The 461,373-nt window shown below is 46.5% G+C and carries 458 protein-coding genes, 14 tRNA genes, 1 other RNA gene, 1 pseudogene and 1 riboswitch (2 of these 475 only partly in view); of the genes and pseudogenes, 214 read left to right on the top strand and 260 right to left on the bottom strand.

Annotated features, from left to right (window positions below; translation table 11 throughout):
- The 7 genes from pstA to ICN25_RS09195 all read left to right on the top strand — a co-directional run.
- On the top strand, positions 1-686 hold the 3' portion of the coding sequence (pstA, locus tag ICN25_RS09220; protein ID WP_216181789.1) for a phosphate ABC transporter permease PstA. 181 nt of this gene lie to the left of the window's left edge; only the last 686 of its 867 coding nucleotides appear in the window; the start codon falls outside the window, past its left edge; the stop codon is at positions 684-686.
- A 56-nt stretch (positions 687-742) separates the two neighbouring features.
- The gene (pstB, locus tag ICN25_RS09215) at positions 743-1,534 is read left to right on the top strand and encodes a phosphate ABC transporter ATP-binding protein PstB (protein ID WP_255536743.1); all 792 of its coding nucleotides are present in this window, start codon (positions 743-745) and stop codon (positions 1,532-1,534) included.
- 12 nt (positions 1,535-1,546) lie between these two features.
- Entirely contained in the window at positions 1,547-2,254 is a 708-nt protein-coding gene (gene phoU, locus ICN25_RS09210) for a phosphate signaling complex protein PhoU (protein ID WP_216181786.1), read from the top strand.
- Between the two features lie 8 nt (positions 2,255-2,262).
- Positions 2,263-2,976 (top strand): phosphate regulon transcriptional regulator PhoB, encoded by a 714-nt coding sequence (phoB, locus tag ICN25_RS09205; RefSeq protein WP_216182331.1) that lies wholly within the window; start codon positions 2,263-2,265, stop codon positions 2,974-2,976.
- A 66-nt stretch (positions 2,977-3,042) separates the two neighbouring features.
- Complete coding sequence (gene phoR, locus ICN25_RS09200) at positions 3,043-4,341, top strand: phosphate regulon sensor histidine kinase PhoR (RefSeq protein ID WP_216181771.1); 1,299 nt, start codon at positions 3,043-3,045, stop codon at positions 4,339-4,341.
- A gap of 331 nt (positions 4,342-4,672) precedes the next feature.
- On the top strand, positions 4,673-4,885 hold the full coding sequence (locus ICN25_RS10050; protein WP_370624722.1) for a GDCCVxC domain-containing (seleno)protein: 213 nt from the start codon (positions 4,673-4,675) through the stop codon (positions 4,883-4,885).
- Positions 4,886-5,019: 134 nt separating this feature from the next.
- The gene (locus tag ICN25_RS09195) at positions 5,020-6,501 is read left to right on the top strand and encodes a Ppx/GppA phosphatase family protein (protein ID WP_216182316.1); all 1,482 of its coding nucleotides are present in this window, start codon (positions 5,020-5,022) and stop codon (positions 6,499-6,501) included.
- Positions 6,502-6,503: 2 nt separating this feature from the next.
- Here ICN25_RS09195 and ICN25_RS09190 read toward each other — a convergent pair whose 3' ends face one another.
- The 4 genes from ICN25_RS09190 to ICN25_RS09175 are packed head-to-tail and all read right to left on the bottom strand — an operon-like array spanning position 6,504 to position 9,738.
- Complete coding sequence (locus tag ICN25_RS09190; protein ID WP_255536742.1) at positions 6,504-7,448, bottom strand: GNAT family N-acetyltransferase; 945 nt, start codon at positions 7,446-7,448, stop codon at positions 6,504-6,506.
- Positions 7,449-7,489: 41 nt separating this feature from the next.
- On the bottom strand, positions 7,490-7,894 hold the full coding sequence (locus ICN25_RS09185; RefSeq protein WP_216181769.1) for a diacylglycerol kinase: 405 nt from the start codon (positions 7,892-7,894) through the stop codon (positions 7,490-7,492).
- 9 nt (positions 7,895-7,903) lie between these two features.
- Positions 7,904-8,932 (bottom strand): glycosyltransferase family 1 protein, encoded by a 1,029-nt coding sequence (locus ICN25_RS09180; protein WP_216181766.1) that lies wholly within the window; start codon positions 8,930-8,932, stop codon positions 7,904-7,906.
- Positions 8,929-9,738, bottom strand: a complete 810-nt coding sequence (locus ICN25_RS09175) for a UDP-2,3-diacylglucosamine diphosphatase (protein WP_216181763.1) — start codon at positions 9,736-9,738, stop codon at positions 8,929-8,931. Before ICN25_RS09175 ends, ICN25_RS09180 begins: the two co-directional genes overlap by 4 nt.
- A gap of 85 nt (positions 9,739-9,823) precedes the next feature.
- Here ICN25_RS09175 and ICN25_RS09170 point away from each other — a divergent pair, with 85 nt between their 5' ends.
- Together ICN25_RS09170 and ppk2 (ICN25_RS09165) are read left to right on the top strand one after the other, a co-directional pair.
- Positions 9,824-10,600: a 1-acyl-sn-glycerol-3-phosphate acyltransferase gene (locus ICN25_RS09170; RefSeq protein ID WP_216181760.1), complete on the top strand. Its 777-nt coding sequence runs from the start codon at positions 9,824-9,826 to the stop codon at positions 10,598-10,600.
- Between the two features lie 65 nt (positions 10,601-10,665).
- On the top strand, positions 10,666-11,571 hold the full coding sequence (ppk2, locus tag ICN25_RS09165) for a polyphosphate kinase 2 (RefSeq protein ID WP_216181757.1): 906 nt from the start codon (positions 10,666-10,668) through the stop codon (positions 11,569-11,571).
- Here the strand turns inward: ppk2 (ICN25_RS09165) and ICN25_RS09160 are convergent, their stop codons facing one another.
- The gene (locus ICN25_RS09160) at positions 11,572-13,614 is read right to left on the bottom strand and encodes a TonB-dependent receptor (protein ID WP_255536741.1); all 2,043 of its coding nucleotides are present in this window, start codon (positions 13,612-13,614) and stop codon (positions 11,572-11,574) included.
- A gap of 149 nt (positions 13,615-13,763) precedes the next feature.
- The gene (locus ICN25_RS09155; protein ID WP_216181751.1) at positions 13,764-14,129 is read right to left on the bottom strand and encodes a hypothetical protein; all 366 of its coding nucleotides are present in this window, start codon (positions 14,127-14,129) and stop codon (positions 13,764-13,766) included.
- Positions 14,130-14,189: 60 nt separating this feature from the next.
- On the opposite strand from ICN25_RS09155, the gene ICN25_RS09150 reads away from it, so the two are divergent.
- The 6 genes from ICN25_RS09150 (at position 14,190) to ICN25_RS09125 (ending at position 17,682) form a co-directional block, all read left to right on the top strand.
- Positions 14,190-14,266, top strand: a tRNA-Pro gene (locus ICN25_RS09150).
- Between the two features lie 38 nt (positions 14,267-14,304).
- Positions 14,305-14,381: transfer RNA gene (locus ICN25_RS09145), tRNA-Arg, on the top strand.
- Positions 14,382-14,502: 121 nt separating this feature from the next.
- Positions 14,503-15,417 (top strand): amino acid ABC transporter substrate-binding protein, encoded by a 915-nt coding sequence (locus ICN25_RS09140; RefSeq protein WP_370624721.1) that lies wholly within the window; start codon positions 14,503-14,505, stop codon positions 15,415-15,417.
- A gap of 31 nt (positions 15,418-15,448) precedes the next feature.
- A complete protein-coding gene (locus ICN25_RS09135) occupies positions 15,449-16,237 on the top strand; it encodes an amino acid ABC transporter permease (RefSeq protein ID WP_216181748.1) in 789 nt (262 codons plus the stop codon).
- A gap of 11 nt (positions 16,238-16,248) precedes the next feature.
- Positions 16,249-16,917, top strand: a complete 669-nt coding sequence (locus ICN25_RS09130; protein ID WP_216181745.1) for an amino acid ABC transporter permease — start codon at positions 16,249-16,251, stop codon at positions 16,915-16,917.
- Positions 16,918-16,947: 30 nt separating this feature from the next.
- Positions 16,948-17,682: an amino acid ABC transporter ATP-binding protein gene (locus ICN25_RS09125; RefSeq protein WP_216181742.1), complete on the top strand. Its 735-nt coding sequence runs from the start codon at positions 16,948-16,950 to the stop codon at positions 17,680-17,682.
- A gap of 1 nt (position 17,683) precedes the next feature.
- Here the strand turns inward: ICN25_RS09125 and ICN25_RS09120 are convergent, their stop codons facing one another.
- Positions 17,684-18,061 (bottom strand): carboxymuconolactone decarboxylase family protein, encoded by a 378-nt coding sequence (locus ICN25_RS09120; RefSeq protein ID WP_216181739.1) that lies wholly within the window; start codon positions 18,059-18,061, stop codon positions 17,684-17,686.
- Between the two features lie 86 nt (positions 18,062-18,147).
- Between ICN25_RS09120 and ICN25_RS09115 the strand changes: the two genes are divergently transcribed.
- The 4 genes from ICN25_RS09115 to ICN25_RS09100 all read left to right on the top strand — a co-directional run bounded on the left by ICN25_RS09115 (position 18,148) and on the right by ICN25_RS09100 (position 20,497).
- Positions 18,148-18,495: a hypothetical protein gene (locus tag ICN25_RS09115; RefSeq protein ID WP_216181720.1), complete on the top strand. Its 348-nt coding sequence runs from the start codon at positions 18,148-18,150 to the stop codon at positions 18,493-18,495.
- Positions 18,496-18,587: 92 nt separating this feature from the next.
- Entirely contained in the window at positions 18,588-19,277 is a 690-nt protein-coding gene (locus ICN25_RS09110; protein ID WP_216181717.1) for a DUF3313 domain-containing protein, read from the top strand.
- A gap of 2 nt (positions 19,278-19,279) precedes the next feature.
- On the top strand, positions 19,280-19,543 hold the full coding sequence (locus ICN25_RS09105; protein WP_216862925.1) for an EF-hand domain-containing protein: 264 nt from the start codon (positions 19,280-19,282) through the stop codon (positions 19,541-19,543).
- 54 nt (positions 19,544-19,597) lie between these two features.
- A complete protein-coding gene (locus ICN25_RS09100) occupies positions 19,598-20,497 on the top strand; it encodes an alpha/beta fold hydrolase (RefSeq protein WP_370624733.1) in 900 nt (299 codons plus the stop codon).
- On the opposite strand, the gene ppk2 (ICN25_RS09095) is transcribed toward ICN25_RS09100, so the two are convergent.
- The gene (gene ppk2 / locus ICN25_RS09095) at positions 20,498-21,271 is read right to left on the bottom strand and encodes a polyphosphate kinase 2 (RefSeq protein WP_370624720.1); all 774 of its coding nucleotides are present in this window, start codon (positions 21,269-21,271) and stop codon (positions 20,498-20,500) included. It abuts the gene before it with no gap.
- A 27-nt stretch (positions 21,272-21,298) separates the two neighbouring features.
- Positions 21,299-21,586: a serine/threonine protein kinase gene (locus ICN25_RS09090; RefSeq protein ID WP_216181711.1), complete on the bottom strand. Its 288-nt coding sequence runs from the start codon at positions 21,584-21,586 to the stop codon at positions 21,299-21,301.
- 255 nt (positions 21,587-21,841) lie between these two features.
- On the opposite strand from ICN25_RS09090, the gene ICN25_RS09085 reads away from it, so the two are divergent.
- Positions 21,842-22,843, top strand: a complete 1,002-nt coding sequence (locus tag ICN25_RS09085) for a sulfurtransferase (RefSeq protein ID WP_216181708.1) — start codon at positions 21,842-21,844, stop codon at positions 22,841-22,843.
- An 80-nt stretch (positions 22,844-22,923) separates the two neighbouring features.
- Here the strand turns inward: ICN25_RS09085 and ICN25_RS09080 are convergent, their stop codons facing one another.
- From ICN25_RS09080 to wrbA, 3 genes are all read right to left on the bottom strand, one after another.
- A complete protein-coding gene (locus tag ICN25_RS09080; protein WP_015420997.1) occupies positions 22,924-23,109 on the bottom strand; it encodes a hypothetical protein in 186 nt (61 codons plus the stop codon).
- Positions 23,110-23,222: 113 nt separating this feature from the next.
- The gene (locus ICN25_RS09075; protein ID WP_216181705.1) at positions 23,223-23,621 is read right to left on the bottom strand and encodes a DUF2069 domain-containing protein; all 399 of its coding nucleotides are present in this window, start codon (positions 23,619-23,621) and stop codon (positions 23,223-23,225) included.
- A 9-nt stretch (positions 23,622-23,630) separates the two neighbouring features.
- The gene (gene wrbA / locus ICN25_RS09070) at positions 23,631-24,227 is read right to left on the bottom strand and encodes an NAD(P)H:quinone oxidoreductase (protein WP_216181689.1); all 597 of its coding nucleotides are present in this window, start codon (positions 24,225-24,227) and stop codon (positions 23,631-23,633) included.
- A 30-nt stretch (positions 24,228-24,257) separates the two neighbouring features.
- Here wrbA and ICN25_RS09065 point away from each other — a divergent pair, with 30 nt between their 5' ends.
- The 4 genes from ICN25_RS09065 to ICN25_RS09050 all read left to right on the top strand — a co-directional run bounded on the left by ICN25_RS09065 (position 24,258) and on the right by ICN25_RS09050 (position 27,982).
- Positions 24,258-25,106 (top strand): YihY family inner membrane protein, encoded by an 849-nt coding sequence (locus ICN25_RS09065; RefSeq protein WP_216181687.1) that lies wholly within the window; start codon positions 24,258-24,260, stop codon positions 25,104-25,106.
- Between the two features lie 77 nt (positions 25,107-25,183).
- Positions 25,184-25,639: a CBS domain-containing protein gene (locus ICN25_RS09060; RefSeq protein ID WP_216181685.1), complete on the top strand. Its 456-nt coding sequence runs from the start codon at positions 25,184-25,186 to the stop codon at positions 25,637-25,639.
- Positions 25,640-25,681: 42 nt separating this feature from the next.
- Positions 25,682-26,797, top strand: coding sequence for a chorismate synthase (gene aroC / locus ICN25_RS09055; RefSeq protein ID WP_216181682.1), 1,116 nt, complete (start codon positions 25,682-25,684; stop codon positions 26,795-26,797).
- A 27-nt stretch (positions 26,798-26,824) separates the two neighbouring features.
- Positions 26,825-27,982 (top strand): MFS transporter, encoded by a 1,158-nt coding sequence (locus ICN25_RS09050; protein WP_216181679.1) that lies wholly within the window; start codon positions 26,825-26,827, stop codon positions 27,980-27,982.
- Between the two features lie 23 nt (positions 27,983-28,005).
- On the opposite strand, the gene ICN25_RS09045 is transcribed toward ICN25_RS09050, so the two are convergent.
- Positions 28,006-29,676: an electron transfer flavoprotein-ubiquinone oxidoreductase gene (locus ICN25_RS09045; RefSeq protein WP_216181676.1), complete on the bottom strand. Its 1,671-nt coding sequence runs from the start codon at positions 29,674-29,676 to the stop codon at positions 28,006-28,008.
- A gap of 205 nt (positions 29,677-29,881) precedes the next feature.
- On the opposite strand from ICN25_RS09045, the gene ICN25_RS09040 reads away from it, so the two are divergent.
- The 16 genes from ICN25_RS09040 (at position 29,882) to ICN25_RS08965 (ending at position 43,915) form a co-directional block, all read left to right on the top strand.
- Entirely contained in the window at positions 29,882-30,580 is a 699-nt protein-coding gene (locus tag ICN25_RS09040) for a CoA transferase subunit A (RefSeq protein WP_216181673.1), read from the top strand.
- 50 nt (positions 30,581-30,630) lie between these two features.
- Complete coding sequence (locus tag ICN25_RS09035; RefSeq protein WP_216181670.1) at positions 30,631-31,281, top strand: CoA transferase subunit B; 651 nt, start codon at positions 30,631-30,633, stop codon at positions 31,279-31,281.
- 65 nt (positions 31,282-31,346) lie between these two features.
- On the top strand, positions 31,347-33,167 hold the full coding sequence (locus tag ICN25_RS10045; protein ID WP_216181667.1) for an alpha/beta fold hydrolase: 1,821 nt from the start codon (positions 31,347-31,349) through the stop codon (positions 33,165-33,167).
- A 15-nt stretch (positions 33,168-33,182) separates the two neighbouring features.
- Positions 33,183-35,219: a bifunctional (p)ppGpp synthetase/guanosine-3',5'-bis(diphosphate) 3'-pyrophosphohydrolase gene (locus tag ICN25_RS09025; protein ID WP_216181665.1), complete on the top strand. Its 2,037-nt coding sequence runs from the start codon at positions 33,183-33,185 to the stop codon at positions 35,217-35,219.
- An 18-nt stretch (positions 35,220-35,237) separates the two neighbouring features.
- Positions 35,238-35,314, top strand: a tRNA-Val gene (locus tag ICN25_RS09020).
- Between the two features lie 113 nt (positions 35,315-35,427).
- Positions 35,428-37,350, top strand: a complete 1,923-nt coding sequence (thrS, locus tag ICN25_RS09015) for a threonine--tRNA ligase (RefSeq protein WP_216181662.1) — start codon at positions 35,428-35,430, stop codon at positions 37,348-37,350.
- 42 nt (positions 37,351-37,392) lie between these two features.
- A complete protein-coding gene (gene infC / locus ICN25_RS09010) occupies positions 37,393-37,917 on the top strand; it encodes a translation initiation factor IF-3 (protein ID WP_215387895.1) in 525 nt (174 codons plus the stop codon).
- A 139-nt stretch (positions 37,918-38,056) separates the two neighbouring features.
- Entirely contained in the window at positions 38,057-38,254 is a 198-nt protein-coding gene (gene rpmI / locus ICN25_RS09005; protein WP_011902674.1) for a 50S ribosomal protein L35, read from the top strand.
- A 25-nt stretch (positions 38,255-38,279) separates the two neighbouring features.
- On the top strand, positions 38,280-38,645 hold the full coding sequence (gene rplT, locus ICN25_RS09000; RefSeq protein ID WP_015421011.1) for a 50S ribosomal protein L20: 366 nt from the start codon (positions 38,280-38,282) through the stop codon (positions 38,643-38,645).
- Positions 38,646-38,674: 29 nt separating this feature from the next.
- Complete coding sequence (pheS, locus tag ICN25_RS08995; RefSeq protein WP_215334888.1) at positions 38,675-39,721, top strand: phenylalanine--tRNA ligase subunit alpha; 1,047 nt, start codon at positions 38,675-38,677, stop codon at positions 39,719-39,721.
- 31 nt (positions 39,722-39,752) lie between these two features.
- A complete protein-coding gene (gene pheT, locus ICN25_RS08990) occupies positions 39,753-42,209 on the top strand; it encodes a phenylalanine--tRNA ligase subunit beta (RefSeq protein ID WP_216181659.1) in 2,457 nt (818 codons plus the stop codon).
- A 40-nt stretch (positions 42,210-42,249) separates the two neighbouring features.
- Positions 42,250-42,573 (top strand): integration host factor subunit alpha, encoded by a 324-nt coding sequence (locus tag ICN25_RS08985; protein ID WP_216133192.1) that lies wholly within the window; start codon positions 42,250-42,252, stop codon positions 42,571-42,573.
- A complete protein-coding gene (locus ICN25_RS08980; protein WP_015421015.1) occupies positions 42,551-42,901 on the top strand; it encodes a MerR family transcriptional regulator in 351 nt (116 codons plus the stop codon). The genes ICN25_RS08985 and ICN25_RS08980 overlap by 23 nt, the downstream gene beginning before the upstream one ends.
- Before the next feature lie 25 nt (positions 42,902-42,926).
- Positions 42,927-43,003: transfer RNA gene (locus ICN25_RS08975), tRNA-Pro, on the top strand.
- Between the two features lie 22 nt (positions 43,004-43,025).
- On the top strand, positions 43,026-43,427 hold the full coding sequence (locus ICN25_RS08970) for a PaaI family thioesterase (RefSeq protein ID WP_216181656.1): 402 nt from the start codon (positions 43,026-43,028) through the stop codon (positions 43,425-43,427).
- Between the two features lie 203 nt (positions 43,428-43,630).
- Positions 43,631-43,915: an H-NS family nucleoid-associated regulatory protein gene (locus ICN25_RS08965; RefSeq protein ID WP_216181653.1), complete on the top strand. Its 285-nt coding sequence runs from the start codon at positions 43,631-43,633 to the stop codon at positions 43,913-43,915.
- A gap of 88 nt (positions 43,916-44,003) precedes the next feature.
- Here ICN25_RS08965 and ICN25_RS08960 read toward each other — a convergent pair whose 3' ends face one another.
- Positions 44,004-44,705 (bottom strand): excisionase family DNA-binding protein, encoded by a 702-nt coding sequence (locus tag ICN25_RS08960; protein ID WP_216181650.1) that lies wholly within the window; start codon positions 44,703-44,705, stop codon positions 44,004-44,006.
- A 297-nt stretch (positions 44,706-45,002) separates the two neighbouring features.
- On the opposite strand from ICN25_RS08960, the gene ICN25_RS08955 reads away from it, so the two are divergent.
- The 9 genes from ICN25_RS08955 to bamC all read left to right on the top strand — a co-directional run bounded on the left by ICN25_RS08955 (position 45,003) and on the right by bamC (position 56,456).
- Positions 45,003-47,858 (top strand): 2-oxoglutarate dehydrogenase E1 component, encoded by a 2,856-nt coding sequence (locus ICN25_RS08955; protein WP_216181647.1) that lies wholly within the window; start codon positions 45,003-45,005, stop codon positions 47,856-47,858.
- 43 nt (positions 47,859-47,901) lie between these two features.
- Positions 47,902-49,119, top strand: coding sequence for a 2-oxoglutarate dehydrogenase complex dihydrolipoyllysine-residue succinyltransferase (odhB, locus tag ICN25_RS08950; protein WP_216181644.1), 1,218 nt, complete (start codon positions 47,902-47,904; stop codon positions 49,117-49,119).
- A gap of 11 nt (positions 49,120-49,130) precedes the next feature.
- Entirely contained in the window at positions 49,131-50,567 is a 1,437-nt protein-coding gene (gene lpdA, locus ICN25_RS08945) for a dihydrolipoyl dehydrogenase (RefSeq protein WP_216181641.1), read from the top strand.
- On the top strand, positions 50,568-51,671 hold the full coding sequence (gene zapE / locus ICN25_RS08940) for a cell division protein ZapE (RefSeq protein ID WP_216181637.1): 1,104 nt from the start codon (positions 50,568-50,570) through the stop codon (positions 51,669-51,671).
- A gap of 9 nt (positions 51,672-51,680) precedes the next feature.
- Positions 51,681-52,529, top strand: a complete 849-nt coding sequence (locus ICN25_RS08935) for a 3',5'-nucleoside bisphosphate phosphatase (protein WP_216181634.1) — start codon at positions 51,681-51,683, stop codon at positions 52,527-52,529.
- Positions 52,530-52,586: 57 nt separating this feature from the next.
- A complete protein-coding gene (locus ICN25_RS08930) occupies positions 52,587-53,789 on the top strand; it encodes a tryptophan--tRNA ligase (RefSeq protein WP_216181631.1) in 1,203 nt (400 codons plus the stop codon).
- Positions 53,790-53,807: 18 nt separating this feature from the next.
- Positions 53,808-54,362 carry a bifunctional 2-polyprenyl-6-hydroxyphenol methylase/3-demethylubiquinol 3-O-methyltransferase UbiG gene (locus ICN25_RS08925; RefSeq protein ID WP_216181628.1) on the top strand — a complete coding sequence of 185 codons (555 nt, stop codon included), beginning with the start codon at positions 53,808-53,810 and terminating at the stop codon, positions 54,360-54,362.
- A gap of 76 nt (positions 54,363-54,438) precedes the next feature.
- Positions 54,439-55,311: a 4-hydroxy-tetrahydrodipicolinate synthase gene (gene dapA / locus ICN25_RS08920; RefSeq protein ID WP_216182301.1), complete on the top strand. Its 873-nt coding sequence runs from the start codon at positions 54,439-54,441 to the stop codon at positions 55,309-55,311.
- A complete protein-coding gene (bamC, locus tag ICN25_RS08915) occupies positions 55,308-56,456 on the top strand; it encodes an outer membrane protein assembly factor BamC (protein ID WP_216181625.1) in 1,149 nt (382 codons plus the stop codon). The genes dapA and bamC overlap by 4 nt, the downstream gene beginning before the upstream one ends.
- A 71-nt stretch (positions 56,457-56,527) precedes the next feature.
- Here bamC and ICN25_RS08910 read toward each other — a convergent pair whose 3' ends face one another.
- Both ICN25_RS08910 and ICN25_RS08905 read right to left on the bottom strand, forming a co-directional pair.
- Complete coding sequence (locus ICN25_RS08910; protein WP_062308574.1) at positions 56,528-56,707, bottom strand: hypothetical protein; 180 nt, start codon at positions 56,705-56,707, stop codon at positions 56,528-56,530.
- Between the two features lie 115 nt (positions 56,708-56,822).
- Complete coding sequence (locus ICN25_RS08905; RefSeq protein ID WP_216181622.1) at positions 56,823-58,049, bottom strand: cupin domain-containing protein; 1,227 nt, start codon at positions 58,047-58,049, stop codon at positions 56,823-56,825.
- Between the two features lie 44 nt (positions 58,050-58,093).
- Between ICN25_RS08905 and ICN25_RS08900 the strand changes: the two genes are divergently transcribed.
- Complete coding sequence (locus ICN25_RS08900; protein WP_216182298.1) at positions 58,094-58,684, top strand: peptidylprolyl isomerase; 591 nt, start codon at positions 58,094-58,096, stop codon at positions 58,682-58,684.
- Between the two features lies 1 nt (position 58,685).
- On the opposite strand, the gene cysE is transcribed toward ICN25_RS08900, so the two are convergent.
- Both cysE and ICN25_RS08890 read right to left on the bottom strand, forming a co-directional pair.
- Entirely contained in the window at positions 58,686-59,453 is a 768-nt protein-coding gene (cysE, locus tag ICN25_RS08895) for a serine O-acetyltransferase (protein WP_216181619.1), read from the bottom strand.
- A 29-nt stretch (positions 59,454-59,482) separates the two neighbouring features.
- Entirely contained in the window at positions 59,483-60,232 is a 750-nt protein-coding gene (locus ICN25_RS08890; protein ID WP_216181617.1) for an RNA methyltransferase, read from the bottom strand.
- A gap of 130 nt (positions 60,233-60,362) precedes the next feature.
- Here ICN25_RS08890 and ICN25_RS08885 point away from each other — a divergent pair, with 130 nt between their 5' ends.
- The gene (locus ICN25_RS08885; protein WP_216181614.1) at positions 60,363-61,151 is read left to right on the top strand and encodes an inositol monophosphatase family protein; all 789 of its coding nucleotides are present in this window, start codon (positions 60,363-60,365) and stop codon (positions 61,149-61,151) included.
- Positions 61,152-61,164: 13 nt separating this feature from the next.
- Here the strand turns inward: ICN25_RS08885 and ICN25_RS08880 are convergent, their stop codons facing one another.
- From ICN25_RS08880 to ICN25_RS08870, 3 genes are read right to left on the bottom strand one after another with little or no spacing between them, the layout of a single operon-like run.
- Positions 61,165-61,953, bottom strand: a complete 789-nt coding sequence (locus tag ICN25_RS08880) for a UDP-2,3-diacylglucosamine diphosphatase (RefSeq protein ID WP_216181611.1) — start codon at positions 61,951-61,953, stop codon at positions 61,165-61,167.
- Positions 61,950-62,453 (bottom strand): peptidylprolyl isomerase, encoded by a 504-nt coding sequence (locus ICN25_RS08875; protein ID WP_216181608.1) that lies wholly within the window; start codon positions 62,451-62,453, stop codon positions 61,950-61,952. Before ICN25_RS08875 ends, ICN25_RS08880 begins: the two co-directional genes overlap by 4 nt.
- A 45-nt stretch (positions 62,454-62,498) precedes the next feature.
- Positions 62,499-63,293 carry a tetratricopeptide repeat protein gene (locus ICN25_RS08870; RefSeq protein ID WP_255536739.1) on the bottom strand — a complete coding sequence of 265 codons (795 nt, stop codon included), beginning with the start codon at positions 63,291-63,293 and terminating at the stop codon, positions 62,499-62,501.
- Positions 63,294-63,380: 87 nt separating this feature from the next.
- On the opposite strand from ICN25_RS08870, the gene cysS reads away from it, so the two are divergent.
- From cysS to ICN25_RS08815, 11 genes are all read left to right on the top strand, one after another.
- Positions 63,381-64,802, top strand: coding sequence for a cysteine--tRNA ligase (gene cysS / locus ICN25_RS08865; RefSeq protein WP_216181602.1), 1,422 nt, complete (start codon positions 63,381-63,383; stop codon positions 64,800-64,802).
- Positions 64,803-64,830: 28 nt separating this feature from the next.
- Positions 64,831-65,487 (top strand): DNA-3-methyladenine glycosylase, encoded by a 657-nt coding sequence (locus ICN25_RS08860; protein WP_216181599.1) that lies wholly within the window; start codon positions 64,831-64,833, stop codon positions 65,485-65,487.
- A gap of 9 nt (positions 65,488-65,496) precedes the next feature.
- A complete protein-coding gene (locus ICN25_RS08855; protein WP_216181596.1) occupies positions 65,497-66,468 on the top strand; it encodes an acetyl-CoA carboxylase carboxyltransferase subunit alpha in 972 nt (323 codons plus the stop codon).
- Positions 66,434-67,759 (top strand): tRNA lysidine(34) synthetase TilS, encoded by a 1,326-nt coding sequence (tilS, locus tag ICN25_RS08850; protein ID WP_216181593.1) that lies wholly within the window; start codon positions 66,434-66,436, stop codon positions 67,757-67,759. Before ICN25_RS08855 ends, tilS begins: the two co-directional genes overlap by 35 nt.
- Positions 67,760-67,838: 79 nt before the next feature.
- Positions 67,839-69,089: an aspartate kinase gene (locus ICN25_RS08845; RefSeq protein ID WP_216181578.1), complete on the top strand. Its 1,251-nt coding sequence runs from the start codon at positions 67,839-67,841 to the stop codon at positions 69,087-69,089.
- A gap of 90 nt (positions 69,090-69,179) precedes the next feature.
- Positions 69,180-69,274: transfer RNA gene (locus ICN25_RS08840), tRNA-Ser, on the top strand.
- A gap of 412 nt (positions 69,275-69,686) precedes the next feature.
- Positions 69,687-69,983 (top strand): hypothetical protein, encoded by a 297-nt coding sequence (locus tag ICN25_RS08835; protein ID WP_216181575.1) that lies wholly within the window; start codon positions 69,687-69,689, stop codon positions 69,981-69,983.
- Positions 69,984-70,026: 43 nt separating this feature from the next.
- Positions 70,027-70,467 (top strand): Smr/MutS family protein, encoded by a 441-nt coding sequence (locus ICN25_RS08830; protein ID WP_216181572.1) that lies wholly within the window; start codon positions 70,027-70,029, stop codon positions 70,465-70,467.
- A gap of 66 nt (positions 70,468-70,533) precedes the next feature.
- Positions 70,534-70,869, top strand: a complete 336-nt coding sequence (locus ICN25_RS08825) for a YqjD family protein (protein WP_216181569.1) — start codon at positions 70,534-70,536, stop codon at positions 70,867-70,869.
- A 6-nt stretch (positions 70,870-70,875) separates the two neighbouring features.
- On the top strand, positions 70,876-71,247 hold the full coding sequence (locus ICN25_RS08820; RefSeq protein ID WP_216181566.1) for a phage holin family protein: 372 nt from the start codon (positions 70,876-70,878) through the stop codon (positions 71,245-71,247).
- Positions 71,244-71,525: a YqjK-like family protein gene (locus ICN25_RS08815; protein ID WP_216181563.1), complete on the top strand. Its 282-nt coding sequence runs from the start codon at positions 71,244-71,246 to the stop codon at positions 71,523-71,525. The genes ICN25_RS08820 and ICN25_RS08815 overlap by 4 nt, the downstream gene beginning before the upstream one ends.
- A 9-nt stretch (positions 71,526-71,534) precedes the next feature.
- Here ICN25_RS08815 and ICN25_RS08810 read toward each other — a convergent pair whose 3' ends face one another.
- Positions 71,535-72,053, bottom strand: coding sequence for an adenine phosphoribosyltransferase (locus ICN25_RS08810; RefSeq protein WP_216181560.1), 519 nt, complete (start codon positions 72,051-72,053; stop codon positions 71,535-71,537).
- 11 nt (positions 72,054-72,064) lie between these two features.
- Here ICN25_RS08810 and ICN25_RS08805 point away from each other — a divergent pair, with 11 nt between their 5' ends.
- Positions 72,065-72,628, top strand: coding sequence for a 5'-methylthioadenosine nucleosidase (locus ICN25_RS08805; protein WP_216181557.1), 564 nt, complete (start codon positions 72,065-72,067; stop codon positions 72,626-72,628).
- Between the two features lie 27 nt (positions 72,629-72,655).
- Positions 72,656-74,326: an AMP-binding protein gene (locus tag ICN25_RS08800; RefSeq protein WP_370624719.1), complete on the top strand. Its 1,671-nt coding sequence runs from the start codon at positions 72,656-72,658 to the stop codon at positions 74,324-74,326.
- A gap of 3 nt (positions 74,327-74,329) precedes the next feature.
- On the opposite strand, the gene ICN25_RS08795 is transcribed toward ICN25_RS08800, so the two are convergent.
- The 3 genes from ICN25_RS08795 to ICN25_RS08785 are packed head-to-tail and all read right to left on the bottom strand — an operon-like array spanning position 74,330 to position 77,121.
- A complete protein-coding gene (locus tag ICN25_RS08795) occupies positions 74,330-75,238 on the bottom strand; it encodes a transporter (RefSeq protein ID WP_216181553.1) in 909 nt (302 codons plus the stop codon).
- A 19-nt stretch (positions 75,239-75,257) separates the two neighbouring features.
- Positions 75,258-75,842 (bottom strand): hypothetical protein, encoded by a 585-nt coding sequence (locus ICN25_RS08790; protein WP_370624718.1) that lies wholly within the window; start codon positions 75,840-75,842, stop codon positions 75,258-75,260.
- On the bottom strand, positions 75,820-77,121 hold the full coding sequence (locus ICN25_RS08785) for a U32 family peptidase (RefSeq protein WP_216181550.1): 1,302 nt from the start codon (positions 77,119-77,121) through the stop codon (positions 75,820-75,822). The genes ICN25_RS08790 and ICN25_RS08785 overlap by 23 nt, the downstream gene beginning before the upstream one ends.
- Positions 77,122-77,344: 223 nt before the next feature.
- On the opposite strand from ICN25_RS08785, the gene ICN25_RS08780 reads away from it, so the two are divergent.
- Positions 77,345-77,929, top strand: a complete 585-nt coding sequence (locus tag ICN25_RS08780; protein ID WP_216181545.1) for a hypothetical protein — start codon at positions 77,345-77,347, stop codon at positions 77,927-77,929.
- A gap of 63 nt (positions 77,930-77,992) precedes the next feature.
- Here the strand turns inward: ICN25_RS08780 and ICN25_RS08775 are convergent.
- Positions 77,993-78,068 (bottom strand) — tRNA-Asn (locus tag ICN25_RS08775).
- 21 nt (positions 78,069-78,089) lie between these two features.
- On the opposite strand from ICN25_RS08775, the gene thiD reads away from it, so the two are divergent.
- Positions 78,090-78,974: a bifunctional hydroxymethylpyrimidine kinase/phosphomethylpyrimidine kinase gene (gene thiD, locus ICN25_RS08770; protein ID WP_216181542.1), complete on the top strand. Its 885-nt coding sequence runs from the start codon at positions 78,090-78,092 to the stop codon at positions 78,972-78,974.
- A 24-nt stretch (positions 78,975-78,998) separates the two neighbouring features.
- Here thiD and thiE read toward each other — a convergent pair whose 3' ends face one another.
- From thiE to ICN25_RS08720, 10 genes are all read right to left on the bottom strand, one after another.
- A complete protein-coding gene (thiE, locus tag ICN25_RS08765) occupies positions 78,999-79,925 on the bottom strand; it encodes a thiamine phosphate synthase (RefSeq protein WP_216181540.1) in 927 nt (308 codons plus the stop codon).
- Between the two features lie 11 nt (positions 79,926-79,936).
- A complete protein-coding gene (locus ICN25_RS08760) occupies positions 79,937-80,755 on the bottom strand; it encodes a thiazole synthase (protein ID WP_216181537.1) in 819 nt (272 codons plus the stop codon).
- Between the two features lie 43 nt (positions 80,756-80,798).
- A complete protein-coding gene (gene thiS / locus ICN25_RS08755; protein WP_216181534.1) occupies positions 80,799-80,996 on the bottom strand; it encodes a sulfur carrier protein ThiS in 198 nt (65 codons plus the stop codon).
- Positions 80,987-82,138: an FAD-dependent oxidoreductase gene (locus ICN25_RS08750; RefSeq protein ID WP_370624717.1), complete on the bottom strand. Its 1,152-nt coding sequence runs from the start codon at positions 82,136-82,138 to the stop codon at positions 80,987-80,989. The genes thiS and ICN25_RS08750 overlap by 10 nt, the downstream gene beginning before the upstream one ends.
- On the bottom strand, positions 82,139-84,076 hold the full coding sequence (gene thiC / locus ICN25_RS08745) for a phosphomethylpyrimidine synthase ThiC (RefSeq protein WP_255535933.1): 1,938 nt from the start codon (positions 84,074-84,076) through the stop codon (positions 82,139-82,141).
- Positions 84,077-84,116: 40 nt separating this feature from the next.
- A riboswitch (TPP riboswitch) is annotated at positions 84,117-84,224 on the bottom strand.
- A gap of 85 nt (positions 84,225-84,309) precedes the next feature.
- The gene (locus tag ICN25_RS08740; RefSeq protein WP_216181531.1) at positions 84,310-85,149 is read right to left on the bottom strand and encodes an NUDIX hydrolase family protein; all 840 of its coding nucleotides are present in this window, start codon (positions 85,147-85,149) and stop codon (positions 84,310-84,312) included.
- Between the two features lie 210 nt (positions 85,150-85,359).
- A tRNA-Arg gene (locus tag ICN25_RS08735) sits at positions 85,360-85,434 on the bottom strand.
- A gap of 61 nt (positions 85,435-85,495) precedes the next feature.
- Complete coding sequence (locus ICN25_RS08730; RefSeq protein WP_216181529.1) at positions 85,496-85,636, bottom strand: hypothetical protein; 141 nt, start codon at positions 85,634-85,636, stop codon at positions 85,496-85,498.
- A gap of 6 nt (positions 85,637-85,642) precedes the next feature.
- Positions 85,643-86,875, bottom strand: a complete 1,233-nt coding sequence (locus tag ICN25_RS08725) for an MFS transporter (RefSeq protein WP_216181527.1) — start codon at positions 86,873-86,875, stop codon at positions 85,643-85,645.
- Between the two features lie 4 nt (positions 86,876-86,879).
- Positions 86,880-88,100 (bottom strand): CaiB/BaiF CoA-transferase family protein, encoded by a 1,221-nt coding sequence (locus ICN25_RS08720; protein WP_216181525.1) that lies wholly within the window; start codon positions 88,098-88,100, stop codon positions 86,880-86,882.
- 78 nt (positions 88,101-88,178) lie between these two features.
- On the opposite strand from ICN25_RS08720, the gene ICN25_RS08715 reads away from it, so the two are divergent.
- Both ICN25_RS08715 and parC read left to right on the top strand, forming a co-directional pair.
- Positions 88,179-90,167 (top strand): DNA topoisomerase IV subunit B, encoded by a 1,989-nt coding sequence (locus ICN25_RS08715; RefSeq protein WP_216181523.1) that lies wholly within the window; start codon positions 88,179-88,181, stop codon positions 90,165-90,167.
- A gap of 74 nt (positions 90,168-90,241) precedes the next feature.
- Entirely contained in the window at positions 90,242-92,614 is a 2,373-nt protein-coding gene (gene parC / locus ICN25_RS08710; protein WP_255536756.1) for a DNA topoisomerase IV subunit A, read from the top strand.
- Between the two features lie 69 nt (positions 92,615-92,683).
- Here parC and ICN25_RS08705 read toward each other — a convergent pair whose 3' ends face one another.
- Positions 92,684-93,643, bottom strand: a complete 960-nt coding sequence (locus ICN25_RS08705) for an XdhC family protein (protein WP_216181521.1) — start codon at positions 93,641-93,643, stop codon at positions 92,684-92,686.
- A gap of 76 nt (positions 93,644-93,719) precedes the next feature.
- Here ICN25_RS08705 and ICN25_RS08700 point away from each other — a divergent pair, with 76 nt between their 5' ends.
- Positions 93,720-94,370, top strand: a complete 651-nt coding sequence (locus tag ICN25_RS08700; protein WP_216181519.1) for an NTP transferase domain-containing protein — start codon at positions 93,720-93,722, stop codon at positions 94,368-94,370.
- A 4-nt stretch (positions 94,371-94,374) separates the two neighbouring features.
- On the opposite strand, the gene ICN25_RS08695 is transcribed toward ICN25_RS08700, so the two are convergent.
- The 3 genes from ICN25_RS08695 to ICN25_RS08685 form a co-directional block, all read right to left on the bottom strand.
- The gene (locus ICN25_RS08695; RefSeq protein ID WP_216181518.1) at positions 94,375-94,833 is read right to left on the bottom strand and encodes a RidA family protein; all 459 of its coding nucleotides are present in this window, start codon (positions 94,831-94,833) and stop codon (positions 94,375-94,377) included.
- A gap of 86 nt (positions 94,834-94,919) precedes the next feature.
- The gene (locus ICN25_RS08690) at positions 94,920-96,095 is read right to left on the bottom strand and encodes a VWA domain-containing protein (RefSeq protein WP_216181516.1); all 1,176 of its coding nucleotides are present in this window, start codon (positions 96,093-96,095) and stop codon (positions 94,920-94,922) included.
- 33 nt (positions 96,096-96,128) lie between these two features.
- Positions 96,129-96,986 carry a MoxR family ATPase gene (locus tag ICN25_RS08685; protein ID WP_216181514.1) on the bottom strand — a complete coding sequence of 286 codons (858 nt, stop codon included), beginning with the start codon at positions 96,984-96,986 and terminating at the stop codon, positions 96,129-96,131.
- 165 nt (positions 96,987-97,151) lie between these two features.
- Between ICN25_RS08685 and ICN25_RS08680 the strand changes: the two genes are divergently transcribed.
- Together ICN25_RS08680 and ICN25_RS08675 are read left to right on the top strand one after the other, a co-directional pair.
- A complete protein-coding gene (locus tag ICN25_RS08680; protein WP_216182273.1) occupies positions 97,152-97,517 on the top strand; it encodes a cytochrome c in 366 nt (121 codons plus the stop codon).
- Positions 97,518-97,534: 17 nt separating this feature from the next.
- On the top strand, positions 97,535-97,879 hold the full coding sequence (locus tag ICN25_RS08675; RefSeq protein WP_216181512.1) for a cytochrome c: 345 nt from the start codon (positions 97,535-97,537) through the stop codon (positions 97,877-97,879).
- Positions 97,880-97,968: 89 nt separating this feature from the next.
- Here ICN25_RS08675 and ICN25_RS08670 read toward each other — a convergent pair whose 3' ends face one another.
- Positions 97,969-98,607: a GntR family transcriptional regulator gene (locus ICN25_RS08670; RefSeq protein WP_216181498.1), complete on the bottom strand. Its 639-nt coding sequence runs from the start codon at positions 98,605-98,607 to the stop codon at positions 97,969-97,971.
- A 96-nt stretch (positions 98,608-98,703) separates the two neighbouring features.
- Here ICN25_RS08670 and scpA point away from each other — a divergent pair, with 96 nt between their 5' ends.
- The 8 genes from scpA to ICN25_RS08630 are packed head-to-tail and all read left to right on the top strand — an operon-like array spanning position 98,704 to position 107,848.
- Positions 98,704-100,899: a methylmalonyl-CoA mutase gene (gene scpA / locus ICN25_RS08665; protein ID WP_216862897.1), complete on the top strand. Its 2,196-nt coding sequence runs from the start codon at positions 98,704-98,706 to the stop codon at positions 100,897-100,899.
- A 22-nt stretch (positions 100,900-100,921) separates the two neighbouring features.
- A complete protein-coding gene (meaB, locus tag ICN25_RS08660; protein ID WP_216181495.1) occupies positions 100,922-101,947 on the top strand; it encodes a methylmalonyl Co-A mutase-associated GTPase MeaB in 1,026 nt (341 codons plus the stop codon).
- A gap of 9 nt (positions 101,948-101,956) precedes the next feature.
- Positions 101,957-103,489 (top strand): acyl-CoA carboxylase subunit beta, encoded by a 1,533-nt coding sequence (locus tag ICN25_RS08655; protein WP_216181492.1) that lies wholly within the window; start codon positions 101,957-101,959, stop codon positions 103,487-103,489.
- A gap of 26 nt (positions 103,490-103,515) precedes the next feature.
- Positions 103,516-105,540, top strand: a complete 2,025-nt coding sequence (accC, locus tag ICN25_RS08650) for an acetyl-CoA carboxylase biotin carboxylase subunit (RefSeq protein WP_216182266.1) — start codon at positions 103,516-103,518, stop codon at positions 105,538-105,540.
- Positions 105,541-105,548: 8 nt separating this feature from the next.
- The gene (locus ICN25_RS08645; RefSeq protein ID WP_216181489.1) at positions 105,549-106,013 is read left to right on the top strand and encodes a VOC family protein; all 465 of its coding nucleotides are present in this window, start codon (positions 105,549-105,551) and stop codon (positions 106,011-106,013) included.
- Between the two features lie 17 nt (positions 106,014-106,030).
- Positions 106,031-106,753, top strand: a complete 723-nt coding sequence (gene tsaB / locus ICN25_RS08640; protein ID WP_255536738.1) for a tRNA (adenosine(37)-N6)-threonylcarbamoyltransferase complex dimerization subunit type 1 TsaB — start codon at positions 106,031-106,033, stop codon at positions 106,751-106,753.
- Entirely contained in the window at positions 106,746-107,291 is a 546-nt protein-coding gene (gene rimI / locus ICN25_RS08635) for a ribosomal protein S18-alanine N-acetyltransferase (RefSeq protein ID WP_216181487.1), read from the top strand. The genes tsaB and rimI overlap by 8 nt, the downstream gene beginning before the upstream one ends.
- 2 nt (positions 107,292-107,293) lie before the next feature.
- Positions 107,294-107,848 carry a hypothetical protein gene (locus ICN25_RS08630; RefSeq protein WP_216181484.1) on the top strand — a complete coding sequence of 185 codons (555 nt, stop codon included), beginning with the start codon at positions 107,294-107,296 and terminating at the stop codon, positions 107,846-107,848.
- A 9-nt stretch (positions 107,849-107,857) separates the two neighbouring features.
- Here ICN25_RS08630 and lplT read toward each other — a convergent pair whose 3' ends face one another.
- A complete protein-coding gene (gene lplT, locus ICN25_RS08625; protein ID WP_216181481.1) occupies positions 107,858-109,177 on the bottom strand; it encodes a lysophospholipid transporter LplT in 1,320 nt (439 codons plus the stop codon).
- 50 nt (positions 109,178-109,227) lie between these two features.
- On the opposite strand from lplT, the gene alr reads away from it, so the two are divergent.
- Entirely contained in the window at positions 109,228-110,352 is a 1,125-nt protein-coding gene (alr, locus tag ICN25_RS08620; protein WP_216862896.1) for an alanine racemase, read from the top strand.
- 39 nt (positions 110,353-110,391) lie between these two features.
- Here alr and ICN25_RS08615 read toward each other — a convergent pair whose 3' ends face one another.
- A complete protein-coding gene (locus tag ICN25_RS08615; protein ID WP_216181478.1) occupies positions 110,392-111,264 on the bottom strand; it encodes an outer membrane protein assembly factor BamD in 873 nt (290 codons plus the stop codon).
- A gap of 20 nt (positions 111,265-111,284) precedes the next feature.
- Here ICN25_RS08615 and ICN25_RS08610 point away from each other — a divergent pair, with 20 nt between their 5' ends.
- From ICN25_RS08610 to ICN25_RS08580, 7 genes are all read left to right on the top strand, one after another.
- Positions 111,285-112,325, top strand: coding sequence for an RluA family pseudouridine synthase (locus ICN25_RS08610; protein WP_216181475.1), 1,041 nt, complete (start codon positions 111,285-111,287; stop codon positions 112,323-112,325).
- Positions 112,309-113,088, top strand: coding sequence for a peptidoglycan editing factor PgeF (gene pgeF / locus ICN25_RS08605; protein WP_216181472.1), 780 nt, complete (start codon positions 112,309-112,311; stop codon positions 113,086-113,088). Before ICN25_RS08610 ends, pgeF begins: the two co-directional genes overlap by 17 nt.
- A 102-nt stretch (positions 113,089-113,190) precedes the next feature.
- Complete coding sequence (phaC, locus tag ICN25_RS08600) at positions 113,191-114,825, top strand: class I poly(R)-hydroxyalkanoic acid synthase (protein ID WP_216181469.1); 1,635 nt, start codon at positions 113,191-113,193, stop codon at positions 114,823-114,825.
- Between the two features lie 21 nt (positions 114,826-114,846).
- A complete protein-coding gene (locus tag ICN25_RS08595; protein WP_216181466.1) occupies positions 114,847-115,587 on the top strand; it encodes a 3-ketoacyl-ACP reductase in 741 nt (246 codons plus the stop codon).
- Positions 115,588-115,703: 116 nt separating this feature from the next.
- Positions 115,704-116,264 (top strand): polyhydroxyalkanoate synthesis repressor PhaR, encoded by a 561-nt coding sequence (phaR, locus tag ICN25_RS08590; RefSeq protein WP_215335018.1) that lies wholly within the window; start codon positions 115,704-115,706, stop codon positions 116,262-116,264.
- Positions 116,265-116,266: 2 nt separating this feature from the next.
- Positions 116,267-117,625, top strand: a complete 1,359-nt coding sequence (rimO, locus tag ICN25_RS08585; RefSeq protein ID WP_216181463.1) for a 30S ribosomal protein S12 methylthiotransferase RimO — start codon at positions 116,267-116,269, stop codon at positions 117,623-117,625.
- Between the two features lie 79 nt (positions 117,626-117,704).
- Complete coding sequence (locus ICN25_RS08580; RefSeq protein WP_216181460.1) at positions 117,705-118,889, top strand: acetyl-CoA C-acyltransferase family protein; 1,185 nt, start codon at positions 117,705-117,707, stop codon at positions 118,887-118,889.
- 38 nt (positions 118,890-118,927) lie between these two features.
- Here the strand turns inward: ICN25_RS08580 and serB are convergent, their stop codons facing one another.
- Positions 118,928-119,818: a phosphoserine phosphatase SerB gene (gene serB, locus ICN25_RS08575; RefSeq protein WP_216181457.1), complete on the bottom strand. Its 891-nt coding sequence runs from the start codon at positions 119,816-119,818 to the stop codon at positions 118,928-118,930.
- A 20-nt stretch (positions 119,819-119,838) separates the two neighbouring features.
- Positions 119,839-123,393: a transcription-repair coupling factor gene (gene mfd, locus ICN25_RS08570; RefSeq protein ID WP_216181454.1), complete on the bottom strand. Its 3,555-nt coding sequence runs from the start codon at positions 123,391-123,393 to the stop codon at positions 119,839-119,841.
- A gap of 23 nt (positions 123,394-123,416) precedes the next feature.
- Between mfd and ispD the strand changes: the two genes are divergently transcribed.
- The 9 genes from ispD to ICN25_RS08525 all read left to right on the top strand — a co-directional run bounded on the left by ispD (position 123,417) and on the right by ICN25_RS08525 (position 132,680).
- Complete coding sequence (gene ispD / locus ICN25_RS08565) at positions 123,417-124,166, top strand: 2-C-methyl-D-erythritol 4-phosphate cytidylyltransferase (protein ID WP_216181451.1); 750 nt, start codon at positions 123,417-123,419, stop codon at positions 124,164-124,166.
- A gap of 27 nt (positions 124,167-124,193) precedes the next feature.
- Positions 124,194-124,697, top strand: a complete 504-nt coding sequence (gene ispF / locus ICN25_RS08560) for a 2-C-methyl-D-erythritol 2,4-cyclodiphosphate synthase (protein ID WP_216181447.1) — start codon at positions 124,194-124,196, stop codon at positions 124,695-124,697.
- Between the two features lie 81 nt (positions 124,698-124,778).
- Positions 124,779-124,865: transfer RNA gene (locus tag ICN25_RS08555), tRNA-Leu, on the top strand.
- 56 nt (positions 124,866-124,921) lie between these two features.
- A complete protein-coding gene (gene tig / locus ICN25_RS08550; protein WP_216181444.1) occupies positions 124,922-126,259 on the top strand; it encodes a trigger factor in 1,338 nt (445 codons plus the stop codon).
- 26 nt (positions 126,260-126,285) lie between these two features.
- Entirely contained in the window at positions 126,286-126,915 is a 630-nt protein-coding gene (gene clpP / locus ICN25_RS08545) for an ATP-dependent Clp endopeptidase proteolytic subunit ClpP (protein ID WP_015421102.1), read from the top strand.
- 26 nt (positions 126,916-126,941) lie between these two features.
- Positions 126,942-128,303 carry an ATP-dependent Clp protease ATP-binding subunit ClpX gene (gene clpX, locus ICN25_RS08540; RefSeq protein ID WP_216181441.1) on the top strand — a complete coding sequence of 454 codons (1,362 nt, stop codon included), beginning with the start codon at positions 126,942-126,944 and terminating at the stop codon, positions 128,301-128,303.
- Between the two features lie 178 nt (positions 128,304-128,481).
- The gene (lon, locus tag ICN25_RS08535; protein WP_216181438.1) at positions 128,482-130,914 is read left to right on the top strand and encodes an endopeptidase La; all 2,433 of its coding nucleotides are present in this window, start codon (positions 128,482-128,484) and stop codon (positions 130,912-130,914) included.
- Positions 130,915-131,032: 118 nt separating this feature from the next.
- Positions 131,033-131,108: transfer RNA gene (locus tag ICN25_RS08530), tRNA-Val, on the top strand.
- A 105-nt stretch (positions 131,109-131,213) separates the two neighbouring features.
- Positions 131,214-132,680 carry a peptidylprolyl isomerase gene (locus ICN25_RS08525; RefSeq protein ID WP_216181435.1) on the top strand — a complete coding sequence of 489 codons (1,467 nt, stop codon included), beginning with the start codon at positions 131,214-131,216 and terminating at the stop codon, positions 132,678-132,680.
- A 2-nt stretch (positions 132,681-132,682) separates the two neighbouring features.
- Here ICN25_RS08525 and ICN25_RS08520 read toward each other — a convergent pair whose 3' ends face one another.
- The gene (locus tag ICN25_RS08520) at positions 132,683-133,333 is read right to left on the bottom strand and encodes an arylesterase (protein ID WP_216181432.1); all 651 of its coding nucleotides are present in this window, start codon (positions 133,331-133,333) and stop codon (positions 132,683-132,685) included.
- A 24-nt stretch (positions 133,334-133,357) separates the two neighbouring features.
- Between ICN25_RS08520 and ICN25_RS08515 the strand changes: the two genes are divergently transcribed.
- Genes ICN25_RS08515 through ICN25_RS08505 form a run of 3 tightly spaced genes read left to right on the top strand, consistent with a single transcriptional unit; the run spans position 133,358 to position 138,872 of the window.
- Positions 133,358-134,038, top strand: coding sequence for an ABC transporter ATP-binding protein (locus ICN25_RS08515; RefSeq protein ID WP_216181429.1), 681 nt, complete (start codon positions 133,358-133,360; stop codon positions 134,036-134,038).
- Positions 134,039-134,059: 21 nt separating this feature from the next.
- Positions 134,060-138,091 (top strand): phosphoribosylformylglycinamidine synthase, encoded by a 4,032-nt coding sequence (purL, locus tag ICN25_RS08510; protein ID WP_216181426.1) that lies wholly within the window; start codon positions 134,060-134,062, stop codon positions 138,089-138,091.
- Between the two features lie 4 nt (positions 138,092-138,095).
- Positions 138,096-138,872 (top strand): spermidine synthase, encoded by a 777-nt coding sequence (locus tag ICN25_RS08505; RefSeq protein ID WP_255536737.1) that lies wholly within the window; start codon positions 138,096-138,098, stop codon positions 138,870-138,872.
- Between the two features lie 75 nt (positions 138,873-138,947).
- Here the strand turns inward: ICN25_RS08505 and ICN25_RS08500 are convergent, their stop codons facing one another.
- A complete protein-coding gene (locus ICN25_RS08500) occupies positions 138,948-141,533 on the bottom strand; it encodes a bifunctional aconitate hydratase 2/2-methylisocitrate dehydratase (protein ID WP_216181423.1) in 2,586 nt (861 codons plus the stop codon).
- 390 nt (positions 141,534-141,923) lie between these two features.
- Between ICN25_RS08500 and ICN25_RS08495 the strand changes: the two genes are divergently transcribed.
- The 4 genes from ICN25_RS08495 to ftsB are packed head-to-tail and all read left to right on the top strand — an operon-like array spanning position 141,924 to position 146,127.
- Positions 141,924-143,585 carry a CTP synthase gene (locus ICN25_RS08495; protein WP_216181420.1) on the top strand — a complete coding sequence of 554 codons (1,662 nt, stop codon included), beginning with the start codon at positions 141,924-141,926 and terminating at the stop codon, positions 143,583-143,585.
- Between the two features lie 9 nt (positions 143,586-143,594).
- Positions 143,595-144,458 carry a 3-deoxy-8-phosphooctulonate synthase gene (gene kdsA / locus ICN25_RS08490; protein WP_216181417.1) on the top strand — a complete coding sequence of 288 codons (864 nt, stop codon included), beginning with the start codon at positions 143,595-143,597 and terminating at the stop codon, positions 144,456-144,458.
- A gap of 34 nt (positions 144,459-144,492) precedes the next feature.
- On the top strand, positions 144,493-145,779 hold the full coding sequence (gene eno, locus ICN25_RS08485; protein ID WP_216181415.1) for a phosphopyruvate hydratase: 1,287 nt from the start codon (positions 144,493-144,495) through the stop codon (positions 145,777-145,779).
- Positions 145,780-145,800: 21 nt separating this feature from the next.
- The gene (gene ftsB / locus ICN25_RS08480) at positions 145,801-146,127 is read left to right on the top strand and encodes a cell division protein FtsB (RefSeq protein WP_216181412.1); all 327 of its coding nucleotides are present in this window, start codon (positions 145,801-145,803) and stop codon (positions 146,125-146,127) included.
- Positions 146,128-146,134: 7 nt separating this feature from the next.
- Here ftsB and ICN25_RS08475 read toward each other — a convergent pair whose 3' ends face one another.
- Positions 146,135-147,100: an Hsp33 family molecular chaperone HslO gene (locus tag ICN25_RS08475; RefSeq protein WP_216181409.1), complete on the bottom strand. Its 966-nt coding sequence runs from the start codon at positions 147,098-147,100 to the stop codon at positions 146,135-146,137.
- A 68-nt stretch (positions 147,101-147,168) separates the two neighbouring features.
- Here ICN25_RS08475 and gltX point away from each other — a divergent pair, with 68 nt between their 5' ends.
- From gltX to ICN25_RS08455, 4 genes are all read left to right on the top strand, one after another.
- On the top strand, positions 147,169-148,572 hold the full coding sequence (gltX, locus tag ICN25_RS08470) for a glutamate--tRNA ligase (protein WP_216181406.1): 1,404 nt from the start codon (positions 147,169-147,171) through the stop codon (positions 148,570-148,572).
- 81 nt (positions 148,573-148,653) lie between these two features.
- Positions 148,654-148,729, top strand: a tRNA-Ala gene (locus ICN25_RS08465).
- Between the two features lie 40 nt (positions 148,730-148,769).
- Positions 148,770-148,845, top strand: a tRNA-Glu gene (locus ICN25_RS08460).
- A gap of 57 nt (positions 148,846-148,902) precedes the next feature.
- Positions 148,903-148,979 (top strand) — tRNA-Asp (locus tag ICN25_RS08455).
- Positions 148,980-149,033: 54 nt separating this feature from the next.
- On the opposite strand, the gene ICN25_RS08450 is transcribed toward ICN25_RS08455, so the two are convergent.
- Both ICN25_RS08450 and ICN25_RS08445 read right to left on the bottom strand, forming a co-directional pair.
- Positions 149,034-149,858: a M48 family metallopeptidase gene (locus ICN25_RS08450; RefSeq protein ID WP_255536736.1), complete on the bottom strand. Its 825-nt coding sequence runs from the start codon at positions 149,856-149,858 to the stop codon at positions 149,034-149,036.
- A 37-nt stretch (positions 149,859-149,895) separates the two neighbouring features.
- On the bottom strand, positions 149,896-150,495 hold the full coding sequence (locus ICN25_RS08445) for a hypothetical protein (protein WP_216181402.1): 600 nt from the start codon (positions 150,493-150,495) through the stop codon (positions 149,896-149,898).
- Positions 150,496-150,647: 152 nt separating this feature from the next.
- On the opposite strand from ICN25_RS08445, the gene hyi reads away from it, so the two are divergent.
- From hyi to ICN25_RS08425, 4 genes are read left to right on the top strand one after another with little or no spacing between them, the layout of a single operon-like run.
- On the top strand, positions 150,648-151,430 hold the full coding sequence (gene hyi, locus ICN25_RS08440; protein ID WP_216181399.1) for a hydroxypyruvate isomerase: 783 nt from the start codon (positions 150,648-150,650) through the stop codon (positions 151,428-151,430).
- 14 nt (positions 151,431-151,444) lie between these two features.
- Positions 151,445-152,341, top strand: coding sequence for a 2-hydroxy-3-oxopropionate reductase (locus tag ICN25_RS08435; RefSeq protein ID WP_216181396.1), 897 nt, complete (start codon positions 151,445-151,447; stop codon positions 152,339-152,341).
- Between the two features lie 9 nt (positions 152,342-152,350).
- Positions 152,351-152,938, top strand: a complete 588-nt coding sequence (locus ICN25_RS08430; protein WP_216181393.1) for a YqiA/YcfP family alpha/beta fold hydrolase — start codon at positions 152,351-152,353, stop codon at positions 152,936-152,938.
- Positions 152,939-152,942: 4 nt separating this feature from the next.
- On the top strand, positions 152,943-153,947 hold the full coding sequence (locus ICN25_RS08425; RefSeq protein ID WP_216862895.1) for a DUF3108 domain-containing protein: 1,005 nt from the start codon (positions 152,943-152,945) through the stop codon (positions 153,945-153,947).
- A 27-nt stretch (positions 153,948-153,974) separates the two neighbouring features.
- On the opposite strand, the gene ICN25_RS08420 is transcribed toward ICN25_RS08425, so the two are convergent.
- The 6 genes from ICN25_RS08420 to mltG all read right to left on the bottom strand — a co-directional run bounded on the left by ICN25_RS08420 (position 153,975) and on the right by mltG (position 158,928).
- On the bottom strand, positions 153,975-154,514 hold the full coding sequence (locus ICN25_RS08420; RefSeq protein ID WP_216181390.1) for an ion channel: 540 nt from the start codon (positions 154,512-154,514) through the stop codon (positions 153,975-153,977).
- Positions 154,515-154,599: 85 nt separating this feature from the next.
- Positions 154,600-155,301 carry an ankyrin repeat domain-containing protein gene (locus ICN25_RS08415; protein ID WP_216181387.1) on the bottom strand — a complete coding sequence of 234 codons (702 nt, stop codon included), beginning with the start codon at positions 155,299-155,301 and terminating at the stop codon, positions 154,600-154,602.
- Entirely contained in the window at positions 155,298-156,086 is a 789-nt protein-coding gene (locus tag ICN25_RS08410) for a TatD family hydrolase (RefSeq protein ID WP_216181384.1), read from the bottom strand. Before ICN25_RS08410 ends, ICN25_RS08415 begins: the two co-directional genes overlap by 4 nt.
- A gap of 11 nt (positions 156,087-156,097) precedes the next feature.
- On the bottom strand, positions 156,098-157,243 hold the full coding sequence (locus ICN25_RS08405; protein ID WP_255536735.1) for a DNA polymerase III subunit delta': 1,146 nt from the start codon (positions 157,241-157,243) through the stop codon (positions 156,098-156,100).
- Entirely contained in the window at positions 157,244-157,882 is a 639-nt protein-coding gene (gene tmk / locus ICN25_RS08400) for a dTMP kinase (protein WP_216181381.1), read from the bottom strand.
- A 5-nt stretch (positions 157,883-157,887) separates the two neighbouring features.
- Positions 157,888-158,928, bottom strand: coding sequence for an endolytic transglycosylase MltG (mltG, locus tag ICN25_RS08395; protein ID WP_255536734.1), 1,041 nt, complete (start codon positions 158,926-158,928; stop codon positions 157,888-157,890).
- 55 nt (positions 158,929-158,983) lie between these two features.
- On the opposite strand from mltG, the gene ICN25_RS08390 reads away from it, so the two are divergent.
- Both ICN25_RS08390 and ICN25_RS08385 read left to right on the top strand, forming a co-directional pair.
- A complete protein-coding gene (locus ICN25_RS08390) occupies positions 158,984-159,991 on the top strand; it encodes a folate-binding protein YgfZ (protein WP_216181375.1) in 1,008 nt (335 codons plus the stop codon).
- A gap of 26 nt (positions 159,992-160,017) precedes the next feature.
- Entirely contained in the window at positions 160,018-160,875 is an 858-nt protein-coding gene (locus tag ICN25_RS08385) for an NRDE family protein (RefSeq protein WP_216181360.1), read from the top strand.
- Positions 160,876-160,896: 21 nt separating this feature from the next.
- On the opposite strand, the gene ICN25_RS08380 is transcribed toward ICN25_RS08385, so the two are convergent.
- Entirely contained in the window at positions 160,897-161,379 is a 483-nt protein-coding gene (locus ICN25_RS08380) for a PaaI family thioesterase (protein ID WP_216181357.1), read from the bottom strand.
- Positions 161,380-161,434: 55 nt separating this feature from the next.
- Between ICN25_RS08380 and ICN25_RS08375 the strand changes: the two genes are divergently transcribed.
- The 8 genes from ICN25_RS08375 (at position 161,435) to ICN25_RS08340 (ending at position 166,950) form a co-directional block, all read left to right on the top strand.
- Positions 161,435-162,901 (top strand): YdiU family protein, encoded by a 1,467-nt coding sequence (locus ICN25_RS08375; protein WP_216181354.1) that lies wholly within the window; start codon positions 161,435-161,437, stop codon positions 162,899-162,901.
- Between the two features lie 18 nt (positions 162,902-162,919).
- Positions 162,920-163,333, top strand: a complete 414-nt coding sequence (gene msrB / locus ICN25_RS08370) for a peptide-methionine (R)-S-oxide reductase MsrB (protein ID WP_216181351.1) — start codon at positions 162,920-162,922, stop codon at positions 163,331-163,333.
- 26 nt (positions 163,334-163,359) lie between these two features.
- Complete coding sequence (locus ICN25_RS08365) at positions 163,360-163,908, top strand: septation protein A (RefSeq protein ID WP_216181348.1); 549 nt, start codon at positions 163,360-163,362, stop codon at positions 163,906-163,908.
- A complete protein-coding gene (locus ICN25_RS08360; RefSeq protein WP_216181346.1) occupies positions 163,905-164,189 on the top strand; it encodes a BolA family transcriptional regulator in 285 nt (94 codons plus the stop codon). Before ICN25_RS08365 ends, ICN25_RS08360 begins: the two co-directional genes overlap by 4 nt.
- Before the next feature lie 52 nt (positions 164,190-164,241).
- A complete protein-coding gene (locus tag ICN25_RS08355) occupies positions 164,242-165,036 on the top strand; it encodes a peptidylprolyl isomerase (RefSeq protein WP_216181343.1) in 795 nt (264 codons plus the stop codon).
- A gap of 89 nt (positions 165,037-165,125) precedes the next feature.
- Positions 165,126-165,512 (top strand): lactoylglutathione lyase, encoded by a 387-nt coding sequence (gene gloA / locus ICN25_RS08350; RefSeq protein WP_216133293.1) that lies wholly within the window; start codon positions 165,126-165,128, stop codon positions 165,510-165,512.
- A 14-nt stretch (positions 165,513-165,526) separates the two neighbouring features.
- Positions 165,527-166,699: a GNAT family N-acetyltransferase gene (locus ICN25_RS08345; RefSeq protein WP_216862894.1), complete on the top strand. Its 1,173-nt coding sequence runs from the start codon at positions 165,527-165,529 to the stop codon at positions 166,697-166,699.
- A complete protein-coding gene (locus tag ICN25_RS08340) occupies positions 166,696-166,950 on the top strand; it encodes a DUF1289 domain-containing protein (protein WP_216181340.1) in 255 nt (84 codons plus the stop codon). Before ICN25_RS08345 ends, ICN25_RS08340 begins: the two co-directional genes overlap by 4 nt.
- Here the strand turns inward: ICN25_RS08340 and ICN25_RS08335 are convergent.
- Positions 166,947-168,554 (bottom strand): ABC-F family ATPase, encoded by a 1,608-nt coding sequence (locus tag ICN25_RS08335; protein ID WP_216181338.1) that lies wholly within the window; start codon positions 168,552-168,554, stop codon positions 166,947-166,949. The genes ICN25_RS08340 and ICN25_RS08335 overlap by 4 nt on opposite strands.
- 102 nt (positions 168,555-168,656) lie before the next feature.
- Positions 168,657-169,367 (bottom strand): queuosine precursor transporter, encoded by a 711-nt coding sequence (locus ICN25_RS08330; protein ID WP_216181335.1) that lies wholly within the window; start codon positions 169,365-169,367, stop codon positions 168,657-168,659.
- Positions 169,368-169,462: 95 nt separating this feature from the next.
- Between ICN25_RS08330 and ICN25_RS08325 the strand changes: the two genes are divergently transcribed.
- Positions 169,463-170,641, top strand: a complete 1,179-nt coding sequence (locus tag ICN25_RS08325; RefSeq protein WP_216181332.1) for an acyl-CoA dehydrogenase — start codon at positions 169,463-169,465, stop codon at positions 170,639-170,641.
- On the opposite strand, the gene mnmH is transcribed toward ICN25_RS08325, so the two are convergent.
- The 17 genes from mnmH to ICN25_RS08240 form a co-directional block, all read right to left on the bottom strand.
- On the bottom strand, positions 170,638-171,711 hold the full coding sequence (mnmH, locus tag ICN25_RS08320; protein ID WP_216181329.1) for a tRNA 2-selenouridine(34) synthase MnmH: 1,074 nt from the start codon (positions 171,709-171,711) through the stop codon (positions 170,638-170,640). The two genes, ICN25_RS08325 and mnmH, sit on opposite strands and share 4 nt — an antisense overlap.
- Before the next feature lie 8 nt (positions 171,712-171,719).
- A complete protein-coding gene (locus tag ICN25_RS08315) occupies positions 171,720-172,139 on the bottom strand; it encodes a thioesterase family protein (protein ID WP_216181326.1) in 420 nt (139 codons plus the stop codon).
- Between the two features lie 17 nt (positions 172,140-172,156).
- Entirely contained in the window at positions 172,157-172,501 is a 345-nt protein-coding gene (locus ICN25_RS08310) for a TIGR01244 family sulfur transferase (RefSeq protein ID WP_216133300.1), read from the bottom strand.
- 58 nt (positions 172,502-172,559) lie between these two features.
- Positions 172,560-172,991: a DUF6691 family protein gene (locus ICN25_RS08305; protein ID WP_216181323.1), complete on the bottom strand. Its 432-nt coding sequence runs from the start codon at positions 172,989-172,991 to the stop codon at positions 172,560-172,562.
- Positions 172,992-172,994: 3 nt separating this feature from the next.
- Entirely contained in the window at positions 172,995-173,432 is a 438-nt protein-coding gene (locus ICN25_RS08300; protein WP_216181320.1) for a YeeE/YedE family protein, read from the bottom strand.
- A 24-nt stretch (positions 173,433-173,456) separates the two neighbouring features.
- Positions 173,457-174,578 (bottom strand): YeeE/YedE family protein, encoded by a 1,122-nt coding sequence (locus tag ICN25_RS08295; protein ID WP_216181317.1) that lies wholly within the window; start codon positions 174,576-174,578, stop codon positions 173,457-173,459.
- Between the two features lie 21 nt (positions 174,579-174,599).
- Positions 174,600-174,914 (bottom strand): hypothetical protein, encoded by a 315-nt coding sequence (locus ICN25_RS08290; RefSeq protein WP_255536733.1) that lies wholly within the window; start codon positions 174,912-174,914, stop codon positions 174,600-174,602.
- Positions 174,915-174,974: 60 nt separating this feature from the next.
- Positions 174,975-175,907: an MBL fold metallo-hydrolase gene (locus ICN25_RS08285; protein WP_255536732.1), complete on the bottom strand. Its 933-nt coding sequence runs from the start codon at positions 175,905-175,907 to the stop codon at positions 174,975-174,977.
- 24 nt (positions 175,908-175,931) lie between these two features.
- Positions 175,932-176,357: a DsrE family protein gene (locus ICN25_RS08280; RefSeq protein WP_216181304.1), complete on the bottom strand. Its 426-nt coding sequence runs from the start codon at positions 176,355-176,357 to the stop codon at positions 175,932-175,934.
- Positions 176,358-176,380: 23 nt separating this feature from the next.
- A complete protein-coding gene (gene soxB, locus ICN25_RS08275) occupies positions 176,381-178,111 on the bottom strand; it encodes a thiosulfohydrolase SoxB (RefSeq protein ID WP_255536731.1) in 1,731 nt (576 codons plus the stop codon).
- 44 nt (positions 178,112-178,155) lie between these two features.
- Positions 178,156-178,794, bottom strand: coding sequence for a sulfur oxidation c-type cytochrome SoxX (gene soxX, locus ICN25_RS08270; protein ID WP_216181301.1), 639 nt, complete (start codon positions 178,792-178,794; stop codon positions 178,156-178,158).
- A 19-nt stretch (positions 178,795-178,813) separates the two neighbouring features.
- Positions 178,814-179,629 (bottom strand): sulfur oxidation c-type cytochrome SoxA, encoded by an 816-nt coding sequence (gene soxA / locus ICN25_RS08265; RefSeq protein WP_216181298.1) that lies wholly within the window; start codon positions 179,627-179,629, stop codon positions 178,814-178,816.
- A 54-nt stretch (positions 179,630-179,683) separates the two neighbouring features.
- Positions 179,684-179,992: a thiosulfate oxidation carrier complex protein SoxZ gene (gene soxZ / locus ICN25_RS08260; RefSeq protein WP_088527539.1), complete on the bottom strand. Its 309-nt coding sequence runs from the start codon at positions 179,990-179,992 to the stop codon at positions 179,684-179,686.
- A 59-nt stretch (positions 179,993-180,051) separates the two neighbouring features.
- Positions 180,052-180,504 carry a thiosulfate oxidation carrier protein SoxY gene (soxY, locus tag ICN25_RS08255; RefSeq protein WP_216181295.1) on the bottom strand — a complete coding sequence of 151 codons (453 nt, stop codon included), beginning with the start codon at positions 180,502-180,504 and terminating at the stop codon, positions 180,052-180,054.
- Between the two features lie 78 nt (positions 180,505-180,582).
- Complete coding sequence (locus ICN25_RS08250) at positions 180,583-181,662, bottom strand: c-type cytochrome (protein WP_216181292.1); 1,080 nt, start codon at positions 181,660-181,662, stop codon at positions 180,583-180,585.
- Positions 181,646-183,001: a sulfite dehydrogenase gene (soxC, locus tag ICN25_RS08245; RefSeq protein WP_370624732.1), complete on the bottom strand. Its 1,356-nt coding sequence runs from the start codon at positions 182,999-183,001 to the stop codon at positions 181,646-181,648. Before soxC ends, ICN25_RS08250 begins: the two co-directional genes overlap by 17 nt.
- Positions 183,002-183,081: 80 nt before the next feature.
- Positions 183,082-183,423 carry a metalloregulator ArsR/SmtB family transcription factor gene (locus ICN25_RS08240; RefSeq protein ID WP_216181285.1) on the bottom strand — a complete coding sequence of 114 codons (342 nt, stop codon included), beginning with the start codon at positions 183,421-183,423 and terminating at the stop codon, positions 183,082-183,084.
- Between the two features lie 103 nt (positions 183,424-183,526).
- On the opposite strand from ICN25_RS08240, the gene modB reads away from it, so the two are divergent.
- Both modB and ICN25_RS08230 read left to right on the top strand, forming a co-directional pair.
- Positions 183,527-184,177 carry a molybdate ABC transporter permease subunit gene (gene modB, locus ICN25_RS08235; protein WP_216181281.1) on the top strand — a complete coding sequence of 217 codons (651 nt, stop codon included), beginning with the start codon at positions 183,527-183,529 and terminating at the stop codon, positions 184,175-184,177.
- Positions 184,177-185,298, top strand: a complete 1,122-nt coding sequence (locus ICN25_RS08230) for an ABC transporter ATP-binding protein (RefSeq protein ID WP_216181277.1) — start codon at positions 184,177-184,179, stop codon at positions 185,296-185,298. Before modB ends, ICN25_RS08230 begins: the two co-directional genes overlap by 1 nt.
- Here ICN25_RS08230 and ICN25_RS08225 read toward each other — a convergent pair.
- The 24 genes from ICN25_RS08225 to ICN25_RS08110 form a co-directional block, all read right to left on the bottom strand.
- Positions 185,291-185,914, bottom strand: a complete 624-nt coding sequence (locus ICN25_RS08225) for a bifunctional 2-polyprenyl-6-hydroxyphenol methylase/3-demethylubiquinol 3-O-methyltransferase UbiG (RefSeq protein WP_216181275.1) — start codon at positions 185,912-185,914, stop codon at positions 185,291-185,293. The genes ICN25_RS08230 and ICN25_RS08225 overlap by 8 nt on opposite strands.
- A 33-nt stretch (positions 185,915-185,947) precedes the next feature.
- On the bottom strand, positions 185,948-187,156 hold the full coding sequence (locus ICN25_RS08220; protein ID WP_216181273.1) for an O-succinylhomoserine sulfhydrylase: 1,209 nt from the start codon (positions 187,154-187,156) through the stop codon (positions 185,948-185,950).
- A 69-nt stretch (positions 187,157-187,225) separates the two neighbouring features.
- Entirely contained in the window at positions 187,226-188,764 is a 1,539-nt protein-coding gene (gene purF / locus ICN25_RS08215) for an amidophosphoribosyltransferase (RefSeq protein WP_216181271.1), read from the bottom strand.
- Positions 188,765-188,768: 4 nt separating this feature from the next.
- Positions 188,769-189,335 carry a CvpA family protein gene (locus ICN25_RS08210; protein WP_216181268.1) on the bottom strand — a complete coding sequence of 189 codons (567 nt, stop codon included), beginning with the start codon at positions 189,333-189,335 and terminating at the stop codon, positions 188,769-188,771.
- Complete coding sequence (locus tag ICN25_RS08205; protein ID WP_216181264.1) at positions 189,335-190,141, bottom strand: SPOR domain-containing protein; 807 nt, start codon at positions 190,139-190,141, stop codon at positions 189,335-189,337. The genes ICN25_RS08210 and ICN25_RS08205 overlap by 1 nt, the downstream gene beginning before the upstream one ends.
- A 3-nt stretch (positions 190,142-190,144) precedes the next feature.
- Positions 190,145-191,470 carry a bifunctional tetrahydrofolate synthase/dihydrofolate synthase gene (gene folC, locus ICN25_RS08200; protein WP_216181262.1) on the bottom strand — a complete coding sequence of 442 codons (1,326 nt, stop codon included), beginning with the start codon at positions 191,468-191,470 and terminating at the stop codon, positions 190,145-190,147.
- A 5-nt stretch (positions 191,471-191,475) separates the two neighbouring features.
- On the bottom strand, positions 191,476-192,363 hold the full coding sequence (gene accD, locus ICN25_RS08195; RefSeq protein WP_216133330.1) for an acetyl-CoA carboxylase, carboxyltransferase subunit beta: 888 nt from the start codon (positions 192,361-192,363) through the stop codon (positions 191,476-191,478).
- Between the two features lie 22 nt (positions 192,364-192,385).
- Positions 192,386-193,183 carry a tryptophan synthase subunit alpha gene (gene trpA / locus ICN25_RS08190; RefSeq protein WP_216181259.1) on the bottom strand — a complete coding sequence of 266 codons (798 nt, stop codon included), beginning with the start codon at positions 193,181-193,183 and terminating at the stop codon, positions 192,386-192,388.
- Positions 193,184-193,231: 48 nt separating this feature from the next.
- Positions 193,232-194,425 (bottom strand): tryptophan synthase subunit beta, encoded by a 1,194-nt coding sequence (trpB, locus tag ICN25_RS08185; protein ID WP_216181256.1) that lies wholly within the window; start codon positions 194,423-194,425, stop codon positions 193,232-193,234.
- A gap of 32 nt (positions 194,426-194,457) precedes the next feature.
- The gene (locus tag ICN25_RS08180; RefSeq protein ID WP_216181253.1) at positions 194,458-195,132 is read right to left on the bottom strand and encodes a phosphoribosylanthranilate isomerase; all 675 of its coding nucleotides are present in this window, start codon (positions 195,130-195,132) and stop codon (positions 194,458-194,460) included.
- Between the two features lie 38 nt (positions 195,133-195,170).
- The gene (gene truA, locus ICN25_RS08175) at positions 195,171-195,998 is read right to left on the bottom strand and encodes a tRNA pseudouridine(38-40) synthase TruA (protein ID WP_216181251.1); all 828 of its coding nucleotides are present in this window, start codon (positions 195,996-195,998) and stop codon (positions 195,171-195,173) included.
- 8 nt (positions 195,999-196,006) lie between these two features.
- Entirely contained in the window at positions 196,007-197,392 is a 1,386-nt protein-coding gene (locus tag ICN25_RS08170; protein WP_216181248.1) for a FimV/HubP family polar landmark protein, read from the bottom strand.
- Positions 197,392-198,549, bottom strand: a complete 1,158-nt coding sequence (gene asd, locus ICN25_RS08165; protein WP_216181245.1) for an aspartate-semialdehyde dehydrogenase — start codon at positions 198,547-198,549, stop codon at positions 197,392-197,394. The genes ICN25_RS08170 and asd overlap by 1 nt, the downstream gene beginning before the upstream one ends.
- Positions 198,550-198,589: 40 nt before the next feature.
- Complete coding sequence (gene leuB, locus ICN25_RS08160) at positions 198,590-199,663, bottom strand: 3-isopropylmalate dehydrogenase (RefSeq protein ID WP_216181243.1); 1,074 nt, start codon at positions 199,661-199,663, stop codon at positions 198,590-198,592.
- A gap of 23 nt (positions 199,664-199,686) precedes the next feature.
- The gene (gene leuD / locus ICN25_RS08155) at positions 199,687-200,334 is read right to left on the bottom strand and encodes a 3-isopropylmalate dehydratase small subunit (protein ID WP_216181240.1); all 648 of its coding nucleotides are present in this window, start codon (positions 200,332-200,334) and stop codon (positions 199,687-199,689) included.
- Positions 200,335-200,361: 27 nt separating this feature from the next.
- Complete coding sequence (locus ICN25_RS08150; RefSeq protein ID WP_216181237.1) at positions 200,362-200,568, bottom strand: hypothetical protein; 207 nt, start codon at positions 200,566-200,568, stop codon at positions 200,362-200,364.
- 9 nt (positions 200,569-200,577) lie between these two features.
- Positions 200,578-201,987 carry a 3-isopropylmalate dehydratase large subunit gene (leuC, locus tag ICN25_RS08145; RefSeq protein WP_216181235.1) on the bottom strand — a complete coding sequence of 470 codons (1,410 nt, stop codon included), beginning with the start codon at positions 201,985-201,987 and terminating at the stop codon, positions 200,578-200,580.
- A gap of 18 nt (positions 201,988-202,005) precedes the next feature.
- Positions 202,006-203,319 (bottom strand): citrate synthase, encoded by a 1,314-nt coding sequence (gene gltA, locus ICN25_RS08140; protein ID WP_216181232.1) that lies wholly within the window; start codon positions 203,317-203,319, stop codon positions 202,006-202,008.
- Positions 203,320-203,400: 81 nt separating this feature from the next.
- Positions 203,401-203,670, bottom strand: a complete 270-nt coding sequence (locus tag ICN25_RS08135) for a succinate dehydrogenase assembly factor 2 (protein WP_216181229.1) — start codon at positions 203,668-203,670, stop codon at positions 203,401-203,403.
- On the bottom strand, positions 203,667-204,371 hold the full coding sequence (locus ICN25_RS08130) for a succinate dehydrogenase iron-sulfur subunit (protein ID WP_216181226.1): 705 nt from the start codon (positions 204,369-204,371) through the stop codon (positions 203,667-203,669). The genes ICN25_RS08135 and ICN25_RS08130 overlap by 4 nt, the downstream gene beginning before the upstream one ends.
- 17 nt (positions 204,372-204,388) lie before the next feature.
- Positions 204,389-206,167, bottom strand: coding sequence for a succinate dehydrogenase flavoprotein subunit (sdhA, locus tag ICN25_RS08125; protein ID WP_216181223.1), 1,779 nt, complete (start codon positions 206,165-206,167; stop codon positions 204,389-204,391).
- Between the two features lie 3 nt (positions 206,168-206,170).
- Complete coding sequence (gene sdhD / locus ICN25_RS08120; RefSeq protein ID WP_216181220.1) at positions 206,171-206,536, bottom strand: succinate dehydrogenase, hydrophobic membrane anchor protein; 366 nt, start codon at positions 206,534-206,536, stop codon at positions 206,171-206,173.
- 24 nt (positions 206,537-206,560) lie between these two features.
- Entirely contained in the window at positions 206,561-206,980 is a 420-nt protein-coding gene (sdhC, locus tag ICN25_RS08115; RefSeq protein ID WP_216181217.1) for a succinate dehydrogenase, cytochrome b556 subunit, read from the bottom strand.
- Between the two features lie 143 nt (positions 206,981-207,123).
- Positions 207,124-207,861 (bottom strand): GntR family transcriptional regulator, encoded by a 738-nt coding sequence (locus ICN25_RS08110; RefSeq protein ID WP_216181213.1) that lies wholly within the window; start codon positions 207,859-207,861, stop codon positions 207,124-207,126.
- Positions 207,862-208,012: 151 nt separating this feature from the next.
- On the opposite strand from ICN25_RS08110, the gene ICN25_RS08105 reads away from it, so the two are divergent.
- A complete protein-coding gene (locus ICN25_RS08105) occupies positions 208,013-209,002 on the top strand; it encodes a malate dehydrogenase (protein ID WP_216181210.1) in 990 nt (329 codons plus the stop codon).
- A gap of 12 nt (positions 209,003-209,014) precedes the next feature.
- Positions 209,015-209,389: a hypothetical protein gene (locus ICN25_RS08100; protein WP_216181207.1), complete on the top strand. Its 375-nt coding sequence runs from the start codon at positions 209,015-209,017 to the stop codon at positions 209,387-209,389.
- A gap of 79 nt (positions 209,390-209,468) precedes the next feature.
- Here ICN25_RS08100 and ICN25_RS08095 read toward each other — a convergent pair whose 3' ends face one another.
- The gene (locus ICN25_RS08095) at positions 209,469-210,680 is read right to left on the bottom strand and encodes a DUF2863 family protein (RefSeq protein ID WP_216181205.1); all 1,212 of its coding nucleotides are present in this window, start codon (positions 210,678-210,680) and stop codon (positions 209,469-209,471) included.
- An 11-nt stretch (positions 210,681-210,691) separates the two neighbouring features.
- Complete coding sequence (gene yaaA / locus ICN25_RS08090) at positions 210,692-211,468, bottom strand: peroxide stress protein YaaA (RefSeq protein ID WP_216181203.1); 777 nt, start codon at positions 211,466-211,468, stop codon at positions 210,692-210,694.
- Positions 211,469-211,536: 68 nt separating this feature from the next.
- Here yaaA and ICN25_RS08085 point away from each other — a divergent pair, with 68 nt between their 5' ends.
- From ICN25_RS08085 to ICN25_RS08025, 13 genes are all read left to right on the top strand, one after another.
- A complete protein-coding gene (locus ICN25_RS08085) occupies positions 211,537-212,739 on the top strand; it encodes a methionine aminotransferase (RefSeq protein WP_216181200.1) in 1,203 nt (400 codons plus the stop codon).
- Positions 212,740-212,779: 40 nt separating this feature from the next.
- Positions 212,780-213,487: a glutathione binding-like protein gene (locus tag ICN25_RS08080; protein WP_216182238.1), complete on the top strand. Its 708-nt coding sequence runs from the start codon at positions 212,780-212,782 to the stop codon at positions 213,485-213,487.
- Between the two features lies 1 nt (position 213,488).
- A complete protein-coding gene (locus ICN25_RS08075) occupies positions 213,489-214,343 on the top strand; it encodes a 3-hydroxybutyryl-CoA dehydrogenase (RefSeq protein ID WP_216181197.1) in 855 nt (284 codons plus the stop codon).
- A gap of 42 nt (positions 214,344-214,385) precedes the next feature.
- A complete protein-coding gene (locus tag ICN25_RS08070; RefSeq protein WP_216181194.1) occupies positions 214,386-214,865 on the top strand; it encodes a DUF3429 family protein in 480 nt (159 codons plus the stop codon).
- A gap of 10 nt (positions 214,866-214,875) precedes the next feature.
- Positions 214,876-216,189 (top strand): replication-associated recombination protein A, encoded by a 1,314-nt coding sequence (locus ICN25_RS08065; RefSeq protein ID WP_216181191.1) that lies wholly within the window; start codon positions 214,876-214,878, stop codon positions 216,187-216,189.
- A complete protein-coding gene (locus tag ICN25_RS08060) occupies positions 216,186-216,827 on the top strand; it encodes a 2-hydroxychromene-2-carboxylate isomerase (protein ID WP_216181187.1) in 642 nt (213 codons plus the stop codon). Before ICN25_RS08065 ends, ICN25_RS08060 begins: the two co-directional genes overlap by 4 nt.
- Positions 216,828-216,906: 79 nt before the next feature.
- Entirely contained in the window at positions 216,907-217,455 is a 549-nt protein-coding gene (locus ICN25_RS08055; protein WP_255535953.1) for a peptidylprolyl isomerase, read from the top strand.
- A 15-nt stretch (positions 217,456-217,470) separates the two neighbouring features.
- Positions 217,471-219,318, top strand: a complete 1,848-nt coding sequence (locus ICN25_RS08050) for a bifunctional chorismate-binding protein/class IV aminotransferase (protein WP_255536729.1) — start codon at positions 217,471-217,473, stop codon at positions 219,316-219,318.
- Between the two features lie 9 nt (positions 219,319-219,327).
- Positions 219,328-219,888 carry an NUDIX hydrolase gene (locus ICN25_RS08045; protein ID WP_216181181.1) on the top strand — a complete coding sequence of 187 codons (561 nt, stop codon included), beginning with the start codon at positions 219,328-219,330 and terminating at the stop codon, positions 219,886-219,888.
- Between the two features lie 13 nt (positions 219,889-219,901).
- On the top strand, positions 219,902-220,639 hold the full coding sequence (gene aat / locus ICN25_RS08040; RefSeq protein WP_216181178.1) for a leucyl/phenylalanyl-tRNA--protein transferase: 738 nt from the start codon (positions 219,902-219,904) through the stop codon (positions 220,637-220,639).
- Complete coding sequence (locus ICN25_RS08035; protein ID WP_216181173.1) at positions 220,636-221,391, top strand: arginyltransferase; 756 nt, start codon at positions 220,636-220,638, stop codon at positions 221,389-221,391. Before aat ends, ICN25_RS08035 begins: the two co-directional genes overlap by 4 nt.
- A 9-nt stretch (positions 221,392-221,400) precedes the next feature.
- Complete coding sequence (locus ICN25_RS08030) at positions 221,401-222,432, top strand: quinone-dependent dihydroorotate dehydrogenase (RefSeq protein ID WP_216181170.1); 1,032 nt, start codon at positions 221,401-221,403, stop codon at positions 222,430-222,432.
- Between the two features lie 85 nt (positions 222,433-222,517).
- Complete coding sequence (locus tag ICN25_RS08025; protein WP_216181167.1) at positions 222,518-223,336, top strand: IclR family transcriptional regulator; 819 nt, start codon at positions 222,518-222,520, stop codon at positions 223,334-223,336.
- Positions 223,337-223,364: 28 nt separating this feature from the next.
- On the opposite strand, the gene ICN25_RS08020 is transcribed toward ICN25_RS08025, so the two are convergent.
- Both ICN25_RS08020 and ICN25_RS08015 read right to left on the bottom strand, forming a co-directional pair.
- Positions 223,365-224,405, bottom strand: a complete 1,041-nt coding sequence (locus ICN25_RS08020; protein WP_216181164.1) for a serine hydrolase — start codon at positions 224,403-224,405, stop codon at positions 223,365-223,367.
- Between the two features lie 110 nt (positions 224,406-224,515).
- Entirely contained in the window at positions 224,516-225,403 is an 888-nt protein-coding gene (locus ICN25_RS08015; RefSeq protein ID WP_216181161.1) for a DMT family transporter, read from the bottom strand.
- Positions 225,404-225,606: 203 nt separating this feature from the next.
- Between ICN25_RS08015 and ICN25_RS08010 the strand changes: the two genes are divergently transcribed.
- Entirely contained in the window at positions 225,607-226,173 is a 567-nt protein-coding gene (locus ICN25_RS08010; protein WP_216181158.1) for a phasin family protein, read from the top strand.
- Between the two features lie 85 nt (positions 226,174-226,258).
- Here the strand turns inward: ICN25_RS08010 and lpdA (ICN25_RS08005) are convergent, their stop codons facing one another.
- The 3 genes from lpdA (ICN25_RS08005) to aceE are packed head-to-tail and all read right to left on the bottom strand — an operon-like array spanning position 226,259 to position 232,078.
- Positions 226,259-228,049 carry a dihydrolipoyl dehydrogenase gene (gene lpdA, locus ICN25_RS08005; RefSeq protein ID WP_216181154.1) on the bottom strand — a complete coding sequence of 597 codons (1,791 nt, stop codon included), beginning with the start codon at positions 228,047-228,049 and terminating at the stop codon, positions 226,259-226,261.
- 9 nt (positions 228,050-228,058) lie between these two features.
- Positions 228,059-229,366, bottom strand: coding sequence for a dihydrolipoyllysine-residue acetyltransferase (aceF, locus tag ICN25_RS08000; protein WP_216181138.1), 1,308 nt, complete (start codon positions 229,364-229,366; stop codon positions 228,059-228,061).
- 15 nt (positions 229,367-229,381) lie between these two features.
- Complete coding sequence (gene aceE / locus ICN25_RS07995; RefSeq protein ID WP_216181135.1) at positions 229,382-232,078, bottom strand: pyruvate dehydrogenase (acetyl-transferring), homodimeric type; 2,697 nt, start codon at positions 232,076-232,078, stop codon at positions 229,382-229,384.
- A gap of 203 nt (positions 232,079-232,281) precedes the next feature.
- On the opposite strand from aceE, the gene ICN25_RS07990 reads away from it, so the two are divergent.
- From ICN25_RS07990 to ICN25_RS07975, 4 genes are all read left to right on the top strand, one after another.
- Positions 232,282-234,792, top strand: a complete 2,511-nt coding sequence (locus ICN25_RS07990) for a PAS domain S-box protein (RefSeq protein WP_216181132.1) — start codon at positions 232,282-232,284, stop codon at positions 234,790-234,792.
- 37 nt (positions 234,793-234,829) lie between these two features.
- A complete protein-coding gene (locus ICN25_RS07985; RefSeq protein WP_216181129.1) occupies positions 234,830-235,477 on the top strand; it encodes a response regulator transcription factor in 648 nt (215 codons plus the stop codon).
- A gap of 7 nt (positions 235,478-235,484) precedes the next feature.
- Positions 235,485-236,345, top strand: coding sequence for a bifunctional methylenetetrahydrofolate dehydrogenase/methenyltetrahydrofolate cyclohydrolase FolD (gene folD, locus ICN25_RS07980; protein WP_216181126.1), 861 nt, complete (start codon positions 235,485-235,487; stop codon positions 236,343-236,345).
- A 68-nt stretch (positions 236,346-236,413) separates the two neighbouring features.
- The gene (locus tag ICN25_RS07975) at positions 236,414-238,540 is read left to right on the top strand and encodes a M3 family metallopeptidase (RefSeq protein WP_216181123.1); all 2,127 of its coding nucleotides are present in this window, start codon (positions 236,414-236,416) and stop codon (positions 238,538-238,540) included.
- A gap of 3 nt (positions 238,541-238,543) precedes the next feature.
- Here ICN25_RS07975 and ICN25_RS07970 read toward each other — a convergent pair whose 3' ends face one another.
- The 13 genes from ICN25_RS07970 to hrpA form a co-directional block, all read right to left on the bottom strand.
- Positions 238,544-241,672, bottom strand: coding sequence for an efflux RND transporter permease subunit (locus tag ICN25_RS07970; protein WP_216181119.1), 3,129 nt, complete (start codon positions 241,670-241,672; stop codon positions 238,544-238,546).
- Positions 241,673-241,674: 2 nt separating this feature from the next.
- Entirely contained in the window at positions 241,675-242,892 is a 1,218-nt protein-coding gene (locus tag ICN25_RS07965; protein WP_216181116.1) for an efflux RND transporter periplasmic adaptor subunit, read from the bottom strand.
- A gap of 32 nt (positions 242,893-242,924) precedes the next feature.
- Entirely contained in the window at positions 242,925-244,592 is a 1,668-nt protein-coding gene (locus ICN25_RS07960; protein ID WP_216181113.1) for an efflux transporter outer membrane subunit, read from the bottom strand.
- A gap of 114 nt (positions 244,593-244,706) precedes the next feature.
- Positions 244,707-245,555 carry an exodeoxyribonuclease III gene (gene xth, locus ICN25_RS07955; protein WP_216181110.1) on the bottom strand — a complete coding sequence of 283 codons (849 nt, stop codon included), beginning with the start codon at positions 245,553-245,555 and terminating at the stop codon, positions 244,707-244,709.
- Complete coding sequence (gene ntrC / locus ICN25_RS07950) at positions 245,548-246,999, bottom strand: nitrogen regulation protein NR(I) (RefSeq protein WP_216181107.1); 1,452 nt, start codon at positions 246,997-246,999, stop codon at positions 245,548-245,550. Before ntrC ends, xth begins: the two co-directional genes overlap by 8 nt.
- On the bottom strand, positions 246,996-248,132 hold the full coding sequence (gene glnL, locus ICN25_RS07945; protein WP_216181091.1) for a nitrogen regulation protein NR(II): 1,137 nt from the start codon (positions 248,130-248,132) through the stop codon (positions 246,996-246,998). Before glnL ends, ntrC begins: the two co-directional genes overlap by 4 nt.
- A gap of 11 nt (positions 248,133-248,143) precedes the next feature.
- Positions 248,144-249,559, bottom strand: a complete 1,416-nt coding sequence (gene glnA / locus ICN25_RS07940; RefSeq protein ID WP_216181088.1) for a type I glutamate--ammonia ligase — start codon at positions 249,557-249,559, stop codon at positions 248,144-248,146.
- 197 nt (positions 249,560-249,756) lie between these two features.
- On the bottom strand, positions 249,757-250,620 hold the full coding sequence (locus tag ICN25_RS07935) for a molybdopterin-binding protein (RefSeq protein ID WP_216181085.1): 864 nt from the start codon (positions 250,618-250,620) through the stop codon (positions 249,757-249,759).
- Positions 250,613-251,473 (bottom strand): EI24 domain-containing protein, encoded by an 861-nt coding sequence (locus ICN25_RS07930; RefSeq protein WP_255536728.1) that lies wholly within the window; start codon positions 251,471-251,473, stop codon positions 250,613-250,615. Before ICN25_RS07930 ends, ICN25_RS07935 begins: the two co-directional genes overlap by 8 nt.
- 43 nt (positions 251,474-251,516) lie before the next feature.
- On the bottom strand, positions 251,517-252,494 hold the full coding sequence (locus tag ICN25_RS07925) for a sterol desaturase family protein (protein ID WP_216181079.1): 978 nt from the start codon (positions 252,492-252,494) through the stop codon (positions 251,517-251,519).
- A 15-nt stretch (positions 252,495-252,509) separates the two neighbouring features.
- Positions 252,510-253,280, bottom strand: coding sequence for a polysaccharide deacetylase family protein (locus ICN25_RS07920; RefSeq protein WP_216181076.1), 771 nt, complete (start codon positions 253,278-253,280; stop codon positions 252,510-252,512).
- Between the two features lie 8 nt (positions 253,281-253,288).
- A complete protein-coding gene (locus ICN25_RS07915; RefSeq protein ID WP_216181073.1) occupies positions 253,289-254,317 on the bottom strand; it encodes a cytochrome D1 domain-containing protein in 1,029 nt (342 codons plus the stop codon).
- Positions 254,318-254,377: 60 nt separating this feature from the next.
- Complete coding sequence (gene hrpA / locus ICN25_RS07910) at positions 254,378-258,460, bottom strand: ATP-dependent RNA helicase HrpA (protein WP_370624716.1); 4,083 nt, start codon at positions 258,458-258,460, stop codon at positions 254,378-254,380.
- Between the two features lie 17 nt (positions 258,461-258,477).
- On the opposite strand from hrpA, the gene argA reads away from it, so the two are divergent.
- Complete coding sequence (gene argA / locus ICN25_RS07905; protein ID WP_216181070.1) at positions 258,478-259,842, top strand: amino-acid N-acetyltransferase; 1,365 nt, start codon at positions 258,478-258,480, stop codon at positions 259,840-259,842.
- Positions 259,843-259,904: 62 nt separating this feature from the next.
- The gene (locus ICN25_RS07900) at positions 259,905-260,177 is read left to right on the top strand and encodes an oxidative damage protection protein (protein WP_062308940.1); all 273 of its coding nucleotides are present in this window, start codon (positions 259,905-259,907) and stop codon (positions 260,175-260,177) included.
- Positions 260,178-260,399: 222 nt separating this feature from the next.
- Here ICN25_RS07900 and rpiA read toward each other — a convergent pair whose 3' ends face one another.
- The gene (gene rpiA / locus ICN25_RS07895) at positions 260,400-261,110 is read right to left on the bottom strand and encodes a ribose-5-phosphate isomerase RpiA (RefSeq protein ID WP_216181066.1); all 711 of its coding nucleotides are present in this window, start codon (positions 261,108-261,110) and stop codon (positions 260,400-260,402) included.
- 109 nt (positions 261,111-261,219) lie between these two features.
- Here rpiA and tal point away from each other — a divergent pair, with 109 nt between their 5' ends.
- Together tal and trxC are read left to right on the top strand one after the other, a co-directional pair.
- Positions 261,220-262,188: a transaldolase gene (tal, locus tag ICN25_RS07890; protein WP_216181063.1), complete on the top strand. Its 969-nt coding sequence runs from the start codon at positions 261,220-261,222 to the stop codon at positions 262,186-262,188.
- A gap of 29 nt (positions 262,189-262,217) precedes the next feature.
- Complete coding sequence (trxC, locus tag ICN25_RS07885; RefSeq protein ID WP_216181060.1) at positions 262,218-262,640, top strand: thioredoxin TrxC; 423 nt, start codon at positions 262,218-262,220, stop codon at positions 262,638-262,640.
- An 11-nt stretch (positions 262,641-262,651) separates the two neighbouring features.
- On the opposite strand, the gene ICN25_RS07880 is transcribed toward trxC, so the two are convergent.
- Genes ICN25_RS07880 through rnr form a run of 3 tightly spaced genes read right to left on the bottom strand, consistent with a single transcriptional unit; the run spans position 262,652 to position 266,066 of the window.
- Positions 262,652-262,837: a DUF2892 domain-containing protein gene (locus ICN25_RS07880; protein WP_216181057.1), complete on the bottom strand. Its 186-nt coding sequence runs from the start codon at positions 262,835-262,837 to the stop codon at positions 262,652-262,654.
- Positions 262,838-262,869: 32 nt separating this feature from the next.
- Positions 262,870-263,625, bottom strand: a complete 756-nt coding sequence (gene rlmB, locus ICN25_RS07875; protein ID WP_216181054.1) for a 23S rRNA (guanosine(2251)-2'-O)-methyltransferase RlmB — start codon at positions 263,623-263,625, stop codon at positions 262,870-262,872.
- Between the two features lie 29 nt (positions 263,626-263,654).
- On the bottom strand, positions 263,655-266,066 hold the full coding sequence (rnr, locus tag ICN25_RS07870) for a ribonuclease R (RefSeq protein ID WP_216181051.1): 2,412 nt from the start codon (positions 266,064-266,066) through the stop codon (positions 263,655-263,657).
- 145 nt (positions 266,067-266,211) lie between these two features.
- Between rnr and ICN25_RS07865 the strand changes: the two genes are divergently transcribed.
- Positions 266,212-266,298 (top strand) — tRNA-Leu (locus tag ICN25_RS07865).
- Positions 266,299-266,707: 409 nt separating this feature from the next.
- Positions 266,708-267,085: a hypothetical protein gene (locus tag ICN25_RS07860; RefSeq protein ID WP_216181049.1), complete on the top strand. Its 378-nt coding sequence runs from the start codon at positions 266,708-266,710 to the stop codon at positions 267,083-267,085.
- Between the two features lie 61 nt (positions 267,086-267,146).
- Here ICN25_RS07860 and ICN25_RS07855 read toward each other — a convergent pair whose 3' ends face one another.
- The 9 genes from ICN25_RS07855 to ICN25_RS07815 form a co-directional block, all read right to left on the bottom strand.
- Positions 267,147-267,698, bottom strand: a complete 552-nt coding sequence (locus ICN25_RS07855) for a hypothetical protein (RefSeq protein ID WP_216181046.1) — start codon at positions 267,696-267,698, stop codon at positions 267,147-267,149.
- Positions 267,695-268,390, bottom strand: a complete 696-nt coding sequence (locus ICN25_RS07850) for a hypothetical protein (RefSeq protein WP_216181043.1) — start codon at positions 268,388-268,390, stop codon at positions 267,695-267,697. Before ICN25_RS07850 ends, ICN25_RS07855 begins: the two co-directional genes overlap by 4 nt.
- A gap of 62 nt (positions 268,391-268,452) precedes the next feature.
- Entirely contained in the window at positions 268,453-269,238 is a 786-nt protein-coding gene (locus ICN25_RS07845; RefSeq protein ID WP_216181040.1) for a hypothetical protein, read from the bottom strand.
- Positions 269,235-269,720 (bottom strand): hypothetical protein, encoded by a 486-nt coding sequence (locus ICN25_RS07840; protein ID WP_216181037.1) that lies wholly within the window; start codon positions 269,718-269,720, stop codon positions 269,235-269,237. The genes ICN25_RS07845 and ICN25_RS07840 overlap by 4 nt, the downstream gene beginning before the upstream one ends.
- Positions 269,717-270,943: a TolC family protein gene (locus ICN25_RS07835; protein ID WP_216181034.1), complete on the bottom strand. Its 1,227-nt coding sequence runs from the start codon at positions 270,941-270,943 to the stop codon at positions 269,717-269,719. Before ICN25_RS07835 ends, ICN25_RS07840 begins: the two co-directional genes overlap by 4 nt.
- Positions 270,944-271,107: 164 nt before the next feature.
- Positions 271,108-271,605 (bottom strand): hypothetical protein, encoded by a 498-nt coding sequence (locus ICN25_RS07830; RefSeq protein WP_216181031.1) that lies wholly within the window; start codon positions 271,603-271,605, stop codon positions 271,108-271,110.
- A gap of 21 nt (positions 271,606-271,626) precedes the next feature.
- Positions 271,627-272,412, bottom strand: a complete 786-nt coding sequence (locus ICN25_RS07825; RefSeq protein ID WP_216181028.1) for a DUF4239 domain-containing protein — start codon at positions 272,410-272,412, stop codon at positions 271,627-271,629.
- A 30-nt stretch (positions 272,413-272,442) separates the two neighbouring features.
- A complete protein-coding gene (locus tag ICN25_RS07820) occupies positions 272,443-273,129 on the bottom strand; it encodes a dienelactone hydrolase family protein (RefSeq protein ID WP_216181026.1) in 687 nt (228 codons plus the stop codon).
- Positions 273,130-273,159: 30 nt separating this feature from the next.
- On the bottom strand, positions 273,160-274,389 hold the full coding sequence (locus ICN25_RS07815) for an MFS transporter (protein ID WP_255536727.1): 1,230 nt from the start codon (positions 274,387-274,389) through the stop codon (positions 273,160-273,162).
- 82 nt (positions 274,390-274,471) lie between these two features.
- On the opposite strand from ICN25_RS07815, the gene ICN25_RS07810 reads away from it, so the two are divergent.
- A complete protein-coding gene (locus ICN25_RS07810; protein WP_216181022.1) occupies positions 274,472-274,966 on the top strand; it encodes a hypothetical protein in 495 nt (164 codons plus the stop codon).
- Between the two features lie 73 nt (positions 274,967-275,039).
- Entirely contained in the window at positions 275,040-275,195 is a 156-nt protein-coding gene (locus ICN25_RS07805) for a hypothetical protein (protein WP_215333306.1), read from the top strand.
- 92 nt (positions 275,196-275,287) lie between these two features.
- On the opposite strand, the gene ICN25_RS07800 is transcribed toward ICN25_RS07805, so the two are convergent.
- The 15 genes from ICN25_RS07800 to ndk form a co-directional block, all read right to left on the bottom strand.
- Entirely contained in the window at positions 275,288-275,791 is a 504-nt protein-coding gene (locus ICN25_RS07800; protein WP_216181019.1) for a hypothetical protein, read from the bottom strand.
- 92 nt (positions 275,792-275,883) lie between these two features.
- Positions 275,884-278,097 (bottom strand): malate synthase G, encoded by a 2,214-nt coding sequence (locus ICN25_RS07795; RefSeq protein WP_216181016.1) that lies wholly within the window; start codon positions 278,095-278,097, stop codon positions 275,884-275,886.
- A 62-nt stretch (positions 278,098-278,159) separates the two neighbouring features.
- Complete coding sequence (locus tag ICN25_RS07790; RefSeq protein ID WP_216181013.1) at positions 278,160-279,500, bottom strand: adenylosuccinate synthase; 1,341 nt, start codon at positions 279,498-279,500, stop codon at positions 278,160-278,162.
- A gap of 51 nt (positions 279,501-279,551) precedes the next feature.
- On the bottom strand, positions 279,552-280,715 hold the full coding sequence (locus tag ICN25_RS07785; RefSeq protein ID WP_216181010.1) for an ATP phosphoribosyltransferase regulatory subunit: 1,164 nt from the start codon (positions 280,713-280,715) through the stop codon (positions 279,552-279,554).
- 18 nt (positions 280,716-280,733) lie between these two features.
- Positions 280,734-281,606, bottom strand: coding sequence for a protease modulator HflC (hflC, locus tag ICN25_RS07780; protein ID WP_216181007.1), 873 nt, complete (start codon positions 281,604-281,606; stop codon positions 280,734-280,736).
- Positions 281,606-283,114 (bottom strand): FtsH protease activity modulator HflK, encoded by a 1,509-nt coding sequence (hflK, locus tag ICN25_RS07775; protein ID WP_216181004.1) that lies wholly within the window; start codon positions 283,112-283,114, stop codon positions 281,606-281,608. Before hflK ends, hflC begins: the two co-directional genes overlap by 1 nt.
- Positions 283,107-284,381: a GTPase HflX gene (hflX, locus tag ICN25_RS07770; protein WP_370624715.1), complete on the bottom strand. Its 1,275-nt coding sequence runs from the start codon at positions 284,379-284,381 to the stop codon at positions 283,107-283,109. The genes hflK and hflX overlap by 8 nt, the downstream gene beginning before the upstream one ends.
- Positions 284,341-284,583 carry an RNA chaperone Hfq gene (gene hfq / locus ICN25_RS07765; protein ID WP_114653200.1) on the bottom strand — a complete coding sequence of 81 codons (243 nt, stop codon included), beginning with the start codon at positions 284,581-284,583 and terminating at the stop codon, positions 284,341-284,343. The genes hflX and hfq overlap by 41 nt, the downstream gene beginning before the upstream one ends.
- Positions 284,584-284,757: 174 nt before the next feature.
- Positions 284,758-286,122 (bottom strand): ribosome biogenesis GTPase Der, encoded by a 1,365-nt coding sequence (gene der / locus ICN25_RS07760; RefSeq protein ID WP_216133455.1) that lies wholly within the window; start codon positions 286,120-286,122, stop codon positions 284,758-284,760.
- Complete coding sequence (gene bamB / locus ICN25_RS07755) at positions 286,119-287,273, bottom strand: outer membrane protein assembly factor BamB (protein WP_216181001.1); 1,155 nt, start codon at positions 287,271-287,273, stop codon at positions 286,119-286,121. The genes der and bamB overlap by 4 nt, the downstream gene beginning before the upstream one ends.
- Complete coding sequence (locus tag ICN25_RS07750) at positions 287,273-287,932, bottom strand: tetratricopeptide repeat protein (RefSeq protein ID WP_216180998.1); 660 nt, start codon at positions 287,930-287,932, stop codon at positions 287,273-287,275. The genes bamB and ICN25_RS07750 overlap by 1 nt, the downstream gene beginning before the upstream one ends.
- A gap of 47 nt (positions 287,933-287,979) precedes the next feature.
- Positions 287,980-289,317 carry a histidine--tRNA ligase gene (hisS, locus tag ICN25_RS07745; protein WP_216180995.1) on the bottom strand — a complete coding sequence of 446 codons (1,338 nt, stop codon included), beginning with the start codon at positions 289,315-289,317 and terminating at the stop codon, positions 287,980-287,982.
- 70 nt (positions 289,318-289,387) lie between these two features.
- Positions 289,388-290,656, bottom strand: coding sequence for a flavodoxin-dependent (E)-4-hydroxy-3-methylbut-2-enyl-diphosphate synthase (ispG, locus tag ICN25_RS07740; RefSeq protein WP_216180991.1), 1,269 nt, complete (start codon positions 290,654-290,656; stop codon positions 289,388-289,390).
- A gap of 18 nt (positions 290,657-290,674) precedes the next feature.
- Complete coding sequence (gene rlmN / locus ICN25_RS07735; RefSeq protein ID WP_216182223.1) at positions 290,675-291,868, bottom strand: 23S rRNA (adenine(2503)-C(2))-methyltransferase RlmN; 1,194 nt, start codon at positions 291,866-291,868, stop codon at positions 290,675-290,677.
- 91 nt (positions 291,869-291,959) lie between these two features.
- Positions 291,960-292,385, bottom strand: coding sequence for a nucleoside-diphosphate kinase (ndk, locus tag ICN25_RS07730; protein ID WP_046330292.1), 426 nt, complete (start codon positions 292,383-292,385; stop codon positions 291,960-291,962).
- 294 nt (positions 292,386-292,679) lie between these two features.
- On the opposite strand from ndk, the gene ICN25_RS07725 reads away from it, so the two are divergent.
- The gene (locus ICN25_RS07725) at positions 292,680-293,381 is read left to right on the top strand and encodes a Bax inhibitor-1 family protein (protein WP_216180986.1); all 702 of its coding nucleotides are present in this window, start codon (positions 292,680-292,682) and stop codon (positions 293,379-293,381) included.
- A gap of 75 nt (positions 293,382-293,456) precedes the next feature.
- Here the strand turns inward: ICN25_RS07725 and rlmD are convergent, their stop codons facing one another.
- The 12 genes and pseudogenes from rlmD to dnaX form a co-directional block, all read right to left on the bottom strand.
- The gene (gene rlmD, locus ICN25_RS07720; protein WP_216182205.1) at positions 293,457-294,884 is read right to left on the bottom strand and encodes a 23S rRNA (uracil(1939)-C(5))-methyltransferase RlmD; all 1,428 of its coding nucleotides are present in this window, start codon (positions 294,882-294,884) and stop codon (positions 293,457-293,459) included.
- The gene (locus ICN25_RS07715; protein ID WP_215333318.1) at positions 294,877-295,698 is read right to left on the bottom strand and encodes a 3'-5' exonuclease; all 822 of its coding nucleotides are present in this window, start codon (positions 295,696-295,698) and stop codon (positions 294,877-294,879) included. The genes rlmD and ICN25_RS07715 overlap by 8 nt, the downstream gene beginning before the upstream one ends.
- A gap of 31 nt (positions 295,699-295,729) precedes the next feature.
- A complete protein-coding gene (locus tag ICN25_RS07710) occupies positions 295,730-296,524 on the bottom strand; it encodes a peptidoglycan DD-metalloendopeptidase family protein (RefSeq protein WP_216180962.1) in 795 nt (264 codons plus the stop codon).
- Positions 296,521-297,144, bottom strand: a pseudogene (locus ICN25_RS07705) (protein-L-isoaspartate(D-aspartate) O-methyltransferase); the annotation flags it as partial. The gene ICN25_RS07710 and the pseudogene ICN25_RS07705, both read right to left, overlap by 4 nt.
- A gap of 29 nt (positions 297,145-297,173) precedes the next feature.
- The gene (surE, locus tag ICN25_RS07700; RefSeq protein WP_216180959.1) at positions 297,174-297,968 is read right to left on the bottom strand and encodes a 5'/3'-nucleotidase SurE; all 795 of its coding nucleotides are present in this window, start codon (positions 297,966-297,968) and stop codon (positions 297,174-297,176) included.
- A gap of 25 nt (positions 297,969-297,993) precedes the next feature.
- The gene (locus ICN25_RS07695; protein ID WP_216180956.1) at positions 297,994-301,071 is read right to left on the bottom strand and encodes a CusA/CzcA family heavy metal efflux RND transporter; all 3,078 of its coding nucleotides are present in this window, start codon (positions 301,069-301,071) and stop codon (positions 297,994-297,996) included.
- Positions 301,072-302,346 carry an efflux RND transporter periplasmic adaptor subunit gene (locus ICN25_RS07690; RefSeq protein WP_370624714.1) on the bottom strand — a complete coding sequence of 425 codons (1,275 nt, stop codon included), beginning with the start codon at positions 302,344-302,346 and terminating at the stop codon, positions 301,072-301,074.
- A gap of 6 nt (positions 302,347-302,352) precedes the next feature.
- A complete protein-coding gene (locus ICN25_RS07685; RefSeq protein ID WP_216862892.1) occupies positions 302,353-303,885 on the bottom strand; it encodes a TolC family protein in 1,533 nt (510 codons plus the stop codon).
- 176 nt (positions 303,886-304,061) lie between these two features.
- On the bottom strand, positions 304,062-305,474 hold the full coding sequence (locus ICN25_RS07680; RefSeq protein WP_216180952.1) for a carbohydrate porin: 1,413 nt from the start codon (positions 305,472-305,474) through the stop codon (positions 304,062-304,064).
- A gap of 177 nt (positions 305,475-305,651) precedes the next feature.
- Entirely contained in the window at positions 305,652-306,275 is a 624-nt protein-coding gene (gene recR / locus ICN25_RS07675; RefSeq protein WP_215374480.1) for a recombination mediator RecR, read from the bottom strand.
- On the bottom strand, positions 306,275-306,598 hold the full coding sequence (locus tag ICN25_RS07670) for a YbaB/EbfC family nucleoid-associated protein (RefSeq protein WP_046330302.1): 324 nt from the start codon (positions 306,596-306,598) through the stop codon (positions 306,275-306,277). The genes recR and ICN25_RS07670 overlap by 1 nt, the downstream gene beginning before the upstream one ends.
- A 40-nt stretch (positions 306,599-306,638) precedes the next feature.
- Positions 306,639-308,315 carry a DNA polymerase III subunit gamma/tau gene (dnaX, locus tag ICN25_RS07665; RefSeq protein WP_216180948.1) on the bottom strand — a complete coding sequence of 559 codons (1,677 nt, stop codon included), beginning with the start codon at positions 308,313-308,315 and terminating at the stop codon, positions 306,639-306,641.
- A 32-nt stretch (positions 308,316-308,347) separates the two neighbouring features.
- Between dnaX and ffs the strand changes: the two genes are divergently transcribed.
- Positions 308,348-308,445, top strand: an RNA gene (gene ffs, locus ICN25_RS07660) — signal recognition particle sRNA small type.
- Between the two features lie 28 nt (positions 308,446-308,473).
- On the opposite strand, the gene ICN25_RS07655 is transcribed toward ffs, so the two are convergent.
- Positions 308,474-308,896 carry a DNA-binding protein gene (locus ICN25_RS07655; RefSeq protein WP_216180946.1) on the bottom strand — a complete coding sequence of 141 codons (423 nt, stop codon included), beginning with the start codon at positions 308,894-308,896 and terminating at the stop codon, positions 308,474-308,476.
- Positions 308,865-309,494 (bottom strand): nucleotidyltransferase domain-containing protein, encoded by a 630-nt coding sequence (locus tag ICN25_RS07650; RefSeq protein ID WP_216180943.1) that lies wholly within the window; start codon positions 309,492-309,494, stop codon positions 308,865-308,867. The genes ICN25_RS07655 and ICN25_RS07650 overlap by 32 nt, the downstream gene beginning before the upstream one ends.
- A 450-nt stretch (positions 309,495-309,944) precedes the next feature.
- Between ICN25_RS07650 and ICN25_RS07645 the strand changes: the two genes are divergently transcribed.
- The 4 genes from ICN25_RS07645 to ICN25_RS07630 are packed head-to-tail and all read left to right on the top strand — an operon-like array spanning position 309,945 to position 311,583.
- The gene (locus tag ICN25_RS07645; protein ID WP_255536725.1) at positions 309,945-310,319 is read left to right on the top strand and encodes a type II toxin-antitoxin system RelE/ParE family toxin; all 375 of its coding nucleotides are present in this window, start codon (positions 309,945-309,947) and stop codon (positions 310,317-310,319) included.
- Positions 310,316-310,603 carry an XRE family transcriptional regulator gene (locus ICN25_RS07640; protein ID WP_216180941.1) on the top strand — a complete coding sequence of 96 codons (288 nt, stop codon included), beginning with the start codon at positions 310,316-310,318 and terminating at the stop codon, positions 310,601-310,603. The genes ICN25_RS07645 and ICN25_RS07640 overlap by 4 nt, the downstream gene beginning before the upstream one ends.
- 27 nt (positions 310,604-310,630) lie before the next feature.
- Entirely contained in the window at positions 310,631-310,894 is a 264-nt protein-coding gene (locus tag ICN25_RS07635) for a HigA family addiction module antitoxin (RefSeq protein ID WP_216180939.1), read from the top strand.
- 29 nt (positions 310,895-310,923) lie between these two features.
- Positions 310,924-311,583, top strand: coding sequence for a putative quorum-sensing-regulated virulence factor (locus tag ICN25_RS07630; RefSeq protein WP_216180936.1), 660 nt, complete (start codon positions 310,924-310,926; stop codon positions 311,581-311,583).
- 104 nt (positions 311,584-311,687) lie between these two features.
- On the opposite strand, the gene ICN25_RS09980 is transcribed toward ICN25_RS07630, so the two are convergent.
- From ICN25_RS09980 to ICN25_RS07585, 10 genes are all read right to left on the bottom strand, one after another.
- Positions 311,688-311,819, bottom strand: coding sequence for a hypothetical protein (locus ICN25_RS09980; RefSeq protein WP_255536724.1), 132 nt, complete (start codon positions 311,817-311,819; stop codon positions 311,688-311,690).
- 57 nt (positions 311,820-311,876) lie between these two features.
- Positions 311,877-313,178, bottom strand: a complete 1,302-nt coding sequence (locus tag ICN25_RS07625; protein ID WP_216180933.1) for a Y-family DNA polymerase — start codon at positions 313,176-313,178, stop codon at positions 311,877-311,879.
- Complete coding sequence (locus ICN25_RS07620; RefSeq protein ID WP_216180931.1) at positions 313,175-313,672, bottom strand: LexA family transcriptional regulator; 498 nt, start codon at positions 313,670-313,672, stop codon at positions 313,175-313,177. Before ICN25_RS07620 ends, ICN25_RS07625 begins: the two co-directional genes overlap by 4 nt.
- Positions 313,673-313,795: 123 nt before the next feature.
- On the bottom strand, positions 313,796-314,422 hold the full coding sequence (locus tag ICN25_RS07615; protein WP_216180927.1) for a GNA1162 family protein: 627 nt from the start codon (positions 314,420-314,422) through the stop codon (positions 313,796-313,798).
- Complete coding sequence (locus ICN25_RS07610) at positions 314,419-314,784, bottom strand: DUF4810 domain-containing protein (protein ID WP_216180924.1); 366 nt, start codon at positions 314,782-314,784, stop codon at positions 314,419-314,421. Before ICN25_RS07610 ends, ICN25_RS07615 begins: the two co-directional genes overlap by 4 nt.
- A gap of 8 nt (positions 314,785-314,792) precedes the next feature.
- Complete coding sequence (locus ICN25_RS07605; protein WP_216180920.1) at positions 314,793-315,119, bottom strand: hypothetical protein; 327 nt, start codon at positions 315,117-315,119, stop codon at positions 314,793-314,795.
- Entirely contained in the window at positions 315,116-316,087 is a 972-nt protein-coding gene (locus tag ICN25_RS07600; protein ID WP_216180916.1) for a CsgG/HfaB family protein, read from the bottom strand. Before ICN25_RS07600 ends, ICN25_RS07605 begins: the two co-directional genes overlap by 4 nt.
- 322 nt (positions 316,088-316,409) lie before the next feature.
- The gene (locus ICN25_RS07595) at positions 316,410-317,243 is read right to left on the bottom strand and encodes a tetratricopeptide repeat protein (RefSeq protein WP_216180913.1); all 834 of its coding nucleotides are present in this window, start codon (positions 317,241-317,243) and stop codon (positions 316,410-316,412) included.
- 111 nt (positions 317,244-317,354) lie between these two features.
- Complete coding sequence (locus ICN25_RS07590) at positions 317,355-320,861, bottom strand: UvrD-helicase domain-containing protein (protein WP_370624713.1); 3,507 nt, start codon at positions 320,859-320,861, stop codon at positions 317,355-317,357.
- Positions 320,858-323,857, bottom strand: coding sequence for a PD-(D/E)XK nuclease family protein (locus ICN25_RS07585; RefSeq protein ID WP_216180910.1), 3,000 nt, complete (start codon positions 323,855-323,857; stop codon positions 320,858-320,860). Before ICN25_RS07585 ends, ICN25_RS07590 begins: the two co-directional genes overlap by 4 nt.
- A 119-nt stretch (positions 323,858-323,976) precedes the next feature.
- Between ICN25_RS07585 and trxA the strand changes: the two genes are divergently transcribed.
- The 5 genes from trxA to ICN25_RS07560 all read left to right on the top strand — a co-directional run bounded on the left by trxA (position 323,977) and on the right by ICN25_RS07560 (position 329,519).
- Complete coding sequence (gene trxA, locus ICN25_RS07580) at positions 323,977-324,303, top strand: thioredoxin TrxA (protein WP_062309025.1); 327 nt, start codon at positions 323,977-323,979, stop codon at positions 324,301-324,303.
- Between the two features lie 235 nt (positions 324,304-324,538).
- Positions 324,539-325,801, top strand: coding sequence for a transcription termination factor Rho (gene rho, locus ICN25_RS07575; protein WP_015421283.1), 1,263 nt, complete (start codon positions 324,539-324,541; stop codon positions 325,799-325,801).
- 146 nt (positions 325,802-325,947) lie between these two features.
- On the top strand, positions 325,948-326,292 hold the full coding sequence (locus ICN25_RS07570) for a type B 50S ribosomal protein L31 (protein ID WP_015421284.1): 345 nt from the start codon (positions 325,948-325,950) through the stop codon (positions 326,290-326,292).
- A gap of 104 nt (positions 326,293-326,396) precedes the next feature.
- Positions 326,397-328,124: a glycosyltransferase family 39 protein gene (locus tag ICN25_RS07565; protein ID WP_216180907.1), complete on the top strand. Its 1,728-nt coding sequence runs from the start codon at positions 326,397-326,399 to the stop codon at positions 328,122-328,124.
- A gap of 3 nt (positions 328,125-328,127) precedes the next feature.
- The gene (locus tag ICN25_RS07560) at positions 328,128-329,519 is read left to right on the top strand and encodes an MATE family efflux transporter (protein ID WP_216180905.1); all 1,392 of its coding nucleotides are present in this window, start codon (positions 328,128-328,130) and stop codon (positions 329,517-329,519) included.
- A gap of 26 nt (positions 329,520-329,545) precedes the next feature.
- Here the strand turns inward: ICN25_RS07560 and ICN25_RS07555 are convergent, their stop codons facing one another.
- The 5 genes from ICN25_RS07555 to ICN25_RS07535 all read right to left on the bottom strand — a co-directional run bounded on the left by ICN25_RS07555 (position 329,546) and on the right by ICN25_RS07535 (position 332,439).
- The gene (locus ICN25_RS07555; protein ID WP_216180901.1) at positions 329,546-330,064 is read right to left on the bottom strand and encodes a hypothetical protein; all 519 of its coding nucleotides are present in this window, start codon (positions 330,062-330,064) and stop codon (positions 329,546-329,548) included.
- A gap of 26 nt (positions 330,065-330,090) precedes the next feature.
- A complete protein-coding gene (locus ICN25_RS07550; protein WP_216180897.1) occupies positions 330,091-330,582 on the bottom strand; it encodes a hypothetical protein in 492 nt (163 codons plus the stop codon).
- A gap of 109 nt (positions 330,583-330,691) precedes the next feature.
- Positions 330,692-331,705 (bottom strand): Bug family tripartite tricarboxylate transporter substrate binding protein, encoded by a 1,014-nt coding sequence (locus ICN25_RS07545; RefSeq protein ID WP_370624712.1) that lies wholly within the window; start codon positions 331,703-331,705, stop codon positions 330,692-330,694.
- Positions 331,706-331,711: 6 nt separating this feature from the next.
- Entirely contained in the window at positions 331,712-332,275 is a 564-nt protein-coding gene (locus ICN25_RS07540; RefSeq protein WP_216180893.1) for a disulfide bond formation protein B, read from the bottom strand.
- Positions 332,276-332,280: 5 nt separating this feature from the next.
- Positions 332,281-332,439 carry a DUF5993 family protein gene (locus tag ICN25_RS07535; RefSeq protein ID WP_216180889.1) on the bottom strand — a complete coding sequence of 53 codons (159 nt, stop codon included), beginning with the start codon at positions 332,437-332,439 and terminating at the stop codon, positions 332,281-332,283.
- A 75-nt stretch (positions 332,440-332,514) separates the two neighbouring features.
- On the opposite strand from ICN25_RS07535, the gene ICN25_RS07530 reads away from it, so the two are divergent.
- Positions 332,515-333,288, top strand: a complete 774-nt coding sequence (locus ICN25_RS07530) for an enoyl-CoA hydratase/isomerase family protein (protein ID WP_216180886.1) — start codon at positions 332,515-332,517, stop codon at positions 333,286-333,288.
- 23 nt (positions 333,289-333,311) lie between these two features.
- Here the strand turns inward: ICN25_RS07530 and ICN25_RS07525 are convergent, their stop codons facing one another.
- The 7 genes from ICN25_RS07525 to ICN25_RS07495 form a co-directional block, all read right to left on the bottom strand.
- Entirely contained in the window at positions 333,312-334,004 is a 693-nt protein-coding gene (locus ICN25_RS07525; RefSeq protein ID WP_216180882.1) for a fumarylacetoacetate hydrolase family protein, read from the bottom strand.
- Between the two features lie 76 nt (positions 334,005-334,080).
- A complete protein-coding gene (locus tag ICN25_RS07520) occupies positions 334,081-334,356 on the bottom strand; it encodes a SemiSWEET transporter (RefSeq protein WP_216180881.1) in 276 nt (91 codons plus the stop codon).
- Positions 334,357-334,360: 4 nt separating this feature from the next.
- Entirely contained in the window at positions 334,361-334,753 is a 393-nt protein-coding gene (locus tag ICN25_RS07515) for a cytochrome c5 family protein (RefSeq protein WP_216180878.1), read from the bottom strand.
- Between the two features lie 74 nt (positions 334,754-334,827).
- Complete coding sequence (locus ICN25_RS07510; protein WP_216180875.1) at positions 334,828-336,741, bottom strand: ferrous iron transporter B; 1,914 nt, start codon at positions 336,739-336,741, stop codon at positions 334,828-334,830.
- A gap of 2 nt (positions 336,742-336,743) precedes the next feature.
- The gene (locus ICN25_RS07505) at positions 336,744-336,983 is read right to left on the bottom strand and encodes a FeoA family protein (protein WP_216180872.1); all 240 of its coding nucleotides are present in this window, start codon (positions 336,981-336,983) and stop codon (positions 336,744-336,746) included.
- A 143-nt stretch (positions 336,984-337,126) separates the two neighbouring features.
- On the bottom strand, positions 337,127-337,891 hold the full coding sequence (gene modA, locus ICN25_RS07500; protein ID WP_216862890.1) for a molybdate ABC transporter substrate-binding protein: 765 nt from the start codon (positions 337,889-337,891) through the stop codon (positions 337,127-337,129).
- Between the two features lie 9 nt (positions 337,892-337,900).
- On the bottom strand, positions 337,901-338,926 hold the full coding sequence (locus tag ICN25_RS07495; protein ID WP_216180869.1) for a substrate-binding domain-containing protein: 1,026 nt from the start codon (positions 338,924-338,926) through the stop codon (positions 337,901-337,903).
- A gap of 74 nt (positions 338,927-339,000) precedes the next feature.
- On the opposite strand from ICN25_RS07495, the gene ICN25_RS07490 reads away from it, so the two are divergent.
- The 3 genes from ICN25_RS07490 (at position 339,001) to ICN25_RS07480 (ending at position 340,936) form a co-directional block, all read left to right on the top strand.
- Positions 339,001-339,822 carry a substrate-binding domain-containing protein gene (locus tag ICN25_RS07490; RefSeq protein WP_216180867.1) on the top strand — a complete coding sequence of 274 codons (822 nt, stop codon included), beginning with the start codon at positions 339,001-339,003 and terminating at the stop codon, positions 339,820-339,822.
- A gap of 65 nt (positions 339,823-339,887) precedes the next feature.
- Positions 339,888-340,703, top strand: a complete 816-nt coding sequence (locus ICN25_RS07485; protein WP_216180864.1) for a substrate-binding domain-containing protein — start codon at positions 339,888-339,890, stop codon at positions 340,701-340,703.
- Between the two features lie 8 nt (positions 340,704-340,711).
- On the top strand, positions 340,712-340,936 hold the full coding sequence (locus ICN25_RS07480; RefSeq protein ID WP_216133578.1) for a molybdopterin-binding protein: 225 nt from the start codon (positions 340,712-340,714) through the stop codon (positions 340,934-340,936).
- 87 nt (positions 340,937-341,023) lie between these two features.
- On the opposite strand, the gene ICN25_RS07475 is transcribed toward ICN25_RS07480, so the two are convergent.
- Positions 341,024-341,605: a hypothetical protein gene (locus ICN25_RS07475; RefSeq protein WP_255536722.1), complete on the bottom strand. Its 582-nt coding sequence runs from the start codon at positions 341,603-341,605 to the stop codon at positions 341,024-341,026.
- Between the two features lie 186 nt (positions 341,606-341,791).
- On the opposite strand from ICN25_RS07475, the gene ICN25_RS07470 reads away from it, so the two are divergent.
- From ICN25_RS07470 to selD, 5 genes are all read left to right on the top strand, one after another.
- Positions 341,792-342,214 (top strand): GNAT family N-acetyltransferase, encoded by a 423-nt coding sequence (locus tag ICN25_RS07470; protein ID WP_216180862.1) that lies wholly within the window; start codon positions 341,792-341,794, stop codon positions 342,212-342,214.
- A gap of 15 nt (positions 342,215-342,229) precedes the next feature.
- Positions 342,230-342,649, top strand: a complete 420-nt coding sequence (locus tag ICN25_RS07465) for a YbgC/FadM family acyl-CoA thioesterase (RefSeq protein ID WP_216180860.1) — start codon at positions 342,230-342,232, stop codon at positions 342,647-342,649.
- A gap of 22 nt (positions 342,650-342,671) precedes the next feature.
- Complete coding sequence (locus ICN25_RS07460; RefSeq protein WP_216182189.1) at positions 342,672-343,250, top strand: hypothetical protein; 579 nt, start codon at positions 342,672-342,674, stop codon at positions 343,248-343,250.
- A 107-nt stretch (positions 343,251-343,357) separates the two neighbouring features.
- Positions 343,358-344,641 carry a DEAD/DEAH box helicase gene (locus ICN25_RS07455; protein WP_216180857.1) on the top strand — a complete coding sequence of 428 codons (1,284 nt, stop codon included), beginning with the start codon at positions 343,358-343,360 and terminating at the stop codon, positions 344,639-344,641.
- 50 nt (positions 344,642-344,691) lie between these two features.
- The gene (selD, locus tag ICN25_RS07450; RefSeq protein WP_216180855.1) at positions 344,692-345,753 is read left to right on the top strand and encodes a selenide, water dikinase SelD; all 1,062 of its coding nucleotides are present in this window, start codon (positions 344,692-344,694) and stop codon (positions 345,751-345,753) included.
- Here the strand turns inward: selD and mmsB are convergent.
- Entirely contained in the window at positions 345,750-346,631 is an 882-nt protein-coding gene (gene mmsB / locus ICN25_RS07445) for a 3-hydroxyisobutyrate dehydrogenase (protein WP_216180853.1), read from the bottom strand. The genes selD and mmsB overlap by 4 nt on opposite strands.
- Before the next feature lie 84 nt (positions 346,632-346,715).
- Between mmsB and ICN25_RS07440 the strand changes: the two genes are divergently transcribed.
- Complete coding sequence (locus tag ICN25_RS07440) at positions 346,716-347,009, top strand: DUF1330 domain-containing protein (protein ID WP_216180839.1); 294 nt, start codon at positions 346,716-346,718, stop codon at positions 347,007-347,009.
- A gap of 58 nt (positions 347,010-347,067) precedes the next feature.
- Here ICN25_RS07440 and ICN25_RS07435 read toward each other — a convergent pair whose 3' ends face one another.
- Positions 347,068-347,256 (bottom strand): hypothetical protein, encoded by a 189-nt coding sequence (locus ICN25_RS07435; RefSeq protein WP_173942993.1) that lies wholly within the window; start codon positions 347,254-347,256, stop codon positions 347,068-347,070.
- 159 nt (positions 347,257-347,415) lie between these two features.
- Between ICN25_RS07435 and ICN25_RS07430 the strand changes: the two genes are divergently transcribed.
- Genes ICN25_RS07430 through ICN25_RS07415 form a run of 4 tightly spaced genes read left to right on the top strand, consistent with a single transcriptional unit; the run spans position 347,416 to position 350,581 of the window.
- Positions 347,416-348,393 (top strand): tripartite tricarboxylate transporter substrate-binding protein, encoded by a 978-nt coding sequence (locus tag ICN25_RS07430; RefSeq protein WP_216180836.1) that lies wholly within the window; start codon positions 347,416-347,418, stop codon positions 348,391-348,393.
- A 39-nt stretch (positions 348,394-348,432) separates the two neighbouring features.
- Positions 348,433-350,016 carry a rhodanese homology domain-containing protein gene (locus ICN25_RS07425; protein ID WP_216180833.1) on the top strand — a complete coding sequence of 528 codons (1,584 nt, stop codon included), beginning with the start codon at positions 348,433-348,435 and terminating at the stop codon, positions 350,014-350,016.
- 45 nt (positions 350,017-350,061) lie between these two features.
- The gene (locus ICN25_RS07420; RefSeq protein WP_216180830.1) at positions 350,062-350,355 is read left to right on the top strand and encodes a hypothetical protein; all 294 of its coding nucleotides are present in this window, start codon (positions 350,062-350,064) and stop codon (positions 350,353-350,355) included.
- Positions 350,345-350,581, top strand: coding sequence for a TIGR02450 family Trp-rich protein (locus tag ICN25_RS07415; RefSeq protein WP_216180827.1), 237 nt, complete (start codon positions 350,345-350,347; stop codon positions 350,579-350,581). Before ICN25_RS07420 ends, ICN25_RS07415 begins: the two co-directional genes overlap by 11 nt.
- Positions 350,582-350,631: 50 nt before the next feature.
- Here the strand turns inward: ICN25_RS07415 and ICN25_RS07410 are convergent, their stop codons facing one another.
- The gene (locus ICN25_RS07410) at positions 350,632-351,159 is read right to left on the bottom strand and encodes a phasin family protein (protein ID WP_216180822.1); all 528 of its coding nucleotides are present in this window, start codon (positions 351,157-351,159) and stop codon (positions 350,632-350,634) included.
- A gap of 116 nt (positions 351,160-351,275) precedes the next feature.
- On the opposite strand from ICN25_RS07410, the gene ICN25_RS07405 reads away from it, so the two are divergent.
- A complete protein-coding gene (locus tag ICN25_RS07405) occupies positions 351,276-351,665 on the top strand; it encodes a group II truncated hemoglobin (RefSeq protein ID WP_216180819.1) in 390 nt (129 codons plus the stop codon).
- On the opposite strand, the gene ICN25_RS07400 is transcribed toward ICN25_RS07405, so the two are convergent.
- From ICN25_RS07400 to ICN25_RS07385, 4 genes are read right to left on the bottom strand one after another with little or no spacing between them, the layout of a single operon-like run.
- On the bottom strand, positions 351,662-352,639 hold the full coding sequence (locus tag ICN25_RS07400) for a tripartite tricarboxylate transporter substrate binding protein (RefSeq protein WP_216180816.1): 978 nt from the start codon (positions 352,637-352,639) through the stop codon (positions 351,662-351,664). The two genes, ICN25_RS07405 and ICN25_RS07400, sit on opposite strands and share 4 nt — an antisense overlap.
- Positions 352,640-352,674: 35 nt before the next feature.
- Positions 352,675-353,892: an aminoacetone oxidase family FAD-binding enzyme gene (locus ICN25_RS07395; protein WP_216180813.1), complete on the bottom strand. Its 1,218-nt coding sequence runs from the start codon at positions 353,890-353,892 to the stop codon at positions 352,675-352,677.
- A 3-nt stretch (positions 353,893-353,895) separates the two neighbouring features.
- On the bottom strand, positions 353,896-354,411 hold the full coding sequence (locus tag ICN25_RS07390; protein ID WP_216180810.1) for a hypothetical protein: 516 nt from the start codon (positions 354,409-354,411) through the stop codon (positions 353,896-353,898).
- A gap of 37 nt (positions 354,412-354,448) precedes the next feature.
- Positions 354,449-355,306, bottom strand: coding sequence for an LOG family protein (locus ICN25_RS07385; RefSeq protein WP_216180807.1), 858 nt, complete (start codon positions 355,304-355,306; stop codon positions 354,449-354,451).
- Positions 355,307-355,513: 207 nt separating this feature from the next.
- Here ICN25_RS07385 and ICN25_RS07380 point away from each other — a divergent pair, with 207 nt between their 5' ends.
- Positions 355,514-355,714, top strand: a complete 201-nt coding sequence (locus ICN25_RS07380; protein WP_216180804.1) for a hypothetical protein — start codon at positions 355,514-355,516, stop codon at positions 355,712-355,714.
- A gap of 75 nt (positions 355,715-355,789) precedes the next feature.
- On the top strand, positions 355,790-356,521 hold the full coding sequence (locus ICN25_RS07375; RefSeq protein ID WP_216180800.1) for an ABC transporter substrate-binding protein: 732 nt from the start codon (positions 355,790-355,792) through the stop codon (positions 356,519-356,521).
- Between the two features lie 3 nt (positions 356,522-356,524).
- Here ICN25_RS07375 and ICN25_RS07370 read toward each other — a convergent pair whose 3' ends face one another.
- Positions 356,525-357,940, bottom strand: a complete 1,416-nt coding sequence (locus ICN25_RS07370; protein ID WP_216180796.1) for an MBL fold metallo-hydrolase RNA specificity domain-containing protein — start codon at positions 357,938-357,940, stop codon at positions 356,525-356,527.
- Between the two features lie 62 nt (positions 357,941-358,002).
- On the opposite strand from ICN25_RS07370, the gene ICN25_RS07365 reads away from it, so the two are divergent.
- Together ICN25_RS07365 and ICN25_RS07360 are read left to right on the top strand one after the other, a co-directional pair.
- Positions 358,003-358,884, top strand: a complete 882-nt coding sequence (locus ICN25_RS07365) for an NAD(P)H-hydrate dehydratase (protein WP_216180793.1) — start codon at positions 358,003-358,005, stop codon at positions 358,882-358,884.
- Positions 358,885-358,890: 6 nt separating this feature from the next.
- Entirely contained in the window at positions 358,891-359,871 is a 981-nt protein-coding gene (locus ICN25_RS07360; protein WP_216180790.1) for a DMT family transporter, read from the top strand.
- A 10-nt stretch (positions 359,872-359,881) separates the two neighbouring features.
- On the opposite strand, the gene ICN25_RS07355 is transcribed toward ICN25_RS07360, so the two are convergent.
- Positions 359,882-360,166, bottom strand: coding sequence for a protein tyrosine phosphatase (locus ICN25_RS07355; protein ID WP_216180787.1), 285 nt, complete (start codon positions 360,164-360,166; stop codon positions 359,882-359,884).
- Positions 360,167-360,247: 81 nt separating this feature from the next.
- Here ICN25_RS07355 and ICN25_RS07350 point away from each other — a divergent pair, with 81 nt between their 5' ends.
- Entirely contained in the window at positions 360,248-360,898 is a 651-nt protein-coding gene (locus ICN25_RS07350; protein WP_216180784.1) for an FABP family protein, read from the top strand.
- A gap of 31 nt (positions 360,899-360,929) precedes the next feature.
- Here the strand turns inward: ICN25_RS07350 and ICN25_RS07345 are convergent, their stop codons facing one another.
- Positions 360,930-362,078, bottom strand: coding sequence for an aminotransferase class V-fold PLP-dependent enzyme (locus ICN25_RS07345; protein WP_216180781.1), 1,149 nt, complete (start codon positions 362,076-362,078; stop codon positions 360,930-360,932).
- A gap of 104 nt (positions 362,079-362,182) precedes the next feature.
- Positions 362,183-363,091, bottom strand: a complete 909-nt coding sequence (locus tag ICN25_RS07340) for a DMT family transporter (RefSeq protein ID WP_216180778.1) — start codon at positions 363,089-363,091, stop codon at positions 362,183-362,185.
- 148 nt (positions 363,092-363,239) lie between these two features.
- Between ICN25_RS07340 and ICN25_RS07335 the strand changes: the two genes are divergently transcribed.
- The 4 genes from ICN25_RS07335 (at position 363,240) to ICN25_RS07320 (ending at position 365,573) form a co-directional block, all read left to right on the top strand.
- Positions 363,240-364,385, top strand: coding sequence for an L-lactate dehydrogenase (locus tag ICN25_RS07335; protein WP_216180775.1), 1,146 nt, complete (start codon positions 363,240-363,242; stop codon positions 364,383-364,385).
- Positions 364,386-364,578: 193 nt separating this feature from the next.
- Positions 364,579-365,187 carry a hypothetical protein gene (locus ICN25_RS07330; RefSeq protein ID WP_255536721.1) on the top strand — a complete coding sequence of 203 codons (609 nt, stop codon included), beginning with the start codon at positions 364,579-364,581 and terminating at the stop codon, positions 365,185-365,187.
- The gene (locus ICN25_RS07325; RefSeq protein WP_216180772.1) at positions 365,184-365,375 is read left to right on the top strand and encodes a hypothetical protein; all 192 of its coding nucleotides are present in this window, start codon (positions 365,184-365,186) and stop codon (positions 365,373-365,375) included. Before ICN25_RS07330 ends, ICN25_RS07325 begins: the two co-directional genes overlap by 4 nt.
- A 21-nt stretch (positions 365,376-365,396) precedes the next feature.
- Entirely contained in the window at positions 365,397-365,573 is a 177-nt protein-coding gene (locus ICN25_RS07320; RefSeq protein ID WP_216180771.1) for a hypothetical protein, read from the top strand.
- 43 nt (positions 365,574-365,616) lie between these two features.
- Here ICN25_RS07320 and ICN25_RS07315 read toward each other — a convergent pair whose 3' ends face one another.
- Together ICN25_RS07315 and ICN25_RS07310 are read right to left on the bottom strand one after the other, a co-directional pair.
- Positions 365,617-366,717 (bottom strand): alkene reductase, encoded by a 1,101-nt coding sequence (locus tag ICN25_RS07315; protein ID WP_216180768.1) that lies wholly within the window; start codon positions 366,715-366,717, stop codon positions 365,617-365,619.
- A 77-nt stretch (positions 366,718-366,794) separates the two neighbouring features.
- Positions 366,795-367,742, bottom strand: a complete 948-nt coding sequence (locus ICN25_RS07310) for a hydrogen peroxide-inducible genes activator (protein WP_216180765.1) — start codon at positions 367,740-367,742, stop codon at positions 366,795-366,797.
- A gap of 168 nt (positions 367,743-367,910) precedes the next feature.
- Between ICN25_RS07310 and ICN25_RS07305 the strand changes: the two genes are divergently transcribed.
- Together ICN25_RS07305 and ICN25_RS07300 are read left to right on the top strand one after the other, a co-directional pair.
- Positions 367,911-368,078: a rubredoxin gene (locus tag ICN25_RS07305; RefSeq protein WP_216180761.1), complete on the top strand. Its 168-nt coding sequence runs from the start codon at positions 367,911-367,913 to the stop codon at positions 368,076-368,078.
- A gap of 71 nt (positions 368,079-368,149) precedes the next feature.
- The gene (locus ICN25_RS07300) at positions 368,150-369,319 is read left to right on the top strand and encodes an NAD(P)/FAD-dependent oxidoreductase (protein ID WP_216180758.1); all 1,170 of its coding nucleotides are present in this window, start codon (positions 368,150-368,152) and stop codon (positions 369,317-369,319) included.
- 98 nt (positions 369,320-369,417) lie between these two features.
- Here ICN25_RS07300 and ICN25_RS07295 read toward each other — a convergent pair whose 3' ends face one another.
- The 3 genes from ICN25_RS07295 to ICN25_RS07285 form a co-directional block, all read right to left on the bottom strand.
- Positions 369,418-370,011, bottom strand: a complete 594-nt coding sequence (locus ICN25_RS07295; RefSeq protein ID WP_216180743.1) for a urate hydroxylase PuuD — start codon at positions 370,009-370,011, stop codon at positions 369,418-369,420.
- Positions 370,012-370,092: 81 nt separating this feature from the next.
- The gene (locus ICN25_RS07290) at positions 370,093-370,869 is read right to left on the bottom strand and encodes a 3-hydroxybutyrate dehydrogenase (RefSeq protein ID WP_216180740.1); all 777 of its coding nucleotides are present in this window, start codon (positions 370,867-370,869) and stop codon (positions 370,093-370,095) included.
- A 52-nt stretch (positions 370,870-370,921) separates the two neighbouring features.
- Positions 370,922-371,416, bottom strand: coding sequence for a YqaA family protein (locus ICN25_RS07285; protein ID WP_255536720.1), 495 nt, complete (start codon positions 371,414-371,416; stop codon positions 370,922-370,924).
- Positions 371,417-371,612: 196 nt separating this feature from the next.
- Between ICN25_RS07285 and ICN25_RS07280 the strand changes: the two genes are divergently transcribed.
- Both ICN25_RS07280 and ICN25_RS07275 read left to right on the top strand, forming a co-directional pair.
- Positions 371,613-372,782 carry an acyl-CoA dehydrogenase family protein gene (locus ICN25_RS07280; protein WP_216180735.1) on the top strand — a complete coding sequence of 390 codons (1,170 nt, stop codon included), beginning with the start codon at positions 371,613-371,615 and terminating at the stop codon, positions 372,780-372,782.
- A gap of 42 nt (positions 372,783-372,824) precedes the next feature.
- On the top strand, positions 372,825-374,009 hold the full coding sequence (locus tag ICN25_RS07275) for a CaiB/BaiF CoA-transferase family protein (protein ID WP_216180732.1): 1,185 nt from the start codon (positions 372,825-372,827) through the stop codon (positions 374,007-374,009).
- On the opposite strand, the gene cls is transcribed toward ICN25_RS07275, so the two are convergent.
- Genes cls through ICN25_RS07260 form a run of 3 tightly spaced genes read right to left on the bottom strand, consistent with a single transcriptional unit; the run spans position 374,006 to position 376,430 of the window.
- Positions 374,006-375,481: a cardiolipin synthase gene (gene cls, locus ICN25_RS07270; protein WP_216180729.1), complete on the bottom strand. Its 1,476-nt coding sequence runs from the start codon at positions 375,479-375,481 to the stop codon at positions 374,006-374,008. The genes ICN25_RS07275 and cls overlap by 4 nt on opposite strands.
- The gene (locus tag ICN25_RS07265) at positions 375,478-376,230 is read right to left on the bottom strand and encodes an endonuclease/exonuclease/phosphatase family protein (RefSeq protein ID WP_216180726.1); all 753 of its coding nucleotides are present in this window, start codon (positions 376,228-376,230) and stop codon (positions 375,478-375,480) included. The genes cls and ICN25_RS07265 overlap by 4 nt, the downstream gene beginning before the upstream one ends.
- The gene (locus ICN25_RS07260) at positions 376,230-376,430 is read right to left on the bottom strand and encodes a hypothetical protein (protein WP_215333433.1); all 201 of its coding nucleotides are present in this window, start codon (positions 376,428-376,430) and stop codon (positions 376,230-376,232) included. Before ICN25_RS07260 ends, ICN25_RS07265 begins: the two co-directional genes overlap by 1 nt.
- Before the next feature lie 65 nt (positions 376,431-376,495).
- Here ICN25_RS07260 and ICN25_RS07255 point away from each other — a divergent pair, with 65 nt between their 5' ends.
- Both ICN25_RS07255 and ICN25_RS07250 read left to right on the top strand, forming a co-directional pair.
- The gene (locus ICN25_RS07255; protein WP_216180723.1) at positions 376,496-377,191 is read left to right on the top strand and encodes an ABC transporter permease; all 696 of its coding nucleotides are present in this window, start codon (positions 376,496-376,498) and stop codon (positions 377,189-377,191) included.
- Positions 377,184-377,894 carry an ABC transporter ATP-binding protein gene (locus ICN25_RS07250; RefSeq protein WP_216180720.1) on the top strand — a complete coding sequence of 237 codons (711 nt, stop codon included), beginning with the start codon at positions 377,184-377,186 and terminating at the stop codon, positions 377,892-377,894. The genes ICN25_RS07255 and ICN25_RS07250 overlap by 8 nt, the downstream gene beginning before the upstream one ends.
- On the opposite strand, the gene ICN25_RS07245 is transcribed toward ICN25_RS07250, so the two are convergent.
- From ICN25_RS07245 to ICN25_RS07180, 14 genes are all read right to left on the bottom strand, one after another.
- Complete coding sequence (locus ICN25_RS07245) at positions 377,895-378,182, bottom strand: hypothetical protein (RefSeq protein WP_216180717.1); 288 nt, start codon at positions 378,180-378,182, stop codon at positions 377,895-377,897.
- Positions 378,183-378,192: 10 nt separating this feature from the next.
- A complete protein-coding gene (locus ICN25_RS07240; protein ID WP_216180714.1) occupies positions 378,193-379,248 on the bottom strand; it encodes a formate dehydrogenase subunit gamma in 1,056 nt (351 codons plus the stop codon).
- 47 nt (positions 379,249-379,295) lie between these two features.
- Positions 379,296-379,532 (bottom strand): hypothetical protein, encoded by a 237-nt coding sequence (locus ICN25_RS07235; RefSeq protein WP_215333438.1) that lies wholly within the window; start codon positions 379,530-379,532, stop codon positions 379,296-379,298.
- Positions 379,529-380,188, bottom strand: coding sequence for a formate dehydrogenase FDH3 subunit beta (gene fdh3B, locus ICN25_RS07230; RefSeq protein WP_216180711.1), 660 nt, complete (start codon positions 380,186-380,188; stop codon positions 379,529-379,531). The genes ICN25_RS07235 and fdh3B overlap by 4 nt, the downstream gene beginning before the upstream one ends.
- Positions 380,189-380,215: 27 nt before the next feature.
- Positions 380,216-383,200: a formate dehydrogenase subunit alpha gene (locus tag ICN25_RS07225; RefSeq protein ID WP_216180708.1), complete on the bottom strand. Its 2,985-nt coding sequence runs from the start codon at positions 383,198-383,200 to the stop codon at positions 380,216-380,218.
- A gap of 63 nt (positions 383,201-383,263) precedes the next feature.
- Complete coding sequence (locus tag ICN25_RS07220; protein WP_216180705.1) at positions 383,264-383,485, bottom strand: formate dehydrogenase; 222 nt, start codon at positions 383,483-383,485, stop codon at positions 383,264-383,266.
- A gap of 116 nt (positions 383,486-383,601) precedes the next feature.
- On the bottom strand, positions 383,602-384,246 hold the full coding sequence (locus ICN25_RS07215) for a molecular chaperone (RefSeq protein WP_216180703.1): 645 nt from the start codon (positions 384,244-384,246) through the stop codon (positions 383,602-383,604).
- Positions 384,243-386,333, bottom strand: coding sequence for a 4Fe-4S binding protein (locus ICN25_RS07210; protein ID WP_216180700.1), 2,091 nt, complete (start codon positions 386,331-386,333; stop codon positions 384,243-384,245). The genes ICN25_RS07215 and ICN25_RS07210 overlap by 4 nt, the downstream gene beginning before the upstream one ends.
- Before the next feature lie 10 nt (positions 386,334-386,343).
- The gene (locus tag ICN25_RS07205; protein ID WP_216180697.1) at positions 386,344-386,895 is read right to left on the bottom strand and encodes a DUF3306 domain-containing protein; all 552 of its coding nucleotides are present in this window, start codon (positions 386,893-386,895) and stop codon (positions 386,344-386,346) included.
- Positions 386,895-387,434, bottom strand: coding sequence for a DUF3305 domain-containing protein (locus tag ICN25_RS07200; protein ID WP_216180694.1), 540 nt, complete (start codon positions 387,432-387,434; stop codon positions 386,895-386,897). The genes ICN25_RS07205 and ICN25_RS07200 overlap by 1 nt, the downstream gene beginning before the upstream one ends.
- A 6-nt stretch (positions 387,435-387,440) precedes the next feature.
- Positions 387,441-388,535 (bottom strand): iron-sulfur cluster carrier protein ApbC, encoded by a 1,095-nt coding sequence (apbC, locus tag ICN25_RS07195; RefSeq protein ID WP_216862888.1) that lies wholly within the window; start codon positions 388,533-388,535, stop codon positions 387,441-387,443.
- A gap of 138 nt (positions 388,536-388,673) precedes the next feature.
- Complete coding sequence (locus tag ICN25_RS07190) at positions 388,674-389,684, bottom strand: inorganic phosphate transporter (RefSeq protein ID WP_215333447.1); 1,011 nt, start codon at positions 389,682-389,684, stop codon at positions 388,674-388,676.
- Positions 389,685-389,695: 11 nt separating this feature from the next.
- Positions 389,696-390,343, bottom strand: coding sequence for a DUF47 domain-containing protein (locus ICN25_RS07185; RefSeq protein WP_216180691.1), 648 nt, complete (start codon positions 390,341-390,343; stop codon positions 389,696-389,698).
- A 66-nt stretch (positions 390,344-390,409) separates the two neighbouring features.
- The gene (locus tag ICN25_RS07180; protein ID WP_215333449.1) at positions 390,410-390,604 is read right to left on the bottom strand and encodes a heavy-metal-associated domain-containing protein; all 195 of its coding nucleotides are present in this window, start codon (positions 390,602-390,604) and stop codon (positions 390,410-390,412) included.
- A gap of 73 nt (positions 390,605-390,677) precedes the next feature.
- On the opposite strand from ICN25_RS07180, the gene ICN25_RS07175 reads away from it, so the two are divergent.
- The gene (locus ICN25_RS07175) at positions 390,678-392,966 is read left to right on the top strand and encodes a cation-translocating P-type ATPase (protein ID WP_216180688.1); all 2,289 of its coding nucleotides are present in this window, start codon (positions 390,678-390,680) and stop codon (positions 392,964-392,966) included.
- Position 392,967: 1 nt separating this feature from the next.
- On the opposite strand, the gene ICN25_RS07170 is transcribed toward ICN25_RS07175, so the two are convergent.
- Entirely contained in the window at positions 392,968-393,774 is an 807-nt protein-coding gene (locus ICN25_RS07170; RefSeq protein ID WP_216180686.1) for a DUF3047 domain-containing protein, read from the bottom strand.
- A 47-nt stretch (positions 393,775-393,821) separates the two neighbouring features.
- Here ICN25_RS07170 and ICN25_RS07165 point away from each other — a divergent pair, with 47 nt between their 5' ends.
- Genes ICN25_RS07165 through ICN25_RS07145 form a run of 5 tightly spaced genes read left to right on the top strand, consistent with a single transcriptional unit; the run spans position 393,822 to position 399,357 of the window.
- Positions 393,822-395,318: a glycosyltransferase family 39 protein gene (locus ICN25_RS07165; protein WP_216180683.1), complete on the top strand. Its 1,497-nt coding sequence runs from the start codon at positions 393,822-393,824 to the stop codon at positions 395,316-395,318.
- Positions 395,319-395,366: 48 nt separating this feature from the next.
- A complete protein-coding gene (locus ICN25_RS07160; protein WP_216180679.1) occupies positions 395,367-396,410 on the top strand; it encodes a lysylphosphatidylglycerol synthase transmembrane domain-containing protein in 1,044 nt (347 codons plus the stop codon).
- Positions 396,411-396,427: 17 nt separating this feature from the next.
- Positions 396,428-397,687 (top strand): glycosyltransferase family 9 protein, encoded by a 1,260-nt coding sequence (locus ICN25_RS07155; protein ID WP_216180676.1) that lies wholly within the window; start codon positions 396,428-396,430, stop codon positions 397,685-397,687.
- 5 nt (positions 397,688-397,692) lie between these two features.
- Complete coding sequence (locus ICN25_RS07150; RefSeq protein ID WP_216180673.1) at positions 397,693-398,490, top strand: phosphatase PAP2 family protein; 798 nt, start codon at positions 397,693-397,695, stop codon at positions 398,488-398,490.
- Complete coding sequence (locus tag ICN25_RS07145; RefSeq protein WP_216180670.1) at positions 398,491-399,357, top strand: 23S rRNA (adenine(2030)-N(6))-methyltransferase RlmJ; 867 nt, start codon at positions 398,491-398,493, stop codon at positions 399,355-399,357.
- Here ICN25_RS07145 and ICN25_RS07140 read toward each other — a convergent pair.
- From ICN25_RS07140 to ICN25_RS07080, 13 genes are read right to left on the bottom strand one after another with little or no spacing between them, the layout of a single operon-like run.
- A complete protein-coding gene (locus ICN25_RS07140; protein ID WP_255536718.1) occupies positions 399,354-399,989 on the bottom strand; it encodes a heme-binding protein in 636 nt (211 codons plus the stop codon). The genes ICN25_RS07145 and ICN25_RS07140 overlap by 4 nt on opposite strands.
- A gap of 23 nt (positions 399,990-400,012) precedes the next feature.
- A complete protein-coding gene (locus ICN25_RS07135) occupies positions 400,013-400,957 on the bottom strand; it encodes an LD-carboxypeptidase (RefSeq protein ID WP_216180668.1) in 945 nt (314 codons plus the stop codon).
- The gene (gene tadA, locus ICN25_RS07130) at positions 400,954-401,409 is read right to left on the bottom strand and encodes a tRNA adenosine(34) deaminase TadA (RefSeq protein ID WP_216180666.1); all 456 of its coding nucleotides are present in this window, start codon (positions 401,407-401,409) and stop codon (positions 400,954-400,956) included. Before tadA ends, ICN25_RS07135 begins: the two co-directional genes overlap by 4 nt.
- A gap of 8 nt (positions 401,410-401,417) precedes the next feature.
- Entirely contained in the window at positions 401,418-401,882 is a 465-nt protein-coding gene (gene queD / locus ICN25_RS07125) for a 6-carboxytetrahydropterin synthase QueD (RefSeq protein ID WP_216180663.1), read from the bottom strand.
- Between the two features lie 37 nt (positions 401,883-401,919).
- On the bottom strand, positions 401,920-402,573 hold the full coding sequence (queE, locus tag ICN25_RS07120; RefSeq protein ID WP_216180660.1) for a 7-carboxy-7-deazaguanine synthase: 654 nt from the start codon (positions 402,571-402,573) through the stop codon (positions 401,920-401,922).
- Positions 402,574-402,601: 28 nt separating this feature from the next.
- Positions 402,602-403,330 carry a hypothetical protein gene (locus ICN25_RS07115; protein ID WP_216180658.1) on the bottom strand — a complete coding sequence of 243 codons (729 nt, stop codon included), beginning with the start codon at positions 403,328-403,330 and terminating at the stop codon, positions 402,602-402,604.
- The gene (locus ICN25_RS07110; protein ID WP_216180655.1) at positions 403,306-404,004 is read right to left on the bottom strand and encodes a hypothetical protein; all 699 of its coding nucleotides are present in this window, start codon (positions 404,002-404,004) and stop codon (positions 403,306-403,308) included. Before ICN25_RS07110 ends, ICN25_RS07115 begins: the two co-directional genes overlap by 25 nt.
- Positions 404,005-404,050: 46 nt before the next feature.
- Complete coding sequence (locus ICN25_RS07105) at positions 404,051-405,946, bottom strand: radical SAM protein (protein ID WP_216180652.1); 1,896 nt, start codon at positions 405,944-405,946, stop codon at positions 404,051-404,053.
- Positions 405,943-406,767, bottom strand: coding sequence for a ferritin-like domain-containing protein (locus ICN25_RS07100; RefSeq protein WP_216180649.1), 825 nt, complete (start codon positions 406,765-406,767; stop codon positions 405,943-405,945). The genes ICN25_RS07105 and ICN25_RS07100 overlap by 4 nt, the downstream gene beginning before the upstream one ends.
- A 29-nt stretch (positions 406,768-406,796) precedes the next feature.
- Complete coding sequence (gene guaA / locus ICN25_RS07095; RefSeq protein WP_216180646.1) at positions 406,797-408,404, bottom strand: glutamine-hydrolyzing GMP synthase; 1,608 nt, start codon at positions 408,402-408,404, stop codon at positions 406,797-406,799.
- A 13-nt stretch (positions 408,405-408,417) separates the two neighbouring features.
- On the bottom strand, positions 408,418-409,884 hold the full coding sequence (gene guaB / locus ICN25_RS07090; RefSeq protein WP_216180643.1) for an IMP dehydrogenase: 1,467 nt from the start codon (positions 409,882-409,884) through the stop codon (positions 408,418-408,420).
- Positions 409,885-409,910: 26 nt separating this feature from the next.
- Positions 409,911-410,261, bottom strand: coding sequence for an RnfH family protein (locus ICN25_RS07085; protein WP_216180641.1), 351 nt, complete (start codon positions 410,259-410,261; stop codon positions 409,911-409,913).
- On the bottom strand, positions 410,254-410,685 hold the full coding sequence (locus ICN25_RS07080) for a type II toxin-antitoxin system RatA family toxin (protein WP_216180639.1): 432 nt from the start codon (positions 410,683-410,685) through the stop codon (positions 410,254-410,256). The genes ICN25_RS07085 and ICN25_RS07080 overlap by 8 nt, the downstream gene beginning before the upstream one ends.
- A gap of 26 nt (positions 410,686-410,711) precedes the next feature.
- Between ICN25_RS07080 and smpB the strand changes: the two genes are divergently transcribed.
- The 5 genes from smpB (at position 410,712) to ICN25_RS07055 (ending at position 415,429) form a co-directional block, all read left to right on the top strand.
- Positions 410,712-411,164 carry an SsrA-binding protein SmpB gene (gene smpB, locus ICN25_RS07075; RefSeq protein WP_046330447.1) on the top strand — a complete coding sequence of 151 codons (453 nt, stop codon included), beginning with the start codon at positions 410,712-410,714 and terminating at the stop codon, positions 411,162-411,164.
- A gap of 107 nt (positions 411,165-411,271) precedes the next feature.
- Entirely contained in the window at positions 411,272-412,684 is a 1,413-nt protein-coding gene (locus ICN25_RS07070) for a circularly permuted type 2 ATP-grasp protein (RefSeq protein ID WP_216180636.1), read from the top strand.
- A gap of 15 nt (positions 412,685-412,699) precedes the next feature.
- Positions 412,700-413,680 (top strand): alpha-E domain-containing protein, encoded by a 981-nt coding sequence (locus tag ICN25_RS07065; RefSeq protein WP_216180633.1) that lies wholly within the window; start codon positions 412,700-412,702, stop codon positions 413,678-413,680.
- A gap of 8 nt (positions 413,681-413,688) precedes the next feature.
- A complete protein-coding gene (locus tag ICN25_RS07060) occupies positions 413,689-414,486 on the top strand; it encodes a transglutaminase family protein (RefSeq protein WP_216180630.1) in 798 nt (265 codons plus the stop codon).
- A 61-nt stretch (positions 414,487-414,547) separates the two neighbouring features.
- Entirely contained in the window at positions 414,548-415,429 is an 882-nt protein-coding gene (locus ICN25_RS07055; protein ID WP_255536717.1) for a proteasome-type protease, read from the top strand.
- An 80-nt stretch (positions 415,430-415,509) separates the two neighbouring features.
- Here ICN25_RS07055 and ppsA read toward each other — a convergent pair whose 3' ends face one another.
- The gene (gene ppsA, locus ICN25_RS07050; RefSeq protein WP_216180615.1) at positions 415,510-417,912 is read right to left on the bottom strand and encodes a phosphoenolpyruvate synthase; all 2,403 of its coding nucleotides are present in this window, start codon (positions 417,910-417,912) and stop codon (positions 415,510-415,512) included.
- 107 nt (positions 417,913-418,019) lie between these two features.
- Here ppsA and ICN25_RS07045 point away from each other — a divergent pair, with 107 nt between their 5' ends.
- Positions 418,020-418,847 (top strand): pyruvate, water dikinase regulatory protein, encoded by an 828-nt coding sequence (locus ICN25_RS07045; RefSeq protein WP_216180612.1) that lies wholly within the window; start codon positions 418,020-418,022, stop codon positions 418,845-418,847.
- A 4-nt stretch (positions 418,848-418,851) separates the two neighbouring features.
- Here ICN25_RS07045 and ICN25_RS07040 read toward each other — a convergent pair whose 3' ends face one another.
- The 16 genes from ICN25_RS07040 to rpsB form a co-directional block, all read right to left on the bottom strand.
- Complete coding sequence (locus ICN25_RS07040) at positions 418,852-419,676, bottom strand: RNA methyltransferase (RefSeq protein WP_216180610.1); 825 nt, start codon at positions 419,674-419,676, stop codon at positions 418,852-418,854.
- An 8-nt stretch (positions 419,677-419,684) separates the two neighbouring features.
- Positions 419,685-420,278, bottom strand: coding sequence for a ribonuclease HII (rnhB, locus tag ICN25_RS07035; RefSeq protein ID WP_216180607.1), 594 nt, complete (start codon positions 420,276-420,278; stop codon positions 419,685-419,687).
- The gene (lpxB, locus tag ICN25_RS07030) at positions 420,275-421,528 is read right to left on the bottom strand and encodes a lipid-A-disaccharide synthase (RefSeq protein ID WP_216180604.1); all 1,254 of its coding nucleotides are present in this window, start codon (positions 421,526-421,528) and stop codon (positions 420,275-420,277) included. The genes rnhB and lpxB overlap by 4 nt, the downstream gene beginning before the upstream one ends.
- Positions 421,488-422,285 carry an acyl-ACP--UDP-N-acetylglucosamine O-acyltransferase gene (gene lpxA, locus ICN25_RS07025; RefSeq protein ID WP_216180601.1) on the bottom strand — a complete coding sequence of 266 codons (798 nt, stop codon included), beginning with the start codon at positions 422,283-422,285 and terminating at the stop codon, positions 421,488-421,490. Before lpxA ends, lpxB begins: the two co-directional genes overlap by 41 nt.
- A complete protein-coding gene (gene fabZ / locus ICN25_RS07020; protein WP_015421422.1) occupies positions 422,285-422,734 on the bottom strand; it encodes a 3-hydroxyacyl-ACP dehydratase FabZ in 450 nt (149 codons plus the stop codon). The genes lpxA and fabZ overlap by 1 nt, the downstream gene beginning before the upstream one ends.
- A 48-nt stretch (positions 422,735-422,782) precedes the next feature.
- Positions 422,783-423,838 (bottom strand): UDP-3-O-(3-hydroxymyristoyl)glucosamine N-acyltransferase, encoded by a 1,056-nt coding sequence (lpxD, locus tag ICN25_RS07015; RefSeq protein ID WP_216180598.1) that lies wholly within the window; start codon positions 423,836-423,838, stop codon positions 422,783-422,785.
- Between the two features lie 5 nt (positions 423,839-423,843).
- Positions 423,844-424,371: an OmpH family outer membrane protein gene (locus ICN25_RS07010; RefSeq protein WP_216180595.1), complete on the bottom strand. Its 528-nt coding sequence runs from the start codon at positions 424,369-424,371 to the stop codon at positions 423,844-423,846.
- Between the two features lie 18 nt (positions 424,372-424,389).
- Complete coding sequence (gene bamA / locus ICN25_RS07005) at positions 424,390-426,681, bottom strand: outer membrane protein assembly factor BamA (protein WP_370624731.1); 2,292 nt, start codon at positions 426,679-426,681, stop codon at positions 424,390-424,392.
- 53 nt (positions 426,682-426,734) lie between these two features.
- The gene (locus ICN25_RS07000; RefSeq protein ID WP_216180589.1) at positions 426,735-427,868 is read right to left on the bottom strand and encodes an RIP metalloprotease; all 1,134 of its coding nucleotides are present in this window, start codon (positions 427,866-427,868) and stop codon (positions 426,735-426,737) included.
- An 11-nt stretch (positions 427,869-427,879) separates the two neighbouring features.
- Positions 427,880-429,070, bottom strand: a complete 1,191-nt coding sequence (gene ispC / locus ICN25_RS06995) for a 1-deoxy-D-xylulose-5-phosphate reductoisomerase (protein WP_216180586.1) — start codon at positions 429,068-429,070, stop codon at positions 427,880-427,882.
- Positions 429,070-429,897, bottom strand: coding sequence for a phosphatidate cytidylyltransferase (locus ICN25_RS06990; RefSeq protein WP_216180583.1), 828 nt, complete (start codon positions 429,895-429,897; stop codon positions 429,070-429,072). Before ICN25_RS06990 ends, ispC begins: the two co-directional genes overlap by 1 nt.
- Before the next feature lie 19 nt (positions 429,898-429,916).
- Complete coding sequence (gene uppS, locus ICN25_RS06985) at positions 429,917-430,690, bottom strand: polyprenyl diphosphate synthase (RefSeq protein WP_216180581.1); 774 nt, start codon at positions 430,688-430,690, stop codon at positions 429,917-429,919.
- Between the two features lie 30 nt (positions 430,691-430,720).
- On the bottom strand, positions 430,721-431,281 hold the full coding sequence (gene frr, locus ICN25_RS06980; protein WP_216180578.1) for a ribosome recycling factor: 561 nt from the start codon (positions 431,279-431,281) through the stop codon (positions 430,721-430,723).
- A gap of 11 nt (positions 431,282-431,292) precedes the next feature.
- Positions 431,293-432,003, bottom strand: a complete 711-nt coding sequence (pyrH, locus tag ICN25_RS06975; RefSeq protein ID WP_215374847.1) for a UMP kinase — start codon at positions 432,001-432,003, stop codon at positions 431,293-431,295.
- 188 nt (positions 432,004-432,191) lie between these two features.
- Entirely contained in the window at positions 432,192-433,070 is an 879-nt protein-coding gene (gene tsf / locus ICN25_RS06970; protein ID WP_046330462.1) for a translation elongation factor Ts, read from the bottom strand.
- Positions 433,070-433,819 (bottom strand): 30S ribosomal protein S2, encoded by a 750-nt coding sequence (gene rpsB, locus ICN25_RS06965; protein WP_015421433.1) that lies wholly within the window; start codon positions 433,817-433,819, stop codon positions 433,070-433,072. The genes tsf and rpsB overlap by 1 nt, the downstream gene beginning before the upstream one ends.
- A 142-nt stretch (positions 433,820-433,961) precedes the next feature.
- Between rpsB and map the strand changes: the two genes are divergently transcribed.
- On the top strand, positions 433,962-434,912 hold the full coding sequence (gene map / locus ICN25_RS06960) for a type I methionyl aminopeptidase (protein ID WP_370624730.1): 951 nt from the start codon (positions 433,962-433,964) through the stop codon (positions 434,910-434,912).
- Between the two features lie 4 nt (positions 434,913-434,916).
- Positions 434,917-437,514 (top strand): [protein-PII] uridylyltransferase, encoded by a 2,598-nt coding sequence (locus ICN25_RS06955; protein ID WP_216180575.1) that lies wholly within the window; start codon positions 434,917-434,919, stop codon positions 437,512-437,514.
- A gap of 54 nt (positions 437,515-437,568) precedes the next feature.
- Here ICN25_RS06955 and ICN25_RS06950 read toward each other — a convergent pair whose 3' ends face one another.
- From ICN25_RS06950 to smc, 4 genes are all read right to left on the bottom strand, one after another.
- On the bottom strand, positions 437,569-438,468 hold the full coding sequence (locus ICN25_RS06950) for an aspartyl/asparaginyl beta-hydroxylase domain-containing protein (RefSeq protein ID WP_216180565.1): 900 nt from the start codon (positions 438,466-438,468) through the stop codon (positions 437,569-437,571).
- Between the two features lie 162 nt (positions 438,469-438,630).
- Positions 438,631-440,646 (bottom strand): NAD-dependent DNA ligase LigA, encoded by a 2,016-nt coding sequence (gene ligA / locus ICN25_RS06945; RefSeq protein ID WP_216180561.1) that lies wholly within the window; start codon positions 440,644-440,646, stop codon positions 438,631-438,633.
- A gap of 9 nt (positions 440,647-440,655) precedes the next feature.
- Positions 440,656-441,708 carry a cell division protein ZipA C-terminal FtsZ-binding domain-containing protein gene (locus ICN25_RS06940; protein WP_216180558.1) on the bottom strand — a complete coding sequence of 351 codons (1,053 nt, stop codon included), beginning with the start codon at positions 441,706-441,708 and terminating at the stop codon, positions 440,656-440,658.
- Positions 441,709-441,726: 18 nt separating this feature from the next.
- Positions 441,727-445,248, bottom strand: a complete 3,522-nt coding sequence (smc, locus tag ICN25_RS06935; protein WP_216180555.1) for a chromosome segregation protein SMC — start codon at positions 445,246-445,248, stop codon at positions 441,727-441,729.
- A gap of 174 nt (positions 445,249-445,422) precedes the next feature.
- Between smc and dapD the strand changes: the two genes are divergently transcribed.
- From dapD to prmB, 3 genes are read left to right on the top strand one after another with little or no spacing between them, the layout of a single operon-like run.
- Positions 445,423-446,250, top strand: coding sequence for a 2,3,4,5-tetrahydropyridine-2,6-dicarboxylate N-succinyltransferase (gene dapD / locus ICN25_RS06930; protein ID WP_215333495.1), 828 nt, complete (start codon positions 445,423-445,425; stop codon positions 446,248-446,250).
- A gap of 9 nt (positions 446,251-446,259) precedes the next feature.
- Positions 446,260-447,411: a succinyl-diaminopimelate desuccinylase gene (gene dapE / locus ICN25_RS06925; protein ID WP_216180551.1), complete on the top strand. Its 1,152-nt coding sequence runs from the start codon at positions 446,260-446,262 to the stop codon at positions 447,409-447,411.
- A gap of 33 nt (positions 447,412-447,444) precedes the next feature.
- Entirely contained in the window at positions 447,445-448,341 is an 897-nt protein-coding gene (gene prmB, locus ICN25_RS06920) for a 50S ribosomal protein L3 N(5)-glutamine methyltransferase (RefSeq protein ID WP_216180548.1), read from the top strand.
- 13 nt (positions 448,342-448,354) lie between these two features.
- Here prmB and radA read toward each other — a convergent pair whose 3' ends face one another.
- From radA to ICN25_RS06905, 3 genes are read right to left on the bottom strand one after another with little or no spacing between them, the layout of a single operon-like run.
- Entirely contained in the window at positions 448,355-449,719 is a 1,365-nt protein-coding gene (gene radA / locus ICN25_RS06915) for a DNA repair protein RadA (RefSeq protein ID WP_216180545.1), read from the bottom strand.
- Positions 449,720-449,760: 41 nt separating this feature from the next.
- Entirely contained in the window at positions 449,761-450,270 is a 510-nt protein-coding gene (locus tag ICN25_RS06910; protein ID WP_216180542.1) for a hypothetical protein, read from the bottom strand.
- Positions 450,267-452,108, bottom strand: coding sequence for a potassium transporter Kup (locus ICN25_RS06905; protein ID WP_255536751.1), 1,842 nt, complete (start codon positions 452,106-452,108; stop codon positions 450,267-450,269). The genes ICN25_RS06910 and ICN25_RS06905 overlap by 4 nt, the downstream gene beginning before the upstream one ends.
- Positions 452,109-452,366: 258 nt before the next feature.
- Here ICN25_RS06905 and ICN25_RS06900 point away from each other — a divergent pair.
- Both ICN25_RS06900 and ICN25_RS06895 read left to right on the top strand, forming a co-directional pair.
- Positions 452,367-452,443 (top strand) — tRNA-Met (locus ICN25_RS06900).
- Positions 452,444-452,628: 185 nt separating this feature from the next.
- Positions 452,629-453,597: a tripartite tricarboxylate transporter substrate binding protein BugE gene (locus ICN25_RS06895; RefSeq protein ID WP_216180536.1), complete on the top strand. Its 969-nt coding sequence runs from the start codon at positions 452,629-452,631 to the stop codon at positions 453,595-453,597.
- 77 nt (positions 453,598-453,674) lie between these two features.
- On the opposite strand, the gene ICN25_RS06890 is transcribed toward ICN25_RS06895, so the two are convergent.
- Genes ICN25_RS06890 through ICN25_RS06875 form a run of 4 tightly spaced genes read right to left on the bottom strand, consistent with a single transcriptional unit; the run spans position 453,675 to position 458,973 of the window.
- Positions 453,675-456,164, bottom strand: a complete 2,490-nt coding sequence (locus ICN25_RS06890; RefSeq protein ID WP_255536716.1) for a DNA internalization-related competence protein ComEC/Rec2 — start codon at positions 456,162-456,164, stop codon at positions 453,675-453,677.
- A 4-nt stretch (positions 456,165-456,168) separates the two neighbouring features.
- Positions 456,169-457,029, bottom strand: a complete 861-nt coding sequence (locus tag ICN25_RS06885) for a TatD family hydrolase (protein WP_216180533.1) — start codon at positions 457,027-457,029, stop codon at positions 456,169-456,171.
- Complete coding sequence (locus tag ICN25_RS06880; RefSeq protein WP_216180530.1) at positions 457,026-457,721, bottom strand: ABC transporter ATP-binding protein; 696 nt, start codon at positions 457,719-457,721, stop codon at positions 457,026-457,028. The genes ICN25_RS06885 and ICN25_RS06880 overlap by 4 nt, the downstream gene beginning before the upstream one ends.
- On the bottom strand, positions 457,714-458,973 hold the full coding sequence (locus tag ICN25_RS06875; RefSeq protein WP_216182170.1) for a lipoprotein-releasing ABC transporter permease subunit: 1,260 nt from the start codon (positions 458,971-458,973) through the stop codon (positions 457,714-457,716). The genes ICN25_RS06880 and ICN25_RS06875 overlap by 8 nt, the downstream gene beginning before the upstream one ends.
- A 70-nt stretch (positions 458,974-459,043) precedes the next feature.
- Here ICN25_RS06875 and ICN25_RS06870 point away from each other — a divergent pair, with 70 nt between their 5' ends.
- The gene (locus ICN25_RS06870; protein WP_255536715.1) at positions 459,044-460,003 is read left to right on the top strand and encodes a hypothetical protein; all 960 of its coding nucleotides are present in this window, start codon (positions 459,044-459,046) and stop codon (positions 460,001-460,003) included.
- Positions 460,000-461,373: the 5' portion of a single-stranded-DNA-specific exonuclease RecJ gene (recJ, locus tag ICN25_RS06865; RefSeq protein WP_216180525.1), read on the top strand. 372 nt of this gene lie beyond the right edge of the window; the window shows 1,374 of its 1,746 coding nt (coding positions 1-1,374); the start codon lies at positions 460,000-460,002; its stop codon lies off the right edge, out of view. The genes ICN25_RS06870 and recJ overlap by 4 nt, the downstream gene beginning before the upstream one ends.

Here is a 461,373-nt window from a genome sequence, read left to right as displayed (position 1 = left end):
CTCCAGCGCCCGGATCTGAGGGTGGTGGCTTGGCTAACGCGATTGTTGGTAGTTTGATGTTGGTAGGTTGCTGTACTCTGATCAGCACGCCAATTGGTGTTTTGGCTGGTCTATACCTCTCTGAGTACGGTGATCGCAGCCGCATTGCTGCCATTACCCGTTTTGTTACTGACATCATGCTTTCCGCGCCGTCGATTGTGATTGGCTTATTCGTATACGCCTTCGTAGTTGCTCAAGTACGTCACTTCTCTGGTTGGGCCGGCACGATCGCGTTGGCTCTGATTGCGATTCCGGTAGTTGTACGTACGACAGAGAATATGTTGCGCTTGGTACCTGGTAGCTTGCGAGAGGCTGCTTATGCTTTGGGTACGCCAAAGTGGAAAGTGGCTTTCATGATCACTCTAAGAGCTGCTCAAAGTGGTGTGATGACAGGAATCTTATTGGCTCTAGCTCGTGTGAGTGGTGAAACAGCGCCTTTGTTGTTCACTGCGCTTAATAACCAATTCTTCTCTACTAACATGAACGCCCCAATGGCAAACTTACCTGTGGTGATTTTCCAGTTTGCAATGAGTCCTTATGACAACTGGGTTGAGCTAGCATGGGGCGGGGCTTTATTGATTACCTTTGCAGTGCTTGGGCTAAATATTCTGGCTCGCGTGGTATTCCGCGAGAAGGTTCAAAGCTAGTGAGCAATATAAAAACAATGTTTGACTTAAATACTATTGATAGTCAAGGAACACGAATGAACGACATGCAAAATCAACAACCCATAAGTGAAGTTAGGAATGCGCTAGAAGTTCGTAACCTGAACTTTTTTTATGGCTCCTTTCAGGGTCTGAAGAATATTAATTTGGATATTGAAGAGGGTAAGGTTACCGCCTTCATCGGACCATCTGGTTGTGGTAAATCTACTTTGCTCAGAACCCTCAACCGCATGTATGACCTCTATCCAGGTCAACGCGCAGAAGGGGAGATTAATTTCTACGGCCAAAACATCTTAGAGCCTGGGCAGGATCTGAATTTACTGCGCTCACGTATTGGTATGGTTTTTCAGAAGCCAACACCATTTCCAATGTCCATTTACGAGAACATTGCCTTTGGCGTACGTCTCTATGAAAAGCTTTCTCGCTCAGAGATGGACGAGCGTGTTGAGTGGGCTCTAAACAAGGCTGCACTTTGGAATGAGGCAAAAGATAAATTAAATCAAAGCGGTCTATCGCTCTCGGGTGGTCAGCAGCAGCGATTGTGTATTGCACGCGGTGTGGCGGTTAAGCCGTCCGTTATTTTGCTCGACGAGCCTACTTCAGCTTTAGATCCAATTTCTACTGGAAAGATTGAAGAGTTGATCAATGAGCTTAAGCATGAGTACACGATTGCGATCGTTACTCACAATATGCAGCAAGCTGCTCGTGTGTCTGATTACACGGCATACATGTACCTTGGAAGCTTAATTGAATATGGTAAGACCGATGAAATATTCATTAAACCTAAACGTAAAGAAACAGAAGATTACATTACCGGCCGTTTCGGTTAATTGGAGATATAAATGCCTGATAAACACCTTTCATCACAATTTGATGCTGATTTAAATTCTCTTTCTAGTCGTTTGCTAGAAATGGGTGGTCTTGTTGAGTCTCAGATTTCAACTGCGATGCGTGCCTTTACCCAAATGGATATTGAAACTTGCAATGTAGTTATTGCAAACGAAAAGCTGGTTAATGATCTGGAGATTCAGATTGATATGGCCTGCACTGAATTGATTGCTCGCCGGCAGCCTACCGCCCGAGATCTGCGCCTAGTCATGGCTGTCTCTAAGGCGATCACTAATTTAGAGCGTGCCGGTGATGAGGCCGAGCGCGTTGCTAAACGTACTAAGCGCTTAATTGAGGCGGGTGCAACTCACAACATTAACGTGGCTGAAATTCGTTTATCAGGCCAAATGGCCATTTCTTTATTGCGTCGTAGCCTAGATGCCTTTGCTCGCTTGGATACTGTTGCTGCTGCTGAAGTGGTTCAAGAAGATCGCCAGATTGATGAAGAATTCAGAGGCTTTGTTCGCAAGCTGATTTCTTACATGATGGAGGATCCACACACCATCACTACTGGTCTAGATATGCTGACCATTGCAAAGGCTATTGAGCGTATTGGTGATCACGCAAAGAATATTGCTGAATTTGTAATTTATATTGCTAAAGGTTCTGATGTTCGCCACCTTCCGCACGAGGATCTTGTTCGCGAGGCAAATAGGACATAAGAATGACCATGACTCACCGTATTTTGGTTGTTGAGGATGAGCCCTCCATTGCTGAATTAATAGCGATTAACTTGACGCATGCAGGCTATCAGGTTGAGAAGGCTCTGCAAACAGAAGTTGCCATGAATATGATGCGGGATGAATTGCCAAGTCTGCTTATTTTGGATTGGATGTTGCCTGGTAAATCAGGGGTTCAATTTGCCAGGGAGCTTCGTGCCAATGAGCGTACAAGAGGGCTGCCAATATTGATGTTGACCGCAAAAAGTGAAGAGTCCGATAAGGTGCTGGGTCTAGATTCTGGCGCCGATGATTTCGTAACTAAGCCATTCTCCCCAAAGGAGCTCGTTGCTCGGGTTAAAGCGCTTCTTCGCAGGCAAGCTCCTATGGCAGATACGGGGCCACTATCAGTAGGGCCGCTGAGGTTAGACCCAGGCTCCCACCGTGTTCTAGCAGTTTGGCCTAATGTTGACCCAAAACCGATTCTTTTGGGCCCAACAGAATATCGCTTACTCCAATTTTTCATGACTAACCCTGAGCGCGTTCACTCCCGAGCAAGCTTGCTTGATCAGGTATGGGGAAGTGATGTCTACATTGAGGAGAGAACAGTAGATGTCCATATTAAGCGTTTAAGGGCCGCTCTGGCGCCGATGGATTGCGATCGTTTTATTGAAACTGTTAGGGGTAGCGGTTACAGAATTACCAAAGTCCCAACTGAAATCTAGGTGCTTATTTACTAGGCATTTTGGATGATTTTCTAGTTTTACTTACAGATGCTCTAAGATTGCGTCATGCTATCCGTTTTAACCCGTTTCATCACTCTCCTTTGCCTGGCATTTCTAGCCGCATACATTGCTCTTGCTAACTGGGGGGCTGATTTTGCCATTGCCGCGGGAATGGCAGTATTGTCCGTGCCATTGGTCTACTCCTACATTAATTTGGCGCGCCTCAGAAAATACGTATTGCAAGATGCCGTTGAAAATATGCCGCTTCCTAGCGGCTTTTGGGAAGAAGTTTTTTTTAGACTACAGCGTCTTGTACGTAATCTGAAGCAAGAAATTCGAACGGTTGAAAAGCAGCATGATCGCTTTATAGAGGCCTTTCAGGCCTCTCCTAATGGGATCTTAATGCTCGATGATCAAGATCAAATTGAATGGTGTAATGAGATTGCTGAGCGTTTTTTTGGATTAAATTTCAAGCGAGATGCGCTTCAAAGAATTAACTTCCTTATTCGCCGCCCTGAATTTATTCAGTATCTAAATAGGCGCCAGTTTGAAGACCCCTTATTGCTAGAGCGGATGGGGGCGGATGCCAACTTGAGTTTGATGATTCAAGCTTTTCCATTTGGTCAAAAGCGCCATCTTCTGCTTGTGCAAGATGTGACCGATTTACAAAAAGCCGATGCAATGCGACGTGATTTCGTTGCCAATGTCTCCCATGAGATGAGAACGCCGATTACCGTGCTCATGGGTTTTTTGGAGACCATTCAATCTCTTGACATTGATAAGCAGCAACGTGACCAGTATTTTGACATGATGATGTCGCAAGCTCAACGCATGAAAAGTCTAGTTGAGGATTTACTGACTCTTGCAAATCTTGAAGCGAATACTTTGCCAGCCCCTCTGCAGGAAATTAAAATTGATACGCTAATGGCTTTGGTTAGAAATGATGCTGAGGCGCTCTCGCAGGGCCGACATGCTCTGAATTTTGAAATCTCCACTCCTTGTAATTTAATGGGTGAAGAGCGAGAAATTCTTTCTGCATTTAGTAATCTTGTATCGAATGCCATTCGGTATACGCCCGATATTGGTGCTGTCACTGCAAAATGGTCTGTTAATAGTCAGGGGAGTGGTGAATTCTCTGTAACGGATACTGGACCTGGCATTGCATCTGAGCACCTATCTAGACTGACCGAGCGATTCTATCGGGTTGATCGAAGTCGCTCCAGGGATACAGGCGGTACAGGTCTAGGCTTGGCGATTGTGAAGCATATCGCTAATCGCCATCAAGCTCAGCTATTAATTGAGAGCACCCCAGGGAAGGGCAGTACTTTTACTTTGCGCTTTCCGAAAGATCGCATTACATCTTAAGAAAATTGAGGGATCAGTCCCTTTCCTTTTTCTTTCTCTTCTTCTTTTTAGATTCCTTCGGTAGTTTCTCCAGCTTGCCGTTAGCATAAAGACACCACACCTTAATCTCCTCAAGAAGCTCTACAAGCTCCTCGTAAGGCAAGCTCTTAAAATCGGATAAGGTGATTTGCCCTGTCTTCTGTAGCTGTAGGATTGCATCTTCGTAGTGATATTTACTCATTTTTTATTAACCCAGCTTGACGTATGGTGTGATCCTATCAAGCCCATATGACAGTCTCATGTCGTAGTGATTTGACATGAAACTGTCATACTTCAGGTAGATGATTCGAGTGTGACTACATTACTTCAAGAGCATTGCTCTACCATCACATGCCCGATCTGTTTGAATGCTGAAATTTTAGCTTTACCCAAGGGCTCCTCTCAGCATCTATATCGCTGCCATTCATGCAAGACCATATTGAGGCCAAAGTCAGGTGACTGCTGCATATTTTGCAGTTTTGGCAGTATTGACTGTTCAAGTCCAGAAAAAAACTTAGCTGCATAAGTCTTAGGTTGTAGACTACGTACTAATTGAACTACGCAGCTTCTGGAAATATCGTGATCACTGTTACAGATTCACCCAAAGACAATTCATCAGACCTAGTCGCCGCTGTCGATTTGGGTTCAAATAGCTTTAGGATGTTGGTCGCTCAGGTTGTTCAAACACCATCCGGGACCCAACTGCGTCCAATCGATACCTTACGCGAATCAGTTCGCCTTGCGGCTGGATTAACTGATGATAAATTGCTGGGCAATGATGCGTATCAGCGTGGTATCACTGCCATACGTCGTTTTGGTGAGCGCATCCGTGGTTTCGATCCCGCCAAAGTTCGCGCAGTTGCTACTAATACACTCCGTGTAGCTAAGAATGCTCCCAATTTTGTTCGTGATGCTGAGAAGGCCTTGGGCTTCCCAATCGAAATCATTGCCGGCGTTGAAGAGGCTCGCCTGATCTACATTGGTGCAGCTCATGAAGTTCCAGCAGTGCAGGGCAATCGCCTGGTGGTCGATATTGGCGGTGGCTCTACCGAATTAATTATCGGAAAGGCATATGAGCCTAAATTAATGGAGAGCCTGTACATTGGCTGCGTCTCTCATAGTCTCCGTTTCTTTCCGAAGGGAAATATTGATTCTCATGCGTTTAAAGAGGCTGAGCTTGCGGCACGTCGAGAGATCCAAGTTATTTCCGGGGCGTTTTTAAAAACCGGATGGAAGCAGGTAATCGGATCCTCGGGAACGGCTCGAGCATTGGCTGAGCTTATTTCTGATAACGACTTTAATAACCATGGTGATGGCTTAACCATGGGTCGAGTCAATGGCTCTAGCGGTTTAATTACACGTGATGGCTTAAAAGCCATGAAAAAGCATTTACTTAAGTATGAGCATGTAAGTCAAGTAGAGATGGTAGGACTCAAGGACGATCGACGTGCCGTTTGGCCTGGTGGTCTTGCAATCATGATCGCTGTCTTCGATGAGTTGGGCATTGAGAGTATGGAGGTTACTGATGCTGCATTACGGATAGGCGTCCTATATGACCTCTTGGGGCGCTCTCAGCATGCCGATATGCGCTATGTCACAGTTGAGCAATTTATGCAGCGTTATGCAGTAGATCGCGATCAGGCAAGCCGCGTTGGTAATTTAGCGGCTGAGTTCTTATCTCAACTTCCCAAGCCGGATCTAGAAAGTAGGACGGACAACATTGCCTTACTGCAGTGGGTTGCAAACTTGCATGAAATTGGTTTATCGATTTCTCATAATGGATACCATAAGCATTCAGCTTATATTGCTGGAAATGCTGATATGCCTGGCTTTTCTAAAAATGATCAAGCGAGGTTGGCTGCATTATTAATTGGCCATACTGGAAAATTGGGTAAGTTAGCCAATAACTCTAGTTTTTCAGATTGGCGCATGCTGTTCTGCTTACGCTTAGCTCAGGTGCTTTGTCGTGGTCGCAGTGACGGTGATCTACCGAAAGTCAAGGTCTCAGAAGGCAATGGTGCTTATTCGGTTAGTCTTTCCGAAGAGTGGACTAAAGAGCATCCGCTGACCGAATTTAGTCTAGAAAAAGAAGCGGCCGAGTGGGAGCGAGTCGGCCGACCTTATAGCATCAATCTAAAGTAACCCTACAGTCCTAGGAAGTGCTTGGCATAGCGCGGATTAATTTCTGATAGGCGCAACATGGTGAGCACATCAGCTGTATTGAAGTCTGGATCCCATGCTGGAGCACTACAAATCTTAGCGCCTAATTTAAGATAACCCTTAATTAGGGGAGGTGGCTCTACTTCTAGACCACCATTTAGTCTATCTAAAGGTAATGGTAATCGCGGGAAAGCATGATTCTCCACGGGGGCTATTTGCTCATTACTAAGTGAGTTGTAGAGACTGGCTGCAAAATGACCGCCATCCGCCATCGGAATGCTTGCGCAACCCAACATGATTTCATAGTCGTGCTTTTGCATGTATTGGGCAAGACCGCTCCACAGTGCCATGATGACGGCTCCAGAACGATACTCTGCATGGACACAGGATCTACCGAGTTCAACCATTTTTGGGCGTAGATGATTTAGGCGCGATAGATCAAATTCAGAGTCCGAATAGAGTCGACCAATTTCTAGCGCCTTGTGTGGTGGGAGCACCCGATAAGTTCCAACTACCTTTAAGGATGCTTGATCGCGAATGAGTAAATGATCGCAATACGCATCAAAATCATCAATATCTAAGTTTTCTGCATTCCGAGGAAGGTTTGCACCCATTTCTTCGGCAAACACCTTATAGCGTAGGCGTTGTGCTTCTTTGATTTCACTCGCATTACTGGCCCAAGTAATTTGAAATGCGGGGCGTTTTGGTTTGGCAATTGATTTCTCAGGGGTTACGGGTGTTTGGATGCTTAACTCAGCACGTGCTCGAGTGGCAAATTTCTTTCCAAATAGTTTCTTGGCTATTTTTTTGGAGAACAGTTTTTTAATGGCATCTGCCTTGTTCTTGCCTTTGCTTTTCTTCTTCGGCTTTCCTTCAAAACGCGAGTTGAAAATATCAAATGCACCTAATGGATTTGGAATGTCCGACATAGTTTTCCTTTATGAATTCTTCTGATGGTAGAAGCTCTGCATTACCAATTCATGACAATCGGTGTGCAAATCGTGATCCAAAGTAGTGCTGCAATGAGTAGAGCAAGCATGACTGCTGCCGACCCAAAGTCCTTAGCTCTTTTTGAGAGATCATGATGATCAAAGGAGATCCGATCAATTGCCGCTTCAACACTGGAGTTCAGTAGCTCAACAACTAAGACCATGATTAACGAGGTAATCAATGCACATTTTTCGATGGGGCTGATAGGGAGGAAGAGTGCGACTGGTGCCAGTGCAATCAGAAGGGTAAGTTCCTGTCTAAATGCACTTTCTTCCTCAAATGCGTAAACAATGCCGCACCAAGAGTTTTTGGCAGCATGCCAAGCTCTAGTTAAACCCCGGTTTCCTTTATGGGGGTTTTGCTTAATATCGTAAGGGGTGGTCAAAATTAAACCTTAAGCGAGAGCAGTAACATGAACTTCGGGCGATGGAACTGGCTTGAGGTGATTGGCAAACTGCTCAGAGGCAGCCCTCCAGGAAAACTTCTCAGCATGTGCCCGCGCTACCTCACGTGGGATTCTTAGGGCTTGCAGACAAGCAACGCGCAAATCTTCATTCATAGCACCAGCGGGGGAGCTTCCTAAAACATCAATTGGGCCAGTTACGGGGTAGGCTGCTACAGGTGTCCCACAGGCCATTGCTTCTAGTAATACCAGTCCAAACGTATCTGTTTTACTTGGGAATACAAATACATCAGCTGCAGCGTAGACTTTGGCTAGCTCATGCTGTTGCAAAACACCAAGATAGTTAATGTTGGGGTATTTTTCCTTAATACCAGCCATTGCTGGGCCATCTCCCACCACCCATTTGGATCCCGGTAAATCAATTTCCAGGAAGGCATTAATATTCTTTTCAACTGCGACTCGACCAACATATAAAAAAATTGGGTGCGCAGTATTGAGTGCTTTGGAATCTTGCATCTTAAAGATATCAAGGTCTACGCCCCTGGACCACAGTACAACATTGGTAAGCCCATATTTTTCTAAATCATCCTTAACTACAATCGTTGGCGCCATAACCGCCATTGAGGGCCCATGGAACCAGCGTATGAATGCATAGGTAATAGCAAGCGGAATGCCTGTCCGGGCTTTGACGTACTCTGGGAAGCGGGTGTGATACGCAGTGGAGAAGGGCAAATGATTTTTAACGGCATAAGCGCGTGCCGATAAACCTAAAGGGCCTTCAGTGGCGATATGCATTGCATCTGGTGCGAATTCTTTAATTCTGCGAGCAACTTCTTTTCCAGGAAATAGTGAGAGTGCAATATCAGGATAGGTGGGGCAAGGAATCGATTTGAAGCCGTTAGGTGTAATCATCTCTACCTGGTGGCCCATACCAATTAATTCAGCACGAGTTTGCTTGAGCGTTCTGACGACGCCATTAACCTGCGGATCCCATGCATCGGTGATGATCATAATTTTCATACGGCAGCCTCTTTAATAAGTGCTGAAACAGCGGGTTGGAGAGTAATTTCAGGTAGCTGGGCTGGATCACCTTGAATGTGAGTCCAATAAATAATTTTGAGTTCGCCAGTAGTGGTTTCAACCAGGGCCGAAAGGCTTTCTACCCAATCGCCATCATTGCAATAGAGTAGGCCATCAATTTCTCGGATCTCTGCCTTGTGAATATGGCCGCATACGACGCCATCGCAATTACGTAAGCGTGCCTCTCTAGCCATAATGTGCTCAAAGTCCGCGATGTAGCTCACCGCGTTTTTCACTTGATGCTTGAGATATTGCGAGAGGGACCAATACTGCAGCCCCATCTTGATACGAAGCATATTGAAGTAGCGATTAATGTAGAGAATGAAGGAGTACATGGAGTCGCCTACATAGGCAAGCCACTTAGCGTATTGCATGACCCCGTCAAAGAGATCCCCATGGGTAACCCATAGCTTTCGGCCATCAAGCGTAGTGTGGATTACCTCTTCTTGGACCTGAATGTCGCCAAAGGACATGCCAAAATATTGTCTGGCTGCTTCATCATGATTTCCGGGGATATAAATTACCTCAGATCCTTTGCGAGCTTTGCGCAAGAGCTTTTGCACCACATCGTTATGAGATTGTGGCCAATAAAAAGATCTCCTTAATTTCCAACCATCAATGATGTCGCCAACCAAATAAAACTTATCAGCTTCATTGTGTTTTAAAAAATCGAGGAGGTAGTTTGCTTGACACCCTGATGTTCCTAGGTGTACATCTGAAATCCAGATAGCTCTATAGTGCGTCATGAGTGCTTATTAAGCCCAAGCTTTATGTAAGCTTCATGACGCTTTTAAGTCAATTTGATGACTTGATTTATATTGAGGCTTGATTATGAAAAATCTTTCACAAAAAGCCATATCAGTCGAAACGCCTAAGCTCTTGCGAGCTTGGGTTTGGACTCAGATTTGGGTTCATGTGATTTGTGGTGTCTGGACACTGTCTTTCATCTTCCCATTTCTGGATCGCAGAAGTAAAGATCAAAAAATCCAGGAATGGTCCAGGCGTCTACTGAAAATATTTAACCTTGAGCTTTCTGTGCTCGGTGCTGGTTTGATTGGTAACACACCACATCTAATTGCTGCCAACCATATTTCATGGCTAGATATTCATGTGATCAATGCATGTAAGCCCATTCGTTTTGTAGCGAAGTCTGAGGTGGAGCGCTGGCCTATATTTGGCTGGATGGCTAAGCAATTGGGAACTGTATTTATTCAAAGAGATAGCTCCCGTCACGCGAGACAGGTAGTGATTCAGATGGCGAGTGTGTTGAAGGCGGAATCAATTTGCATCTTTCCTGAGGGAACTTCAACTATTGGTGAAGTTGTTTTACCTTTTAAGCCCAATCTTTTTGAGTCAGCTATCCTTGCTCAAGTCCCTGTTTATCCGCTAGCCATTCGATACCTCTCAACAAAGACAGGGAGGAGAAGTGAATCCCCGGCCTTTATTGGCGACATGGGGCTCTTGGAGTCTATGTCCAATATCATCAAAAACCGTTCTTTAGCGGTTCAAATCACCATCCTTCCCGTATATCCCGATGATCAGAATCCCGCCCTGGATCGAAAAAAATTGGCCACTTACTGCCAGGAATCAATCTCTAAAACTCTGTAATCGGCTTATGTAATAAAAGTGTCATATCTCTGGGATACAAAGGTAGTATTGCCTTAGAGGAAGATATGACATCAAAACATCAAGAGATGGCTGAGTGGTACAAGCGAGCTCAAGAAGAAATCTTAGACAGCATGGACGAAGAGCTCGAGATGGAGCTGGACGATGATCGCATGTCTCCAGATGGTGATAGCGGCTCTCAGATGTCTCGCCAGCTCTACTTTAAGGAGCTTTTTCGCTTACAGGGCGAATTAGTGAAACTTCAGGACTGGGTTGTAGAAAATAAGCTCAAGGTTGCAGTTCTATTTGAAGGGCGAGATTCAGCAGGTAAGGGTGGTGCCATTAAGCGCATTACTCAAAGACTCAATCCGCGCGTATGTAAGGTCGTTGCTTTGCCGGCACCAAATGAACGTGAAAAAACGCAGTGGTATTTTCAAAGATATATTTCACAGCTGCCTGCTGGCGGTGAAATTGTCTTATTTGATCGTAGTTGGTATAACCGTGCTGGTGTTGAGAAGGTGATGGGATTTTGTACTGATGATGAGTACGAAGAGTTTCTTAGAACAGTTCCAGATCTAGAGCGCATGATGATCAGCTCCGGAATCATTCTGATCAAGTACTGGTTTTCGATCTCTGATGATGAGCAATACAATCGCTTCATGATGCGCATTCATGATCCGCTAAAACAATGGAAACTAAGTCCGATGGATTTAGAGGCTAGGCGTTTATGGGAGGCCTACACTAAGGCCAAGGAGACTATGCTCGAGCGGACACATATTCCAGAGGCGCCGTGGTGGGTTGTGGCTGCAAATGATAAGAAGAAAGCACGCTTAAATTGCATCACCCATTTGCTTGATCAAATTCCCTATAAAGAAATAGATCACCCAGTAATTAAATTGCCAGCACGTGTTCATAATCCAGATTACTTGCGTGGGCCTGTTCCACCTGAGATGTATGTGCCAGAGGTTTACTAGCTAGAAGGTTCCTCTTAGGCCAATCATTAAGCTTCGGCCAGGTTGAGGTGCATACAATCTCACTGCCATTGGGGTGGTAGCGTATCGAATTTGTTCGTTGAGCAAATTCTTTAAGTTTGCATACACGGTCCAATTCACATCCTTAACTCTTTCTGTGTAAGAGATTCCGGCATTTAAGAGGTTGTAGCTTGGGGCAGGTCCAATTTCCCAGTTTGCCAACCGATTCTGTTGGTAGCTGTAGATATAACTGGCATTAGTTAGCCAGCCATTGTGCTGATGCGCAATCTCAGCACCTAAGCGTGGGGCCGGCTGGAGGGGTAAATTACCGCCCGCATCAAAAGTGCCTTGGGAGGCGTCACCAAAAATACGTCCACCCAAACCATGCTGACGCCAGTTATAGGTCAGCTCGCCCTCAATACCTTTAATGGTTGCTGCCGCTTGTTGTGCAGTGACTACGCTAAAGCCATCGCCTTCTCCGCCGGACGGGGTTGTAACAATAGAGCTACCCGTATAGAAGCCGTAAATGTAGTTATTAAAGCGATTGGCATAAATGCTGGCCTTCCCGCGCATTAAGCCGCTGGTTTTCTGAATATTGAACTCTAAGTTATGTGAAGTCTCTTTAGTAAGGTTGGGATTGCCAATGTCGAATGTGGCGGTAGATTCATGGGCGCCGTAAGAGTAAAGCTCTTGAGCACTTGGTGCTCGTTGTGAAACTGTATAAGCCACGCCAGTCCCATATCCCTGCATAAAGTTCCACAGACCGCCTGCAGAGTAGGACATTAAATTGAAATTACGATTTTGGAGTGTGATTCCTGGCGTTGGCCCTGAGGTAGTGTCTTGAACTCCTAATTCAGTGCCTAAGTTGGGCTTCTGTGCAACATTGTTATATCGAAGCCCTAAGCTGCCTTGCAGTGAATTCCACTGGCCTTCTTCAATCCAAAATAGGGCATTGGAATTTGTTTTGGTAGGCGGGACAATGGCATAACTTCCCGTACCAACTTCAGTAGCATTAAGTGAGGCAGCAGAGAACTGCGCTCCGAAAGTGCCTTTCCATCCGGCAATCGGATTATGAGCTAACTCAAGGCGAGCCTCATTGGCGATATTTTTCCATTGCGATGCTGCTTCACCCGCATTATTAAACTCTGTGTGGTTGTAATTAGAGTTGGCGGCACTAAATTTAAAAGATGAAAATCCTGCAAAGGGATCTCGAGTTTGATGCTGAAGGTCATATCGATTTTGTGACTGGTTGATCGATCCACCCTCAGGTGTTGGAATGCCGTAATTGTTATTGAGTCGCTCAACAGAAACGCCGGTATAACCATTCTGTCCAATATACGAAACGCCAGCTCCTAAATTATTTTGATTGCTAAAAGTATTAGGTAGCTTGCCGGTGTAGTTGTTGCCTTCATTCCCGCCAGGAGGTACAGTCCAGCCTCCAACCGGTTCGCCTTGTGATTGTGTTGAGCTACCTGGGATGGTGTAGTTATTGGCATTGTTAATTGCGGTATCTACGTGGACTGCTACGGAACCAAACGCACCATCAACCTCTACCGAACCAGCTCTGCCATTGTTAACAGTTTCGTAACTGGTATTGACTGCGCCCGTAGGTCTATCGGGCAGGTTGGTGAGGATGCGATCATTCACTACGTTAACAAGTCCGCCACTAGAGCCAGAGCCATAGAGTAGGGCGGCTGCACCCCGCAAAATCTCTACTTGATGTGCGTTTTGCATATTATTGCCAACAGCATGATCTTGAGAGATATTGGAAACATCGCCAACTGACAGGCCATTTTGCAAAATCTGAACACGTGAGCCTTCAAGACCACGAATGACTGGGCGAGATGAGCCGGCCCCATAGCCGGTAGCTGATACACCCAATTCATTGGCAAGGGTTGCGCCGAGTGTTGTGCCTAATTTATTGAGGAGCTCATCACCCTGGAGAATTTTGGTGGGGGTCAAAATGCTTTGGGTAGCCTCTTGAGAGCCCGTCGCAGTAATTTCTAAACTTGGCGCAGTTGATTGAGCGGTACTGACTGAGCTCAATAATCCTGAGATAAGAATAAAAAGAAGTTTTTTTTTGCCTAAAGAAAGATGGTGGTGAGACATGGTGAAGCTTTCATTCTGTAAGGCACTCTCAAGTTGAGGTGCCCAGTAAATCGGTAGACCAAGTATTCGCTTGGAGTGATTAAGGATTACAGAATGAAGTTAGGTGGAGCTCTAGATTGATATAGCCCAATGTGAGTTCGGGCTGGTGACGCATCATTGGATGCCAGCTGCACTTCATGAGAGAAGTGGGTAGCGATGACAGGGTTAGGTGTTGAGGCAATAAAGCCGGCAAGCGTAAGCGCATCAAGTAGATGGCAGATAGCAGAGCTATGACTAAGGGTGGGAGCTTGATCGACACAGCTAAGCTCGATATTCTGGTTTTGGATCCCAGAGTGAGAAATGCCATGAGCAAAGCCAATCCAGTGGGTACCTAGTAAGCTAGCGAGCAGAAAACTGAGGGCAATAAAGCCTTTGAGTTGCTTTCTGAGTTTGCTTAAAAAAGAGGCTTCCATGCACTGAATCTTACAGTATTTGCCCTCCTAGGCCATCTCGGTGTAGAATATCGGTTCCGTCGGAGTGTAGCGCAGCCTGGTAGCGCACCTGCTTTGGGAGCAGGGGGTCCAAGGTTCGAATCCTTGTACTCCGACCACTTTCTCTTAGTTTTACGTATTTCAGTCCCAGTACACACTGCCTATAGCTCAGCTGGATAGAGCAACGCCCTTCTAAGGCGTAGGTCGCACGTTCGAATCGTGCTGGGCAGGCCACCCCCCTAAACATCTCCCGCTTCTTTTGTCCTATTAAGGGATATTTGCACTATTCATTTTGATATCTATGGATATACTAGCAATTGTATTTTTTGATATTAATAGACGATAGGAGATATTCGTGAAAAGCAAAAAACTCAGTACTAACTGCTTAATCGCTGCAACATTGTTGTTGGGTGCTGTAAATGCCCATGCCGCTAGCCAGACGATGGATAAAATTAAATCTACTGGTGCTGTAACTATGGGTGTTCGTGAATCGTCTATTCCAATGTCATACACCACTGGCGACAGTCGCTTTGATGGCTATCACGTTGAGATTTGCCGCATGATTTTGGCTGACGTCAAAGACAAGTTGGGTTTGAGCACTTTGCGCATTAACTATCAACCTGTTACATCTCAGAATCGCGTGCCTTTAGTTCAAAATGGCACAGTGGATATTGAGTGCGGTACAACCACTAACAATACAGCGCGTGCTAAGGATGTTGGCTTTGCTAATACTCTCTACGTTGAAGAAGTTCGAATTGCAGTGAAGGCGAACTCTGGTATTACTTCCATCTCTCAGTTAGCTGGAAAAAAGGTTGCTACAACGACTGGTACTACTTCAGTTCAGTTGCTGCGCAAACATGAAAAAGCTAACGGTGTAAATTTTGAAGAAGTATTTGGTAAAGACCATGCTGACAGCTTCTTATTGCTTGAGTCTGGCCGTGCCGATGCTTTTGTAATGGATGGTTCAATCTTGGCAGGCAATATTGCTAACTCCAAGAATCCAAAAGACTACAAGATTGTTGGTGAGGTTCTAGCAACTGAGCCTATCGCAATCATGGTTCCTAAGAATGATCCAGAATTTAAGGCTGCTGTAAATGCTGCTATTGCCAAGATTGTTGCTAATGGCAAGATGCCTGGATTGTGGAACAAATGGTTCTTGGCTCCAATTCCACCAAAGAATATTGTTGTAGGTCTTGAGTTGTCTCCAGCAACTAAAAATGCTTGGGCCAATCTGAACGACAAGCCTGCTGAAGATTACAACAAGAAGTAATCAGCATATTTACTAAATACGAGTTAACAATATGTCTTTAGATTTAGGTGTTTTTTGTAAGAACACCTTGGATGGAGAAGTGGTGGATCACTGCTTCTCCGCTATTTTTGGCTTGGCCCAAAATAGCGATCCAAGTTACCTAGACTGGCTAATGAAGGCCTGGGGCTGGACTTTGGCTGTAGCAGGTCTTGGCTTGACTATTGCTTTAATTCTAGGGGCGGTGATGGGTACTCTACGTACCCTCCCAACTACCACCTCTCTTAATAGATGGCTCATTCGTATTTCTACCGCTTGGGTAGAGCTATTTAGAAATATCCCCATCTTGGTTCAAGTATTTCTTTGGTATCACGTTATTCCGGCTTTTGTTTTGCCTCTAAAGTCTTTGCCATCCTATTGGCTTGTGAGTATTGCTCTTGGCTTCTTCACATCTGCACGCATAGCCGAGCAGGTGAGGGCGGGTATTCAGGCATTGCCTAGTGGACAAACCGCTGCGGCAACTGCATTAGGCTTAACCACTGCCCAAAGTTATCGTTACGTTATCTTGCCAATGGCATTACGGATCATCATTCCACCGCTCACATCAGAGAGTATGAATTTAATTAAAAACTCTTCAGTTGCTTTTGCGGTTTCCGTGCCCGAGTTGACCTTATTTGCGATGCAAGCTCAGGAAGAAACATCTAAGGGCGTCGAAATCTATTTGGCGGTCACCTTCCTATACGCGCTCTCAGCATTCGCGGTAAACCGCGTCATGTCTCAGATTGAAAAGCGTAGTCGCATTCCGGGTTTCATTGTGTCTAATGATGCAAGCTTGGCTCACTAAAGGTTGATGATATGTTGAGCTTAGATCTGAGTTTTTATAATTGGGAATTATTTACCAATTACATTCTGAAGGGCTTGGTATTCAGTGTGCAGTTGACTGTTTTTGCAACGGTTGGCGGTATCTTGTTCGGAACCTTCTTAGCTTTGATGCGTTTGTCTGGACGGCCAGCGTTGGTATATCCCGCTACCTTCTATGTGAATACCATGCGCTCCATTCCTTTGGTAATGGTGATTCTTTGGTTCTTCTTGTTGATCCCGATGTTGATTGGCAGACCAATTGGAGCGGATCTTTCTGCCACGATTACCTTCATTGCATTTGAAGCAGCATTCTTTTCGGAGATTGTTCGTGCTGGTATTCAATCCGTGCCAAAAGGTCAAACCTACGCTGGAGAGGCATTGGGAATGACCTATGGTCAGAACATGCGTCTGGTGGTTCTGCCTCAAGCCTTCAGAAACATGATTCCGGTATTTATGACTCAGACGATTGTTCTGTTTCAAGATACCTCTTTAGTCTATGCAATTGGCGCATACGACTTACTCAAAGGATTTGAGATTGCCGGTAAAAATTATGGCCGACCAATCGAAACCTATATTTTGGCTGCAGCTACTTATTTTGTAATTTGTTTCTCACTCTCTAAAGTCGTGCGCAAGATTCAAGCTAAAGTCGCCATTATTCGCTAATCCCACCCAGTACAAATTAAATAGATCATCATGATTGAACTTCAAAATGTTTCCAAATGGTATGGCTCATTTCAGGTATTAACTGATTGCTCCACATCGATTAAAAAGGGTGAGGTTGTTGTGATTTGTGGGCCCTCAGGCTCAGGTAAATCTACCCTGATTAAAACAATCAATGCTCTTGAGCCTTTCCAGGCGGGTGAGATTACAGTTGATGGAATTGCCTTGCATGATCCTAAAACCAATCTGCCAAGACTGCGCTCACGCGTAGGCATGGTGTTTCAACACTTTGAGCTGTTCCCACATCTGAGTGTTACTGAAAATCTCACACTTGCTCAAATGAAGGTCTTGGGCAGGTCGGCTGATGAAGCTAAGACTCATGGTCTGAAGTATTTAGAGCGAGTGGGTTTGATGGCACAAAAAGATAAGTTCCCTGGACAGTTATCTGGTGGTCAGCAGCAACGGGTGGCGATTGCACGCGCCTTAAGTATGGATCCGATTGTGATGCTGTTTGATGAGCCAACATCAGCCCTTGACCCTGAGATGGTGGGTGAGGTTCTCGATGTGATGGTGAAACTGGCTAACGAAGGTATGACGATGTGTTGCGTTACTCATGAAATGGGTTTTGCACGCAAGGTAAGTCACCGCGTTATCTTCATGGATCAGGGAAAAATTATTGAGGACTGCAGTAAAGATGAGTTCTTTGGCAATCCCGAAGCTAGATCGCCGAGAGCCAAAGATTTTCTCTCAAAAATTTTAGATCACTGATCTAAATTCCCATCTCAGCAAATACTTCCTTGGCGCATCTAAAGCTGTCAATCGCTGCTGGTACGCCGCAGTAGATTGCAGTCTGCATTAGGATTTCACGAATCTCGTCTTTGGTGAGACCGTTATTAATTGCGCCTTTTAAATGCAGCTTGAGTTCGTGAGGGCGGTTGAGTGCCGTCAGCATCGATAAGTTAATCATGCTTCTAGAGCGGCGATCTAGACCAGGTCGATTCCAAATATCATTCCAGCAGTATTCGGTTACCAATTCCTGCATGGGCATATTAAATTCGCCCGCATTCTTGATGGAGTTGTCTACATACTCAGACCCCAGAACCTCTCGGCGAGTTTTTAGGCCTTTTTCAAATGCTTCTTTATTCATCTTGATCTCCTGTAGTGGTGCCATATCGAATGGATTCCATATATTGCCACTATTCATGTAGCACCGTTTAGCCTAGAATAACTTCCATGAAAATCATCCTCTCTATGCGCATTGCCGCTTTGTCTATCGCACTTACTCTGCTGGGTGCCTGTACCGTTGATAAGCTCGAGGCAAGACTGCAGGCTGACCCAGAATGTAAGCCCGTCATGAATGCCAAGACTGGCGCTTTAATGCCTTGCCCTGGGACTGATAAGCAATTTTATAAATCTATTCCATCCTTAAATGTGAATACGCCTAAGGCGACTCAGGCTGCAGCGACTACACCATCTTCAGCTGGCGTAACATCAAGCCCAAAAGCTACAGTTGCACCAGTTGAGTGCAAGCCACAGCTTCACCAAAAGTCCGGAAGCCTGATGCCTTGCCCAGCCCCATAGGGCAGTATTAAATCCCAGCTCTGAATGAGGCGTATGATCGGATAAAACTAGCTCAAGAGCTAATCTCAATCACACCACACACTGGATAAGAAATGAACAAATTAGGCGCTTTAGTTGCAGCAATCTCTGTAGCTACTTTATTGGCTGCTTGTAGCAATACCCCGAAGTTGGCAAGCCAACCAATGCCTAGATCTGGTTTTTTGCCGGATTACTCAGTACTTGTTCCGATGGCTACTTCTGAAGCTGATACTCGTATTTGGAGATATCGCAAAGCTGGTGTGAATCCAGGCACATACACTGCCGTAATCTTGGATCCAATTTATTTGAATCAGAACGCTACTAAAGAAATTTCTCCACAGGTAATTAATCAGGCCAAGATTGCATTGCAAGACTCCATGGTCAACGCAGTGATGAGTCGTGGCAATATCAAGATCGTGAATCAGCCCGGTCCAGGCGTAGCGCGTATCTCTGTTGGTATTACCGGTGCAGAAAGTTCGACTGATAGCTTGCAACCATGGAATTTCACACCAATTGGTCTGGCAATGAATGCGGCTGCTTATGCTGGCGGTGTTAACTCTAAAACTCCGGCGATGTTGGTTGAGAGCAAGATTACTGATAGTCAATCTAAAGAAGTGCTCGGCGAAGGTTTGGTAACTATTCAGGGTGAATCATTCCGTACCGGTGGCGGCTCAGTCGAATCATTTGTAGCTATGGCTAAAAAGGTGGTTAAGGTAGCCATGGAAACTTCTGCTGACCCAAGAGCAACTGCCGCCGCTAAATAAATATGCGAAATCTCATGACATACCTAGGTCTTATTGGCGCAGCAACATTCGTGCTTGCAGCAGTTCCTGCGAACGCTGATGACGCCTCACGTAATAAAGAAATTCAGGAACGTTTTGCCCAATGCGATGTGAACCGCGATGGTAAGCTGACTCTTGATGAAGCGAAAGGTTGTATGCCTCGCATCTATGATCATTTCAGTATGATTGACTCGCAGAATAAAGGCTATGTCACTGTCGCAGAAATTGAGGCGATAGCGAATAGGTAATTATTAATTACATTAAAGAGCCTCAGATGAGGCTCTTTTTTATTGGAGTAGATGATGCCGTACCTAATTGAAGGCTTTAAAGATTCCATCATTACTGTTCCCTCGGCAGATGGCCCCATTGATATTGCTTGCCAGACTGCCGGCTCTGGGCCTGCATTGCTATTGCTACATGGCTTCCCTCAAACTAAGGCCATATGGAGACATATTGCCCCTGAGTTGGCAAAACGATTCTCAGTAGTTGTGACCGATCTTCGGGGTTATGGCGCTTCATCAAAGCCAGTGGGTGCAGCTGATCATTCGACTTACTCAAAAAGAGCCATGGCTGCCGATCAGCATGCTGTGATGCAGGCGCTTGGGCATAACAAGTTTTCTGTATTGGGTCATGATCGTGGCGGTCGGGTATCACAGCGCTTGGCGATGGATTTCCCTGAAAGTGTAGAGCGTTTGATGGTGTTGGATATTTCTCCAACACTGACTATGTATGAAAACACCACCATGGAATTTGCCAGGGGTTATTGGCATTGGTTTTTCTTAATTCAGCCTCATCCCATTCCAGAAACACTCATTGGTGCCAATCCAGAGTTCTGGCTCAGAAATCACATGGGCAGACATGCTGGTACTGGAATTTTTGATCCGCAATCTTGGGCTGAGTATCTTGCTGGTGCCAGCAACCCAGAGTCTATGCATGCCATGTGCGAGGACTATCGTGCTGCAGCCACCATTGATTTAATTCATGATCGAGCCGATAGGGATGCCGGCAAAATGCTAGCGATGCCCTTAAGAGTTCTCTGGGGTGAGCATGGCCTAGTTGCTAAATGTTTCTCACCCATCGAGGATTGGAAGCGAGTCGCAAAGACTGTCTCCGGAAAAAGTGTTCCGTCTGGCCACTACATTCCTGAGGAGCTGCCGCAAGAGCTTCTTGCTGAAGCGGAGCAGTTTTTTTGCTTGAAGTAGTTACTTGAATAACTTGGGAAGTTTTTTAGATCCCGCTGGCCAAGTTAAAACAATGTTTGGATCAATCTTGAGTATTTTCGTATCTTTCTCTGGATAGGAAAATCTTGATAACAAATCTGCAATCAGATTGAGGTGTGCAAGCTTTTTATCGTTTGCATTAATGACGGTCCAGGGTGCATCTGATGTGCTAGTTTGCTTGAGCATTTTGTCTCGAGCATCTGAGTAAGCACCCCACATCTTCTGAGCTTTCTGATCTATAGGGCTAATCTTCCATTGTTTCAGTGGATCTTTTGCTCGATCTTTGAGCCTTTTGGCTTGCTCTTCCTTAGAGATATCTAGGTAGTACTTTACGATTTGAATATTGGAGCTTACAAGCAAGGATTCAAAATCATTCACTGTTGCCATGAATAATTTATATTGATCATCAGTGCAAAATCCCATTACTTTTTCAACGCCGGCACGGTTATACCAACTTCTATTGAAGAGGATCATTTCACCGGCGGAGGGTAGCTGCGCAACGTATCGTTGAAAGTACCATTCATGCTCCTCAACAGAGGAGGGGGCTGCTAGGGCAACAATCTTAGTGTCTCGGGGGCTTAAATTTTCAGTAACGCTTTTAATGCTTCCATCTTTGCCGGCAGTATCACGTCCTTCAAATATAACTAAGAGGCGCTTACCTTTTTGAATGATGTGGCGCTGGAGTTTAACTAATTCAATTTGAAGAAGTCGTAAGTCTGCCTCGTAAGTATGTTCTGAAATTAAGGATTTACTCACGGGCAGCCTTTGCTAGGAAATTGACTATTAAGCGGTTTTGGCAGGAGCTACTTTTTTCGCTACAACCTTCTTTGCAGGTGCTTTTTTAGCGGTAGCTTTTTTGGCTACTACTTTCTTTGCTGGCGCTTTCTTGGCAGCTACTTTTTTAGCGGGTACCTTCTTCGCCGCCGCTTTTTTAGCTGGCGCTTTCTTGGTCGGAGCTTTTTTCTCCATCTTATCCAAGGCCTTTGCTAGCTTATCGATCAACTTCTCTCTTTCGGCTTCGAGCTTGTCTAATTTTTTCAATAATTGCTTAACTAATTTTTTTTGACTCATGATGTATTCCTTTAAAGAGAGTGCCATTTTTTAAGGCTTGATAAAAGGCTGACGCCTATGCATTGATCCTACGTCCTATTGGAACGAGTTTCAAGCGATTGTGACAGTCTGAACCATATTTAATTTGGTGCTAAATAGAATCGATATGATCGGCACCTTCTCCTCCCCTTGCTGACTTTCTTAATATTTACTATTCAGCAAGAACATCAGGTTAATATTTAATCCTTAGCTCACCCTTGCTCAGAAAGCATCCATATGAACATTCTCATGAAGCGCCTCTTCTCGATAAGCCTATTGCTCATCAGCTCTTTGGCGATAGCCCAAAAAAATGACGCCATTATTCAGACGGCACAAGTGCAGGAAGCGATAGCACGAGGCGCAATCATTTGGGATGTTCGAGATGAAAAGAGTTATCTAGAAGGACACATTCCTGGTGCTATCAATATCGGTGATGCCGGCAATACGCTCAGGGATGCCAATAAGGAAGATTACATTGCCACCGCGAAGATTCAGGCGATTTTTAATCAGGCAGGACTAGATATTAATAAAGACATCGTGGTGTATGGCTCGCGCGGAAATCCTTACGCTTACTTTGGCCTCTATACGATTAATTATTTCGGCGGGAAGCGGGCTCAAATCTATCATGACGGTATCGATGCCTGGAAATCGGCTGGCTTGCCCTTGCAAAAAGATCGCGCAACCTTGCCGGCAGTATCTGTAGTGCTGGTACCCCAGCCTCAGCTAGTAGTTAGCAATGAGGAAATGTTAAAACTTGCGCAATCTAAATCAGTTCAAATTATTGATGCAAGAACCCCTGATGAGTTTTCTGGGAAAGATGTTCGAGCGATCCGAGGTGGTCATATTCCCAATGCGGTCAATATTCCCTTCGAGGAAAATTGGCAGGATCCCGCCACATCTATTAAGTTAAGTAAGAAGCAGGTTGCTGATAATTCTGGCATGACACTAAAAAGCCAGGCGGATTTGAAAAAGCTGTATTCAGGTCTGGATCCAAATCAGGAGACAGTAGTCTATTGTCAGAGTGGGGTACGTGCCTCGGAAACGGCAACTGTTTTGAAAAATCTAGGATTCAAGAAAGTGAAGGTCTATGACTCATCTTGGCTTGGTTGGGGAAATAACCTAAAAGCTCAGGTCTCGGACGAAACCTTCTTAAATGTTGGCGCATTGAATGCCAAGATGGCGGCCATGCAAAATAAGATTAATCAATTGGAAGAAGCTCTGAAGGCAAAAAGCAATTGATTCCTCAGGTCTGCTAGCTCAGAAAATTAAAACACCCCAGAAAATGGCATTCTTCTGGGGTTTTTTGTAAATACGGTGAACTATTCTGGGTGGAAGTTATTGCTGGCCATAAAGCTAATAGTGCGCTCAAAGCCCAAGATACGGATATAGCGCCAAGCGATATCGCGGTATTTGCTATCTAAATAGCCAATCGCGACTTCAGGCGTCCTTTTGGACAAGTCGATCTGTTGAATTGCACGGGCCCAACGTTTGAGTCTTGTTGACATATTTGCCACCTCCATGACCATACAACGCATGGAAAAGTGGCTGAGATGACAGGAATAAGTAATATTTTTGAAGAAATTAACAAAAACCAGTCAAATCGACCATTTTTTACCCTCTAAGCTTGTTTTTCAGCCTCAGCCAGCTCTTTTTTAGCCGCTTTAGCACGTGCTTTGATGGGTTTGAGGTAAATCAGCAGGCAAACAAAGGCGACCGTGCCTAGGGTGGTTTCTAGGGCAGCCATCCAGAAATTAGCCCCAGTTTCCAGAATCCGGACCAAGCCCTCGGTGATGTAAAGCAAGATCAGCATCGAAGCCCACTGCATGGTGTAGACATTGCCTTTCCATAGCCCTGGAATAGCAAATAACAGGGGGATGGCTTTCAGAATGAGCCAGGAGCCACCAGGTCTAAGCGGGGAGATAAACCATTCCCAGGCTATGCATAGGATGAATAAGTCAACAAAGGCTGCGGTAGCGATGAGCTGATATGGATTTTTGGAGAGCCAGCTTTTGAGCATGAATTGCCTTTAAATAAGTTTGAGAGCAGTCAGTGCTAGGCGTTTGCCTTGGGCAATGGCTAAGCGCTGCTCTTCGGCGCTAATGGGTGCTCTGCCATCAGCATGTGCAAGGTGAGTTACGCCATAAGGACTGCCACCAGTTGAGGTGCTCATTAGATCGGGTTCGCTATACGGAATGCCCATGATCATCATGCCGTGGTGAAGCAGGGGAATCATCATGGTGAGTAAGGTGCTTTCTTGTCCGCCATGCAGGCTGCCTGTACTGGTAAAGACGCAAGCAGGCTTACCAACAAGGGCGCCATTCATCCACTCAGAGGAACTGCCATCCCAAAAGTATTTCATGGGGGCGGCCATATTGCCAAAGCGAGTAGGGGATCCAAGTGCTAAGCCAATACATTCTTTTAAATCTGAGTACTCAACATAAGGGGCGCCATCAGCTGGAACGGCAGCTTCGGTGGATTCGCAGACGGTGGAGATGGCGGGGACTGTTCTTAATCGGGCATTGGCTCCCGGAACACTTTCAATACCTTCAGCAATCAGGCGTGCCAAGTCCCGCGTGGCTCCGTAGCGTGAGTAGTACAAAACTAAAATGTCGGATTGGCTCATATTCTTCTCTTATCTCTTATGATATGGGCGATGCGCCTCATTCGTAATCCTCAATTATGGCTCTCTCTTGGAAAAGAGATATGGGAGCGCAATCGTGGCCAAAATCTGAAGCAAGTTGCTGCCAGTTTGGCCTTTACGACTACGCTTGCCTTGGTTCCGATGTTGACAGTGGCCTCGATTCTGATTGGCTACTTACCCAGCGTAGTCAGGATTAAATATGCCTTTCAGGCATGGCTTCTTGATACCTATATGCCTGGCGGCCTAAATCAGCAGGTCTTTAATTATTTGGATCAATTTTCAGCGCAGGCCAAGGGCCTTACCTTGATTGGTTTAGTTGGCCTGGTGATTACGACCATCATGACCATGGCGGTGATTGAGAGCGCCTTTAATCAGATCTTTCGAGTTACTCAAAGTCGACCCATCCTGAAGAAGATTGCGATCTACTCTGCAGCAACTATATTGGGACCTATTCTGCTGGGTATCGGGACTTACTTGAGCGGTCTTTTATTTAGTGCTGCGGAGGGATGGACTGAGACGCTGAGTTTTGGCTTAGGTTTATTTGCAACAGTAGTTCCAGTGCTGCTGGCAATGTCCGTATTCTCGGTTGCCTACAAAATTCTCCCGTATGCGCAAATCCAGTGGCGTGACGCTTTGAGTGGAGCCTTCTTTGCGGCGCTGACTTTTGAGTTGATGAAGTTTGGCTTTGGCCTGTTTCTAACGAATGTAGCCTTTTACAAAACGGTCTATGGTGCCTTTGCCATCTTCCCATTGGCGCTTATCTGGATTTACCTGACTTGGTGGATTACCTTGGCTGGCGCAGTCCTGGTTGCCAACCTCCCCAGTATTCGGAGTGGGGTGGTTAGGGTTATTCGTTACTGAAATCCCTTGCTAGACCCTTGATTCCTTGGGGGCTTAAGAATATATTGTTTAAATAAGAACTCATTGCTGGAGACCATATGAAAGTTTGTGACATATTGCGCGTAAAGGGCAGCACACTATTTACAGTGGCGCCAGACACTGCCTTACAAACGGCCGTCTTGGTAATGAGTGAGCACGATATCGGTTCTTTGGTTGTCATGGAATACGACAAACTCGTGGGCATCCTGACGTTCCGTGAAGTGATTGCAGCATTAGCAAAACACCACGGTCAATTGGATGACCTGAAGGTGAAGGGCGTCATGAATGCCAAGCCGCTTACCTGCAATATGGAAACCGAGATTGATGAAGTGCGCCGGATGATGCTAGTGGAGCATGCCCGCTATCTGCCGGTTATTGATCAAAAGATGCTGATGGGCGTGATTTCTTTCTATGACGTGGCTAAATCGGTGGTTGAGGCTCAAGACTTTGAGAACACCATGCTCAAGGCTTATATCCGCGACTGGCCAGAAGAGGCCGAAAAGGCATCCCCTTAAGCTGCCTAGCCTGATAGCCCTGACAAATGACATAATGTCGATATGTCAGGAAATACTTTAGGCCTTCTCTTTACTGTCACCACTTTTGGTGAATCCCATGGTCCAGCGATCGGCGCCGTTGTTGATGGTTGCCCTCCAGGAATGTCCTTATCTGAAGCGGATTTGCAGATTGACTTGGATCGTCGTAAGCCGGGAACTTCGCGTCATGTGACTCAGCGTCAAGAGGCGGATAGGGTTGAAATTCTGTCTGGCGTTTATGAGGGTAAAACTACCGGCGCGCCAATTGGATTGTTGATTCGAAATACCGATCAACGTAGTCAAGATTACGGCAACATCCTGCAAACATTTAGACCTGGCCATGCGGACTATGCATACCACTACAAATATGGTTTACGAGACCCCCGTGGTGGTGGGCGCTCTTCAGCAAGATTGACTGCGCCTGTAGTGGCTGCAGCAGCAATTGCGAAGAAGTGGTTGAAAGAACAATACGGCACTGAGTTTTATGGCTACATGAGCCAACTCGGTGAGATTGAGATTCCATTTAAAGATGCGGCCCTGATTGAGAGCAATCCTTTCTTTGCTGCGAATACCGATATCGTTCCTGAGTTAGAGGCTTACATGGATTCACTGCGTAAGGCAGGGGACTCTTGTGGGGCGAAGATTGAAGTGCGGGCGCGTAATGTACCTATTGGATTGGGTGAACCCTTATTTGATAAGTTAGATGCTGATATTGCGCATGCCATGATGGGTATCAATGCTGTTAAGGGCGTGGAGATTGGTGCTGGCTTTAAGTCGGTAGCGCAACGCGGTAGCGAGCATGGCGATGAGCTTCATCCAGATGGATTTGCCAGCAATCATAGTGGCGGCACTTTAGGCGGCATCAGTAGCGGCCAAGATTTGCGTGTATCAATTGCAATCAAGCCAACCTCTAGCATTCTGAGTCCAAAACAATCGATTGATTTGGATGGCAATCCTATTACCGTGCAAACCAAAGGTCGTCATGATCCTTGTGTTGGCATTCGGGCAACGCCGATTGCTGAAGCGATGCTAGCTTTAGTGTTGATCGATCATGCTTTGCGTCATCGCGCTCAATGTGGTGATGTGAAACACACTGTTCCGCCAATACCAGCAGCACGTCCCGGTTCTGCAACTGATTAATAACAATATTCAGCCAAGAAAAAGAAAATGACACCTTCAGTGCGTTGGGCCTTCGGGTCCTTTTTCTTTTTATATTTCGCTTACGTTGGCCTAGTATCTCCTTACGCCAGTCTCTTTTTTCTCGATCGTGGCTTTAGCGTTATCGAGATCGCAGTCTTAATGTCCATGCTGCAAATTACGCGAATAGTCGGCCCATTCTCTTGGGGATGGTTGTCTGACTATCTATCCGATCGGATCAGAATCATTCGCTTTTGCGCCTGCCTGGCTGCAGTCACTTTCTTAAGTATTTTTTTCCTACAAAGTTACATTGCATTCTTCATTTGGATGTTTGTACTCCACACTATCCTCAGCAGCCTGATGCCCTTGGGTGAGTCGGCTACGGTACACGCTTTATTTAAAGACAATTCATTTGATAAGCGCTATGGCCGCCTACGCTTATGGGGCTCAATTGGTTTTATTGCCATGGTCTTATTTGCCGGCGAGCTATTTCAGCGTAAAGGTATTGAGCTTTACCCTATCGTGGGCGCGGTAATTTTGATCTTCTTGGCACTAGTTACCTTTCGCTTGCATGAGCCGAAGATGGAGCGTCGCAAGATGGTCAAGGGCGAACTCCTAATTGTTTTATTCAATCCTGATGTGCGCTGGTTCTTGCTCTCTGGATTTTTTATGATCTTTGCGCATGCCGCTTTGTATGTGTTCTATTCACTTTACTTAGCGGATCTAGGCTACGATAAATTCCAGATCGGTTTGTTCTGGGCTTTGGGCGTTGGTGCGGAAGTGATCTTCTTCTACTTCCAAAGCAAAGTGCTAAGTCGCTTAGATGCCGAAGTTGTTTTGCAAATTGCCTTTGGTATTGGTGTATTCCGCTTTATCTTGATTGCATTCTTCCCAGTGACTTGGGTATTGATTCTGGCTCAGCTAATGCATGCGGGTACTTTTGGTGCGCACCACAGTGCCGCAACTAAGTTATTGCAACGCTGGTTTACTGGCCCACTTCAGGCACGAGGCCAGGCATTGATGGCAACAGTATCTTACGGCTTAGGTGGAACGCTAGGGGGCTTGGTTGCTGGTTGGTTATGGGATGCTACTCAGCCACGCAATGTGTTTGTGATGTCGGCTTTAGCCTGTGGTCTAGCGGGTATGGCGATTGGAAAGCTGCGTCCTCGCCACTACCCAGCTAGATAGCAAAAAACTCAAAACAACCATCTCTACATTGATCCGTAGTTAGGGCCGCCACCGCCTTCAGGGGTAATCCAAATAATGTTTTGACTTGGGTCCTTGATATCGCAAGTCTTGCAGTGCACACAGTTTTGCGAATTAATTTGCAACTGCGCTTGACCATCTTTTTCTACATACTCATACACGCCAGCAGGGCAGTAACGTTGCTCTGGACCTGCGTAGGTTTTGAGATTCAAGCTGACTGGTACCGATGCATCTTTTAAGGTGAGGTGGATAGGTTGATTCTCAGCATGATTCGTATTGGAGATAAATACGGATGAGAGGCGATCAAATGTAATCTTGCCATCGGGCTTTGGATAGTCGATTGGTTGGTGCTGCACTGCTGGTTCAAGACACTCATGATCTGCATGCTTTAAATGAATCGTCCAAGGCATGTTGCCACCCAAAAGCTTTTGTTCAAGGCCAACCATGAGGGTGCCTAAATACAAACCTTTTGACATCCATGGCTTAAAGTTGCGCGCCTGACTTAACTCCGTATGAAGCCAGCTATTTTTAAATGCATTTGGATAGGCAGCCAACACATCAGCAGAGCGATTCTCAGCAAGTGCGGCAATAGCAGCTTCAGCGGCAAGCATGCCGGTCTTAATGGCTGCATGACTTCCTTTGATACGTGATGCGTTTAAGAAACCAGCATCACAACCAATCAATGCGCCACCAGGGAAAACAGTTTTAGGTAAGCTATTTAAGCCACCCGCCGTGAGTGCGCGCGCACCATAGGCCAAGCGTTTACCGCCTTCAAAAGTCTCACGAATCTTTGGGTGCAACTTATAGCGCTGGAACTCTTCAAATGGTGAGAGGTAGGGGTTCTTATAAGAGAGGCCTACTACTAAGCCAACAGCCACTTTGTTGTCACCTAAGTGATACAAGAATGAGCCACCATAGGTATCGCTCTCTAATGGCCAGCCAGCGGTGTGAACCACTAGACCGGGTTTACTCTTAGAGGGTTCAACTTCCCATAACTCTTTAATGCCAATGCCGTAGCTTTGTGGATCAACATCTTTATCCAGCTCAAACTTGCTAATGAGTTGCTTGCCTAAATGTCCGCGTGAACCTTCGGCGAACAGAGTGTATTTAGCACGCAATTCCATGCCGAGTTGAAATTGATCAGTAGGCTGACCTTCTTTGTCTAAACCCATTGCACCTGTAATGACGCCACAAACTGCGCCTTGGTCGTTGTACAGAATTTCTGCAGCAGGAAAGCCCGGGAAAATTTCTACACCGAGATTCTCGGCTTGTTGACCTAGCCAGCGAGTGACATTGGCTAAGCTAACAATATAGTTACCTTCATTCTTAAAGCAGTGGGGCAGCATCCAATTCGGAACTTGGAATGAGCTGTCTTTTGTCAGAAATAAAAACTGATCTTGACTAACTTCGGTATCGAGTGGTGCTCCTAGCTCTTTCCAGTTGGGGAAGAGTTCGGTAAGCGCCTTGGGGTCCATTACTGCGCCAGACAGAATATGTGCGCCGATTTCAGATCCCTTTTCGAGAACGCAAACGCTAATCTCTTTGCCGGACTCATTGACTAACTGTTTTGCTTTAATAGCTGCAGATAAGCCTGCTGGGCCACCACCTACGATGACTAGGTCGTAGTCCATCGATTCTCTAGGGCCAAACTGTTCGAGCAATTCCTGGGCAGTCATTTGATTTCTCCGGCGATGCTTATAAATAGGGTGCTTAAGGTATTTGGGGCGTTTTAAGCATTTCTGCTATTTATATAGCCCCAGACACACCCATAGTTTAGTTCTAAGCTGGAAAAACCAGGTTGGTGCCCAATGCTAACGGGCTTGAGAGGCTAAAGCGTTATGATTGCTTTTTTACCCTTTTTGGCAATATTAGGACGAATTTATGAATAAGACTTACCCATCAGCTGTAGATGCCCTGCGGGATATCTTGAAAGATGGCCAGAAGCTCGCCGTTGGCGGTTTTGGTTTGTGTGGCATTCCTGAAGCCTTGATTCAAGCGGTTAAGGATCTTGGTGCGCAAAATCTGACAGCGATTGCTAATAATGCCGGGGTAGATGGCTTTGGTTTGGGTTTGCTATTGAATTCAAGACAAGTAAAGAAGATGGTTGCATCTTATGTAGGTGAGAACAAAGAGTTTGAGCGTCAGTTTTTAGCTGGCGAGCTTGAGCTGGAATTTACTCCGCAAGGAACCTTGGCAGAAAAGTTGCGTGCAGGCGGTTGCGGTATTCCGGCTTTCTACACCAAAACAGGTGTGGGCACTTTAGTTGCTGAAGGTAAAGAAGAAAAAGAATTTGATGGTGAGAAATACATCATGGAGCGTTCAATCGTTTCCGATATTTCTCTAGTGAAAGCATGGAAAGCCGATAAATCTGGCAATCTGGTGTATCGCTATACCGCTCGCAACTTCAATCCAGTTGTCGCAATGGCAGGCAAGATCACTGTTGCTGAAGTGGAAGAGATTGTGGAGAACGGCGAATTGGATCCGGATCAGATTCATACGCCAGGCATCTACGTGCATCGCTTGGTGCTCAACACTGAGCCTGAGAAGCGTATTGAGCAGCGCACTTTATCAAAGGCTTAACTTCTAATAGTTAAGTCCATACACCGTACAGAATATTTAGGAAGATCGACATGCCTTGGAATAGAGAAGAAATGGCAGCACGTGCTGCTAAAGAGCTAAAAGATGGTTACTACGTGAACTTGGGTATTGGCATGCCAACCCTAGTCGCAAACTATGTACCAAAAGATATGGAAGTATGGCTTCAATCTGAAAATGGTTTATTGGGTATTGGCCCATTTCCAACTGAAGAAACAATTGATGCTGATTTGATCAATGCCGGTAAGCAAACGATTACTACTTTGCCGGGCTCATCCATCTTTTCTTCCGCAGATTCATTTGGAATGATTCGTGGTGGAAAAATCAATATTGCGATTTTGGGTGCTATGCAGGTAAGTGAGTATGGCGACTTAGCGAACTGGATGATTCCAGGCAAGATGGTTAAAGGTATGGGCGGCGCCATGGACTTGGTTGCTGGCGTAAAGCATGTAGTTGTCTTGATGGAGCACGTTGCCAAGAAGAAAGACGGCACAGAAGAAATGAAGATTTTGCCTAAGTGCACATTGCCATTAACTGGTGTGGGTGTAATTAGTCGCATCATTACCGACCTTTGCGTCCTCGATATCACGCCTAAGGGCTTGAAGTTGGTGGAGTTGGCACCAGGCGTAAGCAAGGAAGAAGTCATATCTAAAACAGGTGCCCCTGTCGATACAACAGGTTTCTAACCTTTTTCATCGGATAGTGAAATAATGGGGTCAATGACCCCATTTCTATTTCTAAAGAGCCTTTTATGAGTGCTGTTGATCATTCGCTTCATGCACATAAGCAGGGTGATGCTAAGCATTCCCATGCCAAGCAGGTCTCCAATCAAAACCTCCTCCTCATTGCTTTAGTTCTGACATTAGGTTTTTCCGGAGTAGAGGGCGCTGCAGCTTATTTTGCAAATTCATTAGCCTTGATCTCGGACGCAGGTCATATGGTGACGGATGCAGCTGCATTAGGCTTGGCTTTATTAGCTCAAATTATTTCTCGTCGTCCGCCATCGCCTAAACATTCGTTTGGTTTCGGAAGGGCTGAAGCCTTAGCGGCATTTGTTAACAGCATTGCGATGTTGGCCCTAGTCGTTTGGATTATGGTTGAGGCAGTTAGTCGTTTTTATGATCCACATAATGTAGATGGCTTAACTGTTACCGTAGTCGCAGCCATTGGCTTGTTAATGAACATTGTTGTTGCTTGGGTGTTGTCACGCGACAAAAAGAGCGTTAATACCCGTGCTGCACTGGTTCATGTGATGGGCGATCTATTGGGCTCTATCGCCGCCCTGATTGCTGGTGTCGTGATTCAGCTAACTGGTTGGATGCCGATTGATGCGATTCTTTCTATTCTGGTTTCGCTGCTGATTTTGAAGTCTACCGTTTCCATCTTGCGTGAGTCCTATCACTTCTTGATGGAAGGGGTGCCGCTACATATTGACTATCTACAAGTGGGTAGTGATCTTAAAAAGGTTCCAGGTGTCTTGGCCGTTCATGATTTACATGTGTGGGAAATGACGCCTAGCTTTCCAGCTTTGATTGGTCATATTGAAATCGAGCAGATGAATGAGTGGCCAGACATCATGACGCGCATCAATACGATGCTCTTAGACAAGCATGGTATTGATCATGTCACTCTGCAGCCTGAAATTGCCGGCATGGCAGATGAGCATACCCATGATGAGCATTTGAACGATGAGATTAAAAAGCCGAATGTGACTCATCACGGCGATACCTTCTTTGTAACTTGCACTAGTCCTGATGGTCCGCATCGTATGGCCTATCACGCTTGGGGAAATCCGAGTAATCCAAAGGTATTGGTTTGTGTTCATGGCTTAACTCGCAGGGGTAGTGATTTCAAAACCCTTGCAGAGGCGATGAGTAATGATTACTACGTAGTCTGTCCTGATGTGGTCGGTCGTGGCGAATCTGATCGCCTTAAGAATCCTATGTTGTATGCCGTGCCGCAATACGTAGCAGACATGGCGTGCTTGATTAAACAACTTGGTGTTACACAAGTAGATTGGTTTGGAACTTCTATGGGTGGCCTGATCGGTATGGTCTACGCCTCAATGCCCAAGAATCCAATCCGTCGCATGTTAATTAATGATGTCGGTCCACGTATTGAGCCAGAGGCAATTAAGCGCTTAGGTTCTTACGTTGGTCAACCATTTACTTTTACTAATCGTTCGGATGCCTTGCAACGCCTAAATGAGATCTGCGCATCATTTGGTAGTCATACGCCAGAAGAGTGGGAAATTTATAACGGGCCAATGCTAGTTCAAAAGGATGGCCTCTGGGTTATGCACTATGACCCGGATATTTCTGTGCCGTTTGCTTCGGTAAATCCGATTATGGCAAAGGCAGGGGAGATGGCGATGTGGCACGCCTTTAAACAAATCCATATCCCGATGTTGATTGTGCGTGGTGGCGAATCGGATTTGCTCTCAGCTAAAACAGTGGCGGAGATGTGCAAGGTCAACCCATACATTCGCAGTATTGAAATTCCAGGGGTAGGGCATGCGCCTGCTTTTGTGAAGTCAGAACAAGTTGCTCTAGCAAAAGAATTCTTTAGTTAAGGACTTTAGTCGCCCATGTCCAATGTTGGCAATGCATCTGAGAGCGTCAAAATTGTTGATGGCTGGTATGGTGAGCCCTCAGAAAATCATGCCGCGGGTGTTCTCAGCATTCTTAAGCAGCTTCATCTTGATGAGGCTACGCTAACCGCCGCAACTAATATTGCGCGCACCCATGGCAAAGAAGCGCTGACTAAGCTCATAGGTGATGAGTCAGCCAAGCTCCTAATTGGATACCGTGGCCTCAGGCAGGCTCAGGCCAAGCTAGTTCGCAATGATGGCGGTCTAAGTATTTCTGGGCAAGAAGAAATGCTCAGGAAGATGTTGCTCGCCTTTGGCGATGACTTACGCGTCGTTCTCATCTATCTTGCTTCTCGCCTGCAAACGCTGCGTTGGGTTGCTCAAGAAAAGTTGGAGATGCCAAAAGCTTGGGCGCAAGAGATTCTGAACATTGACGCCTCATTAGCTAATCGCCTTGGTATTTGGCAAATGAAATGGGAGATGGAAGACTTGGCGTTTCGAGTTCTTTCCCCTGAGGTCTATCGCGACATCGCCAAGATGCTGGATGGCAAGCGTATTGAGCGTGAATCTTTTATCGAGCAGATTGTCAGAAAGCTCAAAGAAGAATTAAATGCCGCGCATATTCAAGGTGAAGTGCAGGGTCGCCCAAAGCACATCTACAGTATTTGGAAAAAGATGCAAGGCAAGTCACTCGACTTTGCTAATCTCTATGACGTCAGAGCATTTAGAGTTCTCGTTGAGGACGTTAAATCTTGCTACGCTATTTTAGGAATAGTGCATAACGTTTGGCAGCCAGTCCCACGTGAGTTTGACGATTACATCGCTAGGCCTAAACCCAATGGCTATCAATCCTTGCATACCGTAGTGATGGACGAGAATGGCACCGCATTTGAAATTCAGGTGCGTACCAATGAAATGCATCAACAAGCTGAGTATGGCCTGGCTGCACACTGGCGCTATAAAGAGGGTGCTTATGTTGGGGCTGCAACACCGCCAAAAAATAAACCCACATCCAGCAGCTCAAGCATGCCAAACCCAAATCATCAAACTGGTACACATAGTGCAGCAGTAGCCTATGAGCGTCAGATTGCTTGGGCAAGACAGCTCATCTCCTGGAAAGAAGATGCTTGGGAGCAATTGAAGCACCACGAGATTGATGACCATATTTATGTTCTCACTCCGCTGGGTAAAGTGATTTCATTAGAGAAGGGCTCATCCCCCATCGACTTTGCATATGCTGTTCATACCGATCTGGGTCATCGCTGTCGTGGCGCTCGAGTCGACGGTGCGATGGTTCCCCTGGATACGCCTTTGCAGAATGGCCAAACAATTGAAATCATTGCCGTCAAGCATGGCGGACCATCTCGCGATTGGATAAGCCCTAACCGCAACTATTTGCGCTCACAGCGTGCCCGCACTCGTGTGCGAGCTTGGTTTAACGCTTTAGATGATGAAGAGGCAGGCGCTAAGTCTGCCGATGTCAAAGCTGAGCAAAAGCCAGAGGCTAAAGCGATTGCCCCAGCTCCGGAAATTATTCTGAAGCAAAGCACTCGCAAGCACGGTCAAGCAGGCGATGTTTTGGTGGTTGGAGTGGATTCATTGTTGACCCAGTTGGCACGATGCTGCAGACCGGTGCCACCGGATGCGATTGCAGGTTTTGTAACTCAAGGCCGAGGTGTTTCTATACATCGTCGATCTTGCAAAACGTTTAGAGGTTTGTTGGAGCGAGCTCCAGAGCGTGTCATTCAAACTGCTTGGAATGCAGCTTCTACAGAAGCCTTACCTACGGGTGATGCAAAACGGGTATTTCCGGCCGATTTAGCGGTAACTGGGCTGGATCGCCCTGAGCTCATGCGCGAATTGTTTGAAATCCTGACAAGACAGGGCGTCCACGTCATTGACTTGCGTAAATCTGCCAAGCGTGGCCTTGCTCAAATCCTATTGACTGTGGAAATTAAAGACTCAGAAGCCTTGCGTTTGGTTCAAAACAGTCTCGAAGAGGTCAAAGGGGTGACCCAGGTGCGCCGCCGGTGATAAACTCTATGGCTATATAGGCTCGTAGCTCAGCTGGTTAGAGCACCACCTTGACATGGTGGGGGTCGTTGGTTCGAGTCCAATCGAGCCTACCAACGAATAAAGACCCAAAAGTGCGCGGTTGCCGAAAAGCTCCCGCGCTTTCTTTTTGGTGGATGTTATGCAGTACATCAGTCAATCGACTGAATCTTAATAAGATGGGGTGGTCATGCTTGTAGTTACTCTGCCAGATGGATCTAAACGTGAGTTTGATGCTCCCGTTCGCGTTCTCGATGTTGCTCAAAGCATTGGTAGCGGTCTTGCCAAAGCCGCTCTCGGTGGCATTGTCGATGGCAAGATGGTTGATGCCAGTTTTGTGATCGTTAAAGATAGTCAACTGGCAATCATTACCGATAAAAGCCCAGAGGCTCTCGAGATTGTTCGTCACTCCACTGCGCACTTGTTAGCCTATGCCGTTAAAGAACTCTTCCCAGAAGCGCAAGTCACCATCGGCCCAGTCATCGAAAACGGTTTCTATTACGACTTCTCATTTCATCGCGCATTCACACCGGAAGACTTGGTAGCGATTGAAAAGAAAATGGCTGAGCTGGCTAAAAAAGATGAGCCAGTAATTCGTACAGTGATGCCTCGTGATGAAGCGGTGAAGTTTTTTAAAGATCAAGGCGAAAACTACAAAGCAGAAATTATTTCTAGCATTCCGCAAGGCGAGGATGTGTCTTTGTATGCTGAAGGTAAGTTCACCGACTTATGTCGTGGGCCCCATGTGCCATCCACTGGCAAGCTCAAGGTATTTAAGCTTCTGAGCGTTGCTGGCGCTTACTGGCGTGGCGATAGCAAGAACGAGATGCTGCAACGGATCTACGGTACAGCTTGGTTGAAAAAAGAAGATCAAGATGCACATTTACATATGCTTGAAGAGGCTGAGAAGCGCGACCATCGTCGTCTCGGTAAGTTCTTAGACTTATTCCACTTCCAACCTGAAGCGCCCGGTTTAATTTTCTGGCATCCAAAAGGCTGGTCAATTTGGCAAGAAGTTGAACAATACATGCGTCGCGTTTATCAGCGCGAAGGTTATCAAGAAGTGAAGGCTCCACAAATTCTCGATCGTGGATTGTGGGAAAAGTCTGGTCACTGGGATAACTACAAAGAAAACATGTTTACGACCGAGTCAGAGAATCGCGCTTATGCATTAAAGCCGATGAACTGCCCAGGACACGTTCAGATTTTTAACTCAGGCTTACATAGTTATCGTGAGTTGCCATTGCGTTACGGCGAGTTCGGTCAATGTCATCGTAATGAACCATCAGGCGCATTGCATGGTCTGATGCGTGTACGTGGCTTCACACAGGATGATGGCCATATTTTCTGTACCGAAGATCAGATTCAGTCAGAAGTAGCTGCATTTGATAAAGCGGTTCGCGACGTCTATAAAGATTTTGGATTTACCGAGGTAGCTGTCAAATTAGCCTTGCGCCCAGCAAAGCGTGTTGGTGACGATGCGATTTGGGACAAAGCCGAGGCTGCCTTACGTGGCGCCTTGACTGCTTCTGGCCAAGAGTGGGAAGAATTGCCAGGCGAGGGCGCTTTTTACGGTCCTAAGATCGAATATCACCTCAAGGACTCGATTGGACGTACTTGGCAGTGCGGCACGATTCAGGTGGATTTCTCGATGCCAGCCCGTTTAGGTGCGGAATACGTCACCGAAGAGAACACTCGCAAGGCTCCAGTGATGCTTCACAGGGCAATTGTGGGTTCTTTAGAGCGTTTTATCGGTATTTTGATTGAAAACCACGCCGGAAACATGCCGGTTTGGCTTGCTCCGACCCAGGCTGTAGTCCTCAATATCTCGGATAATTCCGCTGCATACGCACAAAAAGTCCAGCAATCTCTGAAAAAACAAGGGTTTAGAGTCGAATCGGATTTGCGGAATGAGAAAATTACGTATAAAATACGCGAGCACGCATTACAGAAGCTCCCATTTTTGTTAGTTGTAGGGGATAAAGAAGCAGAAAGTAATTCGGTGGCCGTTCGTGCCCGTGGCGGAGTTGATTTAGGCGTAATGCCTCTTGATGCCTTCGTTGCCCGACTCCAGCAGGATATTTCCCAGAAAGTCGGACCCGAGCCTAGCTAGGGGTGGAATGGTTTTTATTGTTTTTTTAAAGGAATTAAGAAGATCGCTACTGATAAATCGCAGCGCATAAACCGGGAGATTACTGCTCCTGAAGTGCGTCTGATTGGACTGGATGGAGAACCCATCGGTGTAGTTAAGTTGAGTGAAGCCCTGGCTTTAGCAGAAGAGAAAGAGACCGATTTGGTTGAAATTGCTCCGACGGCTGTGCCACCTGTAGTCCGCATCATGGACTTCGGCAAATTCAAGTACCAAGAAGCCAAACGTTTGCATGAAGCTAAGCTCAAGCAAAAAGTGATTCAGGTGAAGGAAGTTAAATTCCGTCCCGGCACAGATGATGGTGACTATGGTGTGAAGCTACGCAATCTAATCCGCTTTTTAGAAGATGGCGATAAGACTAAGATTACGCTGCGGTTTCGGGGTCGTGAAATGGCCCACCAAGAAATCGGAGTCAGAATGTTGGAGCGTTTGAAGTCAGACCTGATTGAGTATGGTCAAGTTGAACAGTTTCCAAAGATGGAAGGTCGCCAGATGGTGATGGTATTGGCCCCCATTCGTAAGGCTAAGTAATAAACCAAATCGCAAGATTGGGTTTGTTGTTTAAGTAGGGAGGAGTCGCAAGACTCTGGTAGTTAGAAGTGCTTCTAGGTACAGGAAGCGTAACCGTCGGTTACCACCTAAGTAGCACATGTAGAAGAAGGGGTGCTTTATGCCCAAGATGAAGAGCAAGAGTAGCGCTAAAAAGCGCTTCACGGTTCGCGCAGGCGGAACGATCAAACGAGGTCAGGCTTTCAAACGCCACATCCTCACCAAGAAGACCACAAAGAACAAGCGTCATTTGCGTGGTTCCACAGAAGTTGCGAAGGCAGACGTTAAGTCAATTCGCTCCATGCTTCCATACGCTTAACCTCAGACTAGATTAGGAGAAATAAATGCCAAGAGTCAAACGTGGGGTTACAGCAAGAGCCCGTCATAAGAAAATCACCGATGCCGCAACAGGCTATCGTGGACGTCGTAAAAATGTATTCCGTATTGCTAAGCAAGCAGTTATGCGTGCTGGTCAATATGCATACCGCGACCGTCGCAACAAGAAACGTGTATTCCGTGCATTGTGGATTGCTCGTATCAACGCGGCAGTTCGTCAGCATGACATGACCTATAGCGTATTCATGAATGGTATGAAGAAAGCTGCGATCGAACTCGACCGCAAAGTGCTTTCCGATATGGCCATTGCTGACAAAGCGGCTTTCGCTGCTTTGGTTACTCGGATCAAATCCGTAGTAAGCGCTGCAGCTTAATTCTTAGTTTATTTAATAACTAAGCTGCAATGGTTTCTCTCGACCACATTGTCGAGGATGCTAAACGTGATTTCCTCGGAGCTGCCGATGCGGCAGCTCTAGAGGACGCGAAAGCCAAGTATCTCGGTAAGTCAGGTGTTCTCACTGAGCGTTTAAAAGCGCTTGGTGGAATGTCGCCTGATGAGCGCAAGAGTGCTGGCGCCCAAATTAATCAAATCAAAACCCAAGTAGAAGCTGCATTACAAGAGCGTCGCCAAGCATTGGCTGATGCGGTATTGCTGCAACGTCTTGCGGCGGAATCAATTGACGTCTCTTTGCCTGGCCGTGGTCAAGCGGTAGGTAGCTTGCATCCTGTGATGCGCACTTGGGAGCGCGTTGAAGAGATCTTTCGCTCCATTGGTTTTGATGTAGCAGATGGTCCTGAAATTGAAACCGATTGGTTTAATTTCACCGCCTTAAATAGTCCTGAGAATCATCCTGCGCGCTCCATGCAGGACACCTTCTATATTGATGGCAAAGATTCCAATGGGAAGCCTTTGTTGCTACGCACTCATACCAGTCCGATTCAGGTTCGTTATGCGAGTGAGCATGTTAAGAAATATGCCAATGCTGATGTAATGCCACCAATTAAGGTGATTGCACCAGGCAGAACATATCGTGTTGATAGCGATGCCACCCATTCACCGATGTTTCATCAGGTTGAGGGTTTATGGATTGCAGAGAGCGTTTCCTTTGCTGATCTCAAAGGTGTTTATACCGATTTCTTAAGAACCTTTTTTGAAACGAATGAATTACAAGTTCGTTTCCGCCCATCATATTTCCCATTCACTGAGCCTTCAGCTGAAATCGATATGGCCTTCGGTAGCGGCAAGTTAGCCGGCCGCTGGTTAGAGATTTCTGGAGCAGGGCAGGTCCATCCAAATGTATTGCGCAATATGGGTATTGATCCAGAGCGCTATACCGGCTTTGCTTTTGGTTCCGGCTTAGAGCGCTTGACGATGTTGCGTTATGGCGTTGATGATTTACGTCTTTTCTTTGAGAACGATCTCCGTTTCTTAGCGCAATTTCCGGCTTAATTCGCCAACCTTCTAATAGTAGATAGCGCATATGCAATTTTCTGAATCTTGGTTACGCCAATATGTAAACCCTTCGCTCGATAGCAATGCTTTAGGTCATGCAATGACTATGGCTGGTCTAGAGGTAGAAGAGCAGCATTCAGTAGCGCCCCCATTTACAAAGATTGTTGTTGCGCAAATCCTTTCAGCTGAGCAGCATCCTGATGCAGACCGCTTGCGTGTTTGTAAAGTTGACGCTGGTACTGGCCAAGAATTACAAATTGTTTGCGGTGCACCGAATGCACGTGCTGGTATCAAAATTCCTTGCGCTATGGTTGGCGCAGAATTACCGCCAGCCGAAACAGGTGGTAAGCCATTCATGATTAAAGTAGGTAAGTTGCGCGGTGTAGAAAGCCAAGGCATGTTGTGCTCTGGCCGCGAGCTTGGTCTTGGTGATGATCACGAAGGTATTTTGGAGTTACCTGCAGATGCACCAGTCGGTGAAGATATTCGTCAGTATTTAAATCTGGATGACCAGATTTTTGTTATTAAGTTAACGCCTAATAAAGCAGATTGTTTATCTTTGATGGGTATGGCTCGTGAAGTATCCGCTATTACTGTCGCTGCACTATGTGCGCCTAAGTGGACTCCACCAGCCATCAGCATTGAAGACAAACGCAAAGTTACCGTCGAGAACACAGAACTTTGTGGGCGCTTTGCTGGTCGTATTATTCGCGGCGTAAATCCACAAGCTAAAACACCAGATTGGATCATTCAACGACTTTGTAATGCTGGCCAAAGAAGTATTTCTCCTCTAGTGGATTTATCTAACTACGTCATGCTGGAAATGGGTCAGCCAACCCACGTATTTGATATTGATAAATTACAGGGCGACATCACTGTTCGCTGGGCTAAGGCAGGCGAAAAACTTGAGTTATTAAATGGTCAGACTGTTACTTTGCAGGGACCTGATTCTGCAGGTAAGTTGCAAGACGCTGGCGTGGTTGCGGATCTATCCGGTCCAGTAGCATTAGCCGGCATCATGGGTGGTAACCACTGCGCCGTATCTGATGACACTAAGAATATCTATGTTGAGGCTGCTTACTGGTTGCCATCAGCGATTCAAGGTCGTGCACGTCGCTTTAATTTCAGTACTGATGCTGCGCATCGCTTTGAGCGTGGTGTTGATCCACAAAATACCGTCAATTGCTTAGAGTATCTGAGTGCTTTGATTATCGAAGTATGTGGTGGTCAAGCTGGCCCGGTCGATGATCAAGTATTAAATATCCCAGAGCGCAAGCCAGTAAAAATGCGTTTGACTAGGGCAGAAAAGGTAATTGGCATCCCCCTTACTCAAGAAGTGGTTGCCGATGTATTTAAGCGTCTTGGTTTTGAATTCAAGCAAGAGGGTGATGCATTTGTTGTGACGCCACCTAGCTATCGCTTTGATATTGAAATTGAAGAAGATTTAATTGAAGAAGTTGCACGGATGTACGGCTTTGAAAACATTCCTGATGTGCCGCCTGTTTCTTCATTGAAGATGAGCGCCAAAGCTGAAGCAAAGCGTGGAGTGCATTTATTGCGCCAACGTTTAGCTCTGCAGGGATATCAAGAGGCGGTGAATTTTGGATTTACCGATCTTGAAAGCGAGCAACGGTTAGCCGCTGCTACTGAAAAAGATTTAATTGCCGTACTCAATCCAATTGCTAGTCAGTATGGTGTGATGCGTAGCAATCTATGGGGCGGTTTACTAGGCAATCTCAAGTCAAACTTGAATCGTGGTGCTGGCCGTGTACGTTTATTTGAAACGGGTCGCGTATTTAAGCGTGATGCGAGCGTTCAAGAGGAGGCTGGCAAAGTAGCTGGTTTCCATCAGCCCCAGCAAGTTGGCGGTTTAGCTTATGGCTCGTTTGTTCCTGAGCAATGGGCAAGCGCTGATCGTGCAGTTGATTTCTTCGACGTGAAGGGTGATCTGGAGCGCGTGCTTGACCCCTTGCATTTCACAACTGAGGCTGCAGTTCATCCTGCCTTGCATCCTGGCCGTAGTGCACGGATTCAGCTAGTAACGTCAACTGGTAAACAAAATATTGGATGGATTGGCGAATTGCACCCAGGCTTGCAACAGGCATATGAATTGCCTCAGGCTCCAGTCCTGTTTGAGATGGATTTAGAGGCTGTTCGCAATCTTGGTATTCCGCAACCGGAAGAGTTGAGTAAATTTCCTGCTGTACAGCGTGACCTAGCGGTTGTGGTGAAGCAATCTGTTTCTGCGCAGGTCTTGCTCGATGCAATGAACGCGAAAAAGCAGAACTTTGTAAAAGCAATTGAGCTCTTTGATGAGTTCAAGCCCAAGGCTGGCTCAAGCAGTATGGCCGATGATGAGAAGAGTTTGGCTTTCCGCGTGACCTTATTGAATCCACAGGAAACCCTGCAGGATGCACAAATTGAAGCGGTTATGACGGCTTTATTATCATCGCTTGAGAAAAATTGCGCAGCGCGTCTGCGCTAGGTTTAATATTAGTAAAAGATATTACAAAGAGACTTCCGCCATGAATGATTTAGTTAGCAACGATACCGTTACCAAGAATGAGCTCTCGGAGGCTCTCTTTGATCAAGTTGGCTTGAACAAGCGCGAGGCAAAAGATATGATTGATGCGTTCTTTGACCGCATTGGGCAGTCTTTAGAAACTGGTGTAGAGGTAAAGATTTCTGGATTTGGTAATTTCCAATTGCGCAATAAGTCTGCGCGTCCTGGTCGCAATCCTAAGACTGGTCAAATGATTCCGATTGCAGCTCGTCGCGTCGTTACTTTCCATGCAAGTCAAAAGCTCAAGGACGTAGTTGAGTCACATGCTCGAGAAAACAGCATTTGATGCTGGGTCGGTGCTGCTCAGTTCGCAGCTCCCCCCAATCCCCGCTAAACGTTATTTCACCATCGGTGAGGTATCGGACCTGTGCGGCGTTCGCTCCCATGTACTCCGTTACTGGGAACAAGAGTTCTCACAGCTAAGCCCCCAAAAGCGTCGAGGTAATCGTCGTTATTATCAACATCATGAGGTTGTCTTAATCCGCAAGATTAGGGCGCTTTTGTATGAAGAGGGCTTCACGATTAGTGGCGCCAGAAATCGCCTTGATGAGGCTCGTGGTGAGCTTCGCTTGCGTGATGAATTGCAGGCTGTTCTGCAAATTCTCTCCAAATAGATACTGATACAATTTTGTTTCTTGTCGGGGCGTAGCGCAGCCTGGTAGCGTACATGCATGGGGTGCATGTGGTCGGAGGTTCAAATCCTCTCGCCCCGACCATTCACTCAATTTCAAATTTCCTATGACATCTAGCTCAAACGATACGACTTACTTCGGATTAACCATTCCTTTTTTGGCCCACTTAGGGGTTGTGCCTGAGTATGCCGAAGGCGGCAAATCACGTATTAGTTTGGTCATTAAGCCGGAGTTTGAGAATAGCTTTCATATTGCACACGGCGGAGTGGTGATGACTCTCCTAGATTTTGCAATGGGGGCGGCAGCTCGCAGCACGATTGATCAGCCGCTTGGCGCCATGACAATTGATATGAGCGTGAGCTTTTTGCGTCCCAGCGTCGGCAAAATCGTAGTTGAGGGTACTGTTCTCAAGTCTGGCAAAACTATTAATTATTGTGAAGCAGTGGTTTTAAATGAGGCTGGTGAGGTTACTGCTAAATCCAGCGGTACATTTATGCTGCGAAGATAGGGCATATTTACCTATTATAAATATAGTATTTATAATGATTATGTTAATTATTCCACTATAAATACCCTAATTCGCTTATTTCTAAAGGGTTATTAGCCTTTGTGAATATATATTCCGATTTATTAATATGTGTATATAATAACTATTCAGGGATAGCTAATCCTTAGTTATTCCATAAAATTAATATTCGGAGAAATTAATACATGTCTTCTTATAAAGAACTTTTAGCCCAACGTGAATTGTTGGATAAACAGATTAAAGAGGCGGTTTTGCGTGAAAAGGCTGATGGTATCGCTAAAGCCAAACTCATCATCGAACAATACGATTTATCAGCATCAGACCTGTTTAGCCGTAAAGCTGGTGCACGAAGCTCTAGTGGCAAGGTTGCACCGAAGTACCGCAATCCATCTACTGGTGATACATGGACTGGTCGCGGCAAGGCTCCAAAATGGATCGAAGGAAGAGATCGCAGTAATTTCCTGATCTAATCTATTGATTTAAATAGATTTATTGCATTAAAAAGGCCGCTCAGTGTAAATTGAGCGGCCTTTAACTTTGGTGTAGCGGACTCTAGTCCTACACGCACTTTCTATTGAGGGCTTGAATGAATAAGGGCTCCAATAATTCATGGCGCTTTTTATCTCCCAATGCAGTCTCAAGCTCTGGATTGGTCGCAGGATAGCCAATAATGAGCGGATTTTGGTCAATTAGGCCATTTTCGAGCTCCTCCTGGAGAACTTCTGGGTACTGGGACCTCACGCCAACGGTATTCTCATCTGCCAGGCCCATTACCCCAGGATGTAGGCGTACAAATCCTTCATCTACCAAGATAGGAATGCGCTGTGTGTCCTTGTTTTTACTCAGGTAATGGATTAAATGAACCTGTTCAACTGGTGGAATTAAGGCATCGAGAAATATCAAGTCGGGGGATATTGACACTGCCTTCATCAACCCCTCCAGGCTGTCTACAGATACCTCCATATCAACCTTTAATTGCCAGCATTGAATAGATTCAATTAGTTCATGGCTATTTTCAATCCGTCGGAATATCCCCATGGCAATACAGTTTTGAGTTGTTTTTTGCCTCATAGCCCTTTTACGACGAGCAAGTTGCTGATCTAGGGAGCTTGCCAGAATGCGACGGTGACCTCCGCGGGTCTTCCAGGCGATTAATTCACCTAATTCAACCATTTTCTGGACGGTGCCAAGTGATACTTGCAATACTTTGGCGCTTTGACGAGTGCTTAGATATTCCAATTCTGGGGTAATTGCTTTCATATATCCTTAATCTCATTAATTCATTTGAAGATTTAGAGAATACGAATCAAATCTGAGCGAATCTGTCAGGAGCGGTTTAAATCTGAGTAGGAAAATTCTTATTCAGGGTTTTAATAGGGAAATACCCCTTAAACCCCTAAGATCAGGGAAAGCCCTTTATGAATCAATGGGTAATCGTGTTAAATTAGCATCGTTGTAAGAGTATTCGCACAGATCAATTCGTAAAGCGGTTTAGCCGTAGAGCGAATGGTTTTAACCACAGTTTTTATTCGGGAAACCCGATGAAAGGTGAGCATCATGATGCAGGATCAAAGAGATAATTCCTATCTCTTCGGCGGAAACGCCCCCTACGTAGAGGAACTCTACGAATCCTACTTGCACGATCCAGCTTCTGTAGCTGATCATTGGCGAGACTATTTTGATAATGTGAAGCAAATTCCAGCGGTCGACGGTTCTTCTCGAACTGATATTGCCCATGGACCTATCGTTGCTTCATTTGCGGAGCGCGCGAAGCAGGGCCCAATCAGAACAATTTCTGATTCCGCTGATTCGGAGTTGGGCCGTAAACGCGTTGCCGTTCAACAGCTTATTGCCGCGTATCGCAACGTCGGTAATCGCTGGGCTAACTTAGACCCATTAAAGCGGACAGAGCGCCAGGATATTCCTGAGTTGGATCCAGCTTTCTATGGCTTTACTGATGGCGATATGGATATCGTCTTCAATACAAGTAATACATTCTTCGGTAAGAACGAAATGTCTTTGCGCGATTTGCTGCAGGCATTGCGTGAAACTTATTGCGGCACGATCGGTGTCGAGTTTATGTTTATCGCCGACCAGAAGATTAAGAAGTGGTGGCAAGAAAAATTAGAGTCAATCCGTTCAACTCCACAATTTAATGTGGACGAGAAACGTCAAATCTTAGATCGTATTACTGCTGCCGAAGGCTTGGAGCGTTACCTTCAGGCCAAGTATGTTGGTCAAAAGCGATTCTCCCTTGAAGGTGGTGAAAGTTTTATCGCCTGTATGGATGAGTTGATTCGTGACTCAGGTAACAAGGGTGTTCAAGAGATCGTCATTGGTATGGCCCATCGTGGTCGTCTAAACGTTCTGGTAAATACCTTAGGCAAAATGCCTAAAGACTTGTTTGCTGAGTTTGAACACAAAGGCCCAGAAACTTTGCCTGCAGGTGACGTTAAATATCACCAAGGTTTCTCAAGCGATATTTCTACTCCTGGCGGTCCGGTTCATTTGTCTTTGGCATTTAACCCATCCCATTTAGAAATCGTTAACCCAGTAGTAGAGGGTTCTGCGCGCGCTCGTATGGAACGTCGTGGCGATATGCTCGGCCTTCAAGTGATGCCTGTATTGGTTCACGGTGACGCGGCGATTGCTGGGCAGGGCGTAATGCAAGAAACATTAGCGATGTCTGAGGTTCGTGGTTACTCCACGGGCGGCACAATGCACATCGTTATTAACAATCAAATTGGTTTCACAACTTCTGATCCGCGCGACTTGCGTTCTAGCTTGTATTGCACGGACATTATGAAGATTGTTGATGCTCCTGTATTACACGTGAATGGCGACGATCCTGAGGCGGTAGTCTTGGCAACCAAGTTGGCTGTTGAGTTCCGCATGAAGTTTCATAAGGATGTTGCGATTGACATCATCTGCTTCCGTAAACTTGGTCACAATGAGCAAGATACGCCTGCAATGACTCAGCCTTTGATGTACAAAATCATTGCTGCACACCCAGGCACACGTAAGTTGTATGCCGATAAATTAGAAACTCAGGGCGTATTGCCTGCTGGTACTGGCGACCTCATGGTTAAAGAGTACCGCGCTGCAATGGATGAGGGTAAGCAGACTTCTGATCCAGTGTTAAGCAACTTTAAAGGTAAGTTCGCTGTTGATTGGTCTCCGTTCTTGAATAAGAAGTGGACCGATGAGTCCGATACAGCTATTCCACTTACTGAGTGGAAGCGTTTGGCTGAAAAGATTTCAACTATTCCCGAGGGCTTCAAAGCGCATCCATTAGTTGCTAAGGTTTATAACGACCGCGCAGCAATGGGACGTGGCGAAGTTAATATCGACTGGGGTATGGGTGAGCACATGGCTTTCGCATCCTTAGTTGCAAGCGGTTATCCAGTGCGTTTATCTGGTGAAGATAGCGGACGCGGCACCTTTACTCACCGTCATGCGGTATTGCATGAGCAAAATCGTGAGAAGTGGGATACCGGTACTTATATTGCACTTCAGCATGTCACTAAAGATCAAGCCCCATTTGTGGTGATCGACTCGATTCTCTCTGAAGAGGCTGTACTTGGTTTCGAATACGGTTATGCCGCTGCTGAACCAAACACCTTAACTATCTGGGAAGCGCAGTTCGGCGACTTCGCTAACGGTGCTCAAGTGGTAATCGATCAATTTATCGCTTCAGGAGAAGTGAAGTGGGGCCGTGCAAATGGCTTGGTCATGATGTTGCCGCATGGTTATGAGGGTCAAGGCCCTGAGCATTCATCTGCACGTTTAGAGCGCTTTATGCAGTTGTGCGCTGATACCAATATGCAGGTGATTCAACCAACGACTGCTTCGCAAATCTTCCACGTATTGCGCCGTCAAATGATTCGTCAGTTCCGCAAACCGCTGATCTTGATGACACCAAAATCATTGCTACGTAATAAAGAAGCTGCCTCACCATTAACTGAATTCACAAAGGGCGGTTTCCAAACCATCTTGCCTGAGCGTGATGAGTCTATTGATGGCAAGAAGGTAACTCGTTTGGTGATGTGTTCCGGTAAGGTCTATTACGACTTAGCTAAAACACGTACCGAGAAGAAAATAGATGATGTTGCCATTATTCGCTTGGAGCAGTTGTATCCGTTCCCGCATAAAGCATTGACTGCTGAGTTGAAGAAGTATCCGAACCTGCAAGAGGTTGTGTGGTGTCAAGATGAGCCACAAAACCAAGGTGCTTGGTTCTTTGTTCAGCACAATATTTTGGAGAACATGTCTGAAGGTACGAAGTTGGCATATGCAGGTCGTCCAGCATCTGCTTCACCTGCTTGTGGATATGCTCACCTCCATCAAGAACAACAGAAGTCTCTTCTTACTGCAGCATTCGCAAAACTAAAGGGTTATGTCATTACGAAGTAATCGTAGACATCACTCAACATACAAACACTAAATAGGATTAATCATGGCTATTTTTGAAGTTAAAGTTCCCCAACTCTCCGAGTCAGTAGCAGAAGCTACTTTGTTGCAATGGAAAAAGAAAGTCGGCGATGCCGTCGGTCAAGATGAAATCTTGATTGAAATTGAAACTGACAAAGTGGTGCTAGAAGTTCCAGCGCCATCTGCTGGTGTAATTACAGAGATCGTAGTTGCTGATGGCGGTACTGTAGTTGCTGAACAATTGATTGCGAAGATTGATAGCACTGCTGTTGCTTCAGCTGCTCCCGCCGCTGCTGCTGCACCTGCACCTGCAGCAGCCCCAGCTGCTGCTCCGGCACCAGCTAAAGCTGCCCCTGCAGCGAAATCATCTGGCGCAGCTGCTGCACCTTCAGCAGCAAAAATTCTCGCAGAGAAAAATATCGATGCTGGTCAAGTTGCTGGCTCTGGACGTGATGGTCGTATTACCAAAGGCGATGCATTAAATGCTTCTGCCGGCGGTTCAACTGCTGCTGCTTTGCCAAGTGCACCAATTCCAACTGGCGATCGCCCAGAAGAGCGCGTACCAATGAGCCGCTTGCGTGCTCGTATTGCTGAGCGTTTGCTTGAGTCACAAGCAAACAATGCCATCCTGACTACATTCAATGAAGTCAACATGGCTCCAGTAATCGCTATGCGTAACAAGTACAAAGATCAGTTTGAGAAAGTTCACGGCGTGAAGTTAGGCTTTATGTCTTTCTTCGTGAAAGCTGCTACTCATGCGTTGAAGAAATTCCCATTGTTGAATGCCTCTGTTGATGGCAACGATATCGTGTACCACGGTTACTTTGATATTGGTATTGCCGTAAGTTCACCACGTGGCTTGGTAGTTCCAATTCTCCGTGACGTTGACCAAATGAATTTGGCTGATATCGAGAAGAAGATTGCTGAGTTTGGTGTTAAGGCACGTGAAGGTAAATTGTCATTAGAAGACTTAACTGGCGGCACATTCTCCATCTCTAATGGTGGTGTATTTGGCTCAATGCTTTCTACTCCAATTATTAATCCTCCACAGTCTGCGATCTTGGGCATTCATGCAACTAAAGAGCGTGCAGTGGTTGAGAATGGTCAAATCGTGATTCGTCCGATTAACTACTTGGCTTTGTCATATGACCATCGCATCATTGACGGTCGTGAGGCAGTTCTTGGTTTGGTAGCAATGAAGGATGCGTTGGAAGATCCTTCACGTCTTCTCCTTGATTTGTAAGAGGGAAGAATATGAGCCAATCATTTGACGTATTAGTTATCGGCGGTGGCCCTGGTGGCTACATCGCCGCAATCCGCGCAGCCCAATTGGGTTTCAAGGTTGCTTGCGCGGAATCTAACGCCTACGACGATCCAAAGGGTGAGCCACGCTTAGGCGGAACCTGCTTGAACGTCGGCTGCATTCCTTCTAAAGCTTTGCTTGCCTCTTCTGAGGAGTTTGAGAAGATTAGTCATCACGTTGCTGACCACGGTATCACCGTAGGATCAGTGAAGTTGGACTCCGGCAAGATGATCGCTCGTAAAGATGCGATTGTGACTAAGATGACTGCTGGTATTCAGTTCTTGTTCCGTAAAAACAAAATTGCTTTGTTAAAAGGCCACGCTTCTTTTGAGGGTAAGGGCGCTGACGGCTATCAAGTCAAGATCGACGGTAAAGACAAAGAAGTAGTGACTGCTAAAAACGTGATCATTGCTACTGGATCCAAGGCGCGTCATTTGCCAGGCATTCCTGTCGACAACGTGTTGATTAGTGACAATGAAGGTGGTCTGAAGTTTGATTCCATTCCGAAGAAGTTAGGCGTCATTGGCGCTGGTGTGATCGGCTTGGAGTTGGGTTCTGTTTGGCGCCGTGTTGGCTCTGATGTGACTATTCTTGAAGCGCTCCCAACTTTCTTGGGCGCTTGCGATCAGGGTATTGCAAAAGAAGCGCAAAAGATCTTCACTAAGCAAGGCCTCAAAATCAATATGGGCGTCAAGATTGGTGAAGTGAAGGCTGACAAGAAGGGCGTTGTTGTTAGCTACACCGATAGCGAAGGTAAAGCTCAGAAATTAGAGTGCGACCGTTTAATCGTTTCTGTTGGCCGCGTTCCCAATACTGAAAAATTAGGCCTTGATAAGATCGGCCTCAAAGTAGACGAGCGCGGTTTCATTCCGATTGATGATCACACTTGTGCAACAGCAGCGCCAGGCGTATACGCTGTAGGTGACGTTGTTCGTGGGCCTATGTTGGCTCATAAAGCGGAAGATGAAGGCGTATTGGTTGCTGAAACTATTGCCGGTCAAAAGCCGCATATTGATTACAACTGCATCCCTTGGGTTATCTATACCGATCCAGAGATTGCATGGGTTGGTAAAACTGAAGAGCAGCTCAAGCAGGCTGGCATTGCGTATAAAGCAGGTCAGTTCCCATTTGCTGCTAACGGTCGTGCATTAGGCATGGATCGTGCTGATGGTTTCGTCAAAGTATTAGCCGATGAAAAAACTGATGAAATCTTAGGCGTTCATATCATTGGACCTAATTCTTCCGACTTAATTGCTGAAGCAGCCGTAGCAATGGAATTCAAAGCAGCGGCTGAAGATATTGCTCGTATCTGTCATCCACATCCAAGCTTGTCGGAAGTGGTTCGCGAAGCTGCATTGGCGACGGATAAACGTGCATTAAACATGTAATTGAAAGCATTAGAGTATTACCATCAAGAGTTAAAGGCGCGCGGGTATCAAAGTGATCCCGCGCAGCTTGCTGCCATTGAGCGCTTACAGCACTGTGAAGATGAGTGGATTGCTTATAAAGAAATCCGCAGCAACGGCTTAAAAAAGAAACTCTTTAAACCGAAATTACCCCGTGGCGTGTATCTCTGGGGTGGCGTAGGTCGTGGCAAGTCCTTCTTAATGGATTGCTTCTTTGCAGCATCCCCTTTAGAAAAAAAGATCCGTATTCATTTTCATGAGTTCATGCGCGAAGTGCATCGTGAGCTTCATGAGCTCTCCGGTTTAGCTGATCCATTGGATGAACTTTCCAAAAGAATTGCTAAACGATATCGCCTGATTTGTTTTGATGAGTTTCACATCAATGACATTGCAGATGCCATGATTTTGTATCGCTTACTGAGTGCCTTATTTGAGGATCGCGTCCAATTTGTGATGACATCAAACTATCAGCCAAGTCAGCTATATCCCAATGGCTTGCATCGAGATCGCTTATTGCCAGCAATTAAGCTGTTGGAAGAAAAGCTAGATGTTATGAACGTTGACGCGGGTAATGACTATCGTCGCGTCCAGATGGCGCAGGTTGAGGCTTACCTCACACCGGTTAATGCTGAAACTCATGCAACCCTAATGCAAATGTTTCAGACCCTGATAGGCAACCAAAAGGAGACTGTTCGCCCAGTGTTGCGGATTGAATCTCGCGAGCTAAGACCTCTTCATATGGCCGAAGGAGTTGTTTGGTTTGATTTCCAAACCCTGTGCTGTGGGCCAAGGTCTCAAAATGACTATTTGGAGATTGCCAACCTGTTTCATACGGTGATTTTGTCCGGTGTGCCTTATATGCCCCCTAGGATGACCAATGAAGCCCGTCGCTTTATTTGGCTCATTGATGTCCTGTATGACCATAAAATCAAATTAATCATCTCTGCAGAGGTTCCAGCGGTGGATTTGTACACCGAGGGTCAGATTACCAGCGAGTTCTCTAGAACCGTTTCTCGCCTGATCGAGATGCAATCCCGCGATTACCTAGATGCGCCTCGCCGGGTAATTGATACCAGCTTGACCTAAAATAGGGTCATGACCAGTAATTCCAGCCTAAACGCAGATTTACACTGCCATTCCGTTGTTTCCGATGGGACCTTAACGCCTGAGCAGTTGGCCGAGCGCGCCTATGCGAATGGTGTCCGTTTATGGGCTTTAACTGATCACGATGAATTGGGTGGCCAGGAGAGAGCTCGGGCTGCCGCAAGTTCACTTGGTATGGACTATCTTTCTGGCGTCGAAATTTCAGTAACCTGGATGGGGCAGACTATTCATATTGTCGGCTTAGGAATTGATGCCGCACATGCAGGAATTCTAGAAGGCTTGCGTCGCACGCGTGAAGGTCGAGGCAATCGTGCTCAGCAGATGGCGGAGCAATTGTTAAAGGCCGGCATCCCTGGCGCGTATGAAGGCGCATTACATTTCGCTGGTAACCATGAGTTGATTTCTCGAACACACTTTGCACGATTTTTAGTTGAGCAGGGCGTTTGTCGGGATACCGATCAAGTATTCAAAAATTATTTAGTTGAGGACAAGCCGGGCTATGTACCTCATCTGTGGGCAACACTAGATGATGCAGTTGCATGGATCAAGGGGGCAGGTGGTGCAGCCGTAATTGCGCATCCGGGACGTTACAAGCTCAGCGCTATGCAGATGGATGAACTCTACAAGCACTTTAAAGAAATCGGCGGCATGGCTATTGAGGTGATTACTGGCAGCCATAGCCCGAATCAATATCAAACCTATGGCAAGATTGCACAGCATTATGGATTTTTAGCTTCACGAGGTTCTGATTTTCATGATCCTGAAGAGAGTTATATTGATCTGGGCACATTGCCGCATTTGCCAGACCACTTAACCCCGGTATGGTCGCTATTTCACTAACTGATTTCTCCTATTTGCTTAACTAGTTTTAATTACCTTTAAAGAATAAAGATCAAGATGTTTGCAGAACGCGTTCTCTCTGGCATGCGACCAACAGGTAGCTTGCACCTCGGCCATTACCATGGTGTTTTAAAGAATTGGGTTCGCTTGCAGTCTGAGTATCCCTGCTACTTTTTTGTAGCAGACTGGCATGCCTTAACGACTCACTATGAAACCCCGGATGTAATTGAGCAGTCTGTATGGGACATGGTGATTGACTGGTTGGCTTGTGGCGTTGATCCAAACCAAGCTACTTTATTTATTCAGAGCAAAGTGCCTGAGCATGCAGAGCTATTTTTATTGCTGTCTATGGGAACGCCTTTGGGATGGCTAGAGCGCGTACCAACCTATAAAGATCAAATCGAAAAACTCAAAGAAAAAGATTTGCAGACCTACGGTTTCTTGGGCTATCCCTTGCTACAGGCTGCTGATATTTTGATGTATCGCGCACAATTTGTGCCGGTAGGTGAAGACCAGGTGCCTCACGTAGAAATGACGCGTGAAGTGGCACGCCGCTTTAACTACCTTTATGGTCGTGAGCCTGGCTTTGAAGAGAAGGCGCTAGAGGCAGTAAAAAAATTAGGTAGTAAGCGCGCGAAGATGTACGCTGAATTGCGTGTGGCATTCCAGGAGCGGGGTGATGATGAAGCTTTGGAGCAAGCCAAGGCTTTGTTGCAAGAGGCACAAAGTCTCTCAATGGCCGATCGTGAAAGATTATTTGGTTTCTTGGAAGGCGCTCGAAAAATTATTCTTCCTGAGCCACAAGCCTTACTGACAACTGCATCACGTATGCCTGGCATTGATGGTCAGAAAATGTCTAAGTCTTATGGCAACACGATTAGCATTCGTGAAAATCCTGAGGATGTAATCAAGAAGATCAGAACAATGCCTACCGATCCTGCGAGAGTACGCAGAACCGATCCTGGTGATCCTGCACGCTGTCCTGTATGGCAGTTACACACGGTGTACTCGGATGAAGAGACTAAGACTTGGGTTCAAAAAGAATGCCAGTCAGCTGGTATCGGCTGCTTAGAGTGTAAGCAACCTGTAATTGATGCCATTCTTGCCGAGCAGCAGCCAATGTTTGAGCGTGCCCAAAAGTACCTAGATGATCCTAGCTTGTTGCGGTCGATCATTGCAGATGGTAGCGATAAGGCGCGTAAGGTAGCTCAAGAAACCATGCGTGAGGTCCGAGAGTCTATGGGCTTGGCGTACGACTAAGGTTGCCTTTTGATATCTATGCATGATGCGATTGCAGAAGCCTCACCTTGGGTAAGGCGTTTCGCTTCAGTCATTCCACCAGAGGGGGTGGTTCTGGATCTAGCTTGTGGAGCAGGCAGACATTCCGCTTTACTGGCATCCCTAGGTCACACCGTTGTGGCCGTCGACCGAGACATTTCTGCTTTGGGATCCCTAAAAGATGACTCCATTCAAGCGCAAGCGCTCGATCTTGAGGGTTCTGACTGGCCCTTACTGGGAAAGCAATATTCAGGAATTGTGGTCACGAATTACCTTTACCGCCCATTTTTGGATGAATTGCCCAAAATGCTCTGCGAGGGTGGCGTATTGATCTATGAAACCTTTGCGGATGGGAATGCCGAATTTGGCAAGCCTTCCAACCCCAATTTCCTGCTAAAACCAGGCGAATTGCTTGCTTTGGCAGAGCGATCAGGCTTGAAAGTGATTGCCTACGAGGATATTTACCTCGACCAACCTAAACCAGCCATGGTTCAGCGGATTTGTGCCGTAAAAGGCCATTTAAAAGGGTGCATTCCGTTACAATTTGGTGGTTAACATTCAGATAATTCAGACACATTCAGTGACTAATACAACACAATCCAAAGCTAGTAAAAAGCCTATCGCTGGCAGTATGCCTGCCATTGTGACGCCAATGTTTGAGGATGGAAGTCTGGATTTTCCGGCCTTACGTTCATTATTGGATTGGCATGTCGCCGAAGGTTCGGATGGCATCGTCATTGTTGGTACGAGCGGTGAATCCCCTACGGTGTCTGTTGAAGAGCATTGTGAGCTCATTAAGACGACAGTCGAGCATGTAGCTGGGCGTATCCCAGTGATTGCTGGCACAGGTGGAAATTCAACCACGGAGGCAATCGAGTTAACTCAGTTTGCTAAATCTGTTGGTGCTGATGCGAGCCTCCAGGTTGTTCCTTACTACAACAAGCCAACTCAAGAGGGCATGTACGCCCACTTCAAGAAAATTGCTGAGTCAGTCGACTTACCTGTAATTCTTTATAACGTTCCAGGTAGAACGATTGCGGATCTTGCTGGCGAAACTACCGTTCGCCTAGCGGGTGTTCCTGGAATCATCGGTATTAAAGATGCTACTGGAAGTATTGAACGCGGTACTTTATTACTAGCTGATCTCAAACGCGCTGGCCACCAAGATTTCTCGGTCTTCTCAGGCGATGATCTCAGTGCTGCAATGCTGATGCTCATGGGTGGTAAAGGCAATATTTCTGTGACTGCGAATATCGCTCCCCGTCTGATGCATGAACTATGTCAGGCCGCAATGTCTGATGATGTAGTGAAGACGCGGGCGATTCAATATCAACTACTGGCTGTTCATAAGGCCATGTTTACCGAGGCAAATCCAATTCCTGTGAAATGGGCTCTGCATGAAATGGGCAAAGTCACCGCTGGAATTCGTTTACCTTTAACCCCTTTGAGTGTTGCTTTGCGTGAACCTTTGAAGACTGCAATGAAACAGGCTGGCTTACTATGATGAATTTGATGCAAATCCTGCGCCAACATTGCGCAACTCTATTGATTATTTCTTTAGCTAGCGCTTCTTTGCTTGGCTGCAAATCTGTTGCAACTAGTGATACTGTTGATTACAAATCTGCCGGTGCAGTGCGTGGACCTAATTTGTCCTATCCACCAGATCTTATTACTGCTCAGGCTGATCGCCGCTATATTGTTCAGGATGGCTCTGCCACAATGTCCGAATACAATGCTGCAGTTAAAAAATCGGTGCAATCCCGTAAGAACGTAATGACTGGCATTCCAGGTATGCGTATCGAGCGTGACGGCGAACGCCGTTGGTTGGTGGTGGATAAGCCGGCCCCAGAACTCTATCCACAGATTAAAGATTTTTGGCAGGAGAACGGTTTCTTATTGACCGTCGATTCGCCTTCAACAGGCATCATGGAAACAGATTGGGCTGAGAACCGCGCAAAAATTCCTCAAGATTTTATTCGTCAGGCGCTGAGTAGCGTCCTGGATTCCATCTACGACACAGGGGAGCGGGATCGCTATAAAACTCGCCTGGAAGCAAGTAAGCCAAATCAAACTGAAGTGTATATTACTCAACGCGGCATGATTGAAAAATGCGTGCGCGATAATAGCGATGCTTGTAACTACACCGTTTGGACTGCTCGCCCAAATGATCCTGAACTTGAAGCAGCATTTTTGGCTCGTTTAATGGAACGTCTTGGTATGACTCAGGAGATGGCCAAGGCTCAAATTGCAGCTCCGTTAGCCCCGAAGGCACCGAAAGCTAAGTTGGTGCAGGAGGGTGTTAATACCGCCCATATTGAAATGGCTGCAGGCTTTGATCGCACATGGCGTGACACAGGGCTCGCTTTGGATCGTTCTAACTTTACTGTTGAAGATCGCAATCGTGCGAACGGTGTTTACTATGTTCGTTATGTTAATCCAAAGGATTTGGGTGATACCAAAGGATTCTTCTCCAATTTATTTAGCAGTAAAGATGACTCTAGCCTCAAGGCTAAGAAGTATCTCGTACTGGTTAAATCAACCGGTGAGAATTCTTCAAATATCTATGTTCAAGGCGCTGACGGTAAACCAGAAAATACTGCGGCTGGATTACAGCTCTTGACTTTGCTTACGGAGCAGATGTCTCGATAGTCAATTAGATTCAAAAATAATGGACAATAAAAAAGCCGCTTTTCAGCGGCTTTTTTTCTTCAAGAAGAAGATTACTTCTTAGCGTCAGCAGCTGGAGCAGCAGGTGCAGCTGGAGCAGCAGCAGGAGCGTCAGCAGCAGGAGCAGCAGCAGGAGCAGCAGGAGCAGCTTCTACAGGTTTTGCTTCTTCTTTTTTACCGCAAGCGGCCAAAGCGATTGCCAACATTGCTACGAGTGCGAGTGACTTCTTCATTTGTAATTTCCTCTTAAAAAATTATCATTAATAACCGGTTATTAATACTTAGAAAGTACAGGGTTACCCCTTAGGTACTTTCCAGCAAACATTATAGCCATCTCCCAATCGGGAGTTAAAAAACCAACCAGCCGGCCTCAAATGCGTCAAAAAGGCTATTATTTGCCTCAATCTTACCCATAGAGCCCTTAAATTGCTTCTTAGCGGCAAGTGCGCGCCAGACCTTTTTTATCCCACTAGCTTGCCCTGTAGTTACATCTTCACCATTGCAATACACCTTGGCGCCTAAAACTAAGAGTCTTGTTTGAGGGTGTGGCTTTACAGCTTTTTTGGCAAGCTGAATCACAAATTCTTCAGGCGAAAGATCGTGCGCACTTCCGTCAAAATAGGCCTGGGGTTTTGGCTCGCTGAGGTAGGCTGCAATTCCAGGGAGGAAGTTTTCTATGCGGTCCAGTTTTAAGCTATTTAATTTTTGCGCTACTTGTTTAATGAGCTCTTGCGGAAGTTGCTCAGCTTGAGAAGTTGCGGTTTGCTTGGGGTCAGCAAAGCGCTTTTCTAACTCTGGAATATCTTCAAGAGATTCTGCTAAACGCCATAAACCTTCCTGCAATATTTCTTTATAGCTTTGGGCTCTAAATCCAACCGACCAGGTCTGACAACCTGCATCCAAGGCAATGCCATCATGGGCAATGTGTGGTGGCAGATAAAGCATGTCACCCGGCTCCAGATCCCACTCTTGTTCGACTTGAAAGCGCTTCAAAATCTTCAATGGAAGGTCGGGGTTCAGGCTTAAATCCTTCTGCTCTGAAATGCGCCAACGTCTGCGCCCTGACATCTGAATTAAAAATACATCGTAAGAATCAAAGTGCGGACCAACGCCACCACCAGGACCAGCAATGCTGATCATCAAATCATCTAAGCGCGCATCTGGAATAAAGCGAAACCAAGAAAGAATTTTTGCAGCAGCAGGATGTCGTGCTTCCATTCCTTGAAGCAGTAGAGTCCAGTCTGGTGAGTCAAGTGAAGGGATCGATTTCTTTTTGAATGGACCATCCGTAAAGGCCCAAGGCTTTGCTTTGATGAACCTAGATTCAACCGCGTCGTTGCTTGATATTTTGAATAAGTCTTCAGCAGATATTGCACTGTCCAGTGGTTCGCCCATGCGCTTGGCGAGTTCAAAGGCGGGGATAGCGCCGCGGACTAAAAGTGGCTTTTTATGCCAATAGGATTTCATGAACTGCTGAGGGCTATTGCCCCCTAGAAGAGCCCATGGGCGATCTAGTGGAAGGTTTTGGGGTGCCTGTGGCGGATCGTAGGGCTTGCTCAAGTAAAATGCAGTCATATAAGTAAAAAGCTGTCTAAAACACAATGTTGAATGAATTACGCATGAAGATCGAAAAAAATACCGTTGTATCCCTGCGCTACAAATTAACCGATGCGCAAAACAATATTATCGAGGAACCAGATTCTCCGATGGTATACCTGCATGGTGGGTATGAGGGCACTTTTCCCAAGATTGAAACCTTATTAGATGGTCAGGACGTGGGCTATGAGGCCAGTATTCAGCTTGAGCCAAGCGAGGCCTTTGGTGAGTACGATCCTGAGTTATTAAAAATCGAGCCACGCGCGCGTTTTCCTGAGCCTTTAGAAGTGGGTATGCAGTTCGAGGGCGTCCCCGATGCTGAAGACGAGAGTGATTCTGCCGATGTGGATGATGAACCCTTGATTTATACCGTTACCGATGTTGCTGACAGTCAAGTTGTACTAGATGGAAATCATCCACTTGCTGGCATGGCACTCCGATTCTGGGTTCAGGTAGAGGACATTCGCGCTGCTACCGATGAAGAGATTGAGAATCGCCATCCTGAGGGTGGTGAGGCATTTGCATTTGGAATGCCTGATGATTCCGATGATGGTGATGATGAATTTACAGGAGATATTTCCAAGCCTGGTAACTCATCACCGACCCTGCATTAAATTACTCTTTAAGCCATTCTTTTAAAGCGCCCAGATCACGCTTGGTGTCGCTGGATTCGCTGGCATCGGATGCTGGCGTGTTGCTCAATTTTGCGAGCGCCTTCTCAAGCATAGCAATTTTGGCCTCTTGTTCAAGGGTGGCATCAATCAAACCTTTTAATGCCATAGACACTGGGTCATCTACATTTGGTGTTACGCCATAAGCAGAAAAGTATTCTTTGGCCTTGCTATCTGGTGTACTTGCCTGCGGCAAATCTGGGTGCAAGATGCGCGCAGGAATGCCCACTGCAGTTGCTCCAGCCGGAATTTCTTTGAGAACTACGGCATTAGATCCAACGCGTGCACCATCGCCCACAGTGAAGCCCCCGAGCACTTTGGCACCTGCGCTAATAACAACGCCTTTACCTAAAGTAGGGTGACGCTTCACACCTTTGTATAGAGAAGTTCCACCCAGGGTGACACCTTGATAAATGGTGCAATCATCACCAATCTCTGTAGTCTCGCCAATGACGATGCCTAGGCCGTGATCTAAAAATACCCGACGACCGATTTTCGCGCCAGGATGAATTTCAATGCCGGTAACAAAGCGAGCTAGCATCGACAGAAGTCGTGCAATCCACTTGAGACCTAAGTTCCAAAGACCATGGGATACCCGATGAATCCATACAGCATGCAAACCTGGATAGCAGGTAATGACCTCTAAGCGATTTCTAGCAGCAGGGTCACGAACAATGATGGAGTCGACTTGGTCGAAAAGCGAATTAAACATAGTGCGATTTTAACGGGTAAAGGCTGAATTTATTTTCTCAAGAGCATCTGCTTGGCAATCCCGCGCAGAAGATCGATTTCTTCTTTCTGGAGGCGAGTTCTGGCAAAGAGGGCTTGCAAACGAGGCATGAGCTTCTTGGGATTGGCAGGGTCAAGATAGCCAATGGCCTGAAGCCCCTCGCGCCAGTGCTCCAACATAGCCGCTACAGCAGCTGGATCCGCATAATCTACCTGTTCAGTATTCGAGTCTGATGGCGATGCCTCCAAATCACCGGCCAAGGACTCCCTGAGTGTGAAGGCGCAGACCATCAAAGCTTGAGCGAGGTTCAATGAGGGGTACAGTGGGTTTGCATCAAGCCATACCCGATGCGTGCAAAGCGATAGATGATGATTATCTAGACCAGTCCGTTCTGGGCCAAACAGGAGTGCAACCCGCTGATTGCCGGCAATAGCAGCCTGAATTAGGGAGCGGGCATCTTGCCAGTTTATGGCTGGCGGCCCAAATTCACGATCACGACTAGTTAAGCCTAGGACTAGGGCGCAGTCTTGAACCGCGGACTCTAGGGAGGGGGATTCCTGGCTGGATTCCAGGATATCGCCGGCGCCGCTTGCTAAAGCAATGGCCTCGGGTGTCTGAGCAACCCCCGGGATCTTCGGTGAAATCAGCCGCAGATCACTAAACCCCATGGTTTTGAGTGCGCGAGCAGCCGAGCCCACATTTCCTGGGTGGCTGGTTTCAACTAGAACCCAGCGTAATAACTGTGCCTGAGCGGTATTCATATTGAAAAGATTTCTTTAGGGGCTTGGGAGTTCAAATGGGCAATCGTTTAGAATCAGGGTGTTAGCTCCTTATTGTCATGCAGTTTGCAATCTGGTGAGCTTGTTCTTATTTAATTTGTCCATCAATACTATGCATCCCATGTTAAATGTGGCCGTTAAGGCTGCCCGTCGTGCCGGAACCGTGATTAATAGAGCCTCTCTGAATTTAGAGCGACTCCAGGTTGACCGCAAACAACATAATGACTTTGTAACCGAGGTGGACAGACAGGCTGAAGCGGCCATTATTGAAACGCTCAGCGAGGCTTACCCAACTCACGGCTTTTTGGCTGAAGAGACTGGCGCTCAAAATGCAGATGCTGAAAACGTATGGATCATTGATCCATTAGATGGCACAACAAACTTTATTCACGGTTTCCCGCAATATGCGGTTTCGATTGCCTTAGCTGTGAATGGTGTAACTCAGCAGGCTGTGGTCTATGACCCAACTCGTGATGAACTCTTTACTGCTACTCGCGGTGCAGGTGCGTATTTAGATCGTCGGCGTTTGCGCGTTGCCACTCAAGATCGTTTGGCTAATTCCTTACTTGGCACCGGTTTCCCATATCGCGAAGATCAAGACTTAGAAAAGTATTTAAAAATCTTTGGCGACATGTCTCGTCAATGTGCTGGTCTTCGTCGCCCTGGTGCTGCATCACTAGATTTAGCTTATGTTGCAGCTGGTCGTTACGATGGATTTTTTGAGAGCGATCTCAAGCCATGGGATATGGCTGCAGGCGCTTTATTGATTACTGAGGCCGGTGGCTTAATCGGCAATTACCGTGGCGAAGAAGGCTTCTTGCAAAGCGGTGAAGTAATGTGTGCAAACCCACGCATCTTTGCTCAGATGGTGCAGTGCCTCTCTAAATATTCCACCTGTTAATTAGGCGGCAGTATTAGTTTTTGATCAGATCGGCGTAACGTACGCCATCTTGATTAATGAGAAGTGCGCTCGCACGTGGTCGCCCGCTTTCGGGGTGATCTAAATCCCAGTCTGATAACACCCAGCGCTGCCATTCTTGGTCTTGTAGGCGCTCTTGATGGTGCTTGGGTAGATGGGTATGTCCGTGAATCAATTGATTGCCAGTCTGATCTCTCAGGACAGCAGCGCAGGCTGCCAAGGTGACATCTGTTTTAGCTTGCGCTACTTCTGGAGAAGAACCCATGGCACGTTGATATTGCACGCCACTATTGCTACGTAAATGATTTGCAATGGAGCGACGCCAATTTAAAGGCAATCGTAGAAATAATTTTTGGATCCACGGTTTACGAACCCATCCGCGGAAAACTTGATAGCCAATGTCTGCCGTGCACAGCGAGTCACCATGACAGAGAACATAGTCAGATCCAGCAATATTAATTTTGCTTGGATCAGTCAAGAGGGTCATACCTGTCTTGCTTAAGAAATGCTTTCCAACTAAAAAGTCTCGATTGCCATGAAGGTAATAGGTTTTAACTTTAGTTGAAAGTGTTGCGAGCGCATGCTTCACTTCTTGCTGAAATGGGGAGTGTAGGGCTGCATCATCTCCAACCCAATACTCAAATAAATCTCCCAAGATAAATACAGCCTCTACCTTAGGAGCATCCTTTTCACAAAAATCAAAGAATCGTTGCGCCGTCAAGGGCATTGACGGCGTGAGATGCAAATCAGAAATGAGTAGCGCGCTCGCGTATTGCGGAATCATTCCTCGAGAACACTTGCCTTTTCAATGACGACATCTTCTGCAGGAACGTCTTGGTGAAAGCCGGCGTTACCAGTTTTCACTTTGCGAATTGCATCAACCACATCAAGGCCGTCTGTGACTTTGCCGAAAACAGCATAACCCCAACCTTGAGCATTCGGAGCGGTGTGGTTTAAGAAGTCATTGTCATTTACGTTAATGAAAAATTGGGCTGTTGCTGAGTGTGGATCGCTAGTGCGAGCCATAGCTACTGTGCCGCGTTCGTTCTTGAGGCCATTGTTTGCTTCGTTCTCAATTTTGGCGCCAGAAGATTTTTCTTTAAGGCCAGCAGTCATGCCGCCGCCTTGAATCATGAAGTTGTCGATCACGCGGTGAAAGATGGTGCCATCGTAGTGGCCGCTTTTCACATACTGTAAAAAATTGGCAACGGTCTTTGGCGCTTTAACAGCATCCAATGAGAGGGTGATGTCACCCTTATTTGTTTTGAGTAGAACTTTAGCCATGATGAATTAACTTTCTAGTGAGTTAGTAGATAAAAACTGTAAAAATTATTTTGAGATTGGTGCGGCTGGTGAAGTTACTTTTTTAGGCGGCTTCAGTATTTCCATTAATGCTTTTGCACGATTGGTGTATTGGCGTTGATTGAGTACGGCATCCTTTGCCGCATTGTCATAGGCCTGCGCAGCAAGACGAATATAGACTTCACCTAAGTTGGCCGAGGCAACTGTATAGCTCGGGCGCAATTTCAAGGCGAGCTCAAGATAATCTCGCGCTTCAATCCAATTGCCTTGGTTTGCGGCAAGTGCGGCTAAGTTGTTATATGGCTCAGGTAGCTCTGGAAACTGCTGGGTTATCTCCACTAAAGTCTTCTTGGCTGCTTCCCACTGACGCATTTCAATCTGCATGCGCGCTTTCACGTATCGGAGTTGCACGTTGCCCGGAGTTTTCTTGAGTTGTTTATTAATCTGATCGATTGCTTCAGGATATTTCTTGGCCTTAACAAGCTTTTCGATATCTGATGGGATGCCGTTTTTAGTAACTGGATCCGGTTCAATAATCAAAAAGGAGAGAAATGGAACCGCCACAGAGTCTGAGAGCTCCGCGTTAAATTGATCGTACCCAGCGTCATTGCCAGCAAGTCTTGGAGGGTCATTGGGACCATAAGAGCCAAGATAGGGCGCTTGAGTGCCTTGAGCACTCGTAGAGGCACTATTCAGGGCCTTGATTTCGGCATCCGCAAGCTGTTGCCCAGGGGTGCTGCAGCCCACAAGTAGTAAAACAGCAAAAATAGTGCTCAAGCCACCCAAATGGGCTGGACGTAGTGAAAAAAGGTTAGCTGGCATAGGGGGTGGGGTGAAAAACTGGCTCATTCGATATACTCAGCGCTCAGTCTAACAAATTGGCGCTACTTGCCCACCTTTATAGCCCCTATGCTGCAAATCTATAACACTCTTAGTCGTTCTAAACAGGCCTTTAAACCCATCGAGCCGGGCAAGGTGAAGATGTATGTCTGTGGAATGACGGTCTATGACTTTTGTCATATTGGCCATGCCCGGGTGATGATTGTGTTTGATATGGTGGTGCGATGGCTACGAGCCAGTGGTTACGAGGTCGTTTACGTCCGTAATATCACCGATATTGACGACAAGATCATCAATCGTGCGGTTGAGAATGGTGAGCCTATTTCCGCTCTGACGCAGCGTTTTATCGATGCTATGCATGCCGACTCAAACGAGTTGGGTTTAATGCACCCTGATCATGAGCCCCGCGCAACTGATTACATAGCGCAAATGCAGGGAATGATTGGCCGCTTGATTGAAAAAGAATTAGCCTATCAAGGCGAAGATGGTGATGTGAATTTCGCTGTTCGCTTGTTTCCAGAATATGGTCGCCTTTCTGGTAAATCTTTAGATGAACTGAATGCAGGTGAGCGTGTCGCCATTGGCGGTGGCAAACGTGATCCACTAGATTTTGTTTTGTGGAAAAGTGCAAAAGCAGATGAGCCTGCCGATACGCGTTGGAAATCCCCTTGGGGTGAAGGCCGCCCTGGATGGCATATCGAATGCTCTGCTATGTCATGTGATTTGCTAGGCGAGCATTTTGATATTCATGGCGGTGGCGCTGATTTGCAATTTCCGCATCACGAGAATGAGATTGCCCAGAGCGAAGGGGCTCTATATGGCCAAGATCACAAAGCCAGTGATCAACCGTTTGTAAATTATTGGATGCATAACGGACATATTCGGGTTAATGAAGAAAAGATGTCCAAGTCATTGGGTAATTTTTTCTTAATCCGTGATGTGCTGAAAAATTTTGATCCTGAGGTTCTGCGTTTCTTTATGTTGCGCGCACACTATCGCAGCCCCATTAACTATAGTGATGCGCAACTCGAGGAAGCCCGCTCCGGCTTGGTTCGTCTGTATACAGCCTTAGCCCATGTTCCATTGAGTAATAAGCCTGTAGACCTTCATTCACCATGGGCGAAGCGCTTTGCTGATGCCATGAACGATGATTTCAATACGCCTGAGGCTATTGCGGCACTCTTTGATTTAGCGAGCGAGGTTAATCGTGCGCACGGTGATGAGAAGGCGCAATTAGCAAATACTCTCAAAGGGCTTGCTGGAACACTTAATTTCTTGCAGCGTGACCCAACCGTATTTTTGCAAGAGGGATCTCGAGGCAGCGATACGGGTTTGTCTGTCACTGCAATTGAAGAGCAGATTGCAGCACGAGTTGCTGCAAAGCAAGCCAAAGATTTTGCTAAAGCAGATTTAATTCGTAAAACATTATTAGAGCAGGGCGTAGTATTGGAAGATAAGCCTGGCGGCCTGACTGAATGGCGCAGAAGTTAATTAAAGAGTTAATTGAAGATTATTTATTTTGAGTAAAGCTGTAGAACAAGTCATCATCGAAGAAGCTGCCCCCGATTATTGGGAGCAAGCTTGTGCTGAGTTAATGAAGCATGACCGTATTCTGAAAAAATTGATTCCTAAATATGACTCGGTTTTTTTGAGAACGCGTGGCGATGTATTCACAACCCTGGCAAGGGCAATTGTTGGTCAACAAATTTCGGTTGCTGCAGCCCAGTCTGTCTGGAACCGAGTTTTATTGGCGTCTAAAAATAAAGTTACCCCTAAAAATATCCTTGCCTTAAGTATTGAAGAATTGCGTGCAGCTGGCTTATCGGGTCGTAAGGTGGAATACATTCGCGACCTAGCTGAACATTTCGATTCTGGCCGTTTACATGCCAATCAGTGGAAAGGCATGGAAGATGAGGTCATCATTAAAGAATTGTGTGATATTCGGGGAATTGGGCGCTGGACAGCCGAAATGTTCCTCATTTTTAATATGGTGAGGCCCAATATTCTCCCTTTGGACGATGCAGGCCTAATTAAGGCTATTTCCCTCAATTACTTCAGCGGAGAGCCTGTCAGTAGGCATGAAGCCCGTGAAGTGGCTGCAAATTGGGCCCCTTGGCGCACTGTAGCCACCTGGTATATGTGGAGAAGTCTCGACCCCGTCCCCGTTGAATATTAAAATCAAGCTATGAAAACGACTTTCCTGGATTTTGAGCAGTCAATCGCTGAACTAGAGTCAAAGATTGAAGAGCTGCAATTTGTGCAAGATGAATCATCAGTAGATATTTCTGATGAGATCAAAACGCTTACCGAAAAAAGTCAGCAGCTGACTAAAGATATTTATTCGAACCTAAGCCCTTGGCAGGTTTCACAAGTAGCGCGTCATCCACAGCGTCCTTACACACTGGATTATGTCAGCGCATTGTTCACAGATTTTCATGAGCTTCATGGCGACCGTAATTTTGCAGATGATCAATCCATCATTACTGGCTTAGCCCGTTTTGAGAATCAACCTTGCGTTGTTATTGGTCACCAAAAGGGTCGCGATACTAAAGAACGTGCTTTAAGAAACTTTGGTATGAGTCGTCCAGAGGGTTACCGTAAAGCAAAGCGTGTTATGCGCTTGGCAGAAAAATTTAAGTTACCTGTGTTCACTTTTGTGGATACACCAGGCGCATTCCCAGGCATCGATGCTGAAGAGCGTAACCAGTCAGAAGCGATTGGCCACAATCTCTATGTTCAGGCTGAACTAGAAGTTCCAATCATCGCCACCATTATTGGTGAGGGTGGTTCTGGTGGCGCACTAGCTATTGCTATGGGCGACGTGGTGTTGATGTTGCAAAACTCAACCTACTCTGTGATTTCACCTGAAGGCTGCGCATCTATTCTTTGGAAGACTGCTGATAAAGCACCAGAAGCTGCAGAGCAACTGGGTTTGACTGCGCAACGTTTAAAAGCAATTGGCTTGATCGACAAGATCGTAGCTGAGCCAACTGGTGGTGCGCATCGTGATTACGACGCAATGATGAGCAGTATGCGCAAAGCCTTAACTGAGTCACTCAAGACTTTCGATGGCATGAAAGTCGATGCGCTTCTTGAGCGTCGTCATGAACGCTTGATGAGCTATGGCAAGTTCAAGGAAATCGAAACCAAGCCTTAAGGCAAAAACCAAAGCAGCCAAACGTATTGGGCTCGCCTTAAGTGGTGGGCTTGATTCGGTTGTGTTGCTCGATACCGTTTGTAAAGCGATTCAAAAAAATTCAACTCAAGAGTCAACCGAAGTTTGGGTTTTTCATATTCATCACGGTTTACAAAAGCCTGCAGATCAATGGCTGGAGTTCTGCGAGAAGCTGGCTAAAAAGTATCAAGTGCATTTTGACTTCCGTCTATTGCATTTCGCAGATCAATCCCAGGGCAATATCGAAGCCAGAGCAAGGGCAGAGCGCTACGACGCTTTAACTGACTTATGCATTGAGCATGGCATTGAAGATCTAATGCTGGCCCATCACCAAAATGATCAGGCGGAAACCGTGCTCTTGCAACTCTTACGTGGATCTGGGGTGGCGGGCCTCTCTGGTATGCCACTCAATCGCGTTAATACAAAAGATCCAAGCACAAAAGATGCCAACTCTATTACTCTTTGGCGCCCGCTCTTAAATCAAAGTAAGGCTGAGTTAGAGGCCTACGCCAAAGAACATAAACTGAAATGGGTAGAAGACCCCAGCAATCAAAATACGCGCTATCGTCGTAACGCTGTTCGCAAAGAAATTATTCCGAGGTTGGAAAAAATTCAGCCTGGTGCAATTGCCAATTTGGCTCGCAGCGCAGACTTGTTAGCTCAATCCCAAGTCCTGTTAGATCGTTTAGCTAAGCGGGATGGAAAAGGGATTCTTGAAGATAAGAACCTGAAACTAAAACCGCTTCTGGCATTCGCAAATGCTGATAGGCCTGCTGCCAATAATTTGCTGCGCTATTGGCTCAAGTTAAATAATCTAGCTATGCCTTCTCAAGAACGACTTGAATCTTGGTGGAGGGATCTAAACGCTGTCAAATCCGATTCAAGCTTAGAGTGGCAGCATGATGAGGTGAGTATTTATTTGTGGCGTAACACCTTGCAAGTGGCCAAGCCCAAAGTCGGGCAATGGGTGTTTCAGGATGTGCCCACAAGAGGTAAGTTACTTGGACTGCCCGCGGATTGGGTTAATCAAGCCCAGGCAGAAGGTCGTGTTGAGGAAAGACCGCGTCAGGGGGCGGAAAAAATTCAAATCAAGCCCAATACCCCGCGCAAGACGCTCAAGAACCTTTTCCAGGAGTCTGATACGCCGCCTTGGGAGCGGCAGGCGCCACTGCTCTATATCAACGAGCAGCTTGTGGCTGTAGCAGGGGTGGGCGTGAGCTACCCGCATTTAGCGTCTACTGGTAGGCGAGTCCTGCCTGCATGGCTTGAGTAGCCATAAAACCCTGTAAAATAAGCCCCTTTTAGACCCTAGGGAATTACATTCCCTGTAAATAGACAATACGACGGTTTTTATGGCTCTTATCGTTCATAAGTATGGTGGCACCTCAATGGGCTCGGTTGAGCGCATTCAGAATGTCGCTAAACGCGTTGCCAAGTGGATGCGTGCAGGTCACCAGGTAGTTGTGGTGCCTTCAGCTATGTCTGGCGAAACCAATCGTTTGCTTGGTTTGGCAAAAGATATCAATCCCAATGCAAACCCACGCGAACTCGATCAAATCGCCTCAACAGGCGAGCAAGTGAGCTCTGGCTTATTAGCCTTGGCATTGCTACGTGAAGGTGTTGATGCAGTCAGTTATGCTGGTTGGCAGGTAACAGTCCACACCGATTCTTCATTTACTAAAGCGCGCATCAAGAGCATTGACGACAAGAAAATTCTTGCCGATCTCAATGCGGGTCGTGCAGTAGTGGTAACTGGTTTCCAAGGCGTAGACCCTAACGGCAACATCACCACTTTAGGTCGCGGCGGTTCAGATACATCAGCTGTTGCAATGGCTGCAGCACTTAAGGCAGATGAGTGCTTGATCTATACCGACGTAGACGGTGTCTATACGACTGACCCACGCGTTTGCGAAGATGCACGTCGCCTGGACAAAATTACTTTTGAAGAAATGCTAGAAATGGCAAGTCTGGGTTCAAAGGTATTGCAGATTCGTTCAGTTGAGTTTGCAGGTAAGTACAAAGTTAAAACCCGTGTTCTGTCATCACTGACAGATCCGTTGATGCCCCTTGATCAAGAGATGAAGTCGGGCACCTTGATTACATTTGAAGAGGACAGCACTATGGAAGCCGCAGTTATTTCCGGCATCGCCTTTGCGCGTGATGAAGCAAAAATTACCGTTCTTGGAGTTCCTGATCGCCCAGGTATCGCCTATCAAATTTTGGGTCCAATTGCGGATGCCAATATTGATGTGGACATCATCATTCAGAACCAATCATTTGAAGGTAAGACAGACTTCACTTTTACAGTTCCACGCGCCGATTATCAAAAGGCCCTGGACTTGCTCAAGAACAATGTTCAAGCCCATATCGAAGCTAAAGAAATCACTGGTGATCCAAAGGTTTCTAAAGTGTCCGTGGTTGGCGTTGGTATGCGTTCCCACGTTGGCGTTGCTAGCAAAATGTTCCGTACATTATCGGAAGAGGGCATTAATATTTTGATGATCTCTACTAGCGAAATTAAGATTTCTGTTGTGATCGATGAGAAATACATGGAGTTGGCTGTTCGTGCTCTCCATAAGGCTTTTGAGCTCGATCAGAAGTAAAAATACGCAGTAAACGCTTTAAAACCGCAGTAAAAACCCGCAGTCAACGGAATCCGTTAAACTGTGGGTCGTTGTAAAGGCATCAAGCAGGGAGACGTGGCCGAGCTGGTCGAAGGCACTCCCCTGCTAAGGGAGCATCGGGGCTAAAACTCTGATCGGAGGTTCGAATCCTCTCGTCTCCGCCAAAATCCTTGTGATTTAACTGCTTGAGCCGCTACGACAAATAACTAAGCCCCTTAACCGGGGCTTTTTTATTGCCCATTTCAAGGCTACGCCTACAACTCCTTGGCGACACATCCGCCAAATCCCACCGGCTTCAACCATTTGACCCCTTTTTTCTTTGTGCGCATAAATATTTATTACTAAAGTTCACAACTTCACAACTTCTGTAGTATAGTAATGGCAAAGGAGGGTAAATGAGAAGAGCGATACCAAAAACACATCAAGCTTTAGATTGGATAGGGAAGGGAATGACCGCAGCTCAAGCCGCTAGGAAGATGGAAATTTCAGAATCTAGCGTCTACGCCGCCTTAAGAAAAACAAAAGCAAAAGATTCAGGTTGTTGTCCAACGTGTGGTCACAAATTAAGGAAATAAGATGAAAAAAACTCTATTAGCTGTTGCCTCAATCTCCGTAGCTGCCTTTGCATACGCAAATACCTCATCTGATTCTTCTGAATTAGTTAGCCAGCAATGCAAGATCTCAGCTGAAGCGGTTTCAACATTAAAAAGTTTGCGTTATGGCAATACATCGATTCGTAAGGATGTGGCCGGTCTAATTAATTTGAATCTCAAGGTTCAGGAAAATAAAGATGCAGCGCAGATGACCTTAAACCGTATGGTTGACGATCAAGTCAATTCAGCATCAGCACTGGAAGCAAAGTACTGCTCTTAATGCTGTGTGAATGGGTTTTCCCAGTCATTAATAGAGGTGTGTGATGACCCATTCATTTGAATGTCCAGAATGTGGCAACCCCAGGGGGATGCTTGGGGAATGTCGTCAATGCGGCAGTGAGGAGCTTCCAATTCCGCATAGCGATACGATGGTCATGAATTTAAAGTTCGATAGTCCAAGTGCTGAAGAGGCATTGGACCGCTTAACCGTTGCCTTACGCCGCGCATCAGAAGTCGGTATTAAAGCAATGATCCTGATCCATGGGTATGGAGCAAGCGGTGAGGGTGGAAGAATTAGGCGGGCAGTACATGACGCCCTTGAAAATAACTATTTTTCAGATCGGGTGGATGAATACCATTTTGGGGAACAAGCCGCCTTTGGTAGCGAGGCTTATCATGCGCTTTTGCGAAGAAGGCCGGGCCTTAAAGCCTATCTTAAGCACTTCAAAGAAGGTAATGCCGGTATGACAGTTCTAATACTGTAATTACTGAGTGGAATTGCTTAGAATGGATCTATTAATTCCTTTAAGTGCTATCAACTAGGAGTGGTAATGACTGCTAAAAAATCAACTATCCACCATGAAGAAGCTCAGATTAACTCTGAGAATTTAATTGGCGACTTCAAGGCGCTTATGGCGGATGCTGAAGATCTTATTAAAGCAACAGCAAGCCATGAGGATGGACCTCTGAGTGCTATTCGTTCAAAGGCTTTAGATACGCTCAATAACGCTAAAGAAAGCCTTTCTTCTGTAGAAGGTACTTTGACTGAAAAGGCCAAAGTAGTTGCTGAAGGTGCCGATGAATTTGTTCATCGCAATCCCTGGGAGGCCGTCGGCGTTGCTGCTGGTCTTGGTCTTTTGATTGGCCTTTTTATTCGTCGTCGCTAGGTATCCATGTCACAGGAAAATCTTTTATCTTCCCTTAAGAATCTCGTCTCAACGGGGGCATCAATTGCCCAGACTCGTCTAGAGTTGATTTCTACAGATGTTCAGATTGCACGCGCAAAGTTTCTGAGTCTGCTGGTCATGATCATCTTTACCTTATTTTTCTTATTTTTTGGTTTAGTGATGCTGGCCTTGCTCATTGTTATTTTTAGCTGGGAGGCTGATCGCATCTTTGCATTAAGTCTGCTCACTGGTGGATTCTTATCCGTCGGAATTATTCTGGCGCTGGTAGTCTTGCGCTCACTGAAGACCATGCCTAAATTATTTGAGGCAACCATTACTGAGTTATCCAAAGATCGCCAGGAGCTTGCTAAGCGATGAGTCGAAAGATTTCAGAGCTTCTAGCTCGCCAGCGGGTTCTTCAGGAGCGTGCAGCCCAAGAGCGTGCTGATTTTGCCTTGCATTTTGAGCCAATAGAAAAGCCCTTATCTTGGGCTGACAAGGGTATTGATGCCTTTAACTTTGTGAAGGACACCCCAGTGCTGTGGACTAGTGCATTTGCTGTATTGGCCCACTACAAGCCCAAGCTTGCCAGCAAGGCGCTCGCTGTAGGTTGGGGCGCTGTCAAACTACTCAAAACTGCAAAGAAGCTGGTGTAACTCCAGTCTCTAGGCTATCAATATCGTTTTATTGACAATACCTTTTTGAGTCAGAAGTTCACCACCATTTAAACCGGCGATTTCTAAAAAAGTTAAAGCGCCCGCTACTTCAAATCCCGCTTTTTTAAGCAACTGACTGGCCGCAATGATGGTTCCGCCGGTAGCTAAAACATCATCCAGGATCAAAACTCGTGCCCCAGCTGGCAGGGTGGATTGTTGGATCTCCAGAGAATCGGAGCCGTATTCCAGGCCATAGGATTCTCGATGGCTAGCTAAGGGTAGCTTATTGGGTTTTCGGGCTAATGCGAGCCCCTTATGAGCTTGGTGAGCTAGGGCAGCGCCAAAGATAAAGCCACGTGACTCTATGCCTAGAATATGGCTGTAGTCAAACTGCTGAGCCAGCGCCTCTAGTTGCAGGATAGCCTCCCTAAACGCCGCTGGATTGGCTAAAAGCGGGGAGATATCCCTGAATAGGATCCCTGGCTTAGGAAAGTCAGGTACTCCGGGTAGATAATCTAATAAATTCATTTTTGACTGATATGAAAACACAATTACTCATTATTACCGCACTAGAGTCCGAGCTTGATAAAAGCGCATTGCCGGCTGGTGTCGAGATTGTGTATTCAGGAGTTGGAAAAATTAATGCAACTGCTACAAGTATTCGGGCTATTCATGAATTTCAGCCAAAGAAGATAGTGAACTTTGGGACTGTTGGCAAAATCAACTCGAAATTGCATGGCTTATTAGAAATCGGCAAGGTAATACAGCGCGACATGATGACAGTGCCGCTAGCTCCTAGAGGTCAGACCCCGTTTTGCCCCAAGCCTTCTCAATACCTATCCTTGGGCGGGGAACATACTTGCGGAACTGGTGATAGTTTTGTGACCGCCCATGATCCTTGGCTTATTTCTCAAGGCGTGGATGTGGTCGACATGGAGCTATTTGCGATTGCAAATATGGCCTATCAATTTAATATTCCCTGGCAGTCGTTTAAGTACGTAACCGACGATGCTAATGCGGACTCTGGCAATGAATGGACGCACCGCGTTAATCACGGTCAAGAGCTCTATCTAGAAAAGCTCAAAGAGCTGATGAGTGCTTAAAGATAGCCCAGCAATCTAGTCATGCAAATGAATAAGCGTAAACCTTGGCTAAAAAACTATCTCGAGGGCGTTCCCCATGAGATTGATTTGGCGGCTTACTCGTCGGTTGTGGAGTTGATAGAAGAATCATTTCAGGCTTATCCGGATCGCATGGCAATTGAGTCTATGGGTCACCCCATTAGCTACCGGCAGCTTGATGTCCTATCTAAGGACTTTGCCGCTTATTTACAAACCTTAGGTCTGGAAGCGGGCGCTCGAATTGGCATCATGTTCCCTAATGTTCCGCAATACTTGATTGCGATGCTGGGCACTCTGCGTGCGGGTTTTGTGGTGGTGAATATTAATCCGCTCTACACCGCTCGTGAACTCGAACATCAATTGCAGGACAGCGGCGCATCCATCCTAGTGATGCTAGAAAACTTCGCACATGTTTACCAAGATATTGCCAAACAAGGGCTTGTGAAAAAAGTGATTGTGAGTAGCTTGGGTGAGTCTTTGGGTCCGAAGGGCGTCATTGTGAATTTGATTGCTCGCCACATCAAGAAACTCATCCCGCATTGGAATTTTCCTTGCGTTAAATTTAATCAAGCCCTTAAGATTGGCTCTGGACATGGCTTTACCAGGCCAAATATTGTCTTAGAAGATATTGCTTTTTTGCAATACACGGGTGGCACAACTGGCGTATCTAAAGGCGCTGTTTTATTGCACCGAAATATATTGGCCAACCTGATTCAAATTGAGTCTTGGCTTGAGCCCGCCTTAATTAAGCGACGCGAGCAACAGCTAGTGTTTTTATGCGCCTTGCCAATGACCCATATTTTTGCGCTGACTGCTTGTGGACTGCTTGGAATGCGTAAGGGTGGAAAGTTATTACTGGTTGCAAATCCTCGAGACATTACTGCCTTCATCAAGCTCTTAATAAAGCATCCCGAAATTAATATTTTCCCGGGTGTGAATACACTATTCCACGCGCTGATTCACCATCCTGAGTTTAAGAATGTGAGATTGCCCAATTTATTGGTAACCATTGGTGGTGGCATGGCCGTACTCAAGAAGACTGCTGATTTTTGGCACAAGCTTACAGGCGTTTCTATTGCTCAGGGCTATGGCCTTTCTGAGACTTCGCCGGTAGTCTGCGTCAATACTCCTTTTGTAAAAGAATTTACTGGATCCATTGGTATGCCAGTGCCCAGCACAGACGTCCTGATATTGGGCGATGATGGGCTGGAAGTTCCGTTTGGTTCGCCTGGAGAGATCTGCATCAAGGGGCCGCAAGTCATGGCGGGGTATTGGAATAGACCGGAAGAGACCGAGCAATTTATTACGCCGGAGGGTTATTTCAAGTCTGGTGATATTGGCATCATGAGCCCCGAGGGTTACGTGCAGATTGTGGATCGCAAGAAAGACATGATTGTGGTTGCTGGCTTCAAAGTATTTCCTAATGAAATTGAAGAAGTGATTTCATTAATGCCGGGTGTGCGGGAGTGTGCTGTTATTGGATTCCCGCACCGCAAACTTGGCGAGATTGTGAAGGCTTATATAGTCAAAGAGCAGCCTGAACTAACCGAGGCACAAGTTATTCAGTATTGCAAAGAGCAAATGACGAGTTACAAGCGCCCCAGAAAAATTGCCTTTATTGATGAAATGCCCAAGTCTAATGTTGGCAAAATTCTGCGCAGGCATCTACGCGATTTATAAATGCTACAAACCGCCACCAAAGCGGTATTGCCAAGAAATGCCATACAAGTCATAGCTATTATTCGTTCTAGAGTACGCGCCAGTACTTGCTGATAGTCGTACGGAGTTATGTTTATTTACCGGATATGACATCGTTGTGCCAAAGCGCCAGTTTTCTTGACTGCCGCTAATGGGGTTGCCGTTGACATAGGATTGTCCGCCGGTGAAGTAGGTGGCATCGACCGAGATCCAGGCTGTATTCTGAAAATAGTAAATCGCGTGTGTCTGAGTTGAGTAGACGGGGTTTTGAGAGAGTGAGTTACCGCCCATAAAGTTGGTATTGCTAGTGTAGAAAATACCTGCACCAGCCAACTCAAATCTCCAGGGGCCTAGCGCCTTAGAGATGCCTAGACCGGGCTGGATAAACCAACGATTTGCGCCGACATTAATCAGCTGGTTGTCATCGTACTTGCCCCATGGTACCGATGCTGCAAGACTGACGCCCACAATCAGATCTTGCTGATAGTTCTTAAATTGATCTAGCGTTAATGCTGGTGCGCCATATAGGTTCACCGCAGCTTTGATGAGGGGGTCAGATAAACCTTCGGCACTGGCATTGACTGTTCGACCGCCAACATTGCTCGACCCACTCAATTGGCCATATGGAAGAACTAGGGTGATTTTTCCGGATTGGCCAAATGCATCAAAGATGTGGGTAAGACCCAGCACTTCACTAGTGAGTGTGTAATTACCGGCTTTCGCTTGCGCGACACCTGCACTGATGAAGTTAATGCCGACTGGTGCATTGGAATAGGTTCGCGCCTCGATTTCTTGTGCATAAGAAAGGGCGGGAAATAAAGTACTTAAGGTAAGCGCTAGAAATGCAAATACCCTAAAACTCCTGCCTTGACGAATAGAGGATGACTTCATCATCAAGGCAGTCTTGCTGGATTTATTTAGTTGTTTTTGATTTTTCGCCGAACAAAATTTGTAGGGTGGCATGGCTACCTAGCATTAAGCCCATACCAACAAATAACAGGTATGGCCACACAATTAACCAGTAAACAATTGACATTGCAACTATGCGCAATGGATCTGATTTCCCAAAATTCATCATGGAGCTTAAGAATTCTTTTCCATGAATCAGTCCACTCACACCAGCCTCCAAGTAATTTAGACCTATGACCACCGCTAAATAGACTAAAGACTCAACGATCAAGGAGTTCACAATCCCATTTTTCTTATCAACCGTAATTGGAAAAAATGCCTGAGCTACCAACATGAACTTCGCGCAAATTGCCCCTTTAAATAAAGCAAATCCAAATATAGATAAAGGAATCGGCCTTTCATCAAGAGAGGTTGTCGCTAAAAAGGCAAGAGCACAAAACCATACGCCGAAGTAAATAGTTAGCTCAAATGCTTTAATAAATTCTTCCCTCGCTTTTTCTTTTAAACTTTTCGCAGGGGCTGAGTGGAGGGGTGTTGCAGTCATAAAAACTTTCAGAGTTATTCGATTAGCAGTTACTGCAAGAGCCACCAGCTTCAACGGGGGCGGGTTCTTGAGTGTAGCGTGCAATAAATGCGTGCTTGCTCTTCAGTGGTAATTTAATCCAAACAAAGTGACCCGATCCAGGGGCTACATCAATGGGCTCGCCTTTGAGATTCCACATGGCATCGAGCACCATATCTTGATTACCCTCAGGCTCAATGATTTCCAATTTATCTCCAAGGGAGAAACGGTTCTTGACATCTACCTTGACGCGACCTGTTGCTTCATCAATTTCTAAAGTCTCGCCAACATAGAGGCTTCTACCTGATAGGGAGTGACCACGCATATAGAGTTGATATTCTTTATCGTGATGACGCTCATAAAAGCCATCGGTATAGCCACGATTTGCAAGGCCCTCTAAATTACCAATGAGGGACATATTCATTGGACGTCCAGCAACTGCATCATCAATCGCAGTGCGATAGGACTGGCAGGTACGTGAAACGTAATAAGGTGACTTGGTGCGCCCCTCAATCTTGAATGAGTCCACGCCCATCTTCGTCAAGCGTTCAATATGCTCAATCGCACGTAAATCCTTAGAGTTCATGATGTAAGTGCCGTGCTCATCTTCTTCCATTGGCATCAGATCATCTGGGCGACGCGCCTCCTGGAGAAGAACTACATCACCGCTGGTATTTTGCTGGCCTGGCTTGACCTTGTAATCCCAGCGGCAAGCGTTGGTGCAAGCACCTTGATTGGAGTCACGATGTGACATGTAGCCAGATAGTAAGCAGCGACCAGAGTAGGCAATACACAAAGCGCCATGAACAAATACTTCTAATTCCATTTCTGGACAGTCTTGACGAACCTCTTCGATTTCATCAAAAGAAAGTTCGCGTGACAAGATAACTCGGCTAATGCCAACAGAGCGCCAGAACTTGGCAGAGGCACCATTGACGGTATTAGCCTGAACCGATAAATGAATTGGCATATCTGGCCAAGCTTCTCTAGCCATCATGATGAGACCGGGATCTGACATGATCATGGCGTCAGGCTTTAATGCAACCACGGGATCCATGTCTTTAATATAGGTGCGGGTCTTACCGCCATGAGGTAGTAGGTTGGATACTAGATAAAACTTTTTACCTAAAGCATGGGCGGTATCAATGCCTTCTTTAAGTGTTTCCATTTTTCCGAAGTCGTTATTACGTACTCGGAGTGAATAACGTGGCTGCCCCGCATAAATGGCATCAGCGCCAAAGTCAAAGGCGGTGCGCAGCATAGAGAGGCTGCCGGCAGGGGCTAGAAGTTCTGGAATCTTGGTCATGGGGGCTATTTTAGTGAATACAGGCATTCTTGGTTGATTTGCAGCAACACCAAGGCCTGGAGGCCAATAGGCATGTGTTTATCCCAGCAATCCAGGTAAATAACCCTCTATGAAGAGTATCCTACGGGGTCTGTGGCGAGCATTGCAATAATGAACAGGGAGCCTTCCCCTTGAGCTGTCCACCCGAAATTGAAGGCACTATTAAAGAATCAGAAAGAACGCAATGACAAAACTCACATCCAAGCCAATCCTTAAAAAAGCGAGCGGCATTTTGGCGCAAGAGTTTGCGATACCTAAAGATATCGCTTGGGCCTGGGTCACATTATTGCTGTCACAAGAAGAGCAAAAGCGCGATAGCGAGGAAAAGCGCTATGCCCGCATTGCAGAATTCGAGGCTTGGATTGCGGAACTCAACTTACCGACTGATCCAAAAAATCCTACAAGCGGTGCCGTAAGCCCAGAGTCGGTCAAGAATTCAGCTAGAAATGTATTTGAGTGGCCGCATGAGTACATCTTTGAAGAACCGGCAGCAGCCATGCATCCAGATTCTAAGGTCACATATGCCGATACGATTACTAAACCAATCTTGGATGCTATTAAAGATGCTGGCGGATCTGATGATCGTCCTGCACTCATTGCTATTTTGGAAGGCTACGCAAAAGAGGGCAAAGAGCCATTTGCAAATGTCACACCAGAAGGTATTGAATGGAAAGGCAGCAATTGGGCTGAGGGAGACAAACTCAATCTACTCACCATCAAGACCTTGAATAACCGCCTAGCGAATCTAAGAAAGAAGGGGCTGATTTAAGCTCAATTGCTTCACTCGGATTTCAAAAGAAAAACCACCTTACAAGGTGGTTTTTCTTATATTTGGCTCCTCGACCTGGGCTCGAACCAGGGACCTACGGATTAACAGTCCGGCGCTCTACCAACTGAGCTATCGAGGAATAAGCCGATATTATAGCAAGATGAAATCATCTACTCCAAGTTCTGTACAGATCCCTAAAGTATTGACCATCGCCGGGTCCGATAGTGGCGGCGGCGCAGGCATTCAGGCTGACCTCAAAGTCATTACAGCCCTAGGCGGATATGGGATGTCGGTCATTACCGCCATCACTGCCCAGAACACTTTGGGGGTAAGCCGTATTCAGGATATAGACCTTGATGTGGTCGAAGCTCAGATCGATGCAGTATTTCTGGATATTGGGGTTGATATCGTCAAAATTGGCATGTTGGCCAGCCCAGAAATCGTCCGTACCGTGGCATCAGCCCTCAAGCGCCACGGAGCCAAAAGAATTGTCCTGGATCCCGTATTAAGAGCAACTTCAGGCGCCAGTCTTGGTGGTGACGATACTGCTCAAGCCATTATTAAAGAGTTGTTTCCGATAGCGACTTTAGTAACCCCTAATCTGGAGGAGGCATCCTTACTGCTAGGCCGAGAATTAACTGGTCCCGAGGATTTCAAGCTAGCTGCAGAAGAGTTACTCGACATGGGCCCCCAGGCAGTCTTGATCAAAGGCGGTCATCTCGATTCCACCCATACGCAACTGACGGATTTTCTGATGTGGCGAACTGTGGAAGACGGCCTTGAAGTAATTCAATCAAAAGAGTTCAAGCATTACCGCGTCAATACAGCCAATACCCATGGCACCGGTTGCTCATTAGCATCCGCCATTGCAACTTATTTAGCAGATGGTCACGATCTTTCTCATTCGGTTGCTAAGGCAATTTCTTATGTTGAGGCAGGGCTTGAGGCAGGGCGCTTCTTAAGTATTGGGGAGGGCCCCGGACCCTTGTGGCATATGCATGATTTTTATCGAACTGCACTACCGGAAGAAGAGGGTAAGTATTAAGTTTGATGCATTAAGTCTTATGACTTAGGTCTTCATCAACTCTTGAAGACGCTTCACAGCTGCTTTAGGATCACTAGCGCCATTAATTGCTCTGACAACAGCAACTGAGCCAACTCCACTTTGTGCCACCGCATGAATACTGCTTTCATCGATGCCACCAATTGCCACTAATGGGTAGTGACTCATCAATTGGGCGTACTTATATAAACGCCCTAAACCCTGTGGAGCGGTTTCCATCTTCTTCAAATTCGTTGGAAAAACAGCGCCCATAGCGATATAACTTGGGCAGAAACGATCTGCATAAACCATCTCAGCATAACCATGGGTGCTTAAGCCAAGCCGAAGGCCTGCAGCTCGAATGGCATCTAAATCTGCAGTCTCTAAATCTTCTTGTCCCAAGTGGATTCCGTAGGCGTCAGCCTCAATCGCTTCTTGCCAATAATCATTAATAAAGAGCAAGGTCTTGCTGCCCTGGACTGCATCAACAGCTTGCGCAATCTGTTTGCGAATAAGCTTTTTATCCTCGGATTTGAGGCGCAGTTGTACGGTTGGTACTTCGGCTTCCACCATGCGCTTTACCCAATCAGCATCAGACATCACCGCATATAAACCCAAGCGCTTTGGACACTCTGCAAACGCATTGGGGTTCATATTGCGGGTCCAGGGAAGCAAGTCAAAATGCTCGGGTCTTGATGGCCATTTAAAGGGATTAAATCCGCCATCTTGGTGCACCATGCGTGACCAAGCTTTGCCTAAGGTTTTGGCATCACGTTCAATAAAGCCCATTTGAATTGCAGCAACCATGCCGGCGAGTTCGTAATGATCAGCAGCATGCTCGTTATCAATTAATGGCGGTGGCGATGCCAGACTGAATTCTGGAATCGGAATACACAAATCCGCTTTGCTATGAGCTGCAACAATTTGATCTGCAAGGTCGCGAACTAAGCTCATCAGTACCTTATTTAACTTTGATGCCAAAAAGGCGTGCCAACTAATGGTGTACTAGCTTGTGCAGATTGCTGGGCTTTCATAGCACCAGAAAGATAGGCGGTGCGACCAGCATCTACAGACATTGCAAATGCCTTAGCCATCGCCACTGGATCATCGGCTAATGCAACAGCAGTATTCAGTAGGACGCCATCAAAACCCCATTCCATCACACTGCATGCATGGGAAGGTAAGCCTAATCCAGCATCTACCAACAGCGGAACCTTCAAGCGATCACGCAAGAGTTTTAATGCATAAGGATTTAATGGTCCTTGGCCTGTTCCAATCGGTGCAGCCCAAGGCATTACTGCTTGGCATCCCACATCAACTAAGCGTTGGCACAAGATAAGATCTTCCGTGCAATAAGGTAGAACCTTAAAACCATCTTTAATTAAAGTTTCTGCCGTAGAAACTAAACGCAATGTATCGGGTTGCAAAGTGTAGTCATCGCCGATTAGCTCCAACTTAATCCAGCTAGTTTCAAAAACCTCGCGCGCCATTTGCGCGGTTGCAATCACTTCTTTTGGACTGTGACAGCCAGCAGTATTGGGTAATACCGGTACAGCCATTTTCTTCAAGAGATCCCAAAAACCAGAATGCGCTTCTGCTGTAGAGGTTCCTTGCCTGCGTAGGCTTACGGTAATCATTCCAGGATTAGATTGCTTAACAGCGTTCTCTAAAACTTGAGGAGAAGGGTAGCGCGAAGTACCTAGTAATAAACGGCTAGCAAAAGTCTCTCCATACAGAACCAGCGGATCTGCAGTATTTAAAGGATTTGGTAAAGGGGCGGTCATGTAAATAGATTACTTATGTATTGAATTTGTATTCGTAGATGAGTTATCCACCGGTAACTGGTGCAATGACTTCCATTTCATCGCCTTCACGCAAAACTTCTTCTGCATGTCTGGTCTTTGGTACGAATTCATAATTGATCGCAACGGCAAAAGGTGGTTTTGCATCGATGAGCAATAGAACATCATCAATCGTGCTGTTATCCGGAACCTCTTGAGCAACTTGGTTGACCATTATGCGCATGCGCTTAGCTCCTGATGGGCTAAGCCTGATAGCTCTAATCCCAATTCAATTGCAGTGGAGCTAGATCCTGTGCTCAGCACTTCCAATGCGCAATCCAAAATAGCTGGAGAGATCATGAAGCCATGGCGATAGAGTCCATTGATCATCATGAGGTCAGCCTGGTTGGATTTTTGATCAAGCAAAATCTCAGGCAAGTTATCTTTGAGTGTTGGGCGGCACTGTGTCGCCATCTCCAAAATACGCGCTTCTGCAAAGCCACTATGCACGGTATAAACCGCACTGAGTAATTCCATGGCGGAGCGCACGCTCATCGGAGATAAATCCTCGGATTCAATTTCTGTTGCGCCAACAACATAGACATCATCTTCTTTTGGAGCGATGTAAATTGGATAGCGTGGATGAATTAAACGAGTAGGGCGACGTAGTTTGACCTCTGGTGCATGCAAGCGAATAACTTCGCCACGCACCCCACGCAAATCTTTGGAATCATCACCAATCTGTTTCCAGGAATCCTTCGCACCCAGGCCACGACAATCAATCACCCAATCAAAGCCATGCTCTTTATTACGGAGTTGCTCAGGATCAACGGATTGATTCCAATGACAGGGCACTTTCATTAAAGTGAGCTCAACTAACAAAGCCTCTAGTAATTGGCGGTTATCTAATTGACCTTCATTCGGAAGATAGAGGCCTTGGGTAAAACGATCAGCAACGCCTGGCTCAATATCTGCGAGAGATTGGCTATCCAAATGAATCGGTTTAGACAGCGCCTGATTACGATCACAATTTCTTTCAAGATGGGATGCAAAACGTTCTGCATCACTGGCATCTTGACGATGCCATAAGATCAAAGTGCCATCTTGCTGAAAGTAAACCGGCTTAGCAAGTTCATCGATGAGTTGTTTCCAACGCGGTAGGCTATGAACACCCATCCGCACAACGTTATCTTCCGTAATAGCAGATTCCGCTAGAGGCGCAAGCATTGCAGCAGCAATTCGGGCTGCCGCATTAGCAGCATCTGAGCCGCCTTTCTCAAACAGCTCAACTTGAGCACCGCGTTTAGCAAGCGCAACCGCCAGCAACCGACCCATAAGGCCGGCGCCAACGATGGCATATTTGCCGCTTGAGAATGCCTTAGTCACTTACTGATAAATCTCGCTACCGCGCTTACGAAACTCTGCTGACATCTCTTCCATCCCTTTTTGTGGATCGGCAGAGGCTTCTGCAGTAATCGGAATTACTTTTGCTTTCGGATTACCATCGGCATCCAAGGTCGCAGCGTAATCACGCACTTCTTGAGTGATCTTCATGGAGCAGAACTTCGGTCCACACATTGAGCAGAAGTGGGCAATCTTGGCACCTTCAGCAGGTAAGGTTGCATCGTGATACTCACGGGCACGCTCAGGATCTAAGCCAAGATTAAATTGATCTTCCCAGCGGAACTCAAAACGCGCTTTTGATAAAGCGTTGTCGCGAACTTGAGCGCCAGGTAAACCTTTCGCTAGGTCTGCGCCATGGGCTGCAATCTTGTACGTGATGATGCCGGTACGGACATCTTCTTTATCCGGCAAACCTAAATGCTCTTTTGGTGTGACATAGCAAAGCATCGCCGTACCGTACCAACCAATTTGCGCAGCACCAATACCGCTGGTGATGTGATCGTATCCAGGGGCGATATCGGTAATCAATGGTCCAAGGGTATAGAAGGGTGCTTCTAAGCAGTGCTTTAATTCCTCAGTCATGTTTTCTTCAATGCGCTGCATCGGAACGTGACCAGGGCCTTCAATCATCACTTGAACATCATGCTTCCATGCTTTGGCAGTTAACTCGCCAAGGGTATGAAGTTCGCCAAATTGAGCAGCATCATTGGAGTCGGCGATACAACCAGGGCGCAAACCATCACCTAAGCTAAATGACACGTCATAGGCTTTCATGATCTCGCAGATCTCATCAAACTTCGTATAGAGGAAGTTTTCTTTATGGTGAGCTAAGCACCACTTAGCCATGATGGAGCCACCACGAGAAACGATGCCGGTAATACGATCAGCAGTGAGTGGAACATAGCGCAGTAATACGCCAGCATGAATAGTGAAGTAATCCACACCTTGCTCAGCTTGCTCTACTAATGTATCGCGGAACATTTCCCAAGTGAGGTCTTCTGCAATACCACCGGTCTTATCGAGCGCTTGGTAGATTGGAACAGTTCCAATTGGAACAGGTGAATTACGAATAATCCACTCACGGGTTTCATGAATATGCTTACCGGTAGACAGATCCATAATGGTATCTGCACCCCAACGAATGGACCAAACCATTTTCTCTACTTCTTCATTGATAGAGGAGGTCACTGCAGAGTTACCGAGGTTGCCGTTAATCTTCACGCGGAAGTTACGACCAATAATCATTGGCTCTAATTCAGGGTGATTGATATTGGCAGGAATGATCGCGCGCCCAGCAGCAATTTCTGAACGTACAAATTCACCAGTAACAATGTCAGGTAAATTGGCGCCGTAGCTCTTACCAGGATGCTGCTTGAGTAGTTGTTTGTATTCAGGATTCTTGCGCAATTGCTCAAGGCCCATAGACTCGCGCAATGCAACGTATTCCATTTCAGGAGTCACGATACCTTTACGGGCGTAATACATTTGGCTCACGTTTTGGCCAGCGCGTGCAACGCGAGGAGGATTAATGTGGGCAAAACGCAGATTCTGGGTAGCCGCATCTTGTGAGCGAGCAACGCCATACTCAGAGCTCGGTCCAGCTAATTGCACTGTATCGCCACGTTCTTCAATCCAGTTCTTACGCAATAAAGGCAAACCTTTTTCAAGGTTGATCACGATATCGGGATCGCTATAAGGACCTGAGGTGTCATAAACGGGTACAGGTGGATTGGGAACCATCTCTTCACCTACGCGAGTTGATAGTTGCTCAATCATTCGGATAGGAGCTTTGATATCTGGACGCGAACCTTCTAGATAGGTTTTGGTCGAAGCGGGATAGGCAAATTTTTGGCCAAAGTCTCGCTCCAAGCTTTTAAGGCTAGGAATTTCTTGTTTAGATTTATTTTTGGTATCGCTCATGTCCATCTCCTGACTGTAATTAGATGGACGAAACCGGGTGACGGTCTGATGGAAAACTCCCCACGCCAGCATTACCTGGATCGGGTTATAGGGTCTTTCTCAGCGCCTCACAGTAAAAATCACTATCAGGGCACCCCTGTTTCATCCTTAGAGCTAATTTAACCACGAATTCACGCCAAGTTGGGTGACCAAAATCAAGTAGCGAAGAGTGCTTCAGTCTAGGACGGGGAAATCTAGCCTGCTTTGGTATTACGCAATATGAAATCCGCCGTCACAAATGCGGCATCGCTAGTGAATTCATCGGCAAGAATGCGGGCTGCAGCCTCTGAAATCGAGATTTCGATAAAACCACTGACTTCACCATCGTGGTTGGTCGGTACAAAGTTGTCCGCTAGCTCCAAGTCATAGATATAGAGCTGCTCATCATGAAAACCTCGCCCTGGAATGGGGCGGCGCATATGGATGCGGCCCACTGGCTCAATTTGGTCAGAAATCTGGGGTGGGACACCGGCTTCTTCCCATAATTCTCGGCGGGCGTTCACCCAGGGGGTTTCATCAGCCCCAATACCACCTACAGCCAAGTTATCTAGCCGACCTGGGTCGGTAGCCTTGGTTTCACTCCGGCGTCCAAGCCAGAGATTGCCGGCCTTGGTATAGCCATTAATGTGGGTTGCCATGCTCCGAAAGCCAAAAGTACGGAAGGCAGAGCGCTCTAAACGGAAGTATTCATGTCCATTTTGGTCAATCCAAGCGAAATCCTCATGTCGCCAGCCCGGAATAAAGCCACCTTGGTGCATCCGATCGGCCAATTTCGCCAGACTCTCGGAGAGCGTCAAAGGTCTTGCATGGCGAATAGTCAGGCGATCGTGACCCATATCTATATGAGGGATTGGATTTTTAGCCAAGGATTCTTGTAAATACGGGATGAAATCCGGATTTAAATGCCCAATGACCTGCCCAGAGGAGGCGCCACCCAGAAAATGGATGGGTAAAAAATCCTGTGGGGCAGACCTCGCCGTGTTTTGGAGCATCTCCTCAAGGGCGGCAATGGTGCTGGTGGTGAGCTTGTGCATGCCCTAAGTGTAAGAGAAATTAAAAATACTAAAAAAGTAATCTAAAAATCTATAAATGAATTTCAATTGTCAACAGATCTTTACTTATATTTTTGTATGAGGTGGATGCTCATAATTTAAGCAAGCTAGGTCACTCTATACAAATCTGCGACTTACGAAAACTTTTGGGTATTTATCCACAAAACCTGTGGATAAGTTTTAATTTGGGAGTGGTCCCGCCGACAGGAATCGAACCTGTATCCCACGCTTAGGAGGCATGTGCACTATCCATTGTGCTACGGCGAGAATAAAAAATTAAAAACTATTTTTTCAAAAAGATGTTAGGGCGTGAAACATTATCCACTGATTACCAGCCACACATCGCCCATACTGAATTGGTGATGGCAACCATCATGTCGGGCGCAAAGTAGGAGAAAAAAATCATTCCCAAAATAATGATTGCAAATGGATACAAGAGCCATTGCGATATACGGTGTTTTGCTTGCATATCGTCTTAAGCGAGCGCAGCGCGATGAATCGCGCGCTCTTTAACAGGCAAGTTGACCAAGAACGCAAATACACCCAATGCAATCGCAATATTCCAAACAATCAAATAGGAGCCAGTCCGATCAAATAAGTAGCCACCAAAATAAGCACCACAGAAGCTGCCCAACTGATGTGAGAAAAATACCAAGCCAGAAAGCATGGTGAGGTATTTAACGCCAAAGATCTGCGCCACGATCGCATTGGTTAAAGGGATAGTGGATAGCCATAAGAAGCCCATGATGGCTGCAAAGATATAGGTAGAAGTTGGGCTGAGTGGCAGCCAAACAAAAGCCATGATGGCAACAGACCTGAGGATATAGATCCCGGATAGTAGGTAGCGCTTAGGGAAGCGTTGGCCTAGTATTCCGGCGCTATAGGTACCAAAAATATTGAATAAGCCAATTAATGCCAGTGCAGTTGTTGCTACTGCAGGTGCACCAACATCGGGATAGATCTTAGATAGATCTTTGAGGTAGGGCGCCAAATGCACTGCGATAAACACCACCTGGAATCCGCAGACAAAATAACCCAAGGTAAGTAATCTAAAACTAGGATTACCAATGGCTTCTTTTAGCGCTTGTTTAATTGTTTGATCGCTTGCTTGCTGCAGATTGTTTACATTGGGTTCGCGCAACATAAACGCAATTGGAATCATTAAGCTGGCCATCAGCGCCAACATGAGTAGCGCATCATTAGCGCCAAAGCTGCTGAGCAATCCTTGCTCAACCGGAATCATGAGGAATTGCCCAAACGATCCAGCGGCTGCAGCAATGCCCATAGCCCACACCCGTTTTTCTGCAGCAACGTTGCGACCTAAGATTCCATAGACCACGCTATAGGTTGTTGCAGTCTGCGCTAGACCAATCAGCAATCCACCAGCTAACGAAAAGTTCAAGGCATCGCTGGAGACTGCCATGCCGGCTAAACCAAGCGCATAGAGTGCGCCACCAGCGACCATAATTTTGAGAGCGCCATAGCGATCAGCCAATGCACCGGTGATCGGTTGAACTGCACCCCAAATCAAATTCTGTAAGGCAATTGTGAGGGCGAAGGTTTCACGACCCCAGCCATTGGCTGAAGTGATAGGTAAGTTAAATAGACCAAAACCATGGCGTATGCCCATGGAGAAGGTCACCATCAGCCCGCCAAAAATCAGCACTTGTTTAAGCGATAACTTTTGGCTTGAATGGCTTGATGACATTGGGTTAAATAATGCCTTTATCTTGAAGGGCGGCGATAGCCTGGGGATCTAAGCTTAAGCGTTCCTTCAAAATCTCATGTGTGTGCTGACCCAGGGTGGGTGGGGCCATCCTCACTTCAACTGGCGTTTCTGAGAGCCGCATTGGGCTGCCAACAAGTTTCATATTGCCAGCAGTAGGGTGTGGAACGTCAATTTGGACGCCGCGCGCCTTAACTTGCTCGTTATCAAACACTTCCTCAAAGTTGTTGATGGGCCCACAGGGTACGTTCGCTGCCTCTAATAGGCTTATCCACTCGGCCTTAGTTTTGCGTCGAGTCATCGCTTCTAGCAATGGAATCAATGACTTGCGGTGTTCCACCCGCAAAGGGTTGCTGATGTAGTGTGGGTTAACGGCTAAATGTGCCTCGCCACCGGCAGTAACGAAGTGTCCAAATTGACCATCGTTACCGACGGCCACAATCATCCAACCGTCTGAAGTTGGGAAGGTTTGATAAGGGACGATGATCGGTGAGGCATTGCCCCAGCGCCGGGGAACTTTATCCGAGCATAGGTAGGCGCTAGAGACGTTGGCCATGACTGCAATTTGAGTATCCAGAAGAGCCATATCGATGTATTGGCCTTGACCAGTCTGATCGCGATGGACTACTGCGGCCAAGATAGCCGTGCTTGCATACATGCCGGTAAAGATGTCCGCAATTGCGACGCCCGCCTTTTGTGGGCTGGCTCCTGGAAAGTCATCTGCCTCACCAGTAACACTCATAAAACCACCCATGCCTTGGATGATGAAGTCGTAACCTGGACGATGAGCATAGGGGCCGTCTTGGCCAAAACCGGTAATAGAGCAGTAAATCAGGTCAGATTTGACCTTTTTCAGGCTTTCATAATCCAGGCCGTACTTGGCTAAATCGCCAACCTTATAGTTTTCAATGACTACATCAGACTCTTTAGCGAGCTGGCGAATGATTTCTTGGCCCTCAGGCTTGCTGATATCGACCGTAATGGAGCGTTTATTGCGATTAATACAGATGAAATAGGCTGTTTCCGCAGTGTCATGGCCCTTGGCATCCTTCACAAAAGGAGGACCCCAATGGCGGGTATCGTCCCCAACGCCTGGGCGCTCCACTTTAATGACATCTGCACCTAGATCGGCGAGGTTTTGTGCGCACCACGGGCCGGCAAGAACACGGCTGAGGTCTAAAACGCGAATATGACTTAAGGCTCCCATCTGCTAATTTTGGCATGAATAGAGGGGTAATTCAGGAAAATTCAGGTTTTGCTTTACACATGACTACAATTTGCCCGCATGGCTACCCGTAAAACTTCCGAATACAGCGAATCATCGATTCAGGTCCTTAAAGGACTGGAACCCGTCCGTCAGCGGCCGGGAATGTACACCCGCACCGACAACCCTTTGCACATCATTCAAGAGGTGCTCGATAACGCTTCCGACGAAGCTTTAGGTGGGTTTGGTAAGCAAATCATCGTGACATTGCATACCGATAGCAGTGTGAGCGTAGAAGATGACGGTCGTGGAATTCCGGTTGGAATACATCCCACTGAGAAGTTGCCTGTTGTAGAAATCGTATTTACCCAGCTCCATGCTGGCGGTAAGTTTGAAAAAGGTACAGGCGGTGCTTATGCGTTCTCCGGTGGTTTGCATGGCGTTGGTGTCTCGGTAACCAACGCTTTATCTAAGCGCCTTGAAGTCACTGTATGGCGTGAAGGCCAGGTGTCTACTTTGACTTTTGCTGATGGCAAGGTCATCGAAAAGCTTAAAACTAGTGCCGCTGGTAAAGAAGATAAATCACACGGGACACGTGTCCGTGCATGGCCTGATGGCAAGTACTTTGATAGCCCTGGCATCCCGATGCCCGAGCTCATTCGTTTATTACGCTCTAAAGCGGTCTTGTTACCAGGCGTCAAAGTCACGCTGATTCAAGAGAAGTCTGGCGAGAGTCAAACTTGGCAATATGCCCAAGGCTTACGCGGCTATCTAAACGAAGCGATGGCTCAAGCAGGCCATGGCGCAGAAGTGATCCCTCCATTTGAAGGTGAGCAATACGCCACCGGTAATGGTGATGACGATTCCTTTGCTGAAGGCGAGGGCGCGGCATGGGTTGTTACTTGGACTGAAGACGGCGCACCAGTGCGTGAGAGTTATGTGAATTTGATTCCGACTCCAGCAGGCGGAACGCATGAGAGCGGATTACGTGAAGGTCTCTTTAATGCCGTTAAAGGTTTTATCGAGATGCATGCTCTACAGCCTAAAGGTGTGAAGCTCATGCCCGAGGACGTGTTTGCACGCGCCTCCTTCATTTTGTCTGCCAAGGTTTTAGATCCTCAGTTCCAAGGTCAAATTAAAGAGCGCTTGAATTCCAGAGACGCAGTGCGTTTGGTTTCGGGTTACGCTAAATCTGCATTAGAGCTTTGGCTTAATGAGCACGTGGATTACGGCCGTAAATTAGCCGACTTGGTCATTAAGCAGGCGCAGGCAAGAACCCGTGCAGGTCAAAAGGTTGAGAAGAAAAAATCTTCTGGCGTTGCAGTGCTTCCTGGAAAGCTGACTGATTGTGAGAGCCAAGACATTGGCCTGAATGAAATCTTCCTCGTAGAGGGTGATTCAGCCGGCGGCTCAGCCAAGATGGGTCGCAATAAAGAATATCAAGCGATTCTGCCTTTGCGCGGCAAGGTTCTCAATACTTGGGAAGCAGAACGCGATCGTTTGTTTGCGAATAATGAAGTACATGACATTGCTGTTGCGATCGGGGTTGATCCGCACGGCGCTAATGACACTCCTGATTTATCGAACTTACGTTACGGCAAGGTATGCATCTTGTCTGATGCGGACGTCGATGGTGCACATATTCAGGTATTGCTGCTCACCTTGTTCTACAAGCATTTCCCGAAACTCATTGAGTTGGGTCATGTGCATATTTCAAGACCACCTTTGTTTAGGGTAGATGCGCCAGCGCGTGGCAAAAAGCCAGCGCAAAAGATCTACGCACTAGATGCAAATGAGCTCCAAGCAATTGAAGATAAATTGCGCAAGGATGGCGTTAAAGAAACTGCTTGGCAAATCTCTCGCTTCAAAGGTTTGGGCGAAATGAGTGCTGAGCAATTGTGGGATACCACCTTGAATCCAGATACCCGTCGCCTCTTGCCGGTGACCTTGGGTACATGGACAGAAGATGAAACAATTAAAACAATGGATATGTTGATGGGTAAATCCGAGTCCGGGGCGCGTCGTGATTGGTTGGAAGAGCGCGGTAACGAAGTAGAGGCGGATATCTAATGGCAACTAAAAAAACTCCTGGCGGCACTGGTTCGGACGATCAAGCAGACTTGTTTGCTGGCGAACCCATTGAAATGAATATCGTTGAGGTGGATGAGCCAATCGCTGTGCAAGCAGGTGGCCCTAAGGATCCACATGATCCTAAAATTGTTGAGCTCAATGAAGATGACAAAGACAGCCTGACGCTGGCAGTCTACGCAGAGCGCGCTTATCTTGATTACGCAATTAGCGTAGTCAAAGGCCGCGCCTTGCCAGATGTATCGGATGGTCAAAAGCCAGTTCAGCGCCGTATTCTTTTCTCGATGAGCGAGATGGGTTTGCGTGCTGATGCTAAGCCGGTGAAGAGTGCTCGTGTTGTGGGTGATGTATTGGGTAAGTTTCATCCGCACGGCGACCAATCCGCTTATGACGCATTAGTACGTCTTGCCCAGAGCTTTTCATTACGCTATCCACTCATCGATGGTCAAGGTAACTTCGGCTCGCGTGATGGTGATGGCGCAGCGGCAATGCGTTACACCGAAGCGCGTTTAACCAAAATTGCGGGTCTCCTGCTCAGTGAGATTGATGAAGGTACGGTCGATTTTGCGCCGAACTACGACGGATCTTTCCAAGAACCTAAGTTGTTACCAGCACGCTTGCCATTTGTTCTCCTGAATGGCGCATCTGGTATTGCGGTAGGTATGGCGACAGAGATTCCTTCGCATAACTTACGTGAAGTAGCTAGCGCAGCGATTGCTTTAATGAAGTCTCCAAAAATGAGCACTTCAGAGTTGTTGGAAATCATGCCCGGCCCAGACTATCCAGGTGGCGGTCAAATTATTTCCTCTCCAGCAGAGATTGCGCAGATTTACGAAGCAGGTCGCGGTAGTCTTAAAGTGCGTGCCCGTTGGTCTATCGAGGAATTGGCTCGTGGCCAGTGGCAGATTGTGGTCAATGAGTTGCCACCATCCACTTCGTCACAACGCGTACTGCAAGAGATTGAAGAGATCACCAATCCGAAGGTCAAAGTTGGTAAGAAGACCTTAACCCCTGAGCAGAACAATCTCAAATCCACCATCTTGAATGTACTTGATGGTGTACGTGATGAGTCGAGCAAAGATGCTGCTGTGCGTTTGGTATTTGAGCCTAAGAGCAAAAATATTGATGTCAATGAGTTTGCGAACTTATTGCTAGCCCACACATCACTAGAGTCCAATGCGCCAATGAATTTGGTGATGATTGGTACTGATGGCCGCCCACGTCAAAAAGGCCTCAAAGAGATTATTGCTGAGTGGATTTCTTTCCGAGTCGGCACTGTTACACGTCGTACTCAGCACCGCTTAGGTAAGGTTAACGACCGTATGCATATTTTAGAAGGGCGCTTAATCGTTCTTCTCAATATTGATAAGGTCATTAAGATCATTCGCAATAGCGATGAACCTAAGGCTGACCTCATTAAAGAATTTAAGCTCAGTGATCGCCAGGCGGAAGATATCTTGGATATCCGTTTGCGTCAGTTGGCTCGCCTCGAAGGTATCAAGATTGAGCAAGAGTTAAAAGAGCTCAAGTCTGAGCGCGATGATCTCGAAGGTTTGTTGCAGAGCGATACCGTTCTCCGTAAGCGCATCATCAAAGAAATCGAATCGGATATGAAGGATTTTGGCGATGATCGTCGCACCTTGATCCAGGAAGATAAGCGCGCCGTTGCTGAAACTAAAGTATTGGATGAACCAGTAACGGTCATCGTGTCTCAAAAAGGCTGGGTGCGTGTACGCCAAGGTCATGAGCATGATGCAACTCAGTTTGGCTTTAAAGCAGGTGATGCCCTCTATGGCACATTTGAGTGCCGCACAGTTGATGTGATGCAAGGTTTTGGCAGTGATGGTCGCGTCTATACCGTACCAGTTAGTGAGTTGCCTGGTGCCCGTGGTGATGGCTCGCCATTAACCAGCTTTGTGAACTTAGCTGCTGGATCACAAATGGTGGCTTACTATGCTGGCCAGTCCGATGATCTAGTGTTGATTTCTACTAGATCAGGTAACGGCTTCCTTGCAAACGTTGCAGATATGACTACCCGTAACAAGGCTGGTAAATCTTTCGTTGGTATCGATAGTAAGTTCCCAGGTGGTGATGCACCGCTTGGAGCGGCTAAGGTGACTGCTGGCATGAAGCAAGTGGCCTGCTTATCTGAAAGCTCTAAGTTATTAGTATTCCCGCTAGATGAGCTAAAGCGTTTACCCACTGGTGGTAAAGGCGTCATTCTGATGGGCTTAGATGACAAAGAGAAGTTGGCGTCTGCAATTGCTGTTGGTCCTGATGGTGCTACGTATTCTGGTGCCGGACGTGCTGGCAAGCCAACCGAATTAAGTCTTGATGCAAAAACTCTGAAATCGTTTGCAGGTAATCGCGCTCGCAAAGGACATTTTGTAGAGCCAAGACTGAAGGATGGAAAGCTCAAGGCAAACTAAATAGCAAGCCTAGCTTGGAAGAAGTTCAAAAAACCCGGTCCTTAGTTGATCGGGTTTTTTTGTTTTCACTTAAACTTTTTTAGGGATTGGTACGCCATACTTTACGGAAATCACTTCAGCCAAAATGGATACGGCGATTTCAGGAGGGGTCAAAGCCCCGATAAATAGACCAACAGGCCCGTGAAGACGCTCCACTTGTTCCTGTGTCACATCAAATTCCAGTAAGCGCTCTTTGCGTTTTTGGGTATTGATTCTGCTACCCAGTGCGCCAACATAAAAAGCAGGGGACTTTAATGCCTCCATCAAGGCCATGTCATCTAGCTTGGGATCATGCGTTAAAGCAACGACAGCTGTATGAGAGTCAACACCAATTTCTAGCAATACATCATCTGGCATGCCCTTGATAAATTGAATATGCTCGCGATTGATGCCTTCCGCATACTCTTCACGAGGGTCAATGACAATGACTTCAAAGTCAGATGCGAGAGCAAAGTCAGCCGTATAGAGGGATAGTTGCCCCGCACCAATGATGACCATGCGCCAACGAGGACCATAAGTGGTTTTCATTAATTTCTCATCGCAAATAAATGCCTCATTACGATTCCCGGCTTCTAGTGTGGATTTGCCAGTTGCAAGATCCACTGTGCGTGAGGTAATTTGGTGTGCTGAGATGGAAGACAAAATGGTTTCCAGAATCGCCAATTCCGGTTTTGGTTCGACAAGCAAGCGCAACGTTCCACCACAAGGCAAACCAAAGCGCGCAGCCTCCTGTTGACTCACCCCATAGACCACCATCTCCGGCAAGTCTCTGGTCAGGATTTCAGTTTGCACTCGGCGAATTAGGTCGTCTTCGACACAGCCACCAGACACTGAGCCAGTAACTTGCCCATCACCCCGAATGGCTAACCAAGAGCCGATAGGTCTTGGGGAGGAGCCCCAGGTTTGAACCACTGTGGCGATGGCAACGGGATGGCCAGACTTGAGCCAGTCGACGGCGGCTTTTAATACGCTTAAATCAGTGCTGTTCATTTCTTGTCTCTAATTTCTTATATTTATTTTTTTGTATTTATTATTTTTTTCTGGCAATGTAATTATTATCACCTTAATGATAAGTTCTAGCCCATCCACTCAAGCTTCAAATTTACGCCTTGCCGTGCTCTTGCTAGCGGCTGGAGAGGGTAACCGCCTCGGTGTTCATCCCAAAGCCTTGCTCCGAAAGTGCGGTCTGACCCTATTGGAGCTATTTTCAGGTGCAATTCAAGGATTCGCCCCAACTGAATACGTCGTAGTGACTGGCTTTCATGCAAGAGCAATTGAGTCTGAGATCGAGAAAATTAATGACTCCCTAATGCATCCAATTCAAGTCATTCAGAATCCTGCTCCAGAAAGAGGTCAAGCCTCCTCTGTTCGCCTGGGTCTCGAATCCCTTAATGGTGAGTTTGATGTCTTGTTGGTCGCACTCTCAGATCAGCCTGAGATAGGGGTAAGAGAAGTTCAAGAGCTGCTTGATGCATTTCTCAGGCGAGATAGCGGCGAGGAAATCATTCTCCCAATGGTGGAAGGTAGGCGCGGTAATCCTGTGCTTTTCTCACGAAAGGCGATATCAGAGGTTCTTGCAAATCCTGGGATGGTTTGTCGGGAATATATGGATGCTCATCCTGCCAAGGTGAGAACTATGCTCACCAGCAATCAAGCGTTTGTAATGGATGTCGACACACCGGAAGACATCCAACAACACAAATTAAGCCTGACTTAGTTTTTTAAATCTCGGCAATCAGCTCGATTTCAACGCAAGCACCCAAAGGGATTTGCGCAACACCAAACGCACTACGCGCATGTTTGCCGGCATCGCCAAATACTTCAAAAAGCAGTTCTGAGCAGCCATTTACGACCAAGTGTTGCTCAGTAAATTCAGAGGTGGAATTGACTAGGCCCATCACTTTCACAATACGCTTCACTTTGTCTAGAGAGCCCAAGTGATTTTGTAAGGTGGAAATCAAATCAATCGCAATAGACTTAGCTGCAGCTTTGCCGGTCTCTGTATCCATATCTTGGCCAAGTTTTCCAACCCAAGGCTTCCCATCTTTTTTGGCAATGTGCCCAGATAGGAAAACAGTGTTGCCAGAAGTAGCTGCCATGACATAAGCGGCAGCAGGGGGTCCAGGAGGAGGTAACTCAATACCAAGAGTTTTAAGGCGATCGCTAATGTGATTTGTCATAGAGTTCAGTGGTGTTAATTAAAAGACAGAAAAAAATAAAAAGAAAATGGGTCAATAAAGACTTAGTTACAGCAAATATTACTTGATTACTTTGACAGTTGACGCATGGCATTTTCAAGGCCATTCAAGGTCACGGGATACATGCGGTCTTTCATTAAACCCTTCATGATGTCAATGGATTGTCGGTACTGCCACACAGATTCCGGCTCTGGATTGAGCCATGCAAAGTGCGGGAAGTGATCAACCAGACGATTAATCCAAGCGGCCCCAGTTTCTCGGTTGTTGTATTCAACCGATCCGTTAGGACTCAGAATTTCATAGGGAGACATCGTGGCATCTCCTATAAAAATCAGTTTGTAGTCGGGACCATACTTATTAATGATGTCCTGAGTAGCTGTCACCTGGTCCCGTCTGCGTCGATTGCTTTGCCACAGGTGTTCATATACGCAGTTATGAAAGTAGTAATACTCCAAGTGCTTGAACTCAGTTTTGACGGCAGTGAACAATTCAGAAATCCGCTGGATGTGGTCATCCATCGATCCGCCTACATCCATGAGCAATAAGACTTTGACTTGGTTATGACGCTCAGGCCGCATTTGAATATCAAGCATCCCTGCATTTGCTGCAGTGGAGTGAATAGTTTTATCGAGATCTAACTCTAGGCTTGAGCCTTCTCTGGCAAAACGACGCAAGCGACGCAATGCCATTTTGATATTGCGGGTCCCAAGACTGAGATCACTGTCGTAATCTTTAAACTCTCGAGCCTCCCAGACTTTAATGGCCGTTCGATTGCCGGCACTTTCACCACCAATCCGAATTCCTTCTGGGTGATAGCCGCTGTGACCAAAAGGGGATGAACCTCCAGCTCCAATCCACTTGTTGCCACCACCGTGCCACTCCTTTTGTTCCTTCATGAGTTCTTGAAGACGCTTTTGCAATGCTTCGGGACCGCCTAACTTTTTCAGCGCTGCTTTTTCTTCTTCAGTTAATACGCGCTGTAATTTTTTCTCAAGCCAGTCCAGTGGAATGTCGGGGGCTAAGGCCATGATTTGCTCTACGCCATTAAAGTAAGAGCCAAAGACTTGATCAAAACGATCAAAGTGCTGCTCATCCTTTACCAAAGTCATACGCGCTAACTGATAAAACTCATCAATCGAAGGTTCAATGACGCCTTCCTTTAAAGCCTCCAATAGGGTTAAAAATTCTCGAACAGATACTGGCACCTTGGCCTCTTTGAGCTGGAGAAAAAATTGAATCAACATGATTCAGCTATTGCGAAATGGAGGCGGTTGAGATTAGCGGTGATTGCGATTCATCATGACGAGACGTTCAAACAGGTGAATGTCCTGTTCGTTTTTCAGAAGTGCACCATGTAACGGTGGAATCGCAATTTTGTCTTCGTTGCTATAAAGCGCCTCAGCGGGGATATCTTCAGCTAGTAAAAGTTTTAACCAATCGATTAATTCAGAGGTGGAAGGTTTCTTCTTGAGGCCAGGCAAAGATCGAATTTGATAGAACGATTTAAGAGCTGCATCTAACAATTCTTGTTTGATGTTTGGGTGATGGACATCCACAATGCTCTGCATAGTTCCAGCATCTGGAAATGAGATGTAATGAAAAAAGCAGCGACGCAAAAATGCATCAGGCAATTCTTTCTCATTGTTTGAGGTAATGATGACAAGAGGGCGGTGCTTAGCTTTAATGAGTTCCCTTGTTTCGTATACATAGAACTCCATACGATCAATTTCTCGTAAAAGATCGTTTGGAAATTCGATATCCGCTTTATCAATCTCATCAATTAATAGTACGACTGGCTCATCCGCTTCAAATGCTTGCCAAAGGACACCTTTAACAATGTAGTTGCGTATGTCGTTGACTTTTTCATCACCAAGTTGGGAGTCTCTTAGTCGGCTAACCGCATCGTATTCATAGAGGCCTTGTTGGGCTTTAGTCGTTGATTTGATGTGCCATTGCATGAGGGGCATATTCAATGCTGCGGCAACTTCCTCAGCCAGCATCGTCTTGCCCGTACCTGGTTCGCCTTTAATTAAAAGAGGGCGCTGCAGTTGAATTGCGGCATTTACCGCTAATTTCAGGTCATCAGTAGCTACATAGCTTTGGGAGCCATCGAAGCGGGATTTGGTCTTAGTCATCTCTAGGGCAATCAATTTGTCTTTAAATAGCGTTCAAGTATAGGTAAAAGGGCTGATATTTTCAGTGTTTTCACTGATTTCAAGCTCTGAAATGGTGGATCTGCTCCTGTCTCCGCTATACTCTGTGCAAATTGATCTAAATCAAACTCGTTAATGATGATTTCTATGAAAAAACACCTCATTCTTTCCCAATTGGCCCTCTGTGCTGGCTTGGCATTTGCTGGTTTTGCTGCTCAAGCGCAAGACGTCAAAGGTTCCGCTCAAGCTGGACAAGGTAAGGTTTGGCTTTGTATTGGTTGCCACTCCATTCCTGACTACCGCGCTGACTATCCTTTGGTTTACAAGGTCCCAATGCTAGGTGGCCAAAATGCTGCTTACATTGCTAGCTCTTTGTCCGCTTACAAGAAGGGCGAAAGAAAGCATCCAACGATGCGTTCAATTGCTGCCAGCTTGTCTGATCAAGACATGGCTGATCTTGGCGAATACTATGCTGCGCAAACTGCCAGCTCACCAAATAACCCATTGAAGTGATATTTAGAGGCACGTTTATGAAATTCGCACTAATTACCGCCATTTTGTTATCCAGCATCGGTCTAGCTCAAGCAGCTAGCGCTGAAAAAGGTCAAGCGCTTGTAGAGAAGGCTAATTGCGCCTCTTGTCATGGTGCTGGCCTAAACGCCCCAATCCTGCCTGCTTACCCAAAGTTGGCTGGTCAGTATTCTGATTACCTCTACTACGCATTAAAGGCTTACAAAGTAGGTAACGGAAATGCTCAATACGGTCGCAATAACGCCATTATGGGTTCCCAGGTTCAGACATTCTCTGATGCCGATATGCAAGACATTGCTGCTTATATCGCTTCATTGCCAGGAAATTTCGTAGTTAAGAAGTAATCCAGCATTTCTTGTTGCATAAGCACAAAAGGCTTAGGTTAATCACCTAAGCCTTTATTCTTTATGGGCTTTCGGGTTTTCCTATGTCTTTATTTCGTTGCCTCAAGCCCTCTGGTGAGGTGTTTGCGCATAGCTAGATCCGCAGCCAGGGGATCTCTTTTGAGGATGGCCTGAAGAATTTCGCGATGCTCTAGGAGTGAGCTTAATAAACGACCGCTTCTTGTCAAAGAATCTCGTCTTTGGAGTTTTAGCACCTTACGAAGGTCTTCAATCACACCGTTCATCCATTTATTTCCTGCAATTTCTTGGATCAACTCATGAAACTTCACATTAATTTCAAAAAATTGCTCGGTATCACGGTCAGCTGCAGCCTTTTCTAGGCGGTGATGCAGGTTATCAAGCTGTGTGAGTTGAGCCTCAGATGCCTTAATGGCCGTTTCTTTAGCTGCTTGACCCTCTAGCAAAGAGAGGACGGTAAAGATTTGCTCTAGATCGCGGCGATCAACTTCGGTGACATAGGCACCTTTATTCATCTTGGTTGTAACCAAGCCTTCGGAGGCCAAAACCTTGATGGCTTCACGCATTGGTGTTCGTGAGATGCCAAAGGCTATCGCCAAGCTTTGCTCGTCTAGCCAGCTCCCAGGAGCCAGTTCATGGGAAAAGATCTGCTCGCGTAGGCGCTCAGCTACGTCTTCGTATAAGGGTCTGTTTATTAGTTTTGTATTCATAATTATGTATACAGTATCTAGACAAATTTAAAAATGTCAAGCAAAATAGCCCTACAAATTTAGTAACAATGTAATAAAGCCAACCGGGAGTGCTTTATGAGTACAAGTGAAAAAAAGTCAGCATCGAATTCATCTAATACATGGCCAAATGTGCCGGATAGCAATTTAGATGCTTGGAAGAAATCAGCCCAAAAGTCAGCACCGAATGGTGATGTCGATAAATTAGGTTGGCAAACGCCGGATGGTATTCATCTCAAGGCTTTGTATACCGCCGAAGATACTGAAGGTCTTCAATACACACATTCATTGCCAGGATTCGAGCCATTCGTTCGTGGACCTCAGGCAACCATGTACTCGGTTCGTCCTTGGACTATTCGTCAATACGCTGGTTTCTCAACTGCAGAAGAATCTAATGCGTTTTATCGCAAGGCACTAGATGCAGGTGGTCAAGGTGTTTCCGTTGCTTTTGACTTGGCTACCCATCGTGGCTATGACTCTGATCATCCGCGCGTGACTGGCGACGTTGGTAAAGCCGGTGTAGCAATTGACTCTGTAGAAGATATGAAGATTTTGTTTGATGGCATTCCGTTAGACAAAGTATCCGTTTCAATGACGATGAACGGTGCCGTATTGCCGGTACTGGCTGGTTATATTGTTGCCGGCGAAGAACAAGGTGTGAAGCAAGAGCTGCTATCAGGCACGATTCAGAATGACATTCTGAAAGAGTTCATGGTGCGTAATACCTACATCTACCCGCCAGAGCCTTCCATGCGCATCATCGGCGACATCATCGAGTACACCGCTAAGCACATGCCGAAATTTAACTCGATTTCTATTTCGGGTTATCACATGCAAGAGGCTGGTGCGAACCAAGTTCTCGAATTGGCATTCACATTGGCTGACGGTAAAGAGTATGTAAAAACTGCATTAGCCAAGGGTCTGGATGTCGATGGCTTTGCTGGTCGCCTTTCATTCTTCTTCGCTATTGGTATGAACTTCTATTTAGAAGTTGCTAAGTTGCGTGCTGCGCGCCTCTTGTGGTGGCGCATCATGAAATCCTTTGAGCCAAAAAATCCAAAGTCACTGATGTTACGTACGCATTGCCAAACATCTGGCTGGTCTTTAACTGAACAAGATCCATACAACAACGTTGTTCGTACAACGGTTGAAGCCATGGCAGCGGTATTTGGTGGCACTCAATCTTTGCATACGAATTCATTTGATGAAGCGATTGCTTTGCCATCCGAATTCTCTAGCCGTATCGCCCGTAACACCCAGTTAATTCTTCAGGAAGAAACACATATCACTAGCGTGATTGATCCATGGGCTGGTTCGTACATGATGGAGAACCTTACTCAAGAGATGGCTGATAAAGCCTGGGAAATCATTCAAGAAGTTGATGCCATGGGTGGCATGACTAAAGCCGTGGAAAGCGGTTGGGCTAAGCTGAAGATTGAAGCCGCAGCTGCCGAGAAACAAGCCAAGATTGACTCTGGTTCCGATGTCATCGTTGGCGTTAATAAATACAAGCTCGGCAAAGAAGACTTAGTTGATGTCTTGATGATTGACAACGATAAGGTTCGTGAAAGCCAAGTTGCACGATTAAAAGATATCAAGGCGAAGCGCGACTCCAAAAAAGTTGAAGCTGCATTAGAAGCGTTAACAAAAGCCGCAGAAGAAAATACTGGCAACTTGCTGGAGTTGGCTGTACAAGCAATTCGCTTGCGCGCTACGGTCGGTGAAGTTTCTGATGCATTGGAAAAAGTTTACGGGCGCCATCGCGCCGATACTCAAAAGGTGACCGGTGTGTATGCAGCTGCTTACGACTCAGCAGAGGGCTGGGAAAAATTGAAGGTAGAGATTGCTGATTTTGCAAAAGACTTTGGCCGTCGCCCACGTGTGATGATTGCGAAGCTTGGTCAAGATGGTCATGATCGCGGTGCAAAGGTTGTTGCAACTGCCTTTGCTGACTTAGGTTTTGACGTGGATATTGGACCTTTGTTCCAAACTCCGGAAGAGTGCGCTCGCCAAGCGATTGAGAATGACGTGCACGCTTTAGGAATTTCTACTTTGGCTGCAGGACATAAGACTTTGGTGCCAGCCATCATTGCCGAGTTGAAAAAGCAGGGTGCTGACGACATTATTGTCTTCGTAGGCGGTGTGATCCCAAGACAAGATTACGACTTCCTATATGAGGCGGGTGTGAAGGGTATTTATGGCCCAGGCACTCCGATCCCTGCATCAGCTAAGGATGTGCTTGAGCAGATTCGTAAATCTGTAAAGCCAGAGTAATTTAAAGATCAAAGACATCAGCATGCTCAATGCAGTTGACCAAGCTTTGGTGAATGATCTCACCGGTGCGCCTTCATCGGCGCAGCGTCGGGCCTTGGCCAAGATCATCACCTTGCTTGAATCTACTCGCATGGATCACCGTAAGCGTGCAGATGAGGTGCTTAATACCTTATTACCAAAGACAGGCAAGTCATTTCGCCTTGGTATCTCTGGTGTGCCTGGAGTTGGTAAGTCCACTCTGATAGAGACCCTCGGTCTGTATCTGATTGAGAAGGGACATCGTGTTGCCGTTCTGGCCATTGACCCTTCTTCAAGCTTATCTGGCGGATCCATATTGGGTGATAAGACGCGCATGGAGAGGTTATCGGTACTAGATAAGGCCTTTATTCGTCCGAGCCCGTCATCTTGCACATTAGGCGGCGTAGCAGAGAAAACGCGTGAAGCGATGTTGGTTGCTGAAGCCGCAGGCTTTGACATTGTGATTGTTGAAACCGTCGGTGTTGGTCAAAGTGAAATTGCAGTTGCTGGCATGACAGACATGTTCTTGCTATTGCAATTACCTAATGCTGGCGACGACCTGCAGGCGATTAAAAAAGGCGTGATGGAGATTGCTGATCTGATTGTGATCAACAAGGTTGACATCGATCCAGATGCCGCTATGCGCGCACAATTATTTATTACAAGCTCTCTACGACTTTTGGGTTTTCAAGGGAACCCAGACCATGCCTCGCACGATCAAGAGTATTGGCATCCTACGGTCATGACCTTAAGCGCTCTAGAGGGTAATGGCGTCCCTGAGTTATGGGAAAAAATTCTGCATTTTCAGAAACTGCAGAACGCTAATGGCAAATTGCAATCCCGCCGTAAACAGCAGGCTGGAGCATGGATGTGGGATCGCATTGATGCTGGCCTTAAGAATGCTTTTCAGAATCACCCAGCAGTACAAACACTTTTACCCAGTCTGAGTGCCGAGGTAAATCAAGGAACCATGGCCGCTTCTGTTGCTGCGAGACGTTTACTCGAAGCAATGGGACACGAATTTTTCTAAGGAGTAGTTATGAAGGAAATCATTCAACAGCTTGAAGCAAAGCGCGAACTTGCCAGATTAGGTGGCGGGCAAAAGCGTATTGCCGCTCAACATTCCAAAGGCAAACTCACCGCACGCGAGCGTATTGAACTCTTGCTAGATGCGGGCACCTTTGAAGAGTGGGATATGTTCGTTGAGCATCGTTGCCACGATTTCGGTATGGCTGATCAAACTGTTCCGGGTGACGGTGTTGTTACTGGTTACGGCATGATTAACGGCCGCTTGGTATTCGTGTTCTCACAAGACTTTACCGTCTTGGGTGGCTCTCTTTCAGAAGCGCATGCTGAGAAGATTTGCAAGATCATGGATCAGGCCCTCAAAGTAGGCGCTCCGGTGATTGGTTTAAATGATTCTGGTGGTGCACGTATTCAAGAGGGTGTTGCTTCATTGGGTGGCTATGCGGAAATTTTCCAGCGTAATGTGACTGCCTCTGGCGTTATTCCTCAAATCTCTTTGATCATGGGCCCTTCAGCCGGTGGTGCCGTGTATTCACCAGCACTCACTGACTTCATCTTCATGGTGAAGGATAGTTCTTACATGTTCGTTACTGGCCCAGAAGTAGTTAAGACAGTTACGCATGAGGATGTGACTGCAGAAGAGTTGGGTGGTGCGGTAACTCACTCCACTATTTCAGGTGTTTGTGATTTGGCTTTTGATAATGACGTTGATGCCATCATGATGCTCCGTCGTTTCTTCAACTACCTGCCTTTATCTAATCGCGAGAAGCCGCCCATGATCAATGGGGCAATGCGCACTGAAGAGCCTGATTTCTCACTTGATACATTGGTGCCAAGTAATCCAAATCAACCTTACGATATGAAAGAGTTGATTGAGAAAATTGTTGATGATGGCGAGTTTTTTGAACTCCAGCCTGATTACGCAAAGAACATCTTGATCGGTTTTGCGCGTATGGAAGGTCGCTCGATTGGTATCGTTGCAAACCAGCCTTTAGTTTTGGCAGGTTGCTTAGATATCAAAGCATCTATTAAAGCTGCTCGTTTTGTTCGCTTCTGTGATGCCTTTAATATCCCTGTTGTGACCTTGGTTGACGTGCCTGGATTTATGCCTGGTACATCACAAGAATACGGCGGCATCATTAAGCATGGTGCGAAGTTGCTTTACGCCTATGCGGACTGCACCGTTCCTAAAGTGACGCTGATTACACGTAAAGCCTACGGTGGTGCGTATGACGTGATGGCGTCTAAGCATTTACGTGGCGACGTTAACTTTGCTTGGCCTTCTGCTGAAATTGCAGTTATGGGTCCTAAAGGCGCTGTTGAAATTATCTTCCGTGAAGAAAAATCGGATCCAGCAAAAATTGCTGCACGTGAGGCTGAATACAAAGCGAAGTTTGCAAACCCGTTTGTGGCAGGTCGACGTGGCTACATTGATGATGTGATCTTGCCGCATGAGACACGTAAGCGTATCTCACGTTCTTTGGCAATGCTGAAAGATAAAGAGCTCACAAACCCACCACGTAAACACGGCAACATTCCCCTCTAAGGCGCCGATAAATCATGACTACGAAAATGTTTAAGAAAATTTTGATTGCAAACCGCGGTGAGATTGCTTGCCGTGTAATGAAAACCGCTAAAAAGATGGGTATTAAGACGGTTGCCGTCTACTCTGAGGCAGATAAAGAGGCGCGTCATGTGCAGATGGCTGATGAGGCTGTTTGTATTGGGCCTGCTCCTTCTCGCGAATCGTATTTAGTAATGGATCGCATCATTCAGGCTTGCAAAGATACTGGTGCTGAAGCAGTTCATCCAGGCTATGGCTTCTTATCTGAGAATGAACAGTTTGCTAAGCGCTGCGAAGAAGAAGGTATTGTATTTATTGGACCAAAGCATCAGTCTATTGCGGCTATGGGCGACAAGATCGCCTCCAAAAAGCTTGCTTTAGAAGCTAAGGTGAATACCATTCCTGGCTACAACGAAGCGATTGATACAACTGAAGAAGCGGTCAAGATTGCTCAAGGAATCGGTTACCCGGTGATGATCAAGGCATCAGCAGGCGGTGGTGGTAAGGGCTTGCGTGTTGCATTTAATGATAAAGAGGCTGCTGAAGGCTTTGCTGCCTGTAAAACAGAGGCAATGAATAGCTTCGGCGATGACCGTATCTTCATTGAAAAGTTTGTTGAAGGCCCACGCCATATTGAGATTCAGGTTCTAGGTGATTCACATGGCAATGTGGTGTATTTGGGCGAGCGCGATTGCTCGATTCAGCGTCGCCATCAAAAGGTGATTGAGGAAGCTCCATCTCCATTTATTGATCCTGCAACCCGTAAGGCAATGGGTGAGCAAGCCGTTGCTTTGGCAAAGGCTGTGAACTATCAATCTGCCGGTACAGTCGAGTTTGTAGTTGGCAAAGACAAGTCTTTCTACTTCCTCGAGATGAATACCCGCTTGCAAGTTGAGCATCCAGTAACGGAAGGCATTACCGGCTTGGATTTAGTCGAGCAAATGATTCGTGTAGCTGCTGGTGAGAAGCTGGCATTTAAGCAAGAAGATATTAAGCTTGATGGTTGGTCAATGGAGTGTCGTATTAATGCGGATGATCCATTCCGCAACTTCTTGCCATCTACTGGCCGATTGGTGAAATATCGTCCACCAGAAGAGTTAGATGGTGTGCGCGTGGACACTGGCGTGTACGAGGGCGGCGAGATCCCGATGTACTACGACTCGATGATTGCGAAGTTGATCGTTCATGGCAAGGATCGCACTGAAGCTATCGAGAAGATGCGTGCTGCACTGAATGACTTCGTCATTCGTGGCATTCATTCAAACATTCCTTTCCAGGCAGCGCTTTTGCAGCATCCACGATTTGTATCGGGCGACTTCACTACCGGCTTTATTGCTGAAGAGTATCCAGATGGTTTCAAAAAGGATTCTGTTCAGCCAGCTGATCCGAAGCGTTTAGCAGCCTTAGCGGCATTTATGCGCTATCGCTATCTTGAGCATATCAAGATGATTGACGGTCAATTGGCCGGTCATGAAATGACAATTGCGAAGAAGTTTGTAGTGGTTACTGGCGCACGAGTCGGATCAAGCGAAGAGATTCAAGAGATTCCTGTTCGCGTTGATCTGAAGGATACCGTCTACTCTGTTTATATTGAAGAGGAGGGTGATGTTAGCCGTTACAACATCGTTAGCAATTGGCGTCCAGGCGAGCTTTGCTTGCGTGCAACCATTAATGGCACACATAAGATCACTGCTCAAGTTGAGCGTAAGGGCGTTAAATACGCACTCGTCTTAGATGGAGCGCATTACGAATGTATGGTCTTAAGCCCTCTAGGTGCTGAACTTCAACGTCGTATGTTGGTTAAGGTTCCACCAGATACTTCCAAGTTAGTCATGTCTCCAATGCCTGGTCTCTTGACCAACATTTCCGTAAAGGTTGGCGAAGCAGTCACTGCTGGTCAGAAATTAGCCGCCATTGAAGCAATGAAAATGGAAAACACACTCGTTGCTGCACAAGATGGCGTCGTTGCTGAAATCTGCGCCAATGTTGGCGAAAGCTTAGCGGTCGATCAATTGATCATTCGCTTCGAATAAGGCTAGCTATGACTAAACCATTTAAGATTTTGGGAATTCAGCAAATTGCTATTGGTGGCGAGAATAAAGATCGCCTCCGTAAGCTTTGGGTTGAGTTATTGGGCTTTGAATTCAAGAGCACTTTTGTCTCTGAGCGTGAGAACGTTGATGAAGATATTTGTGCTATCGGCAAAGGTGCTCATGAGATTGAGGTTGATCTTATGCAACCATTCGATATTGAAAAGAAGCCTGCTGTTCACCAAACACCTTTAAATCACATTGGCCTATGGGTAGACGACCTACCAAAGGCTGTTGAGTGGTTGTCAGCTCAAGGTCTTCGCTTTGCTCCAGGCGGTATTCGTAAGGGTGCTGCGGGGTATGACATCACCTTTGTTCACCCGAAGGGCAATGAGGAGTTTCCGTTCTGTGGTGAAGGTGTATTGATTGAGCTAGTTCAGGCGCCACCAGATATCATTGCGGGTCTGAGTTCATAGAATCTAGAGAGTCCAAATTGACCCGTATATTGGCCATCGACACCTCCTCAGCTTGGTGTTCGGTGGCTTTATCTTTACCTGATGCCGCGCCTTTAGTTCGCCACCAAAAAGTGTCGGCTGGCGCTAGCCAACTCTTATTACCTTGGGTAGAAGAGTTGTTATCCGAAGCTTCTATTGAACTTTCTTCTCTTGATGCGATTGCGATTGGTAATGGTCCCGGAGCCTTCACTGGAGTGCGCTTAGGTGTTGCTGCTGTTCAGGGTCTAGCGATTGCGGCAAGACTGCCAGTTTTACCTGTAGCGAGTCTAGATGCCATTGCTAGTCAACTCGTTCAAACTCCAGCGTTTATTGCTTCAGGGGCTCAATCATTTGTAATTGCAGTTGATGCCCGTATGGAAGAGGCTTATTGGGCTAGCTACAAGATTCTGGCCAATCAATTGCCTCAGCGGCAGGGAGAAATACATCTGACGCCACCAGAGGCTTTGGAGCTTTCAAGTATTGATTTTCTAGCTGGTAGTGCGCTCTTAGAATTTGGTGATCGACTATTTACCAATGCTTCACATCCATTTGCAAGCACTCATCTTGATTCCGCTATCGGAGTCAATGCTCTAGGCGTTTTGGCTTGCGCTGAGGAAATGTGGAGCAAAGGTCTCCAGCAAGATGTGCATCTGCTGGAGCCTCTGTATATCCGTAACAAGGTGGCATTGACCTCTGCGGAACGAAGTCAACAACATGGTTGATAACATCCATTCCTTACACGCTAGTACTGAAGGTGTATCGGAGCTTTCATTTTTGCCTATGACGGTGGCAGATTTAGATTCTGTCCTGGCCATTGAATCTGTTTCGCACATTCATCCTTGGACAAAGGGCAATTTCTCAGATTCACTTGCTGCTGGGCATTGGGCATATTGCGTGCGACCTCAATTATCAGATGCGGTAAAGGGCAGTTATTTAGATCCCGAAGTTCTCTGGGCTTACTGTATTTTATTTCCAGCGGTAGATGAGTTACATCTCTTAAACATCACCGTTTCACCAAAGTTGCGTCGTCTGGGTATTGGCATAAAGATGATGAATGCAATCGAGGGTGTGGCGGCACAGCAAAAAATGCCTCGGATTATTCTTGAAGTTCGTCCCAGCAATGAAGCTGCTTTAAAGCTTTATCAAAGCCTAGGATACGAGCAAATTGGTTTGCGCAAAAACTACTACCCAGTTGATGCAGCAAGCGGATTGCGTGAAGATGCTCTAGTTTTAGCTAAATCGATTAAGCTTGAGGCATGAATATGAGTACAAATTCTGCCTTTCTAAAAGAGATGGGTATTACCGAGTGGACTTCACGTGATGCCGTTCCAGCTCAAGCCCAAGTAATGGCTTCTTCAGAGGCGGCCATCCAACAGGCAGAGTCAATCGCTGCTGCAGCCTCCGATGTCTCCGAGGCACGCGAGCGAACTTCTTCTGGAATATGGTGGTTTTTTGGTAGCAAACCTCAAGGTGACGCAGAAGTACTTTTTCAGAACATCATTCGCGTTCTTGGCTTGACTCCACAAGAGTGGTCTTGGAAAAATCCGGCCGACAAGCTCAATCCAGAATTGTTGCCGCAAGACGGAACACCAATAGTCGCCTTAGCTTTTGGTGGCCCAGCCGCTCAAAAATTATCAGGTGAACGTGATGCACTTCCAGAGCTTCGCGAAACTGTCTTAGCTTTTAATGCAGATGGCGCAGAGGATCTGCCGCTGATTGCTACTTTTGAGTTGAATCAACTGATCGCTAGGCCAAAGGATAAGGCGCTATTTTGGCAGGATCTACTGCTTGCTAAATCGGTATTGCAAAATATCTAAGCTTTGCGCTTAGTGCTTATGCTCGCCAATCAAATGCATTGAGTCGTATTCAGCTTGATTGGCAGCATGACGTTTGATCACTAGCCACATGATTGCGCTTACAGCAACACCAAAGCCAATAATTACTGCCTGAATCGGTGCATCTAGCCAAATTAATCCAGAGTAGATTAAGAGCATCATCAATACAGAAATGTTTTCATTGAAGTTTTGCACGGCAATGGAATGACCCGCAGACATCAACACATGTCCGCGATGTTGAAGTAGGGCATTCATTGGAACTACAAAGTAACCAGCCAGCCATCCAACCAATATTAATAAGAAATAGGCTGGCAAGAGGTTCAAGGAGATTTCAAACTTGCCAATAGTCCAAAGCGTTGTATTGGGCAACATATCTGAGTTGTAAATTGCCATGACGCAGACCACAAGACCCATGGCAATGCCATAAGGAAGAACTTTGAGAGAGCTACGAAGCGGAACCCGCCAAGCTGCCCACACAGCTCCTCCGGCAACACCAAAGGCCGAGATTGCCTGAAGAATGGCTCCCTGAGACAAAGTCATATGCAGGGCCACTTGGGCCCACTTAATCACAATAAATTGCAGGGTAGCGCCCGCACCCCAAAATAGGGTTGTGACTGCCAAGGAGATTTGTCCAAGTCGATCGGCCCAGAGGGTTTTGAAGCAAACAGCAAAGTCCTTTACCAACTCGATTGGATTGGTTTTTTGTGACTCGTAGCGCGCCCCAGTATCCGGAATGCGTAAATTGATCAGAGCAGCCAATACGTAAATCATCATGATGATCAGAATGGCTGATTCAGCAGCGGTATCAATGCTGGTCTCTAGGACTGGAATATCTAGGCCCAAAAGGCTTTCAGAGACGCTTTTACTAATGAGGACGCCACCGAGCACTGTTCCCATGATGATGGAGCCTACTGTGAGGCCTTCAATCCATCCATTGGCAGCAACTAGCTTCTCTGGTGGGAGTAATTCAGTCAGGATGCCGTATTTAGCTGGTGAGTAGGCAGCAGCCCCAAGACCAACAATGGCATAAGCCAGTAAAGGGTGGCTACCAAAGAGCATCACTACACAGCCAATAAACTTAATCGTATTGGTAATGAACATGACATTACCCTTGGGGCGGGAGTCAGCAAAGGCTCCCACAAAGGCTGCCAGCAATACATAAGAGAGAACGAAGAATAATTTGAGTAAAGGAGTCATCCAGGCCGGAGCGTTAAGCTGGACCAAGAGGGCGATTGCTGCGATCAGCAATGCGTTATCAGCAAGCGACGAAAAAAATTGCGCCGCCATAATGATGTAAAAACTACGGTTCATTCGTACAATCTAGTCATTAATGTAATTAAAACATGAAAGGAGGGGTGGATATGAGCTCGTCGGCTAATCGCTTGATAAATAGGCCAATTTTGGCAACTATACACACTGATGCCTTTCGTCATAATTTAGGCCGTATTCGTGAACTCGCCCCGGAATCCAAAATCTGGTCAGTCGTAAAGGCTAAGGCCTATGGACACACCCTGGAGGCTGCATTTAAAGGGCTGGAGTCCACAGATGGTTTTGCCTTGCTGGATATTGCAGATGCACAATGGCTTAGGGAGCATGGATGGGAAGGTCGTATCCTGCTTTTAGAGGGCCTTTTTACTCAACAAGAGCTAGAACTAGCAAGTAAGCTCAAATGTGATTTGGTAGTCCACAGTGAGAAGCAAGTCGCATGGCTGGAGTCCTTCGTCAATCATTCGGGTCACCCAATCAATCTCTTTTTAAAACTCAATTCCGGCATGAATCGCCTTGGTTTTAGACCGGAGCAGTACCGAACAGCCTTTCACCGTTTACATGCTGCTGGTTATCACCTGCATCACATGACCCATTTTGCAAATGCTGATCAAGTAGATCAAGCGCCGTCGGTAGGTGAGCAAATGGACTGTTTTGAGCAGACAACTGAGGGCTTAGAAGCTCCAAGCTCCTTAGCTAATTCAGCGGCAATACTCTGGCATCGCAATGCGCTAGGTGATTGGGTTCGCCCTGGAATCATGTTGTATGGAGTTTCACCTACTGGAGTGCATGCCGATATTGTTCGCTCTGAGCTTCAAGCAGTTATGCAACTGCGTAGTGAAATCATCGATATTCAAGAATTAAAGAAGGGTGATCGCGTTGGCTATGGTGGCCGCTATCAGGCGCCAGAAGATATGCGTATCGGTGTAATTGCTTGCGGCTATGCCGATGGCTACCCCCGTCATGCGGAAGATGGCACACCGGTTTGGGTTGATGCAGCCGATGCTCAAGGTGACGGCGTGATTTGTCCGATTGTTGGGCGTGTATCAATGGACATGCTAACGATTGATTTGCGTGAAGCACCCAATGCCAAGATTGGCAGTGTAGTTGAGCTGTGGGGTCAAGAAGTGCCGGTGGACGATGTGGCTCAGATGAGCGGAACGATTGGCTATGAACTTATTTGCGCCTTGGCGCAAAGGGTGCCGGTAGTAATCAAGTAACGCGCTGCGCTACTTGATTGCATCTATCTTATTTGATAATTACTTATTCCAGATCTGCCACCAACGACGCTCTTTTTGAACGCGTTGACCGGTAACCATCATTTGACTATCGGGGAAGTTGAGTTTGAATACGCGCAGCGAATCATTACTCAAGTCAGTCATACCCAGCTTTTCATAAGACTTCGTAAGAAGGTAGAGTGCCTCTTCAACAGCAGGTGCACGATCGTAATCACGGATAACAAGTTGCGCTCTATTAGCTGACGCTAGGTAGGCGCCACGTTGATAGTAGAAGCGAGCAACGATCACGTCAGCCTCTGCTAATGAGTTCACGATATAGCGCATACGATCTAAAGAATCGGGCGCATATTTACTATCAGGGAAACGCTCAACAACAACTTTGAAAGATTCAAAAGCTTCTTTAGCTGCTTTTGGATCGCGCTCACTTAAATCTTGTCCAGTAAATTTACCAAGCCAACCTAAGTCATCATTAAAACTAATCAAGCCCTTGAGGTAGTAGCCGTAATCTAAATTTGGACTTCCTTGATGTAGTTTGATGAAGCGATCAATAGCAACTAAAGCTTGGGCTTGTTCCTGGCCTTTCCAGTAACAATACGCTGCATTGATTTGGGCTTGCTGTGAATAAGGGCCAAATGGGAATCGACCTTCAAGCTTCTCAAAATACTTTCCGCACTTAGCGTAGTCAGCATCATTTAATTTGTCGGTAGCTTCAGAGTAAAGCTTGGTCTCAGACCAAAGATCTGAATCATCCTTTGAGCCGTCACTACCTGCACACCCACCGAGAATTAGGCAGGCTGCGCTAGCACCAACAAATAAAGATATAAGGGATTTTCTGGAAGATGACCCAACGGTGGCAGCAAGCCTTAAACTGGCGTCTGTAATAACGTCCGACATAACTAAAAGGCTCTTTAAGCGTGGCATTGCCGCATACTCCCGATTCGAATCCCATTGATTATATCGATGATGAGGATTTCATTACCCTAGAAGTTCCTCCTGAGGTCAGCGGAGAGCGTTTAGACAAGTTCCTTGGCGGCGCTTTGCCTGATTATTCCCGGAATCGGCTGAAGGCCTGGGTTGAGGCTGGGGCTGTTACGGTTGATGGAAAAGTCACTAAAGTCCGCCATTTACTCCGTGGGAGCGAGAGTATTAAGGTATTTCCGCAAGAAATGCCGGAACAATTTGCCTTTGCGCCAGAAGATATCCCCTTAGATGTCGTTTATGAGGATGGCACGGTCATTGTTATTAATAAGCCCGCTGGGCTCGTGGTTCATCCCGCGGCTGGTAATTGGACGGGTACTTTGTTAAATGGCCTCTTGCATCGCTTTCCTGAGCTTAAGCAATTACCAAGAGCCGGAATTGTTCACCGCTTGGATAAAGATACCTCTGGATTAATGGTGGTGGCCCGTACGGATATCGCCCAAACCTCCCTTGTGAGGCAGTTACAGGAGAGGACAGTAGGTCGACGCTACCTCGCATGGGTTTGGGGGGATGCTCCATCTCAGGGGAAGGTATTAGCAAGCGTTGGCCGTGATCAGCGTGATCGCCTCAAAATGGCGGCTGGCTCACCCCAGGGCAAGCCTGCAGCAACGCTGTTTCGGCGCTTGGCTAAAGGGGCTTTCGCTGAAAGTCCTACGGCCCTGCTGGAGTGCCGCCTAGAGACAGGCCGTACCCATCAAATTCGGGTTCACTTGGAGTCCTTAGGTTTTCCACTCCTAGGGGATCCCGTTTATCGCAAGCGCACCCCTGGTGCGGCCAAATCATTGCCTTTCAGTCGCCAAGCTTTGCACGCTTACGCTCTTAGCCTGCAACACCCAGCAACCCATGAAGTCATGACCTGGTTTAGGCTACCTCCGCAAGATTTAATCGATTTATTGCCACTGCTGGGGATGAGTGAAGTAGATTTACCCAAGGAAGAGGTATTAATGGCGTCCATCAAAAATGACCAACGCAATTAATTGGATTGAGCCAAGCTGGGTTGCACCGCAACAAGTGAAGGCCTTTTGTACAACTCGCCATGGCGGTGTCAGCAGTTCACCATTTAATACTCTCAACCTTGGACTGAATGCCGGTGATGATTCAGTAGACGTTCTGCATAACCGCAGCATCGTGAGATCACATCTTCCTGCTGAACCACTTTGGCTGAAACAGATTCATGGTGTGACTGTTAGCACTCCAGCCTCCAGAAACGCCTCCACTGATAAACCATTTGAGGCTGATGCTGCTGTCACCAATATTCCAAATGAGGTGCTGGCGATTCTGACTGCAGATTGCATGCCAGTACTGTTTGCAAGCAAGAGTGGGGGAGTTATTGGGGCAGCACATGCTGGTTGGCGCGGTCTAAGCGGTGGCGTTCTTGAAAATACTCTTCAAGCAATGCTTGCCATAACGCCAGGACTCAGTCCGAAGGATATTGTTGTGTGGATGGGTCCCGCCATCGGTCCGACAGCATTTGAGGTGGGTGAAGATGTGCTGCAGGCTTTCGCTCCCCAAGGCCAAGATATTTTGTCAAAGGCATTTACGCCAATTGCTGGGAGCCCCGGAAAGTACTTGGCAAATCTATATTTGCTTGCCAAAAAGCGATTACGGTCATTGGGTGTTGAGCAAATTGATGGTGGTGACTTTTGCACCTTTAATGATTCGGATAGATTCTTCTCTTATCGCAGAGATAAAGAAACCGGCCGTTTTGCTTCATTGATTTGGATATCTTCTGAAAGATAATCTCGGGGTTATTACTAGCTTAGCCCTAGGGCTAGGGTTAGTGCGTATAACCCTTCCAGCCTGATAGATGGAGAATGGTCTCAATAACTTTACGAGATCATTATGTTTGCAGGTATGAATACAGGTGTTGCGCCATCACTGGCTCCACACCACATGGCGTTAATTCCACCAGAGCGTTTGGCAGAAATTCAAAAAGAATACTTCGCTGAATTCGCGCATCTTGCAACTAATCCAGAATCTATTGAAGTAAAAGATCGCCGCTTCTCTGGTAAAGCTTGGCATTCGTCTTGGAGCAAAATGATTGCCGCAACTTATTTGTTGAACTCTAAACATTTGCAGGCACTCGCAAATGCAGTTGATACCGATGAAAAAACCAAGGCCAAAATTTTGTTTGCTACAGAGCAAATGATTGATGCCTTATCGCCTTCAAACTTTATTGCCACTAATCCAGAAGTTCTTGAAAACATTATTAGTTCACAAGGTCAGTCTATTCAAAATGGAATAGTGAACTTGCTGGGAGATTTGAAAAAAGGCAAAGTTTCACTGACTGATGAAAGTGCTTTTGAGGTTGGCAAGAATATTGCAACAACAGAAGGTCAGGTGGTATTTCGCAATGATCTCTTTGAGTTGATTCAATACACGCCATTGACTGAGACCGTCTATGAGCGACCCTATTTAATGGTGCCGCCTTGTATTAATAAGTACTACATTTTGGATCTACAACCTGATAACTCTGTTGTGCGTTACATGGTTGAGCAGGGCCACACAGTTTTCTTGGTTTCCTGGAAAAATCCTGATGCCTCCATGTCTAAAGTAACTTGGGATGATTACGTTGGCGAAGGTGTCATTAAAGCAATTGAGGTGACTAGGGAGATTGGAGCAACAGATCAGATTAATGTGCTCGGCTTCTGCGTTGGAGGAACTTTAACTTCTACGGCCTTAGCTGTATTAGCGGCGCGTAAAAAAGATTATGTTGCTAGCTTAACCTTGCTCACCACGTTATTAGACTTTACTGATACTGGAATTCTGGATGTCTTTATTGATGAAGGCATGGTCAAGTTACGCGAAAGCACCATTGGTGGTGAGGGCGGTCATTTCGGGATGATGTCGGGTTTAGACCTGGGTAATACATTCTCTTTCTTGCGTCCAAATGACTTGGTGTGGAACTATGTTGTTGAGAATTACTTAAAAGGAAATTCTCCGCCGCCATTTGATTTGCTCTATTGGAATGGTGACTCTACTAATCTACCTGGTCCAATGTACTGCTGGTATCTGCGCCATACCTATCTACAAAACGAACTAATTAAACCAGGCAAGCTCACCGTTTGCGGTGAAAAGGTTGACTTAGGCAAGATCACTGTTCCAGCATATATTTACGCATCGCATGATGACCACATCGTGCCCTGGAAATCAGCTTATGAGTCCACTCATATCCTGAAAGGCAAGAATCGTTTTGTCTTGGGAGCGTCAGGACACATTGCTGGAGTGATCAATCCACCAGCAAAAAATAAACGTCATTATTTTGAAAACAATAAATTGGCGAAGACTGCAGACGAGTGGTTAGCTGCAGCAAAAGATATCAAGGGTAGTTGGTGGCCTAACTACGCTCAATGGTTAGAACAGTTTGGTGGCAAGAAAATTAAAGCTAGCAAATCGTTTGGTAATGCACAGTACAAAAAACTAGAAGCGGCGCCTGGTAAGTACGTGAAAGAAAAAGTATCCGCAGTTGCTCAATAATATTTTCATAAGGGGTAATACATGTCTCAAAAAATTGCATACGTAACTGGTGGTATGGGTGGTATTGGCACTGCTATTTGTCAACGTCTCGCCAAAGATGGCTTTAAAGTCATCGCTGGTTGCGGTCCAAACTCCCCGCGTAAAGATCGCTGGATTGGCGAGCAAAAAGCTCTAGGTTATGACTTCATTGCTTCTGAAGGTAACGTTTCCGACTGGGACAGTACCGTTGCTGCATTCGATAAAGTGAAAGCTGAAGTAGGGCGTGTGGATGTTTTGGTCAATAACGCTGGCATTACTAAAGACAGCGTCTTCCGTAAAATGACTCCAGAGCAGTGGAAAGCAGTAATTGATACCAACCTCAATTCTTTGTTCAATGTGACTAAGCAAGTGGTTGATGGCATGGCTGATAACGGCTGGGGTCGTATTATCAACATCTCCTCAGTGAACGGTCAGAAGGGCCAGTTTGGTCAATCCAACTATTCCACTGCAAAAGCAGGTTTGCACGGATTTACCATGGCCTTGTCACAAGAGCTGGCCTCCAAGGGTGTGACTGTTAATACAGTTTCTCCTGGGTATATCGGTACAGATATGGTTAAGGCTATTCGTGAAGATGTTCTGGAGAAGATCGTTGCTGGCGTTCCGGTTAAGCGTTTGGGCACTCCAGAAGAGATCGCTTCAATTTGCTGCTGGATTGCTTCCGACGATGGTGGCTATGCGACTGGCGCTGATTTCTCCTTGAATGGCGGTCTGCATACAGGTTAAACACCTTAAAAATGCAGTTTTAGTGGTCTGCACATCGGCATATTTACCTTAAGGTCAAACTAGGGATAAACTATGCCGATGTTGCATTGCAGTACCGAGAGTTAGGAAAAAATTACATGGCCACACGTTCCAAAAAAGCAGGCGATAGCCGCTTGATTAAGAAGTATCCCAATCGTCGTTTATACGACACCCAAACCAGCACTTATGTCACGCTGGCTGATATCAAAAATTTAGTAATGGCTGGCGATGCTTTTAGCGTTGTTGATGCAAAAACTGAAGATGATTTAACGCGCAATATCTTGCTACAAATTATTTTGGAAGAAGAGGCTGGCGGAGCGCCGGTGTTTTCTACTCAAATGCTTTCTCAAATCATTCGCTTTTATGGAAACTCCATGCAAGGTTTGATGGGTAGCTATCTTGAAAAGACCATGCAATCTTTCGTGGATATCCACAATAAGCTTGGCGATCAAACACAGGGCTTGGGTGCAGGTAGCACTCCTGAAGCATGGGCCAAGATGATGAATCTTCAAAACCCAATGATGCAAGGTTTGATGGGTAACTACATGGAGCAAAGCAAAGACCTATTTGTGAAGATGCAAGAGCAAATGCAAAACTCCCCAACAATATTTAAAGGTTTCCCATTTCCAGGTCAACCTAACCCAACAGAAAAAGAGTAGTTGTGGCAGGTAAAGTTGGTTTTGTTTCCTTGGGATGCCCCAAGGCCCTAGTTGATTCTGAACTTATCCTCACTCAATTAAGTGCTGAGGGTTACGAGACTGCCAAGGATTATTCTGGCGCCGATCTCGTAGTTGTGAATACCTGTGGCTTTATTGACTCTGCTGTAGAGGAGAGTCTTGCAGCAATCGGTGAGGCCTTATCCGAGAATGGCAAGGTGATTGTTACGGGCTGTCTTGGTGCTCGTAAAAATGCTGATGGCAGCGATCTCATTCAGAGTATTCACCCTAAAGTCCTTGCGGTTACTGGCCCGCACGCCACACAAGAGGTGATGCAGGCTATCCATTTGCATCTGCCTAAACCTCACGATCCCTTTACTGATTTACTACCGCCGATTGGTGTGAAGCTCACGCCAAAGCATTATGCGTACCTCAAGATCTCTGAAGGCTGTAATCACCGTTGCACTTTCTGCATCATTCCTAGTTTGCGTGGTGACCTGGTTTCACGACCGATTGGTGAGGTATTGCTAGAGGCCAAAAAATTATTTGAGTCTGGCGTAAAAGAATTGCTGGTCGTTTCTCAGGACACGAGTGCCTATGGCGTTGATATTCAATATCGCACTGGCTTTTGGGATGGCAAACCAGTCAAGACACGCATGTTTGATTTGGTTAATGCTTTAAATCAAATTGCGAGAGAGCATCAAGCTTGGGTGCGCTTACATTACGTTTACCCCTACCCACACGTTGATGATGTTCTGCCTTTAATGGCCGAGTTCTCTGATCATGGTTATGGCGTCCTCCCGTATTTGGATATTCCTTTGCAACATGCGCATCCAGATGTACTTAAGCGCATGAAGCGTCCCGCTAGTGGAGAAAAGAATTTAGAGCGTATTCAGGCATGGCGTGCTGCATGTCCCGATTTGGTAATTCGCAGCACTTTTATTGCTGGCTTCCCAGGTGAAACGGAAGAGGAGTTTGAGTATCTTTTGAATTTCCTCGATGAGGCTCAAATTGATCGTGCCGGCTGTTTTGCTTATTCACCGGTTGATGGTGCAACTGCCAATGCCTTAGATAACCCAGTTCCAGATGCATTGCGCGAAGATCGCCGAGCTCGATTTATGGCCAATGCTGAAGAAATCTCGACAAAACGACTTGCTAAAAAAATAGGCAAGCGCATTCAGGTCATTATTGATCGCGTGGATGAATCCGGTGGAATTGGCCGAACTATCGGTGATGCCCCTGAAATTGATGGTTTGGTGAGGGTTTTACCCCCTAGCAAGCCTTCTAAGCGCTATCGGGCTGGCGAAATCATCAAAGTAACGGTGATTAGCTCCCAAGGGCATGACCTAATAGCCGAAACTTGACTATTGGAATAAAAATAGTGTTTTGGCCTTTTATTGAGGTCAATATTTTGCCTACTTAGGTACCGTAAAGGGGATTGTTATGAGTCGTGATGTCGTTGTTTTAAGTGCCGTACGTTCTGCCATTGGCACATTCAATGGATCATTGAGCAGCCTTGAGCCATCTGAGCTCGGCGGCATCGTGATGAAAGAGGCGGTTGCTCGCTCTGGCGTAGATCCAGCATTAATTAATTACGTTACTGTTGGTAACACTATCCCTACAGATAACCGTTACGCCTACGTAGCACGTGTAGCTTCTATCCAAGCCGGCCTGCCAATGGAATCGGTTGCCATGGCTTTAAATCGTTTGTGCAGTTCTGGTTTGCAAGCGATTGTGTCTACTGCTCAACAAATTATGTTGGGTGACTGCGATTACGGTATCGGTGGTGGTGTTGAGGTGATGTCACGCGGTATGTACGGTTCACCAGCAATGCGCAGTGGTGCGCGTATGGGTGATACCAAAATGATCGACTTGATGGTTTCTGTATTGACGGATCCATTTGGCGTTGGTCATATGGGTGTTACTGCAGAGAACCTCGTTGAAAAATGGAAGCTGACACGTGAAGAGCAAGATGCTCTCGCAGTGGAATCACATCGTCGTGCAGCGCATGCAATCAAAGAGGGTCGCTTCAAATCTCAAATCGTTCCAATCACTATCAAAACTCGTAAGGGTGATGTTGTGTTTGATACAGACGAACATTGCAAGCCAGATACCACTATGGAAACTTTGGCGAAGATGAAAGCAGTCTTCAAAAAAGAGGGCGGTAGCGTTACTGCAGGTAATGCATCGGGTATTAATGATGGCGCAGCATTCTTCGTTTTGGCTGAAGCTGAAGCGGCTAAGAAGGCTGGTCATAAGCCAATCGCTCGCCTAGTGTCTTACGCTGTTGCTGGTGTACCTAACCACATCATGGGTGAAGGCCCAATCCCAGCAACCAAGATTGCTCTTGAACGTGCTGGCCTGAAATTGGATCAAATCGACGTGATCGAATCCAATGAAGCATTTGCTGCTCAAGCTTTGGCGGTAACTAAAGGCTTGGGTTTAGATCCAGCCAAGACAAACGTCAATGGTGGAGCGATTGCATTGGGTCACCCAATCGGTTGCTCTGGTGCCGCTATTGCTACTAAGGCTATTCATGAGCTACATCGTGTTCAAGGCAAATATGCTTTGGTCACAATGTGTATTGGTGGCGGTCAAGGTATCGCAACTATTTTTGAGCGCCTGTAATCAGCGCTCTTTTGCTGCTCTAGCCTAAACCAAGTGCGTTAGGCAATGAGTAGTAAGGCAGCATCCAAGCCGACTCGGTCAAAAGCCGCGTCGGCTTTTTCTTTGACGATTGGTTTTGCTTTATAGGCAATGCTGATTCCAGAGCCATTCATCATTGGCAAGTCGTTCGATCCATCACCCATGGTGATGGAGTTGCCTTTACTACAACCCATGAGAGTACAGGCTTGCTCTAGATAAGCATTCTTCGCTGCACCATCAACGATATCGCCAAGGACTTTACCGGTCAGCTTGCCATCAATGATTTCTAAAGTATTTGCTTGAGTTTGCTTGAAGCCCAACTCCTGTTGCAGCTTTTGGGTAAAGAAAGTGAAGCCTCCAGAAACTAGCAAGGTGTACAAACCTTTAGCATTTGCCCCGGCTAGCAATTCCGCAGCACCAGGGTTAGGTCGCAAACGTTCGCGATAGACTGACTCCAATACATCAGCAGATACGCCTTCCAGAAGGGCTACGCGTCTGCGCAAGCTTTCTTTGAAATCTTTAATCTCGCCACGCATAGTGGCTTCAGTGATTTCTGAAACGGCAGCTTTCTTGCCTGTGAAGTCGGCAATCTCATCAATGCACTCGATATTGATCAGCGTCGAGTCCATATCCATTGCTAGCACCTTCACTTCACCTGGATTAAATCCTGGGGAAATGAAAGCCAAATCCGCATCGTGTGCAGCAGCAATATCACGCATGGCAACCCTTGCTTCCGGCGGTAAGTCTTGAGAGTAGGTCCAGCGAGTAGTGAAATATTTCGAATGCTCTTGTTCATTGTTGTCCTTGGCTATCTCACTACCTAAGACTTTTGCATGCGCAATCAATGCAGTATTTAATTGTGAAGTGATTGGGGTGTTAGCAAGAGCTACGAGGGTAAGGTGCTTAGACATGTGGGATTAGCAGTCAGTAATTAATTTGCTTGAACAGTATTGAGCATGGCGGATTCATTGAGGCTTCTGAGAATTTTCCGGATATGGTCTAGACGTTGCTCTAGTTTCTCAAAATCCTTCTCTTTTTGGGGAAGAATTTTTAACTTATCTTGCCCATTGAGCTGAATGTATTTGGATGACTGAATCAATTGAATGATTTTCATCGGGTCAATCGGAGGATTGGGTATGAACTGGATCTGAATGGATGCTGGGCTAGCATCAATCTTCTTGATTCCAAAGCCAGCCATTTCTAGTCGTAGTCGATGGGTTTCATATAGGGATTTGGCTTGGTCAGGCAGATCACCATAGCGATCTACCAACTCTTCACGCAATCCCATGAGTTCGGAGAAATCATTTGTACCAGCGAAGCGCTTGTACATGGAGAGGCGTTCATGAACATCGGGGCAATAGTCATTCGGGAAGAGGGCAGGTACACCGAGATTGACATCGGTAGTGGCCTGCAGAGGAGATAGTAGATCGGGCTCTTTACCGCTGCGCAAGGATTTCACTGCACGATTGAGCATCTCGGTATATAGCTGAAATCCAATTTCATGAATTTCACCAGATTGCTTATCGCCCAGAACTTCACCAGCGCCTCGGATTTCTAGGTCATGCATTGCCAAATAGAAACCGGACCCCAGTTCTTCCATGGCTTGAATCGCATTTAAACGTAGTTGTGCTTGCTTACTGAGTGCCTCAGGGTCCGGAACTAGCAAATAGGCGTAGGCTTGGTGATGTGAGCGGCCAACACGACCACGCAATTGATGCAATTGCGCTAATCCAAATTTATCTGCGCGATGCATGATGATGGTGTTAGCAGTCGGAACGTCAATACCCGTTTCAATAATGGTGGTGCACAACAAGATATTGGTGCGTTGAGTCACAAATTCACGCATGACCGATTCGAGTTCACGCTCATGCATTTGACCATGCGCTACGCTAATGCGAGCCTCTGGAATGAGCTCTTGCAAAGCATGCTTACGGTTTTGAATGGTTTCCACTTCGTTGTGGAGGAAGTAGACCTGACCACCACGCTTAATCTCTCGAAGCACGGCCTCACGAATAACGCCATCGCCTTCACGTCGCACAAATGTTTTGATGGCCAAACGCTTCTGTGGTGCTGTTGCAATAATCGAGAACTCACGCAAACCTTCCATTGCCATGCCAAGTGTTCTCGGAATAGGGGTTGCAGTCAGCGTCAGGATATCTACTTCAGCGCGCAATGCCTTGAGTGCATCCTTTTGACGCACGCCAAAGCGATGCTCCTCATCGACGATAACCAGGCCTAAATTAGCAAACTGAGTTTCTTTTGAAAGAAGCTTATGTGTGCCAATAATGATGTCAGCCTCGCCCTTAGCGATCGCCTCTAGGGCTGCATTAATTTCTTTAGTGGTTTTAAAGCGTGAGAGCTCAACAATGCGCACAGGCCAATCGGCAAATCGATCTTTCCAGGTTGCGACATGTTGTTCTGCGAGTAGGGTGGTTGGCGCCAAGATGGCCACTTGCTTACCACCCATCACTGCAACAAAGCTGGCACGAAGTGCAACCTCAGTCTTACCGAAGCCCACATCACCACATACCAGTCGATCCATAGGTGTACCACTAGTCATATCGCCAATTACGGCGGCAATCGCATTGGCTTGATCTGGCGTTTCTTCAAAGCCAAAGCTTTCTGCAAATGCAGCATAGTCATGGGCTGAGAATTCAAAGGCATGACCCTTGCGAATCGCTCTTGCTGCATACAGGCTTAATAGCTCAGCAGCGGTATCCCGAATTTGTTGCGCAGCTTTACGCCTTGCCTTATCCCACTGACCAGAACCCAATTGGTGCAATGGTGCTGAGTCAGGGTCAGAGCCTGCATATCGGGTCACCATCTGCAGTTGTTGCACTGGTACATACAGGGTTGCATCTTTGGCGTAAACCAAGTGCAGGAACTCTTCAAAAATAGGCTCTTCTTTGGGTGGCGCTAAATTGAGTAGTACTAAACCTTGATAGCGGCCAATGCCATGATCTGAATGAACAACGGGGTCACCAATCTTGAGCTCAGATAAATCCTTAAAGAGCATATCCGGATCGGCGCTCTCACTTTCTTTACCCTTGCGACGTTGACGTGCAGTGGTGGTAAAGAGCTCAGCCTCGGTAACAACAATGAGGTTTTCAGCGGGCCAAGTAAATCCATTAAAGAGTTGCGCTGTGACCAAGCCAAATAGAGCATCACTCTTAATAAAGTCAGCAACACCTTCAAAGCCTTCTGGCTTTAATGGGTAGAGTGGCTTACCATTTTGTCCAGCAACTGAATTACTCTCATCAAAGAGTTGGCGAATGGATTCTTTGCGGCCATTGCTATCGCTGCAAATGAGAACGCGCACTTTTTCTTGAGAAACCAAAGCGCGCAAACGATTCATCGGATCGGCATCACGACGATGGACTGCCAAATCAGGAACAGCTAAAAATTGCGGGGCAGCTTTTGATTCTTTATCCGCTTCTTTATCCAATGCCAAACGCGCATTGGGTTTGGCTGCTGTGAAGAATTGATCCACATCCAGGAATAACTCTGCCGGCGGAAGAATAGGGCGATCAAGATCATGCTTTAAGAATTCATATCTAGAAAGCGTGTCCTTCCAAAAGCCCTTAATAGATTCTTCAACATCACCGATGCTTACTAGCCATACAGGGTCGCCCGAGCGGGGGAAGTAATCAAAGACTGTCGATGACTCTTCAAAGAAGAGGGGTAAGTACGATTCGATACCAGCACTGGGAATTCCGAGATTGGCATCTTTATAAATTGAGCAACGTGTTGGATCGCCTTCAAATACTTCGCGCCACCTGCCGCGGAAGGCGGTGCGTGAAGCATCATCAAATGGAAATTCATGTCCTGGTAATAGACGAACTTCTTTAACGGGATAGAGGCTGCGCTGGGTATCTGGATCAAAAGCTCGAATTTGCTCAATCTCATCACCAAAGAGATCCAGGCGATACGGCAGGCTTGAGCCCATTGGAAATAAATCAATTAGTCCGCCACGAATACTGTATTCACCTGGACGCATGACTGCACTAACAGGATCGTAGCCAGCTTGCTGCAACTGAAGTTTTAGTGCCGCCTCATTGAGCTTGTCACCTTGTCTAAAAAAGAAGGTGTGGCCAGATAAAAAGTTTGGCGGGCCGAGTCGTTGCAAAGCCGTAGTAATTGGCACCAAAACAATGTCGCAACTGCCGTTAAGTAATTCATAGAGCGTCGCTAAGCGTTCTGAGACTAAATCCTGGTGAGGTGAGAAATGGTCATACGGCAGAATTTCCCAGTCAGGTAATAAACGTGTCTTGAGCTGTGGGGCAAAGGCTGGGATTTCTTCTAAAAGACGCTGGGCTTCCTGGGCCTGAGCGCAGAAAATAACCATGACTGAGAATTCAGATCGGTACCGCAGTGCGGATTGAGCTATTAATGCGGCATCTGATGAACCAACTAGCCCTGAAAAGGTAAAGCGCTGCCCAGCCCGGGGTGCGGGTATGGGGGGTGCTAGTTTTAATGCATCAGACATCTCCGCTCATTATAGAATCAGGTATGCACCCAGCAAATCAATCTTCACCCCAATGTCACGCCTTGTTACCTACGGCTGGAACGGGATCTAGACTTGGTGGAGCCTTGCCAAAGCAGTTTCAGGAATTGGCGGGCAAACCAATGCTGGCCTATACCTTGGAAGCCTTTGTTGCCACCCCGGAGATTGCCTCTATTTGGGTGGGTGTTAGCCCCGGCTTTATCGACAACCCGATCTTGAGTTCACTTTCCAGTAAGTCTGCCTCCATTGAATTTCTTCCGAGCGGTGGTCCAACTCGTCAAGAAACCGTCAGAAATACTTTGGCAGCCATGCTCAAGGCAGGCATTCCGGAGACTGATTGGGTGCTCGTTCATGATGCTGCTCGTCCTGGAATTTCTTCCGAGCTGATTCAAAAACTGATTCGTGCTGTCACTCAAGCTGGTGAGGGAGGTCTCTTGGCTATGCCCTTAGCAGATACCTTAAAAATGGCTGATGCCAACTCCGCAATTGCCGGCAATCCCAATAGGGCGATGAAGACAATTTCTCGTGATCATCTTTGGCAGGCGCAAACGCCCCAGATGTTTGGTCTAAAACGTCTGCATGATGCAATTGAAGAGGGCATACGACTGGAAGCCGATATTACAGATGAGGCAAGTGCAATCGAGCTTGCAGGCTCTAGCCCACTATTAATAGAGGGCGCTACTCGTAACTTCAAAGTAACCCACCCAGCAGATTGGGATTTGATGCAAACCATCTTGCAGGCATCCAGCAATTAAGCTCTCAGAACCTATAACGACAACTCAATGACTTCAAACGCTTCCCACATCCCTCAGTTTCGTATTGGTCAAGGTTATGACGTTCATGCCTTAGTTGCGGATCGTAAATTGATATTAGGTGGCGTTCATGTTCCTAGCGATAAAGGTCTACTAGGGCATTCAGATGCGGATGCCTTATTGCATGCATTAACAGATGCATTGCTAGGCGCTGCTGGGTTGAATGACATTGGCCAGCTATTTCCAGATACCGATCCCCAGTTTAAGGATATGGATAGCCGTATTTTGCTCAGAGCCGCTCTTCAGAAGATTCAGGCTGCTGGGTTTCAGGTGGGTAACGTCGATGCGACGATTATTTGCCAAAAGCCCAAATTAGCCACTTTTTTGCCCGATATGGTCCGCAATATCGCAGCAGATTTGGCTGTCACACCAAGCCATGTCAACCTGAAGGCTAAAACCAATGAATCCCTTGGGCACTTAGGTAGAGGCGAGGGTATTGCAGTCCATGCCGTGGCTTTGCTTTATAAGGCCTAAATATCCTCCAAAACCGCTAAGCATTGTAGAATTACGGTCTTTAGAGTGAAGCTTCAGCTCGGTAGTGTTTGCGGAATTCGCGCGAGGATGGCGAAATTGGTAGACGCACCAGGTTTAGGTCCTGACGCCAGCAATGGTGTGGGGGTTCGAGTCCCCCTCCTCGCACCACAAGATAGCTACTTGGCTTGGGCTTCACATATCCGATTTTCAATTAAGAGACGAGAATGGCTGTGCAGATAGAAAATTTAGGTCAGTTAGACCGCAAAGTGACCTTAGAGTTCGCTCGTGCCGATTTGGCTAAGGCAAGAGAAGACCGTTTGGCTAAATTGGGTAAGACCATGAAAGCCCCAGGCTTCCGTCCAGGCAAAGTGCCTAAGAGCATGGTTGAAAAGCAATACGGCATGCAGGTGGATTTCGAGCTCCAGTTCGATAAAGCTTCTGAGCTGTTCTATGACTTAGCTCAAAAAGAAAAAATCCTCTTGGCAGGTCAACCACGCCTTGACCCTAAATCAGAATTAGACGCAGACAAAATTGTGTTTGATGCTTACTTTGAGGTGTTGCCAGAAGTGAAGATTGGCGACTTCAGCAAAGCAGAAGTGACTAAGTACACAACTGACATTTCTGATGCAGAAATTGATCGCGCATTAGATGTATTGCGCAAGCAGCAAGTTCATTACCATCCACGCGGCGTAGCTGGCGCTCATGGTGATGGCGGTGCAAACACAGCCGCTCAAGCTGGCGACCAGGTTGTAATCGACTTCGTTGGCAAGATCGATGGTGTTGAATTTGCTGGCGGTAAAGCTGAAAACTTTGAATACGTTCTTGGTGAAGGCCGCATGCTCCCAGAATTTGAAGCTGCAACATTGGGCCTCAAAGCAGGTGATAGCAAGACTTTCCCATTAAGCTTCCCAGCGGACTACCACGGTAAAGATGTTGCAGGTAAGACTGCAGATTTCACCATCACTGTTAAGTCAGTAAATTGGGCGCATCTGCCAGCAGTTGATGATGCATTTGCATTGTCTTTAGGCGTTACTGAAGGTGGCGTTGCCAAAATGCGTGAAGAAGTTAAAGAGAATTTAGATCGTGAAACAAAGCGTCGCATTACTTCCTTGTTAAAAGGTGAGGTAATGGAGAAGCTCAATAGCCTTTGCGAACTTGACGCACCAAAATCTTTGGTTGCTCAAGAGCAAGAGCGTTTAGTTGAGTCAGCACGTCAAGACTTGATGCAGCGTGGCATTCCGAATGCGAAAGATGCACCGATTCCTGCTGAAATGTTTGCTGAACAAGCGCTCAAGCGTGTTCGTCTTGGTTTGATTCTGAGCGACTTGGTTAAGCAGCAAAACTTGGCTGCAACTGCAGATCAAATTAAAGCTGAAATTGATGAACAAGCTGCTACATACGAAGATCCTAAAGAAGTAGTGCGTTGGTTCTATAGCAATCCAAGCCGTCTCAAAGATATCGAGAACTTGGTACTAGAAGACAACGTGATTAAGTATTTCACTTCGCAAGCTAAGGTAATCGATAAAGCAGTTACTTTCGAAGAACTCAGCAAGCTCAACTAAGTATTTACTAATAAAGGCCTGATCACATGAACCAGAATCATTTCCAGTCTGAGAATTTAGAACCCAAAGGTTTGGGTTTAGTTCCAATGGTGATTGAAACCTCTGGTCGAGGTGAGAGAGCCTATGACATTTACTCTCGCTTACTCAGAGAACGTGTAGTTTTCTTGGTTGGCGAAGTAAATGATCAAACTGCAAACTTAGTGATTGCCCAGTTACTATTCCTCGAGAGTGAAAATCCAGATAAAGAAATTTCCCTGTACATCAACTCTCCTGGCGGATCCGTTTCTGCTGGTTTGGCAATCTACGACACGATGCAATTTATCAAGCCACACGTCAGTACTTTGTGTATGGGTATGGCTGCGAGCATGGGTGCATTCTTGTTGTGTGCTGGTGAGAAGGGTAAGCGTTACGCATTACCTAATTCACGCGTAATGATTCATCAGCCATTAGGTGGCGCACGTGGCCAAGCCTCTGATATTGAAATCCAAGCCCGTGAGATTCTCTATTTGCGTGAACGCTTGAACAAGATTTTGGCTGATCGCACTGGTCAATCAATTGAAACGATTGCTAAAGACACTGATCGCGATAACTTCATGTCTGCTGATCAGGCTCAAGAGTATGGCCTGATCGATAAAGTCATCGATAAGCGTCCTTAATACATATTCATCTTTAGATATCTACCTTGAGCGATAAAAATACTACCAATAGCGCAGATAAAGTTCTGTATTGTTCTTTCTGCGGTAAGAGTCAGCATGAAGTTAAGAAACTGATTGCCGGACCTTCTGTATTTATTTGCGATGAGTGTATCGACTTATGCACTGACGTCATTCAAGAAGAACTCGCTAAGCTTCCTAAAGCTGAGGGCGATGACGCTTTACCAACGCCACACGAGATTCGTGAGAACTTAGACCAATATGTGATTGGTCAAGATCATGCGAAGAAGACTTTGGCTGTAGCGGTTTACAACCACTACAAGCGTTTGCAGTATTTGCCAAAACCTAAAAAAGAGAAGCTTGATAAAGACGGCAAGCCTGTCGAAGCAGCTGACAAGAAAGAATCCAAGGTTCCTGCCAAAGCAATGGTTGACGGTGTTGAATTAGCAAAGAGCAATATTTTGCTGATTGGCCCAACTGGCTCAGGCAAAACATTGTTGGCGCAAACCTTAGCGCGTATGTTGGACGTTCCATTTGTAATGGCTGACGCCACAACATTAACCGAGGCAGGTTATGTTGGTGAAGACGTAGAAAACATTATTCAAAAGTTGTTGCAAGCTTGTGACTACAACGTAGAAAAAGCACAACGCGGTATTGTGTACATCGATGAGATCGACAAGATCTCCCGTAAGTCAGATAACCCGTCCATTACTCGTGACGTATCAGGCGAGGGCGTTCAGCAAGCTCTGTTAAAGCTCGTTGAGGGCACGATGGCTTCTGTGCCGCCTCAAGGTGGACGCAAGCATCCGAACCAAGATTTCTTGCAAGTTGATACGACTAATATCCTATTTATCTGCGGCGGCGCATTTGATGGTCTTGAGAAGGTCATTCAACAGCGCACTGCGAAGACTGGCATTGGATTTAATGCCACGGTTCCAGGTAAAGACGATCGCGGTGTTAGCGACCTCTTAATCGAAGTGGAGCCAGAAGATTTAATCAAGTTTGGCCTTATTCCCGAGTTGATTGGTCGCTTGCCTGTTGTAGCGACTTTGGCGCAATTAGATGAAACTGCCTTAATTCAGATCTTGACTGAGCCTAAGAATGCCTTGGTTAAGCAGTATCAGGCCTTATTAACGATGGAAGGCTCTGAGCTTGAAGTTCGCCCAGCGGCACTGTCAGCTATTGCCAAGAAGGCTATTGCACGCAAAACCGGTGCACGTGGCCTGCGCTCTATTCTTGAGGGATCCCTCATGGACGTAATGTATGACCTGCCATCTTTGAAGAATGTTCAAAAGGTGGTCATCGATGAAAATACCATCGCTGAGGGTGGAAAGCCCATTTTGGTCTACAAGCAGGGTGACGAATCCACGGAAATGAGCAAAAAAGCCTAATTTTTGCTATTTTTTGCTGTTTTCACAGGGTTTTCGCTCACTTTTTGCATATTTACCCCTTGTTTTTCACTTGGTGGCACCCATATAGGTAGTATCCTATTCCTAAATAATGACCGTATCTAGTAGTACGGCATTTTTAGAGAATTTTACGGAATGACTATTTTGGAGGAATTGCCCCATGCCTGGCCACTTATTACTACCCTCTGAACCTATTCAACTGCCACTTCTCCCTTTGAGAGATGTCGTGGTGTTTCCGCACATGGTCATCCCCTTGTTTGTTGGGCGACCCAAATCCATTAAAGCGCTAGAAGCCGCCATGGAAACCGGCAAAAACGTGCTTTTAGTGGCCCAAAAGACTGCTGCTAAGGATGAGCCTGGCGTAGAGGATCTCTATGAAGTTGGTTGTATTGCCAACATTCTGCAAATGCTCAAGCTCCCAGACGGTACCGTCAAGGTCTTAGTTGAGGGTGTACAGCGTGCTGAAGTGAGTCAAGTTGAAGATAGCCAAGGCTATTTCTGCTGTGAAGCTACGCCAACCTCAATGTCAGCGTTAGATGCACATGAAACTGAAGCTTTACGTCGTGCCATCATGGCCCAGTTTGACCAATACGTAAAACTGAATAAAAAAGTTCCACAAGAGATTCTGTCATCACTAGGTGGTATTGATGACCCAAGCCGTTTGGCGGATACGATTTGTGCACATCTTCCAGTCAAGCTTGAGCAGAAACAGCGTTTGTTGGAAATGACTGATGTAGTTCAACGCCTAGAAAGCCTCTTGGCTGATCTCGAAAGCGAAATCGATATTTTGCAAGTTGAGAAGCGTATTCGTGGGCGTGTAAAGCGTCAGATGGAAAAGAGTCAGCGCGAGTACTACTTGAACGAACAAGTTAAGGCCATTCAAAAAGAATTGGGTGAGGGTGAAGAGGGCGCTGATCTCGAGGAACTTGAGAAGAAAATTAAAGCTGCTCGCATGCCTAAGGAAGCTTTGAAGAAGGCAGAGTCTGAGTTGAAGAAACTCAAACTCATGTCACCCATGTCTGCCGAAGCAACCGTGATTCGTAATTTCATTGACACTTTGGTGACGCTTCCATGGAAGAAGAAAACCAAGATCAATAATGATTTGGCTAATGCCGAAAAGGTATTGGATGAAGATCATTACGGACTTGATAAAGTTAAAGAACGCATCCTGGAATACCTCGCAGTTCAACAACGTGTTGAACGCGTCAAGGCTCCGATCCTTTGTTTAGTTGGGCCTCCTGGTGTTGGTAAAACTTCGCTCGGCCAATCCATTGCGCGCGCCACAAATCGTAAGTTTGTTCGCATGGCACTGGGTGGTGTGCGCGATGAATCTGAAATTCGTGGTCATCGTCGTACCTACATTGGCTCTATGCCAGGCAAGATTCTCTCTAGCCTTACCAAGGTAGGTGTTCGCAATCCCTTGTTCCTCTTGGACGAAGTAGACAAGATGGGTATGGATTTCCGTGGAGATCCGGCAAGTGCATTGCTAGAGGTTTTAGATCCAGAGCAAAATCACACATTCCAAGATCACTATGTTGAGGTTGACTTTGATCTCTCTGATGTGATGTTTGTTGCAACATCTAACTCCTTGAATATCCCTGGCCCTTTATTGGATCGCTTGGAAATCATTCGTCTTGCTGGCTATACGGAAGATGAGAAGACCAGCATTGCCATGAATTATTTAATCCCTAAACAGATTAAAAATAATGGCCTTAAAAAGGATGAGTTGAAGATTGAGGAATCCGCTGTTCGCAGCATGATTCGTTATTACACTCGTGAAGCTGGTGTTCGTTCCTTGGAGCGTGAAATCAGCAAGATCTGCCGTAAGGTGGTGAAGTTGCTTCTCCTCAAGAAAGAGGCTGCACCAGTCACTGTGAATGCTGACAATCTAGAGAAGTTCCTGTCTGTGAAGATGTATGACTTTGGTCTTGCCGCAAAAGAGAACCAAGTCGGCCAGGTAACTGGTTTGGCTTGGACCGAAGTTGGCGGTGATCTATTGACCATCGAGGCAGCGGTGATGCCAGGTAAGGGTGTCATTACTCGCACTGGTTCGATTGGTGATGTGATGAAGGAATCTGTCGAGGCAGCTAAGACTGTGGTCCGTTCCAGAGCGAGAGCTTTGGGGATTGCGGATGAAGCTTTTGAGAAGAAGGATATTCATATTCACTTCCCAGATGGCGCGACACCTAAGGATGGTCCATCAGCTGGTATTGCTATTACGACGGCTCTGGTTTCTGTATTTACAGGCATTCCGATTCGCTCAGATGTAGCCATGACCGGTGAGATTACATTGCGTGGTGAGGTATTGCCCATTGGCGGCCTAAAAGAGAAGTTACTGGCAGCGCATCGTGGCGGTATCAAGCTAGCTTTAATTCCTGAGGAAAACGTCAAGGATTTGATCGATATTCCGGATAACGTCAAGAATGCGATTGAAATTGTTCCAGTACGTTGGATTGATAAAGTTTTGGAATTGGCTTTAGAGCGAAAACCGGTTGCTTTGCCAGATCCAACGCCAGAAGAGCTTGCCAAAAAGGCTGCAGAAGCTAGCAAAGCCAATGAAAAGATATCTTCCGGAGAAGCCTTAAAGCATTGATGCCTAGGGGATATTCGAGGGATTTTGAGTCATATTGAACGGTTTATTTAAGTCCATTTTGATGAAGAATCTCTCTTTTATTCTCGCACTAGGTTACAATCTTGTCTGTATTAATTTGGGGCGCTTAGCTCAGATGGTAGAGCGTCTGCCTTACACGCAGAATGTCGGCGGTTCGATCCCGTCAGCGCCCACCAGTTTCCCAAATCGCATTTGTTTTTCCCCTAATAGGCTTTCTAGTTCCTCTAGACCTTCTGCCTAGTACACTCGCATTATTGACTTCACTTCCTAGCGATTAATTCATGTTTGATACCGTACGTAAGCACCAAAAGATTCTTCAGCTTGTGCTGATGTTATTTATCGTTCCTTCATTTGCCATGTTTGGTATTTCTAGCTATTCCAGCTTCATGGATAAGGAAACAGATATTGTTAAGGTAAATGGCAAGCCAATTACCGCGCAAGAAGTCGAGACAGCCGCTAAGCGTCAGGCTGAGCGTGTCGGTGGGAATATGCAAATTGCTCAGAGCCTGCCATTTCGCCAAGCTATTTTGAATGAGTTACTCCAGCAACGCATCTTAGGATTTGCGGTGAGTGACCTGCGTTTGCAAGTCGGCAAGCAAGAGCTTGTGAATAGCCTGCAAAAGATTCCTCAGATTCGCGCTTTATATCGTCAAGATGGCACATTTGATGACGCCCGCTTTAAGCAGTTATTAGCAAGTAACGGCATGAATGAAGAACAGTTCTATGCTGGCCAAAGTTTTGACTTAAAAATTCAACAGTTAGTTAACTCAGTTGCACGTACAGAACTGGCTAGCCCAAAATTATCTGAGATTGTTTCATCTTTGTATGAGACCGAAAGACAAGTTCAGACTTTGCAGTTCAATGCTAAAGATTATTTATCTAAAGTAAATCCAAGTGCTGAAGAGCTTCAAGCTTTTTATCAAGCTAATGCCAAATTATTTGAGCGTCCTGAATATATTGACGTTGAGTACATTGTTCTCAAAGCAGATCCAAAAGAAGACTCCAAAGCCTTTAATGAAAAGGCAGATCAGTTTGCGAATATAACTTACGACCAGTCTGATAGCTTGAAGCCTGCCGCTGATAAATTAAAGCTCAGCATTCAATCCCAGAAGGGTGTAACTCGTGGTGGCGCGCCAGGCGTATCCAAAGACCATCCCTTAGCTAATCCTAAGGTGATCCAGTCTCTTTATGGTGATGAGGCTCTCAAGAACAAGCGTAATACTGAAGCTGTTCAAACAGCTCCGGGCGTATTTGTATCTGCTCGGGTGGTAATTTTGCACCCAGCACAAATATTGCCGTACAAAGATGTTGCAGCAGAAGTAAAGCGTCAAGTTAGTCAACGTGCTGCCGAGAAGTTAGCTATTGCCGCTGCAAGCGAGAAATTAGCCACACTTGAAAAAGATCCGAAGAATGCAACTGGTTTCGCAAGTCCTAGCTGGATCTCACGCAATAAGCCCGGCAGTTTAGTTGGTCCATCAATGGATGAAGTTATGTCTGTTAATGCAAATAACTTACCGGCTGTAGTTTCGGTTGCTAATCCAGGTGTTGGCACTACGATTTATCGTATTGATCAAGTTCGTCAGCCACCTGCAGTTGATGCCAAGGTACATAAGGCTCAGGCGCAACAGATTCAAGCACTCGCTGCGCAAGCCGAATTTGCTGGCTTTATGGGCTACTGGCGTAATAGTGCTGGCGTTAAAGTTATTAACCCACTCAAGCAAGCAAGTGCGGGTAGTGCAGGCAGTTAAAACTAAGGTAGTTTTTTAAGTAAGTTACTGTATGGGGCCATTGAGCCCCATACGTTTTTAAAGATAACGCTTTGTGCTGCTACATTTGGATGCAGACGATCTGCTTGAAACAATTCTGGTTTAGTGGCAACGCCTTCTAAGAAAAATGGCAGCAACTCTACGTGTTCTTGTTTTGCAAGTAGAGGGTAGAGATTCTTAAATTGCATGGTGTAGGTTTGGCCATAGTTCGAAGGAATCTGTATGCCGCAGAGCAAAACCTTTGCCCCTGATTTTTTGCTCATCTGAATCATCTTGCGCAGATTGGCTTCAGTCTGATTTACAGGCAATCCTCGTAAAGCATCATTTGCCCCCAGCTCTATAAGCACAATTCCTGGCTTTTTCTGATTCAAGAGATTGGGGAGGCGGCTTAGACCGCCCGAGCTAGTTTCTCCGCTAATGCTGGCGTTAAAAACGCTCCAGGGACTTTGATCTTTGGCTAATTGCTCTTGGAGCAGGGTGACCCACCCCGTGCCGCGCGGCAAGCCGTATTCAGCGGAAAGGCTATCACCTAGTATTAGGACTACTGGCTTGACTTGAGCCCAGGAAGAAATGCTCAATACGAGGCAAAATAGCCCTGTAATGAATTTATTCACAGTTAAAAGCTGAATCCGCATTTTTCCACTCTAGAAAATTTTCACATGAACAAACAGTCTAATTCCATTGTTGCCGAACACGTTGGCAAGCTGGTAAATACGGCTGATGGTGACCTAGCTATTTTGCACGACTTGAGTTTTCAAATTGAGCAGGGTGAAAGTGTGGCAATTATTGGTGCTTCCGGCTCGGGAAAGAGTACCTTGCTAAGCCTCTTGGCTGGCTTGGATCTACCAAGCACGGGTCAAATTGATTTAATGGGGCAAAGCCTCAATCTATTAGATGAAGATGGTAGGGCACGTTTGCGCGGTCAGTTTGTTGGCTTTGTATTTCAGTCATTCCAGCTATTGCCACACCTAACGGCCCTAGAAAATGTCATGCTTCCACTGGAGATGGCGGGTATAGGCCAGACTGAAGCTAGGTTGGCCGCTCATCAATGGCTAGAGAAGGTTGGCTTAAGTCTTAGGGCTAATCACTTTCCCAAGACGCTATCTGGTGGTGAGCAACAGCGCGTTGCTCTTGCCCGAGCTTTCATTAATAAACCTGCCATTCTGTTTGCCGATGAGCCTACCGGGAGTCTGGACGAAGCTAGCGGAAATAGGGTTATTGAGCTCCTTTTTGAGCTAAATCGGGAGAATTCTTCAACCCTGGTTCTGGTGACCCACGATCCAGCCTTGGCTGCTCGGTGCGGACGCCAATTGAGCCTTCATGGTGGGCGCCTGGTTTAAGCAAAACCTTATAATCTTGGCATGTCATCATTCTGTTGCTTGCCCGGGGCAAATGCCCTTTCAGCCTTCCGCCAACAGCGACTTTTAGCTTCGCTCGCAGCCCAAGGAATTCAACTTGAGTCTATTGAGGCTCAATACCTTCATTTCGTTTGGTCTGAGTCAGAACTCAATACCAAAGACAGAAAGGTGCTCGAGAGTCTTCTGACTTACGGCCAACCTTTCATATCTCAGTTGAAGGGTGGCTCCTTATTTAGCAAAGCCGCCGATAAACAATCTGCGATTGCTATTCCTCGATTTGGCACAGTTTCTCCATGGGCTAGTAAAGCAACAGATATTGCGCGTCAATGTGGACTTCAAGTTTTACGTATTGAGCGTGGTGTTCAATATGCATGGCAGAGCAAAAAAGCACTCAGCACAGAACAAGAGCAATTGGTATTGGCCGCTTTACATGATCGGATGACTGAGGCGGTTATCTCGGATATCAATGAAGCTAGTGCTTTGTATCAATCTCTACCTGACCGCCCATTTGTGCGCATCCCGGTATTAACTGAGGGCAGGTCTGCTCTAGATAAAGCAAATCAAGAACTAGGTCTTGCCTTGTCAGAAGATGAGGTGCTTTATCTCGTTGAGAATTTCATTCGCTTAGAACGCAATCCGAGTGATGTTGAGTTAATTATGTTTGCCCAGGCGAATAGCGAGCATTGCCGTCACAAGATTTTCAACTCTAGTTGGACTATCGATGGCGATGATCAAGAGAAATCCCTATTTGCGATGATTCGCAATACGCATCAACTTCAGCCAGAAGGCACGATCGTTGCCTACTCCGACAACTCAGCGGTGATGGTGGGCGCCGAGTCAGAAACTTGGTCCTCCAAAGGCGAGGGTCGTCGTTACGAAAAAGACACACGTTTAGTACATACCTTGATGAAGGTAGAGACGCACAATCACCCAACGGCAATTGCTCCGTTCCCTGGCGCCTCTACGGGTGCTGGTGGCGAGATTCGTGATGAAGGTGCTACTGGTGTCGGTGGACGTCCTAAAGCGGGTCTTACTGGCTTTTCTGTTTCAAATCTCAATATCCCTGGCACTCATTTGCCGTGGGAGTCTGAAAAGTACGGCAAGCCAGAGCGTATTGCCACGCCACTACAGATCATGATTGATGGCCCATTAGGTGGCGCCGCATTTAATAATGAATTTGGTCGCCCCATTCTCGGTGGTTATTTCCGTGTGTTTGAGCAAACCCTAGAAGGTGTTCGTCGCGGTTATCACAAGCCAATCATGATTGCTGGTGGTATTGGCAGCATTGATTCGATTCATACTGCAAAGAAGCAAATTAAAGCGGGGCACTTGTTCATTCAATTGGGTGGCCCTGGTATGCGTATTGGTATGGGTGGCGCAACCGGTAGTTCTGTTGCAACCGGAACTAATACTGCGGATTTAGATTTTGATTCTGTCCAACGCGGCAACCCTGAAATGGAACGTCGCGCACAAGAAGTGATCAATTCTTGTATCGCAATGGGTCAGGGCAATCCTATTGTTTCTATTCATGACGTTGGTGCAGGCGGTATTTCTAACGCATTCCCAGAGCTAGCCGATGGTGCCGGCTTAGGCGCACAATTTCAGTTACGCAAAGTGCCGCTTGAGGAAAGCGGCATGAGTCCTGCAGAGATTTGGTGTAACGAATCTCAAGAGCGTTATGTTCTAGCAATTGAAGCCAAAGATCTGGAGCTGTTTAAGTCACTCTGTGAGCGCGAACGATGCCCATTTGCTGTTGTCGGTGAAGCAACAGTCGAGCGTCAACTTCAGTTAAGTGACAGTAAAGAAGCGGCTGGTACCGATGCTGCAATGCCCATTGATATGCCAATGGAAGTATTGCTTGGCAAGCCACCGCGTATGCATCGTGATGTGACGCGTGTTGCACAAGAGTTTGAAGAGTTAAATGTCACTGACTCCGATCTTGCTCAATGCATTGCTTGGGTTCTTCAGCAACCAACAGTTGCTAGCAAATCCTTCTTGATTACTATTGGCGATCGTACCGTTGGCGGTCTCAATGCTCGTGATCCATTTGTTGGGCCATGGCAAGTCCCTGTTGCTGACTGTGCAGTTACCTTGATGGATTACAAGGGCTACCATGGTGAAGTAATGACCATGGGCGAGCGCACTCCATTGGCTGTGATTGATGCACCAGCTGCCGCCAAGATGGCCGTTGGTGAAGCTATTACCAATCTATTGGCTGCAGATATTCGTCGCTTAGAAGACGTCAAGCTTTCTGCTAATTGGATGGCTGCTTGTGGCGCACCCGGAGAAGATGCAAAGCTGTATGACTCCGTTAAAGCAATTGGTATGGATTTATGCCCAGCGCTTGGCATTTCTATTCCAGTTGGTAAAGATTCTTTATCGATGGCAACTGCATGGCAAGAGGGTGATCAAGCTAAGAAAGTGGTTTCCCCGGTTTCACTCATTATTTCTGCTTTTGCTGCAGTCCAGGACGTTCGTAAAACTACGACGCCTTTGCTAAAACTCAAAGATGAATCTGGAGCGGCATTAGAAACAGAATTAATCTTGATTGATTTGGGTCGCGGTAAAAACCGCATGGCTGGAAGTATTCTTGCTCAAGTTCTCAATCAATCTGGTAAATCAGCTCCGAATGTAGACAACCCAGAAGATCTGAAGGCGCTTGCTAATGCCATCATTGAGCTACGTAAAGCAGATCAGTTGTTGGCCTACCATGACCGCTCTGACGGCGGTTTGTTTGCCTGTATCGCAGAGATGGCTTTTGCATCTCATACCGGCATTTCAATGAATGTCGACATGATTGCTGTTGATGTTGGTCAAGAGGCTGACTGGGGTGATGCAAAGAACTGGGCGCAACAGGTGTCCGGTCGACGTCATGAGCAAACCCTGCGCGCTTTATTTAATGAAGAGCTTGGTGCGGTAATTCAGATTCGTAAAGCAGATCGCGATGCAGTATTTGCTGTGTTGCGTAAATTGAACCTGAGCGCCTACAGTCATGTGATTGCAAAACCAAATACCAATGGCCGCATTGAAATTTGGCGTGATGCGAAAAATATCTTTGCTGAGCCAAGTGAAGTCCTGCAAAAGATGTGGGCTAACACGAGTTATCAGATCGCTCGCTTACGCGATAACCCAGATTGCGCTGATAGTGAGTTTGCGCTACTCGATAACGTTGCAGATACTGGAATGTCGCCAAAGCTGACATTTGATATTGCGGAAGATATTGCAGCGCCATTCATTAACAAGAATGCTAGACCTAAAGTCGCTATCTTGCGGGAGCAGGGCGTTAATTCTCATGTAGAGATGGCTTATGCCATGAATTGGGCTGGCTTTGATAGCTATGACGTTCATATGTCAGACCTGCTTTCTGGTAAATCTAAGTTAGATGATTTCCGTGGCCTAGTTGCCTGCGGTGGATTTAGTTATGGAGATGTATTGGGTGCGGGCGAAGGTTGGGCGAAGACCATTCTCTTTAATGGTCAATTACGCGATCAGTTCTCCTCATTCTTTAATCGCCAAGACAGTTTTGCATTGGGCGTTTGTAATGGCTGCCAAATGATGAGCAATCTAGCGGGAATTATTCCTGGCGCTGAAGCCTGGCCTAAATTTACCCGCAATCAATCCGAGCAGTACGAGGCTCGATTAGTGATGGCCGAAGTGACGGCATCGCCTTCAATCTTTACGCAGGGTATGACAGGAAGTCAGCTTCCCATTGCTATTGCACATGGCGAAGGCTTTGCTAACTTTAGTCAACAAGGTAATTTGGAGGCTCTTCAGAAACAAGGGTTGGCTGCTCTACGTTTTGTGGACCACCAAGGTAACCCAACTGAAACCTACCCAATGAACCCAAATGGTTCACCTGGTGGCTTAACTGGCGTTACAACCCCAGACGGACGCTTCACAGTCATGATGCCGCATCCTGAGCGCGTCTTTAGGGCTGTGCAGATGAGCTGGGCACCAAAGGAATGGTTAGATACGCCTGATGGCGCAAGCCCATGGATGCGATTATTCCGCAACGCTAGAGTCTGGGCAAAGTAACCTAATGCCAGATTCATCTATGGCGATGGAGCCGGTTACGTTCTCTGAGAGTGGTGGAGTGCGCTATTTGCACTTTGGTAGCGAGTTAATTCAGGGTGCAATGCGCATCCGTGATCCAGATGAGATTTATCTGGAATACAACCAACAAATGATGGCTTGGTTATTGTTTTTGGAAACTAAGCCGGGCATGCGTATAGCTCAACTTGGCTTAGGGACTGGCGCTCTGACGAAATTTGCCCATCGTTATTGTCCAGCTGTAAAAACGACGGTTGTTGAACTCAATCCTGCTGTAATAGTTTCTGCTCGCAGCATGTTTTTCACTCCGGAAGATGATCGACGTCTAGAGACCTTGCAAACCGATGCCAAGACTTTTGTAAGCGCCTCAAAGTATCGTTATCACTTCGATGCAGTTCAAGTTGACTTGTATGACGCAATTTGTGATGGCCCGGCTGCTAGTTCCTTAGAGTTCTACAAGGGCTGTTACGACATTCTCAAGTCACCCGGTGTACTAACGGTGAATTTATTTTCTCGCCATAAGAGCTTTGATATCAATTTAAACAACATCTGTGAAGCATTTGATAACCGGGTTCTACTATTTCCGGAGTCTCATGACTGCAACGTAGTTGCAATTGCTTTCAAAGGCCCTCAGTTGGAAGTGGAGTGGAAAGAAGTTTCTAAGCGCGCTAAATTAATCATGGAAAAAACAGGCTTGCCAACGAATAGTTGGGCTTCTGGTTTGAATCGTGAAAACGCTCATCAAGAAAATAAGCTCTGCATCTAGACAAATTTAGATAAGAAAAAAGGCGATCAAACGATCGCCTTTTTTATTGCCCCAAACTTCGGGGCTTACTAATACTTAGATTGTTACTGTGTCAGCAACATCGCTGAATGACTTAATCTTGTCAAAGTTCATGTACTTATAAACTTCACCAGATTTAGCATTCAATGACTCAACTTGCTCGAAATATTCCTGCGGCGTTGGTAGGCGACCCAAGAGTGCTGCAACCGCTGAAAGCTCAGCAGAGGCGAGATACACACGAGTGTCGATACCTAAACGGTTCGGGAAGTTGCGTGTTGATGTGGAGACTGCTGTAGAGCCTTTACGGATCTGAGCCTGGTTACCCATACAGAGTGAGCAACCTGGAGTTTCCATACGGGCACCTGTAGCACCCAGAATGCCGTAATAGCCTTCTTCGGTCAAAATCATTTGATCCATCTTAGTTGGAGGGGCTACCCATAAGCGGGTAGGCATATCCTTTTTACCCTGAAGAACTTGACCTGCTGCACGGAAGTGTCCGATGTTTGTCATGCAAGAGCCGATAAATACTTCATCGATTTTCTCGCCAGAAACTTCAGATAAGAACTTCACATCATCTGGATCGTTAGGGCAAGCCAAAATTGGTTCTTTAATCTCGCTCATATCGATTTCGATTACTTCAGCGTAGTCAGCATTTGCATCAGCCTTGAGCAAATCAGGTTTAGCAATCCATGCTTCCATTGCTTTAATGCGACGACCTAAAGTGCGCTTATCTTCATAGCCATTTGCAATCATCCACTTCATCAAAGTGATGTTAGAGCGCATGTATTCGATGATCGGCTCTTTACTGAGGGCAATTGCACAGCCTGCAGCTGAACGCTCTGCTGAAGCATCGGATAACTCAAATGCTTGTTCAACTTTGAGATCAGGCAATCCTTCGATTTCTAAGATGCGGCCAGAGAATACGTTCTTCTTGTTTTGTTTTTCAACAGTCAACAAGCCTTTCTTGATGGCATACAAAGGAATTGCATTAACCAGGTCACGCAAAGTGATACCGGGCTGCATTTTTCCTTTGAAGCGAACCAATACAGACTCAGGCATATCCAAAGGCATTACACCGGTAGCAGCAGCAAAGGCGACTAAGCCAGAGCCGGCAGGGAAGGAGATGCCGATTGGGAAACGGGTATGACTATCACCACCAGTACCGCAGGTATCTGGCAAGAGCAAGCGATTTAACCAGCTGTGGATCACGCCATCACCTGGACGTAATGCAACACCGCCACGGTTGGTCATAAACGCTGGCAACTCATGGTGAGTGCGAATGTCTACTGGTTTTGGATATGCGGATGTATGGCAGAAAGATTGCATTACCAAGTCTGCAGAGAAACCTAAGCAAGCCAAGTCTTTCAATTCATCACGGGTCATTGGACCAGTGGTGTCTTGTGAGCCGACTGTAGTCATGTGTGGCTCGCAATAAGTGTCTGGGCGTACGCCTTGACCTTCTGGCAATCCACAGGCACGACCAACCATCTTTTGTGCCAAGCTGAAACCTTTTTTGTTATCAGGTGGGCTAACAGGGATGCGGAATTCAGTAGAAGCTGGTAAGCCAAGTGCGGCACGCGCTTTAGCTGTGAGGCCACGACCGACGATCAATGGAATACGACCGCCTGCACGAACTTCATCCAAAATTACTGGTGACTTGAGTGAGAAGGCGGCAATTTCTTTACCGTTCTTAAATGCTTTACCTTCGTATGGACGTAATTCAATTTCGTCGCCCATATTCATATCGGAAACGTCCAACTCGATTGGCAATGCGCCAGCATCTTCCATGGTGTTAAAGAAGATTGGGGCAATCTTTGTGCCCAAGCAAACACCACCAAAGCGCTTGTTCGGAACAAATGGAATATCTTGACCAGTCCACCACAACACAGAGTTGGTTGCAGATTTACGTGAAGATCCAGTACCAACAACGTCACCAACGTAGGCAATTTGATTGCCTTTCTTTTGGAGAGCTTCAATTTGCTTCATTGGGCCACGAATACCAGCCTCATCTGGCTCAATGCCTGGACGTGGGTTCTTCAGCATGATTGTTGCGTGCAATGGAATATCTGGACGACTCCATGCGTCAGGAGCAGGTGACAGGTCGTCGGTATTCGTTTCACCGGTGACTTTAAATACGGTGAGCTTCATGCTTTCTGGAACAGCAGCGCGGCTTGTAAACCACTCGGCATCTGCCCAGCTTTGCAGAACACCCTTAGCTTCTGCATTCCCTTTTTCAGCCAATTCTTGTACATCGTGGAAATAGTCAAACATCAACAAAGTCTTTTTCAAAGCGGCGGCAGCTGTAGCTGCGCACTCTGAATCGGAGAGCAATTCAACCAAAGGCTTAATGTTGTAGCCACCGAGCATGGTGCCTAAAAGCTCTGTAGCCTTAATGCGTGAAATCAAAGGTGACTTCTCAGTTCCTTTGGCAACGGCATCCAAAAATTCTGCTTTAACTTTGGCCGCCTCATCAACACCAGCAGGAACGCGATTGGTAATGAGTTCAAGTAATTCCGCTTCTTTACCCTTTGGAGGATTTTTGAGCAAACCAACCAGTTCGGCAGTTTGATCTTTAGTCAGAGGGAGGGCTGGAATTCCAAGGGCTGCGCGTTCGGCAACTTGGGCGTTGTAGGCTTCTAGCATCGTATTTCCTATCGGGTAAGAGTTATCAACTTAAGGCTCAGCAGGGCTTATTTCCCTATCCAGTCTATTGTAATTGCTAATTCATGTCTTATATAAGACTTAATTGTTAAAAGTTCTCAAAAAATGCCTCATTTAAGGGCTAAATAGGGGTTAATTGGGATAAATCGCTAGCCTCCAATAATTCAACACTATTGAGCGAGGGGTATTAGAGCTAGGGTGATGCCAGATTTGAGGTCAGTGAAAGAGTTTCTGGATAGCAAGAAATTGCCTATAAAACAGGCAATTTTTAGAATGAACTAGCTGGCAGCCCGAGAGTTATTGGAGGACCTAAGAATTTATCCTGACAGAGTCGCTATCGTTATAATTACTTTTTCCAACAGAGCTTAAGCGATGACCAAATACGTTTTTGTCACTGGTGGTGTGGTTTCTTCTTTAGGGAAAGGAATCGCAGCTGCCTCGCTTGCCGCGATTCTTGAATCCCGCGGCCTGAAAGTCACCCTCCTAAAATTAGACCCTTATATCAACGTTGACCCTGGGACAATGAGCCCGCTTCAACATGGCGAAGTTTTCGTTACCGAAGACGGCGCTGAAACTGACCTCGATCTTGGGCATTACGAGCGTTTTGTCTCCGCGAAAATGCGTAAGAGTAATAACTTCACGACTGGTCAGATCTACGAATCCGTTATCAGCAAAGAGCGACGCGGTGAGTATCTAGGTAAGACAGTTCAAGTTATTCCCCATATTACAAATGAAATTCAAGCATTTGTAGAGCGCGGTGCGAAAGCAAGTCACGACGGTAAAGCTGATATCGCTATTTGTGAAATCGGTGGAACAGTGGGTGATATCGAATCCCTGCCATTCCTTGAGGCGGCTCGCCAAATGAGTATTCGCCTACCAAAACACAGCTGCGCCTTTGTGCATCTGACTTTGGTTCCCTATATTGCAAGTGCAGGGGAGTTAAAAACTAAACCTACCCAGCACTCCGTACAAAAGTTACGTGAGATCGGCATCATGCCGACCGTACTCTTATGTCGTGCTGATCGCCCAATTCCAGAAGACGAGCGCTCTAAGATCTCACTGTTCTCGAACGTACGTGAAGAGGCTGTGATTTCAGTTTGGGACGTTGACACCATCTACAAGATTCCTGAGATGCTTCAAGCTCAGGGTATGGATGATTTGATTTGTCGTGAATTAGATATCGAGGCTAAGCCTGCAGATTTATCTGTTTGGGCAAACTTAGTTTATGAATTGGCTAATCCGCAACACGAAGTCACTATTGGCATGGTTGGCAAGTATGTTGAGCTAACTGAATCCTACAAGTCATTGATCGAAGCTTTGCGTCATGCAGGTATTCATAACCACACCCGCGTCAATATTAATTACATTGATTCGGAAGTGATTGAAAAAGACGGTGTTGAGTGTCTTCAGAATCTAGATGCGATCTTAGTTCCTGGTGGCTTTGGTAAACGTGGCACCGAAGGTAAGATTGCCGCCATTCGTTATGCCCGCGAGAACAATGTTCCATACCTAGGCATTTGTTTGGGTATGCAGTTAGCTGTGATTGAATTTGCGCGTCATGTTGCTAACATTGCGCAGGCAAATAGTACTGAGTTTGATCCTGAGACAGAGAGTCCAGTTGTGGCTTTGATTACTGAGTGGGTAGATCGTGAAGGTCGCGTTGAGAAGCGCACCAATGATTCTGATCTTGGTGGAACCATGCGTTTAGGTTCACAACGTTGTCCTGTTAAAGCAGGTACTTTGGCCCATGAAATCTATGGTCCTGAGGTGAATGAGCGTCACCGCCATCGCTATGAAGTGAATAATGTCTACGTACCGCGTCTTGAGAAGTCCGGTCTGATTATTTCCGCTAGAACTCCAAATGAATCCTTGCCTGAAATGATGGAGTTGCCTAACGCAATGCATCCTTGGTTCTTTGGTGTGCAGTTCCATCCTGAGTTCACATCAACTCCACGTGATGGACATCCATTGTTCTCTGCCTTCATTAAAGCTTCATTGATTCATCAAGCTGCTTCTCAAAAGCAAGCAGCCTAGGAGATCGTTATGAGTGCATTTAAGTTATGTGGTTTCGATGTTGGCTTGGATCATCGCTTTTTTCTCATTGCAGGTCCTTGCGTTATTGAGTCCGAACAATCTGCTTTAGATATTGCTGGCGAGCTCAAAGAAATTACTTCTGCACTAGGCATTTCATTTATCTATAAGTCATCTTTTGATAAAGCCAATCGTTCATCTGGGACCTCTTTCCGTGGCTTAGGCATGGAGAAGGGGCTCGAGATACTAGCGCGTGTAAAACGTGAAATTGGCGTACCGGTTTTGACCGATATCCATGACATCAGCGAAATTGCTCCCGTATCAAAAGTGGTCGATGTTCTTCAGACTCCAGCTTTTTTATGTAGGCAGACTGATTTCATTCGAGCTTGCGCACAAAGCGGTAAGCCAGTGAATTTTAAGAAGGGTCAGTTTCTATCCCCACATGAAATGCTGAACGTAATTGATAAAGCACGCGCAGCAGCTGCTGAAATAAACCTAGCAGATCAGTTTATGGTTTGCGAACGTGGTGCTTCTTTCGGCTACAACAATTTAGTTTCAGATATGCGTAGCTTGGCAATTTTGCGTGAAGCAAAGGCGCCAGTTGTTTTTGATGCGACGCATTCAGTTCAGCTTCCTGGCGGTCAAGGCAATGCGAGTGGTGGGCAACGGGAATTTGTTCCTGTATTGGCTCGTGCTGCAGTTGCAGTCGGCATTAGTGGCCTATTCATGGAAACACATCCAGATCCAGCTAAAGCACTTTCTGATGGCCCCAATGCTGTACCGCTTAACCGCATGAAAGAACTGCTGGAATCTTTAGTTGCGATTGATTCCGTTGTTAAGAAGCCTGGATCATTTTTAGAAGATAGTTTTAAGTAATTCCCCGAATTCATTTTTACTTAGGAGAAGGTGCATGAGCGCCATTGTTGACATCATCGGTAGAGAAGTTTTAGATTCACGCGGCAACCCAACAGTTGAGTGCGATGTATTGCTAGAGTCTGGCGTTATGGGACGTGCTGCAGTGCCTTCAGGGGCTTCGACAGGTTCACGTGAAGCCATTGAGCTTCGCGATGGCGATAAAGCGCGCTACTTAGGTAAGGGCGTTCTTAAGGCGGTTCAAAATATCAATATCGAGATTGCTGAATCGATCTTGGGTCTGGATGCTAGCGAACAAGCTTTCCTCGATCACACCTTAATCGAATTAGATGGAACTCATAACAAAGCTCGCTTAGGTGCTAACGCAACTTTAGCCGTCTCTATGGCTGTGGCACGTGCTGCTGCAGAAGAGGCTGGCTTGCCTTTGTATCGTTATTTTGGCGGATCGGGCGGTATGCAATTGCCGGTACCAATGATGAACATCGTCAATGGCGGTGCGCATGCCAATAACAGCTTAGATATTCAAGAGTTTATGGTGATGCCAGTCAGCGCTCAAAGCTTCCGTGAAGCCTTGCGTTGTGGCGCGGAAATTTTCCATGAGTTGAAGAAAATTTTAGGCGCACAAGGTATGCCAACTACTGTTGGGGATGAGGGCGGTTTTGCCCCGAACTTTAAGAGCAATCAAGAGTGCTTGCAGACCATCATGAAGGCTATTGAAGGCGCTGGGTATCAAGCTGGTGAAGATGTCTTATTGGCTTTGGATTGTGCTGCTAGTGAGTTCTATAAAGATGGTAAATATCACTTGTCAGGCGAAGGTCTACAACTAACTTCCAGTGAATTCTCAGACTACCTCGGCAATTTAGCCGATCAATTCCCGATCGTATCGATTGAAGATGGAATGCATGAGAGTGACTGGGATGGATGGGCTGACATTACCCAAAAATTGGGTAAGAAAATCCAATTAGTTGGAGACGATCTCTTTGTTACCAACACGCGCATTCTTAAAGAAGGTATCGAGAAGGGTATTGCCAACTCAATCCTCATTAAGATTAATCAAATTGGTACATTGACAGAGACCTTTGCTGCGATTGAAATGGCGAAGCGCGCTAATTACACTGCAGTCATTTCTCACCGCTCTGGTGAAACTGAAGACAGCACAATTGCTGATATTGCTGTTGGCACCAATGCTGGTCAGATTAAGACGGGCTCACTGTCTCGCTCTGATCGTATTGCCAAGTACAACCAGTTGCTGCGTATCGAAGAAGATTTGGGTGATGTTGCTACTTATCCAGGCAAATCTGTTTTCTATAACCTCAAGCGTTAACGAATAGCAGCTCTATTTCTTATGCGGATTGTCATCTACTCTATGCTGTTATTGCTTATCGCAATACAGTACCCACTTTGGTTGGGTAAGGGTGGATGGCTTAAGGTTTACGAGATGGAGAAACAGCTTGAGTTACAGCAGGCCAAAAATAGCTTGCTGAGCTTGCGCAATGCAAAGCTTACTGGTGACGTTAAGGATTTAAAAGACGGTACGCGTGCGATTGAAGAGCGCGCTCGTGTTGAGCACGGCATGATTAAGGAAGGTGAGTTCTTTGTACAAATTCTGCCTACTGAAAAATCAGCCACCAATGCATCCGATGGCGAAAAGCCAGCAACTACAAAGCAATAACTAGCGCTTAATGTCCGCTGGATGGCGGTCTCGTAGCATCAGCCAGCAAATCGGTTTTAAATACTTGTCTGCAATCAACCGCATCAAAGCGATAGGCTTTAGCGCAAAAATCACACTCAGTTTCTACGGCACCTTGTTCGGCAAGGATGCTTTCAACTTCCTCTTCACCAAGCATTCTGAGGACATCGGCTACCTTAGCGCGGGAGCAGCGGCAGCCAAACCGAACAGGGCGGGCCGGAAAGCTGCGAACACCACTCTCGGTGGACTCCTCTAAAAAGAGGCGGCGGAGGATAGTTTCCGGTGGCAGCGTTAATAATTCTTCATTGGTGATAGTTTCACCAAGTGTCTGAATTCTCGTCCACCCTTCAGCGGCTAACTGAGGATCTAGATGCGCATGGCCGCCAGAATCAGGCAATCGCTGCAAAAGTAATCCACCAACATGGGTATCGTTTGATGCAAGCCAAATACGAGTATCTAACTGCTCTGAATTTTGCATGTACAGAGCAATTGCCTCAGCAGCGCTAGTCACGGGCTTAATAACCGTACCTCGATGCTCCTGAAGGGCCACAATGCCTTGATAAGGTGGTTGTCCAGGCTGACGGTCAGATGGGTCAAGAGTGATTACCAGGCGGCCTGTATTGTCTGCATCCAGTAGCTCGCCTAGGGTGGCATCGGGATTAATGCTGGCAGCGTCAACTGAGAGTTTTACGGTTGCTCGCATCGTCAGGTCAGATTTGCATTCGACCACCAGAAGCTGGATAGGGCCTTTGCTTTGAGCTTGAATAATCAAGCTCCCATCAAATTTGAGGCTGGCGCTTAAGAGCGTCGCTGCACCCACGAAATCACCTAGGATTCGTCGTATTACAGGGGGGTCATTACGGCGCTCTAAAACGGCCTGCCATGCGCTGCTAATGGAAACAATTTCCCCGCGGACTGGGGCGCCATCACACATAAATACAAGTAATTCGTTCATAGGTGAAAGTATCCACTTTTTTGAGGGTCAAGGTGCTAAATGATGAAATCCTAGGCTGACCTGAGATAATGTCATTTATGCATATACGTACACGTTTCGCCCCCAGTCCAACGGGCTTCATTCACTTGGGCAACCTTCGCAGCGCTTTGTATCCATGGGCTTTTGCCCGTCACAACAAAGGCGATTTCATCTTGCGTATCGAGGATACCGATGTAGAGCGTTCCACCCAGGAGGCAGTCGACGTCATTATTGAAGGTATGGCTTGGCTTGGCCTAGATTTGGATGAGGGCCCGATTTATCAAATGCAACGCATTGATCGTTATCGTGAAGTGGTTAAGCAGATGCTAGATGCAGGCCTTGCTTACCCTTGCTATATGAGCGAAGAAGAGCTCAATAAGCTACGCGATCAACAGATGGCCAACAAGGAAAAGCCGCGCTATAACGGTCAATGGCGCCCAGAACCTGGCAAAACTTTGCCCGATATTCCAGAAGGCATTCTGCCGGTGATTCGCTTTAAGAATCCCATCGGCGGATCCGTTATCTGGGAAGATGCAGTGAAAGGCAAGATTGAAATTAGCAATGATGAGTTAGATGATTTGGTGATTGCTCGCCCTGATGGTACGCCAACTTATAACTTCTGCGTTGTGGTGGACGACCTTGATATGAACATCACACACGTAATTCGTGGTGATGATCATGTGAATAACACGCCTCGCCAAATTAACATCATGAAGGCGCTCGGTGGCACGCCGCCGGTTTATGCCCATTTACCAACAGTCTTGAATGATTCTGGTGAAAAAATGAGCAAGCGCAATGGCGCCATGAGCGTGCGCGATTACCAAAAAGCAGGGTACTTGCCAGAAGCCATTCTGAATTACTTAGCAAGACTGGGTTGGTCTCACGGTGATGCAGAGATTTTCACAAAAGAGCAGTTTGTGAATTGGTTTGACTTGGCTAGCCTTGGTAGATCACCAGCACAGCATAATCCTGAAAAATTGCTTTGGCTAAATCATCAATATATTCAGAATGCAGATCCAGTTGGTCTTGCTGAAGCAACTAAGCCTTTTGCGCACGAGTTGGGTATAGATACAGAGAAGGGCCCGGACTTTGTCCAAGTAGTTGCGCTACTGAAAGACCGTGCAAACACCTTGATTGAAATCGCTGAGGGAGCAAAGCTTTTTTACCTGCCGGCACCAGCGCACAATCCTGAACAAATTGCTGCAAATATCCCAGCTGAAATCGTTCCGGCTCTCAAAGATTTGATCGAGGCGATTAAATCTGCGGAGCATACAAAAGCGGCCTATGGCGCAGCTTTTAAAGAAGTTTTAGCCAAGCATCAGATCAAAATGCCAGCATTAGCAATGCCTGTCCGTTACGCCTTATTTGCTTCAACACAGACCCCAGCCATTGATTCTGTCTTGGTTGTTTTGGGTAAGGATGAAGCTGTAGAAAGGCTCTCCAAGGTCGTCTAAGGCAGAATTTGCGTCCTCCTACAAAAATAGGATAAAATCTTGGATTGTTTTGAGTGTCTTGTGGATTTTTAGCGAGATTACGGGGGTATAGCTCAGCTGGGAGAGCGCTTGCATGGCATGCAAGAGGTCAGCGGTTCGATCCCGCTTATCTCCACCAAGCATTTAAAATAGCAGTATTAGTTTTATTAGTAGTCCAGGTCCCCATCGTCTAGAGGCCTAGGACATCACCCTTTCACGGTGAGTACGGGGGTTCGAATCCCCCTGGGGACGCCAATAATTTTGGCTAGTTGTGAGTAGTATGAAGTGACACAAGTAGCATGCGATGTACTTGGAGCGGTAGTTCAGTTGGTTAGAATATCGGCCTGTCACGCCGAGGGTCGCGGGTTCGAGTCCCGTCCGCTCCGCCAAGTAAGTTTAAAAAGCCCCTGTATAAGGGGCTTTTTTCATTTCAAGAAATCCTTTTACAACTTCTTAGTTGGTGATGGTTTAGGCGCAGCTTTATAAAGAGGCTCAACCGAAGGCATCAGCGCAGTCAATTGCTCTATGCGAGTTTCGCCGGAAGGGTGAGTGGATAAAAACTCTGGGGTGCTCTTATCTTTAGTTGCCTTCAGCATCTTTTGCCAAACACTAATTGCGCCCATAGGGTTATAACCAGCTCTTGCTGCGAGCTCTAAACCGATTGCATCGGCTTCAGATTCATTTTCTCTAGAGTTAGGCAACACAATCGCGTATTGCGCTACTTGGTTGGCAGCGCTTACTGCAGAGCCATATGGCCCAGCCACTGCCATAGCAATATTGACCAATATATTTTGGGCTGCGGCCTGAGAGACGCGCTCTCTACCATGCTCTCTTAATGCATGAGCGATTTCATGACCCATGATGGCGGCAATTTCATCATCATTGAGATTCAACTGTTCAATGATCCCGGTATAGAAAGTAATCTTTCCACCTGGTGCACAACTAGCATTTAGTATTGGCGCATCAATGAGGGTTAGGCGCCAATCCCATTGTCTAGTGTCATCGCGGAATGCCTCGGTCTGTGGAATGAGTCGATTTGCTATGAACTTCAAGCGATCATAGGTAGGTCCTGACGTGACCAGTATATTTTTTTCTTTTGCTTTTTGATTTTGCTCGCTATAACTTGCAGCAGAGAGGCGATTCACATCCTCTGAAGAAGCCATCATGAATTGCGATCGATTTACACCGACAGCTCCAGGCCTAGTAGTGTTGGCACAGGCTGAGAGGAGGGTGGAAAGTGCAAGGATCCAAAAGATACGAATGCTCAAGTGAGATCCCTGCATTTACAACGAATTACCGAATACCTTATTTCTTTTTAGGCGAAGTAATAGATGCAGCCATCGCATCGAAGTAAATTACTTTAACCTGCTCACCAACATTCACATCAGCTAACAATTGTGGGTTCTTAACTGTCACTACAGTAACTTTTCCACTTGGCCCCTTAACGGAAACCAATTTCTTAGTGCGATCAACTGCAACAATGTCAGCAATGATCGTTGTTGTGTTTGTAATTGTGCGAGTCGGCTTTTCACCAGGTTTAGAGGCTACTTCTGATGAAGTTTCTACTTTGCTACGAATGCCATCACTCTTAGTCTTGATTAACTCAATTGCTACAGCCAATTCATAAGTAACGCTTAGGCGATCACCTTTTTTGATTTGATCAAAATTCTTGATCTCTGGGCCAGCTACAAATTTAGATTCACCTTCATTGTTTTTAAAGAAAATCGTACGTGTTTTCTTATCAATCTTGGTAACTGTTCCTTCGTACAACTGGAAAATGTTGTCAGTAACAGCTGCATCAACAACTACAGCATTTGCTGCGGTAGGTGTTTGAGCCATCACAAGTGCTGGGCCTGAAAGTAGAGCTGCGGCTACGAGGGTAATTGGGGCGAATTTAATTTTCATAACTTTCCTTAATATTAAGTGCTTCTATAGTGATATTAGCGTATTTTTGTCCCCAATTTGACCTAAAACGCCATCCTTTGGCGCTCAAGGAAATTTATAGGCTTCTTTGATAACATCAGTTCTTCTGTAGCGCCTTGATCAAAAGGAATGAGATGCCCCGTTTTGCCGCTAACCTCACTATGCTGTTTAATGAAGTTCCATTTTTGGAACGCTTTGCACTTGCTAAGACTGGCGGGTTCAAGGCCGTTGAATTTCTCTTTCCCTATGAATTTGATGTTCAAGAGATTAAATCTGCTTTAGACAACAACGCCCTAAAGCTGGTACTCCATAATCTCCCCGCCGGCGATTGGAACGCAGGTGAGCGAGGAATTGCTTGTTTACCCGATCGCATTGATGAGTTCCGGTCTGGGGTCGCCAAAGCCATTGAGTACGCCATCATTCTTGGAGTGCCGCAATTAAATTGCCTCGCTGGGAAGGCTCCAGCAGGATCTGATCCAAAACTACTTCACGACACTTTTGTGGCTAATCTCCAATATGCAGCCAGCGAACTTAAGAAGGTTGGATTAAAGCTATTGATTGAACCAATTAACACCTTCGATATTCCTGGCTTTTATCTCTCTAAGACGGAGCAGGGGATTGCTATTTTGGATGCCGTGGGTGCTGACAACGCATTCCTGCAATACGACATTTATCATGCGCAGCGTATGGAGGGTGAGTTAAGCAATACCATCCAAAAGCACCTCAATCGAATAGCCCATATTCAACTGGCCGATAACCCAGGCCGAAATGAGCCAGGTACCGGTGAAATCAATTACGAATATCTTTTCGGCCTGTTAGATCGCCTTGGTTACGAAGGCTATATTGGCTGTGAATACAAACCCCTTAAATCCACCGAGGCAGGTCTTGGGTGGATGAGTCAATACGAACAAGAATAAAAAAGGAAGACATCATGAGTAAGTTAAAGCTAGGATTTGTTGGTCTCGGAATTATGGGTGCCCCTATGGCGGGTCACCTAGTTGCCGCTGGTCACGAAGTATTTATTAATACCCGTAGCAAGATTCCGGAAGAACTATCTAACAGCTCTGCAACTTCATGCTCTAGTCCAGCGGAAGTTGCCAGTAAGGCAGATATCATCATCACGATGGTGCCCGACACCCCCGATGTTGAAAAAGTTTTGTTTGGTGAGAAGGGTATTGCATCTGGATTGAGTAAAGGCAAGATTGTTGTCGATATGAGCTCAATCTCACCAATCGCAACAAAAGAGTTTGCTCAAAAGATTAATGCCCTTGGATGCGAGTATCTAGATGCGCCTGTTTCTGGTGGTCAACTTGGTGCCAAAGGTGCAACGCTCACCATTATGGTTGGCGGCAGTGAGGTCACTTTTGCAAAGGTAAAGCCTGTATTTGAATTAATGGGTAAAAACATTACCTTGGTTGGCGCAAATGGTGCCGGTCAAATTACGAAGGTTGCCAATCAAATTATTGTGGCTTTAAATATTGAAGCAGTTGCTGAAGCACTGGTATTTGCTTCAAAAGCTGGCGCTGATCCTGCTAAAGTTCGCGAAGCATTAATGGGTGGCTTCGCTAGCTCCAAGATTTTGGAAGTTCATGGTGAGCGAATGATTAAACGTACATTTGATCCTGGCTTTAGGATTGAGTTACATCAAAAAGATCTCAATCTTGCACTAAGTAGTGCTAAAGCCTTGGGCGTCTCCTTGCCTAATACTGCAACTGCTCAAGAATTGTTGAACTCCTGCAGCGCTCATGGTGGCAAAGCTTGGGATCATTCGGCAATGGTCAAGGCCTTGGAAAAAATGTCGAACTTTGAAATTGGTCAGAAGGCTTAAAAGAAGATTATGAGAACAACGCTGTTGGTTTATCTTCACGGTTTTCGCTCTTCTCCGAATTCAACTAAGGCGGTGATGACTGGTGAGGCGGTGAGGGCGCTATCAACGCCTGACAATACCTATGAATGGTATTGCCCTCAATTGCTAGCATCCCCCAAGGAAAGTATCGATATGGTGGTTAAGCATATCAACCAATCTAAAGCACATCGCATAGTCATCATCGGATCTTCTTTAGGTGGTTTCTATACAAACTATCTGGCTGAGAAATATCAATGCAGGGGTATTGCTTTAAATCCTGCTGTTTATGCGGCTAGAGAATTAGAACCCCATGTTGGGCTGATGACTGCTTATGATAGTGATGAGCCATTTGATTTCAAAGCTCAGTACATTGATGAGCTACGTGCTTTGCAGGTTGACAAGATTACCAATCCAGAGCGATATTTTTTAATCGCCGCAAAGGGTGATGAGCTTCTTGATTGGAAAGAGATGTCTACCTTTTATCCTGGTGCCAAGCAATTGATTCTTGAAGGCAGTGATCATGGTATTGCCGACTACGCCTATCATCTACCAGCGGTAATTGAATTTATCGAGCATTGATTTCTTGATTGATTCATTTGGCAATTTATTCCAATCTATAAGCAGAAGATCTCTGTGGATTCTGATTGCCGCCATTTTCCTATCAGTCCTTGGCCACCTAATTTTATTTTTTGGCCTTCCTTTTATTTCTTTCGGTAGCGCACCACCTATAGCTGAAGACCTAATTATCAAAACAGAACTTCGTGTTGAGCCACCTAAAAAGATACAACTTAGCAGCGCACCAAAGAAAAAAACTATACCCAAGAAAACCAATGCTGTATCTGCAGATCCGATTTCAGATGCAGGCAAAGGAGAGCAGGGGGCATTAGGCAATCAATCTGGTCAGGCTTTTCGTCTTCCAGATTCTGGAACCTATTATTTCGATGCCTATGTTGATGGACAACTCTATCAAACCGCTCAATTGGACTGGATTACTGAGGGTAATAATTACCGTTTGTATATCAACATACCTTACGCAGTTGTTGGCCCATTTGTATTTGAATCCCGCGGCTCAGTTGATGCATATGGAATAGCGCCCTCTATTTACTGGACGCAACGTGGAACAAAACCCCCGCGTTACTCAAGATTCGATCGAGATCAGAATGGAGCAGGGAAGATGTACTTTTCTGAGAAGCCAGACTTCACCCCCGATTTATTGCCAGGAACCCAAGATCGATTTAGCCTGATGTTCCAATTTGCCTCACTATTGAATGGCAGCGACAAAATTGATGATGCCGGCAGTATTCGGGCACTTCCTGTGGTCGACTTCAACACGCTAGAAATGTGGCAATTTAAGAGCTATGGTGAAGAAGAGTCCGAAGCTATTCCAAGCCTAGGAAAGTCGGTGAATCGACATTACGCACTCATGCAGCGTGAAAACGATCCATACAAGCGTCAGGTCGATATTTGGCTTGCAAAAGACCTCGATTGGCTGCCAGGTAGAATGCGCTCTCTAGAGTCCAATGGACGCGTTTTAGAACTAGTCTTTAAGCAGAAGGCGCCTATTGATAAAGCAAAGCTCGTTAATTAGACTAAAAAACCGCCAAACCCAGCCTTTTTAGAATCCAGACCCGGACTTAGGATTCTGGTTTGAACGGTTCAATAAGGCACCCATCATGGAATACAAGGCAGCCCCTGACATTGATACGGCAAAGATGCCCGAGAACGAGATGATGATCGGCAAGATTCTCCAGCGCTCTGAAAGCGTGTAATCACCATAGCCAACCGTGGTGTACATTTCGCCAGCAAAGTAGAAAGTCTGAGGATTGGTTGGAAACACCTGCAAAGCAACGCAAATATAAGACCAGGCAACAATTTCTATGAAATGACTGGCAATAATCAACAAAATGGCGATGAAATACGACAGGAAATTTGCCCCGTACACACGTTTATTTTCAAGCTTGCGATCCAACCAATGAAAAGCACCGGCAATCATCAATACCGCAACACCGTGAAATGTCAGCATTAAGCATGCCAGAATCAGTACAAACCAAATCTCGCTATTGCCCATGTCCGTATTAATCTCAGAGAACAGGGTGCTGAAACTAGGTAGGCTACTAAAGCCTGGAAGTTTGATGAAATGATCAATGAGGTTCATACGAAGTGCTTATTTGATGATGCTTTCTTATTTGTATTTCTTATTTGACATAATAATGATTATACGCAAGTAATACATATGTCACTTATGAAGGAATCTTCTTAGGACCGCCTGGATATGGCTGTTTATAGAGCTTCTCCCAACGGGATATCAAACCCTCACGTATATCTTCCTTGCTAAATAAAGCCGCCACATCAATGGCTGAATAGCCTTCATGATTGCGCATGCGCAAGTCAGCGCCGTTATTCAGCAGGAACTTAATTAGTTGCTCATTTCCAGAGCTAACGGCCATCATTAATGGTGTTGTATCGCTGGTGCTTAATGCATTCACTTTGGCGCCATTGGCCACCAAGAATTGAGCAACACTGAGCTTTCCAGTTGTGCAGGCGTAATGCAAAGGTGTCCAACCAGACTTATTTACATCAGCCTTCTTTTTGAGCACTAAAGTCTCTACCAAAGGAAGTTCACCCTCAATTGAGGCCATCATGAGGGGATTTTCACCGCTTTTATTGGCCAGATTGATATCAGTATTTGGGTTTGCAATAAGGAGGTCTGCAACTTTGAGGGATTTATCTCGAATGGCCACAATCAGCATCGGGTTGCCCTTGGGATCTAATGTATTGGGACTAACGCCAGCCTTAATCAAAGATTGAACCTCTGAAACGTCGTCAAATTTAGCCGCTTTTGTGAAATCCGCAATTTGATCTGCTGTTTGAGCCAATACAAGGCTAGAAAAGCCTAGAAAAGCAGCGCTCAATGCGCAATGTAATTTAAATGAATTTCTCATGAAACCGGTCTATTTATATGAAAACATTGGAAAAAATTACTAGAAGTCTGCTCTGCAAGCCGCTCAATTGAGACGCCCTTTAAATCAGCAACAAATTCACCAACTTTAGAGACCCAGGCAGGCTCATTGGTCTTACCGCGATATGGAATTGGCGCTAAATACGGTGAATCTGTTTCAATCAGCATGCGCTCTAAAGGGACCTGCTTGCAAGTCTCCTGAAGATCTTTGGCACTCTTAAAAGTCACAATTCCAGAAAAAGAGATGTAGAAGCCCATTTCCATGGCTGCCTTGGCAACCTCAGTAGATTCTGTAAAGCAGTGCATCACACCACCAATTTGATCGGCGCCCTCTTCTTTTAGGATTCGGAGCGTATCGGCTGAAGATGAGCGCGTATGAATGATGAGGGGCTTTTTAGATGCAATAGCCGCTCGGATATGGGTTCTGAAGCGCTCTCTTTGCCATTCCATGGATTCATAGTTACGATCACCCATTCGATAGTAATCAAGCCCAGTTTCACCAATGGCAACGATTTTGGGGTGCTTTGCCTCTTCAACCAGGAATTCAAAGCTAGGCTCTGGCGTATCTTCGTAATCAGGATGGACTCCAACGGAGGCATACAAATGATCATGATCTTCAGCAAGCTTTTTCACATTAGGAAAATCAGGAATATCAACTGATACGCAAAGTGCATGGCTCACCTTGCAGTCGGCCATATTGGCCAAAACCTCAGGTAAGCGCGTTTGAAATTCTGGGAAATCGAGGTGGCAGTGGGAGTCTATAAACATGACTCGCCATTTTAGTCTTCAAATACCTGTTGGTATTGAGAAAGCAAGGCTTCGAGCTGAATGCGGGTGGCCAAAGGGTGATTTTCATGACGGCGCGCCTGTATCAAGGACTTCCAGAAACGAAGTAGCTTGGGAAGGCGAGCTTGTTGAGCGAGAGCCTTAATCGCCGTTTCATGTTTCGGGTAATAGCGAGGCGAACCCATTTGAGCGCAACTTTGTAGATCGGAGACCCAGCGCTGCATCGTAGCTAGCAAGACCGAATAACGTGCTTTTTGCGTCTTATCAGCTGCATCTAACCAGTTAATCCGAGCGCCCTGCGACATGGCTTGTAATAAATAACGCGATGCTTGAATTGCAATGGTGAGCTCATCTTTTTCATCTTTATTGTGACGTGCAATTAACGAATCCAAAACGGCATAGGGTGCCCCACCCTGCTCGTCATAAATGGATTCAATATCACCATCACTAATTTTCATACCAGGAATCGAGTTGAGTTGATTACGCAACCAATTCAATCCACTGGTTCGATCTGGACGTGGCGCTGATAACAAACGACAACGTGATCGAATGGTTGTCAAAACTCGATCGAGACGATCAGCCAGCAAAATAAAAATCGTATTTTTTGGCGGCTCTTCAAGGGATTTAAGCAAAGTGTTTGCAGAGTCTGCCCTGAGCATTTCTAATGGATAAACTAAGATGACGCGATTGCCTCCGCGGTGCGTCCCAATCGAAAGACCTTCAATTGCACTTCGTGCATCTTCAATTGAAATACTTTTCTTCTCTTTTTTCTCAGGTGCATCACCATCGCTATCAACTTGACTCGTCTTTGATTTTTTGGGTGAGTCAGATTCAGAATCAAAGTCACCATGAGGCAAAAGTTTGCGATGTGTTTCAGGGACAAGCGCAATAAAGTCTGGATGATTGGCTGAGTCAAACCACCTGCAAGCCTCACAGTGATTGCAGGGCTTTGTACCTTCAGAAGCCTCACATAAAAGCGCCTTAGCTAATTCAATAGAAAACTCGAACTTGCCAATGCCGGATTGGCCATGGATCAGAACCGCATTGGGGAATGAAGACAAATTCATTCCATCCCAAACAGATTCCAACCAAGGAGCTATTTTTTTCGCGGACTCATGCGGAAACATCAGATCAACCATTTACAGATTAATCTCCAATGATTCAAGATCATTCCAAATCACATCTGGCGTACGGGTGGCATCTACCAAATAAAAGCGTTTTGGATCCGCCTTTGCTCTGCGGAGATATTCCTGGCGAACCTTTTCAAAAAAATCTAAATCCATCTTCTCAAACTTGTCTGGCGCCCTCACCTTGGATCTTCTGGACTCAGCAACGGAACCGGGCAAGTCAAATAAGAAGGTGAGATTAGGTTGCAGTAAAGAGCCATCTGGACGACCCTGCACCCAACGCTCTAAATCATTTAACTTCTCGAGACTTAAGCCACGACCACCGCCTTGATAAGCAAAACTAGCATCCGTAAAGCGATCGGAGATAACAATCTTTCCGGCCTTTAGTGCCGGCTCAATTACTTGCGCAATATGTTCCCGACGTGCAGCAAACATCAACAACGCTTCGGTTTCTAGATTCATGGGGGCATCAAGCAATAAGGCGCGTAGTTGTTCACCTAACTGAGTGCCACCCGGCTCTCTTGTCATAACAACATCACGATCTGGGTGGCGTTCTTTTAACAGCTTGGCAAAGGAGTCAATATGCGTGCTCTTCCCTGCCCCATCGATGCCTTCAAAGCTAATGAAATAACCTGGAAATGGAGTTGTCATAAGAATTACTGTGAATTCGATTTAGTGGTTAAATTGCGTTTGCGTTGAAATTGATCAACAGCATTTTCATGCTCTTTTAAGGTTTTGGAAAAATGGCTGCTGCCATCACCACGGGCGACAAAATAAATAGCATCACTTTTCGCTGGATGCATCACGGCAAGGAGTGATTCCTTGCTCTGCATTGCTATTGGCGTTGGCGGTAAACCCTTGTTCATATAAGTATTGTAGGGACTGTCTTTACGCAAATCCGCTTTTCTAAGATTGCCGTCAAATTTAGGCCCAATACCGTAAATCACGGTTGGATCGGTCTGAAGTGGCATATTGATCTTAAGGCGATTAACGAAAACCGCTGCAACCAGGGATCTATCGCTAGATCTCCCCGTCTCTTTTTCAACGATAGACCCCAAAATGAGGAGTTCGTATGGAGTTTTTAATGGCGAAGTAGCGTCTTTTTGCTCCCAGGCTATTGCCAGCTGTTTTTGCATGGCTTGGGATGCTCTACGGTAAATGGAAATATCTGAGTCGTCTGGATCAAAAATATAGGTATCTGGATAGAAAAGACCCTCATCGCCAGGATAAGAAAGGTTAATAGCCTGAAGTAATTCCTTAGAGCTCATCCCCTTGGTTTGATGAATCAGGGCTGGATGGCTATCTACTAGGCTTCTCAACTGCCATATAGTCATGCCGGGAATAATGGCTACGCTCTCCCTAACTCGGTCACCACGGGCAACTTGCAACAAAACATTCCCTAAGCTTGTACGGGGCGCCAATAGATAGGTGCCTGGCTTAAGCCTGGAGCCAACAAATAGTGCTCTTGCTGCAATCTGTAGAGTTAGCGGATTAGTGGATACACCTTGCTCAGATAACTGGTTTGAAATGGCCGATAGTCCTGATTGAGGGGCGATCTTAACTTTGTAGGCATAACCCCCTGGAATATTCGATGCGGCCGGCACAACTGGCCATAAGAAGATGGCTCCATACATAAGAATAAGAAAGCTAGCCAAGTAGAGTGCATAGGATTTCCATGCCCCACCATTTGAATGCATTGTAAAAAGAGTTCTTCTCTGAAATTTTCTGCTCATCGAGCTATGATAAAAGCACATGACCCAAAGCCCAGAAAACACCTTAATGCCTTCTACTAACCTAAATCACGGACTAACCACCCTAACCAATTGGGGCTTGATCCTAGTTGAGGGTCCCGATGCTGCAGCTTTGCTACAGGGCCAATTAAGTAATTCCGTACTCAGTCTAAAACGAACTCTTTCAGGTGAAACCGCCCAAGGTCCTGGAGCTGTTCGCCTAGTTGGTTACTGCAGTCCCAAAGGACGGCTTTTGGCCAGCGCTTGGCTTGCCTTGTTTCCGGAGTCAGCAGATTCCGATGATCGTTTCGCCCTTTTCATCTCTAGAGATATTGCAGCGAGCACTGCTAAACGATTGGCGATGTACGTGCTACGCTCAAAGGTAAAAGTATTGGATGCTTCGAACGACTGGGATGTATTTGCTTCCTATCAAAACACACAAGGCGAGCAATCGATCGCCCTACCCAGCGATGCTCTCGCATTGCGAATGCCTGATGCGCTTGCTCAAGGACACTCCTTTCAACGCACTCTGATTGCAAAGAGGAAGGTTGATGGCAATACATCCACCATTGATGAGGCCGCCCTCTTACAGTGGAATTCTTTAGAGGTCTTGAGTGCAATCCCGCGTATTGTTCTGGCCACCCAAGAACAGTTTGTTCCACAGATGATTAATTTTGAATCGGTTGCTGGCGTGGATTTCAAAAAAGGCTGTTACCCGGGTCAAGAGATCGTTGCTCGGAGTCAATATCGTGGAGTAGTCAAGCGCCGACTGCAACTCGCACATACTGCAGCAAGTGAATCGTCCTTAGATCTCGCAAAGCCTGGTGTGGAGTTATTCCATGATGCTGATGCTAGTCAACCATGCGGTATGGTGGTCCTAGCCGCTGGCAACCCAAGCCATCCCGATCGGATTGATCTTCAGGTGGAGTGCAAGTTAGACGCTCTTGAGTCAGGACAAATTCACCTAGCCATAAGCAATGGCCCTGTGTTAAAAATAGACCAACTGCCCTACCCTTTAATAGAAATTTAATTTTTTACCGTACCAATTATTTTGTTATGTGCCTAATTCTCTTCGCCTGGAAATCACACCCAGACTACCCTTTAGTAGTGGCAGCGAATCGAGATGAATTTTATGAGCGCGATACTGATCCAATGGGATGGTGGTCAGAACACCCTCACGTCTTAGCAGGAAAAGATAAAGCGGATGTATTGGGCAGCCCCGGAACATGGCTTGGCTTTACCAAGACCGGCCGCTTTGCTGCCCTCACCAATGTCAGGGCACCCAGCGAAAAGAATCCCGACGCAAGAACACGTGGAGAGTTAAGTCTTCGCTATCTCACAGGCCAGCACAAACCCCATGCATACATACAAGAAAATGCAAAACGATTTGAACAGTACAACGGTTTCAATCTATTGATGGCAGATCTCAGCGATCCAGAGAATGCAGAAATGCACTGGGTTAGTAATCGCCTCATGATGGGTCAAAATATTCGCCCTCGAAAAGTATTTCCCGAGCAAGCACTGAGTCCTGGAGTCTACGGGCTATCGAATGCCATGCTGGATACGCCATGGCCCAAAGTGAATCATCGAGTAGCAGCGTTTGCTCAAACATTAGCAATGGATAGTGGGCAACTTAAAAACGCAGATCACTATTTGCGTGTATTGGCAGATGCGCATGAGGCAAGCCCTCAAGAACTGCCGAATACTGGTGTGAGTCCGGATTGGGAGAAAGCCTTATCTGCCGCATTCATTAAGACACCCTCTTACGGAACGCGTTCCAGTACCATTTTGCGTGTTCGCAAGGATGGCCAGTTTGAGATGGTAGAAAGACGTTTTGATGCGAATGGCACCGTGGGTCACGATGTTGTTACTGGAGAGCTCAGCGCTGCTCCAGGATCAAACCTCTCCGTTTAAGTAATCAATACGCTTAAATTTTTATTTCTGACGCGAGTCCTCGTTCACTACTCTCTCACCATTTGCATCTTTAGTAGCCAATCGTTTTAGAAACTGGAATGTACCTGTTGCCATACAGCAGATCTCACCTTGATCGTTATATAGCTTAGCCTCACAAAAGGCCATCGTAGCTGTACGTCGCACAGTATCCGCCTTTACCCTCAGGATGCCATTGGCAGCCTGCATAAAATTATTCTTCATCTCCACAGTTACAACGCTGCGATCGCCAGGATCACTGGAACGCGCAGCCACGGCCATAGCAACGTCCATCAGAGTAAGTAATACGCCGCCATGGGCCACATCCCAGGTATTGGTGTGTTCAGGCTTAAGGGCTAGGAGTATTTCGCCTTTACCCATCTCGGCGCTAATCAGACGCACACCAAGGAGTTTTAAAAAGGGAACATTGAGCTCTTCACCCAGATTGGCAAGCTGAGTTGCCGCATTCAGTTGTACTTTATTTGTCATAGGGTCATTTTAGAGGCTTCTGCGACGCTTGTGAATTACCCATAGAATACAAAATATGCCTTTTAATCTTCGTGGCGATGATGTCTGTCAGCCTACCCCACCTACTCCACTACCGAATCCCTATTGGGTGGCATTTTCACCTTCTGTCGCTGGGCTCATTGGGGTGGAGCTTGGGGGGAATAACTTTCCCAAAGACCCTGAGTGGCTAGATGTACTCGCAGGAAATCAACTCAATGCTGGAGAGTTGACATTTTCAAACCCAATTTCTACAGTCTATAGCGGCCATCAGTTTGGCTCTTGGGCGGGACAGCTGGGTGATGGTCGCGCCATCCTGCTTGGAGACATCAATAATCTCGAGCTCCAGTTAAAGGGTGCCGGTAGAACTCACTATTCCAGAATGGGGGATGGCAGAGCAGTTTTGAGATCGTCTATTCGCGAGTTCTTATGTAGTGAAGCAATGCATTCTCTTGGAATTCCTACCAGTCGAGCTCTTGCATTAGTGGGATCGAAGCAAGCCGTTAGGCGAGAAACCATGGAAACTGCAGCAGTCTGCTCTCGCATTGCCCCAAGCTTTATTCGGGTTGGACACTTTGAGCACTTTGCATCATTGCAAAATATTGTGCGTCTGAAAGAATTAGCTGATTTACTGATTGCTGAATTCTATCCAGAGTGTCTTGCCAGCAAAGAACCTTATCTAGATCTATTCAAAGAGATTAGCGCTCGAAATGCAAAATTGGTTGCTCAGTGGCAATCAGTGGGATTCTGTCATGGCGTTTTAAACAGCGACAATATTAGCGTGCTAGGTCTTACTATCGACTATGGGCCTTTTGGCTTCTTAGATCACTTTCAAATCGATCATATTTGCAATCATAGTGATCATGGTGGTCGATATGCTTATCACCGCCAGCCACAAATCATGCATTGGAATATGGCCTGCCTTGCCAGCGCAATGCTCCCATTGCTAGAGTTAGATCATTCCGCAGAAGAATCTCAAGACCTTCTCCGCTCCGCACTTGAAGAATTTCCAGTCATTTATGCAAAAGAGTGGCAACAGCTATTTCGCTCAAAATTAGGCTTACATTCAGTGGAGGATACTCACACTGTATTAATTGAGCGTCTTCTACAAGCGATGCATGACTCAAAGGTAGATTTCACTAATTTCTTTCGGGGCCTCAGCAATCTCAAGAAAGAGTCCAAGCCGATAGAGATCATGCAGAGAAATGAATTTATCGATCGTGAAAACATTGACCGATGGTTTGCCGATTACATCGATAGACTTCAATCTGAAGCCTTAAGCGATGAAGAAAGAAAAGGTTTGATGAACCAAGTCAATCCAAAGTACATCCTACGCAATCATTTAGCCCAGGCCGCTATTGAAAAAGCCCAGCAAGATGATTTTTCCGAAGTTCAAACATTGCAACAGATACTCATGCATCCGTTTGATGAACAAGAAGCATTTGAGCATTACTCAAAGCCGCCGCCTGTCGATATGCAAGCCACTGCAGTTAGCTGCTCCTCATAACTAAATACCTTCACCACCATGACTAAAAAAACTGATCAAGAATATAAAAACTCACTAAGCGATATTCAATATCGCGTAACGCGTGAGGCAGCTACTGAAAGGCCTTTTACCGGCGAGTATTGGGATCACTGGAACGCTGGCCAATATCGCTGCATCTGTTGTGATACGCCATTATTTCAATCTTCCACTAAATTTGATGCGGGTTGCGGCTGGCCAAGCTATAACGCACCAGAAAACAATGCGGCAATTACTGAAATTCGGGATAGCTCACATGGGATGATTCGCACCGAAGTGCGCTGCACCGAATGTGATGCGCATTTAGGACATGTTTTTGATGATGGTCCACAGCCTACGGGGCTGCGCTACTGCATTAATTCGGCGTCCTTGAAATTTGAGCCCTCTGAGAATGCTACCCCCAATAAAGCCAAATAATTTTGAAATAGCTGGATAATCACTGCATGAAATTTCTATTCGACCTCTTCCCTATCATTCTCTTTTTTATTGCCTTTAAATTCGGCGATATTTATACCGCAACTATCGTAGCCATGGTTGCTACCATCGGTCAGATTTTGTGGGTGTACTACCGACATCGCAAAATAGATGCAATGCAATGGGTCAGTCTGGCTATGATTTTAGTTTTTGGTAGCCTAACAATCTTCTTGCATGACAAAACCTTTATTCAACTGAAGCCAACCGCTCTTTACTGGTTATTCGCTGGCGCCCTATTTATTAGCGCGCAATTCTTCCAAAAGAATTGGATTCAAGTTTTGATGGGGAAGCAAATTACCCTCAAGGAGCGCAGCTCTAAATCTGTGTGGCATCAAGTAAATATGGCTTGGGCAACATTCTTCTTTTTTATGGGTGCCCTCAACCTCTACATAGCCTTTGAATATTCAGAGGAAACATGGGTCAACTTCAAGCTATTTGGTAGTACAGGGTTGCTAGTGATTTTCGTCATCCTTCAAGGTGTCTGGCTCAGTCGCCACATGGAGCACCCTGCAGAATGAGCATCAATCAAGATCGAATTGCCTTATTTGAGGCAGATCTAAGGTCGGCCTTTCGGTTAACCCAGTTGAATATTAAAGATGAAAGCCATCTCCATGCAGGTCATGCCGGAGCCGCCTCTGGTGGCGGGCACTTTAAGCTCACCATCGTAGCCCCAGAATTCGAAGGAATGAGCAAGGTAGCTCGCCACAGAGCGATCTATGCCGCTTTAAATAAGCACTTCCCTGCTGCCATCCATGCCCTTACTATCTTGGCATTCACACCTAGTGAAAGCACCAATTAGCCCCAGATTGCATTAAGATTTCCTTTTTACACATACTTCTATTTCTCATCCCATGTTGAACACACGCCAAATTTTGACTGTCAGCGCTTTTGCCGCTGCACTTCTCTCATCTGCTGTTTATGCACAAAATGCAGCCATCGTTAATGGCAAAGCTATTCCTAAAGCGCAACTCGATAAATTGGTTCAAAAATCGAATCAACCTGATAACCCGCAAGTGCGAGATCAGGCAAGAGAAATGCTCGTCACGCGTGAGCTCATTTTGCAGGAGGCCAATAATCGTGGCGTGATGCAGAAGGAATCAGTTCGCGAGCAGCTTGAGCAATCAAAAATGGGCATTTTAATTGCGGCAGTTTTTGAAGACTATGTTGAAAAAGAAGGTGTTGCTGAAGCTGAATTGAAAGCCGCTTACGAACAAGTTAAGGGTCAGTACACAGGCAAGGAATATCACGTAGAACATATTCTGGTTGAAAAAGAAGCTGATGCGAAAGCAATAACAGCGCAAATTAAAGCTGGCGGTAACTTTGAGCAAATTGCCAAGGAGAAGTCAAAAGATCCAGGTTCCGCTCCTAATGGTGGCGATCTTGGCTGGGTAAGCGACAAAGCGCTCGTGCCTGAATTTTCCAAAGCGATGGTCCAGCTCAAAAAAGGTCAAGTTACTGACAAGCCAGTCAAGACTCAATACGGCTGGCACATTATTAAATTGGATGATGTTCGTGATGTGAAGGCGCCTAGCATGGAAGAAATTAAAGACCAGCTAAAGCAAATGATTACCGCAGATCAAAATTGGCAAAAAGCAAAATTCTCTGAGTTAATGCAAAAGCTTCGCGCTAAGGCAAAGATTCAGTAAAGCAAAGCCGCTCTAGCTAACAAACCCAGGCCAACCCCTGGGTTTTTTCATGCCCAACGGGAAACTACATTTACCTTTATATTTGAACCATGATGATCCTACACACCATGCTTAGAGTCGGCAATATGACTCGATCCATTGATTTCTATACCAAAGTATTAGGAATGAACCTGCTGCGCACAACCGAGCGTCCAGAGCAGAAATATTCTTTGGCATTTGTGGGCTTTGGCAAAGGAAATGCCGATGGGCAATCTGAGATTGAGTTGACCTATAACCATGGTGTTGATAGCTATGACTTGGGTACTGCTTATGGTCACATTGCAATCAGTGTTCCTGATGCTTATGCTGCCTGCGAGAAGATCAAGGCCTCAGGCGGTAATGTGACTCGCGAAGCGGGTCCAGTAATGGGTGGGGATACCATCATCGCATTCGTTACCGATCCAGATGGCTACAAGATTGAGATAATTCAGGACTGATTTTTTCTCTTCCGTTGAACCAAGATGCCATCCAACTTCGGATAATTCAAAGCCTTTCAGAAATTGCTGAGGCTGACTGGAATGCATTACTTTCGCCTGATGCTGGACCATTCTTAAAGTATGCGTTCCTAAATACTTTAGAGCTAACTGGATGTGTAGGGGGTAATACCGGCTGGCAAGTAGCCCATCTCATAGTCGAGGATTCAAACTCAAGACTTCTTGGGGCAATGCCCCTCTATCTCAAGCAACACTCCTATGGTGAATTTGTTTTTGACTGGGCATGGGCTCAGGCTTATGAACAGAACGGTATGTCTTATTTCCCAAAAGCGCTATCTGCAATTCCATTTACACCCGTTCGCGGACCAAGACTTCTTGTGTCAGCAAGTGCAGATAAAAGGGCTATTCAACATACCTTAGTCTCGGGCTTGAAAACGCTAGTAAAGCAAAATGCGCTCTCCTCTGCACATGTTCTTTTCCCAGAGGCTAGCGAACTCGATGCACTCAAGAAGCTAGGATTCATGCTCCGCGATTCTGTTCAATTCCATTGGCATAACGCTGGGTACCAAGATTTTGAGCAATTTCTTGCCGACTTAACGATGAAGCGCCGTAAGAATATTCGGCGAGAACGTGCTGCTGTAGAGAATCATCAGATTAGCTATCGCCATGTTCCCGGATCGATTGCAACTCCTGATGATTGGACCTTCTTTTATCGCTGCTATGAAAACACCTATATCGAGCACCGCTCTTCACCATACTTGACGGAAGAATGCATTCAGTTGCTTGGTAGCAGCATGCCTGAGAATTTCCATCTCATCATTGCTTCACAGAATGGCAAAGCCATAGCATCATCATTGCTTGTAGTGGATCGATTGACTTCAAAAGCATATGGTCGCTACTGGGGCGCTATTGAGCATATTCCATGTCTACATTTTGAATTGGCTTATTACCAGGCGATTGAATATTGCATCAAAGAAGGTATTGAGATATTTGAAGGTGGTGCTCAGGGCGAGCACAAGATGGCCAGAGGATTTTTACCAACCACCCTTCAATCCGCCCATTGGATTGAAGATCCAGGTTTCTCCAATGCGGTGAAGCGCTTCTTAGAGCGTGAACATGAGGGTATGGCAGCGTATGTTGATGAGCTTGAGCAACACATTCCCCTGAAATCGTCTAAAGTACTGCCATGACTTCATCCAACAACTCACCGGAGCAATCAGGAGCCAATTCCTTAGCGGTTGGTGACGATGCCTCTGACTCACCCTGCATTGGAGTTTGCACAACTCTGTATGACGAAATCTGTCAGGGCTGTGGTCGCACTCTAGGCGAGGTCAGTAATTGGGTATTTTTTAGTCAGGAAGAAAAAGATTCAGTCTGGAAACGCATCCGTGCCGATGGCACTGCAATGCGATTCCAACGTCAAGCCAAAGAGAATACTTAGCCAGCTAAAGCTTGGCTACGCAAATACTCTTCATAAGTTCCGGAGTAGTCAGCAATTGTTCCATCCATCTTCACTTCGAGGATGCGATTAGCCAAAGCGGAAACAAACTCGCGATCATGGGATACGAAAATTAAAGTGCCTTCGTATTTCTCAAGAGCGATCTGCAAGCTCTCAATCGATTCCATATCCATGTGGTTGGTTGGCTCGTCCATTGCAAGAACGTTATATTTTTGAAGCATCAATTTGCCCCAAATCATTCTGCCCTTCTCGCCACCAGATAACACTTTGACGGACTTGCCAATATCATCGCCAGAGAAAAGCAAACGACCTAAAGTGCCACGAATTACTTGATCATCGTCACCTGTATTGCGCCAGTTATTCATCCAGTCCATGAGCAATTCGTCTTTTGCGAACATCTCGGTATTGTCCTGAGGCATCACGCCCACAGAGGCATTTTCTGCCCACTTGACATCACCACTATCAGCGGCAATTCCATCAAAGCGTTTGCTCAAGATAGTTTTTAATAGTGTTGTCTTACCTGCGCCGTTTTGACCAATGATGGCAATCTTTTCACCGGCACGAACACCTAGCTTAAAGTTTTTGAAGATGGTGCGGTCATAGGCTTTAGTCAGTGCATTGCACTCAACAGCCATGTTGTGCAACTTCTTCTCAGAATCAAAGCGAATAAATGGATTCTGGCGTGAAGACGGCTTTACTTCAACAATCTCAATTTTCTCTAACTGCTTTTGACGTGAAGTGGCTTGACGCGCCTTCGATGCATTTGCAGAGAATCGTGCTACGAAAGCCGCTAATTCAGCAATTTTTTCTTTAGCTTTAACGTTATTGCTGAGTTGCTGTGTTCTTGCTTGAACGGAGGCCAGCATGTAGGAGTCGTAATTGCCTGGATATACCTTCAGTGTTCCAAAGTCCATGTCAGCCATATGCGTGCATACTTCATTAAGGAAGTGACGATCATGGGAGATGATGACAATCGTGCTCTTAATTTGATTCAGAATGTCCTCGAGCCAATGAATGGAGTGAATATCCAAGTTATTGGTTGGCTCATCTAAAAGGAGCACATCTGGATCAGAGAACAAGGCTTGCGCTAACAATACGCGCAACTTCCAACCTGGGGCTACAGCACTCATTGGGCCATTGTGTTGCTCAATTGGAATGCCAATACCTAACAACAACTCCCCTGCTTTTGCCTCTGCGGTATAGCCGCCGTATTCTGCATACTTACCTTCGAGCTCAGCAGCCTTCATGTAATCTTCATCGGTCGCATCTGCATTAGCGTAGATAGCATCGCGTTCAGCTGCGGCTTTCCACATCTCTTCGTGACCCATCATCACCACATCAAGTACGCGAACATCTTCATACGCAAACTGGTCTTGGCGCAATTTACCCAAGCGAATACCAGGATCTAAGCTCACGTTTCCGCTGGTTGGCTCAAGCTCTCCACCCAAAATCTTCATGAAGGTGGATTTACCGCAACCGTTAGCGCCAATCAGGCCATAGCGATTACCGCCGCCAAACTTTACGGAGATGTTTTCAAACAGGGGTTTTGCCCCAAACTGCATAGTGATATTAGATGCTGACAGCACGGATGTGTTCTTACTTTCTGATAGGTCAAATACGAGGGTGCGGATGCAGGTTTTGCATCAAAGACCGTTATTTTAACGGCTTGCGCCTAAAAAAGCCGTAAATTAGACTTTTAGCTTAAATGGCGTGAAATCGGTATGAACGTCATAGTGATCCTGATTTTCCTTGCGCTTCAGAAAACCCACTACCCAATACGTTAAAGGAGTTGCTAGAACCTCCCAGGCGGTCTTCAGGACATATTGAGAGGCTGCGACAGCCAGAACCTCATTCAAGGGCCAGAGGCCGTAAAAAGCCAGCATATAGAAGAGCGATGAATCCACCAGTTCCCCGCTGGCTGTAGACCCGATCGTACGCATCCACAGATAGCGCCCCTGGGTCAAAATCTTCATTTTGGCGAGGGTATAGCTGTTAACAAAACTACCGCACCAAAAAGCAATCATTGAGGCAAGGGCAACTCGCCACGAATTACCAAAGACCGTTTCCATGCCCTGCTGGTAATTAGCCATATAGGATCCAGGTGCTACAGGCAAAGCAATGACTAGTTGAGCCATGATGGCTGCAAAGGCCAAAGCCGTAAAACCAGCCCAAACTGCACGGCGATCATAGGCATAGCCATACACTTCGGTCAAAATGTCGCCAAAGAAATAGGCAATCGGGAAAAAGAGAATCCCAGCCCCAAAGGTCACATTGCCAAAATATGGAAGATCTAAAGATGCAGCCTTACCGGCGCCAATAAAGTTGGAGCACAGCAGGGCTACGACAAAGGCTGCCAATATCAGGTCGTAGTAACGATGGTGACGTCTAGGTGCGTCCATAAGGCTAGAAAAATGGATAATAGAAACAAGAATATCTGCATTCCTGAAAATTCACAGGGTGCATACCAAAGACTAAGATAGGACGACTAAGAATCATGAGTAAAGCTAGTTTTAACTGGGCAGACCCCCTACTCCTCGACACCCAGCTGACAGAGGATGAGCGCATGGTGCGTGATGCTGCCGCTGAGTATGCTCAAGGCCGTCTCATGCCGCGCATTCATGATGCCTATCGTAACGAAACAACTGATCCTTCCATCTTCCGTGAAATGGGTGAGTTAGGTCTTTTGGGAATCACTATTCCCGAACAATACGGTGGCGCAAACCTCAATTACGTTTCTTATGGCTTAATCGCTCGTGAAATTGAGCGCGTGGATTCTGGTTACCGCTCCATGATGAGTGTGCAGTCCTCCTTAGTCATGGTGCCTATCAATGAATTTGGTAGCGAAGCTCAGAAACAGAAATACCTCCCAAAGTTAGCTACCGGTGAATGGATTGGTTGTTTCGGTTTGACCGAACCTAACTATGGTTCAGATGCAGGCGGAATGATCACCAGAGCCAAAAAAGTTCCGGGCGGATTCTCGCTCACCGGCTCGAAGATGTGGATCTCCAACTCCCCAATTGCAGATGTATTTGTTGTGTGGGCGAAAAACGATGAGGGCTTGATTAGAGGCTTTATCTTAGAAAAAGGTATGAAGGGTCTATCTGCACCCAAGATCAGCGGCAAGATGGGTCTACGCGCCTCTATTACTGGTGAAATCGTGATGGATGAAGTATTTGTTCCAGCAGAAAATGAATTCCCAGAAATTACTGGCCTCAAAGGCCCGTTCACTTGTCTGAACTCAGCACGTTATGGCATCGCCTGGGGCACCCTTGGTGCTGCTGAGTGGTGTTGGTATGCCGCACGTCAGTACACGATGGATCGCAAGCAATTTGATCGTCCTCTCGCCGCCAATCAGCTGATCCAGAAAAAACTTGCTGACATGCAAACTGAAATCACACTAGCTCTTCAAGGATGCCTACGTTTAGGCCGCATGAAAGATGAGGGAATCGCCGCTCCAGAAATTACTTCTATGATGAAGCGTAACTCCTGCGGAAAATCCTTGGATGTGGCTCGCTTAGCTAGGGATATGCATGGTGGGAACGGTATCTCAGATGAATATGGCGTAGTGCGTCATATGCTCAATCTGGAAGTCGTCAACACCTATGAAGGTACGCACGATATTCACGCCCTGATTTTGGGTCGTGCACAAACTGGAATTCAGGCTTTTAGTTAAAGACCAAGTTTGGTGATGAGGTCTTTTGCAGTTTTTGCAAAAGCTTCATCACTATCATTTTCAAGTTGTGCGAAGTGATCTTCGCGATAGCTCGGAAAGTTACGAACGATTGAAGATTGGTACGATGGGTCGTAATGCATCACCAATAACTCTTCAACCAAACTCTCAAAATCTCCCCCATCAATCGCCTCATGCCATTTGGCAATTTGAACCTTGCCATAACGCGATGTTAACAAGCCAAGCTTTTGCTTAAAGCTATCGGGATTAGATAAAAAATGTCGGTACTCACGCAGAAGCCATGAAACACGCGTAGCGGTACTTGAACGAAGTTCAATGCATTGACCCCCACGAATCCGCTCCATTAATGGATCCGGAATATGTAAGCCACCCACCTTTTTACTTTCAGACTCTACAAAGACAATCTTGCTTGGGTCCAGTTTATTTAGCGCATTCCACAGATTAGTTTCAAAACCTTTTTGTGAAGGCTGCTCAATGTTCGGCTCATTACCAAGAACTGAACCGCGGTGAATAGCCAAACCCTCGAGATCAAGTATTTGCTGCCCAAGCAAACCAATTTCCTGGAGGATGCGAGTCTTCCCGCTACCAGTCATTCCGGCAATCACTTGAAAAGAAAAATCTTTAGCAGCCTGATCAAGCCCATCAATCACAACGCGACGAAATCCTTGATATCCGCTTTGTAGCTGCATGGCTTTCCAGCCAATACGATTGAGGATATGGGTAAAGGCGCCGCTACGCTCACCACCACGCCAGCAATAAATCAAAGGACGCCACTCTCTCGGAAAATCGATCAAAGAATTTTCTAAATGATTGGCAATATTGCGAGAGACATAGGCTGCGCCTAATTTCTTAGCGGCAAATGGCGATACTTGCTTGTAAAGAGTGCCGATCTCAATGCGCTCTTCATTATTCAATACGGGCAGATTAATGGCGCCAGGAATATGATCTAAAGCAAATTCAGCTGGTGAGCGAACATCAATAATGGCATCAAACTCATTTAAAGAAGATGCTAATTTATCAATGCTAAGAATATGTGGATTGCTAGGTTGCAAATAATGTCCTAGCGCAGCTTATTGATCACGTGATCTGGCCAAGGTGATGATTTACCGGTCTTCAAATCCACCCACACCATAGTAGCGCCGCCAACCGCAGCCATCGTATCGGGTTCAGTGGTCAACGCCATAGTTGTGTAGACATCTAAGCTTGATCGTCCAATATTGCCGATATACGTCTTTAGTATCAGCTCGCCAGGATAAGAAAGCTGTTGATGAAAATTACAAAAACCATTCATCATCAACATAGATTCATCGCCAGGGGCAACGCTATAACCAAGGGAAGTGATCCACTCCACCCTAGCCTGCTCCATGTAACGAAAGTACACCGTATTATTGACGTGACCAAATGCGTCCATGTCCCCCCAACGAATTGGCATGTTCATTTGATGAACAAACTTTTTCTCTTCCGGAATCTCAATGCGCATAAGTTCTTAATGAAAGATTAACGAACTTGTAGTGCCATTTGATACAAATTAGTAGAGCGGGCACCTGAGCGGCAAAAGGCCAATATGGGACCAGGCATAGTTTTTAACAAACGCGCCATCTCAACAACTTGATCCTGTGTAAATGCACCAGGTATCACTGGCAAATAAGCGTAGTTCAAGCCTAGTGCTTCAGCTTGCGCCTGAATTTGTGCATTAGTAGGTTGATCAGGGCCACCTTCAAAATCAGGGCGATTATTGATTACGCTTTTGTAACCCTGTTTAACGATCTCAGCTAAGTGACTTGGGTCGATTTGACCGAGCGTACCGAATTGATCGGTATGGCAAGCAATAGGAAGACTCATTTAGACCTCAAAAAGTAAAAAAGTATTAAAAACTAATTACTTAGATTCTAAATCAGACTTACTTTTTGTGGCCCGTAAAAAAGCGGTTGCAAATAGCCATGCCAGCAAGCATCGCCACTATAAAGACTAAAGCCTTAAGGTGACCCGCCCCAAGAGCAACAATTGCGGGTCCAGGACAAAATCCAGCAATACCCCACCCTGCACCAAAAATCAGACTACCAATGACGAGAGGCTTGGAAATATCTCTTCTGGTGGGGATATGGAGAGCGCCACCAAAAAAAGCCTCCGTAAGCTTAGAGACCAAATAAAAGCCGCCTAAGCCAACCAGAATTGCTCCGCCCATCACAAACATCAAAGATGGATCCCAATTACCAGCAAGGTCAAGAAAATTGAGAATCTTTTGGGGATTACTCATGCCGGAAATGATCAGGCCAATACCGAATAAAACACCAATCAAATACTGACTATAGAAATTGAAATGTCTTCTCATGGTTTATAGACCTAACACATGACGAATGACAAAGACTGTAAGAAATCCTGCAGTCATAAAAGAGATAGTGGCCACCAAAGATCTTGGGGATAAACGGGACAAGCCACAAACACCATGACCACTGGTACAGCCCGAACCATAGTTAGCACCAAAGCCAACTAGAAGTCCGGCAACGATGATGGCCAGCCAATCTGCATCAATTACCGTTGTTGCGTGTAAATCGAGTAACAAGCTTGCCCAAAACGGTGCGCTCAACAATCCTAATACGAGACTCAAGCGCCAATTAACATCATCCTCTTTAGGCGTAAGCAGACCAGAAACTATTCCGCTGATACCAAGGATGCGACCATGCAGAATGACATACAAGGCTGCTGCAATACCCAATAGCATTCCACCGAGAAATGCGGGGCCGGGTGTAAAAGCTAACCAATCTATCTGCATGTGATTAATCTTAATAAAAAAGGGTTAACTGCAGGGATTAGGTGCATTGCGGGACTCTAAATAACGCAGAGCCAAATATGCGCCGAAGATAAATCCAGGTAAGGCAAGTATTGAACCGATCGCCAAGGTGGAGATTCCGCTCAAGCCCTGGCCTACAGTGCAACCAAGTGCTGTCACGCCGCCAAAGCCCATGAGGGTAGCACCAACTAAGTGATTGGCGGTATCTTCGGTATTGCGAAAGCTCTCCCAACGAAAAGACTTGGTGAATACAGAAACACATGCTGAACCTGTAATCATCCCAATCACTGCGGCAATACCAACAGTAATGACCTTGGAGGTATCGCTGTACATCATTAACCAATCCAAGGAGTAGGCATAAGGCGCAACGAAAGAAAGGCTCTCCATGCGACCAGAGTTGGTAACCAGGAAGACCTCCTCTAGAGTATTTGGATCCTCGGCAACATAGCCCAAGCTACCAGACACCCACCATACAGCGCAAATAGCGAGACCAACAAATATGCCGGCAAACAAATTTTCCGCTGTCCAAAAAGCCTTGCTAGCTAAAGCGTATGCAATAAAAGCGAAACCAATTATTAATCCGAGAGCTAAATGTAAGTTAGCTCGAGCAATGCCAGTGACTGGACTCAGAATGCTTGGCAAATCCTGCGGTGTATTTAGGGCTATGAAAACAGAATCCAGTGTATTGATACGAATGACGCCGAGAAAGCCCTTCATAGTCATGTATGCGGAGAGGCCGAGAACCATAAACACAACGATGGACTTCAGATTGCCGCCGCCAATGCGAACTAGAGTTTTACTTCCACAACCAGAGGAAAGCACCATACCGAAACCAAATAGCGTGCTACCCACAATGGTAGATAGCCACAAGAACTTGCTGCCGGTATACATACTCTTTAATGGATCAATCAAGCCAACATAAGACATCAGAGCAAAACCAACAATAGCAACACCAATAGCCAGGAACCATTGCTTCAAGCGACCCCAGCTAGACATAATAAAAATATCTGAAACTGCGCCCATGCTGCAAAAACCAGTTTTCTGCATAACCGCACCAAGCAAAAAGGTAATTGCAAAAGTAGCAAGCAAAACTGATTTGCTAAGGGAGGAAATATCTACCGCATCCATAATCAAAATTCTTTACTGAAATTATTTAAATTTATAAAACTGTTTATTTAGAAAGGCTGTGACATCTGCCTCATCCTCTGGGAAAAGATCGAGGCGGACCTCTGTATTACACATCGCTACCATCGACTTTAAATTCTGGAGATTTTTAACCTTGCTGTCGCTGCGCGTATAGATCATATCGCCATTACCAAAGCCAGATTTCTTAGCGTGGCAGGCGTAGCATTTCTGCTGATCAATCTTCTTACCGTTTGCAAGATCCGGCGTGGCGTAAGCGGACAAATGCAGCCCGAAAAGAGCAATGATAGAAAAGCCAAGCTTAATCAGTGGTAATTTCATTTGAAATCAGTCATTTAGCGAAGTAAACGACTATTTTAAAGCCCAGATGACAAATCTGCCCTATTCCGCCTGAATCGAGAGGTAAACGTTATAGGCATTCATACGGTTTGCAGCCCTAAATAAGGGCATTCCTTCGTATTCTGACCAATCTGTCTGCTTATAGGCATCCTCGAAAGGATCCATATTGACAGCCGATTTGGTCATTGATTCACGTAAATACTTCAAGTATTCCCTAGTAAAGCGGATATCTTCGGTTGGATTTGTTGAATAGGCGCCATGACCCGGAATCACGGTACTGGGATTTAATGCCTGAATTTCATCCAAAGCATGCAACCACCCCCTACTATCCGCATTGCCCACAAAAGGAATGCGACCTCGGAATACTAAATCTCCAGCAAAAAGCACCTTCTCTGATGGAACGTAAATGATCAAGTCTTCCGGAGCATGAGCTGGGCCTACCCTCCCGATCTTGAATTCAATTCCCCCGACTGTCAGCGTATAGCTTTGATCTATCCATACATCAGCCCCCGTTAACTTAGTCGAGGAATTAACCCAAGGGGCGAAATCAATCCGGGAAGCAATTAGTCGCTGCTTTGCGGTTTCAGATGAGAGGTAATTTCTGCCCTCGCCTTGCGCATAAATCTTTGCGCCAATATTTCTAAACTCTTGCAGACCATACACGTGATCGGCATGGTAGTGAGTCACAATGACTGCGACAACTTTCTGAGGCGTGATCTTTTTAATTTCAGCAATGAGCTTTTTTGCGAGAACCGGCGAACCTAATGCATCAACAACCACTACACCCTTAGGTGTAATTACAAAACCCGCATTGGAAATGAAATTTTGATTCTTGCTGTTACCCATTTCTGCAAAGCCTTGCACGAAATAAGTGTGTGGCGCCACCTGGATAGGCTTAAGAATTAAATCATCCGCAGCAAAAGCCGTGGTTACAAAAAAGAAAAGTGAGAAGGCGCCTAGGAGAAGCGATCGCATCTGAATGGCCATCACAGCTAAAAATTAAGGCTTTATGTAAGCGAAATGATTTTGGTACTGAAGGTCAGCAACACGAACAACCCCAGATGGCGTGAAGTCAGTATCGAGAATAAATTGATCTTTCTTGAGATTGCGATTCTTTAAGGTAATTTCACAGACCTCAAAACGAACACCACGAGACTTCAATGCGCCAACTAGGGGTGCATATTCAATTCCATTCTTCTTATCTTTTGCACCTTCCATCATGATGTCCACCCCATTGGCATGAGTAACAACAATGATCTTGGTTTGTGGGGATACATCCAAATGATTGCGGATATTACGTAGACCTTTAATGCCTTGAGTCTCCGCATCATCAATGTGATAAACCACTTCAGTGGGACCTGCAGCATGAGCAGCTAAAGTAAAAAAAGCTAAAGAAGCTATGAGGCACTGAAGTAATTTTTTCATGATGTATCGCTGATTAGTAATAATTAGATTGAAACCATTCCGGGGTTATTTTTTACGCCTTTAATGATTGGCTCGTTTAGCTTCACAGCCTTCACAACCTTCACATCACGTAAATGACGCTCAATTACATCCCAGATCGGCTCACCACCAGCATTTCTAGCCTCTTCACTTACCGGAGCCCAACCGGCGACCTTATAAGTCTTACTTGGGTCAATGTCCTTACCATTCAAACGCATATCGCTAATGCGTTTACCTGCAGATGCTGCAGGGTCGATCGTGTATTGCATACCACCGACACGAACCATGTCACCACCCTGCTGGTAATACGGGTCAGGGTTAAACAAGTTATCTGCAACGTCTTCAAGAATGGTCTTGATAGTCTCACCAGTCATATTCGTAACTGTGGTGTATGGATAGGTAATAGCAGTTTGATCTAATAGGTTCTCGCGGGTGATAGCCTGACCTGGCAATAAGCTGGTACCCCAGCGGAAGCCTGGAGAGAATGCAATCTCTGCATTCTTTTGAGCCATTAAACCATCCAAAATCAACTGATCGAAACTGCCATTGAAATTACCTCGACGGTATAAGAGACCATCTGTAGTTGCTAACTTCTCATTCAACTTTGTCTCGTATGGAGCGCGAACTTTAGCGATTAGCTTATTCATAGCCGGATCAGCCGGAATCATATTGGAGAAAATTGGGAAGAGTTTGTAGCGGAAATCTACTGGCTTGCCACCCTTCACATCAAAATCCAGCACGCCCAAGAACTTGCTATTTGAGCCTGCATTGGTAACCAAAGTGAAGCCACCGGAATTCTTCACCTTGACTGGAATTGGTACACCGTCATGCGTATGTCCTCCCATGATTGCATCAAGACCGCTTACACGTGATGCCATCTTCAAATCAACGTCCATACCGTTATGCGAAAGCAATACGACAACCTTTGCTCCCTTGGCCTTCACTTCATTAATTGTTTTTTGAAGATTCTCTTCCTGAATACCAAATGTCCAGTCAGGAGTGAAGTAACGTGGGTTGGCAATTGGCGTGTACGGGAATGCTTGACCAATGATGGCCACTTGAATCCCGTTTTGCACTTTCATTACGTAGGGATTAAATACAGAATCACCAAAGTCTGCGGTCTTAATATTTTGGGCAACAAAAGAAACCTTGCCCTTGAAATCGCCATTGACGATTTCCATAACGCGCTTCTCACCAAGAGTCATCTCCCAGTGAGGAGTCATGACATCAACACCCAACAGCAAGGCTGCGTCAACCATATCCTGACCATTAGTCCAAAGCGCCGTACCGGAGCCCTGCCATGTATCACCACCATCTAATAGCAATGCGCCTGGACGGCTTGATTTAATTTGCTTAATCAAGGTTGCCATATGGGCGAAGCCACCCATCTTGCCGTAATTTTGTGCAGCAGCCACATAATCTAAATAAGTGAATGCATGAGCATCACGTGTGCCTGCTGCAATACCGTTAGCCTTGAGGAAGTACTCGCCCACCAAGTGCGGTGTCTTGCCTTCTTGGGCACCAATACCTAAGTTAACGTTAGGTTCGCGGAAATAGATTGGCAGGAGTTGCGCATGACAATCTGTGAAATGCAGAAAGTGGACATTACCGAATTTCGGCAAGTCATAAAATTTTTGCGCAGTAGTTTGTGCGCTAGAAAAATTAGATTGCAAACTCATACCACCAGCAGATGCGATAGCCAATGCTTGCAAAAACTCACGACGATTCAAAGACATAGTATTTCCTTAAGAAAACAGGCCTTTCGGCCTGTTTAGATCTGTTATTTATTTACAGGTGATTCTGGATCAAGTAATAAAGCCATGACATCTTGAATCTGCTGCTCATTTAATAGCTTGAAGTGAGCAAAACGAGGCATATTGCTGCAAGCGTTATATGCCTTGGAGTTATTAATGCGATTCCAGGTATAAGTTACAACCTCTTTGGAATATCCGCGTAATTTTCCATAGCCCGTTAATGATGGGCCAATATTTCCATAAGAAATTTCTTTGGCATCGATTTGATGACAGTTATAGCAACCACCGCCAATTACCGTATCAGCCTTGTCGGACCAAGTGGCCCCGCGACCGCTTTGAGCAATTTTTTCGCCATTCTTCCAATCGCCGATGTACTTGCCATCAGAAGGTTGTTGAATAGAGTCCATATTGATCTTCTGGATCTTCTCACGCATTGCTGCACCCTGCTTGCTATTGGCGAACTGCGGGTCAGAGCAAAACTTCTGTGTTGCATCCTGATCAACGCGATTCAATCCGGCGATACCTTCAGCTCGGAAACTGTCTTGAATCATCTTATTGAATTTGGGATCATTTTTTTGCTGAGCAAGTGCAGGCGTCTGCAATAAGCCAGCTGCAAAAATAAATCCAGAAATAGCTAAGAGTTGTTTTAAGTGTGTCATTTTCATTTTCGTCATCTCTTATCTATTAACGCTTCAAGCCAGGTGTTTCAACTGTGCCACCATTGGCAGTCTTAGCCATATACATAGACAGGGCAATAGTCACATCAGACCCATAAATCGGGAATGGGAAACGTTGTTGGCGGAAACAATCATTTAGACGTTGCTGCATTGTCCAAAACTGTCCACTAGAAACTCGGTATGCAGGCCAGTAACCCCAACCCAAAGCTGCGCCCTTTTGCTCTGTGATGTTTGGTAGATCTTGCAAGCGAATACGTTTACCATTTTCAGCATGGCAAGAAGCGCATGAGAAGTCCATAGGACCGCCTTGGAAGAAGAAGGCTCGCTTACCTAGGTCATACATTTCTTTTTCTTTTGGATGGGCAGTACTTACCTTGATCTTGTCACCCTTAGACTGGGTTACAACGTAAGCAACAATCGCCTCCATGTCCTTCTTAGGACCCTTTTGGAATGGTGCATCGATCATCTCTTGTGGGTCACGACCTTGCAGAACTTGCATACAGGTCATCAAGCGGGATTCAAGATCCTGAACCTTATTGGTATCTTTAAAGTAGCGCGGCAGTTGTGCAGAAGCACCTTTGACTACGCCTGGGCCTAAGCCTAAGTTACATTGTTCAAGAGTGGCATTCTTGGGACCGGCTGGTTTTTTCCATAAATCTTCACCTGCCGCCTCGTAGAGCTCTGAAGGGTTGCCATCTGCAATCATCTCTCGATATTTGGCAATATCGTCTGTAGCACTTTTTTGTGCTGACACCGAAGATGTCATTGTTAATAAAGTTGCTACCAAACCAGTAGCCAACCCTAAGGTCAATTTACGCTGCATTTCCTACCCTTTCAGAACCATGGAGGCGGTGAAGAATTATTAAAGCAAAAGCTATTAAGAAGCGGTTGCTTCGTCAGTGCGCTTATCGCCCTTGCTATCGATCCAAGTTACAGCAATCTTGTCTCCCTTAGCGCCCTTGTATTTGAAGTTCAAGAATGGATCCTTAGAAACTGCTGGGCCAAATTGACCATTGAATACATCTTTGCCATTGGCTTTTACATTAATTGTGCTGATGAACCAAGCAGGAATTGTTTTGCCAGAAGCGTCTTTACGCTGACCTGATTCCATGTCATGTTTCATCAAAATTTTTACATCTACAGTTCCACCGTTTTCAGCAGCTCTTACGCGCATTGGATCAGCCATTTTGGTTCCTCTTTTATTCTATGTTTATGTATTAAGTTTGTGTTGTTTGAAGTGCGGTATTAACCGCCGCAACCACCAAGCGTTACTTTGACTTCTTTAACAGCCATATTCCATTTGCCATCAGCTTTTACTAAGGCGTAAACATTGGATGTTTGACCCATCTTGATACGAGTAGTTACAAAAGAATCTGTGCCTGCTGGGATGAAGAATTGTGCTGCTAGTGCGCTCGGATTCTTTTCAACCAAAATAGCCATTTGCTCTGCCTTTAATGTTGTAGTAATTCCAACTGGAACTACAGCACCATTTTCAGCAATATCTGGAGCATTCAAAGTAACAGCAGACGATTTGTCTGGGCTACCAGCACCAAGGATTTTAAAAACGTCATCAAGACTTTTGCCTTCAAATGCCGCTTTATTCCACTCTTGCGCTTGCGCTACGCTAATGAGCCCGGTTGAGGCCATCAGACCAAATACTGCTGAGTACTTCAATAGACTGCGACGCTGCTGATTCATAAAAACTCCTTTATTAATCTTTACCTACAAACATAAGCTATTTTGCTTCAAAACCTTCAATTAACTACTAAATTTAAATCATTTACTGCCAGAAAGCATCCAAGTTACCAAAGTCTTGCGATCTTCATCGGAAAGCTGAGCTTGGGGCGGCATTGGGATCGAGCCCCATACCCCAGCTCCACCCGCCTTAACCTTAGTCATTAACTTATCTAGGGCACCGCTTTGACCGTCATATTTCTTGGCAATATCAGCTATAGATGGGCCAACTAGCTTTGCATTGGGAGCATGGCAAGCAGAGCAATTCTCACTTTGGAACAAAGCTGCTGGACCCTTTTTAGCGGTTGAATGGGTGTCAGCTGCATGAGCAAGACCTGCTCCAGAGGCGCCAGGCAATTGTTTAATCGGTGGCTTAGTAGTATCTGCACCTCGATAAGGGCCGTACATGCGATTTTGCTCTGCAATATTCTCATGCGCATTTCTTGCGAAATCAGGCAATGTTGAGCCAATTTGAACAAAAGGCACGCAGTTATGCATACAGGCATTTCCATTGACATCAGGCTTGCCTGTCACGTTCCAGAAGCCATGTTTAGTGGTCATACCATTGCGATTAGGCATTTTGACTTCTGCAATATTGGTATTACTCAGAACAAAATCATCGGGAACAATTTCCCCAAGACTCAAGATGAAGGCAACTAAAGCGTAAGTGTCATCAGGAGTTAGCGACCTTGGCGCATTCCATGGCATTGCACGATAGATGTAGTCCCACAATGTTGAAACCGTAGGCACTTTCATTAAGGTGGTTCTTTGGGGTTGCTTCATATCCTTAAGAGAGGCAACGCGACCAGTCTTTACATCATCCTTAGTCGTTCCACCTGCAATCGGAGTAAAGATTTCATTGGACTCGCCAAATGTGCCGTGACAGCTTGCGCACTTAGCCTCCCAAATTACTTGCCCCTGTTCAACTGAGCCAGATCCCTTTGGCAAACCTTTGAAGTCGGGGCGTACATCAATGTCCCATGCTGCAACCTCTACAGGAGTTGCCACTCTTCCAATACCAGGGAACTTAGCCGAACCTGATTGGGCGAATGATGACTGCGCAGTAATAACGATGAGCGCAGCGAATCCTAAACGGATACTTAATTTATCCAACTTGAACATTGCTCACCTCGCCATTTGAATCCAATTTCCATGATTGGATTGCATTGTTGTGATAAATCGATCGCGTGCCGCGAACATTACGGAGTGTCTTGATCGAAGGCTGGATATAACCTGTGTCGTCCATCGCTCTTGATTGCATGATGGCTGGAGATCCATCCCAAACCCAATCGATATTGAAGCGAGTAATAGACTTCGTAAGAACCGGAGTCTCTAGGCGTGCAGTACGCCAGTTATTGCCGCCATCAAATGAAACATCAACACGCGTAATTTTTCCACGCCCTGACCAAGCCATACCACTCACGTTGTAGAAACCTTTATCTAACAACTGCTGGCCACCTGATGGAGTGGTAATAACCGATTTACATTCTTGAATTGATGCGTATTGGCGATGATCTCCATTGGGCATGAGCTCAATATAGTGAACAGCCTCATCTTTAGCATTCCATGGCATATCGCCTACTTCTAGGCGACGCAACCATTTAACCCAGCTAACGCCCTGCACGCCAGGAACTACCAAGCGCAATGGGAAACCATTTTCAGGGCGCAACATCTCACCGTTCATAGCCCAAGCCACGATGGTGTCATTCAGGCAACTTTCGAGGTTGATAGTGCGGGTCATACCAGAACCATCACCACCTTCGGCCAGCATGAACTTCCCTTTTTTGAGATCAGCACCACACTCTTCCAGCAATATCTTTAAAGGAACACCGGTGAACTCACAGCAAGAAAGCATGCCGTGTGTATATTGAACAGTAGGTACAGCAACGTTGCCCCACTCTAATCCAGTGTTAGCGCCGCACTCAATGAAATGTGTACGGGAAACAGATGGCAGACGCATCAAATCATTCATCGTGAATACACGTGGGTTTTTCACTAAACCATTTACCATCAAGCGATGGGTTTCAGGGTTAAGGTTGTACCAACCCTGGTGATGACGCTCGAAATGTAATCCGTTAGGTGTAATAGTGCCAAATAAACCCTGCAATGGAGTGAAGGCAACCGAAGCCGCAGAAACTCGGGTTAAGCCTGGAGACTCACGACGAATTAAGTTTGACTCGTAAATAGACGGTACGCCATACGGCATTGTTGCAACGTTCTTGCCGAGAGTGGTTTGCCATTCCTGTTTTTCGAGAATGGCTGGATCACCCTCACCTGCTGCCATCGCATAAGGAGCCACTAGACCAGCCGCCGCACCACCAATGGCCGACATAAATCCTTTGCGCAAGAAACCGCGACGCTGTTCATCCAAACCATTGGCATTGATATCGGCAATTAGCTCTTGAGAAATAAAATGTTCCGGTGCCTTTACTAAACGTGCTCGATTGGCCGGCTTTTCGATAGCGCTAATGTCCTGCGCACTAATCTCTATTTGTTTTTTGGTCATGTGATCTCTACTTTGATGAATAGATACTTCAAAAATTAATGCAGGTTCTCGGCAATCTTGGCGCAAACCGTTTGGCACATCTCGACAGTAGCGTTATCTGCAATTGAGTAAAAAACTGTTGTACCCTCTTTGCGCCTAAGCAAGATCCCCGCCTTGTGAAGCGCTGAAAGATGACGCGAAACATTGGCCTGACTGGATCCACATAACTCAATGACTTCAGAAACAGACTTTTCACCGCTGCACACCGCATACATGATGCGAAGGCGTGATGGCTCAGAAAGAACATTGAAATATTCAGCAACGCGAGCGAATATCTTTTCCATCTGTATTGGAGAAAGATCTTTGGTGGCTTTTTTGACTTTTGCTTTTGTATTCAATGGTTTTAACTATATATGCGTATACGTGCATATAGTAGACACCTAAGACCCGAAGACTTATATAGTGGGATACCCTAGCCCGCAAAGGCAATACAATCAAAAAATGGATATTGATGCAATTCTGCTGTCCTTAAAGCTCGCTTTTTGGACCATGGCTTTGATGCTGCCATTTGGTATATGGGTAGCCCATAAGTTGGTGAAGCTCAATAAAAGCCGACCTTGGGTTGAGGCTGCCTTAGCGCTTCCTTTGGTACTCCCGCCGACTGTGTTGGGATATTACTTCCTGGTTTCATTTGGCAATACCAGCTTTTTTGGCATTCCATTGGTATTTTCTTTCACCGGAATTCTGATTGCCTCATTAATTGTGAATATCCCCTTTGCAATTCAACCCATCCAGAGGGCGTTTGAGTCTATTAATCCTGAAATCAGGGAGGCCGCTCAAGTGAGCGGTCTAAGCAACTGGCAAATCTTCCGCTTGATAGAGCTACCACTCTCTTGGCGAGGCATCACTGGTGCAGCAGCCCTTACATTTGCCCACACTCTTGGAGAATTCGGTGTTGTACTTATGGTTGGTGGCGCAATACCCGGGGAGACAAAAACTGCCTCTATTGCCATTTATGACAAGGTGCAGAGTTTTGATACCTCAGGTGCAGGTTCTTTAGCGCTTGTACTCCTAGGCATATCACTTGTGTGCATAGCACTCTCATACGGAATATTTGGTCGCAACCCAAATCGTCGCAGAGGTATCAGCTAATGCTAAAGGTAAAGATTGGCCAGCTATTGCCGAGCCCGCTTCAAATTAACCTGGAATGCGCGCCAGGTGAACTTCATGCTTTGGTTGGGCCCTCTGGAAGTGGCAAAACTACAGTCCTAAGAACTATTGCCGGCTTAAACAAGCCTGCCAGCGGAAAAATTGAATGTAATAGCGAGACCTGGTTTGAGGCTGATGATCTAGGGAACAAGGTGCAACAACTGTCCCCTGCAGAACGCTCTTGCGGATTCTTATTTCAACAGTACGCACTGTTTCCGCACCTCACTGCTTTGGGTAACGTATTAATTCCACTGCAAAATTCTGGTCTTACTTCATCTGAGAGAAAAGAAATCAGCATGGATTTACTTGGGAGGATGGGCATAGCCAGTCTTTCTGATCGCATGCCCCATCAATTATCCGGAGGCCAACAGCAACGCGTTGCACTCGCTAGAGCTCTGGCAAGGCAACCCAAAGCCTTGCTCTTGGATGAGCCGTTTTCAGCAATTGACGCCCCAACACGTCAAGGCTTATATAAAACCTTAGCTGAACTGCGATCAGATTTGAATATCCCCATCCTCTTGGTTACCCATGACTTACGAGAGGCTGATTTATTGGCGGATCGAATTACTGTAATAGACCAAGGTATTAGTCTGCAGACAGCAGCGCCACAAACACTATTTCAGAAGCCAAGAAATTCAAGGGTTGCTGAATTAGTGGGTATCAGCAACATGTTTCATGGCGTCTTTGATGCTGGCAAATTAAGCTGGGATGGTTGCGAGCAAGTCTTTAACGTTGCTGACAAAGGGAAGATTCCACCTAAAGCACGGGTGGCTTGGGTTATTCCCCAGAGTGGCTTAAGTGTTCATAACGTACCAAGTAAGGTCAGCGTGCCAGCTATCGTTGAAAAGATGAACAGTCTTGGTCAAATAGCGGTCATCCAGTTGAGAATTCAGGAAAGTGAAAACACGATTGAGTGGGAAGCCTCATCTGCAGAAGTGAAAAGACTGCACATGGAGGTTGGCTGTCTAATGCATCTTGAGCTTGATGGAAATCAAATTCACATCATGCCTTTAAGGCCAATTAACGATCCGCGTAGATTTCAGGAATCTACAATCCCTACTTAATTTTTCGAGAAACTAAGCCGAGTAAAGCTGACATTCCAGTATGCCTCGGCCCCTCAGATAACTCTTTTTCGTAGCACTCGAGTTCGAGGATTTCAAATCCTTGACTGAGTTCACGCATCATTTCTTCTGTATATAAGTGCTCAATTAGGGATGGGCCGCCTGTTTTATATTCCAATTGCTTGGGTGTATAGCCCTGCAGAATAAATAGGCCGCCAGGTTTTAAGGTTTGATGTACTTGTTTGAAAATCCTAGCGCGCATTTCTGGATCAGCAAATTGGATAAAGATCCCAATGACTGCATCATAAGCATTCTCCTGCCAATCAAAACCATCGGTATCGCAGAGGCTATATTGAATGCTAACTTGATTCTCATTGGCAAATTGCTTAGCCTTAGCAAGAGCGATATCAGAAACATCAAAGCCGGTGACACGCATTCCCTGCTTTGCAAGCCAAACGCCATTCCGCCCTTCTCCATCAGCAATGCAGAGAACAGAATTATTGGGTTTTAGATATTGAGCAGTTTTCTGAACAAGGAATTCATTTGGCTCTTTGCCAAAGATAAATTCTTCCTTATCAAAACGCTCATTCCAGAACTGGGTAGCATCAGCAAAACTCATTTAGGCCCTGACCTTCACTTAGCGTTGATGAAATTACTTCTTCAGACCGCCAACGAGGTCATTCTTCAAATCAATCACATTTTCAAGTCCAACCGCGATACGAACAAGGCCATCAGTAATGCCGGCAGCTTTACGAGCTTCTGGACTTACACGGCAATGGGTTGTTGTTGCAGGATGCGTAATCGTGGTGCGAGTGTCACCCAGATTTGCAGTGATCGAGCAAAGTTTGGTTTGATTGATAAGTTTGAATGCAGCCTTCTTGCCACCCTTAAGAGTGAAAGACAAGATAGCGCCGCCCGCTTTTTGTTGGCGCTTAGCTAAAGCATGTTGGGGATGTGACTTCAGGCCAGGATGATAGACACGCTCTACTCCTGGCTGCTTTTCTAACCATTGAGCGATTTCTAATGCGTTCTGACTCTGCTGCTTCATGCGCAACTCAAGAGTCTCTAAACCTTTTAAGAAGACCCAAGCATTGAACGCTGAAAGTGTTGGTCCAGCTGTTCTTACATAGGGAAATACTTTACCCATGATGAAATCATTGCTACCTACAATGGCGCCACCAACTACTCTGCCTTGACCATCTAAATACTTCGTTGCTGAATGAATGACTACATCGGCGCCTAATGCTAGCGGTCTTTGTAAAGCTGGTGTGCAGAAACAGTTATCGACCGCAAACAGAGCCTTTGCCTTTTTTGCAATCTTAGATATAGCTTTGATGTCTGCAATTTCAGTTAATGGATTGGAAGGCGTTTCCAAATAAAACAACTTGGTATTTTCTTGGACGGCATTCTGCCAAGCCTTGGTATCAGCCAAGTCTACATAAGTAGTGGTGATGCCAAAGCGCCCCAAAATATTGCTAAACAATTGGATGGTGGCACCAAAAACAGAGCGAGAGCAAACCACATGGTCACCCGCCTGCAGATGAGACATTGCCATTGTCAAAATAGCAGCCATTCCTGAGGAAGTTGCAATACAGGCTTCACCGCCCTCTAAGGCAGCAAGACGATCCTGAAACATGCTGACTGTAGGATTGGTGAAACGAGAATAAATAAAGCCTTGATCTGCATGGGCAAAACCATCTGCAGCCAATTCAGCGCTATCGAAGCAAAAGCTAGAAGTCAGGAACATCGCTTCTGAATGCTCTTGATATTCAGCTGTGCGACGAGTTCCAGCGCGAACCGCTAAGGTTTCAAGCGCAAGTTTTGAGAAATCAGGTTTTTTGCGGGTAGTTTTACTCTTCATACCGCTATTTTGACACCGAATTACAGAATTGCCTCAGACACGCATGCCTGAGGAACTCGATCGTTGTTTTTAGTCTTCTGTAGCCAAATGCAAATGCAGTTGCGAGCGTGCAAAGTCGCTGGAGTCACGTTGACGATCAGCCTTAGCCTCAGAGGTATTGCGAGCCGCCTCTAAAGCATCCAAGTAGGATTCGTTGATATCGCCAGTGATGTAATGACCATCGAAACACGAGGCTTCAAAGTGCTGGATATTTGGATTAATGTCCTTCACAGCCTGCTTCATATCTTCAACGCTTTGATAGATCAACTGATCAGCGCCGATCATCTTATTGATCTCTTCATCAGTGCGACCATAGGCAACTAACTCGCTACGAGTTGGCATATCAATACCGTAGACATTCGGGAAGCGTACTGGAGGTGCTGCAGAAGCAAAAATCACTTTCTTAGCGCCAGACTCGCGCGCCATCTGCACAATCTCAAATGAAGTTGTGCCTCGAACGATAGAGTCATCCACAATCAATACTGTTTTGTCTTTGAACTCAATACGCATAGCATTCAGTTTTTGACGTACTGACTTTTTACGTACAGCCTGACCTGGCATGATGAAGGTTCTACCGATATAGCGATTCTTAAAGAAGCCTTCGCGGTAATCAACACCTAAACGCTTGGCAACCTGCATTGCTGCCGGACGACTGGAGTCCGGAATCGGCATCACAACATCAATCTCGCCCGGAATCGTTTCTTTACGAATTTTCTCGGCAAGGTAATCACCCATACGCATACGTACGTTGTAAACAGTAACGCCATCGATCGTCGAATCAGGACGAGCCATGTACACGTATTCAAAAATACAAGGTGTCAGTACTGCATCGGCTACACATTGACGTGAGTAAAAATTACCATCTAAATCGATATAGATTGCTTCGCCAGGATTGACATCGCGCACAAAAGTAAATCCAAGGCCATCAAGAGCTACTGACTCAGAGGCAATCATCCACTCTGGACCTTTAGGTGTATCGATACGTCCAATACATAAAGGACGAATACCAAATGGATCGCGGAATGCCAATAAGCCATAACCAGCAATCAATGAAACAACCGCATAAGAGCCTTTAACGCGCTTAGTTACCTGGGTAACGGCGTTGAACATGGCGCCCTCATCCAATGCAGCGCTATTGGTTTCTTTTTGAAGTTCATCAGCAAGAACGTTTAATAGAACTTCTGTATCGGAGCTAGTGTTGATATGACGACGATCGCGATAGGCCATCTCGACACGCAGGCTAGCCGCATTGGTAAGGTTACCGTTGTGGGCCAAGATAATGCCGTAAGGTGCGCTAACGTAGAACGGTTGCGCCTCTTCCTCACTACTAGCAGAACCAGCAGTTGGGTAACGAACCTGACCAATGCCGGCGCTACCTATCAGACTACGCATATTACGAGTTCTAAATACATCTCGCACCAAACCATTTGCCTTATGCATCGTGAATGAGTTGCCATTCATTGTTGCCATACCGGCAGCATCTTGACCGCGATGTTGCAAGAGCAACAGTGCGTCATATATCAGTTGATTAACTGGGGAGTGGGAAACTGTTCCAACGACGCCGCACATAAGCCTAGATCCCTATTGTTAATGAAGGTGTAACGGTGGGTGTAATTTTAGGCATTGCATCACCTAATTGCTTGGCCCAATCAGCTGGTAGCCAATTTTTAATTAAACCAGTTGCCATGTCTATAGCTGGGCGAGTAATTGCTTTTTGCCAAGCCATGCTTTGAGGAATTGGAGTCAAGGCTGCTAGTGTGGCCATCACAACAACTACTACACCACCGCGCGCTAGACCAAAAATAAGACCCAGGAAACGATCTGTCATGCTGAGCCCAGCAGACAAGATGATTTTTTGAATCACATTACCAACCAAGCCACAAACAATCAAAGTCAAAATAAATAGAATTAGAAAGCTCACACCTAAGCTAAGCAACTCATCCATATGAAAGGTCGATAACCATTCAACAGAGAGATAGTTGGTGTAGTGATATGCAACCCAGGCGGCAACAAACCAAGAGGCAAGAGCCAGAACTTCTTTAAACAGACCGCGAGAAATGCCCACCAAAGCAGAAACCAAAAGCACTACTAAGGTGAAGTAATCCACCGTAGTTAACTTCAAGGTGGATAAATATTCCATTAAGGCGCTCCAACCTCAACAAGTCTTGGGGATAAGCCCATAGCTTTAACTTTTTTCTCAGCAGCTTCAGCTGCATCCTTATCGGTAAATGGACCAGCTCTCAACACATAAAGCTTTGCACCATCGGCACCCGTTTTATTGAGCACGTAGTTCGGAATTTTTTGATCTTTCATCTTCGCAATCCAACCCTTAGCGCGATCTTCGGAGGCGAAGGCGCCAATCTGAATAACGTACTTGCCGGAACCTGCTTTTTTCGGAAGCTCTTCAGTTTTTGCTTTGGTAGCCGTGTTTGGTGCAGCAACCACTTCTTCACCAGCAGCCAATCCAATAGAGTTAGCTTTAGGAGCGGTAGGCGCTGGTTTAGCATCAGCCTTGACTTCAGGTTTCGCTTCAGGCGTTGGCGCAACTACAACTTCTTTTGTTTGTGCGACTTCTTTTTCTTTTACAGACGTTTCAACTACTGCGGCAGGCTTAGCTTTTTCATCATTTGCAGGCATTGCAGCATTAGGCGCTGGAAGACTGGTAACGATATTCACAGCAATGTCATTATTTACAGACTTTGGCTTGCTATCCAAGATACGGGGTAAGCCGACTACTGCGATAAGTACTAATACAGCGGCACCAATCAAACGATGGCGGGCACGTTGCTGCTCGGGATCTTCGGTAAGCGCAAGCTCCTCATTCTCTTGAGCGCGCTGAAAACTGCGGGGGGCTAATTTATTGACGGTACGACGACCCCTCACTGAACCTCGGTCAAGGTCTTCAGTCTCAGGGTTTCGCTTAAAAAGCTTCGGTAAACGAATCATGGATCAATGCGCCTGGTTGTTTCGATATGCCATTACGCCGGCAACGGTATAGAAGGATCCGAAGATGACAATTCTATCACCCTCACCCGCCTTAGAAAGGGCTTTTTGATACGCTGCAGCAGGATCTAGGAAGCATTCAATACCGCCATCTTCCCCATTTTTAAAGGCTACCCCCAGCTCAACCAGCCTCTCAGACAAGGCTGTCGCAGTAGCAGCCCGCGGAGTCGGTAAATCGGTGCAAAACCAAAAATCAACGCTATCCAATAAGGGCTTAATAACTCCAGCTATATCTTTATCCGCCATTGCCCCAAAAATGGCATAGGTATAGGGGTGATAACCCATTTTCTCCAGGCCCTGCCCCAATGTGGCAGCCGCATGGGGGTTATGTGCAACATCCAAAACAACGGTAGGTTGACCAGGAAGCACCTGGAAGCGGCCAGGCAACTCCACCAATGCAAATCCATTACGAATATCTTGGGCGCTAACTGGGAGGCGCTGATGTAACGCCATGAGCGCTGCAATCACGGCGGAGGCATTCAGGATTTGGTTGGCGCCGCGCAACGCGGGATAGCCAAGGCCACTAAAGCGTTTTTGACGCCCCGCCCAACCCCATTGTTGCTTATCACCCTGAAAGTTGTAGTCACGGCCTTGCAGCCATAAGTCACAGCCCAGCTCTTCGGCGTAATCAATAAGAGATTGTGGCGGCACAGGATCACCGCAAACCGCAATAGCGCCAGTACGAAAAATTCCCGCCTTTTCTCGTCCGATAGCTTCGCGAGTGCCGCCTAGAAAATCAGCGTGGTCAATATCAATACTGGTCACTATTGCGCAATCCGCGTCAACGATATTGACAGCATCTAGGCGTCCACCCATTCCAACCTCAAGCACGACAGCGTCTAAATTCGCCTTGGAAAATAAATGCATGATTGCCAAAGTGGTGAATTCAAAATACGTTAGGGTTGGAGCATCTACTAGGCTTACTCGGGCCTTTTCAACAGCAGCAAAATGTTCTAGTAAGAGATCATCTTTGACCTCTTCACCATTTACTCGAGCACGCTCGTTAAAGTTGAGCAAGTGTGGGGACATATGGCAACCCACCTTATAGCCAGATGCCAGCAAAATACTCTCGAGAAAAGCGCAAGTCGAGCCCTTGCCATTGGTGCCAGCCACTGTAATAACAGGACATTCGAAATGAAGCCCTAAAGCTGCCTTGACGCGATTGATGCGGTCAAGACCCATATCGATCCCGACAGGGTGAGCTGATTCGAGGTGACTAAGCCAAGCCGCTAGGCTTGAAAAAAGAATGGGGGTTTGGTGTGCGGAGCTCAAGCGCTTTATACAGCTGCGCTACCCGCAATCGCAGGCTCAGGAAGCTGCTGGAGTAAAGCCAAGAGTCGGGCAATTTCACCGCGCATCTGGCGACGATCAACGATCATATCAATGCCACCCTTTTGCATCAGAAACTCTGAACGCTGGAAACCTTCTGGCAACTTTTCACGAACAGTCTGCTCAATCACGCGTGGTCCAGCAAAACCAATCAAAGCTTTTGGCTCAGCCATCACCACATCACCCATAAAGGCAAAGCTGGCAGAAATTCCACCCATCGTTGGATCGGTTAAGACGCTGATATATGGCAAACCTTTTTTAGACAACAAGGTCAACATCGAGTTGGTCTTAGCCATCTGAAATAGGGAGAGCAAGCTTTCTTGCATACGAGCACCACCAGTTGCAGTGATACAAATAAAAGCGCACTTCTTGGCGATAGCCTCTTGGACACCACGGGCAAAACGCTCGCCAACGACTGAACCCATCGAGCCGCCCATATATTGGAACTCGAAACAGGCAGCCACAACAGGAATACTTTCGATCTTGCCACCAAGAACAATTAAAGCCTCAGACTCACCAGAGGCATCATTCGCCTCTTTAATACGGTCTGGGTATTTCTTGGAATCTTTAAATTTCAGCGGGTCAGTTGGATAGATGTCAGCACCAATCTCGTAGCGACCCTTTTCATCCAACAAGCTGTCCAAACGCAAACGTGCACCAATGCGCATATGGTGACTGCATTTAGGGCAAACCGATAAATTGGCTTCAATATCTGTGCTGTAAAGAACAGTTTCACAGCTGGGGCACTTAACCCAGAGTCCCTCAGGAACAGATTTGCGGTTAGCAGGATCCGTATGTTGGATTTGTGGGGGTAGTAATTTATCGATCCAGCTCATCAGTTTTTAACTATCCAGTGCATTAACTATCTAAAGCGACGCGAATTTCACGTATGAAGGTTTCAAGTGATTGTACCGCCTGGCCAGGGGCAGAATCCTCCAAAAGTCGAATAATTCGACTACCAATTACCACCGCATCTGCTGTTTTTGATACCGCACGGGCACTTTCAGCATCATTAATGCCAAAACCGACCGCAATCGGGATTGGGGTGGCTTCACGGATCTTAGGAATGATGCTGGCGACATCCTGGGTATTGAGGTGCGAAGCCCCAGTTACGCCACGCATGGATACGTAATAGATATAACCAGAAGCTATTTTGGCTGCATCCTTTATGCGTTCTGGTGATGAAGTGGGTGCCAATAGGAAAATTGGGTCAACACCAGCAATCTTCATGCGAGCGGCAAAATCCTCACACTCTTCTGGCGGGTAATCCACGACAAGCACGCCATCAACACCGGCCGCTTTGGCTTCAGTTGCAAAGCGCTCTGCCCCCATTTGCTCCACAGGGTTGGCGTAGCCCATCAATACAACTGGCGTATCCGCATCAGTCTTACGAAATTCTTTCACCATATCCAAGCAGCCGTGCAAAGTAACGCCCTGAGTAAGCGCCCTTTCAGATGACCGCTGAATCACCGGACCATCCGCCATCGGGTCGGAAAAAGGAACTCCGAGCTCAATAACATTTGCACCACCGCGAACCAATGCATGCATCAACTCAACAGTGAGTTTTGGATCGGGGTCACCAGCAGTAATAAAAGGAATGAGTCCCTTTTTGCCAGAAGCTTTTAGTTCATTAAAGAGTGCGGTAATTTTGGACATGGCAATTCGTAATTATTGTTTTTATATGAGTTCGTGAGTAACTTCGACTTAACCTTCGGAGCAAGTAGCTTGTGCGACGGTATGCATATCTTTATCACCGCGACCAGACAGGTTTACCAAAATGGTTTTATCTTTAGAAAGTGTTGGCGCTAATTTGCATGCATATGCAATTGCATGTGAAGACTCTAAAGCAGGAATGATGCCTTCGATACGACAGCAATCATGGAAAGCCTTAAGAGCTTCTTCATCCGTCACAGCTACATAGTCAGCACGACCTGAATCTTTTAGCCACGCATGCTCGGGACCAACGCCGGGATAATCCATACCGGCAGAAACCGAATGCGTTTCAGAAATCTGACCATTCTCATCTTGCAATAAATAGGTACGGTTACCGTGCAATACGCCTGGCTTACCAACACAAAGTGCTGCGGAGTGAAGACCGCTATTTAAGCCATGGCCTGCAGCTTCAACACCAACCAATTTCACTTCTGGGTAATCGATGTAAGGGTAGAAAATACCCATCGCATTAGAGCCACCGCCAACACATGCCATGACATAGTCAGGCTGACGCCCTGTCATTTCAGGCATTTGTACTTTGCACTCTTCACCAATCACACTCTGAAAATCTCGGACCATCATCGGATATGGATGAGGACCTGCCACAGTACCAATGATGTAGAAGGTATCTTCCACATTGGTAACCCAATCTCGCATTGCCTCATTGAGCGCATCTTTGAGAGTCTTGGTTCCTGATTCAACAGGCACTACTTTTGCACCAAGCAATTTCATACGAAATACGTTTTGAGCTTGACGTGCTACGTCAACAGATCCTTGATACACAGTGCAATCCAAACCAAAGCGCGCACAAATTGTTGCAGTAGCTACGCCATGCTGCCCTGCTCCAGTTTCAGCAATAATGCGCGGCTTACCCATACGCTTAGCCAGCATTGCTTGACCAATGACGTTATTAATTTTGTGTGCGCCTGTGTGATTTAAATCTTCGCGCTTGAGATAGATTTGTGCACCACCCAACATCTCACTCCAACGCTTGGCGTGATACACCGGTGATGGACGACCTACGAAATGCTTGAGCTCGTAATGAAACTCTTCTAAGAATTCTGGATCGTATTGGTATTTTGCGTAAGCGGCTTTGAGCTCATCCAAAGCGAACATGAGTGTCTCAGAAACAAATACGCCACCGTAAGGACCGAAGTGCCCTCGTGCATCTGGCTTATCGTACATAAATACCTCTTTTGATTAGTTACAGCAAATAATTAGGTTGATGTGCTTGCATCTGCGGCTCGCACTGCCTCAATAAACTGCTTCATTAAGGCGTGATCTTTTACACCCTTGCTGATTTCAACGCCGCTAGAGACGTCAACCGCGCAAGGATGCAGACGAGCAATAGCTTCGCCCACGTTGTGAACGTTCAATCCACCACTCAAAACGACCTGAGGCGCGTTTGCGCTTATCCATGCTTGTGGAATTCCTGACCAATCAAAAGGAACGCCCCCTCCACCGTAACCCTCAACGAGAGCATCGAGCAAAAAGGCGTTTGCTTGCCTATATTGTAGGGAAAAATCATCAAATGCGAAGCCAGATCCAACACGCGCAGCCTTCATCCATGGCTGCCCCGCGGCTAGGCGCTCACACTCCTCTGGAGACTCATCCCCATGAAACTGCCATAAGGTGATGGAGGCCGCCGCCCTAATAGCCTCAAATTCAGTATCTGTGGCGTTTACAACCAAGCCGACGGCATCAACCCCAGCTGGAAGCCTGGAAATCAATGCAGCGGCAATATTGGGGGTTACAGACCTTGGGCTAGGCGGGTAGAAGACGAAGCCAACAGCATCGACACCCGCAGCAACAGCAGCATCCACATCTGCAGGCGTCTTGAGACCGCAGATTTTGACCCTAGTACGGCCTGGAGAATTGGTAAGTAAGCCCATAAGGGAAATGATAAGGCCTAGAGCAAATAAAGACCTGCTTAGGCGAATACCGCCTTAGGTAGCCAAGAATTTGCAAGCCAAGGCTTGGGGATCTGTAACTCTTCCGGATAGGCTATTTGAGCCAAATAGAGTCCAGCCGGTGAAAATGTTGGCGCCGCAATGCTACGGTCTTTTGCTGCAAGGACCTCAGCCATCCATTCAGCTTTTTGCTTACCAACACCGATTTGGATAAAACTTCCCACTAGATTGCGCACCATATGATGCAAAAATGCATTGCCTTTGATCTTGAAATACAACCAAGGCTCATTCGAGAAAATCTCGATGGAATACATTGTTTTTACCGGAGTCTTACTTTGACACTCTGAAGATCGGAATGAGGTGAAATCATGCTCACCAATCAAACATTTGGCAGCCTCCCTCATCGCATCAACATCAAACCAGCGATCTGGCGGAAGCATGACATAGCCTGCACGATCGGCCGCCATTGGTGAGCGGCATGGTCCAGCATGCAATGCGTAGATATAAGTTCGCTCATGAGCAGAATATCGAGCGCTAAACTCTTCAGGAACAGCTTGAGCCCAATTGACCACAATCGATTCAGGCAAGAAAGTATTGACACCTCTAACCCAAGACCAGTTTTCTCGCTCAACTTCAACATCAAAGTGAACCACCTGGCCTAAGGCATGAACCCCTGTATCTGTCCTGCCGGCTGTGATTACGCGAATAGGATTTGCATTAACGGCATCGATACCTACAAAAGATGAAATTGCTTTTTCTAATTCATCTTGAATCGTGCCCTGGTTTACTTGAGACTGCCATCCTGAATAAGGGCTGCCATCATATTGAAGGCCAAGAGCAATGCGCATAGTGACGTTTAAGAATTTCTGTGCGATAGCTCAGCCAATAAACCCTGAGCTTCGATCGTAATTGCGGGATCAATTGAGCTGCCAATATGGACAATCTCTTGAAGAGACTTCTTAGCAGCTGAAAAATCTTCTATGGTGATGTAAGCCCGAGCTAGATTTAGTTTCACACGAAGAGCATCAGCAAGTGGATTGGCCTCAGCAACTGGAGGTTGAGTAGATTTCTTAACAGGCGTTAAATCCAGATCAATTCCTGCGAATAGTGCTTTTGCGCGATCCGGCATTGCGCCATGAGTTGACTGATGATCCTTGGTAGTTGAGGTGACTTTAGGTATTTTTTGTGAAAAATTACGCACCTCAGAGCGACGGGCATTCTTGGCTAACAGCCACAACAGAAGGCCCGTAAAACCCATTAATAACAAAGCAAAGATTGCTGGCGCAAATCCACCCAAACCAAATGAACCATCAGTTTTTGTGGACTCTGTTGATTTGCCCTTAGCCTGGTCAAGCAAGCGCTGCAAATCAGCAATATTCTTTTCAAGTTCGGCGACACGGACCCGTGTCTGCTCCAGCGCCTTTTCTTGAGCAACTAAATCTTCTGTGTAGCGGCGCTCTTCAGAGCTACCTTCAGTACTTGATCCAATTTTGAGTCGATCTTTTGCAGGCGCATCGGCACCATTTTTTAAATTGGCGCTACCTTGTGCCCCACCCTTTGCATCTCGCTCTGATAACCACTGGGCATTAGACTCAGCTACAAATTGCTGGGCCTCTGCCGGACTAATTGAACGCAATAAAGCCTGATTGGGTTTATTAAGCTCGGCACCAGCCTCAAGGCGATTGATGCTGCCACTAGCAAATGCATCGGGATTGGCTTTAAACAAAGCCATCATGGTTTGATCTAGCGTGGCACCCTGCAATTGAGGGGCTAACTGGGCTGCGATTTCAGATAGCGTTTGACCAGGCCTAACCAGAATTTTTTGGGCATCGCCCAGTAGCAATGTATAGGTTTTAGTAAGGCTGCCTGCAGACCAATTCAGCGTAACCAAGACATCCAAGAATGGATCTTCTGTCATTGGCACTGACTCAACCGTCTCGAGCAAGACCATCAACTGCTCTTGTTGATTGCGATAAATCATCGCCTGAGGATTCAGAGTGAGTATCTTTTGAGATATTCCCAAGCGATCGTAGGCTGCCTTATTCGCAATCCCAACATTCAAACTAGAGAGCGCAGATTGCTCATCCACACCAACCCGAATTGGAAACTCTACTTTGAGCGGCTCACCAGGTCTAGAAAGTAGTTTGGGAGAGCCAAGTGAGATGGCTCCTGCCGCACATGACCAACTTAGCCAAACTAAGCAAAGTGCTCTTGCAAACTGAATTTGGCTAAATCTGAACATTAGTGCTCTAGCAAGATGCGGAGCATACGGCGCAATGGCTCAGCAGCACCCCACAAGAGTTGGTCGCCAACTGTGAAAGCACCAAGGTATTCAGGACCCATCGCCATCTTATGGAGACGACCAATAGGCACTGTCAAAGTACCACTAATTGCAGCTGGGGACAATTCACGCTCAGTTGTTTCGCGATCATTTGGAATGACCTTAACCCACTGATTATCGTTGGCCAAAATAGCTTCGATCTCTTTTAGCGGTATATCTTTTTTGAGCTTGACTGTGAGACCTTGTGAGTGGCAACGCATTGCACCAACACGAACGCACAAGCCATCAATTGGAATGCTTCCAGGAGTTCTAAATGCAGGACGGCCCAAGATCTTATTAAACTCCGCGCCGCCTTTCCACTCCTCTTTGGTTTGACCATTTTCAACAGGAACATCGATCCAAGGAATCAAGCTGCCAGCTAAAGGTGTATTGCGGAAGTTTTTCTTCGGAAAATCAGGTGAACGCAAAGTCTCGGTAATCTTACGGTCGATATCCAAAATCCAAGAGGATGGATCAGCTAACTCCGTAGCTACGCTGTCACGCAATGCGCCCATTTGCAAAAGTAGTTCGCGCATGTTTTGTGCGCCTGCTCCAGAAGCCGCCTGATATGTCATGGCGCTAATCCACTCAACCATGTCGGCCTTAACTAAGCCACCCATAGCCATCATCATTAAGCTAACTGTACAGTTGCTACCAATCCAGTTTTTTCCACCAGCAGCCAATGCCTTATCAATCACCGGACGATTTACTGGATCCAAAACTAAAACAGCGTCTTCCTTCATGCGCAATGTACTAGCTGCATCAATCCAATGACCTTGCCAACCAGCAGCACGTAGCTTAGGGAAAATCTCATTGGTGTAGTCACCGCCCTGACAAGTCAAAATAATGTCGCAACGCGAGAGCGCTTTAATGTCATTCGCATCAAGCAAAGTATTTTCGCTCTTAGTCACTTTCTGACCATTCAAGAGTGGAACTTCTCCGCCAGCTTGGCTGGTACTAAAAAATACAGGCTCAATAAGGTCAAAATCCTTCTCAGCCAGCATTCTCTCCATGAGAACGCTACCAACCATACCGCGCCAGCCGACTAAGCCTACTAATGGAGTTTTTGTATTTGCCATGATGAATGATCTATTAAGTGAATTAATTTAAGGTAATACGTTATTTTGAAAGAGCGGCCACTACAGCATCGCCCATTTCAACGGTAGATACTTTTTTAGTGCCTTCGGTATAGATATCAGCAGTACGCAAGCCTTGCGATAAGACCTTTTGAACTGCTGCCTCGATACGATCAGCCTCAGACGGCATACCCAATGAGTAACGCAACATCATGGCAGCCGACAGAATGGTTGCCAAAGGATTGGCAATACCTTTGCCAGCAATATCCGGCGCAGAGCCATGGCTTGGCTCGTACAAGCCTTTATTGTTTTTATCTAATGACGCTGATGGCAACATGCCAATAGAGCCAGTCAACATTGAAGCTTCATCAGACAGAATGTCGCCAAATAAATTACCAGTCACGACAACATCGAATGCCTTTGGTGCTTTGACCAATTGCATTGCAGCGTTATCAACATACATGTGCGACAACTCAACATCTGGGTAATCTTTGCCAATGCGAATCATGACGTCACGCCACAACTGCGAAGTTTCAAGAACATTAGCCTTGTCAACGCTACACACTTTCTTGCCACGCTTGCGCGCAGCTTCAAAAGCAACGCGGCCAATGCGCTCTACTTCTGGCTCGCTGTAATGCATCATGTCGTAGCCTTCACGCGCGCCTTTGAACAAAGGAAGCTCAGAAGTACGAATACCACGTGGTTGACCAAAGTAAATATCGCCGTTGAGCTCGCGAATAATCAATATGTCTAAACCACTAACGATTTCTGGTTTTAGGCTAGAGGCAGCAGTTAATTCGTCATAACAAATTGCAGGTCTGAAATTGGCAAACAATTCCAAATGCTTACGCAAACCTAAGATAGCCTGCTCAGGGCGAAGTTCGCGAGCTAAGGTGTCATATTTCCAGTCACCTACAGCACCAAACAAAATGGCATCTGCTTTTTTAGCAAGCTCTAATGTTGCAGGTGGCAATGGATGACCTGCCACATCATAGGCGGCACCGCCAACTGGGGCAGTCTCAAGATCAAATTTAGGGCCGAGCGCGTTTAATACCTTAACGGCTTCAGCAACGATTTCCGGGCCGATACCATCGCCCGGTAGGACTGCAATTTTCATGAAAGGCCTTTAACTCTATAAAACTACGGCAGTTGTGTCGCAAGCCAAGGCATCTTGAGGATGCGCTCAGCTTCGTAAGCCTTGATTTTATCTGCATGTTGCAGGGTTAAGCCAATATCGTCTAAGCCGTTCAGCAGGCAATGCTTTCTGAATGGGGCCACATCAAAGCTATAAGCGGTCCCATTAGGGGTAATGACTTGCTGCGCTTCCAGGTCAATAGTGAGCTGATAGCCACTAAAAGCCAGGGTTTCGTTGAATAAATGGTCTGCCTGTATCTCTGAAAGAACGATTGGTAGGAGGCCATTTTTAAAGCAATTGTTGTAAAAGATGTCTGCAAAACTAGGCGCAATGACCGCTCTAAAGCCATATTGGTCTAAAGCCCAAGGTGCATGCTCGCGGGAGCTACCGCAGCCAAAGTTCTTGCGAGCTAGCAAAATTCCAGCATCTTTGTAGCGGGGCTGATTTAAGACAAAGTCCGGGTTGATTGGGCGAGTACTGCAATCCTGACCAGGCTCACCATGGTCTAAATAGCGCCACTCATCAAACAAATTCTGACCAAAACCTGTTTTCTTAATAGATTTTAAGAATTGCTTAGGAATAATGGCATCGGTATCCACGTTCTCGCGATTAAGCGGAGCAACCAATCCTTTGTATACCGTAAATTTTTCCATAATGATCTTCTACTGAATTTCTAACGCTTACTTAACGGGGGTTACAACAACATCTTTCCCTTTAGTTTGGGATTGGTTGTTACTGTTGTTGCCGCTACCGCCCATTGAATTACCCATGGTCTGAAGATCTTTTCCAACACCTTCCATAGTATTGGCGCAGGCTGAGAGAATGATGCCGATAACAGCAACAATGGTTAATTTTTTAATGATGGTGAATGAAGATAATTTAGACATCAATATTCCTTAGGAAATCTTACGAACATCAACAAAGTGACCTTCAATCGCAGCAGCAGCTGCCATTGCCGGACTAACTAAATGCGTTCTTCCGCCATTACCCTGGCGACCTTCAAAATTACGATTAGAAGTTGATGCACAACGCTCGCCTGGCTCAAGGCGATCAGCATTCATTGCCAAACACATGGAGCAACCAGGTTCGCGCCATTCAAAGCCAGCAGCCTTGAATACGCGGTCCAAACCTTCACGTTCAGCTTGAGCTTTTACCAAGCCAGATCCAGGGACCACCATAGCCAATTTGACATTAGCGGCAACTTTCTTACCGAGGCGATCAACTACCTTGGCAGCAGCACGAATATCTTCAATGCGGCTGTTGGTGCAAGACCCAATAAATACTTTATCAATCGAAATATTGCTTAATGGCGTATTTGGAACTAGCCCCATGTACTCAAGGGCACGCTCCATCGCAGATCGTTTATTTGCATCACGCTCTTTTTCAGGATCAGGAACACGATCGCTAATGGATAAAACCATTTCTGGTGATGTACCCCAAGTTACTTGAGGGGCAATCTCTTCAGCACGCAACTCCACCACAGCATCAAACTTGGCATCTACATCTGAATGCAAAGTCCGCCAGTATTGCAAAGCATGGCGCATAGCCTCGCCTTTAGGTGCATAAGGTCTGCCTTGAATGTATTCAATAGTAGTTTCATCAACAGCGACCAGTCCAGCACGAGCACCTGCCTCAATTGCCATGTTGCAGAGGGTCATACGACCTTCCATAGACAAATTGCGAATAGCTTCACCTGCAAACTCAATTGTGTAACCAGTGCCACCCGCAGTACCAATCTTGCCAATGACAGCCAGCACGATATCTTTTGCAGTAGAACCTGGTTGAAGGCGTCCATCCACCTTCACCAACATATTCTTACTCTTTTTCATGAGCAAGGTTTGGGTGGCCAATACATGCTCCACTTCAGATGTACCAATACCAAATGCCAGTGCGCCAAAAGCGCCATGAGTACTTGTATGTGAATCGCCGCAGACAACCGTCATACCAGGCAAGGTTGCACCCTGCTCCGGCCCAATAACATGAACAATTCCTTGACGGAGATCGTTCATTTTGTATTGAGTAATGCCAAAGGCATCACAATTTTGATCCAGTGTATCTACTTGTAATTTAGAGATTGGATCCGTGATTCCTTCAGAGCGATCTGTCGTTGGAACATTGTGATCTGAAACCGCCAGGTTGGCAGAAATTCGCCACACTGGACGGCCAGCCAAATTCAATCCTTCAAAAGCTTGAGGGCTTGTCACCTCGTGCAATAACTGACGATCTATATAAATCGTGGCCGTGCCGTCTTGTTCAGAATAGACGACATGGTCATCCCACAATTTGTCGTAAAGCGTGCGTGACATGTAAACCCTCTAAAACTTTTATTTACGTACAGAAATGTTAGGAACCTTGCGTACAGTTTCCCCAACATATAACTGACGTGGACGACCAATTTTGTACTCAGGGTCAGTAATCATTTCTTCCCACTGAGCGATCCAACCCACGGTTCTTGCCAAAGCAAAAATACAGGTAAACATTTCAGTTGGAACGCCTAATGCGCGCTGAACAATTCCAGAGTAAAAGTCGACGTTTGGATAAAGTTTGCGGCTCACAAAATAGTCGTCTTCCAATGCAATCTTCTCAAGTGTCATTGCCAGCTTGAACAAAGGATCATTCTCGAGACCCATTTCCTTCAATACTTCATGGCAAGTTTCACGCATGAGTTTGGCGCGTGGGTCAAAGTTTTTGTAAACACGATGACCAAAGCCCATCAAACGAACGCTTGAGTTCTTGTCTTTAACTTGGGCAATAAATTCATCAATCTTATCGACGCCACCATTTGCCTGGATCTCATTCAACATTTGCAAGCAGGCTTCATTTGCACCGCCGTGAGCTGGGCCCCATAAGCAGGCAATACCAGCAGAGATTGCAGCAAATGGATTGGTTCCAGAAGAACCGCACAAGCGTACTGTTGAAGTAGAAGCATTTTGCTCATGGTCAGCATGCAAAGTGAAGATGCGATCCAGAGCGCGAACCAATACTGGATTGACTTTGTACTCTTCACATGGTGTTGCAAACATCATGCGCATGAAGTTTGCTGTGTATGACAAAGAATTATCAGGATAGATGAATGGCTGACCAACAGAATACTTATAAGCCATCGCAACTAATGTTGGCATCTTCGCAATCAAACGAATCTGCGCAACTTCACGCGCCTTAGGCTGACTGTAATCAATCTCATCATGATAGAAAGCGGCCATCGCACCAACCAAACCAGTCAAGACTGACATTGGATGCGCATCACGACGGAAGCCACGCAAGAAGAATTGCATTTGCTCATGAACCATTGTGTGGTGCATAACCATTTCTTCAAAATCTTTTTTCTGTTTAGCGTTTGGCAACTCGCCATTCAACAACAGGAAGCAAACTTCCAAGAAGTCGCAGTTGTGTGCGAGATCTTCAATTGGGTAGCCACGGTAAAGCAACTCACCCTTATCGCCATCGATGTAAGTAATTTTGCTATTGCATGAGGCTGTAGACAGAAAGCCTGAATCGTAGGTGAACTTACCAGTTTGACCGTAAAGCTTGCGAATATCAATTACGTCAGGACCAATCGTGCCTTTATAAATTGGCAAGTCGATATCTGGTGTGCCGTCCGAAAACGATAATTTTGCCTTGATGTCCGATTCAATCATTTCTAATCCTTAGTCATTCAAATTGATGATTAATACACTATTTGATCATGCGTCTGCACTGCTGTTGCACCAAAAACTGAATTACTTCTGTCTCAGCTTTTGTAAGAGCTCCTTAAATGGAGTCTCTTGTGATTCTTTTTCCAGGGATGGCACAGAATCCTTTCGACCAATCAGCAAATCCATAAGGTCATTGTCTTCTAAGGCCAGCAACTGAGTTAATACTTTTCCATCTTCCGCATTCAGTTGAGCGCCGTAACGCTCAAAAAAACGCTGCAGAATTAAATCGTTTTCAAGCAAGCCTCTGCGGGCATCACTCTTTAGGCGATATAACTCTGCATTTGTGAGGGTCATACTGCCCTGCGTACCATCAATTCCTTGATCTTTCCAATTGCCTTGGTCGGATTCAAATGCTTAGGACATACGTCCACGCAGTTCATGATGGTGTGGCAACGGAATAAACGATACGGATCTTCCAAGTTGTCCAAACGCTGTGCCGTATCTTCATCACGACTATCGGCAATAAAGCGATAAGCCTGCAACAGACCAGCTGGACCAACGAACTTATCCGGGTTCCACCAGAAAGATGGGCATGAGGTTGAGCATGATGCGCACAAGATGCACTCATATAAACCGTTCAACTCTTCACGCTCTTCAGGACTCTGGAGGCGCTCTTTTTCTGGAGCTGGATTGTCGTTAACTAAGTAAGGCCTGATAGATAAGTATTGCTTGAAGAACAAAGTCATATCCACAATCAAATCGCGCACGACTGGCAAGCCAGGTAACGGACGCAATGTAATGACTTTTGGCAATGTCAACATATTGGTTAAGCATGCCAAACCATTCTTACCGTTAATGTTCATAGCATCTGAGCCACAAACACCTTCACGGCATGAACGACGATAAGAAATTGTTTCGTCTTGTTTCTTAAGAGAAATCAAGGCGTCCAACAACATACGCTCGCCAGTCAACTCAAGCTCGTAACGCTCCATGCGTGGGGCTGCATCGACATCTGGATCGTAGCGGTAAATTTCAAATATACGAATATCACTCATTTTTAATTTCTCTTCGCTTAGAAAGTACGTTCTTTAGGAGGGAAAGACTCAACCGTCAATGGCTTCAAAACAACCGGCTTGTAATCCAAGCGATTGCCTTCGCTATACCAAAGCGTATGCTTCATCCAATTGTCATCATCACGCTCTTGATGATCATCATGTGAGTGCGCACCACGACTTTCAGTACGCGCAGCAGCTGAAATCATTGTTGCGTTTGCAGCTTCGATCAAGTTAGCAACTTCCAAAGCCTCGATGCGAGCGGTATTGAAAATTTCAGACTTATCTTTGAGCCATAAATGTTTAGCGCGTTCGGTGAGCTTGGCCATTTGACGAACACCTTCGTCCATCAATTCTTGATTGCGGAATACGCCAGCATATTTCTGCATGGTTTTACGAATGTCATTGGCAACGTCTTGGGCATACTCACCAGATGTTGAGTTATCAAGAGCAGCAATGCGAGCCATTGTTTGCTCACCAGCATTTGCAGGCAATGGTTTGAATTCGCGATTCTTGAGATCCATCGCAACAATGTGATTACCTGCAGCGCGACCAAATACCAACAAGTCGAGCAATGAGTTCGTACCCAAACGGTTTGCACCATGAACGGATACGCATGAGCACTCACCAATTGCATACAAGCCATTAACGATTTCATTGTGCTTGCCGTTAGCAGGAACAACTACTTGACCATTAATGTTGGTAGGAATACCGCCCATCTGGTAGTGGATAGTTGGCACAACTGGAATTGGCTCTTTAGTAACGTCAACGTTAGCAAAGTTGATACCGATCTCATATACAGAAGGCAAACGCTTCATGATTGTCTCGGCGCCAATATGCGTTAAATCGAGAACTACATAATCACCGTTAGGACCGCAACCGCGCCCTTCTTTGATTTCTTGATCCATACAACGAGAAACGAAATCGCGTGGTGCCAAGTCTTTATAAGTAGGCGCATAACGCTCCATAAAGCGCTCACCATCTTTATTACGCAAGATACCGCCTTCACCGCGACAACCTTCTGTCAACAATACACCCGCACCAGCTACGCCAGTTGGGTGGAATTGCCAGAACTCCATATCTTCTAATGGAATGCCTGCACGAGCTGCGAGACCCATACCGTCGCCGGTATTAATAAATGCGTTTGTTGATGCATCCCAAATACGGCCCGCACCACCAGTAGCCATCATGACTACTTTAGTTTCCAAGATATAAACCTGGCCTGTTTCCATTTCTAGCGCAGTTACACCAACAACATCACCTGCGTCATCACGAATGAGGTCAAGTGCTAACCACTCTACGAAGAAGTTTGTTTTTGCACGTACGTTACGTTGATACAAGGTATGCAACATCGCGTGACCAGTACGGTCAGCTGCTGCGCAAGCACGTTGAACTGCTTTTTCGCCATAGTTGGCCGTGTGTCCACCAAATGGACGCTGATAAATCGTGCCATCTGGGTTGCGGTCAAACGGCATACCAAAGTGCTCAAGCTCGTAAACAACTTTAGGAGCTTCGCGACACATAAATTCGATCACATCTTGGTCACCTAACCAGTCAGAACCTTTGATAGTGTCGTAAAAGTGATAGTGCCAGTTATCTTCACTCATATTGCCCAGTGATGCACCGATACCGCCCTGTGCAGCAACAGTATGTGAGCGAGTTGGGAAAACTTTAGTTAATACCGCAACGTTCAAGCCAGCTTCTGCTAATTGCAAAGAAGCGCGCATACCTGAACCACCTGCACCAATAATTACCGCGTCGAAACGGCGGCGTGGCAATGCTTTTTTAATCGCAGTCATGAATTACACTTTCCACAAAATTTGTACGGCATAGGCCGCACAGGCTCCGAGATACAAAACAGTTAACACTTGGAGTGTTAAACGAATGCTGACTGGCTTGATGTAATCCATCCAAATATCACGGATACCAATCCAAGCGTGATAGAACAAGCTAATGAAGAATAAAAGCGTTAAGAGCTTCATGAACTGATTGCTAAACAATGCAGCCCAGCCTTCATAAGTTGCGCTACCAGTGATGCAGTAGTCAATCACTAACACGACTGTGAAAACAACCATCACGATGGCAGTTACACGTTGAATAATCCACTCTTTAAGGCCGTAGTGCGCTCCAACAACTAAGCGCTTAGGTCCAATTTGATAAATAGGCATTAGATTTCCTTAATAAAGAAGTGCTTAGTACAAGCCAAACAGTTTGAGACCAACAACCGCAGTCAAAGCAAGACCTAAGAAAAATACAAAGATCGCTGAGCGGTTGGCATCAACCTTTTCAACACCAATCTCTAAATCCAGCAAGAGATAACGAATGCCGGCGCAGAAATGGTGCAAGAAAGACCAAATCAATCCAAGGAGAATGATCTTTACAAGAACGTGACCAGTGATGGCTTGGAACTTTTGATAGCTCATCTCGGACGCCAAACTTTGATCCAAGAGATAAAGCAGAAATGGCAACATTAAAAACAATGCCGCCCCGCTAATGCGATGAAGAATTGATACTTTTCCAGCCCAAGGAAGGCGGTATTTGATCAACTGGGCAAGACCAATGTTTCGATAAACCGGTCTATCTTTTTTTACGTTTTGCTGTGCATCAACCATGGGTAATCTCAATCTTTCGGTGGAGGTTCAGTGTGGTTTTGTTGTGTTGCAACATATTCTATTGGAAACCTTGAGGGTGGTGGGGACTTTTTAGCGTTTAAAGGGGTTAAATAGTGGTTTTTACTGATTTTTGAGTGTACTACCTAGTTCAATTTATTGTCGTAGTGCTGATCAGAAGTGTCATACCTTGCGTGCCGAATTTCTACTGGTTTATTCCCGTAGGTAAAAGCCACACGCTCAACAGAAAGCAAGGCAGCCCCCTCTGGCACTTCAAGGTGTTTGGCAAGCTCTGAATTGGCTAGGACAGCCTTAATCTTTTCTTCTGCCCGCACCATATGAGTGGCGTACTCGCTCTCATAGAAAGCGTACATTGGGCCAGGCCATGCATTGAGCGCATCAAGAGTTAGCCCCTTAAAACGTGCTTCAGGCAACCAAATTTCCTCAAAAACGATCGGACGCCCTGCAGAGCTTTGAACGCGATCGATTCGAATAATGGGGTCGCCTGCCTTTAATTTAAGCAACTTTGCAATATAGGCATCGGATTGGATGTTTTCACAAGCTAAAAACTGGTTTTTAAGATGTAACTTATCCCCAGAATCCGGTTCCAAACGTAAAAAACGGTATTGAAAGTCCTCTTCTTGATGGGTTGCTACAAAAGTACCCTTACCTTGACGTCTCACTAGTAGATTAAGGGCGGCTAACTCATCAATCGCCTTGCGCACAGTCCCCTGACTGACGGCATATCGAGCTGCAAGCTCCATTTCACTGGGGATAGCGTCACCAGGCAACCATTCGGAGGCCTGCAAACTCGCCAAAATCATGGCTTTGATTTGCTCATAAAGTGGGCTAAATGAGGCTATGGGTTCAGATATCAATGACAAATTAACTCCAGGGCAGCTTCTATTGGATAAAATTCAAGCTTATCTCATATCTTATATAAGACATGATTGACAGTGTAAATGGAAAGTCCATACACTTGAATGGATAATAGAAAAGATTTCAATTAATTAACCTCAACTGGAGTTATTAGTAATGGCAAAAGCCCCAATGCGTGTTGCAGTCACCGGTGCAGCCGGTCAAATCGGTTATTCCCTCCTCTTTCGCATCGCCAATGGTGATTTGTTAGGTAAAGATCAGCCAGTAATCCTCCAGTTGCTTGAAATTCCAGATGAAAAGGCTCAAAAAGCCTTAACTGGCGTAATGATGGAATTAGAAGATTGCGCATTCCCATTGTTGGCTGGCATGACAGCCCACTCTGACCCAATGACAGCATTCAAAGATATCGACGTTGCTTTGTTGGTTGGCGCACGTCCACGTGGCCCTGGTATGGAGCGCAAAGACTTGCTCTCAGCCAATGCTCAAATTTTCACAGCCCAAGGTAAAGCATTGAATGCGGTTGCTAAGAAAACTGTGAAGGTATTGGTTGTTGGTAACCCAGCAAACACAAATGCTTACATCGCTATGAAATCTGCTCCAGATATTCCTGCGAAGAACTTCACAGCAATGTTGCGCTTGGATCACAATCGCGCGCTCTCACAATTGGCTAACAAGTTGAACAAGCCTGTTGCTGATATCGAGAAATTAGTTGTTTGGGGTAACCATAGCCCAACAATGTACCCAGACTATCGCTTTGCAACTATTGATGGCAAGTCCGTAAAAGACAGCATCAACGATGCGGCATGGAATAAAGATACATTCATTCCTACAGTTGGCAAACGTGGTGCGGCAATTATTGAAGCACGCGGCCTCTCCTCTGCAGCGTCTGCAGCTAACGCAGCAATCGATCACATTCGTGACTGGGTTCTCGGCACAAATGGCAAGTGGGTCACTATGGGTATTCCATCTAAAGGTGAGTACGGAATTCCTGCTGAAGTAATTTACGGTTACCCAGTAATTTGCGAAAACGGCGAATACAAAATGGTTGAAGGTTTGGAAATCGATGAGTTCTCACGCGAGCGTATGAACCACACTCTCAACGAATTGCTTGAAGAACAAGCTGGCGTTAAGCACCTGCTCTCATAAGGATTACTACACATGAAGAAAACTCTTCTCATCATTAGCCTAGCAACAGCTGGCCTCTTAGGTTCAGCATCTGCTATTGCTAACGAAGAAGTAACCACTTGGACTTGTAGCGAAAGCAAGCAATTCAAAACTACAGGTACAACTGAATTGGTTCGCATTACTTGGGAATCCAAAACATTTGACTTGAAGCGCGAAAATTCCTTACCAGGAAGCTTGCGTTACAAAAACACCAACAGTGGGCATGACCTCGTAGTGCTGGGTAACAAAGCAATGCTATTTAACATTAAGTCTGGAACTCGTCTTGCTGATTTCTGCCAAACTGCAGAAATGAAAACAGGTAAGCTCCCGCACTTATTTGCAAATTCAGAACCTTTTATTCAGAACTAAAAGTAATCGCATCAAAATAAAAAGCCGAGAATTTCTCGGCTTTTTTTATTCCCATCTTGTTCAGGTATATGAATTTGATCTAGTGAAATAGAGGCTGCTGTGTAGGTGCGTCGTCTGGCAACTCAGCATGAACAGCATCTCCCGATCGATCGGGAAACAGTGGCGCTCCGCAATCATCGCAAAGCTCCGGATCAAACAACATTGCATGACGAAAGACATCCTCAACGCCAGCATCATGAAGCGCATCAGCAATCCGCTTCATCGGACTCTCATCATCAGATAAATCATTCAGGGCATCATTGGCAACGCTCTCACGATCATAGAGTGGCCAGATAACGCCATAAACCACCTCGGATGAACCTTTCAAACTGAATGAAATGCGGTACTCATCTGCCTGCTCCTCACCAAATGCACCCACTACACAAGACAATCCAGCAGGCAAAACACCAAGCGTGCTCTCAAGAAAATTGACGCCCGCACGAATGCTCAATGGACGCACTTGTTTATCTGCCAAGCGGCAGTTTGTGAAATAGGCTTCTGGAAGCAAGAGTTCAAACTCACAACCCGGTAAAAGTGAGGCAATAGGTTCTTGCATCGTGTTTTGCCAACCAATCAAACTAACGCCCCGCTCTTGTCGCGTTGGCGCTTCAGCCTGCCAACGGAAAAGTGGAGCCCCTGAAGGCGCAGCCACAGCGGCAATGATGAAACGTGGATCAGCTAATACTGCAATCGTCTCTGACATCTCACGCAACTCGAGCTTAACTTCACTTGAAGAAATGGCAGCTTTTGCAAGCGCCTCAGTGAGTAAGCGTGTTTGGCAATGAGAATGCGGCATTTGATCAATACTGTAGAGCCAAGGAACAATTGCTAAACGTGCTTCCGTAGAAGCAATTGAGTTGTGCAATGCTGTTGCAGTAGATTCAATGACATTTAATGGTAGCGCGCCAGAGGGAATCTGATAACGTGTGTGTGCAACGATTGGTAAAGCCAATAACAACACATCCCAGCTTTGATTTTCATGCTCTATGGTGAGTGATTCGGCAAGAGTTTCTGCAGAATCGGCTAGCACTTCAAAGGCCACGGTATTAATACGGAAAGTTTGATCTAGCGCAGCATCAATCACATTCTGATTTTGACTTTTTAACAAGCGCATTAAGCGAACATTTAAACGCTCTTCCCAGTAACGATCTTCCATTTGACTGCCAGAAGCGGCCAAAGAGATAGCATCCGCTACCAAGCGCTCCACATCTGGAGAAGCGCGTTGTGAGGATTTAGTGCGATGAACAGCCATGGTGCACTCTCCTACTTTCTTTCGGGACGTCTAAATAGCGGTTTGTCTGGTTTTGATTCAGAAGCGACATATTTGTAGCCATCCAAATTAAAGCCCTTCAAATCTGCTGGATCAGTGATGCGATTTTCAACAACGTAGCGAGCCATTAATCCCCTAGCCCGCTTGGCATAAAAAGAAATGATTTTGTACTTACCGTCTTTGCCATCCTGAAACACCGGAGAAATGACTGGGCACTCTAAGTTTTTTGCTTGCAATACCTTGAAATACTCTTCAGAGGCTAAATTGAGGAGCACAGGCTTCTTTTGCTTTTCTAGCAAGTTCTTTAGCGAATCGGTCACACGATCGCCCCAGAATGCGTATAAGTCTTTTCCTCGAGCGTTCTTAAACGATGTTCCCATCTCTAAGCGGTAAGGCTGCATTAAGTCTAAGGGGCGCAATGCACCATATAAGCCAGAGAGAATACGGATATGTTCCTGTGCAAAATCAATGGACTTGGCTTTGAGGGTCTTGACGTCGAAACCATCATAGACGTCACCATCAAAAGCATAAATGGCGGGCTTGCTATTTTCATCGGTGAATTTCTTGGACCAGTCACGATAGCGGCCTACATTCAGTGCAGCCAACTGGTCCGATAGACCCATCAGATTGGCGACCTCTTGAGGCGAAAGCTTCTTTAGCTCAGCTATCAGCTTTGCCGATTCCGAAACAAACTCCGGCAAAGTCGGGTCTTTGACCTTGACGGGGGTTTTGTAATCTAGGGATTTAGCAGGTGAAAGTACGATCAGCATGGCACAATTTGAATATGAATTTCTACCATTCTAGCGACTACCTACCTTATTTGCCCTAAACCGCCAGCATGGACCAAAACCACCCTCTGACCCCTGCCTTCCCTAGCCGTCTACCCGAGGTAGGGACAACGGTATTTAGCGTGATGTCCGCCCTTGCTGCAAAACACCAAGCCATTAACTTAGGTCAAGGGTTTCCAGACTTTCCCTGCAATCGAGAACTCATATCCCAGGTTAATAAGGCAATGCTGGCTGACCATAATCAATACCCACCAATGATCGGGGTTTCAGACTTACGTCAGGGCGTGTCACAAAAAATATCCACCCTATATGGTCATGACTACGATCCCGATACTGAGATCACCATCACTGCTGGTGGTACTCAAGGAATCTTGACGGCAATCTTGTCATGCGTCAGTCCAGGCGATGAAGTTGTCATTATTGAACCAGCCTATGACAGCTATCGCCCATCAATTGAATTAGCTGGTGGCAAAACTGTTGCCGTTTCTTTGACCGCTAATCGCGATGGGCAAGGAAGCGTGAATTCCTATTCGATTCCCTGGGATGAGCTAGCAAAAGCATTTAATCCAAAAACACGACTCATCATCATTAACTCACCGCACAATCCAACCGGTATGGTGTGGCAAAAATCCGATCTTGATCGCTTAGCTAGTTTAGTAAGAAATACTAATGCGCTGATCTTAAGTGACGAAGTCTATGAGCACATGGTATTTGATGGGCTTAATCACGTGAGTATTGCGAGCCATCCTGAATTGGCTGCGCGAAGTTTTGTGATATCGAGCTTTGGTAAAACCTATCATGTCACCGGCTGGAAGGTAGGTTATGTGGCTGCACCGTCATCGATGACGAAAGAGTTTCGTAAAGTTCATCAGTTCAACGTATTTACAGTGAACACACCAATGCAATACGGTTTAGCGGAATACCTCAAGAACGCAGATCATTACCTAGGGCTACCATCTTTTTATCAAGCTAAGCGGGATTTTTTTAGCAAAGGACTTGAGAGAACTGGTTTCAAATTATTGCCAGCACCAGCGACCTATTTTCAGTGCGTTAATTACACTAAATTAAGTATTCCCCAAGCAAAGATGAACGAAGCCGATTTTTGTTCATGGCTAACTACTGGGATCGGTGTAGCTGCTATTCCTGTTTCTGCTTTTTATTCCAAGCCTGTCGAGTCAGGCGTGATCCGTTTTTGTTTTGCTAAAGAAGAAAAAACACTTACCGCAGCATTAGAGCGTTTACAAACCCTATAAAAGAGAAAAGATTATGGCAATAAGTAAACCCAATAAAGACATCATTGATGTTTATAGCTGGCCAACGCCAAATGGGCATAAGGTGCACATCATGCTCGAGGAATGCGGCTATAAATTAGGCAAAGACTGGATCGCCCATCCGATTGATATTGGAGCCGGTGACCAGTTCAAACCCGACTTCTTGGCGATTAGCCCAAACAACAAGATTCCAGCCATTACCGATCCCAATGGTCCAGATGGCAAACCTATCCACCTCTTTGAGTCTGGCGCAATCCTGCTCTATCTGGCAGCCAAAACAGGGAAGTTATTACCAAAATCCACTCGAGCCAAATACGAGGTCTTGCAATGGCTTATGTTCCAAATGGGCGGTTTAGGGCCACTTTTAGGTCAAAACCACCACTTTCGGATCTACGCACCCGAAAAAATTGAGTATGCAATCAATCGCTACACTAACGAAGCTAAGCGCCTATATGGGGTGATCGATCATCAACTGAAAGATAATCCGTATATAGCTGGAAAGAGTTACTCCATTGCCGATATCGCGATATTCCCGTGGACACGTAATTGGAAGAATCAAGGTATCGATATCAACGAGTACCCGCATTTCAAGCGCTGGTTTGAAATGATTGGTGAGCGCCCTGCTGTTCAGCGTGGCGTTGAAGTATTAACTGCATTACGTAAGCCCTTGCATGATGACAAAGCAAGAGAGCAATTATTTGGTTCATCACAGTATCAAAAAAGGAAATAGCATGAAGATTCAATCGGTCGGAGTTATTGGTGCAGGTACGATGGGCAACGGTATCGCGCAAGTATGCGCAGTCGCTGGGCTAGATGTTGTGATGGTTGATATCAGTGATGCAGCAGTTGAGCGTGGCTTGAGTCAGATTAGCAAGAGTTTGGATCGACTTGTTAAAAAAGAAACGTTGACGACCGAAGGAAAGGATGCGGCATTAAAGCGTATCAAAGGCAGTACTTCATATTCTGACTTCAAGGGTCTTCAATTAGTGATTGAAGCTGCCACCGAAAATCAAGCTGTTAAAGAAAAGATTTTGAAGCAAGTTGATGAGATCGTCAGCAAAGAAACCATTATTGCTACCAATACCTCTTCACTCTCGATTACCAAGCTTGCCGCACTAGATTCCAATCCAAGCCGATTTATTGGCATGCACTTTTTTAATCCGCCACCAATGATGGCATTGGTTGAGGTGATTCGCGGCTTGCAAACTTCAGACGCAACGCATGCAGCGATTATTGAAATGGCTAAGCGCATTGGTAAAGAGCCAATCACTGTAAAGAATTCTCCTGGATTTGTTGTGAATCGCATTTTGTTGCCGATGATTAATGAAGCCTTCTTCGTTCTTCATGAAGGTCTCGCCAGCCCTGAGGATATTGATGCCGGTATGAAGTTAGGCTGCAACCAACCGATTGGCCCGCTTGCCCTCGCCGACCTAATTGGTCTTGATACCTGCCTTGCGGTGATGGAAGTCTATTTTGAGAACTTCAGCGACTCTAAGTATCGCCCTTGCCCACTACTACGTGAGATGGTGGCCGCAGGTTACCTCGGTCGTAAGACTGGGCGCGGCGTCTATACCTACGATCAGTAATTTTTCAACTCAATATCAACCAATTTAACTAAAGAAGTTTTCGTGAACCCATTACCACCCCTAGTTCGTAAATTAGCCTACGCCGGCCTAATCCCATTTGTTGGTCTCGCCTTAATGGTGCAGTTAGCGCCGACACCACTCAATTATTTGAGTGCAGAATCCTTAGCTGGTTATGGGGCCGTGATTACGTCTTTCATGGGAGCATTACATTGGGGTGCTAATTTGCACACACTAGGTAAAGCACCTCCGGGTGATCGTTGGGAAGATCGGAATGCCTGGATTTGGGGTGTGATCCCAGCATTGGTAGCCTGGGTTGCGCTACACATTTATATTCCAGTTGGTCTGGTAATCCTGGCCTCAGCTTTGCTTATCCAACGCAATATTGATAAAGAAACCTATCAATACTATTTTTCAAGTGAAGAAGCTTGTGCAGCTTTCATGACCTTACGAAATCGACTCACACTCGTTTCTGTAAGCTGCTTAGTTTGGGCAGCTCTAGTAATTTTGTTTGTGCAAAATTAAATCGGCAGCTATGGGCAATCTATTTGATCAAGCGCCACCGCCTCCATTGGCGGAAGCCTTGCGCCCAAAAACTATTGAAGAAGTCATTGGGCAAACGCACCTGCTGGCAGCCGGCAAGCCACTCAATTTAGCCTTTGCCTCTGGCAAGCCTCACTCGATGATTCTGTGGGGGCCGCCAGGAGTTGGTAAGACCACACTGGCAAGACTTTCTGCAAAGGCGTTTGATCGCGAGTTCATTGCGATATCGGCTGTACTTGCAGGCGTAAAAGAAATCCGCGAGGCTATTGAACAAGCCCAACAGAGCATGTCTCAATACGGAAGACAAACTATTTTGTTTGTAGATGAAATTCATCGCTTTAATAAGAGTCAACAAGACGCCCTATTGCCGCATGTTGAGTCTGGCTTGTTTACCTTTATTGGCGCCACTACTGAAAACCCTTCATTTGAGGTGAACTCAGCACTGCTCTCGCGAGCACAAGTTTATGTACTAAAGTCTTTGGGCGCTGCAGAGTTAAAGCAATTATTTGATCGTGCGCGCGAATATGCAATGCCTGAGATTGCTTTCGAGGCTGATGCAATTGATACCCTAATCTCTCATGCCGATGGAGATGCTAGGCGACTGCTCAATTTAGTTGAGCAAGTGCGAAATGCGGTTACTACTCCTAACTCCAAGATAACAACTGTTAATCAACAGTTTATTGAGAATGCTTTAACTGTTCAGGCACGCCGTTTTGATAAAGGCGGAGATCATTTTTATGATCAGATCTCTGCCCTGCATAAGTCGGTACGCGGCTCTAATCCAGATGCAGCGCTGTATTGGTTTTGCAGAATGCTAGATGGTGGAGCAGATCCGCGCTATCTCGCCCGAAGAATTATTCGCATGGCTTGGGAAGATATTGGCCTTGCTGATCCAAGAGCAATGCAGCTAGCAAATGATGCCGCCCAAACTTTTGAGCGACTTGGCTCACCCGAAGGTGAGCTGGCACTAGGACAAGCAGTTGTGTATTTGGCCATTGCTGCCAAAAGCAATGCAAGCTATAAAGCCTACAACGCAGCTAGGGCCTATGTTGCAAATGATCAAAGCAAACCAGTCCCTAACCATTTACGCAATGCTCCGACCAAGCTCATGAAAGAGTTAGGCCACGGCAAAGAATATCGCTATGCACATGATGAGCCCCATGCTTATGCTGCTGGAGAGTCTTATCTCCCAGAGGGAATGGCAGAGCCACACTGGTATGAGCCAGTTGATCGGGGCTTAGAGAGCCAGATTGCTGAGAAGATGGCTTTCTTACGCAAGTTAGATGAGGAATCGAATAAGAAATGATTCAAGATCTAAAGAGTGCAACTCCAATTGCCGGGACTTTTTATTACGACATCATCTCTCCTTTCTCGTATTTCTACATCAAACAGCGACACCGCCTTGATCAGCGCGTCAATATTCAACCAATTCCGATCTTGCTCGGCGGTCTCTTTCGAGCAACCGATAATCGCGGACCTGGAGAAATAGAAGCAAAGCGCCCTCACACATACCAATACTGCGTATGGCTTGCTGACAAGCTTGGCTTGCCATTTCAATTTCCGGATCACCACCCTTTTTTGACTGTGGCTGCGCAACGTCTACTTGTTCAACAAGATGCTCAATGGGAAATGGTTGAGCGTGCATTTGAATTTGTTTGGGTAGAGGGCAAGGATCCCAATTTATCCTGGCCAGAATTCTGTCAATACCTTGGTTTGGAAGCCGATACGCCAAAACCAGATGCTCCGGATATCAAGGCCAAGCTAATTAGCAATACGGAGAAAGCTAAAGCAGATGGTGCATTTGGTGTACCAACCTTAGTTATTCATGGTCATGCGTTTTGGGGAGTCGATACCATCGACTGGGCTTTGGATTATCTAGACAGACCCAAGATGTTTGAAGAGGCAGCTTACCAGCACGCGGGCCAACTACCATCTGGCCTTTGAGCAATACAATAAGATTTATCCCATTTTTACTAGATTTTTAAGGACATTCACTATGCGCAAAATCATTGCCTCTCTATTCATGATTACCAGCCTCATTACTAGTGCGGCATGCTTTGCAGGCCCTAAAGTTGAATTCAAAACTACCATGGGTAATTTTGTAGTCGAACTCGATTCTGTAAAAGCACCAAAAACCACTGCCAACTTTTTGAACTACGTAAATAGCGGGTTTTATAACGGCACTATTTTTCACCGTGTGATTGATGGCTTCATGATTCAAGGTGGCGGCTTTACTCCTGACTTGGTTCAAAAGCCTACTAATGCCCCAGTAGTTTCAGAAGCTCAAAATGGTCTCAAGAATGACACCTACACCATTGCAATGGCTCGTACCTCTGATCCTGATTCCGCAACTGCCCAGTTCTTTATTAACGTTAAGGACAACGAAGGCTTGAATTACCCAAATGCGATGGGCAATGGCTACACGGTATTCGGCAAAGTAATTTCTGGAACACAAACCATTGATGCAATCCGTAAAATTCCTACGATGGTTGCACCAGCACCGAAAATGGGACGCATGGCAGATGTTCCTAGCAAGACGGTTACGATTGAATCTGCAACTGTTCTCAAGTAATTTCTACAGATCTATTTGAGCTCTGACGGTCAATACATGATCTTGCTGGATGATGCCCAGAGCACTCAAGCTCAGCCTAGCAGCCGCCTATATCAAAATGCTCTTCAGTGCTGGACTGTCTACCCTCAGTCCAGCTATTCGGAGACAATTTCCGCTGTAGATCAATGCCTGCGTAATATCAATGAAGCATTGCGTCAGGGCGAATATGTTGTCGCAGCGTTTGCTTATGAATTGGGCTTATACATTCATAAAATTGATCGGCTCATCGCTGAGGATCAGAAAAATCACCCGCTAATTCAGGCATGGTCTTTTAGATCCTATGAAAGCCTTAGCAAGCAGGATGTTGATGCCTTCATTAAGGGCGCAGTTGCGACCCTAAATTCTGAATCTCAAGTTGCAGGCGTTGCTAATCTTCATTTTTCTATTGATGAAGAGAAATTTAAGTCCGATATTGAGACTATTCAGGAGTACATTCGTAATGGTGATACTTACCAAATTAATCACACCTTTCGGATAACGGGAGAGGCCTATGGTGACCCGCTCGCACTGTATTCACGATTAAGAAGTCGCCAACCAGGAAGATTTGGTGCATTTATTGAGAGTGACTCGAACTATATTCTTTCTCAGTCCCCTGAGTTATTTATTCAGAAGCAAGGCGGCACTCTAAAAGCTATGCCAATGAAAGGCACCGCTAGTGCATTAAATGATTCAGCAGAGCACCTATCAGCTGACGCTAAGAATCAAGCAGAGAACGTCATGATTGTTGATTTACTGCGTAATGATCTTAGTCGCTTGGCTCTACCTGGAACCGTTTCTGTTCCAGAGCTCTTTGAGGTCGCCAGATACGGTGATGTACTCCAAATGACATCAACTGTTCAGGCTAAGATAAAACCGGGAATTGAGTTACGTGATGTACTCGATGCTGTCTTTCCTTGTGGCTCCGTAACTGGAGCACCCAAGAAACGCAGCATGCAAATCATCCAAGAATTGGAGCCACAAGATCGCGGCTACTATTGCGGCGCACTTGGCTGGATCGATCCTAGCGGCGACTTTGCATTTAGCGTTCCTATCCGCACACTTGAAATTGAACGGAGTATCGACTCGCATGCAGCACCATTTACATTGGGCATCGGCGCCGGTATCACGATTGATTCTGAAGCTTCGCAAGAATGGGAGGAATGCCAGATTAAAGCGGCTTTCTTAAGCAAGCTCCCCAGCGAGCTAGGGCTTTTTGAAACGATCTTAGTTAGTCAAGGCAAAGCTCAGCATCTGCAACTTCACTTAGAGCGTTTGTCCGATTCAGCTCTAGCGCTTTGCATTCCCTACTCCATGACCGACATAAGCAAGGTTATTGAGAGCGCTTGCAAGAATGTCTCTAGCGATACTGACTACCGCTTGCGATTGGATTTGGATTATTCTGGGAAACCCAGTTACCAAATCTCCCCAATCAGCCCCCTTCCTGAATCAGTGAAGATTTTTTGGGCAAGCGATATTCTTCCTGACCCAGATAATGCCACCCTTCACTCTGGCAATGTTTTGCTGAGGCATAAAGTGAGTAGTAGAGATATTTATGACCAGGCCTGGAAATTAGCAGAAGAGCATGGTGGCTTTGACGCTCTTTTTGTTAACGAACAAGGCTTTGTCACCGAAGGCGGAAGAAGCAGCATCTTTATTAAGTCGGGCGATCGATGGCTGACGCCACCAGTCACAGCAGGCCTACTGCCAGGAGTCATGAGGTCAATCATATTGAATGATTCAAAATGGAATGCCCATGAGGCAAACCTGACTATTGATGATGTTCGAAATGCAAAAGAGATTATGCTTAGCAATGCACTACGTGGCCATATCACCGCCCATTTTTAGAAAGCCCGCATGAAGTTTTGCTCGCAATGCGCAGCGCCCATTAGCATCAAGATTCCTGCGGATGATTCGCGGGAACGTCATGTTTGTGATTCTTGTGGAAGCATTCATTATTTCAATCCACGTAACGTGGTTGGCAGCATTCCCGTCTTTGGCAAGCAGATTTTATTGTGCCGTCGTGCCATAGAGCCTCGCCATGGTTACTGGACTCTTCCCGCTGGATTTATGGAGCTTGGTGAAAGCACTAGCACGGGTGCAGCGAGAGAAACTCAAGAGGAAGCTGGCGCCATTGTTGAGATCGGCCCACTGTACTCCCTTCTCAATGTGCCACATGCCGAGCAAGTACACCTGTTCTATCTCGCCAAGATGACTTCGCCAGACTTTCAAGCCGGCGAAGAGAGTCTAGAAGTTGCTCTATTCAATGAACAGGATATTCCATGGAGTGAGATTGCCTTTCCAACAGTGAAGCAAACTCTAGAGTGGTTCTTTGCTGATCGTGCCGCAGGGGTATTTGATTCAGGTATTGAGTTTGGTGTTCGCAGCAGAGATATTCTGCCAACAGAAAAAATCTAATCAACGCAAGAACATGAGCAATATCAACTGGCTGGGATCTCAGGATGAATTTCCTAACCCAATTGATTGCGCAGATCCCGACCCAAGTGTTCCTGGCTTAATAGCGGTCAGTGAGCGTATTTATCCAGGGCAGCTAGCTCGCGCCTACCAAATGGGAATATTCCCCTGGTACTCAGATAATCAGCCGGTTTTATGGTGGTCACCCAATCCTCGCATGGTATTAAAGCCTAAGAACTTTAAGTGCCATGACTCGCTGAAGAAAACCATTCGACATTTTTTAACAGATTCGCAAAAAGATATCCGTGTTGATGATGATTTCGGAGCAGTCGTTCGCTCTTGCGCAACCGCCACGAGAAAAGATCAAGATGGCACATGGATCACCCATGAAATCATGGACGCCTATACGCAACTTCATGAACAAGGGCATGCCCATAGTATTGCGGTAACGGAAGATGGACTTCTGATTGGCGGTCTCTATTGCGTTGCATTTGGTGGGATGGTTTTCGGAGAATCCATGTTTAGCCATCAAACCGATGCCTCCAAAATTGCCTTGGCCGCTCTTGCCGCTTGGTGCGAACAACATCAAGTCGAAATGATTGACTGTCAGCAGGAAACTGCTCACCTTGATTCTTTGGGGGCTGCACCAATATCTCGGGATGCATTTTTGACCCATCTGCAAGTTGCATTAAAGCAAACTAATATAGGGATTCCTTGGACATTTGATAAAGCAATTTTGCGTCACTGGCTATGACCCAATTAAAAGAACTTCCTTTAACTGAACTTCAGTTCTACGCGACAGCACCCTATCCTTGTAGCTATCTGCCAGGTAAGACTGCTCGCTCACAGGTGGCTACGCCCTCTCACCTCATCCATGCTGATTTATATGGTGAACTAGTCAATGCAGGTTTTCGTCGCAGCGGTCTATATACCTATCGACCCTATTGCGATGAATGTAATGCCTGCACAGCAACCCGCATCCCAGTAAAACAGTTTTCGCCCAACCGCAGTCAAAAGCGCTCCTGGAAAAAACATGCGGGACTAGATATTCGCGTTCTGAATTTAGGCTACCAAGAGGAGCACTATCAGCTTTATCAAACCTACCAAAGCAATCGCCATTCTGGTGGCGATATGGATCAAGGTAGTGAAGATAGCCAAGATCAGTACATGCAATTTCTATTACAAAGCCGAGTGAACTCGAGAATCGTTGAATTTCGTGATGGTCCGCATGACCCTCATCCAGGGCGCCTTCGAATGGTGAGCATGATTGATGTCTTGGATCAGGGCATCTCATCTGTGTACACCTTCTTTGATACCAGCAATACCTCTTCCAGTTATGGGAGCTTTAGCATTCTGTGGCAGATTCAGCAGGCCCTAGAATTGGATCTGCCCTATCTATATCTCGGCTACTACATCGAGAATAGTGAAAAAATGTCCTATAAGGCCAAGTTCCAGCCTATCGAAGGATTAATGGATGATCATTGGCAATCCATCATTGGGCCATAATATCTACCCATGATCGATAGTTACCCTCTTCTCCGCCCTTGGCTATTTTCTTTAGACCCAGAGCAAGCGCACAACCTGACCCTAAGCAATCTTGATCGCGCGCAGCGCTGGGGCTTATTGCGTCACCTAGTTGAGCAACCTGCTGCCGATCCCAGAAACTTATGCGGCATTACCTTTCCAAATCCAATTGGGCTTGCCGCCGGACTAGATAAAGATGGCAAACACATTGATGCCCTTGGCTCCTTAGGTTTTGGTTTTTTAGAAATCGGTACAGTCACGCCGAAGCCACAACCCGGTAATCCAAAGCCTCGCATGTTTCGATTACCGCAAGCGCATGCCATCATTAATCGCATGGGGTTTAATAATGATGGTGTCGATGCGTGTGTCAAGCGTGTTCGCAACTCTTCATATTGGCAAAATGGTGGCATCGTTGGTTTAAACATCGGCAAGAACGCAAGCACCCCAATTGAGGATGCTGCTAGCGATTACGTCACGGCCATGGAAGCGGTATATGAAGTTGCTTCATATATCACCGTCAATATCTCCTCCCCCAATACACAGAATTTACGCGCCCTTCAAGGCGAAGAAATGTTGCGCGCTTTACTTGGCTCTCTGCATTTAGCACGAGAAGCACTATGCGATATGCATGGTGTTCGCAAACCGCTCTTTTTAAAGATTGCACCAGACCTAGATCAAAATGACATCAAACTGATCGCCGATCTCTTACTTGAATTTAAGATTGATGCAATCATCGCAACAAATACAACGATTGCCCGTGAAGCAGTGCAAGATCTTCAATATGGTCAAGAAGCTGGTGGCTTGTCTGGCGCTCCAGTTCGTATTGCCTCTACTGAAGTTGTTAAGAGTCTGAAGCAGTATTTAGGAGATGCCATTCCAATTATTGGCGTTGGCGGCATCCTGTCGGGCAAAGATGCAGAGGAAAAAATAGAGGCTGGTGCCAGCCTAGTGCAAGTCTATAGTGGCCTAATCTATCGTGGCCCAAAACTGATTGCTGAGTGCGCAACTGCATTAAGGAAATAACTTAGCAGACCCCAAACCCGCATTTTGGTATTGCAATGGCGTTTCATATTGTGCAATTTTGCTAAAAATCGCTACAATTGACAGCATGACAACGAGCAAACCCGAAAAAGTAGCAAAAGTACCTGGCGAGGCTGGCAAAACAGCTATCCAGGTAGTTGAGCGCATGATGAACCTGCTCGATGCCCTAGCAACACACGAAGAGTCTAGCAGCCTTAAAAATCTCGCTGAGGAGACCGATTTACACCCCTCTACAGCCCACCGCATCCTAAATGACCTGGTTGCCTGCCGCCTAGTAGAGCGTGGCGATGGCGGCACCTATCGCCTTGGCCTGAAGTTACTCGAGCTTGGAAATTTGGTTAAGGCGCGTCTTTCAGTTCGTGAGGCAGCTCAAGCACCAATGCGAGCCCTGCATAAACTCACTGGCGAGACTATCAACCTTTCAGTACGCCAAGGTGATGAAATCGTTTACATTGATCGTGCGTATAGCGAGCGCTCCGGCATGCAAGTAGTTCGCGCTATTGGTGGTCGTGCACCACTTCACCTCACATCGGTTGGAAAATTGTTTTTGGCAAGTGATGACCCAAGCCAAGTTCGAGCCTATGTCACCCGCACTGGTTTAGCTGGGCATACAAGAAATAGCATTACTGAATTAGCAAAATTGGATTCAGAACTCAATCAAGTGCGTAAATTAGGTCACGCTCGCGATAACGAAGAATTGGAACTCGGCGTGAGCTGTGTTGCTGCTGAGATTTTTGATGACAGCGGTAAGTTGGTGGCAGGACTGTCATTAAGCTCCCCAACGGATCGCATTCAAGCGGATTGGTTGAAGCTCTTACAAGATACGGCTTTGCAGATTTCTAAGGGTATGGGTTACAAACCCAAGGTCAACGACTCAAACTCCTAAAACTGAATTTCGTTCGCGAATGTGATTCTTACATTAAGCGACGAATTGCATGCGGCTCGCCAGAAGGCATACGCTCATACCAATCGCGCACCCTAACAGCATCAGCAAAGCGTGACTGAGTACCAACGGAGTCCAAGAAAACAAGCAATAACGGCGTGTTGTTTACTCTAGCTTGCATCACCAAGCACTTGCCAGCCGCATTAATAAAACCTGTTTTTTGCAGACCGATATTCATATCACCAGCCCGCACTAAACGATTGGTATTTAGGAACTTCTGTGGACGTTTTGCAATCACCATAGTTAAATCAGGCCAAGTCGAAAACTCGCGAATCATTTTGTATTGATAAGCAGCACTCAACATACGCGTGAGATCTTCAGCAGATGCTACGTTCTCACTCATTAGCCCTGTTGGGTCTGCAAAATGAGAATGCGTCATGCCAATCTCTTTTGCCTTACGATTCATAGCATCTACAAATGCTGGAATACCACCTGGGTAATTTCTACCAAGAGTATATGCGGCGCGGTTCTCAGAGGACATTAATGCTAACAACAAGGCTTCTTCGCGCGTTAAGACTGTACCGCCCGCAAGACGTGAAGTTCGATAGATATGAACATCATCCGCATTAATGACAATAGTTTCATCAAGAGGTAATTTGGAGTCGAGAACCACCATTGCAGTCATTAACTTGGTGATGGAGGCAATCGGAAGACTTACAGATGGATTTTTTTCAAAATAGACTTCTTTGGTATCTTGATTAACCACCATTGCCACACTGGACTTGAGGCTGAGGTCATCATGCTGTCCACGCAATCCCAATGCAGTCGCAAATGAAGGTCTAGCCTCTACAACTGCATCGTTGGATCGGGTGACTGTAGTGCGAACGGCTTTAGATTTCTTGGAAGATTTAGCAACTTTCTTTATCTCTACCTTGGTAGTTGCCTTCGTTGATGACTTAGATGTCTTCGCTGTTTGAGTATCCTTATTGGCTGCATTCACCTGAAAAGAAGCGGCTACGCCAAATGACATTAATACAGCTAGAGCGATGAGCCTAAATCGATTCAAATGCATCCCCAAATACCTTCCAAAACTTTTAACATACCGAATGATAAATAACTTTTGCTTCTGTGCAGCAATTATTGCCCACATATGCGGTAAAAATACTTGCCTACAGCACAGCCTTACTCTGCAATCGTTGCAACAGCGCTAGTTTGTCCGCGATTCACCAGGACAACGCCAGTCATAGTCAGCAATAAGCCCCCTGCCATCATTAAAGTGAATGGCTCATCAAATAGGAACCACGCCATTACTGCAGTAGTTGGGGGCGTCAAATACAAGAGGCTCGTTACCTTGGTTGCCGCCCCTTTGCGAATCATCATAAAGAGCAAGCTAATCGATCCAATGGAGAGTGGGAAAATTGCCCAGAGTAATGCGCCAACAACAGAAGCATTCCACACCATGACACCAGATTCAAAGTAATACATGCAAATAAAGCAGAGAACAGCAGATACGCCAAACTGAATAGATGAACCGGCGCGAAGATCGAATACTGGGCAGAATTTCTTCTGATAGAGGGTGCCAAACGTTATTGAAAGCAAAGCTGCAAACGCGAGGACATAGCTAAACAACGGAATATGGGCAAAACCAATTTTTTCCGCCACCACTAAAGCCACACCAGCAAAACCAAAGCCTAGGCCAATCCACTGTCTACCAGTCACTCTTTCAGAAACCCAGGCCGCAAACCAAGCTGTCAAAATCGGCTGAAGGCCAACGATGATGGCTACTAGGCCAGCCGTCATTCCCAAACGCACAGCGAACCACACGCCCAATAGGTATCCAAACTGTAGCAACATCCCAGCAACTGCAATATGCTTCATTTGAGACCAGCTAGGCCAAGTGATTCTCCACACCAGACTAAGACAAGCCATAGCCATTAATACGCCTGCAAAACGCCAAAATAGGAAGGTGGCTGGCTCTACGTAAGGCATAGCTAAACGTGCAATCACAAAGCCTGTACTCCAGATAACTACAAATAGCGGTGCAATTAGGCTGTCTAGCTTCAATTTCATGGATAACTTATTGAAAATGTGGAGTTTTTTATGTAATTACTGATTTTAGGCTTTTTTATATCCTCACATCCCGTTTCTCAGCATCTCACTTAATATGTTGCACCGCACCATTATTACTGTAAAATGGTGCGTAATTAAATTGACAGGCTCAAGATAAAGCTCATAGTGAGTAAAGAGATAAAGTCCACAAGAAAGGGAATGAAATGAACTTAACGCCAGAACAAATAGCAGCAGCGCAAAAAGCAAATTTAGAGACCTTAAGCGGACTAACTAATCAAGCATTGCAAAGCATAGAGAAATTGGTAGAACTGAATATGCATATTGCCAAGCAAACTCTAGGCGATAGTATGAGCAGCGCTAAAAAAGCCTTGGAAGTAAAAGATATTCAACAACTCCTCGCACATCAAGCAGAAGCTGTGCAGCCAATGGCTGAGAAAATCATGGCCTATAGTCGCCATCTTTATGATTTAGCCCACGAGACACAAGCAAACTTTACAAGTTCTGCTGAAAAAGAGATGCAAGCGGGCCACAAAAAAATTAATGCACTAGTTGAAGACTGGACTAAGAATGCGCCAGCAGGATCAGATGCCGCAGTAAATGCGATTAAACAAGCCATCGCTTCTGCTACCAACGTTTTTGAAACAAGCCAAAAAGCAGTAAAGCATGCGGTTGAAGTTGCTCAAACAAACTTAAGCAATGCTACCAGCACAGTTGAAAAGACAATCAAAACAAATAGCAAGCCTGCGACTAAAACTAGCAAGAAAAAGTAATTCTTGTTGCAATAGCAGCAGCATTAAAAAAGCCCCGATCTCTCGGGGCTTTTTCTTATCAAACAAACTAGTCAAGATACGTTGATTAATGAGCCTTCTTTTTAACCGGCGGTAAATCAGTACAGTGACCGTGAGCAGCCTCAGCAGCCAAGCCAACTGACTCGCCCAAGGTGGGATGCGGATGAATTGTTTTACCAATATCTACAGCATCAGCACCCATCTCAATAGCAAGACACACTTCACCAATTAAATCACCGGCATGAGTGCCTACGATTCCACCACCAATAATGCGCTTCGTTGTGGCATCAAAAATAAGCTTCGTGAAACCTTCATCACGTCCGTTAGCAATCGCCCTACCACTAGCAGCCCAAGGGAATAAGCCCTTCTCATAAGCAATACCTTTGGCTTTACATTGTTCTTCAGTCAAGCCAGCCCAAGCTACTTCAGGATCGGTATAGGCTACAGATGGAATCTGCTTAGCATCAAAGTAGGATTTTTCACCAGCAGCAACATCAGCTGCAACGTGTCCTTCATGCACTGCCTTATGAGCAAGCATAGGTTGACCAACGATATCGCCAATAGCAAAAATGTTGTTTACATTAGTGCGCATTTGATTATCTACTGGGATAAATCCCCGCTCATCCACGATCACTCCTGCAGCAGTTGCATCAATCTTTTTGCCATTAGGTGTGCGCCCTACTGCAACCAATACTAGGTCGTATGTCTGCGGCTCCGAAGGAGCGCTCTCACCCTCAAAGCTCACTTGAATACCATCGGCCTTAACTTCAGCCTTAGAGGCGCGAGTCTTGAGCATGATCTTTTCAAAACGGCCGGCGTTAAATTTCTCCCAAACCTTTTCTAAATCGCGATCTGCACCAGCCATCAGGCCATCCATCATTTCAGCGATATCAATGCGTGAACCCAGGGTGCTGTAGACAGTAGCCATCTCCAAACCAATAATGCCGCCACCAATAACTAACATGCGCTTTGGAATGCTCTTGAGCAATAAAGCACCTGTGCTATCAACAATGCGCGGATCTTCTGGCAAGAACGGTAGCTTTACTGGCTGACTTCCAGCAGCAATAATTGCTTTCTGAAAACGAATCACTTCCTTGTTCCCAGCCAAATCTTGGCCATCACCCTTGGTTAACTCAACCTCGACGTGATTTGCATCTAAGAAACGGCCGAGGCCACGAACAACAGTCACCTTACGTGCTTTGGCCATGCCAGCCAATCCACCGGTCAACTTGGCAATAACAGAATCTTTGTAACCACGTAGTTGATCAATTTCAATTTTTGGAGCGCCATAACTAATGCCATGTTTAGACATTGTCTTCACTTCATCCATCACGGAGGTCGTATGAAGCAGTGCTTTTGATGGGATGCAACCCACGTTTAAGCACACACCACCCAAAGTGGAGTAACGCTCTACCAAGATGGTGCTCATGCCCAAGTCCGCACTTCGGAATGCAGCGCTATAGCCGCCTGGGCCAGCACCTAAGACAAGCACTTCACACTCATGATCAACCTTACCGCTATATTGACCAGCGATAGGAGCGCTGATCACAGGAGCGGCTACTGGAGCAGGCGCAGGGGATGGGCTTGCTGCAGGTGTAGAAGCTTGAGGCGCTGCTGCTGCCCCCACTTCAATTTCTGCAACCGCACTACCCTTGCTAACCTTGTCACCAGCCTTAACGGAAATACTCAGAATAGTTCCGGCAGCATCAGCCGGAACTTCCATCGTAGCTTTATCAGATTCCAGCACAAGTAAGGGCTGCTCTTTTTCAATAACATCGCCTACCTTGATGAGCACTTCAATAACTGGCACATCTGAATAATCACCAATATCTGGTACGAGAATAATTTGCTTAGCCATATCTTCTCCTTATAACGCTGCGCGACGGAAGTCGGACATCAGCTGAGCGATATAGACATTGAAGCGTGTTGCTAAAGCACCATCAATTACACGATGATCAGCGCTCAATGACAATGGGCAAATTAAGCGAGGGACAAATTGCTTGCCATCCCAAACAGGCTTCATAGCAGCTTTGCTTACACCCAAGATTGCGACCTCGGGTGCATTCACGATTGGTGAGAAATACGTACCGCCAATACCACCCAGAGAGGAAATAGTGAAACTAGCACCTTGCATTTGATCTGGCTTTAATTTTCCATCCCGTGCAAGCGCAGCTAATTCGGAGGTTTCGCGAGCAAGCTCAAAAATACCTTTTTTATCTGCATCACGAATGACTGGTACCACTAAACCATTTGGCGTATCTGCGGCAAATGCGATATTGAAATACTTCTTCAATACCAAGTCATCACCGTCAATAGAGCTATTGAACTCAGGGTACTTCTTAAGAGCAGCCACAGCCGCCTTCATCAAGAAAGCCAACATGGTGATTTTGAGGCCCTGCTTTTCATTCTCTTTATTGGTGAGAACTCTAAATGCCTCGAGATCGGTAATATCGGCATCTTCGTGATAAGTCACCGCAGGAATCATGACCCAGTTGCGGCCTAGGTTTGCTGCAGTCAACTTCTTAATACGATTGAGTGGCTGACGCTCAGTCTCTCCAAATTTAGAGAAATCTACTTTAGGCCAAGGAATGAGATTCAATCCACCCAAGCTTCCGCCCGATGCATTTGATGCGCTACCAGCCCCACCACTCATTGCCGCTTTTACAAAAGCCTGCACGTCTTCCTGAGTAATTCTGCCTTTTGGTCCGGAGCCTTTGACTTGGTGAACAGCAACGCCAAGTTCACGAGCAAATTTACGTACTGAAGGGCTTGCATGACTTGCTGTTGGATCAACTTCAACCGGTGTATTACTAACAGGGGGTGGTGCAGGTGCACGCACGATTGGAGGCTCCACTTTAGGAGCTGGGGCTGCTTCAGCTTTTACTGCCGCGGGAGCTGCTGTAGTTTGTGCAGCTGCTGGAGCAGCCGCCTCACCACTTTCTTCAAGCACTAAAACAATAGCGCCTTCCGAAATCGAGTCACCCACTTTAACTTTGACCTCTTTCACCACACCGGAGTGTGATGATGGAACGTCCATAGTTGCCTTATCTGATTCCAGAACAACAATAGACTGCTCTTTTTCAACGCGATCACCGGCTTTTACCAATACTTCGATGACAGGCACATCTGTGTAATCCCCAATATCTGGGACTTTAATATCAATTAGTTGGCTCATAGTATCTGTCTCTGATCAAACCATCATTGGGTTTGGTTTAGTGATATCGATTTCATATTTCTTAATCGCCTCGGCTAGTTTTTGACGATCAAGCTGACCAGCATCCACTAATGAACGTAGCGCTGTTAATACAACCCAGCGACGATCCACCTCAAAGAAATCGCGTAATTTTTCACGGGTATCGGAGCGACCAAAGCCATCGGTGCCCAATACTTCGAAACGACGACCCATATGCTGAATTGCAGGACGGATTTGCTCTGCAAATAATCGTACATAGTCAGTAGCGGCAATAATTGGGCCAGCAGTATCTTTAAGGCACTTCTCTACATGGGATAAAGCAGGTGCAGCTGTTGGATTGAGAAGATTATTGCGGTGAACTGCATTCCAATCTCGACCTAACTCTGTAAAGCTTGGACAACCCCACAAATCAGAAGCAATACCCCAATCTTTATGCAAGATTTCAGCGGCTTCAATGACTTCACGGAAAATTGTTCCTGAACCTAAAAGCTGTACGCGCAATTTCGCATTGGCATCACCAACGGATTTAAGTTTGTACATGCCTTTAATGATGTCATGCTCCGCACCCTTTGGCATTGCTGGGTGAGCATAGTTTTCATTCATCAAAGTGATGTAGTAATACACATCCTCTTGCTCAGCCAACATGCGACGCATACCATCCTGAATCACCACGGCAACTTCAAATGAGAATGAAGGGTCATAGCTAATGCAGTTTGGAATAGCAGCACTCCATACCTGGCTGTGGCCATCCTCATGTTGGAGACCTTCACCATTTAGCGTGGTTCTACCGGCAGTGCCGCCCAATAAGAAACCGCGACTACGCATATCACCTGCAGCCCAGCAGAGATCGCCAATACGCTGGAAACCAAACATGGAGTAGAAGATGTAGAAGGGCAACATCGGCACACCATGAGTTGAGTATGAAGTTGCAGCAGCGATCCAGTCGCACATACCACCCGCTTCATTAATACCTTCTTGCAAAATCTGACCAGTCTTGTCCTCTTTATAGAACATCAGTTGATCATGATCTTCTGGGGTATATAGCTGACCCAGTTGATTCCAGATACCTAGCTGGCGGAACATGCCTTCCATACCAAAGGTACGTGACTCATCCGGAACAATTGGAACCACCCTCTTACCTAAAACCTTATCGCGCACAATCGTATTGAGGATGCGAACGAAAGCCATTGTTGTAGAGATCTCGCGACCCTCTGAAGTTGCCTCCAATAATGGCGCGAATACATCGAGAGCAGGAACTGGCAAGCTCTCCGCTTTCATACGGCGCTGTGGCAAATATCCACCCAACTCTTGACGACGCGCTTTCATGTACTCAAGCTCAGCACTACCCTCAGCAAACTTCACCAAAGGCATTTCATCGAGTTGTTCATCTTTAACTGGGATCTCAAAACGATCACGGAAGCGACGCACGTCATCCGCATTCATCTTCTTAGCTTGGTGGGCAATATTCATCGCCTCACCTGAACCACCCATACCGTAACCCTTAATAGTGTGGGCCAAAATAACTGTAGGCTGATTCTTGTGATTTACAGCTGAATGGAAGGCAGCAAATACTTTATGTGGATCATGACCGCCACGATTGAGCTGCCAGATTTCCTCGTCGCTCCAGTCGCTCACTAAAGACTTTAGTTCGGGAGTGTTGAAGACGGTTTCACGTACATATGCGCCGTTCTTGGCTTTCATGGTTTGGTATTCACCGTCCACGATTGCACCGAGACGCTGCATCAAGATGCCTTTTTTGTCACGCGCGAACAAAGCGTCCCAATGACCACCCCAAACAACCTTAATAACATTCCAACCAGCGCCGCGGAACTCCCCTTCGAGCTCCTGAATGATCTTGCCATTACCGCGCACGGGACCATCAAGACGTTGCAAGTTACAGTTCACAACAAAAATGAGGTTATCTAATTTTTCACGGCCAGCCATACCAATAGCGCCAAGTGATTCTGGCTCATCGGTCTCACCGTCGCCGAGGAAGGCCCAAACTTTGCGACCTTCTGCTTTAATAAATCCGCGGTCCTGCATGTAGCGCATAAATCGCGCTTGATAAATAGCCATGATTGGGCCAAGGCCCATAGACACGGTTGGGAATTGCCAGAAATCTGGCATCAACCAAGGATGCGGATAACTAGAGATGCCCTTACCGCCAACTTCTTGACGGAAGTTATTTAACTGCTCGTCTGACAAACGACCAAGCATGTAGGCACGAGCGTACACACCAGGTGCAGAATGTCCCTGAACAAAGATCAGGTCGCCACCATGCTCAGGCGATGGTGCATGCCAGAAATGGTTAAAGCCTACGTCGTACAAAGTAGCCGCAGACTGGAAGGAAGAAATATGTCCACCTACGTTGGTATCTTTGTTGGCGCGCAGGACCATAGCCATTGCATTCCAACGTGTATAGGATCGAATACGATGCTCAACGTTTTGATCACCAGGTAAGCGCGCTTGCTGCTCCACTGGAATCGTATTGATGTAAGGAGTTTCAGCATGAAATGGCTGGTTAACTCCATTGACTCGCGCATGGGAAATTTGCTGGTCAATAAGATATGCAGCACGCTCAGGACCCTCATTCCGAATAACGCCATCTAGCGCCTGTAACCACTCTTGGGTTTCACCTGGATCCGCGTCTTGCTTACCTGCGCTACCCAAAATTTGATCTGGAACTGCTGCCATAAACTGCCTCCATTATTCACATCGGTCTTATTTATTCACTCTATAGGCAATATTCTAGGAAGGTCTATGGGTGTAAACAAGCAATTTTCCACATAATGATAGTATTTCTCACTATGTGGTATTTTGTTGCATCGCAATCAAATGTATGAATCCGACCTAATTGCTTGGAGAAAGCTGCCCATAAGGCAAAATAAGCGGATTACATGAAAAAAATCGCATTTTCAATCTGGCAACTAAAGCCTGTGAAATGGCTCCGTCGAATACGGGGTTTTAAGCTTGTCTACACACCATTAATAGCAATTGTTCTATTTACCGTAGTAATGGGTGTGATTATGGGCACCCTGCAACTTCAGGAAAAGAGCCAGCAAGAGGCGGCACTATTTAGAGAGCTGTCTTTTGCCAAGCAACGGATCCAATTACGCTTTGCAAATAACACTGATGTACTGCAATCAATTGGCCGGGATTCTGCTGGAGCCGGAGATTCTGCAAAATTAAAAGAAAACGTCATTATTCAGGCTGAAAATCTTCTCCAAAGTAACCATGAAATTGCGCAGATCGTTTGGATTAACGAAGCAAGTGAACGAAAGTGGAGAATTCCACCGGATAACTTAAAAACTGATTGGTTTAATAAAGTTAATAATGCGGGCGTTATTAATCAAGCCCTGAAAAAAACACTAGAACTTAGCGCCGCTACTAATAGACCAGCATTTAGTCAGTTCATTACGCTTGAAGTACCAAGTGATGAATTAATCTCAAAAGAAATTCGAAATGTGTTTTGGCAAACGGTGCCTCAAATTTCAGGCAATGAAATTAAAGGTATGGTTGCCGTCTTATACACAACCCAGGGTTTACTGGAGATGATTCCTGGGGAGCTAAAAGGCCAATATCGATTTACCTTGATCACCGATGACGATAAGGTCTTAGCAATTTCATCTGACAAAAATACGCCCAAGCGAGCATTTAGCAATCAAACCAGTCTGGACATAGGAGTACTCAGCCCAAATCTCAGTTTGCGTATTGATACCTATCCACCAGCTACGAACCTGACATTCAGAATGTTGATCGGCGTAGTGCTAGGTTTAAGTGCCTTCGTTATCTGGAGTCTGTGGTCAGTTCTAAAACAGATGCAGGTTCGACAAGAGGCTGAAGCGAATCTTCGTGCGGAAACCAACTTCCGAAGCGCAATGGAAAACTCTACTCCGGTGGGAATTCGTGCGCACGATATGAATAGGATGATCACCTATGTCAATCCGGCCTTTTGCGAGATGACGGGCTGGTCAGCAGAAGAACTGATTGGACTTAGCCCGCCGTTTGCCTTCTGGCCCGAAGGGCAAAAGACTGAGCTCACCGAGAAAATGAACCAAGCTCTCAAGCTGGCGCTAAGTCAAGATAAAAAGCTTGGTATCGAGGGATCAATCCTCCACCGCAATGGCACGATCATTCAAACTCGCACCTTTATCTCACCACTGATTAATGAAAAGGGTAAGCAAACGGGTTGGGTAACTTCATTAATTGATATTTCCGAGCCAAAGAAAATTCGAGAAGAATTAGCAGCTTCCCAAGAGCGTTTCATTACTGTTTTAGAGGGTTTGGATGCCGCAGTATCAGTTGTCTCGAATGAGACTGGTGAATTACTCTTTGCAAATCGCTTTTATCGCGAACGATTTGGCGATAACGCTAAAGGTCATTTTGATTTAGCTGGTAGCGATATGAAACAAAATATCCTGCAGGCTCTTGCTGAGGGTGCACCACCCTCTTCTCTATATCAAGAAACAGAGTCGGAAGAAATTCAATTACTAGATGAATCCAATGGAACATCAAAATGGTATGAGGTTCGCAGACGTTTCGTACCCTGGGTTGATGGACATTTGGCACAATTACTAATTGCTACCGATATTACGATTCGTATCGAAGCAGATGATTTGGCACGCCAACAAGAAGAGCGCATGCAATTTACCAGTCGTTTAACCACGATGGGTGAAATGGCCTCTTCGCTAGCCCACGAGTTAAATCAACCGCTGGCAGCGATCTCCAACTATTGCATGGGTGTAGCGAAACGACTGCAAGGTCACTTGGATCCCGTCATGCAGAAAGATATTCTTCCTGCGCTGGAAAAGGCCTCTGACCAAGCACATAGAGCAGGCACCATCATTCAGCGTATTAAAGGTTTTGTGAAGCGCAGCGAGCCCCAACGCAAATCATGCGATATCAGTGAAATTATTAATGATGCTGTTGGGCTTGTCGAAATCGAGGCACATCGCCATCGACTCAGCATCACTACAGAAATTGCCGAAAATCTCCCAACGGTTGACGTTGATCCAGTCTTAATTCTTCAGGTACTAGTCAACCTTCTCAAAAATTCCCTTGATAGCTTGAGAGAGGTTTATCCCCTTTCCTCGCGCTGGTCAGCACCTCCAGTTCGGATTGCGGCTGATCTGGATACCAGCACCTTCCCCGCCATGCTACGCATTCAGGTGACAGATGCAGGCGCTGGAATAGCCGAAACTGTCATTCAACGCATGTTTGAGCCCTTTTTTAGTACCAAAAACGATGGTATGGGCATGGGGTTGAATATTTGCCGGTCTGTAATTGAGTCCCATCAGGGTCGTCTTTGGGCAAAAAATCACATGGATGCAGAACATACAAAGCTGTCGGGCTGCACCTTTACAATACTATTACCCCTCGAGGCTCCAGGCTCCGAGGGAAAAATTTAATTAATGCGATTTTTTAGATTTATCTGCGAGAGCTAATATGAACATGAGTACTGCTAACAAACCCAATCAAGCTGAAGTGGTTTACGTTGTGGATGACGACGAAGCTGTCCGCGACTCCCTCACCTGGTTGCTGGAAAGCAATGGTTATGTTGTTCGCTGCCATGCTAGCGCAGAACGATTCTTGCAGTCACTGCAAAGCACAGATAAATCCACTATCTCTTGCGCCATCTTAGATGTCCGTATGTCAGGGATGTCTGGCCTTGAATTACAAGAACGTTTAATTAGTGAAAATCTGCCAATGCCAGTTGCTTTCATCACCGGTCATGGTGATGTCTCAATGGCAGTCTCCACCATGAAGCGTGGTGCAGTGGATTTCATTGAAAAACCATTTAAAGAAAATGATCTCTGCGGTTTGGTAGATCGTATGCTTGCTAAAGCACGCATTGATTACTCACAAGCAAGTCAACGCAAGATTACCCAAAGCCTCTTGAGCAAATTGACTGGCCGTGAGCGCCAAGTCCTTGAGCGCATTGTGGCGGGTCGCTTGAATAAACAGATTGCAGATGATCTTGGTATCTCCATTAAAACTGTAGAGGCGCACCGCGCCAACATTATGGAAAAGCTCAACGTGAATACCGTTGCAGACTTGCTCCGCTTAGCGCTCTCAGACCCACAACCCAATTAATTCTCCTATGCCTGCACAGCTACTCGACGGCGTCGCCCTATCTAAAAAATTACGCACTGAGATTGCAGCACGTGGAGCCATCGTCACCGCCAAAGGTGTTAGACCAGGTTTAGCTGTAATTGTTGTTGGTGAAAATCCTGCTAGCCAGGTTTATGTCCGCAACAAAGTTAAGGCTTGCGAAGATGTAGGCTTTCATTCGGTACTCGAGCGCTATTCGGCCGATTTAGGTGAAGAAGAATTACTTGCTCGCATTGCCACACTGAATGCCGATCCTGCCATTCATGGAATCTTGGTTCAACTCCCCCTTCCTGAGCATATTGCGGCCGAACGTGTACTAGAAGCAATTGCCCCAGAAAAAGATGTGGACGGCTTTCACGTAGCTAATGCTGGCGCCCTAATGGTTGGCCAACCTGAATTCAAACCCTGCACGCCGTTTGGCTGCATGAAGATCTTAGAGAGTATTGAATACCCCATTCGCGGCGCACGCGCAGTGATCGTAGGCGCATCCAATATTGTTGGCAAGCCAATGGCAATGCTCTTATTACAAGCGGGTGCTACCGTTACGATTTGCAATAGCAAGACGCGTGACTTAGCGCATCACACTAAGGATGCAGATATTTTGGTGGTTGCCACTGGTAAACCCAAAATGATTACCGGCGATATGGTGAAAAATGGTGCGGTTGTAATTGATGTTGGCATCAATCGTATGCCTGATGGCAAGCTTTGTGGCGACGTAGATTTTGATGCAGCTCAATATGTCGCTGGCTGGATTACCCCTGTGCCAGGCGGTGTAGGTCCGATGACCATCACTATGCTCCTCATGAATACCCTAGAAGCAGCAGAAAAAGCAGCTAAGCCGTCTCACTAGCCCTTCCTATCTTGGCGGCTATTAATGTCTAAATAGCAAAAGTTGGCATCGTCCATTAAGCTATAGGGATGACTACATCAACACCTTTAAAGCCCTCTGCTGAACTCCAAAAGAATCCACTGATTTCATTCGGAAGAGGCATTTGCACCTACTCCGAAGTAAAGCCTTCAGACATTGAGCCTGCAATTGATTTTCTGCTGGCGCAAGCAGAAAAAGCGGTAGCTCATGCAGTCGATCAGAGTACTCCAGCAAGCTGGGATGACTTGCTTGAACCACTTGAGGATGCAACTGAGTCGCTCAGCAGATCGTGGGGAGTCATTTCTCACTTGAATAGTGTGGCAGATACTCCCGAACTTCGAGCAGCCTACGGTGAGATGATGCCCAAGGTAACCGCCTTTTTTTCAAGCCTAGGTCAAAATCTAGCGCTGTATGAAAAGTTTAAAGAACTTAGTCAAAGCCCTAGTTACGCAAAGCTATCTACAGCACAGAAAAAAGTGATAGAAAACTCATTAAGAGATTTTCGTCTTGGCGGTGCAGAGCTGGCTGACTCACAAAAACCCCGCTTTGCGGCGATACAGGATGAGCAAGCGCTATTAGGTAAAGCGTTCTCTGACCATGTTTTGGATGCAACAGATAGCTTTGTACATGTCGTTACAGATGAAACAGATTTAAAGGGTTTGCCAGAAGATGTGATCGCTGCAGCTGCTGATCTTGCCCAGCAGAAGCAGCTTCAAGGCTGGGCATTCTCATTGCATTTCCCATCCTACTATCCAGTGATGCAGTACTCTGAGAACCGGTCATTGCGCCGCCTCATGTATGAAGCCTATGTGACGCGAGCCTCTGAATTAGCCCCTCAATATGCCAAAGGAAAAATGGATTGGGATAATACGCAGAATATGCTCGAGCAACTCAAACTGCGTGATGAAGAAGCAGTCATGCTGGGATTTAAAAATTACGCAGCCTTGAGCTTGGCCCCAAAGATGGCAAATGATATTGAGGAGGTTGATACCTTCCTGACTACCTTCGCACAGAAAGCAAAACCCTTTGCTCTCAAAGATTGGCAAGAGCTCTCTGACTTTGCCAAATCTGAACTCGGTATTGCCGATAGATTAGAACCGTGGGATATTGCTTTTGCATCTGAAAGACTAAAACAAGAGCGCTACTCTTTTTCTGAGAATGCATTAAAGCAATATTTTCCATTACCTAAAGTTTTAGAAGGCTTGTTTGGAGTTATTCAAACATTGTTTGCAGTGAAGATTGAAGCTGCCGCCCTACCAACTTGGCATGCAGACGTTCAGTCCTTCTCGGTTAAAAATGCCGATAACCAGATCGTCGCTTACTTTTACTTAGACCCCTATGCTCGACCCGGTAAGCGTGGTGGCGCCTGGATGGATGATGCACGAGGTCGTCGAGAGCTGCCAAATGGTGAAATTCAAGTTCCAGTAGCGTATTTAGTATGCAACTTTGCGCCGCCAGTAAAGGTGGATGGTGTACTACGACAACCAACAATTACTCATGATGATGTCATTACCCTCTTCCATGAAAGCGGTCACGGATTACATCACCTGTTAACGCAAGTAAGTGCTTTGGGCGTATCCGGTATCAATGGCGTTGAATGGGATGCTGTCGAATTGCCAAGCCAGTTCATGGAAAACTTCTGCTGGGAATGGGAGGTCTTGGAAAAGATGACAGCCCACGCTGAAACGGGCAAGCCACTCCCTAAGGAGTTATTTAACAAAATGCTCGCTGCGAAGAATTTCCAAAATGGTTACATGACACTGCGTCAGGTTGTGATGTCATTAACCGATTGGCGACTACATGCCAGCTTTGATCCTAAAAAAGCACAAGCTCAAGCTGTTCTCGATCTCTCTAGGAGTATTGCAGATCAATTCAATGTCATTCCTCAGCCAGCCCTCTCCCGCTGGATCAATACCTTTAGCCATATTTTTGCGGGTGGCTACGCTGCGGGTTATTACAGCTATAAATGGGCAGAGGTACTTTCTGCCGATGTATATGCCGCCTTTGAAGAGTCTGCAAAGCTAACCGGTAGCGTACTTGATGCAGAAACAGGTAAACGCTACCGAACTGAAATTCTGGAAGTGGGCGGTAGCCGCCCTGCTGCCGAGTCTTTTAAAGCGTTCAGAGGTCGTGAGCCAAGCATCGACGCCCTATTAAGACATGGTGGCTTAGCTTAGCGACTAAGGAGTCTTAGAAGACTTCTTATTTGCACGCTTCTCAAAGAAGGTTTCGATTTCTACATAGAAGATTGGGACCAATGCCACTGCCAGGCAGGTAGAGGCAATCATTCCGCTAAATACCGTAATCCCTAAAGAGATACGCGCTGCTGCACCTGCGCCAGTAGATAGCAGCAATGGCATGACACCCAAAATAAATGCAATGGATGTCATGACGATTGGTCTAAATCGCTCTCTTGAAGCCTCTAGTGCGGCATCCACGAAACTCATGCCTTTATGTCTGCACTCAATGGCGACCTCAACAATCAAAATTGAGTTCTTACAAGAAAGTGCGATCATTAAAACCAGACCGATTTGCACGTAAATATTATTTGCAAGGCCTGTAAGCAATAAAGCCAATACCGTTCCCGATAAGGAGAGTGGCACCGCTGTCAAAACAGCTAGTGGAGCAACCCAGGTTTCATATTGGGCTGCGAGCACCAAATAGACCAACAAGATCGATAGCGCAAAGATTAAGATCACGGTATTTCCAACCAAATCTTCTTGATAAGACATACCAGCCCACTGAAAAGCGACGCCATCCGGCAAATTCTTAGCTACTTGCTCTAGAGCCTTCATTGCCTCCCCAGAACTATAGCCATCCTTTGCAGCGCCTAGAACCGCAGCAGACGGATACAGCTGGAATTGAGATGCAAATGCTGGCCCGGTAGTTTCTTTGACATCAATGAAAGATCCGAGCGGAACCATATTGCCACTCTTATTTTTTACATAAAGACGATTAACTTGCTCTATAGCGCTACGATATTTGCCGTCGGCCTGAACATAGACTTGGTATGTCTGGCCATATTTGAAGAACTGATTGACGTATGAAGATCCCAAGTAGGATTGCAATACATCATAAGCATCACCGATCTCAACGCCAAAAGTTTCCGCCCTACCCACATTAAAACTAAGCTGGAGTTGTGGGACATTATTTTGAAATGGCGTAAAGGCCATCATGATCTCTGGCTGTTTTTGTGCCTCATCAATGAAAGCCTTCGTAGCGGCATCTAACTTAGCAAAATTATTACTGCCATCGGTGAGCATGAGCCTCATCTCAAAACCACCGGATAGACCTAAACCAGGAATGGCTGGCGGCAAGAGCACAAAGGATTTAAGCTCTTGAACCTGCTGAAGCCCTTCATTCATATTGTTATAGATTGTGCGGAGGTCTTCACCTTTGCCCCGCTCCTCCCACTTCTTCATGATGACGTATAAAGCACCCGAATTAGACTGGGAACTGCTGTTGTTCAATAGGTTAATGCCGCCAATCACGACAACCGTTTCAACGCCAGGGACCTTTTTAATTACATCTACCGCTTTTTTAATGCCCTCTTCAGTTCGCTGTAAAGAGGCCGCATCAGGCAAGGTTGTTGAAACCACTAAATAGCCCTGGTCTTCATTTGGGATAAAACCTGATGGGACGAACATTAAGCCAATGAGTGATGACACGATAATCGCAATACCCACCATAGAGGCTTTGGCGCGATTTTTCATTAAACCTTCAATCTTGTGGCCATACCAAGTTGCCAGGCGATTGAAATACAAATCAAATTTTTGATAGAGCTTATTTTTAACTAGATTGGGATCAATCGGTTTTAAGTACTGGGCTGACTGAGTTGGCTTTAAGGTAATCGCATTAATGCCGCTAATTAGAGCGGTTGCTGCGATCACCAAAGCAAACTGGCGATACATCTGTCCGGTGATACCCGCAATAAACGAAGCAGGGATAAACACCGCCATTAAGACTAAGGTAATACCAATGATTGGACCCATCAAAGCAGTCATAGCATCAATCGCACCCTGCTTTGGATCTTCGCCCTCTTCCACCTTCTTTGACACTGCCTCTACCACCACGATCGCATCATCAACCACAATACCGATACATAAAACAATTGCAAATAAGGTGAGCAAGTTAATTGAGAATCCGAGAGCGGCCATACAAGCAAATGCGCCAATAATAGTCACGGGCACTGTGGTTGCAGGAACCAGCGTAGCGCGCCAGTTCTGTAAGAAAATCATAATCACGAGCAAAACTAAGATGCCAGCCTCATAAAGTGTTTTATAAACTTCATGAATGGAAGCCTGAACAAACATCGTGGTATCAAACGGAATAGCCCAAGACACCTCTTTTGGAAGCGTCTTGGCGATACTCTTCATCTCATCTTGAACTGCCTGTGCAGTAGCAATCGCATTGGCTCCAGGCATTTGATAGATCGCAATACCACCAGCAGGACTGTCATTAATCTTGAAGAATTGGCTATAGTTTTGGCTACCCATTTCTATTCTGGCAATGTCTCGCAAGTAAGTAATAGCAGCCTTGCCTCCCGACTTAACTACAATTTTTCCAAACTGTTCGGGAGTGGTCATGGCACTCGTAACATTGAGTGTCAGCTGAAAATCTTGACCCATGGGTGTTGGTGGAGCGCCAATTTGACCAGCAGTGAGCAAGACGTTTTGCTTATTAATGACGGCAATCACATCACTTGGAGTGAGATTGCGCATCTTCAGCTGGGCGGGATCTAGCCAAACTCGCATGCTGTAGTTACCCACACCAAATACATTGGCTGCGGCCACGCCTGGTAAGCGCGCCAAGCGCTGTTGTAGCTTGAGATTTGCGAGATTACTTAAAAATAAGCCGTCATGATCAGGATTGGATGAAGTCAGGGTAACGAACTGCAGAATGGCAGTCGATTGTGTTTTAGTTGTAACGCCCTGCTTTTGTACCGCCTGAGGTAAAGAAGGAAGCGCAATGGCCACCCGGTTTTGTACGTTCACCTGTGCCAAATCAGGATCAGTTCCAACCTTAAACGTAACTGTTAAGGTGTAGTTACCGTCATTGGTGGATGCAGACTCCATGTAGAGCATCCCATCAACACCATTCACCTGAGTTTCAATATTGCTAGCAACCAATTGCTGCACAAGGGTTGCGCTCGCCCCTGGATATCTAGCGGTCACCTGAATAGTAGGTGGAACAATATTGGGGTACTGAGCAATCGGTAGGCTATTAATGGATACCGCCCCAATCAATAGCATGACTAAGGCGATTACATTAGCCAGTACCGGCCGTTCGATAAAAAATTTAGATAGCATGATTATCGAGCTGGCATTGCCTCAAGCGTAACTTCCGTTGGTTTTGCCACTTGATTAATACTCAAGTTAATAAAGCCATTAATAACAACCTTATCGCTAGCAGTTAAACCCTTGCTAATCTCAACATACTTCTCAAAGCGTTGACCTAGGGTAATGTCCTTACGTTGTGCACGCATAGCATCGTCTAAAACAAAGACATAGTCGCCCACTTGATCTGTCATCACAGCAGTCTTGGGCAGCAACAAGGCCTGCCTTGGTTCGCCATATTGCGCCATAACGCGAGCATATAAGCCCGGGATTAACTGATAATTCTCATTCGTAATGATTGCCCGCAATTGCAGGGATCCAGTATCAGTCGAAATCAAATTAGCAGCGTAATCCAATACACCTTCATGGGGATAGCCAAGCTCGCTTTGAAGTCCAACAAAAATAGGCAGAGTATTTACTTCAGACTTACGCTCTACATTTGGATCTTGGATTTTTTGAAACTTCAAAAAGTCTCTCTCATTAATCGAGAAGTAGACATAAATTGGTGAGATTTGCTGAATAGTAGATAACTGAACACCTTTTGTAGTGGCATCTAAATAAGTGCCCACATCCAACAAATGCCTTCCCATCAGGCCATCAAAAGGCGCCCTAATTTCCGTATAACCTAAATTAATCTTGGCAAGAGTGAGATTAGCCTCAGCCTGCTGGTATTGAGATAAGGCTTTATCAACGGCAGCCTGAGAAGTTGCATTTTCCTTAAGCAAGGATTTTTGACGCCCATACTCGCTTTTGGCTTCGTTGTAGATTGCTTGTTTTAACTTTACTTCCTGAATATAGGGATCTTGTTCAATTACAAACAATAGATCACCCTTCTTCACCATAGCTCCGTCAGCAAATCCAATCTTAGTAAGATAGCCCTTAACTCGTGCATCAAGATTGACGGTGAGATATGGGTCTACCAAACCGTCAAAAGTTGCAAAACTACGAATCTCTTGAGAGAGCGGCTGGGCTGTTGTTACTGGAGTCGGGGACCGTTTGACTTCTTTGCCGCAAGATTTCAAACAAATCAATGCGATTAAGGCGATCAAAACGAATATAGATACTCCAATTGTCCGCGGTGAAAGCTTCTTTTTAAGAACAGGGATCTCAACCGTACTTAACTTTGCAAGAAAACCATTCCATTTAGCTAAGAGTGATCCCCATAGCGTCTGAACTTGATGCCATAAAGGCATCAGCAAAATTTTAGTTTTTATTAATAACTCTTTCATGGCGCTGCACTTCCCTGGGTCGGCGGAATAGGTGTATTTACTTTAACTGGTGCTTCATCTTGCGTAGGGTTTGATGGATCTGGAGTGTCTACCAAAATCTTGCTTGCCTTAACCGTTAATGGATCGCCTGTCCTCGTTAGAACTGAACCCCAATCTGTGCGGTCGGTCATGTCAGAAATCATCTGGTCGGGGAGCTTAGGAGGATTCATATCCGCCGTCCAGCCACCACCAAGCGCCTTAAAAGCCCCAACATACCCGATGAGCTCGTTTGATGAAGTTTGGACAAAAGCGTTTTGTACATTTAATAGAGATTGCTGCGCAGTAATTACCGTGGTGTAATCACTCTGCCCTGTCTTATAGCGCTCAAGAGCTAAATCAGCTGCACTTTGTGCTGCAATCACGCCACGGCCTAAATCTTCTTTCGAGCTCTTAGTTGTAGAGATGGTAATCAGCGAATCCTCAACTTCTTTCTGAGCATTCAGGACTTGATTTTGATAGGCCAACAGACTCTGCTGAAAAATAGCATCCTGCACACGGACCTGATCCACGATTGCACCTCGATAAAACAGCGGTAAATACAGTCCAGCAGTAACTCCGGAAGAGCTATTACCCCAACTAAATAAATTAGCAGAGGTTAAATTTCCATAATTGGAGTTGGAGTAGCCAAAAGTTCCGCCCAAAGTAAATGTTGGGAATAGCTGCGCCTTACTTACGCCTATCAAGGCGGATTTAGAGGCAGCATCAAACTCTGCCTGGAGAACATCGGGGCGACGGCGCAATAAATCCCTTGGCATACCAACACCCAATGCTGTTGGCGGCTTGAGAGTTCCATTGGTATTTCCATAAGTCTTTTCGTAATAATCTGGGGGTTCACCCAGCAAGATACTCATGGCATGCTGATTTTTTCTTAAATTAGCGATCAATCCTGGTATCTGCGCCTTAGTCTGCTCATACTGAGATTGCGCCTGACTTAGGTCCAGCATCGAGGTGGCACCATATTTAAAACGAGCCCCTGCAATGCGTAAGCTTTCTTTTTGTAAAGCTAGATTTGTTTTTGCAACAGCAATCAGCTCTTCATAGTTACGAATATTGATATAGGTATTGGCGACATCCGCAGTTAAAGAAACATCAGCTGAGTAGTAAGCAGCAACACCAGATAAATACGAGCTTAATGAGCTTTGAATTCCGCGACGACTCTTTCCCCAGAAGTCCAACTCCCAACTCATTTGAATCAAGGCATTTCTAGACACTAAATTATTGGAGTCATTGATAGCTTCTTGTATTGCGCTATTGCGGTTATTTGCATAGGCGGCACTTAAATTAGCGGAAGGCAATAGTGCAGCATCACTCACTCCAAGCTGAGCTTGCAATTGGTATATCCGAAGTGCAGTTTGTTGCAAAGTCAGATTTTGGGCAGTAGCCTGCTTTAGCAAGGCATTTAGTGTTGGGTCATTAAAGCTCTGCCACCACTCCACAGGATCCAGAATCTTGTTCGAGTTTTCCCCCAAAGACTCTGTAAATTCCGTTTGAGTTGATGATTTATATTGATCCACAGCCTTAACCGGAGGTCTTGCATAATCCGGACCAACCATAATGCATCCAGCCAGCATGCACGTGCTGAGGATGGCAGCTAAACTGGCAATCGAATTTCTAGATATTGGCATTCAAGAGCTTAATTTTCAAAACTGATTGCTTCATTTAAGGATGCTGTTATAGATTCTATTAAGAATAAAGCAAGATACAGAATGCTGTCTTAATGTAGGCGCTAGGCCCCGATATTAAGACTTTTTAATCTCCGCAACCACTGGAGCATGGTCAGAAGGCTGCTCCCAGGTTCTAGGCTCTTTATCGACAATGCTGGCACTACATTGTTGTTTGAGTGAGTCACTCAGAAGAATGTGATCAATCCGCATGCCAGCGTTTCTCCTAAAGCCCATCATCCGGTAATCCCACCAGCTAAAAGTTTTAGGCGCTTGTTCAAACATTCTGAATGAATCCGTTAGACCCAAATTGAGTAGTTTCTGAAAGGCTTGTCGCTCTGGTGGAGATACCAGATTTTGACCAATCCACTTCGATGGGTCATGCACATCATCATCCGTAGGTGCGATATTAAAGTCGCCTAATAGTGCTAAGCGAGTATTTTGAGTCAACTCTTCTTTTAACCAATCTTCAAGCGCTGCAAGCCATCCCAACTTATATTGGAATTTATCGCTATCGGGCGACTGTCCATTGGGGAAATATGCCGACACCAGGCGAATAGGCTGTATACCCTTAAAGCACACTGTTGCGGCCAAGATGCGTTGCTGCTCATCCGTATTTCCAGGAATATTTCTGACTGGCTTTAGAAAAGTTGTTTCATGATCTGTGGCAATCGGCGCTAGTGCAGCTTTACGAACAATGATGGCCACACCGTTATAGGTCTTTTGTCCGGCAGCAATACTGATGTACCCCGCCTCCTCTAGCTCTTTATGCGGATACTTATCCTCCGTCATCTTTAATTCTTGAAGACATAGCGCATCAATAGGCTTCTTAGCTTTTTCTTGATCCTGTAACCACTTGAGTACGTGAGGTAAACGCACCTTCAGTGAGTTGACATTCCAGGCCGCTATTCGAATCGACTCAGCCATCAATGCCCAGCTCCTGCAATTTCCGGGTGATCGTATTACGGCCAATACCAAGGCGCTGTGCTGCTTCAACTCGTCGCCCCCGAGTGACCTCTAGGGCTGCTTGCAGCACTGCTTTTTCAAACTTAGAGCACAGTACGTCATACACTTCTGTATCGCCGTCTTGGAGCATTTTGACTGCCAGTCGACCTAAACCACCCTCCCAATCAACTGAAGCGCCTCTAATGGCAACTGGAGCGGATGGATTGGATTCACCTTGCAATAAAACAGGTTGCTCACTAGCTTCCGCCAAAATGTCCGCAGGTAAATCACTTACCCCAATCACATTGGATGGTGTCATCACAGTTAACCAATGGCACAGGTTTTCTAATTGGCGCACATTACCTGGAAATGGCATAACGCTGATTTCTTTTAAAACATCATCCGACAGTTTTTTAGGCTCTACACCCAAAGACTTAGCGCAAGACAACATGAAATGACGTGCCAGAACTGGAATATCTTCAGCACGTTCACGCAATGGCGGCATCCGTAAACGAATCACATTTAAGCGGTGCAATAAATCTTCGCGGAAAGCACCAGCAGCAACACGGGCTTCTAAGTTTTGGTGTGTGGAAGCAATGATGCGGACATTTGCCTTGATGGGGTCTTGCCCACCAACGCGATAAAAATGTCCGTCGGTTAATGCGCGCAATAAACGGGTTTGCAGATCAAAAGGGATATCTCCAATCTCATCCAAAAATAAGGTTCCACCATCAGCTTGCTCAAAACGTCCACGACGCAACGTCAATGCTCCAGGGAACGCTCCGCGCTCATGACCAAATAACTCTGACTCCAATAAATCCTTAGGCACTGCAGCAGTACTAAAAGCCACGAATGGGCCCTTAGCGCGGGGACTATGTTTATGTAAAGCTTGGGCAACTAATTCTTTACCAGTGCCAGATTCACCAGTAATCAAGACTGTTGAGTGAGACTGAGCCAAACGACCAATGGCTCTGAAAACTTCCTGCATTGCCGGAGCTTGACCAATAATTTCAGTGGAATCCTGTCTCCAGCCATTCATCTCTTTATTGCCAGTTTGATTGCGCTCGCTCTGCTCCATAGCACGACGAATTAGCTCTACCGCTTTATCGATATCAAATGGCTTAGTGAGGTATTCAAATGCACCGCCTTGGAAAGATGAAACTGCCGAATCTAAATCCGAGTATGCCGTCATGATGATGACCGGAAGCATTGGATGGCTTTCTTTTACATTTTGGAGAAGATCCAAACCATTGCCACGGGGCATCCGAATATCAGAAATTAATACTTGTGGAGCATCCTTCTCCAGAGCATCGAGAACATCATTTGGATTAGAGAAACTCTTATGGGGAATATTCTCACGAGTCAGCGCCTTCTCTAACACCCAACGAATAGATTGGTCATCATCAACGATCCACACGGGTTTCATAATGCTTTCTCCTGCCTACGGTAAGGAATTTGAATATGGAAGTCAGTCCGTCCAGGACGGCTGTCACAGGCAATGAAGCCTTGATGCTGCTGTACAAAAGTTTGCGCCAGGGTAAGCCCAAGACCGCTGCCACCATCTCTGCCAGAAACTAGAGGGAAGAAAATACGCTCACGGATATCTTCCGGAATACCGGGTCCGTTATCAATTACATGTAAGTCCATCGCCATCTTGTAGCGATGTTTCGAAATGGTTACAGAGCGAGCTACCCTCGTCTTCAATTCAATTTGGGCAATACCTTGATGTATTTCTTCTGAGAGTGCTTGAGCAGCATTGTGGGCAATATTTAAGACCGCCTGAATCAACTGCTCACGATCACCTAAAACCTCAGGAAGGCTGGTGTCGTAGTTACGAATAATCCTCAACCCTTTTGGAAACTCAGCCAAAACCAAACTGCGGACGCGCTCCAATGCCTCATGGACATTAAATGACTCCATGGCATGAGCCTTGCGATGTGGGGCAAGCAACCTATCTACCAAGTTCTGGAGGCGATCTGACTCTTTTATGATGACCTGGGTGTATTCACGCAAGCCTTTTTCTGGAAGTTCAAACTCCAGCAATTGAGCGGCACCACGAATGCCACCCAAAGGATTCTTAATTTCATGCGCTAAGTTACGCATTAACTGCTTGTTTGCTTCGACTTGCTGAGTGACGCGTTCATCGCGCTCACTTCGTAACTGTTGATCAATCGGAAACCACTCCATCATGATCAGAGTTGGATCCTCAAGACTAGCCACTACTACGTGCGCAGGAATCGACTCTTGATGAATACTCCCCGGCAATGAATGCAACACCATCTCTTGACGTTGAGCGGACACATGCCCTAGCTTCACCTCTTCGATCATCAGCTTAATAGCCTGGTTATCGCCAAACAAGTTGTGCACAGATTGTCCCTCAAGAGATTTCCGTGAAAGATCCAGCGCAGACTCTGCAGCCGGGTTTACGTAAACCAATTGTTGGTTCTCAGCCTCAAACACCACGATGGCATTGGGCATCTGATCAAGCAATGTCGGAAAAAAAGGAGCAGCCGAAGCTGCCCCTTTGAACGAATTGCGCAACAGACCTGCGCTCAACATTTCTCCTTCGCTTACAGGGAGTAGTACATATCGAATTCGATAGGATGAGTAGTCATACGGAAACGTGTGACATCTTCCATCTTCAAAGCGATATATGCGTCGATCATAGAGTCTGTAAAGACACCGCCACGAGTCAAGAACTCACGGTCTTTGTTCAAAGCTTCTAATGCCTCTTCCAAGCTTGCACAAACGGTTGGGATCTTTGCATCTTCTTCTGGTGGCAAGTCATACAAGTTCTTGTCAGCAGCTTCACCTGGATGAATCTTGTTCTGAATACCATCTAAACCTGCCATCATCAATGCTGAGAAGCAGAGGTATGGGTTAGCCAATGGATCAGGGAAGCGAGTCTCGATACGACGACCCTTAGGACTTGAAACGTGTGGAATACGAATCGAAGCAGAACGGTTACGTGCTGAGTAAGCCAACTTCACTGGAGCCTCAAAGCCTGGAACCAAACGCTTGTATGAGTTTGTACCTGGGTTAGTAATCGCATTCAATGCCTTAGCGTGCTTGATGATGCCGCCAATGTAGAACAATGCGAATTCTGACAAGCCTGCGTAGCCGTTACCAGCAAACAAGTTCTCGCCATTCTTCCAAATAGATTGGTGAACGTGCATACCAGAACCGTTATCGCCAACGATAGGTTTAGGCATAAATGTGGCTGTCTTACCGTATGCATGAGCAACGTTTTGAACCACGTATTTCTGCCAGATAGTCCAGTCAGCGCGCTCAACTAAAGTGCTGAACTTAGTACCCAATTCGTTTTGGCCTTGGCCAGCAACTTCATGGTGATGCACTTCGACAGGAATACCTAAAGATTCGAGGATCAAACACATTTCAGAACGCATGTCTTGGAATGTATCTACTGGAGCAACTGGGAAATAGCCACCTTTTTTACCTGGACGGTGACCAGTATTACCACCTTCGATTTCAGCAGCTGAAGACCATGGAGCTTCTTCAGAATCTACCTTAACGAAACAACCTTGCATGTCAGCACCCCAACGGACGCCGTCAAAAATAAAGAATTCTGGCTCTGGACCAAAGTAAGCTGTATCACCAATGCCAGTGCTTTTCAAATAAGACTCAGCACGTTTGGCAATCGAACGTGGATCACGGTCGTAACCTTTGCCATCTGAAGGCTCGATCACATCACATGTGATGACCAATGTTGGCTCTTCATAGAATGGGTCGATATAGCAAGCTGTTGGATCAGGCATCAACAACATGTCAGAAGCTTCAATACCCTTCCAACCAGCAATAGATGAACCGTCAAATGCATGACCGCTCTCAAATTTGTCTTCGTCAAATGCAGAAATAGGTACCGTTGTGTGTTGCTCTTTACCCTTTGTATCTACAAAGCGGAAATCAACGAAAGTACATTCTTTCTCTTTAACTAACTTCATCACATCAGCGACGGTCTTCGTCATGCAAATCTCCTCTATTAACTAAATTCGGAATACAAACCTAAGGTGTACACCCTTGTTTATTCCAGGCATCAAATATGCCCTTGGGATGTATCTAATTTACTGAAGCAAACAAACGGGAACAGTCATTATTGCACTAATTAAGTGCTGAAATACCCCTCTAAACGCTAAAAATTACTATATTTGCACCAAAGTAGTGCTTAATCAGGTTTAGAGATATCGTGAATTACGTAACCCAGAGCCTCGGTACCTGTGCGCAAAGCAATCCAAGCGCTATCAAGCAGGTTTGCATTACCTTTAATACCCAACTCAATATGGCGTTCAGCATAAACACCACCCTTAGAGGCATCGCCAACGGATGGAAGGCTAAAGACCTTGACGCCCGGGAATGTGGCTTCAATGCGCTCCATTAAAGGCGTTAGGGTTGACTCAATGCCCTTGGGAACAATAAAGCTCTGCTCTGCCCAGTTTTCACGATGAAACAGGTTTTGATAGTGGGTATCAAGGCACCAAGCCATCATCGGAGCAGCCATCACTGGAAAGCCAGGGACAAAGTAGTGCTCGCGAATGCAAAAGCCAGGAATCTGGTTATAGGGATTGGGGATGATGTCACTCCCAATTGGGAACTCACCCATCTTGAAGCGATGTTGATTTTCAGGAGTGTTGAGATCCGCTTTTAAAGGATCCCCTTCCGCCATCGACTGAATGCGTCCCGCAATCAACTCTTGCGCAGTTGGATGCAGTTCAGTTTTGGTGCCCAGCGCCAAAGCAGCGCACTGCCGAGTATGGTCGTCAGGAGTAGCACCAATTCCACCGGTGCTGAAAACAACATCACCACTTGCAAAGCTGTCTTTTAGGGTTGCCGTAATTTGCTCGGGATCATCTGCAACATATTTGGCCCAAGAAAGACTCAAGCCGCGTTCATTCAAGAGCTCAATTAATTTACTTAAGTGTTTATCTTGGCGACGGCCTGACAGAATCTCATCGCCAATCACAATTAAACCAAAGCGACGAGCTTTAAGCTCAGGAGCATCAATGCTCACCTGTTTAGACGCCTCAACCATGGTACGGTAGCTCCATATCAATTACACGTGCTTCTATATTTAAAGATTGATCCAACTCGCTTCTACGCATCTCTTTCAATGCATCGAGTAAATAGTGCGTGAACCACAGCGCAGCAAATACAAAGATTAAAGAGTAGATCCACAGAGCAACAAAACTCACAATCGGAAACAATACCAAAGCCAATGCAGAGGTTGCCCAGAAAAAAGTAGGTACGGCGCCGAGCATTCCGGAAACAATTCCCATGGCTAGCAGTGGCCAGCGGTGTTGGTGTAGTAAGGTATCGCGCTCTTGCGAAGTAGCATGCTGAGCCAGCACGTCATAAGACATCAAACGCATGGTTAACCAACCCCAAAGTAATGGCGGTAAGACCGCTACCAAAGGCGGAATCCACCAGACCGGGAGAGTCAACATCACCAATGCCAAGCAGATCAAGGCAGACCAGATCGTATAAATAAAACTACCAAACAAACCACCGCCCTTTTTTCGCTCTAGATCTTTATAAGCATGTTGTCGGGTAACAACTTTGACAATCGTTGGCACAGTAGTGAAGGCAATGAACACCAATAAACTGATCGAGATTAATGGGATGAGCAGCATGACAAAAAAGAGTGGCGCAATCCACGCGCGTGCGTTCTCAAAGCCAGCCCAAATCAAACCATCCTGAATCCAGCTAGTAAACATGGATGTTGTTAGAAAGATGCTGAGCATCTCCAGTGCCGGCGTCCAAGTTAACCAAATTAAGCAGCCCCATAAGACAGAGACGATCAAAAATGGGCGCAGGCTTAACCAGAGCATTTTTGGATGCATCGTGCCGACTAAAGCCAAGCCAAAAGACTTAAATACTTGCTGCATGCTATCCATAGATTTCCATTGCTGCGAGTGAACTACTGTTTATTTACTTCGTCTTGGGAAAAATTTCACGTACTGAATGCATCAGACCCTGCCACTGCTGCTGCAATATGTTGTGTGAAATAGTCAAATCCCTGACTCCAGTAGGATGAACTTCTTTTGGGAAGATCGCAGTATTGAAGATCATGTCCCACCACGGGAACAAGACGCCAAAATTGCAACCGCCCAAAACACCTGGTTTACCTTTGGCCTCATGGCCATAACCTACCGCATGATGCATCCGGTGATACATCGGCGATACCAATAGATATTTAAAGGCACCAAGATGAATTTTCAGATTAGCGTGTTGCCAACTCTGAATAAACTGACTCAATACCACCAGCAAAATAAACTGGCTCGGAGATACACCGAAAAGTAATGCAAAGAAAGCAAACACGACCGCATGCAAAATGCTATCGAGAATATGGTTTCGATCATCAGACCATGCTGTCATAACAGTTTGACTGTGATGCAAGGCATGCAGCTGCCACCACCAATTGAAGGTATGTGAAGCGCGGTGATATAGATACTCGACCAGGTCTAGCAATACAAAGTAAATGCAAAAGCTGACCAAGGGGATGGATGTTATCGGAGGCCGCCATGACTCTACATTGAGCCTGCCGAATCGGAAGTCATGCAGGACGGAGTCGATCTGAAAGAAAAATCCTGATAAGGCGATAAAGATCAAGCCGTGAAAAATACCCAGTCGATGAAACAAGGTATAAAAAATATCTGCCTTAGAGCTTGTAGCAAAACGCTCCTGCCGCTCTGCCGGAGAAAATCTTTCCCAAGTACGCAGGATGACAGCAATTAGTAAGATCTGAATGCAGCCAAACAAAAACCAATCGATACCATCAAAGACATCTTCTGCCATGGACATCAGGTCGAACTGATACAGAATGGGTCCCGCTACATTAGCAAACAAGAACTCTTGCGTGCTAGCGTAGGCTGACGAGATGGCGGCTATGAAAGGATTGGTATCCATATACCCAATTGTGACTTATTTATCCTGTTTTGGCAGGGTTGCAAAACAAAAGCCGCGAGCCTTCAAATTGACAATCAGTTGCTCTAAGACGGCTGGCGCCCAAGGGTCCTTACGTGACCAAATGCCTAGATGGGCCATGGTGATATCACCATCTTGCAGCTGACTACTTGCCTTATCCAAAAGCGTCTGATTGGGATGAGTCTGTGAGCTCAGCTCATCACCCAGAAAACCGGCCGGGCTCCAGCCGATGTGCTGGTAACCACACTGACTACCCATCCTAATGGAGCGAGGCGAAGTCTTACCGCCAGGTGCACGCCAAATTTTCTGAATATTGTTGCCAGTTAATTCTTTAAATCGCTCATCTACCCGCCTGATTTCTCGGCAATAGCTTGCTTCGTTATACAAACTCATCACTCCGGCCTTAGGGCCAAACTGCGGCTTTGCAAAGATCTCTCCACTGGGGCCATCTTTAACAAAGTACAGATGGTCATAAGTGTGACTGCCAAAATGATGGCCTTCCCGAACACGATCCTGCCAAAAAGACTTCCAGGAATCATCCAGAGAGAAATCGCCACGACTGGTTTTTTCATTTGCCAGAAAAAAAGTGGCTTTGATTTTTTGGCGATTCAATATATCCGCAACCGTCTGAGCAACAGACATATTGCCGGTATCAAAGGTAAGGTAAACCGTTTTTTTACAATGTGAATCTTGCGCAAACCCAAGCGATGTAAAAAACGCTAAGGCTAGAAGTGCTGCAAGCCTTGTAAATGTGGCTTTGAGGAGCATTACCTAAATTATTCCCAACCAGCACGTGGGGTAAAGAAAACACCATGGGGGGATTTACCAACCGGGATCACAGTCACCAGCTTCATTGATGGGATATCAATCACCCCTGCCTTTTTGGAGAAGCGGAATGTTACCCACATGGTTTTTCCATCAGGCGTGATCTCCATATCATCCGGACCTGCAGGCAGGCCAGTAATATCGCCCACCTTTTCCAAAGTCTGCATATTGATCATGCTGATAGTGGATGCAATACGGTTACTGACGAACACATGCTTTTTATCACCTAAGGGACGGAAGTTATGAGCGCCCTTTGCGGTGAGAATTCGCTTCACTTCTTTACGATTCTTCCAGTCAATCACTTGAACATTATCTTCACCGGTAATACCAACCAATAAGTATTGGTCTCCGGGAGTCATCCAAACGCCAGCAGGCACCTTACCTGTCGTCATTTTCCAAAGCACAGTCTGAGTATCCAAATCAATTGCTGCTAACTCATTGGAATCTTGTAGGGTAATAAATGCAATCTTGCTATCCGCTGTAAATGCAACGTGACTTGGCGTCTTGCCCAACTTAATCGACTTGGCCAACTTCAGGTCTGCGCCTTGAGCGTGATAGACATCGACTCTATCCAAGCGATTGCCGTTTGCAACAAACCACTTATGGTTCGGTGAATAGCCAATTTGGTACGGATCAATGATGTCAGGAATCTTTCCTGTCAATTCACCGGTAGTGGGATTCATTAAGACAACATCGTTACCCGCAGCATTTGCAATCAACAGCGTCTTTTGATCTGGGGTCATCATTAAGTGATGAGGCTCTTTACCAACCGGTACAGTCTTAATCACTTTGCGACTCGGCATATCGATCAAGCTGACTGTTGCTTCCCCAGAGTTCAACACGACTGCTAACTTGGGCTCACCTTTAGAGTCAGTTGCTGCTGGAGCTTGTGCAAAGGCGCCATTCTGCAACCCGATCAGGGTAAATACAGTCAAGGCTGAAATAGTGCCAAATTTGGCTTTTCTGAGATAAGTATGCATAGCTGCCATTGTAAGCAATTGACGCCCTAGACTGCGGTCTTAAACAAAGACCCATTTGACCTAACGCAAGCTAGCCAGGACCTTTTCTAGGCGTTTTAAAGACATTGGGGTTGGGGTCTTTAATTCTTGAGCGTAGAGGGCTACCCTTAGCTCCTCCAGTTGCCAGCGAAAATCCGTCAAAGCCTGGTCCTCAGACATGGCGTAGTTGGCAGATCCACGACTGCCTTGAACCAGCTTTTGCCATGGCCGAGCAACAGATTCCCAGTCTTTCTGACACTGCGCATCTCGACTAGGATTGGCGCGCAACTTATCGATACGCATGGCAATCGCTTTGAGATAGCGTGGGAAATGCACCAACTGTCCATAAGGGGTATCGGATACGAACTTGGGGAATATCAAACCCTGAACTTGCGTTTGAATATCTGTATATGCAGCAGATGAGGCAGCCTTGGCCTGAGCCAGTTTCTTTTGAAGGTCCGCATGGGCCTGTAATGCTGCCAGGGCATGCTTTGAAATCTCCTGCGCAATCAGAGCTAAGCGAGGCTTGCCTGCCTGCAGGCGCTCTGCAAATTGCTCGGCATTTACTGGCAGTGGATCATTCATAAAGGCTCGCTCTAGTGCAAGATTGAGAATTTGCTCAATCAAACCATCTACTGAACCAACATTAATGAACAGCAAACCCAGCTCTCTAATTCCGGGCAGTTGTTTTTGTAGCGCCTTGAGCGTGTCTTTATTAGACAAGGCAAATAATCTGCGCAATCCTTGCCAATGATGTTTTCTAGCCTCAAGCAAATCATCGAAGACCTCAAGATCACACGACTCTGTGCGGTCAACTAATGCGGGATAACCAAATAAGGTACGGCTACCCTTCTGAATCTCCAGAGTTTCGGGCAGCTCACCAAAGTCCCAGCTGCGGTAACCACCCTGCTCGACATTTTTTACTGCAGATGTATTGCTACTCTGACTTGTTTTGACGGGGGCGTTTGGAGCGGTTGCTGGAACTTCACCGCCTAACTCCTCCTGCACCGCTTGTTGGGCTATTGCCTGAAACGCGGTTCGGGCAGTTTCTCCATAGTCTGCGCGCAATCTGGATAAATTGCGCTCGAGCTCCAACTGGCGACCATGCTCATCGACTAGGCGGAAATTCATAGACGAATGCAGTGGTAAGGATTCCGGTCTGAAATCCGTTCGCTTAATTTCTAAACCACGCTCTTTACGAATATCCGTGATCAGACTATCTAAAAAGTCACCTACCCCAAACTGTTTTTCTGACAGCATGCGCTCTAAGAACAATTTTGCATACTCCGGCAGTGGTACACAGTGGCGACGTAATTTCTGAGGAAGTGATTTGAGTAGGAGGTGAATTTTTTCTTCGCACATGCCTGGTACTAGCCACTCACAACGGCGACCATCCACCTGATTCAACAGCGTCAAAGGAACAACCAGCGTGACTCCATCTTTAGGGCTGCCAGGCTCAAAGTGATAAGTCAGACTAAGCTCACTACCACCAACGATCATTTTTTTAGGATAGCGATCTACCGTAATACCGGCGGCTTCGTGGCGCATTAAATCTGCTTTAGCTAAACGTAGGAGACTGTCAGCGCTCTCTTCATTAGTACCCTCGCTCTTGGCTGCCTTCTTGAGCCAGGCTTTCATGCCCTCTCGACTGAGGACATCCTTTGGGATGCGTGAGTTATAGAAAGCGAATAGGAGATCATCATCCACCAAGACATCGGGACGTCTGGAGCGATGCTCTAATGCCTCAATTTCTTTAATCAGTCGGCGGTTATGCCAGAAGAATTCAAAACTACCCGGGTATTTTTTTCTAGCATCGGCTTCGGTCTCTCTCATTAATGCAGGAGTATCCATGCGACCGAACATTTCTTCTTGAACTAGAGCTTGACTAATAAATAACTCGCGAGCCTCTTCTGGGTTATGAGACTCATAACGCACTCGACGGCCGTGATAGATTGGCAAGCCATACAAAGTGCCACGCTCAAATGCCATGACTTCACCCTGACGACTATCCCAGAAAGGGTCGCTCAGGGATTTAATCAAGCGATGAGCCGCTACCTTCTCAACCCATTGGGGTTCAATCTTGGCAATCGTACGGGCATACATGCGATTGGTTTCTTGAAGCTCGCCCGCCAAAATCCAAGCACCAGCCTTCTTACCAATGGTTGAGCCCGGCCAAATAAATGGACGAATACCGCGTGCGCCAATATATCCACCCGTCTTGCTACCGCGCTCTTGGGATTTTTCATCCTCTTCTTTTTTGGCAACATAGCCTAACAAGCCCGTTAACAAAGACAGGTGAACTTGTTCATAAGTAGCAGCTGAGGGATTTTCTTTCCAACCCTTTTCTCCCAACATCGTATGGAGTTGGCCGTGAACGTCTCGCCACTCGCGCATACGTCTTGGAGATAAAAATTTACTACGGCATAAGTTCTCTAATTGGCGATTGCTATGTTTATGTTTCAGCGCATCCTGATACCAATCCCAGACCTTCACAAAGCTCAAGAATTCAGAGCGTTCATCTGCAAACTGCAAGTGCGCTTGATCCGCGGCAGCAGCTTGATCCATGGGTCGATCACGAGGATCTTGCGTAGCTAAGGCTGAGGCAATGATGGTGACTTCACGTAATGCGTTTTGCTCTTTAGCGGCCAAGAGCATGCGACCAATTCGGGGATCTAGCGGAAGATCTGCCAGTTGCTTACCCGTAGAGGTTAACTTGAAGCTGTTATTGATATCTTTGTTGTCGCCTGCAGAACCTTCGTCATAAACAATGGCGCCCAGCTCATCTAGCAATTGCACACCATCGGCAATCGCACGGCCGAGAGGCTTATCAATGAATGGGAATTCTTGAATGCGGGGTAAGCGCAAAGAACTCATGCGAAGTAATACAGCTGCTAACGAGCTACGAAGAATTTCTGGATCGGTGAATTTAGGACGATTGATATAGTCTTGTTCGCTATACAGACGAATGCAAATACCATCCGATACACGACCGCAACGACCCGCCCTTTGATTGGCCGCAGCTTGTGAGATTGGCTCGATCTGGAGTTGTTCAACCTTGTTGCGATAGGAATAGCGTTTGACGCGCGCTAAACCGCTATCAACTACATAGCGAATATTGGGAACTGTTAATGAAGTCTCGGCCACGTTAGTCGTCAAGATGATGCGTCGACCATTGCCAGGATTAAATACACGCTCTTGCTCTGCAACTGATTGACGGGCAAAGAGACTCAATATCTCTGGATGAAAGCGCTGCTGAAGGACATGATCTTTGCGCAGGGCTTCGGCACAATCCCGAATCTCTCGCTCCCCCGGCAGGAATACCAAGACATCGCCAGCACCAGAAGCGCCCTCTCGCCAAACATTGGCAATGGCCTCTGCTACTGCATCTGGAATTTCTTTAGCTTCTTTGGACTCTTTTTTTCCATCTGGCTTAGCATCTGGCTCTAGTGGCTCATAACGCTGCTCCACCGGGAAAAGTCGACCACTCACCTCAATGACGGGTGCTGATTTGCCATTTAAGGTGAAATGATCTGAGAAACGCTTAGCGTCGATAGTCGCTGAAGTGATGATGAGCTTGAGATCAGGACGCTTAGGCAACAACTGACGCAGATAGCCCAGCAGAAAGTCAATATTGAGGCTACGTTCATGAGCCTCATCGATGATGAGGGTGTCATAGGCACGAAGCTGGGGATCTCTCTGGGTCTCGGCCAGCAGGATGCCATCAGTCATTAACTTGATAGAGGCACCTTGACTGGTCTTGTCGGCAAAGCGCACTTGATAACCCACGTCTTGACCGATGGGAGTGCCCAGCTCCTGGGCTATACGCTTCGCTGTGGCTGTAGCAGCAATACGGCGAGGCTGTGTATGCCCAATCAGCCGGCCGCCGTTGATAGTGCCCCTACCGAGATCCAAGCAAATCTTCGGCAATTGGGTTGTTTTGCCTGACCCAGTCTCACCGCAGACGATCACCACCTGATGTGAGCTCAAGGCATCTTTAATGATTTGACGCTGGCCTGAAACCGGCAACTCCTCCGGAAAGCGAATTTCTAGCCGTCGCGAGGTGTTGGAAGCAGGCACAGTCGTAGGGCTTGCTTTGGGTTTTTGTTGGTTTATAGGCTCTTGCACCCTATAATTTTCTCACTATGCCAACAAATGCACCAAACCCCGGCTTAAACGCCGAAGAATCAAGCTCCAACTTTCCTTTTGTGGGATGGCTGCGTGATGTTGCGCCCTATATTCATAGCTTCCGCGAGAAGACCTTTGTTATCGCCTTTGCTGGTGAGCTAGCCCAAGAAATCGGCCTCGAAAATCTGATTGAAGATATTGCGATGTTGCATGCCATGGGGATGCGTATCGTTTTAGTTCACGGTATCCGCCCTCAGATCGAAGAGCAACTCACGCTCCGCAATATTAAGAGTCAGTTCGGCAAGAGCGCCATGCACAGCTATCGCATTACCGATGCTGCAGCCTTAGAGTGCGTGAAAGAAGCTGCTGGTGAATTGCGCTTAGATATCGAAGCGGCATTTAGCCGTGGATTACCTAATACGCCAATGGCGGGTTCACGTATTTCCGTGATCTCCGGTAACTTCATTACCGCTATGCCTGTAGGCGTAGTTGAGGGTATTGATTACATCCATACCGGCTTGGTGCGCAAAGTAGACTCGACTTCTATCAAGCTCTCGCTAGACAGCAACAAGATTGTGCTGCTCTCACCTCTAGGCTTCTCGCCTACTGGTCAGGCATTTAATCTCGCATTTGAAGATGTTGCTGCATCAACTGCTGCTGCGCTTAAAGCGGATAAGCTCATTTTCTTAAGTCCATATGCCGGCCTGAAGGATGAAGAAGGCGATTACATTACCGAGTTGTCAATGCCACAGCTACAGGAATATGTGGCCCAACATCCTGAGCTCGATCTCGGCATGAAAAGCTTACTCAATATCTCCGGCAGAGCTATTCGTGCTGGCGTAAGCCGTGTTCACTTCTTGCCATGCAATCAAGATGGCGCACTTTTAGAAGAACTCTTTACGCATGATGGTATCGGCATGATGTTGGCCTCATCCGATATTGAGAATTTGCGTGAAGCCAATCAAGATGACGTTGGCGGCATTCTGCAGTTAACCAGCCCGCTTGAAGAAGAAGGTATTTTGGCTGCTCGCGGTCAAGACGTCATTGAGCGTGATATTCAGCGCTTCTCTGTTATTGAGCATGATCGCGTTCTCTTCGGCTGTGCCGCCCTATTCCCATTCCCTAATGGCGTGGGTGAGCTTGCTTGTCTCGCCGTGGATCCTGATGTTCAAGGTTCGGGTGACGGAGAGCGTTTACTCAAGCGCGTTGAAATGCGGGCAAAACGTGAAGGCATTAAAAAGCTTTTCGTTTTAACCACCAGAACAGAGCATTGGTTTTTAAAGCGTGGCTTTAAGCGTGCCTCTGTTGATGATCTTCCTGAAGAAAGAAAGCAGATCTACAACTGGGATCGTAAATCCATGGTCCTCACCAAAGATCTCTAAGCTTCTATAGTTAATTTTTTCATTATTTATATTTAGTACACCGTATTTGAAAGGCATTACAAATGGCACGCATGGTTCAATGCATCAAACTCAATAAAGAAGCAGAAGGTATGGACTTTGCTCCACTGCCAGGCGAGCTAGGCAAGAAAATTTGGAATCAAGTATCCAAAGAGGCTTGGGCTGCTTGGTTAAAGCAACAAACCATGTTGATTAACGAGAATCGCCTGAATATGGCCGACCCTCGTGCTCGCCAATACCTACTCAAGCAAGTGGAAAAATACTTCTTTGAGGGTGGCGCAGATATGGCTCAGGGCTACGTACCACCAGCTGAATAATTATTTTTGAATATCGCTTGACGACTTAAATCCAGAGGCATAGGATTGAATCGTAGTCAGTCAGATCCTGTGATTGGCTACATTGGCGAAAGCCACTACTCGTAAGCATATCTATGTGCTTATGGGCATTGGGAACTAAATCTCTTCCCCTTGCCTGCGCCATGAAGAATCATGGCAAACAAACCCGATGGATCAGCTTGCTGCCCCGTCGGGTTTTTTAATTTAGAACGTGATTCTGCTCACGCCAGACGCATTGCTTACCAACAAAATATTGGCTTTTTCTTTTGCAAATAGACCAACAGTAATCACACCAGCAATTTGATTGATTTGCGCTTCAAGTGAAATTGGATCTGCAATCTTCAAACCTGCTACATCCAGAATCCAGCCACCGTTATCTGTCACAAAAGGCTGACTTGGTGTCTGCCCCAAATCTGCACGAGTCTCTTTTGACATCCTAAGCGTTACCGTACCACCCAACTTAGCCAGCTCTTGAGTTACAACCCCTTTGGACAAGGGAATAATCTCTACAGGCAAGGCAAAGCTGCCTAGCACCGGCACTTGCTTAGAAGAATCACAAATACAGATGAATTGCTTTGCCATCGAGGCAATAATCTTTTCACGGGTCAAGGCGCCGCCCCCACCCTTAATCATGTGACCCGCAGGATCGATTTCGTCGGCGCCGTCTACATAGGCGGGTAGCTGATCCACCTCATTGGGATCTAAGATCTTAAAACCATGTTTTAAGAGTCGCTCAGTCGTAGCATTAGAACTGGATACCGTTCCTAAGAAATGCGCCTTATGGGGTGCCAGAGCGTCAATAAAGCAATTGGCGGTAGAGCCCGTTCCAATACCCAGGATCTGGCCAGCAGGTAGCTTTAACACCTCATCCCGCGCTGCTTCACCTACCAATTGTTTTAATTGATCTTGATTCATGATCTTTCCCGATACCTTTATCTGAACTGGAACAGCCTTATTTATGCATCTATCATATGATATTCAATCTGTTTTACTGATTAATTAAATAAGAGCATTCAAGATCCTGATGACTTCCCCCGCTACCGCACTGAGCCAACTCAAACAACTGACTACCGTGGTGGCCGATACCGGCGACTTTGAACGTATGCGGGAATACCAACCGCAGGACGCTACAACCAACCCTTCCCTGATCCTCAAAGCTGCCCAGCAAACCAACTATCAGGCATTAGTCAACCAAGTTAAATCAGCTCACCCGGGTATGAAACCAGTCGATTTAGTTGACTACATCCTGGTGGCATTTGGTTTGGAGATTTTGAAAACCGTTCCAGGAAGAGTTTCGACCGAGGTTGATGCACGACTTTCTTTTGATACTCAGGCAACCATTACCAAAGCAAAACACCTCATCGCGCTGTATGAGTCCCATGGCATTGATCGCAAACGCGTCTTGATCAAATTAGCCGGCACCTGGGAAGGCATTCAGGCAGCGAAAGCTTTAGAGGCCGAAGGTATTCATTGCAATATGACATTGCTTTTCTCTCTGGTTCAAGCTGCAGCCTGTGGCGCAGTCAATGCGAAATTGATTTCACCATTTGTGGGGCGCATTACTGATTGGTATAAAGCCAAACTCGGCAGCAATTGGAACGATATTAATAACGGCGGTGCAAACGACCCTGGAGTTACATCCGTCAAGCGCATCTTCCACTATTACAAGCACTTTGGAATTTCCACAGAAATCATGGGCGCTAGCTTCCGCAATACCAGTCAAATTCTAGAGCTAGCTGGATGTGACTTGCTCACTATCAGCCCAGAGTTGCTGGGAGACCTTCAGAACATTACGGCAGCGGTTGATAAAAAGCTCAACGCCAGCAATGCAGCGAGCGCACTTGCCAGTGAAAATATCTCTCCTCTCAAGCTAGATGAATCCAACTTTAGATTGCAGTTAAATAATGATGCGATGGCCACTGAAAAATTGGCTGAAGGAATACGCAATTTCTGCATCGATACTGAAAAGCTTGAGGCTTTATTAAGCAGTTAAGTCTTTAGAGTGCTCACCAAGGAGTCAAGATGATTATTCATTGTCCGCATTGCAACAAAGGCAATCGAGTTCCTGCTGAGAAGCTGAATCAGACTCCTATCTGCGGAGCTTGCAAGAAAGAGCTACTGTCGCTTCCCATTAATGCAATAGCGGCAAACTTCAGTGAGCTAGTAACTCAATCTGTAATGCCGGTGATAGTGGACTTCTGGGCACCGTGGTGCGGGCCGTGCAAGATGTTTGGCCCAACCTTTGAGGCAAGCGCTATTGCTCATGCCAATCAAGTGTTATTTGTAAAGGTGAATACCGAGGCAGAGCAACTGCTCGGATCACAATGGAATATCCGCTCAATACCAACACTAGCGGGATTCAAGAATGGCAAAGAGGTTCACCGTATTAGCGGTGCACTACCGCCAGCTCAATTAGAGCAATTTGTGCAGCAACTACTTGCTTAAGGCGTTGCAACTTACTTCTTAGCAGTATTGATCCCGAAAATACTGTAGGCCGGGCAATTACAAATCATTCCGGTAAGCAATGGGATGATGCCGATCCAAGCCCAAGGACCAGTAATTCCAAAACCTGCAAGACCCATCAAGGTAACGCCAACAGTCATTCGTAGAACGCGGTCAGTATGTCCGATATTGCATTTCATAACAGCCTCTTGAGTAGATGAAGTGATACGTATTATTTAGCTTCTTTGGCTAAACGCTGTCTTAGTGCCTCATACAAGCATACGCCACTCGCTACAGAAACATTCAAACTCTCAACTACGCCCTTCATTGGAATGCGTACTAACTCGTCACAAGTTTCGCGGGTTAAGCGACGCATGCCCTCACCCTCTGCACCCATGACAATACCAATTGGGCCCGTGAGATCGAGATCGTAAATAGATTTTTCAGCTTCGTCGTCAGTTCCAATTAACCAAACACCGGCTTCTTGCATCTCTTTCATACTTCGAACTAAGTTAGTAACCGTAATCACTGGCATCACCTCAGAAGCACCGCTAGAGACCTTGCTCACAGTGGCGTTGATAGATGCTGAACGATCCTTAGGAATCACCACCGCATCAACACCCGCACCATCAGCAACACGCAAACATGCGCCGAAGTTATGGGGATCGGTTACGCCATCTAATACCAAGAACATCACCTTGCTTTGATTGCTTTCTGCATCCTCTACCACTTCGGTAATGGTGCGCGCAATCGTCATCTTCTCGGCCAGAGCAACTACGCCCTGATGGCGATCATGCCCTGCTAGCTTATGAAGACGCTCGGAGTCAGCAGCGTGAAGTCGTTCGCCAAGGATCTCTTCGGCCTGCTTGAGAAAATCACCCATACGGCGATCACGACGACTCGGATCAAAATAAACTGACTTAAGACTTGCCGCATCTACACGTAAGCGCGCTTGTACCGCATGAAAACCAACTAATATTTGCTTCATCTTTACTTATCTCGATTCTGTATTGCTAATTATTTGCGACGCGCTTTAGTGCTACGAACAGGTGGTTTTGTACCGGCAGGTTTACCAGTGGGTCTAGAAGGCTTACCGGGCTTGCCAGACTTGGCAACTTTACTTGCTGTTCGTCCAGCTTGATTCTTCGACTGATTGGCACCAAGATTACCGGCAGATTTAGCAGCATTCACATTAATACCGGAATGCTTCTGCGGCTCTTTACTACCAGGGCGACCTTTTTTAGGCGAAGCCTTTTTATTTGGTCTGCCAGTGTCGCTAGCCAAAACAATTTGACGTCGATTTGTAGTTCCACCTGGCTCTAGGCCAACGGACTTAACGAGACTAAATTCAATCTTACGAGCATCCAGATCAACACGGCTCACTAAGACATGCACGCGATCGCCTAAGCGATAACGAATACCCGTTCTCTCCCCGCGGAGTTCTTGGCGAGCTTCGTCATACTGAAAGTAATCGCCACCCAATTCGGTGACGTGAACCATGCCCTCAACAAAGAGGTTTTCAAGCTGAATAAATAAACCAAAAGATGCCACACCAGTCACTGTGCCCGCATATTCCTGGCCTAGATGGTCACGCATGTAATAGCACTTGAGCCAAGCTTCAACATCGCGAGATGCTTCATCAGCACGGCGCTCATTAGATGAGCAATGAACTCCTAATTGGCCCCAAATAGGCAATGCGGCATTAGCGCCTTTGGGTAATTTAGGTAAACGCGTGCCATTGGCGGCAGCCTCTTTTGCATCGCTATGAGATTTTTTAGCGTTTACAGCATTCTCACGACCCTTACCTTTACGTGGCAGCGTGAGATTGAGCGGCACTTTTGGCGGCAGGACAGGCGTATATGGCTTTTTAGCCAAGATCGCCTTAATCACTCGATGCGTTAACAGATCTGGATAGCGTCGAATCGGGCTTGTGAAATGCGAGTACGCAGGATAGGCAAGACCAAAGTGGCCTTCGTTGTCTGGTTGGTACATTGCCTGCTGCATAGAACGCAAAACAACGGACTGAAGCATGTTGGCATCAGGACGCTCTTTGATTTCACGCATCAGCTTGGCATAGTCTTTTGGTTTTGGCTTTTCGCCACCACCTAAGGACAAGCCAGAAGTACGCAAAACTTGACGCAAAGTAACTAATTTTTCTTCAGAAGGTTCAGCGTGAACGCGATACAAGCTAAGGTGCTTATTCTTATCAATAAAGTCAGCCGCACAGACGTTAGCCGTCAACATACACTCTTCGATCAAGCGATGTGCATCATTACGTAAACGCGGCTCAATGCGCAGAATCTTACCTAGCTCATTACTAATGATTTGGGTTTCAGTCGTTTCAAATTCGATAGCGCCACGTTTTTGACGGGCGTCTAATAAAATTTTGTATAGGGAATAGAGATTAGTCAGTAAGGGTCTGAAGTCGGCAAAACGCGTTGCCTCAGGGCCCTTGCTATTAGAAAGAATCTCCCACACCGTATCGTATGTAAAGCGTTGCGCAGAATGCATTACCGCTGGATAGAACTGATACGCAAGCACTACTCCGTTGTTATCCACAACAGAGTCACACACCATACATAAGCGATCTACGCCAGGGTTTAATGAGCAAAGACCATTAGAAATCTTCTCTGGCAACATTGGTATTACCCGTCTCGGGAAATACACTGAGGTTGCGCGTAGGAGGCCTTCATCATCCAAAGGCTGGCCCGGCTTGACGTAATGGGACACGTCGGCAATCGCCACGATCAGGCGCCAAGCTTTACTCTTGCCGTACATGACGGGTTCGCAGTACACCGCATCATCAAAGTCACGAGCATCAGCGCCATCAATAGTGACCAAAGGAACGTCGCGCAAATCCACCCGACCTTCTAGATCAGATTGCTGCACGGTGTCTGGCAATGCATCTGCTTCTTTTTTTACTGCCGCTGAAAACTCATGTGGAACGCCATATTTACGTACGGCGATTTCAATTTCCATGCCAGGATCATCAATCTCACCCAGGACTTCAACAACACGACCAACAGCTTGTCTATAACTATCCGGATAGTCGATGATCTCAACACTCACCACTTGGCCTAATTTGGCATTGCCCTGACCTTTTGGCGGAATCAAAATATCGTGACCGATACGTTTATCTTCCGGCGCAACAATCAAAACGCCATTCTCATTTAAGAGGCGGCCAATGACTACTTTATTGGCGTGCAAAACCACATCGACGATCTGACCTTCTGGGCGCCCGCGGCGATCTGTTCCTAAAACTCTGACATTGACTCTATCGCCGTGCATGACACGGGACATTTCTCTTTCAGAAAGAAAAATATCTTCACCGCCGTCATCCGGGATTACGAATCCAAATCCATCTCGGTGACCTTGGACTGTACCTAAGCGGTCAGCCTCTCGTGGCACCAAGTTTTTTGCTTTACGCATTTAATTCCTTCGGCAATACATGCCTTATATATCAATGATTATTCTTGCTTAGGCTACTGTATCAAACCACCAAGTCTGAAGGGGGAAAAGCCAAAAAGGGGTTAGAAAATGGGCCAAAAGGCGCATACCTTTATAATAACGGCATGCCCAGGTGGCGAAATTGGTAGACGCACCAGCTTCAGGTGCTGGCGATCGTAAGATTGTGGGGGTTCGAGTCCCTTCCTGGGCACCATCTTAGTATACGCACGACCCTCTAACCCTGATTATACGGGCTTCTCAGGGAATGACAATAGCCACGGTATCCAAGAAGCCAAATCAATCTTAGTGCGCTACCTATGGGGGTACTTCTTTAATTCCACCCACCCTTTTCTCATTGCACCCTTCGTGCTAATGGCTCTCTACTCAAGAGCAAGCTCGTTCAATTTTTTACAAACGTTTTTTTATCGCTTTTATGATCCAAAAAGTCGAATTAAAAGCCCGATTTAACGAATGGCTGAATTTGTCTTTTCAAAAGGCTTTATTCATAGCCCCATGAATTCGCGAATACTGCCTAATTTTTTATAATTTTCTGGCCAAAGACCGCGTTTGTTATGCTTAAAATAAGAAATAACAATGAACCAATATGGAAAAGATAGCCTGCAATGATTAGATTGTTATCGGCCGCGGTTGCAGTCCTCGCCTTTCTATCTGGCTGCGCCACTACTGAAAAGTATGAGGCCAAACTTAATTCCATGATTGGCATGCCTGAGAGTCAGCTAGTTGAACAGTGGGGCATCCCTACCGGCATGTATGAAGCCGATGGAACTAGATACCTGTCCTACACCAACACAGAGTCAGGTTATGTGGCAGGAACTCCGCCAGTCACACGGACCACCATGATCAACGGTAAGGCCTATACAAACACAACCGGCGGCACAAGTGGCTATGGCTACACCAATAGCTGCACAACAACATTTATGGTTGTTAACAAGAAGATTGCATCGTGGAAACATAAAGGGAACGACTGTAAGTCTGACTAATTGCTAGCGTTCTTATTGGCAACAAAAAACCTGCCGAAGCAGGTCTTTTATATATCTGTCATTAGTTTCTAACTTCCAAATTCTCCACATTATTAATAAATGACTCTACCGCCGCCTCTTTCGACTGAGCCACCGATTCGATTACACCATCCACAACACTAGTTGGACCTTTTGCGTCATTGGTAGGCAGTGGAAGCATTGGTGTTGTAACACCAGTAGCGCCAACAGGAGTTGGAGCCCTTGCAACATTCGCGGGCAATGGACCTACTCCGTTGTACATGGTCACCGAAGGAACTGGCAGCGCGTTAATTTGACTGACGGATGGCTGTCCAGTTACACCGGTACAATTTTCACCCGCCGCATTACATCCAGTTGGTGGCCCATTACTTCCACTCACAGATGGCTGTGGACCACCAATGAATTGTGGCTCCTGCCTTTGAATTCCCGGTTGAGGCATCGAGGGTCCGGATTCACGAGGAGTGTCTGCCCTGAATGTAGGAGGAGGCACGCCTACTTCATTACGGATGCCGGGCCCCGGCTGCGCATAAGCAGATGTTGCCAATAAGCCCAACGTGGCGACCAGCCCCAGCACTAGTAGGAGTTTTTGCATCATATATGCGGAACCAATCTCATAACCATATCGTTATAGTCAATGTCAACACCAACACCAGTTGGAGCTTTTGTATCATTCGCAGGTAGTGGTATTGCTTCACGAGGTATTTCAGCTCTGACTGCTGGAGGTGGCACACCAACAGACGGTATTGTGTTGTACAGAATCACTAATTCGCTCGCTACAATCGCAGCAGCCATTCGCTCCGTCTCATTCTTAGTCTGCCTTTCACTCTTAGTCTCAGCCCTAGCCTGCGCTCCGCTTTGACTAGCACCAACACTAGTTGGACCTTTTGCATCATTGCCGGGCAGTGGAGGCATTGGTGTTGAAACACCAGTGGCACCAACAGTAGTTGGAGTAGGCAGCTTGTTCACCCTATCATTGAGCAGTGAACCATCAACAGCAGACTGTGGACCACCAATGAATTGTGGCTCCTGCCTTTGAATTGCTGGTTCAGGCATGGATGGTGTTGCCGCATGAGGCATTTCTGTTTTGGCAGGAACATACACATTCGGGAGGCTATTAAAATAACTATCTCGCGTTGGGGCTGAAGGCGTTGAGGGTCCCGATTCACGAGGAGTGTCGGCTCTGACTGTTGGAGGAGGTAAACCTACTTCATTACGGATGCCGGGTCCCGGCTGAGCATACACAGATGTTGCCAACAAGCCCAACGTGGCGATTAAGAGTGTTTTCATTTTTTTCTATATCTTAAGTTTTGACAAATAGGCTTGTATGAAAACCTGCCGAAGCAGGCCTCTTATTTAGATGTTTTAACCCCATTTGGCATATCCAAAGCTTCTGCTGCTTTTTCAAGCCTCTGAGCCTTAGCCTGAGCATTAGCCTGAGCCTGAGCCTGAGCCTGAGACTGACCCTGTGACTGACCCAGAACCACTAGCTTGGAGGTTGTATCTGGTGGAAGTGGAGTTGGGGCAACGTCATCGTTATCAGTCTCTGGTGGAGGTCCAGGTATAAACAGAACGTAACTATTAGTTCCAACATCGTCATTTTTCAAAGGCGTCGGCCCTATCCCTCTGGGCAGTGGTGTTGCAAGACCAGTAGCACCAACACTAGTTGGGCCTTTTGCATCATTCGCAGGTAATGGGCCTACACCGTTGTACATAGTTGACGGAGGTTTTGGTATTGCACCACTTCCACCAGCACCACCAGTACCACCAGTACCGCCATTACCAATCAACAAGCCGCCATTTCCACCGTTACCACCAGTACCACCAGTAGCACCAACACTAGCTGGAGGGAATGTGCTATTCGGAGGCAATTGGCTATTCACAGACCCTCCCACTTTATCGGACATCTCTGCACGCATGACATGCGGAGGAGGCATACCAACATCAGGCTGCGGGCCGCCACTATTCATTTGTGGTGTTGGGGTATGTATTGAGGGTTGAGGCATAGATGGCACTCCTTGGCCAGGTATCTCTGCCCTTACTGTTGGGGGTGGGATACCAACAGATGGTATTGATGGCTGAGCATAGGCAGATGTTGCTATTAGGCTCAATGAAGTGATTAGGAGTTTTGTTTTCATTTGCTTTTTATAGGTGATGAAACGTTGATATTTTGTTGGACTGAAGAAGCTGGAGGTAGCACTTGGGTCGAATTCAAAAACACCATACCTTGTACCTGACTTTTCTCCACCTTTGAGGCAAAGGGATTGGGGGGAACCTTGTCATTCGCATTGGTGCCAACATCCTTTTCGATAAAGCTGATGTAGGCCGAACTTAAATTATTTGCTGATGGGAGTCCGGATTGGTTTGAGCTTTGACCAATAGCATCCATCACCGTGCTATTAAATAAAAACCTTGCCTGACTAGAGCCTGGGCTCATGGCCGAATATTCATCTGCTCTAGAACCTGCAACGCTTTGGGCTGCTGAATGTCTTGCCCCAATATCAACACCCTGGCGGTGGGCGATAACTTGCTGAGGCGTCAATCCACCAGGACCAACAACTGGAGGAGCGGCAACCGCAGTGGCACAGCCAAACAATGGGATAAGGAATGCTATTTTCATATCTTTGGAACAGTATAGTTACCACTTTGGCGCCAAACGTTAACCAGTGCCTTTGCATGGTTTGTTTGTGCATCGATTAAGGCGCCCTCCTTATCTCGAACATCCATGATGCCTTTTGTAGTGCCTTGATTTGCAAGCTTTGAAGTATCTGCTAGACCGTTATTAGCCTGTAAGAGTATTTGCTTGGCTGATTCATATTGGAGTAGCGACTGCATTACCTGAACACGCACTTGGGTTTTGAGATCACGCAATTGCATCTCCAGGGCTAGCTTTTGATTGGCAGCCTGCACGATGTCGGCATTATGCAAAAAGTTATTTACTGGGATAGGAATCGACAAGCCAGCCGAGAATCCACTTTGCGGAAGATAGGTGTAGCCACTTGAACTGTACTGAGGTGTAGTTGTATAAGAAACATAGGGCTGCACATCCCAATTACGATTTGCACTGGCCATGGCGATACTCTTTTCTGACGAATTAATCGCTGCCTGAAGCACCACAATGTCAGGTCTAGTAGCTAGCGCCTGATTGATTAACTCTTCAGGATTGAAGTTTTGTGGCTCTAAATTAAGCTTGCCAATAGGTAAAGGAAGTTTCTTGATTCCATCCCCAGAGTAATTCAATAGACTCAGGGCGGTAAATTGCAAATCCTTTGCGCTTACATTCTCGTGGTAAATCAGAAACTGAGTTGAGTCTTTTGTCTGGGAAGACTGAGGCAAACCAGAAACTTTTTTAGCGGCAGATGCATAAGAGTTAAATAGCAAACGATTTCTTAGGGCATCAATGTAACCTAAGGTAGCCGCCACCTGAACCTCGGACTCAGTAGCTTGGTAATCAGCTTCACTCCTACCAATCTCGGCCTCACCAAAATCAGAGCGAGTAGAACGTTTGTTCCAGCCTTCCATAAATACATTTAATCCATAGGTGCTAGATGTTGGATTGCTATATGGGCTGTATGGAACCGATTGATAGAAAGTACCCTTTGTATAGCTTACTGTAGGCCTCGTTTGATAAAGCGATAAGGATTGTTTTATAGCTGCTGCTGTTTCTTTGCCCAAACGCTTATTGCCGATGATGGCATTGTTTTCCTTAACGGTTTGGAGATACTGGGTTAAAGAAATTGGCGCATATTCGCCCAGTCCAGAAGGCGCGGATTGAGCCAGCGAAAAACTGGAAATGAGAGAGGCGCCAAGCAAAGCGGCAAAACGCATTAATGACTTACGCATGAATCAACATAGTTAAATGATTGGCAATAAGATCATTATTACGCAAGTCACCCATCCTAGCCCCGGCACATGACGAAAGTGCAATTGAAGCCGCATTAATGGGGTTTAGCTACCGCCATTGGATTACTTCTTACATGGGGGCTTAGTGGATGTTTAATAGGCGATCAGATACCCATAGTTCGATGCAAGATTTTGGGCTTCATTTCATCCCAAAGGCTTTCAAATTCTTCCGCCCTATCTTCCGATAACTTAATGGGCTCAAAGAGACCGCTAAAGAAGATGGATTTTTTAGGAGCTAAGGTTTTCTCAAACTCAGCAAGACCAACCGGCTTATCGTCAATATCTCGCGTTAATTGGGCTGAGCACACAATGGCTTCAGCATCATCCCGGTCGATTACTGCAAACTCGATCAACTGCTGGGATTTGTCCAGAATGACTAAAGTTCCTCGTGCGTAGCAAACAGCCTCATGCTCTTGAACGATATAAGCCAAGAATTGATCTTCTTCCTCTTTACTCATGCGCAGATCATCAATGAAAAAGAGGTATTGATCCCCCGCCCCGTTTACCAAGGTGAAGACCTTGGGAATCACACCATGCCCTAAAGCCAGGTTGCGGTAATAAGAAGAAAGTTCAACAGCGAGGTTTTCAGCGAAAAGATGCATAAAAAAATAATGTAGTGAAGATTATTCGGTACGAGTTTTTATAGACTCGATAATTTTTAAGAACGGGTCAGCCTTAACGCAGCTTTGGCCTTTAAAAGGTTGATCTGTAATCACCAATAGCGAGATAAGTGCGCCCAACGTAACTGGCAAAATTTTCAAACCCATGAAAAATGAGTCTGAAGGCAAGAACAAGGTATTAATACCAAGTAAGGCCACCATACAGATGATGATGACTACCCAAAATAAATTCGGCAAGCGTACTGAAGATCGCTCTATGCGCGACTCCCTGCTTTCAGCAACCTCTTCCGCTTTTTTGAGGATATCGGTATACATTGCCGTCTGCCTATTCGTATGAGGCTCCAAAGATAGAAGCTGGCGAGAGATTCCACGCCAAAGCATATGGGTCTTTTTACTACCCAAACCATCCTTCATCAAATCCCACTCATCAAACACGATCGAGTTCATATACTCAAATAACTCCTTACGAACAGGTGCGATTGCAGGATCCCCATAGCGAACCAATAGACGATCCAAATTATTAATTTGACCAGCCTCTCTAGAAACTAAGGATTGCACTTCACGAAAATTGGTTTGAGCTTGGTTTAATAAGAAACCAATTAAGAGGCCGCTCAAAGTAATGATCGAGCCAAAAAGACTCAAACCCAATCGAGTACTGTCTTGGGTAGGGGCAAACATCGGAACAGCCTGCAAAACGCGGGGCATTACATCGAGCAATACAACGAAAAACAAAACCAGAATAATTAAAATCTGAGTATTGCTACGCCTATAAATCCAATTGAAAAACATATACGCCCTTAATTGCTTGTTAATTACCTATTAATTGCCTAGGGTATTTTTTAAGAAAGTCATCGTGCGCTCCCAGGCTAAATCAGCAGCGGCTGAGTTGTACTGCAATGGCGGCAAGCCCCTTGAATCCGACTTTGGATTAGCAAAAGCATGCTTAGCGTCATAGCGCTGGAAATCATATGTGACCCCAGCAGCCTTGAGCTTCTCCTCCAATTGATCAACGCCTGCAATGGAGAAGAAATCGTCATGAAGAGCCCAGTGCGCTAGCATCGGCTTTGTCATGGCAGATGCGTCAACATACTCTAATGGAGGATATCCGTACCAAACCACTGTGCCATCGGACTCTGGAACAAGTCCAGCAGATAAGACCGTCAGCGCACCACCCATACAAAATCCTGTGACAGCGACTTTATTGCTACCAGTTGCTTTGAGGTACTGAACGGCACCGCGGATATCTTGGCTAGCAGCATCACCAAAATTAAGATCATTCATAAGGTGCTCTGCTTCATTTGCCTCGAGCGCAAGTTTGCCGCGATAGAGATCCGGAACCAAAGCGCGGTACCCCGCTTTTGCTAAACGGTTGGCGACATTTTTAATTTCATCATCAAGCCCCCACCACTCCTGAATCACCACTATGCCAGGAGCATTTTTTGGATTAGTAGGCTCAACTAAATAAGCCTCAACTGAAGCGCCGTCCGGTCTTTGAAATGTAATCATGTCGATCTCTCTTTTGAAAATGAATTGGGCTTAGCGTGCCTGTTTATCGGTATGAATATAGCCCACCAACCAGAAGGTAAGCAAGCCACACAGAGCTGCGCCATAACCAACTAGGTTGTAGTGATCCATCTTCCCATCGGCACCAATGGTAACCACTACACCAGCAATAACAGAGGCTAGCCCAGATGCCAGCATCTGCACTGAACCTACGAGACTCATAAAGGTTCCCCGAATTTTGGCCTCAACAACTTGACTCACGATAGCCATCGCCGGAATCATACGGCCTGAAACCAAGACAAAAAATGCGGTGGAATTAATCAACACCACCCAAAGCGGCACCGGCATGAGATTGGTCGTCACGAGCAAGGGAATAAGACTGATCACCGCAAGGGCTCTAAATACCTTGACCTTGCCGTAACGATCAGCCATATGCCCAATAATGCGAGAACTCATCAGCGTAGCAATCCCGCCGCATAGATAAATTAAAGAAATATAGGAGTTATCAATCCCTACATTGGATGTCAGATAGAGAGCGATATAGGGAATCACAGAAAACCCAGTCAACATAATCAGCGCCATAAAAATAAATGCACGCAGATGCTGGTGGGCGACAAAGATATTCCAGATTTGACTGAGGCGACTACCCTCATGGGTATGACCTAGGTGTCCAGAAATCTTAGGGATATTGCGATAGCCTAAATACAGGATGAGGCTCGATACCAAAGCGATAAAGATAAATGGCGCACGCCATCCTAAAGATGGAATGTTATTAGCCAGGAATAAACTCAGCGGCACACCTGCAACTGTAGATACAGAGAACGCCGACATCACCGTACCCAAAGCCTTACCTCTGCGTTCGAACGGTATTGAATCCGCAATGATGGTTTGAACCAGTGAACCCAAGATGCCGCCAAATGCTCCTGCGAATGCGCGAGCAATAAATAGCGAATGGTAGTCAGGGGCCAAACCACAAACTAAGGTTGCAATAATGAAGCAAGCATAAAGACTGAGTAGAAGTACCCTTCTCTCAAAGCGGTCTACAAAATACGTAGCGAAGACACCGGCAATTGCCGCGGCAAAAGTATAGGAAGAGAGTAATAGGCCAAACTCATGCGTATTGATATTGAGCTCACGAATAAATTCGGGGCCCAAAGGCATCATGATCATGAAGTCCAGGATATGGGTGAACTGAATTCCGGCCAGGGAGAATAAGAAAAAGCGCTCTTTGCTCTTTCCGCCTGGCATGTGATGCTCGGTCAAGGGTTTCTTTACATGAAATTAGAGATGTGCCATTATCAACCGACAAAGAAATCAATGCCTGAACCCACCCAATACCGACCACATGAATAACATCCTCACCGCATTCGCCGACTTCCCTTTTGTATTGCTGGCGCGGGATACCGTCTGGGGAATTGCTTGCTTGATTCTCATTCTGATGTTTCATGGCAGCACCATTAATCACCTCTTTATGCGCTTCGAGCGTTTGACACGTGACAACATTAAGCTAACCCAATACAACCGGGTTTTCTTTCATTTCTATGCAACCTTTGTATTTCTAGCCTTGATTCACCTATTGGAGATTCTCCTTTGGTCTTTCTTCATTATTGGCCTTGGCATCATGCAAACCCCCTTGGCCGCAATTCTCTTTGCAGGAAGTTGCTATACAACTGTGGGTTTTGAGTCTGACACCTTGGTTAATGGATGGAAAACCTTCGCATTTTTCATCTCATTTAGCGGCCTCTTTTCATTGGCATGGACCACGTCCATCATGATCGGTATGACCGCGGCTTATAAAAATGCTTGGGACCAAAAGTACAAAAATACTCGCGCCTACTAAGCAAATTCGATCAAATTTCTGTAATTTGGGGTAATTGGGTGTATCATTAGGGTTAACCCTTAAGGAGCTCACCATGGCACATTCAAACTCAGTCCAGTTTCACCAGGCACCAGCCTTTAGCTTTAAGCCTTTATTCGCAATTAAAGACTTCTTTGCCTTGTTGGCAGCCGCATTTAGCGAAGCTAAAGTAATGGAACAGAAATCACGTAAAACTAGTGGAAATTGGTAATTTATTGCTGATTTAGCCCTGTTTTAGGCCATTTTTGGCCAGTTTTAAGAAATAAGCCTCTGTTTTTTTGGAGGCTTTTTCTTTTATAGGTGCTAGCGTTTGATGTAATACCCATAGACACAACGTGAGCCGCCCCGAGACGGGTTGTGCGTATCTTCAATAACACCATCAATAACAGCGCTTAAGTGCTTAGAAACCTTCACAATTAGCCTGCCTGAGGGTAGCTCATTGGCCAGCATATGCACTTGGCAGCCAGCCCCAACTTTCATTGTGGGAAACCAAACAAAGCCGTGACCCAGAATGTAGTCATGAAAGACATTGCGGTGATTGCCATTGCGAGGTGAGGCGCCCTTAGCATTGAGCCTTCTAGCCAACTTATCGTTTCTTTGCTCCGCATAGGCTGCATTAGCGGCACGAAGATCTTCATAGACCTGCATATAAGGCAACTCAGCTGCGATTGCGATGGCACGAACCACGCAGTCACCGGCACCCCCTTTAAAGCCTGCGGCTTCCCTACCCCCATCATTAAGCTGAAACCCAAGCGCCCGTCCACGAGCAGTGGCCAGTTTGGCAAAGGGATTTAAAAAACTAAACATGGGATGGCTGGGAGCTTAAGTAGGTTGCAGGCAAAAGAAAAATGGACTTGCCTCGCGACAAATCCATTTCTTTTGAAGCAAAGAGCTAAAAATTAAGCGTGAGCTTTCTTCACTTCCAAGCGCCATGCATGAAGCAAAGGCTCGGTATATCCATTTGGCTGCTCAAGACCTTTGAAAATCAGATCGCTAGCTGCTTTATAGGCATAAGAGTCTTTGTAGTTCGGCATCATTGGCTTGTATAAAGCATCGCCAGCATTTTGACCATCAACTACTTTAGCCATACGCTGCAAAGTCTCATTCACTTGAGCTTCAGTCACAATACCGTGCAATAACCAGTTAGCAATGTGCTGACTTGAAATACGCAAAGTAGCGCGGTCTTCCATCAAGCCTACGTTATGAATATCAGGCACCTTAGAGCAACCAACGCCTTGATCAATCCAACGAACTACATAACCCAAGATACCTTGGCAATTGTTATCCAACTCTTGCTGAATTTCTTCCTTAGACCAGTTGGCTTTTTCTACCACTGGAATAGTCAACAAATCATCAATTAGGGCTTCAGCTTCAGCAGCCGTATCTAACTGCTCCATCTCTTTTTGCAATTGCGCTACGTTAACTTGGTGGTAGTGCAAGGCATGCAATGTTGCCGCTGTTGGAGAAGGTACCCATGCAGTATTTGCACCTGCTTTAGGATGAACGATCTTCTGCTCAACCATGGCTTTCATCAAATCCGGCATTGCCCACATTCCCTTACCGATTTGAGCGCGGCCACGTAAGCCACAATCCAAACCGGCCAGAACGTTACGACGCTCATAAGCGGATAACCATTTGCTGGTCTTCATATCGCCTTTGCGCATCATTGGACCTGCATGCATTGCTGTATGCATTTCATCGCCTGTGCGGTCGAGGAAGCCAGTATTAATAAAGGCAACGCGCGCACCTGCTGCAGCAATCGCCGCCTTAATGTTGGCGCTCATACGACGCTCTTCATCCATGATGCCTAGCTTTACAGTGTCCGCTGGCAAGCCAAGCAATTTCTCAACACGGCCAAAGAGTTCACCAGCAAAGGCAACTTCTTCAGGGCTATGCATTTTTGGCTTAACGATATAAACAGAGCCTTTACGTGTATTGCCGATTGCCTGAGTTGCGGGACGGTTAATGTCATGCAAGGCGATCAATACAGTAACTACTGCATCCAAAATACCTTCGTAGATTTCTTTACCGTCGCCAGTAATGATTGCTGGGTTAGTCATCAAGTGACCAACGTTACGAAGGAATAGCAAAGAGCGGCCATGCAAAGTCACAACGCCATCTTTAGCATCAACAGCGCCAATGCCGGCAGTGTACTTACGATCTGGATTTAATGTGCGAGTAAAGGTTTTGCCACCCTTGCTCACTTCTTCTACCAATGTACCCTTGAGAATACCTAGCCAGTTTTCATAAGCAACAACTTTGTCATCACCATCAACAGCTGCAATCGAGTCTTCCAAATCTAAAATGGTAGAAAGAGCCGCTTCGAGCACAACATCATTTACACCAGCAGCATCGCTAGCGCCAATTGTTTTACTCTTATCGATTTCAATATCAATGTGTACGCCGTTATTGCGCAAGAGTACTGAGGAAGGCGCAGAAGCATTGCCTTGATAACCTACAAACTGCTTCTCATCAGCCAGACCTGTTTTGCTGCCATCCTTCAGGCTAACAACTAATTTATTACCATCCACTGTGTACGCAGTAGCATCCGCATGTGAACCTTTAGCCAACGGTGCAGATTGATCTAAAAATTGGCGAGCAAACGCAACAACTTTTGCACCACGAATCGGGTTATAGCCACCAGCTTTAGTAGCGCCGTCATCTTCAGAGATCACGTCTGTACCGTAGAGGGCGTCATACAAAGAACCCCAACGTGCATTAGCAGCATTTAATGCATAGCGCGCATTGAGAACTGGAACCACCAATTGAGGGCCAGCTTGGAGAGCCAATTCATCATCAACATTCTTAGTAGTGCCCAGAACTTTGCCTGGCACTTCATCTAAGTAACCGATTTCTTTCAGGTGCTTGCGATAAGCAGGCATATCTTTGATTGGGCCAGGATTAGCTTGATGCCACTTATCCAAATCCAATTGCAAGCGATCGCGCTTAGCCAACAAAGCTTCATTCTTTGGGCCTAGGTCCTTAACGATTTCGTCAAAACCTTTCCAAAAGTCGGCACTTTTAATACCTGTGCCAGGTAGGACCTTATCTTCAATGAAACGATATAACGGTGTAGCCACTTGCAGGCTATTACATTGTGTACGTGCAGTCATCTATAAACCCCAAAACAAATATATAAATTAAATATACAAAAGCGAATTAAGAAAATCTCTTATTAACCTTTGAATGGATGTTGCAGAAGAATCGTTTCATCACGTTCAGGTCCTGTTGAGACCATAGCGATCGGCTTTCCTGCAACTTCTTCGATACGACGCAGGAACTTCTGTGCCTCTATTGGGAGTTTGTCCCATTCACGAATACCAAAAGTAGTTCCCTTCCAGCCTGGGAAATCCTCATAAATTGGTTCACAGCGCGCAACAGCTTCAGCGCCACGCGGCAATACATCTAATTTCTGACCATCTAGGTTGTAACCCACGCAAAGACGAATAGTCTCAAAGCCATCCAAGACATCAAGCTTAGTGATGCATAAGCCAGATAGACCGTTGATCTGAATAGAGCGCTTCAATGCAGCAGCATCTAACCAACCAGTACGGCGTGGACGACCAGTAACGGAGCCAAACTCTTTACCTACTTCAGCCAAACGCACGCCAACTGGATCTTGCTTGGCTGGATTATCAAAGTCGTACAACTCACTTGGGAATGGGCCCGCACCAACACGTGTGCAATAGGCTTTAGTGATACCCAAGATGTATTGCAATGAATCTGGACCAACGCCAGATCCAGCAGCTGCATTACCAGCTACGCAGTTGCTTGAAGTTACATAAGGATAGGTACCGTGATCAATATCGAGCAAAGTTCCTTGTGCGCCTTCGAATAATAAGTTTTGACCAGCCTGCTCTGCTGCATATAAAGCGCTAGAGACATCAACTACCATTGGCTTAATGCGTTCTGCATAAGACATGGCTTCTTCTAAAGTCTTTTGGAAATCAACTGGCTCAGCTCCGTAATAGTTTGTGAGCATGAAGTTGTGATATTCCAAGTTCTCACGCAATTGCGCGGCAAACTTTTCTGGGTAAAACAAATCTTGTACACGTAAGGCGCGACGCGCGACCTTATCTTCATACGCTGGTCCAATACCGCGGCCTGTAGTACCGATCTTGGCATTGCCACGTTTTTTCTCACGCGCATGGTCAATCGCTACGTGATACGGAAGAATTAATGTGGTTGCTTCAGAAATCTTCAAACGAGATTGAACATCCAATCCTGCAGCTTCTAGCTCACCAATTTCTTTAAAGAGCGCTTCAGGAGAAAGTACAACACCATTACCGATGTAGCAAATCACATTCTTATGCATGATTCCAGATGGGATCAAGCGCAGAATTGTTTTCTTGTCGCCAATGATCAAAGTATGACCAGCATTATGTCCACCCTGAAAACGTACGACTGCTTGAGCATGGTCAGTTAACCAATCCACTACTTTGCCCTTGCCCTCGTCACCCCACTGGGTGCCAATGACAACGACGTTACGACCATGAGCTTGTTGCTTTGAAGACATAATGAAATCCAAAAGGTAATTACAGAATTAGTACGTTATTAATAAAGCGAGTTATTTCTTTTTTAGCTCCCATGAGCTGCCCTGCTTTACCAGCTCACGATCACAAATATATTCAGCAGTTTCTACAGCGTCGCCATCCATTGCTTGAATGACTACTTCACCAGCATTGCGCAATTCAGCAATCTTGCTAGCCAGACTTGTGTCCACAATCCAAGGCGCTACGATGGCAGGCTTTCTTGGCGCAGTAGGTGCAAGATTGGCGAGAGTCAATAAATCCATTGAAAAGCCAGTGGCAGGACGAGGACGTCCAAATGCTTGGCCAACATGATCGTATCTACCACCACGAGCTATAGGCTGTGGAAACTTATCAACATAAGCTGCAAACATCACACCGCTGTGATATTGATATCCACGCAAATCAGCCAAATCGATACTGAGTTCAACCGGATTAGGCAATGCAGCAATTGCAGCAGCAAGCTTTTCTAATTGAGCCAAGGCCTCATCAATCAACTTGTGTTTTGGCAAAGACTTTTTAGCATCAGCCAATACTTGAGCGCATGGTCCATTCAACTCTGTAAGGGCCATTAAAGCTTCAGCAGATTTAGTCGGCAGGCATTTAGCCCAAATAGCCAAGCGGGGTCGATCTTTACTCTGTAGCAAGCTATAGAGTGCCTCGATATCACCCTTCTCAAGACTTTGCCCATCAAGAATTCCGGCGAGCACACCAGCATGAGACAGGTCTAAATAAACCTTGTTCAAGCCAGCAACACTTAATGTCTGCAATAACAGTGAGACTGCTTCAAAATCCGCTTCCCAACTTGCGCAGCCATAAATTTCGGCGCCGAGTTGCAATTCTTCGCGAGCAGAACTACCCACTGGGGTACGAGCGTGTGCAATAGAGCCTGCGTAGCAAAGACGAGTTACACCTTTGCGATTCAGTAAATGGGCATCAATGCGAGCAACCTGTGGAGTCATATCAGCACGCAGACCTAATGTACGACCAGATAATTGATCGACCAATTTGAATGTTTGCAAATTGAGATCTGAGCCAGTGCCAGTGAGTAATGAGTCGAGGAACTCCAGAATCGGAGGGGCAACTAGCTCATAACCATAGGACTCATACAAATCCAGAATGGCACGACGCAGAGACTCTACCTTACGAGCCTCGGCTGGTAAAACATCAGCAATATCTTCAGGAAGTAACCAACGATTCATGATCTGAAATATTCACTTTCAATTTTTTTTGTGCAAGAACTTAAAGAACTCGCCATTAGGCTCAACCACCATGACATCCTTCTTATCTTTGAAGGAGCTGCGGTAAGCCTCAAGACTTTGATAGAACTGCGCAAACTGTGGATCGCGACCAAACGCTTCTGCATACAGCGCAGTGGCCTTTGCATCGCCTGAACCTTTAATCTTTTGTGCATCACGATAAGCTTCAGCCAAAATTGTGTCGCGTTGACGCTCAGCGTTTGCTCGAATCTTGTCTGATTCTGCTGCGCCAGTAGAGCGGAGCTCATTGGCAACGCGTTTGCGTTCTGCTTCCATGCGGCGATAAACAGAATCACTAATCTCAGCAAGTAAATCTACGCGCTTAAGTCGGACATCCACAATTTCTACGCCGATATCTGAAGCATCATCAGCCACCTTTTTGCGTATACCTTGCATTACCTCTTCACGTTGATCGGAAATCAACTCACGTACGGTACGTTTAGTGAACTCTTCGTTCAAAGCGGATCGAACTAACTGGGTTAAGCGATCTTGTGCCAAGCGCTCATCACCCTTAAAGCTGATGAAGAATTTACGTGGATCAACAATGCGCCATTTCACATACGAATCCACTAAAAGATTCTTCTTCTCAGCAGTAATAAAACGTTCTGCTTCAGGGTTATCGATTGTGAGAATGCGGCGATCAAAGAAACGTACGCTTTCGAACGGCGCTGGATATTTGATTTGCAAGCCAGGTTGCTCGATTACACGAACGATCTGACCAAATGCAAAGACAACAGCAAAGTTGCGTTGATCAACAATAAAAATGCTGGATGCTAGAACATAGGCAAGCGCAATTAATCCAGCAATGCTAGCTAGGAGACGATTTGCATTCATTATCTTGCCTCCCGATCACGACTACGTAAGCCATCACGTTTATCAGCAGCATTTGCAGATCCAGAACTCGGTGCGGCAACACTAGGAGGGCTTGCGACTGGCGCCGCAGGATTACCTGTTGCCCCACCCACCGTTACAGATCCAGTTGGTGTAGTTGCAGGCGCTTGGCCTGTTGCCACTTGAGTACTTTCAGCGCTTACTTGAGCGACCAACTTATCTAGCGGGAGATACAGGAGGCTATTGTTTTTAGTCGTGTCCACCAAAACTTTAGTTACGTTGTTATACATCTCACGCATGCTGTCGATATACATACGATCACGCGTTACGCCTGGAGCTTTTGCATACTCCACAAACACTTGTTTAAAGCGGGCGGCGTCACCTTCAGCTGTAGCCACTACTCGCGCCTTATAACCCTCAGCCTCTTGAATCAAACGCGCTGCTGTACCTTTGGCGCGCGGAATAATATCGTTCGCATAAGCCTGACCTTCGCTCTTTAAACGCTCTTGGTCTTGCCCTGCTTTTACAGCATCATCAAACGCAGCTTGTACTTGCTCTGGCGGCTGAACGTTTTGAACGGTCACGCTGGTTACATAGATGCCGGTCTTGTAGCTGTCTAAAATTTTCTGGATCGAGTTTGCGAGATCAACACCGATCTTCTCGCGCCCTTCGTACAAGACGGTATCCATCTTGCTACGAGCAACGATTTCACGAACAGAAGTCTCTGCTGCTTGAACCACTGTGGCATCAGGATCGCGATTATTAAATAAATAATCGGTAGGATCTTTTAATCTGTATTGAACAGCAAAGCGCACATCAATAATGTTTTCATCTTCGGTCAGCATCGAAGAATCTTTTTGATTGGTTGCCTTAATTAATGTTGGGCGACCTACTTCTACAGATCTCACGCCAGATAAATTAACCGTCTCTTGAGATTGAATTGGCCAAGGCATGCGCCAGTTAATGCCTGGCTTGGCGGTGTAATCGTATTTACCGAAAGTAGAGATCACTCCAGCTTGGCCTTCTTGAATAATGAAGAAGCCACTAAAGATCCAAACCAACAGCACGCCACCAGCAGCCAACAAGACGGTAGCTTTAGAGCCAAATGGATTGCTGAAGTTGAAATTAGGCGCACTCATACCGCCACCACCATTACCGCCATTGTTACCACCACCATTACCGCGCTGAGATGGCGGAGGAATGTCAGTGCTATTCGGTTTATTGGCTGGCTTGCTTGATGTTGCGCCGGGTTTTTTCTTGCCGCCAAAAATACCACTGAGGCGGTCATTGAAATCACGCCACAGTTCATCTAAATCTGGAGGGCCATCTGGCTTAGCTGGTTGCTTATTTGGCTGAGTCTCTACCGGCTTTTCAGCATCTGGATTATTCGGTTCAGCTTGGGGGGATTGATCGCTACCCTGCCCACCTTTGGCATCTTTGGATCCACTGCCTGGTTGACTATTGCCCCAGCCTGGATCATTGACCGAAAACAGCTCAAGAAATTTACGCATCGTTTGGTGAATATTTTCGGTTGGGAATCGGGTTAAATTCAGAAGTCTCTGGTCGTTCGGGTAAAGGAGCTAAAAACTCGTCTGGGTCCATTTGGACTTTGGCACGATTCTGCTCGACCCTTATTCTATCAGTCATTTGAGAGCATTTGGCGAGGGCTGAACGCAATAAATCCAGGCCTAGGCCAGTCTTGGCAGAGAGGAAAACCTGGCTCGGAATTCCCTCGGAATCGCGGACCAGGACTGCACCCTCCGTAAAGGTCTGGGGCATCTGGTCAATCTTGTTCATCACCTCAATACGGGGGATGTCATCTGCACCAATTTCCCGTAAAACAGCCTCTACTTCAGCCTTTTGCTCCCTTGCAACCGGGCTACAGGCGTCAATAACATGCAAAATCAGGTCCGCATGGATGGTTTCGTCCAAGGTGGCCCTAAATGCCTCTACTAATTGGTGGGGTAATTCGCGGATAAATCCAACCGTATCGGAGACCACAATCGACCCTACGCCATCTAAATGGACCTTTCGGGAGGTGGTATCGAGAGTCGCAAATAGCTGATCTGCGGCATATGTCCCTGCTTTTGTGAGGGAATTAAACAATGTGGACTTACCAGCATTGGTATACCCGACCAGGGATACTGAAAAGACGTCCTTGCGGTTCCGTGCCCTTCTTTGGGTTCTTTGCTGGCGTTGGAGCTTCTCAAGCTCTGTTTCTAGACGCTTGGCCTTAGTTGCCAGCATCCGTCGATCAAGCTCCATCTGGGTTTCACCTGGGCCACCACGTACACCGATACCGCCTCGTTGACGCTCCAAGTGACTCCAGGCTCGCACTAATCGAGACATTCGATAGCGCACTTGAGCCAGCTCAACCTGAGTTTTACCAATATGACTTTGCGCTCTTTGACTAAAGATATCCAAAATCAGGCCTGTACGGTCCATGACATGAAAGCCAATATGGCGCTCGAGATTGCGTTGCTGTGTTGGGGATAGCGAATGGTTAAAGATGACTAATTCAGCACCTTGTTCTTCCATCACTTTTTTGACTTCATTTGCTTTGCCTGAACCAATGAATAAAGCTGGATCAGTTTTGCCCTTACGAGCAATCACACTAGCTGTAGGTATAGAGCCGGCACTCTCAGCCAAAAGGCTGAGCTCTGCCATGCTGTCCGCAAAATCCTCGCGGCCTGTGTCAACTCCAACTAGAACGGCACGTGCCGCATCTACACCTGTTTTATACAGAGCTAACTTCTTCCGTACGGAACTCCACTGCACGAGCAGGAACGATCGTGGAAATGGCGTGTTTGTAAACCATCTGGGTCACGGTATTGCGCAAAAGGACGACGTATTGATCGAAAGATTCAATATTGCCTTGCAGCTTGATGCCGTTGACAAGATAGATGGAGACAGGAACATGCTCTTTGCGTAAGGCATTGAGGAAGGGATCCTGTAGCAATTGGATTTTGCTGTTATTCATACTGCTCCTTATTGGTTTTTATACGCTGCTTCTATTTTGGGAGTCTTGCTTTTTTTATTGATCAATCTACTGCTTACTGCTCATTACTGCACCTGTCTACCTCCAACATAAGGGGTCTGATATTCAAAAATCAAGCCCCTCACTGAAAACACTAATAAAGCTATATCGCTATTTTTACTTCTTTTTGCCTTTTTTGCCTTTGTCCGCATCAACATAGGGGTTTTTGGCTGTATTCATCTGAATGCGCAATGGGGTACCGCGTAACTTGAAGACTTCTCTAAAACGACCTTCCAAGTAGCGTTTATAGCTATCAGTAACACCGCTCAACGAGGTTCCATGAATCACCACAATCGGGGGGTTCATACCACCTTGGTGGGCATAGCGTAATTTAGGACGACCCATACCCACGCGCTTAGGCTGCTGATGCTCAATGGCCTCTTGCAAAATACGGGTGAGTTTAGGAGTTGGCAATTTCGCCATCGCTGCGGCGTAAGCGAGATCAACGTCTTTAAATAACTCTTTAAGGCCGGTACCTTTTTTAGCTGAAATTGGATGTACGTTTGCAAAATCGAGGAAGCGTAGTTTTTGAGCAATCTCTAAACGCGCACGCTCTTTAACGTAAGCATCCAAACCATCCCATTTATTAACAGCAACAACCAATGCACGCCCTGCTTCCACAATAAAGCCAGCGATGTGTGCATCTTGCTCTGAAATATCCTGTTGGGCATCGAGCATCAAGATGACCACATTGCAATCGGCAATCGCTTGCAATGTTTTTACAACCGAGAATTTCTCAATCGCTTCAAATACTTTTCCACGACGACGCAGGCCTGCAGTATCAATCAAGATGTAAGGCTTGCCGTTACGCTCGAAAGGAACTTCAATTGCATCGCGCGTTGTTCCTGGCATGTCAAATGCAATCACACGCTCTTCACCGATCAACTTATTGATCAAGGTGGATTTACCGACGTTAGGACGACCCACTACCGCAATCTTCATTGGGCGATTAGGATCGTTTTCTAATTCTTCTGGTTCTGGCTCTGGGATCCCTAATGAATCCAAAGCATCATCGATCAAACCACGAACACCATCACCATGTGCTGATGAAATCGGGAATGGCTCACCAAGACCCAACTCATGGAAGTCTGCAGTGACAACGCCAGCTTGCATACCTTCCGTTTTATTCACCGCCAGGATGACTGGTCTACCTGTCTTGCGCAAGAAATCAGCAATCACACGGTCTTGTGGCGCCATACCCAAGCGGCCATCCACCAAGAAAATAATGATGTCGGATTCGGCTACAGCTTGCTTGGTTTGCTTAGCCATCTCAGCAACAATGCCGGTCTTGGCTACTGGCTCAAAACCGCCAGTGTCTACGCAAATAAATGCACGCTCACCAATACGACCTTTACCGTAGTGACGATCTCGAGTTAAACCCGAGAAGTCAGCAACCAAGGCATCACGGGAGCGTGTTAAGCGGTTAAAGAGTGTCGATTTTCCAACGTTAGGACGACCGACAATAGTAATTACTGGATTCATTTTGGACTGTACGCCGCTAGTTTGCCACCTTGAGATTGAACCAAGATGAGGCCATTCACCGCAATCGGTGCGGCTGTGATTGGACTACTGTCATGACGAATGCGTGCCAGCATTTCACCATTCGCTTGTGAAAGTGCATGCACATAACCCTGTGCATCACCAACGAGTAATACCCTGCCCACTGCCATTGGCTCACCAACATCTCTAAATGTTAGCTGCGTGTTTTCCCAAACTTGTGAACCATCCTTGACTGCAAAGGCAGTGACATACGATTTTTCATTGGAGGAGAAAACCAGGTCAGGACTTTGTGCTGTACCAGTAAAGCTTGAATAGTCTTTGAACCACAAAAGGTTTCCAGTACGCGCTTGACCGCAACCTACGCGACCTTGATAAGAAACAGCGCAAATAATTTCGCCTTCCATACTTGGCTTAGCGGTCACATCATTAAGGCGCTCAATTTCAGAGAAGCCTTTTGGAAATGAAACTGGAGTCTCCCAAACCAAACCGCCATTGGCAATTGCAATCATGCCAAAACGACCACCAGCAAATCCAGTCACAATCACTTCATTATTAATCGCGAGCATGCCGTAGCCTACACGCAATGACAGTGCAGATTGTTGACGTTGATAAGTCCACTTACGAACACCAGTCTGAGCATCAAGACCAACAAAGCGATTATCTAAAGTGCGGATAATGACCAGTCCACCAGCAACTACTGGCTCAGATAAGACTTCACTGCCAACACTGACATTCCAGATAGGCTTGCCGGTATCGTCGTAAGCATAGACCGTGCCTTTGGTGGTGACCACCGCAGTAGTACGGCCGTCAGATCCAGGGCCAATAGATAAGCGATCTGGTACAGATGCTTCCCAAACTTTTGCACCGGTACGCAAATCAATCTTCGCGAGATTGCCACGATGCGATGCTGCATAGACCGCATCACCTGCAACTGCAGGATGAAAGTTAAATGACTCAGATGATCCGACGCTGGTGGACCATACAGGAGTTAAGTCAAATTGATTGGTAACTGGGACGAGCTCAGCAGGCTTGCGAACACGTGAGCCACCAGAACAAGCTGTTAAGGCCAGCACTACAGAACCCAATACGAGGGTTGTAGTTGCTAATTTTGCTACACGTTTGCAATCCATCATCACTGAGCTACTCCTCCGACGGCATCCAATTTAACCTTCAAGAGACGACGCGCCTCTTCAGGGAATTCTTTTGCATCATTCAACTGCTTCCATGCAGCTTCATAACTCTTACGCGCATCCGCAGTATTCTTTTGAGCCAAATACCAATCGCCACGACGCTCTAACCACAATGCCTCAAAGCCTGCGACACGCTTTTCTTTCAGAATGGCATCCGCTTCAGCTAAATCTTTTTCAGTGCCCTGCTCTATCAGCTGCGCTATCAAACGCAATTTAGCTAAAGCCAAATAACCCTGGTCGGAAGAATTCTTAGCAGCCCAACGTAAATAATCCATAGCTTTTGCTGAGTCACCCGCATCAGATGCAATCCTCGCAGCGACTAAGCTGGACATTGCCGCATACGGTGTACCAGAAAACTGCTTTTGCAAATCATCAGCAGCACGTAAGGTTTGATCTTTATCACCCTTGTTAATCGCGGTAACCATGGTCTCGTATAACTGAGATGCGGCTGCGGCTTGGCTAGTACGCCACCATTGGTAACCGCTATAGGCTGAATAAGCAAATAAAGCAGCAGTCACAACACCGGTAATCAGGTTGCGATACTTTTGCCAGAATGCTTTAAGTTGATCTACTTGTTCTTGTTCTTCTAGGTCTAAAGGCATGTCAATCCAAGCTAATAAATACAGTTTTTAATATTAATGTCTTAATTCTATTCGGTGGCGCCAACTATGGCATCAATTACAGCCTCTACAACGCTATCTAGCGCTACAGCCTTTTGCTCACCGCTGCTACGTAAATCCTTGAGCTGAGCCTCATTTTTAGCCAATTCATCCGGCCCAATAATGACTGCATAGGCTGCCCCGCTCGCATCTGCCTTCTTCATTTGTGACTTAAAGCTGGCGGTTTGGCCATCCGGAGGGCAAAAGAGGACAACATCGATACCGGCGTTACGCAGGCGCTCGGCAATGATCATGGCGGCAGTTAAGGTTTCGCCACCCTGGTGAATGACAAAGGCATCGCACTGAGCTTGCGGCTCTGGCAAGGATCCGGAAACCTTCATCAACTCCAAAACACGTTCCATACCCATGGCCCAACCGCAAGCTGGAGCGGCTTTACCACCCATGCGCTCGATCAAGGGGTCATAACGACCACCACCAGCGATCGTGCCCTGAGCGCCCAACTCTTCGGTAATCCACTCAAAAACAGTCAGGTTGTAATAATCCAAACCACGAACTAACCGGGGGTTGATCTTGCAGGGAATGTTATTTGCCTTGAGCAATGCCTGAACTGCGTCGAAATGCTTGAGTGACTCTTCACCCAAGAAATCCAATAATTTTGGCGCGCCTTCAATCAAATCCTGCATTGCTGGATTTTTAGAATCCAAGATACGCAATGGATTGGTTAGCAAGCGACGTTGGGAATCCTCGTCAAGCTGTTCTTTATTTTTCTCAAAGTACGTTACCAAGGCAGCGCGATGCTCAGCACGCTCAGGAGCCTGCCCTAAAGAATTAATCTCTAGACGCACACCCTTCAAGCCGAGCTCATCCCAAAGACGTTGACCCATCAAAATGATTTCAGCATCAATATCGGGACCAGCAAAGCCCATCGCTTCAATACCAAATTGATGGAACTGGCGATAGCGACCACGTTGTGGGCGCTCATGACGGAACATTGGCCCCGTGTACCAAAGACGCTTTGGCCCTTCATAGAGAAGGTTGTTCTCAACTACAGCACGAACTACGGCAGCAGTACCTTCTGGACGCAATGTCAGTTGCTCACCATTAAGGCGATCCTCAAAGGAATACATTTCTTTTTCAACGATATCGGTTACTTCACCAATGCCGCGTTGAAACACTGCAGTGGCTTCCACAATCGGAGTGCGCAAGAACTCATAGCCATAGGCGCGAGTGAGATCACGCAAGACATGCTCCAAATGTGTCCACTGTGCAGCATCCGCTGGCAAGAGATCATTCATGCCGCGAACGCCATTAATTTTTTGGATCTTTTGTGCTTTAGCTTGATTAGCTTGATTAGCCTGGTCAGTCATGATGTGCGCTTCAGTTCTTCTTTGTCGTTCTTATTTGTTGTTGTTATTTGTTGTTCTGTTTTTGCTTCATTTATTTCGGTGCGTAATTCCGGTTCACGTACTCATCCACAATTACCTGAAACTCTTGAGCAATATTGTCACCACGCAATGTCTTTACTTTGACGCCATCTACAAAGACAGGGGCAGCCGGAGTCTCGCCAGTACCGGGTAATGAGACGCCAATATTAGCGTGCTTACTCTCGCCTGGGCCATTCACGATACAGCCCATGACTGCAACATTCATTGCCTCAACACCAGGGTGGGTTTTTTTCCAGACCGGCATTTGTTGGCGTAGGTATGACTGAATATTTGCAGCCAACTCTTGGAAGGTCGTACTTGTCGTTCTTCCGCAACCAGGGCAAGCAATTACCATCGGTGTGAAATTACGCAATCCCATGGTTTGCAAAATTTCTTGCGCAACAATAATTTCGTTCTCGCGTGGCGCGCCAGGATCAGGCGTTAAAGAAACCCGAATGGTGTCACCAATACCCTCTTGCAACAAGATACCCATTGCTGCTGTTGAAGATACGATACCTTTACTGCCCATGCCTGCCTCTGTAAGACCTAAATGCAATGGGTAATCAGAGCGACGCGAGAGATCGCGATACACAGCTACTAAATCTTGCACATTACTGACTTTGCAAGACAGCAAAATTTGATTGGGGTTCATGCCGAACTCCACAGCCTTTTCTGCAGACTGCAATGCAGACTGAATCAATGCCTCAATCATCACTTCTTGTGCAGTCTTGGGAACAGGCAATGCTGCATTGGCATCCATAATGCTAGCGAGCAAGTCTTGGTCTAAGCTGCCCCAGTTCACACCAATCCGAATCGGCTTGTCATATTTACAAGCGGCTTCGATCATTTGTGCAAATTGCGGATCGCGCTTTGCGCCCTTACCCACATTACCTGGATTGATGCGGTATTTAGATAAAGCTTTGGCACACTCTGGGTAGTCGTTTAATAAAGTGTGGCCGTTGTAATGGAAGTCACCAATCAATGGGACCAAAACATCCATCTTGTCCAACTGCTCACGAATGTATGGAACTGCTTCAGCTGCGGCTGGCGTGTCTACCGTAATACGCACCATCTCTGAACCAGCACGAGCTAACTCTTTAACTTGAATAGCCGTGCCAACCGCATCAGCAGTATCAGTATTGGTCATGGATTGGACGCGAACTGGCGCATCGCCACCAATCGTAATGATGTTCGTTTTCCAGGCAACCGTTGCCTGACGAGTAGCCCTCTTAGGCGATGGGCCTAAAGGCAGCTTTGGAAGATTGTTAGATGAATTACTCATTGGACTTGTATTGTGAAATCAGTCGTCTAATCTTTTGAGCCACTGCACTGGGTGCTCGGCTTGATACTCTTGCTCTTCTTCATCTTCGAGCTCTTGGGCATCACCCTCGAAATCATGCTCTATTTGCTTGTCATGTACTGCGCGCTCACGAACTCTAGTGCGATCTACTACATCACCGGCTAACTGGCCACAGGCAGCAGCAATATCATCACCACGGGTTTTACGAACCGTAGCCACCATGCCAGCGTCTAACAATATGCTGGCGAAGGCATGCACACGTTGCGCTGTTGAGCGCTTCAATCCAGATTCTGGGAATGGATTAAATGGAATGAGATTGATCTTGCACTTGATGTTCGCCAATAGGCGCACCAACTCTTTTGCCTGAATATCAGAGTCATTCACACCATCGAGCATGCAGTATTCAAAGGTTAAGAAATCCCTTGGGGCAAAAGGCAAATACCGTTCGCACGCAGCAAGCAATTCTCTTAAAGGATATTTTTGATTCAACGGAACAAGTTGATCACGCAGTTTGTCATTCGGCGCATGTAATGACACCGCCAACGCTACTGGGCAATCTTGCGCCAAGCGATCAATCATCGGCACAACGCCGGAAGTGGATACAGTCACACGGCGGCGTGATAAACCATAGGCTCTGTCATCGAGCATTAAACGCAAAGCAGTAACGACGTTGTCATAGTTGAGCAAAGGCTCGCCCATGCCCATCAAGACCACATTCGAGATCACGCGACCCGTGTGTTCCCAGCCGGGTGTTGGGTATTTCTCAATACGGCGAACGGCATTCGGATCTGTTCGGAGTAAATGCTCTGCAAACCAGAGTTGGCCAATGATTTCACCAGCGGTGAGATTGCGCGAGAAGCCTTGATGCCCTGTTGAGCAAAAACGGCAATTGACTGCGCAACCAGCCTGGGATGAGATGCACAAAGTGCCACGATCATCTTCAGGAATAAATACAGACTCCACAGCATTACCAGCTCCAACATCTAGCAACCACTTGCGGGTGCCGTCTGCTGCATGCTCATCTTTAATTACCGGGAGGGAAAGGACTTCTGCTTTATCAAGCAGTGTTGCTCGAAAGCTTTTTGCTAAGTCACTCATGTCGTTGATGTCAGAAACACCACGTTGGTGTATCCACTGCATGAGTTGCTTCGCCCTAAAGGGCTTTTCATTCAACCCCGCGACATACGCTGCCATTTGGTCAGCGTCAAAATCTAAGAGATTTACGCGCGGGGAGGTCAATGCGCCTACTTATGTATTAAATAGGTTGTTCGTTAGCAATCGTGAATTAACGATTGAAAACGTTCATGCCAGCGAAGAAGAATGCAACTTCGACAGCAGCAGTTTCAGGAGCATCAGAGCCATGAACAGCGTTTGCATCGATGCTGTCAGCAAAATCAGCACGGATAGTGCCTTTGTCTGCCTTCTTAGGATCAGTAGCACCCATCAAGTCACGGTTCTTAGCAATTGCGCCTTCGCCTTCTAATACCTGAATCATTACAGGACCAGAAATCATGAAGCTCACCAAATCTTTAAAGAAAGGACGTGCAGCGTGCACAGCGTAGAACTGCTCAGCTTCAGCTTGTGACAAATGCGCCATTCTGGACGCAACAATCTTCAAACCAGCAGATTCGAAACGGTCATAGATCTTGCCGATTACGTTTTTTGCAACAGCATCAGGTTTGATAATTGAAAGGGTGCGTTCGATAGCCATGTAAAACTCCAATAGTGATTTCAAAGATTTTGCTGAAATTAGCGCCAATTTGGACCCAGGGTGAACTTCTGCCCTATTTCCTACAACGCGCCAGGAATTCAGCGACCCCCGAATTATACATCGCCTGACCGTATTTACCCTGATCTGGGCGTAGCTAAGCCATTGAATTTACAGGGCATAACCCTTTAACTTGTAGTCCTTTTCATGGGGGGCTTGAAATTAGCCCATTTTGTCTATACTTACTGTCAACAGCCCCTCGTGGGCTCGTGTATCAACTATGAAAAAGGAGTCAATATGAGTGATCTGAACTCTTACGGCTTTGGGCAAACAGGCTCGATTAGCACCCCACAGATACGCAACCGCGTACTTCGCAATACCTACGCCCTTTTGGCGCTCTCAATGGTCCCTACTGTCATTGGCGCATGGCTTGGCGTTGCATTTGGGCTTAACTTCATGGCGAGCAGCCCATTCTTGGGTTTCATCGTCTTTATGGCAATCGCCTTTGGCTTCTTCTGGGCAATTGAGAAAAACAAAGACACCGGAGCTGGTGTTCTGCTGCTTTTAGGCTTCACCTTCTTTATGGGCATCATGATGTCCGGTCTGGTGGGCTACACACTCAATAGCTACAGCAATGGTGCTACCTTAATCATGCTGGCTTTTGGCGGCACTGGTGCAATTTTTGCTGTGATGGCAACCATTGCTACTGTGAGCAAGAGCGATTTCTCAGGCATGGGCAAATGGTTGATGGTTGGCGTACTGCTCTTGATCGTGGCTTCATTAGCCAACATCTGGTTGCAGTTACCTGCTTTGATGTTGACTGTGATGGTGTTGGCAATCGCGATCTTCTCCGCCTTCATCCTGGTTGATGTTCAACGCATCATTAATGGTGGCGAGACCAACTACATCATGGCTACTTTAGCTATCTACCTAGATGTCTATAACGTCTTCACCAACTTGCTCGCACTCTTGGGCATTGTGGGTGGCAATAGAGACTAAGTATTACTTCAAGCTTCAATAGAAAAGGCACCCGCGGGTGCCTTTTTCTTTATCTTGATGCTGACTTCTAAGGTCTTAAGGTCTTTCAAATACCGCCATCGACTCCACATGGGATGTGTGGGGGAACATATTGACGATGCCTGCACTCTTGAGAACATAACCCGCTTGATGGCAAAGAATATCGGTATCTCTTGCTAGGGTCTTTGGGTTGCAAGAGACATACACAATGCGCTGCGGCGGAAGATCACTTCCCTGCTCATGCAATAAGGCTAATGCTTGGCAGATCTCCATGGCGCCTTCACGTGGAGGATCCATCAACCAGCGCTCAGCCCCACCCCATGAGGCAATGGTTTCTGTTGTCACTTCAAACAAATTGCTTTGCATGAAGCTGACTTTATCGGCGAGTTGATTGTGTTCGGCATTAGCTTTAGCTCTGGTGGTCAGGCTTTCCAAGCCCTCGATACCTAATACAGTTTTTGCTCGTCTTGCGAGCGGCAACGTGAAATTGCCAATGCCACAGAACAAGTCGAGCACTCGATCAGTTGCTTGAACCTCTAAGAGGCGAATCGCCCTGCTGACCAATGCGCGGTTCATCATGTGATTCACTTGCGTGAAATCCGCCGGTTTAAATGGCATCTCGATTTCAAACTCGGGTAGGCGATAACAAAGCTTGCCCGTTAATGGATAGAACGGTGCAACAGTTTCAATGCCTTTAGGTTGCAACCACACCCAGACTTGATGGGTATCTGCAAAGTCTCTGAGCAATTGTTCGTCGGCCGGCGTTAAAGGTAGCAGGTTTCTGAAAACCAATGCAGTAACTGGCTTTGATTTTTTAGGGTCATCTGAATTGGGATCCTCAGGTTCGCCTACAGCAATCTCAATTTGCGGCATGCGATCGACAATGGATAAACCCATGACCAATTTACGCATCTCTGGCAATAAATCAGAAACATGCTTAGGCAAAATCTCACAAGTAGTCATGTCAGCAACATAACCACTCTTACCCTCATGAAACCCAATCAGAACGGTACCTTTTTTAATCGAGCGATTAACCGCACTTAAGCGCGCGCGATGACGGTACTCCCAAGCGGGACCACCCATGGGGCGAAGAATTTCTTCAGGGGCGACTTTTGCTATGTGTTTAAGATCGTCTTCAAGCACTCGCTGCTTCATTGCAACCTGCGCCCGTATATCCAAGTGTTGCATGGTGCAACCACCGCAAACCCCAAATGCCTTGCACTTGGGTTCAGCTCGAAATACTGCAGGCTTGAGGATGTCGAGTACCTTAGCTTTGCTGAAGCGGGCTTTGTCACGCGTAATGACATAAGTGACGAGCTCAGTTGGCAATGCCCCTTGAATAAAAATGACCTTGCCGCTTTGACCCTCTGCAGCTTCTTCCTCGTTAGGTGCTAAGCGCGCAATACCTTGGGCATCTAGATCAAGGGAGTCAACTCGTACTGGCTCAGTCACGACGATATGGACCGGCTTTTCACCTCTACGCATCGGGAGCGAAATCCAAGAGATATTCTTGCCACTGCTCGCCATGCGGCTCTTTAGATTCTTTTTCTAAATAGGCTTTAACGAAAGTGATTTCTTCTTTGTACTCTTCTAATGAGAAGCCGCCACGCATCAACTGAAAACGGCAGTACATCAAATAGGTATTGACGACGTCGGTTTCACAATAGCGACGAATCTCATCGATCCTACCTTCTTGATAAGCAGGCCAGACCTGACTGCCATCCATGCCCATCTTGCCCGGGAAACCGCAGAGCTTTGCCAATCCATCTAAAGGTGCATTGGCACGGCCATTAAATTTAGCCAAAAGATCCATCAAATCGAGATGACGCATGTGATAACGACTGATGTAGTTGTTCCACTTGAATTCACGGCTGTCGTTTTCCTGGCTCTCGCCCATCTCCCAGTAGCGCGGTGCTTGTACATGGTTTGCTAAGGCGCGGTAATGCAAAACCGGCAGGTCAAAGCCACTGCCATTCCAAGACACTAACTGGGGGGTATATTTTTCAACGAGCTCAAAGAAGGTCTGAATCAATACCTTCTCATCATCTTGCGCAGTGCCTAAGGTTCCCACTTTTATTTGCGGTGAGCCATCCTTGGTTGTTCTGCGTATGACGCAGGAGATAGCGCAGATACGTTGCAGATAGAGCGGCAAAAACTCACTGCCTGTCTTTTCCGCACGTTCAGCCATCGCTTTAGCAGCGACTTCACTATCAGACAAGGTATCGGGATAATCATTGAGGCGACGCAATCCCGCAACATCAGGAATAGTTTCAATATCGAAGACGAGAACCGTTGCCATACTTAAATCACTAGCAATTTATTGATGGCAATTACTGCAAGTATGGCGTTGGATTTACTGGCTTGCCATTCACACGGAGTTCAAAGTGAAGCTTGACTGAAGTAGCGTCGGTGTCGCCCATCTCTGCAATCTTCTGCCCTTTCTTTACCGCATCACCTTCTTTAACCAGAAGTGTGCGGTTATGGGCATAGGCTGTGAGGTAGGTGTTGTCATGCTTGATGATGACCAGATTGCCATAGCCACGCAAGCTGTTGCCGGCGTAAACCACTTTTCCATCAGAAGCTGCGGTCACAGGATCGCCTAACTTACCAGCGATATCAATACCTTTGTTCTTGTCATTGAACTCTTCAGTTACTTTGCCTTTTGCAGGCCATGACAAACGAATACCAGGCTCAGCAACCATTTCTTTTGAGGCTTCTGGTTTTGGTGTATCCGCCTTGGCAGCATCAACCTTTGGTGCATCTGTTTTTGCAGTATCAATATTAGTTGGCGGCTTAACGGCCGGTTTTACCGCAGACTTAGATCCGGCTGGTGGCTTCACCAATATCAAATCCCCTACTTCAATCTGATTAGGGTTCGACATATTGTTCCACTGCGCCACATCTCGAGGAGATTGACCGTTATCCAATGCAATCCGAGCCAAAGTATCGCCACGTTTCACACGATAGTAACCAGGAGGCGTAGGCTCACTATTTCCACTGGTGCGATCAACAACATTCGCCGGCTTAGCTCTTGGGGTTGTTGAACAACCAGTATTGAGCACCAGGGATGCCACTGCTGCTAGCAATAAGAAGGATTTAGACAAGGTATTCATTGGGTTTTTCATACTACCCCTGATTGTAAGGGTACAAAAAAGACCTCGTCCAGAACGGTTCTTTGGTAGCGCTGGGAGCTCATCCGCTCTACCATGATCAATTGTTGCTCTTTCTCATTCTTGGCAACTGGGGCCACTAGGCGCCCACCAATAGCCAATTGATCTAGCAAGGCATCCGGAATGCCCAAGCCAGCTGCCGCCAGAATGATTCCATCAAATGGGGCAGCTTGAGGCAACCCTAAGATGCCATCACCGTAGATCAGGCGCAGATTTTTAATCCGAAATGGGCGGAGCTTCTCTCTAGCCATATCGTGCAATGGACGAATACGCTCTATGGAATACACCTCATCCGATAGCAAACTGAGAACTGCTGCTTGGTATCCACAGCCGGTACCAATCTCTAATACTTTTCCTAGCGACTGCTTGGGCTTATGCAAGAGCTCGATCATGCGAGCCACTACTGATGGCTTAGAAATCGTTTGTGAATGGCCAATCGGTAAAGCGGTATCTTCGTAAGCCTGAGGGTGCATGCCCGCATCCATGAATGCATGGCGTGGAACAGTAGCAATCGCTTCTAATGTTTTACCGTGTTTAACCCCAGCAGCGAGTACTTTCGCTGCTAAGGCTTGCCGATGACCGGCATTCCGCTCTGCTGCTGGTCTCAACCGCGATCCCAACCATTGGCACGCATAGCGGCTAGACGCGCATGATGGGTTAAATCTAATTGCATTGGTGTGATCGAGATGCAGCCTTCATCAATCGCATGAAAGTCTGTTCCTTCAGAACTATCTTTTGCATGCCCTGCTGCACCAATCCAGTAAATGTCATCGCCACGAGGGCTTTTTTGAACTACTACCGGTTGTGAATGGTGGCGGTTACCCAAGCGAGTCACCCTCCAGCGATACAAATCAGCATAGGGACGATTGGGGATGTTCACATTTAGCAAAGTTGCAGGGCCTTCGCTATGAGCCATCTTAGATACCAGCATTTGCGCCACGATATCGTGCGCTGCTTTTGCAGCATCTTCAATGCGGTTCCAGCCTTTATCAATTTGTGAGAAAGCGATACCGGGAACGCCAAACATCACACCTTCAACTGCTGCGGCAACAGTGCCGGAGTAAAGAGTGTCTTCACCCATGTTCTCGCCCTGATTAATTCCAGAAACTACGAGATCGGGTTTTTCATCCAAGAAACCGGTCATTGCGATATGTACGCAATCCGTTGGGGTGCCATTAATAAATAGGAAGCCATCGCGCTCACCACCAGCTACACGATGAATCGAGAGTGGTCTAGAAAGCGTTAGGGAGTTAGATGCGCCGCTGTGATTTTGCTCTGGAGCAATGACTGTTACACGACCCAATGGGCGAATCGCATTGACCAAGGCCAAAAGACCAGGAGCAAGATAGCCATCATCATTCGAAATCAGAATATGTGGCTGCTTTGTATTTTCACTCATGAATTTCAATGCTTTCCTAGTAGCCCTAGGCTTTTGCCATTTGGGTTAATGTGCGACCTCTGAACCATCCATATATTACTGGCAACACCAAGAGAGTCAAAATAGTCGTTGTCACCATGCCACCCACAATCACCAAAGCCAGAGGACGTTGAGCCTCAGAGCCAATCGAGTGAGATAAAGCAGCTGGTAAGAGTCCTAAACCAGAAAGCGCGGCCGTCATGAGTACTGGGCGAACACGCAAAGAAGCCCCTTCTACCATCACGTCTTTCATCTCGCCATGCTCGGTAGCGGCGGTCTTATTGATAAAGGAGATCAGAATCACGCCATCCTGAATCGCAATACCAAATAAGGATAAGAATCCAAAGAAAGCTGAAATACTCAAAGTCTCGCCTGCAAGATGCAATGCAATCACGCCACCAATGGCAGCAAATGGCACATTGATCATCACAATCACCGCGTCACGGAAATTACCAAAAGCGCTAACCAACAATAAGAAGATGCCCAGCAATGCTAATGGCACGATCAACATCAACTTCTTCTGCGCTTGCTTCATTTGATTGAATTGACCATCCCAACTAATTGAGTAGTTTGGTGGCAAGGTGATATTTTTCTCAACCAAGAATTGCGCATCCTCTACCGCGCTACCTAAGTCACGGTTACGCACACTGAACTTAATAGCGATGTAGCGCTTACCTGCTTCACGATAGATAAAGAATGGACCATCCGACAATTGAACCGTGGCAACCATCGATAAAGGAATGGATGGCCCGCTAGATGAATCCACCAAAAGATGGCCAATATCAGCAATATCGTTGCGACTGCCTTCATTCAAACGAATAGCAATACCGAAAGTCTTTTCATCTTCGAGGAGATTGGTCACGGCTGCGCCACCAATCGCATTGGCAACTACCGTCTGAATATCAGTAACGTTAATACCGTAACGCGCTGCACGTTCACGATCAATCTGAATATTTAAGGTTGGCTGACCTAACTCTTTAAGAATGCCCTCGTCAGCTACACCGCGTACTTTTTTGAGTTGATCAATCACCTCATGGGCTTTTTGATCCAAAACCTCTAGGTCGGTGCCGTAAATCTTGACGGAGTTCTCACCCTTAACACCAGAGAGCGCTTCGTTTACGTTATCCTGAATGTATTGCGAGAAGCTATAGGTAACACCCGGAATTTTATTAAGCTCTGTTTCAAGATGGGTAATGAGATCTTTCTTGCTAGAGCCGCTTGGCATCTTTTCAGGGCTCTTTAGGTAGAGGCCATATTCTTGGTTAAATACGCCAGTCGAATCCGTACCATCATCGGGACGACCAATCTGGGCCGCCACTTTTTCAATTTCGGGTTGCTTTAAGAAGGTCTCGCGCAACTGATTAGCCACCTTGACGGAGTAATCCAAGTCCACGGTATTAGGCAAAGTCACACGCAACCAAATATTGTTTTCTTCTAGCGTAGGCAAGAAGGCCGTTCCCAAACGGGTAATGCTTAATAAGGTGAGGCCCAATACGAATACCGCTACTGACACCACGGTTAATGGACGATCCATCCACTTTCTAAGTAAAGGCTTATAGCCATCTAGGAGTCTAGTGATAAATCCAGGTGGCTTGTGATGCAAGTTCTCACCAAATACCAAAGAGATCATGGCTGGCAAGAAAGTTAAGCTGAGAATCATGGCGGCAATCAAAGCAAAGCCCATCGTGAATGCCATTGGCTTAAAGATGATGCCCTCTACTCCACCCATAAAGAACAATGGGGAGTAGGCAACAATAATGATGCCGGTTGAGTAAATCATGGCGCGCTGCACTTCACTGGTCGCCAAGATAATGCTTTGGTTGAGACGCTTGCCACCTTCTTCCAAGTGACGCATGACGTTCTCCGTCAGAATCACGGCCGAGTCAACGATCACACCAAAGTCAATCGCGCCAAGAGAAATCAAATTGGCAGGCACGCTCCATAGATGCATCTGAATAAATGAGACACATAGCGCTAACGGAATAACTGCCGCTACTACTGCTGCTGCACGCAAATTACCTAAGAAGAAAAACAGTACCGCGAGAACCAAAGAGATACCAAAGAACAAGGTGTGCTTCACAGTGCCGATGGTGATGTCTAAGAGTACTTGGCGGTCATAGAACGGCACGACTTCTATTCCGGGCGGGAGTACTTGTTTGTTGATGTTTTCAACAGTATTGCGAACACGGGCTAAAACTTCAGTGGCATTCTCGCCACGGCGTAAATAAACGATACCTTCAACAGAGTCTGGGTTCTCATTGAACTGGAACATACCCAAACGCGGTGCATTACCAATCTCTACTCGGGCAACGTCACCGATTCGGATTGGCACTCCATTGTGAATGGAGATCACTACCCGCTTAATGTCATCAATATTTCTAAGGAGACCAACCCCACGGACTACAAATTGCTGCTCACCACTTGGCAAGAGCCCGCCGCCGGTATTGCTATTGGCATTCGTCAAAGCTGCAATCAGCTCATTAACGGTAACGCCCTTCGATTGCAGGCTCTCTGGGCTGACGATCACCTGGTACTGGCGAACCTTGCCACCGAATGAAGAAACATCAGCTACGCCAGGGGTTTGCTTGAGCTCTTTATAGATCTCGTAGTTCTGTAGCGTCTTTAATTGAGTGGATGAAGCGTAATCCGACTTCACCTCATAACGCATGATCTCGCCAGTCGCATCAGAGTCTGGACTGATACTGGAAGTGACTCCAGTTGGGAAGCTCACATTGGCAAGACTGGTGATAAATGTTTGGCGTGCTTTAAATGGATCTGTTGTGTCATTGAACTTCAAGGTGACAACAGACAAGCCAAATAAAGATACTGAGCGGAAGGCCTGAAGACCTGGAATGCCAGCCAACGCATTCTCTACTGGAATGGTGACTTGCTGCTCTACCTCAGTAGTACTTCTTCCCGGCCATTGTGAAATCGCCTGAATCGTTAATGGTGCTACGCCTGGGTAAGGCTGAATTGGAAGCTTAGAAAGGCTAAACATTCCCAACCCAAGGAGCACGATTGAGCCAACGATAACCAATACCCGTTTCTCAAGTACACCTCGAATAAAGGAAGTAAATGCGCTCACTTAGTCTTCCTGCTTCGCAAATCGATCATTTAACAAGACTGCGCCTTCAGCCAAGATACGTGAACCCGGCTCAACACCTTCGGTAATGGCAAAAGCTTTGCTATTGAGGTCATAGCCTTTAACAGGCAAGCGACGATATACCTCATCACCCACCTTCACGATGACATAGCGCATCTCACGAATACGTACTACTGCCGTTTGTGGAACAACAATTGCATCCGCCATGCCGGTAGTTAACTTGGCAGAAGCATACATATCTGGACGCAGGAGATCGTCGCTGTTCTCAATATCCGCACGAATCAATAAAGCACGTGTTTGCGGATCAATGGTTGGGGCAAGGTAATTCGCGTAAGCCACAAATTCTTTGTCAGGATAAGCTTCTACGTGTAGAACTAGTTTTTGACCTGGCTTGATTAGGCGGAAATCTTGCTCAAATACATTACCTAAGAACCAGAGTTGTTTTGGGTCAGCCAAGGTAGCAATCACATCACCCGAATTTAGCGTTGAACCAGGCTCAACATTACGCTTCACTACTACCCCCTTGAGTGGGGAACGCATCACTAAATTGTTTTGGGTTTTGCCAGTCGTTTCAATTGCTTTGATATCACCATCGCCAGCACCAAGATTACGCATGCGGTTTGCGGCCGCTTGCTGGGTAATGCGAGCGTCGCCCAGCAAGTCGCTCATGGTCTTATTGGACTCTAGTACTTTCGCCATTTTTGAGGACAGCAAATACTCTTGCTGTGCTGAAACAAATTCAGGGCTATAGAGTTCGACGATTGGGGAGCCGATATTGACCTCAGCACCATCGAATGCATAGATGCGCTCTACCCGCCCTGGTGCGCGCGCAGAAAGAACCTTAGACTTTTCTGCATTAAACGCTAAACGACCTGGTACTTTGATATCAACCGGTACTTGGACTTTTTCTGCAGTTTGGAAGATGTAAATTTCTGGGTTGAGCTTGATGCCAGGAAGTTTTAATTCCAAGATGCCACTCTTCTCTACTTTTAATGCTTTATCAGAAGCTTCGATTTTGACGTTACGGTTCACATTGGTAATACGACCAACAACGATACCTACTGAAAGAATGGCAAAAGCAAAAGCAGCCAAGCGAACGCGATGACGATTTTGTGGGCTGAGATTCCAGTACAGGCCAGCAACGCTAGCAAGGGCTACATGTAGTCTGTGGCCACCAAAATGCAATGCCTTATCAGTGATAGGCTTTGCTTTATCAGCAAGCTGCTTTAAAAAAGAAAGAATTTTGTCTTTCAACACTGCTCCTTAAAAAGGTTCTTTGCCAGATGTCACTAGCAACACTGCTTGCGCTTGGAGGAGATTACTCTCAGCTTGCGCCAATTGAACTTCAAGATTGCGCAATTGGGTTTGCGCTGTCAGCAAATCGTTAAATCCCTGACCATTATTTGAGTACTGTGTGAGACCAACCTTATAAGCAGCGTCTGCTTGTGGTACTTGGCGATCTTTTAGAAATTGCGTTTGATTCTTTGCTTGCTCATAGGAGGCATAGGCACTATTAACTGCCAACACAATCTGCTGACGATTGGAGATATTGCCCGCCTCTGCGGCTGCTTGATTGCGCTGCGCCTGCTCCACTCCATACTTTTCTTTGGTAAAGAAATATAGTGGAATGATGAGATCTAACTCAAACTGGTAGTACATGGCGCCATTGTTAGCCGAGAATGGGCCACGCGGAGTAAATGAAGAGCCAATGACTTGGAAGTCGGGCAAATAAGCCTTCTTCGCTAGATCTACGCCTTTACGAGCAGCCTCTAGCTGTAATGCCGAACTCTTTAATGAGGGGTGACTGGTTTCAGCATAGTCTTCCAATTCAATTAAGGTTGGGACGCTATTCATAGCGCGGCGTACATCCCCACGCAGTACAAGCTTTTCTCTAGAGTGGCGACCGACCAAAGTATTGATGTTATTGAGAGCGACCGATAGCTGACGCTCCACATTAAATTGATCTGCTTGCGCTGCACTTTGCGCTACTTGGGCATTCAGATACTCAACGTAAGCAGCGGTATTGTTTGCATAACGCGCTTTAGCCACGTTCTTAATCATCTCCAAACGCAAGACAGATTCCTTAAGAACCTGTAACTGCTTTTGTGATGCCAGAGCGTTGTAATACAAAGTGGATAGTTGAGCGCCTAGTTGTAAGTAAGTAGATTCGCTTTGCGCTAAGAGCGCCTCAGCATTGGTATTGGCAATATCGGATGCCAAACTCTTCTTACCCGGAAACTGAAACGGTTGCGCAATCGAAATCGAGTTATTACTACTAATTCCACCGCCACCAGGATTTGATGGGCTTGGCGCATTCGCACCACCCAATGCAAATGGTGAATTAACTGGCATACCCGACCATACCAAGCCGACCTGCGGATTAGCTGGGGCATTGATCTGTGGAACAGTTGCTTTTGCAGAGAGATATGACTCACGCAATGAAGACAACTGCGGGTTGTTTAATTTAAGTTCAGTCCAGAGCTGACGCAAATCCATTTCAGCGGGGCCTGATGGCGCACCCTTGGTGTAGATCTTGGGTGTATCGCTCTTAGTGACCGGCGCAAACAAGGATGCGGCATTAGCAGGATTGGCAGTTTCGTTACTTACAACTGGCGGCGCCGATAACGAATCCTTGGATTCATTCGTTTGAACTGTAACGCTAGCCGGAATGGAGGTATTTGACTGTGCAAATACTGTGGAGTTAAAAAACAGAGAGGCGACAGCACAGGCAACCCACTTTATGGGGCTTGCAGTAGCAATAACAAATGCGTTTGTTTTTAAATGGCCGTGAATCAAATCGGCTGCCTCTAAATCTGTACTAATGCTGTTTTTTATAGCCCCAGATGCAGGTTTCCCTGTATTTAAAGGGGGTTTAAACGATTATAGGTGAGAAATCCCAAAAGTCGAATTATTGGGGTTTCGTATCTTATTGATTCTAAAGACAATAATTACTCTGACCCACCTTGAAATACTTAAAACTCGGCATGAACCCTAAAAGATAGGATGTTTACAGGTCCGCGAGCTGAGTTATAGGCTGGATTGATGATGTGCTGAAAGTTCAATCCGGCTAGAACATTCTTGATCACAGTGGCGTTGTAATAGACCTCACCGATCCGCTCCGGTGAATAGGAAATCGTCTGGCTTGGGCTAGCGTAGTCACCAATGAAATAAGACACACCCCCTGCTTGCAGGTAGGAACGGCGATAGCTAGATAAGCCGTTTTGCATCATGGAGATGCCAATGCTGTCATTGGGGCGCTTCCAACTTGTGCCATTCATGCCCATACCAATGGAGATGGAATTGTCTGCTTCAGTGAAGGACATCGTTTCGGTATGGCCATCCGATGTAAAGGCACGGCCATAGATACCAAGGTCTTTTGTTAAAGCCTGCTCTCCATGCAAACCAATACCGGTTTTGTATTGCATGTTGTTACGCACATTGTTAATGGCTTGAGTACCCTGCGCATTATTTTGAATCACATAATTCGTTGCGTCTGAGAAACGCGCCAACATCATTTTGTTGCGATAAGCCAAGACGCTGACCTTACCAGGAAGATCGGCAATATTGTGCTGGCGCTCTACTTCTATTTGATCGCCGTAGGTATTAAAGATTTGCCAATTGAGATCACGGCCATTCGGTGTTTTAGGCGCAAGCATACGTGAGGCGCGCATCACCCAGTTATCGAGATACCACTCACCCGCCAAGCCCCAGCTGTAGCCTCTTGCATCGGCTGCGTAGTCATAGGCTAGATAGGTCATATTGCCCCAATTCATAAACTGAATGCGGGGATCTTTGGCATAACGGCTGTCATCAAAGATATCCAATGTGGAGAACTGGCCGCCAGTCAGAACAACACGATTACTACTGACAGTTTGGGTAATTTGATTGGCTTCATTCTCCAGAACGACTTTGTCGCCCTCTTGATTAATGGTTTGACGCACAAAGGCACGAGCAGAATAAAACTTGGCTTGCGCACCATTAGCCTTAGTCGCTTCACCGTTCGTGAAACCACCTAAACCAGAAAGATCGGAGAACGGCACACCAGACACCACCTCTGGATTGAAGTAGACATCGGTATTCGGTGCAAGACGTGCACCAAAGAACAAGGTACCAGACCAGGTATAGCTCATCGACTTCTGAGCATCCAAACTATTCTGACCAGAATAGGATGAATTGAAATTGTTGTAACGCTGATTGATATAAGTGGTTTGGCCGTGAATATTTACTGGCAAACCAAACAACTCACCCTCAGTAGGAAAATCGGCAATTGGAGAAGCAAAGCTGGCGATCTGATCCGAACCGGATCCTGCCTTCTGGGCATGCGCACTCATGCTGCAAATAGCAGCAAGTAAGCTCAACAGGAGAAGATAGGATTTGTGGGTCATTCACAATTTCGCAATGCTTAGCATCAATGGCCAGTGAAACTAAGGGCCAGATCTACCGGGGTAAAAACAAGACAACTCGGATAGGCACGGTGTGAGATTAAAGCTCAACAGTGGTGCAGGCCAAATTATCCCCAAAAAGAGGCAATTTACCTAGAATTTATGTCGATTTAGTGACGATTAGCCAACGGTACGGCGATCCATCAGCGCTCTGGCTAATGTGCCTGCATCTACATACTCAAGCTCACCACCTACCGGAATACCTCTGGCGATCCTGGTAACTTTGATGCCTTTGGATTTGAGTACCTCACCTATGTAGTGGGCTGTGGCCTCACCTTCACTCGTGAAATTCGTTGCCAGAACAACTTCTCTGACTGGCACTCCAGTATCAGGAGCTTCAATGCGATTGAGCAATCGATCGAAATGGATTTCATTGGGGCCCATGCCATCCAGTGGCGAGATACGGCCCATCAATACAAAGTAATTGCCTTTGAAACTTAATGTCTGCTCGACCATCACTTGATCGGCTGGTGTTTCCACAATGCACAGTAAAGACGGATCACGGCGATCATCGTTACAAGTTGCGCAGATTTGGGTTTCTGAGAAAGTATTGCAACGGGCGCAGTGCCCTACTGTCTCTACAGCCTCACCTAATGATTGGGCAAGAACTGCTGCGCCATTGCGATCATGCTGCAGTAGATAGAAAGCCATGCGTTGCGCTGACTTTGGTCCCACTCCAGGCAATACGCGCAATGCCTCGATCAATCGACCGAGAGCATCTTGTGGAGCTTCTTGACGTGCCATTAAAACGGCAACTTAAATCCAGGAGGCATTGGCATGCCAGCAGTAGCACCAGACATCACTTGTGAGCTAGCAGCTTCTACTTGTTTGAATGCTTCTGTATAGGCAGTGACTAATAAGTCTTCGAGCATTTCGCGATCATCCATTGCGCCTGGATCGATCTGTACGCGTTTCATTTCGTGTTTGCCAGAGATGGTGACTTTAACTAAACCACCAGCCGCTTGGCCAGTGACTTCTAGCGCAGCCAATTGCTCTTGCGCTACTTTCATCTTCTCTTGCATCTGCTGGGCTTGTTTCATCAAACCAGCAAGGCCACCTTTCATCATCGCTTTATTTCCTTGTATCTAATATTGTTAAATCTGGCAATCAAAGAGGTTTAACAGAGCCACCAACTACTTTGGCTCCAAACTCTTTTTCTAATTGCTGAATAAATGGATCTTGAGCAATCATCTGCTCTGCGTTTTGTCTTTTCTCTTGATGAATCTGCGCATCGACTTTAGCAACTGTCTTGCCTTCTACTTCACCCTTCTCAATTAATACTTTGATCGGCTTGCCAAAGTGCGCACTTAATGCATCAGCGAGACGACCAACAGAAGCTTCGGAAGCTAGTTGCGGCATTGGCGTCACAACCGTAGCGCGCACGCCTGCTGGTGAATCTTCCCAATCTTGCAACTCTGTCTGAAACGCTAACTGCTGAACCAAACCTTTAACCGGCAACTGACGCATCAAAGCATGCCAGTCTGGACGATTGGCTGCAGATGCAGTGGCCGCTGGTGCAGAAGCTGGAGGCGCTGAAGCGGTAGGCCTAGCCGCCATAGGTGCTGGAGCAGATGCTGCAGGCGCTGAAGATCTAACTGGAGCAGCTGTTTGATTTGCTGGTGCCGCTGGTCTTGGCGCGCTTGCTACTGGCGGTGCGGAGTTCCCTGCTCTGCCTGGAGTTTCATTTCCAGGACGAAAGGCTAGCATGCGCAGGAGCGTCATGGCAAAGCCGGTTTGTTCATCTGGAGCTAGCGATAAATCTGGACGACTAGTAATGCTAATTTGGTAGAAGAGTTGTGCCTCTTCTTTTGTAAGCGCACCAGCCAAGCGACGAATCTCTGCCGCTTCAGGCCAATCTTCCAAAACAGATTCTGGAACGATTTGTGCTGCAGCGATTTTCTGAATGAGGCTGGATAGATCAGCAAGTGCTAATGAGAAAGACATACTGCGCTCACCCATCTCATTAGAGATAGCTAGCAATGTCGCACCATCTTTTGCAATTAAGGCATCCAGAATGCGAATGAGATAAGCATCATCCAATGTGCCAAGCATGCCGCGCACTGCTTCTTCAGATACTTTGCCTGCGGCGTATGCAATGGCTTGATCAGTCAGTGATAAGGCATCACGCATGGAGCCTTGGGCTGCTTTAGCTAAAACACGGAGTGCATTGGTTTCGCAATCGACTTTTTCTGCGGCGAGGACTTTTTCTAAATGTTCAACGATGAGCGGTACTGGCATTTGCTTGAGATTGAACTGCAAGCAGCGGGACAGAATAGTGACCGGGATCTTTTGGGGATCAGTAGTTGCAAGTATGAACTTCACATGTTCAGGCGGCTCTTCGAGCGTCTTGAGCATGGCATTAAAGGCATGATTGGTGAGCATGTGCACCTCGTCAATCATGTAGACCTTGTAACGTGCATTACTTGGAGCGTAGGCTGCCTTCTCTAGTAGAGCGGCAATATCGTCTACCCCGCGATTGCTTGCAGCATCCATCTCGATATAGTCAACAAAGCGACCGGCATCGATTTCTAGGCAAGCCGGGCATTTTCCGCAAGGTTCTGAGGTCATGCGACCTTGACCGTCTTCCCCGGTGCAATTGAGGGCTTTGGCCATAATTCGGGCAATTGTGGTCTTTCCGACCCCGCGAGTGCCTGTAAAGAGCCAAGCGTGGTGTAGTCGACCCTGGTCTAAGGCATGGGTTAATGCCTTAACCACATGGTCTTGTCCTACCAATTGGGAGAAAGTTTTAGGGCGCCACGAACGGGCTAAAGCCAATGCTGTCATGTATTACATTCTAACAAGCTAAAATGGAATTGGACGGGCCTCCCCGCATGGCGGTTTGGATAACCTGGTCAGGTCGGGAACGAAGCAGCCAAACCCAATTCTGTCAGTGCCGGGGGTCGGGCTCGTCCACCCTACTTTCTTGGAATCAAGCCAAGAAATCAGCCCTTTTTAGCAATCCAAGCATTTACACAATCCAATAGCGCTTGGGCTTGTTTAATTGCTTCGCCCAACATGGCATCGCTCACGATATCCCCTGAATAATCAATCACGTTCCGCTGTTTGCGCAGTTGATCTAAGGTAATCAAAGTAGATGAATCTATTCCTATGGTGTGAACCAAACTTTGAATCATGGTTTGATGGTGCCCCGGCTTACTGGTAAGCACTCGATAGCCACTTGCCTGTAACGCTGCACTTGAGGATTGAGTAATCGATTTGTATGCCAGATCAAAGCGCCCCTCATTGCTGAGCTCCTCGACTTGCGCATCCTTCAAGCTGGCTTGAGAAGCCTCTAGTAAACGTTGAATGCTAAGTTTGTCACGCTCAATTGTGTCAAGCGTTACCCCGATGAGATTTTTTAACAAGTTGTGTGTCTCCATTGATAAGCAGATCATGCTCATTACCAATGATGTACAGCTTTGGTTTGCCTAGTACATCACGGATGAAGGCTCCATTATCTTGGATGAGCTTTGTCCAATCCTTACCAGTAAAGACCTTGGGGTTAATTTCTCTTCCGAGTGTTTCTTGATATGGGTGGAGAGTTGCAACGACAGTAGAAAACTCAAGGCCACCAATAATCATGATGTCGATATCACTACCTGCACTTGCTTTACCCCCTGCAGTTGATCCGAATACAAATGCACATTGAATCTGATTCTCAACGGGCAATAGGGCCTGCAGAAGAACATCCACTAGGCCACTGGTTTTTCTCAATATGCTCGCCAACTCTTCGAAGATAGGACAAGAGCGATTCGCTTGGTAATGCGTTTGGTTGCCAATTTTTTTTACTGTCACCAACTCTGCTTGCTCAAGCTTAATCATTTCGCGTTGCAAAGTTCCTGGGGTGGTTCCGGTTAGGCTTGCAATCTGACGCAAGTAATAAGCTTGCTCAGGATGCAAGAGAAGTAGGCCCAATACGCGACTGCGATATTGACCAAAGAGGATGGATGTAAGCGTCGTCATAGGCCATATATTGCCTTATCGTTGCTTTATTAGCAACATTCGTTGCTAATAAAGCAACGAATGTAGATACCGCAGAAGAATGCCCTATTACCAAATCCTTAAAACCCTGAAGATTCCCCAAATCATCCAAATAATCAGCAAAACCAGCATGACCCTTGAATCTAGAGAGATTCGGAATAGCTTTAAATGCTTGTGAGAACACTCAATAGAAAGTCGCATCTAAATCCCCGCCGTAGTCTGAAAGATTTAGCGTAGACGTTTAACAGCGGGAATTACATCAGTCGGGGACTATTTAATTGTAGGAAGGCGATGTGTCTAACCCCTTCCAGCTGATAGTTACATAGCCTGAATTGGTTTCCATCTATTTGCTAGACATCCTAAACAAGTAGGCTCTTATTTTCTAAATTACGTACTTTCCTACAATCTTTTCAGTAAAAGATGATGTAAGATATGTACCATAATTGGTACGCTACTTGGATGAGAAATCCCATCCTAGAAGTTAATTTTTATGCAACAGAACAAGGAAATGAACCAGTTAGGGAGTGGCTGAAGTCCTTGAGTGCTTTTGATAAGAAACGTATTGGGGAAGATATCAAGACTATTCAATTTGGATGGCCATTAGGGATGCCCTTGGTAAAGCATCTTGATGGGGGTATTTGGGAGGTTCGGGTGAACCTTAGCAAGAGCATCGCCAGAGTGTTGTTTGTACTAGATAAGAGCTCAATAGTATTGATTCATGGGTTTATCAAAAAGCAGCAGAAAACCCTGAAGTCTGATTTAGATCTGGCAAAAGATAGAGTAAAGAAATTAAGGAGGCACTCATGAAGAAAAAGCACATTGGTAGTAGCTTTGATGATTTCTTAAAAGAAGAATCAATTTTTGATCACTCTAGTGCGGTGGCAGTCAAAAGAGTTATCGCCTGGCAAATTGAACAAGAAATGATCAAGCAAAAGCTTACCAAGACCTTGATGGCCAAGAAAATGCATACCAGCCGGGCAGCCCTCAATCGTTTACTTGATGAATCGGATACTAGCCTCACGCTGCTGACATTAACAAGTGCTGCATCTGCACTTGGCAAGATGATTAAGTTTGAAATGAAAGCAGTTTAAGTTTTATTAAAGATGGTTTAGAGAGTTATGAATAGAAGATCCCCTACCCACCCTGGCGCTATTCTGAGAGAGGATGTATTGCCTACCCTAGGAACTTCTATTGCCGAGCTATCCGAGCATCTTGGTGTAACTAGAGAAACATTAAATGCTGTTCTTACCGAAAAAAGCGCTGTCACGCCAGAGTTTGCGCAAAAGCTGGGTACCTTTTTAAGTAATGGGCCTCAGCTATGGATTGAAATGCAATCCAAATATGATCTTTGGCAGGCGCAAATCAAACTCAAGGCACAATAGTCACTCAAATATCTTTTACTGAAAAGCCCATGCCCCAAGCCATTATTTTCGATGTAGAAGCGACCGACAAGAACAATGCCGTCATCATTGAGGCCGCCTCTTTAGACGTCACGTCGATTAATCCCCTTGCTATCGGCAATCCTTGGGTACAGCGTTACAACCCTGGAAAACCAATTAGCTTGGGCGCTTTAGCGACTCACCACATCATGGATGAGGAATTGGTTAACTGCCCTGCTAGCACTTCATTTAGATTGCCTGCCGGCACTAAGTACATCATTGGTCACAGCATTGATTTTGACTGGGAGGCTATTGGCAAGCCTGAAGTTAAACGTATTTGCACCCTTGCTCTCGCTCGCAGCCTTTGGCCTGATTTAGATAGTCATACTCAAAGTGCCCTACTCTATTACTTCGAAAGAGCCACTGCCAGAGAACAATTACGTGATGCGCATAGCGCCTTAGCTGATGTGTGGATCTGCTCTAAGATTTTGGGTCAAATCATTGAGAAGCTTAAGCCGTCTTCTTTGGATGCTTTATGGGAAATGTCTGAGAAAGCTCGTATTCCAACTGTGATGCCTTTTGGTAAGCACAAAGGTGAGTTAATCAGCATGGTTCCATCTGACTATAAGCAATGGATGCTACGCCAAGACAATGTATCGGAGTTCTTGCGCAAAGCTCTTGAAGCAAAATAATTGCCTTTACTAGGGAATAAGGAATCCGTGATTTCCTTATTCCCCTTCCAGGCAGCTGCTGCTTGTTCTGTTTTTTCTTTACTTCTGCTACTACCCCTACTTCCTTACTGATACTTGCGGCTAAATACTTGTCTATTGCTACGCTCGTTACGCTTAGTACTTTTAAGTACTGCGCAGTAAGACAAGATCATGATGATTGCGAGTGAGATGCCGTTGAAGTTATTTAATAATTCCATTTAATTTCTCCTTGTTTACTTTCTGCTTACTTGTTACTTGATTGGTTGATTAATTATTTATCGTGCTACGGGTAATTCATCCCACTGCGTGGTGTAGTTCGGTGATCTATTGCCTGATCTCATTTGCCAGTCTTGCTTGGTTCCAGATGCGGCAGTTTTGATGGCAGCGTTACCAAAACGGGTATTGATCGAGTCCATGGCTTTCATGAGACCGGCGGATTTACCTTTGACCTCCATGTCATCAAATAATGATTGCTGCATGGTGGGTTTATCAGCCAAGAGATTAAGAATGACGCCTGCTTTTTTGTACTTAAAGCCGGTCTTGTAGATTTGCTTTAGCCCTTTTAATGCAGCACTTGTGAGCGTTAAGGTGTTATCACTAGAATCGCTCAGAACCACTGTGATGCTTTGATGGTGTTGTGGCTCAAACGGCTTATGGGGGTTGGTTTGCACAAAAATAGTGAGTGCGCCCGTGACTGACTTTTGGCTTCTGAGTTTCTCGGCACCTCTTGCAGCATGGGTGGCAACAGACTCAGCCAACTCTTCCATGGAGGTCACTGGCTTACCAAAACTTCTCGAAGAAATAATTTGTTGTTTAGCTGGAGCAACTTCTTCGAGTTGCAGGCAAGATACGCCGCGCAACTCGTAGCAAATACGCTCAACCACAACGCCAAACTGTTGACGCATCGCTTGTGGTGATATTTGCACCAGATCAAATACGCTATTGATCTTGAGCTCTTTGAGTTTCTTGGCAGTCTTGCCACCAATACCCCACACCTCACCTACCGCTGTCTCTGCCATCCATTGATAGAGCGCTTCTTTGGACATGGAGCTAATGTCACATACGCCAGCAAACTGGGGATTCTTTTTGGCTAAGTGATTAGCTAACTTAGCGAGCGTCTTGCTAGCGCCAATACCAACACATACAGGCAAGCCTGTCGTGTCTTTAACGTCTTGCTTAATGATTTGACCTAAGCTAGTTGGGTCAGCATATTGCTTGAGTACGGTCTCGATTTGCAGAAAGCTCTCATCAATACTGTAGACCTCGAGATTGGGTGTGAACTTTCTTAAGACTTCTACTACCCTGCCGCTCATATCGCCATACAAGGTGTAGTTTGAGGAATAAGCTTGGATGCCATGTTGCTTAGCCAGATCTTTCATCTGAAACCAGGGTGTACCCATCTTCACGCCCAGCGCTTTAACTTCAGCACTACGCGCTACTGCGCAACCATCATTATTGGATAGAACCACCATTGGCACATCTTCTAGCTTAGGAGCAAATACGCGCTCGCATGATACGTAGAAGTTGTTCACATCTACGAGTGCAAAGAGTTGATTGGTTTGGCCAGCTTGGTTCATGCGGACCTCCCGTTTCTGCTGCTGGCGTGACTGTACTTGCGCACTACCCCAACGACCACACCCCAGATTTGAAGTTCGCTGTTCTCGTTAAAGGTAATGGGCTCGTAATTTGGGTTCTCTGGCTGGAGTTCAGTTTTGCCGCGCAATTGATAGAGGCGCTTGATGGTGTACTCGTCATCCACTACGGCAACCACGATGTCTTTATGTTTTGGCTTGAGGGCTTTATCGACAACCACCTTGTCGCCGTCACAAATACCAGCGCCCATCATCGAATCACCCTTGACGGTGAACATGAAGGTAGCCGGCTTGTTTTGGACTAAATAGTGGTTTAAATCGAGACCTTCCTCCGCATAATCCGCTGCTGGGCTCGGAAATCCCGCTGAAATGCGGTGACTCAGAAGCTTGAACTCATAGGCGCCATTGGCTGCCAAGGCCTGTGGGGCCTGGGTCAGAGTGCTTTCTGAGGAGCTTTGTGGAAGTGCGATAAGTGCCATGGGGTCTAATATACTGTATATCCATACAGTATTTCAATACCCGGGCCTTATTTTTTCAAAAACGTGGTTTTTGACCCCTTTTTAAAGGGGTTAACTCTTATCCAAAGTGAATATCAATACAAATCACTTGGCTGGTGTGTTGTATGGGCCATCAGGCAACTGATTTGGCCCCATTAAGAAGACTTGCTGATGAGCAGATTGTGCGAGAGGCATGTAATTTGGCGCAGCTCTTGTAATGGCCGCAGAAATGGCAGCAGCAATAAGGCCGCCTAAACCACCGCCGCCACTATTTTGAGGGGAGTAAGCCATTTTCTTATTTTCTTCCCATATGACCGTGCCATCTGCGGCAACCATTTTGTAGTCAAACTCCACTGTTACCGTAGTTGCAATAAATGCGTACTGAGCATCCCACCTCTTAATCGTCACATATAGGATGGCATCAGCGCCAAACATTTTTGCAAGAGTTGGTGCGGGCATTGTCAGTATTTTGTCACCCTCATACAAGCCCTCTTGCTCCAAGATGTACTTGGTTGTATTGACTGGGAACACATAGTAGCCTTTGTTAGCAAGGGGTATAGGCAACGTCGTCAGCACATATACCGGCGCATCCACATCCAAGGTCTTATTAACAACAGGTACAACTAGGATTGATCTAGGGGCAGCCGTATTAAATGCAGACATATCCTTTTTCTGAATATTCGCACATCCAATTAGCGTCAGAGCTGATAGGCAGATGATTAAATATTTCATGGTTTACTCTTTTCTAAAACTTTCTTTCTACTATCAAGATTCTTAATCAAGGCATCCATTAAGGTTTTGCTTTCAGGCCAAGCATCTCGCTCTTTTGCATAATATTTTTTTGCTTTCTCTACATCTCCCTCTTGGAGATATAAGGTGCCAAGCTCTGCATATAGGCCAGGAGGAACAACTTGCTTTTCTTTTTCAAGGGCATCGACAGTCTCTTGCAATTTAATCTGCAGGGCCACCACTTGATTGGGATCTTTATATGCCTCGTAAAGACCCTTGTCATATCCATTCCAGTTGTATTTATTTTGCGCACATCCCGTTAATAAGAGAAGGGTAAAGCCAGCAATTGCTATTGTTAGACGCATATTGATCTTTATTGAAGTAGGAACGTTTGATTAACGCCATCGCTGGTAAAAATCTTCTCATCAAGAAGCTTCTGTCCATTAAACGTCACATTAAGCATGTGGGGGCCAGGCAAGACCCGCATCATAGCTACACCGTCTTGATAGTCTTTTGCTTGCCCCATATCCAGCCCATCAAGCACCACCCTGCCATCGAGCAAAGCAGTATTTTGAGCTTTAAAGGAAATGCCTGGGCGTAAGTCGGAGATGCTTTGCTTTTCTGTTGGCCACTGCGTGCAACCAGCAACAAAGATAAGAGATAACATCAATCCAGCAGCATATTTAAGTATGGATTTCATTTCATTGCTCCGTCATAACGAACTACCAAATCACTGATTTTTCTTCCGCCCAAGGAACCGCTAACTATGGATGCTATAGACCCTTCATTTAGCTCACCCTCACCAAATAAAGAGACCACTCTGATAGTTGCAATATTCTGACCGGGCAAAGTGATCTCCGCCCCAGTTTGAGGGGATTTAATTTTTTCGCCAGCACTCTGAACATTAAAAATCATACCCTCTTTAATCCCTTGGCTCTTCCCGCCACCAATAAAGATTCGACTGCCTTCCGCCTTCAATATGTAGGTTGTCCATGGCTGCTTATCGACAACGGCGCTAATTTTTGCAACTGCGTCAGTAATAGCTTGACGCATTGCTGCATCATTTAAGGTGCCGTCGTAGTCTGCTTTAGAACCAAAGCCAAAAGTGGAGGAAGTTTCAGTAGACGCCTCGCCAGCACCAGAAGCGGCGAAATAGACCTGACCGTTTTTAGTGTCGACCAATCTAATATCAACTTTGGCAAAAGCAACCTGACGCTTACTTTGCGATACAAAACCAGATTCACCTACGGTCTTTCGACCAAACTCAGTAAGAGAGCCAACAATCAGCGTGTCAACCCCAATAATGTTTAACTTGCCACCACTCATAGCTACATCATTTTTTACCCTGGCAATGTCAGGCCTTTCGAACACCAAATAAGCGCCGCTTTCTGTGAGCACCTTACTCATCATATCGGTGACCTGCTTGCCCAACGGGTCGTTGTATTCATCCCTTAATAGGGAGCGCCCATAAATAGTCTCATTCGTAATTCTCCCGAGAGCAATTTTTCTCTTAAGAGTTGGCGTAGAAGGCGCTTGATCCTTAACCGCCTGCTGGGCTGCTTTTTGCGCCTGAAGGGATTGTGGAGCCTCTTTTTGCTCTAGTGGAGGCGTTTGGATTGCACAGCCTGATAAAAGAACAAAAAATAGTAGGAGGAGATATTTACCCATTACTGGATTCCGATGTATGAATTAGTTATAAGACTTTTAATGATAGCTTGATTTACTTTGATCACACAAACCTCGCAATGGAAATGCCCGCACCCCCCCCCTTAGAAGTCAGTAAATAGTCATTTCTTAAATAGTTGTTGCTGGGTGGAATTAGGCCACCACAGCGCCAAACAAAAACCACCCGAAGGTGGTTGGGGTGGCTAGCAAAAGGCAAATGCCAAAATGGCTGGATCATCCAAGAAAGCATTCGAGCTGTAGATGCTTGCCCGATAAAACCAGACATGCCCTACTTCGATGATCTCAGCCAAACGCTCCATTCTCTTTAGACATCACTCATGAAATCGCCACCACCACTGTCATCCCATGAACTAGCGCCACCATCATCCCAAGAGCTGGCATCACGTACACCAAAGTTTGGATCTAAAGATGCTGGGCCACCTACTTGGTTCATATTGGAGTTGGCATTGTGATCCGCATTCGAATGGCCACCATCGCGACCACCCATGAGGTTGCTTGCTAATGCTTGACCAGCATACATACCGGCACCTAATGCAGCACCAGTTGCAAGACTGCCCATCAAGCCACTACCCATGCCACCAGCTGGCGCTCCAGGATAACCAGGGCCGCCAGGACCACCGGGGTAGCCAGCTGGGCCACCTGGAGTACCAGGATAACCAGCACTTGGTGCGTTATAGACCTGCACTGCTTCAGCCTTACGACGTCTCATCACAATCATGACACCAATTACCAAGATTGCAATCAGACCCCAAAAGAGTGGATTGCTAAAAATAGATGTCTGACTAGCGGCAGGTGCAACTTGGGTGCTAGCTAATTGCATCTGAAGTTTTTGTACAGACTCAGGTTGAGCAAACGGTAAACCAGGTGCTAAGTTTTGCGCTTTGATGAAATGATTGCGCGCCGCTTCTAGCTTACCTTCTTTAAGGTAAAGCTCAGAAGCTACGTAATGTGCTTTGGCGCTATTAGGATGGTTTTGTAGAACCTCTTTCATCATGGCATCGGCTTTAGCCATTTGCCCAGATTGCACAGCTTGATATACCTCAGGCAAAGTTGCCTCGGCAAACGCTGCGTTGCTAGTTAAGAGTAGCGCTGCCGCAAATGCGCCAACGAATAAATTAATTACTTTACGAATTTTCATCAGGACTCCTTGTAGGATGTTTCGTGTGAATTTCATTATCCCTAGTTTGGGGATTTTTGCTATTCCCTACTTATATAGGGTCTTTAAGGGGAATTTCAAGGGGTCTTGGGACTAGATTACTTCCTTGAGATCGCCCTTTGAGGAGATCAAAAAGGCCTTAGCAGGCTTATCCGGACGTATTCTGGCTAGCTCTTGCTTGTAATTATTCAATTGCGCACGGTATTTACTGTTGGCTTCGCTACCCTCTTCAGGAATGGTGAGCTTGTAATCGAGGATGGCCAAGTGATCATCAAACTCTACTAAGCGATCCAAGCGGAAGCTTCTGCCGTCCAGACTTAGGACATCAATCTCATTCCAGGCCTGCACCCACTGATTTTGCGTGAGATATGGCTGGAGCTCTTTGGCATTAAGAACGGCAGTTGCCTGATCTAGTGCCTTGCTTGCTAACTCATTGCTAATACCAAGCCAATGAGCTATTTGATCTGCGCTCATGGATTCCGGAGCCGTTGCGCCGGTTTGATGAGTGAGGTATTCGAGCAGGTGATGAAAGTGCACGCCCTCTTCCAATATTTTGGAGTTATCTGGTGTGCCGTCATCATCTTGGAAGACTTCAAGTGTCATACCACTTTCGATATCTTTGAGCAGCTGCTCATAACTCGCTTTAGCTGCACCCCAGGAAACCTCAAAGTCATCCATCATGAAATTGCTTGAATTGACTGTCTTCTGGCCTGTTGGAGTTGGGGTTTGGTTTTTTAGTGGTGCGGGTTGATCTTCAAGAATGTTTAATTGGCCTAGCATCGCTCTGCCATACCAAGACTTCTCATCTAAACCAATAGGATTTTTTGCGGTGGGTGCTTTTGCCACACCACTAATCCAAAGTCCCTGCTTTGCTCTGGTCATTGCGACGTAGAGCAGATTCCAGTTCTCATTCTTAGCTATAAGTAGTTCGCGTTCACGCACTTCGCTACGAGGATTGGTTAAGGTGGCCGAGGTGTACATTGATAAATGACTAGGACTTTCGCTCTCGGGCGGCCAATCCAATAAGACGCCACGATGATCCGCCTTGCCTTCAGTATGGTTAGCATCCAGCATGATCACAAATGGTGACTCCAGGCCCTTTGCCCCATGAATCGTCATCATGCGAACATGCTTGTTTTTATCTTCCTCAGATAACTCGCTCTCTTCATCGAGTTCAACGAGATCTCCTTCCGCCTCAACATCACCTTCATCCGGAGTTTCATCATCATCGCCACGGCGGATGGTGTTGATCTCTTCAATAAAGCGACCCAAGCTTGGGTAACGGCCGCCATCCTGATTGAGCGCTAACTCAAGGAAGGCATCGAGATTTGCTAAAACTTGTGCGCGGGCAATCTCTTGAGAGGCGCTTGCGTACTTAATGCGCAAATCACTTTCTTGATAAATGCGATCGAGTAAATCATGTACTGGCAAGCGCTCACCTAGCAGGCGCCAATGCTCCAAATAACGTGCTACCTGCATCAGGCCTGCATCTGGACTATCTTGCAAAGCATCCCACCAAGAGCGATATTGATTCGATGCCATTGACTTGCTGAGGGTCTGCATTTGGCTTTCGGTGAACGCAAAGATCGGGCTTCTTAACACTTGCGCGAGCGGCAAATCGTGGCGCGGCGTTACCAAGACAGTTAAGAGCGCAATGAGATCGTCAACCTCTAGAGTATTCAGTAATCCACCCAGCCTTGAGCTCTCGAAGGCTAAACCTGCCTCACGCAGAGCGCGCTCAAATTGTGGGAGATACTTGCGGCGTTTAACCAATAATAAGAAATCACTCTCTCTTGCCTTGCGCCAGACTTCCTTACCATTGATGCGATCAGCTACAGGGCGCGTCTCAATGAGGTTCTGTATTAATGAGCTGACCTGCTGCCCCTCAACATAGCGCTGAGTGACATCGGCAGTTTGTCGCGCATCCACAATCGCCTCTTCAAAGGCATTGCCGGCTCTTTGCTCCAACTCTTCGGCTTCGTATTTCACGAGAGGTAATAAATAGGCTTCACCCTCGTTTGTATATGGTGCATCTGCAGCACTTCCTGCAGGCGCCTCCCACAACGTGTTTTGCACTGTAAATGGATATGACTCTGGCAATTGCTCGGTGCCAAAGATTTGATTCACAGCTTCGTTAATTTTTGACGCATTACGGCGGGTAGTGTTCTGATTTAATGAGGCTGCGTTCATTTCTTTTACCAAGAAAGCCTGCGCATCATTAAACAATCTAGGGTCAGCGCGGCGGAATCGGTAAATCGATTGCTTAGGATCCCCTACGATAAAGACGGTAGGCTTGGATTCATCCTGACCATAACCCTCTAACCATGCTCGCAGAATTTGCCACTGCAAAGGATTGGTGTCCTGGAACTCGTCTACCAAAATATGTTTGTACTTTGCATCTAGCCTCGACTGCAAGTAGGCTGCATTAGCAGCGTCAGCCATTAACTGACTGACACCGATCTCTAGATCATCAAAGTCCCGCACGCGCATAGACTCTTTAATCGTATTCACGTGATCTAACATTGCGGTACTCATTGCGAACCATGCTTCATTCAGAGCATAGGCTTCTTGCTCCTTTTTCCAGGCAACAAATTCCAGGAAAGCTGTTGCCCAAGCTTGCTTATAAGTGACATGCTCTAGTTCGCGATCTTGCTCGCCCTCTTTTTTGAGATATTTCTTGAGGTCGCCTGCAGCTTTGTCATTCGAGGTGCGATTGGTGTCGTCTTGAGTCAAAAATACGGACTGTAATATCGATGCAATTTCCATCACATCCCCACCATTAGCCTTGAGATTGATGGTGGTTTGAATAATCGGCGCATAGGCCATTTCTGTAGCACTGCTATTACTAAAGCAACGATGTAGAAACTCTAAATCTGCTTTAGCGTTGATGGCATTCCAAATTGCATTCAGTGGATTGGCAATTTTCAGTCTGGGCAAATCAGCTTTGAGTTTTTCAATAGGAGTGGTGCCATGCGCTTTGCATGCTTGCGAGAAAAATGTCCAAGCGCCTCTTTGTTTAAAGAGACTGTAATTACTCATCAGGAACTTCTGGGTTTCACTTGCACCAAGCGCCCTTAATAAGGTGTCGTAATGCGACTGAATACCTTCAGGTAAGTTACCCCACCAGTCATCTAGGCACTCATCTTGCAAACGCTTTGCATCTTCGCGCAAGCTAAAGCCTGGTTGTATGCCGGTTGAGATTGGTGCTGCACCTAAGAGCCTACCAAACCAGCCATGGAAGGTGTCAATCACGATGCCCTGCGGGCTTGCCAGAACTTTGGCATAGAGGGATTTGGCGGTAGGTAGTAATGCCTTTGCCGCATCAGCACTCAGGCCGCGCTCAGTTAAATGCCCAATCAGTTGTTCATCACTCGATTGAGAAAATTCCTCTAGCAGGCGATAAAGGCGATCACGCATCTCTTGCGCTGCTTTACGGGTAAAGGTGAGCGCAAGGATTTCTTGAGGTTTTGCTCCTGCTAACAGCAAGCGGACCATGCGAGTAACCAATAACCAAGTCTTGCCACTACCTGCGCAAGCGGACACGATCACTGAGCGATTAGGATCACAAGCAATATCAACTGGGAACGTAGACTTGCTCACCACATCCCCTTTCTGCAAATACCCCTAGCTTCGCAATACTGGCAAACGCTATCAGGTGCGAATGCTTTGAGCGGCTTTCCGGACCAGAGAGATTGCATATCCTCAGTAATTTGCTCAGAAAATTCTTGCATGAGTTCTGGCATTTCTGAAATGACTACAGAACGCTCAGCTTCATCCCCACTCTTTTTTACATCGGCCTTTAAAGCAACCCACTCGGCTGCATTGACTGCGCGCCCAGGGATCTTCTTACTCTCATTAGAAGCTCTGGCATAGATTAATAGCTGCGGATCATCCAGAACCACCTCGGATCGCCACTCAACTTTAGTGAGGCTCTGATTCTTATAGTCAATTACTGATGCAGCCTTAGGGTCATGGATGCTCACATCAAAGCGGTCCGCATAACCTTCAATACGAATATGACGCTCATTTCCATCTACATCAGTGAATGGCAAATCAAAGCCGACTTTCACTTCAGCATCGTAGAACTGCCAACCTTGAGCCTCACGCTCTAACTGCCACTGCATAAAACTCGGGATTTGCTTTTGCCAATCTCTTAAAACACCTAAGACTCTGGCATCACCCTCAATCAAGCGCTTAAAGACCTGCTCTGACATGAGTGTGAGTTGATCTTGCATCCAAACGCGGCGCAGTTCTGGGTCGGTGGTGATTGGTGAGGCGGATTTTTGCCCCTCGCTTTTCATAGCGTGATAGAAATTGCGCAAGATCTTGTGCAAAGTTTGACCAGCTAGCGAGGCATCAAAGCCCTCTTCAAAGCCTTTGAGCTTACGTAGACCCAGCAAGCTACGGACGTAATAGCGATAGGGACAGTCGCGCAATGCCTTGTATGCACTCGGACTCATTGAGACCGGCATTGGCAGATCTGAATCTAATGTTGCGATCGCCATTTGGGATGGAGCTGAAGTTGCACTGCGAGGTGCAAATAGATTGGCGGCATTTTGCGCCTGCCAATTCGGTAAATCTATTTGGAGTCTCTGAATCCATGCCGAAGGCCTCAGCGGCTCCCCGCTCTTACTCTTGCTTTGCCAAAGGAGATCAATGCTGGGGAACGAGATGAGTAGTTGAGAGAGATCTCGCGCCTGCTGAATAAACTGAGCCTCAATACTGGATCCACCCAAGAGTCGATTTAAGGCATCAGAGAAAAATAATGGCGGCTCAGAAAATGCAGGTAGTTGCTGTTCATCACAACCCACCATAACTACAGATTCAAATTCTCTAAAGCGAGTAGAGCTCAATGGCAATATGCTCAGGCTAGCTGCCGCACTAACGCCCTTCTCTTCATACGAAGATTCTTCAATGACTGTTTTTAATAGGCTAAGCCATTCATTGAGGCGCATCGAAATTTGCTGATGCTCGACATCAAAATCAAATGTTTCCAAGAGCTCAAGCAATTGTTTACCAGCAGAGTCTTTTTCCAAGCCCTGAGTCATTCCCATTTGAATCAGATCATCCATCAGGTATTGATGGGCTAGAGCGCAATTGATTTTGACTCCACGCCAACGATTGAGGCGACCACGAATGGATTGCAGTAACTCTAGTAAAAGCGGATTAGGTACAGCAGAGCCATGCGCGACCGATCCCTCGATCGCCATATGAAAAGTTTCCCAGCCAGATTTAGCCTGGCTAGCAATCAAAATATCTTCAAGCTGCGCCACCAATCCATTTAAAGATTCTGCGTCACGCGTACCGTTGGGGTTAAGGCACTTTCCAAGATCTAAGAATGGGTTTTGCAAAAACTCCAACAGGTCAGCTGCACTCGGACCCTCAGATGGTGCGCGCAATAACTCGAGCCAACTATTGAGCGCTGCCGCCGCCCTTGTTGTCGATAACTTCCAACCCGTTTCATCTTGAATCTTGAGGGATGGGCCTAGACGTGCCAGCAATGCACGCGCCCTTCGGGCCACGAGACGATCTTGCGCTACCAGGGCGATATTGGTTTTGCCATCGATCAGTTGCTGCTCAATGGTTTTAGCCGTTGCCCATGCCAATTCTTCAAATCGCTTGGAGGCAATGAGATGCCAATGCTCTGGATGGGCATTGCTGATATTGGCTTGGATGGTTTGTAGCTTTTGCTCTTCAGGAATCTGGGGGCTTAATGCTTCTGCCCAGAGTCCTACTGATTCCCAGTTCATCGTCACTTCAACTGCTGGCGCGAACTGCGCATAGTCCGCTAAATATCCTTGAATAAGCTGCTTATCAATCGGAGTTGGGTCTGCAGTCTCTACCCAAATCAAAGGTCTTGTATTTAAAGGTTTTGTACTTGCTTGTGAAGTTTGCTTGGCAGCCTCAAGATGGGCGGCCATAGCAAATTGCTTTCGGAATGCGGGATCACTTGGGCTGGTGATGTATCTCCAAAATGTCAGCAGCACTTGCGCTTCTTGATCTACTACTTTTCTTGCAAGTGCTGGGTATGCCTGCCCAATGGTGCGATCCAATAATGGCTCCAGAGTCTCGATCCAAGATTGCGTATTTTGAGCAATAAGCCCTTCTTGATCCGAGATCAGCTGATGTAGCTCTTTTTGAAGGCTGGGCGCTATAGAGTTGGATAAGGTATCGCAGGCTGCGATGATGGCCTGAGCCAACCCCCACGAACCTGCCTCGGTTTCTGCTTTAAACCAGGATTGCAATTGCTTATGTTTGCGCAGAGTTGCATATACAGATAACCAACGCTCTAGATCGGTTTGCTTCTTGGGGAACTTCCAGGCGCCTGGTGCTGCTTCTAGCCAATCGTTAAAACTCATGACCTGAGGCAGGAAGGCAATGTGATTTGGCAGATCTTTAGGTCGATACTTTTCCAGGGCAGCTCTTACCCCCATTAATGGGCCTGCGGTACTTAGCACCACTAAGGGGCGCTGGTTTGTTTGCTTTGCACAATTCCAGATACCCTCGGCGAGCGACTTTAGAGCACTGGCATTAGGCGCTATTGCCCAAGCATGCGGCTGCTTTTGCTCATTTAGGGTTGGGAATGGGTGCGGCATTGAGGGTGGTTCTGGGGCTGGTTTTTTAGTATTTAGGCAGAAAGTGTGGCTTATTGCTAATATAAGCGTTGTAGCGCAATAACTATATAAAACTAAATAAGACTAATTAAGGAATTTTCATGAGTGCCGGCATCAAATATGTAACTGACGCTTCTTTCGAGCAAGACGTTCTCAAGTCCGATAAACCTGTTCTCCTCGACTTCTGGGCTGAGTGGTGTGGTCCTTGCAAGATGATCGGCCCTATCCTTGAAGAGCTGGCTGGTGAATACGGCGACAAGATCCAAATCGCTAAGATGAACGTGGATGAGAACCAAGGCGTTCCTGCCCAGTTCAATATTCGTGGCATCCCTACATTGATTCTCTTTAAGAACGGCACCGTTGCTGCTCAAAAAGTAGGCGCTTTGGCTAAATCCCAGTTGACTGCATTTATTGATAGTCATCTGTAAATAGTCTTTGATCACAGGTTCACTGGGTGAGCCTGTGGTTTTTAGCTGTTTTTAGTGTAGTATCTATTTCAACGCACCTTCAGTGCCCCGATTTTCGGCAATATTCCCAGCAATTTTCCCTCCCCCTCTTTTTTAGCAAACTCCCCAAAATTCTGTTTTTCCAATCTGTCTGATGTCCATCTAGACAGCGATACCCCAAAACACATCTACATCCTTATCTACACCCGAGAACCACATGCAATTATCTGAACTCAAAGTACTCCACGTATCCGCTCTGCTTGAAATGGCAGCTAGCCTGGAGATTGAAAATACACAACGTATGCGCAAACAAGAGTTGATGTTTGCCATCCTCAAGAAGCGCGCTAAAGAAGGTGAATCTGTTTTCGGTGACGGTACTTTGGAAGTATTGCCCGACGGCTTTGGTTTCTTGCGCTCCCCTGATGCCTCTTACATGGCTTCTCCGGACGATATCTATATCTCCCCTGCACAGATCCGCCGCTTCAACCTACACACTGGTGACAGCGTTGAAGGCGAGGTTCGCACCCCTAAAGATGGCGAGCGTTACTTTGCACTGGTGAAGGTAGACAAGATCAACGGCTTGCCTCCTGAGGCTTTAAAGAACCGCATCATGTTCGAGAACTTAACGCCTTTACACCCAAATCGCGTTGTTCAGTTAGAGCGTGACATCAAAGCTGAAGAGAATTTAACGGGCCGCATCATCGACATGATCTCCCCGATTGGCTATGGCCAGCGTGGCTTGATCGTGTCTTCACCTAAATCCGGTAAGACCGTGATGATGCAGCACATCGCTCACGCGATTTCTGCGAACAATCCAGATGCGATCTTGATCGTACTGTTGGTTGATGAGCGTCCTGAAGAAGTTACTGAAATGCAGCGCTCTGTACGTGGTGAAGTCGTTGCCTCTACATTTGATGAGCCAGCTGTGCGTCACGTTCAAGTTGCTGAGATGGTGATTGAAAAGGCTAAGCGTTTAGTGGAGATGAAAAAAGACGTCATCATCTTGCTTGACTCGATTACCCGTCTTGCTCGTGCTTACAACACCGTTATCCCTTCATCTGGAAAAGTACTCTCTGGTGGTGTGGATGCAAACGCATTACAACGTCCAAAACGTTTCTTCGGTGCTGCGCGTAACGTTGAAGAAGGTGGCTCGCTCACCATCATCGCTACTGCCTTGATTGAAACTGGTAGCCGTATGGATGACCTCATCTACGAAGAGTTCAAAGGTACCGGCAATATGGAAGTTCACCTTGAGCGTCGTTTGGCTGAGCGTCGTGTTTACCCATCGATCAACCTCAATAAGTCTGGCACCCGCCGTGAAGAGTTGCTGGTTAAAGCTGAAAACCTCCAGAAAATCTGGGTTTTACGTAAATTATTGGCCGATATGGACGATATTGAGGCGATGAACTTTATCGTTGATAAGCTCAAATCCACCAAAAATAACGGTGAATTCTTCGATTTAATGCGTAAGGGTGGCTAATTTAGGCTCTCAGAGACGGTAAAAGTGCGCTTTGTTGTTGATTTCATGGCATAATTTCGCCTTTACCGCTTTAATAATTTGCATTTAACTTGGGTAAGTATTTGGGTCTTTGGACTTAAACGGCTGCCTGCTAATAGGACTTAATAATGAAACCTGGCATTCACCCCGAATATCGTGAAATCGTCTTTGTAGACGTTTCTAATAACTTCAGCTTCAAGACTCGCTCCACTATGTCTACTAAAGAGACAATCAAGTGGGAAGACGGCAATGAATATCCATTGGCCAAGATCGAGACTTCATCTGAGTCACACCCTTTCTACACTGGTACCCAGAAGATTATGGATACTGCCGGTCGTGTTGAGAAATTCCGTCAGAAGTTCGGCACTAAAGCTGTTGCTAAAGCAACTGGCGATGGCGCTGCTAAAACAGCTGAGAAAAAAGCTGCTGCTGCAGAAGCTAAAGCTGCTGAAAAGCCAGCTAAGAAGAAGTAATAGGCTTACTCTACAAAGGGGCTGGGGTTTGGATATTCACTATTCACCCTCCCCTGCGAGATAATCAAGGCAGCGTTTGCTGCCTTTTTTATTGCTAGTTTTTTATGGTCAAACTCACCGCCGCCGCCACCACCTCCATCCCACGCATCATTATTTTTGCGTTGACTTTGGTCTATGGTTTTGCCGGCCTCTTTGCGCGTGATCCCTGGAAGAATGAAGATGCTATCGGATTTGGTGGCATGTGGACTTTGCAACATGGCAAAGCACTCGACTGGATCGTTCCGCATCTATCTGGGCGCGACATCTCGCTTGGCGCACCCTTTCCCTACTGGCTAGGCGCCACCCTGATGGATCTATTTGGTCCATTGATTGGTGCGGCTAATGCTGCGCGCCTTTATGCGGCAGTTTGCTTCTTCGCTTCTGCATTAGCTATTTGGTACGCCACTTATCTATTAGGTCGTCGTCAAGAAGTTCAGCCGATGGTCTTAGCAGTTGGCGGCCAACCAGGTCGTAAAAACTACGGCATGACTTTAGCCGATGGTGCGCTATTGATTTTCTTGGCCTGCGTCGGTCTTGCACAACGCGCGCATGAGACCACGCCAATGATGGCCCAACTCATGGGTATCAGCATTGTTTTATATGGCACAGTGCGTGGCTTAGATAAGCCATGGCAAGGTGGCTTGTGGACTGGTCTAGGCATTGCGATCGTTGCGCTTTCGAGCAATCTCACACTCAGCCTCATCATTGTCAGCTCCACCATCATTGCAGTCATTGCTAGTAATGCGAAGTTGCGTTTTCGTTGGACTTTAACCAGCACGGTTTTAGGTCTGATTGGTTTTGCGATTTGGCCTGCGCTTTGGTATTTGGGTAACCTCACTCCAGAGTGGCGTCATATCGCCGAAGAAGGCTGGCGCAATATGCCAGAGATGCGCGCAACGCCTTCTATTGAATCCCTTGGATTTTTGAGTGTTAACTTTTGGGCTTATGCCTGGCCAGTTTGGCCATTAGCCATCATCTCCCTCGCCCATTGGGGTCGAGTTAAAGAAGCAGGTCAATGGCGTGCACCCCACCTTTGCATTCCGCTTAGCTTATTTATTGGTTGCTTGATTTATGTTCTGTTCAGACTAGAAGCCAATGAGCATGACCTCATCATCTTGATCCCCAGTTTGTCGATCATTGCTGCATTTAGTTTGCCGATTCTCAAACGTAGCCTGATTAGCTTCATCGATTGGTTTGCGATGTTTAGCTTCACCATGATCGCTTTGGCCATTTGGATTATTTGGTTAGCCAAAGTAACCGGCTATCCAGAATCTACTGCTGCCAATTTAGCAAGACTCTTGCCAGGCTTTCAGGCGCAGTTTGACTACATTGGTTTTGTTGTTGCTCTCATCATTACCGGCATTTGGTTGGCCATCGTACGCTGGAGAACTTCACGCGCTCCAAAAGAAATCTGGCGTTGCCTCATCATCTCCGCCTCTGGCACCACCTTGATGTGGGTCTTGTTAATGACGCTTTGGTTGCCAACAATTAATTACGCAAAGACCTATCGCTATGTATCCGATCGTCTGGTGCAAATTATTGCCAACACGCCAGGATGTATTGATACCAGCAATCTGGGTTCTGCACAGTTAGCTTCATTTAGCTACTTCACCAAACTGCCTTTGCGTGATGATCCTAGCTGTAATCTCATGCTGACTCATAGCTCCTTAGAAGCTAAAGCATACGCTAGCCTCAATAAAAAGAAAATTGAATTGCTTTGGGAAGATCGCCGAGCATCTGACCGTGATGAGCGTCTACGCCTCTATCAAATTACCCCAGCTGGTAAAGAATAAATCGTGCTGCACTTTAAGTTATCGCGTTTGCGCGAGGATATTCCCTCCCTATTAAAACTTGCTGGACCATTGTTGATTGGTCAGCTGGCAGTGATTACCTTTGGCGTTTTAGATACCGCCATGACAGCGCGCTACTCCGCCGATGACCTAGCTGCTCTTGCGATGGCGTCTGCCATCTTTATCAGCATCTATGTTGGTCTCACTGGTGTAATCTCCGCCCTCGCCCCAATCGCTGGACAACTCTTTGGTGCGAAACGTTTTGGTGAGATTGGCGAGGAAGTTCGTCAAGCAACTTGGCTAGCGGTGGGCCTCACCTTATTGGGTGGCGCCATTCTGCTCAACGCGGATCATCTGCTGCAAATCTCTCAAGTCACACCTGATATTGAAGGCAAGGCTAAGTTGTATCTCAATATCCTTGCCATTGGTTTACCGGCTAGCATGGCCATGCGTGTACTCATGGCTCTGCACAATGCTGTTTCACGGCCAGCAGTAATTACCGTAGTGCAGCTGATTGGTTTAGGTTTAAAGCTGCCATTGAATCTTCTGTTCATCTATGGCGGTCTTGGTATTGAAGGTATGGGTGGGCCAGGTTGCGCTGTGGCTACCGTCATCATCAATTGGTTCTGGCTCATCATCACGCTGGGCTTTGTACTCTTTGATGGCTTCTATAGGCCATTTAAGATCTTTGCGCGTTTTAGCTGGCCTGACTGGCATCGCATCTGGACTTTATTGAAATTAGGCGCACCCATCGGCTTTAGCTATTTGATTGAAGTGACATCATTTACTTTTATGTCGCTCTTCATTGCACGCCTTGGTACTACGGCTTTAGCCGGCCATCAAATTGTGGCCAATATGGGAACGGTGATTTATATGGTGCCCTTATCCCTATCCATTGCAACGATGACATTAGTCTCTCAATCGATTGGTGCCAACAAGCAGGAACGTGCCGAAGAGATTGGTTGGTCATCAGTTTTCTTCACAACCACTTTATGCATCACGATTGGTATTGCGGTATGGATCTTCCGGGTTCAACTCCTAGATCTCTACGATCCACCTGCAGAAGTGAAAGTGTTTTCGATTCCGCTATTTTTGTTTATCGCTTTTTATCAGGTGTTTGATGCCCTGCAAATTACTGCGGCATTTATTCTGCGCGCGTACCGCATCGCCTTCTGGCCAATGGTGATTTATGCCGGCTCACTTTGGGGTGTTGGCTTAGGCGGCGGCTACTTGATGGGATTCAACGTCTTTGGCAACACACCAGAGTTTTTACAAGGCGCTAATGGCTTTTGGGCAGGCAACAGTATGAGTCTGGGATTAGCTGCACTGCTTTTACTCTACCTCTTTAGAAAAACAGCGGCGCGTTTTGAGAAAACGCATCCGCCGGTTGAGGTTTAGTCGAGATTCAATTCCAGTAATACGATTTACTGAATGGGTCTAAATCCATTTGGAGGCATTGATGGCTTGCCTTGTGGAATGTTGTATCCATTGTTATTGCCGCCATTGCCACCAAAGTTTTGGGTTGGATAGCTAGGCACCTGATTACCTTTGGAGTACATACACTGCTGATAGGCGATGTTGTATTGAACCTGCGCCTGATTTTGCTTGCCAGAAGAGTTCATGGCACCCATAGCGGCGCCGCCAAGTAAACCAATGCCTGCGCCAGTACCAATGTTCTGACTACTTCCACCCTGAATGACTGCACCAGCTGCCGCTCCTAAAGCTGCACCAATGGCTGCACTAGTTGCACCCTCTTTGAGAGCTGCATTACTAGTGTCCTTAATCGCATTTGCAGCGAACTCACGACACTGCTGATCTTCTTGCTGAAAGACTTCAAACGGCTTACCTTCACGCGGCATGATTGCAACGGTTGGACCAGTTGGCGCAGAGACACAGGCAGCCAAAGAACTGATGAGCGCCAATGTCAGTACGGTACGTTTCATATTGATTCCTTAAATCGGATAACTATTTAATTGTGGTTGCGTTGGCGTGTCGATGCATTGCCGGATGGTGGCATTGCTGGCTGAGTCTGCCATCCAGATGCGCAACTTTGCACATATGGAAAATACTGCCCACTCGCTTCACAGTAATACCAAACTGGGGGCTGAGGCTGAGAAGCCAAAACCATTGGTTGCTGTGGTGCTGCATAAGTAACTACCGGTGGACTTGCGTAAACCACGGGTGGAGCATAGTAGCCGGCCCCATAGGGATAGCCATAGCCCGCGCCGTAATATCCACCACGCCAACCTGGACCCCAGCCACCGCCCCAACCAGGACCGTAAGCTGCTGGTCGCCAACCACCACCATAGCCACCGCCGTAGCCGCCCCCAACAGAGACAGCCCAACCCACATTACCCGCTTGAGCTGCTACCGGAGCAAGGGTTAATAGGCCTGCCGCCGCAAAGAGCGTCAGAACCGCTTTAGACACAACTGATTTGAATTGCTTTTGGCTTGTTTTCATAGTGGACCCCATTAATTGGTCGCCTCCTACTACCTTTAACGCTTCTCCCAAATCCAGGCTGACAGGAATTGGGCTTTTATTAGAATATTTATCACTTTAGCTTTTTGACTTACTGCTCTAATTTTGCGCCTGATTTGTAAATCACTCTACCCCATTTATTGGTCTCAGCCTGAATCAGCTTAGAAAGCTCTTGTGGGCTTCCTGGAGCGGGATCTAAACCGCTAGCCAGCAACTTGTTTCTGACATCGGGTTGATTGAGGGTTTGACGAGTCAAGGCATTTAAGCGCTTTTGAACACTTGGAGGAAGATTCGCTGGCGCCATGAGCGAGAACCACGATGTTGCCTCAAATCCAGGCAAGCCTTGCTCAGCCATCGTCGGAATCTCTGGAGCTGCTGGGGAGCGTTTTAAGGTGGTTACTGCCAAAGCCTGAACCTCTCCCGCCTTAATCAAAGGCAGCGATGAAGACAGATTATCAAAGAGCATGGAAATCCGGCCACTAATGAGATCTGGTAAAGATTGGGCTCTGCCTTTGTATGGAATATGCCGAATCTGTACACCAGTCATTTCTTTAAAAAGTTCGCCAGACATGTGCAAGGAAGTGCCGACGCCAGAAGAACCGAAAGTAAGTTCATTGGGTTTGGCTTTTGCCAACTCAATCAGTTCATGCAGATTAGTCACGCCCAGCTTCTTATTGACCACCAGTACATTAGGCGTGCTCGCTAAAAAACTAATGGGCGTGAAATCATTAATCGGATGAAAAGACATCTTGTCATACAGCGCGCCGTTAATAGCGTGGATACCCACTGTGCCAATGAGGAGTGTGTAGCCATCCGGCTCGCTCTTTGCAACAAGGTCAGCACCGATATTGCCACCATAGCCAGGACGGTATTCTACGAGAACAGGTACACCTAAACTTTGTTGCCAACTTTCAGCCAGTACGCGCGCCAACATATCAGGGGCTCCACCGGGAGTGAATGTCACCACAATCCGAACCGCTTGTTTAGGCCAAGCGGTATTGGGTTTGCTAGTTTGGGATTGAGCGGTGTTGGCGAGGCCTAAGCAAACCAGTAAAACTGCCAGACCCTTAAGCACCCTGCAGGTGATCAGCTTGAGATCACTCACGTGAACTTAAAAACCAAAACGCGTGCGCAACCAGATCCATCCGTCATATTTAACGGGATCATCTGCACAAGGGCCGATGCCGCATTCTAAAAGTGTGGAAGCGAGGTTAGCAAAGACCAGAACAATAAATAGAATGATTAATGCATTGGCAAACAGCGAGCGTGAACGCACATCACGGTTAGGTAGCATTAATAGAATCGCAAGGCCAGCCAACAAGCCAACGTAGCCTACGTAGGCCCAAGTATAAAAATGCAACTCGAGAAACGTTTTTCCGAATCCTTTATCACCCGGAAGAATATGCAAGAAAACTTGGCGCAAGGAAACCATCATCCCCGTTAAGCCGCCGATGATGCCCCAGCCGTAATGAGATGAATGCGCACCACAACGAATATTGAGTACTAGTGCAAAACCGATGATTACAAAACCCATGCGCTGCATGAGACACAGTGGGCAAGGTAACTCACCGAAATAGAGTTGATCCACAAAGGCATAAGACAGCATGCCAATGATCCCAGCCAAAGCAAGTTGATTGCCTAGGGCAGCTAATGAAGGAAAAGAATGTTTACTCACGTTCTTTACAAACTGATTTTGAGGTGATCTGTAGCATGAATGCGGAACCAAAACATGAGGATGCCAAGAGTAATAGCAAGTGCAACAAGAGCCGCAAGGCGCTTCTCAAACCAAACTAGGACAAGGCCGATAAAGGCTGTCAGGAAAGGTAGGAACATGTACATAAATGAATTCTATCGCAGGTCGTTCTAGAAGCTAAAAACAAGTGGTTTAAAGGGTCTTTTGTATAGAATGCAGTCATGAACTCCACCCCACCCTGCATCGACTTCCAGCTCGATGGGCCCATCGCCCGTATTACCTTCAATAATCCTGCGGCACGCAATGCCTTAACTTGGCCGATGTATGAGGAGCTAAAACGCATTTGCGATGAGCTAGCGAGTAAACCAGAAATCCGGGTAGCGATTTTTAGGGGCGCTGGTGATAAAGCCTTTGTCTCCGGTAGCGATATCCAGCAATTTCTAGACCTCCAAGAGAATGAAGCATACGAGGTTGCAGTAGATGCGATTTTTCACTCTTTGCAACACTTGCCTATTCCGACCATTGCGCTGATTGAAGGATTGGCTGTTGGCAGCGGTTTACTTATTGCTACCGCATGTGATTTCAGAATATCAACCGATGATGCGCGCTTTGGCATTCCAGTAGCAAAGACTTTGGGCAATTGTCTATCGCCAAGCAATCTGTCTTGGATTGCCAATCACCTAGGCGTGCCGATGGTGAAACGGATGTTGCTCACTGCAGAGCTGATTAAGGCACCTGAATTACTAAACTCAGGCTACCTATATCAAACCACTACTCCTAAAGCTATTTCGGATGCAGCGGAATCCTTGGCAGTCAAATTAGCATCACTTGCACCGATTACTCAGAAGGCAAGTAAAGTGACTTTAGCTCGCTTAATGGAAAGTAATTTACCGGATTGCACTGAACTCATGAGAGAGACTTACAACAGCGTCGACTTCAAAGAAGGGGTTAATGCCTTCCTTGAAGGACGCTCGCCAAAGTGGATTGGCAAGTAATTTTTTAAGAATGTTTGTGTGTATTAAACAATCTTAATTTTGAGTGGCGTAAGGCCTTCGACGCTTCCCTCAAGTACATCCCCTTTTTTCACAGGACCAACACCTGCAGGCGTGCCAGACATAATCAAATCACCTGGCTCGAGGGTGAACAAAGTGGATAAGTAAGCGATGGTGTCAGGAATATTCCAAATCAATTGGTTTAAGTTGCCCTCTTGACGCACTTCACCATTAACCAATAGCTTGACCACACCCTTATTAGGATGTCCGAACTGAGCAGCTGGAGTAATTGCCGCACAAGGAGCGGATTGATCAAAGGCTTTACCAGTATCCCAAGGGCGCCCCATTTTCTTGGCTTCACCCTGCAAGTCACGACGAGTCATGTCTAAACCAACACCGTAACCATAAACATGCTCTAGCGCTTTATCCGCTGGAATATTAACGCCACCTTTACCGATAGCAACTACCATCTCGATTTCGTGATGAACATCATTCGATAGGTTTGGATATTGCATATCTTTGCCATCAGCCACAATTGAATTAGCTGGCTTCATGAAAAAGAATGGCGGCTCACGATCAGGATCATGGCCCATCTCACGCGCATGATCAGCATAGTTGCGACCAACGCAATAAATACGGTTCACAGCAAAACGGCGGGTATCGCCCACTACAGGAAGTGACGGAACGATTGGTGGATCAATAACGTATGCAGTGCTCATAAATAGCCTTTCTGATGAATGTCTAATTTTTTATTAATTATTGTGTGAATTAATTATGACATTACTTGAGTCAATGTCATTTATGCCCACTACTTCGGAGTTTGAGCAGCAAAATGCTCAGAGCCAAAGCAAAGGTCAGGGCATTGGCCAAGATCAAGGGCCACTTTTCAATAATGAGGCCGTAGATAAGCCATAAGCCAACGCCTATAGTAAATAAGCTATACATGCCCAGCGAGATTCCGGAGAGATCTCGGGTACGCCAGGATTGGATGGCCTGAGGCAAAAAAGCAATCGTCGTCAAAAATGCAGCGCAGTAGCCAATGATCTCAATCTGATGTGGCTCTAAGGTCATGCAATTACGGCTTTTGATTTAAGCTGGCCTTACGGGATTCGATTTCTTTGTTGATCGCTACAAGGGTTTTTGCGTCAGGCGTCTTCCAATTACCACCTGCCTTGTTGGCCATGTAGGCTACGGCATCAGAAAAGGTTTCAATTGTCATATTCGGATTGCCACCTTTAGCAGGCATTCCTCTCACGCCAACATAAGCATGCGCTGTTAGGGTCACTTGACCCTCCGCAATCAAAGGGGTCCACTTGGTCTTGTCACCAAACTTAGGGGCATTGAGAACACCAGAAGCATGGCAAGCTGCGCATACTTGCTTGTAAGTGTTTTCACCCGGCTCAGCAAATGCTCCGAAACTCAGGGTTGATGCAGCGATAAAAATAAGGGAGCGAAAAGATAAGGTCATGGTGGCACCAATAAGGAGTTAATTGTTATTTATGACAATTTATCTCAATTTTGCATTGAGTGCCTAATTGGGCGCTAGGCTAAGCCGAAGTAGCTCGCAACCCTATAAGTGATAAAGGCCGCTAGATAGGCCAAGCCAAAAAGATAGCTCAGCATGATGACTGGGATCTTCCATCCGCCCGTCTCTCTTTTAACGGCAGCAATCGTTGAGAGGCATTGGGGAGCAAAGACAAACCAAGCCAAAAGCGATAAGGCCGTAGCAAGACTCCAGCCTGTAGAGATCAGGGGTACCAAAGCATCGGCAGCATCAACACCAGAGCTTGATAGCGCATATACGGTTGCCAAAGAGCTCACGACTACTTCTCGTGCCGCCATACCGGGCACCAAAGCAATACTGATTTGCCAGTTAAAGCCAATCGGCTCAAAGACTACTGCCAAAGCTTGACCCATCATTCCAGCAATACTGTATTGAATAGCTGAGCCAGTCGCATTTTCTGGAGGAAGTGGAAAACTCGAGAGCGCCCATAAACAGACCGTCATGATCAAAATAATTCCACCAACGCGACGCAAGAAAATTTCAGCACGTTGCCAAAGACCAATCGCCAAATTACCTAAGCGCGGCAAGTGATAGCTCGGCAACTCCATCATTAATGCATTGAGCTGAAACTTTTCACTAGTAAAGCGTTTGAGTATCCAAGCTACTGCCATAGCCCCAGCAATACCTGCAACATAGAGCAAGAAAAGAACTAAACCCTGCAAATCTAATCCAGCCCATAATTTTCGTTCAGGAATAAAAGCGGAAATCAATAAGGCATATACAGGTAGGCGTGCCGAGCAAGTCATCATCGGGGCAATCAAGATGGTCACTAACCGATCCCGCGCATTGGAGATGCTGCGCGTAGCCATAATTCCAGGGATGGCACAAGCAAAGCTAGATAAGAGAGGAATAAAGGATCTGCCTGATAGACCCACCCGCCCCATCAATCGATCCAGCAAATAAGCGGCTCGCGGAAGATAACCAGACTCTTCCAAAATGAGAATAAAGAAATACAGAATCAAAATCTGCGGCAAGAAAATCAATACTCCGCCAGCACCAGCCAGAATGCCATCTACCAATAAGCTACGTAGCCAGTTATTTGGAAGCGCTTGAGTTAATAAGGCACCCAACCACTCGACTCCAGTCTTAATAAGCTCCATAGGAAAGGTAGCCCAACTAAAGACAGCCTGGAAAATGAAGAAGAGCACTGTAGCTAGGATCAGTGGGCCAAAAACAGGATGTAGTAATACTGAATCCAGGCGATCACTCAAACGGTCGGGAATGATTTGATCTAAACCTAGATTTTGCAAGACCCGTTGGACCTGTAGGTTGTCAGACTCGGTATGAGCCGTGTGATCAATAGCAGTTTCAATACCCTCATCTATATTGCTTGTACTTAAAGCGGATAAGTTTTTCCAATCGAGCTCACTCAAAAAGTGTTTGAGTTCATCAGCACCATTGGCATGAATGCCTACCGTTGCAATAACAGGTAGACCCAACTCTTGAGATAAGGCTGCTGCATCGACATTCAAACCTTGGCGCTGAGCAACATCCACCATATTGAGTACAACAACACAGGGCAAGCCTAAGCGCTTTGCAGATAAGACTAAGCGTAAATTACGTCTGAGGTTCATAGCATTGAGAACACAGAGCACGAGGTCCGGACGCTTTTCGCCTTGGGCCTTGCCATGAAGCACGTTACAAGTGACTCGCTCATCTAAAGAGCGTGGGTACAAACCATAGGCACCTGGAAGATCCAGAATGCGAATGACTTTTTCAGATTCAAGGGTTAAGCGCCCCTCTTTTCTCTCAACAGTCACACCAGAATAATTGGCGACCTTTTGACGGCTACCAGTCAGCAAATTAAAGAGTGCTGTTTTACCGCAATTGGGATTACCCAGCAATGCGACTAGGGGTTCACTTGGAAAGAAATGGATCTGCGCTTCGGACATGCTTAAAGAATTTCTACCTCAACCAATCGTGCTTCAGATTCTCTTAAGGCAAATGTCGATGATCCAACTCGAATCAATATAGGACCATTGCCTAACAATCCCTTGCGCAAGACCTCTACCTGCTCGCCAGGAAGAAAGCCAATATCCTCCAATTGACCACGAATATCCTCACGTTGATCACCTGAAGTGGCGATCTTGCTGACACGGGCTCTGACGCCCGGGAGGATTTCTTCAAGATTCATGTCTAGATTGATGGAATGGGTGTATTAATTATATCCCCACATGAGAATGAATATCATTCTCTAGAGTGGTTCATGGGCTTAATCATCGCCCAATAACTAGACCACCATATTGATTTAAAACAAAAAGAATCGAGTTAGTCTCGTCAGGGAACGGAATATCCGTGATTACGCAGGATCTGCTTAGCAACGGATCCTTGCAGGTAGTCATACAGCGCGATAGCAATGGGCGCTGGATCTCGCTTTAAAACCATGCGCTGTTTAATCGGAGCATACAAATTATCTGGCAAAGCAATATATTGAATTTGCTGAGATAGCTCCGAAGACTTTGCTAGAGATAAAGCGGTAATACCAACCTTGGCAGCTCCGGTACTCACGTAGACAGCGGCAATGGAAATGTTTTCTGCAAATATCACCCTACTCTGCAGCTCATCCCATAAACCGATTGCCTGAAGATATTGAACAGAAGCTCTGCCATAGGGAGCCAAATCTGGATTGGCGATCGCAATCTTCTTAGCGCCTCTCAGTAAAGACTGAATGCTATCTGGATCTGAACTTAAACGAAGACCAGCTGCTGCATTTGTTATCAAGGCCAAATGTCCTGATGCATACACCACGCCACGATCTCGAGTTAATCCCGCTTCAACCAATTTCAATGGATAAGCCTCATCCGCAGAAATGAATAACTCATATGGGGCTCCATGCTTCATCTGACTTGAAAGATTGCCCGACGATCCATAAACTACGCGAATATGTTTACTTTGAGGGTTGCTCTGACTAAAGCCCTTAAAGATCTCTTCAAAAGCAGGCTTAAGATTGCTTGCCACTGCGACTGTGACTGATTGCGCATAGGCAATAGAGCCTAGAAAACTCCAAGCCAGGAAACCCAATACGCAAATGCTTTTGATCATGGGGCTAGTTTATAACCAACCGGCAATCTGCTTATTAAGGCCGATCGATTTATAGCCCGGGGTTTCACCAGAGAGTGCGCGAATCTTTCGAATGAGCTTAGCAAGCTCTCTATTGGTGCTGAGCTCTTCGCCCATAGCCAAGAAAAAGATTTCGTCTTTTAACTGAATAAAGTCGAGGCCGTTCTCAATTGCCACACTCTTGACGCCCATACCCGCATCTACTTTCTTAGCCAAGATTGCCATCGCAATTGCAGAGTGCGTGAACTCCTCATTCTCATAACCTTTAATACGATGAGGATCAATACCTTCTTTAGTTAGGATGGTATCGAGCAGGAGGCGCGTACCGGAACCCTTTTGACGATTAATAAAGCGAATCTTGGGACGCAATAGGTCCTTAGGTCCATTAATATTTTGGGGATTACCTTTAGCGACCATCAAGCCTTGAACGCGCTTCATCACCGGAAATATTTGCATCCCCTCTTTTTTCAGGCGCTTTGCAATAATTTGTGAGCTTTGCTGGTCAGATACATGGAAGCCCGCAATATCCACCTCATAGTTGAATAGTCGCTCAAGCGCCTCACCAGATCCTGCCGTAATTAATTCAAAACCGCCGATATCCAATACCGATTTTTGAATAATGGGATCGCTACTACTAGCAAGTCGCCACTGTTTTTTTGCCTTGACCCTAAACTGAGCAAAGCCCTCTTCTAAATGAGACAGGCTGGTTTGACCCAGGCGCATTGTTTTTTGATCAAAATCATCGGTAAATTGAATTAGGTACCTGGCATATTCAGAAAGCTGGGATCCATGCCCTCTAACCCGATCCATCAATTTAAAGCCTAAGGCCTCCTCAACATCGTTGAGCTTTTGCCAAACGTTTCTATAGGAGAGGCCCATCTTCTTACAAGCGGACATCAAGGTTTTGCCGTGCTCGATGTCTTTTAAGAGGCTAGTTAGCCAGACCAAGTCCACAACAGCCGGATCTTTGGCGTTCTTGTTACCAAAAATAAGGGTGGGTCGGATCTGAATTCTCATATGTAATTTTTTGCATATTGATGTTTTGTAATATGACAGATCTTAACCGAACACCCCTAAGGAAGCGAACTCAGATGAAATTCTCATTTACCCGAATACTGGCATCTGCCATTACTGCCCTAGCACTTTTAAGCAACTCTGCTTATGCGCAAGAGAAAAGCATTGTTGTGTCATCCACAACTTCTACTGAGCAATCTGGTCTCTTTGGATTTATCTTGCCAATCTTCAAAATGAAAACCGGCATCGATGTCAAAGTGGTTGCCGTTGGAACTGGCCAAGCCTTGGATATTGGCCGTCGTGGCGACGCTGATGTGGTGTTTGTTCATGACAAACCTGCTGAAGAAAAGTTTGTAGCTGAGGGCTTCTCCACAAAACGCTACGAAGTGATGTACAACGACTTCGTATTAATTGGGCCTAAAGCAGATCCAGCAAAAATTGGTGGCGGCAAAGATATCAAAGTTGCGTTTCAGAAAATTGCAGCTGCTCAAGCACCATTTGTATCACGTGGTGATAAGAGCGGTACGCATGCTGCCGAATTACGTTACTGGAAAGATGCAGCCATTACAGTGGCACCTAGCGCCTGGTACAAAGAAACCGGCTCTGGCATGGGCCCAGCTCTCAATACCGCATCTGCAATGAATGGTTATATCTTGGCTGATCGCGCTACTTGGCTTTCCTTTAAGAACCGTGGTGATTTGGTCATCTTGGTTCAAGGCGATCCAAAGCTATTTAATCAATACGGCGTCATGCTAGTGAACCCAGCTAAATTCCCGCATGTGAAAAAAGCTGAAGGGCAAGAGTTTATTGATTGGCTGATTTCTAAAAATGGTCAAGACGTTATTGCAAGCTACAAAATTGGTGGCGAGCAACTCTTCTTCCCTAACGCTAGCAAATAATTAGCATGAGAAATTCACACCAGTTATTTAGCGCACTTCTCTCCACTTTATTAATAGGGCTTGGAATGCAAACATCATTAGCGCAATCCAACCCTCCAAAAGTGGAAGCTACTTGTGGTCAAGGCGCCAAGAGCTTTAAATTGGCAACCGGCAGCCCTGGAGAGTTAGGCCTACTGCAACAACTGGGTGAGGCTTTCGACAAAAAGGAAGGCGCACGTTTGGTCTGGATTAAGGCTGGAAGTGGCGCCTCCCTTAATCTGCTGAAAACACAGCAGGTAGACATGATCATGGTTCACGCACCTGAGGGCGTTAATAAAGCAATTGCTGAAGGATGGGCAACTGGCAAAACGTTAATTGGCTCTAACGAGTTTTATATCGTTGGACCAAAAGCAGATAGCGCCAAAATCAAATCTGCTAGCAGTGGCGCTGATGCTTATGCAAAGATCGCCAAGGCACAGTCCAACTTCATCTCTCGCGGCGATAAATCAGGCACACACCAGAAAGAAATGGATATCTGGAAGAAGGCTGGGATTACACCTGAAGGAAATTGGTACATTGTGACCAATGACTTCATGACAGCCTCGCTTAAACGGGCAAATACTGACAAAGCGTATTTCATGACAGATAGTAGTACTTGGGTGGCGGAGAAAAATGTTGCGCCTGATCTACAGATTCTGTATCGCGGCGACCCCTACCTAGTTAATACCTATGATGCTTTAGTAGCCCCTATCGGCGCCACTGAGAACCGCGATATTGCTGCTAAGTTCATTCAATTTGTGGCCTCTGATGAAGGTCAGGCCATTATTCGCAACTACGGTAAGGCGCAGTACAAGGAAGCCCTTTACAATGATGCTGTCTACGCCAAACAATACGTTCACTAGGAGAAATCATGGAACTTAAAGTCAAACTCAGCGCACGCAATACTCTCAGCGGTAAAGTTGTTGAACTCAAAATGGGTCAAACCACTTCTCACGTGAAGTTAGATATTGGTGCTGGCCACATCGTTACCGCCTCTATTACTAATGAGGCTGTTGATGAACTCAAGCTCAAAGTTGGCGATCAGGCTTGGGCAGTAATCAAAGCCTCTGATGTGATGATTGCTAAAGACGCTTAATCTTTAGCTGATAAGCAAAAGGCCCGCAATGCGGGCCTTTTTTCTTTACTGCTCCAGCATGATTAATGCTGAATTAGTTTTTAATGCTTACTTCTTTGGTGTTACGAAACCAATTGCTGTGTCGTCAACGAACTCAACCATTACGTCGTCACCAGCCTTGAATTTCTCAAGACCTAAAACGCTTTGGTCTACTTTAACTTTTTGCTTCTCGCCTGATGGCAATGTAAATGTCACAACACGAGTTTTTGCATCGATTGTGCTGATCTTCACTGTTGCATAAACAGTATCAGTAGTTTCTTCAAATGGCTTAGCAGAACCTTTGCCAGCGATCACTACTGAACGAACACCTGAAGCACCTGGTTTTGCGCCCTTAGGAGCAGCAACTAAACCAACTGCAATCGCTTGAGCATGCTCAACAACAAACACATCGCCCTTTTTCACTTTATCCAAATCATTTACTTGCTTGGATACGTTCATTTGAGCCAAGTTACCGTTAGCATCCTTAAGAACAACGATACGATTCTTTACGTCCACTGAATCAACAGTAGCAGTCAATACAATTGCTTCAGCTGCCAAAGGCAACATTTTTGCTGGAGCTTGAGCGAATACTGAGCCTGCAACAACTAAACCGAGTGAGGCAACTAATGTAGCCAATAAAGATTTCTTCAAGATAACTCCTAGATAAAGGTTTGTGAGGGGTGCCAATCCTCTGGCACCTCCCATTCATTTTAACCATGAAGTGGTTTACTTATAAGCCTTAGAGCTAATATTTGAAGCCAAAATATGTCCAATTTGCTACATTTAAGGCTGAATGGCTAATTTGCCCCCAAATATAGATAGCAGAGAGATAAACGCGTGATCTTGATTAAATCCTGGGTAGATGCTGAGCAAGAGGCCTACTCTATTCGAAAACGCGTATTTATCGAAGAGCAAGGCGTTCCAGAAGATATGGAGCTCGACGAATACGACCCACTCGCACAGCACGCTCTAGCCTATGTCAACTCAGAATGCATTGGGACAGCTCGCCTGGTTACCTTACCTGGGAGCGTTGGCAGAATTGGACGCATGGCGGTATTACCTATGCATCGAAGACGGGGAATTGGAGGTGATTTACTTCGTGCCTTACTAGAGCTCAGCAAATCCCAGGGCATTACTCAACTGGAGTTACATGCGCAGCTATCCGCCATACCGTTTTACGAGCAGCTTGGGTTTATTGCACAAGGTGATATCTACGATGAAGCTGGCATTGCGCATCGCGATATGATTCTATATATCTAATGGCAACTTATCTCTATGACCCAATCCACTAATCCCCCCTTCCTCTTTCGTGTTTGTTACTCGGATACCGATGCAGCAGGATTTGTGTATCACGCTCGTTATTTAGAGATCTTTGAAAGAAGTCGCTCTGAGTGGTTACAGCAAAGAGGCTTAAGCCCAACAAAGTTGGTCAATGAATTTGGGATCGTTCTTCCCGTCCGAGAAATCACGATGAACTTTCATAGACCGGGGCGCTTAGATGATCTCTTAAGCATTGATCAAATCATTGAGCACCGTGGTCGCACCCAAATTGCGGTGAAGCAAACTGCGAAACGCATTGTTGAAGGAATGGAGCCAGAGCTTCTTGCTACCGCATTGCTGCACATTGTCTGTGTTGACACTACCACCCTAAAACCAAAGGGTCTGCCTGACTGGCTCTTTGCAGCAGATCAATAACATCACTACTGAAGAGACTTCAATGCAAGAAGGCAAGCTACTGACTTTTGTTAAAGAACTCGCAACACTTATAGAGAGCAAACCGAGCGAGGAAATTGTTTTCTCAAAAGGCAAAAAGCTCTTAGAGAGCTTAATTCAGGTTGACGACTGGTTGCCAGAAGAATTTTGCAAACCACATCCTCAGTACTACCAGCAATACTTACTATATGCAGATCCACTCGATCGCTTTTCAGTTGTCAGCTTTGTTTGGGGTCCCGGACAAAAGACACCATTACATAACCATACTGTCTGGGGCATGATTGGCCAGTTGCGAGGGCAAGAACGCAGCGCCGACTATTACCAACAAGCTGATGGCAGTTATAAAGCTGATGAGTCATTCCTTTGCCACCCAGGTCAAGTTGCTACCGTATCCCCCAAAACACATGACATCCATGTGGTCGAGAATGCTTTGAGTGACCAAACATCTATCAGCATTCATGTTTATGGTGGAAACATTGGCCGCATCCAGCGCGCTGTGTTTGACCCCATTACAGGCGCAGAAAAATTATTTGTCTCGGGATATGCCAATTCAGTGACGCCAAATCTTTGGAATGCAGCCTGATAGCTTAAAATAGCGACTCTTTCTGCAAACACTCCAAGTGTGGCAGCTCACCCCATTGGCCGGGATAGTCGTTTAATTGAATACGGGCCAATATTTATTTGGTCCCTATGTTATTTACAGATCTTGGTTTATCAGAACCCATTCTTCGCGCTATTAATGAAGAGGGTTACACCAGCCCTACCCCCATTCAAGAAAAGTCCATCCCTGCCGTATTAAAAGGTGGAGATTTACTTGCTGCCGCTCAAACAGGCACCGGTAAAACCGCTGGCTTTACCCTACCGATTCTTCAGCGCTTAAGCAGCACAGCTAAAGCTGGTGGCAAACGTCAGTTACGCGTACTGATTTTGACCCCTACCCGCGAGTTAGCCGCCCAAGTTCAAGAGTCTGTTGTGACTTACGGCAAATACACCGGCCTTAAATCCACCGTGATCTTTGGTGGCGTTGGCGCGAATCCACAAATAAAAGCAATCGCTGCAGGTCTAGATATTTTGGTGGCAACACCAGGTCGCCTACTCGACTTAATGTCACAGAATTGTGTCTCACTTGCCAATATTGAAATCCTCGTCTTGGACGAAGCAGATCGCATGTTGGATATGGGATTCCTGCGTGATATCAAAAAGATTTTGGCTGCATTGCCAAAGCAACGTCAGAACTTACTATTTTCCGCAACCTTCTCGACCGAGATTAAAGCATTGGCTGATGGTTTACTGAATTCACCAGCATTGATTGAAGTGGCACGTAGTAACAGTACAAATGAAGCGATTGCTCAACTCATTCACCCAGTAGACAGAACCCAAAAGCATCCTTTGTTGGCGCATCTGATCAAAACTAATCAGTGGCAACAGGTTCTCGTATTTACTCGCACCAAGCATGGTGCCAATAAATTAGTGACCCAGTTAGAAAAAGATGGCATTACTGCAATGGCGATTCATGGCAATAAAAGTCAGAGCGCGCGCACCAAGGCTTTGGCAGAATTTAAAGATGGGAAGATCACCGTACTAGTTGCTACCGATATTGCAGCACGTGGCATCGACATCGATCAACTCCCCCATGTTGTGAACTATGACCTACCAAACGTATCTGAAGATTATGTGCACCGTATCGGTAGAACCGGTAGAGCCGGCTCAAATGGTGTTGCAGTGTCTTTAGTCTGCGTTGATGAACATCAAATGCTCCGAGATATTGAAAAGCTCATCAAGCAAAAGCTGCCACAAGAAGTGATTGCTGGATTTGAGCCAGATCCAAATGCGGTAGCCCAACCAATTCAATTGCGCAGCCAGCAACACCAACAATCTCGCAAGCCTAGGCCTGGTAATGCTGCCGGCGGTAATGGTGGAGGTAAACCGGCTGCCAAGCGTGGTAGTCCGCCAAAGCGCAGTTTTAATCGCTAAATCTCCGCTAATATTGAATCCATTCCATTTGATGCATTGAGTTTATTAATATGAATACTCCATCTACCCAAGAGCCTCGCTTAACCTCGCTATCTCATGGCGGCGGTTGTGGTTGCAAGATTGCTCCTGGCGTTCTCTCAGAAATCCTGAAAAGCGTTCCGCAGTTACCTTTTCCAAAAGAGCTCTTGATTGGAATTGAAACTTCGGATGATGCTGCTGTATATCAAATTAACGAGTCTCAGGCGATTGTTGCAACAACCGATTTCTTCATGCCTATCGTTGATGATCCATTTGACTTTGGCAAGATTGCCGCCACCAATGCCATCAGCGATATTTATGCGATGGGCGGCACTCCGCTATTTGCCTTAGCCCTTGTCGGCATGCCGATTAAGGTGCTCTCGAATGCCACGATTGCACGCATTCTTGAAGGCGGTGCTGAAGCCTGTAGATCAGCAGGTATTCCGATTGCAGGTGGTCATACGATTGATTCCGTTGAGCCTATCTATGGTTTAGTTGCCATTGGTATCGTTGATCCTAAGCGCGTTAAGAGCAATGCTGCAGCTAAGGCTGGAGATGTCTTAATTCTAGGCAAACCACTGGGCGTCGGTATCTTATCCGCAGCCCTTAAAAAAGATCTCTTAGGTGACGCTGGTTATCAAGAGATGATTGCCAACACGACCAAGTTAAATTCTGCAGGTCCTGATCTTGCAAAACTACCTGGCGTACATGCACTAACTGACGTTACTGGTTTTGGTCTTGCCGGTCATACCTTGGAATTAGCTCGAGGCTCAAACCTCACAGCTCAAATTCAATGGAATCAGGTTCCCCTGCTTTCCAATGTTCAGAGCCTAGCTGATCAAGGCGTCATTACCGGCGCATCAGATCGTAACTGGCAAAGCTATGGAGCGGAGGTTCTTTTGCCAGAGCAATTTAGCCCTGCACAGCAGGCGCTTCTAACGGATCCTCAAACTAGTGGCGGCTTACTAGTCTCTTGTAGCGCAGATGCCGTAAATACTGTTTTAGAAATCTTTAAACAGCATCACTTCGCTAGCGCCTGCGTCATTGGACAAATGACGAACAAAGAAAATCAGCATCTAGAGGTATTGCTTTAATCCGCCTTTAGATTAAAGACGCTCGAAAAATCCAGCTGACCATTTCCTGCTTTGCTGTGCGCTTCGTACAGCTTGCGGGATAACTCCCCCAATGGAACGCTAGCCTCTAGATCGCCAGCATTCTCAGTGGCTAAGCCCAAGTCTTTCAACATGAGATCTACACCAAAGCCTCCTGCATATCCTTTTGAGGATGGCACGTTCTCCATCACTCCAGGGCACGGGTTATAGAGCTCTAAGGCCCAATTGCGACCAGAGCTCTTTGACATGATGTCGGAGAGTACTTTAGGATCCATGCCGTTGGCGATTCCTAAGCGCAATGCCTCACTTGTTCCCAGCATCTGAATACCAAGTAACATGTTGTTACAGACCTTAACAGTTTGCCCACTGCCACTTGCGCCCGCATGAAAAATATTCTTACCCATCTTTTCTAATAAAGGTCGAGCGCACTCAAGTGCTGAAGCATCGCCACCCACCATAAAGGTTAAGGTCCCTGCCTGAGCCCCTGCAGTTCCACCAGATACTGGAGCATCGATCATGGCAAAACCTTTGGCTTTTGCGGCAGCGGCTACAGCCTGCGATACCTTTGGTGAAATCGTAGAACAGTCAATGAGTAAGGCTTTAGGATTGGCCGTGGCAAGCAAGCCAGCATCACCCAAATACAAAGCCTCGACATGGCGTGAGGCCGGGAGCATGCTAATAATGACGTCCGCATCCTTTGCGGCTTCTGTTGCACTCTGCACAGGAATACCGCCTCCAGCCTTGAAGGCGTCAAGCTGGGACTGGACCAAATCAAAGCCATGGACTTGATGCCCTGCTTTGATTAAATTGAGGGCCATTGGCAGGCCCATATTACCCAAACCCAAAAATGCGACATTCATATACGCCTCGTATGAGATAGTGAAGTTCTAAGATCTCACTATAGCTTGCTTATAAACTTGCTGGATAAATTACCGGGAGCTGGAATGACTACTAAAGTGATTGGCCTGATTCAGTTAAATGATCCAGAGGCATTTGAGGAATACCGGTCTCAGGTAGGAAATACGGTAGCCCTCTATCAAGGGAAAATCACCTCTCGAGGATCATTCAATGCGTTCTTCTGGAATGAATTGCATTGCGATTCCTTTAGTGCATTTGTTGAGCTGGAGTTTCCGGATTTGGAGCGCTCTCAGTCTTGGGCTAATAGCCCTGAGTATCAAAGCTTGCTAGCCATTCGTAGCAAAGCCATGAAGCTCACTCTATTTTCGGTAAGCGTATAAAAAATAAAGCCCGGCTCCTTTTGGGGGCCAGGCTGAATTCAATTCAGGGTAAGAAGAATTACTTCTTAGCTTCCATCGCTTCTTTAGCGGCTGTAATTTCTTTACGACGCTCTTTACATGCGCCAGCAATTTCTTGCAAAGCTTTGCGAGCACGCGCAGCAGATGCCTTAACGCCTTTTTCAATAAACTTTTCGTTTTCCGCTTTGTAAGTTTCGAAAGCAGCCAACAATGTATCGTGTTGTGACATCTTGTCTCCTATATGTCTGATCAAAGTGTGAGTATTGAGCTCGGAATCAGTATATCCCTAGAAAAACCAGAGGAATTCAGGGTTGCTATCAGGGATAACTCTTATATCCAGTAAATCCTCTAAATTAGGGAAAACTACTAAAAACTAACGGAGACAAACGTGAAAATCAGAAATATCCTTGTTTTATTGGCTGGCGCACTACTTAGCCTGCAATCCTTTGCCCAGGCTAGCAATTGGCCAATCCCCAATAAGCCTATTACCTTTATTAACCCATTCCCCCCTGGTGGTGCTGTGGATGCTTTTGGGCGCCCCCTCGCAAAGCAGTTATCTACGCAAATGGGCACATCAATCATTGTTGATAACAAAGGTGGCGCTGGTGGCACTGTTGGTGCTGCAGCGGCTGCAAAAATGGCTCCAGATGGCTATACCTGGCTTCTTGGCGCAGTGCATCATTCGATTGCTCCAAGCATGTACACCAACCTGTCTTATGACATCACCAAAGATTTTGAGCCGGTTGCCATCATTGGTAGCGTGCCTCATGTCATCGTAGTGAACCCAACCAAGTTTCCGAAGAATGATCTGAAATCGATCATTGAAGAAATTCGTAAGAATCCAGGAAAGTACAACTACGCATCAACTGGTAACGGTACATCCCAGCATTTGACCGGTGAATTATTTAAGATGCAAAACAAGCTGTTCATTACCCACATTCCTTATCGCGGTACTGGCCCAGCTCTACAGGATTTGGTGGCAGGTCAAGTGGACATGATGTTTGACACCCTCGCTGGTGCGGCGCCTTTTATCAAAAACGGTCAATTGATTGCTGTTGCAGTGGCAACACAAAAACGTGTGGATGCTTTCCCTAACGTACCAACCGCACAAGAGCTTGGCATCAAAGACTTTGTGGTTTACAGCTGGTATGCGATGTGGGCTATCAAAGGAACGCCTAAAGATATCGTCGACAAGATGAGCGCCGAAGTACAGACTGCCCTCGCCTCGCCTGATATCAAAGAACGTTGGGCAGCTATGGGTGCTACGGCTCCGAAAATGAGCCGCCCTGAATTAGCTAACTACATCAACCAAGAGATTGTTCGCTGGGCTGAAGTGGTAAAAAAATCCAACGCTAAATTAGATTAATACATAGATCAATAAAAACAGAAATAAAGAAGAGAATTTATGTCGATCAAAAAACAAGATTACGCATTCGTTAGAAACAAGCTGCTAAAAAAAGAAGAGGTTGCCTTGTTGGATGTGCGTGAGGAGGATCCACACGCACAGGAACATCCTTTATTTGCAGCCAATTTTCCACTCTCTCGCGTTGAGGTCGATGCACTGAGCAAACTTCCTAGAAAAGATGTGCCGATTGTCACCTTAGATGATGGTCAAGGTGATGCGCAGCTCGCGGCAGAAAGACTTTCTGCGCTGGGCTATATTGACGTTGCTGTATTTGAGGGCGGTGTTAAAGCCTGGATAGCTGCTGGTGGTGAAGTATTTAAAGATGTGAACGTGCCAAGCAAATCTTTTGGTGAGTTTGTGGAATCCAAAAGACATACACCTTCTTTGTCCGCACAAGAAGTAAAGAAGTTAATTGATGACAAGGAAGATGTAGTGGTAGTGGATGTTCGTCGCTTTGATGAATATCAAACAATGAGCATTCCTACTGGTATCAGCGTCCCCGGTGCTGAGTTGGTCTTGCGCGTTCCTGAGTTGGCACCAAACCCAAAGACCAAAATCATTGTGAACTGCGCAGGCAGAACTCGAAGCATCATCGGCACCCAATCCTTGATTAATGCAGGCATTCCAAATGAAGTAAATGCCTTGCGCAATGGCACGATTGGCTGGACCCTAGCTGGGCAAGAGCTCGATAAGGGGCAAAGTCGCAAATTCAAAGAAGTTAGTGAAGGTACTGCCATGGTTGCAGCTGACCGTGCGCGGGGCGTTGCCGATCAAGCCGGAGTTAAACGAGTAAAGCTTGCCGATATCGAGAAATGGGAATCTCAAGCTGAGCGAACAACGTATTTCTTTGACACCAGAACACCTGAAGAATACGAAGCTGGACACCTTCCTGGATTTCGTTCAACTCCTGGCGGGCAGCTAGTACAAGAAACAGAAATGGTCGCCCCTGTTCGTGGTGCCCGTATTGTTTTGTCAGACCCTAGTGGAGTGAGAGCCAATATGCCTGCATCATGGCTTGCTCAGATGGCTTGGGATGTATACGTTATCGATGACATCAAAGCTTCAGATCTCACCGAAAAAGGTGCTTGGATTGCCCCACTTCCAGCAGCACCTCTGATTCAAACGGTTGATGCCAAGACAGCAGCGGGATGGTTACAGAGTGACAAAGACACTGTCTGTGTAGACCTCAGCACGCATGCCAATTATGTAAAGGGTCATATTCCTGGTAGTTGGTTTGCACTTCGCTCGCAATTTTCTAAGGCCTTAGAACAATTACCAAAAGCCAATCGTTATGTACTCACTAGCACTACTGGTGAGCTTGCTATATTTGCCGCACCTGAAATACAAGCACTAACAACATCAGAAGTATTGGTATTGTCCGGCGGCAATAAAGCTTGGATTGATGCTGGCCTTGATATTGAAAAAGGCCCTACTCATTTAGCGTCTCCGCCATTAGATCGTTACAAGCGACCTTATGAAGGAACTAGCGTTGATCCAGCAGCAATGCAGGCCTATCTAGATTGGGAGTATGGCTTGGTAGAGCAACTGGGCAAAGATGGTACCCATCACTTCTGGGTGCTTTAATCCATATTGGTGGCGCTGCATTAGTGCCACCAACTTAGAATATTTATGTATAAAACAATTACCCTTGTAATTCTGTCTATAGGGCTTATAGCTTGCGAAAGAGAAACCTACACGACCTGGTCATGCGTGGATGGCTCTGGATCAAAATCCGCCATGGTTCTCAAAAAAGCCAAGATGCAGTTTCAGGATCGGCAATACGACTACTGTGGAAGTCTAGGCCCCGTGAGTTACTTTGATTTAAAGTGCCCTGCCCAGACCAAGGACTCGATCTACAGCTTTACCCCTGACTCGGGAAAACTCATCAGCAGCGCAAATGAATTTCAGTGCAATGCCCTCTAAAGAACAAAACCCTCTCAACCCAAAGAAGCTACTGCTCACCAAATGGACGGCAGTCAAACCCATTCAGAAGCGAAAGCATTATCTAGTGAGCAAGGTCATTCTTCCAGAGATTCCTGAGAGTGCAATTGAATTTGTTGAGATCGAAGCAGTATTTGATAAGAAGACAGAGCTTATTCCCTGGCGCCAGCTGAAAGATACCGATGTCTGGCTTCAGGGCTGGGTATAAAAAAGCCACCCTTCTGGGGTGGCTTTTTGCTAGCTTGGTGAGGAGTCTAATTACTTAGACCTCTTCTTTGTTTCAGATGGTTTTCTGAGATGCTCTTCTATGTTTTTCTCAGCAGCATCGGCTACCTGATTCACAATTTTTCGACCTTCTTTAAACATCTTTTGTCCTGCAGTCGACATGTCATGAACTACCTTAGATAACTTATCAGCATGACCTGGAATTTTATCTTCCACATCTTCTAACCAGCTCACTAAGGAGCTGCGTACTTTTTCTAGATGTTTTTCAGTGCCGTCAGCTGCATCTTCACCAATATCTCTTAGAACAGACTTCACCTTCTTTTGATATACCGTTGCGCGCTTTGCAGCCTCTTTTGTCGCAGATTCTTGCAACTCTTTGAGCTTAGCAAGATCATTTTTGGCTGCAGACTTAGCACTCTCCATCGCATTTTTCATGCCCCACTGCATTTCTTCTAGATGGTGTGCACTCAGATCTTTAGCGGCATCCAGCAATTTATGAGAATACGCAAATAACTCTTTTGCCTTTTCTTGTTGCCAAGCTTGTATATCTTTTTTATCCATTACCACTCTCCTTTGGGTGTATTAGGGGTTTCAGTAACTAGTAAAGCCATTCTTCCACTCTATACCCAAAATACAGACTTGCCAATTCCCTGCTTTATAGGCATTAAAATTGAGGCATGAGTGAACGAAAAAACCCTTACGAAATTATTGGTGGCGCAGCAAAGGTTGAAGAATTGGTCGACCGCTTCTACGATTTGATGGCGCTAGAAGAGCCCTTCGCAGAATTGCGGGCCATGCATTCGGAAGATCTAACAAACTCAAGGGATAAGCTCAAGCTCTTTTTATCGGGATGGTTGGGGGGTCCAGACGTCTATTCTCCCAAGTATGGTCACCCAATGCTGCGAGCCAGGCATCTACCTTTTAAGATTGGCCTCAAGGAACGCAATCAATGGTTGGCCTGCATGTATAAGGCAATGGAAGATTGTGGCATTGATGGCCAAATCGGCGCTCAACTGGAAGAGTCCTTCTTTAATACTGCCGATTGGATGAGAAACCAGCCAAACTAATCTAGCTTGGCACCAGCCTGTTTAACCGCCTTAGCCCAACGCGGCATTTCACCTGCTAGAAACTTCGTAAATTGATCCGCATTCAGATAAGCCGGATCTGCGCCCTGCTCTAGCATTCTTTTTTGAACCTCTGGTGAGTCCAAAGTTTCCTTAAAAGCCTGACTAAGCTTGTTAACAACTTCAGGTGGCGTACCTTTGGGCGATAGGATTCCATAAAAACCAACAACCTCTAAATTGGCAACACCAGTCTCAATAACGGTTGGAGTATTGGGGAGCGCTGGATTCCGTTTAGCACTAGTCACTGCTAAAGCCCTGACTTTTCCGAGCTTTGCATAGTTTGCAGCCTGAGGAACCGACTCAGCCATAAATTGCACATGCCCTGCTATCAGATCTGTAAATGCAGGCGCACTTCCCTTGAATGGAATGTGGACCATGAAAATCCCAGTTTCGTTTTTGAGCATCTCTGGAACTAAGTGGGAAATCCCGCCGTTACCTGCGGAGCCGTAATTTAATTTACCGGGATTTGCCTTGGCATAAGCAATAAATTCTTTTAATGTTTGCGCTGGCACATCCTTGTTGACGATTAAGGCTAAAGGTTGTTGTGCGGTCCGGGCAATCGGCTGAAATTCTTTCAAAGTTTCATACGAGGTTTTGGCGTAGACAGCCGGATTAATTACCATCGTGCCAGTGTTGGCCAGAAGCAAGGTGTAGCCATCGGCAGGTGACTGCGCAACAAATTGAGCGCCAACGGTACCGCCTGCCCCAGCCTTGTAATCTACGATCACTGTTTGGCCTAAGGTGGATTGCAGTTTTTCAACTAACAATCTCATGTGTGCATCAAGCGGTCCACCTGCTGGAAAACCAATGATCACTTTGATGGGCTTATCTGGATAAGCAGCTTGGGCTGAGACAGAAAACCAAAGAGCCAAAAATAGGCTTGTGAGAATTACTCTGCAGGGAGATGGGTTATACATTCGTGATAAGGGCAGTAAATTAAAATTGTAACTTTCTATAAGGCATTTGCACAGGCAAAACCACTAGCCCATGCCCACTGGAAGTTGTGACCTCCAAGGTGCCCAGTGACATCAACACACTCACCAATGAAATGTAAGCCAGGTTGATTGCGAGCCATCATAGTTTGCCCATCTAGATCTTTTGTATCAACTCCACCCAACATCACTTCAGCCTTTTTCCAACCCAGCGTTCCTGCGGGCTTTACCGACCAATTAGTGATGAGCTCTTTGAGCGCCTGACGATCCTTTTTAGAAACCTCGGCCCACTTTTTTCCTAAGAGATTTTTCTGTTCAGCAAATGCTTTTGCTAAGCGTAGTGGCATCACTGAGGCTAAGATATTTTCAGTAAGTTTGAGGCGGTTATCTTCGTTATCAAATAACTCATCGCAGGTGAAGCGCCCATTGGCTTCTACTGCACCCAACCAATCCACATGAATTGCCTCACCCTCAGCCCAATAGCTACTCGCCTGTAAGACTGCGGGGCCTGAAAGACCTTTGTGCGTTAAGAGAAGATCCTCGTTAAAGCGACAAGCGCCATAGCGATGCCCCTTTGAGCCAGAAGCGATGCGAACCGGCAAGCTGAGACCAGACAATTCAATTAGGTTATCGAACTCACCTGAAGTAAATGACAGCGGCACCAATGCAGGACGTGGATCAACCACCTTCAATCCAAATTGCTTAGCAATATCCAATGAATAAGCTGTTGCACCAATTGCAGGAACCGGTAAGCCGCCTGTTGCCATCACGATAGACTTTGATCTTTCGATGCCAGCATTGGTCTTCACGATCCATATGCCAGCTTCATTGGATATCGACTCCACCGTAACCGGATGACGAATATCCACATTTCCCTTAGCGCACTCCCCTAGCAACATCTCGATGATCTGTTTGGCAGAGTCATCACAAAATAACTGTCCTTGATGTTTCTCGTGATAGGCAATGCGATAAGACTGGACCAGCCTAATGAACTCTTTTGCGGGATAGCGAGCTAAAGCACTTTTTACAAAGTTCGGATTTAAAGAAAGAAAATTTGCTGGACTGCTGTGTAGATTGGTGAAGTTACATCGACCTCCACCACTGATGCGAATTTTTTCGCATAAGACGTCGGCATGGTCGAGTACCAATACTTTTTTACCCAATTGGCCAGCAACGCCAGCGCAAAATAGCCCAGCTGCGCCGCCACCGATGACGATGGCATCCCAAGATTTAGTCATGACTCACTTGTAGCGCTCGATGACTTCAGATGGCAGCTTGAGTTTTTGCATATGCAAACGGGTGTAGGCTTGGCGGAAATTCTTAGTCATGGAGATCATGACGGATGCAGTCCAAGCAAAAGCAAACATTCCGGAGAAGGCAATGATGACTGCTAACATCTTCCAGCCATTTGGTAGGAGGTCATCCATAAAGCCCATCGCCGTATAGGTGCTGCCACTAAACAAAATGCTCTCACCTAAGTTTGGCAAGAGATTAAATGCTCTTAATGAAATTCCCCAAAGAATGATCTCAAAGATATGGATCAAAAATAAACATAGCACACTGACATAAAACACGAAAGCCACCGAAGAGTACTTATGCTCTGAAAGGTACAAAAAGGACTTTACCTCGTAGCGCTTTGCAATTTGAAGTAAGGCAACCCCATGCACAAGCATTACGACGAGAAGCATTGCAATACCGAATAAATAGGCAGGTAGATCCAGTTCGGAGGTCAGGTGTACGGTATTAGAGATAGTCATAGTGTCTGGGCGTCTATTTTACAGTTCTCTTACGCAATTAGGCCAACTGGTACCAGTTGCGAATCACCGTCCAAGCTTCTGGGGCGGTCTCTACAAAGTGGATTAAATCCATATCTACCTTGTCTATCACCCCATACTCAAGCATCTGCTTGAAGCTAACAACCTCTTGCCAAAACGTCTTGCCCACCAAGATGATTGGAAAACGCTCCACCTTTTTGGTTTGCATCAAGGTTAAAACCTCAAACAACTCATCAAAAGAGCCGAAGCCTCCCGGATAAGCAACAATCGCCCTCGCCCTAAGCATAAAATGCATTTTACGAATAGCGAAATAATGGAAGCGAAAACTTAAGCCCGGTGTGAGATAGGGATTGGGGTACTGCTCTCGCGGCAAGCTAATATTAAAACCAATGCTCTGATCCCCGGCCTCAAAAGCGCCACGATTTGCAGCCTCCATAATTCCAGGGCCACCGCCAGTAGCAATATGTAATTTGTTTCGATCTTCAGATTGGGTGGCGTTATAGCCAGCAACAATAGCTCCGAATTCTCTTGCAGAATCGTAGTACTTGCAGTGAAGTAATGCTTGCTTAGCCTCGGCTATAGCTTCGGGTGTTTTTGCATTCTTTTCTAATTCCTGTGCTTTTTCAGAGCTCACAAAGCGGGTGGATCCAAAGACGGTAATCGTGTGCTCAATGCCACGCTCATGCAGGAGTATTTCCGGCTTCAATAACTCCAGCTGAAAGCGTAGGCCTAAAGTTTCACGGCGCGCTAAAAAGGCCTGATCATCAAAAGCAAATCGATACGAGTCTTCAGAAGTGTCTTCCGCCATTTGGCTTTTCTGGAGACTCAGAAAATCAGTAATAGTTTGGGAGTTATTTACAGGGAGTCTTGGACTCATATTTGCACCTTTATGCCAAGCTTTCAAAATGGTCTACTTGAATCCTGATCATTATCACTGAGCCAATGAGGCCGAGGGATAGCACTTCTAAATCAGTATTACTACCTAGAATATTGCATTAATTTGGGATCTAGGGCTTATTCGGATTTACCGCTAGCGCTTCAGGAGTTAATATTGGAAGATATTAACCAAACCGAAGGAAAAGCAATGAGCAACCGTTCAATCATCATCATGGTACTAGTATTAGTTGGTGCCACAGCCTATTTACTCCTCAAAGGCGACGGCGACATTGATATGGGTGGCGAGAAGCATGGTGCTGAAGCAGCACACATGGAAGAAGCTAAGAAAGATGCTCCTGCAGCTCCAGTTGCACCTGCAGCAGCTCCAGCAGCTGACGCTAAGAAGTAATCTCTTCTCGAGAAAAATAAGCCGCGGTTCGCCGCGGTTTTTTTGTAACTATTTTTATTCGCCCTCCTCTCTCACATGAATAAACTTGACCCTTCATTGCTCAGTTCTTTTGCCCCAACAGGTAGCTTGCGAGTGGGCATCAATTTAGGTAACCCTCTTTTGGCCAGCCTAGATGGCGATGCCCCCAAAGGAATTACTGTTGACATAGCAAATTACATTGCAAGTCAGCTACAGCTTCCAATTACTTTTACCTGCTATCAAATGGCTGGGGCTACCGTTGATGCAGTTAAAGCCGGGGATGTGGATTTGGTGTTTGTGGCAATTGACCCCGTTCGTGGAGCTGACATCAGTTACACCCCTGCATATATTCAGATTGAAGGCGCCTATATGGTGAAAGACTCTTCTCCACTGACCAAGAATGAAGATGTTGATGCAGCTGGTAATGAGATTGTTGTTGGTAAAGGCAGCGCTTACGATCTTTACCTTACTCGTGAAATCAAACAAGCCAGCCTGCTACGTTCAGCCAACTCCCAAGCAGTGGTGGATGACTTTATGTCCGGGTCTGGAAACGTTGCCGCCGGAGTGAAGCAGCAACTAGAGAGTGATGCGCAACGCTATGAAGGCTTACGCATGCTTCCAGGCAGATTTATGGTGATCAATCAGGCCATTGGCACACCTAAGGCGCGGATCGATTTTGAAAAAATAACTGCCTACCTCAGTAGCGTGATTCAAGAACTAAAAACTTCTGGGTATATTGCCGAGGCAATGCTCCGTCACAGGGTTCAGGGCGCTAAGGTAGCTGATTAAATATCAGCAAGTGTAAGAATGTAAGCGCTCTGGAATAATGACATTCTTCCACTCCAGCTCTTCCCGGATTGATTGAGCCAAGACGGCGGAAGCCTCGGGCTCTCCATGCACTACAAATATGGATTGCGGTGCTGATTTAATACCTCGCAACCAATCCAATAGTCCAGCCTGATCCGCATGGGCGGATAAACCACCAATTGTATGAATCGAAGCACGGACCGCAACCTCTTCACCAAAGAGGCGAACCTTAGCCGCCTTATCCACCAAGCGACGACCTAAGCTGCCATAGGCCTGAAATCCAGTAATCACAATTGCATTTTGTGCGCGCGGCAAATTGGTCTGCAGATGATGAACAATGCGCCCTGCATCACACATACCGCTTGCTGAAATAATAATCGCCCCGCCCTTAATCTTGTTCAAGGCCTTAGATTCTTCTACGTCTGCTATGAACCTCAGATCTACTGCACCCGGGTTCTTTTTGAACCACTCAAAAGTTGACTGTGACTCTTTGTCTAACTGCGAAAAGAAATGCTGAGTCAAATGAGTAGCGGCAGTCGCCATTGGAGAGTCAACCCAAATACTGAGATGAGGCAATAAATTGCGCTTCACCAAATCAATCAATAGAAACAAAATCTCTTGAGTGCGACCCACAGCAAATGCGGGGATCACAATATTGCCATGTGCACTCAAGGTGCTGGTAACGACATCAATTAATTCAGACTCGGTATCCGCCAAAGTTTTATGTAGTCGATCACCATAGGTTGACTCCACCACCACTACGTCTGCCTGCTCAATCCTGGTAGGGTCAGGCATCAACAGCTTTCCCTTCATGCCAATATCCCCAGAAAATACACAGCGCTTTTTCTTGGCATGGTCTTCGGTAACATCGATCACGGCAATTGCCGATCCCAGAATATGGCCCGCATTCTGAAACTCGAGATTAATACCTTGACCCAGTTCTAGCGTTTTTCCATAAGGGAGTATTTCGCATTGCCCAAGAGCAAGCTCCGCCTCCTCCATGGAGTACAAAGCGACTGGCAACTCACCGCGCCACTTACCAGCCTTTTGTCTACGCTCTGCCCGCTCTACATCGGAGCGCTGCAAATGCGCGCTATCGGGGAGCATAATTTTTAGCAACTCAAATGTCGCATCAGTGCAATAAATAGGTCCAGTAAAACCTTGTGCACAGAGTCTAGGTAATAAACCGCTGTGATCAATATGCGCATGCGTTAGCACGACGAAATCAATTTCTTTCGGGGGAAACGGCAAAGGCTCGAGATTCTTTGCGGTGGCCTCGCGCCCACCCTGAAACATACCAAAGTCCACCATGAAGCGGACTTCATGCCCACCCACAAGGGCCTCAACAGAATGCCTCGAACCCGTAACTTCACCTGCAGCACCAAGAAATTGTATTTTCATTACTACAGGATACTCCCGATAAAATCCCTCGTTAAGCCACTCATTAGAGCGATACTATTCAAATGAATCCCCCCACCGAACTGAGATCTCTCGAGCTCATCACTCGTCTTAAGCGAGCCCCCTCAGAACACAAAGGAAATGCTGGCAAAGTCCTGCTGATTGGTGGTGCGCCCGGCATGGCTGGCGCCCTGATGTTGTCTGGCAGCGCCGCACTTCACTTAGGAGCCGGCTGGACCATTCTGGAAATGCTCGATCCTACAGCAGCTCATGCTATACCAGAACAGGCTGAGCTCATGATTCGCTTAGCCAGCTTTAATGCCCAAGAACAATTGAAAGCAACTACACCTGATGTAATTGCGATCGGACCAGGCTTAGGTTTTTCTGCGCTAGCTCGGGATTGGCTGATAGCTTCTTTACGCCACCCAAAGGTTCCGCTAGTCATCGATGCCGATGCGCTCAATCTGATTGCCGATACACCTGAATATCTGGATCTACTGAAGAAACGTAATCAAGCACTTCCGGGCATGAGTATTTTGACCCCACATCCTGGTGAAGCTGCACATCTTCTGAATACTACAGCTTCGGATATACAAGCAAATCGCCTTGGAGCCCTATCTGACTTAGTAAGTCTCACTAACTCCATTGTGGTTCTCAAAGGCCAACATACACTCATTGCCTCTCCTTCTCATGCAGCAATGCAATGTGCAGAAGGCAATCCCGGTATGGCCGTTGGTGGCATGGGTGACGTTCTAACCGGCACTATTGCAGCGATCGCCGCCCAAGGACTGCATCACAATCTCAACCCGTGGGAGGCTGGCTGCATTGGAGTTCAGCTTCATGCATCTGCGGCAGATAGTTTGGTAGCCAAACACATTGGTCCAATAGGGCTTACTCCATCAGAGGTCATTTTGGAAATGCGGAGTCTTCTGAATAAGCTGTTATAAAACATCATGCAATCAGCTAGCGGAATTCTGCAACATCGTCGTTATGTATACGGCCTCTTTATGGGAGGCTTAGGCTCAGTCCTGTTTTCTGGAAAAGCTATTCTGATCAAGCTTGCATTTGGCTACGGCGCAAATGCAGAGACCTTAATTGCCCTACGAATGCTGATGGCCCTCCCTCTTTTCTGGGGAATTTATTGGTGGCAAGCGCGCAGACAACCCATGAGTCGACTATCTTGGCGAGATCAGGCAAAGATATTTGCTCTGGGATTTATGGGCTACTTTCTTTCTAGCTATTTAGACTTTCTGGGGCTGCAATATATTTCCGTTGGCTTAGAGCGAATTGTTCTTTATCTCACTCCAACAATCGTCTTGTTGATTTCTTATTTTGTATTGAATAAATCCATTAGTCGTCTGCAATGGTATGCACTGATTGTTGGGTATCTTGGTGTGATTGTGGTGTTCGTTCAAGATGCCAGCTCGACTGGCTCTTTGGCCGTGCTCGGCATGTTGCTGGTCTTTGCCAGCGCATGTTCATATGCAATCTACATGATTGGTTCTGGAGAAATGGTGAAGCGCGTGGGTAGCGTGCGCTTAGTGGTCTATGCCAGTTCCGCCTCTGCGCTTCTGAGTGTCATTCAAATTCTGATTTACGATCCCGCAGCTGTATTTGTACAGGTGCATCAGATCTATTGGCTCAGCCTACTTAACGCCAGTCTGTGTACCGTCATTCCAATGCTGTTAATCATGATTGCGATCAATCGCATCGGCTCACCGCTTGTTGCTCAAGCCGGAATACTGGGTCCCGTCTCAACGCTATTTATGGGCTGGCTCGTGTTATCCGAACCAATTACCTGGATTCAGGTTGGAGGAATGAGTTTGGTGATGGGGGCGATGTGGCTACTGGTACGGAACAATGCGCCAGAAAAGCAAAAGGGGTTGAATTCCACAAAGTCCTTAGACCTTGAGGGATCCGACCCCCTAACTTAATTGCTAGAAATTATTGCTGCGGAGCTGCTGCAGGCTCTTGTGCGGCCTTAGCTTTTTTCTTTGATTTTTTCTTAGCCTTCTTCTCTGCTTTTTTATCTTTCTTAGCCTGCTTCTTAGACTTCTTAGCAGCCTTCTCTGGCTGAGCTGCAGGTGCTGGAGAAGCAGGCGCTGCTGCTGGAGCTGCTGCTGGCGCAGGAGCTGGTGCTGGATCGGCCGCCATCACTGTCAGCGGTGATAAACCAATAGAGGCGGAAATGAGTGTGGCCAAAGTGAGTTTTGCAAAGCGAGTATTCATTCGAGACTCCGTAAGGTTTGTGGATAATTTGATAATACTCAATTATTTGCCATTAATGCTTCATTTAACCAAGGCGTCCGCATGAACTCTTTTCCCGCTGATATCTATACAGAGCCCCAGGGATACTCAATCAATACCCTCGAAAACCTAGGCCCCCTTACCCACCTTGCTGGGATCTGGGAAGGTCAACGGGGCTTGGACATCAAGCCCAAGGCCGAAGGTCCAAAGAAGCAGGTTTATACCGAGCGTATTGAGATGCAGCCAATTGATCCGCAAACCAATGGGCCGCAGTTGTTTTATGGCTTGCGCTATCACCTCCACATCACCAAGCCAGATCAAGTCAAAACCTATCATGATCAAGTTGGGTATTGGCTTTGGGAGCCTGCGACTGGATCCATTGTTCATACCCTCACGATTCCTCGCGGCATGATCACGATGGCAACAGGTAAAGCTTCTGCCAGCGCTACCCAGTTTGAATGTGTTGCCAAAATTGATGATCCCACTGCTGGGATCTCTTCAAGCCCATTCTTAGACTATGCATTTAAAACCATTGAGTACCGCATCATGGTGACCATTTTGGAAGATGGCACTTGGTCTTACGAGCAAGACACGGTCATGATGATCAAAGGTCAGGATGAGCCCTTTCATCATCTGGATACGAATGTACTTACTAAGGTAGGTGAAGCTACCCCCAACCCTTTGGCGCTAGAGGCAATGAAAAAGCCGTCCTAAGACGGCTTTTTGGCTTACTCTTTTTTGCTACTTAAGCTGGTTGAGCTTCAGTCTCAGTAATCTTTTCTAGAGCTGCTGCAAGATGACCAACAGTACGATCAACATGAGCCAACTTCTCTAGACCAAATAAACCAATTCGGAAAGTACGGAAGTCTGGGCGCTCATCACACTGCAATGGCACACCAGCAGCAGTTTGCAAACCCAGCGCAATAAATTTCTTGCCAGATTGAATTTCTGGATCCTTGGTGTAGCTCACTACTACGCCAGGAGACTGAAAGCCTTTTGCTGAAACTGAGTGATAGCCATTCGATACCAATAAGGCGCGAACCTTGTCTCCCAACTCTTGTTGCTTCGCTTTCAGTGCGGCAAAGCCCAAGGCCTGAGTTTCTTTCATTACATTGCGCAAAATTTTGAGTGCGTCTGTTGGCATGGTGGTGTGATACACGTGACCACCCTTTTCATACGCTTCCATAATTTGGAGCCACTTCTTAAGGTCCATTGAGAAGCTGCTGCTTTGTGTAGACTCAATACGCTCGCGTGCTCTGTCGCCCATGGCAATCAAGGCACAGCAAGGTGAACTGCTCCAGCCTTTTTGAGGCGCAGTAATCACCACATCAACATTGCAAGCCTTCATATCTACCCACATTGCACCTGAAGCAATGCAATCCAGCACAAACAAACCATTGACCGAACGAACTGCTTCGCCAACCGCTTTGAGATAGTCGTCCGGCAAAATAATTCCGGCAGAGGTTTCTACATGAGGAGCGAAAACAACTGCTGGCTTTTCTTTCTTAATAAAAGCCACCACTTCTTCAATTGGCGCCGGAGCAAAAACACCCTGCGCAGTATCTTCTAATTGCTTACCTTTAAGAACAGTAATGTCCTGGGTAATATTGGCCAGATCAAAAATCTGAGTCCAACGATAACTAAACCAACCGTTGCGCAATACAAGGCACTTTTCATTATTGGCAAATTGGCGAGCGACTGCTTCCATACCAAAAGTGCCGCTACCTGGAACGATGACGGCTGAGCTAGCGTTATACGCATCCTTCAGGACGCTAGAGATGTCCACCATGACTTTTTTGAATTCTTCAGACATGTGGTTCAGCGAGCGGTCTGTATAAACAACCGAAAACTCTAATAAACCGTCTGGATCAACATTCGGGAGTAAGCCTGGCATAGTAATTTCCTAGTAAATCGTGTGATTAGCCCTAAATGATACTGATTTAGCGCTGTTTGGGTACTCAGCCTCTGAAAACGGGCTTTTTGAGCAAATGAGATGGGTTAGCTGCTTTTTTTAGCAGTAGAAGAGACCAGTATCCCTATAACAATGAGGGCAAAAGCCAGGCCATGAAAAAGCTGGGGTGGATCGCCCAAAATAGCTGCCGAGAGTAATGCGGTGAACAAAGGAATGAGATTGGCAAAGAATGCCGCTACGGTTGGGCCAGCACCATTAACCCCCAAGCCCCAGCATCGATAAGCAATTAGTGATGGTCCAATTGCTACAAAAACGATCAATGCTCCAGTCCAATAATTGAGATTAATAAAGGCATGTCCCGTGGCAATCTCCGCACCCTCGAATAACATCGTCCACATAAAACCAATTAAGACCTGAGCCATCAAAAACTCAGCCCATGGCCATTGGCGTTCAGTACTCTCCCCTGGACGACTAATCATCCAGCTATAGAAAGCCCAAAGAATTGTGGCCAACATAATGAGTAAGTCACCCATCACCACTTCCATGCTCAGCAGGCTAGTTGGCTCACCGCGTGTCAGAACAACCGTAACCCCTATTAAAGAAACAACTGCACCTACCATCTGCAAGAGCGTTGGCCTCACCTTATAAAAGACGGCGCCGATAAAGAGCATCCAAATCGGCATGCTGGCACCGATCAGGGTCACATTAATTGCGGTTGAGGTTTGCAAGGCAAGATAGAGCAACACGTTATAGCTACCCACGCCCAAAAGACCTAAGACCAAGAAGCGACCTTTGTTTTGCCAGAGGGCGCTGCTCGGCTTGAACACTTTCCAGCCTAAAGGGAACAATATGAGCGCTGCCAGCCCCCACCGAACTGCACTTAAGGTGATGGGAGAAATACTTCCCACCAATACCCGTCCAGAGATCGCATTACCCGCCCAAAGCAAAGTAGCTAGGGTTAAATAAAAGACGGTCGACAGAGGTATTTGGGGCATTCAGGAGGATTTAGGTGAATAAATGGGTATTTTGAGCCCCAAGAAGGGCTTTGCCTACGCATTGTAGAAACAAATTGCCTGGTATTGCTAAGATAGAGCTTAAATTAGCGCCAGATATCTGGCATTGGCAATATACAAAGGGGTTTTAGTGGCAATCATCACCAATATTGAAGATTTACGAGTTCTGCATCAAAAACGCACCCCTAAGATGTTCTATGACTATGCAGACTCCGGCTCATGGACTGAATCTACCTACCGAGCCAACGAATCCGATTTTCAGAAAATCAAACTGCGCCAGCGCGTTGCTGTAGATATGACTAATCGCACCACCAAAACAACCATGGTGGGACAAGAGGTTGCAATGCCTGTAGCGCTTGCACCAACTGGTTTGACTGGTATGCAACACGCCGATGGTGAGATCCTGGCTGCCCGTGCTGCTGAAAAGTTTGGTGTTCCTTTCTGCTTATCTACCATGAGCATTTGCTCGATTGAGGACGTGGCAGAGCGAACCACTAAACCGTTTTGGTTTCAGCTCTATGTCATGAAAGACCGTGGGTTTATTGAGCGCCTCATTGAACGCGCCAAAGCTGCCAAATGCTCTGCCCTAGTTCTGACTTTAGATTTACAGATTTTAGGACAACGCCATAAAGATTTAAAAAATGGTTTGTCTGCACCTCCCAAGTTGACCATTGCCAACATGATCAACATGATGACCAAGCCACGCTGGTGCATGGGTATGGCCATGACTCCTCGCAGGACCTTTCGCAATATTGTTGGTCATGCCACCGGCGTTGGCAATATGTCCTCCCTCTCCTCTTGGACTGCTGAACAGTTTGATCCAGGCCTGAGTTGGGATGATGTGGAGTGGATTAAAAAACTCTGGGGCGGCAAGCTAATCATTAAGGGCATCTTGGATGAAGAGGACGCACGCTTTGCTGCCAACTCCGGGGCCGATGCTTTGATTGTTTCGAATCATGGTGGCCGCCAATTAGATGGTGCTATCTCCAGCATCAAAGCTTTGCCCGGCATCGTCAATGCAGTTGGTAAAGATATTGAGGTTTGGATGGATGGTGGCATTCGCTCTGGACAAGATGTATTGAAAGCTTGGGCACTTGGTGCACGCGGTACGATGATTGGTCGTCCTTTCCTCTATGGCTTGGGTGCCATGGGCGAAGCTGGCGTTACTAAATGCCTCGACATTATTCACAATGAATTGGATATCACTATGGCGTTTACAGGACACCGTGACATTCAGAATGTGACTAAAGATATTTTGTATCCAGGAACTTTTTAATATTTCATACTTAGCCAACTCCCCCGAATTAGTTTTTGCTATTTCCGCCGCAACCCTTTCGGGCTCGGTATGGTTTGGCAATGCCATCCTGAGTAAGTACCGCACCAAGGACACTGAGACCTCGACGGATCTCGGCATCATTCAGACGGCTACACTCACCCTGCTTGGCTTGATCATTGGTTTTACCTTCTCCATGGCCATTGCTCGATATGACTTAAGGCAGACTTATGAAGAGGCTGAGGCAAATGCAATTGGTACTGAGTTTTTAAGAGCAGATCTTCTACCCAGCAAAACTGCTGAGACCATTAAAGGCTTGCTGAACGAATATTTGGATCAGCGTATCTTGTTCTACTCCAAGCAAGATCATGAGACTGCTAAACAAATTACGCAGCGTACGATTGCGCTAGAGAATGCTATGTGGAATGAGCTACTCCCTGTTGCACGAACACAATCAACACCCACTACTGCGCTAGTCATCTCCGGAATGAATGATGTAATCAACTCCCATGGCTACACTCAGGCTGCCTGGTGGAATCGTATCCCGGCTGCTGCTTGGTGGTTAATGGCAGCAATCGCGATTGGCGCCAATATGCTGGTAGGCTTTGGTGCAAGAAACTTCAAGCGCAATGTCGGCCTCTTTATGATTTTTCCAACGATGATTGCCATCTCCTTCTTTTTGATTGCAGATATCGATAGCCCTCGTGGTGGCGTGATTCGTATCGATCCACGAAATTTGATTGATTTAAAACACAATATGAACGCCGGTCATAGCTCGGCACCCACCGTAGGCGGTAAAAAATGAAGCGCGTTGTAGATGTATATAAAGATAGAGGTCGTGAACTGGTGTGGACTTACGTTATTCACCTTGGGAATATTGAATTTCATCCGGCTCAAATTGATTTTGAGCAAGAGGCTCTTAGGCTTTCTCAAATCGATAAGCGCGGAGCCCCAAATGAGCTGAGCGCCAGAGCCAGACTTTCCGTTAGATAATTTTTACTTAAATTCCGATATATGAAGCCCTTAACAAAAAAAGCCAAGATGGCAGTTGGTTGGACCATCCTGATGACAGTAATCGGAACTGCCATGTTGCATCAATGGCAATTCTTTGCCATGGGTTGCGCATCGATTGCACTCCTACTCGTTGCGAACCACTACGATCTATTAAAAGATCCTGAAGACAAAAAATAAGACCCCTATCTTTCGATAGAGGCCCTATAAATAGTTACTTAAATTAGAGCGTTGGGTAGTCGGTGTACCCTAGCTCTGCTCCACCGTAGAACGTTGCACGGTTGTATGCATTAAGTACCGCACCTTGTTCAAAGCGCTCAGCCAAATCTGGGTTGGCAATATACAAACGACCATAAGCAACTGCATCGGCTAGGCCAGCCTCAAGAACAGCTTCTCCCATAGCCTGATCATATCCACCAGCACTAATGAATTTACCTTTATAGGCATTTCGGAAAATCTCTGAAGTAATTGGGGCGCCTACATCAATCTGATCATTACCACCCGCAGTCGTTGAGCGCGGCTCAATCATGTGTACATAGGACAACTGGTAGCCATTGAGCTTTTGAATTACGGCATTAAACAAAGCGATAGGATCACTATCAGCCATATCGTTAAAACTACCGTAAGGTGAAAGGCGAACACCGATGCGGTCGCTTGGGAATACCTTAGCAACAGACTCAATCACCTCACCCAATAGACGCACACGGTTTTCGATAGAGCCACCATACTCATCGGTACGTTGATTGGTTTTATCTTGTAAAAATTGATCGAGTAGATAACCATTTGCGGAGTGAATTTCTACGCCATCAAAACCTGCCGCTTTTGCATTAGCGGCAGCCAATTCAAAATCTTTTAACAAGCGCGCAATGTCTTCAGCCGTCATTGCTTTAGGAGTTTCATAGTCATGCAACTTCCAATCGGCGCCGTAGGTTTGACCAGCAGGTGCAATCGCTGAAGGCGCTTCAGGGATACCCTGCTCAGGATGCAAAGATGAATGAGAAATACGACCTACATGCCAGAGTTGGGCAACCATCTTGCCGCCCTTGGCGTGAACAGCATTCACGATTTCTTTCCATGCAGCAGTTTGCTCAGCAGAATAAATTCCGGGAGTAGCCGGATAGCCTTTTCCGATTGGAGAAATTTGTGTTGCTTCGCTGATGATGAGGCCAGCGCTTGCTCTTTGCTCATAGTATGTTTTTGCCAAAGGATTTGGCACATCCCCATCGATGGCGCGCATTCTTGTTAGCGGCGCCATCACCAGACGATTCTTTAACTCAATGGAGCCAAGCTTGATGGGGGTAAACATGATTTCTTTTCCGGACATGAGACTCTTTCTTTTTTACTGATAAATGATTCGATCATGGACTGTAGCAAGAATGGTGCATTCTTGCTGAGTACAGCCTAATCCTTGCGTAAGCCTTTGACCGCACCACGACTACTCTTGGCGCCCTTCTTGAACCTCTCCTGAATACAATCAGAAAACGCCTGGAACTCAGCTACATGAGCTGTGGATGAGCGGGCTACCAAGGCAATCACTCGCTTAGGCGCGGGCGGCGCCAATGGGCGAGCTTCTAAGCTTGTGCCGTTTAATAAACCACCTCTCACCGCCATCTCTGGCAGCAATGCAATTCCCATTCCGGAGTCGACCATCTGTAGCAGCGTTAGCAAGCTGGTGGCTTCCATGCCATCTGCATTGCGAATATCTGAGCGCTTGCAAGCTTGCAAGGTGTGTTCGCGCAAACAATGCCCTTCTTCTAAAAGCAGCAGCCTCTCTGCCATTTTTGCTGGTAGATGAATCTCCTTACCTTTGAGGGCTGGGTCATCTTCCCTGGCAACCAACCAAAACTCGTCATCAAATAATTCTTTAACCAATAAACCCGAGGTCTCATATGGCAAAGCAATCAGAATGAAATCCAATTGATGCTCCGCCAATCTAGTTAAGAGATTAGCTGTCAGGTCCTCGCGCAATGCAATCTTCAGGCTCGGAAAACGGGTCCGAATATCTGGCATCACATTTGGAAGCAAGAATGGTGCAATGGTTGGGATCACACCAAGGCGAATAGTCCCAGCCATAGGCTTACCTGCAGCATCTGCGTATTCCACTAAATCTTGGGATGAGGCTAGGATCGTCTTCGCCCTCTCCAGAATCTCGAGACCAATGGGGGTAATTGCCACATTTTGACGGTCCCTCTCCACCAAGCGGATCCCTAAGCCGTCCTCAAGCTCTTTTAAGCCCGCACTCAAAGTCGATTGGCCCACGAAGCAGACTTCTGCAGCCCGGGTGAAATTAAGCTCTTGAGCAATTGCTACAAAGTAGCGAAGCTGACGTAATGAAGGTAGAGCAACCATGATTTGCAGATATCCCTATAATCAATTTATTAGATAAATAATATCATTCCTATTCACCATATAAATCATTAATTAGCGACTTCATCCAAATACAGTTTGACCCTGACTTACAACGGAAATCGAAATTAAATTTAAACTGCTCGTAATCTCTTTTAGCAAGGAATCCCTATGAAAACTTGGCAATGTATCGTGTGTGGCTTCAACTATGACGAAGCAAAAGGTTTGCCTGAAGAAGGTATTCCCCCTGGCACCGCGTGGGCTGACATTCCAGATGATTGGGAGTGCCCTGACTGCGGCGTAGCTAAGTCTGATTTTGAAATGGTTCAGACATCGTAATTCACTCAAAGCATTAATGCTTTGAAGTACATCCATAAACGTAATACAGCATATCAATAGGAAACTCCGCCTTGGATCATCAGAACGATTTAACTCAATCAGGCATTGTCATTATCGGCAGTGGCTTAGCCGGCTTTACCGTTATTCGCGAGCTTCGCAAGCTAGATAAAACTATCCCCGTGACTTTAGTGACTCGGGAGCCAGGTTATTTCTATTCAAAGCCTATGCTCTCTACTGCACTCGCCAGCAATAAGTCTGCAGATCAATTAGTTTCTACAAATGCCGAAGGAATGGCAGCCCAACTAGAAATTACGATCGTGAGTGATGCTGATGTCACAGCAATTGATACTGCCGCACAGACAATTACCACTTCCAAAGGAAACATTCCTTACGGGAAGCTAGTGCTGGGCTTAGGCGCAGATCAAATTCGCCTACCCTTACAGGGTGATGCAGCTAATGAAGTCATTACTGTTAACGATCTAGAGGAATATGCTCAATTTCGTAAAACGATTGAAGGCAAAAAACGTATTGCCATTCTTGGGGCTGGCCTCATAGGCTGTGAGTTTGCAAATGATTTAGTTTTGGGCTCTTACGAAGTTGATGTGATTGATCTGGCGCCACAGGCTTTGGGTCGACTTCTTCCCGAGGCCGCAGCCCAAGCTCTGCAAGAAAAACTGAGCGATGCGGGAGTGCGTTGGCACTTTGGAACTACCGTGCAATCGCTTGATCGCAATGCTGACTCCCTATCAATCACTCTCGCCAACGGATCAGTCATTACTAGCGATGTATTTCTATCGGCCGTTGGTTTGAAGCCTCGACTCGATTTAGCTAAGGCTGCGGGAATTGCAACAGGCACAGGCATTACTGTTAATCGCCAACTAGAAACTAGCGCTAAGAATATATTTGCTATCGGTGACTGCGCTGAAGTAGATGGCTTAGTCCTACCTTATGTCATGCCTATCATGCAGGCGGCACGGGCTTTGGCACCAAGCCTGCTTGGACAGCCAGCAGCTCTCACCTACCCTGCTATGCCAGTGATGGTGAAGACACCTTCACTACCAACCATTGTTTCACCACCAGCAAAGGGTGCGGTTGGTGATTGGAAGATTATTCCAGTGGAAGGTGGCCTTGAAGCCCGCTTTGAATCAAGCGATGGGAAATTGCTTGGCTTTGCTTTACTAGGATCTGCGACAGCCCAACGTGGTGCCCTTACAAAAGAACTGCCGCCAATACTGCAATAGAGGCAAGTCTTTGCGACTACCCTCCTAATCACAAACGGATTTAGGAATAAGAAAAGGCCCGCATCTGCGGGCCTTTTTCATGATCTACAGCAGTCTGTTTATGAAACGATAACAAACCAAGTTGAGTTGTGTGATTGAGCAACCATCAAAAACAACATTGGTACAGAAAGCATTGTGTTGAAGCGTGAAGTCAACATCGCAACACGTGCTGACTTTGCTTTAACGTCCGGCTCAACAGCAACGATACCTAAGGCACGTTTTTGATTTGGCCAAATAATGAACCAAACGTTGAAGGCCATTACCAAAGCAATCCACATACCTAAACCAATAGCGCGGAATGGAGCTTGCAAGGTAAACGCTTGATGAGCATAACCATTCAATACAGCCAAGATTAAACCGCTAACAACGGTAAATAAGGCAGCCCAGCGGAACCAAAACAATGCTGTTGGAGCAATTACTTTTCCAATAGCAGGCTTTTGCTCATCTGGGATTTTTGGCATAGAAGGAATCTGCACAAAATTGAAGTACCAAAGCAAACCAATCCACATCACGCCAACCATCACGTGAATCCAGCGGAACAAGAATGGCAATTCAATAGAGCTGAGGTTTGCACCTAAAGCCAAAACAATTAAAACGAGGAGCACAAAACCAGCTAAAACTGTGCGCCCTAATGAGGTCAAAATGGATGACATAAAGGTATCTCCTAAATATAAGAATTCGCTGTAACTATAAACGATTCTGCTGTTTTTGTTTGAAGGTTGGCTATTGCCGTTTTACTGGGCCGTCCAGCCGCCATCCATGTTCCAGGCTACTCCGCGCACTTCAGAGGCATCAGGGCCGCAAAGGAAAACAGCCAGTGCGGCTAATTGCTCTGGGGCCACGAATTCACCTGAAGGCTGCTTCTCTGAAACCAGGGCTTTTTTGGCCTCTTCGTTAGAAATTCCATCGCGCTCTGCACGTGCATCTACTTGCTTTTGAACCAGAGGGGTAAGGACCCAGCCTGGACAAATTGCATTGCAGGTGATTCCGGTTTTAGCATTCTCGAGTGCAGTCACTTTAGTTAAGCCAACGATGCCATGCTTAGCGGCTACATAAGCAGATTTTTGGACGGAGCCAACTAAACCATGAACCGAGGCAATATTAATAATGCGACCCCAATTACGCTTCTTCATTCCAGGCAAAGCATGGTGAGATGTATAGAAAGCTGAACTTAAGTTAATCGCAATGATCGATTCCCACTTATCAGTCGGAAAGTCTTCAACGTTAGCCGTGTACTGAATGCCTGCGTTGTTCACTAATATATCGAGTGAACCAAAACGCTTTTCAGTTTGCTGAATCAAATCCTCAATCTCAGCAGGCTTGCTCATGTCGGCACCGTGATAATCAACCTCAACACCACAAGCTTTGATAGCAGCAATAGCGGCATCTTTTTCACCAAAGCCATTCACCATAATATTGACGCCCTGCTTTGCCAATCCAATCGCCATTGCTAAACCAATACCGCTAGTTGAGCCAGTGACTAGAGCTGTTTTACCTTTTAAATGAGACATGATTGTCCTCTCGGGATATTTACAAGAAAAATATAGGATACAACGGAAGAATTTAGATTAGATGGAGCCAGTGCCCCAATTGATGCCAAGCGCTCGTGGGCACTAGGGTTAGCAGCCAAGTCAGCGTCAAATAGCGGAGCAACTTACCAATAAACATATAGATGAGGCAAGGCAGCCAAGGCAGTCTGAGCCACCCCGCAGCCAAGCAAAGGGGGTCACCGAAGCCAGGCAGCCACGACAAAACCAGCATCTTCGGCCCCCGCTCTTCCAACCAGCGCTGCATTCTGCCATTGGAAGGCCCTTTTAGTGACTCAAAGCTATTACGACTAAGTAGCCCAAGCCACCAGTCAAACATACCCCCCAATGTGTTGCCTATCGTAGCCACGCCTATAGCAACCCAATATAAATGGGGGTTCACTGAAACATACCCAAAAAGTATGGGCTCAGATCCCACAGGCAGCAAGGTTGCAGAAATAAAGGCGCTAATAAATACTGCCGGCAAACCAACCGATGGCATCCCAAAGAAGTCAAAAAACTGACTCAGCATTTGCTCCATTAAGCAAAGACTCCAAGCGGGATAGAAAGTAAGGATGAGACCATTCCTCAAGTATGCCCCAATAGGCATTGAGATCAGCCATATAGGCGAAGCTGAGGTCCTTTTTGAGTTGCCCACACTTTTAGATTCTTGCTTAAACTGTAGGGATTCGCATATTCCTTAACCTCTTTTATTGATAGACCGCCAAATGAATCACCCCATCCCCAAGCCAGACCAATACCAAGATATGCGTGAAGCCTTGCGCGATCTTTGCGGCAGTTTTGACTCCGCTTATTGGCAAAAGGTGGATCATGAAAGAGCCTACCCAGAAGCCTTTGTTGATGCAATGGCACAGGCAGGTTGGTTGGCAGCCTTAATCCCAGAAGAATTCGGTGGCTCTGGTCTAGGCCTTGCTGAAGCCTCGGTCATCATGGAAGAGATTAATTTCTCGGGCGGTAATGCAGGCTCTTGTCACGGCCAGATGTACAACATGGGCACCTTATTGCGCCATGGCTCTGATGCCCAAAAGAAGCTCTATCTCCCCAAAATCGCTACCGGTGAATTACGCCTCCAGACAATGGCAGTTACTGAGCCCACTACTGGCACAGATACCACCAAGCTCAAAACTACTGCCGTCAAAAAGGGTGACAAGTATGTCGTGAATGGTCAGAAGGTTTGGATCTCCCGTATTCAGCATTCTGATTTAATGATTCTACTGGCGCGCACCACTCCCCTGGCTGAAGTGAAGAAAAAATCAGAGGGCATGTCGATCTTTATCGTTGACCTTAAAGAAGCGATTGGCAAAGGTATGGCGATCCAGCCGATTGCCAATATGGTGAATCATGAAACCAACGAAGTCTTCTTTGACAACCTAGAAATTCCTGCCGAGAATTTGATCGGCGAAGAAGGTCAAGGATTTAAATACATTCTTGATGGACTCAATGCTGAGCGCACGCTGATCGCTGCTGAATGTATTGGTGATGCTTACTGGTTTGTAGACAAAGCACGTCGCTATGCAAATGAGCGCGTGGTATTTGATCGACCCATTGGGAAGAACCAAGGCATTCAGTTTCCGATTGCGGATTCTTATATCGAAACAGAGGCGGCTAACCTGATGCGCTTTAAAGCCTGCGAGCTTTTTGATGCCAAGCTAGCTTGTGGCGCTGAATCTAATATGGCCAAGTACCTAGCAGCAAAAGCATCATGGGAGGCTGCTAACGTATGCCTGCAAACCCATGGTGGCTTTGGTTTCGCTAATGAATACGATGTTGAACGTAAGTTCCGAGAAACCCGCCTCTACCAAGTGGCACCAATTTCAACTAACTTAATTTATTCCTATGTAGCCGAGCATGTCCTGGGACTCCCCCGCTCTTTCTAATTCTTTAGGCCTTTTCATTTATTCAGTTGGGTAAGTAATTACATGAGCATTCGCCCTTTAGATGGCATCACCGTGGTTTCTCTGGAGCATGCCATTGCCGCTCCTTTTTGTACGCGCCAATTAGCAGATTTAGGAGCAAGGGTCATTAAGGTCGAGCGGCCTGGCGCTGGCGACTTTGCTCGTGCTTATGATGAGCGTGTTAATGGCATGTCATCGCACTTCACTTGGGTAAATCGCTCCAAGGAAAGTTTAACCTTAGATCTCAAACAAGAATCTGCACTAACAGCACTCAAGACACTACTAAAAACAGCTGACGTGCTAGTGCAAAACTTGGCGCCTGGTGCAGCTGCACGCATGGGACTCACCGCAGAAATTCTGCAGAAGGACAATCCAGGTTTGATTTTGTGCGACATCTCAGGCTATGGAAATAATGGGCCTTATCGCGATAAGAAAGCGTACGACTTACTGATTCAAAGTGAAGCCGGATTCTTATCTGTTACAGGTACCCCAGAAACTCCCAGCAAAGCAGGAAACTCCATTGCCGATATTGCTGCAGGCATGTATGCCTATACCAATGTGCTGGCAGCCCTATTGCAAAGAGGTAAGACTGGCAAGGGGTCTACGATTGATGTGTCCATGCTTGAATCACTCGGGGAATGGATGAGTTACCCACTCTACTATGCCTATGAAGGTGCCGCCCCTCCCCCTCGTAATGGCGCATCTCATGCCACGATCTACCCCTATGGACCGTTTAAGGCGAGTGATGGCGGTACCGTCATGTTGGGCCTCCAAAACGATCGTGAATGGGTTTTATTCTGCGAGGTAGTGCTCGGGAATCAGGCGCTTGCCAAAGATGAACGTTTTGATAAAAACTTCAAGCGCAATGAAAAGCGAGATGAATTGCTCTCAATCATTGATGCCTGTTTTAGCAAACTGACAACCGAACAAGTTATTGCAAAATTAGATGAAGCCCAAATTGCTAATGCTCGTCTCAATGATATGCAGGGCTTATGGAATCACGAACAACTCAAAGCGCGAGATCGTTGGGTGCAAGTTGGTTCGCCTGTAGGCTCTATTCCGGCTATGCTGCCCCCAGGAAGCAACAGCAGCTTCGACTACCGTATGGATGAAATCCCATCTGTAGGTCAGCACACCAATGCAATCCTAGGTGAACTTGGTATGACGGCGAGCGAGATTGAGGCTATGCGCGCGCAAGGAGCAATTTAAAGTAAGGGTGAAGCTAAGTGCGCTGCGTTCTCTAGCAAGACACGCCACCGTGGTCGCTTAGCCCAACTTACTGGGTTCACCATATCTGATTGAGCCAGGTAGGAGTCAATCAAAGTTTCAAGTTTGGCGCAAAACTCATCGTTGTATACGATCAAGCTAATTTCAAAATTGAGGCGCAAGCTGCGTTGATCAAAATTAACCGAACCGAATATCGCTACACGCTTATCTATTAATAAGCTCTTCGTATGCAATAGGCCACCATGAAATTCAGCGATGTTGACACCAGCATTCATGAGATCGGAATAGAAGCTGCGGCTACTCCAAGCGACCAATGTGGAGTCATTTAATTTTGGAACAATGAGCGTTACATTGACGCCCCGACCCGCTGCTGCCATCAATGCCTGAATCAAACCATCATCCGGACCAAAGTAAGGCGTAGTAATCGTCAGTTCCTTACGTGCATCCATGATGGCGGATAGCAGTACCTGATACAAGATATCGTCGCGATATACCGGACCCGATGAAAACTCTTGAGCTAGCGCCCGACCTTCTGTCGGATTTGCGGCTGGCGCCACATCATTGAAGTGCGTAATCTTCGGATTGTCCACGCTCCAGTCAAATGAAAAGGTCAGCTCAAACTGGGATGCCACCGGCCCTTCAATTCTGACCATGGCATCAACCCATTCACCCACACCCGAGTCTTGCTTAAAGCTGCGTGGATCGACCATGTTCATACTGCCAGTCCAAACGATGGCGTTATCAATCACAAATATTTTTCGATGCAGTCGAAGATCGGCACGGCGAAATTGGAAGCGGCCAATTTGAATTGGCAAGGCCTCAGTCACTTCAATGCCAGCGTCCCTGAAACGCTTAGGCCAAGTTGATTTGAACCAATCCTTACTACCTAAAGAATCCAATAACACTTTACAAGCTACGCCACGCTTAGCGGCTGCAATTAAGGCCTCACCAACACGATCGGCATCACCACCGAGAGCCCATATATAGAATTCCAAATGCAGCGTTGTTTTAGCTTGATTAATCTCATCAATAAATAGCTGCAAGATCTTAAGAGAACTCGTAAACAATTCAATCTTATTGCCAGCAATTACCGGTGAGCCATTATTCGATTCCGCCAATAGACTTAGCGCTCTACCCTCAATTGGCAGTAACTGCTTATCAGCCTGATAGCGCTGACGCATACTTTCAGTGATAGCTGCATATTCCTTATCCATGCGAATAATTTTTCGGGTCAGCTTACGCCCCACAGGACGCTCACCAATCAAAATATACAAACCAATTCCAATTAATGGAACGAGAACCACAATCAGAAACCATGCGAGGACAACAGCAACTGGCCGTCTTACCGAGATTAATCGGAATCCAAATAGAATCACAATAGCGATGTGCAGAATTGGAACCCAGATTAATGAGAAGCCAAAGATAGTTCCCAGTAAATAATTTAAAAAGCTCATTCGATTTCCAGTTCCGCCGTAATACCTAGGTGATCAGACAATTTAAGCCATTCATACAAGACTTTTGCAGAATGGATTTTTAGACCTCGCACATAAATCCGATCCATCGGAAGCATTGGCTTCACGCTGGGAAAGGTTTTTGCAGGAGAGCCGGTAAGAACCTCAAATACTTCATTAAAGCCGGCCGCTTGCATTGGCGCGCTCACGCGATTGCGCCAATCATTAAAGTCGCCCGCCACAATGGTTGGGCCGCCACCTGCAAGAGTATCAATGTAACGAATGATCTCATCCAATTGACGCTCCCGCCCTCTCTCAAATAAAGCCAGGTGCACACAAAAACAATGGATGGGTGTTGGCACACCTTCTAATTGAGTAATGCTGTGAAGTAAGCCACGCCGCTCAAATCGATAAGCAGAAATATCGTAGTTTTCACCCTTGTGCAATGGTCTCTTAGAAAGAATGGCGTTGCCATGATGGCCATCGGGATACTCGACATTTTTACCGTAGTGCCAATCATGCCAAAAATCTTCAGACAAAAAATGGGTTAACTCCATCAAGGGCCATTGACCAAATCGCCTGATTCGACCCCGATGCTCTTGTTGAAGCTCTTGCAAGAAAAGTAAATCAGGGTGGTGGCTACGCATTTTTTGACGCAGCTCGTAGATGGTAGATTTTCTGTGCAATGGAGATAAGCCCTTATGCACATTCATCGTCATGACGCTAAAGCGACCTAAATGGACTTGGCTCATTAAAACTGCCCTGCAGCGCGTTGTCGTCTTACACGCGCCAAATAGATTTCACCTTCAACTAAATCCTGGCATTGCATGCACTTATTGCAAATCGAGGCCTGCTCACGCAACTCATCAATGGAGTCGATCGGATGCTCGTCGAGATATTCACGAAGATCGACATCGAGGACCTCATTACAGAGGCAAATGACTTCAGCCATGAGTTAAAAAAGGGAAATTGTTTGCATTTATGCCATTTTGCCACCGCCTTGCTAGAATCGAACCCATGTTTACGACCTTTCAGGATGCCCTCGGACTGCTTGTGCATTTAGATGCCGGAGTGGTTGGCATCGTACTGGTCTCACTTCAGGTGAGCTTGAGCGCCCTGCTACTTGGCACCTTGCTTGGCCTGCCGATTGGTGCCCTACTAGCTACTGAAGAATTTAAGGGCAAACAGTCAATAACCGTCAGCTTAAATACCCTTATGGGCGTACCTACAGTCATCGTTGGCGTCGTGGTCTACCTTTTACTCTCCCGAACAGGGCCATTAGGAGTGTGGGGTTGGCTTTTTACACCCAAGGGCATGATCCTAGCCCAAACACTGCTGACAACACCCTTAATTGCAGCCCTAAGCCGCCAAATCCTCGAGGATTCCTGGAGAATTCATCGGGATTCGTTTAGAGCACTCCGACTTCCCAGACTTTCTGCCCTGAAATGGCTAATTTGGGACTGCCGCTTCTCCCTGACGATTGCCGTCCTAGCGGGATTGGCCAGAGCAATATCCGAGGTGGGCGCAGTCATGATCGTGGGCGGCAATATTGACCGCTCTACCCGCACCATGACCACAGCAATTGCCCTTGAAACCAGTAAAGGGGATCTGCCCCTCGCCCTAGCTTTGGGCATTATTTTGCTCGGGATTGTATTGCTAGCAAACCTATTTACATTTGTAGTTCGCCAAATTGCAGAGCGTCGCTATGGTTAATAGTTTGGAACAATTTCAGCAGTTCATTGAGCTCAAAGGCGTCATTGTCAAAAGTGATGGTCGGATCATCTTAGATATTCCTCATGCAGTCATTCCGGCAGATCGAATTTGCGCCTGCATTGGCCCTAATGGTGCTGGAAAGACAACACTGCTGAAGTTACTGGATGGCTTAATTAAGCCAGATTTAGGAACGGTAACTTATTCAACTGTAGGCATCCGCTCTGCCCTAGTTCTCCACCACACGCCAATGATCAAAGCCTCAGCAAGAACCAACCTTGCCATGGTGAAGGACTCAGATTCTTCTATTGGTTCAGTCCAAATTGATGAAGTCATTGAGCAGATTGGCTTAAGCCATCTTGCCAACAGTCCTGCCCACAAACTCTCAGCAGGTGAAAGACAAAAGCTTTGTCTAGGGAGAGCCATTTTGCAAAAGCCGAATTTAGTTTTGCTGGATGAACCTACGGCCAATCTCGATCCCAATACGACCGAGCAAGTTGAAGAAATTATTCGTCAATTCAAGCTTCAAGGCTCAGATGTGATCTTCACATCCCATCAGCTTGCGCAAGTGCAAAGGCTAGCGGAATACATCATCTTCATTGATCAGGGCCAGATAAAAGAAAAAGGACCCGTAGGCCCTTTCTTTGCTGATCCTCAGACTCAAGCAGCTAAGCGCTACTTACATCAAGAGTTACTTTCAGACTAATTACTTTGCTGCTGGTACTGGCGCAGGAGCTGCAGCTGCTGCCACTGGTGCCACGAATGGTGGCGGAGCTACACAAGCTGCTGGAGCTGGAGTGCCAGGCACTCTAAATTGGTCAGCCACTCGATTTTGCGCCTGGCATAACTTGAATGCCCCAACCCTGTCTCCATATGCAGCCTTTGCTTTAGCCAAGGTTGCAGCCTCTTGAGCTTCAGGCGTTAAAGGTGGCAAGGCGGCAAATGCAGCCGCAGTTGCAAATGAACAGAGTGTGAAAGCGATGATTTTTTTCATGGCTTTGTCCTTATTTATTAATCTTGTTGTACCAAATTTCATGGTGTTCTTTAGCCCAAGTTGCATCAACGTAGCCAGTCTTCATGCCGTCGATTGAACCCTGCATACCAACTGTACCGATGTAGATGTGACCCATCGCCATTGCTGTCATCAAGATAGCAGCAGAGCTATGAATGATGTTGGCCAACTGCATAGTGCCGCGCAAGTACTGGATGTCCATGAATGGAACGATCATGTCGAGCACAAATCCTGAGGCAGAAATAATCAAGCCTAGGAATACCATGCCAAACCAGAACCAAAACTTCTCACCAAAGTTAAAGAAGCCAGCTGGCACATGCTTACCAGAGAAGATTCCACCGAATGACATCAACCAAGCCATATCGCCTTCTCCAAAAATGTTCTTACGAACAAAGAGGAAGAAGAAAATGACAATGCTTAATGTAAACAATGGACCAGTGAAATTATGGATGTTTTTGCAAAGCATCAAGAATGAGCCGTAAGCAGCACCACCCATCAATGGCATTGCGAAGAACTTGCCGTACAAAATCAGAAGGCCAGTAAATGCAAGAGCAATAAAGCTAAATGCCATAGTCCAGTGAGTGAGACGATCAAAGCCATTAAAACGTTTAATCTTTGTGCCAGATAAAGGCTCATGCAACTTGATTGGGCCTTTAACCATATACATTGCAATCACACCGAAGAATGCAAGTGCAAGCAACCAGCCGCCATACACAGTAATCACACCATTACGAATCAAGCGCCATTGCTGACCAGAGCGCTGAATCAATACACTCGCCTCTTTATCAGGAATGCTGACGTAGTTGTAAGGATCGCTGTTGGCTGTATCCCAGATAGCACCCTCTTTTGGAGCTGTATTTGCTGGCTGTGATTGAGCTTGAGTTCCATTAGGAATCGCATTGAGATTCTTTGGAATATCAATGCCGCTTGGGCTTGGTAATGGTTGCATTGGCGCGCGTTCAGCCAAGCTCACACCACTCAATAAACTTAGTGATACACCCAGGGCCAGCACCCATGAGCGACTAACACTTGAAAATGATCGATTCATACAAATATCCTTAAACGTTTTCGTTTTATTTATTGTTGTTTAACTGATCACTTAGCGCGTGAATACTCAGATTGCTTCTGATTGCGCTTGTTAATCGCCTCCGTCCAACTAGCTTGATCACCCGGAGTCCAGCCCTTTGTCATAAATCCATTATCAGCACCCATGTAAGGGGCTACGTCAGGACGCTTTGCAGCTTTCGCTGCAATTTCAGGAGGCTCTGAGCAGGCAACCAAGAAAGCACCAGCCGCTAAACATAAACCGAGAGTTTTGAAATTCAATTTCATGACTTTGCTCCTGGAATTTTGTCAGCAGGCGTTGGTTTAGGTGCAGGAGATCCTGATGGACCGTAAGCAGTAGACCAACCAAAGATATCGTTACTTGGATATCGACCATTTGCTTCGCGTATTGACACCCGTTTGGCGTAAATAGAAGAAATCACTTCGTCATCGCCACCAATCAATGCCTTGGTTGAACACATCTCAGCACATAAAGGCAACTTACCTTCAGCCAAGCGGTTACGGCCATACTTCTCAAACTCAGCAACGCTACCGTTTGCTTCTGGACCACCACTACAGAATGTGCACTTGTCCATCTTGCTGCGGGAACCAAAAGCACCCTTGCTCAGGAACTGAGGAGCGCCAAATGGGCAGGCAAAAGAGCAGTAACCACAACCGATACAGATGTCTTTGTCATGCAATACGACACCTTCATCGGTACGGTAGAAGCAATCCACTGGACAGACAGCCATACAAGGCGCATCTGAGCAGTGCATACAAGCAACTGATACAGATTTCTCTTGGCCAATTACGCCGTCATTCACCGTTACAACGCGGCGACGAGTAATACCCCAAGGTACTTCGTTATCGTTTTTACAAGCTGTGACACAGCCGTTGCACTCAATGCATCGTTCTGTATCACAAATAAATTTCATTCTTGCCATGATGTTCTCCTGACTTTATTTTTTAACTTAGGCAAATTTTTCGATTTGGCACATGGTGGTTTTAGTTTCTTGCATCATCGTTACCTGGTCGTAGCCGTAGGTAGTTGCAGTATTCACCGCTTCACCTTGAACTACTGGGGCAGCGCCCTCTGGGTAATATTTGCGCAAGTCATTACCTTGCCACCAACCGGCAAAGTGGAATGGTACGAATGCAGTACCTTGATCAACACGTGGAGTTACCAATGCACGCACTTTGATCTTGGCACCTGTTGGTGACTTAACCCAGACGTAATCCCAGTTCTTAATGCCACGGTCTTCTGCAGCCTTAGGATTGATCTCCACAAAGTTTTCTTGTTGCAACTCAGCCAACCATGGGTTGGAACGAGTTTCGTCTCCTCCACCTTCGTACTCAACTAAACGACCGGAGGTCAGAATGATTGGGAACTTCTCGTAGAGCTTCTCATTCAAGTTCTTATCCTGAACTGTTTTGTAGAGAGTCGGCAAGCGCCAGAAATTCTTCTTGTCCGCAGATGTTGGGTACTTACGCATCATTGGCTCATTGGTACTGTAGAGCGCTTCGCGGTGAGTTGGAATTGCATCTGGGAAGTTCCATACAACTGCACGCGCTTTTGCGTTACCAAATGGATGGCAACCGTTTTTCATTACTACGCGTTGGATACCGCCAGATAAGTCAGTCTTCCAGTTTTTACCTTCGGCAAGCTTTTGCTCTTCCTCAGTCAACTGATTCCACCAACCGAGTTTTTTCACGAGTACGTGATCAAATTCTGGATAGCCAGTGGTGATTGCTGAACCTTTGGAATAAGAACCATCTTCTGCCAATAAATTCTTACCGTCTTTTTCCACGCCAAAGTTGGCACGGAAATTACCGCCGCCTTCCATGACGCTCTTGCTAGTGTCGTAGAGGTTTGGTGAGCCTGGATGTTTGATAGCGGCAGTGCCGTAGCAAGGCCAAGGCAAACCATAGTAATCACCCGTTGTGTCGTAACCAGTTACTGGATCAACGCCACCGCGTGACTTCAATGTCTTCGGATCAAATACGCCCGCCATTCTCATGTGAGCCTTTAAGCGCTCAGGAGTTTGACCGGTGTAACCAATTGTCCATACTGAACGATTAATTTCGCGCAAGATGGATTCAATTTCAGGCTCTTTCCACTGCTTACCAGCAAATTTGGAATTGAGCATCTTGTAGTTCTTTGAAAGCTCTTCACCGAAACCAAGGCGATCAGCAAATGCTTGCATGATGACGTGGTCAGGAACAGATTCAAACAATGGATCAATCACTTTCTCACGCCACTGCAATGAGCGGTTTGAAGCAGTAGCTGAACCAGTTGTTTCAAACTGAGTTGTAGCTGGCAACAAGTAAACATTGCGATTTTTGTTTACTGTCTGACCTTCTGCAGGCGGCATTGCTGCCATTGCAGCAGTAGCACTTGGATAAGGATCAACAACAACCAATAAATCTAACTTATCCATCGCGCGCTTCATATCTAAGCCGCGAGTTTGTGAGTTTGGTGCGTGACCCCAGAAGAACAAACCTTTTACATTGGTTTGTTGATCAATCATGTCATTCTTTTCAAGCACCGCATCAACCCAACGAGAAACCGTTGTACCGGACTTCTCCATCATGTCTGGTGCATAGCGACCTTTGATCCACTCATAGTCAACACCCCACACTGTTGCAAAGTGTTTCCATGAACCTGCTGCAAGGCCATAGTAGCCAGGCAATGAGTCTGGGTTTGGACCTACGTCAGTTGCACCTTGAACGTTATCGTGACCGCGGAAAATGTTTGCGCCACCACCGGACTTGCCGATGTTGCCTAAAGCCAATTGCAGGATGCAAGACGCACGAACCATGGCATTACCAATGGTGTGCTGTGTTTGACCCATACACCAGACCAAAGTGCTTGGGCGATTCTTCGCCATTGTTTCAGCAACCTTGTACATCTGCGCTTCTGGAACGCCACAAGCCTCTTCAACATTCTTTGGAGTCCACTTCTCCATCACTTCTTTGCGGATCTCATCCATGCCGTATACGCGGTCGTTGATGTACTTCTTATCTTCCCAGCCATTGTTGAAGATGTGATACAGAACACCGAACAAGAATGGAATATCTGTACCAGAACGAATACGAACATACTGATCAGACTTAGCTGCAGTACGGGTGTAGCGTGGGTCAACTACGATGACCTTGCAACCATTTTCTTTTGCATGCAACAAGCTGAGCATGGACACTGGGTGCGCTTCTGCAGCGTTAGAGCCAATGTACAAAGCTGCCTTGGCATTCATCATGTCGTTGTAGCTATTGGTCATCGCACCATAGCCCCAGGTGTTTGCAACACCGGCAACTGTAGTGGAGTGACAGATACGTGCTTGATGGTCTGTGTTGTTGGTTCCAAAGAAAGAAACCCACTTACGCATTAAGTAAGCTTGCTCGTTATTGTGCTTAGAGGAGCCAATAAAGAAGAGTGAATCTGGACTGTACTTGCTACGCAAATCTTTCATCTGCGCAGTGATTTCAGTTAAGGCTTGATCCCAAGAAATTCTTTGGTACTTGCCATCAACCAACTTCATTGGGTAGCGAAGACGGAAATCTCCATGTCCATGCTCACGCAGAGATGCGCCCTTAGCACAGTAAGCACCCAAGTTAATCGGGGAATCAAATGCGGAGTCTTGACGAACCCAAACACCATTCTCAACAGTAGCGTCAGTTGCGCAACCTACGGAGCAGTGAGTACAAATCGTTCTCTTAACTTCAATCTTGCCCTTGCCATCCAACATTGCCTTGCTTTGTTCTGCTGAGGCCTTTTGGACTAAGCTCAATTGGCTTGCTGCGATACCAGCACCAACACCTACGCCAGAGCGCTTGAGGAAGGTACGACGATCCATCGTTGGCACAGCAGACTGAAGTCCGCGTGACAAGCTACCGATGAGGCGCGATGCAGGTGTAGAGCGGCCGCTCTGTGGGGTATTGGATTTACGAGTCAGACTCATATGTTGTCCCTGAGAAAATATTTTTATTTAATTATTTGGAAACGACTTCATTCACAACTGGGTTTAAAGCATGGTGGTTTCGTAGTACTTACGAATATGCGCAGACAACTGATAACCGTCATCCTTGCCTTGAACAGTGCTACCGATTTCCTGAATCACTGCCTTACCAATAGATGTTTGCGAAGCAACAGCAACGGCACCGACTGTGGCACCCGCTCCGATGAAAAACTTTCTACGAGAAGGTTGGTTTTCTTCGTTTACTGTAGTTGCAGATTTAGTGCTCATCGCATGCTCCTGTTTAGTGCAAATTTGATATAGGTCAAAGTGTAATTGGTAATTGTATTTTTTGCATATTTGGAATTTTTATTTTCCTAGGGGTTTTCATCTTGTGCAGCGCAACATTAAATCATGTCAAAACTCTGCCCTTCAATGGCTAGAAATTCTCTAGTCAGGGCGGCTACTGGATGGTAGAGATGCATATCTGGAATGTCTTCTATTGCATCGCACAATTCGTCATACCAAGGACGGATGTGGTCATTGAAAAAAACCCTTTGATTTGTCAGGTTTGAGATTTCAACATCGTCCCCTGCTATGAGGTAACGCATCACTTCACAAAGCGCTGATAAATGATCCTCAGTCTCCGTAACCTCCTCGGCCGACTCCAAACCAAAAGTGTCTAAAGCACGACGAATATCAACCAGCGGTTTTTCATTTAAATGGCCCGCCATATAAAAGGAGCCATTCAGAATGACATTGGGGCGACCTACGCTAATGAAGTTGCGGTCAAACTCCTCATGCCATGCTTTGGCAGGGTTGTTCTTAGCAACTTCGACCACGCTATTCCATACCTTGGCCAGGGGTGCATCATCCGGCTGACTCTCCTGCCCATCCGGAATGGACGCTGCTATTTGATCCAATAAAGCCTGATCTGGCGGTTGATGAAAAAACCTAGCAATCAAGCCGTATAGATCGGCTCTAGCTAAATCTTCTGGCAGCCCCACATCACCGACCTCAGTTGAGGTGCTCTCTTTTATCTGCTCGCTCATATTTCTTTTTTCACCATATCGACAACGCGACAATCGCCACACATCTTGAGTCTATCCAAAGCTGCTCCAGCAAAAGCACCATGGGCACCCAGCTTTACCAGCATCAAATCCACCATCTTTGCCGTTCCAAAGACCTTGCCACAACTGATGCAATGGAAAGGCTTGGTTTCGTTGAGCTCCACCTTTTGCTTGCGCTCTTCAACCGTCTGCAAACGGGGTGCTAATGCCAGGGCTTGCTCTGGGCAAGTCTGAACACAAATACCGCACTGAACGCATTGCTTCTCAATAAAGGAAAGCTTCGGCTCATCCAAGTTATCGAGTAAGGCACCTTCAGGGCAGCTACCCACACAAGACATGCACAGTGTGCAGGCATCTTTGTTGATATTGAGACCACCTAAGAATGAGGACTTTGGCAATGCAGCGCCACCTGCTGGAAGCGGAGCTTTAGCTTGCTTTTGGAGGTGCTCTAAAACCATCTCAATGGTTTCGCGTTTTTGATTGCCTAGACCAAAACTGGCGGGCGAACAAATTGCTTGCAGAGCGCCACGCTGACGCAGCTTAGCCATTGCTGCAGATACGGGCTGCAGATCATCAGTGGAAGTAAGTTGAATTAGTGAAAGTCTGGCATCAAATCCATACGCCACCAAAATTGCATTACCCAAATCAACCTGTGTTTCTAGTGCGGCGCGATAAGCAGGATCTTCATCCCCAGTGAGCAACAAAATGACTTCACCAAAACCATAGGCGATTGCACCAAGCCATAAATCCAGTCCGGTGGAAGCAATGTGCTCGATTCCATAAGGCAGTACGAAAGATGGCAATCCCTCAAACTGCTTTGGTCTTAAATGGGCCAAGCGCCCAAGAGAATCTACAGCTTGAGTTCCAGCCTTAAGAGTATGCAAGAGCAAAGCAGGTGCTTGCACCTGTTTGATCTTGGCGCTCTCGGCAGTAAATACATTCGCGAGCGTTTTAATCTCTTTACCCTGATGACTGACGCTTGGATAGTTGTAGCGCATCGCACCCGATGGACAAACTGTTGAGCAAGCTCCACAGCCCATACATAAATTAGGATTAACTTCTACAGTGCCCAGTCCATTCTTAAACAATGAGGAGATGGCGCCTGTAGAACAAACATCGATACAAGCACTGCACCCTACTTTGCCATTACGGCCATGCGCGCAAATCTTTTCGGCATAGGAAAAGTATTTAGGCTTTTCAAATTCACCAACTAAACCCAACAATTGATTTGCTACCAAAGCTTGCTCAAGCGGATCTTTCCCGGGGGCAAAGTAGCCCTGAGGAGTTTGGCTCATACGCATCTTCGGATCAGTGCGCAGATCCATAATCAAATCAAACTCAGCATTGCGCTGACGCTCTACTCGATCAAAATTAATCGCACCAATACCGGCGCAGGCAGTTACACAAGCGCGGTGGGATTTACATTTGTCTAAGTCAATCTGAAATGAATCATCAATTGCACCTTCTGGGCAAACCTCAACACAGGCACCGCAGCGAGTACACATCTCTGGATCGATCGGGTTTTGCAAATTCCAATCGACAGAAAATTTACCCAGATAACCATCTAACTTAACGACTTCGCCTGTATAGATCGGGAAGTTTCTTGCAATCGGCAACGCGCCCGGTTCTGTACATAAAACAGATACGTCGAGAGAGTCGCTGAGCTTTTCAGCCCAAGGTAAAGCTTGGTCTCCAGGGCCAACAATCAGTAAGCGACCTTGGCTTTCATAATTTACGACCGGTACAGGCTCTGCCTCCGGCATATCGGCCAAGGCAAGCAATGCAGCGATCTTCGGTGTGGAGGTTTTAGCCTCTTGAGTCCAACCAGCTACTTCACGAATATTGACGAAGCGTAATGGTGCTACCAAAGGCTTTTCTGATTGCTCAGCCAACTCACCAAATAAAGCGCGCTCTTGAGTGCAGGCAATCACGATAGAGTCGCTGCCATCGAATGCCTTAATGACTGAGCCAATTTCCTGCCTACATAAGGAAGTGTGCATGGTGACGCCAAGGGCCTTTGAATCCAAAGGCATGGTTCCATTGCAATTACAGACTAATTTTTGACTCATTGATTTCTTCTTAACTGGTTTTCTTATCCACGGGCACGGGGTCTTTATCTCCCGATTCCTGAATGGCTGCTGGTGTGGATGTTAAATCAGTCTTTGGACTTAGGGGTAAAGCCTGCTCTCCCGGTTCAGATTCTTTATTCGCAACAGTTTGGGTGCCCGGGGTCTCATCGTCACTATCCTTGCGGAAAATGTTGAGCATGTCCGATTGCACCATGCGCTTGAGCATTTCCAGTGGAATGGGATCCGGCTTGGAGTAATCATCAATATAGATATCCAGACCATCCATTACATTGAAATGCGGATCAGAGAACATCTTTTTCATGGCGGCTTGCTGAACTGCAGGATCCACATCTGGTTTCATAAAAGCGGAGAAGTCAGGAGCAAATCGATCGATCTTCTCTACATCTTCTAATGTTGCCGAAGGCGTAAGCTCTTTAGCATCTGCAGACTCCTGTTTTAATTCAGGAAGCTCAGTCTTGGTCTGCTCGACTACTTTTTTCTCAGGCTCTAGGTTCTCCCCAGACTTAAGACGCGACCAACGATTTAGAAATCCGCCAGCCATTAATCTTCCGTCCCACGATTAGCACCCTTGAATGATTCGGGGCGATGACGCTTCTTAGGTTCAGGACGGTAATTGTCATTCACAAACTCTTGAAGCCAAGAAGCATGTTCTGCAGACAAGGGAACGCTATCAACTGATTCGCCACCATCCAACAAGCGGGCTGCTTCGTTATAGCTTACGCAAATGCGATGTGGAACTGCAATTGTTGCTTCAGATTTAGCCAACTCAATAGATTGAGTATCCACGTAGCGCTCAACATCCTCTTCCAGGCGCCACATCACAAACCAACAAGGCTGAACAGCAGAGAGGTTAAGGTAGTAGCCCTCAGCCTCATCCGGGAAAAGATTGAGCTCATAGCCAGTAAATAACCAAGACTCACCTTGATCATCGCGCCCTAAAAACTGCCCAATAATTTTGTTCTCTGCGCTAACTGCGTTAGTAAATTGCCCGAAGTCTGGCATTACCTCTTGAGGCGCCCAACGAAAGGAAACCCAGGGGTTATCAACGGACTGCTTACGCATGAGCACTGCAAAACGCATACGGCCTCAGGTGTTTTGAACCACGATGTTAGGAAATTTACTGCTCATATCTTTTGAAAGCGCTGCAACTTTGATAGCCACTCGTCTGGCAATCGTTTTATAAATTGCACTGATTGCGCCATCAGGGTCGGCTACTACTGTTGGACGACCTGCATCAGCTTGCTCACGAATAGATAAATTCAGAGGTAAATCACCCAAGAAATCAACGTCGTATTCTTTACACATCTTTTGGCCGCCACCGGTACCGAATACATGTTCCTCATGACCGCAACTTGGGCAGACATAGGTGCTCATATTTTCGATGATACCCACAATCGGCACGCCAACTTTCTCAAACATTTTTAAGCCCTTACGCGCATCCAGCAAAGCAATATCTTGCGGGGTAGTCACAATGACTGCGCCAGTAACGGGTACCTTTTGCGCTAGCGTTAACTGAATATCACCCGTACCAGGAGGCATATCCACAATCAGGTAATCGAGATCGCGCCAACGGGTTTGACGCAGTAATTGCTCTAAAGCAGACGTCACCATCGGGCCACGCCACACCATTGGCGCATCGTCATCGATCAAGAAGCCAATTGAACTTGCTTGAAGGCCGTGACCTTCCATTGGTTCCATTGTGTTTTCTTCAATGGATTCCGGTCTGCCGGTGATACCCAACATCATTGGCTGACTCGGACCGTAGATATCTGCGTCCAACATACCCACTTGAGCACCTTCAGCTGCTAAAGCTAAAGCCAGGTTAACTGCAGTAGTAGACTTTCCGACCCCGCCCTTACCACTGGCAACAGCAATAATATTTTTTACATTCGGCAATAACTTGACGCCGCGCTGCACAGCATGTGCAACGATTTGACTGCTGACATTGACACTGACATTTTTAACATCGGGCAATTCACGAAGTACCGCAATGACGGATTTACGAATAGCATCAAACTGACTTTTCGCTGGATAACCCAAAACGATATCTAAACTAATATCGCCACCGTCTACCTTCAGATTTTTGACGCACTTTGCCGACACAAAATCGATTTGTGTATTTGGGTCAATTAAACCCTTTAATGCTGCTTGCACAGCCTCTACAGTAAGCGCCACCGACATCTCCTAAGAAGAACAATCCCACAAGGGGATCCCAATAAAGTCTATTGGGAGGTATTACAAATAATGGAATAGTAGGTAGATTAACCGCACATGCAAAAAATTGCTTAAAACGAGATTGGGAAATCCCGTTGAACCGACTTAAAAAATGAGGAGGCTAAGGTAGTAAACCGCCATAGACATCAAGGCAGTAGCAGGAATAGTAAAGATCCAGGCCCAAACGATATTGCCAGCAACCCCCCAACGAACTGCGCTAGCGCGTTGAGTTGAGCCAACACCAACAATAGCCCCAGTGATTGTGTGGGTAGTAGATACTGGAACCCCAAGAGCCGTTGCCATGAATAAGGTGATTGCCCCGCCTGTCTCTGCACAGAAACCACCGACAGGTTTCAGCTTAGTTAGCTTCTGACCCATCGTCTTAACAATTCTCCAGCCACCAAACATCGTACCCATCGCAATAGCGATGTAACAAGAAATAATCGTCCAAGTAGGAGGCATACTCGCGCCCGCTTCAGCGTAACCAGTAATGATCAGCAAGAGCCAGATAATGCCGATGGTCTTCTGGGCATCGTTACCACCATGCCCCAAGCTATATGCGCTTGCGGAAACTAGCTGTAAGCGTCTAAACCAACGATCTGTTTTTGAAAGGTTGGCGTTGCGACAAACCCAAGCCACCAACAACATCATTAAGGAGCCGAGTAAGAATCCCACCATTGGTGAAATGAAGATAAACGACACGGTCTTGATAATTCCTGACCACACCAAACCATCAACGCCAGCCTTAGGCAAGGCAGCCCCAACAAGGCCACCAATCAGCGCATGGGAAGAGCTTGAAGGAATGCCGTAATACCAAGTAATCACATTCCAGATGATGGCTCCCACCAAGGCCCCAAAGATCACATGCAAATCCACTGCGGCAGGATGAACAATCCCCTTACCTACCGTAGCGGCAACGCTGAGATGGAAAATGAAGATTGCTAGGAAATTAAAGAAGGCAGCGAATACAACTGCCTGCTGAGGCTTGAGCACCCCAGTAGATACAACGGTAGCAATCGAGTTGGCAGCATCATGAAATCCATTCATGAAATCGAATGCCAACGCTAGCGCTACTAAAAGCGCTACCACCCAAAATGCGACTTCTATTGAGGCCAACTTATTTAACCTTAAGAATTTTCAAGAACGATGCCTTCAACCAAATTGGCAACGTCTTCACATTTATCGGTAACTTCTTCGAGCAACTCATAAATACGCTGCAGCTTAATCAGTTCGCGCACTTCGATATCTTCGCGGAATAATTTAGTAATCGCAGTTGAGAGCAAGCGGTCTGCGCCAGACTCCAAGTGATCAATCTCATCACAGGTCTTTAAAGCCGCTTTAGCAACTTCTGGATCAGAGATGTCTTTAAGCATGCCTACAGCGTTTTTCATACCAATACAGCATTGGTTGCAGAGCTCAGCCATATGGAGCATCTCATCGGTCATCTGCTTAACGTTATAGAGATGCATTGCTTCGGTGCCGTTCTGAATCAAATCAGCAACGTCATCCATGGTGTTGATTAGGTCAAAAATCTGATCGCGATCAATCGGGGTAATGAAGGTCTTGTGAAGGCGACGGTGCACTTCTTTCACCACATCATCGCAAGCATGTTCTGCGCTATCCACTTCTTGCGTATATTTCGCACGCAATGCTTCATCGTTGTAATGCTCAATGAATTTGAGGAAAGATTCAGATGCTGAGACGATATGCGCAGCATGTTCGTTGAACAATTCAAAGAAATTGCCATCGTGAGGCATTAACTTACTGAAGAACATAATTCACGATCCTTTAGAAACGAAAGCTGCGAGATTTAATAAGCTAAGCACATTCTAAACAATGCCTTAATTTGATACGGGAAATCCAGCTTCTGTTATAAGCCCGGCGGCTAATTCAGGGGAAAGAGTTGTTTCAAGCGTCACCAGCTGGGTCGCCAAGTCCGCCTGAACCTGAGCCTGGGGATCTTGGGCTTGTACCGCTCGCGTCACGGCGTTAATACAGCCACCACAAGTCATTCCCGATACCTTTAGCGTAAACATAGTCACCCCTTAAAAACTGTCAAAATACGGTTGTTGATGGCCTTTTTTCACCTTACGGTAGATTATCTTCTAGATGACCCCCACAGAATCCAGTAATTCAGAGTTTTTTAGCCTCGATATTGGCGGAATGACCTGCGCCTCATGCGTCAGTCGGGTTGAAAAAGCTTTGGATAAGATTCCGGGGGTTGAGGCAGCCACCGTCAATTTGGCTACAGAACAGGCGAGAGTTCGGGTGAAACGTGGTTCTTCTAGCCTAGCTGAGATCATCTCGCTGGTTAAAAAGACGGGATACGAGGCCAAAGAGAGTTCGGCTCGAGGCAATTTGGATCAGAAAAATGCCAAGTCATTTTGGGCTGCAGACGGCTTGGGTCGCGTCATCGTCAGCTTCTTGCTGTCCGCCCCCCTCTTCTTACCGATGTTCTTAATGCCTTTTGGCATTCATTGGTCTTTATCGGGCTGGTGGCAGCTGGCTTTGGCTACTCCAGTGCAATTTATCTTGGGATGGCGCTTTTATAGGGCGGGCTTCAAATCCTTGATGGCTGGTGCCGGCAATATGGATCTGCTGGTGGCAATCGGCACTAGTGCTGCCTACGGACTCAGTCTATATATATTGCTCACTTCAAGTCACGCACATGAACTCTACTTTGAGGGATCAGCCGTCATTATTTGCATGGTCTTATTGGGCAAATGGCTGGAGGCACGCGCCAAGCAACATACCAGTGAAGCTATTCGCGCCCTACAAAAGCTCTGGCCAGAACATGCAAAAGTTTTAAGTGCTGATGTTGATCTCCAAACGAATGTAGGTATCGGCACGGATCAATATCGCGACTTACCTTTGGATCAAGTGCTTCCAGGCGATCGGGTTTTGGTACTCCCCGGCGAACGCATTCCGGTTGATGGTGTCATTCTGTTTGGCGCTAGCCATGTAGATGAATCTCTTCTTACTGGCGAGAGTGAGCCCGTTAAGAAAGTATTGGACTCAAAAGTGATTGGAGGCGCTTTAAATGGTGAAGGCGTCCTAATAGTGATGGCACAAGCCGTTGGCATAGAAAGCGTACTGTCACAAATCATTAACTTGGTAGAAGAAGCGCAAACTCAAAAGGCGCCGATACAAAAGTTGGTTGATCGAGTGAGCGCCATCTTTGTTCCTACCGTGATTATTCTTGCGCTCATCACTGGTATTGGTAACTGGCTTTACCTGGACTCCATATCCATCGCCATCTTGCGCGCTGTATCCGTTCTAGTGATTGCCTGCCCCTGCGCACTTGGCCTAGCCACTCCAGCCGCAATCATGGCGGGCACTGGCATAGCCGCTCGCTTTGGCATTCTGATTAAAGATCCGCAGGTGTTGGAATTGGCGCACCGACTCGATGTCGTTGCCTTTGATAAGACTGGGACATTAACTATTGGTAAGCCACGCATGCTTGCCCTGCTTCCCTTTGACCAATCATTTGCCGACGCGGATCAAATACTTGCCGCTGCCGCAGGCTTGCAATTGGGAAGTGAACATCCTCTAGCCAAAGCCTTGCTTGATTCTGCAAAAGCAAAAGGTGTCTCACCCATTGCCACCTCATCGAACAAAGGATTGCCCGGCATTGGCATTGAAGGCGTTCCAAGTAGCGGCCCTTTTGCGTCCCAAACACTTCGCTTACAAAGCGTAGCTTCTCTCGAGGGAAGCTCTCAGCACGATATTGTTTTGCAAAAAGCACAGGCTTGTTTTGAGCAAGGCCAAACTGTTTCCGTTTTAATGAATGTAAGTGGTCAAGGTAGCGAAGCGTCATCACCAATTGCTGTGATTGCCTTTGGGGATGAGCTTAAGCCAAATGCTCAATCAGCAGTCGATGCACTTCATGCATTACATATTCGGACAGTGATGCTATCTGGAGACAATTTAGCTGCAGCCACCCGAGTAGGAAAAACAATCGGCATTGATGAAGTCTTTGCTCAAATCATGCCTGGTAACAAAGCAGAAATTATTAAAAAGTTGCAGATCGACCCTGATGGTAGAAAACATTTCGTAGCGATGGTTGGTGATGGTGTCAACGATGCTCCTGCTCTAGCAATGGCAGATGTTGGTATGGCAATGTCTACCGGCACTGATGTAGCCATGCAAGCCGCTGGTATTACCTTAATGCGAGGCGATCCCACTTTAGTTGCAGATGCAATTGATATCTCCAAAAAGACTTGGAGCAAGATTCGTCAAAATTTATTTTGGGCGTTTGCATTTAATACGATTGGTATTCCGATGGCAGCCCTGGGTTACTTATCACCCATGCTGGCTGGCAGTGCCATGGCGCTATCTAGCTTCTGCGTCTTGAGTAACGCCCTGCTTCTCAAGCGTTGGCACCCTAAGCACACTTAAGTTATTTGGGGTTCTTGCGCACCAACTCAATGTCGCCGTAGAGTGCGCGGGTTTCTGATTTAGTGTTGTCGGTATCGGTCAATAGTGCAATGCCAATAACATTGCCTGGCGCCTCCCCATAGGCCAACTTGTAGTCCGCAGCTAAATCACGCTCATGCTTGTGCCACTCACCCAAGCTATCCCAGCCTGAGTCAACCACAATCATCTTTACGCGAGAGGTGTGCGCATTATTTAAAACTGTATTGACTGAATTTTTTCCTGACCAGATATACATCACCGTGGCATATGGCATCTCTTGACCACTAATTAAACTGGCCATCTCAAAGGTGAGCTTTTCTTTTAAAGAAAGTTTGGATTTATTGCCATCAAAGGCCACCAAGATACGAAGCGGTGCATCATCACTCTGGCTGTCTGCATTATCAGCTTGCGGCATTGCACCTACCGCTTTCCATTCCCACTGAAGCCATAGATTTTGCGCGGAGCGGGGGCGAAGCTTTACTGCAAGACCGGATGCTGATGTCTTGGAATTGGCGGCTAGTACAGTACGACCTTGGTATTTCTCAAGACGGTAAATCGTGTTCTTCTTGTAAGGAGCTATTCGATAGAAGTGCCAACCATCTGGCATGCCATCTCGCGGCTTCTCCGCAGAGAATTTTGGCAAGTCCTCTTGTGCGGGCAACTGGTCAGCATTGAATGCTTGACCCGCCTCATTCTCGATTGAGTTCCCAGTAAAGCCAGCACAGCCTGCCAATAAGGCGGCTACAGCAGTCAATAGCAACAGGGATCGAAAGCGGTTTTTTATAAACATCAGTTGAATTGTCCCAAAGAATGAGGTGCTAAGTCTAAAATCGGGTGATGCGCCATCAATCACCCTCTAGCTGGGCCGCTATCAGCATCTGCATTGCTGCAGTGGTGCATTTTGCACTTGGCTTCTCAATTGAGTTCTCTGTCGATGAGGCCCATTACGCTTTATATGCCAAACATCTTGCTTGGAGTTACTTTGATCACCCACCACTAGTGGGTTGGATACAGTGGCCACTGGTTACCCTGACCTCATCCGAGGGGATCATTCGTCTTATTCCGGAATTGCTATGGGCTCTTTCTGCTTTCTTGGTATACCAAGTCACGCTAGAAATTCATCGCCTCATTCAGGGGCGCAATGCGGGGTACTTAACTACCACCCTTCCCTCAGCTAACCTATGTGGGCTCATGGCCGTTTTAGCAATCATTGCAGCGCCGCTACCCCATGTTTTAGCAATTGGTCTTTTGCCTGACACCCTTCTTGCACCTTTAAGCCTTGGCTTGATGTTGATGGCTTTGCGTTGGACCCGAAAAGATCACTTCTCCATTGCGGACTGGGTTATCACCGGCTTGCTACTAGGCTTGGCAGGCCTAAGCAAATACACCGCTGCATTTACTGCGTTTGCCTTACTCTTTGTTTTCTTAGTCTCACCCAAAAAAGCCTGGATCACAAAAGCTGGTTTCTGGATTGCTGCAGTCATCGCCTTAATCTTGATTAGCCCAGTCTTATATTGGAACTGGGTCAATGATTGGATCTCATTCAAATATCAAATTGCTCATGGCAGTGGTGGTACTTGGGCATGGCGCAGAGTTGCCGCTTTTGTGGGTATTCAGATTGCGTGCTTTGGCCCCCTATTACTTTTAGGTAGCTATACATTTCTTAAGAATTGTCTCCACTCTCAGAAGTTCGTTCTCATTGCCTTACTCAGCTTCTTTGTGATCCCCTTCATCATTTTTGCCGCACTATCTGGAGGCGGCAGCCTGCCCCACTGGACTACACCAGCTTGGTTTTGTCTGGCGCCATTTGCCGGCATTGGCCTGGCCAAGGCCTGGGCTATGCAGCAACGCATGGCAATTCGAATTTTGTTTTTTGGGCAGTTACTGATTTGCTTGCTAGGTTTTGGCTATGTTTTGGCGGGAGGGGTTAGTACTGCCGCCATCAAATCCAATCCAATTGCCGATCTATATGGCTGGAAGCTTGCTGGTCAGAAAGCATCTAAATTGGCAGTGGCTACCAAAGCAAACGGAATTGCGGTACAAAACTGGACTTTGGGTAGTCGTGCCGCTTGGTATGCGCAACCACTTCCAGTCTTTGTACTCGATCAACGGCAGGACCAATTTGATCTCTGGTTTGGGCAATTACCAGCTGGGGCAAGCGTATTGCTAATCAACTGGTCAGGAATGACGTTTAAGCCCCCAATTGGAGGCAATCAGGCCTTTGAGGCATGTGAACCCTTGGACAGCCTAGAAATCATCCGCTTTGGGCAGGTTTTGTCCAAATTTGACTATAGCCTTTGCCGTAACTGGCAGGATGCTGGGATAGCGCGTTAATTCCCCAAATTCAAGACCTTAGACTCTCGAGGCATTATCCTTACGCCTATGAGTTCACAACCCCAAGCCACCCCAAAAGTCACATCTGGGTGGAAAGCAATTCTCAAGCGGGCTTGGCCCACGATTCGCATTTTGCTATCAGTAGCCCTCCTTTGGAAAGCTACAAGCGGAATTGATTGGCACGCACTCCTAGATTCTGATATTCAGATGCAGCCTTGGTGGTTTTTAGCTGCTGGCTTGATGATGCTCTCAGCATTTATTTGTGGTGGCCTGCGCTGGGGATTCTTAATGCGCAAAGTCGGGTTTCAGGGAAGCCTCATCAATTTTGTTGCACTCTACTTTGCTGGCGGACTGATCAATCAAGGGTTACCGAGTACGCTCGGTGGTGATAGCTATCGCGCAATTACTGCGACCCATTTAAATAGCAGCGGCAAATTAACTGAAGCAAAAGAGCTTGATGCAGAACTTCATCATTCTGTTGACTTGGAGCATGCCACCCCCAAACTACGATTGAGTTTTTCAATGGTTCTAGTCGACCGACTGCTTGGCTTGGCTGGAAACAATTTACTCGGTGGGCTGGGACTCATTTTGGGTGGCGCTACTTTAGCCGCCTGGGGAACAGACCTGGGTTATGCCGTCACTGGCATCATGATTTTGGCAGGTTTATTGCTTGCCGCTATTTTGGCTTGGGGGCCTAGTTGCAATCTCTTGCAAAAGTTATTGGATCACCTACAAATGAATCATGCACTGCCAGGAATTAAGCTGGCTTTTTCTTGGCCTATGAATATTGCTCAAGCTGCATTTGCAATTGGTATTCATTCCCTCACTATTTTGACCCTGCTCTTCTGCCTAAAGGCCTATGGAGTAGATGCACCGATTGAAGCCCTCATGATTGGCTTGCCTGCATTAAGCCTCTTGTTGATGCTACCAATCAGCATCTCTGGCTGGGGCTTACGCGAGGCTACGCTCTCTTCTGTACTAGCATTGTGGGGCGTAAGTCCTTCCATGACAGTATTAGCTTCCATTAGCTATGGTGCCATTACCGTCTTATCGGTATTGCCTGGTGCTTACTTCTTATTAAAACGGAAATAATTCTTTTAGAGTCCACTATGAGTATTAGCGTCAACACCATGCGTGCCATCGACCACTGGGTTGGTGTGCCACTCTGCGCAGTAGCAAGCCCAATAGTTGCGTTGATTGATGGCATCAAAAATGTCTTTAGCCGCGGTCCAGATGCGCCGCGCAAATTACTCTTTATTGAGTTATCAGAAATGGGTAGCGCAATCTTAGTTGACCCAGCCATGCGAAATGCACAGGCTCGTGGCGCTGAATTATTTTTCCTGATCTTTAAAAGCAATCGTGCCAGCCTTACCCTATTAAATACGGTCAAGCCTGAAAACATTTTCACAATTGACTCTTCAAGCTTGGGTGGGCTAATTAAAGACACGCTCAAATTTTTACTGGTAGCCCGCAAGCATCGCATCGATACCGTCATTGACCTGGAATTATTCTCCCGTTTCACTGCCTTACTGACTGGCCTCTGTGGTGCGCGTCGTCGTGTTGGTTATCACATCTTTCATGGTGAAGGCTTGTGGCGCGGCTTCATGCTGACTCGTAAAGTGCATTACAACCCGCATATTCACATTACTAAGAATTTTCTTTCTCTCATTCATGCGGCATTTACCAAAGAGATTGAAGTGCCATTCAGCAAAATTCATATTGCAGATTCAGAAGTTCGCTTAGAGCAAGCTGTGATTGATCCCACAGCACTAAACAAAGTGCGCGAACGTATTGAAAAGCTCGCCGCAGATGCTGGCATTGAATTTAAGCAAGGTCAGCAACGCCTCATTTTGGTAAATCCGAATGCAAGTGATTTGTTGCCGCAAAGACGTTGGGCACAGCAGCGTTTCTCTGAGCTTATTCAGGGTTTAAACCAACGCTACCCAAATGACCTCATTCTGATTACTGGCTCCCCAGCTGAATTTGAGTATGTTGAAAAAGTACGCGCTGTTGCAGGCGTTAAAAATGCCCTGAACTTTGCTGGTCAAGTAAGCTTTGCAGAACTACCACCTCTTTACACGCTATCTGATGTGATGGTGACTAATGATTCCGGGCCAGGCCACTTCTCTGCTGTAACTCCATTACGTACCGTTGTCCTTTTCGGACCAGAGACTCCAGCCCTCTATGGCTCTGTTGGTAAGTCGATTTCGATTACGGCTAACTTGGCGTGCTCTCCGTGTGTCAGCGCGGCCAATCATCGCAAGACACCGTGCCATGACAATGTCTGCATGCAAGCAATCACCGTCCCTCAGGTGCTAGACAAGATGGTGCATCAATTGAATGAAGCTGATCAAGAGCGAGCACGTTAATTCGCATGACTGAGCAGCGCAAATCAGCTTTAGCAGTTGCCTCTCTTTGGGTTTGGTGCATCCCCCTGCTACCGCTGGGTCTAGCAATCGCCATTTACTTTGGTGAACTACAAACTCCGACGTTTTTATTCATCAATCGCTACACCCAGATTCTGCCCGACACCTTATGGACTTGGCTCACCTTCGTGGGCAATGGCTGGGGAATCTTTGCCCTGTGTTTTCCGCTTTTATTGCTAGCACCTCGATTGCTCAGTGCCGGACTATTAGCATCCCTGATTGGGGGCACTATCAGTCAAATTATTAAACCTTTTTTAGCCTTTCCTCGCCCAGCAGGAGTATTGGCTTTGGAAGATTTTTATCGCATTGGCGAGCCCATATTGCAAAGAGCAATGCCATCGGGGCACACACTCACGGCTTTTGCAGTGGTTTCTGGAATCTACTTTGCTAGCGATAGAGAAAAAAGAAGTTCTTTGTGGTGGCTATTCATCATTGCAAGCTTTGCCGGCATCTCTCGCAATGCCCTTGGGGCTCACTGGCTTACAGATGTTTTAGCTGGTTGCGCCATTGGAATTTGGTCGGGCATGCTTGGGGCAATATTAGCTGGATTAATTCCAGATACACAGCTGGCACCTAATAAGATCGGGCCTCGCTTCCTTGCTCTCGGTGGCCTTGTGACTATCTATGTACTTCTTACCCAAACCCTAGACTCAGCTCTCAATCAATCTTTGCAATATGCTTGCGCAGCATTAATTAGCATCACCTTGGCTTTATTTATTAAAGCGCAAAAACCCAGAGGCATATAGATGTTTAGTTATCGACATGCTTTTCATGCTGGCAGTCACGCCGATATTCTGAAGCATCTGGTGATGATTCATTTAGTTGAGTATCTTCAAGAGAAACCTGGCGCCCTCACGATTATTGATACTCATGCTGGCGCTGGTATTTACAGCCTCATAGATGGCTTTGCTGCGGTTAGCAAAGAAGCAGATCAAGGTATTTATCGCTTGGCTAAATCTGCAGCGACTAATTCTGTTAGTCCGGGCATTGCCAATTATCTAGAGCTCATTCAGACTGAGAATGCCGCAGATGAATTGACCATCTATCCAGGGTCTCCATTTATTTTGGCGCGATTACTGAGATCCCAAGACCGTTTGAAGCTTTTTGAGCTTCACCCTAAAGAGATTGATATCTTGCGCCACAATATTAGCGAGCTCAAGCAATCAAAGCAAATCGATATCTATGCAGAGGATAGCTTTGCAAGATTAAAGGGATTACTGCCACCACCCAGCAGGCGTGGGCTTGTTTTAATTGATCCCTCTTATGAAGATAAGCAAGACTATCGCTATCTTGAAACTACGATGGAGGAGGCGCTACAGCGATTCGCTACTGGGTGTTACGCAATTTGGTACCCCTGCCTCTCTAGAAGAGAGTCAGCATTCCTACCCGATCACATGAAGAAGATTGCGACGGCATATAAACGGTCTTGGTTGCAAGTGGAGTTGCGGGTCGAGAATGCCCCTAAGGAACGCCGACTTCAGGCTAGCGGCATGTTCATCATCAATCCACCCTGGACTTTAGAAAAACAATTGGCCGAAAGCTTGCCCATTCTTGTCAAAGCGCTTGGCCAAGACAGTGGTGCTGGGTTTGTATTAAAGAATTTTGAGGTTTAATCCAAGACTTGGATCATGACTTCATTGCGACGCATGAAGGGCAATGTCCAAGGTGGGTTGTAGCGCGCAAACTGAGGCTCACCAACCGGCTTTAGATTCTTGATCTTGATCCAATCGCGCAGAGCTTGCGTTTTTTCCTGAACCTTCTCTTCGTTATAAAAACCAGAAAAAGTAATTACCGCCCTTTTCTCGGCAGGTACCTCTCTAATTTTGATCTGCGGATTTAATGGCTTTGGCAAGCTAGCCAAGGTGTACTCTGCAGGCATCACAAACGATACCGTCCATTGATTGCCCGCACCCTCAGAAGACTTACTACTCTCGATCCCTACGGGTGCAGTCATGGCAATCTTGGTACTCTTATTTTGATCGCTAGGTTCAATCCCAACAGGTGCAGTCATGGCTATCTTTTCGGATACCTGATTTTTTCCAAAGATATATGCTGCAATCAAACGAAAGCCTTGATTCGAGGCGGCATCTAAATCACCATCCACCTTAACTTCTGCAACTATGAGTGGGGCGTAAGCGCGTAATTCAAATGGCTCGGATTTCTCCAAGAGGACATATTTCGGCTCTTCAGTTGCCATTACAGTACTCGCAATCAATATGCTGGTGAGGAATGCTAAAACTCGCAAGGAGATTTCCTTAATATGAATAACTACCAATGAGACTGAATACTAAATCCCGATGCATCATATTGAATGTGCGCTTGCGCACCTACCGGCATTGTGAGCTTCTCAGCTTGATGACCAAACGGCAATCCAGTTAACACGAGAATATTTTTAGGAAGGTGTTTGCTGATGGCCTTAATAGCACTTTCCAAGGAGTAACCGCGATCATTGTCGTAAAGACGATAGGCCGAGAACCCCCCCAAGAGAATAGCGCTTTGATTTTCTAATATTCCAGCGTCCAGCAATTGCATGAGCATGCGCTCGATTCGATAGGGATGCTCATTGACATCCTCTAGAAACAGAATTCCGCCATGGGTTTGTGCTTGCGTTGGCAAGTAAGGCGTACCAACTAGGCCCGCCAGTACAGTGAGGTTTCCGCCCCAGAGCATTCCTGATACCTTACCTGGAGCAGACTTACTTAAGAAGGGCTGGGCTGCCTGAATAGTGCAATCTAATTTGCGCTCATTGATAGCATTTTGAAAATGCGTCCACATGAATGCATTGGGAGAAACTCCCTCGCCCTGCTCTCCCTGGCAAGCAAAGTCAAAGTTGAGCATGGGGCCAGCTAAGGTTACTGCCCCAGTCTTTGCCAATAAGCCTAACTGGAAGACTGTGAAATCACTATGCCCACAAATCTGCAGACCACTCTCAACAGCTTTAGCAATTGCGCTCCACTGAATATCGGGTAGCAAGCGATGTAATCCGTAACCCCCACGCATCGCTACGACTGTCTTATCAGGAGATAGGTTAGAAAGTTGATTGATTTCAGCTAAACGCTCTGTATCCGAGCCAGCAAAACGTTGCTCAACCCGGTTTACGCATTCTGTATTCAGAACTTCAATGCCCTGCTTCTGAAGCCACTCGATTCCAGCTAATGGGCTACTTGCATCTAAGCTCGCCCCTGAAGGAGCAATCAAATGAATTTTCTTCAACGCCGCTCCTTAAAAAAATCACGCAGTACCTGACCGCACTCTTCGCCCATGATGCCACCTTCAACCTGAGTCTGGTGATTAATCTGTTTTTCTGAGAATACATCGAGCACACTACCAGCAGCGCCTGTTTTAGGGTCGGCTGCACCGAATACTACGCGCTCCACTCTGGCGTGCAGCATTGCTCCAGCACACATAGTGCAAGGCTCTAATGTGACATAAAGAGTGGTTCCTGGCAGGCGGTAATTGGATTCATTGTGAGCTGCGGCACGCAATGCCATCATCTCGGCATGCGCACTTGGATCGCTATTGGTAATTGGCTGATTAAAACCAGTTGAAATAACTTGACCATCTCGAACTAATACGGCCCCAACTGGGACTTCACCAGCAGCAGCAGCGAGCTTAGCTTGATCCAAAGCTTGCTGCATAAATTGGCGATCAAGCTCTGCTTGCATATTGCTTCTTAGGAATGTGAAACGTCAGCCCAACAATTGGGTGTTTCATAAAGACGAATAGATGCAAGCTTAAGTCGGCCATCAAAAGCTTTTTCAAAAACAGGCTGAAGCACTCTAAAGGCTGCGCTAGCCAAGTTCTCAACAGTAGGCACATGCTCCATCACTACGGTCTTGTGATTCGGAATGGAATTTAAATACTCCACTAATCCAGCATCTTCTTTAGCGACCAAAAACGCATGATCCCAAGGCTCCACTACATATTGATTTGCGAGACGCTTGATATCTCCAAAATCCAAGACCATGCCATCGTCTGCCTTACCAGGATGATCTGCAATCACACCAGTCAGAGTGACCTCAATCGCATAACGATGGCCATGCAAGTGACGGCACTGTCCATCATGGTTCGGAATACGATGGCCTGAGTCAAACTCAAGGCGTCGTGTAATTGAAATGGCTTCTTGCTTGGTGGTCATGATTGCTCTTCTGAATACTTAAATATAGCTACAACTACTATCGAATACCGATCATTTTATGGGCCTGAACACTCAAACGCCATAAAGGCCGCTTTTGACATAGGCGAACAGCGAATACGAGGTTTTCTTGTAGGTCTGGGCCATCCATGGCCTGCAAGAAGCGATTGCGGTAATCCATCTTCTCAAATCTAGCCAATAGGGTTTCTAAAGATCCATGGCCTAGCTGCGGAATCACTAACTTAATCTCATCTGCTTGCAGCACAATCAGATCGGAACCAGCCTTAGGGCTGACACATACCCAGTCAACACCCTTAGGAACTTTAATCGTCCCGTTAGTCTCGATAGCAACAGCGAAGCCTTTGGCATGCAAAGCGTCAATTAAAGCAGTGTCGAGCTGTAGCAATGGTTCGCCACCAGTGAACACAACGTAACGCTGCTGAGGCCCAGCGGAAGTGCTATTCCAGACTTCTTCTATGGTGTCAGCTAATAGAGAAGCAGTTTCAAACTTGCCGCCACCAGCACCATCACTACCAACAAAGTCGGTATCGCAAAATTGGCATACTGCAGTAGCGCGATCTTCTTCGCGGCCACTCCACAGATTGCAACCAGCAAAGCGACAAAACACTGCCGCACGACCTGCATGGGCGCCCTCACCTTGGAGGGTTGGAAAGAGTTCTTTTACTGTATACATAGCTAAGTGCTGATTTTAAGCTCTTTACTTACTTCCAGGACACAAGCTCCCATTCCAAAAAATCTTCCCAGAGAGGGCTGCCCCACGACATGCCGCTCCACAAATACTGCCCAGAGCTTCTTCTAATCACCCAGCGGCCGATTTCTGGGGAAAACCAAACATCTTCTTGGCGGTAATTAACTACTCGAGAAAAGTCATTGCTCGTAAAGTAAGGTGCTTCATTTCGATATTTCAATACTGGAAATTGGCCAGCAGGCACACTTACACCCTCCCACTGGAGCGCGGATACATTTAAGCCCCAGTAATAACTACTGTCGGGGTAGCCGACAACTTGATAACGCGTCTGGTAGAAACCAGACCAGCCTGGAACCAGCTGCTCGGGCCATGCAGGGAGTACCTGTTGAAATTTTTGAGGAGGATTCCAATGTGGGTCCTGGAGGATATAACCCCAAGGGCCTTGGATTTCATCGGGAAGTGGTCCTGCTTTTATTCCACTACGCTCAATCCGAATCTGGGGCGTAATAGAAACCACCCTCTCCGTAACAACATCCACTATCTCTTGATTGAAGACGTTACGTACGTTATAGACCCACTGCTGACCTACTTGTGGCGCCCTCACCTTAGGAGGATTAATGGGTTGCGGTAGTGGTGTTGAGGCTGGGTAAGGCTGTGAAGAGATACAGGCTACCAATACTGCTGGTGACAACAGTAAAAGAAATCTGCGTATGGGACTCATTTGTAGGAGCTGAGCTGCCATTGATAACTACCCTCCATAAGGACTGCTCCATAGCTACCCTGCAATTGATAAGATCCGGAGGCCTCGCGCGCAACCCAGCGGCCAATCTGTGGCGCAAACCAAACTGTTTCTTTACGGATGCAATCAACCTTACTTGGATCTTCGTTCTCATAATTAATGAGGTTCTGAAAACGTAGCGCCACGAATTCCCCAGCAGGGACAGTAATTTTTTCCCAACCCTGCACACTCATGTACTCCTGCCAATTAAGTTTCGAGTCTGAATAGCCAGCAATACTGTATTTAGTGTTGAATTGTTTTGCCCAAGTAGTTGAGAGTTGCTCTGGCCAAAGCGGTAAAGATGGACTGAAGTTCAGCAAACGTGACCATTGGGTGTCTGTAGAAACCATTCCCCATGAAGTCTGGATTTCACTGGGCAAGCGAGCACCATCAGCAGTCATGCGTTCAATCACAATGGTTGAGCCAATATTGGAAACACGTTCAGTAATTACATCTAAGGTTTTTCCATCAAAGATGTCTTTCTTGATATAGGTCCACTCTTGCCCCACTTGCGGCGGACGAACCACGGGCAGTGGTTTTGGTTGGGCCACAGGAATGCCATGCTCATACGAAAGACTGCCACAGGCTACTGGAGCTAAAGCGGCTGATGTAATGAAGGTGCGGCGAGATAGATTCATATTGCTACCCATAGAGAATTTATTAAGCAAGTGAGATTGCTTAAGTTTATACATGCCTTAAAGCTTTGGCTATTTTATTGCGACCTACCGAGGCCTTTGGGGTGCCAGGCATATCGAACCATTTATGCGCATCCTCTTCAAAGCCAACACCATGCATAAAGTTGTAAATCGCCTTCTTAAGACCAACGCCAAGCTGATCATGATCTACTCCCGTAGGATCGATAAAGGCAACATCATTCTTAGCAAAGCTAATAGGAGGTAATGGCACGAGCTCAATCCCATAGGCTGCCGGATCAAGACCCACCGGAGAATGCACTGTGCAAGTGAAACGATGAAAAAAGCCACTCTGAATGCAACCATTTTCAAAAAGCTGGCGAACGTATTCAAGGGAGTCGACGGTTTCTTGAACAGTTTGTGTTGGAAAACCATACATCAAATAAGCGTGTACCAGGATTCCAGCATCTGAGAACCCTTTGGTCACTTGAGCGACCTGCTCAACTGAAACACCTTTTTTCATGAGATCAAGAAGTCTGTCAGATGCGACCTCTAATCCACCTGACATGGCAATGCACCCACTTTGCGCTAATAGTTCGCACAGATCTGGGGTAAATGTTTTTTCAAAACGAATATTGCCCCACCAAGAAATGACTACCTTGCGACGAATTAATTCCTCAGCAAGTGCTTTCAAGATTTTGGGTGGTGCTGCCTCATCTACAAAATGAAATCCAGTCTGACCAGTTTCCGCAACAATTGCCTCGATACGATCCACTAGCAGGCTAGCGGAGGCCGTTTCATAACGGGAAATGTAATCTAGACTGACATCACAAAAGCTACATTTTTTCCAATAGCAACCATGAGCAACGGTAAGCTTATTCCAGCGCCCATCACTCCATAGGCGATGCATGGGATTGAGCATGTCAAGAAGAGATAAATAGGAATTCAGTGGCAGACCATCCCAGGTGGCAGTTCCCACTTCCTCAAACGGCACATCAGGCTCCTGCCAGTTCAAGTAGCGCACATCATTACTCGCATTGCGAATAAATGTACGCACCAATCTCTCTGCAGAGCGCTTGCCGTTCAAATGCTCTAGAAGTGCAAGTAAGGGTCGCTCACCGGAATCTAGAGTGATGTAATCCACGAAATCAAAAATGCGTGGATCGGTGAGCTCACGTAACTCAGTATTCACGTAGCCCCCACCAAGACCAATCTTGATATTAGGGTAATGCTGCTTGATAGTTTGAGCAATTCGTAATGCAGCGTACATTGCTCCAGGGAATGGTACCGAGAGCAAGACTAGGCTTGGCTGATGCTTTGCAATGGAAGACTTTGTAAGCCCTTGTAAATGCAAATCCATTAGCGTTGGACTTGCTGCCAAGGCATTCGCCAAAGGTGTAAAGGTAGGCTGACTACCTGCCAAGGATTCCGCATATCGAACAAACTCAAAACGTTCATCTACCGCATCACGCAGGACATCGGATAGATCATTGAGATAAAGGGTGGCTAGATGACGCGCTCGATCCTGAGATCCGAGTGCACCGAATGCCCACGCCAATGAGTCAGCACCCTCTTCTTCATCATAAGCATCTAAAGATGCGAATCTTGGACCCTCAGGCAACAAAGTGCGGCTGTTGATGCGATGAGCAAGAGTACTATCGCGTCCTTGTAAAAATGCAATCGCCAAGGCGATGGTGCCTTGATAATCTGAAAAGTAATCTAAAAAGAAGTTGACGCTAGCACTGCGATTTTCTTCAGGGACCTTCAACGCCTGATCTTTGATCTCCAGTAAACCTTGCGGAGTAAAGAAACCCAGGACCAAGGCCAGCGCCAAATCCTCTTGAACTGCATCAAAGCCACGTGAACGCAGAAAGCCGGTGAGATAGGCTGTTGATGGATATGGCGTATTAAGCTGCGTCATCGGTGGAATGAGACTCAGAATCTTCATACCACTTGCACCCTTTTATCACTGAGGGATTCCAGTAATTCCAATTCCTCAGAAGTAAAGCCAGCTTGTTCGCGGGCATCCAAATTAAACGGCCCTCTCAAGGTGGGCGCACGGTACTTCTCGGCCAGCTCTCGATAAGTCGTAATTGGCGATAAGCCGTCATTAGCACACAAGAAATTAAACCAGCGATTACCAACAAGGACATGGCCAATCTCATCATGGAGAATGATTTCCAGAATCTCTACGGCGCGATCATCTTTGATTTGCTTAAACCGATCCCGAATCTCCGGAACCGCATCAAGACCTCTTGCCTCCATTGTTCTTGGGACTAAAGCCATTCGTGCAATTACTGAATCACTCGTTCGCTCAACCATTTCCCACAAACTATTGTGGGCTGGGAAATCACCATAACTAAATCCAAAGGACTGCAAATGGGCATTGATCAAACTGAAATGGTATGACTCCTCTTTAGCAACCCTGAGCCAGTCCTCGTAATACGACTTAGGCATATTCGGAAATCGCCAGATCGCATCGAGCGCTAAATTCATGGCATTAAATTCGATATGAGCTAAGGAGTGCCAAAGAATGGCTCTACCTTCAACCGTATCCATTTTTCTTTTGGGAACAAACTTCGGCGCCACCAAGTCTGGCTTAGCGGGTCGACCAGGGAGGAAATTATTTTGACTGTTGGGGTTGCCAGCCAGATTTACAACAATGCGTCCAGCTTGGTACTCATCAAACAAGTTGGCCAGCTGGCTAACCTTGGATTGCACATCGGTATTTGCCAGTATTGCGAGGGAAGTTTCTCGTAACTCAAGCATGGTTATGGGTAAAGGCGAACTTAAGTCGCCTATTCCCACTCGATAGTTGCCGGAGGTTTTCCGCTAATGTCGTAGACAACGCGATTAATGCCACGCACCTCATTGATGATGCGATTGGATACCTTGCCCAGTAAATCATGCGGCAAGTGGGCCCAGTGTGCAGTCATAAAGTCTTGTGTTTGAACTGCTCTAAGAGCAACAACGTACTCATAGGTTCTTCCGTCACCCATAACGCCCACAGATTTAACTGGCAAGAACACTGCAAAGGCTTGACTAGTGAGGTCATACCAAGATTTTTGACTTGCTTCATCAATCGTATTGCGCAACTCTTCAATGAAAATCGCATCGGCACGTTGCAAAAGACTTGCAAACTCAGCCTTCACTTCACCCAAGATACGAACGCCGAGGCCTGGGCCTGGGAATGGATGGCGATACACCATCTCGCGTGGCAAACCTAAGGCCACGCCGAGTTCGCGCACTTCATCTTTAAACAATTCACGCAATGGCTCAAGCAGCTTGAGATGCATGTCTTCAGGCAAGCCGCCCACATTGTGGTGACTCTTAATCGTATGTGCGCCCTTTTTACCTTTACCGGCAGACTCAATGACGTCTGGATAAATAGTACCTTGAGCAAGCCACTTGGCATTTTGAATCTTGCCAGACTCAGTTTGGAAAATCTCAACGAATTCTTTGCCAATAATTTTGCGCTTGGCTTCTGGGTCGGCAACACCAGCAAGCTCAGACATAAATTTCTCTTTGGCATCCACGCGAATGACTTTGACACCGAGGTTGCGGGCAAACATTTCCATGACCATGTCACCTTCGTTTAAACGAAGCAAACCATGATCAACAAATACGCAGGTGAGTTGCTCACCAATCGCACGATGGATTAATGCCGCGGCTACGCTAGAGTCAACACCGCCGGATAAACCAAGAATGACCTCTTCATCACCAACTTGCTTGCGAATATGTTCAACTGCTTCGCTAATGTAATCGCCCATCACCCAGTCTGGCTTGCACTTGCAGATCTCATGGACAAAGCGAGCCAAGATGGCCTCACCTTGTAAGGTGTGCGTTACTTCAGGATGAAATTGGAATCCATAGAAACGACGGTCTTCGTCAGCCATGCCGGCAATCGGACAAGACTCTGTTGAAGCCATTAACTTAAATGCTGGTGGCAAAGTAGTAACTGAATCACCATGACTCATCCACACTTTCAGAATGCCGTGGCCTTCACTAGTGGAAAAATCCTGAATACCTTTAAGCAAATTAGTATGGCCATGGGCACGCACTTCTGAGTAACCAAACTCACGGGCTTTACCCAAAGATTCGGCTGAAGCAACGGCCCCACCAAGTTGGGTCGCCATAGTTTGCATACCGTAGCAAATACCTAAAACAGGAACACCTAATTCAAAAACGATTTGTGGTGCGCGAGGACTTCCCTCCTCAGTAACAGAACTAGGTCCGCCAGAAAGAATAATTCCCTTACCACCCTGCTCTTGAATGAATTTGCGAATGAACTCTGAATCGCAATCGTATGGATGGATTTCAGAGTAGACGCGGGCATCACGCACGCGTCTAGCAATTAATTGGGTGACTTGTGAACCAAAGTCGAGAATCAGTATTTTGTCGTGCACGAAAGGAACAGCCTTAATCAATGTGGTAATTTGGTGCTTCCTTGGTGATCTTCACATCATGAACGTGTGACTCGCGTACACCCGCTGAAGTGATTTCCACAAAATTCGCTTTTTCATGAAGTTCATCAATAGTCTTGCATCCAAGATAGCCCATTGAAGAACGAATACCACCAGTCAGTTGATGCAAGATAGCAAGGACGCTACCTTTGTAAGGCACTTGACCTTCAATACCTTCAGGCACTAGCTTCTCTGCATTTGCAGCGCTGATATCACTTTGGAAGTAACGATCTGCAGAACCATCCGCCATCGCACCTAAAGAACCCATGCCACGATAGCTCTTGTATGAGCGACCCTGATAAAGAAATACTTCGCCGGGAGCTTCTTCAGTGCCGGCAAACATTCCGCCCATCATGACTGAACTTGCGCCAGCAGCTAAGGCTTTAGCAACGTCACCGGAATAACGTACGCCACCGTCAGCAATTAAGGGAATACCTGTGCCTTTAAGCGCAGCAGCTACATTCACAATGGCACTAATTTGAGGAACACCTACACCAGCAACAATTCGAGTTGTGCAAATAGAGCCTGGGCCAATACCTACCTTAACGCCATCTGCACCATGATCAGCCAATGCTCTAGCAGCATCACCAGTGGCAATGTTTCCGCCAATCACTTGCACGTGAGGGTAATTTTTCTTAACCCACTTCACGCGATCCAATACGCCTTGGCTATGGCCGTGAGCGGTATCCACCACAATCACATCAACACCTGCACGAACTAGAAGTTCAATACGCTCATCGTTGTCAGGGCCTACGCCAACTGCAGCGCCAACGCGCAACTTACCTTCGCTATCCTTACAAGCATTTGGATGCTCGGTAGCTTTCAAAATATCTTTAACAGTGATGAGGCCGCGCAATTCAAACTTGTCGTTCACCACTAGCACGCGCTCTAAGCGATGCTGACTCATCAAGCGCTTTGCCTCTTCTAAAGAGCAACCTTCTTTAACTGTGATCAAGCGCTCTCGTGGAGTCATCTTTGTTTTTACTGGCGCATCCAAATCTTCTTCGAAGCGTAAGTCGCGGTTGGTAATAATCCCCACCACTTCTTTGCCAGTCAGAACCGGGAAACCAGAAAAACCATGCTCACGGGAAAGTTGAATAACTTGACGTAGTGTGACATCGGGACCGACCGTAATTGGGTCGCGCAAAATGCCGGATTCGTAACGTTTGACCTTGGCCACTTCCCTAGCCTGCTCAGCAGGCTTGAGATTTTTATGAACGATACCAATACCACCTTCACTGGCCATGGCAATTGCCAAGCGGCCTTCGGTGACGGTATCCATGGCTGCGGACACCAACGGTGTGTTTAGTGAAATATCTCGAGTTAACTTACTTGCCAAGCTGGCATCTCGAGGGAGTACCGAAGAATAAGCCGGTACGAGGAGCACATCGTCAAAAGTGAGTGCTTTTTGAATGAGTCGCATGCAAAACCCCTAGTCGCAAAAACCGATTATAGCCTCCTAGCCTTTCTTTTAGCTGCGGCAGCCTGGAATTTGGCATCTTGGTTCTGATTGGCCTTCTTGCGGCGAACGGCCTTGGGGTCCACTAGGAGGGGTGAATACAGCTCCAGACGATCACCCTCGTAAATAGGGCTATCCAAGTCCTTGCGCTTGCCAAAGACCCCAAAACAGCCTTTTCTAGCCAAAACAGGATCATCGGGACCTTGGGCGATTCCAGCTTTCACCAAGGCTAGACCCACTGTAGGGGTCTCGGATGCAGATAAATGGAGTGTGAAGGGGTTTAGTTTGGGCTCACCTAGGCGGGCATCGCAAATCCAAATCTCCATGGATTGATTAGTCATAGAGGTCTTCGGCTCGCTTTACGAAGCAATCCACAAAGGTACCAGCTATATGACCAAATACCGGGCCAATGATCTTGTCCAGGATGACGCTTTTAAACTCCCAATGGAGCTTGAACTCCACCTTGCAGGCATCTTCCTTGAGAGGAATGAAGTTCCACTGCCCAGAAAAGTGCTTGAACGGTCCATCTACAAAGACCATGTCAATGGTTTCAGGGCGGTGATTGATGTTTCTAGTATGAAAGTACTGATTAATACCCTTGAAGTGGATATTGATTTTGGCGTCTAAAACAGTCTCAGTTTGCTCAAAAATTTCCACCCCGCCACACCAAGGCAAGAATTCTGGGTAACGCGCAACGTCGGTTACCAAGCCATACATGCGGTCGGCTGATTGGCCAATTAAAACGGTCTTGTAGACGTCTGCCATAATCGATCTTGAGAAGCTAAATAAATATGAGTATCGTCGATAACAAAAAAGCCTTCTTCGATTATTTTATCGAGGAACGGTTCGAGGCAGGACTAGTTCTGGAGGGCTGGGAAGTAAAAGCCATCCGCGCTGGTCGAGTCCACGTCAAAGAAGCGTATGTCGTCATCCGTCAGGCGGAGCTATTCCTGATCGGTTGTCATATCACCCCACTGCTATCAGCCTCAACTCATATTGTCCCAGACAGCACCCGCACTCGCAAACTTCTCCTCAATGCGATTGAAATTAAAAAACTCATCGGCAAAGTTGAGCAAAAGGGCTACACCCTAGTTCCACTGAATCTGCATTTCTCCAAAGGCAATGTGAAGTGCGAGATTGGGCTAGCTCGAGGTAAGAAGCAGCATGACAAGCGCGCGGCAACTAAAGAGCGTGAATGGGAAGTTCAAAAAGGTCGAATTGCTCGAGGCGACCTCAACGCCTGAGTCCTGAAGCATACTCCTAAGCCATAATGCACCAATAAAGTGCATTATGGCACCATGCTGCCCCATATCCACAAGCGCAGTAAAGCCAAAGGCGTTAGTTTGTAACTATGAAATTGCCTTTTGATGAAATGCTCGACGCCAGTGGAAAAGCGCGTCCCCATTACCAAGTTTTCCATAACTGGCTTAAACAGCAGAGTGACACCCTCATGGGTCTCAAGCGCGCTGAGGCTGACCTGATTTTTCGACGAGTTGGGATTACCTTTGCCGTCTATGGAGATGATCTTGGATCTGAACGAACTATTCCGTTTGATCAAGTGCCTCGCATCTTTACTGCCAAAGAATGGGAACAATTGGAGGCTGGCCTTCGTCAACGGGTTAAAGCACTCAATCGCTTTCTTTATGACGTCTATCACGAAGAAGAAATTATCAAAGCCGGAATTATTCCTGCTGAACAAATTTATAACAACGCGCAATATCGTCCTGAGATGCGCAATGTCAACGTGCCGCGAGATATTTATGCGCAGATCGCTGGAATTGATATCGTGCGCGCTGGCGAAGGCGAGTTCTACGTTCTAGAAGACAACCTGCGTGTTCCATCTGGCGTGTCTTATATGGTTGAAGACCGCAAGATGATGATGCGACTCTTCCCCGACCTGTTTCAGAAATATCGTGTTGCCCCTGTCGAGCACTACCCTGATTTTTTATTGGAATGCCTGAAGTCAGTCAAGCCTGATGACGTCAAAAAGCCTAATGTTGTAGTGCTCACCCCAGGCATGTACAACTCCGCTTATTTTGAGCATAGCTACCTTGCTCAACAAATGGGCGTTGAATTGGTGGAAGGCAAAGATTTATTTGTGAAGAATGAGCAAGTCTTTATGCGCACCACTCAAGGCCCTGAGCGGGTGGATGTGATTTACCGTCGCGTCGATGATGACTTCTTGGATCCCCTTGCGTTTCGCTCTGATTCAACATTAGGGGTTGCTGGCTTACTCTCCGCTCATCGCGCAGGCAATGTGACTTTGGCCAACGCTATTGGCACTGGCATTGCTGATGACAAGTCAATCTACCCTTACGTGCCAGACATGATTGAGTTCTATTTGGGTGAGAAACCCATTCTGAATAATGTGCCGACTTTCCAGTGTCGCAAACCTGATGATCTCGCCTACACCTTGGCTAACTTAGACAAGTTGGTGGTGAAGTTGACACATGGTGCTGGCGGCTATGGCATGTTGGTTGGACCAGCCTCCACCAAAACGGAGATTGAAGAATTTCGCGGTCATCTGATTGCCAATCCAGACAAATATATTGCACAGCCAACGCTTGCTCTCTCTACTTGCCCAACTTTTGTTGAGTCCGGTGTGGCTCCACGCCATATTGATTTGCGTCCTTTTGTTTTGTCAGGAAAAACAATCAAGATGGTTCCAGGCGGCCTAACTCGTGTTGCCCTCAAAGAAGGATCTTTAGTTGTGAACTCCTCACAGGGTGGTGGCACTAAAGATACCTGGGTTCTAGAAGAATAAAAGGGATAAGTAAATATGTTGAGTCGTACCGCTGATTGCCTTTACTGGATGGCCCGCTACACAGAGCGAGCAGAAAACACTGCCCGCATGTTGGATGTCAATCACCAAACCTCCCTACTCCCACAGCCTGCAGAGTTTTTAGAGCAGAGCTGGAAGAAGCTGCTCACGATCTCCAAGCTTGAAGAATCCTTCTTGGTGAAATACGATGTAATCACCCGTGAGAATGTCTTGGACTTCATGATTTACGAAACTAGCAATCCATCTAGCATCGTGTCATGCCTGTTTGCTGCTCGTGAGAATGCCCGAGTCATTCGCGGCAGAATTACCTCCGAAGCATGGGAAACACAAAATACCACTTGGTTAGAGTTGCAACGCATTTTGGAGGCTAGAAATCAAGCAGACCCTAGTCGACTACTCGAGTGGGTAAAGCATCGCTGCCATTTGTTCCGGGGTGTGATGCATGGCACGATGCTCAAAAATGAATCCTTCTATTTTATGAATATAGGCACCTTATTAGAGCGTGCCGATAACACCGCTCGCATCCTAGAAACCAAATACGAAGATCAGGCGACGCTTAAAGTCTTGCGCACGGATAAAAAAGTAGAAGCCGATGGAGCGGATGGTGATTTCTTTGACTTCTATCACTGGGCTGCCCTACTTCGCTCAGTCTCCGCCTTTGAAATCTATCGCCAAATCTATTCCGATCAAGTAACCCCTAAGCAGGTCGCGCAACTCTTGATTTTCAATAAGCAAATGCCTCGCTCTTTGGTGAGTTGCGTGAATGAACTGATTCCATTAATTTCAGAGGTGAAGAATCAGCAATCCAAAGAAATTGAACGCCTGCTTGGCAAGCTCAAGGCAAGCTTAGATTATTCCGATATTGATGAAGTCTTTTCTCAAGGGTTAGAAGAATTTATTGAAGAGTTCTTAGAGCGCATCAATCATATTGCTGATGAATTCAGTAATGCTTACCTCATACCATTAGCTGTAGCTTAAAGATCCTTATGCACCTCAAGATTCGTCACCGCACAGAATACCGCTATGAAACGCCGGTGCGTTACTCCATTCAAGAGTTACGCCTCACGCCACCTAATGTGGCTGGGCAAGCTATTGAAAAGTGGAAAGTTAGCACGCCGATTAAGGCAAGCACTTCACTCGATGCTTTTGGAAATCTCTACAGCGTTTTTGTTCAAGAGAGCTCATACACCTCAATGATGATTGAGGCTGAGGGCGATGTTCATACACAAGATGCTTTTGAGTTTATTGATGAGCCTAAGGCGGTTTCACCTTACCATTTACTCCAACAAACGAACTTAACTGAACCCACAGCTCAAATGCTGGAGTTCTTCTCTGCATCGCTACCAAAGAAAAACACCATCGATGAAGTGTTGGAGTTGGCTGCCGCAGTACAAGGAACTATTCTGTATTTCCCGGGGCAAACCAATTCCGCCACCACTGCTGCCCAATCTTTTGCCATGAAATCCGGCGTCTGCCAAGATCATGCTCATATCATGCTGGGTCTGTGCCGCGCCTCAAATATTCCGGCGCGTTATGTCAGCGGCTACTTCTTTGCCGAAGATTCACCAAACCTGGCCAGCCATGCCTGGATTGATTTCTGCACCGATATTGATCAAGGTCTTTGGACCAGCATTGATATCACCAATGCCTGCTTTACAGATTCGCGCCATGTTCGCCTAGCGATAGGCAGGGACTACTACTCGGCAGCTCCCGTTAAGGGAGTGCGCTCTGGTGGAGGCGGTGAAGAGTTAAGTGCAACCATCTCCATTACTCAACCGACCTAATCCAGCCCTCAGTAAAGCCAAGTAAGAGATAATTCAAAGAAATAATTAAAGGGGCTGCAGGATGACGTATTGCGTTGGGCTTTGCCTAAAAGATGGTTTGGTATTTTTATCTGATACCCGTACTAATGCGGGTGTAGATCAGATTGGCACATTCAGAAAGATGTCCTTATTCCAGAAGGATAAGGATCGCTTTTTTACCCTGATGAGCGCCGGCAATCTTGCCATAACTCAGGCTGTGAAAGAGATCCTATTGCAAGGCCAACTCCTCAATGGAAAGAATCTGTGGAATGTGGAAAGTACTCATGATTCAGCCGTCGTCATTGGTGACGCCATCAAGCAGGTTTACGATCGGGATCACAAAGCGCTAGAAAAAGCAGGAATCGATTTCAATTGCAATCTGATCTTTGGCGGGCAAATTAAGGGCGAACGCCCACGACTCTTTAACATCTACTCAGCAGGAAACTTTATTGAGGCCACTCCTGAGACTTGTTACTTTCAGATCGGGGAGTCTAAGTACGGTAAGCCAATCTTAGATAGAGTTATTACCTTTGATACCCCGCTAAATTTGGCTACCAAATGTGCTCTGATCTCAATGGACTCCACTCTGAACAGTAATATTTCAGTAGGACTGCCGCTTGACTTGATGGTTTATGAAAAGAACTCATTGCAAGCTAGTAAGCTGGTTACCATGGATGAGTCCAACCCCTACTTCCAGATGATTCATCAGCTCTGGGGTGAGAAATTACGCTCTGCGTTTAACTCTATTGCAGAGCCAAGCTGGTCTGGAGCAACTCCTTCTCGCTCGATTGCATCGCCTGCTAAGAAGATGGGTGCAGTACCTATTCATCGCAGTAGCAAGGCCGTTAAAAAGGCAGTTGCACCGGTTAAGGCGGTGACTAAAGCTAGCCCAAAGAAAAAAGTGCTTGCAAAATCTAAGCGCTAGTTTAGGTAGCACTTAAAAGACAAAAGGCCTAGATTTCTCTAGGCCTTTTTCACATCTTGCTAGTGATTAGCGGGGGCAGCTTAGGCCTCTTTCTTACCCAACATTTCCCAGGTAGCTACTACGCTATCTGGATTGAGGGAGATTGAAGTAATACCCTTAGCAACCAACCAGCGTGCGAAGTCTGGATGATCTGAAGGACCTTGACCGCAAATGCCAACGTATTTGTTTTGTTTGCGGCAAGCATCAATCGAGCGGGCAATCATGAACTCAACCGCAGGGTCGCGCTCATCAAAGTCAATTGCCAGCAATTCCATACCGGAGTCGCGATCTAGGCCCAAAGTTAATTGAGTCATATCGTTTGAGCCGATTGAGAATCCATCAAAATGCTCGAGGAATTGATCCGCCAAAATAGCATTGGAAGGAATCTCACACATCATGATCAGGCGCAGGCCTTTTTCACCACGCTTTAGACCGAACTTCGCCATCATATCGATCACGCGCTCAGCTTGTTTGATGGTGCGCACAAATGGCACCATGATCTCAACGTTATCTAAGCCCATATCTTCACGAACACGCTTCATCGCAGCGCACTCTAAGGCAAAGGCTTCACCGAAATCTGCTGATACGTAACGGGATGCGCCACGGAAACCGAGCATTGGATTCTCTTCATCCGGTTCATAGCGTGAACCGCCGATGAGCTTCTTATATTCGTTTGACTTAAAGTCGGACAAGCGAACGATCACTGGTTTTGGATAGAAAGCAGCAGCAATTGTTGCTACACCCTCAACCAATTTATCTTCATAGAACTGACGTGGGCTTGCATAACCACGAGCAACGCTTTCTACAGCACGCTTGAGATCAGGATCAATGTTTGGGTACTCCAACACAGCACGTGGATGTACACCAATGTAGTTATTGATGATGAATTCGAGACGGGCCAAGCCAACACCAGCATTTGGGATTTGGCAGAAATCAAAAGCTAACTGAGGATTACCAATATTCATGGTGATCTTCACTGGGATCTCCGGCAATACGCCACGAGAAACTTCAGTCACTTCAGTTTCGATCAAGCCATCATAAATATGACCTTCGTCACCTTCTGCGCAAGAAACTGTCACCATCATGCCGTCTTGTAAATGCTCAGTCGTATCACCGCAACCTACCACTGCAGGAACGCCCAACTCACGGGCAATAATCGCTGCATGGCAAGTACGTCCACCACGATTAGTCACAATCGCAGAAGCGCGCTTCATTACTGGCTCCCAGTTAGGGTCAGTCATATCAGCAACTAATACATCGCCTGGCTGTACGCGATCCATCTCGCTTGGGTCACGAATCACGCGAACTGGGCCTGCACCAATCTTTTGACCAATCGCACGACCTTTAGCAAGAACCTTAGATGTGCCCTTGAGCTTGTAACGCATTTCCACTTGACCAGCGGCTTGACTCTTCACTGTCTCTGGTCGCGCTTGCAGGATGTAAATACGGCCATCTTGACCATCCTTACCCCACTCGATATCCATTGGACGGCCATAGTGCTTCTCAATGATCACGGCGTATTTAGCCAATTCAGTGATATCCGCATCTTCCAATGAAAAACGATTACGTTTCTCTGGAGCAACATCCACAGTCATCACCTTCTCAGCAGAACCTGCTGGGGCGAATTGCATTTGAATCAACTTGGAACCCAAGGAGCGGCGAATAATCGCTTTTTTATCTTGGGCTAAAGTCGTTTTGAATACATAAAACTCATCTGGGTTCACTGCGCCCTGCACTACTGTCTCACCCAAGCCATAGCTAGAAGTAATAAATACGACATCTTCAAAGCCTGACTCGGTATCCAGAGTAAACATCACGCCAGCCGCACCTAAGTCAGAGCGGACCATACGCTGAATACCAGCTGATAAGGCCACTTCAGCATGGGCAAAGCCCTTATGAACGCGGTAAGAAATAGCGCGGTCGTTATACAAAGAAGCAAATACTTCACGAATCTTCTTCAGAACATCGTCAATACCTTCAACGTTTAGGAAGGTTTCTTGTTGTCCAGCAAATGAGGCATCAGGCAAATCTTCTGCGGTTGCAGAAGAGCGCACTGCAAAAGAACCTTTGCCGGAGTCATCTAATTTTTTAAACGCTGTACGAATCTCTTCATCAAGACGCGCTTGAAATGGCGCTGTTTCAATCCAGCCGCGAATTTCTTTACCAGCCTCAGCTAGAGCGCGCACATCATCAATATTGAGATTCTCCAGGCGCTTTTGAATGCGCTCGGTCAAATTGTTGTGCTCTAAGAAATCACGAAACGCCAATGATGTCGTTGCAAATCCAGTCGGTACACGAACACCCGTTGAAGACAACTGAGAAATCATTTCACCCAATGAGGCATTTTTACCGCCGACTGACTCAACATCAGTCATTCGGAGTTGCTCAAAAGGTAAAACATAGGCATTTGCTACATCGTTACTTTGTTGCTGTTGGTTGGACATAAAATACTCTCTAAAGATAAGGAAACTGGTCGAGCGGCCGAATAAAATACGGCATACTTCATTAACTACATATTGTAGTGCTGACCACGATTTTTTAGGCCAATCTCATGTCTACCCAAACCCGCATTGTTTTTATCGTTTCTGACGGCACCGGAATTACTGCCGAGAACTTCAGCCAGTCGATTTTGGCTCAATTTGAGGCCACTTTTAAGCACATTCGGGTGCCTTTTGTGGATAGCCCTGAAAAAGCCCATGATGCCGTTTCTAGCATCAATCAGGCAGCTTCTAAATATGAAGTCCAGCCTATTGTTTTCACCACTTTGGTGAATCCAGAACTCAATAAGATTGTCGGCAAGGCTAATGGCTTAATTCTGGACATGTTCCAGACTTTCGTGGCGCCTTTAGAACAAGCGCTAGGGGTCAAATCGACCCATGCCATGAACCGCCTGCACCACAATGCGGATACTGAGGCCTATAAAAACCGTATTGAAGCTATTAACTATTCTCTGGCTCACGATGACGGCCAGTCAAACCGCAACCTAGCGGAAGCCGATGTCATTCTGGTGGGAATATCTCGTGTGGGTAAAACGCCAACTAGCCTGTATTTGGCAATGCAGTACGGCATGAAGGCAGCTAACTACCCTCTTATTCCAGAAGACTTTGAACGTGGCCAACTACCAAAAGATTTAATTCCTTACCGCAACAAGATTTTTGGTCTCATGATCGACGCCGAGCGCCTTTCAGAGATTCGTAATGAGCGACGTCCTGGTAGCAATTATGCGAAGTTGGAAAACTGCCGCTACGAGATCAATGAAGCCACCGCCATGATGAAAAAGGAATCTATTCCTTGGGTGGCAACAACCAGCAAATCGATTGAAGAGATTGCTACAACCGTACTGCAATCCATTAAGTCAGATAAAACAATCTTAGGTTAGATTTTTAGCTTCTGCGAACACGCACGGTTTCAAATAGGCAGATTGCTGCTGCAGTGGAAACATTCAGGGACTCAACTCTTGGATCAATTGGGATTGATACGCCCTTGGCTTGTGCCATCAGATCTTCTGAAACGCCCTGCCCTTCGCTTCCCATTACCCAAGCAACTGGATGGATTAGTACCTTGGGCATATTGAAGAGATCTAGTTCACCATCAGCAGTGGCGGCCAGTAAAGGCGCCGTTACGGCACTGAGTACTTGTGAGCTTGACCACCCTTCGTAAAGATCTAGTAAGCGGTGGGCACCCATGCCAGCACGCAATACCTTGCTTGACCACAGGTGAGCGCAACCAGATAATGCGATCACTTGTGTAAAGCCGGCTGCAGCTGCAGTGCGCAAGATAGAGCCAACATTACCGGCATCTTGAATGCGATCCAAAATAATCACATCCCCAGAAATCGTCGCAACCGACTTTTGTGGGTTTAAGGCAGACTCAGGAAGATCTAGCAATCCTGCAATTTGAGGGGCATTCACCAAATCAGATAGCAAATCCCAGAGACCTTTATCCAATTGATAAACGCGAGTCTCAGGACAAATTTCTACATGGTCGTAGACGGCCTGGGCGATCTCAGGATTCTGCAAACCTAATTCAGAGGTAATCAAGGTCTTGAGCGCTGAATTGCCAACCCAAGTTTGCACTAAATGAATACCTTCCAGCAAAGCCTGGCCGCAAGCAAATCTCGCCTTTTGGCCTTTAGGGCCAGTAGCTTGTAATTGACGAATTTCCTTAAATAAGGGATTGTCTTTTGAGCTGATAAATTCCATCTTCATAGCTGGGATTATCGACTATGCAGAGCTAAGACATTGCGAACTGGTGAGAAGCTGCGGCGATGTTGGTCGCAGGCACCAAATTCCTTTAAGGCAGAAAAATGCGCCTCTGTTGGATATCCCATATGTTGAGCAAATCCATATTGTGGGTGCAATTCATGTAAAGCCATCATTTGACGATCTCGCGTGACTTTAGCCAAGATCGATGCCGCTGAAATAGCAGGCTCTTTGGTATCACCTTTGACAATAGCTTCTGCAGAAATCGGGAGCTCTGGGCAGCGATTCCCATCAATCAATGCCTTATCTGGCCAACCGCCTAAACGTGTAGTGAGATCCTCAATTGCACGGCGCATTGCCAACATTGTCGCCTGCAGAATATTGATTTCGTCTATCTCAGCTGGACTAGCCTCACCAATACCCCAAGCTTTTGCCTTATGTTGAATTTGCTCAAACAGAAACTCGCGTCTGGCAGCTGATAACCTCTTAGAATCTTTTAAACCAGCAATAGGATTGTCGGGATCAAGAACAACAGCACCGGCAACAACCGCCCCCGCTAATGGACCGCGGCCTGCCTCATCAACACCGCATATCCAAATCACACTCACACAGAAATCCGACTTTTAGTTGCAGTAATTGTTTGCGCCACAGCCTGCGCAACTAATAAGCCTGTTGGCCTGCGTAAGGTTTCATGCATTTCTGCAAAGCGTGTTTTTAATTGGGCAACTTTGTTAGGGTTATTTAACCAAGTCAATAAAGCATCAGCCAAGTTACTTGGAGTTGCATCATCCTGAAGAAGCTCAGGGACAACGAACTCACCGCACAAAATATTAGGAAGCCCAACATAAGGCAGATACCCCTGTCGCTTCATAATCTGCGCAGTCAGCCAAGGTACCTTATAGGAGATCACCATAGGCTTTTTCCAGAGTGCAGCCTGCAATGTTGCAGTGCCACTTGCAATCAACACAACATCAGCGGCTTCTAGGACTGCATCCGCCTCACCATCGATTAAATAAATATTCAGGATTGGATTCTTCTCTAGCGTGTTTTTGAGTAAAGCTTCAAGTGGTGCTCGCAAGCGTGGAGTTGCCACCGGGATCACAAAATGTAGAGACTGTCCTGGCATGCGCTTCACAAGCTCAGTCATGGTTTCAAAAAAGACTGGTGCAATAAGTTCAATTTCTGAGCCACGACTGCCCGGCAGAACAGAGATGACAATTCCATTTAATGCATTGGCGGGTAGGTTTAATGCCTGCTCGATTCTTTGTTTGGCTGAGGCTGGATTTGGCTCAAGTGGAATCTCGCTAGCTAGTGGGTGCCCTACATAAGTTGCGCTAATGCCGGCGCGCTCATAGATCTCAGTTTCAAAGGGGAAGATACAGAGCATGCGTTCAACCGCTTGCTTGATCTTCGTAATGCGCCCTGCTCTCCATGCCCAAATTGATGGAGAAACAAAATGTAAGGTTGGAATGCCTGCTTTACGCAAAGCTAGCTCGACGCCCAAATTGAAATCGGGAGCATCAATACCGAGATACACGTCGGGACGTCCCTCACTCGTAAGATTACTAATGAGTTCCTTGCGCAGTTTCAGAATGGCGGGTAGTTGCTTGATAGCCTCAACGTAGCCACGAACACTGAGAGTCTCCATAGACCAATCAGACCTTAGCCCCTCCGCCTGCATGCGCGGTCCACCAATACCGTAAACCTCCAAACTGGAAGTATCTGGAATCTGCTTTAGCGCACTGAGTACTGGCGCTGCCAGCAAGTCACCCGAAGGTTCTCCGGCAACACAAGCAAGTTTAGACACTCGATCTACTCTATCGAATAATGCCGCGCGTGGAGGCAGCAATAAAGTCATGGAACTCAGTCAGCTTTTCTGCGGTAGCGGCATCAGATGCGCTAGCTAGCACCATCTTCTGAATCTCTACCTTAGCCTCTTCGAAACTGAGGCCGTCTTTATAGAGAACCTTATATGCCTGACGTAATGCAGAAATCGTTTCACTTGAGAAACCACGGCGCTTGAGACCCTCAACGTTGATGCCATGTGGAGAAGCCTTATCTCCGGCCGCAATCACAAATGGTGGAATGTCTTGCACTAATGCAGAGGCGCCACCCAGCATGGCATGCTGACCAATGCGAACAAACTGATGGACGCCTGACATGCCACCCATAATTGCCCAGTCACTCACCTTCACGTGACCAGCAATTTGTGCATTACTTGAGAAAATCGTGTGGTTACCGATTTGGCAGTCATGCGCAATATGTACGTAAGCCATGATCCAGTTGTCATTACCGATGCGGGTAATACCCTCATCCTGAGATGTACCAGTATGAATAGTAGTGAACTCACGAATCGTATTGCGGTCGCCAATAATCAGTTGGGTTGGTTCGCCGCGGTATTTCATATCCTGAGGAGCGCCACCAATGGCAGCAAAGTGAGCAAAGGTATTTTCTTTACCGATCGTGGTGTAACCCTCGATCACAGTATGAGAGCCGATCTTACTGCCAGCGCCAATTTTGACGTTTGGCCCAATAACGGAATATGGACCAACCTCTACGTCGCTAGCGAGTTCAGCTTTGCTATCAACTACAGCAGATGCATGAATCCGAGTCATTACGCACCTTTCGTACGAACAGCACAAGTGATATTAGCTTCTGCGGCCAACTCGCCATCTACAGTAGCTTGCACCTGAAATTTATAGATACCGGCACGCTCACGCTCTAACTTGGCCGTCATGATCAGTTGATCGCCGGGCAATACTGGCTTCTTAAAACGCGCTCCATCAATACCAGCGAAGTAATAAATCGCATTCTCTTCGCGGACTTCTGAAAAAGTAAGTAGTGCAGCAGTTTGAGCAAGCGCCTCGATGATTAAGACGCCAGGCATTACTGGAAAATCCGGAAAGTGCCCCTGAAAGAATGGCTCATTCATGGTGACATTCTTTAAAGCAGTAATACTTTGACGAGGCTCAATCTCTAACACTCGGTCAACCAATAAAAATGGGTAGCGGTGTGGCAATAACTTCAAAATTTGATTGATGTCGATAGCGATAGGTTTGCTCATGTATTTACCTGCTGAATAAAGTTTCTAATTTTTTAGTGTGATGATGATTTATTTAGATTTATCTAATAATCGTAAGCGTTGACGTATTTTATCGAGGCCACGCAAAATAGCAGCGTTTTTCTCCCAAGCACCATGGAGCATTGACGGATAAACACCCGTGTAGTGCTGGCCTGGTTCGGTGATGGAGCGAATAATCGAAGTATTTCCGGACACGGTGGTTCTGTCAGCAATACTGAGGTGGCCAGCAAAGTTAGCGGCGCCACCAATAATGCAGAAGTTTCCAATCTTGGTACTTCCTGAGATCGCTGCACAACCAGCAATCACGCAACAATTACCAACTACTACGTTGTGTGCAATTTGCACTTGATTATCAATTTTAGTTCCATTGCCTATGATCGTGTCGCTCATTGCGCCACGATCAATTGTGGTTGACGCACCAATTTCAACATCATTACCAATAACAACGGCACCGGTTTGCGGGATCTTGACCCACTCGGCACCAGCGGCAGAAAAATCAGGAGCAAAACCAAAGCCATCAGCACCAATAACGGCGCCACTATGAATAATGCAACGCTCACCTATCGTAGTTTCTGAATAAAGGGAAACATTGGAATAAATCAAGGTATCGCTACCGATACTAGAGTTTCTAGCAATAGAGGTATTGCCTATCAAGGTAACGCGTTCGCCTAATTTCACGCCAGGGCCAATTTGCACAAAAGGCCCGATATGACATGAGGCCGGAATAGTGACGGATACATCTATTGCGGCACTGGGATGTGCACCAGGGGTATAGGTAGGTGCGGCTGCCTTGGCAAAATACTGTGCCATTCTGGCAAAAGTTGCATAAGGATTTTTAGAGACAAAATACACACGCTGCGCAGAATTCGCACTCGGATTTGCTTGAAGAAAATCGAGATCAGCCTGACTAACAATTAATCCACCAGCAGAACTGTCACTAGCCTGCTGACGATATAGCGGATTAGAAAGAAAGGAGATTTGGCTTGACTGAGCTCGCTCGAGAGGAGCGAGACCCTGAAGCGCGAGGGAGCCATCCCCCACCAAGCTTACTTGAAACTGTTCGGCCAGCTCGATGGCGGTGGGCATAAAACTTACTTGAGACTATTCAAAGCCTTGATGACATCTTCAGTAACGTCAACCTTTGGATTGGCATAGGCTGGATCTTGAATAATGACATCAATTTTTCTTTGCTCAGCAATTTGCTTGAGCGCTTGATTTGCTTTTTCAGCAATCTTGGCACGCTCTTCAAAGTTGCGCTGATTCAGATCTTCCGTGTATTCGCGTTGCTTGCGTTGCAGTTCGCGATCCTGATCTGACAACTCACGTTGACGACGAACACGATCCGCCTCAGACATTACAGCTGAATCACGGTCTAACTTTTCAGCAGCAGACTTAATTTTTTGAGCGCTCTCACGAATTTCGTTCTGACGCTTCATGAATTCATTTTGCAATTTAGTTTGGCTTGCTTTGGCCATATTGGATTCGTTGAAAACTTTCTCAACGTTCACGGCCGCAACTCGAGTTCCAGCATCTTGTGCGAATGCCTGTGGCAAAGCGATTAGTGAAGAAACAGCAATTAAGCCGTATTGAATCCATTTAGAAGATTGACGAAGCTTCATAAAACTTTCCTTAAACAATTAAAACGCTGTACCCACCTGGAACTGCAAACGCTGAATATTATCCGTCGGCAAGGATTTGATCGGAATACCGTAACTGAATTTTAGCGGGCCCAGTGGTGATATCCATGATAAACCTAAGCCATAAGAATATCGCAATACGAGATTGATATTCTCGTTATAGACATTACCGCCATCTACGAAGCCAAATACACGCAAGGTTTTATCAACCCCGGATCCCGGGACCGGGACAGTGTATTCAACATTGCTGACAATCTTGGACTGACCACCAGTCGGCTGATTAGTGCCTGTATTGTTATTGTAATAAGTGGGTCCAAGGGATCCTGGAGAGTAGCCCCGCACCGACCCAATACCACCAACATAGTAGTTCTTGGTGATTGGGAATGGATACTTACCATAGGCCTCACCATAGCCAACCTCACCATTAAAGGACAGTATGTTGCCCTTTGAAAACGAGTGATACTTTTGATATTGACCAAATATACGGTAGAACATCATATTGCCAACAGGAGTTCCTACTTCAGCATTTAGTTGCTGCAGAGAGCCTGATGATGGAATCAAAGCGCTATCACGACCATCGCGTGACCAACCGATGGTGACTGGCACGTTATAGGTATTAAGAGATGCAGGATAACCAGGGGCCGCTGCACCATAGTCAATCATGTAATTCAGATAAGGCTGCGGCGTATTCGAGGTAGATTTAATCTGGAATGCCTCAATACCAGTTCCGAAGAAAACGCGATCGACCTCGGTGTATGGAACACCAAATTTAATGTTTGAGCCCACTGACTTAATTTGATAGTCAGGATCACCGATGTAATACAAAGGCTTGGATGAGCGATAAAACAAATCGGTGTAGCGACTAATGCCGTCCTCAGTGAAGTAAGGGTCATAGTTTGATAAAGCCAAACTTTGATTAATCTTACCGAGAGCCATATTAAGACCAACGGCAGTACCAGTACCAAAGGCATTCTCCTGATTAATACCAGCAGACAAAATCAACTTCTCTGTTGAGGAGAAGCCTGCCCCAAGAGTTACAGCGCCAGTTGGCTTTTCAGATACTTTCACATTCACATCAACTTGATCCGGGGATCCAGGAACGTCTTGAGTAGATACATCAGTCTCAGTGAAGTAACCCAAACGACCTAAACGCTTTTTGGATAGATCAATCTTCTCACTATCGAACCATGAACTTTCAAACTGACGCATTTCACGACGAACCACCATATCGCGAGTTTTGGCGTTACCAGTAATATTGACTTGACGCACATAAACACGGCGACCCGGATCAATCACCAAGGTAAGATCCACCTCATTCAAGTCACGACGAATATCTGGCTGAGGGCTAATATTCGCAAAAGCGTAACCATAGGAACCTAAAATCTCAGCAATAGCCTTTGTGCTCTCAGTTACCTTGGCGGAAGAGAAGGTATCACCCGGCTTAAGAGTTACGAGCTGAATTAGCTCAGCCTCTTTACCCAACAACTCACCTGCCAAACGCACATCTTTAACCGTGAACTTATTTCCCTCACGAATACTGATGGTGAGGTAAATGCCTTTTTTGTCGGGGGTAATAGAAACCTGGGTAGATTCAATGACAAACTCCAGGTAGCCGCGATTGAGATAGTAGGAGCGAATATTCTCTAAGTCAGCCGTAAGCTTTTGCTTGGAATACAAATTGTCTTTGCTATACCAAGACAGCCAACCGCCAGTTTTGAGTTGCATCTGACTGTTAAGGGTGCTCTCGCTAAAAACGTTATTGCCAATAAAATTGATCGCCTGGATTTTAGCTGTAGGGCCTTCATCAATATTGAAATATACGGCAACCTGATTTCTCTCTAGCGGAGTGACGGTTGCAACTACCTCGGCAGCATACATACCCTTACCAACATAGGCGCGCTTCAGCTCTTGTTCGGACTTATCAATCAAAGCTTTGTCATAAAAGCGTGCCTCGGCAACACCAACGGCCTTTAAAGACTTGCGAACGGTTTCCTGGTCAAATTCCTTCATTCCAGTAAATTCAATGCGAGAGATCGTGGGACGCTCTTCAACGATCACGATTAAGACGTTACCTTGCGCTTGAATTTGTACATCTCGGAAAAAACCAGTGCTGTACAGCGCCTTAATAGCGTCAGCGCTCTTCTCTTCGGTAAAAGTATCTCCAACCTGAACTGGTAGGTAGCTAAACACGGTACCTGGTTCTACTCGCTGCAAACCCTCAATGCGAATATCTTTAATGACAAAGGACTCAGCTGCTTGTGAATTTACACAGAAACCAGCCGCGAGAATGATGGCGACTTGAGCAACAAATCGAGTTACGGAGCGAAAAGAGGGGTTCAAAAAATTCAAGGTGAAAGGTAGCGTTGCAAATCGTTAAACAAGGCTAGCAAGGAAAGAAATATCAGCAGCAAAAAACCCACTTTTTGGAGCTTTTCCTGCAGGGATAAAGAAATTCGCTTACAAGCAACCAACTCCCATGCATCATACAGGAGCTGACCCCCATCTAGCATTGGTAAGGGCACTAAATTCAAGAGTCCAATACTGATACTCATGAGGGCCAAGAAGGCTACGAATGGCTGCCAACCAACCTGAGCAGACTTCCCAGCCATATCCGCAATACTCAATGGCCCGCCAAGCTGTTTAAGGGTCGTTTTGCCGGTAAACAAACCAAGCATTAGCCTCATGGAGACCTTGGAAATCAAATAGACCCTCTGGGTTGCAAAACCTAGGGCATCTATAGGCCCTAATTTGAGCTCTTTCCACTCTGAGGGTGGGCTAAGTTGCGGAAGCAGGCCCAAAGCTTGAAATGGGTCGGATTCTGGTGAAATTGGGGGCAAATCACCCTGTCGAAAGGATTTAACTAGGCGAGCACCAGAAGCATCCTGCATCTCCAGGGCAAAACCCTCCTCTCCAGTAATCGCGTCCAAGAGCAACCAGCGCAAGGCATTCCAACTCGGAACGGGGTCGAACTCCTCAAGAATGGGGGCGCTGTTGTAGTCAGATGGCAGAGATTGCCAGCCAATAACCTTGTCACCTGCCCTCACCCCTAGTTTCGCGGCAATCGATTGCTCTGGCGGAGCCTGCAAGCGAGCTGGTAACTGAGGCACGCCCGAGACATAAATCACTGAAAATAAAATAACGGCCAATAGAAAATTGGCAAATGGCCCTGCAGCCACAATCAAAGAACGCTGCCATAGCGGCTTCACATCAAAAGACTGGGGGCGATCTTCTTTTGGAATATTTTGCTGACTATCGCGACCATCTAATAATTTGACATAGCCACCTAGAGGAATGGAGGCTAGAACCCACTCCGTTCCATTGCTGGCACGATAAGTTAACAGCGGCTTGCCAAATCCCAAAGCAAAGCGAAGCACTTTGACCCCGCACAAGCGAGCCGCCAAAAAATGGCCATATTCATGAAAGCTGACCAACACACCCAGTGTGACTAAGAATACGCCAAGAGTGATTAAAGCCTGCAAAATCTGTCGATCTATTTCTGGATTGAGCGAATGAACTGATTCGCAGCCTGACGAGCTAGAGCATCAATCTCAAGAATCGTTTCAAGCGAATCGGCCGCTACTGGAGGCAGGGCATTTAAGCAGTGCTCCACCACATTTGGAATGCTTAAGTAAGCCAATCCTTCATCTAAGAAAGCAGCAACAGCAACTTCATTAGCAGCATTTAAGACGGAAGGAGCAGTGCCCCCTGCTTTTGCGGCGGCAAAGGCCAAACTCAAACAAGGAAATTGAGTGAAATTAGGCTCAGTAAAGCTCAGGCCCGTCAACTGCGTTAGATTCAAGGGGGCGACACCAGCATCAATGCGTTCAGGCCAAGCCAGACCATAGGCAATCGGCGTACGCATATCAGGCTGACCCATTTGTGCCAGCACTGAGCCATCCCGGTAGCGCACCATGGAGTGCACTACGCTCTGCGGATGTATTAATACCTTAATCTTTTCTAGTGGCAAACCAAACAACCAGAAAGCCTCAATCACCTCAAGACCCTTATTCATCATTGTTGCCGAATCAACAGAAATCTTTCTGCCCATCACCCAGTTTGGGTGAGCGCAAGCCTGCTCCGGAGTAATGCCTGCTAAATCTCCAATTGATTTATCCCTGAAGGGTCCACCTGAAGCAGTTAACCAAAGCTCTTCTACGCCTAAATGGACGGATGGATTTTTGGTGAAACGATCTGGCAAACATTGAAAGATTGCATTGTGCTCACTATCAATTGGGAGTAACTCACCACCACCCACTTTCATAGCCTGCATAAATAAATTACCCGACATCACCAAGGCTTCTTTATTGGCCAGCAATACGCGCTTACCTGCTTGCGCCGCAGCCAAGGCTGGAACTAGACCAGCAGCACCAACAATCGCCGCCATGACGGTGTCGCAACCAGATTCAGTTACTGCACTGACTAAGGCCTGAGGCCCATAGAGAACTTGAGTAACAATCTTTTTTTCTTGCAAGAGACGATTCAGCTTGGCGGCGCCATCAGCATCGGCTACTACTGCAATATTCGGCCTAAACTCAATACATTGCTCAGCCAAACGATCAATTTGTTTTGCGGCAGTCAGAGCAACTACTTTAAAGCGTTCAGGATGCGCGCGGATCACATCTAAGGTATTAACACCAATCGATCCTGTAGATCCTAGGATGGCAACTTGCTTAACAGACATCAAATCAATCCAGCTAACAATGCAGCAATCGGCATCGTTGGTATGAGAGCATCAACCCGATCGAGTACACCGCCATGACCAGGCAATAAATGACTGCTATCTTTAACGCCGGCTAAGCGCTTCAACTGAGACTCAAACAAATCACCAAAGACGCTAAACGCAGCCAATACGGTAACCATTAAGAACATTGGTACCCAACCAAATCGAATTGCCCAAGCACCAAAAAGCGTATCACCAAGAGGTAAATACATTACGCACAAAAATGCGTAAAGGTAGCAAAGTATTAGACCGCCCAATGCACCTTCAATCGACTTCCCTGGACTGATATTTATAGCCAACTTATGTTTACCAAAAGCCTTACCAACGAAATATGCGCCAATATCTGCAACCCAAACTAGGGCCATGCTACTTAATAAAAAGGCTAAACCGAGTTCACGTAGGAATACCAATGCGAACCAAGTGGCCGGCAGAATGATTAAGCCCAAAATGCTGTAGAAAGGTTTGAATTTTTGAAGAGAAAGATTCATGCCCTTGGCCAAAATGAATGGCGCCAGAAAGAACCAAAATAAGACCGCCATCATGAGCAAAGAGAATTGCCATGAGATCGCCTGCGTACCCAGCAAAAACAAAATGATGGCCAAACAAAAAGTGGCGTAGAGCCATGCGGCCTTTTTTGCCTCAGGGGCAATAATGCGACTCCACTCCCAAGCAGCTGCAACTAATGCCACTAGAAAGAATCCACCTAAATAAATCGGCGGCAATAAAAACAAGATGGGCAATAGCACTGCCATCAAAATAGTGGCAGTAATGATTCGAGTTTTAAGCATATGGGGAAGTGAGAAGTACTTAGACTGCGTCACTCAAAGGCTCGGAAGCCAGCTGAGCACTTGTGCGTCCAAAACGACGCTCGCGCTGACTAAACCAGTCAAACGCTTTATGTAGTTCAGCCTCATCAAAATCAGGCCAAAGAGTATCCGTGAAATATAACTCGGTATAGGCTAACTGCCAGAGCAAGAAGTTACTAACGCGCTGTTCACCGCCGGTGCGAATAAACAAATCTGGCTCTGGTGCATAAGCCATAGATAAATGGGGCTGCAATAACTCTTCAGAGACTTGTTCCGGCTTCAAATCAGGATTAGCAGTTAAGCACTGGCGCATTGCCTGCAAGATATCCCAACGGCCACCATAGTTAGCTGCAATCGTAAAAGTGAGTCCTTTGCAACCAGCAGTTTTTTCTTCAGAAAATTGCACCATCTCCTGAATCGCAGAATCAAAGCGGCTTAGGTCTCCTATAAGGCGTAAGGAGATATCATTTTCAGCTAGACGAGAAACTTCGCTTTTTAATGACTTTAGAAACAACTTCATTAAGAAACCCACCTCTTCTGGTGGGCGGCGCCAATTTTCAGAGCTGAATGCAAATACGGTGAGGTATTCGACGCCAAGACGACGACACTCTTGGACAATTTTACGCACAGCACCCAATCCCTCTGAATGCCCAGCTACCCGCGGCATGAAACGCTTGCTGGCCCAACGACCATTGCCGTCCATGATGATGGCAACATGGCGAGGAATAGCGCTAACCTCTGGAACAACTAAGGTAGAGCTAGTGTGCTGTGTCATAAATCGAATGATAAGAAATCGACCTGACGATTAAACCGTCATGATCTCTTTTTCTTTTTCAGAGATGATCTTATCGACATCAACCACCGCACGGTCAGTCATCTTCTGAATGTCATCAGTAGCACGACGCTCATCGTCCTCAGAAATTTCTTTATCCTTAGTAAGGCGCTTGAGATGTTCGTTGGCATCACGACGTAAATTACGCACAGCGATCTTGGTTTCTTCACCTTCGTTTTTGACAACCTTCGTCAGATCACGACGACGCTCTTCAGTCAAAGCTGGCATTGGTACGCGAATCACAGTACCTTGTGAGGCTGGGTTAAGCCCCAAGTCAGAATCACGAATCGCCTTCTCAATTGCGCCAACCATAGTCTTTTCGAATGGTTGAACGTTAATGGTTCTAGCATCAGCTAATCCCAAGCTAGCCACTTGGCTTAGTGGTGTTGGATTACCGTAGTAATCGACCTGAATGTGCTCCAAAATTCCTGGATTTGCACGACCAGAACGAATCTTAGCTAAATTGGATTTCAAAGCCTCAAGAGACTTCTGCATCTTTTGATCGGTAGTGGTTTTAATTTCTGCTGCGGACATCAAGCCTCCTATTAAACGTGTACTAAAGTGCCTTCAGATTCGCCCTGAACCACGCGCATCAATGCACCTGGTTTAAGAATCGAAAATACTTTGATTGGTAATTTGCGATCACGACACAATGCAAAAGCAGTTGCATCCATCACCTGTAAGTTTTTGATGATTGCCTCATCAAAGGTAATTGTTTTGTAAAGAGTAGCTGTTGGGTCTTTCATTGGATCGGCACTGTAAATACCATCGACCTTAGTAGCCTTCAGAACGATCTCTGCAGCCATCTCAGCGCCGCGCAAGGCAGCAGCTGTATCAGTGGTGAAGAACGGGTTACCAGTACCTGCAGCAAAAATGACGACTTTGCCTTCGCTCAACGCACGAATCGCACGTGGGCGAATGTAAGGCTCAACCACTTGATCCATTCTTAGGGCGGATTGAACACGAGCTTCAACACCTTTTTGACGCAACGCATCTTGCAGCGCAAGTGAGTTCATCATGGTGGCAAGCATTCCCATGTAGTCAGCTGTTGCACGATCCATACCGGCCGCACCGCCTGCTACACCGCGGAAAATATTTCCGCCGCCGATCACGATGGCCAGCTGAACGCCGCTATTCACTACATCGGCAATTTCCTTCACCATGGAATCGATGGTTACTGGATTGATGCCAAAAGCATCATCCCCCATAAGGGCTTCACCAGAGAGTTTTAAGAGAACACGTTTGTAGGCTGGCATCGTTTTATTTTCCGTAATTTGCCAAGCAATCTACTTGCTTAGCTTATTGATCTTTAAGTACTTTTTAATATCTTGCCAAATTATAAAGGGCTTGGGACAGATCAAACAAAAGGGCATAGAAACCGAGATTTCCATGCCCTTTTGGGTATTACAGCCTTACTGGGCAAGCCCAGCAGTTTTGGAGCTAATTAAGCGCCTTTAGCAGCAGCCACTTGTGCAGCAACTTCAGCCGCAAAGTCGTCTTGACGCTTCTCAATGCCCTCACCTACAACAAACATGGTGAAACCCTTGATTGTTGTATTTGCAGCTTTGAGCATTTGCTCAACAGATTGCTTGTCGTTTTTAACGAAAGTTTGGTTCAACAAAGAAACCTCTTTGAGGTATTTCTGAATAGAACCTTCAACCATCTTCTCAACGATTTCTGGTGGTTTGCCAGATTCAGCAGCTTTTTGAACAGCAACACTACGCTCAACAGCAATTGCTTCAGCAGGAACATCAGCCATCGACAAAGCCACCGGCTTCATTGCAGCAATGTGCATTGCTACGTCTTTAGCTGCAGTCTCATCACCTTCGAACTCAACCATAACGCCAATACGAGTACCGTGGAGATAAGAAACCAACTTGTTGCTACCAGCGAAACGCTTGAAGCGACGTGGCATGATGTTCTCGCCGATCTTACCGATCAAGGCGCTACGAACTTCATCAACAGTTTGACCATTCATTGGCAATGCAAGTAATGCAGCAACGTCAGCTGGATTCTTTTCAGAAATCAGATTTGCACAGGCTTGTGTAAATGCCAAGAAATCATCATTCTTTGAAACGAAGTCAGTCTCGCAGTTCACTTCAAGCAAAGTACCTGTAGTGCCATTGATCGCTGAAGCAACAATACCTTCAGCAGTAACGCGGGATGCCGCCTTACCAGCTTTGCTACCGAGCTTTACACGCAGAATTTCTTCCGCACGAGCCATATCGCCATCAGCTTCAGTCAATGCTTTTTTGCACTCCATCATCGGAGCATCAGTCTTGGCGCGTAACTCGCCAACCATTGCAGCGGTAATAGCGGCCATTATTCAGCTTTCCCTTCTTCAACAAACTCTTCTTCGCCTTCTTTAACGGCAGTCAAGATTTCTTGAACAGAGTTTGATTTACCTTCGAGGATTGCATCAGCAATGCCACGAGCGTAGAGAAGAACAGCTTTGCTGGAGTCATCGTTACCAGGGATGATGTAATCAACACCTTCTGGTGAGTGGTTGGTATCAACCACAGCGATAACAGGAATACCAAGCTTGTTAGCTTCGGTAATAGCAATCTTGTGATAGCCAACGTCCACTACGAAAATCGCATCAGGAACGCCGTTCAAATCTTGAATACCGCCAAGCGCTTTTTGCAACTTGTCGAGATCGCGATCATTAGTCAATGCTTCTTTTTTGGAGAGCTTTTCCCAATCGCCAGCTTCTTTAGCAACAGCCATGTCCTTCAAACGCTTGAGGGAACCTTTAACAGTTTTGAAGTTTGTGAGTGTACCGCCCAACCAACGGCTGTCGATGTAAGGCATGCCAGCACGAGCAGCTTCTTCAGCAATGATCTCGCGTGATTGACGCTTAGTACCAACGAATAAGATAGTTCCACGATTAGCAGCAACTTGTTTTGCAAATTTCAGGGCGTCCTGAAACATTGGCAATGTTTTTTCTAAGTTGATGATGTGAATTTTGTTGCGATGGCCGAAAATGTAAGGGGCCATTCTTGGGGACCAGAAACGGGTTTGGTGACCAAAATGGCAACCGGCTTCCAGCATTTGACGCATAGTTACTGACATAACTTCTCCTAAGGGTTAATTTCTAAGATTGAGTCCTAGCTGCGCTAAAAAACGCCACCCTGGAAGGCTCAACCCGCGATTTCAGATCAAAATTGACCTGAGAGCGAAATTATAGCTTAAATATCAATCACCTAGACCCCTCATACCCCGCCCAAGCCATCTAAATCCCCTGGGAAATGCCATCAAATGGGTTATTTGCCCAATTTTTAAGCACTACAGATCTGCCAAAAACTGCCAAGTCGTTGATAATCAAGGCATGAATAGTGTATTTACCGCCGAAAAAGACATCCAAGGGATGCGCGAAGCTGGCCGCTTAGCCAGTGAAGTTCTTGACCACGTTGCCCCACACGTCAAAGCTGGAGTCAGTACGGCCGAGCTTGATCGCATTTGTCATGAATACATGCGCGATATCCAAAAAACCATTCCAGCCCCACTCAATTACCAGCCACCAGGCTACCCACCCTTTCCAGCATCCATCTGCACCTCGGTTAATGATGTGATTTGTCATGGCATTCCTGGTGAGAAGATTCTAAAAACCGGTGATGTCGTAAATCTCGACATCACTGTCATTACACCCGATGGCTACTACGGCGATACCAGTCGTATGTTTATGGTTGGGGAAGTTTCGGTATTAGCGAAACGCCTGACCCAAATTACTTTTGAATGCATGTGGCTTGGCATCGCCCAAGTCAAACCGGGTGCTTCACTAGGCGATATTGGCCACGTCATTCAGACCCATGCTGAAAATGCTGGCTACTCCGTTGTCCGTGAATATTGCGGTCATGGCATTGGCAAAGTCTTTCATCAAGATCCACAGATTCTTCACTATGGCCGCCCTGGCACAGGTGAGAAATTAAAAGAAGGAATGACCTTTACCATCGAGCCGATGATTAATGCGGGCAAGCGAGACATTCGCACCATGCCTGATCAATGGACTGTGAAAACCAAAGATCGCAGTCTCTCTGCGCAATGGGAACACACGCTCTTGGTAACCGCTACTGGGGTTGAGGTATTAACTTGGTCAGAGGGAAGCAATCCGATCCCTGATTGCGTTAAAGGTCTTTCATTTAGACCAAGTCTAGTAAACGCATAAATTCATGAATGAGCCCCGGGCAGCCAGCAATATTACTGATGCAGCTAGCCTGCGTGCAGCTCGAGAAATTGCATACGACGAGTTTAGAAAAACACAGTCCGTAGGTAGGTTAACCAAACAACTTACCAAGATGAGCGATCAAGTACTCGCCCACCTCTGGAATGGCTGTGGCTTAAGCAATCAAGCTAGCTTGATTGCCGTTGGCGGATATGGAAGGAATGCTTTATTCCCCCATTCTGATATTGATATTCTTATTCTGCTCCCAGCCGAAGAAAACCAAGCGCTCGCTTTATCAAAACAGGTTGAACAATTTATTGCCAGCTGCTGGGATATGGGCTTGGAGATAGGCTCTTCAGTGCGGAATACCGCAGAATGCATGTCCGAATCTGAGCAGGATGTCACTGTACGCACATCACTCTTAGAGGCACGATTACTGTGCGGCAATAAACAACTCTTTAAAGACTTTGAAAAAGCATTTGAAGCAGCCATGGATCCAAAGGTATTCTTTCAGGCGAAGCTTGCAGAACAAATTCAGCGTCACTACAAATACCAAGACACGCCCTACTCTTTAGAGCCAAATTGCAAAGAGAGTCCTGGTGGTTTGCGTGATTTACAGGTGATTTCCTGGGTCAGTAAAGCAGCGCACCTAGGTAATACATTTAAAGATCTCAGTCTTGCTGGCCTCATAACTCAACGAGAGTTAACTGAGCTCAATCGCAACCAGCGTTTTTTAGAAACCCTGCGTGCTAACTTGCATCTCCTAGCTAAACGTAGGCAGGATGTATTGGCCTTTGACTTGCAGGCACCGCTTGCCGCAGCAACGGGCGTTAAGGAGGACTCCTCCAGGCTAGCTAGTGAAGCGATTATGCGTCGCTACTATTGGGCAGCCAAAGCCGTCAGCCAATTAAATGACGTACTACTGCAAAACATTGAAGCGCTACTCTTCCCTCAAGAATCCAAAACGACTCATGCCATCGCCGGTGAAGGCAATGAGTGCTTTATAGAGCGCCAAGGTGTTTTGGACATTACTGATCCCGAGCTGTTTCAGAAGCACCCAGAGCAAATTCTGCGCACCTTCTTGGTGTTTGCGCAAACAGCCAATGTCAAGAGCCTATCCGCAACGATCTTTAGAGCGCTATACAACGCGCGTCAGAAGATGGATAGCAAATGGCGCAAAGATCCGGTCAACCGTGCACTCTTTATTGAAATCCTGAAAGAGCCCGAAGGAGTGAGTCGCGCCTTCCAACTCATGAACCGTACCAGCGTACTCGGTCGCTATCTGCCCGCATTCAGAAAAATCGTTGGTCAGATGCAGCATGACTTATTTCACGTCTATACAGTTGACCAACATATCCTCATGGTGCTTCGTAATGTGCGCCGCTTTATGGTGGTTGAGCATACGCATGAATTTCCTTTCTGCAGCAGTCTGATTGCCCATTTTGAGAAACCCTGGTTATTGGTTATTGCCGCTCTCTTTCATGACATTGCCAAAGGCCGTGGCGGCGATCACTCTGAACTTGGCAAAGCAGACATGCGCAAGTTTGCAAAAGACCATGGTTTAGACAAAGCGGATACCGAGCTCTTGGTTTGGTTGGTTGCAGAGCATCTGAACATGAGTCAAGTTGCCCAGAAAAAAGATATTACCGATCCAGAAGTGGTGCAAGCATTTGCCAATAAGGTGGGTGATGAGCGCCATCTCACCGCGCTATACCTATTAACGGTTGCCGATGTCCGTGGAACCAGTCCTAAAGTATGGAATGCCTGGAAAGGTAAGCTACTAGAAGATCTCTATCGCGTAACCCTTCGTGTATTAGGTGGCGCGAAGCCAGACGCCTCTTCAGAGCTTGCACAGCATCAAGAAGAATCCCGCGCCAAACTAAGGCTTTATGGCATTGAAGATGCTGCTTACGACAATCTCTGGAAGAAATTAGACGTTGCCTTCTTCCTGCGCCAAGATGCCGCTGATATTGCCTGGTTAACACGCCATCTATTTAATAAGGTCGATAGTGAAAATCCGGTTGTGCGCGCCAGGCTTTCTCCAGTTGGCGAAGGCTTGCAAATTGCGGTTTACGTCAAAGACCAAGAAGACTTGTTCGCAAGAATTTGTGCTTATTTTGAACGCCATGGCTTCTCAATTTGGGATGCCCGCATTCATACAACAAAGCATGGATATGCACTGGATACATTCCAGATATCAGGCAGTAATTTAGTTGATGAAGGCGGAAGCTACCGTGACCTCATTCAATTGGTGGAGTACGAGCTCACAGCTGCATTACAAAATAATGATCCCTTGCCATCGCCAAGCATGGGAAGGCTCTCAAGGCAATCTCGCACCTTCCCGATTCAGCCACGCGTGCACATGATTCCAGATGAACGCGGTCATTACTATGCGCTCTCTCTTTCAGCAAGCGATCGAACTGGATTGCTCTATGCAATCTCTAGAGTGCTAGCGAAGCATCAGGTTTCACTTCACACCGCGCGCATCAATACCCTTGGTGAACGAGTAGAAGACGTATTTCTCTTGGATGCAGCTAACTTGAGCAAGAATCCCAAGCTACAGATCTTGTTAGAAACTGACTTATTAGAGGCCTTAGGGATCTAGTCTAGCCCCTGTAGCTTTTGCAATGCCCGCTGAATACGCGGGCTGCTAATTTATTCAAAAGAAAATAAACGAAAGTATTAATAAAAAAATACAAAAATATTTAGTTATTTTATAAGCGGCAAGATTGCGCCTCTTAAATTCTCTGCGTCTTTTCTCAAACTTATGATGAAAATGAGCTAACTTATTAACGACCCCAGTTCGATCACGAATATCATTTGGCGAACTACCTGCCGTCATTATATTTTTGCTAAACCATTTATTAATCATAGCTACAAATGAAGAAGTCACTGGGCGCTCAATATCGCAAAACAGAATAATGCGCGACTCGGCCGTCTTGTTATGAGCCTCATGGATATAGGTTTCATCAAAAATGACACCCTCACCATCGCGCCAACTATATCTTTGACCGTCAACCTCAATAAAACAAGAATCATCATTAGGGGTAATTAAGCCAAGGTGGAAGCGCAAGGAACCTGCATATGGGTCTCGATGCTTATTGAGCCTACCGCCTGCAGGTAGCTCAGCAAATATGGCAGCCTTAACTGAAGGGATGGATTTCAGTATCGAAAAAGTATTTGGGCAAAATTCAGCCGCAGATGGATGGTTGGCTCCGTACCATTTCAAATAAAAACGTTTCCACCCATACTGAAAGAAAGAGCCAAAGCCTATATCGTCATGGTTTTCCGATGCTTTAATTCGCTGCATTTTAGATAAATTTAAAGCTTCTTCACGAAATACCTGCCAATTATCCTCAAGGACTTTTAGCTCAGGAAATTCACTGACAGAGACATATGGGGTTGTGGGTACTTTTGAAAAAAAGATCATTACCGCATTGATGGGGGCAAATATAACCGAATGATCTAAAAAGAGGCGATTTAAGGGTAATCGCACTCGCCCACGGAAATGGGAGAAGAGTATCGATGACACCCAGAGAAATAATAAAATCCACTTCAAAAAAAATCACCCCTGAAATTTTTATTTGCTTTATCTAGTTGCCTCTAAGGCCAATGGAAACAGAGCAAAAACATTTCTAGTAATTATAGCTTTTAGCCACAGATGAAATTATCGATTACCAAATGCACTGAATGCTCTTGACGAGTCATAAATAAGGAGGCATTACCTCAACAACTCCAACATAACCGCCTCATCAATCACTGAAATACCCAACTCCTCTGCTTTAACGAGCTTACTACCAGCATCTGATCCTGCAACTACGTAGTCGGTTTTCTTTGAAACAGATCCAGCGACTTTTGCGCCCGCCTTTTCAAGAAGATCCTTAGCCTCATCCCTTGTCATCGTCGGGAATGTGCCTGTGAGCACAAAGGTTTTTCCTACTACGGCTGCACTGATGATTTTTTCCTCAACAGATAGCTGCATTCCTGAAGCCAGGAGTTGTTCAATCACTTCACGGTTATGAGCTTCCCCCATAAAGCTGGTGATGGAGTCGGCTACAACGGGGCCAACATCCTTAACCGTTAGCAAGTCTTCGAGGCTTGCATCCATTAAGGCATGCATGGATTGGTAGTGATTAGCCAAGTCTTTGGCGGTAGTCTCGCCCACATGACGAATACCCAATGCAAAGATGAATCTCGCCAACGTAGTGTTTCTGGATTGATTTATTGCTGCGATGAGGTTATCGGCAGACTTCTCCCCCATGCGCTCCAGGTTCGCAATGGCAGTAAATCCTAGGCGATACAGATCAGCCGGCGTTCGAACCAGATTGTGATCAACTAATTGATCAACAATCTTCTCGCCCAAGCCTTCAATGTCTAAAGCTCTTCTATGGGCAAAATGAATTAATGCTTGCTTACGCTGTGCGCCGCAGAATAGGCCGCCACTACAACGGGCAACTGCTTCATCTGCTAATCGCTCTATATGTGAATCACATACAGGGCAATTTGTTGGCATGACAAACTCTTGCGCATTATTTGGTCGACGCTCCTTGACCACAGAAACGACTTCCGGAATAACATCCCCCGCTCTTCTAACGGAAACGGTATCGCCAATGCGCACGTCTTTGCGCTTCACTTCGTCTTCATTGTGGAGGGTAGCGTTGGTAACAGTAACTCCGCCTACTTCTACCGGAGCAAGTCTTGCAACAGGGGTGATGGCGCCAGTGCGCCCTACTTGCACATCTATTCCAAGAACGGTAGTTAGGGCTTCTTGCGCCGGGAACTTATGAGCTAAAGCAAAGCGTGGAGCCCTAGATACAAAGCCAAGCTTGGCTTGCTCTTCAAAAGCATTGACCTTGTAGACCACGCCATCAATGTCGTAAGGTAAAGAATCGCGTTTGGCGCCTACCTCGTTATAGAAAGCCAAAATATCTTCTACCGACTTAAGCACACGTCGCTCTGAGCAAACCGGCAAGCCCAGCTTGACGTAGGCATTGAGTAATTCTTCATGGGTTTTTGGTAACCAAGATTGTGGGTCTAGCGCACCTAAGCCATATGCGAAGAATGACAATGGTCTTTTGGCGGTGATTTTAGAGTCTAGTTGGCGCAAGCTCCCTGCTGCAGCATTGCGAGGGTTAGCGAATTCTTTCTCACCCTGCGCGGCAGCTTGCTGATTCATCTTCTGGAAGTCTTTGAGATACATAAAGACTTCACCGCGTACCTCTAGGACTGCAGGAAAATTATCTCCCGACAATTTAAGAGGAATGGCACGAATGGTTTTGATGTTAGCTGTAACGTCTTCACCACTAGCACCATCTCCACGAGTGGCTGCCCTGACTAATGAGCCATGCTCATAGCGTAGTGAGATTGCTAGGCCATCAAATTTGAGTTCTCCCGCGTAATCTACCTGGTCGACGTGCAGACCTTCACGACAACGACGATCAAAGGCAATCAGCTCAGCGTCTTCAAATGCATTGTTTAACGAAAGCATTGGCACTGCATGTGTCACCGAATCAAATTCTTTGAGAGCGGTACCACCCACTCTTTGCGAGAGCGAATCAGCGGTCACCCACTCAGGATGGGCAGACTCAATATCAAGTAAGTCGCGATAGAGGCGGTCGTACTCACTATCAGGAACTATTGGGTTATCAAGAACGTAGTAGGCATGCTCTAAGCGTGCCAACTCTGATTGCAAGAACGCGTAGCGATCCGCTAAATTTGTCGGACTAGAGGACGACAAAGCGATTCCTTAGCTAAAGAGTCTGCTGGCAGTGGAAGAGCCAGCTGGAACGCCACCCTTCTCAAGATTGGCATACAAGACATCGAGATGCTGACGAATACTAATCACCGCAGCCTCAGTCAAATTAATGCCATTGTCATCTACCAAGCGACCGTGGGCAGCTTGAGCGATCTCAATACCTTCGCCTAGCATGCGCTCAAAAGCACGTTCATCCTGAGATACCAAGGGCACTTCAAGCAGTAAGGTCACTTGTTTAACGGGCGCATTAGGATCAATTTCTGCGCTAGTAAAAATCAGGGCGCCATTGCTAAAGAACTCATAGGCACGACCATTACGAGAAAGCCTAAAGCCGCGCTTACGCATCAGAGCATCAAAATTAGCACCAGGAGTTGCCTCGTCAAATAGAACGTTGATGCTTAATTGAATATCACTCTCTGCAGCCATAGCATCGAGTTCTTTAGCGCTATCGAGCATGGTACTCACGCTTGGCATATCAATCTGAGAACCCAGAGTTTCTGCAAGCGCTTGAGCGCGAGAACAAAAATCTGATAACTCCAAAACACCAATCGGACCACGGCGGCTAGCCAACTGAATTGCTAGCTGCAACTCAGAATAAGAAGCCTCTGAGCGCAAGGCTTCCCAATCTTCGGCAGCGTCAAGATCTGCATTCAAACCTTCGCACATCCAACGCGCAGCGGAAGTTGTAGGCGCATCATTCCAAGCATTGATTTCTTCTAGGATTTCAGCGCCACTGATACCTTCATCAAAACGCAGAGTGATAACGCAATCAATACGGGGATCAATTGAAAAACTTTCTGGAGCAGATGGCGTTGAAATTGCAATCTCCCCAAAAGAAGGTTCCGCACGCTCTTCAGCCTCAGCAAAGCCTGGTCCAAAAGAAGGTTCCTTTGTAAAGCGATCGTCAGCAGAGTATTCGCCGGCAGCTCTTGCCTTACGGCGAGCTCGGGCGTATTTGAGATTCAGAATGGCGACTGAAATAAGAATCAGTAGGCCAATAACGGCCAAAGCGAACTGCAAGTCAGACAAACCCAACATTGTCATGAATTGCTCTAGATCCACTTAAGCTGCCTCCACCATAGATACCGCAGAAGAAATATCCACCGCAACAATACGAGATACACCCTGCTCTTGCATGGTGACACCAATCAACTGATGAGCAATTTCCATAGTGATCTTGTTATGTGAGATGAATACAAATTGAGTCTTGTTAGACATTTTGGCAACCATCTGCGCATAACGCAAGGTGTTCGCATCATCCAACGGCGCATCCACCTCATCGAGCAAGCAGAATGGTGCAGGATTGAGGAGGAATAAGGAGAAGACCAGAGCAATTGCAGTCAAAGCCTTTTCGCCACCAGAGAGTAAGTAGATCGAACTGTTCTTCTTGCCTGGAGGCTGAGCCATAACTTGAACGCCAGCATCCAAAATCTCTTCACCAGTCATTACCAACTCAGCATGACCGCCACCGAATAACTCTGGGAACAGTTTTCCGAAGTGGGTATTGACCTGATCAAACGTGCCTTGCAAGAGATCACGGGTTTCCGCATCAATCTTGGCAATCGCATCCGTCAAAGTCTGCATCGCTTCGTTCAAGTCGGCGGATTGCGCATCCAAGAACTGCTTGCGCTCACGTGAACTTGAAAGCTCATCCAAGGCAGCCATATTCACCGGACCTAATGATTGAATCTCATTACCAAGGCGAGTTACTTCGCTTTGCAAAGCGCCTACTTTAAGGTCAGGGCTAAAGCTTGCCTCTAATGCAGTTAGGTCGGCCTCAGCGTCTGAGAGTAAGGTTGCAAACTGCTCAAAGTTCAAACGAGCAGCTTGTTCACGCAACTGCAAATCAACCACTTTGTCCCGCATTGGCTGAAGACTGCGCTCAATCTGCAGGCGCACTTCATCCGCTTCACGCAATTGATGCAATAAAGCATCTTGTTCTGTACGGGCATTGGCCAATGCAGCTTCACGAGCACTGCGAGCCAGTAAGAGGCCCTGCAATTTATCTTGAGCCTCTTCATCGCTGAGAGTTTCAAGTTCTTGCTCGGAAGTAGCCTGCTTATCCTGAATTTCCATGATCTGCACGCGCGCAGTACTTTGATCGCGTTGCAAGTCAGCAATACGTTGCTGTAAGGAACGGGTTGCAAATGCCGCTTCTTGAGCTGACATCTCAGATGAGCGTAAGGCTTCACGGAGACGGTCACGCTCTTGGGTGGCCAACTCAAGTTTTTCTTGAGCGATGGCGAGATTTTCTTGCAGGCCTTGTTTAGACTCTTCTGACTGAGCAAACTCTTCTGATGATTGCTCTTGAGTTTGAATCAATTGCTCCATTTGCTGACGCAACTCGCTTAACTCACCCTGAATTTGTTCAGCGCGTTGACTGTACTTTTCTTCAGCTTGAGTTAGTTGCATTCTTTCCACTTCAAAGCCGTGCACTTCTTGTACAGCTTGCTCAGCAGCGATGCGAGTTTGTTCAGCAGTTTGGTGGGCAGCCTGATAGTTAGCAGCACATTGATCCAACTCACTTTGCAGTTCACTTTGAATGAGTTTCTGTGCACGCAATTGCTTCTCGAGACCTTCCATCTCTTGAGCACGTGCCAACATACCTGCCTGCTCAGAGTCGGCTGCGTACAACTGCACGCCCACACGACTCACTAAATGGCCTTGTTGAGTAACAAAAGCACCGCCAGCAGGTAACTTCTCGCGACGATGCAATGCATCTTCCAGGCTATTAGCAATATAGATATTGTCTAACCACTCCTGCAATACAGCAGCAACACGCGGTGCACCTGCGCTCTGAACACGGGTTAACAGAGGAATGAAATCCGCTGGCACAGTAGTGTGCGCAGGAGAAATATCTTCTGTTAGCAAAATTGCTAAACGACTTGGAGGAGCGTCATTCGCTAAAGCTAAAGTTTCTTGAACGCTTTTAGCGGTAACGGCGGCTAAGCGCTCGCGCAATACGGACTCCAAGGCAGCTTCCCAACCACTCTCTACCTTGAGCTCTTGCCACAAACGTTTACTCTCTTTTAAGCCTTTGCTCTCAAGCCATGGGCCGATCTTGCCTTGAGCTTGAACGCTGGCTTGCAAGGCTGTTAGTGCAGTGAGTTTTGCTTCGGTTTGAGCCAGCTCTTGGTTAGCCGACTGAATCTGTTGTTGCGCAGTATTACGGGCTTCATCAGCAGCCGGGACACGTTGTTGCGCCTCACCTGCTTTTTGTCTTGCTTCATCAACCTTACGTTGTGCCATCGCATGACGATCAATTGCCATTTGCAATGCTTCAGCATCGGGTCTACGCATACCAGCAAGCTCTGCCTCAAGACGGGTATCGCGCCCTTTGAGTTCTTCAACTTGTGTAGTGATAGCTTTAACTCGCTCACCCAAACTTGCTAAGCGCTGATCAATCGTGGCCAAGTTCTCACGGGCATCATTGAGTTCGCGTACTTGAACTTGATAAGCTTCTTCGCGAGCTGGCATTTGCTCTTGTAAGCCAGATAAATCAGCAATTAATGTCTGCTCTTTTTCTGCAGCTAAGCTGAGCTCTTGCTCAGCGGTACGCTGCGCTTGCGCAGCATCAGTTTCTTGAACAGTCCAACGTTGCAGTTGCGCTTGTAAATCTTGGGATTGCTGTTGCAGACGCTGACGTGCTTCTTGCACGTAACGAATCTGTGACTCTACTTGGCTGACATCAGCATTTGTTTGATACAAATCGCCTTGAGCTTGAGAAACTTTATCTTGCAATGCGTACTGTTCGGTACGCATAGTCTCAAGCTCAGTTTCAGCATGACGCATTTTTGCAGTCTGCTCTTCTAAACTCACCTGCGTGTCACGAATGCCGTTTGCATGACGCTCTTGCTCTTTACCAGCCTCAGTCTGACGCACAAACCAGAGCAACTGCTGCTGGGACTTCATCTCAGTAGATAGCTCAGCATGGCGCTCGGCTACGGTTGCCTGCTTCTCTAAGCGGGTGAGCTGTTGATCGAGCTCACGCAAAATATCTTCTACGCGTACTAAGTTTTCTTTTGTATCTTCAAGACGAGAAGCGGTTTCTTTACGACGCTCTTTATATTTAGAAACACCCGCAGCCTCTTCTAAGAAAACACGGAGCTCTTCTGGCTTTGCTTCTAAGATGCGGTTGATCGTTCCTTGTCCGATGATGGCGTAGCCTCTTGGACCCATACCAGTACCCAAGAAAATATCTTGAATATCTTTGCGACGAACAACTTGATTATTAACGTAATAACTAGAATTGCCATCACGCGTCAGAACACGTTTGATACCTAATTCTGTAAAAGCACTCCACTGACCTTGAGCGCGCCCTTCAGAATTATCAAAAATGAGTTCCACGCTGGCACGGCCAGATGGTTTACGTAAACCGGAACCGTTAAAAATAACGTCCTGCATCGATTCGCCACGCAATTCACTAGCGCGAGACTCACCCAAAACCCAACGTACCGCGTCAATAATGTTCGACTTTCCGCAACCGTTAGGACCCACAACACCGATCAATTGACCTGGCATTTCGAAATGGGTTGGATCGACGAAGGACTTAAAGCCGGAAAGTTTGATGGATTTCAGTTGCACGGCGTACTTTGCAGGGAAAAAAGGGGTTCAAATAAGGGGGTAAAAATTATTACTAAAGTGGGAAGATGATAGCAAGCTTAGGGCTCCTCACACGGGTTTTTGCCCCACCGATATAATGATTAATCTACTTCCAGGGGCAAAACCCCTTAACAATCTGATAGTTAACTGAAAAGCATGAGCCAATCACCACAAAGCATCATCGAACAAGCCTGGGAAAACCGCGCAAACCTGTCTCCTGAGGCCGTTTCTGGAGAAATTCGCAATGCCGTGAACGCCGTACTCGAAGGCCTGAATACAGGCAGCATTCGTGTGGCTGAGCGCCGTAGCGTCGGCAAATGGGAAGTAAACCAGTGGGTCAAGAAGGCTGTTTTGCTGTCTTTCCGCCTGGAAGACAACAAACCCATGGGCGCTGGCGGCTATACCCAGTTCTACGACAAGGTGCCAAGCAAGTTTGAGCACTACACCGCTGAAGACTTCGCTAATGGCGGCTTCCGTGTAGTCCCCCCTGCAATGGCTCGCCGTGGCTCATTTATTGGCAAGAATGCCGTTTTAATGCCTTCTTACGTCAATATTGGCGCTTATGTAGGCGAAGGCACCATGGTGGATACCTGGGCAACAGTAGGCTCATGCGCTCAAATTGGTAAGAACGTCCACCTATCTGGTGGCGTTGGTATTGGCGGTGTTTTAGAGCCAATTCAAGCTGGCCCAGTCATTATTGAAGATAACTGCTTTATTGGCGCCCGTTCTGAGGTCGTTGAAGGTGTGGTTATTGAAGAAAACGCTGTTCTCTCTATGGGCGTATACATTGGTCAAAGCACCAAGATCTACGACCGTGAAACTGGTGAGATCCATTACGGCCGTGTACCAGCAGGTTCTGTTGTGGTTCCTGGCTCACTCCCTTCTGCTTGTGGCAAGTACAGCCTGTACGCTGCGATCATCGTGAAAAAGGTTGATGCTCAAACTAGAGCCAAGACTGCCATTAACGAACTCTTACGCGATTAAGCTGAATTTATGAGCGCTACCCTTGAGCTTACTGAAGCCCTTATCTCCTGCCGCTCGGTAACCCCAGCGGACGGGGGCTGCCAGGAGCTCATTGCTAAACGCCTTCAAGCAATAGGTTTTCATACTGAGAGCGTTGTTAGTGGTCCTGAGAGTTTTCAGGTAACCAATCTTTGGGCAATCAAAAAGGGTGTCAGCGGTGATCAAGGCGAAGTCTTGATGTTTGCCGGTCACACTGACGTAGTACCTACTGGCCCGCTCGAAAAATGGACTAATGATCCATTTACTCCAACCATTCGTGACGGCATGCTCTATGGCCGTGGCGCTGCGGACATGAAAACCTCTCTTGCAGCATTTGTAGTTGCTACAGAAGAATTCGTAATCACCCATCCAAATCACAAAGGCTCTATTGCCTTTTTGATTACCAGCGATGAAGAAGGTCCAGCCAATGATGGCACTGTCATCATGTGCGAGCGCCTGCAAAAACAGGGGCAACGTTTAGATTACTGCGTCATTGGCGAGCCAACCTCAGTCGACCAATTGGGCGACATGATTAAGAATGGTCGTCGTGGCTCCCTCTCAGGCAAGCTTAGGGTCAAAGGTATTCAGGCGCATATCGCCTACCCTCACCTAGGCAAAAATCCCATCCATCTTTCAGCACCAGCAATTCAAGCGCTAGTTGAAACCGAGTGGGATAAAGGTAATCAGTATTTCCAGCCTACTAGTTTTCAGATTTCCAATATCCATGCAGGTACTGGCGCGAACAATGTCATCCCTGGTGAGTTGGCGATTGATTTCAACTTCCGCTTCTCTACCGAGAGCAAACCAGAAGAGTTGCGCAGTCGTCTAGAAGGCATTCTCACTGCAGCAGGTCTCGACTTTGAGATTGATTGGGTCTTAGGCGGTAGCCCATTTATTACCGGCGATGGCGCCCTTGCTGGCGCCTTACGCAAAGCTATCAAAGCTGAAACTAAAATCGATACAGAGCTCTCCACGACTGGCGGTACAAGCGATGGTCGCTTCATTGCTAAGATCTGCAAAGAAGTAGTCGAGTTTGGCCCGCTCAATGCAACCAGTCACAAAATTGATGAGTGCGTGATTGTGGATGATGTTGTGCCACTCAAAAATATCTTCCGCAAGACTCTCGAGCAACTTATTGCTTAAGAATTTTTAGCCAATTACTTATCCTAAAAATTAATGGACCCTTCGCCCCAGCAATCTCTGACGCTTGATCAATGTATTGATCAAATTGCACAACGACTAGAAGCAGCAGATTTACATTATGGTCACGGCGCCATCGGCGCCCAGAGCGAAGCCCTTTGGATTGCCAGCAAGCAGTTGGACTTCAGCCCTACTGATGCGTTGGATCACCTAGAGCAAGTAATGAGCGCCGAGCAAATTGCTAAGGCATTTGAGGTTGCAGAAATTCGGATCTCTTCACGCAAGCCATTGGCCTATATTTTGGGTGAAGCTTGGCTAATGGGTGTGCCATTTTTCTCCAGCGAGCAAAGTATTGTGCCCCGCTCCTGGATTGCCGAGTTAATCGTTGATGGCTCACTCGAGCCTTGGCTGCCGGCAGATGGCAAAGCACTCGATTTGTGCACAGGCAATGGCTCCCTAGCAATTTTATTAGCCATGGCTTGCCCAGATATCCATATCAGCGCCTGTGACATCAGCCTGCCTGCATTGGCAGTGGCATCTCGCAATCTCGATCGTCATGGCCTCACTTCTCAAGTGGAGCTTTTTGAGGGCGATCTTTGGGATGCACTTCCAGAACCGCATGAAGATAACCTCTTTGATCTCATCATTTGCAACCCGCCTTACGTCAACGCCAATTCCATGAATACCCTTCCCGCTGAATATCATGCGGAGCCTGCTCTCGCATTAGCTGGTGGCGATGATGGGATGGATCTCATCCGCAAGATTATTGCTGGCGCTCCTGACTATCTATCTGAGCGCGGTGCCATTCTGATTGAGATTGGCAATGAGTATGAGCACTTTAAAAAAGCGTTTCCGCAGATCCCCGTCATTTGGATGGAAGTATCTGCGGGCGATGAGCAAGTGTTACTGATTCAAGCGGAAGACTTGCGCTAAGTTTATTGCTGTCTTAGCTTAACTCTGCTGCCGCAGAGATGGCTTGATCTATACGCTCTACTGGAATTGCCCTCAATCCCGGAATCTTCGTCTTCGGCATATTGGCCTTTGGAATAATCGCCACAGTAAAGCCGAGCTTAGCCGCCTCTTTAAGGCGCTCCTGGCCACGTGGGCATGGACGAATCTCTCCAGCCAAGCCAACCTCACCAAAGACAATTAATTCTTTTGGTAGAGCCTTATTGCGAATCGATGATTGAATTGCCAATAACACTGCCAAGTCAGCTGCTGGCTCTGAGATCTTCACGCCACCCACTGCATTTAAGAAGACATCCTGATCAAAGCACGCAACACCAGCATGACGATGCAATACCGCTAAGAGCATAGCCAAACGCGCCTGCTCCAAACCAACAGCCAAGCGGCGAGGGTTGGGAATATGCGCGGTATCTACGAGCGCCTGAATCTCCACCAAGAGCGGGCGACTACCCTCTTGTGTAACCAATACGCAAGCGCCAGGCACCATCTCGGCATGTTGCGATAAGAAAATAGCTGAAGGGTTAGCAACTCCGCGTAGACCTTTTTCAGTCATTGCAAATACGCCGAGCTCATTGACTGCACCAAAACGGTTTTTAATCGAGCGCACCAATCTAAATGAAGAATGGGTATCACCCTCAAAGTAGAGAACGGTGTCCACAATATGCTCAAGCACGCGAGGACCAGCTAAATGACCATCTTTGGTCACGTGACCCACCATCAAGACGCAGATACCGCTGGATTTAGCAGCTCTAGTTAATTGGGCGGCACACTCTCGAACTTGTGCAACGGAACCTGGAGCCGAACTCAGCACTTCTGAATACAAGGTCTGAATAGAGTCAACCACCAAGACCTGTGGCTTGACCGTATCCATGATAGATAACAACTTTTCCAACTGAATCTCAGCCAACACCTCTAATTGAGGAGCATCCAATGCAATGCGTTTTGCTCGCAGCGCAATTTGAGCGGCAGATTCTTCACCACTACTGTAGAGGACGTTCATGCCTGCAGCACTCATCTCAGCGAGCGCTTGTAGCAATAAGGTGGATTTACCAATGCCTGGGTCACCACCCAAGAGCACTACACCTCCAGGAACTAGTCCGCCGCCCAGTACGCGATCAAACTCTTCTACGCCAGTACTAAAGCGAGGAAGGTCTTCAGCTGAAATGGCGGAAAGTTTTTGACGTGGTAATGACTGCGCTAAACCCTGAAAGCGGGTATTTGAACTCACCTCAGGTAAGCCCTCTTCTAGCGTATTCCACGCCTGACATGAAGGACACTGTCCTTGCCACTTAGCAGAGGTCCCACCGCATGACTGACAGATATAGATTGTTTTAATCTTGGCCAAAGTATTACCTAGTAATTAGTGAGTGCAGCAGTAAAAATCAGTTAATCGAGCTGTGTGCCCGCTTTGTTCTCTTGAGCGCGCTTGGGTGCATCTTTACGGCGTTGCTCAACATCTGCTGCACGAGCAGCTGCTGCCTTTTGCTTCTCTTCGAATTCTTTTTGGTTGGCTGATCGCTCAGCTGCTTTTTCAGCAGAGGCACGTTCAGCAATCTTCGCCGCATCGCGCTGATCCTTAATGCTTGCGCGCAACTTGCGCTGCACTTCATGCAACTCCACTTCTTGCACGCGTATTGGGTCTATCTCTTTGCGGTACTCAGCACGTGAATCTTTGAGGCAACTGTTGACCCAGTAATTTTGATAGCACTCAGAATTCTTTTTATCCCAGCGATATTTAGCCCAATCGCGCTGCAACTCCAATTCACCTTCAATCTTATCTAGCTGCTCTAACTGCGCTTCTTCGGCAGGTGTAGCAAGAACTAGACTGCTGAAGGAGCAAACCAACAGGAATGCTCCTAATGAAAGCAGCGAGCGAAAGGTGATCGGCTTTCTCAAATCTCTACCTTTGCGCCAAGCTCAACCAAACGATTAGCAGGAATCTTGAAGAAGTCAGATTGGCGACCGGCGTTCTGATACATCCAGCAGAACAGACGTTCACGCCATAAAGCCATGCCAGGGGCATCAGTTGCAACGATAGTGTCGCGAGATAAGAAGAAGGAGGTATCCATCAAGTTAAATTTAAGTCCGGATGATTTCTCAATCAACTCGATGATCCTGCCCATATCTGGCGTCTCATTAAAGCCATACACCGCCCTGACCACAAAAATATTGCTTCCCAAATCTCGCAAAGTAATACGCTCTTCATCTTTAACGTAAGGGACATCCCAAATACTCACTTTGAGGAAGAAAACTCTCTCATGAAGAACGTGGTTGTGCTTCAGGTTATGCAAGAAAGAAACTGGCAAGTAGTCTACGTGAGCAGTCAAAAAGATGGCAGTACCCTCTACACGATGGGGAGGGTTTTTCATCAACACGTCAATGAATCCCTTGAGCTCAATACCCTCTTCCATGGCGCGTTGACGCAGCAGCTTTCTTCCTTGATACCAAGTCATTAACAAGAGGAAACAAGCCGCGCCCAACAACAATGGGAACCAACCACCCTCCATGATTTTCAAAAGATTGGCTGTCAAGAAAGCGAGGTCAACAATCAGGAAAGCGCTAATAACTAGAGTTACCAATAAGGTATTCCAACGCCATACTATGCGCATAACAATAGCGGCGAGGAAAGTCGTAACAATCATGGTGGTAGTCACAGCAATACCGTAGGCAGCAGCTAAATTGGCGGATTGCTTAAATGCTAGAACCACGGCAATCACTAAGACTAATAATGTCCAATTCACCAATGGCATATAGATCTGCCCGATTTCACGATCAGAGGTGTGGCGAATTTTCATGCGCGGCACAAAGCCTAGCAAGATCGCCTGACTCGTCATAGAAAACGCGCCAGAAATTACAGCCTGGGAGGCAATGACGGTTGCGAGTGTTGCTAAGATCACCAAAGGAATTACGAAGGTATCGGGCACCATTAAGAAAAATGGATTGGTGATGTTCTCGGGGTGATTCAAAAACATTGCACCTTGACCAAAATAATTTAAAAGCAAGCAAGGCATCACAAATAAGAACCAACCCATTCGTATGGGCTTGATACCAAAGTGCCCCATATCCGCATATAGCGCTTCAGCACCTGTAAGCACCAAAAAGACCGCGCCAAGAACGATAAATCCCTGGAGGGCGTGCTCCCCCATAAATCGAATGGCATACAGAGGATTGATAGCCGCAAAAATTTGGGGATTCTCAATCACCTGATAAATCCCCATCAGACCAATGGCCAGAAACCAGACCAACATCACAGGGCCAAATAAATTACCCACTACAGCGGTACCAGTTTTCTGAATAAAAAATAGCGCCACCAAAATAATAATCGTGCCTGGAATAACAAAGCGCGTTAACTCCGGTGAAATCACCTCCAGCCCTTCCACCGCAGAAAGCACCGAGATTGCTGGCGTAATGATGGCATCTCCATAAAACATACAGGCACCAAAAACCCCGGCCATGATGATTAACAGAGAGCGCTTGGAACCAGTAGGTGCTGTTCGCAAAGCTAAGGCCATCAAAGCCAGAATGCCACCCTCACCATGATTGTTTGCACGCATCACAAACATCACGTACTTGAGTGAAACCACAATAGTGAAAGCCCAAAAAACCATCGAAATCACACCATAGACAGCCTCATTAGAAAAAGGGATGCCATGCTCTGGACTAAAACATTCTTTAAGCGCATAAAGAGGGCTTGTTCCGATATCTCCGAAGACCACTCCAATTGCTGCAAGCATGAGAGAAAAAGAGGCGCCCTTTGGGTGACCATGCTCTTGCCGAGAAATCTCAACTGGCCTCAATAAAGAGGATTGGGAAAACTCTTGGTTACTGACTGACATTAATAAGCCTCATCTCAATGTTGCGTGGCAATATGTTACTCCTTATACAGGCTGACTCAGGAGTGATATTTACCCCTTAAAACCGCTTATTTCAGCTCCATTTGAAGGCATACCTCGACAGGGACCCCTAAAAAATGGTAGAATTTCAGCTTCAGACGCGGGGTGGAGCAGTCTGGCAGCTCGTCGGGCTCATAACCCGAAGGTCGTAGGTTCAAATCCTGCCCCCGCAACCAAACAAGTAGAAGGCTTCTAGGTCAATTGACTCAGAAGCCTTTTTGCTTTTCTGCAGCCTTGGAAAAAATGAGCCGTGCCCCAAATAAGGGAAAAGATCATTTTCCGTGCCCTCAGTCGTCTACTATTCTCAATACAGGAATGAATTAATCAATTCCCACGAATTGCCTATTTTGGAGATTAAGTAATGACATTAGCAAGCAAATTGATCGCGTTAGCCTGCGGCTCATTAATTAGTTTTGGTGTAATAGCCCAAAACTATCCTACTAAACCGATCAAGATCATTGTTCCATTTGCCCCTGGCGGGAGCACTGACATCATTGCGCGCAGCATGGCAGACCCTTTAAGCAAGCAACTAGGTCAATCCGTCATCGTCGAAAACAAAGCAGGTGGCGGCGGCTCTGTTGGAGCTCTAGAAGTAGTGCGCGCACCCAAAGATGGTTACACACTAGGTATCGCAACAATCTCTACTACGGCATCAAATCCAGCAATTAACGGCAAGATTGGATACGACCCACTGAAAGATTTCACGGCGATTACCAATATTGCTGCGACACCAAATGTCATCGTGGTGAACCCATCATTCCCAGCACGTGATTACAAAACGTTTATTGAAGTTATCAAAAAGAATCCCGGTAAATATTCTTATGCAAGTTCAGGTACCGGCGGCATCGGTCACATGCAAACAGAGTTGTTTAAGAGTTTGACTGGAACATTTATCGTTCATATCCCTTACCGTGGCGCAGGCCCAGGCCTTATCGATGTTGTAGCTGGACAAGTACCTATCATGTTCGATAACTTACCTTCCGCCCTCCCCTTCATCAAAGATGGCAGACTGATTCCAATTGTGATTGCCGCACCAAAACGTCTAGCGATCTTGCCAAACGTTCCAACATTTGCTGAAGTTGGTTTGGCACCGGCTAACAGAATGGCCTACTACGGACTATTAGGCCCAGCAGGACTTCCTAAGGATGTTGTAGATAAGATTTATGCAGCCGCTCAAAAAGCAGTGCTAGACCCTGCAGTTAGAAAGCGTATCGAAGATACTGGTTCTATCATTAACGTCAATGGCCCGGAAGCTTTCTCCAAAGAGATTGCTGCCGAATATGCAACATATAAAGATGTGGTTACCAAGCAGAAATTAGAGTTAGAGTAATTTCTGAGTCGCCCAATGAAAAGCCGCCCGAGGGCGGTTTTTCATTTAATGGCCACTCTGAAAAATAAGTTAAAACTCTATCTTGCCTCTCGATGCCATAGGCGCTTGCTATCCTGCCGCCAAAAAAGAGACTCCATTTTCTTCGAGCCTGAGTTGACTGGAAATTCCCAAACTTGTGCGCCTGTATTTGGTGTTTGATAAAACGGAATACCCATACTTTCGTATCGAGCAGTGACCGTTGGATGTGGGTGTCCATATCGATTGCGATACCCATTTTGTGCAAATGCTTCATCAGGACTTAATGCCAGTAAGAGTCCTTGAGAAGAAGATGTTTTGCTACCGTGATGTGGCGCCATGAAGATCAGCGTTCTATCTTTTAAATCACTAAGGACATCTTGAGTTAATCGCTCAACCATCTCAGCCTCACCTTGCTTCTCCACATCCCCCGTCAACCAGAATGAAGTGGATTGATTGCGAACCTCCAATACACAACTCACCTCATTGGGTTTTCTAGGATGTGGATCCTCAAAAATTGTCAGCTCATTTGGATGCCATATATGAAACTCCACTCCATCCCACGTCCATTGCTGACCAAAGCGACAGGGAATAGCTGGGACCCCTCTTCCCTCCAAATTAACGAGCAATGGATTAGTGCTTGGCAAGGATCCCATCATGGAATCAAAGCCAATCTCTTTAAGCAAGCTTGCAGCCCCTCCAATGTGATCGCTGTCACTATGACTAATTACCATGCGATCAATATGATTGATTCCTAGCCCCCTTAGATAGGGCAGAATAATTCTTTGGCCCGCATTATCTTTTCCCTGAATGGGTCCTGTGTCATATAGCAACCTTTTTGTTTTAGTTTCTATTAGGACTACTGTGCCTTGACCGATATCGAGTACCGTTGCCCGAAACTCACCGTTTACCAAATTGCCATTACTTATTGGTTGAATAAATAAAGTTGCGCACAATACGAGTCCAATGGTTCTTGATGGCCAGCTCCTCCTAATGGATCCAGGACGAATAGCGATGACAATACCGATCGTGGAAAGCGCTACTGCCCACCCAGCAGGCTGACTTGACCAGGCAATTGCCCACCTCCAACTCGCCATCCAGGAAAGCATGATGGACAAGTAGTCCATCGTGGCATGCGCTGGCATCAGCAACCATTTACCAATGAAGTCAGGCAATAAAGCTCCGGCTATTGCTAGCGGCGTCACAATGTAACTCACCACAGGAATGGCAACAGCATTTGCCAATGGGGAGACGATCGAGACCTGATAAAACCAATATAAGGTCAATGGCAAAAGTGCGATGGTAACAACCGCCTGCACTCGACATGCCTCCCTTAGGGCTTGCATGACTCTATGTCGCCAATCAAGCTCTAGCTCCCTGCCGGTAGGCAACCCCAATAGGCCATCAGAATCTTGCATGGCATACAAAATGGCTGCCACCGCTCCAAACGAAAGCCAGAACCCTGGCGTGTAGGGCGCCATTGGGTCGATGAGCAGCACAAAGGCCAGCGCCCACCACCAAATATCAAATGACCTTGGATTTCTGCCGGACCAAAGTGCGAAGGCAACTACGCCCACCATATACATGGTTCGCTGTGCCGGAATCTGAAATCCTGCCAACCAGGCGTATACAAACGCAGTGAGAAATCCAACTGCCGCAGCAACCTTGCTAACAGGAATCATTAAAGGCAGGGTATTACGACGCCATAAAAATGTAGCAAGCATGGCACCAAATCCTGCCAACATCGTTACATGGAGTCCCGAGATAGATATGAGGTGCCCAATCCCAGTGGCATTAAATACGCGCCAATCTTCTTGATCGATCGCATTTTGATCACCCATCACAAGAGCTGCAATCACACCACCATAACGCGCATCTTTTGGCAGTAAACGTTGAATCTTTTGCCTTAGTTTCCAGCGTTGATACTCCATACCTAAAGCGAATTCAGTAAAACGAATATCTTTCTCGGTAATTAATTTTCCAGATCGCACAGAACCACTGGCACCAAAGTCTTGATAAAAAGACCAGCGCTCAAAATCAAAGGTATAGGGATTAAGAGATCCATAAGGCCTTTTGATCTTGACCTTGAATTCCCAGCGCTGACCTGGAATGACCTCCGGAACATCTTGGGGGTTACGCCATGCTGGCTGCCAACTCAAGTACACCTGCCCAGGAAATGACTCAATCAAGCTTTTACCCAAATAAGCTTTATCCACCTCTAATGAAAACTTTGCTCCACCAGGAGAGCTCTGCGGCAAAGCATTTACCCTGCCCTCGAGAATGAGATCTTTGCTTTCATACTCTATCGAAAGGATATTGGCTAATCGACTTTGTGCGTAATGTGCATTCCAAGCAAATCCTAAGGCGAAACAACAAACCGCCAGGAGTGCACTACTCGCATAACAGTTATGGATTGAGGCGTAATTGATGCAAACACCAAATAGGGAGATAACGATGGTCGCCGTACAAATCCAAGCCCAATTCTCTGGCACGGCTGGCAAAAATAGAAGAAGCGATCCCCCGGCGATAAACGCCGCAATATTGATGCGCAAGTTCTTAAGAAGCGGATTGTGGGTTTGGGTTGCTAGTCATTAGGAATGACCAACGGGGTAATGCTTGCATGGCATTTTGCCAAACTGCCTTTGCAAATACTTCTTCACCAACGCCTCGAATGTCAGCCAATTGCTGAGCAATTCTGGGGAGCAAGGCAGGCTCATTAAATTGACCGCCCTCCTCCTTAAGCCATGCAGGTGGAATATCCGGCGCATCAGTTTCGGTAACGATGCTCTCCAGAGGAAGTTCTTCTAATAAGCGGCGAATCTGTAATGCTCGATCGTAAGTTGCAGCACCACCAAAACCCAACTTAAAGCCTAATTCAATAAATTGCTCGGCTTGTTGATGACTGCCATTAAAAGCATGCGCTATACCGCTGAGGACTTTTCTTTTACGCAGAGCTTTCAGTATGGCATCTTGCGAACGGCGCACATGCAAAATCACTGGTAACTGGAATTGTTGAGCCAAATCGAGTTGCTTATGAAAGAAATACTCTTGGCGCTGAGGATCCAAGCCCTCGACAAAGTAATCAAGGCCAATCTCACCAATTCCTACAAATCGAGGATCATTCAATGATTGCTCTATTTGATTTTTAAGAATCTCGATATCACCCTCTTGGGCTTGATTGATATACAGGGGATGTATACCAAGCGTATAGACCAAACCTGGAATTTGATTGCCGTATTGGTTTGCTAAATTTTTAGCCTGCTCCCAATCGGAGGCTTGAACTGTCGGCAGCAAGATGGCTTTAACACCTTTGTCTACTGCACTTGAAATAATTTCCGAAAGCGTGCCATCAAACTCTGGCGCATCTAGATGGCAGTGGGTATCAACCCAAGCGAGCTCTGTGCTGGCATCGCTCATTGTGCGAACGTCTTTAATACTCCGCGTTCTAAATGCAAAATCCGGTCACAACGTTTAGCGCGAATAGGGTCATGGGTCACAATCACAAAAGCAGTGCCCTGCTCACGAGCAATATCTAACATCAAGTCAAATACGCCGTCGGCAGTTTCGGTATCCAGATTACCCGTTGGCTCATCCGCTAGAACGCAAGCGGGGTTACCTACCAATGCGCGAGCAACTGCAACACGTTGGCGTTCGCCGCCAGATAGCTCACCAGGGGTATGCTGGACTCGCTTTGCCAGGCCAACCGCATGCAACATCGTATTTGCTCGCTCCATGGACTCTTCGTTACTTAGTCCACGAATACGTAAAAGCAAGGCTACATTTTCGACGGCACTAAATTCATCTAAGAGGTGATGGAATTGATAAATAAATCCCAGACTCTGGTTACGCAGTTGATCCAGCTTTCTAACGGGTAACCTATGGAGATTCTCTCCAGCTAATATCACTGTGCCTGCGCTTGGCGTATCTAAACCACCCAAGAGATGCAGCAAGGTGCTCTTACCTGAACCAGAGGATCCAACGATAGCCACCTTCTCAGAAGCGCTTACCTGTAAATCAATTTCCTTAAGGACATCAACCGCGGTTGATCCTTTGCCATAGGTCTTTGCTAGACCCGAAGCACTCAAAATAATTGAATTGGAATTACTCATAGCGCAATGCCTCCGCAGGCTGAACTTGGGCGGCGCGGCGACTTGGATACAAGGTGGCTAATACAGAGAGACCGAAAGCCATCAAACCTACAGTCACCACATCAGAGAAGCGAACATCCGAAGGTAACTCACTAATAAAGTACACATCGCGTGGCAAGAAGCGTACGCGGAAGATCGCCTCAATAGCCGGAACAATTACATCAATATTTAATGCAATCAGAAGGCCCAGGCCAGCGCCTGCTAGAGAGCCTAGTAAGCCAATCGCCAGGCCTTGTACCAAGAAGATCCGCTGAATAAGTCCAGGACTTGCACCCATGGTTCTTAAAATTGCAATGTCGGCTTGCTTCTCATTAACAGTCATCACTAAAGTAGAGACCAAATTAAAAGCAGCTACAGCAATGATCAGAGTGAGGATGATGAACATCATCTTTCTTTCGGTTTGAACGGCAGCAAACCAATTTCGGTTAGAGCGTGACCAATCGCTCACCCATAAAGCTTGCGGAACAACCTGAGCTAATTCAGCGGCAATTTCTGGGGCATGCTGCATATCATCCACCTTCACACGTAAGCCTGATGGGTCTTGCAAGCGCAACAAGGCAGCAGCATCTTTCCAATGCATGATGGCTAGTGAACTATCGTATTCATAATGACCGCTATCAACAATGCCTACGACTTGCAGTGTTCGCATTCTGGGCATCGCACCTGCAGGCGTGAGATCACTTTCTGGCACGATCAAATTAATACGATCCCCTACGCGTGCGCCAACAATATTGGCAAGCTGCGCACCCAAGACAACTCCGAAAGCACCCGGCTTGAGATCTTCAATACTGCCGGCGACGAACTGCTTGGGTAAATCAGAAACCTTACCCTCTTCACTTGGCAGAACTCCACGAATAGCCACGCCACGCATGACGTTCTCGCGACTCAATAAGCCTTGTGAACTCACCATTGGAGCGACACCAACTACGTGGGGCTGAGCAGCTACTTTCAGCGCAATCGGTTCCCAGTTAGCCAAACCATCCGGGGCGGTAATTTCAATATGGGAAAGTACGGACAGCATACGGTCGCGCACTTCCTTCTGAAAGCCATTCATGACTGAGAGAACCACAATTAAGGCTGCAACGCCTAAAGCGATACCCGCAGTAGAGATTCCGGAAATAAAAGAGAGGAAGCCATCACGCTTACCCACTGTCTTACGACGCTTGGATCGGGTGTAGCGTAGGCCAATTTCTAGCTCAATAGGAAGTCTCAACATAGCTACAGTTTAGTGAATTAAACGAGCAAACCAATGGATTCTGTAAATGCCACCTAAAATCAGGGGAATGACTGCTAATTTGACCTCCCAAACAAGCGCTTCGCGACGCTTTACCCTGATGGTGTCAGGGGAAGATGCTGTTGACGCTGGGTTTGAGCAGAATGTGCCACCTAGCGGACTGCCGCATGAGCGGTTTCTATTCGGAGATCGGTTGCCAATAGCCCCAGTCTTACTGTTGGGCCAGAGTGATTTAGCAATCAATCCCAATGAAGCTATTGCCTGCCTCCAACCTGTCCATTTTCACGCCACCCGAGATCATTTGATCCTGATGGCTCAAAGTCAGATTGATCTGACCGCAAGTGAATCCTCTAAATTGCTACAGACTGCCCTTCCTTTTATTGAAGAGGATTTTGGCAGCAAGATCTTATTTCAGGGACAACGTGATTGGTTTATTCCAGCAGGGCCATTTGCTAGCCTGGCAACTCACTCTATTGATCAAGCTCATGGTCGCAATATTGATTGGTGGATGCCACGCGATTCCAGCGAAGTTGGCATCGCTAAGCTTTGGCGCAAACTTCAAAATGAAGTTCAAATGCTTTGGCACATAGATACCGTGAATGAAGAACGCGAGCAACGCAGACTGCCAAGCATTAACTCACTTTGGATTAGCGGCATTGGCAAACTAGCTGATCTTCAGATTCCTCACTCCCTTCAAAATGTAAGTCAGGTATATGGGGGGCATCCTCTTTTAGCCGGGCTGGCTAAATATCTTGGAGTTCCTCAGCAAAGCGCTATTGATTTCTCAAGACTGCAAAATACCTTTGCATGGATTGATCGACCTGAAAGTATTTGGGATGACTTAAAAAGAGCTCTTTTGAGTAATGAGTTAGATGAAATTGAAATCATTGACTTTCCTAATGGTCAAGTTCGCCACAAAATCTTCACAGCTAAAGACCTAAATAAAAAGTCCTGGGCATTCTGGAAAAAATCAGAACCTTTAGCTTGGTCGGAAATCATTTCAGCATGAGCGTATTTTCAAAGCGCCCCTTCTCTGAGCGGACGGCAAGCTGGTTACAGCAAAGTGGTCTGCACCCATTGCTAGCTAGGCTGTATGCGGCCCGTGGCATTGATAAACCAGATGAACTCTCTTTAGATCTAAAGCAACTACTCTCGCCAGTCGAATTAAAGAACTGCATTAGCACTGCCACTCTGCTAGCCGATATTCTGGAGCGCAAAGAGTCTATGCTGGTGGTGGCTGACTATGACTGCGATGGTGCCACCGCTTGCGCCGTTGCACTCCGCGGTTTGAAGATGTTGGGTGGAGCAGATACCCCCATTCAGTTCTTAGTACCAAACCGTTTTACGATGGGCTATGGATTAACCCCAGAGGTGGTAGATCTAGCAGCTCAACAAAACCCCAAACCGAAATATCTCATCACAGTGGATAACGGCATTGCTAGTGAAGCTGGGGTAGATCGAGCTCGCGAGTTGGGAATGGAAGTGATTGTGACTGACCATCACCTGCCAGGTGATCGACTTCCCAAAGCAACTGCAATCGTCAATCCCAATCAGCCTGGATGCACCTTTCCAAGCAAAGCACTTGCAGGTGTAGGAGTGATGTTCTATTTGTTGGTTGCTCTGCGTGCTGAGCTTCGTCAGCGTGGCAAATTTACTGCTGAGACTCAACCCAAAATTGAGAACCTATTAGATCTTGTAGCCTTAGGTACCGTAGCGGATGTGGCGCAACTCGATCGCAATAACCGTATTTTGGTTTCCAATGGTTTAAAGCGCATTCGCGCAGGTGTTTCACAAGCAGGCATTCAAGCGCTATTTCAAGCGGCTGTCCGAAATCCTCGCAAGGCAAATACCTTTGACTTAGGTTTTGCTATTGGTCCTCGTCTGAATGCTGCTGGGCGCTTAGCAGATATGACGCTAGGCATTCGTCTCTTGCTGAGCGATAAGACAGAGGAGGCTACCGAGCTGGCTTATGAACTTGATCGCATTAATCGCGAGCGACGTGTAATTGAAGGTGGCATGCAGGAAGCTGCCCTCGCCCATCTGGCTGAAGATCAATTGGCGGGCACCATGGCTGATCGCTCGAGCATTTGCCTTTGGAATCCAGAATGGCATCAAGGCGTGGTTGGCATTGTGGCCTCGCGTCTGAAAGAGCGTTTTAATCGCCCTGCGATTGTGTTTGCGCCTGCTGATGGTGCTAGTGGAGAAGAATTACGTGGCTCCGGCAGATCTCTAACAGGCTTTCATCTACGTGACGCCTTAGATATTGTTTCCAAACGCGAGCCAGGTCTAATTCTCAAATTTGGTGGCCATGCCATGGCAGCAGGTCTGAGCATTAGAAAATCGGATTTTGAAAAGTTTGATGAGGTGTTTCAGCAGGTG

Source organism: Polynucleobacter sp. 80A-SIGWE, assembly GCF_018882295.1.
Taxonomy (GTDB): Bacteria; Pseudomonadota; Gammaproteobacteria; order Burkholderiales; family Burkholderiaceae; genus Polynucleobacter.
The sequence above is the reverse complement of the archived record's forward strand: the minus strand, read 5'-3'. Positions and strand labels throughout refer to the sequence as shown.

Excerpts from the sequence above, each read along its gene's own strand:
- ICN25_RS09025 (WP_216181665.1), top strand. The coding sequence starts at position 33,183 with ATGTCCAATGTTGGCAATGCATCTGAGAGCGTCAAAATTGTTGATGGC.
- ICN25_RS08105 (WP_216181210.1), top strand. The coding sequence starts at position 208,013 with ATGGCAAAAGCCCCAATGCGTGTTGCAGTCACCGGTGCAGCCGGTCAA.
- ICN25_RS08280 (WP_216181304.1), bottom strand. The coding sequence starts at position 176,357 with ATGAAAAAATTACTTCAGTGCCTCATAGCTTCTTTAGCTTTTTTTACT.
- accC (WP_216182266.1), top strand. The coding sequence starts at position 103,516 with ATGTTTAAGAAAATTTTGATTGCAAACCGCGGTGAGATTGCTTGCCGT.
- ICN25_RS08060 (WP_216181187.1), top strand. The coding sequence starts at position 216,186 with ATGATTCAAGATCTAAAGAGTGCAACTCCAATTGCCGGGACTTTTTAT.
- ICN25_RS07965 (WP_216181116.1), bottom strand. The coding sequence starts at position 242,892 with ATGCCTTTATGGCATCAAGTTCAGACGCTATGGGGATCACTCTTAGCT.
- ispC (WP_216180586.1), bottom strand. The coding sequence starts at position 429,070 with ATGTCTGTTAAGCAAGTTGCCATCCTAGGATCTACAGGATCGATTGGT.
- sdhC (WP_216181217.1), bottom strand. The coding sequence starts at position 206,980 with ATGGTTGATGCACAGCAAAACGTAAAAAAAGATAGACCGGTTTATCGA.
- ICN25_RS07855 (WP_216181046.1), bottom strand. The coding sequence starts at position 267,698 with ATGATGCAAAAACTCCTACTAGTGCTGGGGCTGGTCGCCACGTTGGGC.
- ppsA (WP_216180615.1), bottom strand. The coding sequence starts at position 417,912 with ATGTCCAACCAACAGCAACAAAGTAACGATGTAGCAAATGCCTATGTT.
- ICN25_RS08035 (WP_216181173.1), top strand. The coding sequence starts at position 220,636 with ATGACCCAATTAAAAGAACTTCCTTTAACTGAACTTCAGTTCTACGCG.
- ispG (WP_216180991.1), bottom strand. The coding sequence starts at position 290,656 with ATGAGTAATTCATCTAACAATCTTCCAAAGCTGCCTTTAGGCCCATCG.
- ICN25_RS08355 (WP_216181343.1), top strand. The coding sequence starts at position 164,242 with ATGTTGAACACACGCCAAATTTTGACTGTCAGCGCTTTTGCCGCTGCA.
- ICN25_RS06940 (WP_216180558.1), bottom strand. The coding sequence starts at position 441,708 with ATGACAATGTTGGGTTTGTCTGACTTGCAGTTCGCTTTGGCCGTTATT.
- ICN25_RS07420 (WP_216180830.1), top strand. The coding sequence starts at position 350,062 with ATGTATAAAACAATTACCCTTGTAATTCTGTCTATAGGGCTTATAGCT.
- ICN25_RS07535 (WP_216180889.1), bottom strand. The coding sequence starts at position 332,439 with ATGTACATGTTCCTACCTTTCCTGACAGCCTTTATCGGCCTTGTCCTA.
- glnL (WP_216181091.1), bottom strand. The coding sequence starts at position 248,132 with ATGTTGAGCGCAGGTCTGTTGCGCAATTCGTTCAAAGGGGCAGCTTCG.
- ICN25_RS07845 (WP_216181040.1), bottom strand. The coding sequence starts at position 269,238 with ATGAAAACAAAACTCCTAATCACTTCATTGAGCCTAATAGCAACATCT.
- ICN25_RS08645 (WP_216181489.1), top strand. The coding sequence starts at position 105,549 with ATGACTAAACCATTTAAGATTTTGGGAATTCAGCAAATTGCTATTGGT.
- serB (WP_216181457.1), bottom strand. The coding sequence starts at position 119,818 with ATGTCTAAGCACCTTACCCTCGTAGCTCTTGCTAACACCCCAATCACT.
- thiD (WP_216181542.1), top strand. The coding sequence starts at position 78,090 with ATGAAATCATCTACTCCAAGTTCTGTACAGATCCCTAAAGTATTGACC.
- ICN25_RS07085 (WP_216180641.1), bottom strand. The coding sequence starts at position 410,261 with ATGACTAATCAATCCATGGAGATTTGGATTTGCGATGCCCGCCTAGGT.
- phoB (WP_216182331.1), top strand. The coding sequence starts at position 2,263 with ATGACTCACCGTATTTTGGTTGTTGAGGATGAGCCCTCCATTGCTGAA.
- ICN25_RS07155 (WP_216180676.1), top strand. The coding sequence starts at position 396,428 with ATGAGTATTAGCGTCAACACCATGCGTGCCATCGACCACTGGGTTGGT.
- ICN25_RS08890 (WP_216181617.1), bottom strand. The coding sequence starts at position 60,232 with ATGAATACCGCTCAGGCACAGTTATTACGCTGGGTTCTAGTTGAAACC.
- ICN25_RS07325 (WP_216180772.1), top strand. The coding sequence starts at position 365,184 with ATGAAGCGCGTTGTAGATGTATATAAAGATAGAGGTCGTGAACTGGTG.
- cls (WP_216180729.1), bottom strand. The coding sequence starts at position 375,481 with ATGAGCTTTTTAAATTATTTACTGGGAACTATCTTTGGCTTCTCATTA.
- sdhD (WP_216181220.1), bottom strand. The coding sequence starts at position 206,536 with ATGCCTATTTATCAAATTGGACCTAAGCGCTTAGTTGTTGGAGCGCAC.
- ICN25_RS07070 (WP_216180636.1), top strand. The coding sequence starts at position 411,272 with ATGAAATTGCCTTTTGATGAAATGCTCGACGCCAGTGGAAAAGCGCGT.
- soxB (WP_255536731.1), bottom strand. The coding sequence starts at position 178,111 with ATGTCTTTGAATCGTCGTGAGTTTTTGCAAGCATTGGCTATCGCATCT.
- ICN25_RS07160 (WP_216180679.1), top strand. The coding sequence starts at position 395,367 with ATGAGTTCACAACCCCAAGCCACCCCAAAAGTCACATCTGGGTGGAAA.
- ICN25_RS08505 (WP_255536737.1), top strand. The coding sequence starts at position 138,096 with ATGCCAGATTCATCTATGGCGATGGAGCCGGTTACGTTCTCTGAGAGT.
- rlmN (WP_216182223.1), bottom strand. The coding sequence starts at position 291,868 with ATGGCAGCGTATGTCGCGGGGTTGAATGAAAAGCCCTTTAGGGCGAAG.
- ICN25_RS07970 (WP_216181119.1), bottom strand. The coding sequence starts at position 241,672 with ATGCTATCTAAATTTTTTATCGAACGGCCGGTACTGGCTAATGTAATC.
- ICN25_RS08930 (WP_216181631.1), top strand. The coding sequence starts at position 52,587 with ATGTTTGCAGAACGCGTTCTCTCTGGCATGCGACCAACAGGTAGCTTG.
- ICN25_RS08305 (WP_216181323.1), bottom strand. The coding sequence starts at position 172,991 with ATGAGAAGACATTTCAATTTCTATAGTCAGTATTTGATTGGTGTTTTA.
- ICN25_RS08405 (WP_255536735.1), bottom strand. The coding sequence starts at position 157,243 with ATGGTTGATCTGATGTTTCCGCATGAGTCCGCGAAAAAAATAGCTCCT.
- lpxD (WP_216180598.1), bottom strand. The coding sequence starts at position 423,838 with ATGCCCACCGCCATCGAGCTGGCCGAACAGTTTCAAGTAAGCTTGGTG.
- ICN25_RS07510 (WP_216180875.1), bottom strand. The coding sequence starts at position 336,741 with ATGTCCGAAGCGCAGATCCATTTCTTTCCAAGTGAACCCCTAGTCGCA.
- ICN25_RS07750 (WP_216180998.1), bottom strand. The coding sequence starts at position 287,932 with ATGCCTTTAGACCTAGAAGAACAAGAACAAGTAGATCAACTTAAAGCA.
- ICN25_RS09130 (WP_216181745.1), top strand. The coding sequence starts at position 16,249 with ATGTTGAGCTTAGATCTGAGTTTTTATAATTGGGAATTATTTACCAAT.
- pstB (WP_255536743.1), top strand. The coding sequence starts at position 743 with ATGAACGACATGCAAAATCAACAACCCATAAGTGAAGTTAGGAATGCG.
- ICN25_RS07415 (WP_216180827.1), top strand. The coding sequence starts at position 350,345 with ATGCCCTCTAAAGAACAAAACCCTCTCAACCCAAAGAAGCTACTGCTC.
- odhB (WP_216181644.1), top strand. The coding sequence starts at position 47,902 with ATGGCTATTTTTGAAGTTAAAGTTCCCCAACTCTCCGAGTCAGTAGCA.
- ICN25_RS07040 (WP_216180610.1), bottom strand. The coding sequence starts at position 419,676 with ATGAAGATGGAATTTATCAGCTCAAAAGACAATCCCTTATTTAAGGAA.
- ICN25_RS07330 (WP_255536721.1), top strand. The coding sequence starts at position 364,579 with ATGGCCATTGCTCGATATGACTTAAGGCAGACTTATGAAGAGGCTGAG.
- ICN25_RS07360 (WP_216180790.1), top strand. The coding sequence starts at position 358,891 with ATGCAATCAGCTAGCGGAATTCTGCAACATCGTCGTTATGTATACGGC.
- ICN25_RS08055 (WP_255535953.1), top strand. The coding sequence starts at position 216,907 with ATGATTACCAGCCTCATTACTAGTGCGGCATGCTTTGCAGGCCCTAAA.
- ICN25_RS08210 (WP_216181268.1), bottom strand. The coding sequence starts at position 189,335 with ATGGAATATTTATCCACCTTGAAGTTAACTACGGTGGATTACTTCACC.
- kdsA (WP_216181417.1), top strand. The coding sequence starts at position 143,595 with ATGAGTGCATTTAAGTTATGTGGTTTCGATGTTGGCTTGGATCATCGC.
- fabZ (WP_015421422.1), bottom strand. The coding sequence starts at position 422,734 with ATGAGCAAACCTATCGCTATCGACATCAATCAAATTTTGAAGTTATTG.
- pheS (WP_215334888.1), top strand. The coding sequence starts at position 38,675 with ATGGTTTCTCTCGACCACATTGTCGAGGATGCTAAACGTGATTTCCTC.
- der (WP_216133455.1), bottom strand. The coding sequence starts at position 286,122 with ATGAATCCAGTAATTACTATTGTCGGTCGTCCTAACGTTGGAAAATCG.
- ICN25_RS08445 (WP_216181402.1), bottom strand. The coding sequence starts at position 150,495 with ATGAAAATTAAATTCGCCCCAATTACCCTCGTAGCCGCAGCTCTACTT.
- ICN25_RS07385 (WP_216180807.1), bottom strand. The coding sequence starts at position 355,306 with ATGAGTCCAAGACTCCCTGTAAATAACTCCCAAACTATTACTGATTTT.
- ICN25_RS08475 (WP_216181409.1), bottom strand. The coding sequence starts at position 147,100 with ATGAACGAATTACTTGTATTTATGTGTGATGGCGCCCCAGTCCGCGGG.
- ICN25_RS07245 (WP_216180717.1), bottom strand. The coding sequence starts at position 378,182 with ATGAAAAAAATCATCGCTTTCACACTCTGTTCATTTGCAACTGCGGCT.
- ICN25_RS07800 (WP_216181019.1), bottom strand. The coding sequence starts at position 275,791 with ATGTTTAGTTTTTTAAATCCCTTTGCCAAACTGGCCACTGCTCGTGGA.
- ICN25_RS06870 (WP_255536715.1), top strand. The coding sequence starts at position 459,044 with ATGACTGCTAATTTGACCTCCCAAACAAGCGCTTCGCGACGCTTTACC.
- ICN25_RS07525 (WP_216180882.1), bottom strand. The coding sequence starts at position 334,004 with ATGAGCACTGCATACGTTATTGATCCACCAATCGTTCCGTCACTTCCT.
- ICN25_RS09115 (WP_216181720.1), top strand. The coding sequence starts at position 18,148 with ATGAAAATCATCCTCTCTATGCGCATTGCCGCTTTGTCTATCGCACTT.
- ICN25_RS07105 (WP_216180652.1), bottom strand. The coding sequence starts at position 405,946 with ATGAAGATTCTGAGTCTCATTCCACCGATGACGCAGCTTAATACGCCA.
- leuB (WP_216181243.1), bottom strand. The coding sequence starts at position 199,663 with ATGAAAATTGCAGTCCTACCGGGCGATGGTATCGGCCCGGAAATCGTT.
- uppS (WP_216180581.1), bottom strand. The coding sequence starts at position 430,690 with ATGACACAGCACACTAGCTCTACCTTAGTTGTTCCAGAGGTTAGCGCT.
- aat (WP_216181178.1), top strand. The coding sequence starts at position 219,902 with ATGAGCAATATCAACTGGCTGGGATCTCAGGATGAATTTCCTAACCCA.
- ICN25_RS07585 (WP_216180910.1), bottom strand. The coding sequence starts at position 323,857 with ATGCCGCACCCATTCCCAACCCTAAATGAGCAAAAGCAGCCGCATGCT.
- ndk (WP_046330292.1), bottom strand. The coding sequence starts at position 292,385 with ATGGCTATCGAACGCACCCTTTCAATTATCAAACCTGATGCTGTTGCA.
- fdh3B (WP_216180711.1), bottom strand. The coding sequence starts at position 380,188 with ATGGCAAGAATGAAATTTATTTGTGATACAGAACGATGCATTGAGTGC.
- ICN25_RS07925 (WP_216181079.1), bottom strand. The coding sequence starts at position 252,494 with ATGGATACCAATCCTTTCATAGCCGCCATCTCGTCAGCCTACGCTAGC.
- ICN25_RS07175 (WP_216180688.1), top strand. The coding sequence starts at position 390,678 with ATGACCCCCACAGAATCCAGTAATTCAGAGTTTTTTAGCCTCGATATT.
- ICN25_RS07460 (WP_216182189.1), top strand. The coding sequence starts at position 342,672 with ATGCAAGAAGGCAAGCTACTGACTTTTGTTAAAGAACTCGCAACACTT.
- gloA (WP_216133293.1), top strand. The coding sequence starts at position 165,126 with ATGATGATCCTACACACCATGCTTAGAGTCGGCAATATGACTCGATCC.
- recR (WP_215374480.1), bottom strand. The coding sequence starts at position 306,275 with ATGGCACGTCAAGAAGCTCCACAAGATGCTCTCGGTCGATTGATCGAG.
- queD (WP_216180663.1), bottom strand. The coding sequence starts at position 401,882 with ATGACCACCAAGCAAGAAGCCATTTCAATTACACGACGCCTTGAGTTT.
- ICN25_RS07110 (WP_216180655.1), bottom strand. The coding sequence starts at position 404,004 with ATGAATCTATCTCGCCGCACCTTCATTACATCAGCCGCTTTAGCTCCA.
- ICN25_RS09090 (WP_216181711.1), bottom strand. The coding sequence starts at position 21,586 with ATGAGTCAAAAAAAATTAGTTAAGCAATTATTGAAAAAATTAGACAAG.
- ICN25_RS08925 (WP_216181628.1), top strand. The coding sequence starts at position 53,808 with ATGCATGATGCGATTGCAGAAGCCTCACCTTGGGTAAGGCGTTTCGCT.
- modB (WP_216181281.1), top strand. The coding sequence starts at position 183,527 with ATGGATATTGATGCAATTCTGCTGTCCTTAAAGCTCGCTTTTTGGACC.
- ICN25_RS07930 (WP_255536728.1), bottom strand. The coding sequence starts at position 251,473 with ATGCAGCAAGTATTTAAGTCTTTTGGCTTGGCTTTAGTCGGCACGATG.
- ICN25_RS07100 (WP_216180649.1), bottom strand. The coding sequence starts at position 406,767 with ATGCTTGAGTTACGAGAAACTTCCCTCGCAATACTGGCAAATACCGAT.
- ICN25_RS08730 (WP_216181529.1), bottom strand. The coding sequence starts at position 85,636 with ATGCAAGCAAAACACCGTATATCGCAATGGCTCTTGTATCCATTTGCA.
- ispF (WP_216181447.1), top strand. The coding sequence starts at position 124,194 with ATGACTTCAAACGCTTCCCACATCCCTCAGTTTCGTATTGGTCAAGGT.
- ICN25_RS08230 (WP_216181277.1), top strand. The coding sequence starts at position 184,177 with ATGCTAAAGGTAAAGATTGGCCAGCTATTGCCGAGCCCGCTTCAAATT.
- ICN25_RS08695 (WP_216181518.1), bottom strand. The coding sequence starts at position 94,833 with ATGACAAATCACATTAGCGATCGCCTTAAAACTCTTGGTATTGAGTTA.
- ICN25_RS07620 (WP_216180931.1), bottom strand. The coding sequence starts at position 313,672 with ATGGCACTTATCGCACTTCCACAAAGCTCCTCAGAAAGCACTCTGACC.
- ICN25_RS07650 (WP_216180943.1), bottom strand. The coding sequence starts at position 309,494 with ATGACGACGCTTACATCCATCCTCTTTGGTCAATATCGCAGTCGCGTA.
- dapA (WP_216182301.1), top strand. The coding sequence starts at position 54,439 with ATGCCTGCCATTGTGACGCCAATGTTTGAGGATGGAAGTCTGGATTTT.
- ICN25_RS07215 (WP_216180703.1), bottom strand. The coding sequence starts at position 384,246 with ATGAGCGAGCAGATAAAAGAGAGCACCTCAACTGAGGTCGGTGATGTG.
- ICN25_RS08085 (WP_216181200.1), top strand. The coding sequence starts at position 211,537 with ATGGACCAAAACCACCCTCTGACCCCTGCCTTCCCTAGCCGTCTACCC.
- aceF (WP_216181138.1), bottom strand. The coding sequence starts at position 229,366 with ATGAGCCAACTAATTGATATTAAAGTCCCAGATATTGGGGATTACACA.
- ICN25_RS08295 (WP_216181317.1), bottom strand. The coding sequence starts at position 174,578 with ATGGATGCGGTAGATATTTCCTCCCTTAGCAAATCAGTTTTGCTTGCT.
- ICN25_RS08340 (WP_216181340.1), top strand. The coding sequence starts at position 166,696 with ATGACTTCATCCAACAACTCACCGGAGCAATCAGGAGCCAATTCCTTA.
- ICN25_RS08955 (WP_216181647.1), top strand. The coding sequence starts at position 45,003 with ATGATGCAGGATCAAAGAGATAATTCCTATCTCTTCGGCGGAAACGCC.
- ICN25_RS07410 (WP_216180822.1), bottom strand. The coding sequence starts at position 351,159 with ATGGATAAAAAAGATATACAAGCTTGGCAACAAGAAAAGGCAAAAGAG.
- ICN25_RS07465 (WP_216180860.1), top strand. The coding sequence starts at position 342,230 with ATGACCCAATCCACTAATCCCCCCTTCCTCTTTCGTGTTTGTTACTCG.
- ICN25_RS08360 (WP_216181346.1), top strand. The coding sequence starts at position 163,905 with ATGAGCATCAATCAAGATCGAATTGCCTTATTTGAGGCAGATCTAAGG.
- dnaX (WP_216180948.1), bottom strand. The coding sequence starts at position 308,315 with ATGACAGCATTGGCTTTAGCCCGTTCGTGGCGCCCTAAAACTTTCTCC.
- cysE (WP_216181619.1), bottom strand. The coding sequence starts at position 59,453 with ATGTTTAATTCGCTTTTCGACCAAGTCGACTCCATCATTGTTCGTGAC.
- ICN25_RS07250 (WP_216180720.1), top strand. The coding sequence starts at position 377,184 with ATGGTTAATAGTTTGGAACAATTTCAGCAGTTCATTGAGCTCAAAGGC.
- ICN25_RS09120 (WP_216181739.1), bottom strand. The coding sequence starts at position 18,061 with ATGAATAAAGAAGCATTTGAAAAAGGCCTAAAAACTCGCCGAGAGGTT.
- ICN25_RS07485 (WP_216180864.1), top strand. The coding sequence starts at position 339,888 with ATGCAAACATCATTAGCGCAATCCAACCCTCCAAAAGTGGAAGCTACT.
- ICN25_RS08985 (WP_216133192.1), top strand. The coding sequence starts at position 42,250 with ATGAATGATTTAGTTAGCAACGATACCGTTACCAAGAATGAGCTCTCG.
- ICN25_RS07805 (WP_215333306.1), top strand. The coding sequence starts at position 275,040 with ATGGCACATTCAAACTCAGTCCAGTTTCACCAGGCACCAGCCTTTAGC.
- ICN25_RS07265 (WP_216180726.1), bottom strand. The coding sequence starts at position 376,230 with ATGAGCCAAGTCCATTTAGGTCGCTTTAGCGTCATGACGATGAATGTG.
- ICN25_RS09105 (WP_216862925.1), top strand. The coding sequence starts at position 19,280 with ATGCGAAATCTCATGACATACCTAGGTCTTATTGGCGCAGCAACATTC.
- ICN25_RS08630 (WP_216181484.1), top strand. The coding sequence starts at position 107,294 with ATGAGTACAAATTCTGCCTTTCTAAAAGAGATGGGTATTACCGAGTGG.
- ICN25_RS07625 (WP_216180933.1), bottom strand. The coding sequence starts at position 313,178 with ATGAACCAAGCTGGCCAAACCAATCAACTCTTTGCACTCGTAGATGTG.
- prmB (WP_216180548.1), top strand. The coding sequence starts at position 447,445 with ATGGACCCTTCGCCCCAGCAATCTCTGACGCTTGATCAATGTATTGAT.
- thrS (WP_216181662.1), top strand. The coding sequence starts at position 35,428 with ATGCTTGTAGTTACTCTGCCAGATGGATCTAAACGTGAGTTTGATGCT.
- ICN25_RS09085 (WP_216181708.1), top strand. The coding sequence starts at position 21,842 with ATGAACATTCTCATGAAGCGCCTCTTCTCGATAAGCCTATTGCTCATC.
- ICN25_RS07290 (WP_216180740.1), bottom strand. The coding sequence starts at position 370,869 with ATGTCTCATTTAAAAGGTAAAACAGCTCTAGTCACTGGCTCAACTAGC.
- ICN25_RS07920 (WP_216181076.1), bottom strand. The coding sequence starts at position 253,280 with ATGCTCCTCAAAGCCACATTTACAAGGCTTGCAGCACTTCTAGCCTTA.
- ICN25_RS07825 (WP_216181028.1), bottom strand. The coding sequence starts at position 272,412 with ATGTTTTTCAATTGGATTTATAGGCGTAGCAATACTCAGATTTTAATT.
- asd (WP_216181245.1), bottom strand. The coding sequence starts at position 198,549 with ATGGCAAATACAAAAACTCCATTAGTAGGCTTAGTCGGCTGGCGCGGT.
- pyrH (WP_215374847.1), bottom strand. The coding sequence starts at position 432,003 with ATGCCAGCCTACAAACGTGTTCTCTTAAAACTCTCTGGTGAAGCCCTT.
- ICN25_RS07425 (WP_216180833.1), top strand. The coding sequence starts at position 348,433 with ATGTCGATCAAAAAACAAGATTACGCATTCGTTAGAAACAAGCTGCTA.
- ICN25_RS08225 (WP_216181275.1), bottom strand. The coding sequence starts at position 185,914 with ATGAGTTTTGCTGATGCTACCCAGTTCTGGAATGAGCGTTTTGATAAG.
- ICN25_RS08390 (WP_216181375.1), top strand. The coding sequence starts at position 158,984 with ATGACCCAAAGCCCAGAAAACACCTTAATGCCTTCTACTAACCTAAAT.
- ICN25_RS08420 (WP_216181390.1), bottom strand. The coding sequence starts at position 154,514 with ATGAACCTCATTGATCATTTCATCAAACTTCCAGGCTTTAGTAGCCTA.
- xth (WP_216181110.1), bottom strand. The coding sequence starts at position 245,555 with ATGGCTGAGTCGATTCGAATAGCGGCCTGGAATGTCAACTCACTGAAG.
- bamC (WP_216181625.1), top strand. The coding sequence starts at position 55,308 with ATGATGAATTTGATGCAAATCCTGCGCCAACATTGCGCAACTCTATTG.
- ICN25_RS07615 (WP_216180927.1), bottom strand. The coding sequence starts at position 314,422 with ATGAAATATTTAATCATCTGCCTATCAGCTCTGACGCTAATTGGATGT.
- ICN25_RS07045 (WP_216180612.1), top strand. The coding sequence starts at position 418,020 with ATGTCTACCCAAACCCGCATTGTTTTTATCGTTTCTGACGGCACCGGA.
- soxA (WP_216181298.1), bottom strand. The coding sequence starts at position 179,629 with ATGCAGCGTAAATTGACCTTAGGGTTGGCTACTGGTTTGGTAGCAACT.
- aceE (WP_216181135.1), bottom strand. The coding sequence starts at position 232,078 with ATGGCAGCAGTTCCAGATCAAATTTTGGGTAGCGCAGGTAAGCAAGAC.
- ICN25_RS08675 (WP_216181512.1), top strand. The coding sequence starts at position 97,535 with ATGAAATTCGCACTAATTACCGCCATTTTGTTATCCAGCATCGGTCTA.
- ICN25_RS08680 (WP_216182273.1), top strand. The coding sequence starts at position 97,152 with ATGAAAAAACACCTCATTCTTTCCCAATTGGCCCTCTGTGCTGGCTTG.
- mfd (WP_216181454.1), bottom strand. The coding sequence starts at position 123,393 with ATGTCTGATGCATTAAAACTAGCACCCCCCATACCCGCACCCCGGGCT.
- tsf (WP_046330462.1), bottom strand. The coding sequence starts at position 433,070 with ATGGCCGCTATTACCGCTGCAATGGTTGGCGAGTTACGCGCCAAGACT.
- ICN25_RS09125 (WP_216181742.1), top strand. The coding sequence starts at position 16,948 with ATGATTGAACTTCAAAATGTTTCCAAATGGTATGGCTCATTTCAGGTA.
- ICN25_RS07820 (WP_216181026.1), bottom strand. The coding sequence starts at position 273,129 with ATGATTACATTTCAAAGACCGGACGGCGCTTCAGTTGAGGCTTATTTA.
- ICN25_RS08720 (WP_216181525.1), bottom strand. The coding sequence starts at position 88,100 with ATGGGAGCCTTAAGTCATATTCGCGTTTTAGACCTCAGCCGTGTTCTT.
- hyi (WP_216181399.1), top strand. The coding sequence starts at position 150,648 with ATGCCCCGTTTTGCCGCTAACCTCACTATGCTGTTTAATGAAGTTCCA.
- ICN25_RS08825 (WP_216181569.1), top strand. The coding sequence starts at position 70,534 with ATGACTGCTAAAAAATCAACTATCCACCATGAAGAAGCTCAGATTAAC.
- ICN25_RS08885 (WP_216181614.1), top strand. The coding sequence starts at position 60,363 with ATGCATCCCATGTTAAATGTGGCCGTTAAGGCTGCCCGTCGTGCCGGA.
- ICN25_RS08780 (WP_216181545.1), top strand. The coding sequence starts at position 77,345 with ATGACAAAACTCACATCCAAGCCAATCCTTAAAAAAGCGAGCGGCATT.
- ICN25_RS07320 (WP_216180771.1), top strand. The coding sequence starts at position 365,397 with ATGAAGCCCTTAACAAAAAAAGCCAAGATGGCAGTTGGTTGGACCATC.
- ICN25_RS08845 (WP_216181578.1), top strand. The coding sequence starts at position 67,839 with ATGGCTCTTATCGTTCATAAGTATGGTGGCACCTCAATGGGCTCGGTT.
- lon (WP_216181438.1), top strand. The coding sequence starts at position 128,482 with ATGCCTGGCCACTTATTACTACCCTCTGAACCTATTCAACTGCCACTT.
- ICN25_RS09060 (WP_216181685.1), top strand. The coding sequence starts at position 25,184 with ATGAAAGTTTGTGACATATTGCGCGTAAAGGGCAGCACACTATTTACA.
- ppk2 (WP_216181757.1), top strand. The coding sequence starts at position 10,666 with ATGACATCAAAACATCAAGAGATGGCTGAGTGGTACAAGCGAGCTCAA.
- lpxA (WP_216180601.1), bottom strand. The coding sequence starts at position 422,285 with ATGACTCGGATTCATGCATCTGCTGTAGTTGATAGCAAAGCTGAACTC.
- mmsB (WP_216180853.1), bottom strand. The coding sequence starts at position 346,631 with ATGAATGTCGCATTTTTGGGTTTGGGTAATATGGGCCTGCCAATGGCC.
- ICN25_RS07795 (WP_216181016.1), bottom strand. The coding sequence starts at position 278,097 with ATGACTGCACGTACACAATGTAATAGCCTGCAAGTGGCTACACCGTTA.
- modA (WP_216862890.1), bottom strand. The coding sequence starts at position 337,891 with ATGATCAAAAGCATTTGCGTATTGGGTTTCCTGGCTTGGAGTTTTCTA.
- thiE (WP_216181540.1), bottom strand. The coding sequence starts at position 79,925 with ATGAGCTTAGTTCGCGACCTTGCAGATCAAATTGTTGCAGCTCATAGC.
- ICN25_RS08135 (WP_216181229.1), bottom strand. The coding sequence starts at position 203,670 with ATGACCCTCACAAATGCAGAGTTATATCGCCTAAAGAGTGATGCCCGC.
- ICN25_RS09040 (WP_216181673.1), top strand. The coding sequence starts at position 29,882 with ATGAATAAGACTTACCCATCAGCTGTAGATGCCCTGCGGGATATCTTG.
- ICN25_RS07390 (WP_216180810.1), bottom strand. The coding sequence starts at position 354,411 with ATGACTATCTCTAATACCGTACACCTGACCTCCGAACTGGATCTACCT.
- leuC (WP_216181235.1), bottom strand. The coding sequence starts at position 201,987 with ATGTCACGCACGCTTTACGACAAATTGTGGGATGACCATGTCGTCTAT.
- clpP (WP_015421102.1), top strand. The coding sequence starts at position 126,286 with ATGAACCAGAATCATTTCCAGTCTGAGAATTTAGAACCCAAAGGTTTG.
- ICN25_RS09035 (WP_216181670.1), top strand. The coding sequence starts at position 30,631 with ATGCCTTGGAATAGAGAAGAAATGGCAGCACGTGCTGCTAAAGAGCTA.
- truA (WP_216181251.1), bottom strand. The coding sequence starts at position 195,998 with ATGCGCATTGCTCTTGGCCTTCAATATGATGGCAGCCCTTATTCAGGA.
- ICN25_RS08310 (WP_216133300.1), bottom strand. The coding sequence starts at position 172,501 with ATGAGTCTTCCTATTGCTTGCCATACCGATCAATTCGGTACGCTCGGT.
- selD (WP_216180855.1), top strand. The coding sequence starts at position 344,692 with ATGAATACTCCATCTACCCAAGAGCCTCGCTTAACCTCGCTATCTCAT.
- smpB (WP_046330447.1), top strand. The coding sequence starts at position 410,712 with ATGAGTATCGTCGATAACAAAAAAGCCTTCTTCGATTATTTTATCGAG.
- apbC (WP_216862888.1), bottom strand. The coding sequence starts at position 388,535 with ATGTCGGTGGCGCTTACTGTAGAGGCTGTGCAAGCAGCATTAAAGGGT.
- ICN25_RS08010 (WP_216181158.1), top strand. The coding sequence starts at position 225,607 with ATGAACTTAACGCCAGAACAAATAGCAGCAGCGCAAAAAGCAAATTTA.
- ICN25_RS08020 (WP_216181164.1), bottom strand. The coding sequence starts at position 224,405 with ATGCATTTGAATCGATTTAGGCTCATCGCTCTAGCTGTATTAATGTCA.
- ICN25_RS07915 (WP_216181073.1), bottom strand. The coding sequence starts at position 254,317 with ATGCATACTTATCTCAGAAAAGCCAAATTTGGCACTATTTCAGCCTTG.
- ICN25_RS07595 (WP_216180913.1), bottom strand. The coding sequence starts at position 317,243 with ATGAAAATTCGTAAAGTAATTAATTTATTCGTTGGCGCATTTGCGGCA.
- ICN25_RS08760 (WP_216181537.1), bottom strand. The coding sequence starts at position 80,755 with ATGACCGCCCCTTTACCAAATCCTTTAAATACTGCAGATCCGCTGGTT.
- ICN25_RS08375 (WP_216181354.1), top strand. The coding sequence starts at position 161,435 with ATGCCTTTTAATCTTCGTGGCGATGATGTCTGTCAGCCTACCCCACCT.
- trpA (WP_216181259.1), bottom strand. The coding sequence starts at position 193,183 with ATGTCCAAAATTACCGCACTCTTTAATGAACTAAAAGCTTCTGGCAAA.
- thiS (WP_216181534.1), bottom strand. The coding sequence starts at position 80,996 with ATGCGCATAATGGTCAACCAAGTTGCTCAAGAGGTTCCGGATAACAGC.
- ICN25_RS07400 (WP_216180816.1), bottom strand. The coding sequence starts at position 352,639 with ATGTATAACCCATCTCCCTGCAGAGTAATTCTCACAAGCCTATTTTTG.
- ICN25_RS08180 (WP_216181253.1), bottom strand. The coding sequence starts at position 195,132 with ATGGGCTTACTTACCAATTCTCCAGGCCGTACTAGGGTCAAAATCTGC.
- ICN25_RS08435 (WP_216181396.1), top strand. The coding sequence starts at position 151,445 with ATGAGTAAGTTAAAGCTAGGATTTGTTGGTCTCGGAATTATGGGTGCC.
- rho (WP_015421283.1), top strand. The coding sequence starts at position 324,539 with ATGCAATTATCTGAACTCAAAGTACTCCACGTATCCGCTCTGCTTGAA.
- ICN25_RS08875 (WP_216181608.1), bottom strand. The coding sequence starts at position 62,453 with ATGGCTAAAGTTCTACTCAAAACAAATAAGGGTGACATCACCCTCTCA.
- ICN25_RS07725 (WP_216180986.1), top strand. The coding sequence starts at position 292,680 with ATGAGTGATCTGAACTCTTACGGCTTTGGGCAAACAGGCTCGATTAGC.
- ICN25_RS08525 (WP_216181435.1), top strand. The coding sequence starts at position 131,214 with ATGTTTGATACCGTACGTAAGCACCAAAAGATTCTTCAGCTTGTGCTG.
- guaB (WP_216180643.1), bottom strand. The coding sequence starts at position 409,884 with ATGCGACTCATTCAAAAAGCACTCACTTTTGACGATGTGCTCCTCGTA.
- ICN25_RS07880 (WP_216181057.1), bottom strand. The coding sequence starts at position 262,837 with ATGAAATGCAATATCGGACATACTGACCGCGTTCTACGAATGACTGTT.
- ICN25_RS07060 (WP_216180630.1), top strand. The coding sequence starts at position 413,689 with ATGCACCTCAAGATTCGTCACCGCACAGAATACCGCTATGAAACGCCG.
- ICN25_RS08330 (WP_216181335.1), bottom strand. The coding sequence starts at position 169,367 with ATGGACGCACCTAGACGTCACCATCGTTACTACGACCTGATATTGGCA.
- hflK (WP_216181004.1), bottom strand. The coding sequence starts at position 283,114 with ATGCGTAAATTTCTTGAGCTGTTTTCGGTCAATGATCCAGGCTGGGGC.
- ICN25_RS07640 (WP_216180941.1), top strand. The coding sequence starts at position 310,316 with ATGAAGAAAAAGCACATTGGTAGTAGCTTTGATGATTTCTTAAAAGAA.
- ICN25_RS09195 (WP_216182316.1), top strand. The coding sequence starts at position 5,020 with ATGTTGGTCGCTCAGGTTGTTCAAACACCATCCGGGACCCAACTGCGT.
- ICN25_RS08365 (WP_216181348.1), top strand. The coding sequence starts at position 163,360 with ATGAAATTTCTATTCGACCTCTTCCCTATCATTCTCTTTTTTATTGCC.
- ICN25_RS08520 (WP_216181432.1), bottom strand. The coding sequence starts at position 133,333 with ATGCGGATTCAGCTTTTAACTGTGAATAAATTCATTACAGGGCTATTT.
- ICN25_RS09170 (WP_216181760.1), top strand. The coding sequence starts at position 9,824 with ATGAAAAATCTTTCACAAAAAGCCATATCAGTCGAAACGCCTAAGCTC.
- ICN25_RS08670 (WP_216181498.1), bottom strand. The coding sequence starts at position 98,607 with ATGAATACAAAACTAATAAACAGACCCTTATACGAAGACGTAGCTGAG.
- ICN25_RS07480 (WP_216133578.1), top strand. The coding sequence starts at position 340,712 with ATGGAACTTAAAGTCAAACTCAGCGCACGCAATACTCTCAGCGGTAAA.
- ICN25_RS08065 (WP_216181191.1), top strand. The coding sequence starts at position 214,876 with ATGGGCAATCTATTTGATCAAGCGCCACCGCCTCCATTGGCGGAAGCC.
- tadA (WP_216180666.1), bottom strand. The coding sequence starts at position 401,409 with ATGCAAGCAGAGCTTGATCGCCAATTTATGCAGCAAGCTTTGGATCAA.
- ICN25_RS07605 (WP_216180920.1), bottom strand. The coding sequence starts at position 315,119 with ATGAAATCCATACTTAAATATGCTGCTGGATTGATGTTATCTCTTATC.
- parC (WP_255536756.1), top strand. The coding sequence starts at position 90,242 with ATGAATATCGTTGAGGTGGATGAGCCAATCGCTGTGCAAGCAGGTGGC.
- ICN25_RS07185 (WP_216180691.1), bottom strand. The coding sequence starts at position 390,343 with ATGTTCTTCAGTAAGTTAATGCCTCACGATGGCAATTTCTTTGAATTG.
- ICN25_RS07555 (WP_216180901.1), bottom strand. The coding sequence starts at position 330,064 with ATGAAACGTACCGTACTGACATTGGCGCTCATCAGTTCTTTGGCTGCC.
- ICN25_RS08430 (WP_216181393.1), top strand. The coding sequence starts at position 152,351 with ATGAGAACAACGCTGTTGGTTTATCTTCACGGTTTTCGCTCTTCTCCG.
- yaaA (WP_216181203.1), bottom strand. The coding sequence starts at position 211,468 with ATGCTGATCGTACTTTCACCTGCTAAATCCCTAGATTACAAAACCCCC.
- ICN25_RS09155 (WP_216181751.1), bottom strand. The coding sequence starts at position 14,129 with ATGGAAGCCTCTTTTTTAAGCAAACTCAGAAAGCAACTCAAAGGCTTT.
- ICN25_RS08045 (WP_216181181.1), top strand. The coding sequence starts at position 219,328 with ATGAAGTTTTGCTCGCAATGCGCAGCGCCCATTAGCATCAAGATTCCT.
- ICN25_RS07645 (WP_255536725.1), top strand. The coding sequence starts at position 309,945 with ATGTACCATAATTGGTACGCTACTTGGATGAGAAATCCCATCCTAGAA.
- ICN25_RS07180 (WP_215333449.1), bottom strand. The coding sequence starts at position 390,604 with ATGTTTACGCTAAAGGTATCGGGAATGACTTGTGGTGGCTGTATTAAC.
- ICN25_RS07435 (WP_173942993.1), bottom strand. The coding sequence starts at position 347,256 with ATGTCACAACACGATACATTGTTGGCTGCTTTCGAAACTTACAAAGCG.
- ICN25_RS07630 (WP_216180936.1), top strand. The coding sequence starts at position 310,924 with ATGCCCCAAGCCATTATTTTCGATGTAGAAGCGACCGACAAGAACAAT.
- ICN25_RS09050 (WP_216181679.1), top strand. The coding sequence starts at position 26,825 with ATGACACCTTCAGTGCGTTGGGCCTTCGGGTCCTTTTTCTTTTTATAT.
- ICN25_RS08515 (WP_216181429.1), top strand. The coding sequence starts at position 133,358 with ATGAACAAACAGTCTAATTCCATTGTTGCCGAACACGTTGGCAAGCTG.
- ICN25_RS07210 (WP_216180700.1), bottom strand. The coding sequence starts at position 386,333 with ATGAGTCAAAAATTAGTCTGTAATTGCAATGGAACCATGCCTTTGGAT.
- ICN25_RS08580 (WP_216181460.1), top strand. The coding sequence starts at position 117,705 with ATGAGTCGTGATGTCGTTGTTTTAAGTGCCGTACGTTCTGCCATTGGC.
- ICN25_RS07200 (WP_216180694.1), bottom strand. The coding sequence starts at position 387,434 with ATGCGTTTTGCAGTGCTCATGCGTAAGCAGTCCGTTGATAACCCCTGG.
- ICN25_RS07115 (WP_216180658.1), bottom strand. The coding sequence starts at position 403,330 with ATGGCAGCTCAGCTCCTACAAATGAGTCCCATACGCAGATTTCTTTTA.
- ICN25_RS08800 (WP_370624719.1), top strand. The coding sequence starts at position 72,656 with ATGAATAAGCGTAAACCTTGGCTAAAAAACTATCTCGAGGGCGTTCCC.
- msrB (WP_216181351.1), top strand. The coding sequence starts at position 162,920 with ATGACTAAAAAAACTGATCAAGAATATAAAAACTCACTAAGCGATATT.
- meaB (WP_216181495.1), top strand. The coding sequence starts at position 100,922 with ATGCTCAATGCAGTTGACCAAGCTTTGGTGAATGATCTCACCGGTGCG.
- ICN25_RS07345 (WP_216180781.1), bottom strand. The coding sequence starts at position 362,078 with ATGCCAGGCTTACTCCCGAATGTTGATCCAGACGGTTTATTAGAGTTT.
- surE (WP_216180959.1), bottom strand. The coding sequence starts at position 297,968 with ATGAGTGAAAATACAAAGCAGCCACATATTCTGATTTCGAATGATGAT.
- soxX (WP_216181301.1), bottom strand. The coding sequence starts at position 178,794 with ATGAAAATGACACACTTAAAACAACTCTTAGCTATTTCTGGATTTATT.
- ICN25_RS07350 (WP_216180784.1), top strand. The coding sequence starts at position 360,248 with ATGAACTCTTTTCCCGCTGATATCTATACAGAGCCCCAGGGATACTCA.
- ICN25_RS08655 (WP_216181492.1), top strand. The coding sequence starts at position 101,957 with ATGAAGGAAATCATTCAACAGCTTGAAGCAAAGCGCGAACTTGCCAGA.
- ICN25_RS07395 (WP_216180813.1), bottom strand. The coding sequence starts at position 353,892 with ATGACTAAATCTTGGGATGCCATCGTCATCGGTGGCGGCGCAGCTGGG.
- ICN25_RS07860 (WP_216181049.1), top strand. The coding sequence starts at position 266,708 with ATGATTAGATTGTTATCGGCCGCGGTTGCAGTCCTCGCCTTTCTATCT.
- frr (WP_216180578.1), bottom strand. The coding sequence starts at position 431,281 with ATGTCCGCAGCAGAAATTAAAACCACTACCGATCAAAAGATGCAGAAG.
- ICN25_RS07710 (WP_216180962.1), bottom strand. The coding sequence starts at position 296,524 with ATGAAAAACCCAATGAATACCTTGTCTAAATCCTTCTTATTGCTAGCA.
- ICN25_RS07295 (WP_216180743.1), bottom strand. The coding sequence starts at position 370,011 with ATGTCATCCATTTTGACCTCATTAGGGCGCACAGTTTTAGCTGGTTTT.
- ICN25_RS08385 (WP_216181360.1), top strand. The coding sequence starts at position 160,018 with ATGTGCCTAATTCTCTTCGCCTGGAAATCACACCCAGACTACCCTTTA.
- ICN25_RS09065 (WP_216181687.1), top strand. The coding sequence starts at position 24,258 with ATGCGCCTCATTCGTAATCCTCAATTATGGCTCTCTCTTGGAAAAGAG.
- pheT (WP_216181659.1), top strand. The coding sequence starts at position 39,753 with ATGCAATTTTCTGAATCTTGGTTACGCCAATATGTAAACCCTTCGCTC.
- ICN25_RS08500 (WP_216181423.1), bottom strand. The coding sequence starts at position 141,533 with ATGCTAGAAGCCTACAACGCCCAAGTTGCCGAACGCGCAGCCCTTGGA.
- rimI (WP_216181487.1), top strand. The coding sequence starts at position 106,746 with ATGGTTGATAACATCCATTCCTTACACGCTAGTACTGAAGGTGTATCG.
- ICN25_RS08100 (WP_216181207.1), top strand. The coding sequence starts at position 209,015 with ATGAAGAAAACTCTTCTCATCATTAGCCTAGCAACAGCTGGCCTCTTA.
- ICN25_RS07260 (WP_215333433.1), bottom strand. The coding sequence starts at position 376,430 with ATGGCTGAAGTCATTTGCCTCTGTAATGAGGTCCTCGATGTCGATCTT.
- phoR (WP_216181771.1), top strand. The coding sequence starts at position 3,043 with ATGCTATCCGTTTTAACCCGTTTCATCACTCTCCTTTGCCTGGCATTT.
- ICN25_RS08380 (WP_216181357.1), bottom strand. The coding sequence starts at position 161,379 with ATGACAAATAAAGTACAACTGAATGCGGCAACTCAGCTTGCCAATCTG.
- ICN25_RS07975 (WP_216181123.1), top strand. The coding sequence starts at position 236,414 with ATGACTACATCAACACCTTTAAAGCCCTCTGCTGAACTCCAAAAGAAT.
- bamB (WP_216181001.1), bottom strand. The coding sequence starts at position 287,273 with ATGATGGATTGCAAACGTGTAGCAAAATTAGCAACTACAACCCTCGTA.
- ICN25_RS07220 (WP_216180705.1), bottom strand. The coding sequence starts at position 383,485 with ATGAGCACTAAATCTGCAACTACAGTAAACGAAGAAAACCAACCTTCT.
- ICN25_RS08615 (WP_216181478.1), bottom strand. The coding sequence starts at position 111,264 with ATGTCGGACGTTATTACAGACGCCAGTTTAAGGCTTGCTGCCACCGTT.
- ICN25_RS08025 (WP_216181167.1), top strand. The coding sequence starts at position 222,518 with ATGACAACGAGCAAACCCGAAAAAGTAGCAAAAGTACCTGGCGAGGCT.
- ICN25_RS07530 (WP_216180886.1), top strand. The coding sequence starts at position 332,515 with ATGAACTCCACCCCACCCTGCATCGACTTCCAGCTCGATGGGCCCATC.
- trxC (WP_216181060.1), top strand. The coding sequence starts at position 262,218 with ATGATTATTCATTGTCCGCATTGCAACAAAGGCAATCGAGTTCCTGCT.
- ICN25_RS07810 (WP_216181022.1), top strand. The coding sequence starts at position 274,472 with ATGAATAACATCCTCACCGCATTCGCCGACTTCCCTTTTGTATTGCTG.
- trxA (WP_062309025.1), top strand. The coding sequence starts at position 323,977 with ATGAGTGCCGGCATCAAATATGTAACTGACGCTTCTTTCGAGCAAGAC.
- ICN25_RS08905 (WP_216181622.1), bottom strand. The coding sequence starts at position 58,049 with ATGACTGCATTTTACTTGAGCAAGCCCTACGATCCGCCACAGGCACCC.
- ICN25_RS07255 (WP_216180723.1), top strand. The coding sequence starts at position 376,496 with ATGTTTACGACCTTTCAGGATGCCCTCGGACTGCTTGTGCATTTAGAT.
- ICN25_RS08170 (WP_216181248.1), bottom strand. The coding sequence starts at position 197,392 with ATGTTCAGATTTAGCCAAATTCAGTTTGCAAGAGCACTTTGCTTAGTT.
- ICN25_RS07455 (WP_216180857.1), top strand. The coding sequence starts at position 343,358 with ATGTTATTTACAGATCTTGGTTTATCAGAACCCATTCTTCGCGCTATT.
- phaR (WP_215335018.1), top strand. The coding sequence starts at position 115,704 with ATGGCCACACGTTCCAAAAAAGCAGGCGATAGCCGCTTGATTAAGAAG.
- hflC (WP_216181007.1), bottom strand. The coding sequence starts at position 281,606 with ATGAATGCAAATCGTCTCCTAGCTAGCATTGCTGGATTAATTGCGCTT.
- ICN25_RS07305 (WP_216180761.1), top strand. The coding sequence starts at position 367,911 with ATGAAAACTTGGCAATGTATCGTGTGTGGCTTCAACTATGACGAAGCA.
- aroC (WP_216181682.1), top strand. The coding sequence starts at position 25,682 with ATGTCAGGAAATACTTTAGGCCTTCTCTTTACTGTCACCACTTTTGGT.
- rnr (WP_216181051.1), bottom strand. The coding sequence starts at position 266,066 with ATGCGTAAAGCAAAAAACTTGGTGCCACGAGAGGCTGACCGCTTAGGT.
- ICN25_RS07225 (WP_216180708.1), bottom strand. The coding sequence starts at position 383,200 with ATGAGTCTGACTCGTAAATCCAATACCCCACAGAGCGGCCGCTCTACA.
- rpiA (WP_216181066.1), bottom strand. The coding sequence starts at position 261,110 with ATGAATCAAGATCAATTAAAACAATTGGTAGGTGAAGCAGCGCGGGAT.
- ICN25_RS08835 (WP_216181575.1), top strand. The coding sequence starts at position 69,687 with ATGAAAAAAACTCTATTAGCTGTTGCCTCAATCTCCGTAGCTGCCTTT.
- ICN25_RS08700 (WP_216181519.1), top strand. The coding sequence starts at position 93,720 with ATGATAAGTTCTAGCCCATCCACTCAAGCTTCAAATTTACGCCTTGCC.
- ICN25_RS07490 (WP_216180867.1), top strand. The coding sequence starts at position 339,001 with ATGAAATTCTCATTTACCCGAATACTGGCATCTGCCATTACTGCCCTA.
- ICN25_RS07380 (WP_216180804.1), top strand. The coding sequence starts at position 355,514 with ATGAGCAACCGTTCAATCATCATCATGGTACTAGTATTAGTTGGTGCC.
- ICN25_RS07165 (WP_216180683.1), top strand. The coding sequence starts at position 393,822 with ATGCGCCATCAATCACCCTCTAGCTGGGCCGCTATCAGCATCTGCATT.
- ICN25_RS08910 (WP_062308574.1), bottom strand. The coding sequence starts at position 56,707 with ATGAAGAAGTCACTCGCACTCGTAGCAATGTTGGCAATCGCTTTGGCC.
- thiC (WP_255535933.1), bottom strand. The coding sequence starts at position 84,076 with ATGAGCGATACCAAAAATAAATCTAAACAAGAAATTCCTAGCCTTAAA.
- rpsB (WP_015421433.1), bottom strand. The coding sequence starts at position 433,819 with ATGTCAGTAACTATGCGTCAAATGCTGGAAGCCGGTTGCCATTTTGGT.
- ICN25_RS07065 (WP_216180633.1), top strand. The coding sequence starts at position 412,700 with ATGTTGAGTCGTACCGCTGATTGCCTTTACTGGATGGCCCGCTACACA.
- ICN25_RS08415 (WP_216181387.1), bottom strand. The coding sequence starts at position 155,301 with ATGAGAAATTCATTTAAATTACATTGCGCATTGAGCGCTGCTTTTCTA.
- ICN25_RS09180 (WP_216181766.1), bottom strand. The coding sequence starts at position 8,932 with ATGAAAATTATGATCATCACCGATGCATGGGATCCGCAGGTTAATGGC.
- ICN25_RS08725 (WP_216181527.1), bottom strand. The coding sequence starts at position 86,875 with ATGTCATCAAGCCATTCAAGCCAAAAGTTATCGCTTAAACAAGTGCTG.
- ICN25_RS07635 (WP_216180939.1), top strand. The coding sequence starts at position 310,631 with ATGAATAGAAGATCCCCTACCCACCCTGGCGCTATTCTGAGAGAGGAT.
- rplT (WP_015421011.1), top strand. The coding sequence starts at position 38,280 with ATGCCAAGAGTCAAACGTGGGGTTACAGCAAGAGCCCGTCATAAGAAA.
- pgeF (WP_216181472.1), top strand. The coding sequence starts at position 112,309 with ATGACCAACGCAATTAATTGGATTGAGCCAAGCTGGGTTGCACCGCAA.
- ftsB (WP_216181412.1), top strand. The coding sequence starts at position 145,801 with ATGCGGATTGTCATCTACTCTATGCTGTTATTGCTTATCGCAATACAG.
- ICN25_RS08810 (WP_216181560.1), bottom strand. The coding sequence starts at position 72,053 with ATGAATTTATTAGATTATCTACCCGGAGTACCTGACTTTCCTAAGCCA.
- ICN25_RS10045 (WP_216181667.1), top strand. The coding sequence starts at position 31,347 with ATGAGTGCTGTTGATCATTCGCTTCATGCACATAAGCAGGGTGATGCT.
- ICN25_RS07170 (WP_216180686.1), bottom strand. The coding sequence starts at position 393,774 with ATGTTTATAAAAAACCGCTTTCGATCCCTGTTGCTATTGACTGCTGTA.
- ICN25_RS09190 (WP_255536742.1), bottom strand. The coding sequence starts at position 7,448 with ATGTCGGACATTCCAAATCCATTAGGTGCATTTGATATTTTCAACTCG.
- mltG (WP_255536734.1), bottom strand. The coding sequence starts at position 158,928 with ATGCATTCAAATGGTGGGGCATGGAAATCCTATGCACTCTACTTGGCT.
- ICN25_RS08595 (WP_216181466.1), top strand. The coding sequence starts at position 114,847 with ATGTCTCAAAAAATTGCATACGTAACTGGTGGTATGGGTGGTATTGGC.
- gltA (WP_216181232.1), bottom strand. The coding sequence starts at position 203,319 with ATGATTGAATCGGACATCAAGGCAAAATTATCGTTTTCGGACGGCACA.
- ICN25_RS08030 (WP_216181170.1), top strand. The coding sequence starts at position 221,401 with ATGATCGATAGTTACCCTCTTCTCCGCCCTTGGCTATTTTCTTTAGAC.
- ICN25_RS07610 (WP_216180924.1), bottom strand. The coding sequence starts at position 314,784 with ATGCGTCTAACAATAGCAATTGCTGGCTTTACCCTTCTCTTATTAACG.
- purL (WP_216181426.1), top strand. The coding sequence starts at position 134,060 with ATGTCATCATTCTGTTGCTTGCCCGGGGCAAATGCCCTTTCAGCCTTC.
- ICN25_RS08795 (WP_216181553.1), bottom strand. The coding sequence starts at position 75,238 with ATGATGAAGTCATCCTCTATTCGTCAAGGCAGGAGTTTTAGGGTATTT.
- lpxB (WP_216180604.1), bottom strand. The coding sequence starts at position 421,528 with ATGACTTTATTGCTGCCTCCACGCGCGGCATTATTCGATAGAGTAGAT.
- ICN25_RS08130 (WP_216181226.1), bottom strand. The coding sequence starts at position 204,371 with ATGAGTGATATTCGTATATTTGAAATTTACCGCTACGATCCAGATGTC.
- ICN25_RS07355 (WP_216180787.1), bottom strand. The coding sequence starts at position 360,166 with ATGAATACTCGCTTTGCAAAACTCACTTTGGCCACACTCATTTCCGCC.
- rpmI (WP_011902674.1), top strand. The coding sequence starts at position 38,057 with ATGCCCAAGATGAAGAGCAAGAGTAGCGCTAAAAAGCGCTTCACGGTT.
- ICN25_RS07570 (WP_015421284.1), top strand. The coding sequence starts at position 325,948 with ATGAAACCTGGCATTCACCCCGAATATCGTGAAATCGTCTTTGTAGAC.
- ICN25_RS08150 (WP_216181237.1), bottom strand. The coding sequence starts at position 200,568 with ATGTCTAAATTATCTTCATTCACCATCATTAAAAAATTAACCATTGTT.
- ICN25_RS06895 (WP_216180536.1), top strand. The coding sequence starts at position 452,629 with ATGACATTAGCAAGCAAATTGATCGCGTTAGCCTGCGGCTCATTAATT.
- ICN25_RS06885 (WP_216180533.1), bottom strand. The coding sequence starts at position 457,029 with ATGAGCGATGCCAGCACAGAGCTCGCTTGGGTTGATACCCACTGCCAT.
- ICN25_RS08220 (WP_216181273.1), bottom strand. The coding sequence starts at position 187,156 with ATGAAGAGTAAAACTACCCGCAAAAAACCTGATTTCTCAAAACTTGCG.
- leuD (WP_216181240.1), bottom strand. The coding sequence starts at position 200,334 with ATGGAAAAATTTACGGTATACAAAGGATTGGTTGCTCCGCTTAATCGC.
- glnA (WP_216181088.1), bottom strand. The coding sequence starts at position 249,559 with ATGACGAAGACCGTCGCTGATGTGATGAAGTTAGTTAAAGAGAAAGAA.
- ICN25_RS08880 (WP_216181611.1), bottom strand. The coding sequence starts at position 61,953 with ATGATTCCGCAATACGCGAGCGCGCTACTCATTTCTGATTTGCATCTC.
- ICN25_RS08715 (WP_216181523.1), top strand. The coding sequence starts at position 88,179 with ATGGCTACCCGTAAAACTTCCGAATACAGCGAATCATCGATTCAGGTC.
- ICN25_RS09045 (WP_216181676.1), bottom strand. The coding sequence starts at position 29,676 with ATGACTGCCCAGGAATTGCTCGAACAGTTTGGCCCTAGAGAATCGATG.
- ICN25_RS07495 (WP_216180869.1), bottom strand. The coding sequence starts at position 338,926 with ATGAGAATTCAGATCCGACCCACCCTTATTTTTGGTAACAAGAACGCC.
- ICN25_RS07790 (WP_216181013.1), bottom strand. The coding sequence starts at position 279,500 with ATGTCTTCAAAGCAACAAGCTCATGGTCGTAACGTCGTTGTCATTGGC.
- ICN25_RS07935 (WP_216181085.1), bottom strand. The coding sequence starts at position 250,620 with ATGGTTGAGGCGTCTAAACAGGTGAGCATTGATGCTCCTGAGCTTAAA.
- ICN25_RS07285 (WP_255536720.1), bottom strand. The coding sequence starts at position 371,416 with ATGCTGAGTCAGTTTTTTGACTTCTTTGGGATGCCATCGGTTGGTTTG.
- ICN25_RS07055 (WP_255536717.1), top strand. The coding sequence starts at position 414,548 with ATGACGTATTGCGTTGGGCTTTGCCTAAAAGATGGTTTGGTATTTTTA.
- soxY (WP_216181295.1), bottom strand. The coding sequence starts at position 180,504 with ATGAATCAGCAGCGTCGCAGTCTATTGAAGTACTCAGCAGTATTTGGT.
- trpB (WP_216181256.1), bottom strand. The coding sequence starts at position 194,425 with ATGTACGATAAGCCAGATGCACGAGGGCACTTCGGTCCTTACGGTGGC.
- ICN25_RS08095 (WP_216181205.1), bottom strand. The coding sequence starts at position 210,680 with ATGGCTGTTCATCGCACTAAATCCTCACAACGCGCTTCTCCAGATGTG.
- ICN25_RS07150 (WP_216180673.1), top strand. The coding sequence starts at position 397,693 with ATGACTGAGCAGCGCAAATCAGCTTTAGCAGTTGCCTCTCTTTGGGTT.
- ICN25_RS08870 (WP_255536739.1), bottom strand. The coding sequence starts at position 63,293 with ATGCCAGCTAACCTTTTTTCACTACGTCCAGCCCATTTGGGTGGCTTG.
- ICN25_RS08855 (WP_216181596.1), top strand. The coding sequence starts at position 65,497 with ATGAAAACGACTTTCCTGGATTTTGAGCAGTCAATCGCTGAACTAGAG.
- ICN25_RS08740 (WP_216181531.1), bottom strand. The coding sequence starts at position 85,149 with ATGCACAAGCTCACCACCAGCACCATTGCCGCCCTTGAGGAGATGCTC.
- lpdA (WP_216181154.1), bottom strand. The coding sequence starts at position 228,049 with ATGGCTAAGCAAATTATTCTCGTACCAGATATTGGTGATTATTCAGAT.
- tig (WP_216181444.1), top strand. The coding sequence starts at position 124,922 with ATGGCTGTGCAGATAGAAAATTTAGGTCAGTTAGACCGCAAAGTGACC.
- ICN25_RS07370 (WP_216180796.1), bottom strand. The coding sequence starts at position 357,940 with ATGAAAATACAATTTCTTGGTGCTGCAGGTGAAGTTACGGGTTCGAGG.
- ICN25_RS07785 (WP_216181010.1), bottom strand. The coding sequence starts at position 280,715 with ATGAATCGTTGGTTACTTCCTGAAGATATTGCTGATGTTTTACCAGCC.
- ICN25_RS08785 (WP_216181550.1), bottom strand. The coding sequence starts at position 77,121 with ATGACCAAGATTCCAGAACTTCTAGCCCCTGCCGGCAGCCTCTCTATG.
- ICN25_RS08285 (WP_255536732.1), bottom strand. The coding sequence starts at position 175,907 with ATGCGATCGCTTCTCCTAGGCGCCTTCTCACTTTTCTTTTTTGTAACC.
- ICN25_RS07830 (WP_216181031.1), bottom strand. The coding sequence starts at position 271,605 with ATGCATCTTTTCGCTGAAAACCTCGCTGTTGAACTTTCTTCTTATTAC.
- ICN25_RS07990 (WP_216181132.1), top strand. The coding sequence starts at position 232,282 with ATGAAAAAAATCGCATTTTCAATCTGGCAACTAAAGCCTGTGAAATGG.
- tal (WP_216181063.1), top strand. The coding sequence starts at position 261,220 with ATGACTTCCCCCGCTACCGCACTGAGCCAACTCAAACAACTGACTACC.
- ICN25_RS07670 (WP_046330302.1), bottom strand. The coding sequence starts at position 306,598 with ATGATGAAAGGTGGCCTTGCTGGTTTGATGAAACAAGCCCAGCAGATG.
- ICN25_RS06905 (WP_255536751.1), bottom strand. The coding sequence starts at position 452,108 with ATGCTTGCAGCAATTGGAGTGGTCTTCGGAGATATCGGAACAAGCCCT.
- ICN25_RS07835 (WP_216181034.1), bottom strand. The coding sequence starts at position 270,943 with ATGCGTAAGTCATTAATGCGTTTTGCCGCTTTGCTTGGCGCCTCTCTC.
- ICN25_RS08820 (WP_216181566.1), top strand. The coding sequence starts at position 70,876 with ATGTCACAGGAAAATCTTTTATCTTCCCTTAAGAATCTCGTCTCAACG.
- ICN25_RS08300 (WP_216181320.1), bottom strand. The coding sequence starts at position 173,432 with ATGCAGATAGATTGGTTAGCTTTTACACCCGGCCCCGCATTTCTCGGT.
- hfq (WP_114653200.1), bottom strand. The coding sequence starts at position 284,583 with ATGAATAACAGCAAAATCCAATTGCTACAGGATCCCTTCCTCAATGCC.
- ICN25_RS07985 (WP_216181129.1), top strand. The coding sequence starts at position 234,830 with ATGAACATGAGTACTGCTAACAAACCCAATCAAGCTGAAGTGGTTTAC.
- ICN25_RS06990 (WP_216180583.1), bottom strand. The coding sequence starts at position 429,897 with ATGCTTAAAACTCGAATCATTACTGCCACTATTTTGATGGCAGTGCTA.
- phaC (WP_216181469.1), top strand. The coding sequence starts at position 113,191 with ATGTTTGCAGGTATGAATACAGGTGTTGCGCCATCACTGGCTCCACAC.
- cysS (WP_216181602.1), top strand. The coding sequence starts at position 63,381 with ATGCTGCAAATCTATAACACTCTTAGTCGTTCTAAACAGGCCTTTAAA.
- ICN25_RS08830 (WP_216181572.1), top strand. The coding sequence starts at position 70,027 with ATGACCCATTCATTTGAATGTCCAGAATGTGGCAACCCCAGGGGGATG.
- ICN25_RS07365 (WP_216180793.1), top strand. The coding sequence starts at position 358,003 with ATGAATCCCCCCACCGAACTGAGATCTCTCGAGCTCATCACTCGTCTT.
- ICN25_RS08815 (WP_216181563.1), top strand. The coding sequence starts at position 71,244 with ATGAGTCGAAAGATTTCAGAGCTTCTAGCTCGCCAGCGGGTTCTTCAG.
- ICN25_RS07405 (WP_216180819.1), top strand. The coding sequence starts at position 351,276 with ATGAGTGAACGAAAAAACCCTTACGAAATTATTGGTGGCGCAGCAAAG.
- dapE (WP_216180551.1), top strand. The coding sequence starts at position 446,260 with ATGAGCGCTACCCTTGAGCTTACTGAAGCCCTTATCTCCTGCCGCTCG.
- hisS (WP_216180995.1), bottom strand. The coding sequence starts at position 289,317 with ATGACTGACCAGGCTAATCAAGCTAATCAAGCTAAAGCACAAAAGATC.
- ICN25_RS06880 (WP_216180530.1), bottom strand. The coding sequence starts at position 457,721 with ATGAGTAATTCCAATTCAATTATTTTGAGTGCTTCGGGTCTAGCAAAG.
- ICN25_RS07520 (WP_216180881.1), bottom strand. The coding sequence starts at position 334,356 with ATGACCTTAGAGCCACATCAGATTGAGATCATTGGCTACTGCGCTGCA.
- ICN25_RS08410 (WP_216181384.1), bottom strand. The coding sequence starts at position 156,086 with ATGTTTATAGACTCCCACTGCCACCTCGATTTCCCAGAATTTCAAACG.
- ICN25_RS07310 (WP_216180765.1), bottom strand. The coding sequence starts at position 367,742 with ATGGTTGCTCTACCTTCATTACGTCAGCTTCGCTACTTTGTAGCAATT.
- ICN25_RS09110 (WP_216181717.1), top strand. The coding sequence starts at position 18,588 with ATGAACAAATTAGGCGCTTTAGTTGCAGCAATCTCTGTAGCTACTTTA.
- ICN25_RS07550 (WP_216180897.1), bottom strand. The coding sequence starts at position 330,582 with ATGAAAACAAGCCAAAAGCAATTCAAATCAGTTGTGTCTAAAGCGGTT.
- ICN25_RS09075 (WP_216181705.1), bottom strand. The coding sequence starts at position 23,621 with ATGCTCAAAAGCTGGCTCTCCAAAAATCCATATCAGCTCATCGCTACC.
- ICN25_RS07505 (WP_216180872.1), bottom strand. The coding sequence starts at position 336,983 with ATGAATCTTGAAGAAATCCTCCCGGGCGTCAGAGCCCGTGTCAGCAAG.
- dapD (WP_215333495.1), top strand. The coding sequence starts at position 445,423 with ATGAGCCAATCACCACAAAGCATCATCGAACAAGCCTGGGAAAACCGC.
- ICN25_RS07080 (WP_216180639.1), bottom strand. The coding sequence starts at position 410,685 with ATGGCAGACGTCTACAAGACCGTTTTAATTGGCCAATCAGCCGACCGC.
- ICN25_RS07840 (WP_216181037.1), bottom strand. The coding sequence starts at position 269,720 with ATGAAAATAGCATTCCTTATCCCATTGTTTGGCTGTGCCACTGCGGTT.
- ICN25_RS08250 (WP_216181292.1), bottom strand. The coding sequence starts at position 181,662 with ATGTTCAAGTTGGATAAATTAAGTATCCGTTTAGGATTCGCTGCGCTC.
- ICN25_RS08290 (WP_255536733.1), bottom strand. The coding sequence starts at position 174,914 with ATGAAATTACCACTGATTAAGCTTGGCTTTTCTATCATTGCTCTTTTC.
- ICN25_RS07715 (WP_215333318.1), bottom strand. The coding sequence starts at position 295,698 with ATGGCAACGGTTCTCGTCTTCGATATTGAAACTATTCCTGATGTTGCG.
- ICN25_RS08205 (WP_216181264.1), bottom strand. The coding sequence starts at position 190,141 with ATGATTCGTTTACCGAAGCTTTTTAAGCGAAACCCTGAGACTGAAGAC.
- ICN25_RS09100 (WP_370624733.1), top strand. The coding sequence starts at position 19,598 with ATGCCGTACCTAATTGAAGGCTTTAAAGATTCCATCATTACTGTTCCC.
- ICN25_RS08960 (WP_216181650.1), bottom strand. The coding sequence starts at position 44,705 with ATGAAAGCAATTACCCCAGAATTGGAATATCTAAGCACTCGTCAAAGC.
- ICN25_RS07315 (WP_216180768.1), bottom strand. The coding sequence starts at position 366,717 with ATGTCCGGAAAAGAAATCATGTTTACCCCCATCAAGCTTGGCTCCATT.
- tmk (WP_216181381.1), bottom strand. The coding sequence starts at position 157,882 with ATGACAACTCCATTTCCAGGTTATTTCATTAGCTTTGAAGGCATCGAT.
- folD (WP_216181126.1), top strand. The coding sequence starts at position 235,485 with ATGCCTGCACAGCTACTCGACGGCGTCGCCCTATCTAAAAAATTACGC.
- lpdA (WP_216181641.1), top strand. The coding sequence starts at position 49,131 with ATGAGCCAATCATTTGACGTATTAGTTATCGGCGGTGGCCCTGGTGGC.
- ntrC (WP_216181107.1), bottom strand. The coding sequence starts at position 246,999 with ATGAAACCCGTGTGGATCGTTGATGATGACCAATCTATTCGTTGGGTG.
- ICN25_RS07010 (WP_216180595.1), bottom strand. The coding sequence starts at position 424,371 with ATGAAGCTTCGTCAATCTTCTAAATGGATTCAATACGGCTTAATTGCT.
- ICN25_RS07600 (WP_216180916.1), bottom strand. The coding sequence starts at position 316,087 with ATGGGTAAATATCTCCTCCTACTATTTTTTGTTCTTTTATCAGGCTGT.
- ICN25_RS07960 (WP_216181113.1), bottom strand. The coding sequence starts at position 244,592 with ATGCCAATATCTAGAAATTCGATTGCCAGTTTAGCTGCCATCCTCAGC.
- ICN25_RS09175 (WP_216181763.1), bottom strand. The coding sequence starts at position 9,738 with ATGACGCACTATAGAGCTATCTGGATTTCAGATGTACACCTAGGAACA.
- ICN25_RS08980 (WP_015421015.1), top strand. The coding sequence starts at position 42,551 with ATGCTCGAGAAAACAGCATTTGATGCTGGGTCGGTGCTGCTCAGTTCG.
- ICN25_RS08900 (WP_216182298.1), top strand. The coding sequence starts at position 58,094 with ATGAAGATCGAAAAAAATACCGTTGTATCCCTGCGCTACAAATTAACC.
- ICN25_RS09080 (WP_015420997.1), bottom strand. The coding sequence starts at position 23,109 with ATGTCAACAAGACTCAAACGTTGGGCCCGTGCAATTCAACAGATCGAC.
- ICN25_RS09980 (WP_255536724.1), bottom strand. The coding sequence starts at position 311,819 with ATGGAATTATTAAATAACTTCAACGGCATCTCACTCGCAATCATCATG.
- ICN25_RS08075 (WP_216181197.1), top strand. The coding sequence starts at position 213,489 with ATGAAGATTCAATCGGTCGGAGTTATTGGTGCAGGTACGATGGGCAAC.
- eno (WP_216181415.1), top strand. The coding sequence starts at position 144,493 with ATGAGCGCCATTGTTGACATCATCGGTAGAGAAGTTTTAGATTCACGC.
- ICN25_RS08805 (WP_216181557.1), top strand. The coding sequence starts at position 72,065 with ATGAAAACACAATTACTCATTATTACCGCACTAGAGTCCGAGCTTGAT.
- ICN25_RS08015 (WP_216181161.1), bottom strand. The coding sequence starts at position 225,403 with ATGAAATTGAAGCTAGACAGCCTAATTGCACCGCTATTTGTAGTTATC.
- sdhA (WP_216181223.1), bottom strand. The coding sequence starts at position 206,167 with ATGACTGCGATTAAAAAAGCATTGCCACGCCGCCGTTTCGACGCGGTA.
- ICN25_RS08935 (WP_216181634.1), top strand. The coding sequence starts at position 51,681 with ATGACCAGTAATTCCAGCCTAAACGCAGATTTACACTGCCATTCCGTT.
- ICN25_RS08325 (WP_216181332.1), top strand. The coding sequence starts at position 169,463 with ATGAGTAAAGCTAGTTTTAACTGGGCAGACCCCCTACTCCTCGACACC.
- ICN25_RS07205 (WP_216180697.1), bottom strand. The coding sequence starts at position 386,895 with ATGGCTGGCGGATTTCTAAATCGTTGGTCGCGTCTTAAGTCTGGGGAG.
- ICN25_RS07850 (WP_216181043.1), bottom strand. The coding sequence starts at position 268,390 with ATGAAAACACTCTTAATCGCCACGTTGGGCTTGTTGGCAACATCTGTG.
- soxZ (WP_088527539.1), bottom strand. The coding sequence starts at position 179,992 with ATGGCTGATCCAATGCGCGTAAGAGCTGCTGAAAACGGTGGAACTGTA.
- ICN25_RS07515 (WP_216180878.1), bottom strand. The coding sequence starts at position 334,753 with ATGACCTTATCTTTTCGCTCCCTTATTTTTATCGCTGCATCAACCCTG.
- ICN25_RS08495 (WP_216181420.1), top strand. The coding sequence starts at position 141,924 with ATGACCAAATACGTTTTTGTCACTGGTGGTGTGGTTTCTTCTTTAGGG.
- ICN25_RS07375 (WP_216180800.1), top strand. The coding sequence starts at position 355,790 with ATGAATAAACTTGACCCTTCATTGCTCAGTTCTTTTGCCCCAACAGGT.
- accD (WP_216133330.1), bottom strand. The coding sequence starts at position 192,363 with ATGAGCTGGATCGATAAATTACTACCCCCACAAATCCAACATACGGAT.
- ICN25_RS07565 (WP_216180907.1), top strand. The coding sequence starts at position 326,397 with ATGGTCAAACTCACCGCCGCCGCCACCACCTCCATCCCACGCATCATT.
- tilS (WP_216181593.1), top strand. The coding sequence starts at position 66,434 with ATGGCAAGTTCAAGGAAATCGAAACCAAGCCTTAAGGCAAAAACCAAA.
- ICN25_RS09135 (WP_216181748.1), top strand. The coding sequence starts at position 15,449 with ATGTCTTTAGATTTAGGTGTTTTTTGTAAGAACACCTTGGATGGAGAA.
- gltX (WP_216181406.1), top strand. The coding sequence starts at position 147,169 with ATGTCATTTATGCATATACGTACACGTTTCGCCCCCAGTCCAACGGGC.
- ICN25_RS07680 (WP_216180952.1), bottom strand. The coding sequence starts at position 305,474 with ATGACCCACAAATCCTATCTTCTCCTGTTGAGCTTACTTGCTGCTATT.
- ICN25_RS08685 (WP_216181514.1), bottom strand. The coding sequence starts at position 96,986 with ATGACTAAGACCAAATCCCGCTTCGATGGCTCCCAAAGCTATGTAGCT.
- argA (WP_216181070.1), top strand. The coding sequence starts at position 258,478 with ATGCCAACAAATGCACCAAACCCCGGCTTAAACGCCGAAGAATCAAGC.
- scpA (WP_216862897.1), top strand. The coding sequence starts at position 98,704 with ATGAGTACAAGTGAAAAAAAGTCAGCATCGAATTCATCTAATACATGG.
- ICN25_RS08690 (WP_216181516.1), bottom strand. The coding sequence starts at position 96,095 with ATGTTGATTCAATTTTTTCTCCAGCTCAAAGAGGCCAAGGTGCCAGTA.
- phoU (WP_216181786.1), top strand. The coding sequence starts at position 1,547 with ATGCCTGATAAACACCTTTCATCACAATTTGATGCTGATTTAAATTCT.
- ICN25_RS08965 (WP_216181653.1), top strand. The coding sequence starts at position 43,631 with ATGTCTTCTTATAAAGAACTTTTAGCCCAACGTGAATTGTTGGATAAA.
- rlmD (WP_216182205.1), bottom strand. The coding sequence starts at position 294,884 with ATGCGTAGAGGTGAAAAGCCGGTCCATATCGTCGTGACTGAGCCAGTA.
- queE (WP_216180660.1), bottom strand. The coding sequence starts at position 402,573 with ATGTATACAGTAAAAGAACTCTTTCCAACCCTCCAAGGTGAGGGCGCC.
- ICN25_RS07235 (WP_215333438.1), bottom strand. The coding sequence starts at position 379,532 with ATGAAATTGAATTTCAAAACTCTCGGTTTATGTTTAGCGGCTGGTGCT.
- ICN25_RS07900 (WP_062308940.1), top strand. The coding sequence starts at position 259,905 with ATGGCACGCATGGTTCAATGCATCAAACTCAATAAAGAAGCAGAAGGT.
- ICN25_RS08970 (WP_216181656.1), top strand. The coding sequence starts at position 43,026 with ATGACATCTAGCTCAAACGATACGACTTACTTCGGATTAACCATTCCT.
- ICN25_RS07280 (WP_216180735.1), top strand. The coding sequence starts at position 371,613 with ATGAATCACCCCATCCCCAAGCCAGACCAATACCAAGATATGCGTGAA.
- ICN25_RS08315 (WP_216181326.1), bottom strand. The coding sequence starts at position 172,139 with ATGCGCATTGAGATTCCGGAAGAGAAAAAGTTTGTTCATCAAATGAAC.
- purF (WP_216181271.1), bottom strand. The coding sequence starts at position 188,764 with ATGTGCGGCGTCGTTGGAACAGTTTCCCACTCCCCAGTTAATCAACTG.
- ICN25_RS06955 (WP_216180575.1), top strand. The coding sequence starts at position 434,917 with ATGAATGAGCCCCGGGCAGCCAGCAATATTACTGATGCAGCTAGCCTG.
- rlmB (WP_216181054.1), bottom strand. The coding sequence starts at position 263,625 with ATGAAGCAAATATTAGTTGGTTTTCATGCGGTACAAGCGCGCTTACGT.
- ispD (WP_216181451.1), top strand. The coding sequence starts at position 123,417 with ATGCACCCAGCAAATCAATCTTCACCCCAATGTCACGCCTTGTTACCT.
- ICN25_RS07145 (WP_216180670.1), top strand. The coding sequence starts at position 398,491 with ATGTTTAGTTATCGACATGCTTTTCATGCTGGCAGTCACGCCGATATT.
- ICN25_RS07440 (WP_216180839.1), top strand. The coding sequence starts at position 346,716 with ATGACTACTAAAGTGATTGGCCTGATTCAGTTAAATGATCCAGAGGCA.
- ICN25_RS07340 (WP_216180778.1), bottom strand. The coding sequence starts at position 363,091 with ATGCCCCAAATACCTCTGTCGACCGTCTTTTATTTAACCCTAGCTACT.
- ICN25_RS07275 (WP_216180732.1), top strand. The coding sequence starts at position 372,825 with ATGAGCATTCGCCCTTTAGATGGCATCACCGTGGTTTCTCTGGAGCAT.
- wrbA (WP_216181689.1), bottom strand. The coding sequence starts at position 24,227 with ATGAGCCAATCCGACATTTTAGTTTTGTACTACTCACGCTACGGAGCC.
- lplT (WP_216181481.1), bottom strand. The coding sequence starts at position 109,177 with ATGAACCGTAGTTTTTACATCATTATGGCGGCGCAATTTTTTTCGTCG.
- ICN25_RS08705 (WP_216181521.1), bottom strand. The coding sequence starts at position 93,643 with ATGAACAGCACTGATTTAAGCGTATTAAAAGCCGCCGTCGACTGGCTC.
- ICN25_RS07240 (WP_216180714.1), bottom strand. The coding sequence starts at position 379,248 with ATGAATCGATCATTTTCAAGTGTTAGTCGCTCATGGGTGCTGGCCCTG.
- alr (WP_216862896.1), top strand. The coding sequence starts at position 109,228 with ATGAGCTCGTCGGCTAATCGCTTGATAAATAGGCCAATTTTGGCAACT.